This is a genomic window from Pseudomonas sp. H3_D04, from assembly GCF_054669175.1.
The window spans coordinates 5,037,501-5,498,873 of sequence record NZ_CP162801.1 but is presented as its reverse complement, the minus strand read 5'-3'; the positions used below and the strand labels follow the sequence as shown (position 1 = coordinate 5,498,873).

At 60.2% G+C, this 461,373-nt stretch carries 385 protein-coding genes, 3 tRNA genes, 9 pseudogenes and 1 riboswitch (2 of these 398 running past the window's edge); of the genes and pseudogenes, 199 read left to right on the top strand and 198 right to left on the bottom strand.

The window, feature by feature from the left end; translation table 11 throughout:
* From AB4N91_RS25295 to AB4N91_RS25275, 5 genes are all read right to left on the bottom strand, one after another.
* A protein-coding gene (locus AB4N91_RS25295) for a methyltransferase (protein WP_460111867.1) crosses the window boundary here: on the bottom strand, positions 1 to 547 show its 5' end (the start). It extends 683 nt beyond the left edge of the window; the window shows 547 of its 1,230 coding nt (coding positions 1-547); the start codon lies at positions 545 to 547; its stop codon lies off the left edge, out of view.
* Positions 528 to 1,217 carry an ABC transporter permease gene (locus AB4N91_RS25290; protein WP_221108040.1) on the bottom strand — a complete coding sequence of 230 codons (690 nt, stop codon included), beginning with the start codon at positions 1,215 to 1,217 and terminating at the stop codon, positions 528 to 530. The genes AB4N91_RS25295 and AB4N91_RS25290 overlap by 20 nt, the downstream gene beginning before the upstream one ends.
* Positions 1,214 to 1,909 carry an ABC transporter permease gene (locus AB4N91_RS25285; protein ID WP_010464638.1) on the bottom strand — a complete coding sequence of 232 codons (696 nt, stop codon included), beginning with the start codon at positions 1,907 to 1,909 and terminating at the stop codon, positions 1,214 to 1,216. Before AB4N91_RS25285 ends, AB4N91_RS25290 begins: the two co-directional genes overlap by 4 nt.
* Positions 1,910 to 1,987: 78 nt before the next feature.
* On the bottom strand, positions 1,988 to 2,734 hold the full coding sequence (locus AB4N91_RS25280) for an ABC transporter substrate-binding protein (RefSeq protein ID WP_010464636.1): 747 nt from the start codon (positions 2,732 to 2,734) through the stop codon (positions 1,988 to 1,990).
* A 13-nt stretch (positions 2,735 to 2,747) separates the two neighbouring features.
* Positions 2,748 to 3,521: an ABC transporter ATP-binding protein gene (locus tag AB4N91_RS25275; protein ID WP_007897462.1), complete on the bottom strand. Its 774-nt coding sequence runs from the start codon at positions 3,519 to 3,521 to the stop codon at positions 2,748 to 2,750.
* 553 nt (positions 3,522 to 4,074) lie between these two features.
* Here AB4N91_RS25275 and gabP point away from each other — a divergent pair.
* Positions 4,075 to 5,466: a GABA permease gene (gene gabP, locus AB4N91_RS25270; protein WP_077747581.1), complete on the top strand. Its 1,392-nt coding sequence runs from the start codon at positions 4,075 to 4,077 to the stop codon at positions 5,464 to 5,466.
* Between the two features lie 345 nt (positions 5,467 to 5,811).
* The gene (locus AB4N91_RS25265; protein ID WP_010464627.1) at positions 5,812 to 6,138 is read left to right on the top strand and encodes a hypothetical protein; all 327 of its coding nucleotides are present in this window, start codon (positions 5,812 to 5,814) and stop codon (positions 6,136 to 6,138) included.
* Positions 6,139 to 6,217: 79 nt separating this feature from the next.
* On the opposite strand, the gene vapC is transcribed toward AB4N91_RS25265, so the two are convergent.
* The 6 genes from vapC to AB4N91_RS25235 all read right to left on the bottom strand — a co-directional run bounded on the left by vapC (position 6,218) and on the right by AB4N91_RS25235 (position 10,050).
* A complete protein-coding gene (vapC, locus tag AB4N91_RS25260) occupies positions 6,218 to 6,625 on the bottom strand; it encodes a type II toxin-antitoxin system tRNA(fMet)-specific endonuclease VapC (protein ID WP_460111866.1) in 408 nt (135 codons plus the stop codon).
* A complete protein-coding gene (gene vapB / locus AB4N91_RS25255) occupies positions 6,625 to 6,855 on the bottom strand; it encodes a type II toxin-antitoxin system VapB family antitoxin (RefSeq protein WP_083375253.1) in 231 nt (76 codons plus the stop codon). The genes vapC and vapB overlap by 1 nt, the downstream gene beginning before the upstream one ends.
* Before the next feature lie 176 nt (positions 6,856 to 7,031).
* Complete coding sequence (locus tag AB4N91_RS25250) at positions 7,032 to 7,496, bottom strand: hypothetical protein (RefSeq protein ID WP_083375252.1); 465 nt, start codon at positions 7,494 to 7,496, stop codon at positions 7,032 to 7,034.
* A gap of 5 nt (positions 7,497 to 7,501) precedes the next feature.
* The gene (locus AB4N91_RS25245; protein ID WP_010464618.1) at positions 7,502 to 7,918 is read right to left on the bottom strand and encodes a hypothetical protein; all 417 of its coding nucleotides are present in this window, start codon (positions 7,916 to 7,918) and stop codon (positions 7,502 to 7,504) included.
* A gap of 37 nt (positions 7,919 to 7,955) precedes the next feature.
* A complete protein-coding gene (locus tag AB4N91_RS25240) occupies positions 7,956 to 8,930 on the bottom strand; it encodes an alpha/beta hydrolase family protein (RefSeq protein ID WP_460111865.1) in 975 nt (324 codons plus the stop codon).
* A 67-nt stretch (positions 8,931 to 8,997) separates the two neighbouring features.
* Positions 8,998 to 10,050 carry a PDDEXK nuclease domain-containing protein gene (locus tag AB4N91_RS25235; RefSeq protein WP_460112681.1) on the bottom strand — a complete coding sequence of 351 codons (1,053 nt, stop codon included), beginning with the start codon at positions 10,048 to 10,050 and terminating at the stop codon, positions 8,998 to 9,000.
* A 268-nt stretch (positions 10,051 to 10,318) separates the two neighbouring features.
* On the opposite strand from AB4N91_RS25235, the gene AB4N91_RS25230 reads away from it, so the two are divergent.
* Positions 10,319 to 10,768: a carboxypeptidase regulatory-like domain-containing protein gene (locus tag AB4N91_RS25230; protein WP_460111864.1), complete on the top strand. Its 450-nt coding sequence runs from the start codon at positions 10,319 to 10,321 to the stop codon at positions 10,766 to 10,768.
* 45 nt (positions 10,769 to 10,813) lie between these two features.
* On the opposite strand, the gene AB4N91_RS25225 is transcribed toward AB4N91_RS25230, so the two are convergent.
* From AB4N91_RS25225 to AB4N91_RS25200, 6 genes are all read right to left on the bottom strand, one after another.
* Positions 10,814 to 11,275, bottom strand: coding sequence for a DUF4234 domain-containing protein (locus AB4N91_RS25225; RefSeq protein WP_438661569.1), 462 nt, complete (start codon positions 11,273 to 11,275; stop codon positions 10,814 to 10,816).
* A gap of 332 nt (positions 11,276 to 11,607) precedes the next feature.
* A tRNA-Phe gene (locus tag AB4N91_RS25220) sits at positions 11,608 to 11,683 on the bottom strand.
* Positions 11,684 to 11,785: 102 nt separating this feature from the next.
* Positions 11,786 to 12,058 (bottom strand): oxidative damage protection protein, encoded by a 273-nt coding sequence (locus AB4N91_RS25215; protein ID WP_010464608.1) that lies wholly within the window; start codon positions 12,056 to 12,058, stop codon positions 11,786 to 11,788.
* Entirely contained in the window at positions 12,055 to 13,122 is a 1,068-nt protein-coding gene (gene mutY, locus AB4N91_RS25210) for an A/G-specific adenine glycosylase (RefSeq protein ID WP_424480549.1), read from the bottom strand. The genes AB4N91_RS25215 and mutY overlap by 4 nt, the downstream gene beginning before the upstream one ends.
* Positions 13,119 to 15,350, bottom strand: a complete 2,232-nt coding sequence (locus AB4N91_RS25205) for an AsmA family protein (protein WP_460111863.1) — start codon at positions 15,348 to 15,350, stop codon at positions 13,119 to 13,121. Before AB4N91_RS25205 ends, mutY begins: the two co-directional genes overlap by 4 nt.
* A gap of 78 nt (positions 15,351 to 15,428) precedes the next feature.
* Entirely contained in the window at positions 15,429 to 15,833 is a 405-nt protein-coding gene (locus tag AB4N91_RS25200; RefSeq protein WP_077747588.1) for an acetyl-CoA sensor PanZ family protein, read from the bottom strand.
* Positions 15,834 to 16,057: 224 nt separating this feature from the next.
* Between AB4N91_RS25200 and AB4N91_RS25195 the strand changes: the two genes are divergently transcribed.
* The 7 genes from AB4N91_RS25195 to AB4N91_RS25165 all read left to right on the top strand — a co-directional run bounded on the left by AB4N91_RS25195 (position 16,058) and on the right by AB4N91_RS25165 (position 21,931).
* Positions 16,058 to 17,722, top strand: coding sequence for an OFA family MFS transporter (locus AB4N91_RS25195; protein ID WP_010464600.1), 1,665 nt, complete (start codon positions 16,058 to 16,060; stop codon positions 17,720 to 17,722).
* A gap of 264 nt (positions 17,723 to 17,986) precedes the next feature.
* Complete coding sequence (gene hisB, locus AB4N91_RS25190; RefSeq protein WP_003218037.1) at positions 17,987 to 18,580, top strand: imidazoleglycerol-phosphate dehydratase HisB; 594 nt, start codon at positions 17,987 to 17,989, stop codon at positions 18,578 to 18,580.
* The gene (hisH, locus tag AB4N91_RS25185; RefSeq protein WP_427700474.1) at positions 18,580 to 19,218 is read left to right on the top strand and encodes an imidazole glycerol phosphate synthase subunit HisH; all 639 of its coding nucleotides are present in this window, start codon (positions 18,580 to 18,582) and stop codon (positions 19,216 to 19,218) included. Before hisB ends, hisH begins: the two co-directional genes overlap by 1 nt.
* A complete protein-coding gene (locus AB4N91_RS25180) occupies positions 19,219 to 19,476 on the top strand; it encodes a DUF2164 domain-containing protein (protein WP_010464590.1) in 258 nt (85 codons plus the stop codon). It begins immediately after the preceding gene.
* Positions 19,477 to 19,579: 103 nt separating this feature from the next.
* A complete protein-coding gene (hisA, locus tag AB4N91_RS25175) occupies positions 19,580 to 20,317 on the top strand; it encodes a 1-(5-phosphoribosyl)-5-[(5-phosphoribosylamino)methylideneamino]imidazole-4-carboxamide isomerase (protein WP_010464588.1) in 738 nt (245 codons plus the stop codon).
* 9 nt (positions 20,318 to 20,326) lie between these two features.
* Positions 20,327 to 21,097: an imidazole glycerol phosphate synthase subunit HisF gene (gene hisF / locus AB4N91_RS25170; protein ID WP_007972752.1), complete on the top strand. Its 771-nt coding sequence runs from the start codon at positions 20,327 to 20,329 to the stop codon at positions 21,095 to 21,097.
* 78 nt (positions 21,098 to 21,175) lie between these two features.
* Positions 21,176 to 21,931, top strand: a complete 756-nt coding sequence (locus tag AB4N91_RS25165) for a substrate-binding periplasmic protein (protein WP_460111862.1) — start codon at positions 21,176 to 21,178, stop codon at positions 21,929 to 21,931.
* A gap of 116 nt (positions 21,932 to 22,047) precedes the next feature.
* Here AB4N91_RS25165 and AB4N91_RS25160 read toward each other — a convergent pair whose 3' ends face one another.
* The 4 genes and pseudogenes from AB4N91_RS25160 to gpmI all read right to left on the bottom strand — a co-directional run bounded on the left by AB4N91_RS25160 (position 22,048) and on the right by gpmI (position 27,238).
* A complete protein-coding gene (locus AB4N91_RS25160; RefSeq protein ID WP_460111861.1) occupies positions 22,048 to 22,824 on the bottom strand; it encodes a divergent polysaccharide deacetylase family protein in 777 nt (258 codons plus the stop codon).
* 1 nt (position 22,825) lies between these two features.
* Positions 22,826 to 24,145 (bottom strand): S41 family peptidase, encoded by a 1,320-nt coding sequence (locus AB4N91_RS25155; protein ID WP_460111860.1) that lies wholly within the window; start codon positions 24,143 to 24,145, stop codon positions 22,826 to 22,828.
* 31 nt (positions 24,146 to 24,176) lie between these two features.
* Positions 24,177 to 25,467: pseudogene (locus tag AB4N91_RS25150) on the bottom strand (murein hydrolase activator EnvC family protein).
* Positions 25,468 to 25,708: 241 nt separating this feature from the next.
* Entirely contained in the window at positions 25,709 to 27,238 is a 1,530-nt protein-coding gene (gene gpmI, locus AB4N91_RS25145) for a 2,3-bisphosphoglycerate-independent phosphoglycerate mutase (protein WP_010464572.1), read from the bottom strand.
* A gap of 153 nt (positions 27,239 to 27,391) precedes the next feature.
* Here gpmI and AB4N91_RS25140 point away from each other — a divergent pair, with 153 nt between their 5' ends.
* The 3 genes from AB4N91_RS25140 to secB are packed head-to-tail and all read left to right on the top strand — an operon-like array spanning position 27,392 to position 28,588.
* Entirely contained in the window at positions 27,392 to 27,805 is a 414-nt protein-coding gene (locus AB4N91_RS25140) for a rhodanese-like domain-containing protein (RefSeq protein WP_010464571.1), read from the top strand.
* Position 27,806: 1 nt separating this feature from the next.
* Complete coding sequence (grxC, locus tag AB4N91_RS25135; protein WP_010464569.1) at positions 27,807 to 28,061, top strand: glutaredoxin 3; 255 nt, start codon at positions 27,807 to 27,809, stop codon at positions 28,059 to 28,061.
* Between the two features lie 41 nt (positions 28,062 to 28,102).
* Complete coding sequence (secB, locus tag AB4N91_RS25130) at positions 28,103 to 28,588, top strand: protein-export chaperone SecB (RefSeq protein ID WP_007949026.1); 486 nt, start codon at positions 28,103 to 28,105, stop codon at positions 28,586 to 28,588.
* A gap of 121 nt (positions 28,589 to 28,709) precedes the next feature.
* Here the strand turns inward: secB and AB4N91_RS25125 are convergent, their stop codons facing one another.
* Complete coding sequence (locus AB4N91_RS25125; RefSeq protein ID WP_007949025.1) at positions 28,710 to 29,165, bottom strand: tRNA (cytidine(34)-2'-O)-methyltransferase; 456 nt, start codon at positions 29,163 to 29,165, stop codon at positions 28,710 to 28,712.
* On the opposite strand from AB4N91_RS25125, the gene AB4N91_RS25120 reads away from it, so the two are divergent.
* Positions 29,164 to 29,604: a hypothetical protein gene (locus tag AB4N91_RS25120; RefSeq protein WP_010464565.1), complete on the top strand. Its 441-nt coding sequence runs from the start codon at positions 29,164 to 29,166 to the stop codon at positions 29,602 to 29,604. The two genes, AB4N91_RS25125 and AB4N91_RS25120, sit on opposite strands and share 2 nt — an antisense overlap.
* A gap of 540 nt (positions 29,605 to 30,144) precedes the next feature.
* On the opposite strand, the gene ntrC is transcribed toward AB4N91_RS25120, so the two are convergent.
* From ntrC to glnA, 5 genes are all read right to left on the bottom strand, one after another.
* Entirely contained in the window at positions 30,145 to 31,581 is a 1,437-nt protein-coding gene (ntrC, locus tag AB4N91_RS25115) for a nitrogen regulation protein NR(I) (protein WP_010464563.1), read from the bottom strand.
* The gene (gene glnL / locus AB4N91_RS25110) at positions 31,578 to 32,663 is read right to left on the bottom strand and encodes a nitrogen regulation protein NR(II) (protein WP_010464561.1); all 1,086 of its coding nucleotides are present in this window, start codon (positions 32,661 to 32,663) and stop codon (positions 31,578 to 31,580) included. The genes ntrC and glnL overlap by 4 nt, the downstream gene beginning before the upstream one ends.
* A 231-nt stretch (positions 32,664 to 32,894) precedes the next feature.
* A complete protein-coding gene (locus tag AB4N91_RS25105; protein ID WP_145309855.1) occupies positions 32,895 to 33,515 on the bottom strand; it encodes a DUF4124 domain-containing protein in 621 nt (206 codons plus the stop codon).
* Positions 33,512 to 34,021, bottom strand: coding sequence for a DUF4124 domain-containing protein (locus AB4N91_RS25100; RefSeq protein WP_042932447.1), 510 nt, complete (start codon positions 34,019 to 34,021; stop codon positions 33,512 to 33,514). The genes AB4N91_RS25105 and AB4N91_RS25100 overlap by 4 nt, the downstream gene beginning before the upstream one ends.
* Before the next feature lie 303 nt (positions 34,022 to 34,324).
* A complete protein-coding gene (glnA, locus tag AB4N91_RS25095) occupies positions 34,325 to 35,731 on the bottom strand; it encodes a glutamate--ammonia ligase (RefSeq protein WP_010464555.1) in 1,407 nt (468 codons plus the stop codon).
* A 330-nt stretch (positions 35,732 to 36,061) separates the two neighbouring features.
* Between glnA and thiI the strand changes: the two genes are divergently transcribed.
* Positions 36,062 to 37,516 carry a tRNA uracil 4-sulfurtransferase ThiI gene (gene thiI, locus AB4N91_RS25090; RefSeq protein ID WP_460111859.1) on the top strand — a complete coding sequence of 485 codons (1,455 nt, stop codon included), beginning with the start codon at positions 36,062 to 36,064 and terminating at the stop codon, positions 37,514 to 37,516.
* Positions 37,517 to 37,655: 139 nt separating this feature from the next.
* Positions 37,656 to 39,476, top strand: coding sequence for a translational GTPase TypA (gene typA, locus AB4N91_RS25085; RefSeq protein WP_010464551.1), 1,821 nt, complete (start codon positions 37,656 to 37,658; stop codon positions 39,474 to 39,476).
* A gap of 209 nt (positions 39,477 to 39,685) precedes the next feature.
* Here typA and AB4N91_RS25080 read toward each other — a convergent pair whose 3' ends face one another.
* Positions 39,686 to 40,129 carry a YkgJ family cysteine cluster protein gene (locus tag AB4N91_RS25080; RefSeq protein WP_083375245.1) on the bottom strand — a complete coding sequence of 148 codons (444 nt, stop codon included), beginning with the start codon at positions 40,127 to 40,129 and terminating at the stop codon, positions 39,686 to 39,688.
* Positions 40,130 to 40,385: 256 nt separating this feature from the next.
* Between AB4N91_RS25080 and AB4N91_RS25075 the strand changes: the two genes are divergently transcribed.
* From AB4N91_RS25075 to AB4N91_RS25055, 5 genes are all read left to right on the top strand, one after another.
* Positions 40,386 to 42,836, top strand: coding sequence for a glycogen/starch/alpha-glucan phosphorylase (locus tag AB4N91_RS25075; protein ID WP_077747594.1), 2,451 nt, complete (start codon positions 40,386 to 40,388; stop codon positions 42,834 to 42,836).
* 271 nt (positions 42,837 to 43,107) lie between these two features.
* Positions 43,108 to 46,707, top strand: coding sequence for a DUF2339 domain-containing protein (locus AB4N91_RS25070; protein WP_010464545.1), 3,600 nt, complete (start codon positions 43,108 to 43,110; stop codon positions 46,705 to 46,707).
* Positions 46,704 to 48,077: a DUF3999 domain-containing protein gene (locus AB4N91_RS25065; protein ID WP_460111858.1), complete on the top strand. Its 1,374-nt coding sequence runs from the start codon at positions 46,704 to 46,706 to the stop codon at positions 48,075 to 48,077. The genes AB4N91_RS25070 and AB4N91_RS25065 overlap by 4 nt, the downstream gene beginning before the upstream one ends.
* A 272-nt stretch (positions 48,078 to 48,349) precedes the next feature.
* On the top strand, positions 48,350 to 49,360 hold the full coding sequence (locus AB4N91_RS25060) for a class 1 fructose-bisphosphatase (RefSeq protein WP_010464542.1): 1,011 nt from the start codon (positions 48,350 to 48,352) through the stop codon (positions 49,358 to 49,360).
* A 3-nt stretch (positions 49,361 to 49,363) separates the two neighbouring features.
* Complete coding sequence (locus tag AB4N91_RS25055) at positions 49,364 to 49,966, top strand: DUF924 family protein (RefSeq protein ID WP_460111857.1); 603 nt, start codon at positions 49,364 to 49,366, stop codon at positions 49,964 to 49,966.
* Between the two features lie 116 nt (positions 49,967 to 50,082).
* On the opposite strand, the gene AB4N91_RS25050 is transcribed toward AB4N91_RS25055, so the two are convergent.
* Both AB4N91_RS25050 and AB4N91_RS25045 read right to left on the bottom strand, forming a co-directional pair.
* The gene (locus tag AB4N91_RS25050) at positions 50,083 to 50,847 is read right to left on the bottom strand and encodes a methyl-accepting chemotaxis protein (RefSeq protein ID WP_370655188.1); all 765 of its coding nucleotides are present in this window, start codon (positions 50,845 to 50,847) and stop codon (positions 50,083 to 50,085) included.
* Positions 50,848 to 50,988: 141 nt separating this feature from the next.
* Positions 50,989 to 51,840: pseudogene (locus AB4N91_RS25045) on the bottom strand (cache domain-containing protein); the annotation flags it as partial.
* 420 nt (positions 51,841 to 52,260) lie between these two features.
* Between AB4N91_RS25045 and AB4N91_RS25040 the strand changes: the two are divergent.
* Positions 52,261 to 52,515, top strand: coding sequence for a hypothetical protein (locus AB4N91_RS25040; protein ID WP_010464535.1), 255 nt, complete (start codon positions 52,261 to 52,263; stop codon positions 52,513 to 52,515).
* Positions 52,516 to 52,546: 31 nt separating this feature from the next.
* Positions 52,547 to 53,116: a lipocalin family protein gene (locus tag AB4N91_RS25035; RefSeq protein WP_010464533.1), complete on the top strand. Its 570-nt coding sequence runs from the start codon at positions 52,547 to 52,549 to the stop codon at positions 53,114 to 53,116.
* Positions 53,117 to 53,235: 119 nt separating this feature from the next.
* Here the strand turns inward: AB4N91_RS25035 and AB4N91_RS25030 are convergent, their stop codons facing one another.
* On the bottom strand, positions 53,236 to 54,600 hold the full coding sequence (locus AB4N91_RS25030) for a formimidoylglutamate deiminase (protein ID WP_077747599.1): 1,365 nt from the start codon (positions 54,598 to 54,600) through the stop codon (positions 53,236 to 53,238).
* A 146-nt stretch (positions 54,601 to 54,746) separates the two neighbouring features.
* Between AB4N91_RS25030 and hutC the strand changes: the two genes are divergently transcribed.
* The 18 genes and pseudogenes from hutC to AB4N91_RS24940 form a co-directional block, all read left to right on the top strand.
* Positions 54,747 to 55,457, top strand: coding sequence for a histidine utilization repressor (gene hutC, locus AB4N91_RS25025; RefSeq protein WP_154505298.1), 711 nt, complete (start codon positions 54,747 to 54,749; stop codon positions 55,455 to 55,457).
* Positions 55,454 to 56,023, top strand: a complete 570-nt coding sequence (locus AB4N91_RS25020) for a HutD/Ves family protein (RefSeq protein ID WP_460111856.1) — start codon at positions 55,454 to 55,456, stop codon at positions 56,021 to 56,023. Before hutC ends, AB4N91_RS25020 begins: the two co-directional genes overlap by 4 nt.
* A 396-nt stretch (positions 56,024 to 56,419) precedes the next feature.
* Positions 56,420 to 58,108 carry a urocanate hydratase gene (hutU, locus tag AB4N91_RS25015; protein WP_083375241.1) on the top strand — a complete coding sequence of 563 codons (1,689 nt, stop codon included), beginning with the start codon at positions 56,420 to 56,422 and terminating at the stop codon, positions 58,106 to 58,108.
* A gap of 111 nt (positions 58,109 to 58,219) precedes the next feature.
* Positions 58,220 to 59,692 (top strand): purine-cytosine permease family protein, encoded by a 1,473-nt coding sequence (locus AB4N91_RS25010; RefSeq protein WP_304817895.1) that lies wholly within the window; start codon positions 58,220 to 58,222, stop codon positions 59,690 to 59,692.
* A 69-nt stretch (positions 59,693 to 59,761) separates the two neighbouring features.
* Positions 59,762 to 60,730, top strand: a complete 969-nt coding sequence (locus AB4N91_RS25005; protein WP_010464521.1) for an ABC transporter substrate-binding protein — start codon at positions 59,762 to 59,764, stop codon at positions 60,728 to 60,730.
* Positions 60,731 to 60,800: 70 nt separating this feature from the next.
* The gene (locus AB4N91_RS25000; RefSeq protein ID WP_010464518.1) at positions 60,801 to 61,652 is read left to right on the top strand and encodes an ABC transporter permease; all 852 of its coding nucleotides are present in this window, start codon (positions 60,801 to 60,803) and stop codon (positions 61,650 to 61,652) included.
* Positions 61,649 to 62,479, top strand: a complete 831-nt coding sequence (locus AB4N91_RS24995; protein WP_145309870.1) for a quaternary amine ABC transporter ATP-binding protein — start codon at positions 61,649 to 61,651, stop codon at positions 62,477 to 62,479. Before AB4N91_RS25000 ends, AB4N91_RS24995 begins: the two co-directional genes overlap by 4 nt.
* Before the next feature lie 167 nt (positions 62,480 to 62,646).
* Positions 62,647 to 64,170, top strand: coding sequence for a histidine ammonia-lyase (hutH, locus tag AB4N91_RS24990; protein ID WP_460111855.1), 1,524 nt, complete (start codon positions 62,647 to 62,649; stop codon positions 64,168 to 64,170).
* Positions 64,171 to 64,290: 120 nt separating this feature from the next.
* The gene (gene hutH, locus AB4N91_RS24985; protein ID WP_010464511.1) at positions 64,291 to 65,823 is read left to right on the top strand and encodes a histidine ammonia-lyase; all 1,533 of its coding nucleotides are present in this window, start codon (positions 64,291 to 64,293) and stop codon (positions 65,821 to 65,823) included.
* 132 nt (positions 65,824 to 65,955) lie between these two features.
* Positions 65,956 to 67,161, top strand: a complete 1,206-nt coding sequence (hutI, locus tag AB4N91_RS24980; protein WP_172792056.1) for an imidazolonepropionase — start codon at positions 65,956 to 65,958, stop codon at positions 67,159 to 67,161.
* A 10-nt stretch (positions 67,162 to 67,171) separates the two neighbouring features.
* Complete coding sequence (gene hutG / locus AB4N91_RS24975) at positions 67,172 to 67,975, top strand: N-formylglutamate deformylase (protein WP_010464507.1); 804 nt, start codon at positions 67,172 to 67,174, stop codon at positions 67,973 to 67,975.
* A 311-nt stretch (positions 67,976 to 68,286) separates the two neighbouring features.
* Complete coding sequence (locus tag AB4N91_RS24970; RefSeq protein WP_010464505.1) at positions 68,287 to 69,243, top strand: choline ABC transporter substrate-binding protein; 957 nt, start codon at positions 68,287 to 68,289, stop codon at positions 69,241 to 69,243.
* Between the two features lie 208 nt (positions 69,244 to 69,451).
* Positions 69,452 to 70,369 (top strand): alpha/beta hydrolase, encoded by a 918-nt coding sequence (locus AB4N91_RS24965; RefSeq protein ID WP_042932444.1) that lies wholly within the window; start codon positions 69,452 to 69,454, stop codon positions 70,367 to 70,369.
* A gap of 105 nt (positions 70,370 to 70,474) precedes the next feature.
* Complete coding sequence (gene pip, locus AB4N91_RS24960) at positions 70,475 to 71,446, top strand: prolyl aminopeptidase (protein WP_010464501.1); 972 nt, start codon at positions 70,475 to 70,477, stop codon at positions 71,444 to 71,446.
* The gene (gene dtd, locus AB4N91_RS24955; RefSeq protein WP_010464499.1) at positions 71,443 to 71,880 is read left to right on the top strand and encodes a D-aminoacyl-tRNA deacylase; all 438 of its coding nucleotides are present in this window, start codon (positions 71,443 to 71,445) and stop codon (positions 71,878 to 71,880) included. The genes pip and dtd overlap by 4 nt, the downstream gene beginning before the upstream one ends.
* A gap of 276 nt (positions 71,881 to 72,156) precedes the next feature.
* Positions 72,157 to 73,986: a glucan biosynthesis protein G gene (locus AB4N91_RS24950; RefSeq protein WP_010464497.1), complete on the top strand. Its 1,830-nt coding sequence runs from the start codon at positions 72,157 to 72,159 to the stop codon at positions 73,984 to 73,986.
* Positions 73,979 to 76,549 (top strand): glucans biosynthesis glucosyltransferase MdoH, encoded by a 2,571-nt coding sequence (gene mdoH, locus AB4N91_RS24945; protein ID WP_010464496.1) that lies wholly within the window; start codon positions 73,979 to 73,981, stop codon positions 76,547 to 76,549. Before AB4N91_RS24950 ends, mdoH begins: the two co-directional genes overlap by 8 nt.
* Positions 76,550 to 76,662: 113 nt before the next feature.
* Positions 76,663 to 76,830, top strand: a pseudogene (locus AB4N91_RS24940) (peptide ABC transporter ATP-binding protein); the annotation flags it as partial.
* Positions 76,831 to 76,956: 126 nt separating this feature from the next.
* On the opposite strand, the gene AB4N91_RS24935 reads toward AB4N91_RS24940, so the two are convergent.
* The 11 genes and pseudogenes from AB4N91_RS24935 to ubiE all read right to left on the bottom strand — a co-directional run bounded on the left by AB4N91_RS24935 (position 76,957) and on the right by ubiE (position 85,182).
* Positions 76,957 to 77,661: a methyl-accepting chemotaxis protein gene (locus AB4N91_RS24935; protein ID WP_371918554.1), complete on the bottom strand. Its 705-nt coding sequence runs from the start codon at positions 77,659 to 77,661 to the stop codon at positions 76,957 to 76,959.
* A 201-nt stretch (positions 77,662 to 77,862) separates the two neighbouring features.
* Positions 77,863 to 78,744 (bottom strand): annotated as a pseudogene (locus AB4N91_RS24930) (methyl-accepting chemotaxis protein); the annotation flags it as partial.
* Positions 78,745 to 79,111: 367 nt separating this feature from the next.
* Positions 79,112 to 79,819 (bottom strand): 16S rRNA (uracil(1498)-N(3))-methyltransferase, encoded by a 708-nt coding sequence (locus AB4N91_RS24925; RefSeq protein WP_010464490.1) that lies wholly within the window; start codon positions 79,817 to 79,819, stop codon positions 79,112 to 79,114.
* Positions 79,816 to 80,622, bottom strand: coding sequence for a twin-arginine translocase subunit TatC (gene tatC, locus AB4N91_RS24920; protein ID WP_460111854.1), 807 nt, complete (start codon positions 80,620 to 80,622; stop codon positions 79,816 to 79,818). Before tatC ends, AB4N91_RS24925 begins: the two co-directional genes overlap by 4 nt.
* Complete coding sequence (tatB, locus tag AB4N91_RS24915; protein ID WP_010464485.1) at positions 80,619 to 81,065, bottom strand: Sec-independent protein translocase protein TatB; 447 nt, start codon at positions 81,063 to 81,065, stop codon at positions 80,619 to 80,621. Before tatB ends, tatC begins: the two co-directional genes overlap by 4 nt.
* Before the next feature lie 10 nt (positions 81,066 to 81,075).
* The gene (locus AB4N91_RS24910) at positions 81,076 to 81,354 is read right to left on the bottom strand and encodes a twin-arginine translocase TatA/TatE family subunit (RefSeq protein WP_010464483.1); all 279 of its coding nucleotides are present in this window, start codon (positions 81,352 to 81,354) and stop codon (positions 81,076 to 81,078) included.
* A 25-nt stretch (positions 81,355 to 81,379) separates the two neighbouring features.
* Positions 81,380 to 81,712 carry a phosphoribosyl-ATP diphosphatase gene (locus AB4N91_RS24905; protein ID WP_008047820.1) on the bottom strand — a complete coding sequence of 111 codons (333 nt, stop codon included), beginning with the start codon at positions 81,710 to 81,712 and terminating at the stop codon, positions 81,380 to 81,382.
* Positions 81,705 to 82,106 (bottom strand): phosphoribosyl-AMP cyclohydrolase, encoded by a 402-nt coding sequence (hisI, locus tag AB4N91_RS24900; protein WP_010464478.1) that lies wholly within the window; start codon positions 82,104 to 82,106, stop codon positions 81,705 to 81,707. Before hisI ends, AB4N91_RS24905 begins: the two co-directional genes overlap by 8 nt.
* 81 nt (positions 82,107 to 82,187) lie before the next feature.
* Complete coding sequence (gene ubiB / locus AB4N91_RS24895; RefSeq protein ID WP_010464476.1) at positions 82,188 to 83,792, bottom strand: ubiquinone biosynthesis regulatory protein kinase UbiB; 1,605 nt, start codon at positions 83,790 to 83,792, stop codon at positions 82,188 to 82,190.
* Positions 83,789 to 84,412 (bottom strand): ubiquinone biosynthesis accessory factor UbiJ, encoded by a 624-nt coding sequence (locus AB4N91_RS24890; protein WP_010464473.1) that lies wholly within the window; start codon positions 84,410 to 84,412, stop codon positions 83,789 to 83,791. Before AB4N91_RS24890 ends, ubiB begins: the two co-directional genes overlap by 4 nt.
* A complete protein-coding gene (gene ubiE, locus AB4N91_RS24885; protein ID WP_007948968.1) occupies positions 84,412 to 85,182 on the bottom strand; it encodes a bifunctional demethylmenaquinone methyltransferase/2-methoxy-6-polyprenyl-1,4-benzoquinol methylase UbiE in 771 nt (256 codons plus the stop codon). Before ubiE ends, AB4N91_RS24890 begins: the two co-directional genes overlap by 1 nt.
* A 155-nt stretch (positions 85,183 to 85,337) precedes the next feature.
* Here ubiE and AB4N91_RS24880 point away from each other — a divergent pair, with 155 nt between their 5' ends.
* The 3 genes from AB4N91_RS24880 (at position 85,338) to AB4N91_RS24870 (ending at position 87,171) form a co-directional block, all read left to right on the top strand.
* Positions 85,338 to 85,613, top strand: coding sequence for a polyhydroxyalkanoic acid system family protein (locus AB4N91_RS24880; protein ID WP_010464468.1), 276 nt, complete (start codon positions 85,338 to 85,340; stop codon positions 85,611 to 85,613).
* Positions 85,614 to 85,856: 243 nt separating this feature from the next.
* A complete protein-coding gene (locus tag AB4N91_RS24875) occupies positions 85,857 to 86,279 on the top strand; it encodes a phasin family protein (RefSeq protein ID WP_010464467.1) in 423 nt (140 codons plus the stop codon).
* 10 nt (positions 86,280 to 86,289) lie between these two features.
* The gene (locus AB4N91_RS24870) at positions 86,290 to 87,171 is read left to right on the top strand and encodes a phasin family protein (RefSeq protein ID WP_010464464.1); all 882 of its coding nucleotides are present in this window, start codon (positions 86,290 to 86,292) and stop codon (positions 87,169 to 87,171) included.
* 200 nt (positions 87,172 to 87,371) lie between these two features.
* Here the strand turns inward: AB4N91_RS24870 and AB4N91_RS24865 are convergent, their stop codons facing one another.
* The 10 genes from AB4N91_RS24865 to AB4N91_RS24820 all read right to left on the bottom strand — a co-directional run bounded on the left by AB4N91_RS24865 (position 87,372) and on the right by AB4N91_RS24820 (position 100,355).
* A complete protein-coding gene (locus AB4N91_RS24865; protein ID WP_010464462.1) occupies positions 87,372 to 87,992 on the bottom strand; it encodes a TetR/AcrR family transcriptional regulator in 621 nt (206 codons plus the stop codon).
* A gap of 59 nt (positions 87,993 to 88,051) precedes the next feature.
* Positions 88,052 to 89,734 carry a class II poly(R)-hydroxyalkanoic acid synthase gene (gene phaC, locus AB4N91_RS24860; protein ID WP_010464460.1) on the bottom strand — a complete coding sequence of 561 codons (1,683 nt, stop codon included), beginning with the start codon at positions 89,732 to 89,734 and terminating at the stop codon, positions 88,052 to 88,054.
* A 115-nt stretch (positions 89,735 to 89,849) separates the two neighbouring features.
* On the bottom strand, positions 89,850 to 90,704 hold the full coding sequence (phaZ, locus tag AB4N91_RS24855) for a poly(3-hydroxyalkanoate) depolymerase (RefSeq protein WP_010464458.1): 855 nt from the start codon (positions 90,702 to 90,704) through the stop codon (positions 89,850 to 89,852).
* Between the two features lie 151 nt (positions 90,705 to 90,855).
* Positions 90,856 to 92,535, bottom strand: coding sequence for a class II poly(R)-hydroxyalkanoic acid synthase (gene phaC / locus AB4N91_RS24850; protein WP_010464456.1), 1,680 nt, complete (start codon positions 92,533 to 92,535; stop codon positions 90,856 to 90,858).
* 256 nt (positions 92,536 to 92,791) lie between these two features.
* Entirely contained in the window at positions 92,792 to 93,169 is a 378-nt protein-coding gene (locus tag AB4N91_RS24845; protein ID WP_102593627.1) for a gamma-butyrobetaine hydroxylase family protein, read from the bottom strand.
* Positions 93,170 to 93,297: 128 nt separating this feature from the next.
* On the bottom strand, positions 93,298 to 94,635 hold the full coding sequence (gene hslU, locus AB4N91_RS24840) for an ATP-dependent protease ATPase subunit HslU (protein WP_010464452.1): 1,338 nt from the start codon (positions 94,633 to 94,635) through the stop codon (positions 93,298 to 93,300).
* 55 nt (positions 94,636 to 94,690) lie between these two features.
* Positions 94,691 to 95,221 carry an ATP-dependent protease subunit HslV gene (hslV, locus tag AB4N91_RS24835; RefSeq protein WP_007899242.1) on the bottom strand — a complete coding sequence of 177 codons (531 nt, stop codon included), beginning with the start codon at positions 95,219 to 95,221 and terminating at the stop codon, positions 94,691 to 94,693.
* 232 nt (positions 95,222 to 95,453) lie between these two features.
* Positions 95,454 to 96,161: an SPOR domain-containing protein gene (locus tag AB4N91_RS24830; protein ID WP_010464446.1), complete on the bottom strand. Its 708-nt coding sequence runs from the start codon at positions 96,159 to 96,161 to the stop codon at positions 95,454 to 95,456.
* A gap of 1 nt (position 96,162) precedes the next feature.
* Positions 96,163 to 97,899: an arginine--tRNA ligase gene (argS, locus tag AB4N91_RS24825; RefSeq protein WP_010464443.1), complete on the bottom strand. Its 1,737-nt coding sequence runs from the start codon at positions 97,897 to 97,899 to the stop codon at positions 96,163 to 96,165.
* A gap of 236 nt (positions 97,900 to 98,135) precedes the next feature.
* Entirely contained in the window at positions 98,136 to 100,355 is a 2,220-nt protein-coding gene (locus AB4N91_RS24820; protein ID WP_010464441.1) for a primosomal protein N', read from the bottom strand.
* A gap of 288 nt (positions 100,356 to 100,643) precedes the next feature.
* Here AB4N91_RS24820 and rpmE point away from each other — a divergent pair, with 288 nt between their 5' ends.
* The 3 genes from rpmE (at position 100,644) to AB4N91_RS24805 (ending at position 103,140) form a co-directional block, all read left to right on the top strand.
* The gene (gene rpmE / locus AB4N91_RS24815) at positions 100,644 to 100,874 is read left to right on the top strand and encodes a 50S ribosomal protein L31 (protein ID WP_059181778.1); all 231 of its coding nucleotides are present in this window, start codon (positions 100,644 to 100,646) and stop codon (positions 100,872 to 100,874) included.
* 14 nt (positions 100,875 to 100,888) lie between these two features.
* A complete protein-coding gene (locus AB4N91_RS24810; protein WP_460111853.1) occupies positions 100,889 to 101,692 on the top strand; it encodes a thermonuclease family protein in 804 nt (267 codons plus the stop codon).
* A gap of 179 nt (positions 101,693 to 101,871) precedes the next feature.
* On the top strand, positions 101,872 to 103,140 hold the full coding sequence (locus AB4N91_RS24805; RefSeq protein ID WP_010464435.1) for a malic enzyme-like NAD(P)-binding protein: 1,269 nt from the start codon (positions 101,872 to 101,874) through the stop codon (positions 103,138 to 103,140).
* Between the two features lie 252 nt (positions 103,141 to 103,392).
* Here AB4N91_RS24805 and AB4N91_RS24800 read toward each other — a convergent pair whose 3' ends face one another.
* Complete coding sequence (locus AB4N91_RS24800; protein ID WP_460112680.1) at positions 103,393 to 105,837, bottom strand: penicillin-binding protein 1A; 2,445 nt, start codon at positions 105,835 to 105,837, stop codon at positions 103,393 to 103,395.
* A 217-nt stretch (positions 105,838 to 106,054) separates the two neighbouring features.
* On the opposite strand from AB4N91_RS24800, the gene AB4N91_RS24795 reads away from it, so the two are divergent.
* The 11 genes from AB4N91_RS24795 to hemE all read left to right on the top strand — a co-directional run bounded on the left by AB4N91_RS24795 (position 106,055) and on the right by hemE (position 121,970).
* Positions 106,055 to 107,119, top strand: coding sequence for a pilus assembly protein PilM (locus tag AB4N91_RS24795; protein WP_010464432.1), 1,065 nt, complete (start codon positions 106,055 to 106,057; stop codon positions 107,117 to 107,119).
* Entirely contained in the window at positions 107,119 to 107,685 is a 567-nt protein-coding gene (locus AB4N91_RS24790) for a PilN domain-containing protein (RefSeq protein ID WP_010464430.1), read from the top strand. Before AB4N91_RS24795 ends, AB4N91_RS24790 begins: the two co-directional genes overlap by 1 nt.
* Positions 107,682 to 108,305, top strand: a complete 624-nt coding sequence (pilO, locus tag AB4N91_RS24785; RefSeq protein WP_010464427.1) for a type 4a pilus biogenesis protein PilO — start codon at positions 107,682 to 107,684, stop codon at positions 108,303 to 108,305. Before AB4N91_RS24790 ends, pilO begins: the two co-directional genes overlap by 4 nt.
* Positions 108,302 to 108,829, top strand: coding sequence for a pilus assembly protein PilP (locus AB4N91_RS24780; protein WP_010464425.1), 528 nt, complete (start codon positions 108,302 to 108,304; stop codon positions 108,827 to 108,829). Before pilO ends, AB4N91_RS24780 begins: the two co-directional genes overlap by 4 nt.
* A 13-nt stretch (positions 108,830 to 108,842) precedes the next feature.
* A complete protein-coding gene (gene pilQ / locus AB4N91_RS24775; protein WP_042932443.1) occupies positions 108,843 to 110,924 on the top strand; it encodes a type IV pilus secretin PilQ in 2,082 nt (693 codons plus the stop codon).
* 4 nt (positions 110,925 to 110,928) lie between these two features.
* Positions 110,929 to 111,447: a shikimate kinase AroK gene (gene aroK / locus AB4N91_RS24770; protein ID WP_010464421.1), complete on the top strand. Its 519-nt coding sequence runs from the start codon at positions 110,929 to 110,931 to the stop codon at positions 111,445 to 111,447.
* Between the two features lie 151 nt (positions 111,448 to 111,598).
* Positions 111,599 to 112,699 (top strand): 3-dehydroquinate synthase, encoded by a 1,101-nt coding sequence (gene aroB, locus AB4N91_RS24765; protein WP_102593630.1) that lies wholly within the window; start codon positions 111,599 to 111,601, stop codon positions 112,697 to 112,699.
* 10 nt (positions 112,700 to 112,709) lie between these two features.
* Positions 112,710 to 114,308, top strand: a complete 1,599-nt coding sequence (locus AB4N91_RS24760) for an SPOR domain-containing protein (RefSeq protein ID WP_172792064.1) — start codon at positions 112,710 to 112,712, stop codon at positions 114,306 to 114,308.
* A 351-nt stretch (positions 114,309 to 114,659) separates the two neighbouring features.
* The gene (gltB, locus tag AB4N91_RS24755; RefSeq protein ID WP_077747616.1) at positions 114,660 to 119,105 is read left to right on the top strand and encodes a glutamate synthase large subunit; all 4,446 of its coding nucleotides are present in this window, start codon (positions 114,660 to 114,662) and stop codon (positions 119,103 to 119,105) included.
* 126 nt (positions 119,106 to 119,231) lie between these two features.
* The gene (locus AB4N91_RS24750; protein ID WP_010464413.1) at positions 119,232 to 120,650 is read left to right on the top strand and encodes an FAD-dependent oxidoreductase; all 1,419 of its coding nucleotides are present in this window, start codon (positions 119,232 to 119,234) and stop codon (positions 120,648 to 120,650) included.
* A gap of 252 nt (positions 120,651 to 120,902) precedes the next feature.
* On the top strand, positions 120,903 to 121,970 hold the full coding sequence (gene hemE, locus AB4N91_RS24745) for a uroporphyrinogen decarboxylase (protein ID WP_010464411.1): 1,068 nt from the start codon (positions 120,903 to 120,905) through the stop codon (positions 121,968 to 121,970).
* Positions 121,971 to 122,143: 173 nt separating this feature from the next.
* On the opposite strand, the gene AB4N91_RS24740 is transcribed toward hemE, so the two are convergent.
* Positions 122,144 to 123,418, bottom strand: a complete 1,275-nt coding sequence (locus tag AB4N91_RS24740) for an MFS transporter (protein WP_083375225.1) — start codon at positions 123,416 to 123,418, stop codon at positions 122,144 to 122,146.
* 118 nt (positions 123,419 to 123,536) lie between these two features.
* On the opposite strand from AB4N91_RS24740, the gene AB4N91_RS24735 reads away from it, so the two are divergent.
* Together AB4N91_RS24735 and AB4N91_RS24730 are read left to right on the top strand one after the other, a co-directional pair.
* Positions 123,537 to 124,433, top strand: coding sequence for a LysR family transcriptional regulator (locus tag AB4N91_RS24735; protein WP_010464406.1), 897 nt, complete (start codon positions 123,537 to 123,539; stop codon positions 124,431 to 124,433).
* A gap of 86 nt (positions 124,434 to 124,519) precedes the next feature.
* A complete protein-coding gene (locus AB4N91_RS24730) occupies positions 124,520 to 124,903 on the top strand; it encodes a type II toxin-antitoxin system PemK/MazF family toxin (protein ID WP_010464404.1) in 384 nt (127 codons plus the stop codon).
* A 216-nt stretch (positions 124,904 to 125,119) separates the two neighbouring features.
* Here the strand turns inward: AB4N91_RS24730 and AB4N91_RS24725 are convergent, their stop codons facing one another.
* Genes AB4N91_RS24725 through AB4N91_RS24630 form a run of 20 tightly spaced genes read right to left on the bottom strand, consistent with a single transcriptional unit; the run spans position 125,120 to position 143,212 of the window.
* Complete coding sequence (locus tag AB4N91_RS24725) at positions 125,120 to 125,941, bottom strand: hypothetical protein (RefSeq protein WP_288114486.1); 822 nt, start codon at positions 125,939 to 125,941, stop codon at positions 125,120 to 125,122.
* Between the two features lie 27 nt (positions 125,942 to 125,968).
* Positions 125,969 to 127,195 (bottom strand): beta-ketoacyl-ACP synthase, encoded by a 1,227-nt coding sequence (locus AB4N91_RS24720; RefSeq protein WP_010464400.1) that lies wholly within the window; start codon positions 127,193 to 127,195, stop codon positions 125,969 to 125,971.
* Complete coding sequence (gene fabG, locus AB4N91_RS24715; protein WP_010464399.1) at positions 127,195 to 127,923, bottom strand: 3-oxoacyl-ACP reductase FabG; 729 nt, start codon at positions 127,921 to 127,923, stop codon at positions 127,195 to 127,197. Before fabG ends, AB4N91_RS24720 begins: the two co-directional genes overlap by 1 nt.
* On the bottom strand, positions 127,916 to 128,380 hold the full coding sequence (locus AB4N91_RS24710) for a hotdog family protein (protein WP_083375221.1): 465 nt from the start codon (positions 128,378 to 128,380) through the stop codon (positions 127,916 to 127,918). The genes fabG and AB4N91_RS24710 overlap by 8 nt, the downstream gene beginning before the upstream one ends.
* Positions 128,377 to 129,573, bottom strand: coding sequence for a beta-ketoacyl-[acyl-carrier-protein] synthase family protein (locus AB4N91_RS24705; RefSeq protein ID WP_460111852.1), 1,197 nt, complete (start codon positions 129,571 to 129,573; stop codon positions 128,377 to 128,379). The genes AB4N91_RS24710 and AB4N91_RS24705 overlap by 4 nt, the downstream gene beginning before the upstream one ends.
* Positions 129,570 to 130,052 (bottom strand): hypothetical protein, encoded by a 483-nt coding sequence (locus AB4N91_RS24700; protein ID WP_172792067.1) that lies wholly within the window; start codon positions 130,050 to 130,052, stop codon positions 129,570 to 129,572. The genes AB4N91_RS24705 and AB4N91_RS24700 overlap by 4 nt, the downstream gene beginning before the upstream one ends.
* On the bottom strand, positions 130,049 to 131,296 hold the full coding sequence (locus tag AB4N91_RS24695; protein WP_154911974.1) for an NAD(P)/FAD-dependent oxidoreductase: 1,248 nt from the start codon (positions 131,294 to 131,296) through the stop codon (positions 130,049 to 130,051). The genes AB4N91_RS24700 and AB4N91_RS24695 overlap by 4 nt, the downstream gene beginning before the upstream one ends.
* On the bottom strand, positions 131,283 to 132,443 hold the full coding sequence (locus AB4N91_RS24690; protein ID WP_154502721.1) for a cation:proton antiporter: 1,161 nt from the start codon (positions 132,441 to 132,443) through the stop codon (positions 131,283 to 131,285). The genes AB4N91_RS24695 and AB4N91_RS24690 overlap by 14 nt, the downstream gene beginning before the upstream one ends.
* Positions 132,440 to 134,779, bottom strand: coding sequence for an MMPL family transporter (locus tag AB4N91_RS24685; RefSeq protein ID WP_460111851.1), 2,340 nt, complete (start codon positions 134,777 to 134,779; stop codon positions 132,440 to 132,442). The genes AB4N91_RS24690 and AB4N91_RS24685 overlap by 4 nt, the downstream gene beginning before the upstream one ends.
* Positions 134,763 to 135,365 (bottom strand): outer membrane lipoprotein carrier protein LolA, encoded by a 603-nt coding sequence (locus AB4N91_RS24680; protein WP_460111850.1) that lies wholly within the window; start codon positions 135,363 to 135,365, stop codon positions 134,763 to 134,765. Before AB4N91_RS24680 ends, AB4N91_RS24685 begins: the two co-directional genes overlap by 17 nt.
* Positions 135,362 to 135,787 carry an acyl-CoA thioesterase gene (locus tag AB4N91_RS24675; RefSeq protein ID WP_010464383.1) on the bottom strand — a complete coding sequence of 142 codons (426 nt, stop codon included), beginning with the start codon at positions 135,785 to 135,787 and terminating at the stop codon, positions 135,362 to 135,364. The genes AB4N91_RS24680 and AB4N91_RS24675 overlap by 4 nt, the downstream gene beginning before the upstream one ends.
* A complete protein-coding gene (locus tag AB4N91_RS24670; RefSeq protein ID WP_077747625.1) occupies positions 135,780 to 137,324 on the bottom strand; it encodes an HAL/PAL/TAL family ammonia-lyase in 1,545 nt (514 codons plus the stop codon). The genes AB4N91_RS24675 and AB4N91_RS24670 overlap by 8 nt, the downstream gene beginning before the upstream one ends.
* Positions 137,305 to 138,252, bottom strand: coding sequence for an LpxL/LpxP family acyltransferase (locus AB4N91_RS24665; RefSeq protein ID WP_010464379.1), 948 nt, complete (start codon positions 138,250 to 138,252; stop codon positions 137,305 to 137,307). The genes AB4N91_RS24670 and AB4N91_RS24665 overlap by 20 nt, the downstream gene beginning before the upstream one ends.
* Positions 138,249 to 138,983 carry a glycosyltransferase family 2 protein gene (locus AB4N91_RS24660; RefSeq protein WP_077747627.1) on the bottom strand — a complete coding sequence of 245 codons (735 nt, stop codon included), beginning with the start codon at positions 138,981 to 138,983 and terminating at the stop codon, positions 138,249 to 138,251. Before AB4N91_RS24660 ends, AB4N91_RS24665 begins: the two co-directional genes overlap by 4 nt.
* Positions 138,976 to 140,658, bottom strand: a complete 1,683-nt coding sequence (locus AB4N91_RS24655; RefSeq protein ID WP_460111849.1) for an AMP-binding protein — start codon at positions 140,656 to 140,658, stop codon at positions 138,976 to 138,978. Before AB4N91_RS24655 ends, AB4N91_RS24660 begins: the two co-directional genes overlap by 8 nt.
* Complete coding sequence (locus AB4N91_RS24650) at positions 140,655 to 141,200, bottom strand: COG4648 family protein (RefSeq protein WP_077747629.1); 546 nt, start codon at positions 141,198 to 141,200, stop codon at positions 140,655 to 140,657. Before AB4N91_RS24650 ends, AB4N91_RS24655 begins: the two co-directional genes overlap by 4 nt.
* Positions 141,197 to 141,451, bottom strand: a complete 255-nt coding sequence (locus AB4N91_RS24645; protein WP_007992314.1) for an acyl carrier protein — start codon at positions 141,449 to 141,451, stop codon at positions 141,197 to 141,199. The genes AB4N91_RS24650 and AB4N91_RS24645 overlap by 4 nt, the downstream gene beginning before the upstream one ends.
* Positions 141,452 to 141,460: 9 nt before the next feature.
* Complete coding sequence (locus AB4N91_RS24640) at positions 141,461 to 141,721, bottom strand: phosphopantetheine-binding protein (RefSeq protein WP_008149626.1); 261 nt, start codon at positions 141,719 to 141,721, stop codon at positions 141,461 to 141,463.
* Positions 141,702 to 142,511: a lysophospholipid acyltransferase family protein gene (locus AB4N91_RS24635; RefSeq protein ID WP_010464361.1), complete on the bottom strand. Its 810-nt coding sequence runs from the start codon at positions 142,509 to 142,511 to the stop codon at positions 141,702 to 141,704. Before AB4N91_RS24635 ends, AB4N91_RS24640 begins: the two co-directional genes overlap by 20 nt.
* Positions 142,487 to 143,212 carry a beta-ketoacyl synthase chain length factor gene (locus tag AB4N91_RS24630; RefSeq protein WP_077747631.1) on the bottom strand — a complete coding sequence of 242 codons (726 nt, stop codon included), beginning with the start codon at positions 143,210 to 143,212 and terminating at the stop codon, positions 142,487 to 142,489. The genes AB4N91_RS24635 and AB4N91_RS24630 overlap by 25 nt, the downstream gene beginning before the upstream one ends.
* A 356-nt stretch (positions 143,213 to 143,568) precedes the next feature.
* Here AB4N91_RS24630 and AB4N91_RS24625 point away from each other — a divergent pair, with 356 nt between their 5' ends.
* The gene (locus tag AB4N91_RS24625; RefSeq protein ID WP_010464357.1) at positions 143,569 to 144,339 is read left to right on the top strand and encodes a ParA family protein; all 771 of its coding nucleotides are present in this window, start codon (positions 143,569 to 143,571) and stop codon (positions 144,337 to 144,339) included.
* A 126-nt stretch (positions 144,340 to 144,465) separates the two neighbouring features.
* On the opposite strand, the gene trxC is transcribed toward AB4N91_RS24625, so the two are convergent.
* The 6 genes and pseudogenes from trxC to AB4N91_RS24595 form a co-directional block, all read right to left on the bottom strand.
* A complete protein-coding gene (gene trxC, locus AB4N91_RS24620) occupies positions 144,466 to 144,900 on the bottom strand; it encodes a thioredoxin TrxC (protein ID WP_010464355.1) in 435 nt (144 codons plus the stop codon).
* Between the two features lie 270 nt (positions 144,901 to 145,170).
* Positions 145,171 to 146,634: a protein adenylyltransferase SelO gene (selO, locus tag AB4N91_RS24615; protein ID WP_460111848.1), complete on the bottom strand. Its 1,464-nt coding sequence runs from the start codon at positions 146,632 to 146,634 to the stop codon at positions 145,171 to 145,173.
* A gap of 48 nt (positions 146,635 to 146,682) precedes the next feature.
* Positions 146,683 to 150,033 carry a mechanosensitive channel MscK gene (mscK, locus tag AB4N91_RS24610; protein WP_010464350.1) on the bottom strand — a complete coding sequence of 1,117 codons (3,351 nt, stop codon included), beginning with the start codon at positions 150,031 to 150,033 and terminating at the stop codon, positions 146,683 to 146,685.
* A 34-nt stretch (positions 150,034 to 150,067) separates the two neighbouring features.
* On the bottom strand, positions 150,068 to 151,810 hold the full coding sequence (locus AB4N91_RS24605; protein ID WP_458369140.1) for a potassium/proton antiporter: 1,743 nt from the start codon (positions 151,808 to 151,810) through the stop codon (positions 150,068 to 150,070).
* A gap of 284 nt (positions 151,811 to 152,094) precedes the next feature.
* Positions 152,095 to 153,150, bottom strand: coding sequence for a methyl-accepting chemotaxis protein (locus AB4N91_RS24600; protein WP_425335202.1), 1,056 nt, complete (start codon positions 153,148 to 153,150; stop codon positions 152,095 to 152,097).
* A 111-nt stretch (positions 153,151 to 153,261) separates the two neighbouring features.
* Positions 153,262 to 153,654, bottom strand: a pseudogene (locus tag AB4N91_RS24595) (MCP four helix bundle domain-containing protein); the annotation flags it as partial.
* Positions 153,655 to 153,994: 340 nt separating this feature from the next.
* On the opposite strand from AB4N91_RS24595, the gene AB4N91_RS24590 reads away from it, so the two are divergent.
* The 4 genes and pseudogenes from AB4N91_RS24590 (at position 153,995) to AB4N91_RS24575 (ending at position 156,562) form a co-directional block, all read left to right on the top strand.
* Positions 153,995 to 154,225 carry a hypothetical protein gene (locus AB4N91_RS24590; protein WP_010464345.1) on the top strand — a complete coding sequence of 77 codons (231 nt, stop codon included), beginning with the start codon at positions 153,995 to 153,997 and terminating at the stop codon, positions 154,223 to 154,225.
* Positions 154,222 to 154,524, top strand: a complete 303-nt coding sequence (locus tag AB4N91_RS24585) for a cell division protein ZapA (RefSeq protein WP_010464343.1) — start codon at positions 154,222 to 154,224, stop codon at positions 154,522 to 154,524. The genes AB4N91_RS24590 and AB4N91_RS24585 overlap by 4 nt, the downstream gene beginning before the upstream one ends.
* A gap of 100 nt (positions 154,525 to 154,624) precedes the next feature.
* Positions 154,625 to 155,650: pseudogene (locus AB4N91_RS24580) on the top strand (cache domain-containing protein); the annotation flags it as partial.
* 66 nt (positions 155,651 to 155,716) lie between these two features.
* Positions 155,717 to 156,562, top strand: coding sequence for a methyl-accepting chemotaxis protein (locus AB4N91_RS24575; protein ID WP_371857847.1), 846 nt, complete (start codon positions 155,717 to 155,719; stop codon positions 156,560 to 156,562).
* A gap of 125 nt (positions 156,563 to 156,687) precedes the next feature.
* Here the strand turns inward: AB4N91_RS24575 and AB4N91_RS24570 are convergent, their stop codons facing one another.
* Together AB4N91_RS24570 and putA are read right to left on the bottom strand one after the other, a co-directional pair.
* On the bottom strand, positions 156,688 to 158,490 hold the full coding sequence (locus AB4N91_RS24570; protein ID WP_154502733.1) for an acyl-CoA dehydrogenase: 1,803 nt from the start codon (positions 158,488 to 158,490) through the stop codon (positions 156,688 to 156,690).
* Positions 158,491 to 158,749: 259 nt separating this feature from the next.
* The gene (gene putA / locus AB4N91_RS24565; RefSeq protein WP_460111847.1) at positions 158,750 to 162,700 is read right to left on the bottom strand and encodes a trifunctional transcriptional regulator/proline dehydrogenase/L-glutamate gamma-semialdehyde dehydrogenase; all 3,951 of its coding nucleotides are present in this window, start codon (positions 162,698 to 162,700) and stop codon (positions 158,750 to 158,752) included.
* A gap of 462 nt (positions 162,701 to 163,162) precedes the next feature.
* Between putA and putP the strand changes: the two genes are divergently transcribed.
* The 7 genes from putP (at position 163,163) to AB4N91_RS24530 (ending at position 174,270) form a co-directional block, all read left to right on the top strand.
* The gene (gene putP / locus AB4N91_RS24560) at positions 163,163 to 164,647 is read left to right on the top strand and encodes a sodium/proline symporter PutP (protein WP_010464334.1); all 1,485 of its coding nucleotides are present in this window, start codon (positions 163,163 to 163,165) and stop codon (positions 164,645 to 164,647) included.
* Positions 164,648 to 165,007: 360 nt separating this feature from the next.
* A complete protein-coding gene (locus tag AB4N91_RS24555) occupies positions 165,008 to 167,026 on the top strand; it encodes a type VI secretion system Vgr family protein (protein ID WP_460111846.1) in 2,019 nt (672 codons plus the stop codon).
* Positions 167,016 to 167,753, top strand: coding sequence for a DUF4123 domain-containing protein (locus AB4N91_RS24550; RefSeq protein ID WP_102593641.1), 738 nt, complete (start codon positions 167,016 to 167,018; stop codon positions 167,751 to 167,753). The genes AB4N91_RS24555 and AB4N91_RS24550 overlap by 11 nt, the downstream gene beginning before the upstream one ends.
* Positions 167,753 to 172,510 (top strand): RHS repeat-associated core domain-containing protein, encoded by a 4,758-nt coding sequence (locus tag AB4N91_RS24545; RefSeq protein WP_460111845.1) that lies wholly within the window; start codon positions 167,753 to 167,755, stop codon positions 172,508 to 172,510. Before AB4N91_RS24550 ends, AB4N91_RS24545 begins: the two co-directional genes overlap by 1 nt.
* 8 nt (positions 172,511 to 172,518) lie before the next feature.
* Positions 172,519 to 172,929 carry a hypothetical protein gene (locus AB4N91_RS24540; RefSeq protein ID WP_460111844.1) on the top strand — a complete coding sequence of 137 codons (411 nt, stop codon included), beginning with the start codon at positions 172,519 to 172,521 and terminating at the stop codon, positions 172,927 to 172,929.
* Positions 172,930 to 173,288: 359 nt separating this feature from the next.
* Positions 173,289 to 173,612: a hypothetical protein gene (locus tag AB4N91_RS24535; RefSeq protein WP_288114427.1), complete on the top strand. Its 324-nt coding sequence runs from the start codon at positions 173,289 to 173,291 to the stop codon at positions 173,610 to 173,612.
* A 160-nt stretch (positions 173,613 to 173,772) separates the two neighbouring features.
* Positions 173,773 to 174,270 (top strand): hypothetical protein, encoded by a 498-nt coding sequence (locus tag AB4N91_RS24530; RefSeq protein ID WP_460111843.1) that lies wholly within the window; start codon positions 173,773 to 173,775, stop codon positions 174,268 to 174,270.
* Here AB4N91_RS24530 and AB4N91_RS24525 read toward each other — a convergent pair.
* Positions 174,257 to 174,703, bottom strand: a complete 447-nt coding sequence (locus AB4N91_RS24525; protein ID WP_460111842.1) for a hypothetical protein — start codon at positions 174,701 to 174,703, stop codon at positions 174,257 to 174,259. The genes AB4N91_RS24530 and AB4N91_RS24525 overlap by 14 nt on opposite strands.
* Before the next feature lie 171 nt (positions 174,704 to 174,874).
* Here AB4N91_RS24525 and AB4N91_RS24520 point away from each other — a divergent pair, with 171 nt between their 5' ends.
* Positions 174,875 to 175,714, top strand: a complete 840-nt coding sequence (locus tag AB4N91_RS24520) for a 23S rRNA (adenine(2030)-N(6))-methyltransferase RlmJ (RefSeq protein WP_460111841.1) — start codon at positions 174,875 to 174,877, stop codon at positions 175,712 to 175,714.
* Positions 175,715 to 175,863: 149 nt separating this feature from the next.
* Here the strand turns inward: AB4N91_RS24520 and msrA are convergent, their stop codons facing one another.
* The 5 genes from msrA to aceE form a co-directional block, all read right to left on the bottom strand.
* Complete coding sequence (gene msrA, locus AB4N91_RS24515; RefSeq protein WP_077747678.1) at positions 175,864 to 176,511, bottom strand: peptide-methionine (S)-S-oxide reductase MsrA; 648 nt, start codon at positions 176,509 to 176,511, stop codon at positions 175,864 to 175,866.
* Between the two features lie 208 nt (positions 176,512 to 176,719).
* Positions 176,720 to 179,413, bottom strand: coding sequence for a sensor domain-containing phosphodiesterase (locus AB4N91_RS24510; RefSeq protein WP_083375203.1), 2,694 nt, complete (start codon positions 179,411 to 179,413; stop codon positions 176,720 to 176,722).
* Between the two features lie 193 nt (positions 179,414 to 179,606).
* Complete coding sequence (locus AB4N91_RS24505; RefSeq protein WP_460111840.1) at positions 179,607 to 181,001, bottom strand: alkaline phosphatase D family protein; 1,395 nt, start codon at positions 180,999 to 181,001, stop codon at positions 179,607 to 179,609.
* Positions 181,002 to 181,271: 270 nt separating this feature from the next.
* Positions 181,272 to 183,236: a dihydrolipoyllysine-residue acetyltransferase gene (gene aceF, locus AB4N91_RS24500; RefSeq protein WP_460111839.1), complete on the bottom strand. Its 1,965-nt coding sequence runs from the start codon at positions 183,234 to 183,236 to the stop codon at positions 181,272 to 181,274.
* A gap of 11 nt (positions 183,237 to 183,247) precedes the next feature.
* Positions 183,248 to 185,893 carry a pyruvate dehydrogenase (acetyl-transferring), homodimeric type gene (gene aceE, locus AB4N91_RS24495; RefSeq protein ID WP_010464306.1) on the bottom strand — a complete coding sequence of 882 codons (2,646 nt, stop codon included), beginning with the start codon at positions 185,891 to 185,893 and terminating at the stop codon, positions 183,248 to 183,250.
* A 262-nt stretch (positions 185,894 to 186,155) separates the two neighbouring features.
* On the opposite strand from aceE, the gene AB4N91_RS24490 reads away from it, so the two are divergent.
* The 17 genes from AB4N91_RS24490 (at position 186,156) to AB4N91_RS24410 (ending at position 205,550) form a co-directional block, all read left to right on the top strand.
* Entirely contained in the window at positions 186,156 to 186,281 is a 126-nt protein-coding gene (locus AB4N91_RS24490; protein WP_256580097.1) for a hypothetical protein, read from the top strand.
* Positions 186,278 to 189,217, top strand: coding sequence for a bifunctional [glutamate--ammonia ligase]-adenylyl-L-tyrosine phosphorylase/[glutamate--ammonia-ligase] adenylyltransferase (gene glnE, locus AB4N91_RS24485; protein ID WP_411960353.1), 2,940 nt, complete (start codon positions 186,278 to 186,280; stop codon positions 189,215 to 189,217). The genes AB4N91_RS24490 and glnE overlap by 4 nt, the downstream gene beginning before the upstream one ends.
* 307 nt (positions 189,218 to 189,524) lie before the next feature.
* Positions 189,525 to 190,559, top strand: coding sequence for a lipopolysaccharide heptosyltransferase II (waaF, locus tag AB4N91_RS24480; protein WP_010464302.1), 1,035 nt, complete (start codon positions 189,525 to 189,527; stop codon positions 190,557 to 190,559).
* A 1-nt stretch (position 190,560) separates the two neighbouring features.
* On the top strand, positions 190,561 to 191,622 hold the full coding sequence (gene waaC, locus AB4N91_RS24475) for a lipopolysaccharide heptosyltransferase I (RefSeq protein ID WP_077747648.1): 1,062 nt from the start codon (positions 190,561 to 190,563) through the stop codon (positions 191,620 to 191,622).
* Positions 191,622 to 192,743: a glycosyltransferase family 4 protein gene (locus tag AB4N91_RS24470; RefSeq protein WP_077747649.1), complete on the top strand. Its 1,122-nt coding sequence runs from the start codon at positions 191,622 to 191,624 to the stop codon at positions 192,741 to 192,743. Before waaC ends, AB4N91_RS24470 begins: the two co-directional genes overlap by 1 nt.
* Positions 192,743 to 193,549 carry a lipopolysaccharide core heptose(I) kinase RfaP gene (rfaP, locus tag AB4N91_RS24465; RefSeq protein WP_314640125.1) on the top strand — a complete coding sequence of 269 codons (807 nt, stop codon included), beginning with the start codon at positions 192,743 to 192,745 and terminating at the stop codon, positions 193,547 to 193,549. Before AB4N91_RS24470 ends, rfaP begins: the two co-directional genes overlap by 1 nt.
* Positions 193,549 to 194,283, top strand: coding sequence for a lipopolysaccharide kinase InaA family protein (locus tag AB4N91_RS24460; RefSeq protein ID WP_010464295.1), 735 nt, complete (start codon positions 193,549 to 193,551; stop codon positions 194,281 to 194,283). Before rfaP ends, AB4N91_RS24460 begins: the two co-directional genes overlap by 1 nt.
* Positions 194,280 to 195,032 carry a lipopolysaccharide kinase InaA family protein gene (locus AB4N91_RS24455; RefSeq protein ID WP_288114408.1) on the top strand — a complete coding sequence of 251 codons (753 nt, stop codon included), beginning with the start codon at positions 194,280 to 194,282 and terminating at the stop codon, positions 195,030 to 195,032. Before AB4N91_RS24460 ends, AB4N91_RS24455 begins: the two co-directional genes overlap by 4 nt.
* Positions 195,032 to 196,483, top strand: a complete 1,452-nt coding sequence (locus AB4N91_RS24450; RefSeq protein WP_154502778.1) for a lipopolysaccharide kinase InaA family protein — start codon at positions 195,032 to 195,034, stop codon at positions 196,481 to 196,483. Before AB4N91_RS24455 ends, AB4N91_RS24450 begins: the two co-directional genes overlap by 1 nt.
* A gap of 238 nt (positions 196,484 to 196,721) precedes the next feature.
* On the top strand, positions 196,722 to 197,057 hold the full coding sequence (locus AB4N91_RS24445) for a YceK/YidQ family lipoprotein (RefSeq protein WP_083375197.1): 336 nt from the start codon (positions 196,722 to 196,724) through the stop codon (positions 197,055 to 197,057).
* 313 nt (positions 197,058 to 197,370) lie between these two features.
* Complete coding sequence (locus AB4N91_RS24440) at positions 197,371 to 199,128, top strand: carbamoyltransferase family protein (protein WP_010464288.1); 1,758 nt, start codon at positions 197,371 to 197,373, stop codon at positions 199,126 to 199,128.
* Positions 199,112 to 200,242, top strand: coding sequence for a glycosyltransferase (locus AB4N91_RS24435; RefSeq protein ID WP_083375196.1), 1,131 nt, complete (start codon positions 199,112 to 199,114; stop codon positions 200,240 to 200,242). The genes AB4N91_RS24440 and AB4N91_RS24435 overlap by 17 nt, the downstream gene beginning before the upstream one ends.
* Positions 200,242 to 201,138 (top strand): antimicrobial resistance protein Mig-14, encoded by an 897-nt coding sequence (locus tag AB4N91_RS24430; protein WP_077747655.1) that lies wholly within the window; start codon positions 200,242 to 200,244, stop codon positions 201,136 to 201,138. Before AB4N91_RS24435 ends, AB4N91_RS24430 begins: the two co-directional genes overlap by 1 nt.
* A gap of 8 nt (positions 201,139 to 201,146) precedes the next feature.
* Positions 201,147 to 202,580 carry a PIG-L deacetylase family protein gene (locus AB4N91_RS24425; RefSeq protein ID WP_221108111.1) on the top strand — a complete coding sequence of 478 codons (1,434 nt, stop codon included), beginning with the start codon at positions 201,147 to 201,149 and terminating at the stop codon, positions 202,578 to 202,580.
* A 53-nt stretch (positions 202,581 to 202,633) separates the two neighbouring features.
* Positions 202,634 to 203,518 (top strand): DUF6625 family protein, encoded by an 885-nt coding sequence (locus AB4N91_RS24420; RefSeq protein WP_010464281.1) that lies wholly within the window; start codon positions 202,634 to 202,636, stop codon positions 203,516 to 203,518.
* Positions 203,515 to 204,669: a glycosyltransferase family 4 protein gene (locus AB4N91_RS24415; RefSeq protein ID WP_145310713.1), complete on the top strand. Its 1,155-nt coding sequence runs from the start codon at positions 203,515 to 203,517 to the stop codon at positions 204,667 to 204,669. Before AB4N91_RS24420 ends, AB4N91_RS24415 begins: the two co-directional genes overlap by 4 nt.
* On the top strand, positions 204,666 to 205,550 hold the full coding sequence (locus AB4N91_RS24410; RefSeq protein WP_010464275.1) for a glycosyltransferase: 885 nt from the start codon (positions 204,666 to 204,668) through the stop codon (positions 205,548 to 205,550). Before AB4N91_RS24415 ends, AB4N91_RS24410 begins: the two co-directional genes overlap by 4 nt.
* Before the next feature lie 101 nt (positions 205,551 to 205,651).
* On the opposite strand, the gene AB4N91_RS24405 is transcribed toward AB4N91_RS24410, so the two are convergent.
* Entirely contained in the window at positions 205,652 to 206,869 is a 1,218-nt protein-coding gene (locus tag AB4N91_RS24405) for an acyltransferase family protein (protein WP_102593655.1), read from the bottom strand.
* Positions 206,869 to 208,551 (bottom strand): O-antigen ligase family protein, encoded by a 1,683-nt coding sequence (locus AB4N91_RS24400; protein WP_460111838.1) that lies wholly within the window; start codon positions 208,549 to 208,551, stop codon positions 206,869 to 206,871. Before AB4N91_RS24400 ends, AB4N91_RS24405 begins: the two co-directional genes overlap by 1 nt.
* A gap of 51 nt (positions 208,552 to 208,602) precedes the next feature.
* Here AB4N91_RS24400 and AB4N91_RS24395 point away from each other — a divergent pair, with 51 nt between their 5' ends.
* The 5 genes from AB4N91_RS24395 to hldE all read left to right on the top strand — a co-directional run bounded on the left by AB4N91_RS24395 (position 208,603) and on the right by hldE (position 213,672).
* The gene (locus AB4N91_RS24395) at positions 208,603 to 208,851 is read left to right on the top strand and encodes a hypothetical protein (protein WP_224795494.1); all 249 of its coding nucleotides are present in this window, start codon (positions 208,603 to 208,605) and stop codon (positions 208,849 to 208,851) included.
* Between the two features lie 33 nt (positions 208,852 to 208,884).
* Complete coding sequence (msbA, locus tag AB4N91_RS24390; protein WP_077747660.1) at positions 208,885 to 210,687, top strand: lipid A export permease/ATP-binding protein MsbA; 1,803 nt, start codon at positions 208,885 to 208,887, stop codon at positions 210,685 to 210,687.
* Positions 210,688 to 210,845: 158 nt separating this feature from the next.
* Complete coding sequence (locus AB4N91_RS24385) at positions 210,846 to 211,550, top strand: sulfotransferase family 2 domain-containing protein (RefSeq protein WP_077747661.1); 705 nt, start codon at positions 210,846 to 210,848, stop codon at positions 211,548 to 211,550.
* A complete protein-coding gene (gene cysC / locus AB4N91_RS24380; RefSeq protein ID WP_169857561.1) occupies positions 211,543 to 212,148 on the top strand; it encodes an adenylyl-sulfate kinase in 606 nt (201 codons plus the stop codon). Before AB4N91_RS24385 ends, cysC begins: the two co-directional genes overlap by 8 nt.
* A 102-nt stretch (positions 212,149 to 212,250) precedes the next feature.
* Positions 212,251 to 213,672, top strand: a complete 1,422-nt coding sequence (gene hldE, locus AB4N91_RS24375; RefSeq protein ID WP_010464267.1) for a bifunctional D-glycero-beta-D-manno-heptose-7-phosphate kinase/D-glycero-beta-D-manno-heptose 1-phosphate adenylyltransferase HldE — start codon at positions 212,251 to 212,253, stop codon at positions 213,670 to 213,672.
* A gap of 160 nt (positions 213,673 to 213,832) precedes the next feature.
* Here hldE and AB4N91_RS24370 read toward each other — a convergent pair whose 3' ends face one another.
* The 4 genes from AB4N91_RS24370 to AB4N91_RS24355 form a co-directional block, all read right to left on the bottom strand.
* Positions 213,833 to 214,798 (bottom strand): hypothetical protein, encoded by a 966-nt coding sequence (locus AB4N91_RS24370; protein WP_010464265.1) that lies wholly within the window; start codon positions 214,796 to 214,798, stop codon positions 213,833 to 213,835.
* A 32-nt stretch (positions 214,799 to 214,830) separates the two neighbouring features.
* The gene (locus AB4N91_RS24365; RefSeq protein ID WP_077747663.1) at positions 214,831 to 215,643 is read right to left on the bottom strand and encodes an aldo/keto reductase; all 813 of its coding nucleotides are present in this window, start codon (positions 215,641 to 215,643) and stop codon (positions 214,831 to 214,833) included.
* Positions 215,640 to 216,815 (bottom strand): NAD(P)/FAD-dependent oxidoreductase, encoded by a 1,176-nt coding sequence (locus AB4N91_RS24360; protein WP_077747664.1) that lies wholly within the window; start codon positions 216,813 to 216,815, stop codon positions 215,640 to 215,642. Before AB4N91_RS24360 ends, AB4N91_RS24365 begins: the two co-directional genes overlap by 4 nt.
* Positions 216,816 to 217,056: 241 nt before the next feature.
* Complete coding sequence (locus tag AB4N91_RS24355) at positions 217,057 to 217,389, bottom strand: DMT family transporter (RefSeq protein ID WP_010464258.1); 333 nt, start codon at positions 217,387 to 217,389, stop codon at positions 217,057 to 217,059.
* A 103-nt stretch (positions 217,390 to 217,492) separates the two neighbouring features.
* On the opposite strand from AB4N91_RS24355, the gene AB4N91_RS24350 reads away from it, so the two are divergent.
* Entirely contained in the window at positions 217,493 to 218,413 is a 921-nt protein-coding gene (locus AB4N91_RS24350) for a LysR family transcriptional regulator (RefSeq protein ID WP_427701168.1), read from the top strand.
* Positions 218,406 to 219,686, top strand: a complete 1,281-nt coding sequence (gene waaA / locus AB4N91_RS24345) for a lipid IV(A) 3-deoxy-D-manno-octulosonic acid transferase (RefSeq protein WP_010464254.1) — start codon at positions 218,406 to 218,408, stop codon at positions 219,684 to 219,686. The genes AB4N91_RS24350 and waaA overlap by 8 nt, the downstream gene beginning before the upstream one ends.
* A gap of 147 nt (positions 219,687 to 219,833) precedes the next feature.
* Here waaA and AB4N91_RS24340 read toward each other — a convergent pair whose 3' ends face one another.
* Positions 219,834 to 221,273, bottom strand: a complete 1,440-nt coding sequence (locus AB4N91_RS24340; protein ID WP_083375188.1) for a TolC family outer membrane protein — start codon at positions 221,271 to 221,273, stop codon at positions 219,834 to 219,836.
* A gap of 190 nt (positions 221,274 to 221,463) precedes the next feature.
* Positions 221,464 to 221,569: riboswitch (TPP riboswitch) on the top strand.
* A gap of 168 nt (positions 221,570 to 221,737) precedes the next feature.
* On the opposite strand from AB4N91_RS24340, the gene thiC reads away from it, so the two are divergent.
* Together thiC and cytX are read left to right on the top strand one after the other, a co-directional pair.
* Positions 221,738 to 223,627, top strand: coding sequence for a phosphomethylpyrimidine synthase ThiC (thiC, locus tag AB4N91_RS24335; RefSeq protein ID WP_010464250.1), 1,890 nt, complete (start codon positions 221,738 to 221,740; stop codon positions 223,625 to 223,627).
* Between the two features lie 99 nt (positions 223,628 to 223,726).
* The gene (cytX, locus tag AB4N91_RS24330; protein ID WP_010464248.1) at positions 223,727 to 225,019 is read left to right on the top strand and encodes a putative hydroxymethylpyrimidine transporter CytX; all 1,293 of its coding nucleotides are present in this window, start codon (positions 223,727 to 223,729) and stop codon (positions 225,017 to 225,019) included.
* On the opposite strand, the gene AB4N91_RS24325 is transcribed toward cytX, so the two are convergent.
* Complete coding sequence (locus AB4N91_RS24325) at positions 224,988 to 225,734, bottom strand: RsiV family protein (protein WP_460111837.1); 747 nt, start codon at positions 225,732 to 225,734, stop codon at positions 224,988 to 224,990. The two genes, cytX and AB4N91_RS24325, sit on opposite strands and share 32 nt — an antisense overlap.
* Before the next feature lie 215 nt (positions 225,735 to 225,949).
* Between AB4N91_RS24325 and AB4N91_RS24320 the strand changes: the two genes are divergently transcribed.
* The 9 genes from AB4N91_RS24320 to AB4N91_RS24280 all read left to right on the top strand — a co-directional run bounded on the left by AB4N91_RS24320 (position 225,950) and on the right by AB4N91_RS24280 (position 235,849).
* The gene (locus tag AB4N91_RS24320; RefSeq protein WP_010464243.1) at positions 225,950 to 226,567 is read left to right on the top strand and encodes an NUDIX domain-containing protein; all 618 of its coding nucleotides are present in this window, start codon (positions 225,950 to 225,952) and stop codon (positions 226,565 to 226,567) included.
* On the top strand, positions 226,558 to 227,010 hold the full coding sequence (locus AB4N91_RS24315) for a DUF1249 domain-containing protein (RefSeq protein WP_008153350.1): 453 nt from the start codon (positions 226,558 to 226,560) through the stop codon (positions 227,008 to 227,010). The genes AB4N91_RS24320 and AB4N91_RS24315 overlap by 10 nt, the downstream gene beginning before the upstream one ends.
* Before the next feature lie 98 nt (positions 227,011 to 227,108).
* The gene (cpdA, locus tag AB4N91_RS24310) at positions 227,109 to 227,924 is read left to right on the top strand and encodes a 3',5'-cyclic-AMP phosphodiesterase (RefSeq protein WP_077747668.1); all 816 of its coding nucleotides are present in this window, start codon (positions 227,109 to 227,111) and stop codon (positions 227,922 to 227,924) included.
* Positions 227,925 to 228,606: 682 nt separating this feature from the next.
* Positions 228,607 to 229,215 (top strand): YqiA/YcfP family alpha/beta fold hydrolase, encoded by a 609-nt coding sequence (locus AB4N91_RS24305; protein ID WP_083375184.1) that lies wholly within the window; start codon positions 228,607 to 228,609, stop codon positions 229,213 to 229,215.
* A gap of 54 nt (positions 229,216 to 229,269) precedes the next feature.
* A complete protein-coding gene (gene parE / locus AB4N91_RS24300; RefSeq protein ID WP_460111836.1) occupies positions 229,270 to 231,174 on the top strand; it encodes a DNA topoisomerase IV subunit B in 1,905 nt (634 codons plus the stop codon).
* Positions 231,174 to 232,163, top strand: coding sequence for an esterase-like activity of phytase family protein (locus AB4N91_RS24295; protein ID WP_460111835.1), 990 nt, complete (start codon positions 231,174 to 231,176; stop codon positions 232,161 to 232,163). The genes parE and AB4N91_RS24295 overlap by 1 nt, the downstream gene beginning before the upstream one ends.
* Entirely contained in the window at positions 232,160 to 232,684 is a 525-nt protein-coding gene (locus AB4N91_RS24290) for a retropepsin-like aspartic protease family protein (RefSeq protein ID WP_200667558.1), read from the top strand. The genes AB4N91_RS24295 and AB4N91_RS24290 overlap by 4 nt, the downstream gene beginning before the upstream one ends.
* Before the next feature lie 7 nt (positions 232,685 to 232,691).
* A complete protein-coding gene (parC, locus tag AB4N91_RS24285) occupies positions 232,692 to 234,959 on the top strand; it encodes a DNA topoisomerase IV subunit A (RefSeq protein WP_010464231.1) in 2,268 nt (755 codons plus the stop codon).
* A gap of 176 nt (positions 234,960 to 235,135) precedes the next feature.
* Positions 235,136 to 235,849: a PqiC family protein gene (locus AB4N91_RS24280; RefSeq protein ID WP_010464228.1), complete on the top strand. Its 714-nt coding sequence runs from the start codon at positions 235,136 to 235,138 to the stop codon at positions 235,847 to 235,849.
* A gap of 255 nt (positions 235,850 to 236,104) precedes the next feature.
* Here the strand turns inward: AB4N91_RS24280 and AB4N91_RS24275 are convergent, their stop codons facing one another.
* Positions 236,105 to 237,637: an AhpA/YtjB family protein gene (locus tag AB4N91_RS24275; RefSeq protein WP_010464226.1), complete on the bottom strand. Its 1,533-nt coding sequence runs from the start codon at positions 237,635 to 237,637 to the stop codon at positions 236,105 to 236,107.
* A gap of 135 nt (positions 237,638 to 237,772) precedes the next feature.
* On the opposite strand from AB4N91_RS24275, the gene serB reads away from it, so the two are divergent.
* A complete protein-coding gene (gene serB, locus AB4N91_RS24270; RefSeq protein WP_010464223.1) occupies positions 237,773 to 238,987 on the top strand; it encodes a phosphoserine phosphatase SerB in 1,215 nt (404 codons plus the stop codon).
* A 147-nt stretch (positions 238,988 to 239,134) separates the two neighbouring features.
* Here the strand turns inward: serB and AB4N91_RS24265 are convergent, their stop codons facing one another.
* The gene (locus tag AB4N91_RS24265) at positions 239,135 to 240,913 is read right to left on the bottom strand and encodes a molecular chaperone (protein ID WP_460111834.1); all 1,779 of its coding nucleotides are present in this window, start codon (positions 240,911 to 240,913) and stop codon (positions 239,135 to 239,137) included.
* A gap of 198 nt (positions 240,914 to 241,111) precedes the next feature.
* On the opposite strand from AB4N91_RS24265, the gene AB4N91_RS24260 reads away from it, so the two are divergent.
* The gene (locus AB4N91_RS24260) at positions 241,112 to 241,513 is read left to right on the top strand and encodes a lectin OAA family protein (RefSeq protein ID WP_042932429.1); all 402 of its coding nucleotides are present in this window, start codon (positions 241,112 to 241,114) and stop codon (positions 241,511 to 241,513) included.
* 56 nt (positions 241,514 to 241,569) lie between these two features.
* On the opposite strand, the gene asd is transcribed toward AB4N91_RS24260, so the two are convergent.
* From asd to AB4N91_RS24245, 3 genes are read right to left on the bottom strand one after another with little or no spacing between them, the layout of a single operon-like run.
* A complete protein-coding gene (gene asd / locus AB4N91_RS24255; RefSeq protein ID WP_083375180.1) occupies positions 241,570 to 242,430 on the bottom strand; it encodes an archaetidylserine decarboxylase in 861 nt (286 codons plus the stop codon).
* Positions 242,431 to 242,448: 18 nt separating this feature from the next.
* Positions 242,449 to 243,264 (bottom strand): rhodanese-like domain-containing protein, encoded by an 816-nt coding sequence (locus AB4N91_RS24250; RefSeq protein ID WP_145310211.1) that lies wholly within the window; start codon positions 243,262 to 243,264, stop codon positions 242,449 to 242,451.
* A gap of 43 nt (positions 243,265 to 243,307) precedes the next feature.
* Positions 243,308 to 244,846, bottom strand: coding sequence for an HDOD domain-containing protein (locus AB4N91_RS24245; protein ID WP_460111833.1), 1,539 nt, complete (start codon positions 244,844 to 244,846; stop codon positions 243,308 to 243,310).
* 166 nt (positions 244,847 to 245,012) lie between these two features.
* Between AB4N91_RS24245 and motA the strand changes: the two genes are divergently transcribed.
* From motA to AB4N91_RS24225, 4 genes are all read left to right on the top strand, one after another.
* A complete protein-coding gene (gene motA, locus AB4N91_RS24240) occupies positions 245,013 to 245,864 on the top strand; it encodes a flagellar motor stator protein MotA (RefSeq protein ID WP_010464213.1) in 852 nt (283 codons plus the stop codon).
* Positions 245,865 to 245,867: 3 nt separating this feature from the next.
* On the top strand, positions 245,868 to 246,896 hold the full coding sequence (motB, locus tag AB4N91_RS24235; RefSeq protein WP_154912008.1) for a flagellar motor protein MotB: 1,029 nt from the start codon (positions 245,868 to 245,870) through the stop codon (positions 246,894 to 246,896).
* Between the two features lie 796 nt (positions 246,897 to 247,692).
* Entirely contained in the window at positions 247,693 to 247,962 is a 270-nt protein-coding gene (locus tag AB4N91_RS24230) for a hypothetical protein (protein ID WP_083375178.1), read from the top strand.
* A gap of 140 nt (positions 247,963 to 248,102) precedes the next feature.
* Positions 248,103 to 248,546 (top strand): hypothetical protein, encoded by a 444-nt coding sequence (locus AB4N91_RS24225; protein ID WP_460111832.1) that lies wholly within the window; start codon positions 248,103 to 248,105, stop codon positions 248,544 to 248,546.
* A 324-nt stretch (positions 248,547 to 248,870) separates the two neighbouring features.
* Here the strand turns inward: AB4N91_RS24225 and AB4N91_RS24220 are convergent, their stop codons facing one another.
* The 4 genes from AB4N91_RS24220 to rsgA all read right to left on the bottom strand — a co-directional run bounded on the left by AB4N91_RS24220 (position 248,871) and on the right by rsgA (position 251,969).
* The gene (locus AB4N91_RS24220) at positions 248,871 to 249,356 is read right to left on the bottom strand and encodes a toll/interleukin-1 receptor domain-containing protein (protein WP_010464209.1); all 486 of its coding nucleotides are present in this window, start codon (positions 249,354 to 249,356) and stop codon (positions 248,871 to 248,873) included.
* On the bottom strand, positions 249,356 to 250,315 hold the full coding sequence (locus AB4N91_RS24215) for a caspase family protein (RefSeq protein ID WP_010464207.1): 960 nt from the start codon (positions 250,313 to 250,315) through the stop codon (positions 249,356 to 249,358). Before AB4N91_RS24215 ends, AB4N91_RS24220 begins: the two co-directional genes overlap by 1 nt.
* A 3-nt stretch (positions 250,316 to 250,318) precedes the next feature.
* Positions 250,319 to 250,726 carry a TIR domain-containing protein gene (locus AB4N91_RS24210; protein WP_010464205.1) on the bottom strand — a complete coding sequence of 136 codons (408 nt, stop codon included), beginning with the start codon at positions 250,724 to 250,726 and terminating at the stop codon, positions 250,319 to 250,321.
* Positions 250,727 to 250,937: 211 nt separating this feature from the next.
* On the bottom strand, positions 250,938 to 251,969 hold the full coding sequence (rsgA, locus tag AB4N91_RS24205; protein ID WP_010464204.1) for a small ribosomal subunit biogenesis GTPase RsgA: 1,032 nt from the start codon (positions 251,967 to 251,969) through the stop codon (positions 250,938 to 250,940).
* A 107-nt stretch (positions 251,970 to 252,076) separates the two neighbouring features.
* On the opposite strand from rsgA, the gene orn reads away from it, so the two are divergent.
* A complete protein-coding gene (orn, locus tag AB4N91_RS24200; RefSeq protein ID WP_007995036.1) occupies positions 252,077 to 252,619 on the top strand; it encodes an oligoribonuclease in 543 nt (180 codons plus the stop codon).
* A gap of 222 nt (positions 252,620 to 252,841) precedes the next feature.
* Entirely contained in the window at positions 252,842 to 253,453 is a 612-nt protein-coding gene (locus AB4N91_RS24195; RefSeq protein WP_007945604.1) for a trimeric intracellular cation channel family protein, read from the top strand.
* On the opposite strand, the gene queG is transcribed toward AB4N91_RS24195, so the two are convergent.
* Positions 253,435 to 254,514, bottom strand: a complete 1,080-nt coding sequence (gene queG, locus AB4N91_RS24190) for a tRNA epoxyqueuosine(34) reductase QueG (protein ID WP_154912010.1) — start codon at positions 254,512 to 254,514, stop codon at positions 253,435 to 253,437. The two genes, AB4N91_RS24195 and queG, sit on opposite strands and share 19 nt — an antisense overlap.
* 63 nt (positions 254,515 to 254,577) lie before the next feature.
* Between queG and AB4N91_RS24185 the strand changes: the two genes are divergently transcribed.
* From AB4N91_RS24185 to AB4N91_RS24130, 12 genes are all read left to right on the top strand, one after another.
* A complete protein-coding gene (locus AB4N91_RS24185; RefSeq protein ID WP_154912011.1) occupies positions 254,578 to 256,077 on the top strand; it encodes an NAD(P)H-hydrate dehydratase in 1,500 nt (499 codons plus the stop codon).
* Positions 256,065 to 256,535, top strand: a complete 471-nt coding sequence (gene tsaE, locus AB4N91_RS24180; protein ID WP_077750238.1) for a tRNA (adenosine(37)-N6)-threonylcarbamoyltransferase complex ATPase subunit type 1 TsaE — start codon at positions 256,065 to 256,067, stop codon at positions 256,533 to 256,535. The genes AB4N91_RS24185 and tsaE overlap by 13 nt, the downstream gene beginning before the upstream one ends.
* 48 nt (positions 256,536 to 256,583) lie before the next feature.
* Complete coding sequence (locus AB4N91_RS24175; RefSeq protein WP_370654465.1) at positions 256,584 to 257,963, top strand: N-acetylmuramoyl-L-alanine amidase; 1,380 nt, start codon at positions 256,584 to 256,586, stop codon at positions 257,961 to 257,963.
* A gap of 8 nt (positions 257,964 to 257,971) precedes the next feature.
* Positions 257,972 to 259,870, top strand: coding sequence for a DNA mismatch repair endonuclease MutL (mutL, locus tag AB4N91_RS24170; RefSeq protein WP_191650607.1), 1,899 nt, complete (start codon positions 257,972 to 257,974; stop codon positions 259,868 to 259,870).
* Positions 259,870 to 260,841: a tRNA (adenosine(37)-N6)-dimethylallyltransferase MiaA gene (miaA, locus tag AB4N91_RS24165; protein WP_010464198.1), complete on the top strand. Its 972-nt coding sequence runs from the start codon at positions 259,870 to 259,872 to the stop codon at positions 260,839 to 260,841. The genes mutL and miaA overlap by 1 nt, the downstream gene beginning before the upstream one ends.
* 94 nt (positions 260,842 to 260,935) lie before the next feature.
* Positions 260,936 to 261,196, top strand: coding sequence for an RNA chaperone Hfq (hfq, locus tag AB4N91_RS24160; protein WP_007902656.1), 261 nt, complete (start codon positions 260,936 to 260,938; stop codon positions 261,194 to 261,196).
* 12 nt (positions 261,197 to 261,208) lie between these two features.
* Complete coding sequence (gene hflX / locus AB4N91_RS24155; protein ID WP_010464197.1) at positions 261,209 to 262,510, top strand: ribosome rescue GTPase HflX; 1,302 nt, start codon at positions 261,209 to 261,211, stop codon at positions 262,508 to 262,510.
* Positions 262,511 to 262,606: 96 nt separating this feature from the next.
* Complete coding sequence (gene hflK / locus AB4N91_RS24150) at positions 262,607 to 263,779, top strand: FtsH protease activity modulator HflK (protein ID WP_010464196.1); 1,173 nt, start codon at positions 262,607 to 262,609, stop codon at positions 263,777 to 263,779.
* Positions 263,779 to 264,648 (top strand): protease modulator HflC, encoded by an 870-nt coding sequence (gene hflC / locus AB4N91_RS24145; RefSeq protein WP_010464195.1) that lies wholly within the window; start codon positions 263,779 to 263,781, stop codon positions 264,646 to 264,648. Before hflK ends, hflC begins: the two co-directional genes overlap by 1 nt.
* A gap of 314 nt (positions 264,649 to 264,962) precedes the next feature.
* Complete coding sequence (locus AB4N91_RS24140) at positions 264,963 to 266,150, top strand: ATP phosphoribosyltransferase regulatory subunit (protein ID WP_010464194.1); 1,188 nt, start codon at positions 264,963 to 264,965, stop codon at positions 266,148 to 266,150.
* A 54-nt stretch (positions 266,151 to 266,204) separates the two neighbouring features.
* Entirely contained in the window at positions 266,205 to 267,497 is a 1,293-nt protein-coding gene (locus AB4N91_RS24135) for an adenylosuccinate synthase (protein ID WP_010464193.1), read from the top strand.
* Between the two features lie 150 nt (positions 267,498 to 267,647).
* Entirely contained in the window at positions 267,648 to 269,582 is a 1,935-nt protein-coding gene (locus tag AB4N91_RS24130; RefSeq protein ID WP_010464192.1) for a methyl-accepting chemotaxis protein, read from the top strand.
* Between the two features lie 123 nt (positions 269,583 to 269,705).
* Here the strand turns inward: AB4N91_RS24130 and AB4N91_RS24125 are convergent, their stop codons facing one another.
* The 4 genes from AB4N91_RS24125 to AB4N91_RS24110 form a co-directional block, all read right to left on the bottom strand.
* Positions 269,706 to 271,271, bottom strand: a complete 1,566-nt coding sequence (locus AB4N91_RS24125) for an ABC transporter permease (protein ID WP_077750242.1) — start codon at positions 271,269 to 271,271, stop codon at positions 269,706 to 269,708.
* Entirely contained in the window at positions 271,271 to 272,281 is a 1,011-nt protein-coding gene (locus AB4N91_RS24120) for an iron ABC transporter substrate-binding protein (RefSeq protein ID WP_077750243.1), read from the bottom strand. Before AB4N91_RS24120 ends, AB4N91_RS24125 begins: the two co-directional genes overlap by 1 nt.
* A 219-nt stretch (positions 272,282 to 272,500) precedes the next feature.
* A tRNA-Leu gene (locus AB4N91_RS24115) sits at positions 272,501 to 272,587 on the bottom strand.
* A gap of 166 nt (positions 272,588 to 272,753) precedes the next feature.
* Positions 272,754 to 272,840, bottom strand: a tRNA-Leu gene (locus AB4N91_RS24110).
* Positions 272,841 to 273,066: 226 nt separating this feature from the next.
* On the opposite strand from AB4N91_RS24110, the gene rnr reads away from it, so the two are divergent.
* The 11 genes from rnr (at position 273,067) to AB4N91_RS24055 (ending at position 290,009) form a co-directional block, all read left to right on the top strand.
* Positions 273,067 to 275,697, top strand: a complete 2,631-nt coding sequence (rnr, locus tag AB4N91_RS24105) for a ribonuclease R (protein WP_010464189.1) — start codon at positions 273,067 to 273,069, stop codon at positions 275,695 to 275,697.
* Entirely contained in the window at positions 275,694 to 276,461 is a 768-nt protein-coding gene (rlmB, locus tag AB4N91_RS24100) for a 23S rRNA (guanosine(2251)-2'-O)-methyltransferase RlmB (protein ID WP_010464188.1), read from the top strand. The genes rnr and rlmB overlap by 4 nt, the downstream gene beginning before the upstream one ends.
* Before the next feature lie 315 nt (positions 276,462 to 276,776).
* Positions 276,777 to 277,199 (top strand): 30S ribosomal protein S6, encoded by a 423-nt coding sequence (gene rpsF, locus AB4N91_RS24095; protein WP_003217491.1) that lies wholly within the window; start codon positions 276,777 to 276,779, stop codon positions 277,197 to 277,199.
* 28 nt (positions 277,200 to 277,227) lie between these two features.
* Positions 277,228 to 277,458 (top strand): 30S ribosomal protein S18, encoded by a 231-nt coding sequence (gene rpsR, locus AB4N91_RS24090; protein ID WP_002551829.1) that lies wholly within the window; start codon positions 277,228 to 277,230, stop codon positions 277,456 to 277,458.
* A gap of 36 nt (positions 277,459 to 277,494) precedes the next feature.
* Positions 277,495 to 278,388 (top strand): YybS family protein, encoded by an 894-nt coding sequence (locus AB4N91_RS24085; protein ID WP_010464187.1) that lies wholly within the window; start codon positions 277,495 to 277,497, stop codon positions 278,386 to 278,388.
* 19 nt (positions 278,389 to 278,407) lie between these two features.
* Entirely contained in the window at positions 278,408 to 278,854 is a 447-nt protein-coding gene (rplI, locus tag AB4N91_RS24080; protein WP_003197251.1) for a 50S ribosomal protein L9, read from the top strand.
* Between the two features lie 108 nt (positions 278,855 to 278,962).
* A complete protein-coding gene (gene dnaB, locus AB4N91_RS24075) occupies positions 278,963 to 280,357 on the top strand; it encodes a replicative DNA helicase (RefSeq protein WP_010464182.1) in 1,395 nt (464 codons plus the stop codon).
* A gap of 281 nt (positions 280,358 to 280,638) precedes the next feature.
* The gene (locus tag AB4N91_RS24070) at positions 280,639 to 282,942 is read left to right on the top strand and encodes a YgiQ family radical SAM protein (protein ID WP_077748929.1); all 2,304 of its coding nucleotides are present in this window, start codon (positions 280,639 to 280,641) and stop codon (positions 282,940 to 282,942) included.
* 326 nt (positions 282,943 to 283,268) lie between these two features.
* Positions 283,269 to 286,544, top strand: a complete 3,276-nt coding sequence (locus AB4N91_RS24065) for a transglutaminase family protein (RefSeq protein ID WP_145310244.1) — start codon at positions 283,269 to 283,271, stop codon at positions 286,542 to 286,544.
* Positions 286,545 to 286,632: 88 nt separating this feature from the next.
* A complete protein-coding gene (locus AB4N91_RS24060; RefSeq protein WP_010464173.1) occupies positions 286,633 to 289,119 on the top strand; it encodes a circularly permuted type 2 ATP-grasp protein in 2,487 nt (828 codons plus the stop codon).
* Positions 289,119 to 290,009: a transglutaminase family protein gene (locus tag AB4N91_RS24055; RefSeq protein WP_460111831.1), complete on the top strand. Its 891-nt coding sequence runs from the start codon at positions 289,119 to 289,121 to the stop codon at positions 290,007 to 290,009. Before AB4N91_RS24060 ends, AB4N91_RS24055 begins: the two co-directional genes overlap by 1 nt.
* A gap of 222 nt (positions 290,010 to 290,231) precedes the next feature.
* Here AB4N91_RS24055 and AB4N91_RS24050 read toward each other — a convergent pair whose 3' ends face one another.
* Both AB4N91_RS24050 and AB4N91_RS24045 read right to left on the bottom strand, forming a co-directional pair.
* Positions 290,232 to 290,420 (bottom strand): hypothetical protein, encoded by a 189-nt coding sequence (locus tag AB4N91_RS24050; protein WP_007947526.1) that lies wholly within the window; start codon positions 290,418 to 290,420, stop codon positions 290,232 to 290,234.
* Positions 290,421 to 290,488: 68 nt separating this feature from the next.
* Positions 290,489 to 291,076 (bottom strand): LOG family protein, encoded by a 588-nt coding sequence (locus AB4N91_RS24045; protein ID WP_010464168.1) that lies wholly within the window; start codon positions 291,074 to 291,076, stop codon positions 290,489 to 290,491.
* 344 nt (positions 291,077 to 291,420) lie between these two features.
* Here AB4N91_RS24045 and azu point away from each other — a divergent pair, with 344 nt between their 5' ends.
* Complete coding sequence (gene azu, locus AB4N91_RS24040) at positions 291,421 to 291,867, top strand: azurin (protein WP_010464166.1); 447 nt, start codon at positions 291,421 to 291,423, stop codon at positions 291,865 to 291,867.
* Between the two features lie 178 nt (positions 291,868 to 292,045).
* Here azu and nadE read toward each other — a convergent pair whose 3' ends face one another.
* The 3 genes from nadE to AB4N91_RS24025 form a co-directional block, all read right to left on the bottom strand.
* Complete coding sequence (gene nadE / locus AB4N91_RS24035; RefSeq protein WP_010464159.1) at positions 292,046 to 292,873, bottom strand: ammonia-dependent NAD(+) synthetase; 828 nt, start codon at positions 292,871 to 292,873, stop codon at positions 292,046 to 292,048.
* A 4-nt stretch (positions 292,874 to 292,877) separates the two neighbouring features.
* Positions 292,878 to 294,113, bottom strand: coding sequence for a nicotinate phosphoribosyltransferase (gene pncB, locus AB4N91_RS24030; RefSeq protein WP_010464157.1), 1,236 nt, complete (start codon positions 294,111 to 294,113; stop codon positions 292,878 to 292,880).
* A 236-nt stretch (positions 294,114 to 294,349) separates the two neighbouring features.
* The gene (locus AB4N91_RS24025) at positions 294,350 to 295,255 is read right to left on the bottom strand and encodes a LysR family transcriptional regulator (RefSeq protein WP_083375171.1); all 906 of its coding nucleotides are present in this window, start codon (positions 295,253 to 295,255) and stop codon (positions 294,350 to 294,352) included.
* 175 nt (positions 295,256 to 295,430) lie between these two features.
* On the opposite strand from AB4N91_RS24025, the gene amaB reads away from it, so the two are divergent.
* From amaB to AB4N91_RS23985, 8 genes are all read left to right on the top strand, one after another.
* On the top strand, positions 295,431 to 296,921 hold the full coding sequence (gene amaB, locus AB4N91_RS24020; RefSeq protein WP_010464154.1) for an L-piperidine-6-carboxylate dehydrogenase: 1,491 nt from the start codon (positions 295,431 to 295,433) through the stop codon (positions 296,919 to 296,921).
* Between the two features lie 156 nt (positions 296,922 to 297,077).
* The gene (gene amaA, locus AB4N91_RS24015) at positions 297,078 to 298,361 is read left to right on the top strand and encodes an L-pipecolate oxidase (protein ID WP_010464152.1); all 1,284 of its coding nucleotides are present in this window, start codon (positions 297,078 to 297,080) and stop codon (positions 298,359 to 298,361) included.
* Between the two features lie 363 nt (positions 298,362 to 298,724).
* On the top strand, positions 298,725 to 299,858 hold the full coding sequence (locus tag AB4N91_RS24010) for an ABC transporter substrate-binding protein (protein ID WP_010464151.1): 1,134 nt from the start codon (positions 298,725 to 298,727) through the stop codon (positions 299,856 to 299,858).
* A gap of 168 nt (positions 299,859 to 300,026) precedes the next feature.
* The gene (locus tag AB4N91_RS24005; protein ID WP_010464150.1) at positions 300,027 to 300,941 is read left to right on the top strand and encodes an ABC transporter permease subunit; all 915 of its coding nucleotides are present in this window, start codon (positions 300,027 to 300,029) and stop codon (positions 300,939 to 300,941) included.
* 3 nt (positions 300,942 to 300,944) lie between these two features.
* Positions 300,945 to 302,228, top strand: a complete 1,284-nt coding sequence (gene livM, locus AB4N91_RS24000) for a high-affinity branched-chain amino acid ABC transporter permease LivM (RefSeq protein WP_010464149.1) — start codon at positions 300,945 to 300,947, stop codon at positions 302,226 to 302,228.
* Complete coding sequence (locus AB4N91_RS23995) at positions 302,225 to 303,100, top strand: ABC transporter ATP-binding protein (RefSeq protein ID WP_010464147.1); 876 nt, start codon at positions 302,225 to 302,227, stop codon at positions 303,098 to 303,100. Before livM ends, AB4N91_RS23995 begins: the two co-directional genes overlap by 4 nt.
* The gene (locus AB4N91_RS23990; RefSeq protein WP_077748934.1) at positions 303,097 to 303,813 is read left to right on the top strand and encodes an ABC transporter ATP-binding protein; all 717 of its coding nucleotides are present in this window, start codon (positions 303,097 to 303,099) and stop codon (positions 303,811 to 303,813) included. Before AB4N91_RS23995 ends, AB4N91_RS23990 begins: the two co-directional genes overlap by 4 nt.
* An 841-nt stretch (positions 303,814 to 304,654) precedes the next feature.
* On the top strand, positions 304,655 to 305,422 hold the full coding sequence (locus tag AB4N91_RS23985; protein ID WP_010464142.1) for an SDR family oxidoreductase: 768 nt from the start codon (positions 304,655 to 304,657) through the stop codon (positions 305,420 to 305,422).
* A 133-nt stretch (positions 305,423 to 305,555) separates the two neighbouring features.
* Here AB4N91_RS23985 and AB4N91_RS23980 read toward each other — a convergent pair whose 3' ends face one another.
* Positions 305,556 to 306,683, bottom strand: a complete 1,128-nt coding sequence (locus AB4N91_RS23980) for an AGE family epimerase/isomerase (protein WP_460111830.1) — start codon at positions 306,681 to 306,683, stop codon at positions 305,556 to 305,558.
* 297 nt (positions 306,684 to 306,980) lie between these two features.
* Between AB4N91_RS23980 and AB4N91_RS23975 the strand changes: the two genes are divergently transcribed.
* Positions 306,981 to 307,928, top strand: coding sequence for an IS110 family RNA-guided transposase (locus AB4N91_RS23975; RefSeq protein ID WP_042932411.1), 948 nt, complete (start codon positions 306,981 to 306,983; stop codon positions 307,926 to 307,928).
* A 95-nt stretch (positions 307,929 to 308,023) separates the two neighbouring features.
* Here the strand turns inward: AB4N91_RS23975 and AB4N91_RS23970 are convergent, their stop codons facing one another.
* From AB4N91_RS23970 to AB4N91_RS23945, 6 genes are all read right to left on the bottom strand, one after another.
* Positions 308,024 to 308,596, bottom strand: coding sequence for a HupE/UreJ family protein (locus AB4N91_RS23970; protein WP_077748937.1), 573 nt, complete (start codon positions 308,594 to 308,596; stop codon positions 308,024 to 308,026).
* Between the two features lie 29 nt (positions 308,597 to 308,625).
* Complete coding sequence (ureG, locus tag AB4N91_RS23965) at positions 308,626 to 309,240, bottom strand: urease accessory protein UreG (RefSeq protein ID WP_010464137.1); 615 nt, start codon at positions 309,238 to 309,240, stop codon at positions 308,626 to 308,628.
* A 23-nt stretch (positions 309,241 to 309,263) separates the two neighbouring features.
* Positions 309,264 to 309,938: an urease accessory protein UreF gene (locus AB4N91_RS23960; protein WP_154913198.1), complete on the bottom strand. Its 675-nt coding sequence runs from the start codon at positions 309,936 to 309,938 to the stop codon at positions 309,264 to 309,266.
* Entirely contained in the window at positions 309,935 to 310,435 is a 501-nt protein-coding gene (gene ureE, locus AB4N91_RS23955; RefSeq protein ID WP_154913200.1) for an urease accessory protein UreE, read from the bottom strand. The genes AB4N91_RS23960 and ureE overlap by 4 nt, the downstream gene beginning before the upstream one ends.
* Before the next feature lie 268 nt (positions 310,436 to 310,703).
* Positions 310,704 to 311,336, bottom strand: a complete 633-nt coding sequence (locus AB4N91_RS23950; RefSeq protein WP_010464134.1) for a TetR family transcriptional regulator — start codon at positions 311,334 to 311,336, stop codon at positions 310,704 to 310,706.
* Between the two features lie 174 nt (positions 311,337 to 311,510).
* Positions 311,511 to 312,008: a hypothetical protein gene (locus AB4N91_RS23945; RefSeq protein WP_077748940.1), complete on the bottom strand. Its 498-nt coding sequence runs from the start codon at positions 312,006 to 312,008 to the stop codon at positions 311,511 to 311,513.
* Positions 312,009 to 312,394: 386 nt separating this feature from the next.
* Here AB4N91_RS23945 and AB4N91_RS23940 point away from each other — a divergent pair, with 386 nt between their 5' ends.
* Positions 312,395 to 314,470 carry an AsmA family protein gene (locus AB4N91_RS23940; RefSeq protein ID WP_154913202.1) on the top strand — a complete coding sequence of 692 codons (2,076 nt, stop codon included), beginning with the start codon at positions 312,395 to 312,397 and terminating at the stop codon, positions 314,468 to 314,470.
* 102 nt (positions 314,471 to 314,572) lie between these two features.
* Here the strand turns inward: AB4N91_RS23940 and AB4N91_RS23935 are convergent, their stop codons facing one another.
* Both AB4N91_RS23935 and AB4N91_RS23930 read right to left on the bottom strand, forming a co-directional pair.
* Positions 314,573 to 315,103 (bottom strand): ferritin-like domain-containing protein, encoded by a 531-nt coding sequence (locus tag AB4N91_RS23935; RefSeq protein ID WP_010464129.1) that lies wholly within the window; start codon positions 315,101 to 315,103, stop codon positions 314,573 to 314,575.
* 127 nt (positions 315,104 to 315,230) lie between these two features.
* Entirely contained in the window at positions 315,231 to 316,133 is a 903-nt protein-coding gene (locus AB4N91_RS23930) for a LysR substrate-binding domain-containing protein (RefSeq protein WP_077748943.1), read from the bottom strand.
* A 117-nt stretch (positions 316,134 to 316,250) separates the two neighbouring features.
* Between AB4N91_RS23930 and AB4N91_RS23925 the strand changes: the two genes are divergently transcribed.
* From AB4N91_RS23925 to AB4N91_RS23915, 3 genes are all read left to right on the top strand, one after another.
* Positions 316,251 to 316,889, top strand: coding sequence for an FMN-dependent NADH-azoreductase (locus AB4N91_RS23925; protein WP_154913204.1), 639 nt, complete (start codon positions 316,251 to 316,253; stop codon positions 316,887 to 316,889).
* A complete protein-coding gene (locus AB4N91_RS23920; protein WP_007947555.1) occupies positions 316,889 to 317,194 on the top strand; it encodes a DMT family transporter in 306 nt (101 codons plus the stop codon). Before AB4N91_RS23925 ends, AB4N91_RS23920 begins: the two co-directional genes overlap by 1 nt.
* A 108-nt stretch (positions 317,195 to 317,302) precedes the next feature.
* Positions 317,303 to 318,193 (top strand): esterase/lipase family protein, encoded by an 891-nt coding sequence (locus AB4N91_RS23915; RefSeq protein WP_077748945.1) that lies wholly within the window; start codon positions 317,303 to 317,305, stop codon positions 318,191 to 318,193.
* A gap of 28 nt (positions 318,194 to 318,221) precedes the next feature.
* On the opposite strand, the gene AB4N91_RS23910 is transcribed toward AB4N91_RS23915, so the two are convergent.
* Entirely contained in the window at positions 318,222 to 319,109 is an 888-nt protein-coding gene (locus AB4N91_RS23910; RefSeq protein ID WP_460111829.1) for a DMT family transporter, read from the bottom strand.
* A 97-nt stretch (positions 319,110 to 319,206) separates the two neighbouring features.
* On the opposite strand from AB4N91_RS23910, the gene AB4N91_RS23905 reads away from it, so the two are divergent.
* From AB4N91_RS23905 to AB4N91_RS23890, 4 genes are all read left to right on the top strand, one after another.
* The gene (locus AB4N91_RS23905) at positions 319,207 to 319,989 is read left to right on the top strand and encodes an AraC family transcriptional regulator (protein WP_191650647.1); all 783 of its coding nucleotides are present in this window, start codon (positions 319,207 to 319,209) and stop codon (positions 319,987 to 319,989) included.
* A 148-nt stretch (positions 319,990 to 320,137) separates the two neighbouring features.
* Positions 320,138 to 324,538 carry a dermonecrotic toxin domain-containing protein gene (locus AB4N91_RS23900; RefSeq protein ID WP_460111828.1) on the top strand — a complete coding sequence of 1,467 codons (4,401 nt, stop codon included), beginning with the start codon at positions 320,138 to 320,140 and terminating at the stop codon, positions 324,536 to 324,538.
* Between the two features lie 98 nt (positions 324,539 to 324,636).
* A complete protein-coding gene (locus AB4N91_RS23895; protein ID WP_010464113.1) occupies positions 324,637 to 324,942 on the top strand; it encodes a PsiF family protein in 306 nt (101 codons plus the stop codon).
* Between the two features lie 241 nt (positions 324,943 to 325,183).
* Positions 325,184 to 326,197 (top strand): AI-2E family transporter, encoded by a 1,014-nt coding sequence (locus AB4N91_RS23890; protein ID WP_010464112.1) that lies wholly within the window; start codon positions 325,184 to 325,186, stop codon positions 326,195 to 326,197.
* A 140-nt stretch (positions 326,198 to 326,337) separates the two neighbouring features.
* Here the strand turns inward: AB4N91_RS23890 and AB4N91_RS23885 are convergent, their stop codons facing one another.
* Positions 326,338 to 327,612 carry an Hsp70 family protein gene (locus AB4N91_RS23885; RefSeq protein WP_145310282.1) on the bottom strand — a complete coding sequence of 425 codons (1,275 nt, stop codon included), beginning with the start codon at positions 327,610 to 327,612 and terminating at the stop codon, positions 326,338 to 326,340.
* Positions 327,613 to 327,906: 294 nt separating this feature from the next.
* Between AB4N91_RS23885 and AB4N91_RS23880 the strand changes: the two genes are divergently transcribed.
* Positions 327,907 to 328,854: a DnaJ C-terminal domain-containing protein gene (locus AB4N91_RS23880; RefSeq protein ID WP_154913208.1), complete on the top strand. Its 948-nt coding sequence runs from the start codon at positions 327,907 to 327,909 to the stop codon at positions 328,852 to 328,854.
* Positions 328,855 to 328,877: 23 nt separating this feature from the next.
* The gene (locus tag AB4N91_RS23875; RefSeq protein WP_010464108.1) at positions 328,878 to 329,183 is read left to right on the top strand and encodes a chaperone modulator CbpM; all 306 of its coding nucleotides are present in this window, start codon (positions 328,878 to 328,880) and stop codon (positions 329,181 to 329,183) included.
* Positions 329,184 to 329,324: 141 nt separating this feature from the next.
* Here the strand turns inward: AB4N91_RS23875 and AB4N91_RS23870 are convergent, their stop codons facing one another.
* A complete protein-coding gene (locus AB4N91_RS23870; protein WP_154913210.1) occupies positions 329,325 to 330,452 on the bottom strand; it encodes a sensor histidine kinase in 1,128 nt (375 codons plus the stop codon).
* 237 nt (positions 330,453 to 330,689) lie between these two features.
* On the opposite strand from AB4N91_RS23870, the pseudogene AB4N91_RS23865 reads away from it, so the two are divergent.
* A pseudogene (locus tag AB4N91_RS23865) lies at positions 330,690 to 335,974 on the top strand (NEL-type E3 ubiquitin ligase domain-containing protein).
* Between the two features lie 65 nt (positions 335,975 to 336,039).
* Here AB4N91_RS23865 and ureC read toward each other — a convergent pair.
* Positions 336,040 to 337,740, bottom strand: coding sequence for an urease subunit alpha (gene ureC, locus AB4N91_RS23860; RefSeq protein ID WP_010464104.1), 1,701 nt, complete (start codon positions 337,738 to 337,740; stop codon positions 336,040 to 336,042).
* Positions 337,741 to 338,010: 270 nt separating this feature from the next.
* Between ureC and AB4N91_RS23855 the strand changes: the two genes are divergently transcribed.
* On the top strand, positions 338,011 to 338,958 hold the full coding sequence (locus AB4N91_RS23855) for an IS110 family RNA-guided transposase (protein WP_042932411.1): 948 nt from the start codon (positions 338,011 to 338,013) through the stop codon (positions 338,956 to 338,958).
* 96 nt (positions 338,959 to 339,054) lie between these two features.
* Here the strand turns inward: AB4N91_RS23855 and AB4N91_RS23850 are convergent, their stop codons facing one another.
* The 10 genes from AB4N91_RS23850 to urtA all read right to left on the bottom strand — a co-directional run bounded on the left by AB4N91_RS23850 (position 339,055) and on the right by urtA (position 347,455).
* On the bottom strand, positions 339,055 to 339,360 hold the full coding sequence (locus AB4N91_RS23850) for an urease subunit beta (protein ID WP_010464099.1): 306 nt from the start codon (positions 339,358 to 339,360) through the stop codon (positions 339,055 to 339,057).
* A complete protein-coding gene (locus tag AB4N91_RS23845) occupies positions 339,360 to 339,893 on the bottom strand; it encodes a GNAT family N-acetyltransferase (RefSeq protein ID WP_010464097.1) in 534 nt (177 codons plus the stop codon). Before AB4N91_RS23845 ends, AB4N91_RS23850 begins: the two co-directional genes overlap by 1 nt.
* A gap of 6 nt (positions 339,894 to 339,899) precedes the next feature.
* Positions 339,900 to 340,433, bottom strand: a complete 534-nt coding sequence (locus tag AB4N91_RS23840; RefSeq protein ID WP_010464096.1) for a GNAT family N-acetyltransferase — start codon at positions 340,431 to 340,433, stop codon at positions 339,900 to 339,902.
* Positions 340,434 to 340,442: 9 nt separating this feature from the next.
* Positions 340,443 to 340,745, bottom strand: a complete 303-nt coding sequence (gene ureA / locus AB4N91_RS23835; RefSeq protein ID WP_007907366.1) for an urease subunit gamma — start codon at positions 340,743 to 340,745, stop codon at positions 340,443 to 340,445.
* Positions 340,746 to 340,903: 158 nt separating this feature from the next.
* A complete protein-coding gene (locus AB4N91_RS23830; protein WP_010464093.1) occupies positions 340,904 to 341,743 on the bottom strand; it encodes an urease accessory protein UreD in 840 nt (279 codons plus the stop codon).
* 30 nt (positions 341,744 to 341,773) lie between these two features.
* Entirely contained in the window at positions 341,774 to 342,472 is a 699-nt protein-coding gene (urtE, locus tag AB4N91_RS23825; protein ID WP_154913214.1) for an urea ABC transporter ATP-binding subunit UrtE, read from the bottom strand.
* A gap of 106 nt (positions 342,473 to 342,578) precedes the next feature.
* Positions 342,579 to 343,448, bottom strand: a complete 870-nt coding sequence (gene urtD / locus AB4N91_RS23820; protein WP_010464089.1) for an urea ABC transporter ATP-binding protein UrtD — start codon at positions 343,446 to 343,448, stop codon at positions 342,579 to 342,581.
* Entirely contained in the window at positions 343,445 to 344,524 is a 1,080-nt protein-coding gene (gene urtC, locus AB4N91_RS23815; RefSeq protein WP_010464088.1) for an urea ABC transporter permease subunit UrtC, read from the bottom strand. The genes urtD and urtC overlap by 4 nt, the downstream gene beginning before the upstream one ends.
* Positions 344,524 to 346,026 carry an urea ABC transporter permease subunit UrtB gene (gene urtB / locus AB4N91_RS23810; RefSeq protein ID WP_010463933.1) on the bottom strand — a complete coding sequence of 501 codons (1,503 nt, stop codon included), beginning with the start codon at positions 346,024 to 346,026 and terminating at the stop codon, positions 344,524 to 344,526. Before urtB ends, urtC begins: the two co-directional genes overlap by 1 nt.
* Positions 346,027 to 346,189: 163 nt before the next feature.
* Entirely contained in the window at positions 346,190 to 347,455 is a 1,266-nt protein-coding gene (urtA, locus tag AB4N91_RS23805) for an urea ABC transporter substrate-binding protein (protein ID WP_010463931.1), read from the bottom strand.
* Positions 347,456 to 347,746: 291 nt separating this feature from the next.
* On the opposite strand from urtA, the gene AB4N91_RS23800 reads away from it, so the two are divergent.
* The gene (locus AB4N91_RS23800) at positions 347,747 to 352,294 is read left to right on the top strand and encodes a hypothetical protein (RefSeq protein WP_460111827.1); all 4,548 of its coding nucleotides are present in this window, start codon (positions 347,747 to 347,749) and stop codon (positions 352,292 to 352,294) included.
* Positions 352,295 to 352,354: 60 nt separating this feature from the next.
* On the opposite strand, the gene AB4N91_RS23795 is transcribed toward AB4N91_RS23800, so the two are convergent.
* From AB4N91_RS23795 to cbiE, 11 genes are all read right to left on the bottom strand, one after another.
* A complete protein-coding gene (locus AB4N91_RS23795; RefSeq protein WP_154502860.1) occupies positions 352,355 to 353,365 on the bottom strand; it encodes a FecCD family ABC transporter permease in 1,011 nt (336 codons plus the stop codon).
* Positions 353,362 to 354,309 (bottom strand): ABC transporter substrate-binding protein, encoded by a 948-nt coding sequence (locus AB4N91_RS23790; RefSeq protein WP_154913218.1) that lies wholly within the window; start codon positions 354,307 to 354,309, stop codon positions 353,362 to 353,364. The genes AB4N91_RS23795 and AB4N91_RS23790 overlap by 4 nt, the downstream gene beginning before the upstream one ends.
* The gene (locus AB4N91_RS23785) at positions 354,306 to 355,094 is read right to left on the bottom strand and encodes an ABC transporter ATP-binding protein (RefSeq protein ID WP_077748956.1); all 789 of its coding nucleotides are present in this window, start codon (positions 355,092 to 355,094) and stop codon (positions 354,306 to 354,308) included. The genes AB4N91_RS23790 and AB4N91_RS23785 overlap by 4 nt, the downstream gene beginning before the upstream one ends.
* A gap of 196 nt (positions 355,095 to 355,290) precedes the next feature.
* Positions 355,291 to 356,670: a PepSY-associated TM helix domain-containing protein gene (locus AB4N91_RS23780; protein WP_460111826.1), complete on the bottom strand. Its 1,380-nt coding sequence runs from the start codon at positions 356,668 to 356,670 to the stop codon at positions 355,291 to 355,293.
* A gap of 130 nt (positions 356,671 to 356,800) precedes the next feature.
* Positions 356,801 to 358,918, bottom strand: a complete 2,118-nt coding sequence (locus AB4N91_RS23775) for a TonB-dependent copper receptor (protein ID WP_083375153.1) — start codon at positions 358,916 to 358,918, stop codon at positions 356,801 to 356,803.
* Between the two features lie 84 nt (positions 358,919 to 359,002).
* Complete coding sequence (locus AB4N91_RS23770; protein ID WP_083375152.1) at positions 359,003 to 359,452, bottom strand: DUF2946 domain-containing protein; 450 nt, start codon at positions 359,450 to 359,452, stop codon at positions 359,003 to 359,005.
* A 21-nt stretch (positions 359,453 to 359,473) separates the two neighbouring features.
* Positions 359,474 to 359,953 carry a copper chaperone PCu(A)C gene (locus tag AB4N91_RS23765; RefSeq protein WP_010463921.1) on the bottom strand — a complete coding sequence of 160 codons (480 nt, stop codon included), beginning with the start codon at positions 359,951 to 359,953 and terminating at the stop codon, positions 359,474 to 359,476.
* Between the two features lie 48 nt (positions 359,954 to 360,001).
* Positions 360,002 to 360,400, bottom strand: coding sequence for a DUF2946 domain-containing protein (locus tag AB4N91_RS23760; RefSeq protein WP_083375151.1), 399 nt, complete (start codon positions 360,398 to 360,400; stop codon positions 360,002 to 360,004).
* Positions 360,401 to 360,596: 196 nt separating this feature from the next.
* Positions 360,597 to 361,331 carry a cobalt-precorrin-6A reductase gene (locus AB4N91_RS23755; protein ID WP_304872842.1) on the bottom strand — a complete coding sequence of 245 codons (735 nt, stop codon included), beginning with the start codon at positions 361,329 to 361,331 and terminating at the stop codon, positions 360,597 to 360,599.
* Positions 361,328 to 362,425, bottom strand: a complete 1,098-nt coding sequence (locus tag AB4N91_RS23750) for a cobalt-precorrin-5B (C(1))-methyltransferase (protein ID WP_458725776.1) — start codon at positions 362,423 to 362,425, stop codon at positions 361,328 to 361,330. Before AB4N91_RS23750 ends, AB4N91_RS23755 begins: the two co-directional genes overlap by 4 nt.
* A complete protein-coding gene (cbiE, locus tag AB4N91_RS23745; protein WP_154913226.1) occupies positions 362,418 to 363,629 on the bottom strand; it encodes a precorrin-6y C5,15-methyltransferase (decarboxylating) subunit CbiE in 1,212 nt (403 codons plus the stop codon). Before cbiE ends, AB4N91_RS23750 begins: the two co-directional genes overlap by 8 nt.
* Positions 363,630 to 363,870: 241 nt before the next feature.
* On the opposite strand from cbiE, the gene AB4N91_RS23740 reads away from it, so the two are divergent.
* The 6 genes from AB4N91_RS23740 (at position 363,871) to AB4N91_RS23715 (ending at position 376,616) form a co-directional block, all read left to right on the top strand.
* On the top strand, positions 363,871 to 364,542 hold the full coding sequence (locus tag AB4N91_RS23740) for a hypothetical protein (RefSeq protein WP_083375147.1): 672 nt from the start codon (positions 363,871 to 363,873) through the stop codon (positions 364,540 to 364,542).
* 163 nt (positions 364,543 to 364,705) lie between these two features.
* A complete protein-coding gene (cobG, locus tag AB4N91_RS23735; RefSeq protein WP_460111825.1) occupies positions 364,706 to 366,013 on the top strand; it encodes a precorrin-3B synthase in 1,308 nt (435 codons plus the stop codon).
* Entirely contained in the window at positions 366,006 to 366,632 is a 627-nt protein-coding gene (locus tag AB4N91_RS23730; RefSeq protein WP_010463912.1) for a precorrin-8X methylmutase, read from the top strand. Before cobG ends, AB4N91_RS23730 begins: the two co-directional genes overlap by 8 nt.
* Positions 366,632 to 367,363 carry a precorrin-2 C(20)-methyltransferase gene (locus AB4N91_RS23725; protein ID WP_010463910.1) on the top strand — a complete coding sequence of 244 codons (732 nt, stop codon included), beginning with the start codon at positions 366,632 to 366,634 and terminating at the stop codon, positions 367,361 to 367,363. The genes AB4N91_RS23730 and AB4N91_RS23725 overlap by 1 nt, the downstream gene beginning before the upstream one ends.
* The gene (cobJ, locus tag AB4N91_RS23720; RefSeq protein ID WP_460111824.1) at positions 367,363 to 369,066 is read left to right on the top strand and encodes a precorrin-3B C(17)-methyltransferase; all 1,704 of its coding nucleotides are present in this window, start codon (positions 367,363 to 367,365) and stop codon (positions 369,064 to 369,066) included. Before AB4N91_RS23725 ends, cobJ begins: the two co-directional genes overlap by 1 nt.
* 509 nt (positions 369,067 to 369,575) lie before the next feature.
* Positions 369,576 to 376,616, top strand: a complete 7,041-nt coding sequence (locus tag AB4N91_RS23715) for a TcdA/TcdB pore-forming domain-containing protein (protein ID WP_460111823.1) — start codon at positions 369,576 to 369,578, stop codon at positions 376,614 to 376,616.
* A 75-nt stretch (positions 376,617 to 376,691) separates the two neighbouring features.
* Here the strand turns inward: AB4N91_RS23715 and AB4N91_RS23710 are convergent, their stop codons facing one another.
* A complete protein-coding gene (locus AB4N91_RS23710) occupies positions 376,692 to 377,288 on the bottom strand; it encodes a MarC family protein (RefSeq protein WP_010463905.1) in 597 nt (198 codons plus the stop codon).
* 258 nt (positions 377,289 to 377,546) lie between these two features.
* On the opposite strand from AB4N91_RS23710, the gene AB4N91_RS23705 reads away from it, so the two are divergent.
* Both AB4N91_RS23705 and AB4N91_RS23700 read left to right on the top strand, forming a co-directional pair.
* Positions 377,547 to 378,338: a hypothetical protein gene (locus tag AB4N91_RS23705; protein WP_458369495.1), complete on the top strand. Its 792-nt coding sequence runs from the start codon at positions 377,547 to 377,549 to the stop codon at positions 378,336 to 378,338.
* 57 nt (positions 378,339 to 378,395) lie between these two features.
* Positions 378,396 to 379,118: a hypothetical protein gene (locus AB4N91_RS23700; protein ID WP_460111822.1), complete on the top strand. Its 723-nt coding sequence runs from the start codon at positions 378,396 to 378,398 to the stop codon at positions 379,116 to 379,118.
* Positions 379,119 to 379,139: 21 nt separating this feature from the next.
* Here AB4N91_RS23700 and AB4N91_RS23695 read toward each other — a convergent pair whose 3' ends face one another.
* From AB4N91_RS23695 to gcbA, 13 genes are all read right to left on the bottom strand, one after another.
* Positions 379,140 to 381,926, bottom strand: coding sequence for a hybrid sensor histidine kinase/response regulator (locus tag AB4N91_RS23695; protein WP_460111821.1), 2,787 nt, complete (start codon positions 381,924 to 381,926; stop codon positions 379,140 to 379,142).
* Between the two features lie 99 nt (positions 381,927 to 382,025).
* Positions 382,026 to 383,321 carry a phosphoribosylamine--glycine ligase gene (gene purD, locus AB4N91_RS23690; protein WP_083375139.1) on the bottom strand — a complete coding sequence of 432 codons (1,296 nt, stop codon included), beginning with the start codon at positions 383,319 to 383,321 and terminating at the stop codon, positions 382,026 to 382,028.
* Positions 383,322 to 383,506: 185 nt separating this feature from the next.
* Positions 383,507 to 385,114 (bottom strand): bifunctional phosphoribosylaminoimidazolecarboxamide formyltransferase/IMP cyclohydrolase, encoded by a 1,608-nt coding sequence (purH, locus tag AB4N91_RS23685; RefSeq protein ID WP_010463895.1) that lies wholly within the window; start codon positions 385,112 to 385,114, stop codon positions 383,507 to 383,509.
* A gap of 80 nt (positions 385,115 to 385,194) precedes the next feature.
* Positions 385,195 to 385,515 (bottom strand): DNA-binding transcriptional regulator Fis, encoded by a 321-nt coding sequence (gene fis / locus AB4N91_RS23680; RefSeq protein ID WP_007907419.1) that lies wholly within the window; start codon positions 385,513 to 385,515, stop codon positions 385,195 to 385,197.
* Entirely contained in the window at positions 385,512 to 386,522 is a 1,011-nt protein-coding gene (gene dusB / locus AB4N91_RS23675; protein WP_010463890.1) for a tRNA dihydrouridine synthase DusB, read from the bottom strand. The genes fis and dusB overlap by 4 nt, the downstream gene beginning before the upstream one ends.
* Before the next feature lie 185 nt (positions 386,523 to 386,707).
* Complete coding sequence (locus tag AB4N91_RS23670; protein ID WP_282410974.1) at positions 386,708 to 387,925, bottom strand: DUF3426 domain-containing protein; 1,218 nt, start codon at positions 387,923 to 387,925, stop codon at positions 386,708 to 386,710.
* Between the two features lie 30 nt (positions 387,926 to 387,955).
* A complete protein-coding gene (gene prmA / locus AB4N91_RS23665; protein ID WP_010463886.1) occupies positions 387,956 to 388,834 on the bottom strand; it encodes a 50S ribosomal protein L11 methyltransferase in 879 nt (292 codons plus the stop codon).
* A 279-nt stretch (positions 388,835 to 389,113) separates the two neighbouring features.
* The gene (gene accC / locus AB4N91_RS23660) at positions 389,114 to 390,472 is read right to left on the bottom strand and encodes an acetyl-CoA carboxylase biotin carboxylase subunit (RefSeq protein WP_010463885.1); all 1,359 of its coding nucleotides are present in this window, start codon (positions 390,470 to 390,472) and stop codon (positions 389,114 to 389,116) included.
* Positions 390,473 to 390,489: 17 nt separating this feature from the next.
* Positions 390,490 to 390,951, bottom strand: coding sequence for an acetyl-CoA carboxylase biotin carboxyl carrier protein (gene accB, locus AB4N91_RS23655; protein WP_010463882.1), 462 nt, complete (start codon positions 390,949 to 390,951; stop codon positions 390,490 to 390,492).
* A gap of 24 nt (positions 390,952 to 390,975) precedes the next feature.
* Positions 390,976 to 391,431, bottom strand: coding sequence for a type II 3-dehydroquinate dehydratase (aroQ, locus tag AB4N91_RS23650; protein WP_010463880.1), 456 nt, complete (start codon positions 391,429 to 391,431; stop codon positions 390,976 to 390,978).
* A gap of 131 nt (positions 391,432 to 391,562) precedes the next feature.
* Positions 391,563 to 393,314 carry a protein-disulfide reductase DsbD gene (locus AB4N91_RS23645; RefSeq protein ID WP_460111820.1) on the bottom strand — a complete coding sequence of 584 codons (1,752 nt, stop codon included), beginning with the start codon at positions 393,312 to 393,314 and terminating at the stop codon, positions 391,563 to 391,565.
* Positions 393,315 to 393,402: 88 nt separating this feature from the next.
* Positions 393,403 to 394,446, bottom strand: coding sequence for a methyl-accepting chemotaxis protein (locus tag AB4N91_RS23640; RefSeq protein ID WP_370655148.1), 1,044 nt, complete (start codon positions 394,444 to 394,446; stop codon positions 393,403 to 393,405).
* A gap of 955 nt (positions 394,447 to 395,401) precedes the next feature.
* Positions 395,402 to 397,072, bottom strand: a complete 1,671-nt coding sequence (gene gcbA / locus AB4N91_RS23635; protein WP_010463874.1) for a diguanylate cyclase GcbA — start codon at positions 397,070 to 397,072, stop codon at positions 395,402 to 395,404.
* Between the two features lie 288 nt (positions 397,073 to 397,360).
* On the opposite strand from gcbA, the gene AB4N91_RS23630 reads away from it, so the two are divergent.
* The 7 genes from AB4N91_RS23630 (at position 397,361) to AB4N91_RS23600 (ending at position 404,916) form a co-directional block, all read left to right on the top strand.
* Complete coding sequence (locus tag AB4N91_RS23630; RefSeq protein WP_102595311.1) at positions 397,361 to 398,428, top strand: DUF2333 family protein; 1,068 nt, start codon at positions 397,361 to 397,363, stop codon at positions 398,426 to 398,428.
* 3 nt (positions 398,429 to 398,431) lie between these two features.
* Complete coding sequence (locus AB4N91_RS23625; protein ID WP_010463869.1) at positions 398,432 to 398,989, top strand: NUDIX hydrolase; 558 nt, start codon at positions 398,432 to 398,434, stop codon at positions 398,987 to 398,989.
* 178 nt (positions 398,990 to 399,167) lie between these two features.
* Complete coding sequence (locus tag AB4N91_RS23620; protein ID WP_010463867.1) at positions 399,168 to 399,539, top strand: translation initiation factor Sui1; 372 nt, start codon at positions 399,168 to 399,170, stop codon at positions 399,537 to 399,539.
* Between the two features lie 223 nt (positions 399,540 to 399,762).
* Positions 399,763 to 401,676: an arginine decarboxylase gene (gene speA / locus AB4N91_RS23615; RefSeq protein ID WP_010463866.1), complete on the top strand. Its 1,914-nt coding sequence runs from the start codon at positions 399,763 to 399,765 to the stop codon at positions 401,674 to 401,676.
* Between the two features lie 232 nt (positions 401,677 to 401,908).
* Positions 401,909 to 403,228 carry a type VI secretion system Vgr family protein gene (locus AB4N91_RS23610; protein WP_145310632.1) on the top strand — a complete coding sequence of 440 codons (1,320 nt, stop codon included), beginning with the start codon at positions 401,909 to 401,911 and terminating at the stop codon, positions 403,226 to 403,228.
* Positions 403,225 to 404,022, top strand: a complete 798-nt coding sequence (locus AB4N91_RS23605; protein ID WP_102595309.1) for a DUF4123 domain-containing protein — start codon at positions 403,225 to 403,227, stop codon at positions 404,020 to 404,022. The genes AB4N91_RS23610 and AB4N91_RS23605 overlap by 4 nt, the downstream gene beginning before the upstream one ends.
* 18 nt (positions 404,023 to 404,040) lie before the next feature.
* The gene (locus AB4N91_RS23600; protein ID WP_077748978.1) at positions 404,041 to 404,916 is read left to right on the top strand and encodes an alpha/beta hydrolase; all 876 of its coding nucleotides are present in this window, start codon (positions 404,041 to 404,043) and stop codon (positions 404,914 to 404,916) included.
* On the opposite strand, the gene AB4N91_RS23595 is transcribed toward AB4N91_RS23600, so the two are convergent.
* Positions 404,910 to 406,259, bottom strand: coding sequence for an MATE family efflux transporter (locus AB4N91_RS23595; RefSeq protein WP_083375133.1), 1,350 nt, complete (start codon positions 406,257 to 406,259; stop codon positions 404,910 to 404,912). The two genes, AB4N91_RS23600 and AB4N91_RS23595, sit on opposite strands and share 7 nt — an antisense overlap.
* 63 nt (positions 406,260 to 406,322) lie before the next feature.
* Entirely contained in the window at positions 406,323 to 406,616 is a 294-nt protein-coding gene (locus AB4N91_RS23590) for a hypothetical protein (RefSeq protein WP_010463857.1), read from the bottom strand.
* 235 nt (positions 406,617 to 406,851) lie between these two features.
* Here AB4N91_RS23590 and AB4N91_RS23585 point away from each other — a divergent pair, with 235 nt between their 5' ends.
* The 5 genes from AB4N91_RS23585 (at position 406,852) to AB4N91_RS23565 (ending at position 411,128) form a co-directional block, all read left to right on the top strand.
* Entirely contained in the window at positions 406,852 to 407,154 is a 303-nt protein-coding gene (locus AB4N91_RS23585) for a MazG-like family protein (protein ID WP_010463855.1), read from the top strand.
* Positions 407,154 to 407,903, top strand: coding sequence for a methyltransferase domain-containing protein (locus tag AB4N91_RS23580; RefSeq protein ID WP_010463853.1), 750 nt, complete (start codon positions 407,154 to 407,156; stop codon positions 407,901 to 407,903). Before AB4N91_RS23585 ends, AB4N91_RS23580 begins: the two co-directional genes overlap by 1 nt.
* Positions 407,904 to 407,915: 12 nt before the next feature.
* Positions 407,916 to 408,533, top strand: coding sequence for a DUF4136 domain-containing protein (locus AB4N91_RS23575; protein WP_460111819.1), 618 nt, complete (start codon positions 407,916 to 407,918; stop codon positions 408,531 to 408,533).
* Positions 408,534 to 408,587: 54 nt separating this feature from the next.
* Complete coding sequence (locus AB4N91_RS23570) at positions 408,588 to 409,145, top strand: DUF4136 domain-containing protein (protein ID WP_010463848.1); 558 nt, start codon at positions 408,588 to 408,590, stop codon at positions 409,143 to 409,145.
* A gap of 141 nt (positions 409,146 to 409,286) precedes the next feature.
* Positions 409,287 to 411,128 (top strand): pilus assembly protein TadG-related protein, encoded by a 1,842-nt coding sequence (locus tag AB4N91_RS23565; RefSeq protein ID WP_460111818.1) that lies wholly within the window; start codon positions 409,287 to 409,289, stop codon positions 411,126 to 411,128.
* On the opposite strand, the gene AB4N91_RS23560 is transcribed toward AB4N91_RS23565, so the two are convergent.
* Both AB4N91_RS23560 and AB4N91_RS23555 read right to left on the bottom strand, forming a co-directional pair.
* On the bottom strand, positions 411,098 to 413,857 hold the full coding sequence (locus AB4N91_RS23560) for a PAS domain-containing sensor histidine kinase (protein WP_460111817.1): 2,760 nt from the start codon (positions 413,855 to 413,857) through the stop codon (positions 411,098 to 411,100). The two genes, AB4N91_RS23565 and AB4N91_RS23560, sit on opposite strands and share 31 nt — an antisense overlap.
* Positions 413,854 to 414,294 carry a TadE/TadG family type IV pilus assembly protein gene (locus AB4N91_RS23555; protein ID WP_010463843.1) on the bottom strand — a complete coding sequence of 147 codons (441 nt, stop codon included), beginning with the start codon at positions 414,292 to 414,294 and terminating at the stop codon, positions 413,854 to 413,856. The genes AB4N91_RS23560 and AB4N91_RS23555 overlap by 4 nt, the downstream gene beginning before the upstream one ends.
* A gap of 75 nt (positions 414,295 to 414,369) precedes the next feature.
* On the opposite strand from AB4N91_RS23555, the gene AB4N91_RS23550 reads away from it, so the two are divergent.
* The 3 genes and pseudogenes from AB4N91_RS23550 to AB4N91_RS23540 all read left to right on the top strand — a co-directional run bounded on the left by AB4N91_RS23550 (position 414,370) and on the right by AB4N91_RS23540 (position 416,993).
* On the top strand, positions 414,370 to 414,840 hold the full coding sequence (locus AB4N91_RS23550) for a prepilin peptidase (protein WP_077748982.1): 471 nt from the start codon (positions 414,370 to 414,372) through the stop codon (positions 414,838 to 414,840).
* Between the two features lie 124 nt (positions 414,841 to 414,964).
* Positions 414,965 to 415,747 carry a response regulator transcription factor gene (locus AB4N91_RS23545; RefSeq protein ID WP_460111816.1) on the top strand — a complete coding sequence of 261 codons (783 nt, stop codon included), beginning with the start codon at positions 414,965 to 414,967 and terminating at the stop codon, positions 415,745 to 415,747.
* A gap of 877 nt (positions 415,748 to 416,624) precedes the next feature.
* Positions 416,625 to 416,993, top strand: a pseudogene (locus tag AB4N91_RS23540) (DUF6124 family protein).
* 92 nt (positions 416,994 to 417,085) lie between these two features.
* Here AB4N91_RS23540 and AB4N91_RS23535 read toward each other — a convergent pair.
* From AB4N91_RS23535 to cpaB, 8 genes are read right to left on the bottom strand one after another with little or no spacing between them, the layout of a single operon-like run.
* On the bottom strand, positions 417,086 to 417,355 hold the full coding sequence (locus AB4N91_RS23535; RefSeq protein WP_154913254.1) for a DUF3613 domain-containing protein: 270 nt from the start codon (positions 417,353 to 417,355) through the stop codon (positions 417,086 to 417,088).
* 10 nt (positions 417,356 to 417,365) lie between these two features.
* A complete protein-coding gene (locus tag AB4N91_RS23530; RefSeq protein ID WP_083375129.1) occupies positions 417,366 to 418,079 on the bottom strand; it encodes a tetratricopeptide repeat protein in 714 nt (237 codons plus the stop codon).
* Between the two features lie 10 nt (positions 418,080 to 418,089).
* The gene (locus AB4N91_RS23525) at positions 418,090 to 418,980 is read right to left on the bottom strand and encodes a type II secretion system F family protein (RefSeq protein WP_102595838.1); all 891 of its coding nucleotides are present in this window, start codon (positions 418,978 to 418,980) and stop codon (positions 418,090 to 418,092) included.
* Positions 418,977 to 419,861 (bottom strand): type II secretion system F family protein, encoded by an 885-nt coding sequence (locus tag AB4N91_RS23520; RefSeq protein ID WP_010463833.1) that lies wholly within the window; start codon positions 419,859 to 419,861, stop codon positions 418,977 to 418,979. The genes AB4N91_RS23525 and AB4N91_RS23520 overlap by 4 nt, the downstream gene beginning before the upstream one ends.
* Positions 419,862 to 419,871: 10 nt before the next feature.
* Positions 419,872 to 421,152 carry a CpaF family protein gene (locus AB4N91_RS23515; RefSeq protein ID WP_460111815.1) on the bottom strand — a complete coding sequence of 427 codons (1,281 nt, stop codon included), beginning with the start codon at positions 421,150 to 421,152 and terminating at the stop codon, positions 419,872 to 419,874.
* Complete coding sequence (locus AB4N91_RS23510; RefSeq protein ID WP_010463831.1) at positions 421,149 to 422,339, bottom strand: AAA family ATPase; 1,191 nt, start codon at positions 422,337 to 422,339, stop codon at positions 421,149 to 421,151. Before AB4N91_RS23510 ends, AB4N91_RS23515 begins: the two co-directional genes overlap by 4 nt.
* Complete coding sequence (locus AB4N91_RS23505; protein WP_154913260.1) at positions 422,336 to 423,598, bottom strand: type II and III secretion system protein family protein; 1,263 nt, start codon at positions 423,596 to 423,598, stop codon at positions 422,336 to 422,338. The genes AB4N91_RS23510 and AB4N91_RS23505 overlap by 4 nt, the downstream gene beginning before the upstream one ends.
* Positions 423,599 to 423,619: 21 nt before the next feature.
* Positions 423,620 to 424,561 (bottom strand): Flp pilus assembly protein CpaB, encoded by a 942-nt coding sequence (cpaB, locus tag AB4N91_RS23500; RefSeq protein WP_460111814.1) that lies wholly within the window; start codon positions 424,559 to 424,561, stop codon positions 423,620 to 423,622.
* Between the two features lie 326 nt (positions 424,562 to 424,887).
* On the opposite strand from cpaB, the gene AB4N91_RS23495 reads away from it, so the two are divergent.
* A complete protein-coding gene (locus AB4N91_RS23495; protein ID WP_077750207.1) occupies positions 424,888 to 425,097 on the top strand; it encodes a Flp family type IVb pilin in 210 nt (69 codons plus the stop codon).
* 68 nt (positions 425,098 to 425,165) lie between these two features.
* On the top strand, positions 425,166 to 425,576 hold the full coding sequence (locus AB4N91_RS23490) for a response regulator (protein ID WP_010463827.1): 411 nt from the start codon (positions 425,166 to 425,168) through the stop codon (positions 425,574 to 425,576).
* Positions 425,577 to 425,683: 107 nt separating this feature from the next.
* On the opposite strand, the gene AB4N91_RS23485 is transcribed toward AB4N91_RS23490, so the two are convergent.
* Positions 425,684 to 426,538 carry a MaoC family dehydratase gene (locus tag AB4N91_RS23485; RefSeq protein ID WP_077750225.1) on the bottom strand — a complete coding sequence of 285 codons (855 nt, stop codon included), beginning with the start codon at positions 426,536 to 426,538 and terminating at the stop codon, positions 425,684 to 425,686.
* 2 nt (positions 426,539 to 426,540) lie between these two features.
* Positions 426,541 to 427,893 carry a 3-oxoacyl-ACP reductase gene (locus AB4N91_RS23480; RefSeq protein ID WP_460111813.1) on the bottom strand — a complete coding sequence of 451 codons (1,353 nt, stop codon included), beginning with the start codon at positions 427,891 to 427,893 and terminating at the stop codon, positions 426,541 to 426,543.
* 222 nt (positions 427,894 to 428,115) lie between these two features.
* On the opposite strand from AB4N91_RS23480, the gene AB4N91_RS23475 reads away from it, so the two are divergent.
* Positions 428,116 to 429,393, top strand: a complete 1,278-nt coding sequence (locus AB4N91_RS23475; protein ID WP_083375122.1) for an acetyl-CoA C-acetyltransferase — start codon at positions 428,116 to 428,118, stop codon at positions 429,391 to 429,393.
* Here AB4N91_RS23475 and AB4N91_RS23470 read toward each other — a convergent pair.
* Positions 429,380 to 430,408 carry a bile acid:sodium symporter family protein gene (locus AB4N91_RS23470; protein ID WP_288110161.1) on the bottom strand — a complete coding sequence of 343 codons (1,029 nt, stop codon included), beginning with the start codon at positions 430,406 to 430,408 and terminating at the stop codon, positions 429,380 to 429,382. The genes AB4N91_RS23475 and AB4N91_RS23470 overlap by 14 nt on opposite strands.
* Before the next feature lie 84 nt (positions 430,409 to 430,492).
* On the opposite strand from AB4N91_RS23470, the gene AB4N91_RS23465 reads away from it, so the two are divergent.
* Positions 430,493 to 431,284 (top strand): AraC family transcriptional regulator, encoded by a 792-nt coding sequence (locus AB4N91_RS23465; RefSeq protein WP_154913264.1) that lies wholly within the window; start codon positions 430,493 to 430,495, stop codon positions 431,282 to 431,284.
* 165 nt (positions 431,285 to 431,449) lie between these two features.
* Here AB4N91_RS23465 and AB4N91_RS23460 read toward each other — a convergent pair whose 3' ends face one another.
* Together AB4N91_RS23460 and AB4N91_RS23455 are read right to left on the bottom strand one after the other, a co-directional pair.
* Positions 431,450 to 432,154: a methyl-accepting chemotaxis protein gene (locus tag AB4N91_RS23460; protein WP_420802917.1), complete on the bottom strand. Its 705-nt coding sequence runs from the start codon at positions 432,152 to 432,154 to the stop codon at positions 431,450 to 431,452.
* A 201-nt stretch (positions 432,155 to 432,355) separates the two neighbouring features.
* A pseudogene (locus tag AB4N91_RS23455) lies at positions 432,356 to 433,240 on the bottom strand (cache domain-containing protein); the annotation flags it as partial.
* 603 nt (positions 433,241 to 433,843) lie between these two features.
* Between AB4N91_RS23455 and AB4N91_RS23450 the strand changes: the two are divergent.
* The gene (locus AB4N91_RS23450) at positions 433,844 to 434,737 is read left to right on the top strand and encodes a PA4780 family RIO1-like protein kinase (RefSeq protein ID WP_010463815.1); all 894 of its coding nucleotides are present in this window, start codon (positions 433,844 to 433,846) and stop codon (positions 434,735 to 434,737) included.
* Positions 434,738 to 434,874: 137 nt separating this feature from the next.
* Positions 434,875 to 436,092: an MFS transporter gene (locus AB4N91_RS23445; protein WP_460111812.1), complete on the top strand. Its 1,218-nt coding sequence runs from the start codon at positions 434,875 to 434,877 to the stop codon at positions 436,090 to 436,092.
* Here AB4N91_RS23445 and cueR read toward each other — a convergent pair.
* The 3 genes from cueR to AB4N91_RS23430 all read right to left on the bottom strand — a co-directional run bounded on the left by cueR (position 436,046) and on the right by AB4N91_RS23430 (position 439,441).
* Positions 436,046 to 436,459 carry a Cu(I)-responsive transcriptional regulator gene (cueR, locus tag AB4N91_RS23440; protein WP_424479935.1) on the bottom strand — a complete coding sequence of 138 codons (414 nt, stop codon included), beginning with the start codon at positions 436,457 to 436,459 and terminating at the stop codon, positions 436,046 to 436,048. The two genes, AB4N91_RS23445 and cueR, sit on opposite strands and share 47 nt — an antisense overlap.
* Entirely contained in the window at positions 436,456 to 438,849 is a 2,394-nt protein-coding gene (locus AB4N91_RS23435) for a heavy metal translocating P-type ATPase (RefSeq protein ID WP_200667619.1), read from the bottom strand. Before AB4N91_RS23435 ends, cueR begins: the two co-directional genes overlap by 4 nt.
* A gap of 208 nt (positions 438,850 to 439,057) precedes the next feature.
* Complete coding sequence (locus AB4N91_RS23430; RefSeq protein WP_074873510.1) at positions 439,058 to 439,441, bottom strand: hypothetical protein; 384 nt, start codon at positions 439,439 to 439,441, stop codon at positions 439,058 to 439,060.
* 147 nt (positions 439,442 to 439,588) lie between these two features.
* On the opposite strand from AB4N91_RS23430, the gene AB4N91_RS23425 reads away from it, so the two are divergent.
* Both AB4N91_RS23425 and AB4N91_RS23420 read left to right on the top strand, forming a co-directional pair.
* Positions 439,589 to 439,786 carry a cation transporter gene (locus AB4N91_RS23425; RefSeq protein WP_010463804.1) on the top strand — a complete coding sequence of 66 codons (198 nt, stop codon included), beginning with the start codon at positions 439,589 to 439,591 and terminating at the stop codon, positions 439,784 to 439,786.
* A gap of 219 nt (positions 439,787 to 440,005) precedes the next feature.
* On the top strand, positions 440,006 to 441,202 hold the full coding sequence (locus AB4N91_RS23420; protein WP_102595216.1) for a multidrug effflux MFS transporter: 1,197 nt from the start codon (positions 440,006 to 440,008) through the stop codon (positions 441,200 to 441,202).
* A gap of 8 nt (positions 441,203 to 441,210) precedes the next feature.
* Here AB4N91_RS23420 and AB4N91_RS23415 read toward each other — a convergent pair whose 3' ends face one another.
* From AB4N91_RS23415 to AB4N91_RS23405, 3 genes are all read right to left on the bottom strand, one after another.
* Complete coding sequence (locus tag AB4N91_RS23415; protein ID WP_010463800.1) at positions 441,211 to 441,384, bottom strand: hypothetical protein; 174 nt, start codon at positions 441,382 to 441,384, stop codon at positions 441,211 to 441,213.
* Positions 441,385 to 441,534: 150 nt separating this feature from the next.
* Positions 441,535 to 442,548, bottom strand: coding sequence for a zinc-binding alcohol dehydrogenase family protein (locus AB4N91_RS23410; protein WP_460111811.1), 1,014 nt, complete (start codon positions 442,546 to 442,548; stop codon positions 441,535 to 441,537).
* A 32-nt stretch (positions 442,549 to 442,580) separates the two neighbouring features.
* On the bottom strand, positions 442,581 to 442,874 hold the full coding sequence (locus AB4N91_RS23405; protein ID WP_010463795.1) for a putative quinol monooxygenase: 294 nt from the start codon (positions 442,872 to 442,874) through the stop codon (positions 442,581 to 442,583).
* A 117-nt stretch (positions 442,875 to 442,991) separates the two neighbouring features.
* Between AB4N91_RS23405 and AB4N91_RS23400 the strand changes: the two genes are divergently transcribed.
* On the top strand, positions 442,992 to 443,921 hold the full coding sequence (locus AB4N91_RS23400; RefSeq protein ID WP_010463794.1) for a LysR family transcriptional regulator: 930 nt from the start codon (positions 442,992 to 442,994) through the stop codon (positions 443,919 to 443,921).
* A 297-nt stretch (positions 443,922 to 444,218) separates the two neighbouring features.
* A complete protein-coding gene (locus AB4N91_RS23395; RefSeq protein ID WP_010463793.1) occupies positions 444,219 to 444,953 on the top strand; it encodes an ArsR/SmtB family transcription factor in 735 nt (244 codons plus the stop codon).
* Between the two features lie 97 nt (positions 444,954 to 445,050).
* Here the strand turns inward: AB4N91_RS23395 and AB4N91_RS23390 are convergent, their stop codons facing one another.
* The 3 genes from AB4N91_RS23390 to AB4N91_RS23380 all read right to left on the bottom strand — a co-directional run bounded on the left by AB4N91_RS23390 (position 445,051) and on the right by AB4N91_RS23380 (position 448,278).
* Positions 445,051 to 446,004 carry an adenosine deaminase gene (locus tag AB4N91_RS23390; protein ID WP_010463790.1) on the bottom strand — a complete coding sequence of 318 codons (954 nt, stop codon included), beginning with the start codon at positions 446,002 to 446,004 and terminating at the stop codon, positions 445,051 to 445,053.
* Positions 446,005 to 446,086: 82 nt separating this feature from the next.
* Positions 446,087 to 447,052: an isopenicillin N synthase family dioxygenase gene (locus AB4N91_RS23385; RefSeq protein ID WP_077750218.1), complete on the bottom strand. Its 966-nt coding sequence runs from the start codon at positions 447,050 to 447,052 to the stop codon at positions 446,087 to 446,089.
* Between the two features lie 143 nt (positions 447,053 to 447,195).
* Positions 447,196 to 448,278, bottom strand: a complete 1,083-nt coding sequence (locus AB4N91_RS23380; protein WP_010463786.1) for a BMP family ABC transporter substrate-binding protein — start codon at positions 448,276 to 448,278, stop codon at positions 447,196 to 447,198.
* A 297-nt stretch (positions 448,279 to 448,575) separates the two neighbouring features.
* Between AB4N91_RS23380 and AB4N91_RS23375 the strand changes: the two genes are divergently transcribed.
* Positions 448,576 to 449,664 (top strand): calcium:cation antiporter, encoded by a 1,089-nt coding sequence (locus tag AB4N91_RS23375; RefSeq protein WP_460111810.1) that lies wholly within the window; start codon positions 448,576 to 448,578, stop codon positions 449,662 to 449,664.
* A 124-nt stretch (positions 449,665 to 449,788) separates the two neighbouring features.
* On the opposite strand, the gene AB4N91_RS23370 is transcribed toward AB4N91_RS23375, so the two are convergent.
* The 3 genes from AB4N91_RS23370 to AB4N91_RS23360 all read right to left on the bottom strand — a co-directional run bounded on the left by AB4N91_RS23370 (position 449,789) and on the right by AB4N91_RS23360 (position 452,397).
* On the bottom strand, positions 449,789 to 451,147 hold the full coding sequence (locus tag AB4N91_RS23370) for an 8-oxoguanine deaminase (protein WP_460111809.1): 1,359 nt from the start codon (positions 451,145 to 451,147) through the stop codon (positions 449,789 to 449,791).
* A gap of 187 nt (positions 451,148 to 451,334) precedes the next feature.
* On the bottom strand, positions 451,335 to 452,021 hold the full coding sequence (locus AB4N91_RS23365) for an SDR family oxidoreductase (protein ID WP_010463780.1): 687 nt from the start codon (positions 452,019 to 452,021) through the stop codon (positions 451,335 to 451,337).
* A gap of 25 nt (positions 452,022 to 452,046) precedes the next feature.
* Positions 452,047 to 452,397, bottom strand: coding sequence for a MerR family transcriptional regulator (locus AB4N91_RS23360; RefSeq protein ID WP_010463778.1), 351 nt, complete (start codon positions 452,395 to 452,397; stop codon positions 452,047 to 452,049).
* Positions 452,398 to 452,480: 83 nt separating this feature from the next.
* On the opposite strand from AB4N91_RS23360, the gene AB4N91_RS23355 reads away from it, so the two are divergent.
* Positions 452,481 to 452,918, top strand: a complete 438-nt coding sequence (locus tag AB4N91_RS23355; RefSeq protein WP_460111808.1) for a hypothetical protein — start codon at positions 452,481 to 452,483, stop codon at positions 452,916 to 452,918.
* 74 nt (positions 452,919 to 452,992) lie between these two features.
* Here the strand turns inward: AB4N91_RS23355 and AB4N91_RS23350 are convergent, their stop codons facing one another.
* The 6 genes from AB4N91_RS23350 to AB4N91_RS23325 all read right to left on the bottom strand — a co-directional run bounded on the left by AB4N91_RS23350 (position 452,993) and on the right by AB4N91_RS23325 (position 459,502).
* Positions 452,993 to 453,919: an ABC transporter permease gene (locus tag AB4N91_RS23350; RefSeq protein WP_010463775.1), complete on the bottom strand. Its 927-nt coding sequence runs from the start codon at positions 453,917 to 453,919 to the stop codon at positions 452,993 to 452,995.
* Positions 453,919 to 455,025, bottom strand: coding sequence for an ABC transporter permease (locus AB4N91_RS23345; RefSeq protein WP_102595208.1), 1,107 nt, complete (start codon positions 455,023 to 455,025; stop codon positions 453,919 to 453,921). Before AB4N91_RS23345 ends, AB4N91_RS23350 begins: the two co-directional genes overlap by 1 nt.
* Before the next feature lie 11 nt (positions 455,026 to 455,036).
* Positions 455,037 to 456,602 carry an ABC transporter ATP-binding protein gene (locus AB4N91_RS23340; RefSeq protein WP_221108193.1) on the bottom strand — a complete coding sequence of 522 codons (1,566 nt, stop codon included), beginning with the start codon at positions 456,600 to 456,602 and terminating at the stop codon, positions 455,037 to 455,039.
* Positions 456,603 to 457,134: 532 nt separating this feature from the next.
* The gene (locus tag AB4N91_RS23335; RefSeq protein WP_460111807.1) at positions 457,135 to 457,716 is read right to left on the bottom strand and encodes an IMPACT family protein; all 582 of its coding nucleotides are present in this window, start codon (positions 457,714 to 457,716) and stop codon (positions 457,135 to 457,137) included.
* A gap of 7 nt (positions 457,717 to 457,723) precedes the next feature.
* Positions 457,724 to 458,374: a TetR/AcrR family transcriptional regulator gene (locus AB4N91_RS23330; protein WP_010463768.1), complete on the bottom strand. Its 651-nt coding sequence runs from the start codon at positions 458,372 to 458,374 to the stop codon at positions 457,724 to 457,726.
* Between the two features lie 207 nt (positions 458,375 to 458,581).
* Positions 458,582 to 459,502, bottom strand: a complete 921-nt coding sequence (locus AB4N91_RS23325; RefSeq protein ID WP_010463766.1) for a LysR family transcriptional regulator — start codon at positions 459,500 to 459,502, stop codon at positions 458,582 to 458,584.
* Positions 459,503 to 459,641: 139 nt separating this feature from the next.
* Between AB4N91_RS23325 and aptA the strand changes: the two genes are divergently transcribed.
* Together aptA and AB4N91_RS23315 are read left to right on the top strand one after the other, a co-directional pair.
* Positions 459,642 to 460,991: an omega-aminotransferase AptA gene (gene aptA / locus AB4N91_RS23320; protein ID WP_010463764.1), complete on the top strand. Its 1,350-nt coding sequence runs from the start codon at positions 459,642 to 459,644 to the stop codon at positions 460,989 to 460,991.
* Between the two features lie 65 nt (positions 460,992 to 461,056).
* Positions 461,057 to 461,373, top strand: the beginning of a protein-coding gene (locus tag AB4N91_RS23315; protein WP_010463762.1) for a CoA-acylating methylmalonate-semialdehyde dehydrogenase. It continues 1,177 nt past the right edge of the window; the window shows 317 of its 1,494 coding nt (coding positions 1-317); it begins with the start codon at positions 461,057 to 461,059; the stop codon falls past the right edge of the window.

The following is a 461,373-nucleotide window of genomic DNA, read 5'->3' as shown; positions in this document are numbered from 1 at the left end:
GCGCATGCAGGTGATGGCGTTGACTGAGCGCCTGGCCGCTGGAAACCAGCGCAGGGTCGTATTCCAGGCAGGTCAGTTGTTGGCCGTGTTGCAGCAACCGTCGACCCAAATGGCCCTTGCCTGAACACCAATCCAGCCAATGCCTGGGCGGCGAGGTAAACGACAAACGACTGGCGAACGCTTCAATCTGCTGCCACTTACGGCCCGGCACATCGACATTCAATCGATGCCCGGCCGCTTCCAATGCATGCGCCGGCAACTCGCCCACCGAATCCAGCTCAAGGGAAAGCGCCGCCAACGCAGCAAATGGCTGCGGCGCATCCAGCAAACCGGGTTGGTTATGGCTGCTTTCCGCATCCTCCAGCGACCGTCCCCGTAGCCAAAGTGCCAGTTCCGGGTAGGACGCTTCCCAAGGAAGTTGCAGATGAGTAAACGGACGAGGCTTCCACAACGCCTGATGCTTTATCAGAAAAGCATCCAGCGCCGTGAAACGGGCGAGCAGAGCCTCGCCCGTCAGCACAGGAGAATCAGCGCCCTTGGCAGGCATCGACGCGCAGCCAGCGCTCCAGCAGCTTGAAGCCACGCACCAGCACGTAAGCCATCAGCAGGTAGAACATGCCCGCGGCGAAGAAGATCTCCACCGGCAGGTAAGTCCGGGCAATGATGGTGCGGGCCATGCCGGTCAGTTCCAGCAGGGTCACGGTGCTGGCCAGCGCGCTGGCCTTGAGCATCAGGATCACTTCGTTGCTGTAGGCCGGCAGGCCGATGCGCGCGGCACGGGGCAGGATGATGTAGAACAGCGCTTTCGGTCGGGACATGCCCAGCGCCCGCGCGGCCTCGATCTCGCCCGGCGGGATCGCCTGAATTGCACCACGCAGGATTTCGGCGATGTAGGCCGCCGTGTGCAGGGTCATGGTCGCCGTGGCGCACCAGAATGGATCGCGCAGGTACGGCCACATCGGGCTGTTACGGACCGCATCGAACTGCGCCAGGCCGTAATAGACCAGGAACAGCTGAACCAGCAACGGCGTGCCCCGGAAAAAGAAGATGTAGGCATAGGGAAATGCCCGCACGTACCAGAGCCGCGATGAGCGCGCGATGCCCAGCGGAATGGCCAGCAGCAAACCCGCAATGACGGCGATGGCCACCAGTTCCAGGGTCAGTGTGGCGCCCTGGGCCAGCTTCGGCAGCCACTTGATGATGACTTCCCAGTTCATTGGGTGCTCCTCGCGAAGCCGCGAGCGGCGCGTTTTTCCATGAAGTACATGCCCGTCATGGCCAGAATGGTCAGGCCCAGGTACATGAACGCGGCCACCATATAGAAGGTGAACGGCTGTTTGGACACGGTCACGCCGATTTGCGCGTGACGCATGATTTCTTCCAGGCCGATCACCGACACCAGCGCCGTGTCCTTCATCAGGATCATGAACAGGTTGCCCAGGCCGGGCAGGGCGATGCGCCACATCTGCGGCATGATCAACCGGGTGAAGATGCGAAACTTCGACAGGCCCAACGCCACGCCGGCCTCACGGTGACCTTTGGGAATCGCCAGGATTGCCCCGCGAAACACTTCCGTGGCGTAGGCGCCGAAGCACAGCCCCAGCGCAATCACACCAGCGGCGAAGGCATTGAGTTCGAGGTCGGGATTGCCGAAAAACTCGCCCAGGGCACGCATCAGGTTGACCGTGCCGAAGTAGATCAGCAGCACCCACAGTAATTCCGGGATGCCGCGAACCAGTGTCGAATAAGTGCCGCCAAGCCATTGCAACGGCTTGTACGGGGAAGTCTTGGCCAAGGCGCCGAGCAGACCGAGCACCAGCCCCAGGCACAGGGCCGAGAGTGCCAGTTTCACAGTCATCAGCGCGCCAGCGGCGAGTGCCGGGCCGAATCCGTAGAGATCGATAGTCATGGATTTCTTTTCAATGTGCAGCAGGCAATGCCAAGGGCTGGCGCCGTCAAAGAACGGCGCCGGCCAGGCAAGTCAGAATCAATAGATGCTGAACGGGAAGTACTTGTCGTTGATCTTCTTGTAAGTGCCGTCTTCGACGATTTCTTTCAGGGCAAGGTTCAGCTTCGCGCGCAGGGTGTCGCCTTTACGTACAGCGATACCAATCTTGTCGCTTTCTTCCACCGGGTCGCCCTTGAATTCATACGAACGACCGGCGTCGCTTTTCAGCCATTCGTAGTTGACGTATTTGTCGGCCAGGATGCCGTCCAGGCGCCCGGAGGTCAGGTCCAGATAAGCGTTTTCCTGGGTGTCGTAGAGTTTGACTTCGACGTCTTTCATGTTGTCTTCCATCCAGGTGCCGGCGAGGGTCGCACGTTGTGCGCCGATCACTTTGCCTTTCAGGGAATCCTTGTCGGTTTTGAACTCTTTGTCTTTCGGCGCGATGAACTGCAGTTTGTTCGAGTAGTACGGCTCGGTGAAGTCGACCGCTTGCTTGCGCTCGTCGGTGATCGACATCGAGGAGATCAGGAAGTCGAACTTCTTGGCGTTCAGGGCCGGGATGATGCCGTCCCAGTCGGACGTGACCACGGTGCAATCGACTTTCATCTTGGCGCACAGGGCGTCGCCGATTTCCTTGTCGAAGCCGACGACATTGCCACTGGCATCTTTATTGTTGAACGGCGGGTAGGCCGCTTCGATGCCCATCTTCAGGGTTTCAGCCATGGCACCGGCGCTGAACGCCAGGGTGACGGCGGCAGCCAGGAAGACTTTTTTGAAGTTCTGCATGCGGGTAGCTCCGTTAGCGGTTGCTGGACATGAATTGTTTGCAGCGTGCCGAAAGCGGGTTTTCGAACACCTGCTGTGGCGATCCTTGCTCTTCTACCAAGCCCTGGTGGAGGAACACCACCTCGCTGGACACCTGACGGGCAAAGCCCATTTCGTGGGTGACCAGCAGCATGGTGCGGCCTTCTTCGGCCAGTGCGCGGATGACATTAAGTACTTCCTGGACCATTTCCGGGTCAAGGGCAGAGGTGGGTTCGTCGAACAGGATCACCTTGGGCTGCATGGCCAGCGTGCGGGCGATGGCCGCGCGTTGTTGCTGGCCGCCGGACAGTTGCGCCGGATAGGCGTGACGCTTGTCAGCGATGCCGACCTTGGCCAGCAGGGCTTCGGCGACTTCGATGGCTTCGGCCTTGCTCTGGCCGAGCACCCGGCGCGGGGCTTCGATGATGTTGTCGAGCACGCTCATGTGCGGCCACAGATTAAAGTTTTGAAACACAAAACCAATCTCGCTGCGCAGACGGTTGATCTGCTTGCCGTCGGCAGCCACCAGTTCGCCGTTCTTGGCGGCTTTGAGCTTGAGTTCTTCACCGGCCACCAGGATCTGGCCCTGGTGCGGGTTTTCCAGCAGGTTGATGCAACGCAGGAATGTGGACTTGCCGGAACCGGAAGAACCCAGGATCGAGATCACGTCGCCGTCGCGGGCGGTCAGCGAGATGCCTTTGAGCACCTCGAGCTGTCCGTAGCGTTTGTGCAAGTTGCGAATTTCAAGCGCGGGCGTGGCCTCAGCCATGTGCGTTCCTCATAGTGTTTCGCTCCTGCTGTTGGTTGGCCTTCCTGGCGAGGCGGCCAAGCTAGCATAGCGTTCGAATGGCAGCCAACAGCGCTACGGGCGGTAAACGGGTGGCATGTGGCAGGTTGTCGCATCGGTACAGCAGACTGTCGCGCTGCTATCAACCGAACAGCCGTTTGAACCAGCTGTCCCGCGGGTGTCGCGTAAAAAAGGGCGCGATGTTGCCAGCTTTGACGGGGTGTTGGAAGCGCTAACCGGCCAAACGTTCCTGATCTGCACTTTTATTGTGCGTCGACACATTTTCGGGTGTGTTTCTGGTGCGCTGTTTCGTTCTCAAAGTGGGTCGCAGGGTAACGCTCTGGCGAATTGCCATTAATCTCAAGGACTTGCGATGACTGTCCGGTCACGCCGCAGGCCCCGTGCTTCGGGAGTTTGAAACATTTTGGCGCAATTATTGCGTGCAGAATATGGAACGCCCTGTTGGTTTCTTTTTACGAGAAGGAACGCCGGACGGGATGGATGCAAATCGCTTTCCCTTACAAAGGTAGTTTCAATGAGCAGTACCCCAAGCTCCAATGGCCTCGAACAGGGGCTCAAACCGCGTCATGTGACCATGCTGTCGATCGCCGGGGTTATCGGCGCCGGCCTGTTCGTCGGCTCCGGCCACGCCATTGCTGCCGCAGGCCCGGCCGTGCTGTTGGCGTACGCCGCCGCCGGTGCTCTGGTGGTGCTGGTCATGCGCATGCTCGGCGAGATGGCTGTTGCTTCTCCGGACACGGGCTCCTTTTCGACCTACGCCGATCGCGCGATCGGTCACTGGGCCGGTTTCACCATCGGCTGGTTGTACTGGTGGTTCTGGGTATTGGTGATCCCGTTGGAGGCCAATGCCGCCGCGACCATCCTGCATGCCTGGTTTCCCAACGTGGCGATCTGGGCCTTCACTTTGGTCATCACTTTGCTGCTGACAGTGACCAACCTGTTCAGCGTGAAGAACTACGGTGAATTCGAATTCTGGTTCGCCCTGGTCAAAGTCATCGCGATCATCGGTTTCATCGCACTTGGCATCATGGCGATCTTCGGCTACCTGCCGAACAGCCAGGTCAGCGGCGTTTCGCATTTGTTCGACACCCAGGGCTTCCTGCCAAACGGCATGGGCGCGGTGTTGGGCGCTATTCTGACCACCATGTTTTCCTTCATGGGTACCGAGATCGTGACCATCGCGGCCGCGGAATCGAAGAACCCGGGCCAGCAAATCTCAAAGGCCACCAACTCGGTGATCTGGCGGATTGGTTTGTTCTACCTCGTGTCGATCTTCATCGTCGTGGCCCTGGTGCCATGGAATGATCCGGTACTGGCCGCTGTCGGTTCCTACCAGACCGTGCTTGAGCGTATGGGCATCCCGAATGCCAAGCTGATCGTCGACATCGTGGTGCTGGTCGCTGTGACCAGCTGCCTGAATTCGGCGCTCTATACCGCTTCACGCATGATGTTCTCTCTGGGCAAGCGCGGTGATGCGCCGGCCGTTTCCCAACGCACCAACAAGAGCGGCACGCCGTACTGGGCCGTCATGTTGTCGACTGGCGCAGCGTTCCTTGCCGTGTTCGCCAACTACGTAGCCCCGGCTGCGGTGTTCGAATTCCTGCTGGCCAGTTCCGGCGCCATCGCGCTGCTGGTGTACCTGGTGATCGCGATTTCGCAGCTGCGTATGCGCAAACAACGTATGGCTCGCGGCGAAAAAATCGCCTTCAGCATGTGGCTGTTCCCGGTCCTGACCTATGCGGTGATCATCTTCATCGTCGCGGCCCTGACCATCATGCTGTTCCAGGAAGCCCACCGCGTCGAGATCCTCGCGACAGGTCTGCTGAGCTTGTTGGTCGTGGCTGCGGGCTTGTTCGTAGCGCGCCGTCGTCGCAACGAGCAGTTGATCGCAGCGGTTGCGCGCTGAGTGTTCTGACACTGTAGAAACACAGAAACGACCGCCATCAGAAATGATCGCGGTCGTTTTTGTTTTCATTCAGACGAGTGATCGGGCGTTTACCTGATGGACACAGTGATGGCTAGATAGTAGCCTTCTCGCCGAATGTGTATCTCGCTGTTGCGGGGTGCGATGGAGTTTCAGGACACGGATTGTTCGACGCCCCCAGCCTTCCTGGCTAAAGCCCCGACCCTTTCTTGCCTGCTCCCTCATCTGACGCGAGTCACAGATGCATTTGCGTGTGCTTGCCGTTTAAAGCGCTGCATGGAGAGCCCGGCCATCCAGCCAACCCATTGGGGCATCAAGGAGACAGGCATGGCGTTTACATCGGTTGTGTTCAAAAACCCTAACACCGGTGCCATGAAAGAAGCGCCAATCGGCTTCTCGTGGACCGTGTTTTTCTTTGGCTTTTTCCCGGCTTTGTTCCGTGGTGATTTCAAGTGGGCGGCGATCATGTTCGTCGTGGCCTGCTTCACGTTCAGCCTCAGCAACCTGGTGTTCATGTTCATCTACAACAAGCTGTACGTTAAGGACCTGATCGATGCCGGCTACAAGGCTCAGTCCATCGCCAAAGGCGAACTGGGTTATGCCAGCGCCAAGCTGGGTTTTGATATTCCGCGTCTGGAAGGTGTTGCTGCCTGATTGTTGTTTGAAGGTTTAAAAAAAACGGCCGCTGTCAGTGATGACGAGCGGCCGTTTTTTTTCGTTAGCTTTATTCGATTCAATCGGGATGAACCCAATCCTCTACACGTAATCCTGGCACCCGTTCGAACTCACGCAGATTGTTGGTGACGACAATTAACCCTCGTGAGCGCGCATGTCCGGCAATCATTTGGTCATAGGGACCAATGGGCGTTCCGGCCGTCGCTAGCTCGGACCGTATCATTCCGGTATGCGCGGCTGCTTCATTGTCGAAAGGGAAAACTTCAAGGCGGGCTGTGAAGCCTTCAATTACCGCGAGGTTCTTTTCGGGGGTCGCTGATTTTTCGGCACCGTAGATCAACTCCATCAGCGTAATCGCGCTGATGCATAACTGTCCGTCATGCAAGTTGAAAGCTTCTCTGACTATTTGCGGTTTGTTCTTGATGGTGAAAATACAGATATTGGTATCGAGCATGAACTTGATCATCAGAACGACTCACGCTCCTGATCGGCGGGTTGTTGGCGATCAGTCATAAAATCTGTGCTGACGTTATCTCCATCGAACCAGCTATCCCATGTCTCGTCTGCAGGCGTAATGATGCGAGCCCGACCGATGGCAAATACGTTGACCCGTTTGACGTCACTTGGCATCGCCACAGCTTTCGGCAGACGGACAGCCTGGCTTCGATTGCTCATGAAAAGGGTAGTCTGTTCCATTGTGGCCTCCTGCGTTTTTACTGGTGTCTGAGTCCAGAGAATAGATCTCTATTGGGATATGTCAATGGGATATACCTATCCGATGACGAGAGGTCGATGAGCTTTGGAAATGGACATAAAAAAACGGCCGCTGTCAGTGATGACAAGCGGCCGTTTTTGCTTTCAAGGGCGAGTATTTATTCGCTCTTTTCTTCCTGCGCATCCAGCGACTGACGATAGCTGTCCAGCGCATCGCCAAAATCAGTGATGAACTGCGGATCGGTCAGCCACGCCTGTGCGGCATCGCGGTCCATGCCATCGGTCCACATGCGGTAGTCGATCAGCATGTCGGCGGCCAGGTGAGTGGCGGCCATGGCTTCGTTGTCGGCGTTTTCCATGTCCAGCAGTTCGGGGTGGTCGCTGATGATTTCGGCGAGGTCCGACAGCAGGGCCAGCAGCATGTCATTGCGGCTGATGGCTTCGGCGTCGCGCATTTTGCTGAACATCGCCAGGGTGTATTCCGGGATCGGCTCGCCGATTTCGCCCAGGTCATCGCCCAGGTCATCGTCCAGTGCGGCGGGTTTGCGGCCGTGGATGTTGATTTGTTTGGCTTTGATCTTGGCCCGTTTGGCGCGTTTTTGCTGCTTGTTCAGGGATGCCATTAAATTCAGTTCGCTTTCTGTTGGGTTTGGGCCGCAATGACGTCGGACGCCGCGACATAGTCAGCCTGGAAGGCTGGCGATTCGATCCACGCCAGGGCGCCGGCTTCATCGACTTCGGTGGACCATTGGCGATATTCGATCAGCGCTGCGAGGATGAAATCCATCGCGCCTTCTTCGCCTTCCTGCTCGTACACCAGTTCCAGCAGCGGGTCTTCGAGGAAGGCCATGCACATCGCTTGCTGGCTGATTTTTTCGGCGTCGATCATTTTTTTGAACAGTTCGGTCAGGTCCACCGATTCGAAGTCGATGCGATCGTCATTCGGGTCCAGTTCCACCGGCGCGGCGGCCCGTTGGGTGCGGTTCTGCTTGGCCTTGGCTTTGGCGCGTGTGGCGCGTTTTTGCTGCTTGTTGGCGGAGGCCATGGGGGTCGTTCCGTATTTCGTTGAGTGGGCAAGTCCATCAGCTGCGTGGCACGCGCCGCCCGGGTGTGTCGGGGGCCAGTTCGCCGGTCTGCAACCAGGACAATGCAATGGGCCATAGTGTGGCTTGGTATGCGCTGCGAAAAAAGGCGAAATGTCCGACTTCTTCTTCGCCGATGTCTTCGGGGGCGATTCGCAGGTGGGTATTTGTGCTGTGGGTGAAGTAGCCGAGCAGGCGCTCGATGGCGGCAATCGTACCGTATGGGTCGTCGCTGATGCTGATGGCCAGGGTTTTTGCGGTGACTGATGCAAAGGGAAGCCGGCCGGTTTTTGCGTGCATGAGGCGACCACTGGGCCGCGTTTCGTAGCGCGCAGTGGGGGTGCTCCAGTCGCGAACCACCGCAGCGGGCGTGTCCTCCAGCCAGCCGAGGCGTTTGCCGGGGAAGTAGCCGTAAAGCCGGGTCATCAACGGCATCACCACATGCCACTTGCCGAACATCCGACAGCGATGGGCGGGCGCATAGTCGCGCCAGTAAGCGAATTGCGCGCCGACTGTCACCAAGTGCCGAATCAAATGCCCGGACGCTCCCAGACCCGCTGCACAGCCTCCAAAGCTGTGACCGACGACATCAATGGGCTGGCCTGGGAATTCGCGCTGCGCGCGCTTGAGCATCGCCTCGAAATCCAGCGCGCCCCAATCGGACCATGACGCCTGCAACCCTTTCAACGACGTTGGGCGCGACTCGCCGATGCCGCGGTAGTCATAGGTGATGACATCGAAATCGTTGGCGAACAAGTAGTCGGCGAAGCGCGAATAATGCCGGCAACGAACCGAGGTGGCCGCGTTGATGATGACGACCGGGCGCGCGCGGTCCTGAGAGGCGTGCCGCCAAGTGAGGCCGCCGAGGATGAAGGCGTCTGCGGCGGGCTCCTTGAACGGTTCGCCAGCAGTATCGGTGGTCAGCGACAATTCGATCTGAGTCGGTGCCAGTGAAGGCATGTCCTGCAAATTCATCGGCTTTGGACCTTTGCGGGTAGTTGCCAACGATAGTCCTCGTGCAGCTAGTGGACAATCCATGTGTTTAGAGGCGGATTTGATCGAGCAGGCGCTCTTCTATTGCCGCCCGTTCCCGGTCCAGCTCAGCGCGAAGTTCGTCTTCGCTTGGCAGCACTAGTTTGTATTTGCTGGCGAACAGTTGTTCGTTCCCCTGTAATACTGAGTAACGCACCACTGACTCGTTTTTTTGAGCGCAAAGAATGATGCCGACGGTTGGACCATCTGCTTCCTTGCGCTTAAGATCGTCGTACATGCGTACATACATGTCCATCTGTCCGACATCCTGATGGGTTAATTCGCCGCGCTTCAGGTCGAAGATGACGAAGCAATTGAGCAAGTAGTTGTAGAACACCAGATCGATATAGAAGTCTCTGCCTTCGGTGCTTATTCGTTGTTGTCGAGCGATAAATGCAAAACCTTTTCCCAGTTCAAGCAGGAAGCCCTGAAGTTGCTTGATGAGTGCTTGTTCAAGTTCGGTCTCCAGTATCACCCCGGTATCGGGCAAACCAAGAAACTCCAGCATCACGGGATCTCTAACGAACTCCCTGGGATTGTCGTTCATCGCGTGGATATTCCTAATGGCTTCTGTCATGACGGCAGACTTGTCCCGACTCATAAGCAGGCGTTCGTAGTAGAGGGTGCTGATTTGGCGTTCCAGGGCGCGGCTTGACCAGTTTTGGTTGGCAGATTCGTCCATGTACCACTTGCGCGCCTTATCACTGTCGACTCGCAGCAGCCTGCGGTAGTGGGTCCAGCTCAATTCGAGACGCAGTGCGTCTCGAATTGGAAACGCCTGATAAAACAGGCGCATTTTTCGCAAGTTGGTTTCGTCAAAGCCTTTCCCGAACTCCGCTGTCAGTGCCTTCGCCAGCGTCGACAGAAGCTGTTTGCCATAACCCGCCCGCCGAGCCCCCTCCTGCTCGAACTCGACAATATGCCTACCAATCTGCCAGCAGGTTTGCACCTGAACGGTATCGACCGCTCGCAACACCTTCTGGCGTGCCTGACGTATCAGTTCCCCAAGGTTTCCCACCAGAGAGGCGAGTTGGGGATCTTTAGTGATTTCGGTTTTGACGATGCTCCTGAAGTCTTCCGCAGCTGGAGGAACAGGCGAAAGAGGATGGCAAAAGAGTGCAGGGCGGCGATGCAGGGCGCGGCCGGGATATCCGCAGGAAATGCCGGATTCGTTTTGCAGGAGCAATCCGACTGAAATGCGTGCTTGAGGAATACAACGTGTAGTCCATTTCGCAGTGAGCCCAAGTACCAATCAATCTAAAACTTGAGCATCCAGCGAGAAATCCAAAAGGAGTAACGATTGGGTTCCGTGGAACCCGGGAGCCACCATCATGAAGTCCATCCATTCCCTCATGTTTTCCATCGCCACCATCGGTGTGCTGATGTTTCCCGCCATGTCAGGGGCCGCGAGCCTGGAGCCCATCGACAACACAGGCGTGCAGATTCAGCGCCAGGAACAGAACGGGATTACCTATCTGTCCGGCGGTATTGGCGAGGATGAAGCGAAGGCCATTCAGCAAACGACCGGCTACAACCTGCACATGACCTTTTCCATTGGGCCGGAGGGTAAATATGTGCCGGACGTGGAATTGGTTATTCAGAGTGCTCAAGGGCAATCAGTGCTGACACTCAGTCAGGCAGGGCCTCTGGTTTACGTCCAGTTACCGGCCGGCAAGTACACCGTGGTCGCCACCCGTAATGGTGAGGAAAAGCGCGACACGACAGATGTCGGCAGCGCTGGCGTGCGTAATCTGGTGTTCAACTGGAAGGGTGATGAGTGACGGTGGCAGTCCTTCGAGACTGCCCCTCGCCAGTTGATCAGTTGATCAGGCTTGCGTCGTCTGGCCACGCAGGATCAGTTGTTTACGCTGCTCTTCAGGCAAGTCGTTGATGCAGTAGTTCACGTAAAAAATGTTCAGGAAGAAGGTATAGAACCCGTTCATGCGCAGGTCGATTTTGTGCTCGTTGAGGGCGTATTCCGACAGTGCGTTTTTTGCCTTGAAGGCCCATACGATGTACAGCGCGTTCAATGCGATCAGCAAAATGCCGGAAAGCGAGTCGAACAACACGTCACCCAGGTTCGACAACGCGCCGCTCCAGCCAAGGCAGACGGCGACCCAAATAATATAAGTGTCGTCGACCACTTTGATTTTCGTGGTTTCGTTGATCTTCTGGTTGCTCTTGTACAACCACAACAGCAAGTAGATCCCGGCGGTCGCAATCGACAGCAGGACCATGTTCAAGGTTTTGGTGTTGATCTTGTCTTTCAGTTCATTGATGTCAGACATAACTGTTCCATGTTCAGGACTTTCGAGAAGGGAGCGTGCCTGGAAGGCTGGCTTCGTGGAGTCGAACAGGGGAGGGCAGTGTTTTGCGGGGAGGGGTGAAATGCACGCACTCCTTGCGCTGTCTCTATCCTGTATCGGCTGATTCGGATGCGGGGCATCGGGATCAATGTCGGCTTTATTCCATGCACGGGGAAAATAATAGCATGGCGCCATCATCGAGGCGGCGTACTAAAGCGTGATTGTTTTCCGGCAGCTGTGCTGCGGTGGATTGTCGTTATCAAATCCCAGGCATAAAAAAACCCTGAATCTTGCGATTCAGGGTTTTCGGTATTTGGTGCCCAGAGACGGAATCGAACCGCCGACACGGGGATTTTCAATCCCCTGCTCTACCGACTGAGCTATCTGGGCAACGGGGCGCATTAAACGGGTTTTTCAGGGGGTCGTCAAGCAAGTTTTCAAAAAAATTTAACTATTACCGTCGCTTACGTTCCGACCCCCGATAAATCGGGATTATTCCGCCGGCGGAACGTAGCCGTCAGCCTTGGCGTATTCCTCGCCAGAGAAGTACTTGTCCATCTCGCCCTGAAGGTATTTGCGGTCTTCGGCGTTCATCATGTTCAGGCGTTTTTCGTTGATCAGCAGGGTCTGGTGTTTCTGCCAGTCGGCCCAGGCCTTGGCCGAGACGTGGTCAAAAATGTCCTGACCTTTGGCGCCCGGGAATGGAGCGCGCTCCAGGGCGGGCAATTCTTCTTTGTACTTGCGGCACATGATGGTGCGGGTCATGACAACTCTCCTGCGTTCAATACGGCGGCCGCGCGTTCGAGCAAGGTTTTGACCGGGGCGGCAAGGCCCAGGCGCGGCGGGGTGGCGAGGTTATACCAGAGCCAGTCGGCCTCGGCCACGTGATGGCCGGCCTCCTGGACCTGAACCAGCCAGGGTTCGATGGACAACTGGAAGTGGCTGAAGGTGTGGACCAGACTCGGCAGCGCTTGTTGCGTGCCCAGTTCCAGCGAGTGCTGCGAGGCCAGATGTTGCAGGTCGTCGAGGTCATCGAGTTCCGGCAGGCTCCACAAACCGCCCCACAAGCCCGTAGAAGGCCGGCGGTAAAGCAGAATCGCGCCTTCACCGTTGGCGAGCATCGGCATCAACGTGCGCTTCTGTGGCACGGTCTTGCGCGGCTTCGGGATCGGGTAGCGGGTTTCCAGGCCAAGCATGTGCGCTTCGCAGCCCTTTTCCAGCGGGCAGAGCAGGCAGCTCGGTTTGCTGCGGGTGCAGAGCGTGGCGCCCAGATCCATCATCGCCTGGGTGTAGGCGTTGACCCGATCATGCGGCGTGAAGCGCTCAGCGTTCGCCCACAGCTGTTTGGCGACCTTCGGCTCGCCCGGATATCCCTCTTGCGCGGTAAAGCGCGCCAGCACCCGTTTGACGTTGCCATCGAGGATCGGCGCCCGCAGGCCCATGCTCAGGCTGGCGATGGCGCCAGCCGTGGACAGCCCGATGCCCGGCAACTCGACAAGCTTTTCGACATCTCGCGGAAACTCGCCGCCGTACTCGGCCACGACGATCTTTGCGGTTTTCTGCAAATTGCGTGCGCGAGTGTAGTAACCCAGGCCGGTCCATAAGTGCAGCACTTCGTCTTCCGGCGCGGCAGCCAGGGCCTCGACCGTCGGCAGCGAAGCCATGAAACGGTCGAAATAATTCAGCACGGTGCTGACCTGGGTCTGTTGCAGCATGATCTCCGAGATCCACACCCGATACGGCGTGATGCCTTGTTGCCAGGGCAAATCGTGGCGGCCGTGGCGGTCGTACCAGTCCAGCACCGCCGTTGAAAACTGCTCGGCTCTCATCGCTTGAACAGCCCCTTCAGCGCGTTTTTCAGTTCGGGGCTGACCTTGTCGCCAAGCTTCTCGTCGATTTTTTCACTGATCCGCTCGCCCGCCAGTTTGCTCGCGACCTCGCCCATGCGTTCGTTATCGAGACGGCACGCCTTGGCGCCCAGTTCCAGCGGGCCACGGCAGCGCAGCGGCCACTCGATGCCGACGAACTTCTCGCCGACCTGGCAGGCCGGGTCCGGCATGTCGCTCTTATCGCCTTCGACGATCACGCCCACGCGATAATCCATGCCCAGTACTCGCAGGTCGACGTCGCCGTCACCTTTGACGGTCATGCCCGGGATGCGCACTTTCAGGTCTGGGTTGCTGGCCACGCCGTTACGGAAGGTCAGGTTACCGTTGAGCTCCTGGAACGGTGTGTCCTTGCCCCGTGGCTCGCCGCTGAGGCTTTTGCGGTTGAGTGTGGCGATGCCTTTGCACAGTTGTTGTTCAAGGTTGGCGTTGAGCAGCACGCCGTTGTTGATGACGAAACTGGCGTTGCCGTTGAGCGTCTCGATCAGCGCTTGCTGGCTGTTGCCGCTGCCGGTCAGCGCGCTGTTGAGCGTCACCAGGCCTCTGACCGGTGGGTTCTTCCCTTGGCTTTCAAGGATTTTTTCCACGGGCACTTTGGTGATGCGCGTCTGCATGTTCAGCGCCGGTACTTCCGGGCGCACGTCCAGGGTGCCCTTGGCTTCGAAGTTGCCGCCGTACAGGTCGCCGCGCAGTTCCTCCAGAGTCAGCAGGCCGCCTTGGCCAGCGGCCTTGAGCGTTGCGTTCTGAATCGGCAGTTTGTCGAGGGTCAACTGGCCGAAGGTCAGGTCGGCCTGCACGTCGAGTTTGCGCAAGCGTTCTACCGGCAACAGGCGTTCTGTACTCCACGCAGTTTTGGTCGGTGCGGCGGGCAACGGTGTGCTGCCGGCGCCCGCCATGGCGTCGGCTTCGGTGCTGGCGACTTCGGCCTGACGCACTTGCGTCGCGCTACTGGCTTCGGCGGACTTGGGTGGCAGATAGCGGTCAACGTTGAAGGTGTCGGCCTTGAGGGTTGCGCGCAGCGATTGCTTGGCGAAGTCCTCGACGGCGATGCGGCCACTGAAGCTGCTGTCGTCGACTTTCAGGTTGATGTTGTCGAGCGACAGGCTCGCAGGCGTGCCCGCCAGACGGCTGACCAGCTCGACCTTGCTCAGGCTGCCTTCGGCCATGGCCGGGAGTGTCTGGCCGATGCTGTCGACGAATTTCGCCAGGTCGAACTGAGCAATCGAAATGCCGCCGCTGATTTGCGGCGTCTTGTCGAGGTCGTTGACCTTCAACTCGCCCAGTGCGCGCATTTGGTTGGCAGAGATCTTGATACCGGTCCATTCGGCGACGTTCGCGGCTTTATCCAGCAGCAACTGACCTTGGGCGGCAAAGGTCATGGTCTTGCCTTGCAGCGGATCGCCGGCGACTTCGCCGGAGAGTTTCATGTCCTCGAATTTGTAGCGCTGCAAGGCGCGTTCGAAACGCAGCTCGCCATTGAGCTCGGTGCGTACCCGCAGGACCGGCTGATTGGTGCCGAGGAACGCCGTGAGTTTGACCGGAATGTTGGTCGAGTCGTGGACCGGGCCGGTGCTCAGCTGGATGCTTTCGGCGCTGAACTGCTTGCCTGTCTTCTCGTCGTTGTATTCAACGCGGGCGTTGTTGACGGTCAGGCTGTCGATGTCCAGGCGAATCGGTTGGGCCGGTTTCTCCGCCTGGGCGGTAGTGGTCGGCGCAGGCGCAGGTTCGCCAGCAGCAGCGGCTGGCGTGGCCGGGGTGACTGGCGCCGGGGCCTTGCCGATGTCTTCCCAGTTGCCGTGGCCGTCCTTGTCGCGGTTCAGGCGCAGGTTAAGGCCTTCGACGCGCACGTCACTCATCTGCACTTCGCGGCGCAGCAGCGGCAGCACGCGCACAGACAGACCCAGCATCTGCAAGTCGGCGAACGGTTCGGTGGGTTTGGCCAGGGTCGCGACACTGGCTTCGTGCAATTCCAGGCCAAGCCACGGGAACAGGCTCCAGCCGATATCGCCATTGAGCGTCAGCTCGATGTGGGCCTTGTCGCGGGCAATCTGGCGAATCTCGTCTTTATAGTCGTTGGGATCGAAGAGGTGGGTCAGGGCAAAGCCCAGCGCCACAATGATCAGCAACAGCCCGAGAAGCACCAGACCCAGGATTTTGCCGAACGCTTTCATGGGCGAGTCCTTGTAGTTAGTCGAATTCGAAATTTAGCCGGGGAGTATAGCGCTCCGAAGCGGACGACCGGTCAGCGATCACGTCGGCAGCACATCCAGCGGCACTTTCAGCTTGGCGGCCAGTGCCTGAGCTTCGAGATGCCCGGCAGGTGCCAGCAGACGCAAGGTCACGCCCGATTGCGAAGCCATTTTCCGCGCTTCGTCCACCATTCGTTCGGCAACGCCACGGCGACGGGTAATTTTTCGCACGCAGATTTGGGACAAGTGCCAAACGTCGTGGTTTCGTTGCAAGCGAGCCGCGCCGAGCAGCCGATCATTGAAGCGTCCGGCGATCAGCGAACCGTCTTCCAGGCAGCTTTCGATCAGCTGCAAACCCCCTGAAAACGGGGCGAACAGCCAGTCCGGAGCGTCGCGGTAAATTTTTTGCAGGTCTTGCTGATCCTGATAAGTGGCTTCGTGCAGCAGCTCGACAATGATCGGCATGGCGGTTCCTTCAGTGGTACGAGAACAGATGACTTACACAAAGGTGATATCACTTTGGTTTTTCTGTCACGTACAGATGGTAACCTCTGCCGGTTCGTCCGTCCTTCTGCGACGTGATGTCGCACCAAAATGGAGCTTCACCCTGAAAAAGACAGTCATGCGTGCGCATAAGGCTGGGGGTGAAGAGTGGCTGGCGAACCATACTAATAATTGGGGGATACACAATGACCACGAGTATCACGGCGGATGGCTTTACAGCCAATCAGCCCGGGTTCCTGTCCAAGGAACGCATCATCGCCAAGCCCGGTTTCAACCGTTGGCTGGTACCACCGGCCGCACTGGCCATCCACCTGTGCATCGGCATGGCTTACGGCTTCTCGGTGTTCTGGTTGCCACTGTCCAAAGCCCTGGGCGTGACCAAGCCGGTAGCCTGCGCGCCGGACATGAGCTTCATCTCGCAAGTCTTCTCGTCGCAATGTGACTGGCCGATCTCGATGCTCGGCTGGATCTACACCCTGTTCTTCATCTTCCTCGGCTGCTCGGCAGCGATCTGGGGCGGCTGGCTGGAACACGCCGGGCCTCGCAAGGCTGGCGTTGTATCGGCACTGTGCTGGTGTGGTGGTCTGCTGATTTCGGCGCTGGGGATTTATACCCACCAGATCTGGCTGATGTGGATCGGCTCCGGGGTCATTGGCGGTATCGGCCTGGGGTTGGGTTACATCTCGCCGGTGTCGACCCTGATCAAGTGGTTCCCGGACAAGCGCGGCATGGCGACCGGCATGGCGATCATGGGCTTCGGTGGTGGTGCGATGGTCGGTGCTCCGCTGGCCGCAGCCCTGATGGGCCACTTCGCTTCGGCAGACAGCGTCGGTGTGTGGCAGAGCTTCCTGGTGATGGCCGCGATCTACTTCGTGTTCATGATCGGCGGTGCACTGTCCTACCGCGTGCCGCCAACCGGCTGGAAACCTGAAGGCTGGACCGCTCCGGCGAAGAAAGCTTCGAACGCGATGATCACTCACCGTCACGTCCACGTGAATGTGGCGTGGAAAACCCCGCAATTCCGTCTGGTGTGGCTGGTGCTGTGCCTGAACGTGTCGGCGGGTATCGGCATCCTGGGCATGGCTTCGCCGCTGTTGCAGGAAGTGTTCGGCGGTAAATTGATCGGTGTTGACCTGCCGTTCGGTCAGTTGGACGCCGGGCAACTGGCTTCTATCGCGGCGATTGCGGCCGGTTTCACCGGTTTGCTGAGCCTGTTCAACATTGGTGGCCGGTTCTTCTGGGCGTCGTTCTCGGATTACCTGGGCCGTAAAAACACCTATTTCGTGTTCTTCGCCCTGGGCTTTGCCCTGTACGCGCTGATCCCGAACCTCGGTCACCTGGGTAACGTTGCGCTGTTCGTGGCGGCGTTCTGCATCATCCTGTCGATGTACGGCGGTGGTTTTGCGACCGTGCCGGCTTACCTGGCAGACCTGTTCGGTACGCAAATGGTCGGCGCGATCCACGGTCGTCTGCTGACGGCGTGGGCGGCGGCGGGCGTGTTGGGTCCGGTGTTGGTGAACTACATTCGTGAGTATCAGTTGAGCATCGGCGTTGAGCGCGCCGCGGCTTACGACATCACCTTGTACATCCTCGCGGGCTTGCTGGTGCTGGGTTTCCTGTGCAACCTGATGGTTCGCCCGGTGGCCGACAAGTACTTCATGACCGACGCCGAACTGGCCGCCGAACAGGCGCTGGGCCACGACAAGGGTGCTGATGCCAGCACTGTGCTGGAGTGGAAAGCGGCGCCGGGCACCAAGCCGTTGGCGATTGCTGCGTGGCTGGTGGTGGGGATTCCGTTGGCGTGGGGTGTCTGGGTGACCCTGCAGAAGACGGCGGTTCTGTTCCATTAAGTAAAACGCACTGCCCCTGTGGGAGCGAGCCTGTTCGTGAATGCGGTCTGACAGTCGACAGAGATGTTGAATGTGAAGGCCCTTTCGCGAGCAGGCTCACTCCCACATTTGTTTGAGGCGCCATCAAATCCGCTTGTATGGACATGTCTATCCCCGATACTCCCGGATTCACTCCGTCAGTGATATCACCTCCCGTGTTTCTGTTTCGCGCCCGCGCCCCTATAATGGTTGCCTTTTTCGCCCAATGATTTTGCGGAGCTGGTGATGGCCGAACGTAAGGCGTCAGTCGAGCGCGACACTCTGGAAACCCAGATCAAAGCCTCGATCAACCTGGATGGCACCGGAAAGGCCCGATTTGATATCGGTGTCCCTTTTCTTGAGCACATGCTGGACCAGATCGCCCGTCACGGGCTGATCGACCTGGATATTGTCAGCAAAGGCGACCTGCATATCGACGACCACCACACGGTGGAAGACGTTGGTATCACTTTGGGTCAGGCCTTCGCCAAAGCCATCGGCGACAAAAAAGGCATCCGTCGCTACGGCCACGCCTATGTCCCGCTCGATGAAGCGCTATCGCGTGTGGTGATCGACTTCTCCGGCCGTCCTGGCCTGCAGATGCATGTTCCCTACACCCGCGCCACCGTTGGCGGCTTCGACGTTGACCTGTTCCAGGAATTCTTCCAGGGCTTCGTCAACCATGCGCTGGTCAGCCTGCACATCGACAACCTGCGTGGCACCAATACCCACCACCAGATCGAAACCGTGTTCAAGGCATTCGGCCGCGCCCTGCGCATGGCCGTAGAGCTCGATGACCGCATGGCCGGTCAGATGCCGTCTACCAAAGGCGTTCTGTAATGCAGACGGTCGCGGTTATCGATTACGGCATGGGCAACCTGCACTCGGTGGCCAAGGCCCTCGAGCACGTCGGTGCCGGCAAGGTCCTGATCACCAGCGATGCCGATGTGATTCGCGAAGCCGATCGGGTGGTTTTCCCCGGCGTCGGCGCGATTCGCGATTGCATGGCGGAGATCCGTCGCCTGGGCTTCGACTCGCTGGTGCGTGAAGTCAGCCAGGACCGTCCGTTTCTCGGCATCTGTGTCGGCATGCAAGCCTTGCTCGACAGCAGTGAAGAGAACGACGGCGTCGATTGCATCGGTCTGTTTCCAGGCCAGGTGAAGTTCTTCGGCAAGGACCTGCACGAAGACGGCGAACACCTGAAAGTCCCGCACATGGGCTGGAACGAAGTGAAGCAGACGGTGAGTCACCCGCTGTGGCACAACATTCCGGACCTGGCGCGTTTCTACTTCGTGCACAGCTACTACATCGCCGCCGGCAATGCGCGGCAGGTGGTGGGTGGCGGTCACTACGGTGTCGATTTCGCCGCAGCGCTGGCCGATGGCTCGCGTTTCGCCGTGCAGTTCCACCCGGAGAAGAGCCATGCCCATGGCCTGCAATTGCTGCAGAACTTCGCCGCGTGGGATGGTCGCTGGTAAATGGCTGCCAAGAAGAAGCCGCCGATCCTGACCCTCACTCCCGAACAGGAGAACGAGGCCAATCACAAGATCAAACGCTTCATGGAAGATCGCTTCGAACTGGACCTGGGTTCGTTCGAAGCGGCTGAAATCCTTGAGCTGTTTACTCGCGAAATTGCGCCGCACTATTACAACAGGGCGATTTTCGATGTGCAGACGCACCTCAAAGAGAGGTTCGAAAGCATCGAAAGCGACTTGTGGGCGCTCGAGAAAGCATAGGAGCAGCTGCAAGCTTTAAGCTGCAAGCTGCAAGAAGTAGAAACGCGTGCGTGCTCGCAGCTTATAGCTTGCAGCTTGCAGCTCTTTGGACGAAGGAAAAAGCATGCTGATTATTCCCGCTATCGATCTTAAAGACGGTGCCTGTGTTCGTCTGCGCCAGGGCCGCATGGAAGATTCCACGGTGTTCTCCGATGACCCGGTGAGCATGGCTGCCAAGTGGGTGGAGGGCGGTTGCCGTCGTCTGCATCTGGTCGACCTGAACGGCGCCTTCGAAGGCCAGCCAGTCAACGGCGAAGTGGTCACAGCCATTGCCAAGCGCTACCCGAACCTTCCGATCCAGATCGGTGGCGGTATCCGTTCCCTGGAAACCATCGAGCACTACGTCAAAGCGGGCGTGAGCTACGTGATTATCGGCACCAAAGCCGTGAAAGATCCGGCCTTCGTCGCTGAAGCGTGCCGTGCGTTCCCGGGCAAAGTGATCGTCGGTCTGGACGCCAAAGACGGTTTCGTCGCCACTGACGGTTGGGCGGAAATCAGCACCATTCAGGTGATCGACCTGGCCAAGCAGTTCGAAGCCGATGGCGTGTCCGCGATCGTTTATACCGACATCGCCAAAGACGGCATGATGCAGGGTTGCAACGTACCGTTCACCGCTGCCCTGGCCGCTGCCACGCGCATTCCGGTCATCGCTTCCGGCGGTATCCACAATCTGGGTGACATCAAGTCGCTGCTGGACGCCAAGGCGCCAGGCATCATCGGCGCCATCACCGGCCGGGCGATCTACGAAGGCACCCTCGATGTCGCTGAAGCGCAAGCTTTCTGCGATTCGTACAAAGGCTGAGGACTGACCATGGCGCTGGCCAAACGCATCATCCCTTGCCTGGACGTGGACAACGGCCGGGTGGTCAAGGGCGTCAAGTTCGAGAACATTCGTGATGCCGGCGATCCGGTGGAAATCGCCCGTCGCTACGACGAGCAGGGCGCTGACGAGATTACCTTTCTCGACATCACCGCCAGCGTCGATGGCCGCGATACCACGCTGCACACCGTCGAGCGCATGGCCAGCCAGGTGTTCATCCCGCTGACGGTGGGCGGTGGTGTGCGCACGGTGCAGGACATTCGCAACTTGCTGAATGCCGGTGCGGACAAGGTTTCGATCAACACCGCAGCGGTTTTCAACCCGGAATTCGTCGGCGAAGCGGCCCAGCATTTCGGCTCGCAGTGCATCGTCGTCGCTATCGACGCCAAGAAAGTCTCCGGTCCGGGCGAAACCCCGCGCTGGGAGATTTTCACCCACGGCGGGCGCAAGCCAACCGGCCTCGACGCCGTTGAGTGGGCGAAGAAGATGGAAGGCCTGGGTGCCGGTGAAATCCTGCTGACCAGCATGGATCAGGACGGCATGAAAAACGGTTTCGACCTGGGCGTCACCCGCGCCATCAGCGATGCGCTGGGTATCCCGGTGATTGCCTCCGGCGGCGTCGGCAACCTGCAGCATTTGGCCGACGGCATCATCGAAGGTCACGCCAGCGCCGTATTGGCGGCGAGTATTTTCCACTTCGGCGAATACACGGTGCAGGAAGCCAAGGCCTACATGGCGCATCGCGGAATCGTCATGCGCTAAACAAATCCATGCAGGCCAGTGGACAGCATGGCGGGCTCAAGGCACTCTTGGGCACGCCATGGATTTCGGTAGCCCAACATGATCAAACGCCTGCTTCTTGTCCTCGCCAGCGCTTCTCTGTTGCTCATCAATGGAGCCCACGCTGAAGAAAGTCCCGACACCGACCTGGTGTTACTGACGGAAAATTTCCCGCCATACAACATGGCGAAGAACGGCAAGAACTTCGCTCAGGACGAGAACATCAATGGCATTGCCGTGGACATCGTCCGCGAGATGTTCAAACGTGCCGACGTCACCTACAGCCTGACACTGCGCTTCCCTTGGGAGCGAATCTACAAGCTCGCCCTCGAGAAACCCGGTTACGGCGTGTTCGTGATGGCGCGCTTGCCGGACCGCGAAAAGCTGTTCAAGTGGGTCGGCCCGATTGGCCCGGACGACTGGATCATGCTGCCCAAGGCTGACAGCAAGATCAGCCTGGAGACGCTGGATCAGGCGCGCAAATACAAGATCGGCGCATACAAGGGCGATGCGATTGCCGAGACGCTGGCCAAGCAAGGGTTGAAGCCCATTGTCGTGCTGCGCGATCAGGACAACGCAAAGAAGCTGGTGAGTGGTCAGATTGATTTGTGGGCCACGGGCGACCCGGCCGGGCGCTATCTGGCGCGTCAGGAGGGCGTTAACGGTCTCAAGACGGTGTTGCGGTTCAATAGCGCCGAACTCTATCTGGCGTTGAACAAAGACGTTCCAAATGACGTGGTGGCCAAGCTGCAAGCCGCGCTGGATCAGCTGCGCAAAGAAGGCGTGGTGGACGACATCATGGCGCGGTATCTCTGATCAAGTGTGGGAGCGAGCCTGCTCGCGATGAGGCAGTGTCAGTCAACATCACTGTTGGCTGATTCACCGCCATCGCGAGCAGGCTCGCTCCCACAGTGGTTTTGTGTTGTTGCGGATTAGCGGTACACGCCATCCTTTCCATGCGCAGCCGTCGCGCGATTGCTGCGCACGCTGATCATCTGCTTGATGTCGATCCACTCAATGCCCTGAGCCTTGAGCTTGGGCAGCTCCCTCTCCAGCACCGCCAGCGTCTGCGGATACGGATGCCCGATCATCACCGCCGAGCCTTGCTTGTGTGCCAAATTAATCGCCGTCTGCAACTGCGTGAAAATCGCCGCTTCGGTGCGCTCGTCATCCAGAAACACATCCCGCGAAACGCTTGCCAACCCAATCTTCTGTGCCTCGGCTGCCGCGACGGTCTGTGCGCTGGTGCGGCTGTCGACGAAGAGCTTGTGCCGGCGCTGCAAGTCCGCCATCAACCAGGCCATGGCAGGTTGCTGAGCGGTCATGCGACTACCCATATGGTTGTTGATGCCGGCGGTGTAAGGCACGACCTTGAACGCCGCGCTCAGGCGTTTCTCAAGTTCGTCGACGGGCAAATCGGGATGCCAGGCAAACGGGCCGGTGGCCGGGTCCATGGGCATGTGCAGGATGACGATCTTGCCGGCGCGATGGGCCTCGCGGGCGAATTCGGTGGCGTGGGGCGTGTCGGGCATGATCGCCGCTGTTACCGGGCCTGGCAGGGCCAGCACGCGACGATCCCGGGGCAGGTTCTGCCCCAGGTCATCGATGATCAACGTGAGATAGGCTTTCTGCGGCGCAGCGGTAGCGGGCGTTGCGTGGGCAACGCCCGCCAGACAGCACAGCAGACCGATCAGCAGCCGCAGGCGCACCTTAGCGACCGGAGGTGATGCTCAGCCCTTTGAGCAGGCTCAGCGCCTGGGCCAGTTGGTAATCGTCATCCTGCGGCATTGCCTTGGCCTTGCTGCTGGAACCGCTCGGTTTGTCGGCGCCGCCGTTGCCATTGCCCAAGTGACCCTGCAGATCGGCTTCCTTGAAGTATTCGCTGTCCTGCTCGTTGGTGATCTTGGCCCTGCGCACTTCGATGTCCGGGACGATGCCCTGGGCCTGGATCGAGCGGCCGTTCGGCGTGTAGTACAGCGCCGTGGTGATCTTCAGCGCGCGGTCGTTGTTCAGTGGCAGCACGGTTTGTACCGAGCCTTTGCCGAAACTGGTGGTGCCCATGACCACCGCGCGTTTCTGATCCTGCAGGGCGCCGGCGACAATTTCCGAGGCCGAGGCGCTGCCGCCATTGATCAGCGTAACCATTGGCACGGCTTCGCTTTCGTCTTTGCCGGTGGCCGAGAAGCGCAGTTCAGAGTTGGCGATGCGGCCCTTGGTGTAAACGATCAGGCCCTTGGTGATGAAGTGGTCGACCACTTCCACTGCCGATTGCAGCACGCCGCCTGGGTTGTTGCGCAGGTCGAGAATGATGCCGTTGAGCTTCTTGCCGTTGTCCTTGCGCAATTTGGCCAGGGCTTTGGACACTTCTTCACCGGTCTTGACCTGGAACTGAGTGATGCGGATGTAGCCGTAGCCCGACTCCAGCAGCTGCGCCTTGACGCTCTTCACCTGAATGATGGCGCGGGTCAGGGTCACGTCGAACGGCGTACCGCCGTCGCGCACCAGGGTCAGGGTGATTTTCTGGCCGATCTTGCCGCGCATCTTGTCTACGGCTTCGGTCATGCTCTGGCCGCGAGTCGGCTGGCCGTTGATCTTCACGATGAAGTCGCCAGCCTGAATGCCAGCCTTGGACGCCGGGGTGTCATCAATCGGGGAGACCACTTTGATGAAACCGTCTTCCGCGCCGACTTCGATGCCCAGGCCGCCGAATTCGCCGCTGGTGCTTTCCTGCAATTCAGCGAAGTCTTCCGGGCCCAGATAGGCGGAGTGCGGATCGAGGTTGCTGAGCATGCCTTTGATGGCGTTTTCCAGCAGGGTCTTGTCGTCCACCGGTTCGACATAGGCGGCCTTGATCCGATCCATGACCTCGGCAAAGGTGCGCAACTCTTCCAGAGGCAACGGCGCCTTGGTGGTCGCAGCAGTGCCCGCAGGCGCGACCGCCGGGGCCGGTTGAGCGGCAAACGCCAGAGGCGTGCCGATCACCAGGGCGATCGTCAGGGCCAGCGAGGTAAGGCGGGACAAATGCAGCATGTCTAACGAACTCCTGAAGTAGATGGCGTACTTATCCTTGCGCACGACACCATTGCGCCGGATCACTCGGGTGACCCTGCTGACGAATAGCGAAATACAGCGCTGGTGTGTCCTGCCCGCCACTGTTACCGACAGTGGAGATGGACTCACCGGCTTTTACTACGTCACCCGCAGACTTGAGCAGCGTCTGGTTGTGACCATAAAGACTCAGAAAACCGTTGCCATGGTCGAGAATCACCAGCAGCCCGGCGCCACGCAACCAGTCGGCGAATACCACGCGACCGCCATGCACGGCGTGCACCTGGCTGCCGGCGGAGGCGCTGATCATCACGCCGTCCCACTTGGTACGGGCGTCGTCGCCACGGGATTCACCGAAGCGTGCCAGCAGTCGACCATCAACCGGCCACGGAAGTCTTCCCCGGCTTGAAGCAAAAGGGCCGCCAAAGGTCTCGCCTGAACTGGAAACCAATGCGCCAGGGTTCGACTTGACCGGTTTGCGTGGGGCGTCAGTGGCATTCGCCTGCTCCTGAGCCTCACGTAAACGCTTTTTTTCGGCTTCCTGCTGGGCGATGAGCGCTTTTTGTCGCGCCTCTTCAGCCTCTCGTGCCTGGCGGGCCAGGGTTTCTTCGATGGTTTTAAGGACTTTAGACAGGTCTGCCTGATCCTGCTCGCGGGCGGCCAGCTTCTGGTCGCGCGCCTTCACGTCGTCGCTCAACTTGGCCAGGACTTGCTGGCGCTCCTTGCGAACCTTGTCGAGTTCGTCGCGCTGGCTGTCGAGGCTGCTCTTCTGCACCAGCAATTGTGCCTGTTGCAGGGCGATGTCTTTTTCGACGTTAGCCAGTTGGCGCAAGGTTTCGTTGAAATTCTTCAGCTGCTCCAGGCGGGCCTGGCTCAGGTAGTCGTAATAGGTGAGGGTTCGGGCGAATTTTTCCGGATTCTGCTGGTTCAGCAGGAGCTTCAAGTACTCCTGACGGCCGTTCTGATAGGCCGCACGGGCCTGAATGGCGATCAGTCGTTGCTGTTCAGTGCGCGCGCTCTGGAGTTTTTTTCTCAGCATCGAGTCGCTGCAGCTCGGATTCGCTTTTCTTCAGCTCTTTTTGCAGGGCTTCGACCTGCTTCTCGAGCTTGCCCATCTCGGTCTCGGTGCCTTTGAGGTCTTTCTGCACACCGGATTTTTCTTCCTGCAGCTTGCCCAGCAGTTTTTTCAGCTCGGCAATATCCTGACGCGTGGCGTCCAACTGTTGTTGGGTTTGCGCGCGCTCATCAGCGAAGGCCGGTTGGAGCAGGCAAGTCAGGGCAAGGGCTATCAGGACGCGAAGCATAGAGGCGGGCGACACCAGGGAAAGGGACGGCCTAGTATGCCCGCCAAGCGCCGCAAAAAAAACGCCCAATTGGGGTTGTGTGATAACCGGAGCAGCGTTGCCTCTGAAAACACTCCAAAACCACTGTGGGAGCGAGCCTGCTCGCGATGGCGCCCTGACATTCAACAATGATGTTGGCTGTCAGATTGCTATCGCGAGCAGGCTCGCTCCCACAGGGTTTGGCGTCGTCAGATGGATCTGGTTACACCAGAATCGACGTGCCGGTCATTTCAGATGGTTTTTCCATCCCCAGCAGCATCAGCATCGTCGGCGCGACATCCGCCAGCACGCCGCCATCACGCACCTTGAAGTTCCGCTTGCCGACATAGATGAACGGCACTGGCTCGGTGGTATGAGCGGTGTGTGCCTGGCCGGTGGAGGCATCGGACATTTGCTCGACGTTGCCGTGGTCGGCCGTAATCAGCGCTTCACCGCCAACCTTGTCCAGCGCTTCGACGATACGGCCGACGCACAGGTCCAGGCATTCAACGGCTTTCACCGCCGCATCAAACACGCCGCTGTGGCCAACCATGTCGCCGTTGGCGTAGTTGACCACTATCACGTCGTAACGCTGGTTTTCGATGGCCTCGACGATGCGGTCGGTGACTTCCGGGGCACTCATCTCGGGCTGCAAGTCGTAGGTGGCGACTTTCGGCGACGGAATCAGGATGCGTTCTTCGCCCGGGAACGGTTCTTCGCGACCGCCGGAGAAGAAGAAGGTCACGTGGGCGTATTTCTCGGTTTCGGCGATGCGCAGCTGGGTCTTGCCGTTTTTCGCCAGGTAATCGCCCAGCACGTTGTCCAGGCTGCCGGCGGCAAAGGCCGATGGCGCAGGGATGCTGGCGGCGTATTGGGTCAGCATCACGAAACCGGCCAGTTTCGGCTGGCGCGCACGTTCGAATTCCTTGAAATCGTCCTCGACGAACACGCGGGTCAGCTCACGGGCGCGGTCGGCGCGGAAGTTCATGAAGACCACGGCGTCGCCATCTTCGACTTTCACCGGCTCGCCGATGGAGGTGGCTTTGACGAATTCGTCGCTCTCGCCACGCTCATAGGCAGCTTGCAGCCCTTCCTGTGCGGTGGCGGCGTTGAATTCGCCGTTGCCGTCGACAATCAGGTTGTAGGCCTGGGATACGCGGTCCCAACGGTTGTCACGGTCCATGGCGAAATAACGGCCGATGATGCTGGCGATCCGGCCTTTGCCCAACGCCTGGAAAGTCGCGTCGAGCAGTTCGATGGACGACTGGGCGCTTTTCGGCGGGGTGTCGCGGCCATCGAGGAAGGCGTGCAGGTAGATTTTTTCGGCGCCGCGCTTGTAGGCCAGTTCGGCCATGGCGACCAGGTGATCCTGGTGGCTGTGAACGCCGCCATCGGACAGCAGGCCCATGAAGTGCACGGCTTTGCCGGCAGCAACGGCTTTATCGACTGCAGCGCAGATGGTCGGGTTCTCGAAAAACTCGCCGTCGCGGATCGATTTGGTCACGCGAGTAAAGTCTTGATACACCACGCGACCGGCACCCAGGTTCATGTGGCCGACTTCGGAGTTGCCCATCTGGCCGTCCGGCAGGCCGACGTCCATGCCGCTGCCCGAGATCAGGCCGTTCGGCACAGTGGCCCACAAGCGGTCCAGTACGGGCTTCTTCGCCGCAAACACGGCGTTTGATTCAGGGCTCTCACTGTGACCGAAGCCATCGAGAATAATCAGGACCAAAGGTTTAGGCGTGGTAGTCATGGATTCCACTCGTGGCTGAATTAAAAGAGGGCGATGGAAAAGGGAGTGGCAGTTTAAAGCGAAGTTCCTGCGCCGTCACCGCCGGACGGGGTTTGGCCCACCATAGTGGCTGTGTATACTGGCCGACATTTTAACGCCCTGGAACCTCCTTCGATGGTTGCTAACCTGATTCAATTCGCCACTAACCACTATCTGCTCGTCGGTATCTTCGTCGTACTGCTGGCGTTGCTGATCGCTTATCAGATGCAAGGCGGCGGCCGCAGCCTGAGCACCGGTGAACTGACCGGCTTGGTCAACAAGGACGCGGGCGTTGTAATCGACATCCGTCCGGTCAAGGATTTCGCCGCCGGTCACATTGTTGGCGCGTTGAATATTCCTCACGACAAGCTGACCGCTCGCATTGCCGAACTGGAAAAGCACAAGGCCAAGACCATCATCCTGGTCGATGCCATGGGCCAGACCGCCGGCACCCATGCCCGCGAACTGATGAAATCCGGCTACACCGCCGCCAAGCTGTCCGGCGGTATTTCCAGCTGGAAAGGCGATAACCTGCCGCTGGTGAAGTGATATGAGCAACGTCGTCGTCTATTCCAGCGATTACTGCCCTTACTGTTCGCGAGCCAAGTACCTGCTCGAGAACAAAGGCGTGGCCTTCGAAGAGATCAAGGTCGATGGCAAGCCGCAGGTGCGCGCCGCCATGGCCCAGAAGGCCGGACGTACGTCCGTGCCGCAGATCTGGATCGGCGAGCGCCACATTGGTGGCTGTGATGATTTGTTTGCCCTTGAGCGCGCCGGCAAGCTCGACGCCATGCTCAAGGCCTGAACGCCTTCCCTATAAGACCCCAAGATCAGAAAGGATCTGAGATGACTGACCAACAGAACACTGCAGCTAGCGAAGAAGAAACCGCACCGCAATTCTCCTTGCAGCGCATCTACGTACGTGACTTGTCGTTCGAAGCCCCGAAAAGCCCGGCGATCTTCCGCCAGCAGTGGGAGCCAAGCGTCGGTCTGGATCTGAACACTCGTCAAAAGGCCCTGGAAGGCGACTTCCACGAAGTCGTGCTGACCTTGTCCGTGACCGTGAAAAACGGTGACGAAGTGGCGTTCATCGCTGAAGTGCAACAGGCCGGGATCTTCCTGATCAAGAACCTGGACGACGCTTCGATGAGCCACACCCTCGGCGCGTTCTGCCCGAACATCCTGTTCCCGTATGCTCGCGAGACCCTGGACAGCCTGGTGACCCGCGGCTCGTTCCCGGCCCTGATGCTGGCTCCGGTGAACTTCGACGCGCTGTACGCACAAGAACTGCAACGCATGCAGGCAGCTGGCGAGACTCCGACCGTTCAGTAAGCGGTTCAGCAACACCCATGTGGGAGCGAGCCTGCTCGCGAAAGCGGTGTTTCAGTCGGTATTGATGTCGACTGACACGCCCTCTTCGCGAGCAGGCTCGCTCCCACATTTGTTATGGGGGTTACTTGAAGCCGAGCTGACGCCAGCCTTCGTAGACGGCGACCGCCACGGTGTTCGACAGGTTCAGGCTGCGGCAGCCTTCGCGCATCGGCAAGCGCAGGCGTTGTTCGCCGGGCAGGGCATCGAGCACTTCCGCCGGCAAGCCACGGCTTTCAGGGCCGAACAGGAACGCGTCGCCCTCGGCGAAGCTGGCATCGTGGAACGGGCGCGAGCCCTTGGTGGTGAACGCGAACAGCCGTGGATGACCAAGACTTTCCAGGCAACTGGCGAGGTCCGCGTGGCGTTGCAGGGTGGCATACTCGTGGTAGTCGAGGCCGGCCCGGCGCAGGCGTTTGTCGTCCATCTCGAAGCCCAGCGGTTCGATCAAATGCAGGTGGCAGCCACTGTTGGCGCACAGCCTGATAACGTTGCCGGTATTCGGCGGAATTTCTGGTTGAAAGAGGATGACGTGAAACATGCACGGCTCCGAAGGTAAAGATGAGCGGCATTCTACGCCGCCCATCGATCCACGTTCGAAACTATTACCGCGGGTGATGGGTTCGCTGGCGATTGTCGGACTGATGGTGGGGCTGATGATCGGTCGCCTGACCACGCCTGACCCCAGCGAATTGCAACAGATCGAGGTGACGGACGATGGGCTGGTGGTGTGGTTCAACAACGAACCCAAATCCCATGGCGAATTCGTGGACGGCAGCCTCGCGCTGCTGTTCGAGGCGCAAGGCAAGGCGCAGAAAGGTCAGCTCAAGCTCAACGATAAGGTCGTGAACTGGCGGACGCGCTTGAGTGATGGGGGGTTGTTGCTGACGGTAGTGGCGGCCCGGCCACTGCTGGGCGAGTGGACCGGTAGCGAGGTCGATGACCGCTGGCGGCTGGAGATCCATCTCCGGGAGCAATAAAAGAGGGAATCCCCGGCCTGCCTGTACCAAGGTTCCCAAAACGGCAGGGCTCGCGCATGGCGTCGAGCCCGGTGTAAAGAAGGAACCCCTGACCTGCCTGTATCAAGGGCCCCAAAACTGGGGGGCTCGTCGCGAGTGCGGTATGAGCCCGATGTAAAGAGGGGAATCCCCGGCCTGCCTGTACCAAGGTCCCCGAAACCGGGTAGTGAACTGAATCACTGAATGGACTATTGCAGGGGGCGTGCCAGGTTTTAACAAGTTGAAACAGAAAGCTGCGCTGGAATGCCGAAAGCCCCGTATTGCGGGGCTTTCGTGTTTTTTCGATAGGGGTTCAATTGCGAAAACCGACGGGGTTCTGGATTTGTTTTTGTGCGCGATTGCGGTTCACGGTGCATTCAGTCGGTGCACGTTGGCCCCAAAAGCTTCGCGGGCAAGCCTCGCTCCTACAGGGTTTGCGCCATTTCAAGATTAGCGCGTGACCTGTAGGTGCGAGGCTTGCCCGCGAATGGATGTAACTGTCAGCGAAGCGCTAGAGGCCGCTTAGCCTTCTTCCCCCTCATCATCATCCCCACCATCTACCTTCATCCCCAATTCCTTGATTTTGCGCGTCAGGGTATTACGTCCCCAACCCAGCAAGACCGCCGCATCGCGACGTCGCCCGGCGGTGTGTTTCAGGGCGGTCTCGATCATGATCCGCTCGAACGCCGGTACCGCGCTGTCGAGCAAACTCGATTGACCGCGGGCCAACGCCTGATCAGCCCATTGACGCAGCGCTTGCTCCCAATTGGTCACAGGCGCCGAATCCTGCGGCAGGCTCAGCAGTTCCGGCGGCAGGTCGCTGATGTGCACTTCGCGACCCGAAGCCATCACCGTGATCCAGCGGCAGGTGTTCTCCAGCTGACGCACGTTGCCGCCCCACGGCAGGTTCTTCAGGTATTCCTCGGTTTCGCTTTTCAGCAGCTTCGGTTCTACCGCCAGTTCTTGCGCAGCGCGGCTGAGGAAGTGCTTGGCCAGGGTCGGGATGTCTTCGCGACGGTCCGACAGCCGTGGAATGTGGATGCGGATCACGTTGAGGCGGTGAAACAAGTCCTCACGAAATTTCCCGGCGTGCACCAGGGTTTCCAGGTTCTGGTGCGTCGCCGCGATGATGCGCACATCGACCTTTACCGGCGTATGACCGCCGACGCGATAGAACTCGCCGTCGGCCAGTACGCGTAGCAAACGGGTCTGGGTGTCGGCCGGCATGTCGCCGATTTCATCGAGGAACAGCGTGCCGCCGTCCGCCTGCTCAAAGCGCCCGCGACGCAAGTTGGCTGCGCCGGTGAACGCGCCTTTCTCATGGCCGAACAACTCGGATTCCATCAGGTCTTTCGGGATCGCTGCCATGTTCAACGCGATGAACGGCGACGCAGCCCGTGGACTATGGCGGTGCAGGGCGTGGGCTACCAATTCTTTACCGGTACCGGATTCACCGTTGATCAGCACGGTGATGTTGGAGTGGCTCAAGCGCCCGATGGCGCGAAACACTTCCTGCATCGCCGGCGCTTCGCCGATGATTTCCGGGGTGCGGGTCAAGGCGACCGGGACTTCCAGGCCTTGCTGTTCCTGGGCGTGCTGGTTGGCGCGTTTGACCAACGACACCGCTTCGTCGACGTCGAACGGTTTTGGCAGGTACTCAAACGCGCCGCCCTGATAAGACGCGACAGCGCTGTCCAGATCGGAGTGCGCAGTCATGATGATCACTGGCAACCGTGGGTGTTGCTCGCGAATCCGCGCCAGCAGGTCCAGGCCACTGGCACCCGGCATGCGGATGTCGGAGATGATCACGTCCGGCTGCTGGCGCGCCAGGCGGCTCATCACGCCATCGGCGCTGTCGAAGCTTTGCGTGGTCATGCCTTCCTGCTGCAAGGCTTTTTCCAGGACCCAACGAATAGAACGGTCGTCATCGACGATCCACACGGTTTCACTACGGCTCATGTCGATGTGGCTCCTTGTTCCAGGGGCAGAAAGATCGAGAAAGTGGTGTGGCCTGGGTGGCTGTCACATTCGATCAGGCCCTGGTGCTGGCTGATGATGTTCTGGGTAATGGCCAGGCCCAGCCCGGTACCGTCCGGGCGGCCGCTGACCATGGGAAAGAAGATGGTTTCTTGCAGGTCCGCGGGAATGCCAGGACCGTTGTCGATGATTTCGATCTTGGTCACCAGGCGATGGCGCACGTGGCCAATGGTGAACTGGCGCATGGCGCGGGTGCGCAGGCTGATTCGGCCCAGGCGCAGCTCGTTCTGGCTGCTGATGGCCTGCATTGCGTTGCGCACGATGTTCAACACGGCCTGGATCATTTGTTCTCGGTCGATCAAGACGTCGGGAATGCTTGGGTCGTAGTCGCGCACCAAAGTGATGCAGCCCTGACTTTCGGCCTCGACCAGATGACAAACGCGTTCCAGAACTTCGTGGACGTTGCACATGGCCAATGACGGCAGCTTATTGGAGCCGAGCATGCGATCGACCAGATTGCGCAGGCGGTCGGCTTCTTCAATGATCACGTTGGTGTAGTCGCGCAGGCTCTCTTCCGGCAGTTCACGGGCGAGCAATTGCGCCGCGCCGCGAATCCCGCCCAGCGGATTCTTTATTTCGTGAGCGAGACCGCGCACCAGCATTTTGCTGGTTTCCTGTTTCGACAGTTGCGCCTCTTCCTTGGTGATCCGCAACAAACGGTCACGGGGGTGGACTTCCAGCAGCAGCATCGTGGCGCCGTTGGCCAGGATCGGTGTTACTGCGTAGTCGACGGTCAGCGTCTGGCCGGTGAGGGCGGTGAGCATCGCTTCGCGCTTGGTGAACGGGTGCGCCTGCTCGACCGCCTGGCGCAAGGAATTCAGCGCTTCGGTGGATTCGGTGAACAACTCGCTGATGAACTGCCCATGGCTACGCTGACCGCTGATGGCCAGGAGCATCTCCGCCGCCGGGTTCATGTACTCGAGGCGCAATTCGGCATCGAGCAAAATGGTAGCGGTGGTCAGATTGTCGAGAAGCAGACGATGGAGTGCGTCACTGATGGTCATTTAGGACCTCTTTTGGAGCAGGGCATGCGCGCGAATAACGCGCCGATATGAGGAAAATGCAAAAACCAAACCAAGGCTCCGAAAAGAAGCGTTTAAAGCCTGAAACGGGCGTTTGACGCTCGTTTGCGTGGCGTTCTGCCAGCTTTTGCGGGTACTTTCGAACCAAAATGGGTTGAGATGTGGGTACGGTGCACCATATTGCACCAATATAGTGCGCAAAGCTAAACGGCGTTAGAAGAAACGCAGGAAGGGATTTTTTTCTTCTTCGGGTTTGTCTTTGATCGGACATTCCGGCCGTTGGCCATAGTCGGTGAGAGCGCAAGGTTTGACTTTGCGCTTCTGTGCGAGGGAGATGCGCAGCATCTGGAAGGGTTGATTGGCCGTGCGTTCGACGGTGCGACCCTGTTCATCGAGGATTTCCACGGACAGGTTGTGGCGGCCGCGGTCGATGTTGCTCAGGGCAAACACCGGACTGACGCCGGGCTCGGCGGTGGGTTGGCCGTCGAGCAGCAATCGGTAGCGGTGCCCTCGTTGCAGGCCTGGTTCATTGGTGACACTGACGATCAGCTCACCGGCATTGCTACGGACCGTAGCGTCCGGTTCCGGGACCAGCACGCGGAGCATGTCGTAGTGGAACAAGGGTTTGTCTTCGGTTTTTTGCGCAGCGGTCACCGGCGCGGCCCCGCTGGGGTTGGCAGACATGCGATTGCTCGTCGCCAGCGGCACACGCTTGGCGTTGCCTGAGCCTGGCTGGTCGGTGTAGACCCGGTTGCCCTGGGCGTCGACGTAAGTGAACACCTCGGCCGTGACCGGCAGCGCGATCAGGCAGGCGATCAGCAGCCACATCCTCATCGCTTGTGCACCCGTTGCACGGTAAATGTCTGCGTCGGGCTTTGCTGGATGATGTGCTCGCCATCGATCACCTGCACCGCCAGGCTGTGTTCGCCACGATCGATATTCACCAGTTGCAGGATCGGCACGTTGCTCGATTGCCCATAGGGTTGGCCATCAAGCAACAACCTGAACAGATGCGGCGCTTGCAGGCGCGGTTTGATCAGGACGCTGACTGTGAACGTGCCGTTGTTGGCGCGCAGGGCTTCGTCGGTGGGTAAACCGGTCAACTCCAGCACCTCATAGGCGCTGCGCGGCGGCTCGCGGTTGCTGGCTTCGGCAGCGGGTGCGGGAGGTGCCTGAGGCGCAACGCTGTTGAGCGGTGGCAACTCGACCGGCTGCGCCTTGACGCCATCGGGTGGCTGATTGCTGTAGGCGGTGTTGCCGGAGGCGTCAGTGTACTTATAGATCTGCGCTGCGGCGGGCAGGGCGATCAGCAGCCACATCAGAAGAAAACCACGACCCATAAAATCGACCAGAAACAAAAGCGTTGGGGTGCAGCATAGGTCAGGGGTGGCGGTTGACCCAATTCAAAAACATCCGGGCATGATTTACAGGGATCTCCCAAACGCAACAAAACCCTGTGGGAGTGAGCCTGCTCGCGATAACGGTGGATCAGCCAGCATCAATATTGAATGAAAAAATGCCATCGCCGGGAAGCCGCTCTCACTCCCACAGGGTTTTTCAGCGCTTGTTGAATCGCGGGCATAAAAAAGACCTCCCGAAGGAGGCCTCTTTTTTGTCACGCCGCTTGCGCAGGCGCTACCGGATCAGCAGCTGTAGTACAGCTCATATTCCAGTGGGTGTACGAAGGTACGTACTTTGATTTCTTCTTCGCTTTTCAGAGCGATGTAAGCGTCGATGAAGTCATCGGAGAACACGCCGCCTTTGGTCAGGAACGCGCGACCTTTGTCCAGCTCTTCCAGGGCTTCTTTCAGGCTGCCGCAAACTTGTGGGATCTCTTTCGCCTCTTCAGGCGGCAGGTCGTACAGGTTTTTGTCAGCTGCGTCGCCAGGGTGGATCTTGTTCTGGATGCCGTCCAGGCCAGCCATCAACAGTGCAGCGAAGCCCAGGTACGGGTTGGCTGCTGGATCCGGGAAGCGGGCTTCGATACGGCGAGCGCGAGGGCTGGACACGTAAGGAATACGGATCGAGGCGGAACGGTTACGAGCCGAGTAGGCCAGCATTACCGGCGCTTCGAAACCTGGGACCAGACGCTTGTAGGAGTTGGTCGACGGGTTGGTGAAGCCGTTCAGGGCCTTACCGTGCTTGATGATGCCGCCGATGAAGTACAGGGCGGTGTCGGACAGGCCGGCATAGCCTTCGCCAGCGAAGGTGTTCTTGCCATCTTTGGCGATGGACAGGTGAACGTGCATACCCGAACCGTTATCGCCGTACAGCGGCTTAGGCATGAAGGTCGCGGTGCGGCCGTAGGCATCAGCCACGTTGTGTACGCAGTACTTCAGGGTCTGAACTTCGTCAGCCTTGGCCACCAGGGTGTTGAACTTCACACCGATTTCGTTCTGGCCGGCAGTGGCCACTTCGTGGTGGTGAACTTCGATAACCAGGCCCATCTCTTCCATGGCGTTGCACATGGAGGTACGGATTTCATGGTCGTGGTCGAACGGCGGAACCGGGAAGTAGCCGCCTTTGACGCCTGGACGGTGGCCTTTGTTGCCGCCTTCCACGTCCTGGTCGGACATCCACGAACCTTGTTCGGAGTAGATCTTGAACATCGAACCGGAGATGTCGGACTTGAACTTCACTTCGTCGAAGATGAAGAATTCTGGCTCTGGACCTACGAATACGGTGTCGCCGATACCGGTCGACTTCAGGTATTCCTCGGCACGCTTGGCGATCGCACGTGGGTCACGGTCGTAGCCTTGCATGGTCGAAGGCTCGATCACGTCGCAAACCAGGATCAGGGTCGGCTCTTCGGTGAACGGGTCGAGGACGGCAGTGGAGTCGTCCGGCATCAGGATCATGTCGGAAGCTTCGATGCCTTTCCAGCCAGCGATGGAGGAACCGTCGAACATTTTGCCTTCTTCGAAGAAAGCTTCATCCAGCGCGTCGCGAGCCGGCATGGTCACGTGGTGCTGAGTGCCTTTGGTGTCCGTGAAGCGCAGATCAATCCACTTGACGTCATGATCTTTGATGAGTTGAACCGACTTCGACATAGTGTCCTCCGGGTGGCTTCGGGCTTAGTAGTGGATGCCCTTAGAATGTGGGTGATGCCGGCGCGAATACTCTGCCAAGGCAACCTGCCTCACAAGGGAGCAAATTGCATGCCAGTGCCCCAGCATGGGTTTTTTGCCCCAATATCACGCTTATAAAGGCACAAAGCGTCTGTAAGCGGAAAATCTCGCCCTACAATGTAGCGTTAAAATCATCAAATGACCTGTTTTGGTGCGCGCAAAACCTTCTGCACATTAACTGGTTAAACCTTGAGCAATTTCCGCTATAATCCGCGCCCCCCTTTTTCGGCTGGGCCTGCGCGCGCTGTTTTCATGAAATTAATCGTAAAAGTCTTCCCCGAGATCACCATCAAGAGCCGCCCGGTACGGATGCGTTTCATCCGCCAGTTGGCCAAAAACATCCGTACCGTGCTCCGCGACCTGGACCCGGCTGTGGTGGTGAACGGTGTGTGGGACAATCTCGAGCTGGAAACCCGCGTCAGCGAGCCCAAGGCCCTGAAGGAGATGAACGAGCGCCTGAGCTGCATGCCGGGCATCGCGCATTTCCTGCAAGTCGATGAATACCCGCTGGGCGACTTCGACGACATCGTCGCCAAGTGCAAGCAGCACTTCGGTGATGCGCTGGCCGGGAAGATCTTTTCGGTGCGCTGCAAGCGTGCCGGCAAGCACGAATTCAGTTCGATGGACGTCGAGAAATACGTCGGCAGCCAACTGCGTCGTCAGTGCGGCGCCGCGGGAATCTCGCTGAAAGAGCCGGAAATCGAAGTCCGCATCGAAATTCGCGACAAACGGTTGTTCGTGATCCACAGCCAGCACAACAGCATCGGCGGTTATCCGCTGGGCGCCCTGGAACAGACGCTTGTGCTGATGTCAGGTGGGTTCGATTCCACGGTGGCTGCGTACCAGATCATGCGCCGCGGCCTGATGAGCCATTTCTGCTTCTTTAATCTGGGCGGGCGGGCCCATGAACTGGGCGTCATGGAAGTCGCGCACTTCATCTGGAAGAAGTACGGCAGCTCCCAACGCGTGTTATTTGTGAGTGTGCCATTCGAGGAAGTACTGGGAGAAATTCTCGGGAAAGTCGATAACAGTCATATGGGTGTAGTTTTGAAGCGTATGATGTTGCGCGCTGCTTCCCGTATTGCCGATCGGCTGGACATCGAAGCGCTGGTTACCGGCGAGGCGATTTCCCAGGTGTCGAGCCAGACACTGCCGAACCTGTCCGTGATCGACTGCGTGACCGACAAGCTGGTCTTGCGTCCGCTGATCGCCAGTCACAAGCAGGACATCATCGACCTGGCCAACGAAATCGGTACTGCCGACTTCGCCAAGCACATGCCGGAATATTGCGGGGTCATCTCGGTGAACCCCAAGACCCACGCCAAGCGTCCGCGCGTGGAGTACGAAGAACAACAGTTCGACATGGCAGTACTTGAGCGTGCGCTCGAGAACGCCAAACTGGTGCCGATCGATCGCGTGATCGACGAATTGGGCCAGGACTTGCAGATCGAAGAAGTCAGCGAAGCGTTGGCTGGTCAGATCGTCATCGACATCCGTCACCCGGATGCCGCTGAAGACGACCCGCTGGGCCTTGCTGGCATTGAGGTACAAACGATGCCGTTTTATGCATTGAACGCTCGTTTCAAGGAACTGGACCCTACTCGCCAGTACCTGCTGTATTGCGACAAAGGCGTGATGAGTCGCCTGCATGCCCACCATTTGCTCAGTGAGGGGCATGCCAATGTGCGCGTTTATCGACCGAGCTAAGTGCCCGGGGCTGTTTGCCTGTGGCCTGCGTCACCGGCCCCCCGACGCCGCCGTCAAGCTGTAACGGCTTTGCCGGACTCTACTGTTAATCGCTGCCAAGACTTGTCAGCACACCGAATCCTCTGATCGAGATACACAAGTGATCGAAAATCTACGCAACATCGCCATCATTGCTCACGTTGACCATGGTAAGACCACCCTGGTAGACAAACTCTTGCGTCAATCCGGCACCCTGGAGCGCAACGAGCTCAACGACGAGCGCGTGATGGACTCCAACGACCAGGAGAAAGAACGCGGTATTACCATTCTGGCGAAAAACACCGCCATCAACTGGAACGGCTACCACATCAACATCGTGGACACCCCGGGCCACGCCGACTTCGGCGGCGAAGTTGAACGCGTAATGTCGATGGTTGACTCCGTTCTGCTGCTGGTTGACGCTCAAGACGGCCCTATGCCGCAAACCCGTTTCGTGACCAAGAAGGCTTTCGAAGCCGGCCTGCGTCCAATCGTGGTGATCAACAAGGTTGACCGTCCAGGCGCACGTCCGGACTGGGTGCTGGACCAGATCTTCGACCTGTTCGACAACCTCGGTGCTACCGAAGAACAGCTGGACTTCAAAGTCGTCTACGCCTCGGCCCTGAACGGCATTGCCGGTCTGGAACACACCGACATGGCTGAAGACATGACCCCGCTGTACCAGTCGATCGTCGACAACGTACCTGCGCCGAAAGTCGACCGTGAAGGTCCGTTCCAGATGCAGATCTCCGCTCTGGACTACAACAGCTTCCTGGGTGTTATCGGCGTTGGCCGTATCGCTCGTGGCCGCATCAAGCCGAACACTCCGGTTGTTGCTATCGACGCCGACGGCAAGAAGCGTAACGGTCGTATCCTGAAGCTGATGGGTCACCACGGTCTGCACCGTATCGACGTTGAAGAAGCAGCTGCCGGCGACATCGTCTGCATCAGCGGCTTCGACCAGCTGTTCATCTCCGACACTCTGTGCGACCCACTGAACGTCGAAGCGATGAAGCCGCTGACCGTTGACGAACCAACCGTTTCCATGACCTTCCAGGTAAACGACTCGCCTTTCTGCGGTAAAGAAGGCAAGTTCGTGACGTCCCGTAACATCAAGGAACGTCTGGACAAAGAACTGCTCTACAACGTTGCCCTGCGCGTTGAAGAAGGCGACACCGCCGACAAGTTCAAAGTCTCCGGCCGTGGTGAGCTGCACCTCTCGGTACTGATCGAAACCATGCGTCGCGAAGGCTTCGAAATGGGTGTTGGTCGTCCGGAAGTGATCATCCGCATGGTTGACGGCGTGAAGCACGAACCGTACGAAAACGTGACCATCGACCTGCCAGAAGAATCGCAAGGTTCGATCATGGAACAGATCGGTATCCGTAAAGGCGACCTGACCAACATGGTTCCGGATGGCAAGGGCCGTGTGCGCCTTGAGTACAACATCCCGGCTCGTGGCCTGATCGGTTTCCGTAACGAGTTCCTGACCCTGACCTCCGGTGCAGGCATCCTGACCTCGATCTTCGACCGTTACGACGTGATGAAGTCCGGCGACATGTCCGGCCGTCAAAATGGCGTGCTGGTTTCGGTTGCTACCGGTAAGGCTCTGACTTACTCGCTGGAAACCTTGCAGGCTCGCGGCAAACTGTTCCTGGGTCACGGTGAAGACGTGTACGAAGGTCAAATCGTCGGCATCAACAGCCGCGACAACGACCTGGGCGTCAACCCAACCAAAGGCAAGAAGCTCGACAACATGCGTGCCTCGGGTAAAGACGAAACCATCGCTCTGGTTCCGCCTATCCGTTTCACCCTGGAACAAGCTCTGGAATTCGTTCAAGAAGACGAATTGTGCGAAGTCACTCCTAAGTCCATCCGTCTTCGCAAGAAGATCCTGGGCGAAAGCGAGCGTACCCGCGCTGCCAAGAAAGCCGGTAACTGAGTCTCGACTTAGTTAGCTGCTAAAAAAACGCCCCCGACCGCAAGGTCGGGGGCGTTTTTGTTTGTCTGGGGTTTGTGCGGTGTCAGTTCGGGTCCCTTCGCGGGCAAGCCTCGCTCCTACGGGTTTTGCACGCGTCACAAGAACGGCGCATGACTTGTAGGAGCGAGGCTCGCCCGCGAAGGCGATCTATCCGGCAGCGTGATTGCAGATCAGAACTTCTCAAGCGTCCTACGGCTGGCGCTGCTCTCGCGCGCCACTTCTTTAGGCTTGTATGCGCAATACCCCGGCCGTGGCCCGATTTTCGGGTGATTGCGGCAAGTGTCCGGGCGCTTTTCATAAATAGTGCACAGACGGCTCTTACGATCCAGGTACAGGCAATCGTTGTTGCTCATGCGCTGGAGGGTGAAGATCTCGGACTTCTGGTTGTAACGCTCGACGATCCCTTCCTTCTGCAAGCGCTTGGCAATGTTCTTTGGCGGCTCGCCGCGCTCGAACTCGTCGACGATGCCGATGCGGATCAGGTCCTTGATCTTGACCTCGACCGGCAGCGTGCAGCAGCTGGATACACACGAGCCGCACATCGGTGCAGAATATTTGGCCCAGGTATCGAGGCGATCGATCTCCGCGGCGGCGATCAGGTTGGACTTCATCATCGGTTGTTACCAGCGTGTGCATCAGGGCGCGCGATCATACCGGGACTGGTGGATTTTTGAACAACCTTTCGCCAGATTTTTTCTCCTTCGCTCAAATAACACCGTTAATCCGGCACGGCCCCTGCATTGATTCAGGCACATGACAATGTAATGCCGCCCTATCTCGCACTATCAGGAAAAACTGCCGAACCAGAGTCCCAACGGCCTGTCAGACCGTCTAGGCTCAACAACTCCACGCTCGCTCGAGGTCCTATCGATGACTCAAGAACCACTTGTTCGCGAAGCAGAGGTGGCCGCATTTCGCGATGCCGTCTTGACCAAACTCACCTACGCGGTGGGCAAAGACCCGGATCACGCCTTCGACCACGACTGGTTCGAAGCTATTGCGTTGGCAGCGCGCGATCACATGGTCGAGCACTGGATGGATCACACCCGGCAGATCTACCGCAAAGGTCAGAAACGGGTTTACTACCTCTCCCTGGAATTTCTCATCGGCCGGCTGCTCTACGACAGCCTGAGCAACCTTGGCCTGCTCGACGTCGCCCGCGAAGCGCTGACCGAACTCGGCGTCGACCTGGAACGTATCCGCCTGCTGGAGCCCGACGCGGCGCTGGGCAACGGCGGCCTCGGTCGTCTGGCAGCGTGCTTCATGGAAAGCATGTCGACCCTCGGCATCGCTGGCCACGGCTACGGTATTCGTTATGAACACGGCTTGTTCCGCCAGGCCATCGTCGACGGCTGGCAGCAGGAGCAAACCGAACACTGGCTGGACTTCGGCAACCCGTGGGAATTTGAACGGCCTGAAGTCGTGTACCCGATCGGCTTCGGCGGCAGTGTCGAAACCGTCACCGATGAAAACGGCAAGTCCAAGCAAGTCTGGTCCCCGGCGGAAACCGTGCGGGCCATTGCCTACGACACGCCGGTGGTCGGCTGGCGCGGGGCGAGCGTCAATACGCTGCGCCTGTGGCGTGCCCGCGCCATGGAAGATTTGCACCTGGAGCGCTTCAACGCCGGTGACCACTTGGGCGCTGTGGCCGAAGTCGCCCGGGCGGAAAGCATCTCCCGCGTGCTCTACCCGGCGGACAGCACCGAAGCCGGTCAGGAGCTGCGCCTGCGACAGGAATACTTCTTCGTCGCCGCGTCCTTGCAGGACTTGCTGCGCCGCCATCGCAACATGCACACCTCGGTCCTGACCCTGGGCGACCACGCGGCGATCCAGCTCAACGACACGCACCCCTCGATTGCCGTGGCCGAACTGATGCGTCAGCTCGTCGACGTCTACGACGTGGCGTGGGATGCCGCATGGCAGGTCACCGTCGACACGCTCTCGTACACCAACCACACGCTGTTGCCGGAAGCGCTGGAAACCTGGCCGGTCGGTTTGATGGAGCGGATGCTGCCGCGGCACATGCAGATCATTTACCAGATCAACGCCCAGCACATCGATTCGCTGCGCGCCAAAGGCATTCACGACTTCGACGTGCTGCGCGCGGTGTCGCTGATCGAGGAAGACAACGGCCGCCGAGTGCGCATGGGCAACCTGGCGTTCCTCGGATCCCACAGCGTCAACGGCGTGTCCGCGCTGCACACGCAGCTGATGCGCAAAACCGTGTTCTCCGAACTGCACAAACTCTATCCGGAGCGGATCAACAACAAGACCAACGGCATCACCTTCCGCCGCTGGCTCTACCAGGCCAACCCCGAGCTGACGTCGATGATGGTCGACGCCCTCGGCCCGGACCTGTTGGACAACGCTGAAGCACGCCTGAAGGAACTGGAGCCGTTTGCCGAGAAAGCTGCGTTCCGCAAAGCCTTCGCCGAGCAGCGGCTGCACAGCAAAAAAGCCCTGGCGTACCTGATTCATGAACGACTGGGGATCGCGGTCAACCCGGCGGCCATGTTCGACGTGCAGGTCAAGCGGATCCACGAATACAAACGCCAGTTACTCAACCTGATGCACACCGTGGCGTTGTACCAGGCGATTCGCGCCGAGCCGGAAATCGACTGGGTGCCGCGGGTGAAGATCTTCGCCGGCAAGGCGGCGGCCAGTTATCACCAGGCCAAGCTGATCATCAAGTTGACCAACGACATCGCCCGGGTGGTGAACAACGACCCGACGGTGCGCGGTCTGCTCAAAGTGGTGTTCCTGCCCAACTACAACGTCAGCCTGGCGGAAAGCATCATTCCGGCGGCGGATTTGTCGGAGCAGATTTCCACCGCGGGCTTTGAAGCCTCGGGCACCAGCAACATGAAGTTCGGCCTCAACGGTGCGCTGACCATCGGCACCCTCGATGGCGCCAACGTTGAAATGTGCGAGTTCATCGGCCCCGAGCACATGTTCATCTTCGGTCTCAGTGCCCAGCAGGTTGAGGCGCGCAAGCAGAACCATGAGTTCAATGCGACGCCGGATATTGCCGCATCACACCGTTTGAATGACGTGCTGCAAGCGATTCGCGGCGGGGTGTTCTCGCCGGATGATCCGGCCCGTTACACCGGGTTGATCGACTCGCTGATCGATTACGACCGCTTCCTGGTCTGCGCCGATTTCGATTCCTATTGGGACGCGCAGATGCGCGTGGAAGCCCATTGGCACGATTCGCAAGCCTGGTGGCGTTCGGCGGTGTTGAATACTTCCCGGATGGGCTGGTTCTCGTCCGACCGGACCATTCGCGAGTACGCCACGGATATCTGGAAGGCATTGGAGTAACTTTTAGCAATAATTGCGAGCAAGGCCCGTCGGTTGTTGGGCCTGATCGATATACTAAGCCCCAGTTTCACCGGGCAGCAGGCACTGGCAATCCATTGTGGGAGCGAGCCTGCTCGCGAAAGCGGTCTGACATTCAACGTCAATGCTGAATGTCATGGCCCCTTCGCGAGCAGGCTCGCTCCCACAGGTTTGTGTGGTTTCACACTAGACTCAGCCAGAGACTGCTTCACCCGGATTCGCCCCGCAGCGGGGCCGCTTAGGGATATCGACCATGCAATGGATGTTCATGCTGATTGGGCTGGTGCTGGGCTGGATACTCGATGAGTCATTCAGCGATGCGCTATTGGGTGCGCTGCTCGGGTTGGGAGTAGGGCAGGCCATTCGTATCGGCCGCCTGGATTCAGAAGCGACCGAGCAGCGTCGACTGCTGGAGCAGGCGCAGGTTGCGCTCAATGGCGTGCAGCAACGCCTGGCATTGTTGGAGGTGCCGGGCGTCACAACGCCTGAAACCAGCGAGCCGGTTGCCAGCGAAGCCGCTCCGTCGCCTGACTTCACCCTCGATGACATTCCTGTCGAAACCCCCGAGCTGATCTGGGATCTTCCGCCCGAACTCGAGCCGATGAGCGCAACGGCAGCGCAAACCAGCCGTCCGCTGCCCGACGATGTCTGGAAACCCGAGCCTGTTACCCGCGAACCGCAACAACCCGCCGTCCCGCGTGGCCCGAGCTTCATCGAGCGGGCCATCAGCGGCGCTCGCAACTGGCTGTTCGGCGGCAACACCGTGCTGCGGGTCGGCGTGGTGCTGTTGTTCCTCGGTCTGGCGTTCTTGCTGCGGTATGCCACCGAAGGCATGGTGGTGCCGATCGAACTGCGTTACGCCGGGGTTGCGGCCGCTGCGTTGGGCCTGCTTGGTCTGGGTTGGTGGCTCAGGACACGCAACAGCAATTACGCGCTGATGCTGCAAGGCACCGGCATCGCCGTGTTGTACCTGACGGTGTTTGCCGCGATGCGCCTGCACCCGCTGCTCGATCCAAGCGCCGCCCTGGGCCTGCTGGTCGCGGTCACGGTGTTCTCGGCGATTCTCGCCATCACCCAGGATGCGTTGGGCCTGGCCGCGGCCGCTGCACTCGGCGGCTTCGCGGCACCGATCCTGACTTCCACCGGCGCCGGCAACCACGTCGCGCTGTTCAGCTACTTCGCCTTGCTCAACGCCGGCATCCTCGCCATCGCCTGGTTCAAGGCCTGGCGACTGCTGAACCTGATCGGTTTCGTCGGCACCTTCGGCATCGGTTTCGCCTGGGGCCTGCGCTCCTACACACCGGAATTGCTGTGGAGCACCGAACCGTTCCTGGTGCTGTTCTTCCTGATGTACCTGGCCATCGGCCTGCTGTTTGCCCGTCGCAAGCTGCTGGAGATGAGCGACGCCCCCGAGGACGACAGCCGCGAGGCGCTGCTGCGCTGGTCGGCGCGCAAGGGCGATTACGTCGACGGCACGATGCTGTTCGGCCCGCCGCTGGTGGGCTTCGGATTGCAGTTCGCGCTGGTTCAGCATTTGGAGTTTGCCGCAGCGTTCAGTGCCTTGGCCTTGGGCATGATCTACATGGGCCTGGCGCGTTTCCTGATGGGCGGCCGCGCATTGCTGCTCGCGGAAACCTGCCTGGCGCTGGGCGTGATCTTCGCCAGCCTGGCGATTCCGCTGGGGCTCGACGCGCGCTGGACGGCTGCCGCTTGGGCGGTCGAGGGCGCGGGCATTTTCTGGCTCGGCCTGCGTCAGCAACGACCGCTGGCTCGTGCGTTTGCCTTGCTGCTGCAACTGGGCTCGGCCATCGCGTTTGTCAGCGAATTGCGCATCGGCGACGGCAGTTTGCTCGACGGCGCTCCGCTTGGCGCGTTGATGCTCGGCGTGGCGTTGTTGTTCAGCTTCTATCAATTGCGCAAAGCCCTGCCCGAACAGACATCGGAATGGGAGCGCAAAGGGCGGCCGGTGTTGGCTTGCCTGGGCCTGACCTTCCTCTATCTGTTGGCGCCATTGTTCTTCCTGACCCACGGCACCGCCATCAGTTGGGCGCTGGCGGGGTTGGCGACGTTGTTTGTCGGCTTGCGCCTGCAATCGCGCACGTTCCTGTTCACCGCGTTTGCTGTCCAGTTGCTCGGCGGTGCGCTGTTCCTGCTGCGCTTGCAAGGTTCCAGCGGTGAGTCTGGCGCCGTGTTCAGCGCGGGTTGGAGCGGTTTGCTCAGCGCCTCCCTGATTGGCTTCGCGCTGATCGCCGGCATGTTGCTCGCCGCGCGTGATGAGATGGTGCGCAGCGATGTCCGGCTACTGCGCGGCTTGTCGGTGGTGTTGCTGGCGGGTCTGGTGCTGATCAATCTGGCGGTGCTGTTCGTGCTGCCCTGGCAGACCGCGAGTGCGGTGTGGGCGGCCAGTGGCTTGTTCATCATTTGGCTGAGCCTGTACCTCAAGCAGCGCGTGAGTTTTGTCTTCGGCCTGCTGTTGCAGGTGATTGGCGGCGCGGCGTTCCTGTTCGCGGGGCCGGACCTGCTCGGGCCGCTGGCCAGCGAAGGGTTGAAACCTCTGGCCCACAGTGGTTTCTGGACGCCGCTGGTGTTGGGCCTGGCCGCGATGGTCGGAGCGTGGCGCTTGCAACTTGGCAACCATGCCTCGGCGTTTGATGTGCTGAGCTTGCAGCGTTTGTCCGAAGTGTTGCTTGTGTGGGGCGCAGGCTGGTGGGCGCTGGCGTGGATCAGCGAAGTGCTGCGTTTTGCACCGCTGAATCTGCAAGCAACCTTGTTGCTGGCGGTTGCCGCCTTGAGCGTGGCGCTTTGGGCGGTGTTGGCGCTGCGCTTGAATTGGTCGTCGCTGGGCCTGCTTTGCACCTTGCTGATGCCCGCTGCCGGTCTGGTACTGCTCGCCGCGTGGCACTCGCGTTATCACCCGGCAGCCAATTTCGGTTGGCTGGTGTGGGCGGCCGTGTTCGTCGTGCATTTCATCTCCCTGCGACGTCTGGCGCCGATGTTGCCGGCGCGTGCCCTGAGCACCGCTCATGTGATCGGCTGCTGGCTGTTGATCGGTGTGCTGGCCTTGGAGCTGCGTTACGGTTTGCTGCTGTTGTCCGAGCAGTACAACGCCTGGCGCTGGTTGGGTTGGGCGATTTTGCCGAGTCTGTATCTGGTGCTGATGGCGGCGCCACGCAATGGGCCTTGGCCTGTTTCGGCGTATCCACGCGAGTACCGTTTTTATGCGGCGGCACCGTTGGCGCTGCTGATGCTCGGCTGGTTCTGGCTGGCGAATACCGTCAGCGACGGCACGGCCGAGCCGCTGCCCTATGTGCCGCTGGTCAATCCGTTGGAGTTGGGTCTGCTGTTTGCGCTGTTCGGCGTCTACGTCTGGTCCCGCAGCGCCGTGACGCAACTGGCGATTCGCAAAGATTACATAGCGCACGCCACGCAACTGATCGCCGGGGTCTCGCTGTTCGCGTTCTTCACCGCACTGGTGATGCGCACCGCGCACCATTGGGGCGGTGTGCCGTTCGAGCTCGATGCGTTGCTTGAATCGATGCTGGTGCAGGCGGGGCTGTCTATTGTCTGGACCCTGATGGCGCTGAGCCTGATGATCGGCGGCCATCTGCGTCATCGCCGTGAAGTCTGGCTGATCGGCGCCGCGCTGATTGGCGTGGTGGTGGCCAAACTGTTCTTTGTCGAACTGAGTAACCGTGGCGGCCTTGCGCGGATTGTGTCGTTTATCGGCGTCGGCGTGTTGCTGCTGGTGGTGGGCTATTTCGCGCCGCTGCCGCCCAAGCGCGCCGAGGCTGCGCGCCAAGGCGGAGCCGACGCTGAAAGGCCGGCCCCTGAAACCGAAGGAGTGTCGTCTTGAGTCAGAAGTTGAACCTGGGCTGGTTGGGCGCTGTTGCGTTGGGTGTGGCGCTGTCCGCCAGCGCTCAGGAAAAACCGGCGGACTTTGCCACGCACGTGCCGTTGTCGGTGAGCGGCGAAGGGCCTTGGTATCGCCTCGAATTGCCCTTGAGCGTGCAACTGAATGCGCGGCAAACGGACCTCAGCGATGTTCGCGTGTTCAACGCTGCCGGTGAGGCCCAGGCCTACGCCTTGGCTCGCGAGGCGGCGTCAACCCGGGAAAATCGCACGCTGACCGATGTGAAATGGTTCCCGCTGTACACCTCGGCGGACGCCACGGAGCGCGCGCCGGGCATCCGCGTGCAATCGAGCGCGAACGGCACGTTGGTCGAAGTGCAACCGTCCAGTCAGCTGGAGGCGGGCGAAGAAGTGCTGCGCGGCTGGTTGCTCGACGCCAGCGCCATCAAGGCGCCGTTGCAGCAGTTGATCCTCGACTGGACCAGCGAGCGCGATGGCTTTCAGCGTTTCACCATCGAGGCCAGCGACGACTTGCAGCATTGGCAGTCGTGGGGCGAAGGCCAGGTGGCGCGGCTGACGTTTGCCGATGAACGGGTCGAGCAGCATGAAGTCGGCTTGCCGGGGCAATCGGCGCGTTATCTGCGCCTGCTGTGGAATTCACCGCAATTGGCACCGACGCTGACGTCTGCGCAGCTGCAAAGCGCGAGTCCCCGCAGTCTGCCGCTGCCGTTAGTCTGGTCGCAGCCGCTGGCGGGCAGCAGCGTGAAGGCGGGAGAGTACACCTGGCAGTTGCCGATGGGGCTGAATGTCGAGCGGGTCCAGGTCGAGCTGAGTCAGCCCAACAGCCTGGCGCCGGTGACGTTGTCCGGTCGTCGCGAAAGCAGCCTGCCGTGGCAGCCGCTGACCAGCGGTTTGCTCTATCGCCTGACCCAGAGTGGCCAGGACGTGGTGCAGAACGAATTGCAGCTGTCGGGGCAAACCGTGCAGCAGTTGAAGCTGGTCGTGGATGAGCGCGGCGGTGGCTTGGGTGCTGAAGCGCCGACGTTGAAGTTTGCTGTGCGCTCGACGCAATTGGTGTTCCTGGCACGTGGGGCGGGGCCTTATACGCTGGCGCTGGGGAGTGCGACGGTGAGGGCGGCGAACCTGCCGTTGTCGACGCTGATCCCGGATTACAGCGCGGCCAAGTGGGCGGCGCTGGGCAAGGCTTCGGTGGAGGGTGCGGCGGTGGTGAGCAACTCCTCCACGGTGACTGCGGCCACGACAGCGGACACGGACTGGAAGAAGTTCGGGTTGTGGGGGGTGTTGCTGCTGAGCGTGCTGTTTCTCGCAGCGATGGCCTTCAGTTTGCTGCGCAAGCCCCCCGTTAAACCCTGAACCTGTGGCGAGGGAGCTTGCTCCCGTTCGGCTGCGAAGCAGTCGTAACTTCTGCGGCTGCATGTTCTCGGACAAATGGCGGGGAATGCTTCAGGGGGCCGCTTCGCACCCCAACGGGAGCAAGCTCCCTCGCCGCCATAGAGTTCATTTACGGCTACGCTCAACCCCGCGCATGAACTCTATTGGGCGTATCACGTCTGATAGGAGGAAATGCGCCTCGACTCGCGTTAAACTGCGCGGGTTTTTAGCCCCCAATTCCACCGGAGCCTTCCATGTCCCGCGTTACCCTGAGTCGCTATTTGATTGAGCAGACCCGTAGCAACAACACCCCTGCCGATCTGCGTTTCCTGATCGAAGTGGTGGCGCGTGCTTGCAAGGAAATCAGCCACGCCGTGTCCAAGGGCGCCCTGGGCGGCGTTCTGGGCAGCATGGGCACTGAAAACGTCCAAGGCGAAGTGCAGAAGAAGCTTGATGTGATGTCCAACGACATCCTGCTCGAAGCCAACGAATGGGGCGGTCACCTGGCCGGCATGGCATCCGAAGAAATGGATAATGCCTACCAGATCCCGGGCAAATACCCGAAAGGCGCGTACCTGCTGGTATTCGACCCACTGGATGGTTCGTCGAACATCGACATCAACGCGCCGGTCGGTACGATCTTCTCGGTGCTGCGTTGCCCGAACGAATACCTGACCCAGAACGAGCCTTTGAACGAAAAGGCCTTCCTGCAGCCAGGCACTCAGCAGGTTGCCGCCGGTTATGCGATTTACGGTCCACAGACCATGCTGGTGCTGACCCTGGGCAATGGCGTGAAGGGCTTTACCCTGGACCGTGAAATGGGCAGCTTCGTGCTGACCCATGAAGACATCACGATCCCTGAGTCCACGCAGGAATTTGCGATCAACTCGTCCAACAAGCGTCACTGGGAAGCGCCGGTACAACGTTATGTCGACGAATTGCTGGCTGGCGATGAAGGCCCGCTGAAAAAGAACTACAACATGCGCTGGGTCGCGGCGATGGTTGCCGACGTACACCGTATCCTGACCCGTGGCGGTCTGTTCATGTACCCACGCGACAACCGCGAGCCGTCCAAGCCGGGCAAACTGCGTCTGATGTACGAAGCCAACCCGATGTCGTTCCTGGTTGAGCAGGCTGGCGGCGCTTCCACCGATGGCCATCAGCGCATCCTCGACATCAAGCCTGAGGGCTTGCACCAGCGTGTTGCGGTGTTCCTCGGTTCGAAAGAAGAAGTCGAACGCGTCACGGCTTACCACAAGGAATAAACCATGACCGCGCCCTGGCAGCCGTTGCTCGAGTGGTGGTTCGGAACCTTCGAATCCCCCCAAGACATAGCGGCTGACAAGGGCAAGTTATGGTTCGGCAAGCGCGACAGCCAGGACCTCGAAGCGCAGACGCGTTTCGGGGACTGGGTCGAGCAGGCACTGGCCGGCGGATTGACTGAATGGGCGCAACGCCCCGAAGGTTGGCTGGCCTTGGTGCTGCTGCTCGATCAGCTCCCGCGAATGATCTTTCGCGACACCCCCAAATCCTTTTCAGGCGATCTCAGGGCTCAGGCACTGGTGGCGCAAGGCATTGCTGCGGATTTCGATTGGCAGTTGCGGCCGATTCAGCGGGTGTTTATCTACCTGGTGTTTGAACATTGCGAGAATCTGGCGGTGCAGAACGAGGCGGTTTCGCGGTACATCGATCTGGTTAAACAACAACCGGAGGGTGATCAGGCTTTGTTTACCGATTACCTGAATTACGCCGAAAAGCACCAGAAGGTGATTGCGCGGTTTGGGCGGTTTCCGCACAGGAATGCGGTGTTGGGAAGGGAGTCTACGGCTGAAGAGTTGGCGTTTCTTTCGGGGCCTGGTTCTCGCTTTTAGTTTTCTGCTGTAGCTGATGCCGCCATCGCCAGCAGGCTGGCTCCCACATTGGGTTTGTGTCGTTCACAATCCCCTGTGGGAGCCAGCCTGCTGGCGATGGGGCCAGTGAAAGCCGCTTAAATCCGGAAGCTGCCCACCAACTGCTTTAACCGTGCCGCCTGCTGCTCAAGGTCTGCACATGCACGCAACGTCGACTGCAAGTTCTCCACCCCTTCCTGGTTCAACGTATTGATCTCGGTAATGTCGACATTGATCGACTCCACCACTGCGGTCTGCTCTTCAGTCGCGGTCGCCACGGACTGGTTCATCCCGTCGATCTCCCCAATACGCTGGGTCACGCTGCCTAGACGCTCACCGGCCTGGTTGGCGATGCCGACGCTGCTTTCGCTCTGGCGCTGGCTGTCGGTCATGGTGCTCACCGCTTCCCGGGCGCCGACTTGCAGTTCCTCGATCATCTTTTGCACTTGCTGCGCCGAATCCTGAGTGCGATGGGCGAGGTTGCGCACTTCGTCCGCAACCACGGCAAAACCACGTCCGGCTTCACCGGCGCGGGCAGCTTCGATGGCGGCGTTCAATGCCAGCAAATTGGTCTGCTGCGAGATGCTGGTGATCACTTCCAGAATCTGCCCGATGTTCACGGTGTTGCTATTGAGCGTTTCGATGTTGCCGCACGAATCGCTGATCTTCGCCGAGAGCTGCTGCATCGCCGCGATGGTTTTATCCACCACTTGCTGACCTTCTTCGGCCAACGCGCGGGCATCGCTCGAATGCTGGGAGGCGAGGGCCGCGTTCTGGGCGATTTCCTGGGCGGCAGCGCCCAGTTCGTTGATCGCTGCAGCCACGCTGCTGGTGCGCGAGGCTTGCTGATCGGAATTGAACATTGACGAGTTCGACGCGGCAACCACACGCAAGGCGACTTCGTTGACCTGGCCGGTGGCCGAGGACACTTCGCGGATCGAGGTGTGAATACGTTCCACGAAGCGGTTGAACGAGGTGCCCAAGGCACCGAATTCATCGTGGCCGTGGATGGTCAGGCGTTTGGTCAGGTCACCTTCGCCTTCGGCGATGTCATGCATGGCGCTGCCCATGGTCAGCAGCGGCTGCATCAGAAAGCTGATCAACATGCCCAGCAACGCGATGATGATGACTACGGCGATGACCATGGCAATGATCGCCGAGGTACGGAATTCGCTGAGCATCGAGAACGCGGTGTCCTGGTCCAGCACCAGCGCCACGTACCAGTCGGCCGAGGGCACACCGTTGACGTGGGTAAAGGAGATGAACTGGGTCTTGCCGTCGAGCTCGACTTCTTTCATGCCCGGGCTGACTTTTGGTGCGCCGTTCGGGTAGGCCTCGGCGAGGCTCTTGAGCACCAGTTTGCTGTCCGGGTGGATCAGGATCTTGCCGTCGGCGCTGACGATGAACGCGTGGCCGTGACCGCCGAAGTTCAGCGAGTTGATGATTGCGCTGACGCTCGATAGGTCGATGTCCGCACCGGCGACACCGATCATCTGGCTCTGATGCTGCACCGGCGTGGCCACGGTGATCACCAGTTTGCCGGACGAGGCGGCGATGTACGGTTCGGTGACGATGGTCTGTTGCGCGCTGTTGGCCGCCTTGTACCAGCCACGTGCGCGAGGATCGTAGTCTGCCGCACGATTGCCCGCCGGGATCGAGAACATCACGCCGTCAGTGCCACCGAAGTAGCTCAGCTGGAAGTTGCCGGTGTAGGCCGGCAAGTCGATGGCGCGTTTGAGGCTGGCGGGTGTGCTGCCGTCCACTGTGATCTGCTGGGACAACGATTGCAGCAACTGGATGCGGCTTTCCAGCCAGGTCTGGATGTTGCGGGTGGTCAGGCTGCCGAGTTCCTGCATCGAGGATTCGGTACTGCTGCGCAAGGTCTGGCGCTGACGGTAGTCGTTGAACAGGATGAAGCAGGCAAACGCAACAGCGACCACGAGGGCGGCTGCCAGCAGGATCTTGTGGCTGAATTTCATGTTTCTGGTCATTAAGTGCACTACCGCGGAGGGGCTGGTCAGCGAGGGGGCGTCAATTTGCCACAGTCGAGGGCTTTGCGCTGCTTCTATGTCGACTGGCCAGCGCCAAAGATTAGGCGTGTTTTTGCGAAAACCGATGAAATACTCAGCGGCGCAGGAAAGTTGCTGATTTTTCGAAAAAAGGCAGACGAGCGGCCCGATAAATAGCCGGGCGGTCGGGGAACCAGATGGGGGTTTTCTCTTCTAAGCTTCTGCTTGGCAGCCATGCCATTCCCCCCTCGCCCCAGGAGCTACACCATGTCGCTGCGTTCTATCGCCCTGCTCTCGTTCTGCGTGTTGTTGGCCGCATGCAGCAAGGTCAATCAGGAAAACTATTCGAAACTGTCGGCCGGCATGCCCAAGGCAGAGGTTGAAGCCTTGTTGGGTAAAGCCACTGATTGCTCGGGCGCGCTCGGCATGTCCAGTTGCACCTGGGGTGACAAGAACAGCTTTATCAGCGTGCAGTATGCCGGTGACAAAGTACTGATGTTTTCCGGCCAAGGCCTGAAGTAATCCGGGGCTACGCGCCCACGGGAGAAAAACAATGAAGCGGTTATTGATACTCCTTTTTGCCGGCCTGGTATTGGCCGGCTGCGCCACTTCTGGCACAGATCCGTTGGCGCCGAAAACCGTCAACAGCGTCAATCTCAAGAAATACCAGGGCACCTGGTACGAGTTGGCCCGCCTGCCAATGTATTTCCAACGCAACTGCGCACAATCCGAAGCCCATTACACGCTCAATCCTGACGGCAAGGTGCAGGTGCTGAACCGCTGCCTGACGGCGGATTGGCAATGGGAAGAGGCCAAGGGCACGGCTTATCCACAAGTGCCGGGCAAGACCGACAAGTTGTGGGTCGAGTTCGATACCTGGTTCTCGCGCTTGCTGCCAGGTGTGGCGAAGGGGGAATACTGGGTGCTTTACGTCAGCGACGATTACAAGACCGCCATCGTCGGTGACCCGAGCCGCAAGTACCTGTGGCTGCTGTCGCGCACGCCGACGGTCAACGGTGTAGTGCGTGAAGAACTGCTGAGCAAGGCGCGTCAGCAAGGCTACGACACTACGCGGCTGATCTGGCGCGCGTCGGATACGCAGATGGCCAAGACCTCGAACTGACGGCTAGTAAAGAACAAATGTGGGAGCTAGCCTGCTCGCGATAGCGGAGTATCAGTCAACACTTCTGTTGAATTTGATCGCCCTGTCGCGAGCAGGCTCGCTCCCACATTTCGTTTGTGTCAGCCCAGGAGGTCGCGCAGGACTTGGGTAAACGCGCGGTTACTTTCTTCTTCTGCCGCATGACGCCCGTCACGCACCACCCACTGGCCATTGACCAGCACATCGCGCACCTGGCGATCGCCGCCGGCAAACAACCAGCGATTGAGAATCCCGTCACCGCTGGCCGTTGCCAGGTACGGATCGTTGCCGTCCAGCACCAGCCAATCCGCACGTTTACCAACTTCCAGTGCACCGATCGGCTGCCCCAGCGCCTGAGCGCCGCCATCCAGCGCAGCGTCATATAGCGTGCGGCCAACCATCGGCTGATCCGCGCCATACAGCCGATTACGCCGCTGATCGCGCAGGCGCTGGCCGTATTCCAGCCAACGCAACTCTTCCACAACGCTCAATGACACATGGCTGTCGGACCCGATACCCATGCGTCCACCCTGCGCGAGGAAATCCACCGCCGGGAAAATCCCGTCGCCGAGGTTGGCTTCGGTGGTCAGGCACAGACCGGCGATAGCGCGACTCTTGGCCATCAACGTGACTTCTTCCGGATTGGCATGGGTCGCGTGGACCAGGCACCAGCGCTGGTCGACCTCGGTGTTTTCGTACAGCCATTGCAGAGGACGACGACCGCTCCAACTCAGGCAGTCATCGACTTCCTTCTGCTGTTCAGCGATATGAATGTGCACCGGGCACTGCTTGTCGCTGGCCGCCAGCACTTCGCTGATCTGTTGCGGCGTTACCGCGCGCAACGAGTGGAAACACAAGCCCAGCGACTGCGCCGGTTGCTGCGCCAGGATCGGCTGCAAACGCGACTGAAGCGTGAGGTAGTTCTCGGTGCTGTTGATGAAGCGGCGCTGACCGTCGTTCGGCGCCTGGCCGCCGAAACCGGAATGACTGTAAAGCACCGGAAGCAAGGTCAGACCGATACCGGCGGAACTGGCTGCCTGGCTGATGCGCAGCGCCAGTTCGGCCGGATCAGCGTAAGGCTGGCCGTTGGTGTCGTGATGCACATAATGAAATTCCGCGACCGAGGTGTAACCGGCCTTGAGCATTTCGATGTACAGCTGGCGGGCGATGACGCCGAGTTGATCCGGGCTGATTTTTCCGACGAGGCGATACATCAAGTCGCGCCAGGTCCAGAAACTGTCATTCGGATTGCCCGCCACTTCCGCCAGCCCGGCCATGGCCCGCTGGAAGGCGTGGGAATGCAGATTCGGCATCCCCGGCAGCAGCGGACCGCTCAGCCGTTCGGCGCCATCTGCGTTGGAATCGGCCTGGATATGGGTCAAAACGCCCTCGGCGCTGACCTCAAGACGTACATTGTTGGCCCATCCACTAGGCAGCAGCGCGCGTTCGGCAAAGAAGGCGGACATGGTTCAGAACCCCATCGTGTGTTATTTGTATATACATATACAGACGTTTGCCTGCTCGGTAAACTCCGGCAAGCTAGCGACTTCTAACAGACGACCAAGGATTAACCGTGCCGACTCCGCCCCCAGTGTCACCGTTGGCCGCGAACATGGGCGACAGTCCGGCGCCCTTGTACGCCCGCGTCAAACAGATGATCACCCAGCAAATCGACAGTGGAAACTGGCCGCCGCACTACCGCGTTCCGTCGGAAAGCGAGCTGGTCAGCCAACTCGGTTTCAGCCGCATGACCATCAACCGCGCCCTGCGCGAGATGACCGCCGACGGTCTGCTGGTGCGCATGCAAGGTGTCGGCACGTTCGTCGCCGAGCCGAAAAGCCAGTCCGCGCTGTTTGAAGTGCACAACATCGCCGACGAAATCGCCTCCCGTGGCCATCGCCATACCTGCAAGGTGATCACCCTCGAAGAAGAGGCCGCTGGTTCCGAGCGCGCTTTGGCGCTGGACATGCGCGAAGGCCAGCGGGTTTTCCATTCGCTGATCGTGCATTTCGAAAACGACATTCCGGTGCAAATCGAAGACCGTTTCGTCAACGCGCTGGTGGCGCCGGACTACCTCAAGCAGGACTTCACCCTGCAAACGCCTTACGCCTATCTGAACCAGGTCGCGCCGCTGACCGAAGGCGAGCACGTGGTCGAGGCGATTCTGGCCGAGGCCTCAGAGTGCAAATTGCTGCAGATTGAAAAGGGCGAGCCGTGCCTGCTGATTCGTCGCCGCACCTGGTCCGGCCGCCAGCCGGTAACCGCCGCCCGTTTGATCCACCCTGGTTCCCGTCATCGTCTGGAAGGTCGGTTTCATAAATGAATGTAACGAAGGTTCTACGCGCAAAAGATTACCCGCGAATGCCGTGGAAAAACGGCGGTGGCAGCACCGAAGAAATCACCCGCGATGCGGGGACCTGGCTTGACGGCTTCGGCTGGCGCCTGTCGATTGCCGATATCGCCGAATCCGGCGGATTCTCGACGTTCGCCGGCTATGAGCGGGTGATCACCGTGTTGCAAGGCGACGGTATGACCTTGCGGGTTGACGGCCAGGACACGCCTCCATTGTTACCGTTGGAGCCTTTTGCGTTCAGCGGCGAAAGCCACGTGACCTGCACCTTGCTGGGCGGGCCGATTCGCGACTTCAACCTGATTTATGCGCCCCAGCGTTACTACGCGCGGTTGCAGTGGCTGGCCGGTGAGCAGCAGTTTTTCAGCTCGGCTGGCACCGTGCTCATATTTAGTGTCACTGACGAGCTTGTCGTGAAGGTCGGCAACAGCGCCTCGCAACTCGGTCGCCATGATTGCCTGCAACTCGGTGGTAACACCGGCCTGCTGGAAGTTTCCAGCAACGGCTCGTGCTGTGTGATCGAGCTGACTGCACGCTGATCCAATACCACCACTGATCGTTCCCACGCAGAGCTTGGGGGCGATCAACTGATTCGAAACTGCGCACCACTTTGTTACCGAACGCCCCAGCGTGGCGCAAAACCACGCCCAAGTAACAGCAGTCACCCCCCTCGCAAAATCCCCCGAAAAATTTCTTCGTTGCCAGAACCCTTGATCCAGGCGCGTTCCAGCCCGTTTAAAACTTTTCTTGAAGGCCCCTCCAACAAGTTGGCCGCTTGATTGCATATGCTTGTATGTACAAGTAAAGACGTATGCGTATGAGTCGACCGAGACTCCTCGCAACGTCCACTGATTCGCTTGTGGCGCAACAGTGCGCACAGGCTGGCTTACCCACCGCCAGGGTTGGTTTGGATTGATCGCTGAGGAGTCTTTTTCGTGACTGACAATACCCAGAAACCTACTAAATACCGTGATGTTGAAATCCGTGCCGCCCGCGGTAACAAGCTGACCGCCAAGAGCTGGCTGACCGAAGCGCCGCTGCGCATGCTGATGAACAACCTCGACCCTGAAGTTGCCGAGAACCCTAAAGAACTGGTGGTTTACGGTGGTATCGGTCGTGCGGCGCGTAACTGGGAATGCTACGACAAGATCGTCGAAAGCCTGACCAACCTGAATGACGACGAGACCCTGCTGGTGCAATCCGGCAAGCCGGTCGGCGTGTTCAAGACACACACCAATGCTCCGCGCGTGCTGATCGCCAACTCCAACCTGGTGCCACACTGGGCGAGCTGGGAGCACTTCAACGAACTCGACGCCAAAGGCCTGGCCATGTACGGCCAGATGACCGCCGGCAGCTGGATCTACATCGGCAGCCAGGGCATCGTCCAGGGCACTTACGAAACCTTCGTCGAAGCCGGTCGCCAACATTACAACGATGACCTGAAAGGTCGTTGGGTCCTGACCGCAGGCCTCGGCGGCATGGGTGGCGCTCAGCCTCTGGCTGCAACCCTGGCCGGTGCTTGCTCGCTGAACATCGAATGCCAACAGGTGAGCATCGATTTCCGCCTGAACAGCCGCTATGTCGATGAACAAGCCACCGACCTCGACGACGCCCTGGCCCGCATCGAAAAATACACCAAGGAAGGCAAGGCGATTTCCATCGCGCTGCTGGGTAACGCGGCAGAAATCCTGCCGGAACTGGTCAAGCGCGGCGTGCGCCCGGACATGGTCACCGACCAGACCAGCGCCCACGACCCGCTCAACGGTTACCTGCCAGCCGGCTGGACCTGGGAAGAGTACCGCGCTCGCGCCAAGACCGAGCCTGCTGCCGTGGTCAAAGCCGCCAAGCAATCGATGGCCGTGCACGTAAAAGCGATGCTCGAATTCCAGAAGATGGGCATTCCGACCTTCGACTACGGCAACAACATCCGTCAGATGGCGCAAGAAGAAGGCGTCGAGAACGCATTCGACTTCCCGGGTTTTGTACCGGCTTACATCCGTCCGCTGTTCTGCCGCGGCATCGGTCCATTCCGTTGGGCTGCACTGTCGGGTAACGCTGAAGACATCTACAAGACCGACGCCAAGGTCAAAGAACTGATCCCGGACGACGCCCACCTGCACAACTGGCTGGACATGGCCCGCGAGCGCATCAGCTTCCAGGGGCTGCCGGCCCGTATCTGCTGGGTTGGCCTGGGACAGCGCGCGAAGCTGGGTCTGGCGTTCAACGAAATGGTGCGCAGCGGTGAGTTGTCCGCGCCGATCGTGATCGGTCGCGACCACCTGGACTCCGGTTCGGTCGCCAGCCCGAACCGTGAAACCGAATCGATGCAGGATGGCTCCGACGCCGTGTCCGACTGGCCACTGCTCAACGCCCTGCTCAACACTGCGAGCGGCGCGACCTGGGTTTCCCTGCACCACGGCGGCGGCGTCGGCATGGGCTTCTCCCAGCACTCGGGCATGGTGATTGTCTGCGACGGTACTGACGAAGCGGCCGAGCGTATCGCTCGCGTCCTGCACAACGACCCGGCCACCGGTGTCATGCGTCACGCCGATGCCGGTTACCAGATCGCGATCGACTGCGCCAAGGAACAAGGGTTGAACCTGCCAATGATTACCGGCAAATAAAACAGGCTTTGGCCTGATGCAAAACCTGTAGGAGCGAGCGATGCGGCGCCCCGCATTGCTCGCTCCTACAGGGATCACCAACACCGACAAACAATCCACAGAGGTTGAACAATGGCTGTTAATGACGATCGTGCAGGCAGTAAACCGTTGATCGAGACACGTTCGATCGACTACATCCCGGAAGCGGAAAGACACGGTCGTCTGTTAAGCCAGTTCACCCTGTGGATGGGTGCCAACCTGCAGATCACCGCGATTGTCACCGGGGCGCTCGCCGTGGTGCTGGGCGGTGATGTGTTCTGGTCGCTGATCGGTCTGCTGATCGGTCAACTGCTGGGCGGTGGCGTGATGGCGTTGCATGCAGCGCAAGGGCCAAAACTTGGCCTGCCGCAGATGATCTCCAGCCGCGTACAGTTCGGCGTTTATGGTGCGGCCATCCCAATCGTGCTGGTCTGCCTGATGTACCTGGGCTTCACCGCAACGGGAACCGTGCTTTCCGGCCAGGCGCTGGGCCAGTTGTTTGGCGTCAGCGACAGCGTCGGTATCCTCATCTTCGCCAGTGTCATCGTGCTGGTCACGGTACTCGGTTATCGGGTGATCCATTTCATCGGCCGTGTCGCCAGCGTCATCGGCGTGATTGCCTTTGTTTATCTGTTCAGTCGTCTGATGAGCCAGACTGATGTGGGTGCACTCCTGCAAATCCGCCACTTCAGCTGGAGCAGCTTCCTGCTTGCGGTGTCCCTCGCGGCATCCTGGCAGATAGCCTTCGGTCCTTACGTGGCTGACTACTCGCGCTACCTGCCGAGCAACACTTCCTCGGTGAAAACCTTTTTCGCCGCTGGCGCGGGTTCGGTGATTGGTGCACAGGTGGCGATGATCCTCGGCGTGTTTGCCGCCGCTTCGGCCAACGGACAATTCGCCGGCCACGAAGTGGCCTATATCGTGGGTCTGGGCGGCACCGGTGCCACCGCTGCGCTGCTGTATTTCAGTATCGCGTTCGGCAAGGTCACCATCTCCACGCTGAACTCCTACGGCAGCTTCATGTGCATTGCGACCATCATCAGCGGTTTCCGTGGTCACCTGCAGGTATCGCGCTTGCAACGTTTGGTGTTCGTGCTGTTCATCGTCGGTACCGCCACCCTGATCGCGTTGCTAGGTCAGCACTCGTTCCTCGGTGCGTTCAAGTCCTTCATCCTGTTCCTGCTGGCGTTCTTTACGCCATGGAGTGCGATCAACCTGGTGGACTACTACTGCATCACTCGCGAGCGTTATGACGTGCCGGCGCTGGCCGATCCGAAGGGTCGCTATGGCCGTTGGAACCCACTCGGCATCAGCATCTATGTCTTCGGTGTGCTGGTACAACTGCCGTTCATCGCCACCAAGTTCTATACCGGTCCGCTGGTGGAAGCCCTGGGTGGTGTGGATATTTCCTGGATCATCGGTCTGGTGCTTCCCGCAGCCCTGTACTACGTCTGTGCGAAAAAATGGCACGGCTCGGTACCCGATCACCTGATTCTGCCGGTTGAGCAGGACAGCGTTGTACAACAAAAAACAAGTGGGGCTGGTCGCGCTGCGGCGCAGGCCTGATTGGACGTGGACAGGGCTGGATGCCTCTTGACTGCCGTAAGCCAATTCATGATTAGGAGCGTCACTACAATGAAATCGAACAAGACCCTGCTGACCACATTGCTGTCCATGGGCCTGCTCGCCAGCGCCGGCGCCACTCAGGCTGCCGGTTGGTGCGAGTCGGGCAAACCGGTGAAGTTCGCCGGCCTGAACTGGGAAAGCGGCATGCTGCTGACCGACGTGATGCAAATCGTGTTGGAGAAGGGCTACGACTGTAAGACCGACAGCCTGCCGGGCAACTCCATCACCATGGAAAACGCCCTGAGCAGCAACGACATTCAAGTGTTCGCCGAAGAGTGGGTTGGCCGCAGCGAAGTCTGGAACAAGGCCGAGAAGGCCGGCAAGGTTGTCGGTGTCGGCGCTCCGGTCGTTGGCGCAATCGAAGGCTGGTACGTGCCGCGCTACGTGATCGAAGGCGACGCCAAGCGCAAGCTGGAGCCCAAGGCCCCGGACCTGAAAGCAATCGCCGACCTGGGTAAATACGCCGCCGTGTTCAAGGACCAGGAAGAGCCTTCCAAGGGCCGTTTCTACAACTGCCCGGCCGGCTGGACCTGTGAACTCGACAACAGCGAAATGCTGAAAAGCTATGGCCTGGAAAGCACCTACACCAACTTCCGTCCGGGCACCGGCCCGGCGCTGGATGCCGCGGTGCTGTCGAGCTACAAGCGTGGAGAGCCGATCCTGTTCTACTACTGGTCGCCCACCCCGCTGATGGGCCAGGTCGACCTGGTCAAGCTTGAAGAAAAACCAGGCGTGAACAAGGAAGTGACCATCAAGGTCGGCCTGTCCAAGACGTTCCACGAGCAAGCCCCGGAACTGGTGGCAGTGCTGGAAAAGGTCAACCTGCCGATCGACCTGCTCAACCAGAACCTCGGGCGCATGGCCAAAGAGCGGATCGAGTCGCCAAAACTGGCCAAGATCTTCTTGAAGGAACATCCTGAAGTCTGGCACGCATGGGTAAGCGAAGACGCAGCCAAGAAAATCGACGCGGCCTTGTAGGTTGGGCCTCTCCGACTGTCGGCAACGGCAGTCGGGTGCTTGATCGCAACCCCTTGATTGAGAGTCTCTTATGTTTCCCGAAAGCTTTACCTTTTCCATCGCCGACTGGGTCAACGGTTGGGTCGATTCGCTGGTCACCAACTACGGCGATGTGTTCCGGCATATCTCCGACACCCTGTTGTGGGCCATCGTCAATCTTGAAGGGTTGCTGCGTGCGGCGCCCTGGTGGCTGATGCTGGCCATCGTGGCGGGCGTTGCCTGGCACGCGACTCGTAAAGTGGTGACCACGGCAGTCATCGTCGGCCTGCTGTTCCTGGTGGGTGCGGTCGGCCTCTGGGACAAGCTAATGCAGACCCTGGCGCTGATGATGGTGGCCACCGTCATTTCGGTGCTGATCGGCATCCCGCTGGGCATTCTCTCGGCACGCAGCAATCGCCTGCGTTCGGTGCTGATGCCGTTGCTGGACATCATGCAGACCATGCCGAGTTTCGTGTACCTGATCCCGGTGCTGATGCTGTTCGGCCTGGGCAAGGTGCCGGCGATTTTCGCTACCGTGATCTACGCTGCGCCACCGCTGATCCGCCTGACCGACCTGGGCATCCGCCAGGTGGACGGTGAAGTGATGGAAGCGATCAACGCCTTCGGTGCCAACCGCTGGCAACAATTGTTTGGCGTGCAACTGCCGCTGGCCCTGCCGAGCATCATGGCCGGGATCAACCAGACCACCATGATGGCCCTGTCGATGGTGGTGATTGCCTCGATGATTGGCGCCCGTGGCTTGGGTGAAGACGTGTTGGTGGGGATTCAGACCCTCAACGTCGGACGTGGCCTGGAAGCCGGTCTGGCGATCGTGATTCTGGCAGTGGTCATCGACCGCATTACTCAGGCGTATGGTCGGCCACGGCATGAGGTGAGCAAATGAACGACGCAACCGTGAGCAAAATCGAAGTCAAAAACGTCTTCAAGATTTTCGGCAACCGCTCCAAGGACGCGCTGGGCATGATTGGCCAGGGCAAAACCAAGGATCAGGTGCTGGCCGAAACCGGCTGCGTGGTCGGCGTGAACGACTTGTCGTTGAGCATCGGCACCGGCGAAATCTTCGTGATCATGGGCCTTTCGGGTTCCGGCAAATCGACCCTGGTGCGCCACTTCAACCGCCTGATCGACCCCACCAGCGGCGCGATCCTGGTGGACGGCGTGGACATCCTGCAATACGACATGGAAGCCCTGCGCGAATTTCGCCGGCACAAGATCAGCATGGTGTTCCAGAGCTTCGGCCTGCTGCCGCACAAGACCGTGATCGACAATGTCGCCTACGGCCTGAAAGTGCGTGGCGAGAGCAAGCAAATGTGCGCCGAGCGTGCGCTGCACTGGATCAATACCGTGGGCCTGAAAGGCTACGAAAACAAATACCCGCACCAGCTCTCGGGCGGCATGCGTCAGCGTGTGGGCCTGGCCCGCGCCCTGGCGGCAGACACCGACATCATCCTGATGGACGAGGCCTTCAGTGCGCTCGATCCGTTGATCCGCGCGGAGATGCAGGACCAGTTGCTGGAACTGCAAAAGACCCTGCACAAGACGATCGTCTTTATCACCCACGACCTCGATGAGGCCGTGCGCATAGGTAACCGCATCGCGATCCTCAAGGACGGCCGCCTGATTCAGGTGGGCACGCCGAGAGAGATCCTGCATTCGCCGGCGGATGAGTATGTGGACCGGTTCGTCCAGCGTCGGGCGGCGGTGGTTTAAAGGTTTGCGGCGGTTGTGCTGACCCCTTCGCGGGCAAGCCTCGCTCCTACAGGTTTTGTGTCGTTCCTGCATTGGACGGCAAACCTGAATCCTGTAGGAGCGAGGCTTGCCCGCGAAGAGGCCGGTAGAGCTGCAACAATATTCAGGTTTTACGCAAGAGGTCAAAGATGTCCCAGGCTGAAAAAATCGTTATCGCCGACGCCCCGTTGCGTTGGCAGGATGTGGTTGCCGTCGCCCGTCATGGCGCTCAGCTTGAGCTGTCGGCCCAGGCCTGGGCGCGGATCGAGAATGCCCAGGCGATCGTCCAGCGCATCGTCGCCAGCGGCGAGCGAGCGTATGGCGTCAACACGGGCCTGGGTGCGTTGTGCAACGTCTCGCTCAAAGACGAACAACTGAGCCAGTTGTCGCGCAACACCTTGCTCAGCCACGCTTGTGGCGTCGGCGCTCCGCTGGCCGACGAGCAGACCCGTGCAATCATGTGCGCGGCGATCCGCAATTACAGCCATGGCAAATCCGGCATTCATCGCCGGGTGGTCGAAGCCCTCCTGGCGCTGCTCAATCGCGGCATCACCCCGCAAGTGCCGTCCCAGGGTTCGGTCGGTTACCTGACCCACATGGCGCACATCAGCATCGCGCTGTTGGGTGTCGGCAATGTCAGTTATCGCGGGCAGATCGTTTCCGCCCAGCAAGCCCTGGCCGAAGAAGGTCTGCAACCGGTTCAGCTGGGTGCCAAAGATGGCTTGTGCCTGGTCAACGGCACGCCGTGCATGTCCGGCCTCAGCTGTCTGGCGATTGCCGATGCGACGCGCCTGGTGCAATGGGCCGACGTGATCGGCGCCATGAGCTTCGAAGCCCAGCGTGGCCAGATCGCGGCGTTCGATGCCGAGATCATCGCGCTCAAACCGCATCCGGGCATGCAGCAGGTCGGCATCAATCTGCGAGCGTTGCTGGATGGCAGTGAAGTGATTGCATCGAGCAAAGGCATTCGCACGCAGGATGCGCTGAGCATCCGTTCAATCCCGCAAGTCCACGGTGCTGCACGGGATCAACTGACGCACGCGATCCGTCAGATCGAAACCGAACTCAACGGCTGTACCGACAACCCGTTGCTGCTGGGTACGCCAGACAACTTCCGTGTCATGTCCCAGGCCAACCCGCATGGCCAATCGGTCGCGCTGGCGGCGGACTTGCTGGCCATCGCCATGGCCGAAATCGGCTCCATCGCCGAGCGTCGCCTGGACCGCCTGATCAACCCGCACGTCAGTGGCCTGCCAGCGTTTTTGGTGGCCAACCCCGGGGTGAACTCCGGGATGATGATTGTCCAGTACGTCGCCGCGTCGCTGTGCGCGGAAAATCGCCAATTGGCGCAACCGGCCGTGCTCGACAACTACGTCACCTCGGGCTTGCAGGAAGACCACTTGAGCATGGGCACCAACGCGGCGCTGAAGCTGCATCGTGCCTTGGAAAACTGCACGCAGATCCTCGCCATCGAGTACCTGCTGGCGGCCCAGGCGTTTGAATTTCTCAAGGAACAGCGTTTTGGCGCTGGCACCGATGCCGCGTGGCGTCTGCTGCGTGAACGCGTCCCGGCCTATGACCAGGACCGCTGGCTGGCGCCGGACATCGCCGCCGCTGCCGGCTTGTTGAAAGATCCGATTTTGCTGCACAAGGCGTTACCGAACCTCAACTGATTCCTACATCAAACCAGCGTGCCAAGGCGCCAGCCCCCCACGAGGCGGGAAGCGACGGACAACGGACATTTCCGGAGCGTCTGGTTAGTTAACAAAAAGACTCTCAAAAGGAGAATAAAAGTGACTGCGCTAAATTTGATTCCCGGCCAACTGAGCCTTGCCCAACTGCGTGATATCTATCAGCAGCCGGTCAAAATCACCCTCGACAACAGTGCATCAAAGCAGATCGAAGCCAGCGTTGCCTGCGTGGAACAGATCCTCGCCGAGAACCGCACCGCCTACGGCATCAACACCGGTTTTGGCCTGCTGGCTTCGACCCGCATCGCCAGCGAAGACCTGGAAAACCTGCAGCGCTCGCTGGTGCTGTCCCATGCCGCCGGTGTCGGCGAGCCGATCAGCGACGCGCTGGTGCGGTTGGTCATGGTGCTCAAGGTCAACAGCCTGAGCCGTGGTTTCTCCGGCATTCGCCGCGTCGTGATTGACGCGTTGATCGCGCTGATCAACGCCGAGGTTTACCCGCACATTCCATTGAAAGGTTCAGTCGGTGCGTCCGGCGATTTGGCGCCTTTGGCGCACATGTCCCTGGTGTTGCTGGGTGAAGGCAAGGCCCGCTACAAAGGCGAGTGGATGGAAGCGACTGAAGCACTGAAAGTCGCCGGCCTGACGCCGTTGACCCTGGCGGCGAAAGAAGGCCTGGCGCTGCTCAACGGCACTCAGGTGTCGACCGCTTATGCGCTGCGCGGTCTGTTCGAAGGCGAAGATCTGTTCGCCGGTGCCGTGGCGATTGGTGCCCTGACGGTCGAAGCCGTGCTGGGTTCGCGTTCGCCGTTCGACGCCCGCATCCACGCCGCCCGTGGCCAGAAAGGCCAGATCGACGCCGCTGCCGCCTACCGTGATCTGCTGGGCGAGCGCAGTGAAGTATCCGACTCGCATCAGAACTGCGAAAAGGTCCAGGACCCGTACTCCCTGCGCTGCCAGCCGCAAGTCATGGGCGCCTGCCTGACTCAGTTCCGTCAGGCGGCCGAAGTGCTGGCCGTCGAAGCCAACGCCGTTTCCGATAACCCTCTGGTCTTCGCCGCTGAAGGCGATGTGATCTCCGGTGGTAACTTCCACGCCGAACCGGTGGCCATGGCCGCTGACAACATGGCCCTGGCCATCGCTGAAATCGGTTCCCTGAGCGAACGTCGCATCTCGCTGATGATGGACAAGCACATGTCGCAACTGCCGCCGTTCCTGGTAGCCAATGGCGGGGTGAACTCCGGTTTCATGATCGCCCAGGTGACTGCGGCGGCACTGGCTAGCGAGAACAAGGCGTTGTCCCATCCGCATTCGGTGGACAGCCTGCCGACTTCCGCGAACCAGGAAGACCACGTATCGATGGCACCGGCTGCCGGCAAGCGCTTGTGGGAAATGGCTGAAAACACGCGCGGTGTGTTGGCGGTGGAATGGTTGGCGGCGGTTCAGGGGCTGGATTTGCGTGAAGGTCTGAAGACTTCGGCGAAGCTGGAAAACGCCCGTGGGATTCTGCGTAAAGAAGTGCCGTTCTATGAGAAGGATCGCTTCTTTGCGCCGGACATCAATGCGGCGACTGAACTGTTGGCCACGCGTTGCCTGAATGAACTGGTGTCGGCCAGGCTTTTGCCGAGCCTTTAACCCCCACCCACCGATCGTTCCCACGCTCTGCGTGGGAATGCCGCCCGTGACGCTCCGCGTCACTGGACGCAGAGCGTCCCTAGAGGCATTCCCACGTGGAGCGTGGGAACGATCAAAGACGAGGAACTCGGGATGAAAACTCTCTGGCAACACTGCCACGTCGCAACCATGGCGCAAGGCGTCTACTCGATCATCGAGGATGCGGCCATCGTGACGTCCGGTGCGCACATTGAGTGGGTCGGCCCGCGCAGTGAACTGCCGTCGGGTGAGTACCCGGCGGTCAATGATTTGAAAGGGGCCTGGGTCACCCCGGGCCTGATCGACTGCCACACCCACACGGTGTTCGGCGGTAACCGCAGCGGTGAATTCGAACAGCGCCTGAAAGGTGTCAGCTACGCGGAAATTGCAGCAGCCGGTGGCGGCATCGCCAGCACCGTGCGCGCCACCCGTGCCGCGACCGAAGATGAGCTGTTCGCCAGCGCCGCCAAGCGTCTGAAAAGCCTGATGCGCGACGGCGTGACCACGGTCGAAATGAAATCCGGCTACGGCCTCGACCTGGCCAGTGAACGCAAGATCCTGCGAGTCATCCGTCGTCTCGGCGCCGAACTGCCGGTCAGCGTGCGCAGCACGTGCCTGGCCGCTCATGCGTTGCCACCGGAATATGCGGATCGCGCCGACGACTACATCGATCACATCTGCGCTGAAATGCTCCCGGCCCTGGCCGCCGAAGGGCTGGTGGATGCGGTGGACGCGTTCTGTGAATACCTGGCCTTTTCGCCGACACAGGTCGAGCGGGTGTTCATCACCGCACAAGAACTGGGTCTGCCGGTGAAGCTGCACGCCGAGCAATTGTCGTCGCTGCACGGTTCGAGCCTGGCGGCGCGTTACCACGCTCTGTCGGCCGATCACCTGGAATTCATGACCGAAGACGACGCCATCGCCATGGCCAGATCCGGCACCGTCGCGGTGCTGCTACCCGGTGCGTTTTACTTCCTGCGTGAAACCCAGTTGCCACCGATGGATGCCCTGCGCAAACACGGCGTGAAAATCGCCATCGCCAGCGACCTCAACCCCGGCACGTCACCGGCGCTGTCGTTGCGCTTGATGCTGAACATGGCCTGCACCTGTTTCCGCATGACCCCGGAAGAAGCCTTGGCGGGCGCGACCATTCATGCCGCCACCGCGCTGGGCATGGCTGACACTCACGGTTCGCTGGAAGCCGGCAAGGTCGCGGATTTCGTCGCCTGGCAAATCGATCGTCCCGCCGATCTGTCGTACTGGCTGGGCGGTGACCTGGAAAAACGCGTCGTGCGTCACGGCGTCGAAACGAGCGTTTAGGAGAGCAGTTGTGGATAAGGTTCTGAACTTCAAACAAGGTCGCGTGCCGCTGCTGATCAGCATGCCCCACGCCGGCCTGCGCCTGACTCCAGCGGTGGAAGCCGGGTTGATCCCCGATGCGCGCAGCCTGCCGGACACGGACTGGCACATTCCCCAACTTTATGAGTTCGCTGCCGAACTGGGCGCCAGTACATTGGCTGCCGAGTACTCGCGCTTCGTCATCGACTTGAACCGTCCGTCTGACGACAAGCCGCTGTATGTCGGCGCCACCACCGGTCTGTATCCGGCGACGCTGTTCGACGGCATTCCGTTGTTCCGTGAAGGGATGGAACCGTCGGCGGCGGAACGAGCAACATATCTGGAGCAGGTGTGGACGCCGTATCACACCACCCTGCAGAACGAACTGGCGCGACTCAAAGCCGAGTTCGGCTACGCGTTGCTGTTCGATGCGCATTCGATCCGCTCGATCATCCCGCACCTGTTCGACGGCAAGCTGCCGGACTTCAACCTCGGCACCTTCAACGGCGCCAGTTGCGATCCACAATTGGCCACTCAGCTGGAAGCGATCTGCGCCAGGCACACCGATTACAGCCACGTGCTGAACGGTCGCTTCAAGGGCGGCCACATCACCCGGCATTACGGCAACCCGGCCGAAAACATCCATGCGGTGCAACTGGAGCTAGGGCAGTGCACGTACATGGAAGAGTTTGAGCCGTTTCGCTATCGCCCGGACCTCGCGGCGCCGACGCAGGTTGTGCTCAAGGAATTGCTGCAAGGCCTGCTGGCCTGGGGCCAAAAGCACTACAACGCATAACCCTGTGGGAGCGCGCTTTTGTGGCGAGGGCGCTTGCTCCCGCTCGGCGGCGAAGCCGTCGTAAACCCGGCGAGTCGGGTGTATCTGATAACACTCGGTTGAATGGGTTGGGGACTGCTTCGCAACCCAGCGGGAGCAAGCTCCCTCGCCACAGAGTGGGGTTGGTCTCGATACCTGAGCGTAACGGTCGCCACCGTGCAAATCTCGGTCGCTACAGTTCGCTTTTACCCTCTCGACGCTGCGTAATGTGCTGGTCACGGTGCAAGAAGACACCGGCCCTCACAATAATCTGCCGCACGAGAACGCTCTCTATGACAAGCACCAAAGGTTTGTTCACCCGCTGTCTCTCAATCCTCTGCGGCACCGCTCTTCTGAGCACTAGCGTCCTGGCCAGTGACGACGCGTCCTGCAAGGCCGTGCGCATGGGCGTGGTCAACTGGACCGACGTGATCGCCACCAGCGGCATGGCTGACGTATTGCTCAACGGCCTCGGCTACGAAAGCAAGCAAACCAGCGCCGTGCAGCAAATCATCTTTGCCGGCATCCGCGACAAACGCCTCGATATCTTCCTCGGTTACTGGAAACCGGCGATGGACAAGAACATCGCGCCGTTCCTTGATGCCAAACAAGTGAAGGTCCTGGATAAGCCGAGCCTGGCCGACGCGCAGGCAACGCTCGCGGTGCCTCAGTACGTTGCGGACGCCGGGCTGAAAACCTTCGCCGACATCGCCAAGTTCAAAGACAAGCTCGGCGGCAAGATCTATGGCATCGAGCCCGGCAGTGGCGCCAACACCACGATCAAAACCATGATCGAGACCAATCACTTCGGCTTGAAAGACTTCAAGCTGATCGAGTCCGGTGAGGCCGGCATGCTCGCGGCCGTTCAGCGGGCGGTGAACCGTAAGGAGTTCGTGGTGTTCGTCGGTTGGACCCCGCACCCCATGAACATCAACATGAAAATCGCCTACCTGACCGGCAGCGAAGACGTTTATGGCCCCAACGAAGGCGCAGCGACGGTCTCGACTGTGACGTCCCCGGACTATGCCGAACGTTGCCCGAACGTGAACCGTTTGCTGGAGAACCTGACTTTCACCGCCGCCCAGGAAAGCCAGTTGATGGTGCCGATCATGGAGCGCAAGACGCCTCAGGACGTTGCCCGGCAATGGCTGCGTGATCATCCGGAGGATCTGCAGCGTTGGTTGGTGGGTGTCAGCAGTTTTGATGGCAAGGATGGCTTAGCCACCGTACAAGCCAGCCTGAAAAACTGATCACCTTTCCTTCGGCAAGTGCTGTCCTGTGGCGAGGGAGCTTGCTCCCGCTCGGCGGCGAAGCCGTCGTAAACCCGGCTGCTCGGGTGTATCTGATAAAACCCGATTGAATGGTTTGGGGGCTGCGGTGCAGCCCAGCGGGAGCAAGCTCCCTCGCCACAGAACCGGGTTCCCATTCCAAATCGCTGAACTAACTGGCACCAGACTTATGGCCTCTTATCCCTTATCTGAACAGATGACGGCGTTCGTCGAAAAAACTGTCAGCTTCAACAGCACCGACAGCAGCCTCGACGGTTTGCGCCAGGCCTACAGCGCGATGTGCCGGGCGTTCACTCCGCCACGTCCCGCCGGGCTCTACGTGGTCGATTTCGAGTTGGCCGGCGTGCCGGTGCGGTCTTATCAGCCGCCGGTTTCACCTCCGACCGGCGGTGGACCGTGCATCGTGTATCTGCATGGCGGTGGTTGGGTGGTAGGGGATCTGGAATCCCACGATTTCATCTGCGCCGAACTGGCGTCGACACTCGGCGCACTGGTGATCGCGGTCGATTACCGATTGGCGCCGGAACATCCTTTTCCGGCGGCGTTCAATGATTGCCTGGGAGTCTGGCGCGCGCTGCGAAGCGGACCTTTTCGGCTTGATCCCGGACGAACGCTGGTGGCGGGGGACAGTGCCGGTGGCAATCTGGCTGCTGCGTTGTGTCTGGCGCTGCGGGATGCGGGCGAGCCGGTCCCGGCGGCGCAGGTTTTGATCTATCCGGGACTGGGCGGCGATCGCTCGTTGCCGTCGCGTAGCGAATGCATCGACGCGCCATTGCTCGCCAGCAGCGATGTGGATTGTTATCACGCCTTGTACCTGCGCGGCACCCGACAGCCGGGCGCCTATGCCATGCCGTTGCTCGTCGAAGACTTTGGCGGGCTGCCGCCGGCATTGATTGCCGTGGCGCAATTCGATCCGCTGCGCGATGACGGCGTGCTCTATGCCGAGCATCTCCAGGCCGCGGGTGTGCCCACCACGCTTTACTATGGAAAAGGGCTGGTTCATGGCTGTTTGCGGGCCCGGGGCCAGGTCGCCGAGGTCGACTTGCTGTATGAAACGCTGCTCGGGTTTTTGGCTGACAGGTTATGACGCTGCAAGGGGCATGCTCATTGGCGTAATTCGGGTTTATGATGCCGGACGGCAGAATAATAGAAGTCCCCCCAGGGATGACCTCGACCCCTTACGGAGCGCGCAATGCAGACTTTGTACCCGCAGATCAAACCCCACGCCCGGCACGATCTGGCCGTCGATGAAACTCACACCCTGTATGTCGACGAAAGCGGTTCACCGGAAGGTTTGCCGGTGGTGTTCATCCACGGCGGCCCCGGTGCCGGGTGTGATGCCCAGAGTCGACGGTACTTCGATCCGAACATGTACCGCATCGTGACCTTCGACCAGCGCGGTTGCGGGCGTTCCACGCCCCACGCCAGTCTTGAAAACAACACCACCTGGGATCTGGTCGCCGACCTTGAGCGCATTCGCAAACACCTGGGCATCGAAAAATGGGTGCTGTTTGGCGGCTCTTGGGGCTCGACCCTGGCGCTGGCCTACGCGCAAACCCACCCGGAGCGTGTACACGGTCTGATCCTGCGCGGGATTTTTCTCTGCCGGCCGCAGGAAATCGAGTGGTTCTACCAGTGTGGCGCCAGCCGTCTGTTCCCCGATTACTGGCAGGACTATGTCGCGCCGATTCCATTGGATGAGCGCGGCGACTTGCTCAGCGCTTTCCACAAGCGCCTGACCGGCAACGATCAGATCGCCCAGATGCATGCGGCCAAGGCCTGGTCCACCTGGGAAGGCCGGACCGCGACCTTGCGTCCGAATCCGCTGGTGGTTGATCGCTTCTCCGAGCCGCAGCGCGCATTGTCCATCGCACGTATCGAATGTCACTACTTCACCAACAATGCCTTCCTCGAGCCGAACCAGCTGATTCGCGACATGGGCAAGATCGCCCATTTGCCTGGCGTGATCGTCCACGGTCGTTATGACGTGATCTGCCCACTGGACAACGCCTGGGAACTGCATCAGGCCTGGCCGAACAGTGAACTCCAGGTGATCCGCGACGCCGGCCACGCCGCGTCCGAGCCGGGCATCACCGATGCACTGGTGCGTGCCGCCGGGCAGATGGCTCGCCGCCTGCTCGACCTGCCGCCCGAAGAAGCATGAAAGGCCTGCTGCAACGCGTGCATGGCGCGCGAGTCGAGGTAGCGGGGGAAGTGGTGGGGGCGGTCGATCAGGGGTTGTTGGTGCTGGTGGCGGTAGAGCCCGAGGATACTCGTGCCAGCGCCGACAAACTTCTGCATAAACTGCTTAACTATCGAGTATTCAGTGACGCCGAGGGCAAGATGAATCTGTCTTTGGCGGATGTTGGCGGCGGGTTGCTGCTGGTCTCGCAGTTCACCCTGGCCGCAGACACCAAGAGCGGGTTGCGCCCGAGTTTTTCGACCGCTGCCCCTCCTGCCCTGGGCGAGGAGCTTTTCGACTATTTATTAAGCAAAGCGAAACAGGTGCATGGCACTGTGGCATCAGGTAGATTCGGCGCGGACATGCAGGTGCACCTGGTCAACGATGGCCCGGTCACCTTCCTGTTACAGACGTGAAAGCACTTGAAACATGTTTTTCAGGGCTTTTCGACTGAAAACAGGGGTTTTTCGCGATAAATACTTTGTTACCCCTGATGCGTTGTAACGCGGCCTACTAGATAATCGCGCGCTACGGGGATCAGCGTTCGTTGGTCCATTTTGACTTAGGTAGAGACTTGTCCGAGACCTGTTGGGGAATCATTTAGCCCCATAGGAGTCGGAACAATGCTCGCCAACCTGGCATATAGATAGCTGGCCGTTGGTTTTTTGATCTGTTTTCGGCGAGGGTTGCTCGTGATTGTTACTCCCTGTAATGCACCAAAATTGACTGCCAAACGGTTCCGAAGCGCTCTGGTAGCGGGCTCTGCACTGCTCTGCTTGCTCAGCGCCGGCCAGATTTGGGCATTCAATCTGGAGGATGTATCGGTCAAGGCGAAAGAGCTGGCCGGACAAAAATACGAAGCCCCGCGCAGTAACCTGCCGAACGAATTCCGCGAAATGAAATTCGCGGACTATCAAAAAATTCGTTTCCGCACTGAAAAAGCCGAGTGGGCCGATCAGAAAACCCCGTTCAAGCTTTCGTTCTATCACCAGGGCATGCACTTCGACACGCCGGTGAAAATCAACGAAATCACGGCCAACACCGTCGAAGAGATCAAATACGACCCAACTCGTTTCGATTTCGGCGATGTGAAGTTCGATCCTAAAGCTACCGAACAACTGGGTTATGCCGGTTTCCGTGTGCTTTACCCGATCAACAAGGCCGACAAGCAAGACGAAATCATGACCATGCTCGGCGCGAGCTACTTCCGCGTTGTCGGCAAGGGTCACACCTATGGCTTGTCCGCTCGCGGCATGGCCATCGATACCGCATTGCCGTCCGGCGAAGAATTCCCGCGCTTCACCGAATTCTGGATTCAACGGCCAAAACCGGGTGACAAACACCTGGTGATCTTCGCGCTGCTGGATTCGCCACGCGCCACCGGTGCTTATCGTCTGACCCTGCGTCCTGGCAGCGACACCATTGTCGACGTCAAGGCCCGCATGTTCCTGCGTGACAAGGTCACCAAGCTTGGCGTTGCGCCGCTGACCAGCATGTTCCTGTTCGGCGCCAACCAGCCGTCGAAAGTGCTGAACTACCGTCGTGAACTGCACGATTCCAGCGGTCTGTCGATTCATGCCGGCAACGGCGAATGGATCTGGCGTCCACTGAATAATCCAAAACACTTGGCCGTGAGCAACTACTCGATCGAAAACCCGCGTGGTTTCGGCTTGCTGCAACGTGGCCGCGACTTCAGCCACTATGAAGACCTCGACGACCGCTACGACAAGCGCCCAAGTGCCTGGATCGAACCAAAAGGCGATTGGGGCAAGGGTTCCGTCGATCTGGTAGAGATTCCGACTGCCGACGAAACCAACGACAATATCGTTGCGTTCTGGAGCCCGGAAAAACTGCCTGAGCCTGGTCAGCCGCTGGACGTCGCCTATCGCATGCACTGGACCATCGACGAAGCAGCCCTTCACGCACCGGACAGCGCCTGGGTCCAACAGACCCTGCGTTCCACGGGTGACGTGAAACAGTCCAACCTGATCCGTCAGCCGGATGGCAGCGTTGCCTATCTGGTGGACTTCGAAGGTCCGTCCCTGGCAGCGCTGCCGGAAACCGCGGACGTTCGCAGCCAGGTCAGCGTGGGCGACAATGCCGAGCTGGTCGAAAACAGCGTGCGCTACAACCCTGAAACCAAGGGCTGGCGCCTGACCCTGCGGATGAAAATCAAGGATCCGGGCAAGCCTACCGAGATGCGTGCGGCACTGGTTGAGAACATCGTGCCAGGCGACCTCGCCAAGAACTCGCTGCCAGTCTCCAACTCTTCGGTTGCCAAGGCCGATAAAGTGGCCGCCAAGCAACAAGAGAAGGCGGACAAGGAAGCCAAGGACGCCAAGCAAGCCGAAGCCAAGCAGGCCGACGCGAAGCCAGTTGCCGATACCAAGGAAAAGGACAAGGACAACAAAGACGCCAAGCAGCCTGTTGCTGCGGACGCGGCCCCAGCCACACCGGAATCGGCAGCGACGGAAGAAGTCCTGACCGAGACCTGGAGCTACCAGTTGCCTGCCGATGAGTAATTCTCAACTACAGCCAGAGACTCTTGCCGAGTATCTGGCGCATCTACCGATGACCGACCAGCAGCGCGCGGAACTCGCGGGCTGCCAGTCCTTCAGCGAATTGCACCAACGTCTGTCGTCTTCGACGTTCGACGCTCCGACCGAGGCTGCCCAAGCCTCGGTGGGCCGTCGCCTGACCCTGAGCACTGCTGAAGAACTGGAAGAAGCGGAAATGCTGGCGGTCGACGCCAGTGGTCGGGTTTGCCTCAAGGCCACCCCGCCGATCCGTCGGACCAAAGTCGTGCCGGAGCCGTGGCGCACCAACATTCTGGTGCGTGGCTGGCGGCGTCTGACCGGTCGCACCAATCCCCCGGCCCCGCCGAAAGACGAGAATGTGCTGCCGGCGGCTCGCTGGCGCACCGTCGGTTCGATCCGCCGTTACATTCTGCTGGTCCTGATGCTTGGCCAGACCATTGTCGCCGGCTGGTACATGAAAGGCATCATGCCGTACCAGGGCTGGTCGTTCGTCGACCTGAACGAGGTTCTGCACCAGCCGATCCTGAAAACCGTCACGCAAGTGCTGCCGTATGCGCTGCAAACCAGCATCCTGATTCTGTTCGGGATTCTGTTCTGCTGGGTCTCGGCCGGTTTCTGGACGGCGCTGATGGGCTTCCTCGAATTGCTCACTGGCCACGACAAATACCGGATCTCCGGTAAAAGTGCTGGCAACGAGCCAATTGCCAAGGACGCGCGCACTGCACTGGTGATGCCGATCTGCAACGAAGACGTGCCACGGGTGTTTGCCGGTTTGCGTGCGACCTTCGAGTCGGTTGCAGCCACGGGTGACCTGGATCGTTTCGACTTCTTCGTCCTCAGTGACAGTAATGACGCGGACATCTGCGTGGCCGAGCAGCAAGCCTGGCTGGACGTCTGCCGTGAAGCCAAGGGTTTCGGCAAGATTTTCTATCGCCGTCGTCGCCGTCGTGTGAAACGTAAAAGCGGCAACCTCGACGACTTCTGCCGTCGCTGGGGCGGCGACTACAAGTACATGGTCGTGCTCGACGCGGACTCCGTGATGAGCGGTGACTGCCTGACCAGCCTGGTGCGCTTGATGGAAGCCACGCCGGACGCCGGGATCATCCAGACCGCGCCGCGTGCGTCGGGCATGGACACCCTTTATGCGCGTATGCAGCAGTTTGCTACCCGCGTGTACGGTCCGTTGTTCACCGCCGGCCTGCACTTCTGGCAGTTGGGTGAATCCCACTACTGGGGCCACAACGCGATCATCCGCATGAAGCCGTTCATCGAGCACTGCGCCTTGGCGCCGTTGCCGGGTAAAGGTGCTTTTGCCGGTGCGATTCTGTCCCACGACTTCGTCGAAGCTGCGCTGATGCGCCGTGCCGGCTGGGGCGTGTGGATTGCCTACGATTTGCCGGGCAGCTACGAAGAACTGCCGCCGAACCTGCTGGACGAACTCAAGCGTGACCGTCGCTGGTGCCACGGTAACCTGATGAACTTCCGCCTGTTCCTGGTCAAGGGCATGCACCCGGTGCACCGTGCGGTGTTCCTGACCGGTGTGATGTCTTACCTGTCGGCGCCGTTATGGTTCTTCTTCCTGGTGTTGTCGACGGCGCTGCTGGCGGTCAACACCTTGATGGAACCGCAGTACTTCCTTGAGCCGCGTCAGCTCTATCCGCTGTGGCCACAATGGCACCCGGACAAAGCAATTGCGCTGTTCTCGACGACGATTGTGCTGTTGTTCCTGCCGAAGCTGTTGAGCATCATCCTGATCTGGGCCAAGGGCGCGAAAGAGTTCGGTGGCAAGTTCAAGGTGACCTTGTCGATGCTGCTGGAGATGCTGTTCTCCATGCTGCTGGCGCCGGTGCGGATGATTTTCCACACCCGTTTCGTCCTCGCCGCGTTCCTCGGCTGGGCCGCGACCTGGAATTCGCCACAACGTGACGACGACTCCACGCCATGGAGCGAAGCGGTCAAGCGCCACGGTCCGCAAACCTTGCTGGGCTTCTTCTGGGCCCTGCTGGTGGTCTGGCTGAACCCGAGCTTCCTGTGGTGGCTGGTGCCGATCGTCGGTTCGTTGATGCTGTCGATCCCGGTATCGGTGATTTCCAGTCGTGTCGGCCTGGGCCTCAAGTCCCGTGACGAAAGCCTGTTCCTGATCCCTGAGGAATACAATCCGCCGCAGGCGTTGCTGGCAACCGATCAGTACACCCACGAAAACCGTTGGCATGCACTGAACGACGGTTTCATCCGTGCGGTGGTCGATCCACAGCAGAACGCCTTGGCGTGCTCGCTGGCGACCTCGCGTCACGGTCAGGCCGAGCCGATCGAATGGTTGCGCATCGAGCGGGTGCGTCACGCATTAAAAGTCGGGCCTGACGGCCTGAACAACAATGAGCGTGTGCAATTGCTGAGCGACCCGGTGGCATTGGCTCGCTTGCATGAGCAGATCTGGAATGAAGGCCATCCCGAGTGGCTGGCGGCCTGGCGCAAATCGGTGAAAGCCGATCCCCATGCGCCGCTGCTACCGCTCAAACCACTGAGTGCGCAGCCTCAGTTGGCCTGACGAGAAACCCCGCGAAAGCGGGGTTTTTTTGCGCTGATGATCGTTCCCACACAGAGCGTGTGAACGATCAGCGTTAGAGCAACAATTCCTGCTTAAACCCTTGTGCAAACGGAGGCATGACCATGGTCTGCGTCACCCACGAGATGGGCTTTGCACGGGAAGTCGCGGATCGAGTGCTGTTCTTCGATCACGGCAAATTGCTGGAAGATGCCTTGCCGGCCGAGTTCTTCGATGCGCCGAAGGATCCGCGGGCGCAGGCCTTCTTGCGTCAGGTTTTGTAGCTTGAGCGCCTGTCGTGACGCCTTCGCGGGCAAGCCTCGCTCCTACAGTATTGTGTCGTGGCTCAATCGAGCGATACGCAAAGTCCTGTAGGCGCGAGGCTTGTCCGCGAAGGCATCACCTCGGTTTCAAACCTTGAACCTGCCCACCAGCATCTGCAGATGCGTCCCCAGGCGCGCCAGCTCGACGCTGGACGCCGCGGTCTCTTCACTGGCTGCCGAGGTCTGCTCGGACACATCGCGCACGTTCAGCACGCTCCGGTTGATCTCCTCGGCCACTGCGGTTTGCTGCTCGGCAGCGGCGGCAATCTGCTGGTTCATCGACTGAATCGCCGACACCGTGCGGGTGATGCTTTCCAGCGAGCTACCGGCGCGGCGGGTCAGTTCGACGCTGCTGTCGGTCAGGCTGCGGCTGTTGTCCATGATGGTCGCCACTTGCTGGGTGCCGGTTTGCAGGCCGACGATCAGCTCTTCGATTTCCTCGGTGGACTTCTGAGTGCGCTGGGCCAGGCTACGCACCTCGTCGGCGACCACCGCGAAACCACGTCCGGCCTCACCGGCACGGGCGGCTTCAATCGCGGCGTTGAGGGCCAAAAGGTTGGTTTGTTGGGCCACGGACTTGATCACGTCCAGCACGCTGCCGATCTTGTCGCTCTCGCGTTTCAGATCACCCATGGCCGCTGTGGAATTGCCGACCTCAAGGGCCAGGCGCTCGATCTGAGCGATGGCCTCTCCGACCACTTTGTCACCTTCGCGGGCCTGCTGATCGGCGGCGACGGCAGCTTCGGAGGCTTCTTCGGCGTTTCGCGCGACTTCCTGCACGGTGGCCGTCATTTCGTTCATTGCCGTGGCCACCTGATCGGTCTCGACCTTCTGGCTGTTGACCCCGGCGCTGGTCTGTTCGGTGACGGCGGACAGTTCTTCGGCGGCGCTGGCGATTTGCGTTACGCCATCGCTGATACCGCCGATCAGTTCGCGCAGGCCCAGAGTCATGTTCTGCATGGCACGCTGGAGCTGGCCCAATTCGTCGCGACGTTCAGAAACAAGGTTTTGCGTCAGGTCGCCAGCCGCCACGCGTTCGGCGACTTTGAGGGTCTGGTTCAGCGGAACCACGATCTGGCGAGTGATCGCCCATGCCGCCAGCAAGCCAAACGCCAGGGCCAGAACGGTGGCCATCAGCAGCAGGTTTTTGGCGTGTGCGGCGTCGCTGTCGCGGACGATGGTTTGTGACACGGTGAGTTTTTTACTGACGTCGAGCAAGATATCGCCTTGCGCGGCCATACGCTTGAGGGCGGCGGCGCTGGCCACTTGCGAGTCGCGGAACTGGCTGACGGCGGCGCGATAGGCCTTGAGCGAATCGCTGGCCTGCTGCAGGTTGGCAATGTGCTGTTCCGGCAGTTTGGAGGGCAGGCTTTCGAGGTTCTTCAGAGCGTTGTCGATGGCGTCCAGTGCAGGTTGCTCGGCCTCGGTCTTGCCGCTGTAGGTGTAGCCGCGCACCTGGAAGCGTGCCTGCTGAATCAGTTTGCTCAGGTCGATCACGCTGTTGAAGTCGGCGACGCTGTCGCCTTGCAGCATGGACTTTTCGACTTCAGCGACGCGGGCCACGGCGTTATCGGCGGTCGCGCCCAGTTTGCTGCGGGCGTCTTCGCGGTTGGCGCCGGCCTGGGTCATCGCGATGAAGGCTTGCTTGTACTGGCTGACGGCGGCCAGTTGCTGGTCGATCATCGCCGCATCAGCAGGCTGTTCGATCAATTTGCGTGCGGTTTGCAGGCCCGTGTCGAGTTGGCTCAACAGATCGTTGACGGCGCCCGGGCCTTGTTCGCCTCGGCGCATTTCGTAGTCCAGACGGGCCAGGCGCAGGTCTTTGGTCTGGTCGTTGAGGCTGGCAATGAACCCCAGCTTGTCGCCCCGGCTCATCACGCCCGTCAGGCCGGTCCAGGCAGTGAAGGTGATCAGCAGCGTCAGCAGCAGCACCAGACCGAAACCGATCCCCAGTTTGCGATTGACGCTTACGTTTCCCAGACTCTCGGTTAGCCAACGGTACATGCTGCTACTCCCTCGGACTACAAATTGGTTTTATGGGAGCTGTATCGGCCGGCGGCCGGGAATCTGTAGGTACAGCGCGGTATTCAGGTCGAGTAAATCCCTGTGGCGAGGGAGCTTGCTCCCGTCCGGCTGCGAAGCAGTCGCAAATCAGGTTGATACGGTTTTGCAGGAAAAAAGCGGAGGCCGCGGCGCGCCCAAACGGGAGCAAGCTCCCTCGCCACAGTGACCGTGCTTGATCTTAAAAGAGGCGGGCGAGCAGGGCGGTGACGGCGGTTTCGACGCGCAGGATGCGCTCGCCGAGTTGTACCGGTTGCAGGCCAGACTTGGCCAGCAGGTCGATTTCGTAAGGGATCCAGCCACCTTCGGGGCCGATGGCCAGGGTCACCGGTTCATTCAGGCCGCGAGGGCAGGGCGGGTAATTGCCCGGGTGACCCACCAGGCCGAGGGTGCCTTGAGAAATGGCCGGCAGCCGATCTTCGACGAACGGCTTGAAGCGCTTCTCGATGACGATTTCCGGCAGCACGCTGTCCCGGGCCTGTTCCAGGCCGAGGATCAATTGCTCGCGAATCGCTTCAGGTTCCAGAAACGGCGTCTGCCAGAAGCTCTTCTCGACGCGATAGCTGTTCACCAGGATGATTCGTGGCACACCCATGGCCGCCACGGTCTGAAACACCCTGCGCAGCATTTTCGGCCGTGGCAGGGCCAATATCAGTGTCAGGGGCAGCTTGGTCGGCGGCGGCTGGTCAAGGGTGACGCGCAATTCTGCTTCATCAGCGTCCAGGCGCAGCACTTCGGCTGCACCCATCAGGCCGCCGATACGCCCGACGCGCATGCTGTCACCCACTTCACAGCGGTGGACTTCCTGCATGTGCGTCAACCGGCGATCACGCAGGATCACCCGGTCGGCCGCAATGAAATCGGCCTCTTCGAGGAGCAGCAGGTTCACGGCTGGGTCGCTGGCGGCTGGTCGTTGTGATCGTCTGCCGGCTGGTTGTCCGGCTGATCGTCTGGATGATCGCTGCGCTTGCTGATCAGACCGCCGAACAGGATGCCGATCTCGAACAACAGCCACATCGGTACAGCCAACAGCGTCTGCGAGAAGATGTCCGGTGGTGTCAGGATCATGCCGACCACGAAGCAGCCGATGATCACGTAGGGGCGGATTTTCTTCAGGTATTTGACGTCGACCACGCCGATCCATACCAGCAGCACCACAGCCACCGGGATCTCGAACGCCACGCCGAAGGCAAAGAATAGCGTCATGACGAAGTCGAGGTAGCTGCTGATGTCAGTCATCATTTCCACGCCGGCCGGGGTGGCAGCGGCGAAGAATTTGAAGATCAGCGGGAACACCAGGTAATAGGCGAATGCCATGCCGGCATAGAACAGCATGATGCTGGACACCAGCAACGGCACGGCGATGCGCTTCTCATGCTTGTACAGCCCCGGCGCGATGAAGCCCCAGATCTGATGCAGGATCACCGGGATTGCCAGGAACAGCGAGACCATCATGGTCAGCTTCAATGGCGTCAGGAACGGCGACGACACGTCAGTGGCGATCATCGTTGCGCCCACGGGCAAATACTGGCGCAGCGGCGTCGAAACGAAGGTATAGATCTGCTGGGTGAAGGCGAACAACCCGGCGAAGATGATGAAGATCGCCGCTACGCAACGCAGCAGGCGGGTACGCAACTCGGTGAGGTGCGAAACCAGCGGCATGTGCTGGTCGTTTTCAGGAAGATCGCTCATGGGGCTCGCGGCGCCAGTGTTGGGTCATGAGGGGCCGGCGCAACAGGCGCAGCCGCAGGCGTGGCAGGTTCAACCGGTGGCGTTGCAACAACGGGTGCAGGTGCTTCTACGGCGACGACAGGTGCTGGCTCGGCGGCGGCATGAATCGTTTGCTCCGCGATCGGTTCAACAGGCTGAACGGGCGTGGCCTCCTGCTGGGTCGGCGTGAAAATCTTCCGCGCCTCCTGTTCCAGCGACAGGATGTGCTCGTTGTGCAGTTGCCGACGAATCTCGTCGGCACCGATTTCACGTTCAACTTCCTGTTTGATCGCGTTGAAGCTGCGCTTCAGACGACCGACCCACAGGCCGGCGGTGCGCGCAGCGCCCGGCAGGCGCTCGGGGCCCAGCACTAGCAGGGCGACGAGGCCGACGAGCAGCAGTTCAGAGAAGCTGATACCAAACATTAGTCAGTGCTCACACGTCTTTGCGGATCGGCTCTTCGACTTTTTGCGCCTGCACGTCGATGGTGTGCGGCTGGTTCACGGACTGCGTGGTCTGTGGCTGAACAGGTGGAACCGGTTGCGCCGGAGTCACGGTAGGATCGGCCGGTTTCTCGTCATCGTTCATGGCTTTCTTGAAACCCTTGATCGACTCGCCCACGTCAGTGCCGAGGTTTTTCAGTTTCTTGGTGCCGAACACCAGCACGACAACAACCAGGATGACGATCCAGTGTTTCCAGTCAAAAATGCCCATGTTGCTGCTCCTCTCTAATAGTTGTTCAGGCGGACGGACGCGAGGCTTTCTCGGCGTGTCCGGACAGACCGAAACGACGGTCCAGTTCATCGAGTACAGCCTGTGGATGCTGCCCCAGTTGGGCGAGCATGACCATGCTGTGGAACCACAGGTCGGCGGTCTCGTAGATCACATCGCTGCAGTCGCCGCTGATGGCGGCATCCTTGGCGGCAATGATGGTTTCGACCGACTCTTCGCCGACTTTTTCCAGAATCTTGTTCAAGCCCTTGTGGTACAGGCTGGCGACATACGAGCTGTCAGCGGCAGCGCCTTTGCGCTCTTCCAGCACCTCGGCCAGACGGGTCAGGGTGTCACTCATGGCTGTGTCCTGCGGAATAAATGGCGTGCGGGTCCTTGAGCACGGGATCGACGGTTTTCCAGTCGCCGTTCTCGAAGACGCGGTAGAAGCAGCTCTGCCGACCGGTATGGCAGGCAATGTCGCCGATCTGCTCGACCATCAGGATGATCACGTCAGCGTCACAGTCCAGGCGCATCTCATGCAGCGTTTGCACGTGGCCGGACTCCTCGCCCTTGCGCCACAGCTTGCCACGGGAACGTGACCAGTAAATGGCACGGTTCTCGGCAGCGCTCAGTTCCAGTGATTCGCGGTTCATCCAGGCCATCATCAGGACGCGCCCGGTCTTGTGATCCTGGGCAATCGCCGGCACCAGGCCGTCTGCGTCCCACTTGATCTCGTCCAGCCAGTTTTTCATCTTCGACTCCGACAGCGGGTTCCACACTTCATGAGCAGAACCCAAGCGTTCAAACAGTGTGCCAGCGTGCGGGGGCGCTGGCTATCGGCGAACGACCAGATACAAACCGACGGCCACCATGATTCCGGCCGGCCAATGACCCATATCGCTCAATGGCCCGCCGGCCAGCAGAATGGCGCCGCCCGCCAGGTGAGCGCAGCCGAGCAGGCGCAGGAACCAGTCGTCCTTGCGCTTGTGCCACGGTGGCGGGGGATCGTTGGCGTGGGGCTGGGACATGCGTTCGAGCAGGTCACGGGCCATGTTGGCCAGGTGCGGAATCTGTTCGAACTGGCTCTGCACGTTGCCGAGCAAGGCTTTGGGGCTGACGCGCTCACGCATCCAGCGTTCGAGGAACGGCTGGGCGGTGTTCCACAGATCGAGATCCGGGTACAGCTGACGGCCGAGGCCTTCGATGTTCAGCAAGGTTTTTTGCAGCAACACGAGTTGCGGCTGCACTTCCATGTTGAAGCGGCGAGCGGTCTGGAACAGGCGCATCAGCACTTGGCCGAATGAAATATCTTTTAACGGTTTTTCGAAGATCGGCTCGCACACGGTGCGGATCGCTGCCTCGAATTCGTTGAGCTTGGTTTCTGCCGGTACCCAGCCCGAATCGATGTGCAATTGCGCCACACGACGGTAGTCACGCTTGAAGAACGCGAACAGGTTACGCGCCAGGTAATCCTGATCTTCAGGGGTCAGGCTGCCGACGATGCCGCAGTCGATCGCAATGTATTGCGGGCTCCACGGGTTGACGGTGCTGACAAAGATGTTGCCCGGGTGCATGTCGGCGTGGAAGAAACTGTCGCGGAACACTTGGGTGAAGAAGATTTCCACACCCCGTTCGGCGAGCATCTTCATGTCGGTGCGCTGGTCGGCCAGGGTCGCGAGGTCGGTGACCTGAATCCCGTAGATGCGCTCCATTACCAGCACTTTCGGCCGGCACCAGTCCCAATAGACTTGTGGCACATACAGCAGCGGCGAGCCTTCGAAGTTGCGCTTCAACTGGCTGGCATTGGCCGCTTCGCGCAGTAGGTCGAGTTCGTCGTAGATGGTTTTTTCGTAGTCCTGGACCACGTCCACCGGGTGCAGCAAACGTGCATCGGCCGAGAGTTTTTCGGCGGCGCGGGCGAGGATGAACAGCCACGCCAGGTCCTGGGCAATGATCGGTTTCAGGCCCGGGCGTATCACCTTGACCACCACTTCTTCGCCGGTCTTCAGTTGCGCGGCATGCACCTGCGCCACCGAGGCTGAGGCCAGCGGTTCGACGTCGAAACGGCTGAACACTTCACTGATCTTTTTGCCGAGCTGCTCTTCGATCAGGTTGACCGACACTTGCGAGTCGAACGGCGGCACACGGTCCTGCAGCTTCATCAACTCATCGGCGATGTCTTCGGGCAACAGGTCGCGGCGCGTCGAAAGGATCTGCCCGAACTTGATGAAAATCGGCCCAAGGTCCTGCAACGCCAGGCGCAATCGCGCACCACGGCTCAGGTCCAGCGTCTTGCGCGGGAACCAGCGCCACGGCAAGGCGTAGCGCAGCGCCAGGAGAAACCAGGGCAGCGGCAGGGCGAACAGCAGGTCATCGAGGCGGTAGCGAATCACAACGCGCTGGATGCGCAACAAACGGCGGACGGCAAGCAGCTTCATGCGTTATCGCTTGGGTCGAGGGATCGGGAAAGGCGCTCGAAACGCGCCTCGAGACGTTCCAGATCGAGCTTGATCTGGTCCAGTTCACTGAAACGGGCTTCGGCTTCGCGCTGACCGACGAGGGTGCGCGATTCTTCGGCCAGGTATTCGCCAAGATTCTGATTCAGGCTGGCGAAACCTTGCTGATACCAGCGTGCGCGGCTGCGCAGGTGACCTCCGACCAGTTGCGTGGCGACCGGGCCGAGCCAGCGCGAGAGTTCGTACTCCCAGTCCAGCTCAAGGTCCTGAAGGATCGCCGCCAGCTCCAGCAGCACGCCGCTGTCACCGTCGAGCTCGACTTCAGGGCCATGCAGCACCGAGGTCTTTTCCTTGCTCATCGCCAGTTTCAACAGGCTGGAGGCCGGTGCACGCAACGTGCAGTCAGCGCCGGTTTCCCAGTGGGAAGCGAGCATCAGGCCTTCGTCGCTGGGCAGGATGAACAGTTGCAGCGCCGGGCTGCGGCAGTCGACGGCAATCACCCTGCCGCTCAAATGCGCCAGTCGCGGTAGCGCCGTGCTGTCGAGACGCAGCACCCGGTTCAGACCGAGTTCAACGCTGGCGAGCAGGCCGGCCAGCAACATCAGGGTTTGATGCCGCGGTGCAGGGCGACGATGCCTGCGGTCATGTTGTGGTAGGTCACGCGGTCGAAACCGGCCTCGACCATCATCGACTTCAGGGTTTCCTGATTCGGGTGCATGCGGATCGATTCGGCCAGGTAGCGATAGCTTTCCGAGTCGTTGGTGATCAGCTTGCCCATCAACGGCATGAAGGCGAACGAGTAGGCGTCGTAGGCTTTGGACATCAGCGCATTGGTCGGCTTGGAGAATTCCAGCACCAGCAAACGGCCGCCCGGTTTCAGTACTCGCAGCATCGAGCGCAGGGCGTCTTCTTTATGGGTCACGTTGCGCAGACCGAACGCGATGGTCACGCAGTCAAAATGGTTGTCCGGGAACGGCAGCTTTTCAGCGTCGGCCTGAACGAACTCGACATTGCCGGCCACACCCAGATCCAGCAGGCGGTCACGACCGACCTTGAGCATGGACTCGTTGATGTCGGCCAACACCACCTGGCCGGTCGGGCCAACGAGGTGCGAGAACTTCTTGGTCAGGTCGCCTGTGCCGCCGGCGATGTCCAGCACGCGGTTACCGGTGCGAACACCCGACAGCTCGATCGCAAAACGCTTCCACAGACGGTGCATGCCGCCCGACAGGAGGTCGTTCATCAAGTCGTACTTGGCGGCTACCGAGTGGAAAACCTCAGCGACTTTTTCCGCTTTCTGGCTTTCCGGTACGTTTTTGAAGCCGAAGTGAGTGGTGGGTTCGGCATCGCTGCCTTTGCGCTGATCAGTCATATCGCTGTCACCAAAAGAGAATGCGGGACATTCTAATCCCGGTGGCCTGCTTTGTCTTGGCAAGGCTGAAGGTAAGATAGGCAACCACCGGGACGTTTTGCCGCAGCAGCGGTCAAGATGCTTCAGGAAAGTATCCATAAAGCAGGAGTCATTCGATGGCCCGTATTAGTGTTGAGCGTGCCCACGGCCTGGGCAAGGAAGCAGCCCGCGAGAAGGCTGATCTGTTGGCGCAGAAGCTGTCCGATCAATATGGCCTGGAGCCGCAATGGTCCGGCGACACCCTGAACCTCAAACGTTCCGGTGTGAAAGGCGCGGTACATGTCAGCGAAGATTCGATCCGCGTCGATGTGGAGTTGGGCCTGATGATGTCGGCCATGAGCGGCATGATCAAATCGGAAATCGAAAAAGCCCTTGATAAGGCCTTGGTCTGATTCCGGATTGAAATCCCTTCATCTGTAGGAGTGAGCCTGCTCGCGATAGCGGTCTGTCAGTCAACATTGATTTCGACTGACAGACCGCTATCGCGAGCAGGCTCACTCCTGCATTTGTTTTGTGTGAAGCCAAAGTTTTATGTCAGTTGTTAGGGTGCCGTTTCTAATTTTTCTCCCTACTTTGTGCCTGAGCCCGACACTTTCGCGGGCAGTTCCTCAAACCTTCTGCGCGTGAGGTGCACCATGGCCAAAGTTATTTTGAAGAAAAAAATCGACGCTTCGACTACTGCTCTGGGCGACGTCAAATCCTATGCCCGCAAGATCTGGCTGGCAGGCCTGGGGGCCTACACCAAGGTCGGTCAAGAGGGCAGCGAGTACTTTCAAGAGTTGATCAAGGCTGGTCAAACTGTTGAAACCAAAGGTAAAAAAGTAGTTGCCGAGAAACTTGAAGCGGCTAACACAGAGATTGAAGAAGCCAAGAGTGAAGTGAGCACTTTTAAAGGCAAGGTCGAAGTTCAACTCGACAAGGTCGAGAAGGCTTTTGACTCGCGTGTCGCAAGTGCCTTGAATCGTATCGGCATTCCGTCTAAACATGACGTTGAGACACTCTCTGCTAAGCTCGATGAGCTGACGGCATTGCTCGAACGCGTCGCGCGTAAATCTTAAGGAGAACGGGATGGCTGGTAAAAAGAACACCGAAAAAGAAGGCAGCTCGTGGATCGGGAAAGTCGAAGACTACTCCCGCAAAATCTGGCTTGCTGGTTTAGGCGTGTACTCGAAGATCGACACTGACGGCAGCAAGCTCTTCGATACATTGGTTAAAGACGGCGAGAAAGCCGAGAAGCTCACCAAGAGCGCTGTCGGCAAGAAAGTCGATGCCGCCAAGGACTCCGCTTCGTCGGCCAAGTCGCGCATCAGCGGCGTGAAAGATCGTGCACTGGGCAAGTGGGATGAGCTGGAAGGGGCTTTTGACAAGCGCCTGAACAGCGCCATTTCGCGCCTGGGTGTACCGAGCCGCAATGAAGTGAAAGCGCTGCACAGCAAGGTCGATACCCTGACCAAGCAGATCGAGAAACTCACCGGCGCCAAGGTTGCACCTGTTGCGGCGAAAACCGCAGCGGCCAAACCTGCTGCTAAACCAGCCGCCAAAAGCGCTGCCAAGCCACTGGTAAAAGCGGCTGCCAAACCGGTCGCCAAAGCCGCGTCGAAAGTCGCATCCGCCGCCAAGTCCGCTACCAAAACTGCCGCCGCCAAACCTGCAGCAGCCAAGACAGCGGTCAAATCGGTTGCTGCCAAAGCCGCCGCCAAACCAGCAGCAAAACCGGCTGCCAAAACTGCAGCAGCCAAACCGGCAGCCAAGCCAGCGGCAAAACCTGCCGCAGCGAAGAAGCCAGCAGTGAAGAAACCGGCCACGCCTAAGGCTGCCGCGCCAAAACCAGCAGTGGCTGCCGCCAAACCGGCGACCCCGGTCAGCACGTCGAACTCCGCTGCTGCACCGACCCCAGCTGTAACCCCGACTGTCGCGCCAGCTCCATCGACGCCAACCAGTCAGTCCTGATTTTCAGGGCTCAAGAAAACGCCCGGCCTGCAAAGGTCGGGCGTTTTTGTTTGTGCACGATTTCATATACACCGCAGAACCCTTGTGGGAGTGAGCCTGCTCGCGATTGCGGTGTGTCATTCAACATTGATATTGGCTGACCCGGCGACATCGCGAGCAGGCTCACTCCCACAGTGAAATGTGTTTATCCAGTGAAAGGGTTACTCGTGTTCTTCGAGGTATTGCAGGGCCAGGTGCTCGGTCGCCACTTTGATCGGCGGCAGCAAATGCGGCGCCACCAGCATCATGATCTGATACACCACCAACCTGACTTCACCCTCGCGATCAAGAATCCGCTGATAGTCCAGTGAGAACAGCAGCGTCATGGTGATCTGCTCCACCAACTGCCCCAGCGCTTGAGTGTCACTGACCAACTGCCCTTGCGCCTTCAATCGCGCCAGCAACGAAGCCAGCGTGCGCTTCAGTGCATTGAGCAGATTGCGGATGCCCTTGGCCAGTTTCGGCAGGCGCCCGGCCAGGTTTGACAGGTCCTGGAACAGAAACCGGTAATGGGCCAGCCGCTCGACGATCAAGTGCAGGAACAACCAGTAATCCTCCGGTGCCAGCTCCACGTCGGCCGGAGGATCAAGCAGTGGCGCAAGCTCGGCCTGGAAACGCTCGAACAAGCCGAGAATCAACGGTTCCTTGCCGTGGAAGTGGTAGTAGAGATTGCCCGGGCTGATGCCCATTTCGTTGGCAACTTCCATGGTGGAAACGTTCGGTTCACCCTTCTGATTGAACAATTGCAGGGCACATTCGAGGATCCGGTCGCGGGTTTTCATCCAGTCTTCTTAATGGTCGGGTCATGCCACGGCAGGCGTGTGCCGTGGTTCGTTGTCAGTCAGCGCACACGCACGTAAGTGCCGGGTGCCGCCTCCATCGGTGGATAGTTCTGGTTGCCGAGGGCCATGTGGGTTTCTTTTTGCGCGCCCGAGCGTTCCTGAATCCAGCTCAGCCATTGGGTCCACCAACTGCCGTCGACTTGCTTGGCGTCGTAATACCACGCCCGTGGGTCGCTGCTCAGTTTCGCGCTCTCGACGAAGTTGGCCTTCGGGTTGCTCGGCGGGTTGAGGATGCTCTGCACATGACCGCTGTTGGACAGGACGAAACGTCGCTCGCCACCCAGCAGCAGCGTCGAGCGATACACCGCGTCCCACGGCGTGATGTGGTCGTTGATGCCGGCCACGCTGAAGCTGTCGACCGTGACTTTCTGCAAGTCGATCGGCGTGCCGCACACTTCAAGGCCGCCCGGATGACTCAGTGGGTTGTGCTTGAAGAAGTCCAGCAGGTCGCCATGCAAGGCTGCCGGCAACCGGGTGTTGTCGTTGTTCCAGTAGAGGATGTCGAACGCTGGAGGCTCCTTGCCCAACAGGTAGTTATTGACGAAGTAACTCCAGATCAAATCGTTGGGACGCATCCAGGCAAAGACCTTGGCCATGTCGCGCCCGTCCAGCACACCTTTCTGATAGGAGCGACGCTTCGCCGCTTCCAGGGTCTGTTCGTCAGCGAAAAGCGTCGCCGGAGAGTCCATCTGACTGTCGAGCAGGCTCACCAGATACGTCGCGCTGGATACCCGCCGCAGTTGTCGCTTGGCCTGCAAGTGGCCTTGCAGCGCGGCGATGGTCAGCCCACCGGCGCAAGCGCCCATCAAGTTCACTTCGCGAGCGCCGGTGATTGCCCGGCAAACGTTCATCGCTTCTTCAACCGCTTCGACGTAGGTCGACAGACCCCATTCGCGATGGCGCACATCCGGATTGCGCCAGCTGATCATGAAGGTCTGCAGGCCGTTTTTCAGGGCGAACTGGACGAAGCTGTTATGCGGGCTCAGGTCGAAAATGTAGTACTTGTTGATCTGCGGCGGCACCACCAGCAGCGGTTTGGAATACTGCTTTTCGCTCATCGGCTTGTACTGGATCAGCTCCAGCAGCTCGTTGCGAAACACCACGGAACCCGTGGTGGTGGCGACCGTTTTACCGACCTCGAACGCTTGCTTGGTGACTTGTCTGGGCAGGCCGTCGTTGTGCAGGAAATCGTCGACCAGATGGCTGATGCCACGCACCAGGCTGTTACCGCCGGAATTGAAGATTTCCTTGATCGCCAGCGGATTGAGCAGGGTGTTGGACGGCGCCACGGCGTCATTGAGCAAGGCGAACGCAAAGTGGGCCCGAGCGCGATCGTCCGGGGTCATGTTGCTTTCGTCGATCCAGCTTTTAACTTCTTTCTGCCAGCTCAGGTAGGCCTGCAAGCTGCGGCGATAAAACGGGTTGAGGCTCCACGCCGGGTCGGCAAAACGACTGTCCTGCGGGTTGGTCGGGTGCAGGGTTTCCCCCAGCATGACGCGACCCAGTTGGCCGCCCAGTTTCAAGGCATGTCGAACGCTGTGCACCGGGTTACGCAAGCCATGGGCGGCAACGCTGCGCAGGGTCGAAAACAGATCCCGGCCACGCAGGCCGGTGATCGCACTCTGCGCGTTGATGAACGCGGCGGGAGTGGGCAAAAAGTCCCTCGCTGGTTTGTCGCGCATGTGTCAACACTCCTTCGTCTTTCAGGCCAAATACAAACACATCGAACCAGAACACCATAGACGCTGTTATGGGTTGTTGCGCGGTGCGGCGTCCTGCCGACCGACAATGGGCTGGTTAACCGCCCAATGGCGCGGGATGCGGATGCATCACGGCGCGCTGACGTTCCTCCTCGAGGAATTTCATGATGATCGGTGCCACCGCTTCGGCGCGGGTAATCAGGAACAGATGCCCGTCATCGATGATGTGCAACTGCGCATTGGGGATCCGCCAGGCCAGCATGCGCATGTTGATCAGCGGGATCAGTGGATCGTCGTCGCCGGCCAGTACCAGCGTCGGCTGGTTGATCTTGTGCAGCCAGTGAATACTGGTCCAGCCAAGCCCGGCGAACAGCTGCCAGTAGTAACCGAGTTTGCCCGCCGAACGGACCTTCGCCGCATGGCTGGCGGCCAGGGTCGGATCGCGACGGAAAGAGCCGCCGTAGATCATCGGCGCAATGCGGATCACGTGAGACGGCTGGATGTAGCGCCGCGGGCTGGCCATCATCCACAGCACTTTCGGTTTGCCCGGCACCATCACCGCGCCGGCCGCCGTGGCCGCCAGCACGAGTTTCTTGCAGCGCTCGGGATAGTCGTAGGCGAACTGCTGAGCGAGTGCGCCTCCCCAGGAAACGCCGATGACGTTGACTTGCCCGTAGTCGAGATAGTCGAGCATCCGCGCCGTGAGTTTCGCCAGGCCCGGAAAACGGTACGGCCGATTCGGCGTCGACGAACCGCCGACACCGGGAACGTCGAAGGCGATGACTTCCAGGTCCGGGTCCAGCGCTGCCACGAACGGAAACACCAGCTCCAGGTTGGCGCCGATGCCGTTGAAAATCAGCAAGGGCGTCAAGTGAGGCTTGCCGGGGCGTACCGCCGTGCGGAGGGTCTGGCCATCCAGGTCGACGGTACGGAATATGAACGGTTGCGGCATGCTTCAGGCCCTGTGGGTTAATTCATCCCCGGTCCCCCTGCAAGAGCGAAGCTTGCTCGCGAAGGCGTCAAGTCAGTCGACATCCATGTTGAATGAAAGACCGCTTTCGCGAGCAAGCTTCGCTCCTGCAGAGGGGCGCGGGGTGTGTCAGTTACCGCTCATGCACATAAGTGCCGGGTGCTGCTTCGCCCGCTGGATAGGCCTTGTTCCCCAGGCTCGCCGGGGACTTCTTCAGCTTGCCCGAACGCTCGGCCTGCCAGGCCTGCCAGTGCAGCCACCAGGAGTCAGTGTGCTTGGTGGAGTTCTCTTGCCAGTCTTCGGCTTTGACCGGCATTTCGGTGCTGGTCATGTAGCGCGATTTCGGATTGCCCGGCGGGTTCAGAATGCTCTGGATATGTCCGCTGCTGGACAGCACGAACTCGACCTTGCCGCCAAACAACTGCGCCGACTTGTAGCAGGACTTCCACGGCGTGATGTGGTCGTTGGTGCCGGCCAGGGAAAAGATGTCGGCCGTGACCTGCTTCAGGTCGATCGGCGTGCCGCACACTTCCAGTGCATCAGGACGGATCAGCGGGTTGTTTTTGAACATTTCGATCAGGTCGCCGTGGAATGCGGCGGGTAACCGGGTGGTGTCGTTGTTCCAGAACAGGATGTCGAATACCGGCGGCTCGTTGCCCAGCAGGTAGTTGTTGACCCAGTAGTTCCAGATCAGATCGTTGGGGCGCATCCAGGCGAAGACTTTCGCCATGTCGCGGCCTTCCAGCACACCGGCCTGATAGGAATGGCGCTTGGCGGCTTCGAGGGTCTGCTCGTCGACGAACAAGGCCACGTCGCTGTCCAGGGTCGTATCCAGCACGCTGACCAGCAGGGTGAGGGCGTTGACCTTCTTCTCGCCGATCGCGGCGTAGTGGCCCAGCAGCGCGGTGCAGGTGATGCCACCGGAGCAGGCGCCCAGCATGTTCACGTCTTTGCTGCCGGTGATCGCAGTAACCACGTCGACCGCTTCCTTGAGCGCTTCGATGTAGGTCGACAGACCCCACTCGCGCTGCTCCTTGGTCGGGTTGCGCCAGCTGACGATGAACGTCTGCACGTTGTTGCGCAGGCAGAAGCGCGCCAGGCTCTTGTCCGGGCTCAGGTCGAATACGTAGAACTTGTTGATCTGCGGCGGCACCACCAGCAGCGGACGCTCGTGCACCTGCTCGGTGATCGGGCGGTACTGGATCAATTCCAGCACGTCATTGCGGAACACCACCGCGCCTTCGGTCACGCCCAGGCTCTTGCCGACTTCGAACGCGCCCATGTTGACCTGGCTCGGCATGCCGCCGTTGTGTACCAGATCCTTGGCCAGGTGCGAGAGGCCGTCGAGCAGGCTTTTGCCGCCGGTCTCGAAGAACCGTTTGACCGCCGCCGGGTTGGCCGCACTGTTGGTCGGGGCCATGGCTTCGGTCATGAGGTTGATCACGAAATGCCCGCGACTGACGTCTTTGGGCGGCAGGTTGCTGTCGTCAATCCAGTCGTGGAGTTCCTTGCGCCACGCCAGGTAAGTTTGCAGATAACGTTTATAGAGCGGGTTCTGGCTCCAGGCCGGATCGGCGAAGCGACGGTCATCGCTGGTAGGTTGAAGTTCTGATTTGCCGAACAACACGTTCTTCAATTCAAGGCCGAAATGGGCGACATGCTTGGCACTGTGAATCGGTTGTTTGATGGCCTGCCTGAGCACCATTCGAGCAGAAGCCAGTAGATCCTTTCCACGCAGCCCAACGACAGGATTCAGCCCCAAGGTGTTTTCCGAGGCTTGATACTTCAAGTCATCGTTATTCTTGTTACTCATCTACGACGCTCCATTGTCCTGAGACGAGTACCTGGGTCCAGCTGTGGTCACACAGCCAATGCCAGGTACTTATGCTCGGGTGACCGTTAATTCTGCATCGCTGCTTTTTACGGCAGAGAGCACTGCAGGGAACTTGCCAGCTCCATTGGTTACCCGAGTTTAATTTTTTTCGCAAGCGGGCCAATCATTGACCCAGGAGCGGAGCATTCAAACAGATGGAATTAGAAAATGCCCTCTAAAGAGCAAGAGGGCTGACCTAGAGCATCAGCTTGACGATGGATTCGTTCGGATCGCGGGTCTTTCCGGCGGCTTTGAGTTCGGCAAGATAATCGTTCCAGAGATCCTCTTGGCGCACGCCCAGCTGGTACAGATATTCCCAAGTGAACAGGCCGCTGTCGTGTCCGTCGTCGAAGGTCAATTTCAGTGCGTACTGACCGGCCGGTTCTACCTTGGTCAGGCCTACGCCGATCTTGCCAAATTGCAGGATAGGTTTGCCGTGGCCCTGGACCTCGGCGGAAGGAGAGTGCACGCGAAGGAACTCGGCGGGCAGGTGATATTCCTCGCCGGACGCGTATTTCAGCGACAGGGTTTTCGAGGCTTTGTGCAGTTTGATGTCGGTGGGGAGTTGGGTCATGGCCTGCGTTCCGTTATGGATGGAACCCTGTAGGAGCGAAGCTTGCTCGCGAAAGCGTCAGGTCAGACGACATTTACGTTGATTGAATGACCGCTTTCGCGAGCAAGCTTCGCTCCTACAAGTATGGTTTACAGGATATAACGGGACAGGTCTTCGTTCTGCGCCAATTCGCCGAGGTGACTGTTGACGTAATCGGCGTCGATCAGGATCGCCTTGTCGTCATGGGCGCTGGCCAGGTCGCCGGCGCTGAACGACACTTCTTCGAGCAAGCGTTCGAGCAAGGTGTGCAGGCGACGGGCACCGATGTTCTCGGTCTTCTCGTTGACCTGCCAGGCGATCTCGGCAATTCGCTTGATGCCGTCCGGCTGGAACTCGATGACCAGGCCTTCGGTTTTCAGCAGGGCGCAATACTGCTCGGTGAGCGACGCATGCGGCTCGCTGAGGATGCGCTCGAAATCTTCCGGCGTCAGCGCCTTCAGCTCGACACGAATCGGCAGGCGACCTTGCAGCTCCGGCACCAGGTCACTTGGCTTGCTCAGGTGGAACGCACCGGAAGCGATGAACAGGATGTGGTCGGTCTTGACCATGCCCAGCTTGGTGTTGACGGTGCAGCCTTCGATCAGTGGCAGCAAGTCACGCTGCACGCCTTCACGGGATACGTCAACGCCACCGGAGTTACCGCGCTTGGCGACCTTGTCGATTTCATCGATGAACACGATGCCGTGCTGCTCGACTGCTTCCAGCGCCTTGGCCTTCAACTCTTCATCGTTGACCAGGCGGCTGGCTTCCTCGTCACGCACCAGTTTCAGCGCTTCCTTGACCTTGATCTTGCGGTTTTTCTTTTTGCCCTTGCCCATGTTGGCGAACAGGCTCTGCAACTGGTTGGTCATTTCTTCCATGCCCGGTGGCGCGGAGATGTCGACGCCGGCCATTTCGGCGACTTCGATTTCGATCTCCTTGTCATCCAGCTGACCTTCGCGCAGGCGCTTGCGGAACAGCTGGCGGGTGTTGGAGTCGGCTGACGGGGCGTCGTCATTGTTAAAGCCCATGCGTGCCGGTGGCAGCAGGGCGTCGAGGATGCGTTCCTCGGCGGCGTCTTCGGCGCGGTGGCGAACCTTGGTCATTTCCTGTTCGCGCAGCAGCTTGATCGCCGCGTCGGCCAGGTCACGAATGATCGATTCGACATCGCGACCGACGTAGCCGACTTCGGTGAACTTGGTCGCTTCGACTTTGATGAACGGCGCGTTGGCGAGTTTGGCCAGGCGACGGGCGATCTCGGTTTTACCGACACCGGTCGGGCCGATCATCAGGATGTTCTTTGGCGTTACTTCAACGCGCAGCTCTTCGGGCAGCTGCATCCGGCGCCAGCGGTTACGCAGCGCGATGGCGACGGCGCGCTTGGCATCGTCCTGGCCGATGATGTGGCGATTGAGTTCGTGGACGATTTCACGGGGAGTCATGGACATAGTAATTGGCGGTCCTCAAGCAAAAGTGAGCCGTGGCACTAAGGCCGGAACAGGCTTACTCGGCGAGGTCCTGCTCCTCAATGGTGAAGGTGTGGTTGGTGAATACGCAAATGTCGCCGGCGATTCCGAGTGCGGTTTCGACGATTTCCCGGGCCGACAGATCGGTTTTCTTCAGCAGCGCGCTGGCGGCGGCCTGGGCGTAACCGCCACCGGAACCCATGGCGATCAGGCCTTCTTCGGGTTCGACCACGTCGCCGTTGCCGGTGATGATCAGGGAGGCGTCTTTGTTCGCGACGGCGAGCATGGCTTCGAGGCGGCTGAGGGAGCGGTCAGTGCGCCATTCTTTGGCGAGTTCGACAGCGGCGCGAACCAGGTGGCCCTGATGTTTCTCAAGCTGGCCTTCAAAACGCTCGAAGAGGGTGAAGGCGTCAGCGGTGGCCCCGGCAAAACCGGCGATGACCTGGCCGTGGTACAGGCGACGAACTTTCTTCGCGTTGCCTTTCATCACGGTATTACCGAGAGAAACCTGGCCGTCGCCGCCCATGACGACTTTGCCGTGGCGGCGAACTGAAACGATGGTGGTCAAGGGAGAGTCTCCACGCAGCGGGGCGAAAATGCCTTATGCCAACTCATATGGGGGTGGCGATGCGTTTTTCAACTGCGGGGCGGGAGAGGGGACGAGCGGTGTTGCGCGGGGATGGGTGTGTTGGCTGTTCTGGCGCCTTCGCGGGCACGCCTCGCTCCTACAGGGAATAACGCAATCCTTGTAGGAGCGAGACTTGCCCGCGAAGAACGATAACGCGGTGCCCCTGACGAAATCAGCGGTTCTGGCGTTGTTGTAACAACAGGTTGCTGAAGCCGGCGCCGGACAGTTGTTTCTGCGCCGTGGTCAGCTGTTCGCGATTGCTGAACGGCCCGACCAGCACTCGATACCAGGTTTCGTCTTTGACTGTGCCGGATTCAACCGCTACCGCCTGGCCCAGCAGGATGATCTGCGCCCGAACCTTGTCCGCGTCAGCTTCCTTGCGGAACGAACCGGCCTGGAGGAAGAACTTGGTCACCGGGGCTGCTTTGGACACCGGTGGCGCTGGCGGCGGCGTGATCCCGGCCAGTGCCGCCTGGGCTCGCGCAGTATCAATCTTCGCTGCTTGCTCCGGCGTGACCGGCGTGGTCGGAATTGCCGGCACTTGTGGCGTCGGCAGGGTTTTCTCCGGCACGGCATCCGGCGGCACGATCACTTCCGATTCCGGCAGCAGGGTGTAGAAGTCGTACTTTGGCTTCACCGGTTGCGTCGGGCTCGGCGGGGTCTTGTTGGCCTCGGCGATCTTGGTGGCTTTCTGCTGTTCGATCTTCTCGCGCTTGACGCTCTCGCTGCCCTTGCCCGGTTCCAGTTTCATCAGGAACACAATGAACGCGCCGACCGTCAGGCCGATGGCCATCCACAGCCAGCCCGGGATCGGTTGCTTTGCAGGAGCTTGGTAACGGCTGGCGCCACGCTTGGGTGCAGGTTTTTTCTTGGCAGCCAACTTACATACGCTCCAGAGTTTCCAGACCCAAGAGTTCCAGGCCTTGCTTGAGAGTGCGGCCGGTCAGCGCGGCGAGGCGCAGACGGCTCTGCATTTGCGCCGGGGTGTCGGCGCTGAGGATCGGGCAGTTCTCGTAGAAGCTGGAGAACAGGCCGGCGACATCGTACAGGTAGGTGCACAGAATGTGTGGCGTGCCTTTTTCGCACACGTTGTTCAGCACTTCGCCAAATTGCGCGAGCTTGGCTGCCAACTCGTGTTCGTGTGCTGCTTCGAGGACGATCTGGCCTTCGACTTCACTGAAGTCCTTGCCGAGTTTGCGGAATACACCGGCCACGCGGGTGTAGGCGTACAGCAGGTACGGAGCAGTGTTGCCTTCGAAGTTCAGCATCAGGTCGAAGTTGAAGCTGTAGTCGCTGGTACGGTGCTTGGACAGGTCAGCGTATTTCACTGCGCCAATGCCCACGACCCTGGCGATGTTGCGCAATTCGTTTTCGGCCAGCTCCGGGTTCTTGTCTTTCACCAGGGTGTAGGCGCGTTCCTGGGCTTCGGTCAGCAGATCGATCAGCTTCACGGTGCCGCCATCACGGGTCTTGAACGGACGGCCATCGGCGCCGTTCATGGTGCCGAAGCCCATGTGTTCCATTTCCATCGGGTGCGTCACGAAGCCGGCCTTGCGGGCGACTGCGAACACTTGCTGGAAGTGCAGCGCCTGGCGCTGATCGACGAAGTACAGCGCGCGGTCAGCCTTGAGTTTGCCGCTGCGATAACGCACGGCTGCCAGGTCAGTGGTGGCGTAGAGGTAGCCGCCATCGGCCTTGACGATGATCACCGGCAGCGGGTCGCCGTCGGCGTTCTTGAATTCGTCGAGGAACACGCACTGGGCGCCATTGCTTTCGACCAGCATGCCGGCGGCCTTGAGGTCGTTGACCACGTTGATCAGGTCGTCGTTATAGGCGCTTTCGCCCATCACGTCGGCCATGGTCAGTTTGACGTTCAGCAGTTCGTAGATTTTCTGGCAGTGCGACAGCGAGATGTCCTTGAACTTGGTCCACAGGGCCAGGCAGTCCGGGTCGCCGGCTTGCAGCTTGACCACCAGGCCGCGGGCGCGATCGGCGAACTCTTCGGATTCGTCGAAGCGTTGCTTGGCGGCGCGGTAGAAGTTTTCCAGGTCGGACAGTTCATCGCTGGTGATCGGGTTTTCTTGCAGATAAGCCATCAGCATGCCGAACTGGGTGCCCCAGTCGCCGACGTGGTTCTGACGGATGACGTCGTCGCCGAGGAACTCCAGAACGCGTGCCACGCCGTCGCCAATGATGGTCGAACGCAAGTGACCGACGTGCATCTCTTTGGCCAGGTTCGGGGCCGACAGGTCGACCACAGTGCGCTGCACCGGGCCAGCTTTGCGCACGCCGATGTGGTCGTCGGCGAGGGCGGCATCCAGGCGAGTGGCCAGGGCATCAGTGTTCTGGAAGAAATTCAGGAAGCCCGGGCCGGCGATTTCGGTCTTGGTGACGTTTTCATCAGCCGGCAGCGCAGCGATGATTTTCTCTGCCAGGTCACGCGGCTTCATGCCGGCCGGTTTGGCCAGCATCATCGCGATGTTGCTGGCGAAGTCGCCGTTCTTCTTGTCACGGGAGTTTTCCACCTGGATCGCCGGCGACAGGCCTTCAGGCAACACACCTTCGTTGACGAGTTGGGTGATGGCTTGTTGGATCAGCTGGCGAATGGTGTCTTTCATGGTGTTCTCTTTCGACCGCAAGCGCGGCGGCGCTTCGATGCGCTAGTGGAAAAACTGGGCATTATCCGTTGCGAAGACGGGCTTGCCAACTATAGCGGGCAGGTTATGGATATGTGGTGACAAATCGGGCCTCTTCGCGGGCCAGCCTCGCTCCTACAGTTTTTGTGTCGTTCACAGTATTGGCAAACGACTCTCCCCCTGTAGAGCGAGCCTTGCCCGCGAAGGCGATCGACCAATCAATACAAATCGACGGGATCCACATCCAGCGACCAACGCACCGCCCGCCCGCTCGGCATCTGCTCCAGCGCCAGCAACCAGCTACTCAGCAGCCGATGCAACGGCGCCCGGGCCGTGGCTTGCAACAACAACTGCGCACGATAACGCCCGGCCCGGCGCTCCATCGGAGCCGGCACCGGGCCGAGCAGCTCAATACCGGTCAGATTCTGCTCAGCCAGCAAGCGCTCGGCCTCGCTACACGCTTCATCGAGAAAACCTTCGGCCTGTCCCGGTTTATGCGCTTCGGCCCGCAGCAACGCCAAATGCGCAAACGGCGGCAATCCTGCCGAGCGGCGTTCGCTCAAGGCCTGTTCGGCAAAGGCGAAATAGCCTTGTTCGGTCAATTGCACCAGCAGAGGATGATCGGCCAGGTGCGTCTGGATAATCACCTTGCCCGGCTCTTCGGCGCGACCCGCACGGCCCGCTACCTGAACGATCAACTGTGCCATGCGCTCGCTGGCGCGGAAGTCGCCAGAGAACAATCCACCGTCGGCATCGAGAATCGACACCAGCGTAACCCGTGGAAAATGGTGACCTTTGGCGAGCATTTGCGTGCCCACCAGAATGCACGGTTGGCCTTTCTGGATGGTGGCGAACAACTGATTCATCGCGTCCTTGCGCGACGTACTGTCGCGGTCGACCCGCAGCACCGGGACGTCCGGGAACAGAATCGCCAGACGCTCTTCTGCGCGTTCGGTGCCGGCACCCACCGGCCGTAAATCGACTTTGCCGCACTTCGGGCAATGCCGCGGCACGCGTTCCACGTAGCCGCAATGGTGGCAGCGCAATTCGCCGGAGCGCTGGTGCACGGTCATCCGCGCATCGCAGCGCTGGCACTCGGACATCCAGCCGCAGTCATGACACAGCAGCGTCGGCGCAAAGCCGCGACGATTGAGAAACACCAGGACTTGCTGACCAGCCGCCAGCGTCTGGCCGATGGCTTGCTGCATCGGCCCGGAAATACCGCTGTCCAGCGGACGGCTTTTCACATCGAGACGCAGGAATCGCGGTTGCTTGGCGCCGCCAGCACGCTCGTTCAGGCGTAGGAGCCCATATCGACCGGTGTAGGCGTTGTGCAGGCTTTCCAGTGAAGGCGTGGCGGAGCCGAGGACAATCGGGATGTTTTCCTGCCGCGCGCGCACCAAAGCCAGATCGCGGGCGTGATAGCGCAGGCCTTCCTGCTGTTTATAGGAGCCGTCATGCTCTTCGTCGATGATGATCAGGCCGGGATTTTTCATCGGCGTGAACAGTGCCGAGCGGGTGCCGATAATGATGTCGGCGTCACCGTCCCGGGCCGCGAGCCAGGCCTCGAGGCGCTCCCGATCATTGACTGCCGAGTGAATCAGGGCGATGCGCGCATTGAAACGCTGCTCGAAGCGCGCGAGGGTTTGCGGGCCGAGGTTGATCTCCGGGATCAGGACCAGCGCCTGCTTGCCGGCTTCGAGGGTTTCGCGGATCAGCTGCAAATAGACTTCGGTCTTGCCGCTGCCGGTAACGCCGGCCAGCAGGAACGCATGATAACTGTCGAACCCGGCGCGAATCGCTTCATACGCGGCACGCTGCTCTGGGTTGAGTGGCAATTCCGGTTGCGCCAGCCAATGTTCGTGGCGGGCGCCGGGAGCGTGCTTGCGGATTTCCACCTGCACCAGATCCTTGGCCAGCAACAGATCCAGGCTGTCCTTGCTCAGCATCAGTTTGCTCAACAACTGATGGGCGACGCCGTGAGGATGTTGGGCCAACGTGGCCAGGGCTTCGCGCTGGCGCGGCGCTCGGGCGATACGCGGATCATCCAGGCTGGCACCGGGCGCGGCGGACCAGAAGCGTTCCTGGCGCGCCTCGGCCAATTCGCCCTGGCGCAGCAACACCGGAAGCGCCCAGCTCAAGGTGTCACCGAGGCTGTGCTGGTAGTACTGCGAGGTCCACAGACACAGCTTGAACAGTGCTGGCGGTAGCGGCGGGGTGGCGTCGAGCAGGGCCAGCGCCGGTTTGAGCTTTTCCACCGGGACTTCGCTGGTGTCGGTGACCTCCACCAGAATCCCGATCATCTCCCGCCGGCCAAACGGCACCCGCAGGCGCATGCCCGGTTGCAACTGGGCGCGCAGGATCCCGGCCGGGGCACGGTAATCGAACAGGCGGCGCAGCGGCGAAGGCAGGGCGAGGCGCAAAATGGCGTCGGGCACGCGGGGATCTCGATAAACGGGCAGTAAAAGAAGTCGGACGCATACTAATTGTGGGAGTGAGCTTGCTCGCGAATGCGTTGGGTCAGACACCTCATCGCTGGCTGGCAGGCCGTATTCGCGAGCAAGCCCGCTCCCACAAGGGGCACATATCAGGCGGGGAGCCTAGCAGACGGTCGGTAGAAGCGACAGCTTGCGCGATTGGCATTGTCTGGTAGAATCCGCGGCCTAATTACGTGCGGTATTCAACAATAGTGTTGAGTGGCGGCACGCTAGCCCGAGGAAGACACCATGAAAGCCGATATCCATCCAACATACGAAGTCACCGCAGTTACCTGCAGCTGTGGCAACAAGTTCGAAACTCGTTCGAACCTGGCCAAGCCTCTGGCGATCGACGTATGCAACGAGTGCCACCCGTTCTACACCGGTAAGCAGAAGACTCTGGATACTGGCGGTCGTGTACAGCGCTTCGCAGACCGTTTCGGCGCTTTCGGCAAGAAAGCTCCTGCTGCTGCAGAGTAAGGTTGAAAAGCCCCATGGGCTTTACCTTGCTAACGAAAAAGGCGTCCCTCGCGGGCGCCTTTTTTGTGTCCGCGATTTGGCTGTCCGGCGCCCAGGCCTTCTGCCCGGTGCCGAGCGGGCTTACACCCGTCGCGGTGCAGCGAGTGGTGGATGGCGACACCTTGCGCCTGAGCGATGGCCGCAGTGTGCGCATGATCGGCTTGAATACGCCTGAGCTGGGCAAGCAGGGCCGTTCCGACGAGCCGTTCGCCGTGGTCGCGCGCAAACGCCTGGAAGCGCTGGTGGCGGCCAGCGACGGGCGCGTGGGTTTGCTGCCCGGCAAAGAAAGCAAAGATCATTACGGTCGCACGCTGGCCCATGTTTATGGCGCCAATGGCGCCAACCTCGAAGCGCAGATGCTCGCCGAGGGCCTTGGTTTTCAAGTGGCGGTCGCGCCGAATGTCGATTTGGTCAGCTGTCAGCAAGCCGCCGAACTCAGCGCCCGTCAGGCCGGCCTTGGTCTGTGGCAGCAACCCCCTGTACTGAAAGCGGAGCAGATCAACGCCTCCGGTTTTGCCGTGCTCAGTGGTCGTGTGAGCAAGGTTCAGCGCAATCGCGGCGGAGTTTGGATTGAGTTGCAGGACGCGGTTGTATTGCGCGTTGCACCCAATTTGCTAGGGCAGTTCGATGTTGCATCGCTTGAGCGGTTGAAGGGCAAGCAGATTGAGGCGCGTGGCTGGGTCGTGGATCGATCGCGTCGGGGCGGCTTGAAACCCGGGCAGGCACGCTGGCTTCTGCCGCTGACCGATCCGGCGATGCTGCAAGCGGCGCCCCGATAAAAAATTGTAGACATTTTTTATGGCGATTGTGAACAGTCTATCCCTTGTGTTCCGCGGCTCTTGGCCCAAAGTCGTAGGGCAGGGCGCTTGACAGGGGTGACCGGTCAGTCTTGTGGGGACTTTGCGACACGCGTATCCTCGGCGGTCCGTCTGTCCAACAGTAAAAGCGGAATGCCCACATGTCTGATTTGAAAACTGCCGCTCTCGAATATCATGCCCATCCTCGTCCAGGGAAGCTGAGTGTCGAGCTCACCAAGGCCACCGCTACCGCCCGCGACCTGTCGCTGGCCTACAGCCCCGGCGTAGCCGAACCAGTACGCGAAATCGCCCGCGATCCTGAACTGGCCTACAAATACACCGGCAAAGGCAACCTGGTTGCAGTCATTTCCGATGGCACCGCGATTCTCGGCCTGGGTAACCTCGGCCCATTGGCTTCCAAGCCAGTCATGGAAGGTAAGGGCGTGTTGTTCAAGCGCTTCGCCGGCATCGACGTTTTCGACATCGAAGTCGACTCCGAAAGCCCGCAAGCCTTCATCGACACCGTCAAGCGTATCTCCATCACCTTCGGCGGCATCAACCTGGAAGACATCAAGGCACCTGAGTGCTTTGAGATCGAGCGCGCTCTGATCGAGCAGTGCGACATTCCAGTGTTCCACGACGACCAGCACGGCACCGCAATCGTTACCGCGGCCGGCATGATCAACGCCCTGGAAATCGCTGGCAAAACCCTCGCTGACGCCAAGATTGTCTGCCTGGGCGCCGGTGCGGCCGCCATCTCCTGCATGAAGTTGCTGGTGAGCATGGGCGCCAACATCGAAAACATCTTCATGGTTGACCGTACCGGTGTGATCCACTCCGGCCGTGACGACCTGAACCAGTACAAGGCTGTCTTCGCTCACGCGACCGACAAGCGCACCCTGGCTGACGCCCTGACCGGTGCTGACGTGTTCGTTGGCCTGTCCGGCCCGAACCTGCTGAGCGCTGAAGGCCTGAAGTCCATGGCGGCCAACCCGATCGTGTTCGCCTGCTCGAACCCGGATCCGGAAATCGCCCCGGAACTGGCGCACGCCACCCGTGACGACGTGATCATGGCGACCGGCCGTTCGGACTACCCGAACCAGGTCAACAACGTATTGGGCTTCCCGTTCATCTTCCGCGGTGCCCTGGACGTTCGCGCCAAGCGCATCAACGAAGAAATGAAAGTGGCAGCGGCCAACGCCCTGCGCGAACTGGCCAAGCTGCCGGTTCCTCAGGAAGTGTGCGACGCCTATGGCGGCATCAAGCTGGAATTCGGTCGTGAGTACATCATTCCAAAGCCAATGGATGCCCGCCTGATCACCGTGATCTCCGATGCCGTGGCCAAGGCCGCCATTGAGACCGGCGTAGCGACCCTGCCGTATCCGAAGAACTACCCGCTGAAAAGCGTGGATGACGTGTTCAACGGCTAAGCCGTTGTAGCGCTTCAACCGAAAGCCCCGGCTCAATTGAGTCGGGGCTTTTTTTTGTCTGTGGTTTTTGTGGTGTCTGTAAGGATCTCTTCGCGGGCAAGCCTCGCTCCTACAGGGGCAAGCGCTGGGAACTTTCCATGTCCGTAGGAGCGAGGCTTGCCCGCGAAGAGGCCCTCAAGGACAAAGCAAACCTGCAGGCCATAAAAAGCCCCGCTCTTCTTGAGAAGGCGGGGCTTTTGCGTTGCGCTACGATCAGAACAGATCGATTGGCGCTACTTCGTCCGCTGGCAGCGGGCTGCCCGGCGCATTGCCGTTACCCAGTTCATTCACCGACGGAGGCGTGTCCTCTGCCTTGAACAGCTCGAAGTACGCGCCTGGCGTGCCTGGGCTGGCCGCACGGCCGCTGACGGGGTCAACCCGCAAACTGAGAATGCCTTCCGGCTCTGGTTGAGTGTGAGGCGGCTTGTCCTTGAGCGCGGCAGCCATGTAGTTCATCCAGATCGGCAGCGCGACGGTGCCACCGAACTCGCGCTTGCCCAGGCTTTCAGGCTGATCGAACCCGGTCCAGACGGTGGTTACGTAATCGGCGTTGTAGCCGGAGAACCAGGCGTCCTTGGATTCGTTGGTGGTACCGGTCTTGCCCGCAATGTCACTGCGACCCAAGGCCAGTGCGCGGCGGCCGGTGCCGAGTTTGATCACGTCCTCAAGCATGCTGTTGAGGATGTAAGTGGTGCGACCGTCGACGATGCGTTCGGCCACGGCCGGCGTTTGCGGCTCAGTGCCGGGTGCGGCTGGAGCTTCCCCTGGAGTCGCATTGACCGTGAATGCCTGGGCGTCGGTCGGTGCGGCGATGCCGTTGGTCACTGCGGCGCCCTGAGGAACGCTCGGCGGGTTGGCGACGAACAGCGTGTCGCCATTGCGGCTTTCAATCTTGTCGATGATGTACGGGCTGATTTTGTAGCCACCGTTGGCGAAGGTGCTCCAGCCGGTGGCGATTTCCATTGGCGTAAGGGTTGCGGTGCCCAAGGCCAGGGACAGGTTGCGCGGCAGGTCCTGCTTGTTGAAGCCGAACTTGCTGATGTAGTCGATGGTGCGATCGATGCCCAGCGCCTGCACCAGACGGATCGACACCAAGTTGCGCGACTTGTACAGCCCTTCGCGCAGGCGGATCGGGCCGAGGAAGGTGTTGGTGTCGTTCTTCGGGCGCCAGACCTTGTCCAGGTATTCATCGACGAACACGATCGGCGCATCGTTCACCAGGCTGGCGGCGGTGTAGCCGTTATCCAGCGCGGCGCTGTACACGAAGGGCTTGAAGCTCGAACCCGGCTGACGCTTGGCCTGCATGGCGCGGTTGTAGTTGCTCTGCTCAAAGGCGAAACCACCGACCAGTGAGCGAATGGCGCCGTTCTGCGGATCAAGGGATACCAGCGCGCCTTGCGCTTGCGGGATCTGGCTGAACTTCAGCGAATTGTCCGGTTGGCGCTGCACGCGAATCAGGTCGCCGACCTGAGCCACGTCCGAGGGCTGCTTCGGATTGGCGCCCATGCTGTTGGTGTTCAGGAACGGACGCGCCCATTTCATGCTGTCCCAGCCGACGTGTTCTTCGCCGGTGCGGGTCAATACTTGCAGGCCAGTCTTGTCGACCTGAGTGACGATGGCGGGCTCAAGGCTGCTGATGGTCCGCTGTTTGGTCAGTTCGGTGGCCCAGGCCTCGCGAGTCTTGCCCGGCAGGCGCGACTCGGGACCGCGATAGCCGTGACGCTGATCGTAGGTCATCAAGCCTTCGTGCAGCGCGGTGTTGGCCATTTCCTGGAGATTGCTCGGCACCGTCGTGGTCACGCGAAAACCTTCGGTGTACGCATCGCTGCCATAGCGGCCGACCATTTCGGCACGGGCCATTTCAGCAATGTACGGCGCGTTCACTTCCGGCGTCGGCACGTGGTAGCTGGCGTTCAGCGGTTCGTTGATCGCAGTGGTGTAGTCGGCTTCGGTGATTTTGCCGAGCTTGTACATGCGCCCCAGGATCCAGTCGCGACGTTCCTTGCTGCGGGCCGGATTGGCCAGCGGGTTGAAGCGCGAAGGGGCTTTTGGCAGGCCGGCGATCATCGCCATCTGCGCCAGGCTGACATCACGAATCGATTTGCCGTAGTAAACCTGCGCGGCGGCTTCGATGCCATAGGCGCGGTTACCCAGGTAGATCTTGTTGACGTACAGCTCCAGGATTTCGTCCTTGGTCAGCTGCCGTTCGATCTGCAGGGCCAGGAGGATTTCGGTGGTTTTGCGCGAGAAGCTGCGTTCGCTGGTCAGGAAGAAGTTCTTCGCCACCTGCATGGTGATGGTGCTGCCGCCGGACTGGATGTGGCCGCTTTTTACCAACTGGGTTGCAGCGCGCATCAAGCTGCTGGGATCGACGCCGTAGTGGTTGGCGAAATTATCGTCTTCAGCACTTAGTAACGCATTGATGAAATTGGGGGGAATGTCGGCGAAACGGATTGGTGTGCGGCGCATCTCGCCAAATTCTGCGATCAACTTGTTGTCGCTGCTGTATACCCGCAATGGAATCTGCAACTGGATGCTTCGCAGAGCCTCCACAGATGGCAATCCCGGACTAAGGTAAAGAAACGCGCCGCTCAGACCAAGGAGCAGTCCGCAGAAAACGGCGACGATGGACCAACCGAAAAATTTCAGCAGACGAATCAAGGCTTTGGGATATCCAGGGCAAAGAATGAATTGGGCAACAGGGTTCAGATAACAGGGAACGACCCGCGCTTGCAGTAAAAACCGGAAAAAATCGCTGGGCATTATAAGCATTTTTCCGTCGAGGGCGTCATTTGCGCTGCTGTCAAGACGGGTGGTTTGAACGCAATGGGTATTACAGAGTCCGTAAGACACGGATAGTCATAGGGAATTGGTAGTGCTAGGACTCTTCAATAAAAAAGCCAATACGCTTCTGGGCATCGACATCAGCTCCACGTCGGTGAAGTTGCTTGAGCTAAGTCGCCAGGGTGAGCGTTATCGGGTCGAGGCCTATGCGGTCGAGCCCTTGCCTACCAACGCAGTGGTTGAAAAAAATATCGCCGAGCTCGAAGGCGTGGGCCAGGCACTCGCACGCGTGCTGCTCAAGGCCAAAACCAACCTCAGGAATGTCGCCGTGGCCGTCGCCGGTTCGGCAGTCATCACCAAAACCATCGAGATGGACGCAGGTCTTTCCGACGACGAGATGGAAAACCAGCTGAAGATCGAGGCCGATCAGTACATCCCCTATCCATTGGATGAAGTCGCCATCGACTTCGAAGTCCAGGGCGTGTCGGTGCGTAACCCCGAACGGGTCAATGTGCTGCTGGCGGCCTGTCGCAAGGAAAACGTGGAGGTGCGTGAAGCCGCCCTGGCGCTGGCCGGCCTGACGGCGCGAGTGGTGGATGTCGAGGCCTATGCGCTTGAGCGGTCGTTCTCCTTGCTGGCGGGGCAACTGGCGGTCTCTCAGGAGGGGCTGACCGTGGCGGTGGTCGACATCGGTGCGACCATGACCACCCTGAGCGTGCTGTACAACGGGCGGATCATCTACACCCGGGAACAATTGTTCGGCGGTCGTCAGCTCACGGAGGAAATCCAGCGTCGTTATGGCCTGACCGTCGAACAGGCGGGGCTGGCGAAGAAGCAGGGCGGGTTGCCGGATGACTACGTCAGCGAAGTCTTGCAACCGTTTCGCGATGCGCTGGTGCAGCAGGTTTTCCGGTCGTTGCAGTTCTTCTTCGCATCCGGTCAGTACAACGCGGTCGATCACATCCTGCTGGCTGGCGGTACCGCGTCGGTCCCGGGGCTTGATCGCCTGATCGAGCAGCGGTTGGGCACGCCAACCCAGGTGGCCAATCCGTTCTCCGACATGGCATTGAGCAGTAAGGTCAACGCCGGGGCCCTGGCGAGCGATGCGCCAGCACTGATGATCGCTTGCGGGCTCGCCCTCAGGAGTTTCGACTGATGGCACGGATCAATCTTTTACCCTGGCGCGAAGAGCTGCGTGAAGAGCGTCGCAAGCGCTTTTTGCTGGCACTGGTCGGCGTATTGGTGTGCTCGGTGGGCGCGATTTTTATCGCGGACCAGGTCATCAGCAGCGCCATTGACCGACAAGTGGCCCGTAACGAATACATCGGCAAACAGATTGCCGTGGTCGACGAGCGCATCAAGCAGATCAGCGACCTGAAGTCCCGTCGCCAGCAGCTCGTCGAGCGCATGCGCATCATTCAGGACCTGCAAGGTAACCGTCCGATCAGTGGGCGGATTTTCGACCAGTTGGCGCGTACCCTGCCTGACGGGGTGTATTTCACCGAAGTGAAAATGGCCGGAAAAACCCTGTCCATTACCGGTGCAGCGGAATCGAACAATCGTGTTTCGGACCTGATGCGCAATCTGGATGCGTCCGACTGGTTCGATGCGCCGAGTCTCACGGAAGTCAAAGCCACCACCGCCGGTCAGCTGGATCAGGCCAACGTCTTTCAGTTGACCGTCCGTCAGACTCAGCCCGCCGTTGTGGAGGCTGGCAAATGAGCCCCTCGGAATGGTTCGAAAGCCTGCGCAAGATCGACATCAACGATCTGGACACCAACAACATGGGGTCCTGGCCGCCAGCGATCAAGGCCCTGGCGGGCGTCTTGCTCATGGTTCTGGTGTTGACCCTCGGCTACACCTTTTACATCAGCGATCAGGAAGATCACCTCGGACTCAAGCGTGAAGAGGAGTCGACCCTCAAGGAGCAATTCGCGAACAAGGCGCACATGGCGGCAAACCTGGAGCTGTATACCCAGCAGATGAAAGAGATGGAGAACTCTTTTGGCGTGTTGCTGCGGCAATTGCCCAGCGATACCGAGGTGCCCGGGCTGCTGGAGGACATCACCCGCACCGGCCTCGGTAGCGGGCTGGAGTTCGAAGAGATCAAGCTGTTGCCGGAGGTTGCCCAGCAGTTCTACATCGAACTGCCGATCCAGATCACCGTGACGGGTGCCTATCACGACCTGGCGACGTTCGTCAGTGGCGTGGCCGGGTTGCCGCGGATCGTTACGCTTCATGATTTCGACCTTGCGCCGGCCGACCCCGAGGGCGGTCCGAAACTACGCATGAGCATCCTTGCCAAGACCTATCGCTACAACGACAAGGGGTTGCAGAAATGAACCCGATTCGTTGCGTGTCGATGGTTGTGTTGCTCGCCGGCCTGGCCGGTTGCGGCAACGGCAATGACGTCGGCGACCTCGACGCCTTCATGAATGAAGTCCGCCTGCGGCCGCCGGGCAAAATTGAACCAACGCCGACATTCCGGTCTTACCCAACGTTCACCTATAACGCTGCCAACCTGCGCAGCCCGTTTTCTCGGCAGGTCAGGGTCGATCTGGCGGGGCAGAAGCGCGGCTCGCGCAACGTCAAACCCGACCCCAACCGGGCCAGGCAATACCTCGAAGGTTTCAACATCGAGCAGTTTGAAATGGTCGGCACGATCTCCAATGCCACCGGCTCCTTTGCGCTGTTGCGCGGGGCAGGCGGGGTGCATCGGCTGAAAGTCGGCGATTACCTGGGGCGTAACGATGGACGGATCGTCGCCATCAGCGGCTCGCAAGTCGATGTGGTCGAAATCGTTCCCGACGGCGAAGGCGCCTGGCTGGAACGGCCACGAACCATCCCTTTGAAAGAGCACTCATAGTGGAACTCGAATAATGAACAGGATTTTCTCAACCCTCGGTATCTCGCTATGGATAGCGTTGCTGTCGCCGATGGTACAAGCGGCCAACCTCAAAGCGCTGGATGTTGCTGCGCTGCCGGGTGATCGTGTCGAGTTGAAGTTGTCTTTCGATGGCCCGCCCCCACAACCTCACGGTTATACGACCGAGTCGCCGGCACGAATCGCGCTGGATCTGCCCGGGGTGGTGAATCAGCTTTCGAGCAAGAGTCGTGAGCTGGGTGGCGGCAATGCCCGTAGCGCGACGGTGGTGGAAGCCAAGGACCGGACGCGGCTAATCATCAATCTGACCCAGTTGACCCCGTACAGCGCCCGTGTCGACGGCAACAACCTGATTGTGGTGGTTGGCCAAGGCGCCAATAACAAAACGCCTCGGCCGACTACCCGCGCGCCTCGCGCCGCGACTGCAATGCCCGCCCCGACGAAAGCCTATGCGCCCGTGGGCAAAGCCATTCGCGGTGTGGATTTCCAGCGCGGTACGCAGGGCGAAGGCAATGTAGTGATTGATCTGTCGGATCCGTCCATCGCCCCGGACATCCAGGAGCGCGACGGAAAGATCATCCTGGGATTCGCCAAAACCCAATTGCCAGAACCGTTGCGCGTGCGCCTGGACGTCAAGGATTTCGCCACCCCGGTGCAGTTCGTCAATGCCAGCGCCACGGGGGATCGGGCCACGATCAGTATCGAGCCCAGTGGAGCCTTCGATTATTCGACCTACCAGACCGACAACAAGCTGACGGTCAGCATTCGTCCAATGACCGTCGACGACCTGCAAAAGCGCAACGCCGAACGTTTTGCCTATACCGGTGAAAAACTCTCGCTGAATTTCCAGGACATCGATGTGCGTTCGGTGCTGCAACTGATCGCCGATTTCACCAACCTCAATCTGGTGGCCAGCGACACGGTGCAGGGCGGCATCACCTTGCGTTTGCAGAACGTGCCGTGGGACCAGGCGCTGGACCTGGTGCTGAAAACCAAAGGCCTGGACAAGCGCAAGATCGGTAACGTCCTGCTGGTGGCGCCGGCCGATGAAATCGCCGCGCGTGAACGTCAGGAACTGGAATCGCAGAAGCAGATTTCCGAGCTCGCGCCTTTGCGTCGCGAATTGCTTCAGGTCAACTACGCCAAGGCCGCCGACATCGCCAAGCTGTTCACGTCGGTGACCAGTGCCGAAGCGAAAATCGACGAGCGGGGTTCGATCACGGTTGATGAACGGACCAACAACATCATTGCCTACCAGACCCAGGACCGACTCGACGAACTTCGTCGCATCGTCGCGCAACTGGATATCCCGGTGCGTCAGGTGATGATCGAGGCGCGAATCGTCGAAGCCAACGTCGACTACGACAAAAGCCTCGGCGTGCGCTGGGGCGGTTCGGTGCAGAACAAGGGCAACTGGAACACATCCGGCGTCAGCAATGGCTCGTCGACCACTATCGGTACTCCGGGCAGCACCAGTACCAACTCGCCGTTTGTCGACCTGGGCGCTGCGGGCAACACCTCGGGGATCGGCATCGCCTTCATCACCGATAACGTGTTGCTGGACCTGGAGCTGACCGCAATGGAGAAGACCGGTAACGGCGAAATCGTCTCACAACCCAAGGTGGTCACGTCCGACAAGGAGACCGCGAAAATCCTCAAGGGCACCGAGATTCCCTATCAGGAAGCCAGTTCCAGCGGTGCCACGTCGGTGTCGTTCAAGGAAGCGTCGCTGTCCCTTGAGGTCACGCCGCAGATCACCCCGGACAACCGGATCATCATGGAGGTCAAGGTGACCAAGGATGAGCCGGACTACCTGAACAAGGTCCAGGATGTACCCCCGATCAAGAAAAACGAGGTCAATGCCAAGGTCCTGGTCAATGATGGCGAGACCATCGTGATTGGTGGGGTTTTCTCAAATACTCAGAGCAAGGTTGTAGATAAGGTGCCATTTCTCGGTGATGTGCCGTATCTTGGCCGCCTTTTCCGGCGTGATGTGGTTTCGGAGAAAAAATCCGAGCTGCTGGTATTTCTCACTCCGCGTATCATGAATAACCAGGCGATTGCTGTGAGTCATTGATTCTGTGCGAAATTTGATTCTTGTTGGACCGATGGGGGCTGGAAAAAGCACCATCGGCCGGTTGCTGGCCAAAGAGCTGCGCCTGCCGTTCAAAGATTCCGATAAGGAAATTGAATTGCGCACGGGCGCCAATATCCCGTGGATTTTCGATAAAGAAGGCGAACCGGGCTTTCGTGACCGCGAGCAGGCGATGATTGCCGAGCTGTGCGGCTGCGACGGCGTGGTGTTGGCGACCGGTGGTGGCGCGGTGATGCGCGAAGCCAATCGTCGGGCGTTGCACGCCGGCGGTCGGGTGGTCTATCTGCATGCCTCTGTCGAGCAGCAGGTCGGCCGCACGTCCCGCGATCGCAATCGCCCCTTGTTGCGCACCGCTGATCCGGCCAAGACCCTGCGGGATCTGCTGGCGATCCGCGACCCGCTGTATCGGGAAATCGCTGACCTGGTGGTTGAAACCGATGAGCGGCCGCCGCGAATGGTCGTGCTCGATATTCTCGAACGCTTGCAGCAACTACCTCCCCGTTAAAGCGAGGCGCGAAATGCGCTATCCTCGGCGTCCTGTCACGACTGCTCATGGTTGTGGCGGATGGCTACCGAACGGCGTCACACCAGCAGACGCCGTGGACATTCGTTAATTCAAGGCAGGACGCCTGATTCCATCTTCACTGTGGGGACACATGCAGACACTCAAGGTCGATCTAGGCGAGCGCAGCTACCCGATTCATATTGGCGAAGGTTTGTTGGATCAGCCGGAACTGCTGGCACCGCACATCCGCGGACGGCAAGTGGCGATCATCTCAAACGAGACCGTTGCGCCGCTCTATCTCGAACGTCTGACCCGCAGCCTCGCGCAGTTCTCGGTGATTTCCGTGGTGCTGCCCGACGGCGAAGCCTTCAAGACCTGGGAAACCCTGCAACTGATTTTCGACGGCCTGCTGACTGCACGCCACGACCGCCGTACCACGGTGATCGCCCTCGGTGGCGGTGTGATTGGTGACATGGCCGGTTTCGCGGCTGCCTGCTATCAGCGCGGTGTCGATTTCATCCAGGTCCCGACCACGTTGCTGTCGCAAGTCGACTCCTCGGTGGGCGGCAAAACCGGGATCAACCATCCGCTGGGCAAGAACATGGTCGGCGCGTTCTATCAGCCGAACGTCGTGCTGATCGATACCGCGACCCTCAACACCCTGCCGGCCCGCGAACTCTCTGCGGGGCTGGCGGAAGTCATCAAGTACGGGCTGATCTGCGACGAGCCATTCCTGACCTGGCTCGAAGAAAACGTCGATCGCCTGCGCGCCCTGGACCAGGTCGCCCTGACGTATGCCATCGAGCGTTCCTGCGCCGCCAAGGCTGAAGTGGTCGGTGCCGACGAGAAGGAAACCGGTGTTCGTGCCACGTTGAACCTGGGCCACACCTTCGGCCACGCTATCGAAACCCATATGGGCTATGGTGTCTGGCTTCATGGTGAAGCCGTCGCTGCTGGCACCGTAATGGCTTTGGAAATGTCCGCGCGATTGGGCTGGATCAGCGAGCAAGAACGCGATCGCGGTATTCGCCTGTTTCAGCGTGCCGGCCTGCCGGTCATCCCGCCTGAAGAGATGACTGAAGCCGATTTTCTAGAACACATGGCAATTGACAAGAAAGTGATCGACGGTCGTTTACGCCTGGTGCTGCTGCGCCACATGGGCGAAGCGGTGGTGACCGACGATTATCCGAAAGAAGTTTTACAGGCCACGCTGGGAGCGGATTACCGCGCCCTGGCTCAGCTTAAAGGTTAATAAGATCCCGATGACTAGTTTGCATGCCGACGAGGCTTTCCTCGGCCATTACCAGTTGAGTCATGACCCTTTTGCTCCACGGGTGCCTGGCTTCAAATTCTTCCCGGCCCAGCGCAAACCGGTGCTGGGGCAGCTGCATCATCTGGCGCGCTATAGCCAGTTGCTGCTGGTGGTCACCGGCCCGCAGGGCAGCGGCAAGACCCTGTTGCGCCAGGCCCTGGTGGCCAGCACCAACAAGCAATCGGTGCAAAGCGTGGTGGTTTCCGCCCGTGGCGCTGGCGATGCGGCCGGCGTGCTGCATCAGGTGGCCCAGGCGCTGAACGTTGCCCAGGCGGAGGTCAATGCGATTCTGTCGCAGGTCGTGCAGCTGGCGCTGACCGGGCAGGAAGTCTATTTGCTGGTCGATGACGCCGAGCAGCTCGACGAATCCGCGCTGGAGGCCTTGCTGGCCCTGGCCGCCGGTGCGCCGGAAGGTCGTCCGCATGTGTTCCTGTTCGGTGAGTCGTCGCTGATTGCGCAACTGGACGCGCTGAGCCTCGAGGAAGAACGCTTCCACGTCATCGAGTTGCAGCCTTACACCGAAGAAGAAACCCGCGAATACCTGGACCAGCGGCTCGAAGGCGCCGGCCGGGGTATCGAACTTTTTACCGCAGATCAGATCTCTGATATTCACGAAAGCTCCGACGGCTGGCCTGGCAACATCAACCAGGTTGCCCGCGATGCAATGATCGAAGCCATGATTGCCAGCCGCTCAGCGGTCAAGCGTCCAAGTATGGGGTTCAACATGCCGAAGAAACACGTATTGGCGATTTCCGCCGTCGTCGTGGTCGCGGTAGCCGCCGCCTGGTTGATGCCGGGCCGCAGCAAAGCACCGACCACCGGCGCGCCGGCCAACGAACAGGCGCAACTGCCGCTCGGCCAGGGCACGCCACAACCTGATAGCGGCGGGGCACCTTCCGTCGAATTCGCCGGTAATTCGCAGCCGATGCCATTGCCGCTGGTCGGCAACTCGCAACCGGTCATGCGCGGTCCGCTGGCCGAAGCCGCCGGTGGCATCACCGAAGGCGACGACGGTGTGCCGGTCGAAGGTTCCAGCGCTACACCGCCAACCGTGACCACCACTGCGCCGCCGGCGGGCATCCAGCCTGGCCCTGCGCCGACGCCTGCCGCCAAACCGGTGCCTGCGCCGACTCAGGTTGCGACCGCCAAGCCAGTCCCGACTGCGCCAGCCGTGAAGCCGGCCCCAGCGCCAGCCAAGCCAGCCGCCGTGGCCACCGCCAAGCCTGTCGAGAAGCCAGCCGCCGCTCCTGCGAAAGGCGCTGGTGGCACCTGGTACGCCGGGCAGCCTACCAGCAACTATGTGGTGCAGATCCTCGGCACCAGCTCCGAAGCGACCGCGCAAAACTTCGTGAAAGAGCAGGGCGGCGAGTACCGTTACTTCAAGAAAGTCCTCAACGGCAAGCCGCTTTACGTCATCACCTACGGTAACTTCGCCAACCGCGATGCAGCCCTGACCGCCATCAAGGCCTTGCCAGCGAAGGTTCAGGCTGGTAAACCTTGGCCTCGCACTGTCGCCAGCGTCCAACAGGAACTGGCAACAACTCGCTGAAGATTCGGCGGCCTTACCCAGGCCGCCTCTCCAAGCACCTCAAAATTTCTACAAGTGCATGCCGCCTCTACAGGCCGTGTGCCTTGTGGTGTCTGCGTCACAGTAGTCTTTGAGTCGTTGCGGTCAAAATTAAAAAAGTTTTGACTAGCACAGCAGATCGCTTTAAACCTTTCACAAATGCGACATAGATTTGCGACAGTTCGTCGTCAAATTTGTGAGCCTCTGTGTCGCTGTGTACAATGACCACCCTTTTGCCCCCGCTAAAGCCGGCGAACGTTCGGCGCGGAACGCAAGTGGTTGAATTGAAAAGAAATTTGCCTCGAAAAGAGGCAGCCTGGTGAGAAAGTGTCTATGAAAGCAGGTCTGTACCAACCAGATGAATTCAAGGATAACTGCGGTTTCGGCCTGATAGCCCATATGCAGGGCGAGCCCAGTCATACCCTTTTGCAAACGGCCATCGAGGCCCTGACCTGCATGACCCACCGCGGTGGGATCAACGCCGACGGCAAGACCGGTGACGGTTGCGGTCTGCTGATTCAAAAGCCGGACGTGTTCCTGCGAGCCATCGCCCAGGAAACCTTCGGCGTCGAACTGCCCAAGCAATATGCCGTGGGCATGGTCTTCTTCAACCAGGACCCGGTCAAAGCTGAAGCCGCTCGCGAGAACATGAACCGCGAGATTCTGGCCGCCGGCCTGCAGCTTATCGGCTGGCGCAAAGTGCCGATCGATACCAGCGTCCTCGGCCGTCTGGCCCTGGAGCGCCTGCCGCAGATCGAACAGGTGTACATCGGCGGTGAAGGCCTGAGCGACCAGGACATGGCGATCAAGCTGTTCACCTCGCGTCGTCGCTCGTCCGTGGCCAACGCTGCCGATGCCGATCACTACATCTGCAGCTTTTCGCACAAGACCATCATTTATAAAGGCCTGATGATGCCGGCGGATTTGACCGCCTTCTATCCAGACCTCAGCGATCAGCGCCTGCAAACCTCGATTTGCGTGTTCCACCAGCGCTTCTCGACCAACACCCTGCCGAAATGGCCGTTGGCGCAGCCGTTCCGCTTCCTCGCCCACAACGGCGAGATCAACACCATCACCGGCAACCGTAACTGGGCCGTGGCCCGTCGCACCAAGTTCACCAACGATCTGATGGACCTGGAAGAGCTCGGCCCGCTGGTCAACCGTGTCGGTTCCGACTCCTCCAGCATGGACAACATGCTCGAGCTGATGGTCACCGGTGGCATCGACCTGTTCCGTGGCGTGCGGATGATCATTCCGCCTGCGTGGCAGAACGTCGAAACCATGGACCCGGATCTGCGGGCGTTCTACGAATACAACTCGATGCACATGGAACCGTGGGATGGCCCGGCCGGCGTGGTAATGACCGATGGTCGTTACGCGGTGTGCCTGCTCGACCGTAACGGTCTGCGTCCGGCGCGTTGGGTCACCACCAAGAACGGTTTCATCACCCTGGCCTCGGAAATTGGCGTCTGGAACTACCAGCCTGAAGACGTGATCGCCAAGGGACGTGTGGGCCCGGGCCAGATCTTCGCCGTGGACACCGAAACCGGTCAGATCCTCGACACCGACGCCATCGACAACCGCTTGAAGTCCCGTCATCCGTACAAGCAATGGCTGCGCAAGAATGCCCTGCGCATCCAGGCGACCATGGAAGACAACGACCACGGTTCGGCTTTCTACGATGTCGACCAGCTCAAGCAATACATGAAGATGTACCAGGTCACGTTCGAAGAGCGCGACCAGGTATTGCGTCCGCTCGGCGAGCAGGGCTACGAAGCCGTCGGCTCGATGGGCGACGATACGCCAATGGCCGTGCTGTCCCAGCGAGTGCGCACGCCATACGACTATTTCCGCCAGCAGTTCGCGCAGGTCACCAACCCACCGATCGACCCGTTGCGTGAAGCCATCGTCATGTCGCTGGAGATCTGCCTCGGTGCCGAGCGCAACATCTTCCAGGAGTCGCCGGAACACGCCTCGCGCGTGATCCTAAGCTCGCCGGTCATTTCGCCGGCCAAGTGGCGTTCGCTGATGAACCTGGATCGTCCGGGCTTCGAGCGCGCGATAATCGACCTCAACTACGACGAAAGCGTCGGCCTCGAAGCGGCCATCCGCAACGTCGCCGATCAGGCTGAAGAAGCCGTGCGCTCCGGCCGCACCCAGGTCGTGCTGAGTGACCGCCACATTGCCCCGGGCAAGTTGCCGATCCACGCTTCGCTCGCCACCGGCGCGGTGCACCACCGCCTGACCGAGAAAGGCCTGCGTTGCGACTCCAACATCCTCGTGGAAACCGCCACCGCTCGTGACCCGCATCACTTTGCGGTGTTGATCGGTTTCGGCGCCTCGGCGGTCTATCCGTTCCTGGCCTACGAAGTGCTGGGCGACCTGATCCGTACCGGTGAAGTGCTGGGCGACCTTTATGAGGTGTTCAAGAACTACCGCAAAGGCATCACCAAAGGTCTGTTGAAGATCCTGTCGAAGATGGGTATCTCGACCATTACCTCGTACCGCGGTGCGCAGTTGTTCGAAGCCATCGGCCTGTCTGAAGAAGTCTGTGAGCTGAGCTTCCGTGGCGTACCGAGCCGCATCAAGGGTGCGCGTTTCGTCGACATCGAAGCCGAGCAGAAAGCCCTGGCGGCCGAAGCCTGGAGCCCGCGCAAGCCGATCCAGCAGGGCGGTCTGCTGAAGTTCGTCCACGGTGGCGAATATCACGCGTACAACCCGGACGTGGTCAATACCCTGCAAGCCGCTGTGCAGCAGGGCGACTACAGCAAGTTCAAGGAATACACGGCGCTGGTGGACAACCGTCCGGTGTCGATGATCCGCGACCTGTTCAAGGTGAAGACCCTGGACACGCCGCTGGACATCAGCGAGATCGAACCGCTGGAATCGGTGCTCAAGCGCTTCGACTCCGCCGGTATCTCGTTGGGCGCCCTGTCGCCGGAAGCCCACGAAGCCCTGGCCGAAGCCATGAACCGCCTCGGTGCGCGTTCCAACTCCGGCGAAGGCGGCGAAGACCCGGCGCGTTACGGCACCATCAAAAGCTCGAAAATCAAGCAAGTCGCGACTGGCCGTTTCGGTGTAACCCCGGAATACCTGGTCAACGCTGAAGTGCTGCAGATCAAAGTCGCTCAGGGCGCCAAGCCCGGTGAAGGGGGGCAGCTGCCAGGTGGCAAGGTCAACGGTCTGATCGCCAAGCTGCGTTACGCGGTGCCGGGCGTGACCCTGATTTCGCCGCCGCCGCACCACGACATCTATTCGATCGAAGACTTGTCGCAGTTGATTTTCGACCTGAAACAAGTCAACCCGAAGGCCCTGGTCTCGGTGAAGCTCGTTGCAGAAGCGGGCGTCGGCACCATCGCCGCCGGTGTGGCCAAGGCCTACGCGGACTTGATCACCATCTCCGGCTACGACGGCGGCACCGGTGCATCGCCGCTGACGTCGATCAAATACGCCGGTGCTCCGTGGGAGCTCGGCCTGGCCGAAACCCACCAGACCCTGCGTGGCAACGACCTGCGCGGCAAAGTCCGGGTGCAGACCGACGGCGGCCTGAAAACCGGCCTCGACGTGATCAAGGCCGCGATCCTCGGCGCTGAAAGCTTCGGCTTCGGCACCGCGCCAATGATCGCGTTGGGCTGCAAATACCTGCGCATCTGCCACCTGAACAACTGCGCCACCGGCGTCGCCACTCAGAACGAGAAGCTGCGCAAGGATCACTACATCGGGACCGTCGACATGGTGGTGAATTTCTTCACCTACGTCGCCGAAGAAACCCGCGAGTGGCTGGCCAAGCTGGGCGTGCGCTCCCTCGAAGAGCTGATCGGTCGTACCGATCTGCTGGATATCCTCGAAGGCCAGACCGCCAAGCAGCAACACCTGGACCTGACCCCGTTGCTCGGCAGCGATCACATCCCGGCAGACAAGCCCCAATTCTGCCAGGTCGACCGCAACCCGCCGTTCGACAAGGGCCTGCTGGCCGAGAAAATGGTCGACATGGCCACCTCGGCCATCAACGACATGAGCGGCGCTGATTTCGCCCTGGATATCTGCAACTGCGACCGTTCGATCGGCGCGCGGATCTCCGGTGAAATCGCCCGCAAACACGGCAACCAAGGCATGGCGAACGCGCCGATCACCTTCCGCTTCAAAGGGACGGCCGGTCAGAGCTTCGGCGTGTGGAACGCCGGCGGCCTGAACATGTACCTGGAAGGCGATGCCAACGACTACGTCGGCAAAGGCATGACTGGCGGCAAGCTGGTTATCGTTCCGCCGAAGGGCAGCGTCTACAAGACTCAGGACAGTGCCATCATCGGCAACACCTGCCTGTACGGCGCCACGGGCGGCAAGTTGTTTGCCGCCGGCACCGCGGGTGAGCGGTTTGCCGTGCGTAACTCCGGTGCTCACACCGTGGTCGAAGGCACTGGCGATCACTGCTGCGAGTACATGACCGGTGGTTTCGTCTGCGTCCTGGGCAAGACCGGCTATAACTTCGGCTCAGGCATGACCGGTGGTTTCGCCTACGTGCTCGACCAGGACAACAGCTTCGTTGACCGGGTCAACCACGAACTGGTGGAAATCCAGCGGATCAGCGGTGAGGCGATGGAAGCCTATCGCAGCCACCTGCAACGCGTGCTGAACGAATACGTCGAGGAAACCGACAGCGAGTGGGGTCGTAACCTCGCTGAAAACCTCGATGACTATTTGCGTCGTTTCTGGCTCGTCAAACCTAAGGCGGCGAGTCTGAAATCTCTGCTCTCAAGTACTCGTGCGAGTCCGCAATAAACGACGCAGCGGCAAGTCGCAAGCTTCAAGCGCCAAGCTTGAAGCTTGCGCGGTGTGGCGGATTAATTTGATTTTATTGCAGCTTGAAGCTTGTAGCTTGAAGCTGTCGTGTACGAGGTTTTGAAGATGGCCGAACGTCTCAGCAACGACTTCCAATTCATCGATGTCGGGCGCAAAGATCCGAAGAAGAAACTGTTGCGTCAACGCAAGAAAGAGTTCGTGGAGATCTACGAACCCTTCAAACCCCAGCATTCGGCCGATCAGGCCCACCGCTGCCTGGGTTGCGGTAACCCGTATTGCGAATGGAAGTGCCCGGTGCACAACTTCATTCCGAACTGGCTGAAACTGGTGGCCGAGGGCAACATCCTCCAGGCCGCCGAGCTGTCGCACCAGACCAACACCCTGCCGGAAGTCTGCGGTCGGGTGTGCCCGCAGGATCGTCTGTGCGAGGGTGCCTGCACCCTCAACGACGGCTTCGGCGCGGTGACCATTGGTTCGGTCGAGAAGTACATCACCGATACCGCGTTCGCCATGGGCTGGCGCCCGGACATGTCCAAGGTTATACCGACCGGCAAGCGTGTTGCGGTGATCGGTGCAGGCCCGGCAGGTTTGGGTTGTGCCGACGTGCTGGTACGCGGCGGTGTGACCCCGGTGGTGTTCGACAAGAACCCGGAAATCGGCGGTCTGCTGACCTTCGGTATCCCCGAGTTCAAGCTGGAAAAGACCGTGCTGAGCAATCGTCGCGAAGTCTTCACCGGCATGGGTATCGAGTTTCGCCTGAACACCGAAGTGGGCAAGGACGTGACGATCGAGCAACTGCTCGAAGAATACGATGCCGTGTTCATGGGCATGGGCACCTACACCTACATGAAGGGCGGCTTTGCCGGTGAGGATCTGCCGGGCGTGCATGACGCGCTCGACTTCCTGATCGCCAATGTCAACCGCAACCTGGGCTTTGAAAAGTCGCCGGAAGATTTCGTCGACATGAAAGGCAAGAAGGTTGTGGTGCTGGGCGGCGGCGACACGGCGATGGACTGCAACCGCACCTCGATTCGCCAGGGTGCCAAGTCGGTGACCTGCGCTTATCGTCGTGACGAAGCGAACATGCCGGGCTCGCGCAAAGAGGTGAAGAACGCCAAGGAAGAAGGGGTGAAATTCCTCTACAACCGCCAGCCGATCGCCATCGTCGGTGAAGACCGCGTCGAAGGCGTGAAGGTGGTCGAGACCCGTCTCGGCGAACCGGACGCCCGTGGCCGTCGCAGCCCCGAGCCGATCCCGGGCTCCGAAGAGATCATCCCGGCCGACGCCGTGGTCATCGCATTTGGTTTCCGTCCGAGCCCGGCGTCGTGGTTCGAGCAGTTCAGCATCCAGACCGACAGCCAGGGCCGCGTGGTGGCCCCGGAACAAGGTCAGTACAAGCACCAGACCAGCAACCCGAAAATCTTCGCCGGTGGCGATATGGTTCGCGGATCTGATCTCGTGGTAACGGCGATCTTCGAAGGCCGTAATGCGGCCGAAGGGATCCTGGATTACTTGGGCGTCTGATCACTTTCCAGAACTGGAATGCGATCAATTGTGGGAGCGAGCCTGCTCGCGAAAGCGGTGGATCAGTCAACAGAGATGTTGAATGTGAAGCCCTCTTCGCGAGCAGGCTCGCTCCCACATTGGTTTCAGCGTGTTGCTAAATAGCGTATTTCCCCGCGACATATTGACCCGATAGACAAAAGGCTGACCTGCAACCGTGCCTTTTGCGTCGAGCTCTGAGAAAATGCCCGCACTTTTTTTCCGGATGCCGACATGACTGCCCTGAAGAACGACCGTTTCCTTCGCGCCCTGCTCAAGCAACCCGTAGACGTCACGCCGGTATGGATGATGCGTCAGGCCGGTCGCTACCTGCCGGAATACCGCGCCAGCCGTGCCAAGGCCGGTGACTTCATGAGCCTGTGCATGAACCCGGAGTTCGCTTGCGAAGTCACGATGCAGCCACTCGACCGCTATCCGCAACTGGACGCGGCGATCCTGTTCTCCGACATCCTCACCATCCCGGACGCCATGGGCCAAGGCCTGTACTTCGAAACCGGCGAAGGTCCACGCTTCAAGAAAGTCGTCAGCACGATGGCCGATATCGAAGCCCTACCGATTCCTGATCCGCACAAAGACCTTGGCTACGTCATGGACGCGGTCAGCACCATCCGCCGCGAACTCAACGGCCGCGTGCCGCTGATCGGCTTCTCCGGCAGCCCGTGGACCCTGGCCACTTACATGGTCGAAGGCGGTTCGTCGAAAGACTTCCGCAAGACCAAGGCCATGCTCTACGACAACCCGCAAGCCATGCACCTGCTGCTGGACAAGCTCGCGCAGTCGGTCACCAGCTACCTCAATGGCCAGATCATGGCCGGCGCGCAAGCGGTGCAGATTTTCGACACCTGGGGCGGTAACCTCTCGGCGGCGGCGTACCAGGAGTTCTCCCTGGCCTACATGCGCAAAATCGTCAGCGGCCTGATCCGCGAACACGAAGGCCGCAAAGTACCGGTCATCCTGTTCACCAAGAACGGCGGCCTGTGGCTGGAAAGCATCGCCGACGCTGGCGCTGATGCGTTGGGCCTGGACTGGACCTGCGACATTGGCGAAGCCCGCCGACGCGTCGGCAACAAAGTCGCCCTGCAAGGCAACATGGACCCGACTGTGCTGTACGCCAAGCCAGAAGCCATCCGCACCGAAGTCGGTCGGATTCTCGCCAGCTACGGCAAAGGCAGTGGTCATGTGTTCAACCTCGGCCATGGCATCACACCGGAAGTCGATCCGGAACATGCGGGTGCGTTCATGCGCGCGGTACATGAGCTGTCGGCGCAATATCACGAGTGATCGTCGTCCAATAAAAAACGCCCGGCTTATGCCGGGCGTTTTTGTATAGAGATCTCAGGTCACACTCGGCCCCTGTGGGAGCGAGCCTGCTCGCGAAGAGGCCGGCACATCCAACAGTGATGTCTGTTGAAAGACCGCTTTCGCGAGCAGGCTCGCTCTCACAGGGATGTGCATCACGCCTTCAGATTTTCCAACGGCGGTAACTTCGCCAGCTTCAACGCCACCAGCAGCGCAATCACCAGCAACGCACCAATGAACAACCCGATCCCGTTCCACCCGCCCAAGTGCCAGAACACCCCGCCCGCTGTCCCTGCAATACTCGACCCGGCGTAATAGCTGAACAGGTACAGCGACGAGGCCTGCCCCTTGGCTTTCACCGCTCGCCGTCCTATCCAACTGCTGGCCACGGAATGCGCGCCAAAGAAGCCGAAGGTGAAGATCAACATGCCGATAATCACCAACGGCAGCGGCGTGAACATGGTCAGCGCAAGGCCTGCGAGCATCAGCACAATCGTCGCCCACAGCACTTTGCGCCGGCCCAGTTGGTCGGCCAAGGAACCGATTTTCGCCGAGCTGTAGATGCCCGACAGGTACACCACCGACAGTAGACCGACGAAGACCTGGTCCATGTGGTACGGCTCGGCCAGCAAGCGATAGCCGATGTAGTTGAATAGGGTGACAAACGCACCCATCAGCACGAAAGCTTCAAGGAACAGCAGCGGCAGGCCAGCGTCGCGAAAGTGCATGGTGAAGCCATCGAGCAGACTGCGCGGGTGCAGCGAGCGGGGGCGGAAGTTGCGTGATTCGGGGAGAATTTTCCAGAACACCGTCGCCGCGATCAGCGCCAGCCCGCCAATCACCAGCATTGCCGTGTGCCAGCTGACGAAGTCGATCAACACGCCGGTGATCAAGCGGCCGCTCATCCCGCCAATCGCATTGCCGGCGATGTACAAACCCATCGCCAGCCCAATGTGCTGCGGGTGGATCTCTTCGCTCAGGTACGTCATGGCGACCGCCGCCAGGCCGCTCAACGACAAGCCGATCAACGCACGCATCACCAGCACGCCTTGCCAGCTCGGCATCATCGCGCTGGCCATGGTGCACAGTGCGGCGGCGAACAAGGCCGCGACCATCACCGGTTTGCGTCCGACACGGTCGGAGATCGGGCCGGTGATCAACAAGCCAATGGCGAGCATGCCGGTGGCCACCGAGAGGATCAGGCTGCTCTGCGCCGCATTGATCGAATACTCGTGGGACAGCAGCGGCATCATCGGCTGTACGCAGTAGAGCAGGGCGAAGGTCGCAAAGCCGCCGGAGAACAGCGCCAGTACCGTGCGCATGAACATTGGCGTGCCTTTCTCGATGTAGATCTCTTTCAATTCGGCGACAACATCGCCCACCGAGGTGGGCGGAACTTCGTGGGCAAGGGGGGCGACAGCAGTTTTCACTTCGGACCTCGGAGGGCGCAGCCGGTCAGGCAATGAAAAAAGCATATAGCTGCCTAATGATTCAATCCAATATATTGTTCGACCTGTTTGATAGGTTTTACGACCTAATGGAGTTTTCATGGAATTGCGTCACCTGCGCTACTTCATCGCCGTCGCCGAAGAATTGCACTTCGGCCGCGCCGCTCAGGTGCTGGGCATCTCGCAACCGCCCCTGAGCCAGCAGATTCAGGCGCTGGAACAGGAAGTCGGAGCACGGCTGTTCGAGAGAACCAATCGTCGGGTCGAACTCAGCGAGGCCGGTCGGCTGTTTCTGGAAGAAGCGCGACTGGTGCTGGCGCAGGTCGACAAAGCGGCCGACGTGGCACGGCGTGCGCAGTTGGGTGAGTTGGGCGAACTGAAAATTGGTTTCACTTCGTCGGCGCCGTTCAACTCGACCATTCCCCAGGCGATTTTCTCGTTCCGCCAGCGTTTCCCGGCGGTGCATTTGAATCTGCGGGAGATGAGCAGCACCCAAGTGGCCGACGCGCTGGTCGATGAGTCGATCGAAGTCGGCATCATGCGACCGCTTGGGCTGCCGGATTCCCTCAGCGTCGTGGAGTTGATGCGTGAGCCGCTGGTCGCGGTGCTCAGCTCCAAACATCCGCTAGTGAACGACAGCGAAGAGGGTTTGTTCCTCTCGGCATTGGCCCTCGAACCGTTCGTTTTCTTCCCACGCAGCTATGGCAGCGGCCTGTATGCACAGTTGCTCAGCCTGGCCCGCGATGCCGGTTTCAGCCCGCACTTCGCGCAAGAGGCAGGCGAGGCAATGACGATTATCGGGTTGGTGGCGGCGGGGCTGGGCGTGTCGGTGCTGCCGGCGTCTTATCAGCGGATGCGCATTGACGGCGTGGTGTACCGGCCGTTGCTTGATCCGGAAGCGGTGTCGGCGGTGTGGCTGGTGCAGCGCAAGGACCAGAAGTCGCCGATGGCCAAGGCGTTTGTGGATTTGTTGACGAGGAAGGTTGAGGGGGCTTGAGCGCAGGGACACTTAAAGTAACGGATCCTGTTTAGTGATTTGCGCGATTGTTGAGCAAAATCGATTTCTTTCGATGAGTGCCATGGATGCCACTTCTATATCAACCGAAGGAAGGCAGTGTGCTGATTTGTGATTTCAGGGGGTATGAAGTCCCCGAAATGATCAAAGTCAGACCTGTTGTCGTGATACGAAAACACAAAACCAACAGCTTACTGGTGACAGTTGTGCCGCTCAGTACTACCGCTCCGGATCGCATACTTGATCACCACCTGGAACTTCAAAGTCATCTACAGGGTGCCAGTCCTGTTTGCTGGGCGAAATGCGATATGGTTGCGACAGTAAGCCTCTCCAGGCTGGACCGGATCAAAAGTCGAGACCGACATGGAAAGCGTGTTTATGTTATTTCACACCTTGAAACAGATGAGTTTTACGCAATCAAAGTCGCGGTACGTAGTGCGCTTGGCCTGTGATGGCATCGGAAGTGGCGCAGTCAGGCGAATGGCCAGTCGTTGCCCTTGATCCTGTTTCGGGCAATACTCCCCCCGTTCCCGTAAGGGGCTTGTGAGACTCTGAGGATCCTGGGCAACCAGCCATCGCAGAGCCAGACAGGTACAGGGCGATGACAAGCCGACCTGTTTGTGAAGGGGCGCCGAAAGGCGCCCTTTGTCGTTCTCGAGGTGCTCGCCTCAGTCAACCCGCACCAGATCCCCGTGCAACGCCACCCCGGACACCACGGCCTTGAGCGCTTCCAGCCCAGGTATTTCCTCGTCGTCACTGCACTGGTATTTACCGGTGTCCTGGCTCAGGTCGCGCTTGTTGATGCCGGCGATGTTGATCACGGCGTTAGCACCAGCCTTCTTGGCCTTGCTTTGCAAAGTTGCCAAGGTCGATTGCAACGCCCAGTAGCAGGCGTCTTCAGCGGATTTGTCTTCGTTGTCGTCGGCTCTTCGGCTGCTGCTCACCGCCTTCAGCTTGTGCACCTGAGTTGGCAGTGCTTCTCCTGCCAGGTAGAACTTGACGCTGCCGTCCAGCAGACCAACTTCGGTGGCGCGTTTCACGCCTTCCTGAAAGTCCTGGTAGGTGGGTTCATAGGCGCCTTGCGAGGCGAAGACTTGATCAGCGTCCGGGTCGGTGGCCAGTTGCTTGACCACGTCGTCGCGCAGGTAATTGATCCAGCGGTTGTAGGTGCCGTGGATCCTGCCGTCCTTGTAGTCTAGGCCGCGGCTGTCGCGGTAGTCCATTTCGAACGAGGTGGAGGTATAGGGAATGTCGATTTCGGCGTGGTGCCGGTCGCGCACGGTGATTGCCGCTTTGATCATGCCGGGGCGCGCCGACTGCACGATCCATTGGCGCTCGATCAGTGCGGTGACGATGGCGCGGCTCATCCGATCGTCGCTCAGGCCCTTGTCGCCGGGAAAGTGTTCCTTGGCGGTGTACACCGGGCTGGTGCAGCCGCTCAGCGCAACAGCCAGGGTGAATACTGCGCCGATGCGCTGAAACAGAGTCATTCCCTTCACTCCAGACGTTTTTTCAGATCAGTGCCAGCGACGGAAAATGAGCGAAGTGTTGACGCCACCAAACGCAAAATTGTTGTTCATCACGTACTCATTACTCATCTGGCGGAACTCGCCGCGCAGGTAGTCGAGCTTGCCGCAGTGCGGATCGACCTCGTCGAGGTTGAACGTGTGCACGTACAGGTCGCGGTTCATCATTTCGATGCTGAACCAGGATTCCAGCGCACCGCAGGCGCCCAAGGTGTGCCCGAGGAAGCTCTTCTGCGAACTGATCGGCATGTGCTCGCCGAACAACGCGCTGGTGGCCAGTGTTTCGGCAATGTCGCCCTGCTCTGTCGCTGTGCCGTGGCCGTTTACGTAGCCGATGTCTGACGGTTGCAGCCCGGCGTCTTCCAGCGCCAGTTCCATGGCCCGGCGCATGGTGACTTGCTCTGGGCGGGTGGTGTGCTGGCCGTCGGCGTTGCTGCCGAAACCGACGAGTTCGGCATGGATGTGCGCGCCGCGTGCCAACGCATGTTCAAGCTCTTCGAGCACCAGCATGCCGCCGCCCTCACCGATCACCAGGCCATCGCGGTCTTTGTCATACGGACGTGGGCTGGTTTGCGGGGCGTCGTTTTTCAGGCTGGTGGCGTAGAGCGCGTCGAAGACCATGGCTTCGGTGGGGCACAGTTCTTCGGCGCCGCCGGCGAGCATCAGCGGCAGGCGCCCGAATTTGATCGACTCGTAGGCGTAGCCGATGCCCTGGCTGCCGCTGGTGCAGGCGCTGGACGTCGGGATCAGCCGGCCGGTGAGGCCGAAGAAGATGCTGATGTTCGCCGCAGTGGTGTGCGGCATCATCCGCACGTAGGAGTTGGCATTAAGGCCCTCTGCCACCGAGTTGAGCAGCATATTGCCGAACGCCTTGATCTCGTCGGTGCTGCCGGTGGAGGAGCCGCAGGCGACGCCCATGCGCCCATCCTTGATGATCGGGTTACCCAACAGTCCGGCATCGGCCAGCGCCTGCTCCGACGCGCCGACCGCCAGGCGCGAGACCCGGCCCATGCTGCGCAGCTGCTTGCGGGTCCAGTGGCTCGGAACCTTGAAGTCGTCGATAGGCCCGGCCAGGCGCGTGTTGAGTTCGGTGAACCGATCCCACTCGTCCATCCGGCGTATGCCGCTGCGGTTGGCCGCGAAGTTGCCAGCGATGGTCTCCCAGTCGCTGCCCAGTGAAGTGATGCCGGCCATGCCGGTGACGACGACGCGCTTCATCAGCACAGGCCTCCGTTGACGGCCAGAACCTGCCGGGTGATGTACGACGCTTCCGCCGACATCAGGAAATTCACCGCGCCGGCCACCTCTTGCGGAGTGCCCATGCGTTGTGCGGGGATCATTTTCATCAGTTCTTCCACCGGCACGTTTTCGTCGAGCATGGCCGTGTCGATCAGGCCGGGTGCGACACAGTTGACGGTGATTTTGCGCTTGCCCAGTTCGATCGCCAACGCTTTCGCCGCGCCGATCAAACCGGCCTTGGAGGCGCTGTAGTTGACCTGGCCACGGTTACCGATCAACCCGGAAACCGAGGTGATGCAGACAATCCGCCCGGCCGCGCGACGCCGAATCATCGGCATCATCACCGGGTGCAGCACGTTGTAGAAACCGTCGAGGTTGGTGCGCATCACCACATCCCAATCATCCTCGCTCAGCGCCGGAAAAGCACCGTCACGCGTCAGGCCGGCGTTCAGCACTACGCCGTAATAGGCGCCATGAGCTTCCACGTCGGCTTCGAGGATGGCCTTGCAGCTGGCGCGATCTGAGACGTCGAACTGCAAAACTCGAGCATTGCGTCCCAGCGCCTGGATTTCGCCCTGGACGGCGATGGCGTCGGCCAGGCCGCTGCGGCAATGCAGCACGATGTCGTGCCCGGCCTGGGCCAGACGCAACGCAATGGCACGGCCGATGCCACGGCTGGAACCGGTGACCAATACGGATTCAGTCATGGCTGGCTCCTTGGGATTCATGAAGGTATTGAGCGGCCTGAGGCGGGCGGAACACGTTCAGGCGGGCGGTGGCGTGAATGCCGGGGGCGTTGATGTGGCATTCGAACACGCCCATGCCGTTGTCGTCTTCCAGCGAGCGCAGTCCATGGATGGTCAGTTCGGTGCCCGCGGGGAAGTGCTCCACGTTGCATTCGAATTTCCGGGTGCCGAGCAGAAAACCCAGCACCACCGCATCACCGCGCTGGCGCGCATGGCAACCGGCGTAGGCGGCAACACTCTGGGCCATCAGTTCGATACCGACCCACGCCGGCAGGCTGCCGTCGGGACGATTGAACAGGCCCCCGGGCTTGACGGTGAGGCGGGTGTGAATCTGCTCGTCATCGAACGCCAGGATCTGCTCGATGAGGATCATGTCGCCAGCGTGCGGCAGCAGCTCGGCGAGCGGCCAGTCAATCATGGGGCATCTCCGATAATCAGGCTGACGTTGTTGCCACCGAAGGCAAAGGAATTGCTCATCAGGTAGCGAGGTGCAATGGACGTCAGGCGATGGTCCGGGGTCACCCACTGCAAGGCCGGCAAGTCGGGGTCGGGCTGACCGTCCCACACGTGGGGCGGCAGGAGGTTTTCCCGATTGTTCGTGCTCAGGCTCAACCAGCAGAACGCCGCTTCCAGGGCGCCGGCCGCGCCGAGCGTATGTCCGGTCATCGGCTTGGTGGAGGAGCAGGGCACGCCGTGCGGAAACAGGGCCGAGACCGCCAGGCTTTCCATCGCGTCGTTGTGTTGGGTCGCGGTGCCGTGCAGGTTCAGGTAGCCGATTTGCTCGGGCTGCACCTGCGCGCGGTTCAGGGCTTTGCTCATCGCTTGCAGGGCGCCCCGGCCGGTCGGCTCCGGCGCCGAGATATGGTGCGCATCGGAACTGGCGCCGCTGCCGAGCAGGGCAATCGGTTGGCTCGCGCCGGCTTTTTTGCTCATCAGAAACAGCACGGCGGCTTCGCCGATATTGATGCCGTTGCGGTTGGCCGAAAACGGGTTGCAGCGCTGCTCGGACACCGCTTCCAGGGCCGAAAAGCCGTTGAGGGTCAGTTTGCACAAACTGTCGACGCCGCCGCACAGTACGGCATCGCACACACCCAGATCGAGCAGCCGCTGGGCACTCATCAGCGCCCGGGCGCTGGAGGTGCAAGCCGTCGAGATCACATAGGCCGGGCCGCTCAATTGCAACCAGTCGGCTAGGAAGTTGGCCGGCGCGCCGAGTTCCTGCTGCTGATAATCGTAGTCAGCAGGGAATTCATGTTCGCGAATGTAATGGGCCAGGCCACGGCTGGCTTCATCGATGCCGGAAGTGCTGGTGCCGAGGATCACGCCGATTCGATCGCGGCCGTAAGTCTGGATCACTTGATCAATGTCATCGCGAATTTGCAGCGCGGCTTCCAGCAGCAGTTGGTTGTTGCGGCTGCTTTGCTCGGCCAGTTCCGGCGGGATCGGCGCCAGCTCACCACGCACCGCCGCCACCGGCAACGACCGCTCCGGCACCCAGCCGGATTCGCTGCGCATGCCGGAGCAATCGCCAGCAAACAGGTTGCGGGCGACTTCCTGTTTGTCGCGACCCAGGGCGCAGATCACCCCGAGAGCATTCAGGTAAGCGGTCATGGCGTCTCCCCGCTCAAGGGCGTTACCAGGTACTTCGGACCTTTAGGCAGGATCAACTCAAATCTCAGTGGTGGCGAGTAACGCACGTCCCAGCGAGTGGGCAGGGAACGTTGGGAGCCGTGTTGCCAGGCTTCGGGGTAGTTGGCCTGCAATTCGTCTTGCGGGGTCAACGCGAACAGTAACGCTGCGAACAATTCCCGGGCTTCCGGATTCGGCGGCAGCAGGCCGTCAGCTTGCCACTGGCCATCGATCAGTTTCTGGCGTGCCTGCGGAATGCCCAACAAATCCATCATCGACCAGCGAATGCCCGGGCCTTCGCGCGCAATTACTAACACCCAGTCCTGACGCTGATCAGCCAGCAAGCGCTGAATGTGCAGTTGCTGCGGCAGCGGCAGGTTTTCGGTTTGCCCGGGCAGCGGCGCCTGGCTGGCGCAAGCGCTCAGCAGCAGGAGGCAACCCAGAAGCAGGTAACGGATCATGTGGCATCTCTAGCGCAAAGTTCCGACAGCACGCGCAGCCGACGTTTGGGTTCGCTGACGAACGGATTGCGCTCGTCCCAGGCATAACCGGCGAGGATTGCACTGATCATACGGCGGATATCCGCTGAGCTGCCTGGATGATAAATCACATCCTGGAAAGTCCCGGCGTACCAGCCTTCGACGTAGCAGCGGAACGTGTCGACGCCGCGCTTGAGCGGTGCGGCGAACTCGGTCTGCCAGTCGACGCTTTCACCTTGCAGCTGGCGATGCAACACGCCGGCGGCCATGCTGGCCGAGCGCATGGCGATGGTCACGCCGGAGGAGAACACCGGATCGAGGAATTCTGCCGCGTTGCCGAGCAACGCAAAGCCCGGACCGTGCAAGGTTTTGACGTTGGCCGAGTAGCCGCCGATGGTGCGGGCTGGCGTGTCCCAGACCGCGTTTTCCAGGACACAGGCCAGGCTTGGAGTTTCAGCGATGAAGCCGCGCAGGCACTCGTCCAGGTTGTCCATGCGGCCTTCGAAGTGCTCGGCGGCAGCGACCACGCCCACCGAGCAGCGACCGTTGCTGAACGGAATGGTCCAGAACCAGATGTCGCGATGGGTCGGATGGGTGGTGATAAGGATTTTTTCCCGTTCGAAGGTCGGGCTGTCGATATGGTCTTCGATGTGGGTGAACACCGCCTGGCGCACCGGGAAATTCGACGGTGCTTCAAGGTCCAGCAAGCGTGGCAACACGCGGCCGTAGCCGCTGGCATCCATTACAAAATCAGCTTCGACGCGGTACTGGCTGCCATCCTCACGAAGCACATCGAGCTGCGGCTTGGGCAGGTCGAAATCGGCACTGACGATGGCTTCGCCATAACGAACGTCGACGCCTTGCAGCGCGGCCTGATCGGCCAGCAGTTTGTCGAAATCGGCGCGCTGGACCTGGAAGGTGGTCGGCTTGCCGTTGCTGAACGTGTCGCCGAAATCAAAGGCGCTGTAGTGCTCGCCCCAGGCGAACGCGGCGCCGTTTTTCATCTGGAACCCGGCGGCGTTCACGGCGTCGAGCATGCCGGCTTCTTCGACGAAATCCAGGCAGTGCGACAACAGGCTTTCACCGATGGAAAACCGTGGAAAATGCTGGCGTTCAATCATCAGCACGTCGTGGCCTTTGCGCTTGAGCAGCGCGGCGGCAATGGCGCCCGAAGGACCCGCGCCAATGACAACAACCTGGCGACGTTCCATTTCAACTGTTGGCACGGGGGCTCCTTGCCGGGGCGGCGATATTCAAAGGGGATTGGTGCATGCCGGCAAGTGCCGGCAGCAGTGTGGCGATCAGGCCCATCACCATCAGCGCGAAGTACAACGCCGGGCTGATGAGCTGTTGTTGCAGCAGCAGGTTGAGAAAGACGATCTCGCTCAAACCGCGAATATTGAGCAGCAGGCTTTCGCGCCAGCGACTGGCGCCTTCAAATGAAGCGCCGGCCCAGCCGAGACCGAGCCAGTTACCCAGCAGTTTGCTGGCAATCGGCAACAGCAGCAGCGCCGCCAACTGCACCCAGCCGAGACTGGCCATGGCGGCGTGGACATTGATCTGCACGATACCGAAGGTGAGGATCAGCGGGATGGCGATCCAGGTTTGCAAACGGTTCATCCAGATCGCCGGCAACGGCAACACCAGCGGCATTTTCAGCGCGGCCATGCACAGCAGATAACCGATGCCGAAAATCAGAGCATTGAGCTTGAAGTGTTCGGCGACCACCAGCAGCGCAAAAAAGCAGCCGCTGTGCAGTAGCGGTTGGCGCAAACCCAGCAAATGCAGAAGCACCGGAAGGCAGGCGCCGACCAGCGGCAGCAGCAGACTGCTCAGGTGCAGACTGCCTTGGGCGAAGCCGAACAGGGTCCAGCATGCCAGGTCGATGAGGATCGCGGTTTGCACCAGCCGCCGGGTTGCGGCGGGCGGGTAATTGATGTGTCGCAGGTAGAGGTACAACACCGGGATCGCGGTGATGGCGAACACCAGGCCCACTGCCAATGAACTGATCCACGGCTGTGCGGGTAACAACCAGACCGCAGTCGCCAGACCGCAGACAAATGGAATGCAAAAACTCGGCAGGGCGATTTTCAGGCTCTGGCGATCGAGTCGCAGGTCGATCACATCGCTGAGGATGTTTCCCAGCAACAAGGCAAAACCGAGGCTGTAGAGGTTTTTCAGCCATACCGGCGAGATCAGCTCGGCGCCGCTGAGTTGCCAGCCCGGCTCGATCCAGAAGTACATCAGCAGCGGTAGACCGAAGGTCGCCAGCAGCAACTGACTGACGATCGGGATCAGGCCGAAGTGACGACCCACACGGGTGGCCACGGCGAACATCGTCAGGGCCATCAGCCAAAACAGGGCGATCATCATGCGGCTGGCTCCACGACGGCGGCGGCATGCACTTGGCGTCCGGCCCAGGGCGCAAGGATGAAACTGAACGCCAGCCCGAGGCTCACGGACAGGCCGAAGTTGCTCACCGCCGGTGTGCTGGACACGGCCAGCAAACCGAATGACAGCCATGTGGTCACCGCTGCCAGCAAGGTGCCCAGCAGGCTCACGGCGGCGCCGCCGACCTGTTCGCGCATGAGGATTGCGTAATCGACGCTGATCGCCGTCACCAGTAACAGGCCGAACAGGCTGAACAGGGTCAGGGGTTGGCCCATCCAGCCGAGGCTGGCCAGGCTGCACAGCGCGGCCAGCAAGGGCAGTGAGACGATGCGCAACGCACCACCGAAGCCAAACGGCAGGATCAGCACCAGCACGATCAACACGCAGGAGGCGAGTTTCAGCTGCGCCGCGCTGATCTGTGTCGCGGCGAAAACGCTGTTCAGTTCACCGAGACGGTCGACCAGTTCGACCCCCGGCAAGTCCAGCGCCTGAATGCGCAACAGCGAAGGATTATTCAGGCCTTGCAGGCTGACCATCGCCGCCACGCCTTCATCGGTCGGCCCCAGCCATAGGGTGCGATAAGGTTCCGCCAGCGGACCGACCAGCGAGGCGTCGATGTCTTCGGCGGGCAGCGCCAGCAACGTTGCAAGCTCCGCTTGCAGCGCTTCTGCCGGCACGCCGAGGTCGAGCAAGGGTTGCCAGAACTGCGGCAACTTGCTCAACGCTTCGCGCACTTTGTGCTGCTCGCTCGGCTGGCTGACCAGTTGATTTAGAGACAGGTAACCCTGGAGTTTTTCCAGGTTGACCAACTGATCCAGGCGCTCGCTCAGTGCAGTCTGGCGTTCGAGCAGTTCCTGTTGATTGGCCGCGCGCACCAGGAAGAACTGGCTGGTCGGCTGATAGCCGGTGATGCGCGCAATGGCCTGGGCTTCGTCGGTCAATTGCTGCGGTGCGCCGATCCACTGGCGGATATCGTTTTTGCTTTCCAGTTGCAACAGGCCGCCGACGCAGAAGGCAATCAGCAGTGCGAATAACACGGGCGTACTGACGTGTTTGAGCAGCGCTTCGCGCAGGTTCAGCAAACACTCGCAGATACGCAGCGGCCAATGCGCCGGACGCAGGTTCACGCCCTTGAGCAACGCTGGCAGCAGGCACACGGCCGACAAGTAGGCGCCGAGCAGGCCGGCGGCGGAGAACACGGCAATCTGGGTCAGGGCCGGGAAAGGCGTCCAGGCCAGGGCCAGGTAGCCGATGCAACTGGTGATCAGGCTCAGCGTCAGGCCCGGCAGGGTCAGGCGTAACGCCGGCCAGCTGTTCCAGGGTTTCAGGCTCCAGCTTTTCGACAGGTAATGCAGCGGGTAATCGACGGCCACGCCGATCAGGCTCGAGCCCAGCACCAGCGTCATCACATGCATGTGTCCGAACAGCGCCACACACGCCACCGCACCAAACAGCATGCCCACCAGCACTGGAACGAAAGCGAGCAAGACACGCCAGCGCCGGAAGGCCAGCAACAGCAGCAACAAAATGCCCACGGTGGCACCGCCGCCGACCCATGTCATTTCGCGGGTGGCTTGTTGCTGACCGTTGGCCGCGTACAGCAGACCGCTGGCAGCGAGCAGTTGCACGTCGGCCTGGGCGGCTTCTTTTCGGCTGCGTTCAAGCAGGTCAGCCACTTGCAGCGGCAGGCTCATGTCGAAGGCATTGCCGGTGGTTTTTGCCCGCAGCAACACCCAGCTCTTGCCGTCGGCATCGGCGACCAGCGCTCCGCTGCCGATGTCCAGTTGCACGGCTCCGTGTTGTGGTTGGCTGTTCTGGATGCGCCCGGTCAGGCCCAGCCAGTCATCCTGGCTCGGCACCAGGCTGAAACCGGTGAACGGGTCGAACAGCGCCTGCACCCGCTGCTGGATAAAGGCGTCGGGGTGTTCGATCAACTGCTGCCGATCCATCGCCGAAAGCATCGACAGCCGGCCTTGCAGCAATTGCGTGCGCAGCGCCGGCAAGTCGGCTTGCAGGTTCCACTGAACCTTCTCGAACAAACCGCTGGCCTGCCACTGCTCGCCGAGTTTCTGCGCCATGGCAATGGCTCGCGGGCGATCTTTATGGCCTGCCAGCACCAGCATTTCCCGGTTCAACGGTTCTTGTATGCGTTGTTCGGCGCGCAGTTCCAGCGCGTCCGGCGCCGTGCCCGGCACCAGTTCCATCAGGTTGGCCGACAGCGGTGCACCGTCGCGCCATTGCCAACCGGCGAGCGCAAGCACCGCCAACAGCAGGATCAGAAACAGCCACGGAAGTCTGCGTTCACTCGGCAAAGTCATGTTGCTCCGCGTCGCTCAACGGTTGGGTGCTGGTGCTGTCCTGCATGCGCAAAAGGGTGCTGTCGCCCTGGGTTTCCAGCAGCTCGATGCTGTGCACCAATTCGCTGCCGGTGATGTTGATCTGATTGAACACCTGCTTGAGCAGCATTGAGCGCGGGATCAGCGTCAGTTTCCAGTTCTGTGCGTCGCCGCTCAAAGACAATTCGAAGTCCCGTTGCAGACCGGTGCTGTCACCTTGCAACACGGCGAGGAACAAGCGGTTCTGCTCGGCGCCGGCGCTCTTGCCCGGGAGCATTTGCCAGCCGCTGGCTTCGCGGCGGGCGATGCCTTTGTTGGTGATGCGGTAATCCTGTTGCAGCGGGGTTTTCAACAACCAGAGCAATCCGTGGTTTTTAGCGAGGATAAAAGTGCCCTTGCTGGTCAGCGGCTGGGGCAATGCGCGCAGGTGTTTTTCCTGGATGAAATGGCCGTGGATCACATCAGGCTTGGCCAGTTGATCGCTCAACTGCTGCAAATCGAAGGCATGAGCCATCGATGACAGCCCGAGCAACGCCAACGCACCGAGGTATTTGAAAAACGGGGTCATGCGAGCATCCTTTCTACGGCATCTGTGAAGATCTTCGGTGAGGCCAGCTGCATCTCGCGGCTGCTCATGTCGACAGCGACCTGTACGGAACTGGCGCGGGTCAAACGCTCACCGGTTTTCACATCGCTGATCAGGTAATTGATCTTCAGACGGTTCTCCCACTCCACCAGATTGGCCCGCACGTTCAGCTTTTGACCGAACACGGCGCCGCGCACATAGCGCAATTGCAGGTCGATCACCGGCCAGGCATAACCCGACTCGACCATGGCGGTGTAGTTGTGACCGATCTTGTCCAGCAGCGCACAACGGGCGACTTCCAGGTATTTGACGTAATGGCCGTGCCAGACCACGTTCATGGTGTCGACGTCAAAGAACGGCACGAGGATTTCCGTATCGGTGTGAAGCACTCCCTTGCTACGCATGCAGCCTCCAGTGTTGCTCGGCGATACGTTTCAGGCACAGGCGCAATTCGCCTTCCAGCGCGCGATCTTCGATGACCGGCGGGAAGTCTTTGGCCAGCTCTTCGTGCATGGCCGCCAGGGCTGGCGGTAACGGGCGCGCGTCCTCGGCTTTGCTGCGCAGCCAAACACCCTGGTTGGCGGCGAGCAAGGTGGCGGCGGCGACCTGTTCGGTCAGCTCCAGCACACGGATCGCATCGCGGGCGGCAATGGTGCCCATGCTCACCTTGTCCTGGTTGTGGCACTCGGTGGAGCGCGAGAAGACGCTGGCCGGCATGGTGTTTTTCAGCGCTTCGGCGGTCCAGGCGCTGGTGCCGATCTGCACCGCCTTGAAGCCGTGATTGAGCATCGCGCGGTCAGCCGTGGCGCCGGAAAGGTTGCTTGGCAAGCCATGGTTGTAACGCTCGTCCACCAGCAGGGCGAGTTGCCGGTCCAGCAGATCGGCCACGTTGGCCACCAGGTTTTTCAGGCTGTCCATGGCGAACGCAATATGCCCGCCGTAGAAGTGCCCGCCGTGCAGCACGCGTTCGGCTTCGGCGTCGATGATCGGGTTGTCGTTGGCGCTGTTGAGTTCGATCTCGATGAACGAACGCAGCCAGTTCAGGCTGTCGGCCAGGACGCCGAGGACATGCGGCGCGCAGCGCAGTGAATAGCGGTCTTGCAGGCGGTGCAGCGGTGCGGTCGGCGCATCGATTGCCAGATCCTTGCGCAACCACGCGGCGACTTGCATCTGCCCCGGATGCGGTTTGGCGGCGAACAGGCGCTCGTCGAAGTGCTCGGGATTGCCTTGCAGCGCGACCACGTTCAGCGCGGTGATACGGGTCGCCAGTTGCAGCAGGTAATCGGCGCGGGCGTAGGCCAGGCAGGCGAGGCCGGTCATCACGGCGGTGCCGTTCATCAGCGCCAACGCTTCTTTCGGGCGCAGCACCAGCGGTGTCCAGCCCAGTTCGCGATGGACGTCGGCGGCTTGTCGGCGCTCGCCCCGGAACATTACTTCGCGCTCGCCGGACAAGGTTGCGGCGACGTACGACAGCGGCGTCAGATCACCGCTGGCGCCCACCGACCCTTCTTCCGGGATCAGCGGCAGGATGTCGTGTTCGAGGAAGGCCTGGAGACGCTCCAGCAGTTCCACGCGCACCCCGGACACGCCGTGGCACAACGACTGCAAACGCGCCGCCAATACAGCCCGAGTGGCCTGGGCGTCGAGCAGTTTGCCCAGTCCGCAGCCGTGGAAGGTGTACAGATGACGGGGCAATGCCTCGACGTGATGCAGCGGCACCGCGACCACGCACGAGTCGCCGTAACCGGTGGTCACGCCATAGATCACGCCTTCCTTGTCCAGCAGGGAATCGAGAAATCGCGCGCCCTTGGCGATGCGCTCACGGTACGCAGGGTCGCTTTGCAACTGCGTCGGCACCTGACGGTTGGCCGCGGCCAGCACGTCTTCGATGCGCAAAGGGAGTTCGCCGAAGGTTACCGGCTCAAGCGTTGGCGTCGTCATCGGTCTTCCAGAAAGGGTAAAAGTTGAACCATTGTTGGGGCGCTTCAAGGCAATAGTGACCCAGGCGTTCGGCGTAGCGGGAAGCCCACTGATGAATGACCTGTTCGCGGTCGCTGCGTTTCCACACCACGGCCTCGGCAAACGGTTCGAGGGTCACGCGATATTGGCCCGTCGGTTTCTTCAGGCACATCAGCAAATTGATCGGGCATTTCAGCAAGCCGGCCAGCAGCCACGGCCCCTGGGGCAATGCAGCCTGATGACCGAGGAAGTCCACGGTCACGCTGCGCCCGCCATGCAGCGGCACGCGGTCGCCGGCAATCGCCAGCCACTCGCCACGCTCCAGTCGTTCATGCAGTTGCAGCATGATCACCGGGTCCAGTTCACTGACCTGAATCAGCCGCAGATTGGTCGCGCCGGCCTCGCCCAGCAATCGGTTGAACTGCTCGGCGTGCTTGGTGTGCACCAGCACATTCATGGTGACCTTCTCGCCGATCTCCGCGAGTGCGCGGCAGACTTCGAGATTGCCCAGGTGCGCGCCCACCAGCATCTGCCCGCGAGTGCCACGCAGCTGACTGCGCAGCAGCGCCGGGTCGACGATTTCGATGTGATCGATGCTCAACTTGCCGTTCCATACGTCGAGTTTGTCGAGCATCGAATCGGCGAAGGCCATGAACTGGCTGAACACTCGCCAGTGGGTCGGTCGCAATTGCGGGCGTGCGCTCCAGTCCGCGAGGCGTTGCTGGTATTGCCAGGCACTGCGGCGGGCACTGCGACCGAACAGGAAAAAGTACAGGACGATGCCGTACAGCAACGGACTCAGCAGCCGTCGGCCCAGCACTTTGGCGCAGAGCGCGGTGAATTTCATCAGCCAGAAGCTGCCGCGCTCCTGGCGGTCGGCCCAGTGCTGTTTGTCTGCGTTACTGCTCATGCTCGCCACCGTCGCCAGAGGATCACCGGGGCCCGCAGCAACATGCCGAAGAACAGCCGGGTGTGCATGCTCGAAATCAGCACATTGTCGTGGAACATACGGAAATGCGAGACACCGTCCAGCGGGTAATGGACCTTGGTCGGCAGCCACTGCATCGGCTGATTGCGCCAGGCCAGGCGCACGAGGATGTCCGAGTCGAAATCCATGCGCTTGCCGATCTTCGCCGAGTCGATCACTGCCAGGGTCGGCGGCAACGGGTAGACGCGGAAACCGCACATGGAATCGCGGATCTGCAAGGAAAGCGTGTTGATCCAGACCATGACGTGGGTCAGGTAGCGGGCGTACAGACGGCCCTTCGGCACGCTGGCGTCGTATTGCGGATAGCCGCAGATCACCGCGTCGGGATGAGCGCGCGATTGTGCGATGAAGGTCGTGACATCCTGCAGGTCGTGCTGGCCGTCGGCGTCCACCTGCAAGGCATGGCTGAAACCCAGGCGCGAGGCTTCGCGCAGGCCGGTCATGACCGCGCCGCCCTTGCCTTGATTGGCGGCGAGGCGGATCAGGTTGACCATTTCACGCTGGGCCAGTTGGTCGAGCACCCTGGCGCAGGATGGATCGCTGGCATCGTCCACCAGAATGCACGGCAGGCCACTGGAGATCAGCGCGTCGACCACCGTGGTGATCGCGGTTTCGTGGTTGTAGACCGGGATGATTGCGCAAGGGTTATACATCACCTGCAACCTCCAGCAGAATCCGCCCACTGGAGCAGGTTGCGGTTTCATTGCGGTAGGCGAAATACAATTTGCCGCGTTCCGGATCGAAGCGCAGGTGCAGTTGGACTTCATCACCGGGGCGCACCAGTTGCTGGAACTTCAGCACTTCCATGCCAGCGAATTTAGCCGGCAGGTCCATCAATTGCTGGCCGAGGCTCAGCGCCCAATCCACCTGCACCACACCGGGCAATACCGGCGTTTGCGGGAAGTGTCCGCTGAAGTAGGCAAGGTCCGGCGGAACGGCCAGTTGCAGGCTCCATTCGCCATCGACTTCGACCTGTTCCAACACTTCCGGCGCTTTCGGGCGGGGGGCCAACAGCAAGGCTTCGACTTCGGCTTGAGGCAGTTTGCCTTGAGCGTTCAGGGGCAATTGCCGCAGTAACCGCCAGCGTCTTGGCAGGGCCAGGGCTTCGCAGTGCTGGCTCAAGTGCTGACGCAATTCTTGCGTGACGGTGCGTCGGCCCTGATTGCGCAAGGCATGCAGGCCGGCGTCGGTCAGCACCAGCAGCGCGCCTAGCGAGGCGCGGTTTTCCCGGACCACGCCGAGGCGTGCTTCTGCGACCCAGTCATGCTCCATCAACGCCTTTTCCAGCATCGGCAGCGAGATACGTTTTTCTTCCAGTTTGACGATCCGGTCCAGTCGTCCGAGCAGTTCGAATCGGCCGTCGGCAGCGATTCTGGCGGCATCAGCGGTGTGTTCAATATGGCCGACGGGCAAGTAGGGAGAGGCGATCAGCAGCGCGCCCTCGCTGTCCTGACTCAGTTCGACTTCAGCAAACGGCTGCCAGAGATCGTGACCTTGACGCCAGGCGATGCCACCGGTTTCCGAGCTGCCAAGGATTTCCGTCGGCCATTGCTGCAAGCGTTCGTAGAGGCTTTGCGCAGCCTCGGCCGGTAGCGCTCCACCCGAGGAAAACACCCTGCGAACCGCGCTCAAGGCCGGCCAGTCGAGGTTGTCGCCCATGCGCTTGAGCAGCGCCGGGCTGGCGACCCAGGCAAACGCCGTGTGTTCGCGACTGGCTCGCTGCAAGTCTTCCGGGAAGGCCAGTTGCCTGCGCACAAACGAGCGCCCGGCACACAGCGGCCACAGCACCCGAAACAGCAGGCCGTAGATGTGTTGGGCGGCGACGCTCCCGATGATGCACGCCTGGCCCAGATCGGCACCCCAGAGCTGCTCCAGCGCCTGCACTTCATTGGCTATCTGGCGCTGGGTCTTGTCGATGCGCTTGGGTTCGCCGCTGGAACCGGACGTGCACAGGCTCAGGCGACAGGCGTCCAGATCCAGTGCGGCGTGGGGCAGGGGCGGTTGCCGATAGTCGGTGAGGTGCGCGTCATCGGCCAGGTCGGTCAGCCACAGATCGACTTCGCTCGACCAGCGTTGGCGAGTCTGCGGTTGCAGGTCGGCAGGCAGCAGCACACTAACCCCGGCACGCCAGGCGCCGAGCAGGGCAATCGCCAGGTCAGCAGCATCTTCAAGGTGCACGGCGATGCGCTGCACGCCTTGGGATTGCAGGCCGGCTGCCAGGCTTAGCGCCTGTTCGCACAGCTGTGCGTGATTCAACGCCGGTTCTGCCGTAACGGCACGCTCCGGCTGTGCCTTGAGCAACAGCTGCTCAAGTGATATCCAATTCATGGGTGGCCTCGTACCCGTTGTCGTATGAGCCATTCAATGGCAAACAGCAGGCCCATCAATCCATAGGAAATCAGGCCGGTGTACAACATCCACCAACTCAGCGGCGCCCACAGGGTCAAGGCGGCGGCAAGCAAACCGTTACAGAGGAAAAACACACACCAGACGACGGTCACCTGGCGGGTGTAAACAATCGCCTTGGGCGGCAAGTGCGGCTCACGCAGGCGCGCCAGGCGCTCAACCATCGGCGGCCCGATTTTCAGGCTCAGGCCAAACAGCCCCAGCATGAAAGCGCTGATCAGCACCGGGTACCAACGCAGCAACAACGGGCTGTCGAACAGCGCCAGCAACAGGCAAAAGCCGATCGCAGTGAGCGCCATCCACAGGCTGCCGGGGCGACGGGCACCCAGCAGCGCCCGCGCCAGCCACAGGCTGCCCAGCAGCAGACCGAACTGCCACGGAGCAAAGTGTTCCATGCCGAAATACACCGCAAAGGGGTACAACAGGCCCGCCAGCAGCAGGCCAAGGCCGATCAGTCGACTCATGCGGCCGGTTGAACCAGACGGTAGACCGCCTCGACCACGTCACTGACGGTGCGCACCGATTTGAATTCTTCGGCGGCGATTTTCTTGCCGGTCTGACGCTTGATGTGATCAATCAGGTCGACGGCGTCGATGCTGTCGATTTCCAGATCCTGATACAGGTTGGATTCGAGGCTCACGCGCTCAGGGTCCAGCTCGAAGAGTTCTACCAAGGCATCGCGCAGGGTGTTGAAAATGTCATCACGAGTTTGCATGGTCCGGTCTCAAGCTGCCTGTTTTGCGGTGACGAACGCCGCAAGGCTCGCCACGTTGCTGAAGTGATTGCGGGTGTCCTTGGCGTCGGCGTCGATTTTGATGCCGTACTTTTTCTGGATGGCCAGGCCGAGTTCCAGGGCGTCTACCGAATCCAGGCCCAGGCCTTCGCCGAACAGCGTCTGGTCATCGCCGATGTCTTGTGCGCTGATGTCTTCAAGGCCCAGGGCGTCGATGATCAGTTCTTTGATTTCACGGTGTAGATCGCTCATCTTCGGCGAGCTCCTTAATAAAGTAAGAGTGCAAATAATCGTTGAGCTTGCGCGAAGCCTGAGGTGCAGGGCCACATGAAGCAAAGGCTTGTGGGTCTATATCGGCCCCGACACGGAAACTGAAGTGCACGCGACGTTTCGGGATGCGATACCAGGGTTCGGCCTTGGTCAATGTGGTCGGACTGACCTTAATAATCACCGGGGTCAGGATTCTCGCACCGCGCAGGGCGATTGCCGCGCCCCCCCGATGAAAGGCTGGCGGTTCGCCCGGCTGGGTGCGCGTGCCTTCGGGAAAGATGATCAGCGTCTGACCGCTTTTCAGTGCGTCAGCCGCGGCGTCGAGCATGTCCATGCTGCCGTCGTTGCTGATGTAGTCGGTACGGCGTAGCGGGCCGCGGGTGAACGGATTCTCCCAGAGGCTGTTTTTGACCACGCAGTTGGCGTGACGCACCAGGCCGATCAGAAATACCACGTCGATCAGCGACGGGTGATTGGCCATGATCATCTGTCCCGGGCGACCGAGTTTTTCCGCGCCCTGGATGTCGTAAGTCAGTACCCCGGTACGGGCCATGAACCGGACGAAAAACCAAAAGCAGCGACTGACGGTTTGCCGTGCCCGTAACCGATGGGTCTGCGCATCGCCGGGCAGGCAGCCCAGCAACGGGAACACCACCAGCCGCAGGCACAGCCCGCCCAACCCGAACAGGGTGAAGCTTGCGGCAGTGGCCAGCAGACGCCAGTAATAGGCGTCGCGGTTTTTTTCGCTTACAGGTTGCGTTGCCAGGTCCATACACGATTTTTCCAGGCATGTTGGCAGGTAGTCTGCTGGCCGAGCAGGGTACGCAAGAGATTCAGGGCATGGGGCCAGTGGGCGTTGGACAACGTATCTGAAGTGCTGTTCAGGGACAGCTGCCAGTCGGTACCCGGTGTCAGCAACAGGCCAACTGCATAGGGGAATGGCACGTCGTCGATCCAGGCCGAGTAGGCTTCGGGCGGTATTTCTTCAGTGACGATCAGCAGCACGGCAGGCGCGCCTTCGGAAAGTAGCGCCGCGGCCTCTAGCATGCCGTTTTCAAGGCCGTCACCCGCGGCGGCAAGGGCGGTCATCTCGCTGGTTTCACCGCGCATGATCGACCACAGGCCAATGACCGCGTTGTGCACCGACAAGCTGAATTGAGTTGGCGACAAGGGTTGCCCGGCTGCCAGATCACTCAGGATCTCGAAGGTACGGGGTGTTTCGCCATGACGGGAAATAAAGACCAGCGGTAGGTCTTGGCGACCATCGGCCAGGGGCCAGCCGACGCTGAACGCCATCCGCGCCAGGCGACTGAGCCGTCGCCGCTGCATGGCGGGCAGAAAAGACACGTCGGGGGCGGCATCGCTGCTCTGAAGCACGACCGGTTGTCGGCTCCAGGCCTGCCAATCGTCCACGCTTTCGAGCCCAGGGGCCCACGCGCGCCATTGGGCGATGTTGAAATTGATCACAGCCATTCATCCCGCCCCTGCGGGCTTTCTTGACACGGCGAATCGCAAAAAAAGCGAACGGCCATACGTGGCGCTTAGCGCCGAGTGGCGCGCATTATCCCGTTGCGACGGGCGTGTAGCAAATGATGGTTACATTTTGCTCAGTGAAACGTACTGGTTGGTCCGTGAAAAAGCTGTCGTTTGGCCATTATCCACATCGGGGTGAGCATGTCTGTCAGCTCTGTCGGTAATCAGTGGCGGGGTTGGCGGCTTTTTTTATAAGAGATTGTCGCTGACTGTGTAGTCCCCATGCCGGCGAGGTAGCTAAGCAGTGTCGTGGACTACTACACTCGGTCATTCTTTGATACACGGAGGTTTTTGACATGCGGCGCGTGGTGTTCAATCAGAAAGGTGGCGTGGGCAAATCCAGCATTGCCTGCAATCTGGCGGCGGTCAGTGCCAGCGAGGGTTATCGCACCCTGTTGGTGGATCTCGATGCCCAAGCCAACTCCACTCAGTACCTGACGGGCCTTACCGGGGATGACATCCCGATGGGCATCGCCGACTTCTTCAAGCAGACCCTGTCCTCTGGACCGTTCTCGAAGAAAAACAAGGTCGACATCTACGAAACGCCGTTCGAAAACCTCCATGTCATTACCGCGACCGCCGAGTTGGCTGACCTGCAGCCCAAACTTGAGGCCAAACACAAGATCAACAAGCTGCGCAAATTGCTTGAGGAACTGGGGGAAGATTACGACCGCATCTACCTTGATACCCCGCCTGCGCTGAACTTCTATGCGGTATCGGCATTGATCGCCGCTGACCGGGTGCTGATCCCCTTCGATTGCGACAGCTTCTCGCGCCAGGCGCTGTACGGTCTGCTGGCGGAAATCGAAGAGTTGAAGGACGACCACAACGAAGGCCTGGAGGTTGAAGGCATCGTGGTCAATCAGTTCCAGGCCCGTGCCAGCCTGCCGCAGCAAATTCTCGACGAGCTGATCGCCGAAGGATTGCCGGTGCTGCCGGTGTACCTGACCAGCTCGGTGCGCATGCGCGAATCCCACCAAGCCAATACGCCGCTGATCCACCTCGACCCACGGCACAAGTTGACGCAGCAATTCGTCGAGCTGCACAACCTGCTCGAAAACGCCTGACAGTCCCCTGTAGGAGCGAGGCTTGCCCGCGAAGAGGGCATAACATTCAACACTACAGTTGACTGCCAGATCGTCTTCGCGGGCAAGCCTCGCTCCTACAGTTGCGGGGTGATGACGAGATCTCGTTCAGATCCCCTGGCTACGCAACCAGCTCATCAACTGCGGTAACGGAAACGCCCCGCTCTGACGCGCCACTTCCCGGCCGTTCTTGAACAGAATCAGACTCGGAATCGAGCGAATCCCCAACTGCGCCGACAATTGCTGATTCGCCTCGCTGTCCAGCTTGGCCAGCCGACACTTACCCGCCAATTGCCCCGCCGCCTGCTCGAACACCGGCGCAAACGACTTGCACGGCCCACACCACTGCGCCCACACGTCCACCAGCAGCGGCAGATCACCCTTGATCTGACTGGCGTAATCGCCTTGCTTCAATTCGAACGGCTTGCTCAGCAGGACCTGGGCCTTGCAGCGGCCGCACTTTGGATGGTCGTTGAGGCGTTCGGCGGGGATGCGGTTGAGGCCGTTGCAGTGGGGGCAGGGGATGAGGAGTGGGTCGGTCATGGTCGGAGCTCTGAATGTTTGGGCTGTCTAAAACTGATTTGGAGTCGCACGCTACGTTTATCAAGACAACACAACCGGGCAGGCACGGTGATGCTCACATATTCGGGAGAAACAAACGGTGTCGCGGTTTGTAATCAGGTACGTAGTTTTGATATTGAGCAGCGTGCGCGCGACGGCTCAGCCAGGTTCATTGCGCGACTTGATGACGTTACGATGGCAGACATCGTTGCTCGCGTCGTCAGTGCCATGGATCCCCTGGACTGACCAGCATCACGACGAACAACTGATCTCCAAATGTTTCCCCCACTCCGGCGGCCGCTCGGCGTAGCTTTCCATCCCCGCTTGCTCGTCGAATGGATTACTCAACACCTCATGCAGTCGCCGAACCTCTGAATAGTCGCCGTTCTCTGCCGCGTCGATGGCTTTCTGCGCCAGATAGTTACGCAGGATGTACAACGGATTGACCGCGTGCATCCGCTTGCGCCGCTGCTCCTGATCTATCTCGCCTTCGCGGGCAACCCGGGCGACATAAAGCTCGGCCCAGGCATCGAAGCCTTTGATGTCGACGAAGTCATCGCGCAAGCGGGCGACGGCCAGTTTCGGTGATTCATCCCCCAGGCGACGGAAGAACAAGGTGTAATCGACGCCGCTGTTCTGCATCAGTTGCAGCAGGTGTTCCAGCAGTTTCTGGTCATCATCTTCAGCGGTGGTGAGGCCGAGGCGGCGGCGCATCAGGTCCAGGTAGTGGGCCTGGTACAGCGGCAGGTACAGGCCAAGGGTTTCGCGCAGGGCGTCGACGCTGATGAACGGCGTCAGTGCCTGGGCGAGGGCGCTGAGGTTCCACTGGCCGATCGGCACCTGGTTGCTGAAGGAATACCGGCCCTGATCATCCGAGTGATTGCAGATGAAATGGGCGTCGAAGTCGTCGAGAAAGGCGAACGGTCCGAAGTCGAAGGTGATGCCAAGGATCGACATGTTGTCGGTGTTCATCACGCCGTGGCAGAAGCCATACGCCTGCCATTTGGCGATCAGTTCGGCATTGCGTTCGACGATTTCGCGGAACATCGCCAGATACGGTTCCGGTTGTTCCAGGCACTCGGGGAAATGCATGGCCAATACGTGCTCGCCGAGTTCTTTCTGCTTCTCGGGGCGTTTGGTGTAGTAGAAATATTCGAAATGCCCGAAGCGCACATGGCTCGGCGCCAGGCGCAGGACCATGGCCGCGCGTTCCTGCTTCTCGCGCCACACCGGGGTGTCGGAGCCGATCACGCACAGGGCGCGGGTAGTCGGGATGCTCAGTGCATTCAGTGCTTCGGAGGCGAGAAACTCGCGGATCGACGAGCGCAGTACCGCGCGTCCATCGCCCATGCGCGAAAAGGGTGTCTGACCGGCGCCCTTGAGGTGCAGGTCCCAGTGTTCGCCGGCCTCATTGTAGACCTCGCCCAGCAACAAACCGCGACCGTCGCCCAGCTGCGGGTTGTAAGAACCGAACTGATGCCCGGAATAAACCATCGCCCTCGGGACCGCATCGGCCCAGAGCTTGTGGCCGCTGAACAGTTCGGCGAACTCCCGGGTGTCGGCCACGGCCGGGTCGAGGTCGAGCAACGCCATGGCTGCTGGGCTGGCCACCACCAGGCGCGGGTTGTCGATGGGCTCGGGCAGCACATGGGCGGAAAACGTATCGCCCAGGCGGGCGAAGCGATTATCGAAGGTCAGTTCGTCGAGAGGTTTCAACGGCCATCTCCAGCAGAATGTCCGAGCATTCTGCTAGGGATAGGGCCGTTAGTCGAGTTTGGTGGGCGGCGGCTCTTGCGGCGCCTTGCTATCCACCAGCGGCGCGATGGTTTTGGACTCGGGATCGATCGGCACCATTTTGTATTCCTGGCCTTGAAGGTTCTTGAGGTAAACCTCCATCTGCCGGAACGAGATGTTGATGTGCTGCTTCTTGAACTCGCGATTGATGAAGCGGTTGACCTCGTCCAGCACCGGGTTGCGGTCACCGAGGTCACGCACGTGCATGCGCAACTCGTGGTCGAGGGTGCTTTCGCCGAAATTCAGGAAGTACACGTGGGGTTCCGGGTCTTTCAGGACGCGTGGGTTATCGCGCGCGGCTTTGAGCAGCAGCTCTTTCACCAGGTCCAGGTCCGAACCGTAATCGACGCCGAGCTTGAGGGTCACCCGGGTAATGGTGTCGGTCAGGGACCAGTTGATCAGTTGCCCGGTGATGAACGTCTTGTTCGGGACAATGATGTCCTTGCGGTCGAAGTCGGTGATGGTTGTGGCGCGGATACGGATCTTGCTGACCGTGCCCGACAGGTTGCCGATGGTGATGGTGTCGCCGATCCGCACCGGGCGTTCGAACAGAATCATGATGCCGGAGATGAAGTTGGCGAAGATCTCCTGCATGCCAAAGCCGAGGCCGACCGACAACGCCGCCACCAGCCATTGCAACTTGTCCCAGCTCACGCCGAGGGTGGACAGGGTCGAGACGAAACCGATGCCGGCGATCGCATAGGACAGCAACGTGGTCGTGGCATAGGCGCTGCCCTGCGCCAGGTTCAACTTCGACAGCACCAGCACTTCCAGCAGCCCCGGCAAGTTGCGCGCCAGAGCGAATGTGATGCCGATGATGATCAGCGCGCCGAGCATGTCGCCGATGCTGATCGGCACCATGCTCATATTGGCGCCGGTGCCGCTGGTGTATTCGTAGAGGGTGACGTTGTCCAGGTACGAAAACACCGAAATCAGATCGGACCAGACCCAATACAGCGCCGCGATGAAACCGCCCAGCAGTGCCAGGCGAATCAGGCGCAGGGACTGTTCGTTGACCTTCTCGATGTCCAGCGTCGGCTCTTCGATCACCGCTTCGCCGTCGCCGGCCTCTTTCGCCGCCTGGCGTTTGGCCAGGGCGCGTTGGTAGGCCAGGCGTCGTGCCGCCACGCTGAGGCCACGAACGAACGTGGCTTCGATCACCAGCCAGAACATCAGCAGGTAAAGGGTGTTGATCAACCGGTCGCTGAGCTTCAGCGCGGTGTAGTAGTAGCCGAAGCACACCGCCACGAACAATGCCACGGGCAGGATGGTAAACAGGACGCCGACTGCTTTGCGGAACAGCGAAGCGTTCTGGTGCGTCGGGCTGCTGACCAGCAGGCGGCTGAGCAGCCAGGCCATCAAGGCGTAGCAGGTCAGCACCACGGGCATGCCGAGCACGTCATCCGCCAGCGTCGAGGGTTGCAGTTCGGCCACCGCCACCACGGCGACCAATGCCATCACCACCAACCCGAGTCGGCGGACCCAGCCCTGAAGGAATTCGACCTGGGGTTTTTCCCAGCGGAAATGCAGTTCAGCCACGCCGCCCGGCGCGAGAATCCGGTAAGCGGTGTAGAACACCAGCCAGGCCTGGGCCATTTGCAGCAGCGCCGCGCCCATGTTGGCGTTCTGCCCGCGGGCGTCGATCTGCAGGGCCAGGCCGCACAAGGCCAGGCCCAGCGAGACCGGCATCGCCAGCAGAATATTGATCAAGATGGCCTGCGGCGTGTGCCATTGGCTGTCACGCTTGAAGTGGCCGATGTCCTGGTGAACTTTGCTCAATCGGGCGTACAGGCTTTTACGCCGCCACAGCAGGGCGCCGATCAGCAACACCAGGGGCAGGAACAACAACGGCCGCTGGATCAGTCCATCGCTCAATTCGCTCAGGCTGGAAGCCCACGGCAGCGTGGTGACCTGCCGTTGCAAACGCTCCGGTACGCCGTGCATCCATTCCAGATCCAGCGGCTTGTTGCTGGGGATCCAGAACATCTGCTCATCGAGCGTCGCCCGCAGGCTTTGCGTGGTACTGAGCAGTTGCTTCTGGTTGAGTTGCAGGGTGATGGATTGGTTGAGCACTGCGCTCAGTTCGCGGTTGAGGCGCTCCAGCAGGTCTGCGCGGGTTGTGGCCAGCTCCAGCAGGCTCTTGCGCAGCTGCGGGGTGACTTGCTCCGGCGGTTGGGTCGCCAACAGATTGTCGACGTAGGTTGCCGGGTTGTTGAGCAGCTCCCGTTGCTGGCTGACTTCGAATTGAAACAGGCGAATGTCGGCGATCTGGTCAGCGAGGTCGCGGTCGAGCTTGAGGCGCGGCAGGGCCGCCTTCTGTTTGTAGAGAATCTTGGAGAGCAGCAGGCTGCCCTTGAGTACGCTGATCTGCTCGTCCAGGGCCGAATCGCTTTGGGTCACGCTGTCCAGTTGCTGCTTGGTTTGCAGGTTTTGCTGGGTGATTGCGTTGAGGCGGTCGGTGTTTTTGAGCAGGTAGTCAGAGAGTTTCAGGTTCGCCGCGCTTTCGGTGGCCAGCAAGCTGCTGCTGCCGGATTTCTGCGCTTCGATGGATTGTTGGGTCACCGCCTCTTGGGAGTGGGCCAGGCGCTTCTGATTGATCAGGGTCTGCAACTCCTGGATTTCCTGATCCAGGCGATCGGTTTTTTCCGTGAGCAAATCATGCTGGCTGTTGCCCAGGTCCTGCAACTGGCTGTTACCGGCCAGTTCCTCGCGGCGCAGCGGGATCAAGGCATTCAGTGCCGCAAGCTCGGCGTTGAGCTGGTCACGCTGTTCGCCGCTCAAGGCTTTGCCGTTGTCTTTGCCGGCCTTGAGAATGTTGTTGATCTGCTGGATGCGCGTCTGGCTGGTGGAAATTTCAGCCTGGGCGCGCTCGGGTCGTGTCTGGGCGGTAATCACCAGACTGTTGGCGTCGGCCAGTGCTTTCTGCAGATCGCTTTGCTGGGTCGAGCGCTCGGTGAGCACTTGCTCGAGCTGCTGGACCGACTGGTTGGCGTAGCGCTGCGCAACTGGCTGTGCCTTGCTGGCTTTCAGCCGCGCCAATTCCCGCTGGTTCTCGATGTTCTGCTTGGGAGCGGTGGCCAGTTGCTGCTTCAGATCGATCAATTTCTGATCGTAATCGCGCTTGTTATTGAGCTGAGTCAGCGTGTTTTGCAGGATACCCTGCAACGCTTTTTGATCCGCTTCCGGCAGTTTGCGATCGGCGATCTTGTCCAGACTCGCCTGCACGGCTTCGCTGGTCGGCGGTCCAGCCGCTTGCAACGTACCGACAGAAAGACTCAAGCCCAACAGGGCCATGATGAAAAAAGTGCGCAGGGTTGGCATAGAGACCGATCGAAAACGAGACGAAGGTTGGAGTTTAGAGGAACAAGCCCGGGCCGGGGCGACTTCCTTCGGGGAATCTGACGCCCACTTTGCCGATCTTGTTCCCTTCCATGACCGCAACGGTCCAGATGGTGTTGTTCCACTCCACCTGGTCACCGACGACGGGAGCACCACCGACTTTCTGGGCAATGAATCGGCCCAGGGACATGTCCGGGTCGATGCCTTCGACTTTCAACCCGTACAGCGCCGCAACCGCGGCCAGCTGGGCGTCTCCTTCGAGCACGAAGTCGCCGAAGAAGCGCAAATCGAGGCCGCGCTGCGGTGCCTGACTGAAGAGCTTTCCGAGGGCTGGAAGGTTGTGCTCATGGCCGATAACGCACAGCAAATCATCGACTTCGAGCACCGTACTACCCGACGGATGGAGCAGTTGCTGACCACGAAACAGAGCGGCGATACGCGTGCCGTCGGGCATTTTCAGCTCGCGAAGGGGCGAACCAATGCACCATTTCTCGGCGCCGAGGCGATAAACGAACAACTCCCACTCGCTGGTAACGTGCACTTCCAACGCTGCGCGAGAGATCGGTGCCGGCTCCGGCGGAACGGTCACTTTCAAAAGTTTCGCCACCCACGGCAGGCTCGTGCCCTGCACCAGCAGCGACACCAGCACGATAAAGAAGGCAAGGTTGAAGTAGAGCTGGGCATTCGGCAGGCCGGCCATCAGCGGGAACACCGCCAGAATGATCGGGACCGCGCCGCGTAGGCCGACCCAGGAAATAAACGCCTTCTCGCGGCCATGGAAAGCCTTGAACGGCAGCAGGCCGACCAGCACCGACAGCGGCCGTGCAAACAGAATCATCCACAGCGCCAGACCCAGCGCGGGCAGGGCGATCGGCAACAGGTCATGCGGCGTCACCAGCAGCCCCAGCACCAGGAACATGCCGATCTGTGCCAACCAGGCCATGCCGTCGAGCATGTGGAGAATGCCGTGGCGGCTGCGCACCGGACGATTGCCGATCACCAGGCCGCAGAGGTAAACCGCCAGGAAGCCACTGCCGTGCAGGGCGTTGGTCAGGGCGAAGACGGCCAGGCCGCCGGCAATCACCAGAATCGGGTAGAGGCCGTTGGCGAGGTTGATCCGGTTGACCAATTGCAGCATGACCCAGCCACCGCCGAGGCCAATCACGGCCCCGATGCCGAATTCACGCACGAAATGCCCGAGCAGGCTCCAATGCAGGCCCGTCTGGCCGCTGGCGAGCATGTCGATCAGGGTGACGGTGAGAAACACCGCCATCGGGTCGTTACTGCCGGATTCGATTTCGAGGCTGGCAGTCACCCGTTCGTTCAGGCCTTTACCGCCCAGCAGCGAGAACACTGCCGCGGCGTCGGTCGAGCCGACGATGGCACCGATCAGCAAACCCTGGATCATGTTCAGGTTGAACAGCCAGGCGGCGGCCATGCCGGTCAGCGCGGTGGTGATCAACACCCCGACCGTGGCCAGCGACAACGCCGGCCACAACGCCACGCGAAAGCTGGATACGCGGGTGCGCAAGCCACCATCGAGCAGGATCACCGCGAGGGCGAGGTTGCCGACCAGATAAGCCGTGGGGTAGTTATCAAAGATAATGCCGCCGCCGTCGACGCCGGCGGCCATGCCCACGGCGAGGATGATCACCAGAATCGGGATGCCGAGACGCGAGGAAAGTGAACTCACCAGAATGCTCGCACCTACCAGCAACGCGCCGATCAAGAACAGGCTGTTGATGGTCGTCGCATTCAAAGGCAGTACTCCAGAAAGCTGAAAGGCGGGCACAAACTGACCATGCAGTCTGCGTGCCAGCGATTCTAACCTGTTGAAATGTGATGCTGTCAAAAAGCTTTTGCAGCAGCGACAACGTCACCCGGATTGAGCTTGATCCCTGTGGCGAGGGAGCTTGCTCCCGTTGGGTCGCGCAGCGACCCCGAAGAGGCGGCGCGGTGAATCAGATTCAACGCGCAAGCTGATTGGCCTGCTTCGCAGCCGAACGGGAGCAAGCTCCCTCGCCACAGAGAAGGTGTCGGCGCTTACAGGCTGAACCGCCCAACCATGTTGTTCAGGTCCAGCGCCAATCGCGACAACTCATTGCTCGCCGCACTCGTCTGATTCGCCCCGGTCGCCGATTGCACCGACAAATCACGGATGTTCACCAGGTTGCGATCCACTTCACGGGCGACCTGCGCCTGTTCTTCGGCCGCGCTGGCGATTACCAGGTTGCGCTCGTTGATCTCGACAATGGCACTGTTGATCGTATCCAGCGATAGACCTGCACCGCGGGCGATGTTCAAGGTCGATTCAGCACGTTCGGTGCTGTTGCGCATCGAGTTCACCGCATGTTCGGTGCCGCTCTGAATGCTGCCGATCATGCGTTCGATCTCGCTGGTCGACTGCTGAGTGCGATGCGCCAGTGCACGCACCTCATCCGCCACCACTGCGAAGCCACGTCCAGCTTCACCGGCACGCGCGGCTTCAATCGCTGCGTTCAACGCCAGCAGGTTGGTCTGGTCAGCCAGGCCACGGATCACGTCCAGCACCTTGCCGATGTCACGGGACTCGTTGGCCAGATCACCAATCAAGGTCGCGGTGCTCTGCACATCGGCGCTCATGCGTTCGATGGCGCTGACGGTTTCCTGCACCAGGTCACGGCCGTCACCGGCCGAGGTGGTGGCGTTCTTCGAGGCTTCGGACGTGCTCACGGCGTTACGCGCGACTTCTTCCACGGCGCTGGTCATTTCATTGACAGCGGTGGCGGCCTGTTCGATTTCGTTGTTCTGCTGGGTCAGGCCACGGGCGCTTTCGTCGGTGACGCTGTTCAGCTCTTCAGCGGCGGACGCCAGTTGCGTGGCCGAGCCGGAAATCCGCTGCAGGGTGTCACGCAGCTTCTCCTGCATCTTCGACATGGCCAGCAGCAAGCGGCCGGCTTCGTCATCGCCATCGACATGAATCGGGCGAGTCAGGTTGCCTTCGGCGATTTCTTCGGCCGCGCTCAAGGCGTTGGCAATCGGTTTGGTGATGCTGTTGGTCAGGAGCCAGGCGAACAGCAGGGTAAGGCCGCTGGCAATAACCAATAAGGTGATGACCAGGTTGAGCGACGTTGAATACTGTTCGCCGGCCCGGGTGTCGGTGACTTCGATCTGTTGCGTATTGATTTCGAGCAACTTGGCCAGTGCCGCGTTGACGGCCTCGGAGTTGGAGAGCAATTCGCTATTGAGCATTGTGCGCAGTTCATCGACCTGATTGTTGCGCGAGAGGGTCTTCATGCGGTCTTCAAGTTGGCGGTATTGCGCCAGCAACTGCACGTACTGATCGTAGGCGGCACGCTCTTGCGGGCCCTCGATCAGCGGTTCGTAGACTTTCTGCGCGTCACGAATCTGCTGATTACGCAGATCGAACAGCTCGAAGGTTTTCTGCTGCACGTCTGGTTCGCGGTTCACCAGCAAGCGGTAGGACAGCACCCGCAGGCGCAGGGTCAGTTGAGTGAATTCGTCCAGGCTTTTGATGCTCGGCACGCTCATGGAGGCAATGTCTTCGCCGGCGCCGCGAATCTTGCTCATCTGGTTCAAGGCAAACACACCCAGAACCAGCATCAAACCGCCAATCAGGGCGAAACCGAGGAACGCCCGCGGTGCGATATTCATATTACGAAGGGACATGGTGTTTACCAAAGTGAGCGCACCCGTGCGGCGCTGAAGCTGACGTATGGGTGACTTATCGGTCATACGACTAAAGTCTTGAGGGCCTGCGCGTTTTTGTCGCACAACCGCTCCGGCGACGAAGTGCAGGAACCAGATCCGCCAATCACAGTCTTTAAAGCTCGCGAGGAAGGTCGCCCGCCAGGAAAATCAAGGCCTTGCGTCCCAATAACCCTGGCATCGGTGGTGACTTTTCTTTATCGTACGCGCCCTTTGAAATGCTTGGAAAATCAAAATGTTGGAAGCATCCCTTAGTCAATTGGAACAGCTGGTCAGCGACCTTGTGCAACAGAACCAGACCCTGCTCGCCACCAACCAGACCCTGAGCACAGAACTGGCCCAGGCCAAGGATGAAAACGAAAGTCTGCAACTGAACCTGATGGAACAGGAAGAGAAACAAGGGGCCACCGCAGCCCGCATCCAGGCCCTGGTTGAGCGCGTCAGCGCCGGCCCGGTCAGCGCATGAATCACGGCGCCGCAGGGGTAAAAGTCGTCTCGATCCTGGGGGAGGACTATTCGATCAAGGCGCCGGCCGGGGAAGAGCAAACCCTGCTGGACGCCGCGATGATGTTGAAAGCTGCCTTGGCCGACACCAAAAGGAAGTACCCGACACTGATCGGTGACCGACTGCTGGTATTGGCTGCGATGAATCTGTGTTCCCAGCAGATCGAAATGCAAAAGCAGCACAAGCAGGAACTCGACCGTTACCAAGAGCAAGTCAGCGCCACGGTTGAAGTGATCTCCAAGACGATCAATCAAGCCTGATCGGCTTTGCGCACAACCAAAGAATAAATTGTCGGTTTAGTTGTATACAATCGGCACGGCTGTTGCAGTGTTTCAGCCTCTTATTCTTTGGGGGTGCTCCATGCAGTTCTGGCGACGCAGTATTCAATGGCAGTTGATCCTCAGCATGGGCACCGCCCTGCTGGTCAGCATCCTGATCGTGGTTGGCATTTATACCCTCGTGGTCAACCGCCTTGCCCAGAGCTATCTGGTCGAACAGGCACTGCCGTCCAGCATCGAAGCGATGCGCAACGACATCGAACGAATCCTCGTCCAACCCCTCACCGCCGCCAAGGACATCGCCAGCAACAGCATGGTGCGCGACTGGTTGGCCGGAGGTGAAAACAGTGCCCAGACCGCCGCGTTCGTCCAGTATCTGGAAGGCATCCGTGCCGAACACAAAGCCTTTACCGCGCTGATCGTCGGCACGGCTTCAAACCATTACTTCACTGAAAAAGGCCTGGACCGGACCCTCAGCCGTACCAACCCCAAGGACGCCTGGTTCTACGCGTTCCTCGACAGTAACCAGCCACGCACCCTCAATATCGACAATGACACCGCGACCGGAGAATTGGCGTTGTTCATCGACCTCAAGGTCGAGCAGGCCGGTAAAGTCGTGGGCGTTGCCGGGCTTGGGTTGAGCATGAAAGAGCTGTCGGAGCTGATTCACAACTTCAACTTCGGTGAGCGCGGCAAGGTCTATCTCGTGCGTTCCGATGGTTTGATCCAGGTTCACCCTGAGGCGCAGTTCAGCGGCAAGCGCACGCTGGCCGAGCAAATCGGCGCGCCCGCCGCACAATCGGTCATGGGTCAAAAAGTTGCCACCAACAGCAGCTTTGTCCGCGATGGCGAAGATTATCTGGCGTTGAGCCTGCCGTTGCGGGATCTGGGCTGGACCCTGGTGGCCGAAGTGCCACAGTCGCAGATCTACGCCGAAGCGCGTCGCGCCATGTGGATGAGCAGCGGCATTGGTCTGGCGGTGGCGCTGGTGTGTCTGTTGCTGGTGGTATTACTGGCCCGTGGCCTGGTGCGGCCGATCCGTCAGGTAACAGCCGCGCTGGTAGCCATTGGTAGCGGTGGTGGAGATTTGACCCACCGGTTAGATTCCAGCCGCGCCGATGAACTGGGTGACCTGGCGCGAGGCTTTAATCGATTCCTCGACAGTCAGCGCGAGATGATCGGTGAAGTGCTGACCACCAGCGAGCGTTTGCGCACGGCGGTCAGCCAAGTGGCGAAGGTCGTGGACAACACCGCCGAACGCTCCGGTCGTCAGCAGGAAATGACCGACATGGTCGCCACCGCTGTTCATGAGATGGGCCTGACCGTGCAGGAAATCGCCCAGAACGCGGGTAACGCCGCGGTCGCTTCACAGAACGCTCGCGATGAAGCGATGCAGGCGCGGGAAGTGGTCGGTGGGTCGATCCGGCATATAGAAAGCATGTCCGACGAAATCGGCATCGCCGCCAGTGCCGTCGGCGAATTGGCCGATCAGGTCGCATCCATCGATCAGGTGCTGGCAGTGATTCGCGGAATCTCCGAGCAAACCAATTTACTGGCACTGAACGCGGCCATCGAAGCCGCGCGGGCCGGAGACATGGGCCGTGGATTTGCGGTCGTGGCGGATGAAGTGCGCACGTTGGCGCGGCGCACGCAGTCGTCGACCGATGAGATCCAGCAGATGATCGGCAGCCTCAAGCAAGGCGCGGAGAATGCCGTTTCATCCATGCACTCCGGGCAGGCAGCAACAGGCACCGGCGTGGAATCGAGCCAGCGCACTGGCGCGTCGTTGACGGCGATTACCGGTCAGGTCGAGCGCATCAGCGACATGAACCATCAAGTGGCGACGGCCACGGAAGAGCAGTCGGCAGTGACGGAGGAGATCAACCGCAATGTGCAGGGGATTTCCGATTTGGCCCGGGCGACGGCGGGGGAAGTCAGGGCTTGTCGCGAAGACTGTCAGACATTGCAGCGGTTGGCGGATGATCTGGCGCGGCAGATGGGTGGGTTCAAGTTGAGCTGATAAATATGTTGTTTGTGCTGACGTCATCGCGAGCAGGCTCGCTCCCACATTGGATCTGTGAACACTTGACCCTGTGGGAGCGAGCCTGCTCGCGATTGGATTTCAGCAGCAGCAAAAAATTCTGATCAGAACCACTCATCCTGCATCGTCAGGCAAACATCATCCCGAGCCTCAAGAATCGCCAGCTCATGGTGGCAACCCGGCACTTCCCAGGTCAGGAAATACCGCGCCGCCTGCAGCTTGCCTTTATAGAAGCTCACATCCGCCGCATTCCCCTTCGCCAACCCTTCCTCGGCGCGAATCGCCTGTTCCAGCCAGCGCCAGCCGATCACCGTGTGCCCGAACACTTTCAGGTACAGCGCCGAGTTCGCCAGGCTGCTGTTGACCTTGCCTTGGCCCAGATCCATCAGCAAGCCGATGGTCACCGTTTGCAGGCGCGCGACCAGCTTCTCCAGCGGTTCACGCAACGCAGTCAATGACTCATGTGCCTGCGAGCGTTCGGCAGTGTTGGCAATCAAGCGGATCAGCTGCTTGAGCCCCGCCCCTCCGTTCTGCGCCAGTTTGCGTCCCAGCAAATCCAGCGACTGAATGCCGTGGGTGCCTTCGTGGATCGGGTTCAAACGGTTGTCGCGGTAATACTGCTCCACCGGGTATTCGCGGGTGTAGCCGTGGCCGCCGAGAATCTGGATCGCCAGTTCGTTGGCCTTCAGGCAAAACTCCGAGGGCCAGGATTTGACGATGGGTGTCAGCAAATCCAGCAGTTCGTGCGCCTGTTTGCGCTGGTCTTCGGTCTCCAGCGTCGTGGTGTCATCGAACAGTCGCGCCGCATACAACCCAAGGTCGAACGAGCCTTCGACATAGGCTTTCTGCGTCAGCAGCATGCGCTTGACGTCGGCGTGCTGAATGATCGCCACTGGCGCGGTATTCGGATCCTTGCTGTCCGGCACGCGACCTTGCGGACGTTCGCGGGCGTATTCCAGGGAATACAGATACCCGGCGTAACCGAGCATCACCGCGCCCATGCCGACACCGATTCGCGCCTCGTTCATCATCTGGAACATGTAGCTCAAACCATGGTGCGGCTTACCCACCAGGTAGCCGACGCACTCACCGTTATCGCCGAAGTTCAGCGCGGTGGAGGTGGTGCCGCGCCAGCCCATCTTGTGAAACAGGCCTGCCAGCAAGACGTCGTTGCGCTTGCCGAGGCTGCCGTCATCGTTGACCAGGAACTTGGGCACGATAAACAACGAAATCCCTTTCACCCCGGCCGGTGCATCCGGCAGTTTCGCCAGGACCATGTGCACGATGTTCTCCGAGAGCGGGTGATCGCCACCGGAGATGAAAATCTTGTTGCCCTTGAGTCGATAGGTGCCGTCAGATGCAGGCTCGGCGCGTGTACGAATATCCGACAGCGAAGAACCGGCGTGCGGTTCGGTCAGGGCCATGGTGCCGAAGAAGCGACCGTCAATCATCGGTTGCAGGAAACGCTGCTTCTGCTCATCGGTGCCGAAGCTTTCAATCAGGTTCGCCGCGCCCATGGTCAGGAACGGGTACGAGGTCGACGCGGCATTGGCCGATTGGAAATGCGCGAAGCAGGCCTGGGACAGCAGCGTAGGCAGTTGCATGCCGCCGGCGTCGAAGCTGCGCGCCGCGTTGAGGAAACCGGCTTCGAGAAACGCATCCACCGCCGGTTTTACTTCCGGAATCAGAATCGCCTGCCCGTTCTCGTAGCGCGGCTCGTTCTCGTCGTTCTTGCGGTTGTGCGGCGCGAAGAACTTCTCGGCGATGCTTCGGGCCGTGCCGATGGCGGCATCGAAGGTTTCGCGGTTGTGCTCGGCGAAACGCTCACGCTGGGTCAGGCCCTCGGCATCGAGGACTTCGTACAGCTCGAAAGCCAGATTGCGGGAACTGAGCAGCGTCTCGGACATGGCGGCCTACCTTTTTTTGGAATGGACCGAGTCTAGGCGTGAGAATAAAAGCTGAACAGGATGATTGATGAGCGTGATGGTGGAGCCGCGCAGCAACTTAGCAGACACCCCACAAAACAACTGTAGGAGTGAGCCTGCTCGCGATAGCGGTGTGTCATCCAATAATAGGTCGGATGACAGAGCGCTATCGCGAGCAGGCTCACTCCTACAGGATTTTGCATACCGGGCAGCCATTGCGGTTGCCCGGTTTTGTTGCGGTTTAGCCGATGGTCATCAAGCTGGCGTTACCACCCGCCGCAGCGGTGTTGACGCTCAACGCCCGCTCAATCACCAGGCGCTCCAGCGCAATGCTGGTCTCGCCCTGCGACAGACCATGAACCCCGACAATCGCCCCGGCACGCTTGGCCACTTGCTGGCACACCGCACGCAGCTGGTCGGAATGGCCATGATGCAGAACCGCATCAAACACCACTTCGTCCTTGCTCCAGTCGGAAACAAGCTTGATTCGCGCCTGAACTTCCTTCGGCAGACGTGCGAACACCGCCTTGGTCAATTCAGCTTCCGGCCACACCGCCGAACCGCCGACAGCCAATACCGCCGCCAGCTGCGTCAGCAGATCGCCTTCAACTTCCGCCAGGCACAGCACGTGTTCGCGCGGCAGGATGGCGTAGCTGTTGCGCTCGCCAGTCGGGCCAGCGAGGACACGGGTGATGCCGCTTTGCGACTGCGCCGCGAACTGCACACACAGCGTGCTCAGGTCTGCAAACGTGTTGCTGTCGGCCCACGCCTTCAGGGCGGTCAGTGGTTTGCTCATGGCATCACGCAAACGGACATCCGGTGCTGCGATGGCGTCGCCGCGAGCGAAGGATTGTTCGATGGCATCGGTAGGACGCGTCGACAGCAAACGGTACAGGTACAGCGGACCACCGGCCTTCGGGCCGGTGCCCGACAAGCCTTCGCCGCCGAACGGTTGCACGCCAACTACGGCACCCACGATGTTGCGGTTTACGTAGACGTTACCGGCGTTGACGTTGTCGATCACCTTGGCGATGGTCTCGTCGATCCGGGTGTGCACACCCAGCGTCAGGCCATAGCCGGAAGCGTTGATCTGACCAATCAGTTGATCGATGTCTTTGCGCTTGTAGCGAACCACGTGCAGCACCGGACCGAAGATCTCACGTTGCAGCTCATCGAAGCTTTCCAGTTCGATCAGCGTTGGCATCACGAAGGTGCCGCGTTTTACTTCCTCGCTGTTGGCGATGGCCACCTGATACACGTTGCGACCTTTGTCGCGCATGGCCTGGATGTGCTTCTCGATGCCGGCCTTGGCTTCGGCGTCGATCACCGGGCCAATGTCCACGGACAGGCGCTCAGGGTTGCCCAGACGGCATTCAGCCATGGCGCCCTTGAGCATTTCGATCACACGGTCAGCGGAATCTTCCTGCAGGCACAGCACGCGCAGGGCCGAGCAACGTTGACCGGCGCTGTCGAAAGCCGACGACACCACATCGATCACCACCTGTTCGGTCAGTGCCGAAGAGTCGACGATCATCGCGTTCTGGCCACCGGTTTCGGCGATCAGCGGAATCGGACGACCCTGTGCATCCAGGCGACCGGCGACATTGCGTTGCAGCAAACGAGCGACTTCGGTGGAGCCGGTGAACATCACGCCTTTGACCCGATCGTCGCCGACCAGACGGGCGCCGACGGTTTCGCCACGGCCCGGCAGCAGTTGCAGCACACCTTCCGGAATCCCGGCTTCGAGCAGCAAGCGCACGGCTTGAGCCGCTACCAGCGGGGTTTGTTCCGCAGGCTTGGCCAATACCGGGTTGCCTGCGGCCAGTGCAGCAGCTACCTGGCCACTGAAGATTGCCAGCGGGAAGTTCCACGGGCTGATGCAGACCACCGGACCCAATGGGCGGTGGGCGTCGTTGGTGAAATTGTTACGCGCCTGCACCGCGTAATAACGCAGGAAGTCCACGGCTTCACGCACTTCGGCGATGGCGTTGGCGAAGGTCTTGCCTGCTTCGCGAGCCAGCAGGCCCATCAGCGGCTGGATCTCGCCTTCCATCAAATCGGCGGCACGTTCCAGAATCGCAGCGCGTTCGGCGGGCGGAGTGGCCTGCCAGATCGGTGCAGCGTTCAGGGCGCACTGGATCGCGTTGTCGACGTCTTCGACGGTTGCTTCCTGTACGTGGCCGACGACGTCACGCAGATCCGACGGGTTCAGCACCGGAGCCGGGGTTTCAGTGCTGGACGCGCAACCGAGCATCGGCGCGGCTTTCCAGTGATTGTGAGCGGTGGCCAGCAAAGCACAGGACAGCGAAGCCAGACGATGTTCGTTGGCCATGTCGATGCCGCTGGAGTTGGCGCGCTCGGCACCATAAAGATCACGCGGCAGCGGGATACGCGGGTGCGGCAGGCCGAAGCCGCCTTCCAGCGTCGCCATCTGCTCGATGCTGGCCACTGGATCGGCCACCAGCTCCTGAATCGAAATGGATTGGTCGGCGATGCGGTTGACGAACGAAGTGTTCGCGCCGTTTTCCAGCAGACGACGCACCAGATACGCCAACAGCGTTTCGTGAGTACCGACCGGGGCGTACACGCGGCACGGACGATTCAACTTGCCTTCGGAAACTTTGCCTACAACCTGTTCGTACAGCGGTTCACCCATGCCGTGCAGGCACTGGAACTCGTACTGACCCGGGTAATAGTTCTGACCGGCAATGTGGTAAATGGCCGACAGGGTGTGGGCGTTGTGCGTGGCGAACTGCGGGTAGATGACTTCCGGCACCGACAGCAGCTTGCGTGCGCAAGCGATGTAGGAAACGTCGGTGTACACCTTGCGGGTGTAGACCGGATAGCCTTCCAGGCCCTCGACCTGGGCGCGCTTGATTTCGCTGTCCCAGTACGCGCCTTTTACCAGGCGGATCATCAGGCGATGACGGCTGCGACGAGCCAGGTCGATCACGTAGTCGATCACATACGGGCAACGCTTCTGATAAGCCTGGATCACGAAACCGATGCCGTTCCAGCCGGTCAGTTGTGGCTCGAAGCACAGGCGCTCCAGCAGATCCAGCGACAGTTCGAGGCGGTCGGCTTCTTCGGCGTCGATGTTCAGGCCGATGTCGTATTGCTTGGCCAGCAGGGTCAGCGACAGCAGGCGCGGGTACAGCTCGTCCATCACGCGCTCGTACTGCGCACGGCTGTAACGCGGGTGCAGTGCCGAGAGCTTGATGGAAATGCCGGGACCTTCATAAATCCCACGACCGTGGGAGGCTTTGCCGATCGAGTGGATGGCTTGTTCGTACGAGGCCAGGTATTTCTGGGCATCGTGCTCGGTGAGAGCGGCTTCACCCAGCATGTCGTAGGAATAGCGGAAACCCTTGGCTTCGAACTTGCTCGCATTGGCCAGGGCTTCGGCGATGGTTTCGCCGGTCACGAACTGCTCGCCCATCAGGCGCATGGCCATGTCGACGCCCTTGCGGATCATCGGCTCGCCGCTCTTGCCGATGATGCGGCTCAAGGAGGAAGTCAGGCCCGCTTCATTGTGGGTGGCGACCAGTTTGCCGGTCAGCAACAAGCCCCAGGTCGCGGCGTTGACGAACAGCGACGGGCTGTTGCCCAAGTGCGGGTGCCAGTTGCCGGTGCTGATCTTGTCGCGGATCAGCGCGTCACGGGTGCCTTTGTCCGGGATGCGCAGCAGCGCTTCGGCGAGGCACATCAGCGCGACGCCTTCCTGGGACGACAGGGAAAATTCCTGCAACAGACCCTGAACAATTCCGGCACGGCCGCCGGCGCTCTTCTGATTGCGCAGTTTTTCGGCGATCGAGGAGGCGAGCTTGTTAGTGGCTTCGGCCATCGCCGCCGGCAGACGCGCCTGCTCGATCAGCATCGGCACCACTTCAGGTTCCGGGCGACGGTAAGCGGCAGTGATCGAGGCGCGCAACACCGATTGCGGCAGGATGCTTTCGGCAAATTCGAGGAAGCACTGATGGGCGTGATCCAGAGGCGCATCGACGGCTTCGTCGGAATCCTTGGTCAAACCGCTCAGCTCGGTCAGGGTTGCACCACCCTCGAGTTTTTCCAGGTAATTGAAAATTGCCTGCTTGATCAGCCAGTGCGGCGTGCGATCAATCGAGGTCGCGGCCGCCTTGAGGCGCTCGCGGGTCGGGTCGTCAAGTTTGACCCCAAGGGTGGTGGTAGCCATATTTTTATCCTCATGTTTGCCACGACCGCGTGGCATCAGCTGGCCGCAAGATTAGCTGGGCAACCTTTGAGGTGCAACCGGGTGCAACCCTTTTTTTGTCGGAATAATAAGCAGCTCGTCAGGAAATAAATTCCGGAACGAACGTACCGCGCTGACTTGGTGCTTTTCATTCTAGTAAACCGTCAGGACTGCCCTAAAAGGGAGCAAAAACAGGGGTTTTTCAGGTAAATCCGACTAGGTGCAACTTATTCTCGAAAAATGGGTTGCACCTTATTTGCTTTGTTGAATAGCATTCGCGGCCAAGGTGCAACCGGTCATAAAAGACTGGTGTACCGGCTGATGGCTTTCCTGGGGAAACATCAGTCATAAATGCGCGGGACCTGAAATCGTCTGTCAAACGTCGTCGTTTGCGCGCGGTTCACCAGCCGCCGCTACATAAAAACAAAGCCAGGGCGAAACTTAATGAGCGTTAGCAATCCAACACTGATCACGTTCGTGATCTATATCGCAGCAATGGTGCTGATCGGCTTCATGGCCTATCGCTCCACCAACAACCTTTCTGACTACATTCTGGGCGGTCGCAGCCTGGGCAGCGTCGTGACGGCATTGTCTGCCGGTGCTTCCGACATGAGCGGCTGGTTGTTGATGGGCCTGCCGGGCGCCATCTACATGTCCGGTCTGTCCGAAAGCTGGATCGCCATCGGCCTGATCATCGGTGCTTACCTGAACTGGCTGTTCGTCGCCGGCCGTCTGCGCGTGCAGACTGAGCACAACGGCGATGCACTGACCCTGCCGGATTACTTCTCCAGCCGTTTCGAAGACAAAAGCGGCCTGCTGCGGATCATCTCCGCCGTCGTGATCCTGGTGTTCTTCACCATCTACTGCGCTTCCGGCATTGTGGCTGGCGCCCGTCTGTTCGAAAGCACCTTCGGCATGTCCTACGAGACCGCGCTGTGGGCCGGTGCTGCTGCGACGATTGCCTACACCTTCGTCGGCGGTTTCCTGGCCGTGAGCTGGACGGACACCGTACAAGCCACGCTGATGATCTTCGCCCTGTTGTTGACCCCGATCATCGTGCTGCTGGCCACCGGCGGCGTCGACACCACGTTCCTGGCCATCGAAGCGCAGGATCCAAGCAACTTCGACATGCTGAAAAACACCACCTTCATCGGTATCATCTCGCTGATGGGCTGGGGCCTGGGCTACTTCGGCCAGCCGCACATCCTCGCGCGTTTCATGGCGGCGGATTCGGTCAAGTCGATCGCCAAGGCACGTCGCATTTCCATGGCCTGGATGATCCTGTGCCTGGGCGGCACCGTCGCTGTAGGTTTCTTCGGTATCGCTTACTTCTCGGCACACCCCGAGCTGGCCGGCCCTGTGACCGAAAACCCAGAGCGCGTGTTCATCGAACTGGCGAAAATCCTGTTCAACCCATGGGTTGCCGGTGTCCTGCTGTCGGCCATTCTGGCTGCGGTCATGAGCACCTTGAGCTGCCAACTGTTGGTGTGCTCGAGCGCCCTGACCGAAGACTTCTACAAAACCTTCCTGCGTAAAACCGCTTCCCAGGTTGAATTGGTCTGGGTCGGCCGCGCCATGGTGCTGCTGGTTGCCCTGATCGCCATCGCGTTGGCCGCTAACCCGGAAAACCGCGTATTGGGTCTGGTCAGCTACGCCTGGGCCGGTTTCGGTGCTGCGTTCGGTCCGGTGGTCCTGATCTCCGTGATCTGGAAAGACATGACCCGCAACGGCGCACTGGCCGGCATCCTGGTCGGCGCGATCACCGTGATCGTCTGGAAGCACTTCGAACTGCTGGGCCTGTACGAAATCATCCCGGGCTTCATCTTCGCCAGCCTGGCCATCTACATCGTCAGCAAGCTGGGCGCGCCAACTCAGGGCATGCTTCAGCGTTTCGCCGCTGCCGAGGCTGATTTCCGCCTGAACAAGTGATAGGGATGAGCTAAGGCTCTGAGCTTTCGCCGAACATGAAAACGGCCCGCTTCCTTTTGGAGGCGGGCCGTTTTTTTGTCTGCGGGAAAAGATTGGGTGTTTTTTATGGCCCTTTCGCGGGCAAGCCTCGCTCCTACAGGGTTGGCGATTCGCCACAAAACTGTAGGAGCGAGGCTTGCCCGCGAAGAGGTCATCAGATGCAACACACTACTTTGCAGAGAATGTCTGTAGCCAAACATCCCAATTCTTGAAGGACAAATCCCTAAAAAAGTAGGGCAAATCTGATTTTCCTGTCCCTTCCTCAACACCCCTTGTCGCTCATGCAGAATCGCCCGCCCTCATTCTGCAGAGACACATCGGATGTTCGCTCCTGCCAATCAACCGCGTTTCACGTTGACGATCGACGGCGTCCAGATTGAGCTCAAGGTGCTTGAGTTCACAGGCACGGAAGCCATCAGCCAACCCTACCGCTTCGATCTGGAGCTGGTCAGCGACCGGCCAGACATCGAGCTCGAAAACCTGCTGCATCGTCAGGCGTTTCTGAGTTTCGATGCACAAGGTTCTGGCGTACACGGTCAGATCTTTCGCGTCGGTCAAAGCGATTCCGGGAAACGTCTGACGGGCTATCAAATCAGTCTCGTACCGCGACTGGCCTACCTCGGTCAGCGCATCAACCAGCGGATTTTCCAGCACCAAAGCGTGCCAGCGATCATCGCGCAGGTCCTCAAGGACCATGGCATCCAGCGCGATGCCTTCGAGTTCCGTATCGGCAGCGACTACTCACCGCGCGAATACTGCGTGCAATACGCCGAAAGCGACCTCGCGTTTATCCAGCGCCTGTGTGCCGAAATCGGCATTCATTACCACTTCCAGCACAGCCCCGACGGACATCTGCTGGTGTTTGGCGATGATCAGACGGTATTCCCGCGCCTGCCTGAGCCGACGCTGTACTTGCCGGGCAGTGGCATGACGGCAGACGCGCCGGCCATCAAGCGTTTCAACGTGCGTCTGGAGACCCGCACCACGGCGGTCACCCGTCGCGATTACGACTTCCAGAAACCGCGTCTCTCCCTGGAAAACCGGGTCGACAGCGAACAGCGTCCGGTGCTGGAGGATTACCACTTTCCCGGCCAATTCACTGACCGCGAGCAAGGCAAACAGCTGACACAGCGAGCGCTGGAACGGCACAACGCAGACTTCCGTCAGGCCGAAGGTCGTGGCGACGATTCTGCCTTGGTCAGCGGACATTTCCTGCACCTCGCCGAGCACCCGCGTCAGGCGTGGAACGACCTGTGGCTGATCACTGAAATCGAACACCGTGGCCGACAGCCGCAAGTGCTGGAGGAGTCGGCCACCAGTGATGACCCGGATGATTTCCAGGGTTATCGCAATACCTTTCTGGCGACGCCGTGGGATGTTTCGTTTCGTCCACCACTGGGGCCGGAAAAACCACGGATGCTCGGCTACCAACCTGCCGTGGTCACCGGTCCTGTCGACAGCGAAATCCATTGCGATGAGTTCGGCCGGGTAAAGGTCCAGCTCGCTTGGGACCGCGACGGTCAGCTCAATGAGCATTCCAGTTGCTGGTTGCGGGTCGCCACGGGCTGGGCCCACGACCATTACGGCAGCGTGCTGATCCCACGAGTGGGCATGGAAGTGCTGGTGGGTTTCATCGACGCCGATGCCGACAAACCGCTGGTGATGGGGTGCCTGCCCAACGCCGCAACACCGGTGCCGCTGGATTTGCCCGCCGAGAAGACCCGCAGCATTTTCCGCAGCCAAAGTAGTCCGGGCGGCGGCGGTTACAACGAATTGCGCATCGAGGATCGCAAAGGCGCCGAGGAAATCTACCTGCGCGCCCAGCGAAACTGGACCCAGCACGTGTTGAATGATCAGCAGGTGCAGGTCGATAACCAGCGCAGCATCGTCGTCACGGGGACCGCTCGCCATGAGCTGAAGGCTGACGAGCAACGCATCACCCACGGCCAGCGCCAGGCCGAAGTGAAGCTCGACGATCACTTGCTGGTGATGGGCGACCGGCACATCCGCGTGTCCAGTCAGGCGCTCAACGCCAGTCAGCAATTTCACGTCAGCGCCGGTCAGCAAGTGGTGATCGACGGCGGTGCCAGCGCGACGATTCAGGCGGGCGGGCAGTGGATCAACATCGGTCCTGGCGGGATTTTCAGCAGCGTTCCGATTCAGGTCGGGGGCGCGTTGATGCCGTCTATGGCCGCTACTCCCGTGTCGCCAAATACGCCGTTGAAACTCGTCGCCGCCCCGGCCGCCCTGCTGAGCGCCGCACAGATCATGAGCCTGCAAAGCGACGCGCCGTTCTGCGAAGAATGCGAGCGCTGCAAGGACGGTGTCTGTGCCGCCTGATCGCATGTCACCCCACGCCTGGCTGGAACGCCAACCGCTCAAACCCGGACAGCAGTTGTTCGCGATTTTCGGCAACGCCAGTGCGTCGCAGCCGATGAAAGCCTGGCAGCTCTCGACCCCGGCCCAAGCACCGAGCCCGATCTGGGCCGACACCACCTATGCCGAGTGGGAACCGGTGATGCCCTATGTAGGAATCGTTCCCGCAAGCAGTGAGTTTCTGCAGTGGGTCGCCACGACAGAGTCCCGTGATTGGGGTTGGCTGGCGGTTTCTTCTGCGTCTCAGGAAGCGCTGGTCGAACATCTGCGCAGCCTTACACAAGTGCTTTTACCCAACGGCAGGGCGGTGTTTTTTCGGTTCTGGGATGGGCGCTATTTGCTGCCGATTCTTCAGTCTGCCGACGTTAACCCAACGCAGTTAATGCCTGTGCTTGACCGCTGTTTGATCAATGGGCAGCCGCTCGATATCGGCGGTAGCGCATTGAAAGTCTCCAGGGTTTTTCCATGGTGGGAAGTGTCCGAATCGCTGCTCGACGACCTCGCCGCCGAGTCCGCGACAACCCGGATCAACAACTTGATGAAGTGGTTGAGCGAAGACCGTCCTGATCTTTTTGAGGCGTTTTCGGCGCGTGTATTGCGGCACAAGGTCGCGACCTTTCTGAAGACGCCGGACCTGCCTCAAGCACCGAAACAAGCCTTGGCGGATTACCTGATGGCGGAGCGGAACTGATGGACCAGATTGTGCGGATCGAGCAGGAGCTCGACGGTTTTAAAGACACGTTGGTTGTGTATCGAGAGCAGCTCGGCAGTTTCTTGAGTCGGAATGCGGACAAGATCAGCCGGTCGATGGACATGCCTTCGCTGATGGGTATGGAGCGGCTGATAAAGCTTGGCGATTCGACGACAGCGGTGAGCAGTCGCGACGATGATTTTCTCTCGGGTTTGGCACAGTGTCCTGCGAACGGAATTCTGGAGATCGAGAGCAAGTTTGAATCGGTTTATGACATCCCGCTGGGGAATATTCAGGTCGATGTGATCGCCATGGACGGGGGGGAGAGCACCGCGGTCCCGCTCGACGAAAATGGCAAGGGACAGTTCGAAGGCACGCCTGGCAAGTTCTATCGCGTTCATGTCCAGAGTGACGTTTCATCGGATCAAATCGAAGACCTGTTCTCCTCTTACGATGGCCTGACCCAAGAGCTGGACAGTTGGCTGCGCAACGAGTGGGAAGGGTTCAAGCCGCAATGGTCGCAGTCGACATTTGCGGCCGCCGGTAATGGAATACTCGCGGGAAGTTGGGCGGCGATTACCGGTGTCTGGGACAGCATCAGCCTGCTCTCGGACATTCTCCAGGATCCCCGAAAGTTCGTTGGCCGCTTGGGCGATGGGGCCGACAAGCTTGCCGAACTGGCAGAGAAACTCCCGGCAACAATGGAAAAGGTCCAGCTGCTGTTCAGCGATGAAGCGGCCCTTTGTCTGTTGCTGCGCACGGCAAGCCTCTGGCTGGAGATGCTGCCCCCCAGTGAAATCGCCGGCAAAACTGCCGAAGCGCTTTCAGCCGTGGTGGTGCAACTGCTCATCGATATTCTTATCGGGCTTGTTCTGACTTTTGCGGGCGCAGGCGCAGGCGTTGCCTATTTGGGGATGCGCCTTGCCAACTACGGCGCCCGAATCGTCGACGCTGTTGTGGGCTTCGTCAAAGCCATCTTCAACATCATTAACAGCTTCATTACCTACGTTGACCGCTACAAAAAAGTGGCCGCACGCGGTGTAGCGGCAGGCCTGAAAAAAGGCCGCATGCAACTGCGCTGGGACGCCAAACGCAACACCACACTCAAACAAGACGAACACCACGACAACGTCCCGGATCAGGCGAAAAACCCCAACGGCGACAGTGCCGATTCCGTCGATAAAACCGCCACCAACAAATGCCCGGTGTCGATGGTTACCGGCGAAGAACTGCTGACCCTCATCGATGGTTTGCTGGACGGCATTCTGCCGTTCGACTTTGTCCGGCTCTATCGCACCAGTGCTGCCGAAATCGACTGCGGTCTCGGATTTGGCTGGAGCCACTCGCTCTCCCATCGACTGGAGATCGACGGCGACACCGTCATCTGGATCGACCACGAGAACCGTCGCACCACGTTCCCGCTGCCGTCCGCTGAACGCCCGGCGATTCATAACAGCCTGTCGCGCGCCGCGATTTACGTTGGCAATGAACCCGAAGAATTGATCCTCGCCGTCGCCGGCGACGAGTCACGTTTCTACCATTTTCGTAATGGTTTACTTACAGCGATCAGCGACGGATACGACAACCGCCTGCGCATAACCCGCGATCGTCAGGGCCGCATTCGGCGCCTCGACAACGGTGCGGGCCGCGCCTTGTTGTTGCGTTATGAATGCAGTCACTTGGTCGCCGTCGATTATCAGGTTTTCGCCCCGGCCCAAACCCTGGACGAAGCCTGGCAGACCGAGCAAACACTGGTCGGTTACCGCTACGACGAACGCGGTCGACTCATTGAGGCCACCAATGCCGCCGGCGAAAGCGAGCGATACGACTACGACGATCAGCACGTCATTCTCCAGCGGCAATTGGCCGGTGGGGCGAGTTTTTTCTGGGAGTGGGAAAGGTCCGGCAAGGCCGCCCGATGCATCCGCCACTGGGCGTCGTTTGCGCAGATGGACGCGCGCTATACCTGGGATGACCAGGGCAGCGTCACCGTTCACAACATCGACGGCAGCGAAGAGGTTTACGTCCACGACGACCGGGCGCGGCTGGTGCGCAAGGTCGAACTGGATGGCGGTGAACACCTCAAGGCCTACGACGACCAGGGTCGGCTGATTGCCGAGCAGGACCCGCTCGGCGCGGTCACCGAATACCGCTACGACGAAGTCGGACGCTTGGTGGCGCTGATTCCGCCAGAAGATGAGCCAACGGCCTACGAGTATCGCAACGGTTTCCTGCACGCACGCTATCGCGGCAAAGCGGTGTGGAAGTATCAGCGCAATGCGCAGGGGGATGTCACCGAAGCGACCGATCCCGATGGCCATGTCACCCACTATCACTACGACGAAAAAGGTCAGCTGCTGTCGATCCGCTACCCGGACAACAGTCGGCATGTGTTCGTCCGGAATGGCTTGGGGCAACTGGTCGAAGAGACGCTGCCGGACGGTGGCGTACGGCGGTTTTCCTACGATGCGCTGGGGCGGCAGATTACCCGTCAAGACGAACATGGCGCGGTCACCCAGTCGCAATGGGACGCCATTGGCCGATTGATCCAGACGATTCTTCCTACCGGTGCCAGTCGCGCCTACAGCTACAACGCCTACGGAAAAATCACTGCCGAACGCGATGAACTCGGCCGCATCACGCGCTACGAATACCTCGACGACCTGCACCTGGTCAGCCGCCGGCTCAATGCCGACGGCACCCAGCTGAAGTATCGCTACGACAACGCGCAGCTGTTGCTCACGGAAATCGAAAACGAATCCGGCGAAAAATATCAGTTGGCCTACACCCCCGGCGGATTGATCCGACAGGAAACCGGCTTCGACGGCCGACGCACGGCGTATGCCTACGACCTCAACGGCCATCTGCTGGAGAAAACCGAGTTTGGCGACGATGGTTCGCAGCTCGTCACCGCCTATGAACGAGACTCGGCAGGGCGGTTGCTGGTCAAAACGCTGCCCGACGGCGTCAAGGTCGAATACCGCTACGACAGCCTCGGCCGACTGATTGGCGTCGATGACGGGTACGACCATCCGCTGGAGTTCGAGTACGACCAACAGGATCGTCTGATCACCGAGCATCAGGGTTGGGGCACGCTGCGTTATGGCTACGACGCCTGCGGCCAACTCAACCGCCTGCGTCTGCCGGACGGCAGCAAACTCGATTACCACCATGCCAAGGGCGGCGCGCTCACCGCCATCGACCTCAACGGCGCGCGGCTGACCAGCCACCAATTTGCGTTTGGTCGCGAGCAGCAACGTCAGCAAGGCCAACTGCTCAGCGAATATGCCTACGACGATCAAGGCCGCTTGAAGGCCCACGCTGTCAGCCAACAGCAACAACCGCTCTATCGCCGCGACTATGCCTACAGCGCCAATGGCAATCTCGACAGCATCGCCGACACCCATCACGGCCAACGCAACTACCAATACGACCCGCTCAACCGCCTGACCCGCGTGCGCCACAGCCGCGACGACCCGGCGGAAAGCTTCGCCCACGACCCTGCCGGCAACCTGTTGATGCAGGACCGGCCCGGTTTGGTGGCCGTTAAAGGCAATCGCCTGCTGATGCAGGGCGACCGCCATTACGACTACGACGCCTTCGGCAACCTGGTTCGTGAACGTCGCGGCACCGCGCAAAAACTCGTCACCGAATACCGCTACGACTGCCAGCACCGATTGGTCGGCGTCACCACCCCGGACGGTCGCACCGCCAGTTACCGCTACGACGCCTTCGGCCGCCGCATCGCCAAAACCGTCGACGGCAAAACCACCGAGTTCTTCTGGCAAGGCGACAACCTCATCGCCGAAAGCAGCCGCGAACACTACCGCAGCTACGTCTACGAACCCGGCAGCTTCCGCCCGCTGGCCATGCTCGACGGCAAGGGCCCGCGAAAGGCCTGCCCGTTCTACTACCAACTCGACCACCTCGGTACACCGCAGGAACTGACCGATTTTGGAGGCGAGATTGTCTGGTCGGCGAAATACAACGCCTACGGCAAAGTCACTCGCCAGACGTTCGGCGGGGGCGAGCAACTTGAACAGCCGTTGCGGTTTCAGGGGCAGTACTTTGATGCGGAGAGCGGTCTGCACTACAACCGGCATCGGTACTATGATCCGGAGGTTGGACGGTATCTGACGCCGGACCCGATCAAGTTGGCGGGTGGGCTGAATCAGTACCAGTACACGCCGAACCCGACGGGGTGGGTTGATCCGTTGGGGTTGAGCGGGAACTGTCCGCAGTCGGGTAAGGCTGGGTGTGAGGCGCCGGGTGATACGACTGGCGTCAAGGTTGATGAAGGTGAACCGGCGCTGCCGAAGCCTAAGCTGAGTGCTGAGGAGCTCGCCAAGAAAGAAATTAATAGATTAAACGATAGCCAGGGCATGCATATGGTTGGGAAGCATGGTCCGGAGGTCCCAGAACCAGCACTGAAACAGCGAGCAATTGATGGTACGAATCCAATAACTGGCAAAAGACCATGGCATAAACGAGGCAACCCAAGCTCCAGATTTAACAGTTACGAGCTAATGCTTGAGGCTTACATTCTTGCGACAACGAGGACGGAGAGAGGTCTTCCGCGATTTACAGGGAAAGACGGTGACGACAACAACATTGTCAGAATGAGACTTCCGGGTGCTGGAGGAGGGTACATGCCAAATTCTAAGTCAAAAGAAAACCCGAAGTTTATTGGTTTGGATGGCTTTGAAATGAAATTCGGCGACACTGATGTGCCGTTTACATTGTTTCCAATTAAGTAGAGAAAAATATGCTTATTGATCCTGGAACTGAGCAGCCATACATTCCAACGCCTTCATATTTTTTAGGGTGTTTCGATATCTATGACCGTGAAGAGACGCTTGGGGAGGAGTTGGAGAGGTTCGATCCGAATGACCCTGCTGACAGGGAAGAGCTAATACTCAAGTACTGCCTGACTAGAAGACGGTCATACCGGCACCGTTTTCTACTTTATGAATGTCTGGAGGAGGCCCTTCAGGACAAAAATTATGATTTTAAATCACTGTTGAAATATGACCCCGAAGCATATTCGTCATTTCCTTGTGGCTGGGATGAGATGGAGAATACCAGAGCTTTTTTCGAAGATATTTTTCGATTGGCAGCTGTAGAGTGGAAAGAAGATCTTCAAAAAGCGGGTCTTGAAGACCAATCCACTTGGTAGAAGAAGGGTATCTCTGAAGCGGAAGCGAAATTTCTGGGCAAGGTCGTCGGAAGTTTCCTTCAAGCTGCGGCGGTTTCCATGAACTGGTGCGAAATGTTTTCCATGGATAGTCTCTGGTGGTCACTGAAAATTCAGTGATGGGGTGTAGGAACCCTTCAAGACCAGAGAGAACGCTTTGGCGTCGACACCTGAATTGCGGCCGTCAACATGCGTCCGTAACATCAGTTGCGGCGGCTGTGCGCGGGCACGCTTCGGTGTGGTCGAGTTCTCTGGTCTCGATATTCCTACCCCGCGTATAGCTGCCACCCAAGCCTGTAGGAGGGCCGATGGTAGCTTCCCTTCTTGCCAGAGGTTTAAAAATGACAAATCTTCACCCCGATCCACCCTACGAAAAACCATCTCCTCCACCCAAAAGCCGTTTCATGGCACTGACCAGCAACTGCGACGACATGCCCACCTTGTTCGTCGATACCCTCGCACCACTCGACGTTTTATACGACGCGGCCAGCTATCGAATCCGCGCCGTCACCCAAGTAATGGAAAACCTGTCGATGCGTGGTTCGATCGAATGTCAGTCTTTCATCCTTAGTGACTTTGCATTGCTCTGCGCCATTCCGTTGCGGGATGGGTGTGATGTGCTGGATGTGCTGGGGCGGCGGTTGAAAGCGCGGCCTTCGGAGTAGCGCCGGACGCTTTCCCTGATGAAAGATCGTTCCCACGCTCTGCGTGGGAATGCAGCCCGTGACGCTCTGCGTCACATCGGTGTCAGGTCCGAAATCGGCAGTGTGGCTGGAACGCAGAACGGCGCGTTAAAAGTCGTTTCCTGAGAACAAGAGGGCAGGTATGTCGGGTCAACAGCTAACACGGGAATTAATCGAAGAGTGGGCCTATAGCGATATCGTCATCGATGCCTATGAAAGTGGCGATGATGGCGATGCGGCACGCTTTGAAATCGCAGTCTTTGAGTTTTTCGGGGTCAAAGGTCTGCTGGATTTTGCCGCTGATCCTGCCTGTCTGGCACGGCTATATTTTGTAGGTTTGCTAGCAAAGACGTTTCTTTGGATGTTCAGAAATAACGCGGGTCTACCTTTTCATTTTTCTCGTTTTCTTGGAATTATGTCGAGAGAAGACTATCGGCGTATGAACGAGGAGCGGGAGGAGAAGATTTATGAAATCTGTCTTGTCCTGGACAGTATGCGATCCATCAAGGATCCCGCGATTCAGTCGCTTTATAAGCAGATACTTGATTTCAGGCATGACCAAGTCAGCAGTAGCTCTGAGTTTTATTATCAGTGTTTGAGAAATCTGGATCTCAGTCTGTTCAGCACTAATTTGACCTGAATGATGGGTTTTCAGAAGCTTGTTCGGTAATGAATTGATCCTGGGTCTTGATAAAGGCGTCAAACGCCAGCGAGTTATAAACGCTCAAGCATCCATGCATTACCAGCTTTTTGTCCGTGTATTTGCTGACAGATGAGGTGTTGTCATAAGCGTTAAATACGTAGATCCGGGTATTCATGTAAGGGTCATGTGTGACCTTCAAGGTGTCTTCATCCTGAACCACGGTATGCATGCCGTTACCCATGAACGAGTAAGCACCCGCCGATCGCGCGATGTCTGTTTCTAACTCGGACTTCTCTTTAAAGTGCTTGAGAATGCAATGGCTAAGTCCGTAATTTTTTAAGGATTGGCGTGCCTCTGCTATGTGCGTCTCGTCAGCAAAAACGTGGCTTGCCGACAGTAAACAAACAAACGCCGAACATAGAATTCGCATCGGTTTTTTGACTCCCTGTCATTGATTGGGGTGAGTGTGTCGCTCGGTGGGCCAGGAGTATGTGCCGGTCGCGCACGCCCTCGCCAGCGGGTTTTCGTCTGGCCGCCCGGCTGCCACCCCTGACGTTCGCCGCCGTACAAGGTAAACTTCCCGGCCTTCGCAGGAGCAATCATGAATTATCGTCACGCCTTCCATGCCGGCAATCACGCCGATGTGTTCAAACACCTGACTCTGACCCGCATCATCGCCCTGATGTCGCGCAAGGAGCAGCCGTTTGCCTATCTCGACACTCACGCCGGCATTGGTCTGTATGACCTGCAGGGTGATCAGGCGAGCCGTACCGGTGAGTACCTGGAAGGTATTGCGCGTCTGTGGGATCAGCCGGATCTGCCAGCGCTGACCGCCGACTACATGAAAGTGCTGCACGACATGAACCCGGATAGCCAATTGCGCTATTACCCGGGGTCGCCGGAGCTGGCGCGGCGTCTGACGCGGTCGCAGGATCGGGTGATGCTCAACGAGAAGCACCCCGAAGATGGTTTGCTGCTCAAGGACAACATGGCCGGTGATCGTCGGGTGAAGGTACATCTGGGCGAAGGCTGGCATGTGCCGCGGGCGATGTTGCCGGTGCAGGAGAAGCGGGCGGTGATGTTGATTGATCCGCCGTTCGAGCAGCTCGATGAGATGCAGCGTTGCGCGGCGTCGCTGAAAGAGGCGATTGGCCGGATGCGGCAGACGGTGGCAGCGATCTGGTACCCGGTGAAGGATCAGCGCATGTTGCGACGTTTTTATCAGGATCTGGCGGGCACGGGCGCACCAAAGTTGTTGCGTGTGGAGTTGCTGGTGCATCCGCTGGATACGCCGAACAGTTTGAATGGCTCTGGATTGGCGATTGCGAATCCGCCGTGGGGCCTGGAAGAGGAATTGCGTGAGTTGCTGCCGTGGTTGTCCAAGACGCTTGGGCAGACCCAGGGCGGGTGGCAGATGGATTGGTTGATTGCTGAGAGTTGATGGCTGATCAGATGGATTGATGGCGTCTGATCGGACGCCTTCGCGGGCAAGCCTTGCTCCTACAGGGATCGATATCTGAGCACAATTTTGTGATCGACATAATCCCGTAGGAGCGAGGCTTGCCCGCGAAGCTTTTCAGGGCCCGAGAGTTAGATCGGGCAGGTAACGCCCGTACCACCAATCCCGCAATACCCTTCAGGGTTCTTCGCCAGGTACTGCTGGTGATACGCCTCGGCGAAGTAGAACGTCGGCGCTTCATCGATTTCAGTGGTGATTTCGCCTTTCCCGGCCTTGGTCAACTCAGCCTGGAACACGTCCTTGCTGTGTTTGGCGGCGGCCAGTTGCGTCGGGTTGGTCGCATAGATCACCGAGCGGTACTGAGTGCCGATGTCGTTGCCCTGACGCATGCCTTGCGTCGGGTTGTGCAATTCCCAGAACATTTTCAGCAGTTCTTCGTAGCTGACTTTGGCCGGTTCGTAGACCACCAGCACCACTTCGCTGTGGCCGGTCAGGCCCGAACAAACTTCTTCATAGGTCGGGTTCGGGGTAAAACCGCCGGCATAACCCACCGCCGTGCTGACCACGCCTTCACGTTGCCAGAACTTGCGTTCCGCGCCCCAGAAGCAGCCCAGGCCGAAGATTGCGAAATCCACGTCCATCGCGAACGGACCCAGCAGTGGGGCGTCGTGGACGAAGTGTTTTTCCGGCACGGTCATCGGGGTTTCACGGCCGGGCAGAGCTTGTTCTTTGGTAGGGAGCACGTTTTTGTTCACCAGGATTTCCGAGCGCAAGACCATCATCAGTCCCCTCAGTCAGGTTGAATTTAAATTGTCAGACACGCAGTTTGCCCAATGCCGGCCGGTTACGCACTACCCCTATGCGAGCGTGCCTGCTTGCGATAGCGGCGGGACATTAAACATTGATGGCGACTGACACACCGCTATCGCGAGCAGGCACGCTCCCACCGGGGATTACGGTGTTCCACAGGGATTTTGCGGTGTGCTGTCAGACGAGCGGCCCGCGTGGGTAGCGCTTGAGCTTTTCGATCAGCTCGGCGCCGGGGATGGGGCGGTCGAACAGGTAGCCCTGGCCGACATCGCAGCGGTGGCGACGCAAGAACGCAAGCTGCTCGGCCGTCTCGATCCCTTCCGCCACGACCTTGAGTTTCAGGTTGTGGGCCATGGCGATCACCGCGGAGGTGATTTCCATGTCGTCCTGGTTGTCCGGGATTTCGTGGATGAAGCTTCGGTCGATCTTGATGATGTCGATCGGGAATTTTTTCAGGTAACTGAGCGACGAGTAACCGGTGCCGAAATCGTCCATGGCCAGGGTCAGGCCCAGGCGCTTGAGTTGATCGAGCTGCAAGTGGGTGTCTTCGGTGGCTTCCAGCAGCAGGCCTTCGGTCAGTTCCAGCTCCAGCAGGTTCCCCGGCAGCGCTTCTTCCTTGAGGATGTTGGCGATGGACGCCACCAGGTCCGGGTCGGAGAACTGCTTGGGCGACAAGTTGATCGCCACTTGAAGGTTGCCCAGGCCAGCGGCGGTCAGGTCTTTGCTCATGCGGCAGGCCTGGCGGGCGATCCATTTGCCGATCGGGATGATCAGGCCGGTTTCTTCGGCAACGCTGATGAACTGGTCCGGGCGGATCATGCCCTTTTCCGGATGGTTCCAGCGCAGCAGCGCTTCCATGCCCAGCAGGCGACCGCTGCGCAGGCACAGTTTGGGCTGATAGAACACGTCCAGCTCATTCTGGGTCAGGGCGCGGCGCAGGTTGTTTTCCACGAACAGCTTGTAGCTGGCCTCGGCGTTCAGTGCTTCGGTGAACACCTGGACCTGATGTTTGCCATTGGCCTTGGCCTTGTGCAGCGCCAGGCCGGCGTTGCGCATTAATGTCTGTGGATCGCGACCGTGCAACGGCGCGCAGGCCAGGCCCACGGAGCCGGTGACGCTGATCAACTGGTTGTCGACGAACATCGGCTTGTCGAGGGTCGCCAGCAATTGGTTGGCGACGTGCTGGCCCATTGCGAGGTCTGTGTTGTCCAGCAGCACGGCGAATTCGTTACTGGCGAATCGCGCCAGGCTGCCGCTCGGGCTCAGGCTGTTGCGCAGGCGCCGGGCCAGGCTGATCAGCAGTTTGTCGCCGGTCTGGTGGCCGAGGCTGTCGTTGATGCGCTTGAAGTTGTCGATGTCCACCAGGAGCAGGCTGATCGGCGTATCGCTGTCCCGGGCGAAGCGTTCGTCGAGGTTGCGGATGAACGCCGGGCGGTTGCCGAGGTTGGTCAGATTGTCGGTGTAGGCCAGGCGCTCGATGCGCTGCTGGGCGAGCTTGGTCTGGGTGATGTCTTCGTAGATGCCGATGTAGTGCGTCAGCTCTCGGTTGTCGCCATAGACCTTGGAAATCGACAACTGGCCCCAGTAGGGTTCGAGGTTTTTACGGCGGCTTTTGAACTCGCCCTGCCAGCTGTTGCTCTTGGCCAGCGCCGAGGGCGCGTCGAACAGCAGTTCGCTGAGGTTCTCCAACGCAGGCAGTTCCGATAGCCGCTGGCCGTGGACTTCCTCGGTGGTGTACTGGGTGATCGCCGTGAAGCTCGGGTTGACGTATTCCACCACGCCATCGCAATTGACCAGCAAAAAGGCGTTGGCGCTTTGCTCCACCGCACGCTGGAACAGGTGCAGGGCGCTGGTGGCGGTGCGGCGGTTGTGGTTGTTGATGACTTGGGCGAACTGATCCGCCAGCTCGCCGGCAAAGGCGATTTCATCCGACTGCCAGGCACGGGTCGCGCCAGTCTGTTCCAGGCACAGCACGCCGACCACTTGGCCGTCGACGCGGATACTGGCGTCGAGCATGGCGTTCACATCGCGCGGGCGCAGGTGTTCGGCCATTTCCCGGGTACGCGGATCGCGAATGGCGTTGTGCGCATCGATGGCGCGGCTGCCGTGCAAGGCGTCGAGGTAATCCGGGAAGCCGCTGACGTCGATCGGTTCCGGCAGCTGATATTCCCCGGAGGTGCGGTGATAGGCCGAGATCGGCACCAGCAGCGAGCCTTCGAGGTTCCACAGGCTGGCGCAGTCGATTTCATAGATGTCGCAAGCGCTGCGGGTAATCAGTTCGGCGGCTTCTTGCAGGGAATTGTTGGTGCTGTAGCGCTGGCGGGTCAGCAGCAGGATCAAGTCTTGCTGGGCGCGGACCCGATCCAGATGCTGCAGTTGTTCCAACTGGGCGCGTTGATTGAGTTCCAGGGCGATTTGCAGGCGCGAGTTCTGGGTTTCCAGGTCCAGCGACGGCAGCAGCGGTTCACCCTCGAACAAGCCGTCCACGACCATCAGGTAACCGCGCAGAAGGTGTCGATTGTGTTGTCGGTAGGCTTCGCCCAGTTCGAGCAGGCTCAAGGAGCCCTTGGCGGTGTGCAGGTTGTAGCGGATCAGGTAATGCGGGCTCTCTCTGAGTTGCTGCTGAATCGCGTCGTGCAGTTGATAGCGCGCTTCAGGCTCCATCAGGCTGGCATAAGGCGAGTCGACCAAGGCACAAAGCTCCACGGCCGGCAGACCAAATTGTCGTTCGCAATTGGGATCGAGAAACAGGAGTGCCCAGCTAGCTTCATTCAGCCGTTCGAAACGCAGCATGCCGAGCCGCGAGGGCACAGGCAATTGCGTCACTACCTCGGCCACCATACGGCTGGCGGCATCAGGTTGGCTTTTCATTGAGGGAAACTCGCTTCGAATGTGCTGATCGCGCCGGGCTCTCGCCCTCTTTACTGTTGCCTGCGGCAAGGTTGCATCATTGCGACACTGACTGACAAGAGACATGAAGGCCAAGTGCTATAAGAATATGTCGGCAGGGGCGAGGATTTCTCCAGCCAGGGCCGAAAACTAATGCATTTGGCCTTCATTTTCCTTAGTGCAGCGGGATGTTGATCGATTGCAGGCGCCGGCCGTTCCGGTCGTGGTAACTGACCTGAATCTGCTCCCGATCCACCACCAGATGAGCAAAGTTGTCTTCGCTGACCACCTTGCTGGTCAATTCATGTCGATAATCTCCCGCTGCGGTACGTGCCAGCGCCTGGTTCAGAATGAAGGTGGACTCGGAGGCATAGGGCAGCAATTTGCTGTTGCACAGCGGGGACGAGACGATGGTGTGCACGTCGAAGTCCGGATCCTCGCTGTGGGTCAGGCGACTGGTCAGTGAGCCGTGGACATCGCCGGAAACGAAGATGACGTTCTTGATGCGATGCGTGCGAATCGTCTCCAGCAACCGCAGGCGTTGTTCCGGGAAGGCTTTCCAGGCGTCATCGCCGTTGAGTTTGCGGTCGGGGTAGAACATCACGCTGGTGACCACGAACTTGACCCGGGCCGGGCTGTGGATCAGCCATTTGCACAGCGCCTGTTCCTGCTCATCGTCGAGGATGCGTCGATCATTGGGCGACAAGTTACGACGGGTTCGGCTGTCGGTGACAAACCATTCAATATCGCCTTCGGCGAACTGATACCAATACTGTTCCAACTTTCGGCTTACTTGACCGTTGGGTAATAAGTCATGCGCCGGACTGTGGCTGGCTTGGTATATCTCATAGGCTGCCATGGCGTTCTTATATAAATAGGCATCGGCCTTGCTTTCGTTGGTGGGCCAGTTGTCTTCTATTTCATGATCGTCGAGGATCATATAAGTCGAGGTGTTGGACATTAATCGGGCGATGTTCGGTTGGGAAAACGCCGCGCGATATTTGCTGAGTATTTCCTTGTATTCCCGGTCGGGAGCAATAACGTTCAGATCATCGACGTAAATTTGATCACCCGTCATTAACATCGCGCTGATGGGCGGCTCGGCCTGCTGCGCAAGTTCGGTGATCGAGGCAAAAATACGGTCGCCCAGATGAGGCGCCGAAGGGATGCCTGCGGTCATGCGCAGGTAGCGGCATGAGCCGACGATGTACGCCCTCGGTGTGTTGGCCTTGCTGGACAGGGTGCGAAAGCGATAAATCTCCCGTGGCCATTGCAGCGGCAGTTCCTGAACGGTCTCCACGGTGTGCACCGGGCTCATGGGGCTGAACCATCCGGCCTGGTATTCATAGTCGGTATCGGTGGCGAGGTTATTGAGTGCAATCACATCGGACATATCGCGCAAGATCGACAGTTTGGCAAAGACACCTTGCGACCAACGCTCTTCCCCCGCGCGCCGATAACGAATGCCGGCAAATACCAGCGAGTTGTCTTGACGTTCTCCGCGCAAAAAAATACGTACGTGGTTAGTTGTGGTGTGGCCAGTAATAGGGCCGACAGTTGGTTTAAACATGTTCGAATCCGTTCGAAATAACGTTAACTAAGCAAATGAGATTTTCAGTATTTAAAAGAAAATGCTGTCGAACTAAGCCTAGTTATTAAACGGCAAAAAATATCGAGCGAAAGCCGCCATGAGTTGTGGGCGATGTAAGCCACGACTGTAGGAAATTACTTTGTTCAAGGCAAAAAAAGCCCCGCCAAATTGGCGGGGTTGAGGTACGAGCGTGGCGCTCGGAAAACGTGGAACGCGACAGGCCCTCCGATGAAGGAGGGCCGGCCGGTGTTACAGCAGGATGGTACGGATGTCCGCCAGCAGGCTGCTCAGACGCTGGGTGAAGCGTGCAGCAGCAGCGCCGTTGATCACGCGGTGATCGTAGGACAGCGACAGTGGCAGCATCAGTTTCGGCTGGAAGGCTTTGCCGTCCCAGACTGGCTGGATGGTTGCCTTGGAAACACCGAGGATCGCCACTTCCGGCGCGTTGACGATCGGCGTGAAGCCGGTGCCGCCAATGTGGCCGAGGCTGGAAATGGTGAAGCAGGCGCCTTGCATGTCGTCAGCGGTGAGCTTTTTGTCGCGGGCTTTGGCGGCCAGCGCAGCGGCTTCGGCTGCCAGTTGCAACAGGCTCTTCTGGTCGACGTTCTTGATGACCGGTACCAGCAGGCCTTCAGGGGTGTCGACGGCGAAGCCGATGTTCACGTACTTCTTGCGGATGATCGCCTTGCCGCTTGGCGCCAGCGAGCTGTTGAAGTCCGGCAGTTCCTTGAGCAGGTGCGCGCACGACTTGAGCAGCAGCGGCAGGATGGTCAGCTTGACGCCGGCCTTCTCTGCGACGGCTTTCTGAGCGATGCGGAACGCTTCCAGGTCGGTGATATCAGCCGAATCGAACTGAGTCACGTGCGGGATGTTGAGCCAGCTGCGGTGCAGGCTCGACGCGCCGATTTGCATCAGGCGAGTCATCGGCACTTCTTCGGTTTCACCGAAGCGGCTGAAGTCCACGACCGGAATCGGCGGGATGCCCGCGCCGCCGGTTACGCCGGCAGCAGCGGCCGGTGCTTCCTTGGCCTTCTGCATCATCGCTTTGACGTAAACCTGCACGTCTTCTTTGAGGATGCGACCGTGCGGGCCACTGGCGCCGACGGCGCTCAGCTCGACGCCGAATTCACGGGCCAGTTGGCGTACAGCCGGGCCAGCGTGAACCTTGGCGCCCGGCTTGGCCGGTGCAGCCGCGGGTGCGGCAGGTGCCGGAGCAGCAGGTGCTGCGGCGGCCGGAGCAGGAGCGCTCGGTGCAGCAGCGGCTGGAGCCGGAGCAGCGGCCGGCGCAGCGCCTTTGACTTTCAGCTTCAGAATCAGGTCGCCAGTACCGACTTCGTCATCCAGCTTGATGGAAACGCTTTCCACCACGCCAGCGGCAGGCGATGGAATTTCCATGCTCGCCTTGTCGGATTCCAGTGTGATCAGCGACTGGTCGGCGGTGACGGTGTCGCCGGCCTTGACCAGTACTTCGATGATCTTGGCCTTGCCCGACGAACCGATGTCCGGGACATGAATGTCCTGGACGCTATCGGCAACCGGTGCGGCCGGGGCTGCAGCGGCTGGCGCCGGAGCAGCGGCAGCAGGCGCAGCAGCCTGGGCTGGCGCGGCAGCAGCAGGGGCCGCAGCACCCGCCACTTCCAGATCCAGAATCAGGTCACCCGTACCGACTTCGTCGTTGAGCTTGACGCTGATGGCCTTGACCACGCCAGCGGCAGGCGATGGGATTTCCATGCTGGCCTTGTCGGATTCCAGGGTGATCAGCGACTGATCAGCCTCGACGGTGTCGCCGACCTTGACCTGGATCTCGATGATCTGGGCCTTGCCCGCCGAACCGATATCCGGCACGTGCACTTGCTGAACCGAAGCGGCAGCAGGCGCGGCTGCTGGCGCTGGAGCAGCGGCGGCGGCAGGCGCAGCAGCCGGTTTCTCTTCAGCTTTCGCAGCCGGCGCAGCGGCAGCCGCAGGGGCCGCATCAGCGGCACCTTCGACTTCCAGCTCCAGCAGTTCGTCGCCTTCTTTCAGGCGATCGCCCAGCTTCACTTTCAAACTTTTGACGATGCCGGCCTTGGGAGCAGGGACTTCCATGCTCGCCTTGTCCGATTCCAGCGTCAGGATGCTCTGTTCGGCTTCGATACGGTCGCCGACCTTCACAAACAGTTCAATTACTTCACCTTCACCGCTGCCGATGTCAGGTACGCGAATGAGTTCGCTCACAGAGTGTCTCCTCAGCAGTCCAGTGGGTTGCGTTTTTCCGGGTTGATCCCGAACTTGGCGATGGCCTCGGCCACCACTTTAGGTTCGATGTCACCACGGTCAGCCAAGGCTTCCAGGGCTGCCAACACCACGAAATGACGGTCGACTTCGAAGAAGTGACGCAGCTTCTTGCGGCTGTCACTGCGGCCGAAACCGTCGGTGCCCAGGACTTTGAATTCCTTGGACGGGACCCACTGACGAATTTGCTCAGCGAACAGCTTCATGTAGTCGGTAGACGCGATGACCGGACCTTTACGGCCGTTCAGGCACTCTTCGACATAGCTCAGTTTAGGCTTCTGGCCCGGATGCAGACGGTTGGTGCGCTCGACGGCCAGGCCATCGCGACGCAGTTCGTTGAAGCTGGTAACGCTCCAGACGTCGGCGGCAACGTTGAACTCTTCACGCAGAATTTTCGCCGCTTCACGGACTTCACGCAGGATGGTGCCGGAGCCCATCAGCTGAACGTGGTGCGCCGCTTCGCGGGTGTCTTCTTCGAGCAGGTACATGCCCTTGATGATGCCTTCCTCGACACCGGCCGGCATGGCTGGCTGCTGATAGGACTCGTTCATCACGGTGATGTAGTAGAAAACGTCCTGCTGCTCTTCGGTCATCTTCTTCATGCCGTCCTGGATGATCACCGCCAGCTCGTAGCCGTAGGTTGGATCAAAGGTGCGGCAGTTCGGGATGGTGGCAGCCAGGATGTGGCTGTGACCGTCTTCGTGTTGCAGGCCTTCGCCGTTCAGCGTGGTCCGGCCGGCGGTGCCGCCGATCAGGAAGCCACGGGTACGGCTGTCGCCTGCAGCCCAAGCCAGGTCGCCGATGCGCTGGAAGCCGAACATCGAATAGAAGATGTAGAACGGCAGCATTGGCTGGTTGTGGCTGGAGTACGAAGTACCGGCTGCAATGAAGGAGCTCATGGCGCCCGCTTCGTTGATGCCTTCTTCGAGGATCTGGCCCTTCTTGTCTTCCTTGTAGAACATCACCTGGTCTTTATCGACTGGCTCGTAGAGCTGGCCGACGGACGAGTAGATGCCCAACTGACGGAACATGCCTTCCATACCGAAGGTACGGGCTTCGTCCGGGATGATCGGGACGATGCGCGGGCCGATTTCCTTGTCCTTGACCAGCTGCGCGAGGATCCGCACGAAGGCCATGGTGGTGGAGATTTCACGGTCGCCCGAACCATCAAGAATCGCCTTGAGGGTATCGAGCGACGGGGTCGGCACGCTGAAGCTTTGCGCGCGGCGCTGTGGCACAAAACCGCCCAGTGCAGTGCGGCGCTCGCTCAGGTAGCGGGCTTCGGCGCTGTTTGGCTCTGGCTTGAAGAACGGCAGGTTTTCCAGCTCTTCGTCGCGAACCGGAATGTCGAAACGATCGCGGAACAGCTTCAGGCTTTCAACATCAACCTTCTTGGTGTTGTGCGCGGTGTTTTTCGCTTCGCCGGCACCGGTGCCATAACCCTTGATGGTCTTGGCCAGGATGACGGTCGGTTGTTCTTTGTGGTTGACCGCTTCGTGGTACGCCGCGTAGACCTTGTACGGGTCGTGGCCGCCACGGTTGAGTTTCCAGATCTCGTCGTCGGACAGATCAGCAACCATCGCCTTGAGTTCTGGCGAGTTGAAGAAGTGTTCACGCACGAACGCGCCGTCTTTGGCTTTGTAGTTCTGGTACTCGCCGTCGATGACTTCGTCCATGCGACGTTGCAGGATACCGTCGACGTCTTTGGCCAGCAGTGGGTCCCAGAAACGGCCCCAGATGACCTTGGTCACGTTCCACTGAGCACCACGGAACACGCCTTCGAGTTCCTGGATGATTTTGCCGTTGCCGCGAACCGGGCCGTCGAGGCGCTGCAGGTTGCAGTTGATGACGAAGATCAGGTTGTCGAGCTTCTCGCGGCCAGCCAGCGAGATCGCGCCCAGGGATTCTGGCTCGTCGCACTCGCCGTCGCCCAGGAAGCACCAGACTTTCTGCTTGCCTTCAGGGATGAAACCACGGGCTTCCAGGTACTTCATGAAACGTGCCTGGTAGATCGCCTGGATCGGGCCCAGACCCATGGATACGGTCGGGAACTGCCAGAAATCAGGCATCAGCCAAGGGTGCGGGTAGGAAGACAGGCCTTGACCATCGACTTCCTGGCGGAAGTTGTTCATCTGGTCTTCGGTGATGCGGCCTTCCATGAACGCACGGGCGTAAACGCCTGGCGAGGTGTGGCCCTGGAAGTAGATCAGGTCGCCGCCGTGTTCATCGGTCGGGGCCTGGAAGAAATAGTTGAAGCCGATGTCATACAGGGTGGCGCTGGAGGCGAAGCTGGAGATGTGACCGCCCAGGTCCGAATCTTTCAGGTTCGTGCGCATCACCATGGCCATCGCGTTCCAGCGTACCAGCGAGCGAATGCGGCGTTCCATGAACAGGTCGCCAGGCATGCGTGCTTCGTGGGTAACGGGAATGGTGTTGCGGTATGGCGTGGTGATGGCGTAAGGCAACTGCGAACCGCTGCGGGTTGCGAGTTCGCCCATACGGGTCATCAGATAGTGAGCGCGGTCTTCGCCTTCTTTGTCGAGAACCGATTCCAGGGCGTCCAGCCATTCCTGGGTTTCGACGGGATCGAGGTCTTGCATGGCTTGCTCCAGGGCGGAAAGGCTTCCAGAATCGGTTGCCTGAGTTTGCGACTGGCCTTGTGGGCAGACGATATAAATTCTTGGATTGCCGAGTGGTAGGTTCCGGCGACGTGTAGTTTTACTACAAATCATCGGGCATTTCAGCTATCTGGATGTATATACGAGTAGTAAAACTACAGATGAGCGGCTTGTGGCCTCCGGCTGCGTTGTGAGAATAATCGTTAAGGTTGGTCTTTTGCCAACCGAAAAAGGTGAAAGCTTGATGCTGCCTGCCAAAAATAAAGAAATTTCAGCTATTTCTAACCTTTGTTCGACAGTCGATCACGTAGTGCGTTTTGAAAAATCACTACATGCCGCCCTCTACACGCCGATCAAGGATAGACCATGAGCCTCCCTCCGCTTGCCGAACTGCCCGGCATTCTCCTGCCGTTTGTCACCCGCGCCGAGCAGTCGTTCCGTACCGCCGTTGCCGAGTTGGAAGATGACCATGGCCTGTCTGCCTGGACAGCTGAGCGCTGGGCGCAATTCGCCCGCGTCACCGCCGCCAGCGATTTCGTGACCGAACAGAGTGTGCGTGACCCCTTGATGTTGCTGGCGCTGGTGCAGTCCGGCGAACTGGACCGCAGCTTTGCACCCGGCGAGTTGTGCGGGCAGATAGCGGCAGCGGTGAATGCGGCCGAAACCGATGACGAGCTCGGTCGCGCCTTGCGCCGTCAGCGCACCCGTCAGCAAGTGCGGATCATCTGGCGCGACCTGACTCGTCAGGCTGATCTGGTCCAGACCTGCCGCGACCTCTCGGACATGGCCGATGCGAGCATCGATCAGGCCTATCAGTGGTTGTACTCGCGGCATTGCCAGCAGTTCGGCGTGCCCACCGGCCGGCGTAGCGGCGAGCCGCAGCAGATGGTCATCCTAGGCATGGGCAAGCTCGGTGCAGTGGAGCTCAACCTGTCATCGGACATCGACCTGATCTTCGCCTACCCCGAGGGCGGCGAAACCGTCGGCGTGAAACGCTCGCTGGATAACCAGGAATTCTTCATTCGTCTCGGCCAGCGCCTGATCAAGGCGCTGGACCCGATGACCGTCGACGGTTTTGTGTTCCGGGTCGACATGCGTCTGCGGCCTTACGGCTCGGCCGGTGCCCTGGTGTTGAGCTTCAACGCGCTGGAGCAGTATTACCAGGACCAGGGCCGCGACTGGGAACGCTACGCGATGATCAAGTCGCGGGTGGTGGCTGGCGATCAAGTGGCCGGCGCGCAACTGCAAGAGATGCTGCGCCCGTTCGTTTACCGGCGTTACCTCGACTTCTCGGCGATCGAAGCGCTGCGCACCATGAAGCAGCTGATCCAGCAGGAAGTGCGGCGCAAAGGCATGGCCGACAACATCAAGCTCGGCTCGGGCGGCATCCGCGAAGTGGAGTTTATCGCCCAGGCGTTCCAGCTGATCCACGGCGGTCGCGACCTGAGCCTGCAGCAACGCCCTCTATTAAAAGTACTGAGCACCCTGGAAGGTCAGGGTTACCTGCCGCCGGCGGTGATCAGCGAGCTGCGCGAAGGCTATGAATTCCTGCGGTACACCGAGCACGCGATCCAGGCGATTGCCGACCGCCAGACCCAGATGCTGCCGGACGGTGCGCAGGATCAGGCGCGCATTGCCTTTATGCTGGGCTTCGCTGACTGGGAGGCTTTCCATGCGCAGCTTATGTATTGGCGAGGCCGCGTGGCCTGGCACTTTGGACAAGTGATCGCCGATCCCGATGAAGAGGAAGGCACCGAAAGCGAAGTGGTGGTCGGCGGCGAATGGCTGCCGCTGTGGGAAGAGGCCCAGGATGAAGAAGCCGCCTGCCGTCAGTTGGAAGAGGGCGGTTTTGCCGATGCCACCAAGGCACTGAAAGCGTTGGCCGGTTTGCGCAGCAGCCCGCAGTTGCGCGCGATGCAGCGTTTGGGGCGCGAACGCCTCGATGCATTTATTCCGCGTTTGCTGGCTCAGGCGGTCGAGCATGCCAATCCGGATCTGGTACTTGAGCGCGTGCTGCCGTTGGTTGAAGCGGTGGCCCGTCGCTCGGCGTATCTGGTGCTGCTGACCGAGAACCCCGGCGCCCTGCGCCGCTTGCTGACCTTGTGCGCGGCAAGCCCATGGATCGCCGAGCAGATCACCCGCTTCCCGCTGCTGCTCGACGAATTGCTCAATGAAGGTCGATTGTTCAAGCCCCCCCTGGCGCCGGAACTGGCCGCCGAGTTGCGCGAGCGCCTGACGCGGATTCCCGAAGACGACCTCGAACAGCAAATGGAAGCCCTGCGCCATTTCAAACTGGCGCACCGCTTGCGGGTCGCCGCTTCGGAAATCGCCGGCAGCCTGCCGTTGATGAAAGTCAGCGATTACCTGACCTGGCTGGCTGAAGCGATCCTCGCACAAGTACTCGCCCTGGCCTGGCGCCAGACCGTGGCCAAATATGGCACGCCACTGCGCACCGACGGCACGTTGTGCGATCCGGGCTTCATCATTGTCGGTTATGGGAAAGTCGGCGGACTGGAATTGGGGCATGGTTCGGACCTGGACCTGGTGTTCATCCATGACGGTGATCCGCAGGCGGAAACCGACGGAGCGAAACCTATCGACGGCGCGCAGTTTTTCACCCGGTTGGGGCAGCGGATCATTCATTTGATTACGACCCAGACCAACTCCGGCCAGCTGTATGAAGTCGATATGCGCCTGCGGCCGTCCGGCGCCTCGGGGTTGCTGGTGAGCTCGGTCGGGGCGTTTGCCCGCTACCAGGAAAACGAAGCCTGGACCTGGGAACATCAGGCACTGGTGCGGGCCCGGGTGCTGGTGGGCAGCCAGGATGTCGGCCAGGCATTCGAGAGGGTGCGCGCGGCGATATTGGGCAAGCACCGGGACCTGGCGACCTTGCGTCAGGAGGTGAGCGAGATGCGCGCCAAGATGCGCGATAACCTCGGTAGCAAGAGCACCGCAGCCGGCACGGCGGCAAATGCCTTCGAGGCCACGGCGCCATTCGATCTCAAGCAGGACGCCGGAGGTATCGTCGATATTGAATTTATGGTGCAATACGCGGCCCTGGCGTGGTCCGAAACACACCCGCCATTGCTGCGCTGGACGGATAACATCCGCATTCTGGAAGAGCTGGAACACGAAGGGCTGATGCCTGCCGAAGACGCCAGCCTGCTACGCGAGGCCTACAAGGCCTACCGTTCCGCCGCACACCGGCAGGCCTTGCAGAAGGACCCCGGGGTGATACCGGGTGACCAGTTTGTCGATGAGCGTCGGCAGGTATTGCGGATCTGGCGTGAACTAGGGTTAAGCTGAAACGCGCGAGTTGAAGCAACAAGATTCAAATGTGGGAGCGAGCCTGCTCGCGAAGGCGGGGTGTCAGTCGCCATCGATGCTGGATGTGACGGCCCCTTCGCGAGCAGGCTCGCTCCCACAGTAGATCTGCTATGTATCGCAGAACGATGCACACCAAATCCCAATGTGGGAGCGAGCCTGCTCGCGATAGCGGAGTGACAGTCGACAGCAATGTTGAAGGTGATGACCCATCGCAAGCCGACAGGCTCCCGCAGTGATTCTCGAGGCGGGGAGGCGTATGCCTCCCCGGTTCGTTTATGGAAACCACATGAAAATTCTGATCGTTGGGCCCAGTTGGGTCGGTGACATGGTGATGGCGCAGACACTGTTTCAGTGTCTCAAGCAACGCCACCCGCAATGCGAAATCGACGTCCTGGCCCCCGAATGGAGCCGGCCGATCCTGGAGCGCATGCCCGAAGTCCGTCAGGCCTTGAGCTTTCCGCTCGGCCATGGCGCCTTGGAGCTGGCGACGCGTCGGCGCATCGGCAAATCCCTGGCCGGCCAGTACGATCAGGCGATCCTGCTGCCGAACTCCTTGAAGTCGGCGCTGGTGCCGTTCTTCGCCGGCATCCCGAAACGCACCGGCTGGCGCGGCGAGTTCCGCTACGGCCTGCTTAATGACGTGCGCACGCTGGATAAAGAACGTTATCCGCTGATGATCGAGCGCTTCATGGCGCTGGCATTTGAGCGCGGTGCCGAACTGCCGACACCGTATCCACGGCCAAGCCTGCAGATCGACCCGGTCACCCGCGAGGCGGCGCTGGCCAAGTTCGGCCTGACCCTCGACCGCCCGGTGTTGGCCCTGTGCCCAGGTGCAGAGTTCGGCGAATCCAAGCGCTGGCCGTCCGAGCATTACGCCAAGGTCGCCGAAGCGAAGATCCGCGAAGGCTGGCAAGTCTGGCTGTTCGGTTCGAAAAACGATCACGCGGTCGGCGAGGACATCCGCGCGCGGCTGATTCCCGGCCTGCGCGAAGAGTCGGTCAACCTCAGCGGCGGCACCTCCCTGGCCGAAGCCATCGACCTGATGTCCTGCGCCGATTCGGTGGTGTCCAACGACTCCGGCCTGATGCACGTCGCCGCTGCGCTCAACCGCCCGCTGGTGGCCGTCTACGGTTCGACATCGCCGGGCTTCACGCCACCCTTGGCCGAGCACGTCGAGATTGTGCGCCTGGGCCTCGAATGCAGCCCGTGCTTCGATCGCACCTGCCGCTTCGGTCATTACAACTGCCTGCGCCAGCTCATGCCGCAAGCGGTGAACGAAGCCTTGCAGCGGTTGCAGGGCACTGTGGTCGAGGTCAAATAGCTTGCGCGTTCTGTTGATCAAGACATCTTCGCTGGGCGACGTGATTCACGCGTTGCCCGCGTTGACCGACGCGGCGCGGGCGATCCCCGGCATCACGTTCGACTGGGTGGTGGAAGAAGGCTTCGCCGAGATCCCGACCTGGCACCCGGCCGTGGGCAAGGTGATCCCGGTGGCGATCCGTCGCTGGCGCAAGAACCTCTGGCAAACCCTCAAGAGTGGCGAGTGGAAGCGCTTCAAACAAAGCGTTCGCGCCACCCGATACGATCTGGTGATTGATGCCCAGGGCCTGCTCAAAAGCGCCTGGTTGACGCGCTATGTCAAAGCGCCGGTCGCCGGGCTCGACAAGGACTCGGCGCGCGAGCCCATCGCCGCACGTTTCTATTCCCGTCGTCTGGCCGTGGGCCGTGGACAACACGCGGTAGAGCGGGTGCGTCAATTGTTCGCTCTGGCCTTGGGCTACGACCTGCCCAAAGGCCTGGGCGATTACGGCTTGAACGTCGAGCGCCTGGTGGAACTGCCGCGCAAGAACCCTTATGTGCTGTTTCTGCACGGCACCACGTGGGACACCAAGCACTGGCCGGAAGCCTATTGGCGCGAACTGGCCGAGCGCGTTGGCTATCTCGGTGTTGCCGTGAAGCTGCCGTGGGGCAATCCGGTCGAGAAGGCCCGGGCCGAACGCATCGCCGCCGGGTTCCGGCATGTCGAAGTGCTGCCCAAACTGAACCTGGCCGGTGTCGGCAAAGTATTGGCTGGCGCTCAAGCCTGCGTGGCCGTGGACACCGGCCTCGGTCATCTGGCCGCCGCGCTCGACGTACCGACCCTGTCGCTGTTCGGTCCGACCAACCCGGGCCTGACCGGCGCCTACGGCAAGGCGCAGATTCACATCGCCAGCGATTTCCCCTGCGCGCCGTGCCTGCAAAAGAAATGTACGTATCAACCGACGGCCGAAGATGCCCGTCAGTTCGACCTGAAACGCGAGTGGCCCCTGTGCTTCACGCGTCTGAATCCCGAGCGTGTCGCGACCCGACTGAGCACGTTGTTACTGGCTGAGGAGCTGCGCTGATGCAATTGGCATTCGTCTTGTACAAGTACTTTCCGTTCGGGGGGTTGCAGCGCGATTTCATGCGCATCGCCCTGGAGTGCCAACAGCGCGGCCATCAGATTCGCGTCTACACGCTGATCTGGGAAGGCGATGTCCCGCCGGGTTTCGAAGTGCTGGTGGCGCCGGTCAAGGCGTTCTTCAATCATCGCCGTAATGAAAAGCTCAGCGAGTGGATGGAAGCGGACCTGGCCAAGCGTCCTGTGGACCGTCTGATCGGCTTCAACAAGATGCCGGGCCTGGACGTTTACTACGCCGCCGATGGTTGCTTTGAAGACAAGGCGCAGAACCTGCGCAACTCGCTGTACCGTCGTTGGGGCCGCTACCGGCACTTCGCCGAGTACGAGCGCGCGGTGTTCGCCAAGGACGCCAAGACGGAAGTGCTGATGATTTCCGAAGTCCAGCAGCCGCTGTTCATCAAACATTACGACACACCGCTGGAACGCTTCCATTTGCTGCCGCCGGGGATCTCCCAGGACCGGCGCGCACCCGCCAATGCCGCCGAAATCCGAGCCGATTTCCGTCGCGAATTCAACCTCAAGGACGATGAGCTGCTGCTGGTGCAGATCGGCTCCGGGTTCAAGACCAAGGGGGTGGATCGCAGCCTCAAGGCGCTGGCCGCGTTGCCCGCTGATCTGAAGAAACGCACCCGGCTGTTTGTAATTGGCCAGGATGACCCCAAATTATTCCAGATGCAGAGCGCCACTTTGGGGCTCGGCGACAACGTGACGTTCCTCAAGGGGCGCAGCGATATCCCACGTTTCCTGCTGGGTGCCGACCTGCTGATTCATCCGGCGTATAACGAAAACACCGGGACTGTGTTGCTCGAAGCCCTGGTGGCCGGGTTGCCGGTATTGGTGAGCGCGGTCTGTGGTTACGCCCATTACATCGCCGAGGCCGACGCCGGCCTGGTGTTGGACGAACCGTTCGATCAGGCGCAGCTGACCCAGTACCTGACCGGCATGTTGAACGACGCTCAAGCACGGGCGGCCTGGAGCCGCAACGGTCTGGCCTTCGCTGAGACGGCCGACCTCTACAGCATGCCGCAGCACGCGGCCGATGTGATTCTGGCGGAGCACGCTTAATGAAGTTGATGCTGGCTGAACCGTTCAAGAGCCTTTGGGCCGGACGCGATGCGTTCACCGAAGTGGAAGGCTTGCAGGGCGAGGTTTACCGTGAACTGGAAGCGCGCCGGACCTTGCGCACTGAAGTAAACGGCAATGGCTTTTTCGTGAAGATCCACCGTGGCATCGGCTGGGGCGAGATCTTCAAGAACCTGCTGACGGCCAAGCTGCCGGTACTCGGCGCGGGTCAGGAGTGGAAGGCCATTCAGCGCCTCAAAGAAGTCGGCGTACCGACTATGACCGCCGTCGCTTATGGCGAAAAGGGTAGCAACCCGGCGGATCAACACTCGTTTATCGTCACCGAAGAGCTGGCGCCCACCGTTAGCCTCGAAGACTTCAGCATCGACTGGATCAAGAACCCGCCCGAGCCCAGACTCAAGCGCGCGCTGATCGCCGAAGTCGCGCGCATGACCGGCATGATGCACCGCGCCGGGGTCAACCACCGCGACTGCTACATCTGCCACTTCCTGCTGCACACCGATAAACCGGTGACGGCTGATGACTTCAAGCTCTCGGTGATCGACCTGCACCGCGCCCAGACCCGGCCGGCCATTACCCAGCGCTGGCGCAACAAGGATCTGGCGGCGTTGTACTTTTCGGCCCTGGACATCGGCCTGACCCAACGCGACAAACTGCGATTCCTCAAAGGCTACTTCCAGCAGCCATTGCGCCAGATTCTGGCTGAAGAAGCGCCGCTGCTCGCCTGGCTTGAAGGCAAAGCCAACAAACTTTACGACCGTAAACAGCGATACGGGGATGCGCTCTGATGCCCGGTTGGAAGCTGGAACCTGCTTACAGCGATCTGACGGAAGATTTTGGCAGCCTGGAAGCAGTGTTTGCGCTTCAGGGTGAACGCCTGACCCGCGACCCGTTGTCCGAGGTCATCCGCGTCAATCGCAACGGCGTCAATTATTACGTCAAGCGCTACGTGGGTGCCGGCAAAGGCCTGCGCCGCTACCTGGGCAAACCCCGGGTCAAGGCCGAATGGCAGAACCTCAAGCGCTTCGCCAAGTGGGGCATTCCGACCGCTGAAGTGGTTGCCTGGGGGCTGGAGCGGCGAGGCGCGGCGTATGCTCGTGGCGCGATGATCACCCGCGAACTGCCCAACACCGAAGACTTGTCGGCCCTCGCCGACCGCCACGATCCCAAGCTGGCGGACCGCGCCTGGGTCGATTCCGTCAGCCGTCAGTTGGCCGGTTACACCCGGACCATGCACGACAACCGTTTCACCCATAACGATTTGAAGTGGCGTAATCTGCTGATCGACGATGAGGCCAAGCTGTTCCTGATCGATTGCCCCAACGGCGATTTCTGGCGCGGCTTCTGGCTCAAATACCGGATCACCAAAGACCTGGCCTGCCTCGACAAGGTGGCGAAATATCACCTGTCGGCCACCCAGCGCCTGCGCTTTTACCTGCAATACCGCCAGCGTGACCGGCTGAATGCCGACGACAAAAAACGCATCCGGCACGTGGTGAGATTTTTCGAGGGGCGCGAATGACTGATTTCCTGGCCGCTGAAGACCGTGCGCTGCTTGAGCGCCATGGCCTCGGCACGTTCGATGCACTCTGGGACAAGCAACTTGAGGCGGTGGATGAGCCCAACACCGTCAGTGGCGGCTGGAGTAGCGTGTTTCGGCTGGATCTGGAAGGTCATGGCTACTACCTCAAGCGCCAGAGCAACTACCTGACGCGCACCTTCCATGCGCCGTTCGGCGAACCGAGTTTTGCCCGCGAGTTTCGCAACATCAGTCGTTATCAGAAGCTGGGTATTCCGGCGCTGAAAGCGGCGTTTTTTGGTGAGCGCAAAGTCGATGGGGAAGTGCGGGCGGTTCTGCTGACCCGTGCGTTGGACGGTTGGGATGACCTGGATTCGCTGTTACAGCGCTGGTCGGACCTGAGCGAAGCGCAACACACGGCCATCATGAAAGCCTGTGGCGAGCTGGCGCGGCGCCTGCACGGCGTGCGCCAGCTTCACGGCTGCTTCTACCCCAAGCACATTTTCCTCCAGGCCACGGGTGACGGTTATCAGGCGCAGTTGATCGACCTGGAAAAAACCCGGCCGTTGCTGTTCGGCCAGCGTGACCGGGTCAAGGACCTGGAACCGTTGCTGCGCCGCGCGCCGGAGTGGACCGAAGCGCAGTTGCGCGAATTGCTGGCGGTTTATGTGGATCAGCCACGGGACAGTTCGCTGGTGGACAGTTGGGTTTCGCGCCTCACCGCGCGACGTAGTCACAAGGAGGCGCGCTGATGCGTTTGTCCGAATTGAAAGGCGCGGGCCGCAGCCCGAGCCTGCCGATGAGTATTTCACTGGCCGATGCTGCCGGTCCCGCCGAGTTGCAGTTGCTGAGCTTGTTGCGCGTATTGCCGGGGCAGCGTTATGTCGGCGCCGGCGTGTGGCGCGGCCGGCCGGTGCTGGCCAAGTTGTTGGTCGGCGGCAAGGCGGCGCGGCATTTTCAGCGTGAACTGGACGGCGTGCGTTTGCTCGCCGATCAAGGGCTGACCACTCCGCAGTTGCTGGTGGACGGCCTGAAAGAGGGCGAGGGCGGCTGGCTACTGTTCGATTTCCTCGAAGGCGCCGAGAGCCTGGGGGAGACCTGGAAAAAAGTCGAACACTTGCCGGTGCTGGCTGATATGCAAGGGGCCGTGTTGGCCGAGGCGTTAGGCGCTATCGGCCAAATGCATCGCAAGGGGCTCTGGCAGGAAGACCTTCATCTGGACAATCTCCTGCGTCAGCGAGGTCGGCTGTACCTGATCGATGGCGGCGGAGTCTGTGCTGAAACCCCGGGCCAGCCGCTGTCACGGCAGAAAGTCCTGGAAAACCTCGGCGTATTTTTCGCCCAGTTGCCCAAGTCTTTGGAACCGTTCACCGAAGAATTGCTGGTGTATTACCTGCTGAGTAACGGCGAACACGCCTTGCCGATGGAAGCGTTGCAGAAGCAGATCGACAAGGTTCGCAGCTGGCGCTTGAAGGACTACCTGATCAAGGTGGGGCGCGAGTGTTCGTTGTTCAGCGTCCAGCGCGGGCCTTTTGGCTTGCGGGCTATTCGTCGTGAAGAAGAGGCGGCGATGCTGCCGGTGCTGGAACAGGCCGATGCCTTGCTCGATCAGGGCCATCTGTACAAGACTGGCGGTGCAGCGAGTGTAGGAAAAGTCGAGGTTGGTGGTCGGACGCTGGTGATCAAGCGCTACAACATCAAAGGCTTTGCCCACTGGCTCAAACGCTTCTGGCGTCCGAGCCGTGCCTGGCACTCGTGGCGCGAAGGCAATCGCCTCGCGTTCCTCGGCATCGCCACGCCCAAACCGCTGGCGTTGCTGGAGAAGCGTTTTCTCTGGCTGCGCAGCCGGGCGTACTTGATCACTGAGTATCTGCCGGGGCCGGACATCATCGAGCGCTTTGCGCCGTACGTTGAAAAGGGTGATGCGCCCGAAGCTGAATTGGTGGCGCTGGATCATTTGTTTGCCGAGCTGATCCGCGAGCGCATCAGTCATGGGGATTTCAAGGGGCATAACCTGTTCTGGCAGCAGGATCGCTGGGCGCTGATCGATCTGGATTCGATGTGTCAGCATGGCTCTGTAGGGAGCTTTGCCCCGGCGTATGCGCGGGACCGGGCGCGGTTCATGCGTAACTGGCCCGAGAGCAGTGCGCTGTATCAGGTCATTGACCAGCGTCTGCCCAAAGACATCTCTGGCGCGGCCTGAATCAGGTCTTCGACCCTATCGTCGGAACGCCGCCCGGAGCCGGCTCGCTCCCACAGGGGCTCTGTGTTCACCGCAGATCAAATGTAGGAGCGAGCCTGCTCGCGATGGGGCCAGAACAGACACCCGAGATTAAGAGGACAAGTTCTTGTGAACCGTCCTACATGATCCCCAGACCCCGTGAACTGTGCGCTGAAGAGCCGCGATGCTAGTTTCGCCTGACGTTCACGGAGGGCAAACCTTGACCATAAAAACGGCTGTTGCAATCGGTACATTCTCACTGGCTTTATCGGGATGCGGGACCGCGCTGACGGTGCTGCAAGATGACGAAGACGCCGCTCGCGGCCTGCGAAAACAAAAAACCTACTGCCAGTCCATCCCCCGCATCTACAGCGGCCTGGCCTACGACTTCTGCATCCTGAATGCCCCGCCAGATCCCACCGGCTTCCTCGTCCCCTTTGTATTGCTGGACCTGACCCTGTCGGGGGTCATGGACACCGTTTCCTTGCCCTATACGATTTACCGCCAGGCTATCGACGGCAATCTGAGTATTTACTGGCGAGCAGGCCGCGGGTAGCGCTTTTGTAATCCGGCGGGTGATGTGTCTAGTTCTGAAACAGGTTTTCCCTGTTTCAGAAAGCGAAAAGCCCCGATGAACTCACCGAGGCTATAGCGCCGACCGGGATCTCCCAGTCCATTTGAGCAGGAGCCTATGTCGACGTCTTTCTGCTGTCAACGCGTGAGCTTGCTGCTTGCCACTTCCCGCTAGAGGCTTGCCGTCGCTTTTAAGCTATAATCCCGCCCTTTAGCTGTCTCTCGCCCCTTGCGAGGGGCACATCAATTTTTGAGGCGCTTGTCGCCTGCATGCAGACTAAAGAGGCTAGACCCCTGTGGCATTGACGATTCTTGGCCTGTCCGGCGCCCTTAGCCATGATCCTTCAGCAGCCTTGTACATCGACGGCAAGCTGGTCGCGGCGGCTGAGGAAGAGCGCTTCGTACGCGATAAACATGCAAAGAACCGCATGCCTTACGAATCGGCGAAGTTCTGCCTGGAGCAGGCAGGCATCAAGCCGTCCGACGTTGACGTGGTCGCGATTCCGTTCGCCCCGATCAGCATTTTCGGCAAGGCTCGCTGGCAGTACGCCAAGCGTTACTGGTACGCCCCGGACCGCGCACTCGACGCGATCCTGATGGGCAACCGTCGCTACAAGCGCTATCGCAACAAGATCGTCTGGTGCCTGGAGCAACTGGGCTTCGATCCGAAGAAAATCAAGATCGAGCCGGTTGAACACCACCTGGCCCACGCTTCCAGCGCTTATCACTGCTCGGGTTTCAAAGAGAAAACCGCGATCCTCGGCATCGACGGCAAGGGCGAGTACGCCACGACCTTCTTCGGTTATGGCGAAAACGGCAAGATCCACAAGATCAAGGAATTCTTTGATCCGGACTCCCTCGGCGGCCTGTACGGCGCGATCACCGAGTTCCTCGGTTTCGACATGCTGGACGGTGAGTTCAAGGTCATGGGCATGGCGCCGTACGGCGATGCCAGCAAATACGATTTCTCGCGTCTGGCCTCGTTCGAGAACGGCGAACTGGTGATCAACACCGACTACGCCAACGTGATCGGCCTGCGCCGTTATAAAGAGAAGGGCAAGGGTTACTACTTCTCGCCGAAGCTGATCGAGTGGCTGGGGCCGAAGCGCGAAGGCGACATCGCCGACGAGCCGTACATCCACTACGCCGCCAGCATTCAGGCGCTGTTCGAAAAAATTGCGCTGCAGATGATCGACTACTACCTGGGCGACGTGCTCAAGGAAACCGGCAAACTGGCCTACGCCGGTGGCTGTGCGTTGAACGTCAAGCTCAACCAGAAAATCATCGCCCGTGACGACGTCAAGGAGCTGTTCGTACAGCCTGCTTCCGGCGATGCCGGCACCGCAGTCGGCGCAGCAGCCTACGTGTCCAATGCCCGTGGCGTGCCGGTCGAGAAGATGGAACACGTCTACCTCGGCCCGTCGTACAGCAACGAAGACGTGGTCGCCGCGTGCGCCCGTCATCCGAGCAAGCCGGTCTGGCGCAAACTCGAAAACATGCCGGAAAACATCGCCAAAATCATGGTCGACGGTAACCCGGTAGCCTGGTTCCAGGGCCGCATGGAGTTCGGTCCGCGGGCCTTGGGCGGTCGTTCGATCATCGGTTGCCCGAGCGCTGTCGGCGTGGCTGACCGCATCAACCACCAGATCAAGTTCCGCGAGCGCTGGAGGCCTTTCTGCCCGTCGATGCTCGACACCGTGGCCCCGCAGATGATCAAGATCGATCACCCGGCGCCGTTCATGACCTTCACTTTCGAAGTGGCTGAAGAATGGAAGACCCGCGTGCCGGAAGTCGTCCACGAAGACGGCACGTCCCGGGCCCAGGTGCTCAAGCGCGAATACAACCCGCGTTATTACGACATGATGAAGGCGCTGGAAGTGCTGACCGGCAACGGCGTGTCGCTGAACACCTCGCTCAACCGTCGTGGCGAGCCGATGATCTGCTCGCCGACCGACGCGCTGAACATGTTCTTCGGTTCCGATCTACAGTATCTGATCATGGAAGACATCCTGGTGGTCAAAGAGGGCGCCAACGCTTATGACACGCTCGGCTGAACGCCATGTGTTGCAGTTCTGCCACGGCTATGACGGGCCGTTCCTGGACTGCGCCCGGCAGTACGCCAGCCTGTTCGCGGGGACCGGTTATCGGGTGACCACGGTCTTTTTGACCGGGGCCGCCGATAGCGAAGTCGCCGCGAACTGCGCTTCCGATGAAGTGCTGTTCATGGAATACAGCTCCAAGGCCATTCGTGGCCTGAAGCTGGGCGCCATCAGCGATCTGCGCAAGATCGCCGCCTCGCGCAATTTCAGTTTCTGCATTGCTCACCGCTTCAAGCCGATCTACATCGCCTTGCTCGGCACCTCGCTGCCGGTGATTGGTGTGCATCACGCGTTTGGCGATTACAAACGCGGCACCCGCAAACTGTTCGCGCATATTTTCCGCAAGCGCCTGAGCCTGCTCGGGGTCTCCGATGCGGTGCGTGACGACATGCGCCGTTGCCTGCCGAAATGGCCGGCCGGGCGGATTCAGACGCTGTATAACCGTGTCGATGTGCCGGCGTTGCAAACCAGCCAGGTGTCGGTGCGCGAGGCCCGGGAAACCCTCGGCCTGTCGGCGGATGCCTGGATTGTCGGCAACGTCGGACGGCTGCACCCAGACAAAGACCAGACCACGCTGCTGCACGGATTTGCCGAGGCATTGCCGGGCTTGCCGGGCAACAGTCAACTGGTGATCCTCGGCAGTGGTCGCCTGGAGGAGGACCTCAAGGCTCTGGCCCGGGAACTGGGTATCGGCGACCGCGTGTTGTTCCTCGGTCAGGTGCCGGATGCCCGTCGTTATTTCCGTGCCTTCGATGTGTTTGCCCTGAGTTCTGATCACGAACCGTTCGGCATGGTGCTGCTGGAAGCCATGGCCGCCGGTGTACCGTTGCTCGCCACCGCGTGCGGTGGGGCCAAGGAAGTCGTCGAAGGCGTCGGCATTCTGTTCCCGTTGGGCGATGCCGAACGCCTGGCCCAAGGGCTGCAACACCTGGCCGCGATGGACGACCAGCAACGTCACCAGTGTGCCGAGCTGATGCTCGATCGCCTGCGTGAGCGTTTCTCCGACCGCGCGGTACGCGATGCTTTCTGGCATTTGCCGCACGTCACTGAACTGGCACCGAGGGGCTGATGCTCAACCGATTTCAAGGCTGGCGCGAACGGGGCTGGGCGGTGGTCGACGCCTCGACTTATGCACAGGCCTGGCAACGTTTTGGCGGCAGCGTCGCGACCCATCCTCTGGTAGTTGAACGTCTGGCAAAGTTGGCCGGGATCCCGGTGCGTTACCTGGCCTGGGAAAAAAACGGTGAAGTTAAAGCCGCTATCCCGACCTGGGGCCGTGACCTGGCGCTGTCCAAAGACGTACTCAAGCGCCGTGGTAAAAAAGGCCTGTTCGACCTCGGCAATGCCGAGTTGATCCTGCCGGCCGCCGCCGATGCGCAGGCGCCGCTGCGCCATCGCGGACGTTATTTGTCGGCGCTCAACGAAGGCCGTTTCACCGGCATCAAGCTGCAGACTGAGCAACTGGCGATGGCCCGCACGCCCGAAGAGTTGTCGAAGAAGTTTCGCTACAACCAGCGCCGTGAATTGCGTCTGCTGGAAGAGGCGGGCGGGGTGGTGCGGCCGGTCGCCGAGTTTTCCAGCGCTGAGCTGGGCGCGATCTATTGCGACCTGTTCCAGCGTCGCTGGGGCTTCCCGGCCACCGGCGCCGAGCGCATGGGCGAGGTGATCGAGCTGCTGCGGGACTTGCTGATCGGCTCGGTGATTTTCCTCAACGATGCGCCGATTGCGATTCAACTGGTGTACCGCGTCGAGGCGCCGGAGTGGATCAGCGTCGAGTACATCAATGGCGGTGTCGATCCCGAAACGCGAGAGTTCAGCCCCGGCAGCGTGCTGAGTTTTCTCAATACCCAAAGTGCCTGGGAACACGCCCGCGCCCTGGGTAAACCCTTGCGGTTCTCCTTCGGCCGCGCCGACCGGGAATACAAGGACCGCTGGTGCAATCCCGTGCCGGTCTTCACCGTGTGAGTGAACCCATGAGCCGCAAACAGCAACTGCTCAAGCGCCATCGGCGCAACAAACGCATCGGCCTGTTGATCGCGCTGGTGCTGTTGATTGCCATCGGCGTGCTGGTGGCGTGGTGGTTGCCGCTGGTACTCGCGGTGCTGGGCTGGATTGCCCACGAGGCATGGTTCGCCGACCATTTGTTCTATTCGCCCAAAGACGATTACCAATACAGCTTCCCGCCCTACACCCCGCAGCCCAAGGTGCATCTGGACGGTGAGCGGTTACGCCTGGACGAAGGCGTGATGCTGGTCGACGACGCAACGCTGGTGTTGGCGCTGCGGGTAAAAAGCACGTGGCTGGGGCGCTTTATCGACCCGGTGGTCGAGTTGTTGGGTGGCGACAATCCGGACCGGCAAACCTTTGAGCGCGGTGTGAATGGCCTGCGTTACCTGAACCTCAGTGGTCAGGCGCAAGTATTGTCGCGGGGCGAGTTGCGCCTGCACGGACGCTTCTGCCGCTTGCTCGGTGAGCCTGTGCTGTGGGCGCTGGAACAACCGGATTACCGCCGCCAGCGCGTAATGGTGATCGCCCCTCATGCCGATGACGCCGAACTGGCCGCCTATGGTTTATACAGCCAGGCCGATGAAGCCTGGATCGTGACCCTCACCGCCGGTGAAATCGAAGCCGAGCATTATCAGCAGATCGGCCTGAACAAGGTCGAGGCGGCGCGGCTCAAGGGCCGTTTGCGCGCCTGGGACAGCATCGCTGTGCCGCGTTGGGCTGGCGTGCCTGAAGCGCATTGCGTGCAACTGGGTTATTTCTGCCTGCAACTGGCGGCGATGCAGGCCGCACCGGCGAAGCCGATGGGTTCCCGCGAAGCCGAATTGAGCGACACCCGCGTCTATCGCCAGTTGAATCCATTTGCCCTGCCGGGCGACGTCGACGGTGCTCCGACCTGGAACAACCTGCTGGCCGATCTGCGTGAACTGATACTGCGCGCGCGCCCTGAAGTGATCGTGCTGCCGCACCCGACGCTCGACCCGCATCCCGATCATCTCTGTGCCCAGCAAGCGGTCCTCGAAGCCTTGCGAGGCCTGGAATGGCAACCGACCACCTTGCTCGGCTACGCCAATCATCTGCACGATAACGATCGCTGGCCGATGGGCGATGCGGGGCATGGCATCGCGCTGCCGCCGGCCTTCGACTCGACCACACCGATGCAGCCTTGCTGCCTGCCGCTGTCGCTGGACCTTCAGCGTGATAAAGCTATGGCACTGGGCATGATGCATGACCTGCAACCGCCCATGCCGTTCAAGCGACGTTTGCGTCGGTTGATACAGCGTCTGCTGGCCCGTAGAGTGCCGCCCCTTTATGGCGAAAACGAATTTTTTCGCAAGGCGGTCAGACGTCATGAATTGTTATGGCTTTTGAATCATGATGAAACATCTCGACAGCAGAAATGAAGCACTTCGCTGTCTAGCATGGCCGCGTCTTAAACCACTGCAGTGATTCTTCTGTGATCAACCCACGCCCGCGCATTGTTTTTCTGATTCCGTATTTCGGCCAATGGCCGTTCTGGATGCCGTTTTTCCTGGAAAGTTGTCGTCGCAATGCCGATATCGACTGGTTGCTGTTCAGCGATTGCGGCACGCCCGATAACCTGCCACCCAACGTCACCGTCGAGTTCATGACGTTCAGCGAATACTGCGGGTTGGTGTCAAAACGGCTGGGCATCGATTTTGCACCGGATACAGCTTACAAGCTTTGCGACATCAAGCCGGCGCTGGGGCATATTCATGCCGACCGCTTGCAAGGCTATGATTTCTGGGGGTTCGGCGATATTGATCTGGTGTATGGTGACCTGCGAAGTTACTTCACCCCTGATCGTCTGGCCGGTTATGACCTGTTCTCGACTCACGAGCGGCGGGTAGCAGGGCATCTCTGCCTGATGCGCAACAACGCCCGCAAACGTGAGTTGTTCATGCAGATGAAGGACTGGCGAAAGCGCTTCACCGATCAGGAGCATCATGCGCTGGACGAGGGCGCATTCAGTCGAATCTTTCTCTGGCGCAAGAATTTCCCCGAGCCTTTGTTCACTTTGGTGGGCAAGTTCAATCCGTGGCGTCGGCGCAGCGAATTCACCGAGGCGTTCAGCACGCCGGGTGGCTGTATCAAGTGGCACGACGGCACGGATGATTTTCCGCAACGCTGGTATTGGCGTAATGGCTGTTTGAGTAATGATCGCGATGGCGATCGCCGGTTTCCGTACTTCCATTTTGTTTGCTGGAAACGCAACGAGTGGTCACGGTTACCTCCACCCGATCCAGCCGAGGTCAGGCGTATTGCCGCCGAACCGGCCTGGGTCATCGATGCGACAGGTTTTCACCGGGGAGAGTTATGAGTCAACGGTCAAAGGTTCTGCAATTGCAGCCTGACTACAACGTCAAAGCCCATGATTTTGCCGACCTCGCGGAGCAGATCGTCAAGGCGCTGCCGAGTGATCGCTATGAGGTCACGGCGGCATTCCTGCGTGGCAAACCCGGGCCGGGCGAGGCTGTGAGCCGGGCCGACCGTTCGGTGTACTTCGAGTTTTCCGACAAGTCCCTCAAGGGCATGCGCCTGCGGGCGATGTGGCAGCTGTACAAGTTTTGCCGCGCAGAAAAATTCGACGTGGTGATTTGTAACCGCTTCAAGCCGGTAAACATGATGCTGACGCTCAACCGCTGGTTGAAGGTCCCGCTGTGCATCGGCATTTCCCACGGATTTGGCGAGTACGACCGGTTTTACCGGCGTCGCCAGACCCAGCGCCTGATCGATCGTCACTGGCGTTTCGTCGGTGTGTCGCCGGCGGTCAAGCAGTACCTGTTGGACTGTGACTGCGGTTTCACCGACCAGAATACCTACGCCATTACCAACGCCATCGACATCGAGCAGGCCGAAGGCTTGCAGCACAGCCGCGAGCGTGCCCGTGAACTGCTGGGCATCGATCCGTCGGTGCGCTTGATCGGGGCGCTGGGTCGTCTGGTGCCGGTCAAGGGTCACACCTATCTGTTGCAGGCGTTTGCTGCCCTCAAAGACAAATACCCCAATACCCAGTTGGCGATCATCGGTGCCGGCCGCGAAGAGTCGCGCCTGAAATCCGAAATCGAAAGCCTGGGCCTGACCGGTCGCGCGCACCTGCTGGGCTTCAAGGAAATCGCCTTGCAGTACATTCGCGCGTTCGACATCTGGACCATGCCGTCCCTGGCTGAAGGCTTGGGACTGGCGCTGCTCGAAGGCATGAGCGGGCATCTGCCGGTGATCGCCTCCAACGTGCCGGCCATGCTGCCGTTGATCGAAGGTGCCGGCGGGTTGGCGATTACGCCAAAAGACGTGCCGAGCCTGATCACGGCACTGGATAGCTACCTCGGGCTGTCGGATGACGAGCTCAAGGTCAAGGGCGAGCAGTCCTTCCGTTATCTCCAGGAACAACATGACATCGAGGTGTTCCGCCAGGAATACCTGAACCTGATCGACTCCGGCCTGGAACAGGCCCGCAAGGAACAACCATGAGCGACGCGCAACCTCTCGTAACCGTCATCATCGCGTCGTACAACCACGCTCGCTACATAGAGGAAAGCATTCTCAGCGTCCTCAACCAGACCTATAAGAACATCGAGCTGCTGGTGGTCGACGACGGCTCCAAGGATGACAGCGTCGAGCGGATCAAGGTGTTGCAGGCGCAGTACGGTTTCGATTTCCAGGTTCAGCAGAACCAGGGGCTGACCAACACGCTCAATGGCGCCATTGCCCGTTCAAAGGGCAGCCTGATCGTGCCATTCGGTTCCGACGACATCATGCTGCCGGAGCGCATCGCGACTCAGGTGGCGTACATGGATGGCAAGCCCGAGGTCGGTATCTGCGCCGGCAACATCGAGCTGATCGACGCCGACGGCAATCTGTATCCCGAGAAGCGTCAGCGCCGTGATGTGCCGTTCCGTCGTCTGGATTTCGATGACATGTTCCTGGAGCGCAAACCCTATCCGCCCGCGCCAACCCTGATGATCCGCCGGGAAGCGCTGGACAAGGTGGGTGGGTTCGATCCGAACATCCGACTGGAAGACTTGCTGATCGAGCTGAAGGTGACCCGTGCCGGTTACTTTATCGATGGCCTGAATGTGCTGATGGCGCGCTATCGCAAGCACGCCACCAACTCCTATAAGAACCACCGCTTCATGGTCGACAACATCCTGCGCTCCTACGCGCTGTTCAGCGATCATCCGCTGTACGACGAGGTGCGTTACAAGTTCCTCAGTTCTATGTTCCTCAAGACCGCCAACCGTGACCGCAAGCTCGCCCGCGAGCTGCTGGCGCAGATCCCGTTCAGGGCCTGGAACAAGAAGACCTGGCGCGGTCTGGGGCGGCTGTATTTCTCGCCGCTGGAAAAAGACTAAGGTCGTATCGCGATCTGTGCAGCAGCTGGCGAAACCTGCGTCCGGTTGTGCCAGCTGCTACAGAGGATGCGTTATCAGCTTTGGAAAGGGGGCTGATCGCTTCAGCGAGCGACCTTCTCCGTTAGGCTCTTTTCGGCCTTTTTGCCTTGGCGCAGCCACTGCAAGAGTTTGCGGCCGGCCGACATGCCTGGCTTTTCTATGTACAAGAACGTCAGGCTACTGATGACAATCAGCAGGCACGTGCATACGGCCAGCAGCGACAGATAGGTCCAGGTGTCACGAGCGTCCAGATCCATCACCAGCGGCAGGCGTTGCACCATCACCCAAAGCACGAACCCGTGCAGCAAATAGGTGCTGTAGCTGATTTCCCCGAGCCAGCGGATGCTGCGCGGCTTGAGAGCGCCGAACAGGGTGTTTCCAGAGGCCACGATGACAAAAAACAGGGAAAGCAGCAGCAGTGGCAGCAGGTTGAACGCGCGGTTGAATGCCGTAAAGGCAATCGCCAGCGCCAGCAACGCGATAATCCCCGCCTGTCGCGTCTGACCCCAGGCCATCAAGTGTGGGCGGCGTATCCAGTACGCCGCACCAATGCCGCCCAGGAAACTCGCCAGAAAGTGCTTCTTCAGTGAGTGCTCCCACCCGACCAATTGGTACAGAGCGTAAATGCCGATCAGGCACAGCACCACTTGCAGCCAGCTGCCGCGATAAATGAAGACCATGCCGGCCAATGGCAGCGCCAGATAGAAAAACACCTCGTAGCCCAGGGTCCAGGTGACGTTGGAGATCAGCATGCCGGTTTGGTGGTACTGGTTGACGTCCGGCCGGTCGAACGTCAGCCAGGCCAGTATCTGCCCGGCCAGTCGGATGCCGGGGTCCTTGAGTTCCCAGTTCTGCAAATAGAACACCGTGACAAATACAATCAGCATCAACGGCAGGTACAACGGGTAGAGGCGAAACACCCGAGAGACTGCGAAGGCCAGCCAGTCGTGTTGACGTCCCTGAGTGAGCAATCGGTTCCAGAACAGAAAACCGGTGATCATGAAAAACAGCGCGACGCTTCCCTGGCCCAGCTGCGAGTAGAAGTTGCTTGGCGGAAATTCGATAACGCCGGTGCGCAGGAAGATCCAGGTGATGACCGAATGGTGCACGAACACACCAAACGCCAGATAGCCGCGTAGTCCGTCAATGCTGGCATAGCGGCTTTCGCCGGAATGCTCCAGGTGACGGGTGATTTTCGGAACGGCGCGCAACAACAGGGCGGCGGTCACGATGGCCAGCAGGTAGGCTGCCAGCGCAATGAACGGATTGGTTTCAGTCATCATTGAGTCCGAGCCGGGGAACTCCCGGCCAGCACTTGCCTGTGCAGGTTATCGACAGCGGATTTCGACGCCATCATGGCGTATCCCTGGAGCAGTGCTTCGAAATGGTCTTCGAACAACCAGCGCTTATCCACCGTGTAGCGCTGCATATGGCGCAGATTACGCTGACGCAGGGACAGGCTCAGCGACGAAGGATAGATGCGCATGTCGGCGACATCGATCAGGCCGAACTCGCCATCTTCCAACACCAGTACGTTACCCAGATGCAGCGAGCGGAAATAGACGCCCTGTTCATGCAGTTGCGCCATGAACTTGCCGAACCGCTCCACCAGCGCCTGACGTACCGCCGGTGCGGTAATGCCTTGCAGCACCTGACGCAACGTATTGCCCGGCAGTGGCGAGTAGTGCACGGCGCTGCTGCCATCGTCGAGCCGATACAGGTCAAGGATTTGGGGGGTGGGAATGCCGAGGTTGCGCAATTGCTCACTGTTGACCGCAAAGCGTTCGGAATAGGGGTTGAAGTTACCCGAGGTGTACCAGCGGCGTCGCCGGAACAGCTTGAGGAAGCTGCCATCGACCAGACGCAGCACTTTGGGGCCCAGACCATCTTCTTCAATCACCTGCGCATTGGCAGTCATCGTATGCATGACGGTCGATTTCAGTGACTTGACCGGCATCGCCAATAAACGTTTGGCGCGCTGGTTAATGCTCAGCGCAGCGATAAGCGCCAACGGAATCCACAGCAGGAACCAGTGTTCCTTCGGTCGGGAAATGATCCCGCCACCTTCGGTCAAACCCGCGCCGATGCCGAATACCAGCCAGGTGGACGCAATGATGAACAGCGGTTGCACGCGATGGCGCCAGCTGCTCAGCAAACCCCAGGCTTGAAAGAACAACCACGGCAGAAGGCCGAGAATGCCGACGTAATAGAGCACGCCCAATACAAAGCTGTGAGGCTCCTGAAAATTCGTACCAACCCCAGGGTCGATGGCCAGGTCCGCGTTATAGCCATGCCCGATCCACGGGTGATCAGCAATTTTGTTCAGGGCCAACTGCCAGATTTCAAAGCGATAGGAGTCGCCGCGTTCGATGATCATCTGCGAGAACAGTACGGTCACCGTTGCCCCACTGATGAGCAGCGCGCCGAGCAAGACCACGGACCTGCGACCCCAACAAATGAAACTCAGCCACAGTGACGCCAACGTCAGTGCAACCAGAGGCGTTCTTGACCCCGTTTCAAGCACCGCAGCGAACATGATGGCCATCGCCGGGATGCTCAGCCAGAGCACTTTCTGGCGCTTGCAGGTCATGCTCAAACTCAGCCAGTACGCGCAAAAAAAGCCGAAGATGTGAGAACTGAGCAAAGGATTGTCGAACGCGCCGCCACCTATCAGCCGCAGCCCGGGCTCGTAGATTCGAGCAAAGAGGCATAAGTAGTAAGCCGTGCCGATCAGGGCGACCATCGAGGCGCTGAACAACAGCGGCTGAACGATTTCACTGCGATAACGCACCAGCAAGTAACAGCCTGCAAACAACAACAATGTATGCAGTGGCGGCTTGAACTGACCGATGCTTTTGTTTTCAGGACCCCAGCACAAACTCACCAGCGCCCAGGCTGCGAACACCAGCACTGCGACGAAGATCGGTTCGCGCAGCAATTCCTTGAATTCACGGGGCCGCAAGCAAAGGGCAATCAGCGCTGGAATGCTGAACAGGCCATAAAAAAGCTTGTGATGCAGACTTCGTCCCGGCAGGAAAAACAGCGCGCACAAAAGCAAAAAGTAGCCGACCGGAAGAATCCAGAGGCAAATGAAATCGAAGACTCGATTGGATACGCTATTGAAACCGCTGAGTTGCATGCTGAGAGATTCAATCCTGAAGTTGATCGGCCATTTTGGAGCGATGGCTATTTGATGCTTAATCTGACGCGTAACAATAACAGCCTTTATGCGATTGCCAGAACCCTGAGGAAGCTGTGCTAAAGTCAGCGTCCTTTTTATCGACATTCGCGTGATATGACCGACTCCAGTCTCTCCGCAAGCCCTTCGAGCTTGAAAATCTACTTCCGCCTGCTCGGCTATGTCCGGCCGTATATCAGCCTGTTTCTGATCAGCATCGTCGGTTTTCTGATTTTCGCTTCGACGCAGCCAATGCTCGGCTACATCCTAAAGTACTTCGTCGACGGCCTGTCCAACCCCGAGGCAGTGCTGTTTCCAACCGTGCCTTACCTGCGAGACCTGCAACTGCTGCAGGCGGTGCCGTTGCTGATCATCCTGATCGCCGCATGGCAGGGGCTGGGATCTTATCTGGGCAACTACTTTCTGGCCAAGGTTTCCCTCGGGCTGGTCCATGATTTACGTGTGCAGTTGTTTAATAACCTGCTGGTTTTGCCCAATCGGTATTTCGACAAGCATAACTCGGGTCATCTGATTTCACGTATCACCTTCAACGTGACGATGGTCACCGGGGCGGCAACAGATGCGATCAAGGTCGTAATCCGAGAAGGCATGACGGTCATCTTCCTGTTCGCCTCGCTGCTGTTCATGAACTGGAAGCTGACGCTGGTGATGGTTGCGATCCTGCCGTTGATCGCGGTGATGGTGCGCACAGCAAGCAAGAAATTCCGCAAGCAAAGCAAGAAAATCCAGTTGGCCATGGGCGACGTGACGCACGTGGCTTCGGAAACCATCCAGGGCTATCGCGTGGTGCGCAGCTTCGGCGGCGAAGTCTACGAAGAAAAGCGCTTTTACGAGGCCAGCCAGGGCAATACTGACAAACAACTGCGCATGACCCGTACCGGCGCCATCTATACGCCGTTGCTGCAACTGGTGATCTACAGCGCCATGGCGGTGCTGATGTTCCTGGTGCTGTACCTGCGCGGCGATGCGTCGGCCGGTGACATGGTCGCCTACATCACCCTGGCCGGCCTGCTTCCCAAGCCGATCCGTCAATTGTCCGAAGTCAGCTCGACCATCCAGAAAGGTGTGGCTGGTGCCGAGAGCATCTTCGAGCAGCTGGACGTCGCGCCGGAAATCGATACCGGCACGGTCGAGCGTGATGCCGTCAGCGGTCGTCTGGACGTGCGCCACTTGAGCTTCACTTATCCGGACACCGATCGCCAGGTACTCGACGACATCAGTTTCTCGGTCGAGCCGGGGCAAATGGTGGCACTGGTCGGGCGTTCGGGCAGCGGCAAGTCGACCCTGGCCAACCTGATTCCGCGTTTCTATCACCACGACAAAGGCGAGATCCTGATCGATGGCGTTGAAGTGGAGCAGTACAAATTGCTGAACCTGCGCAAACACATCGCCCAGGTGACCCAGCACGTGACCCTGTTCAGCGACACCGTGGCCAATAACATTGCCTATGGCGATCTGGCGGGGGCGCCCCGTGAAGACATCGAAAAAGCGGCAAGAGACGCCTATGCGATGGACTTCATCGCACAATTGCCCGAGGGCCTGGACACCCAGGTCGGCGAGAACGGCGTGTTGTTGTCCGGTGGACAGCGCCAGCGCCTGGCGATTGCCCGTGCCTTGTTGAAGAACGCACCATTGCTGATTCTCGACGAAGCCACTTCGGCCCTCGACACCGAGTCCGAGCGGCATATTCAGGCGGCACTGGACCAGGTCATGAAAGGCCGGACCACTCTGGTGATCGCTCACCGGTTGTCGACCATCGAGAAGGCGGACCTGATTCTGGTCATGGACCAGGGCCGGATCGTCGAGCGCGGCACCCATGCCGAGCTCCTGGCGCAAAATGGCTATTACGCCCGCCTGAACGCCATGGGCCTCGACGCCCCGGCGGAAGACATCGCCTGACCTTTGTTCACCGGGCGCGCAATGTGCCCGGTGATTTGTATCAAGACCTTTACCTTCCTTGACCAAACCTGAATAAAACTACGCTCCGCGCTTGTTAATGTTCCTGAACGAACCTTGACTTCAATCGAGAGGGCCATCCCTTTCGCGCGGGTGCTTTCATGTTGCAACGTTATCTCTGGAAACTCCTGCCCAAGCCGCAACGGGCTTTCCTGCTGGGGCGCCTGTCGGTGGTCGACCGTCAGGTGGTGAACAAGTCAATGTCGGCCAACCTGCATTTTCCCAAGGCCTTCGAACAGCGCTCCTGTCTGTTCATTCATGTCCCCAAGTGCGCCGGAAGCAGCGTCTGCGCGGCGCTGTTCGATAACTGGAGCCCGGGTCACTTGCCGCTGTACTGGTACGAACAACAGTTTCCCGAGCAGTTCGCCGCCTGTTTCAAATTCGCTTTCGTTCGCGACCCGTTGGAGAGGGCCTATTCCGCCTACGCGTTTTTGCGAGGCAACGCGTTGGGACCGCGCGATCACGCGGCGCAGAAACTGGTCAGCCATTACCGCGACTTCGACGACTTTGTCGGTCGCTGGCTGCACCCTGAAACGATCCGCCAGCAACTGCATTTCGCCGCGCAGACGGATTTTCTCACCGACTCCCTGGGGCATCTTGCGTTGGACTTCATGGGTTACCAGGAGCATCTGGAGCGGGACTTCCAGCTGGTCTGCGAGCAATTGGGACATTCGGCGTTGCTGCCGCACGTCAACAGTTCCCGGCAGCGGCAGTCGATGCCGGCCCGTGACTTCTGCTCGGTTCGGACCCGTCGGCTGGTACGGCGGGCGTATCAGCGTGATTACGAGCTGCTTGGTTATGAATGAGGTGCTATCCATGCCCGCTTGCGCCATCAGACCTTACAATTTGTCGCTGTCGAATGAAGCCCGGGCCTCGATCAAGTCCCAGCGACCGCGCTGCCTCTGGCTGACGGGGTTGTCGGGGGCGGGCAAGTCGACCCTGGCCAACGCCCTTGAGCTGCGGCTCAATCAGTTCGAGCTGCACACGTTTCTACTCGATGGCGATAACTTGCGCGCTGGTTTGTGCCGTGATCTGGGGATGGGAGCGGATTGTCGCCGGGAAAACATCCGGCGCATGGCCGAGGTGGCGCGGCTGATGGTCGATGCCGGCCTGATTGTGATCGTTGCGGCGATCTCGCCCTTTCGCGCCGAGCGTGAGGCCGCACGTCGTTTATTCGCCAAAGGCGATTTCATCGAGGTGTATGTCAGCACGCCGTTCGCGGTGTGCGCGCAACGCGACCCGAAAGGTTTGTATCAGGCTGCACGGGAAGGGCGCATCAAGGACTTCACCGGCATCGACAGCCCGTACGAGGCGCCGCTGTCGGCCGAGTGCGAGATCGATACCGAGGCACTGAGCCTGGCAGACGCTTGCCTTCGACTGACGGCATTTTTGCTCAATAAATGAACAGTTTTACCCTGAAGGCCATCCCGTTGCAGCCGTCGCGCAAGCCTGCGCCAACCCTGTGGTAATATCGCGCCCCTGTTCATTTTGTATGTGGGTTGCTCCATGAAGTTGTCCATGCCGCGATTCGATCAAGCCCCTGTCTTGGTGGTCGGCGATGTCATGCTCGACCGTTACTGGCATGGTGGTACCTCACGGATTTCCCCTGAGGCGCCGGTGCCGGTAGTCAAGGTCGAGCAAATCGAGGACCGCCCGGGCGGTGCCGCCAACGTTGCGTTGAACATTGCCGCCCTCGGCGCACCGGCCTCGCTGGTCGGCGTGACCGGCGACGATGAAGCTGCCGACAGCCTGGCCAATAGCCTCAAGGGCGCTGGCGTGCGGGCATTGTTCCAGCGCATTGCGCACCAGCCGACCATCGTCAAGCTGCGGGTCATGAGCCGTCACCAGCAATTGCTGCGTATCGACTTCGAAGAACCCTTCGCCACCGACGCCCTGGCGCTGGGCGAGCAGGTCGACGAACTGCTCGAAGGCATCAAGGTGCTGGTGCTGTCCGACTACGGCAAAGGCGCACTGAAAAACCATCAGGTGCTGATCCAGGCCGCCCGTGCCCGTGGCATTCCGGTGTTGGCCGATCCCAAGGGCAAGGACTTCTCGATCTACCGTGGCGCGAGCTTGATCACGCCGAACCTCAGCGAATTCGAAACCATCGTTGGCGGTTGCGCCGATGAGCATGAGCTGGTCAGCAAGGGCGCGCAGTTGATGCACGACCTGGACCTCGGCGCGTTGCTGGTGACCCGTGGCGAGCACGGCATGACCTTGTTGCGCCCGGACCATCCGGCGCTGCACCTGCCGGCTCGTGCGCGTGAAGTGTTCGACGTGACCGGTGCCGGCGACACGGTGATTTCCACGCTGGCGGCCGCGATTGCTGCAGGCGAAGAGCTGCCACATGCGGTGGCCCTGGCCAATCTGGCGGCGGGCATCGTCGTCGGCAAGCTCGGTACGGCGGCGATCAGTGCCCCGGAACTGCGTCGTGCCATCCAGCGCGAAGAAGGTTCCGAGCGCGGTGTGCTGGGCCTTGAGCAGTTGCTGCTGGCGGTCGACGATGCGCGAGCACATAAAGAGAAGATTGTTTTCACCAACGGCTGCTTCGACATCCTGCACGCCGGCCACGTGACCTACCTCGAGCAGGCACGCGCCCAAGGCGATCGTCTGATCGTTGCGGTCAACGACGATGCCTCGGTCAGCCGCCTGAAAGGGCCGGGTCGTCCGATCAATAGCGTCGACCGTCGCATGGCCGTACTGGCCGGTCTGGGCGCCGTGGATTGGGTGATCAGCTTCCCTGAAGGCACCCCTGAAAACCTGCTGCGCGAGGTCAAGCCGGACGTGTTGGTCAAGGGCGGGGATTACGGGATCGACCAGGTGGTCGGCGCGGACATCGTGACCGCTTACGGCGGAACCGTGAAAGTGCTGGGGCTGGTGGCAAACAGTTCGACTACCGCAATAGTCGAAAAAATCCGCAATAACTGAAGACGACGCGGTCACTGTGGTGAGGGAGCTTGCTCCCGCTGGGCTGCGAAGCGGCCCCAAAACCATACACCGCGTGATTTCAGGGAATACTCGTTAGCCGGTGCGGCTACTGCGTAGCCGAGCGGGAGCAAGCTCCCTCGCCACACAAGCACTCTTGTTCCTATCGCACTGCCTTACGCGGCACAATCTTCTTCAGCAATTGCTTCGCCTTCCCGCGTAACCGGGCCAGACCCGAATCCTTCCCCGGCGGGCTCAATCCCTGCTGCCGTACCCAATCCTTCCAGCGAATCCGCTCATCGCGCACCAGCCAGCCTTCCTGCTGGGCAAAACTCTCTGCCAGGTACAGCCCGCGCGTACTCGCCGGGTACAGCTGATCCTTTTTCAAGGTATACAGCTCGGCCATCGGCTGGCCGTCCTGCAGCGGCATCAAATACAAATCGGGGCGCTTGCGATCGAGCCGGGCCACCAGCTGATCGCCCTCCAGTCGCTCATCGACATGAAACAGGCTCAGGGACTTGGCTTCCTTGGGTACGTCCAGGCGCAAGTCATAAATCAATTGCAGCGAAGCCGTCGGCAAATGCACGTAAGCCCGCGGACGTTCGATCAACTGCATCTTGGCGCAACGCACAGGCCGTGCGGAGCCGGACAACGGCGTCAGGCGAAAGGGTAATGCCTCGCGATAATGCAGCGCCGAGGAGTAGGGCGCCGGCAGCCAGGTGTCATTGAAGCGTCCGCCAAGCCAGCCTTCCGGGGTTTCCAGCAGGCACTCTTCGGCGATCTCCTGGATCGCCGTATGCAGTGGCAGGTTCAGCTCGTGGGCTGGCACGTAACCGGAGATTAACTTGAGCACCACATCGCCGCGGTCTTGCCGGCGTTGACGCACCAAGACCCAGTAATCGCGATTCTGCCAATGCAGGGTCAGGCGCACCGAGACCCCAAGGTTGGCCAGTTCCAGCGAGAAGCGCTCAGTGTCGGGCACCGTCACAGGGCGGCGACGTTGCAGGGTCTGGGAGAAATTGAGCGGCATCCCGACGCTCTGATAGCTCAAGCCTTCGGGAGTCGCTTCGACGTACAACGGCAGGGTCTTGAAGTTGCTCGGGTTCTTTCTTATGAGCGTGCGCGGCATGTCGGCTCCTGCTTAAGGCCGCGTGGGCGGCATCAGTTTCTACGTAGGACCTGGGCAACGGTCGCGACGTTGTGGGCGAGGTGCAGCGGATTGATGGTCCCGACAATAGCACTGGCAACACCCGGATGTTCAAACAACAACTCGAAGCTGGCGCGCACCGGGTCCACGCCCGGACTCAGGCAGACGTGACCGCTGGCGAGGGCTTTTTTGACCAGAATGGCTTTGCCGTGAGCAGCAGCATAGTCAATGACCGGCTTCTCGCTCTGTTCGTTCAGATTGTAGGTGACCATGGCGCAATCACCCTGTTCCAGAGCCTTCAAACCCCCTTCGACGGTTTTGCCGGAAAAACCGAAGCCGCGAATCTTGCCTTCGGCCTTGAGCGCGGCGAGGGTCGCGTAGACCTCGCTGTCATTGAGAATTGCCAGGTCGTTGCCGTCGGAGTGCACCAGCACCAGATCGATAACATCTGTTTCCAGGCGTTGCAGGCTGCGCTCCACTGAACGTCGAGTATGGGCGGCGCTGAAGTCGTGACTCGACTGGCCGTCGGCAAATTCTTCGCCGACCTTGCTGACGATCACCCAGTCCTCACGCTGACCACGCAACAGCGGGCCGAGGCGCTCTTCACTGCGGCCATAAGCCGGGGCGGTGTCGATCAGGTTAATGCCCATATCGCGCGCGAGTTTGAGCAGCATGCGCGCTTCGTCATCGCCGGGAATCTGGAAACCGTTGGGGTATTTCACGCCTTGGTCGCGGCCCAGTTTTACCGTGCCCAGGCCCAGGGGCGAAACCATCAGGCCAGTGCTGCCCAGGGGGCGATGCAGGTCGTGCAGGGTCTTTACGCTCATGGCAGCAGTTGCTCCCAGGCTGGAACGCAAATCGGTGGTTTTGGCAAGTCGGGCAGCGGCGCTGTATGGCTTGGCTGGATGCCGTCACGCTGTAAAGACGCGATGACCCGGTCGGCGAAGTCCGGCGCCAGTGCCAGTTTGGTCGGCCAACCGACCAGCAGCCGGCCTTCTTCGGCAAGGAAGGCATTGTCCGGGCGCGTCAGTCCCGATTGCAGCGGTTCGGCGCGATCCACACGCAAGGTGGCCCATTGCGCGGTGCTCAGGTCGATCCATGGCAGCAACTGGCCGAGTTCTTTCTGCGCTGTGGCGATTTGCTCGGCGGGTTCACGGGCAACCCCTTCGGCTTCAGCGATATCGCCGCCCATGTACCAGACCCATTGGCCATCGGCGGCAGGATGGGTGGTCACGGTCAGGCGCGGTTTGGTGCCGCCGCCCAGGCAGTGGGCATACAGCGGTTTGAGGCTCGGGCCTTTGGCGATGATCATGTGCAACGGCCGGCGCTGCATGGCGGGCTGGCTCAGCCCCAGGGCGTCGAGCAGCGTCGCGGTGCCGGCACCGGCGCTGAGCACGATGCGCTGGGCGCGGATCTCACGTCCGTCGACCTTCAGGCCCACCAGAACCCCGGCCTCCAGCAACGGTTCGATCTTCTGACCGGCGAGCAGGCCATCACCAGCCAGGTCGGCCAGGCGCTGAATCAGGCTTGGCACGTCGATGACCAGTTCCGCCAATCGGTAAACCTTGCCCTTGAAGCGCTTGTCTTGCAGGGCCGGCGGCAGTTGGTCGCCCTTGACCTGATCGACACGGCCACGCACGGCTTTGCTGGCGAAGAAACTGGTGAGGTTGCCAGCGAGGGTGCCAGGGGACCAGAGGTAATGGGCTTCGGACAGCAGGCGCACGCCGGTCAGATCCAGCTCGCCGTCGCCGGCAAGGGCTTCACGCCAGCGGCGTGGCATGTCGGCGATGGCTTCCGAGGCACCGGTCAGGGCGCCATGCAGCGCGTACTTGGCGCCGCCGTGGATGATGCCCTGGGACTTCACACTCTGCCCGCCGCCGAGGCTGGCGCTTTCCACCAGCACGGTCGAAAAACCCTGGCGGCGCAGGCGCGCATTCAGCCAGAGGCCGGCGACACCAGCGCCGACAATCAGAACGTCGGTGGAAATAACGGATGGCATGCAGCGACCTCAGTGTTCAAGACGAGGGCGCAGTATACAGACTCGAAGATTGGAGGTTTTATTGCTGATCAACAGAGGCTATACGCAGGACCTGTGGCGAGGGAGCTTGCTCCCGTTGTGTCGCGAAGCGGCCCCCAAATCTAACGATGCGGTTATTCAGATAAACCGCATCAGGCTATTTACGACTGCTTCGCAGCCGAGCGGGAGCAAGCTCCCTCGCCACAGGGGATTGGGGTGACAGTCAGTGGCCAGCGGTTTTGGAGAAGAGCTGGATGACGACGACGCCCAATACGATCAACGCCATCCCCAGCATCGCCGGTACATCCAGTTTCTGCCCGTAGATAAACAGCGCCGCGATGCTGACCATCACGATGCCCAAACCGGCCCACACCGCATAAGCGACGCCCACCGGAACGCTGCGCACCACCAGGGTCAGCATCCAGAAGGCAATGCCGTAACCGACAATCACCAGAATCAGCGGCAGCGGGGTGCTGAAGCCTTTGACGGCTTTCATTGAAACGGTCGCGATCACTTCGGCGCAGATGGCAATGGCCAGGTAGTAGTAAGCGGTCATAGGTGCATCCTCGTGTGAAGTGTTGCTGTCTGAGTTCGGCATTCTAGAGATTCTCCAGATGCGGTAAAGTCATTACCTATCTGTTCTGAAGATGGGTTGACTCATGAGCATGCAATGGAATCTGGAGCAGCTGCGCCTGTTTGTCAGCGTAGCGGAGCAGCGTTCGTTTTCTGCCGTAGCACGGGTTCAGCGCAAGGCGCAGTCGGCGGTCAGCAGTTCGATTGCGCTGCTGGAGGAAGACCTCGGCGTCAGCCTGTTCGACCGCAGCAGCGGCCGTCAGCCGAAACTCACCGAGGCCGGCAATGCCTTGCTGGAGGAGGCGCGGGAAGTCTTGCGTCAGTGCGAGCGCCTGAACGGCCGGGCGCTGGCGATGATGCGCGGACAGGAAGCGCGTTTGCGCGTAGCTCAGGATGAGGCGATGCCCTATCAGCCGATCATCGAAAGCTTTGCAGCCCTGGCCGACAAATTTCCCAGCCTTGAAGTGCAGCTGACCAGTGCCGCTCAAGGTGATGTGGCGCGCAAACTGGTCGAGCGTCGGGCCGATCTGGGACTGTTGTTTTATCACGACCAGATCCCCGAAGCGCTTGAGCGTCGGGTGCTCGGCAGCGTCGAAATGCTCACCGTATGCGGCGTCGGTCATCCATTGGCGAAACAGGCGCAGGTTGATTGTCAGCAACTGGCGCAGCACCGCCAGCTGCTGATGTCCACCCAGTCCAGTGTCTATCCCGGCAGTGAGCCGGCCAGCCCGCAGGTTTGGCGGGCCGACAGCTTCTATGTGATGGCCGAATGGCTGGTGCGCGGCCTCGGCTGGGCCTGGCTGCCACGGCACGTGGTGCAGTACCCGGCGTATCAGGACCTGATGGTCGAACTGGACAGCGAATGGACCCCGCCGGCGCTGGTTGTTGAGCTGGTCTGGCGCCGCGATGAACCCCTCGGCCCGGCGGCTCGTTGGCTGGCAGAACGTTTTGCCGTGCATTTGCGGGCGATCGGCGAAAAAAACGATAAACTCCGCCGCCATGAATAGAACTCTCTACACCGCGCTGTTTTACTTGGGGCTGCCATTGGTAGCGATTCGGCTGTGGCTGCGTTCGCGCAAGGCGCCGGCGTATGCCAAACGCATTGGCGAACGCTTCTCCCTCGGCCTGCCGACGATGAAGCCGGGCGGCATCTGGGTGCACGCGGTGTCCGTTGGCGAGAGCATTGCCGCAGCGCCGATGATTCGCGCCCTGCTGCAACGTTATCCACAGCTGCCGATTACCGTGACCTGCATGACCCCGACCGGTTCGGAGCGCATCCATGCCCTGTTTGCCAACGAGCCGCGCATCCAGCACTGCTATTTGCCTTACGACTTGCCGTGCGCGGCAGCACGGTTTCTCGATCGGGTCCAGCCGAAACTGGCGGTAATCATGGAGACCGAACTCTGGCCGAACCACATCCATCAGTGCGCCAAGCGCGGGATTGCGGTGGCGTTGGCCAATGCGCGATTGTCCGAACGTTCGGCCAAGGGTTATGGCCGCTTCCGGAAACTCACCCAGCCGATGCTCGCCGAGATGAGCCTGTTCGCGGTGCAGACCGAAGCCGAAGCTCAGCGCTTCCTTAACCTGGGTGCGCGTGCGGACACTGTCGAAGTGACCGGCTCGATCAAGTTTGACCTGACCATCGATCCGCAATTGCTTCTGCGCGCCACCGAATTGCGCGCGCAATGGCAGGCGCAGGAACGCCCGGTGTGGATCGCCGCGAGTACTCACGAAGGTGAAGACGAAGTGGTGCTGGCGGCCCATCGTCAGTTGCTGGCCAATCATCCCGATGCGTTGCTGATTCTGGTGCCGCGTCATCCAGAGCGTTTCAACTCAGTGTTCGCCTTGTGCCAGCAGCAGGGATTCGCCACGGTGCGTCGTTCCTCCGGCGAGCCGGTCACGGCTAATACGTCGGTGTTGCTGGGCGACACCATGGGTGAGTTGCTGTTTCTTTATGCCTTGGCGGACAGCGCGTTTGTCGGCGGCAGCCTGGTGCCGAACGGCGGGCATAACCTGCTGGAACCGGCGGCGCTGGCCAAACCGGTGCTGTGCGGCCCGCACCTGTTCAACTTCCTCGAAATCGCCGCACAATTGCGCAGCGCCGGGGCGTTGCAGGAAGTGGAGGATGCCGAAGGCCTGGCGCTGGCGGTACAGCGGCTGTTCGAATTGCCGCGCGATGCGCAGCGAATGGCGGAGGCTGGGTTGAAAGTGATGCGCACCAATCAAGGCGCGTTGCAGCGGCTACTGGATGGGTTGGGGCGGTTGATCGACTTGACTTGATACCTGTGGCGAGGGAGCTTGCTCCCGTTCGGCTGCGAAGCAGTCGTCAGTCCGGCTTTCTCGGTGTGTCAGGAAACTGCGAGTTGCAGGAGTTGGGGCCGCTTCGCAGCCCAGCGGGAGCAAGCTCCCTGGCCACAGAACCGGTTTTTACTGCGTTGGATTTGCCTTCAACTGCGCCGCCGCAGCCTTCGCCAGATCCGGTGGCAGGAAGTCCTTGTCCGGGTTGTAGTCGGCCTTGAGATAACGCGCCAGGTCCTGCAAATCCCCCGGGTTCAACGTGCCGGCAGCCTGCTTCAAACGCAGGTTGTCGAGGATGTAGTCGTAGCGGGTGTTGTTGTAGTTGCGCACCGAGGTGTACAGCTGACGCTGGGCATCCAGCACGTCAACGATATTTCGCGTGCCGACCTGATAACCGATTTCAGTCGCTTCCACCGCACTCTGGTTGGAGATGATCGACTGTTTGCGTGCCTGCACCTGCTCAACGTCGGTGTTCACCGCCCGGTGCAGGTTGCGGGTGCTTTCCACGATTTGCCGGCGCAGGGATTCACGTTGCTGCTCGGACTGGTCCAGTTGCGCATACGATTGGCGCACCTGGGAGTTGATCAGGCCGCCACTGTAGATCGGGATGTTCACTTGCAGGCCCACCGTCGTTTGTTCGACGTTGCCGCCATACGGCTGGCCAAAGGCGTTCGGGTTGCCGAAGCCCAAGGCGTCGTTATCACCTTTTTCGTACTTCGCCACGGCATCGAGGGTCGGTGCATGACCCGCCTTGCGCTGCTTGAGTGTTTCTTCGGCTGCACTGACGGCGTAATTGCTGGCCAGCAAATTAAGGTTCTGCTTCGCCGCGGTATCGACCCAGGCCTTGGCATCATTCGGTGATGGCGGCAGGATCGGCAGTGTGTGGACAATGCCCTGGATCGAGTTGTATTGGCGGTTGGTCAGGGTGATCAACGCTTCGAACGCATCATCCACCTGGCGCTGGGCGAGGATCCGGTTGGCCCGTGCCGTGTCGTAGCTGGCTTGCGACTGCAGCACGTCGGTCTTGTCCGACAGGCCGACATCGAAGCGCTCGTTGGACTGGTCGAGCTGGCGTTTGAACGCGGCTTCCTCGGCCTTGGTCGAGGCCAGGTTGTCCTGGGTGCGCAGCACGTTGAAGTAGCTTTCGGCTGTCTGCAGGATCAGGTTCTGTTCAGTTGCCGAGAGTTGCAACGCGGCCTGTTCGTTGACGTCCTTGGCGGCCTGGAACTGGAACCAGCGATCGGCACGGAACAGCGGTTGTGCCAACGTCGCTTGATAGGAATGAGCGTTACGGTTGGCGGTGGCCGAAGGCTGATCGATCGCGGTGCGCACGTTGGCGAGCTCGGCGCCGCCCGAGAGATTGGGCAGCAGCCCGGCGCGGGCCTGGGGCACCACTTCTTTCTGGGCACCGTATTGGGCGCGGGCGGCAGCCAGGTCGGCGTTGTTGTCCACCGCTTCCTGGTAGACGCTGACCAGATCGGTTTTGGTCGATAAGGGCGCTTCTGCTGCCCAGGCCATTCCATTGGACGCACAAGACACGGCAAGGGCCAGTGATAGGTTGCGCAGCATGAGGCCATCCCTAAAATTACGCTGATAATTTGAGCGCCAAGGCTACGGCGCGGCCCATACAGCGTCAAGGCGCAGCATGGCTTGGCGAGTGTAATTGTCGCCAAGCACGGCAACAATCCGGTAATTGCGCCATTCATCATGGTGTTTACCGCGGTGTTGGCGTTCTTTGCCAGTTGTGTCTAGACTGGCCGGGTTCTTGTCGGGGTGCCTTGCTATGAGGCTGAGATCGAATAATTTCGGATCCCGTTGAACCTGATCAGGTTAGCGCCTGCGTAGGGAACAAGATTTCTCGTCACCCGGCGAGTCCTCTTGTGCTTCGTCCGGGATGTTGTTCGACAATCGAACACCCCTCGAGCACTGAGCACAGCACCAACGGCTTCGTTATGGCTGATTGGTCGCGTCCATTCGTTACAGGTTCGCTCCGACAAAATTCCACTGCCTGGATGCTGTCTGGAGAGCCCGTGATGACGATAAAACTAAAAAACACTACGAACCTGAGTGACTCGGCCCAAGTCGATCAACAATCGGTTCAGCCGTTTACCCGCTCGCAAAAAATCTATGTCCAGGGTTCCCGCCCGGACATCCTCGTGCCGATGCGCGAAATCAGCCTCGACGTGACCCCGACCGACTTCGGCGGCGAGATCAACGCGCCTGTCGTTGTGTACGACACCTCGGGCCCGTACACCGACCCCAACGTCATCATCGACGTGCGCAAGGGCCTGGCTGATGTGCGCTCGCCTTGGATTGAATCCCGTGGCGACACCGAGCGCCTGCCCGGCCTGAGCTCGAACTTCGGCCAGGAACGCCTCGCCGACGCCGAACTCACCAAGCTGCGTTTCGCCCACGTCAACAACCCGCGCCGCGCCAAGGCCGGGGCCAACGTCAGCCAGATGCACTACGCCCGCAAAGGCATCATTACCGCCGAGATGGAATACGTCGCCATCCGCGAAAACATGAAGCTCGAAGTGGCTCGCGCCGCCGGGCTGCTGGACCAGCAACACGCCGGTCACAGCTTCGGTGCCAGCGTGCCGAAAATCATTACGCCTGAATTTGTCCGTGACGAGATCGCCCGCGGTCGCGCGATCATCCCGGCCAACATCAACCACACCGAACTGGAACCGATGATCATCGGCCGTAACTTCCTGGTGAAGATCAACGGCAACATCGGCAACAGCGCCTTGGGTTCGTCCATCGAAGAAGAAGTGGCGAAACTGACCTGGGGCATTCGCTGGGGTTCGGACACGGTCATGGACCTGTCCACCGGCAAGCACATTCACGAAACCCGCGAGTGGATCATCCGTAACTCGCCGGTGCCTATCGGTACCGTGCCGATCTATCAAGCGTTGGAAAAAGTCGGCGGCGCCGCCGAAGACCTGACCTGGGAGCTGTTCCGCGACACGCTGATCGAACAGGCCGAGCAGGGCGTCGACTACTTCACCATCCACGCCGGCGTGTTGCTGCGCTACGTGCCGCTGACCGCCAAGCGCGTCACCGGGATCGTTTCCCGTGGCGGCTCGATCATGGCCAAGTGGTGCCTGGCCCACCACAAAGAGAACTTCCTCTACACCCATTTCGAAGACATCTGCGAAATCATGAAGGCCTATGACGTCAGCTTCTCGCTGGGTGATGGCCTGCGTCCGGGCTCGATTGCCGACGCCAACGACGCCGCGCAATTCGGTGAGCTGGAAACCCTCGGCGAGCTGACCAAGATCGCCTGGAAGCACGATGTGCAATGCATGATCGAAGGCCCTGGCCACGTGCCGATGCAGTTGATCAAGGAAAACATGGACAAGCAGCTCGAGTGCTGCGACGAGGCGCCGTTCTACACCCTCGGTCCGCTGACCACGGACATCGCACCGGGCTACGACCACATCACCTCGGGTATCGGTGCGGCGATGATCGGCTGGTTCGGTTGCGCCATGCTTTGCTACGTCACGCCGAAGGAACACTTGGGCCTGCCGAACAAGGATGACGTGAAGACCGGGATTATCACCTACAAGATCGCCGCGCATGCCGCCGATCTGGCCAAAGGGCATCCGGGCGCGCAGATCCGCGACAACGCCTTGAGCAAGGCGCGATTCGAATTCCGTTGGGAAGACCAGTTCAACCTGGGCCTTGATCCCGACACCGCTCGTTCGTATCACGATGAGACCTTGCCGAAGGATTCGGCCAAGGTCGCGCATTTCTGCTCCATGTGCGGGCCGAAATTCTGTTCGATGAAGATCACCCAGGAAGTCCGCGAATACGCGGCTAACCAACGGATCGAAACCGTCGACGCCGAAGTCGCCCAGGGATTGGCGGACCAGGCTGAGCGGTTCAAGCAGGAAGGCAGTCAGCTGTACAAGAAAATCTAGCCACGAGCGACAAGCGACAAGCTGCAAGAAGAAGCGGTTTGCTTCTAACTTGTAGCTTGCAGCTTGAAACTTGTCTCTGCTCTTATTGAGATAACACCCTTGAGCATTCAACCCAGCACTTATTCCCCCGACATCGCGGTGCCCATGGACAAACGTGTCTTTGGCGGTCGCGATCTGTTTTCCCTGTGGTTCTCCCTCGGCATCGGCCTGATGGTGCTGCAGACCGGCGCCTTGCTCGCGCCAGGTCTGGGCCTGTCCGGCTCGTTGCTGGCGATCTTCCTCGGCACCCTGGTCGGCGTTCTGCTGCTGGCCGCTGTCGGCGTGATCGGCAGCGACACCGGCCTGTCGTCGATGGCCGCGCTCAAACTCAGCCTCGGCAAACGTGGCGCGAGCCTGCCGGCCGTGCTGAACCTGCTGCAACTGATCGGTTGGGGTTCGTTCGAAATCATCGTGATGCGCGACGCCGCCAGCTTGCTGGGTGCGCGGGCGTTCAGTGAAGGCAGCCTGCTGTCGAATCCACTGCTCTGGACCGTATTTTTTGGTGGTTTGGCGACCTTGCTGGCCGTCAGCGGTCCGTTGACGTTCGTGCGACAAATCCTGCGCAAGTGGGGTATCTGGCTGCTGCTGGCCGCGTGCATCTGGCTGACCTGGAACCTGTTCGCCAAGGCCGATCTGACCGCGTTGTGGGCACAGGCCGGTGACGGTTCGATGCCCTTCGCCGTGGGCTTCGACATTGCCATTGCGATGCCGCTGTCGTGGCTGCCGCTGATTGCCGACTACTCACGCTTCGGCAAGCGTGCGAAAAACGTGTTCGGCGGTACAGCGATTGGCTTCTTTATCGGCAACTTCTGGCTGATGAGTCTCGGCGTGGCCTACACCCTGGCGTTCGCGCCGAGCGGTGAAGTGAATGCCTTGTTGTTGGCACTGGCGGGTGCAGGCCTGGGCATTCCGCTGCTGCTGATTCTGCTCGACGAGTCGGAAAACGCCTTCGCCGACATTCACTCGGCGGCTGTCTCCAGCGGAATTCTGTTGCGCTTGAAAGTCGAGCATCTTGCGTTGGCCATCGGCGTGATTTGCACACTGATTGCGTGCCTGGCGCCACTGGCGCAGTACCAGAACTTCCTGCTGTTGATCGGTTCGGTGTTTGCGCCGCTGTTCGGCGTGGTGCTGGTGGATCACTTCATTCTGCGCAAACGCAGTGCTCAGGTGGCGTCAGCCGCGTTGCGCTGGCCGGCGCTGCTCGCCTGGTTGGGCGGGGTGAGCACCTATCATTTGTTGGCCAATCTGTATCCGGACATCGGCGCAACCCTGCCGTCGTTGATTCTGGCAGGGTTGCTCCAGCTAGTGCTGGGCCGGGCCTTCAGTTACGGCCGGGAAACAGCTCGGGCTTGAGAATGCCGTTCAGGCGCGGGTAGGGGATCTTCAGTTCGACGTGGCCCAGCGCGTAAGGCGCGATGGTGCTCACTTCGTACTTGAGGATCACCCCGCCGTAGGTCAGCGCTACATTCTGGGTTTTCTGGAACGGCCACTGCTTCACGAACTCCGGTTCCTGATCGAGCTTGGTGCTGATCAGCCAGCTGTTGTGCGCCACTTGCGCGGCTTTCCAGAACGCCTCTTCCTGACCCGGCACCAACATGTCGGACAAGGTCAGCACTTTATGCTGCTGGCGCGAATAGTTGATGAAGCCGCGGCCTGGTGTGCCATGTGCGCCGCCGGTGTCCAGGTAGCTGGAAAACTCGACGATCACCAAGCCGTCATGCTGCTCACGTACCTTGGCTTGCAGGTAGCTGCTGTTACGCGGGCCAGCGGTGCGCAAAAACTCATCGCGATAGGCCGCCAGCGTCGGTGCCGCAGGGGCTTCGGGCGAGGTGTGGGTCATTTGCAGCAGGCGCTTTTCGACAATACCGTCAAGCTGAGGCTCGGCCGGGAAGCGCAGCGTATCGATGTTCACCAGCGGGCAGTCAGGCGTCGTGCAACCCGGTTTCAGTGTTTCGGTGGCGTCGCGGGTAGTTTCCAGCGGAGCTCGGTAGTTGGGTTGGAACAAACTCTGGCAGGCACCCAGGGTCAGGGCAATTGCGGCCACGGAGGCGATTTTAAAAAGCGACATGGGCGTCCTTCGTAAAACAGGGAAAGGCAAAAAGTTATCCGCTTCGACTCTCAACGAAGCAGTCAGTTCGCCACTAAGCTAATTAGAGTTGGTTTCGCCCTCACCGTCTATCTCGCTGACGGGAAAGGGGCTGCATCAAACGGCGCGGGCGCGTTAGGATGGCGCGAAGTCGAGGTTGGAGCCTCTTCATGGATTTGCAGTAAACGAGGATTGTCATGACTGATTTTGCCAACGCCATTCCGACCGCCGTTGATATCGTTCGGCGCGAAAAGTGCTACGAGGGCTTCTACAAGCTCGATCGTGTGCACTTGCGCCATGAGTTGTTTGCCGGTGGCATGAGTCGCGAGATCAATCGTGAAGTGTTTGTTCGCCATGATGCGGTGTGCGTGTTGCCATACGATCCGCAGCGCGATGAAGTGGTGCTGATCGAGCAGTTTCGCGTGGGCGCCATGGGCAAGACCGACAACCCGTGGCTGATCGAGCTGGTCGCCGGTCTGATCGACAAGGATGAAGTGCCGGAAGAAGTTGCTCACCGCGAGGCGCAGGAGGAAGCTGGGCTTGTGTTCGGGGCGCTCTGGCCGATGACCAAATACTTTCCATCGCCGGGCGGCAGCAACGAATTTGTGCACTTGTACCTGGGGCGTTGCGACAGCACCGGAGTCGGCGGCCTGCATGGGCTGGAGGAAGAAGCAGAAGATATCCGCGTTACGGTCTGGGCGTTCGAAGATGCCTTGCAGGCCGTCCGCGACGGACGTATTGCCAACGCGCCAAGCATCATTGCCTTGCAATGGTTGGCCTTGAACCGCGCTGAAGTGAGGGGGCTATGGTCGTAAACAAGCTGCGCGATCGTTACAGGGTGGACCTCGTGGGGCTGCAAGCCTCCTGCGAGGCCAACTACGCGCGCCTCATGCGACTGCTGCCGGACATGCGCAACGAACCCGAGGCACGGCGAATTGCCGTGACCCACGGCGACCAGATGCTCGGCGTACTGGCTCTCGAAGTGCTGCAGGTCTGTCCGTACACCACGACCCTGCAAGTGCGCCAGGAACATAGCCTGCCGTGGCTGCCGGTGCCGCAACTGGAAGTGCAGGTCTACCACGATGCGTGCATGGCCGAAGTGGTCAGCGCCGAACATGCACGACGCTTTCGCGGCATCTATCCTTACCCGAATGCCTCAATGCATCAGCCGGATGAAAAGGCCCAGTTGAATATGTTCCTGGGTGAATGGCTGAGCCATTGTCTGGCGTGTGGGCATGAGTACGCCGTTGTGCGCTGAGTGTGAACTGCGTCAGATTCACAGGTTTCCTCTTTTGATCGTCCCCCAGCATAATTGCGGCACTCATCCAATCCCGTGATTCAGCCTGGGAGAACGCCTTGCCGAGCGTATCCACATTGACCACCGCCGATTCGGCGTTGCTGGTGCAACTGTCCGACAGCCATCTGTTTGCCGAAGCGGACGGGAAGTTGCTGGGCATGAATACCCGGGACAGCCTGCAAAAGGTCATTGAGCTGGTGCGCCTGCAGCAGCCGCAGATTGACCTGATCGTTGCCAGCGGTGATCTGTCTCAGGACGGGACGCTGGAGTCTTATCAGCTGTTTCGCGACCTGACCCGGCAGCTCGATGCACCGGCGCGCTGGATTCCTGGCAATCATGATGAACCGCGGATCATGGCCGAGGCGGCGGTGCAAAGTGCGTTGCTGGAGCAAGTGGTGGATCTCGGTAACTGGCGGGTGACTTTGCTGGATTCGGCGGTGCCGGGGTCGGTGCCGGGCTATTTGCAGGATGAGCAGTTGCAGTTGCTGGCGCGTTCGTTGAGTGAGGCGCCGGAGCGGCATCATCTGGTCTGCTTTCACCATCATCCGGTGTTGATCGGCTGTTTGTGGATGGAGCCTATCGGCTTGCGTAATCCTGAGGCCTTGTTTGCGGTGCTGGATCGCTTTCCGCAGGTGCGTGCTGTTTTGTGGGGGCATGTGCATCAGGAGGTTGATCAGGAGCGCAAAGGGGTGCGGTTGATTGCTTCGCCTTCGACTTGCATTCAGTTTGAGCCTGGGAGTGATGATTTCAAGGTTGGAGAGCAGGCACCGGGGTATCGCTGGTTGCGGTTGTTGCCGGATGGGCAGATTGAAACGGGTGTTGAGCGGGTCACCGGGTTTGATTTTCAGGTTGATTTCGGGTCGAACGGGTACTGACTTTTCATCTTGGACTTGGCGGCCTGATAGCCGACCAGGTTCTTGTTTGCCGGGTACATATCCGTTTCTGCGGTAACGGCGGCTGGCGGTTTCGCCCTTACGGCGAGTCCCTTTTGTCAAACGCCCGGAGTGCCGGCCCAGCCAAAAGGAACCAAAAAGTCTCGCCCCAAGCGTCCGGCCCCTCGCTAAGGCTCGGCGTTCCTTCACTCCGGTATCCATCCGGGGACACTGCCCTCCGGTCTGCTTCGCGACGACCTACATGCAGCGTGTTCGACTGCGTCGAACGGCGCTGCGCGCCACTCCCCGGATGAACACCTCCACTCAGCCTCCCGAAAGGGGCGGGTAGATCAAGATCAAAAGCAGGCGAGCTAACGCTCGGCCTAATGAGTGGTGAAGAGCGAAGCGTTTACACCGAACCCCCTGTAGGAGCGAGGCTTGCCCGCGAAGGCGGCCTGACAGCCAACCAATCTCCTGCAGGTACACCCATTCCACTGTAGGAGCGAGGCTCGCCCGCGAAGACGGCCTGACAGCCGACCAATCTCTTGCAGGTACCGACATTCCCCAGTAGGAGCAAGGCTGCCCGCAATGGCGTCTACCCAGCCCCCCATGCCCGCCATGCATATCCCGATCCCCTCGACTCCCTGTAAACTCCGCGTTCTTTACCGACGCACAGGGAGCTCAAATGTCCGGTTCGATCCTTTATATCCACGGCTTCAACAGCGCGCCTTCGTCAAAAAAGGCCACGCAGTTGGTGCAAGTGATGGACCGCCTGGGTTTGAGCGATCAGTTGCGCGTTCCTGCCTTGCATCACCACCCGCGCGAAGCCATCGGTCAGCTGAACAAGGCGATTGAAGAGCTTGGGCGGCCACTGCTGGTAGGCAGCTCACTCGGCGGCTACTATGCGACTCACTTGGCCGAGCGCCATGGCCTCAAGGCCCTGTTGATCAACCCTGCCGTCAGTCCGCACCGGATGTTTGACGGGTATCTGGGGACGCAGAAAAACCTGTATACCGATGAGGCCTGGGAATTGACCCACGACCACGTGACGGCCCTGGCCGAGCTGGAAGTGCCGGCGCCCCAGGATCCGCAGCGGTATCAGGTGTGGTTGCAGACCGGCGACGAAACGCTGGACTATCGCCTCGCCCAGCAGTATTACCGCGCCTGTGCCTTGCGCATCCAGGCCGGCGGCGACCATAGTTTCCAGGGTTTTGCCGCGCAACTGCCGGCAATGCTGAGTTTTGCCGGTATCGGCGCAGATTTGTATCAGGCGATCGATTTCACAGCACTGTGAGTCGTCGTCTCTTTTTCACAGAACACTTTTTTGACAGGCGGACGACGAGACCCCATGGCCACTCCCAGCGCTAGCTCTTATAACGCAGACGCCATCGAAGTCCTCTCGGGCCTCGACCCGGTGCGCAAACGCCCCGGCATGTACACCGACACCAGTCGGCCGAACCACCTCGCCCAGGAAGTCATCGACAACAGCGTCGACGAAGCCTTGGCCGGGCACGCAACGTCGGTGCAGGTCATCCTGCACGCCGATCACTCCCTGGAAGTCAGCGATGACGGCCGTGGCATGCCGGTGGACATTCACCCGGAAGAAGGTGTGTCGGGCGTCGAGCTGATCCTCACCAAGCTTCATGCGGGTGGCAAGTTTTCCAACAAGAACTACCAGTTCTCCGGCGGTCTGCACGGGGTGGGTATTTCGGTGGTCAACGCTTTGTCGACCGAAGTCCGGGTGCGCGTGAAGCGCGACGGCAACGAATACCAGATGACTTTCGCCGACGGTTACAAGAAAACCGAGCTGGAAGTGATCGGCACCGTCGGCAAGCGCAACACTGGCACCAGCGTGTTCTTCGCCCCGGACCCGAAGTACTTCGATTCACCGAAATTCTCCATCAGCCGCCTCAAGCACGTGCTCAAGGCCAAGGCCGTTCTGTGCCCGGGGCTACTGGTCAGTTTTGAAGACAAGGCCACCGGCGAGAAAGTCGAATGGCATTACGAAGACGGCCTGCGCTCCTACCTGGTTGACGCCGTCAGCGAATTCGAACGCCTGCCGGACGAGCCGTTCTGCGGCAGCCTGGCCGGTAACAAGGAAGCGGTCGATTGGGCGCTGCTGTGGTTACCGGACGGTGGCGACAGCGTGCAGGAAAGCTACGTCAACCTGATCCCGACGGCGCAGGGCGGCACTCACGTCAACGGTCTGCGTCAGGGCTTGCTCGATGCGATGCGCGAGTTCTGCGAATTCCGCAGCCTGTTGCCGCGCGGTGTGAAGCTGGCGCCGGAAGACGTCTGGGAACGCATTGCGTTCGTGCTGTCGATGAAAATGCAGGAACCGCAGTTCTCCGGCCAGACCAAGGAACGTCTGTCGTCCCGTGAAGCGGCGGCGTTCGTTTCCGGTGTGGTCAAGGATGCGTTCAGCCTGTGGCTCAACGCTCATCCGGAAACCGGCATGCTGCTGGCGGAACTGGCGATCAACAACGCCGGCCGTCGTCTCAAGGCCAGCAAGAAGGTCGAGCGCAAGCGCATCACCGCCGGGCCGGCATTGCCGGGCAAACTCGCCGACTGCGCCGGGCAAGACCCGATGCGTTCCGAGCTGTTCCTGGTGGAAGGTGATTCCGCCGGCGGTTCGGCCAAACAAGCGCGGGACAAGGAATTCCAGGCGATCCTGCCGTTGCGCGGCAAGATTCTGAACACCTGGGAAGTCGACGGCAGCGAAGTGCTGGCCAGTCAGGAAGTGCACAACATCGCCGTGGCCATCGGTGTCGATCCGGGCGCGGCGGACATGAGCCAGCTGCGTTACGGCAAGATCTGCATTCTCGCCGACGCCGACTCCGACGGCCTGCACATCGCCACCTTGCTTTGCGCCTTGTTCGTCCAGCATTTCCGCCCGCTGGTGGATGCCGGTCACGTTTACGTCGCGATGCCGCCGCTGTACCGCATCGACCTGGGCAAAGAGATTTACTACGCCCTCGACGAAGCCGAGCGCGATGGCATTCTCGATCGCCTGGTGGCCGAGAAGAAACGCGGCAAGCCGCAGGTCACCCGATTCAAAGGCCTGGGTGAAATGAACCCGCCGCAACTGCGCGAAACCACCATGGACCCGAACACGCGGCGTCTGGTGCAGTTGACGCTGGACGATTTCGAAGCGACCTCGGAAATGATGGATATGCTGCTGGCGAAGAAACGCGCCGGTGACCGCAAATCCTGGCTGGAATCCAAAGGCAACCTCGCCGAGGTTCTTGGCTGATGCGGGCTGGCTTTGCCCTGGCGTGTGCGTTACTTCTGACCTCCGTTTCGGCGCTTTCCGAACCGGCACCGCAGTTGCGCCTGTTGTCCGAGCATCCCGTCGACGGCATGCGCGGCGGCAATCTGTCGGGGCTGGCCCAGTGCGGCAAAGACTTGTGGACGGTCTCCGATCGCGACGATGACCAGATCTACCGTCTCGATACCCGCGACACGGTCTGGCAGGCCGAAACCGTGGGCATCGGCGTGCCGGCGGTGCCGGACAGCGGTTTGCCCTGGGGGTTGCGTTCGCGGGCCTGGGTCGCGGCGTTTGTACGGGGCGGGGACCTGGATTTTGAAGGCATCACTTGCGACAGCGCCGGTAATCGCTACATCGTCAGCGAGTCCCATGCCGCGATCCTGCAAGTGCCGCCCGTTGGGCCGTCGTCCTGGCTGAAGATCTCGCCGATGCTGGTTCGCGAAGCTCGGGCCAGTGGCATGCTGTTGCAGTTCAATGCGCTGTTCGAGGGGCTGGCGATCAATCCGGCGGGCGATCAATTGTGGCTCGCCGCCGAGCGTCAAAGCCGTGGCTTGTTGCTGATCAAGCGCAAACAGACGGTGTGGGATTGCGACGGTGGTTGCGTGCTGCTGAGCGAGGCGGGGAAAGAAATGCAGCCGGCACAGTTTCCACGGGCCAAAGCCGTGACTCGGGACTTTGCCGATGTATCGCTGTTCAACGGCAAGCTGTTTACCCTTGAACGCAACGCTTACCAGATCTGCCGCCGCGACCCGGTGACGGCCAAGGTCGAGCGCTGCTGGTCATTTGCCGATGAAGCCTTGCAGGAACACCGCCGCTATCAAAATCCGTTTGGTCTGACTGAAGCGTTGATTGTCGACGCCGAGGGTGCCTGGGTCGGCACCGACAACAACAACGATGCCCGCGCCGATGGCGAGGTTCGCCCGGTCGTTTGGCGCTTCGCCGCGCCTGAAGGTGGCTGGAGTGCCAAGCCGTGAGCCAGCAAACGCCGGGAAAGCGTGCCGGTCGGGTGTTCATGCTGCTGGCCTGGTGCGCGGCGCTGTTCCTGGCGACGCGGTTTTTCGGCCAGTGGGAGGATCGGCAGCAAAATCCCAATGTGGTCGTCAGCTCGGAGCAGGGCGAAGGTTTTATTGAAGTGAAACTGGCCAGCAACACCCAGGGGCACTTCGTCGCCAGCGGCCAGATCAATGGCCAGCCGGTGGATTTCATGCTGGATACCGGGGCAACCGATGTGGCAATCCCGGCGCAAATGGCCGAACGGCTGAAACTGGAACAAGGCTTCGGGGTGACCCTGAGCACCGCCAACGGTCGTACCGAGGGTTATCGAACCCGCGTCGACCGGCTGCAACTGGGCGACATTGTGCTGCGTGATGTGCGCGCCATCGTCGTGCCAGGCCTGGATGGCAAGCAAGTGCTGCTCGGTATGAGCGCGCTGAACAAACTTGAATTTACCCAGCGCGGTGGCACCATGCTGCTGCGCCAGACAACGAACCGATGAGGCCCGCATGAGCGACTCCCTTGATCTCAGCCTGGACGGTGTAGAACGCCGGTCACTGGCTGACTTCACCGAAAATGCCTACCTCAACTACTCCATGTACGTGATCATGGACCGTGCCTTGCCACATATCGGCGACGGCCTGAAACCGGTACAGCGGCGCATCATCTATGCGATGAGCGAGTTGGGGCTGGACGCCGATTCCAAGCACAAGAAATCGGCGCGTACCGTCGGTGACGTGCTCGGTAAATTCCACCCGCACGGCGATTCGGCCTGCTACGAAGCCATGGTCCTGATGGCCCAGCCGTTCAGCTATCGCTACACGCTGGTCGACGGCCAGGGTAACTGGGGTGCGCCGGATGATCCCAAGTCCTTCGCCGCCATGCGTTACACCGAGGCGCGGCTGTCGCGTTATTCCGAAGTGCTGCTCAGCGAACTGGGCCAGGGCACGGCGGACTGGGGGCCGAACTTCGACGGTACACTCGACGAGCCGCTGGTGTTGCCGGCACGTTTGCCGAATATCCTGCTCAACGGTACCACCGGCATCGCAGTGGGCATGGCCACCGACGTACCGCCGCACAACCTGCGCGAAGTCGCGACAGCCTGCGTGCGCTTGCTCGATGAACCCAAAGCCACGGTCGAGCAGCTCTGCGAGCACATTCAGGGCCCGGATTACCCGACCGAAGCGGAAATCATCACGCCTCGTGCCGATCTGCTGAAAATGTACGAAACCGGCAAGGGGTCGGTGCGCATGCGCGCCGTGTACCACATCGAAGACGGCGACATCATCGTCACCGCGCTGCCGCATCAAGTCTCGGGCGCCAAGGTGCTGGAGCAGATCGCGGCGATGATGCAGGCCAAACCGTCCAAAGCCCCGCAGATCGCTGACCTGCGCGACGAATCCGACCACGAGAACCCGTGCCGGATCGTGATCATTCCGGGCGCGCGGAAGAACTTTGACCACGATGCGCTGATGCAACACCTGTTCGCCAGCACCGAGCTGGAGTCGAGCTACCGGGTCAACATCAACATCATTGGCCTGGACGGCAAACCGCAGCTGAAAAACCTGCGGGCGCTGCTGGTCGAGTGGCTGGAATTCCGCGTGCAGACCGTGCGTCGCCGCCTGCAATTCCGCCTCGACAAGGTCGAGCGTCGCCTGCACCTGTTGGACGGTTTGTTGATTGCCTACCTCAACCTGGATGAAGTGATTCACATCATCCGCACCGAGGAACACCCGAAAGCCGCGCTGATCGCACGGTTCGCCTTGAGCGAAATCCAGGCCGACTACATTCTCGACACCCGTTTGCGTCAGTTGGCGCGACTGGAAGAGATGAAACTGCGCGCCGAGCAGGATGAACTGCTCAAGGAACAGGCCAAGCTGCAGGCTCTGCTGAGCAGCGAAGCCAAGCTGAAAAAGCTGGTACGTACCGAGCTGATCAAGGACGCCGAAACCTATGGCGACGACCGTCGTTCGCCCATCGTCGAGCGCACCGAAGCCAAGGCCCTGACCGAGCACGATCTGCTGCCGAACGAGAAAGTGACTGTCGTGCTGTCGGAAAAAGGCTGGGTGCGTTCTGCCAAAGGCCACGAGATCGACGCCACCGGGCTTTCCTACAAGGCCGGGGATGGTTTCAAGGCGTTGGCACCGGGTCGCTCCAACCAGTTTGCAGTGTTTATCGACTCCACCGGTCGCAGTTATTCGGTGGCGGCCCACACACTGCCATCGGCCCGTGGCCAGGGCGAGCCGTTGACCGGCCGCCTGACGCCGCCGCCAGGGGCGAGTTTCGAATGCGTGCTGATGCCGGAAGACGATTCGCTGTACGTGATCGCCTCCGATGCCGGATACGGCTTCGTGGTCAAGGGTGAAGACCTGCAAGCCAAGAACAAGGCGGGCAAGGCGTTGTTGAGCTTGCCGAACAATTCGAAGGTCATTCTTCCGCGCCCGGTGACCGATCGCGAGAACAATTGGCTGGCCTCGGTGACCACCGAAGGTCGCCTGCTGATCTTCAAGATCAGTGATCTGCCACAATTAGGTAAGGGTAAAGGCAACAAAATCATCGGGATCAACGGTGAACGTGTGGCCAGTCGCGAAGAATATGTCACGGACATCGCCGTACTGCCGGAGGGCGCCACGTTGGTGCTTCAGGCCGGAAAACGTACGTTGTCGCTGAAAGCGGACGACCTCGAACACTACAAAGGTGAGCGTGGTCGTCGTGGTAACAAACTGCCACGTGGCTTCCAGCGGGTCGATGCGCTGCTCGTCGAAAACCTCAATTAAGCGGCCTAGAGCGCTCGATCTACGATTTAACGCGTAGATCGACGCTTTGCCGCTGGAGTCGGAACGCATATTCACGGATGATATGGCCTTTCAAGCGCCGGCGTGGCCGAGCGTTCTTCATATTTATTGAGTATTTTCACTGTGGTTAGCCTTGTGGCAACCACCTGGATGGGACGATGACTGCTCTGCGCCTTCCTTTTATTTTGATGCTCGCTGGCGTTCTTGGCCTGGCGGGTTGCAGCGTTCACCAGCCGGTGTCGCTGTATCAGCTGGACAGCGGAAGTCCGGTTCAGCCTGCGCAAAGCGCCGGCATGGCGGTATTGCTCGGCCCGGTAACGCTTGCGGATTACCTGCAACGCGAAACCTTGTTGCAGCGACAGCCGGATGGCAGCCTTCAGGCGTCGACCGACGGTCGTTGGGCTGGAAGCCTGTCGTCGGACGTTGATCAGCTGTTGCTGCGTCAGGTGGCGGGCCATCTGGACAGTCAGCGGGTTGTGCTGGCGCCTGCGACCCTCGGCTTCACGCCGGATGTCCAGGTGCTGCTGACGATTACTCGTCTGGACTCGGGCGAATCGCAACCGGCGATCCTGGATGCGCAATGGCGCCTGATCGACCGTCGTGGCCAGGTTCGCGATAACCGCATCATTCACCTGCAGGAGCAGCACGCAGGCGGCACGGCGGCTCAGGTTCAGGCTCAGGGGGTGTTGCTGCAGCGTCTTGCCGAGCAATTGTCCGTGGCGCTCAAGCCACTGGCTAATCAACCGCCGATCGCTGAAGCACCCAAAAAGCCTGCTCCGAAGCCTGTGGCTCCCGCGGCAGAGCAAGAGAAACAGCCGAAGATCCCGATGGCCTCGCCGATCCGGACCGATATGGAAGTGTTCAGGTTCTAAGCCTGGATTGATCCAAGAACAAAGCCCGCAGTGATGTGGGCTTTGTTGTTTCTGCAGGGTGCAGATATCTGTCGCTTGTCCTGGCCTCTTCGCGAGTAGGCTCGCTCCCACAGGCCCTGCGTCGTTCGCGCGATAGGTGTACGACACAAAACCTGTGGGAGCGAGCCTGCTCGCGAAGAGGCCGGGACACAGGCAACAAAAAAGCCCGCAGACGATCACTCGTCTGCGGGCTTCTTCACTTCTGGGGTTTAAGGCTTACGCCCGACGCTCATGCATCCGCGCCAGTTGTCGCTCCAGCATCGACGGATAAGGCTCCATCAACCGCTCCACACAGCACGCACCCTCAGGGCTGGCAATCGGGCGGATCCGCGCACGCTGGCGTATCAGCGCGTCGTCACCGATCTTGCGCTCCACCAGCAGCAGGTTGCGGCTGTGTTGCGACAAGGCCAGGGCATCCTGAGCGGCTTCGGTCAGCAGCAGGTCGATCTGGCTCAGACCGAATAGCTCATCACCCAGCGTCAGGCCCAGCTGCAATTGCAGGGTGATGCCGCTGTCTGCAACTTCAATCTGCAACTGATGACCCAAGGCTCGCAGCAATTCACCGCAGCAGATTGCGTTGGTCAGGTAATCGTCGCCGCTGTCTTCGGTGTGGAACAGCATCAGCGTGCTGCCATCGTTCAGGGTGTGCAGTTCGCTCTGATAGAGCGAAGCTGCCTGATCGAGGCAGTCGCGATAGCGTTTCAGCAGTTCTTCCAGGCGGGTGCGAGGCAGACGACGCAGTTGATCTTGAGCGCCCAGTTGCACGGCCAGTACGGCGCTGTGCTGCGGCACGTTCGAAATCACCGGTTTGGCGAGCGGTTTAGGCGCAACGTCGGCCGATTCATCACGCAAGTCAGCAAACGCATCGTCGTCATCGTCGTCTTCAACGGTGCTGACACTGCGCCGTGGCGCTGGCTTGAGGCCAGCCACAGGTTTGCTTTCATCGAAACTCGGATCCCGCAGGTTGCGCACTTCGAAGGACGGCTCGTTATCGTCGGCGTCTTCATAGTCGCTGTCGTCGTATTCCGGCTCCGGCACGGGTTCCGGTTCGGCCGGCTCCGGCGCGAAGTTGGCGTGCAGCTGACGGGCCAGGTCGCCGATCTCGTCCTGGCGCTCGGTGGCCGGGGTGTATTCGTCGATATTGCGCAGCCACACGCGCAGTTGCAGCAGCGGCGTGGAGATGTGCCGGCCCAGGCGCAGGCTCAAGGCCAGGGACAGGGCCAGCAGAATCGCACTCAAAATGCCCATGCTTTGCAGGCTGATGGTCATGGGCTGCTGGAACTGATCCATGTCCAGGCTGATGCGCAGTTGCCCGGCGGTGACGTCCTGGAACGTGATTTTGCTCTGGTACATGCCCTCGGCTTCGCCCAGCAGGCTGTGCTTGGGGCGCTGACCGGCTTCGGCGAGGATGCGGTTATCCACGCTGTAAATGGCGGCGTGGGCCACCAGCTTGTTTTTGGTCAGGTTGTTGAGCAGCACGTTGAGGCTGAGGATGTCGTTGGACACCAACAGCTCCGTGGCGGACGTGGCAGTCTGCGTGGTCAGGCTTTCACCCAGCGCATCGGCCTGCTCGTGCATGGCCTGCTTGAACTGCAAACCCATCACGCAGGCGTAGATCACCAGGGCCAGAGCGACCAGGATCACGTTATGGCTGGCGATGCGCAATGCAATCGGTACACGGCGGTGGCGCAGTGCACGGAAGATCAGCAGAAAGAAGTTATCGGTTTTTACTGGCGTGGGCCGGTTCACTTGAGCTCGGCTCTTTTGTCCGTGAAGTTGACGCGCAGTATAGCGACAGGCCCTAGACCGGCAAAGCGCTCACGGTGCCCGATGGTCACTGAAAGTGGGTAGAATGCGGTTTTTTTCCACTTGCGGGGGTGCGCCTTGCGCGAAATCGTCCTGATAAACATCACGGGAGTCGACCGACCGGGTCTGACTGCGGCCATTACCGGCGTTCTGGCCCAGGGTGGTGTGAACATTCTCGACATTGGTCAGGCGGTGATCCACGACACCCTGTCGTTCGGCATCCTGGTTGAAATTCCTGATACCGAGCAAGGCAAGTCGGTGCTCAAGGACATCCTGTTCAAGGGGTACGAGCTCGATCAGCAGGTGCGATTCACCCCGGTGTCCGAAGGGGATTACCAGCAGTGGGTCGGCAATCAGGGCAAAAAGCGCCACATCGTGACGCTGTTGACCCGCAAAGTAACCGCCGGACAGTTGCAGGCCGTGAGCTCGATCACCGCCAAATATGGCCTGAACATCGACCACATCGATCGCTTGTCCGGGCGCATGCCGCTGGACACCCCGGCCGACAAGGGCAAGGGCTGCATCGAGTTTTCCGTGCGCGGCGAAGCGGCTGACCCGCAGGCGCTGCGGGCTGAATTCCTCAGCGTCGCCCAGGAACTGAACGTTGACATCGCCTTTCAGGAAGATTCGCTGTTTCGCCGTAACCGCCGCCTGGCGGTATTTGACATGGACTCGACGCTGATCGAAGCCGAAGTTATCGACGAACTGGCCAAGGCAGCGGGCGTGGGCGATCAGGTGTCGGAAATCACCGAGCGAGCGATGGCCGGTGAACTGGATTTTCGCGCGAGCTTCAAGGAACGCCTGGCCTTGCTCAAGGGGCTGGACGTCAGCGTGCTGGATTCGATCGGTGCTTCGTTGCGCCTGACTGAAGGCGCCGAAACGCTGTTTGCCGAGCTAAAGCGCCTGGGCTACAAGACTGCGATTCTGTCGGGCGGTTTTACCTACTTCGCCAAGCAATTGCAGGCCAAGTTGGGCATCGACTATGTGTTTGCCAACGAGCTGGAAGTGGTCGACGGCAAGGTCACCGGTGTGGCGGTCGAGCCGATTGTCGATGCGCAGCGCAAGGCGGATCTGCTGAAGGAGCTGGCGCACAAGGAAGGTTTGCGCCTGGAGCAGACCATTGCGGTCGGCGACGGTGCCAACGATTTGCCGATGCTGGCAATTGCCGGCCTGGGCGTGGCGTTCCGCGCCAAGCCGCTGGTGAAGCAGTCGGCAAAGCAGGCGATTTCCACCCTTGGATTGGATGGCGTGCTGTATCTGCTGGGCTTTCGGGACCGTGACGGGCAGCTCTGAGTCTCCCCAGAGCTGAAAGGCGCTTGTGGCGAGGGAGCTTGTCGGATCGCCGCACCGTCCCGCTGGGCTGCGAAGTGGCCCCAAAAAAGGACTGCTACGCAGTCCATACGGGGGCAAGATCCCTCGCCACAGGTATTGGATTCATCCTCAGAGCGACTTCCACAACGAATCGAAATCCTCCTCGACGCCGCTCTCCGCGGCGTTGTCGTTTCTGCTCGCCTCCAGCGAACGGTAGGCAAACTGATTGAAGCTGTTGGTGCTCGCTACTCGCCGATCCAGCCCGGCGCGGCGTTCCTGGCCGTTGGTGTTGATCAGCACTTTGCTGCCTTCCTGAAAGGGCAGGCGCGGAGCGAGCAACGTGGCGGGCAGGTCGATGGCGCTGATTTCCGGCAGCAACAGGCCGCGCAGATATTGACTGTGGTCGTCCCGCGTTCGCACCAGTTGCAACCCGCAAGGCTCGGCGTAAGGCGCGACCTGCTCGATCCCCATTTGCGTCCCGCCGCCGCGCACCTGACGAATCCAGCGCACCACCGCAATACTCCAGCCCTGATTGGCAGAGTCCTGGATGCCGATCATTTCGCCAGCCTGCAACTCGGCGGGCACTGCGTCGGGCCACGCCAGGCAATAACCGCCGGGGCTGTGGTTGATGACCGGCAGGGCGTAAGTCGGAAAGTGCCGATTGTTATCGGCCGCCTCCTGGCCGTCGTCGCTCTGGAGGTGCGGGTATTCAATTTCTTCGTAGGGCAGCAAGGTATCGGCGCTGCCGTGGGGGGCGGCGTCGAACGCGTGGTGCCATTGGTCCTTTCCCTGGTTCGTCGGGGACGTTGCCGAGAACTGCGCGAGTCGAGTACCGGGGTTTTTCAGAATATCGCTGAACGAACGTTGCCCGCCCAGGTAGAAGTGCAATGCGCTCATGCCCACACACAAGGTCAAGGTGCCTTGGCCAACCGTGCGCTGAAAACTGCGCTCGGCCGCCTGGCCCCAGGCAGCGTGCAGGTGTTGCAGGGTATCCAGGCTGAGCCCGGTCGGTACCGGCAGCGGCGGTGTGCCGTCATTGCCTTGCAGATGCGCTTCGATGGCGGCGACCAGCGGCTGCGGATCAATCCCCAGCAAACCGGCCTGCTGCTCGGCCCTGAATTTCGAACGATAGCGCGGCCCGGTGTCGAGGTCCGCCGCGACGGCAAACAATCCGTCTGCGGGTTGGCCGGGTTGCAACTTTATCCATTGGCTCCAGGGCTCCAAGACCTCGGCGAGCCGGGCGATCTGGTTCTGGCGCAGTTGATTGCAGCGGGAGGCGCCCAGCAGCAGGGCGGTTACATAAGTCTGTTCGACGCTCAGGGTTTTGGTCTGGCTGGCCAACTCATCGCGCAGGCTCAGGTGCTGGAGTTTGAGTGCGCAGGCGATCCGATACAGCTGATGCAGCTCCAGCCACAGGCCTTCCGGTACCGGGCAATACAGTTGAGTCGAGCGAATCAGCGGCCCGTTCAGGCAATGGATCGCCCGCTGCAACGCTTGGGTCAGCAGCGATGCTCGGTCCTTGCTGAAGCGCGGGGTGATGCGCACGACGATCTGTTTGTAACCAATCGCCAAATGATTTTGCAGGGCCTGGCAGAGGTTGGCGATCTTGCGCGAACGCTCGTCGAGCACTATCGCCTGGTGCAGGAAATGCCGTTCCAGATGTTTGCAGACGTAATACACCTCGGGTCGCAACAGTTCGAGCAGTTGCAGGCGATTGTCGCTGGGGGTGAGCAGCTGGTTGAGTTCGCTCAAGCCTTGATAGAGCAGGCGAGCGGTTTCACCGATGTTTGCTTTGGGCAGGTTGGCGATCCAGCGCTTGAGGTCGCGTGGCGTCGGTTCACAGAATGTCAGGCGCAATTGAGCCGGGATCGGGGCGCGTAGCAGCTGGTGAGGGCTGGTTTCATTCATGCCGTAGAAAAACTCCAACCGGGAAATGGGCAGTGAATGATCTGACTGTAGCAGTTACGGATGTCGACCGTTTGTCTGTCAGTCGAGTGCTGCCCGGGCGTACTACTAATCTGACACACGTGCGACTGGATACGCACGGTCGTGCGGCCTGCTGCCTACACAGGGCAGGTCTCTTGTAACTTCAAGGAGATGAGGTTCATGTCTAGATACGTAGTGGCAAATCAATGGGGCGGTAGTTCGGCACCCTGGCATCCGGGCGGAGACTGGACGTTGGGTGCGAGGGACAACCAGAACGTGGTCGCGATCGAGATCAAATCGGGCGATGGCGGGAAGAGCTTCACCGGCACCATGACTTACGCGGGTGAAGGTCCCATTGGCTTCAAGGCTCAGCGCACGGGCCAGAACCAGTACAACGTGGAAAATCAGTGGGGCGGCAACGACGCTCCATGGCATCCGGGTGGCAAGTGGGTCATCGGCGGCCGTGATAATCAGAACGTTGTGGCGTTGAGCGTCACCTCCAGTGATGGAGGGAAAAACCTCAGTGGCACCAATACCTACGCCAACGAAGGGCCGATCGGCTTTCGTGGGCAGATAGAGTAACGGCGCTACCGAAATGTCCGCCCCTTCGAAGACGTTCGACGGGGCGGATTAGCCAATCAGGCTGTTGGCAGGCCCAGTGCCTGGCCCATTTGTACTGGCGACAGGGCGCCGAGCCCTTCAGCCCACTTCACCTGATCCGGTCCGAACAGCACCACAGCGGTCGAACCCAGCTTGAAGCGACCCAGTTCCGCACCTTTTTCCAGATGGATTGGCGCGCGGGCGGCTTCGTCGTAACGGAAGGTTTTCAGCTCGCGTTTCGGCGGCGTCACCAGCCCGGCCCACACGGTTTCAATCGACGCCACGATCATCGCGCCCACCAGCACCACGGCCATCGGCCCGCGCTCGGTGTCGAAAATGCACGCCACACGTTCGTTGCGGGCAAACAGTTCCGGCACGTTTTCGGCGGTGGTCTGGTTGACCGAGAAAATCCGGCCCGGGATGTAGACCATCTCGCGCAGGGTACCGGCCAGCGGCATGTGCACGCGGTGGTAGTCTTTCGGTGACAGGTAAATCGTCGCAAAGTCGCCGCCCATGAACGGCGCAGCATTGGCGGCATCACCGCCCAGCAATTCCAGCACGCTGAAGCTGTGGCCCTTGGCCTGGAACACGCGGCCATGTTCGATCGGGCCGAGTTGGCTGACCGCACCGTCGGCCGGGCTGAGAATGGCGCCCGGGGTTTCATCGAGCGGGCGAGCGCCGTCTTTCAAGGCGCGGGTGAAGAACGCGTTGAAGTGCTCGTAAGCCGTCAGGTCTTCGACCAGCGCCTGGGACATGTCCACCTGATAGCGCTTGGCGAACCAGGCGGTAAAGGCATTCTTGAACCAACGCACGCGGCATTCGGCAATGCAGCCGGCCAGTCGCGAGAGCAAGTGGTGAGGCAGCAGGTATTGGCTGAGGATAAACAAACGCTTATTCATGGACTGTCCTTAAAAACCTTAAATCTCTACGGGCGTATCGGGGTGGTTGCCCCATTCGCCCCAGGAGCCGGCGTAGCCTTTGACCCGCGGATAACCGAGGGATTTGGCCACCAGATAAGTGAAGCCAGAGCGATGGTGAGTCTGGCAGTGGGTAATGACTTCTTTGTCTTTGGTGATACCGAGTTGTTCCAGGATCTGCGGCATGTCCGTGCGGATGCGCAGGTTGCGCGCTTGATCCATGCCGGCCGTCCATTCGAAATTCACCGCGCCGGGAATGTGCCCGGCCTTGGCTGCCAGGACTTTCTCGCCGGAGTATTCCAGTGGGCCACGCGCGTCCCAGATCGCCAGGTCGGCGGCACCGAGACGGCTTTGCAGGTATTCGCGGGTGGCGGTCGGCTCGTCGTGCAGGGTCAACGCAATCGGGCCGCCAGCGAGGGCCGGGATCTGGATCGACATGGGCATGCCTTCTGCCAGCCAGGCTGTCAGGCCGCCGTCGAGATAGTGGTAGTTGCGATGGCCGATGACATCGAGCAGCCAGATAAAGCGCCCGGCCCAGCCGCCGCCTTCGTCGTCATAGACCACGTAGGTGGCATTGGCGTTATGTCCCAACTCACCGAACAACGTTTCGAGTGCCGCTTGCGGCGGCATCAGCCCAGGCGCAGGCGCCTGGCCGAGTTGTGTGCGTTTGGGATCGACAAAGCGTGCACCGGGAATATGCCCTTCGGTATAGCGGGCACTGCTGGTCAGGTCCACCAGAATCAGTTCGCGGGACTCAAGGCGAGGGAGCAAGTCGCTCGGCTCGATGACCAGCGCCAAGCCAGAGAAGTCAGACATGTGAGGTCTCCAGAGCACAAAAGGGAGGATTGTAGCGCAGCATTCATTGACCGCGCTGGCTAAAGCTATGGAGTGCCTTTTCAATGCACTGCGCGGTTTTGCCGAAGGCTTGCACGGTGATTTCCGAGAATGGCCCGCCGCCCTGATCCGCCACAACGACCATGATCACCCGACCATTGTTGACCAGCGAGCGCAGCAGCAGGTGTTCGCCGCGAAACTGCGCACGCAGGCTGGCGGGTAGCAGCGCCGAGAACTGGGCGTTGTTGGCCGGGGTCAATCGCACCTGGGCCTGTTGCGAGAGCAACCGTTGCAGCACAGTGCTCTGACTCACGACCAGGTTTAGCCCCGCCGCTTCCTTCGCCAGCCCGGCCGTTTGATGCGCACGCAAATTGGCGTGGGTGCGGTCAGCCATCAAAATCATCACTCGACGCATACCGCATGCGACCAGTGCGTCCCGGACCGACGTGGTCAAGTGCATTGCATTGGTGAAGCGGCTCGGCTCGACCAGCAGTTCAGCACATTGTTTACGCCATGCCGTCAGGTTTTCGGTGGTCGGCGCTGGTGCCGGCAGCAACCCGGCGTGAATGCGGTTCACGCCCGAGGGCCAGATCAACGCTACGGCAGGGTGCCAGATGTCCGGCATGGCGTGCTGGTGCGCGCTGTTCACGGCTTGTTGATGCAGTTGCTGCTGCACGTCGCTCATCGGCATTTGCAGGTAAAGGCTGGTCAGGTATTGCCAGCGCTCGCTGTGCGGGCTGTCCCAGGCCTGTTGCGCCGACAGTGCCAGCCCATTGGCCAGCAACACGGTATTGGCCGGTTGGTTGAGCCAGCGACGCAAGGTCGGATCGTCATCGAGGCGATTTTGCTGGCGCAAGGGATGCTCGCTGTCCCGGGCAATACGCAGGACTTTGACCAGTTCGCGCTGCTCGTTGAGCAGCAGGCGATAACCTTGCTGCACCCAGATTGGCAGGCGCCAGATGTCCACCAGCGCCTGGCAGATGTCCAGCAGGCGAACGCCGAACAGGTCCTTTTCGACTTTGCGCGCTGACTCGCCTTTATGAATGACCCGCAGTTCCCATTCTTCGAGCAACTGCGGATGAGTCAGCGCCATCGGCCAGAGCGGCGAGAGAAATAGCAGGCTGCCCCAGTGAATGTCCTGCCAGAGCCGCGCCAGGCGAGCGGCAAAAAAACCGTTGGCCTGTTGGGTCGCGTGCTGGCTGATCATCTGCAGCTGACGCAACGCCACCGGGATCTGTGATTGCGGTTCGGCAGGCAACCGGGCGAGCAATTCCTCGGTGCGTTTCAACCCGAGACGATTGATCGCCACCTCAAGGTTTTCCGCCGGGTCGGTCATGCTGCCGTGGGTATGACGATTGGCTTCACGAATCACGCTCAAGGCCAGGGCCGGGCTGTCCTGCAACAATTCGGCGATGTCGCGAATCGAGCTGCGGTTGTCGGCGAGGGCCTTGCAGACACGGTCGTGACTGTCTTGCGGAACCGGCAGACGCACGCCATCGAGAAGCTTGACCCAGCCTTCAAGAGTGGTTGGTTTTGGGATAGGGGTGTTCGTTTCGTTAGCCATGGTTGGACGTGATCATCGTCTGCATTACCTATGCCCAGAGAGGGCTAAATTAGCTTTTCGCTTGAACTGGCTATAGTCTGGCGCAGTTTTGCCGATAAGTAGAAGAAGAGATTTTTTAACTTCCGAATATGACCTTGAACCCGACTCAGTAAGTGCTCTCCTACCTATGGCTAAAATAATCGGCATCATCGTCGTATTCGCGAGCGTGCTCGGCGGATACGTGCTTTCCCACGGCAAGATTGCCGCCCTGATTCAACCTTTCGAGGTGATGATTATCGGTGGTGCGGCCCTCGGTGCATTCCTGCAGGCCAACCCAGGTCACATGTTCAAACTCGTTCTCAAGAAAGCGCTGGGAATGTTCAGTTCGCGCTTCAACCACACGTTCTATCTGGAAGTGCTGGGTCTGATCTACGAGATCCTCAACAAGAGCCGCCGCGAAGGCATGATGGCGATCGAAGGCGACATCGAAGACGCCGCCGCGAGCCCGATCTTCGCCAAGTACCCTGCGGTTCTGAAAGATGACCGCATGACCGCTTACATCTGCGATTACCTGCGCATCATGTCCTCCGGCAACATGGCGCCCCATGAGCTCGAAGGTCTGTTCGACATGGAACTGACCAGCCTCAAGGAAGACCTCGATCACCCGTCCCACGCCGTGAACGGCATCGCCGACGCCATGCCTGGCTTCGGTATTGTCGCGGCCGTATTGGGTATCGTGGTGACCATGGCCTCCCTGGGTGAAAGCGATCAGAAAATGATCGGCTTACACGTGGGTGCGGCACTGGTAGGTACTTTCTTCGGTATTCTCGCCGCCTACGGCTTCTTCGGCCCGCTGGCCCATGCCCTGGCCCACGAAGCCAAGGAAGAGCTGAACGTCTACGAAGCCATCAAGGCTTCGCTGGTTGCTTCGGCTTCCGGCATGCCGCCATCGCTGGCAGTGGAATTCGGCCGCAAGGTTTTGTACCCGGCGCACCGTCCTAGCTTCGCTGAGCTGGAACAAGCGGTTCGCGGTCGCTAAGTCATGGAAAACAACCAGCCGATAATCATCAAACGCGTAAAAAAATACGCGGCCGGACATCACGGGGGCTCCTGGAAAATCGCCTTCGCTGACTTCGCGACGGCGATGATGGCGTTCTTCCTGGTGCTGTGGTTGCTGTCCACCGCCACGCCGGAACAGAAGATTGCCATCGCCGGTTACTTCAAGGACCCGGTCGGTTTTTCCGAAAGCGGCACGCCATACATCATCGATCTGGGCGGCTCCCCGACCCTGGCGCCGGAGAACACCCTCAACCCTGAGGTGAAGTCTCAGCCGCAGCCGGACCGAGTCACCGTCGACACCGACCAGGTCGAAGGCATGGCCGAACAGGTGGAGAAGGAACGCCTGGAACTGTTGCTGCAAGAATTGCAGAACAAGGTTGATGAAAACCCGCAGCTGCAAAAATTCAAGGACCAGATCCTGTTCGAAATCACACAGGACGGCTTGCGCATCCAGATCATGGACGCGGAAAACCGGCCTATGTTCGACTCAGGCTCAGCGCGTCTGAAACCGTATTTCGAAGACATCCTGCTGGCCATGGCCGACACCATCAAAGCGGTGCCGAACAAGATCAGCATCAGCGGCCATACCGATGCCAAGCCGTACTCGGGCACCGGTGATTTTGGTAACTGGGAACTCTCAGCCAACCGTGCCAACGCCGCCCGCCGTGCCCTGGTCGCCGGCAGCTATCCGGATCAGCAAGTGGCGCGGGTGGTCGGTTATGCCTCGTCGGCGCTGTTCGATCGCGAGAACCCGTTCAACCCGGTCAATCGCCGGATCGACATCGTGGTGCTGACCAAAAAGGCCCAACGCGCCATCGAAGGTTCGCAAGGCGCTGAACCGGCACCTGCGCCAACGCAGGGGCAGGGAGGTCCGGGCGAAGTGCCGGCCACGCCGATCGATCCGAACGCATTGCCGGCGGATAAACTACCGCTGCCGGCCCATGAGCTTCGTGAGCGATTGAATATCTTCGAAGACCCGGCACCGAAACCGGCGGAACCGCCGAAGCAGTGATCCACAACAATCAAGCCGACAGAGATGTCGGCTTTTTTGTGCGTCTTTCACGGGGTTGGACGTCACTGCATTTTTAGCGTGGACATGGCCCCTGTGGGAGCGAGCCCGCTCGCGAAGGCTTTGAGTCAGGCGACGGGGGGAGGGCGGTGTACATATCCATTTCTGCGGTAACGGCCGCCAATGGTTTCGCTCTTACAGCGAGTCACTTTGGAAGAGCCCCAAAGTAACCAAAAGGCTCTTGCCCCTTTCGTTCGGTGCCTCGCTAAGGCTCGGCATGCCCTCGCTCCGGTCCTGCTCCGTGGGCCGCCGCCATCGGCCATCCATGGCCGGGGGCGGCTAACCCGGCATCCATGCCGGGTTGCCCACTACGCAGAACCTCCACTCGGCCTCTCGAGGGGGCGTGCACCGCAACAGCGCCGCGAGGCGGCCTGATAGCCGACCTGATTGTCAGGGGGTGTTTCCCTGTCGGAACCGGTTTGCTGGTGAGATTAGAAGTTGTAGGAACGGTCTGAAATTTTGTGGCGGGGTTCTCAGACTTGCGGGCGTCTGCCTATAGTTTCGCTGTCGCCGACAAATCGGTGATCGACTTTAGCCGGTCGTATCAGATGATGCACAAGCGCCCGTATAATCGCGGCGTTTTTGCTGCCTGGCATCTATGTCTATGGTGGCTGTGCGTGGGACACCTCAGGGTGTGCCGGGTTCATCTGTCCGGTCGGCTAACCCGCGCACAGCTACCACCCCAATTCGTTTAGCCGCGAAAGGGTGGGAGTTTCACCTATCAGATGAGATTCAAGTCATGTCCAAATATCACCCGCTCCAAGGCAATTTCAGCGTCGGTCCGACGCTGTTCATCGACACCGAAGCCAAAGTTTCCGACCTTTTGGAAACCGCTACTCACCGAATCAAAGCCGCCCGTAACCTGCTCAACAGTGTCACGTGCCTGTGCGTCAAAGACGCCGAAGGTCACGACCTAGAGCATTTCGCCAATGCTGCGCATATGTTGTTGCAGGATGGGTGTGACGCCTTGGATGCGTTGGGCTGGAGGCTGGAAAAAGCAGCCCCCTGAAACCAGAAAGCCGCGAGATGATCGCGGCTTTTTTTGTGGAGCATGCCTTTTGAGTATGACTTTTATTATTCGTAGCGCAGAGTAATCCTCTGGCTTAGCGACGATGGCAGAATGCACGATTTTATGATTGGAGATACGGAATGAATTCTACGCAAGTGGTTGACGCTGTTACGGCTCAAGTCCAATCGGCCAAAGATCGTGGACATCAAGAAGTCACTATCGAGAGCTTAGAAACCTACCTTGAAGCCCTAAAGCAGCACATTGAAAGCCAAGCGCCGTTGATGCAGGCAAACATCGATTTTCAAAGGCAAGCCAATGAATACGCTCATCAGTCAGAACAAGAGATGTTTCGCTCTGTGATTGTCAGTGGGCAGATTGCTTTAAAAACAAGTCTTTTGATCGGCGGTGGTGGAGCAGCGGCACTGCTCGCTTTCGCCAGTTCTGCTTGGAAAAGCTTAAAGCCAGAAGGGCTGGAGCTTCTTGGATTGACGGTGTTTCTTCTTGGGGGTGGGGTGCTGCTCGTAGGGATTGCAGCTGGCACGACTTATCTTTCCCAGAGTTTTTACCACGACGGACTAGGCTAGCCGGATAAGTGCTTGGAAGATAAAATCGCTGATCGACTTAGAGTGGCGGCTTGCGCCTTTGTTGTTTTGTCTTATTTGTTGTACGGGTGGTCGTGCTGGAACATATTTCGGATGATGAAAAGTTTTTCGATTGAGGCATTCATTCCTGTGAGTTGAGTTCTCCATTTTTGGAACACAATCGTTAAACGAGGATGACTCCGATCTGAAGTGTCAATTCGTCTACTCGATTGAGCCAAATCTTTGCTGGGGTGATTTGGTAGGACGAGGCGAAGTTCCACTGAAGCAAAAAAAAGCCGCGGGATAATAGCGGCTTTTTTGTGCCTGTCAGTAACCGCGACGAATGCGGTTTTTGAGCTGGTCGTGGAACAGGTCGGCATTACTCTTGTAGGTACCTCGAGCGGATTCACTGAAGGACTCTATTCCTGTCGAGCGCTCCAGCATGGCCTCTTTGCGGTACGCATCGATAAAAAAGTCGAGATCGGTATCACCACTCAGCTTCGGCCATTTATCGAGGTATAGCGGCAGCGCGCTGGCCCCGATCTTGTAAGAGCAGATCCTGCGATCACTGATGGTCGCCTCACCGATTTCGAACGGCACCCACCAGGACATGGCGGTCTCCTGCGAGACCACCGCCAGCAAGTGCGTGCATTCGGTAATGTTGCGGGTGATGACGGCGGTAATGTCGTCGGTCTGCTGGGATTCTGTGTCCAGCACATCGAGATAGGTCTTGATATTCGCCAGTTTCAGGCGCGCATTGATGGCCATCGCCTGGACGCGGTCGGTGTGGCGGTAACTAATAAATACAGGCATCAGAAATGTCCCTTGATCGCGAGTTCGCGGTAATAGGCGCCGAGGGCCGTGAGGCGGCAGCCGGTGGAATGGATGGCGGCGTAGTACATGTGCTCGGCGTCCACCGGTTCGATCAGGCTGTGGCGATTGCACTTTTGCAGCTGGGCGAAGACTTCGCCGTGGTCCGGGTCAAACGATGTTTCGGTGGGTTCGTAGCTGGGGTCGAGCGCAAAGACATGGCTGGGCTCCGGGAACCAATCCTTGAGTTTGCGCAGGGTCTCTTCGGCGATCAGTGGCGTGACCTCGCGCAAGGGGACAAATTGCGAGACGTTGGTCTTGAACACCGGCCGTTGTTCCCACGCCCCCAGCGCATTGTCGACGAACGAATACACGCTGCCGGGAGTGACCTTGCCCAGTACGTTGGCGGCCCCGCCGTGCAGTGCTTGCAGCAGCAGATCGGTAAACACGCCGTGACCGCGTCCTTCGAGCGCAACCTGGTCTTTTTTGCAGGCGGTGAGGATGGTCATGCCTTCGCCGATGACGCTACTGCCGCCGCGTAACCCGCGCATCGCGGCGGCTGCGCCGGCCTGGCAGCAGTCGAGGATGATGATTTTGTTCTTGATGTGAGGGGCGTTGTCCGCCCAACTCAATATGTCGCTGATACGAATGCCATCGCCACCCGGTGCAAAGTCCTGAGGAATCAGCAGTCCTTCGTCGATGCTGGTATCGAACTGGCCGTGGCCGGCGAAATACAGCAGCGCCACATCACAATCGCCGGAAAACAGACTTTGGATGTGCTGCTTCATGGCCGTCAGCGAAAGGTCATCTTCGGCTGAGGTCAGCACCTTGCTGCTGAAATTCGGTCGCCCGTTGGCGTGACGCTCCAGCACTGAGGCCATGGCCATCGCGTCGTTGTTGCATCCGCTCAATGGGGAGACGTGGGCGTAATGGTTGATCCCGATGAACAATCCCTTGCGCATGGCTCATCCCGCCGCGTGAGTGCGAATGGCACTGATGATGCTGTTGGTGTTCCAGGCACACTCAGCATGTGCGGCCTGGCGTACTACGGCAGAAATCCGCTCTGCACCAAAGGGTTTGACCGCAATGATCACCTTGCCCATGCGCCGGGCGATCTCGATTTCCTTGTTGATCCACTTGCTGTAGGTGGAATACATACCCGCCATGATCAGCACCGCCGAGCAAGGCCTGATCTTGTTCTCGATGGCTTCTTCCAGTTGTTTATCGGTCTGGGCGCCGATGATCGGGTTGTCCGTCGGCACTGAAAAATTTTTGAACGTGAAGCCGGGTTTGGCGTTGAGCAGGCGCACGAGGTTGTCGTGGGCGTGGGGATAACTCCACGAGTGGCTGATGAACAAATGATAGGTTTGCATGGATGTCCCTCGGTATCGCCGGAATGCGAAGAGGGCTTGAATGTATGCACTTGGATGGCCGCAACAAGGGCTGCGCGGTTAAAGAGACGGGTCCTTCAAGCAGGCGCGCAAATGCCCTACAGAGCTGTCTGACGTTTAAAAGGCGGGGGATTTTCAGGGCGCAACGAACAATCCGCCGCCCCGTGTGCATCGGAGCGGCTGGACTGTCTGTTTAGTAGCTGGTTTCGGGCAGGCTGGCGATGATCGAGCGATAGCTGTTCATCCGCTGCTGCTGCACGCGGCCTTCTTCGAGAGCTTTGAGCAGGGCGCAACCCGGCTCGCGGTCGTGCTTGCAGTCGCGGAAGCGGCAGGTGCCGATCAAGTCGTTGAACTCGATGAAACCGGCTTCGACGTCGGCACGGCTGACGTGGCCCAGACCGAATTCGCGGATACCCGGGGAGTCGATCAACTCACCGCCACCGGGAAAGTGGAACAACCGCGCGGTCGTGGTGGTGTGGGTGCCCTGGCCGGACAGCTCGGACAGCGGGCCGACACGGGCTTCGACTTCCGGCAGCAGGCTGTTGACCAGCGAGGACTTGCCGACGCCGGACTGGCCGACGAATACGCTGATGCGTCCGTCCAGCTGTTTTTGCAGCTGTTCCATGCCGTTGCCGTGGTGCGCCGAGACCTCCAGCACCGGGTAACCCAGCGTGCGGTAAACCGCCAGCAAGGCATTCAGCGCCGGGGCGTTCTGCTCGTCGATCAGGTCGAACTTGTTGAGCAGCAGCAGCGGACGAATCCCGGCGTGCTCAGCAGCGACCAGGTAACGGTCGATCAGGTTCGCGTGCGGCTCGGGCAGCGGGGCGAAGACGATGACGATCATATCGACGTTGGCCGCAACGGGCTTGAGCTGGCCACGGCTGTCCGGACGGCAAAGTTCGGTTTTACGCGGCAGCTGCGCCACGATTACCCCGATGCCTTGGTTGCCGGCACGCCAGACCACCTGATCACCGGTCACCAGCGCCGGCAGGTTGGCGCGCAAATGGCAGCGGAACACTTCGCCGGCCAGTTCGCCCTCAAGGGCTTCGACTTCGACCTGCACACCGAAGTGCGCGATCACCAGGCCCGTCTGTTCCGGACCCAGGTCGCCGCCCTCAAGTGCCTCGACAGCCGAGGACTCGCGTTTGGCGGCGCGGGCAGCGCGTTCACCTTGGATCTTTTCGATGCGCCAGTTTTGACGACGATTGAGTTGGCGTTTGGCCATGGGTGTTCCGTATCAAGAATGCAGCGATTAGGTAAAACGGCCGCGAGTTTAGCACGCCCGGGCGCCGCCCTAGGCTAAACTGCGCAGCATTGCCTAGGAGCCGACACATGCAAAACCCGCAGAATCTGATCTGGATCGACCTGGAAATGACCGGTCTGAACCCTGATACCGACGTCATCATCGAAATGGCGACCATTGTCACCGACAGTGACCTGAACACCTTGGCCGAAGGGCCGGTGATCGCCATTCACCACAGCGACGAGATCCTCGCCGGCATGGACGAGTGGAACACCCGTCAACACGGCGGCTCGGGCCTGACCCAACGGGTGCGCGACAGCCGCATCAGCATGGCCGAAGCCGAGGCCGAGACCATTGCCTTTCTGGAGAAATGGGTGCCAAAGGGCAAGTCGCCGATCTGTGGCAACAGCATCTGCCAGGACCGTCGCTTCCTTTATACCCACATGAAATCCCTGGAAAGCTACTTCCACTACCGCAACCTCGACGTGTCGACCCTGAAAGAGCTGGCCGCACGCTGGGCACCGGACGTGCGCGACAGCTTCAAGAAAGGCAGCACCCACCTGGCCCTGGACGACATCCGCGAATCCATCGCCGAGTTGCAGCACTACCGCAAGCATTTCATCAAGTTCTGAAGGGTGTCGGGCCTTTGTGGCGAGGGAGCTTGCTCCCGCTCGGCTGCGAAGCAGTCGTAAAACCTGCAAATGCGGTGTGACTGGAAGAATGCCGGGGAGCGCTTCGCGCTCCAGCGGGAGCAAGCTCCCTCGCCACAGGTTGCGTGTAATGCGTTCTCTTGCCCTCTTTTGGTGCCGGGACTAAATGGCTAGACTGCGCGCCTTTCTGCAAGGACCGCCACCATGTTGCTGATGCTCTACCTGATCGCCATCACCGCCGAAGCCATGACCGGTGCCCTGTCCGCTGGTCGTCGCGGCATGGACTGGTTTGGTGTGGTGCTGATCGCCTGCATTACGGCGTTGGGCGGCGGTTCGGTGCGCGACGTGCTGCTCGGTCACTACCCGCTGACGTGGGTTAAACACCCGGAATACCTGGTGCTGACATCGATTGCAGCCATGTTCACGGTTTTCGCTGCGCGCTGGATGCGTCACTTGCGCTCACTGTTTCTGGTGCTCGACGCCGTGGGGCTGGTGGCATTCACCCTGATCGGCTGCATGACCGCCCTGGAAATGGGTCACGGCATGCTGGTGGCCTCGGTCAGCGGCGTGATCACCGGGGTGTTCGGCGGCATCCTGCGCGACATCTTCTGCAACGACATCCCGCTGATCTTCCGCCGCGAACTCTACGCCAGCGTCTCGTTCGCTGCGGCGTGGTGCTACATGCTGTGCATCTACCTGCAATTACCCGGCGAACAGGCGATTTTGATCACGTTGTTTGGCGGTTTCCTGTTGCGGTTGCTGGCGATTCGTTTCCACTGGGAAATGCCGAAATTCGTTTATAACGACGAAGCCTGACGCTCGGCGTGTTGTTTCAGCGCCCACTCGACGTGTTCCCGCACCAGCTCCGACGGATAGTCGCGCCGCGCTTTCAACGCTTCCAGCACCGGAATGCTCGAGGGTGCGTTCCCTAGCCCCACGGCGAGGTTACGCAACCAACGCTCGTAACCGGCACGGCGCAATGGTGAGCCTTCGGTGCTGCTGAGGAACCTGTCCTCATCCCACATGAACAGTTCAGCCAGTTCGGCGTTGTCCAGGTTATGCCGTGGCTTGAAGTCGCTTTCGCCGGACGGGCGGGCGAAGCGGTTCCACGGGCAGACGATCTGGCAGTCATCGCAACCGAACACCCGGTTGCCGATCAACGGGCGCAAATCTTCGGGGATCGCGCTTTTCAGTTCGATGGTCAGGTAAGAAATGCAGCGCCGGGCGTCCAGCACATAGGGGCCGACGAAGGCGTTGGTCGGGCAAATGTCCAGGCACGCAGTGCAGCGTCCGCAATGTTCGGTGCTGTGCGGTGAATCGACTGGCAGCGGCAGATCGACAAAGAGTTCGCTGAGGAAGAAGTAACTGCCGGCCTTGCGATTCAACACCAGGGTGTTTTTGCCGATCCAACCCAAGCCGGCCTTTTCTGCAATGGCCTTTTCCAGCACCGGCGCGCTGTCGACGAAGGCGCGGTAGCCGAACGGCCCGATGACCGCCTGAATTTTTTCTGCCAGTTGTTGCACACGTTTACGGATCAATTTGTGGTAATCGCGGCCCAAGGCATAACGCGATACGTAGGCTTTTTCCGGTTGGGCCAGCAATTGCGCCATTTGGGTATCGCCGGGCAGGTAGTCCATGCGCAGGGAAACTACGCGCAACGTACCGGGGACAAGCTCTTCGGGATGCGAGCGTTTGCTGCCGTGGGCGCCCATGTAATCCATTTCGCCGTGGTAGCCGGCCGCCAGCCAGCGCTCCAGGTGCTGCTCATGCTCGGCCAGGTCGAGGCCGCTGATGCCGACTTGCTGAAAGCCAAGCTCGCGGCCCCAGTCCTTGATGGATTGGGCGAGGGCGGGCAGGTCTGTAGTAATAGCGGGCATGAGGCGAGAGAAACCGGAGCTGAGGTGCGTATAATTCTGCCAGACATCGGAGCCCGAAGACGCATGCCGCACACTAAAGATGATTTACCCGACGCGCTGTACAGCGCCGCGCACGTGCGAGCCCTTGATGCGAATCTGATCGCGGCCGGCACGCCGGGCTTCGAATTGATGCAGCGTGCAGCGCGAGCGACCTGGCGTGGACTCGTCCGTCAGTGGCCGTCGGCGAATGAATTGACCGTCGTGGCCGGTCGCGGCAATAACGCCGGTGACGGTTATCTGGTGGCGGTGCTGGCGCGACGTGCCGGTTGGCATGTCCGGGTCTTGGCGGCTGGCGATCCCCAGCGTTTGCAGGGGGACGCGGCGCTGGCCCATGCCGAGGCGGTGTCCGAGGGCATTGCGGTTCAAGCCTTCACTGCGCAGTCGGAATTGCGTGGAGTTGTGCTCGACGCCTTGCTCGGTACCGGTTTGACCGGCGAAGTGCGAGAGCCCTTCGCCAGCGCGATCACCGCAATCAACGCCAGTGGACTGCCGGTGGCGGCGGTGGATATCCCTTCGGGTTTGTGCGCCGATACGGGGCGCATATTGGGCACGGCTGTCCGAGCTGATCTGACCGTGACCTACATTGCCTTGAAGGTGGGATTGTTCACGGGTGACGCGGCGGATGTGGTCGGCGAGCTGGTGTTCAACGATCTGCAAGCCAGCGCCGAGTCGTTTAACGGGGTCGACATTGATGCACGGCGCCTGACAGCCGGTAATTTGCCGCGTCTGGCAGGCCGCGCGCCAACCGCCCATAAAGGCAAATTCGGTCACGTCTTGCTGATCGGCGGTGATCGTGGCTTCGGCGGTGCCATTCTACTGAGCGCGCAGAGCGCATTGCGCAGTGGTGCGGGCATGGTGTCCGTGGCCACACGCAGTGAACATGTGCCAGCAGCGTTGGCGAGAATTCCTGAAGCGATGGTGTTGGGCACTTCCTCGGCCAATCAACTGATGGAACTGCTGCAAAAGGTTTCCGTGTTGGTGGTCGGCCCGGGCCTGGGTCAGGCTGCCTGGGGGCGCAGTCTTTTGTCGGCGGCGGCCAACGCGCCGTTGCCGCAAGTCTGGGATGCCGATGCGTTGAATTTGCTGGCTTCAAACCATGTGAGCTTGCCCAAGGACTGCGTGATCACGCCGCATCCAGGTGAAGCGGCGCGGTTGCTGGGGATCAGCACCGCCGAAGTCCAGGCTGATCGCCCGGCGGCAGCTCATGCATTGAGCAAAAAATATACAGCTGTTGTGATTCTTAAAGGCGCCGGCAGTCTGATCGCCAGCCCCGATGGGCGCCTGGCGTTGTCTCATCAAGGGCATCCGGCCATGGCCACCGCGGGTTTGGGTGATGTGCTGGCCGGTCTGGTCGGCGCGTTGCTGGCCCAGGGCATGGACGCGTTCAACGCTGCTTGTCTGGCGGTCTGGCTGCACGCCAATGCCGGCGAGCAACAAGGTAAATCGGGCCGCGGGCTGGCGGCCAGTGATCTGATCCCAGCCATTCGTCAGTTGTTGGAGGAGCAAGCACCGTGTCTGAAGTAACCCTGTACCTGGCCGATGAAGAGGCGATGACCGCATTTGGCGCACGCATCGCACAAACCACCCAAGGGCACGGTCTGATTTTTCTGGAAGGCGATCTGGGGGCGGGGAAAACCACGCTGTCACGGGGCATTATCCGTGGCCTGGGGCATGTGGGGGCGGTAAAAAGTCCGACGTTCACCCTGGTCGAGCCTTACGAAATCGGCGACATCCGGGCCTTCCATTTCGACCTCTATCGACTGGTTGATCCGGAAGAACTGGAGTACCTCGGTATCCGCGACTACTTCGAAGACGACGCGCTGTGCCTGATCGAATGGCCCCAGAAGGGTGCAGGCTTTTTGCCAAAGCCCGACCTGACCATTACCATTAGCCCGCAAGACAGCGGGCGTTCGCTGAAAATTTTGTCCCAGGGCTCGCGCGGCGAGTCGTGGTGTGCCGCTTTGGCATTGGAATCCAATTAAATGATGGGGTCAGGTATGCGCTTTCGCGCGATGGTAGCTGCCGTAGGGATGTTGTTTTTGGCGGTGACCGTCGACGCTGTGGCCGAGACTAAGGTCAACAGCGTTCGCCTGTGGCGGGCGCCGGATAACACACGGTTGGTGTTCGACCTGACCGGGCCGGTGCAACACAGCGTTTTCACCCTGACCTCCCCGGATCGGCTGGTGATCGACATCAATGGCGCCTCCCTTGGCTCGCCGCTGAACGTCAACACCTCGAACACCCCGATTACCGCCATGCGCTCGGCCCAACGCACGCCGACCGATTTGCGGGTGGTCATCGACCTGAAAAAAGCTGTTACGCCAAAAAGCTTCACCCTGGCGCCAAATGCCCAGTACGGCAATCGATTGGTGGTCGACCTGTTCGATAACGCCGCCGATGCCGCGCCAATACCGGCGCCGACCAATGTCGCGACGGTGGCGCCGGTGCCGGTCACGCCGGTAGAGCCTCCGGTGAAGCTGCCGCCTGCGCCTGCCGGCAAACGTGACATCATCGTGGTGATCGACGCCGGCCACGGCGGCGAAGACCCGGGTGCCTCGGGGTCTCGCGGTCAGCGTGAAAAAGACGTGGTGCTGGCCATCGCCCGCGAACTGCAACGCCAGGTCAACGGCATGAAAGGCTTCCGCGCCGAACTGACCCGTACCGGCGACTACTTCATTCCATTGCGCGGCCGTACCGAAATCGCCCGCAAGAAAGGCGCCGACCTGTTCGTCTCGATCCACGCCGATGCCGCCCCTTCGGCTGCGGCGTTCGGTGCGTCGGTGTTTGCCCTGTCTGATCGCGGCGCCACCTCGGAGACGGCCCGTTGGCTGGCCGATAGCGAAAACCGTTCCGACTTGATCGGCGGTGCCGGCAACGTCAGCCTCGACGACAAGGACCGCATGCTCGCGGGCGTGCTCCTCGATCTGTCGATGACGGCTTCCCTGACGTCCAGCCTGAACGTAGGTCAAAAAGTCTTGAGCAACATCGGTCGCGTCACGCCGCTGCACAAACAGCGCGTGGAGCAGGCCGGGTTCATGGTATTGAAGTCGCCGGACATCCCGTCGATCCTGGTCGAAACCGGGTTCATCTCCAACGCCAACGAAGCGTCCAAACTGGCTGCCGCGAACCACCAGCAGGCGCTGGCGCGTTCGATCAGCAGTGGCGTGCGCCAGTTCTTCCAGCAGAACCCGCCGCCGGGCACCTACATCGCCTGGCTGCGTGATTCCGGCAAGATCGCTCAAGGCCCACGTGACCACCGGGTAAACCCGGGTGAGACGCTGGCGATGATTGCCGTGCGTTACCAAGTGTCTCCGGCCACATTACGCAGCGCCAATAACCTGAAAAGCGACGAGCTGAAAATCGGTCAGACCCTGACCATTCCCGGCACAGAACTGGCGTCCAAAGAATGAATCAGGTGTTGACCCATGCGGCTCGCATCGAGCTGCTCAGCCCGCGACTGGCGAACCAGATTGCCGCCGGTGAGGTGGTTGAACGCCCGGCCTCGGTGATCAAGGAGTTGCTGGAGAACAGCCTCGACTCCGGCGCCAAACGCATCGACGTCGATGTGGAGCAGGGCGGCGTCAAGCTGTTGCGGGTGCGCGATGACGGCAGCGGCATTTCGGCCGATGACCTGCCGCTGGCCCTGGCGCGACATGCCACCAGCAAGATTCGCAACCTGGAAGACCTCGAGCAGGTCATGAGTCTCGGGTTTCGCGGTGAAGCCCTCGCCTCGATCAGCTCCGTGGCGCGTCTGACCCTGACGTCCCGGACCAAGGATGCCGACCAGGCCTGGCAGGTCGAGACCGAAGGCCGGGACATGGCGCCCCGGGTTCAACCCGCTGCCCACCCGGTGGGCACCTCGGTTGAAGTGCGCGATCTGTTCTTCAACACCCCGGCGCGGCGCAAATTCCTCAAGACTGAAAAAACCGAATTCGATCACCTGCAAGAAGTGATCAAGCGTCTGGCGCTGGCGCGTTTCGACGTGGCGTTTCATTTGCGTCACAACGGCAAAACCATCCTCAGCCTGCACGAAGCCCATGACGACGCGGCCCGTGCGCGGCGAGTGGCAGCGATTTGCGGTTCAGGTTTCCTGGAACAGGCGCTGCCGATCGAAATCGAACGCAATGGCCTGCATTTGTGGGGTTGGGTCGGGTTGCCGACGTTCAACCGCAGCCAGGCGGACTTGCAATATTTTTTTGTGAACGGCCGTGCCGTGCGCGACAAACTGGTGGCCCACGCGGTGCGCCAGGCGTATCGCGACGTGCTGTTCAATGGTCGGCACCCGACGTTCGTACTGTTTTTCGAGGTCGATCCGGCCGGTGTCGACGTCAACGTGCACCCGACCAAACACGAAGTGCGCTTCCGTGACGGGCGTATGGTCCACGACTTTCTCTACGGCACCTTGCACCGCGCCTTGGGCGATGTGCGACCGGATGATCATCTGGCTGCGCCGGTGGCGACGGCGATCGTTCGGCCGACCGGCATAGACGCCGGTGAATTCGGTCCCCAGGGCGAAATGCGCCTGGCGGCCAATGCCCTGCTGGAGCAACCTCAGGCGCAGCCGTCGTTCAATACGCCGGCAGGCTCAGGCGCTGGCGCCGGTTATCAATATCAATACACGCCGCGTCCTCAGTCCGGCGTGCCAGCGGCTGAAGCCCAGGCGGCGTACCGGGAGTTTTTTGCACCTTTGCCAGAGGCAAATGCCGTCGCGCTCCCGGCCGGTCAGGATGATATTCCTCCATTGGGCTATGCATTGGCGCAGCTCAAGGGTATCTACATTCTCTCGGAAAACGCCCAAGGCCTAGTGCTGGTGGACATGCACGCCGCCCACGAACGGATCATGTACGAGCGCCTGAAAATCGCGATGGCCAGCGAAGGCCTGAGCGGCCAGCCGCTGTTGGTGCCGGAATCGTTGGCGGTTAGCGAGCGCGAAGGCGATTGCGCCGAAGAAAACGTCGCGTGGTTCCAGCGTCTCGGCTTTGAACTGCAGCGCCTCGGCCCGGAAACACTGGCGATCCGGCAGATTCCAGCCTTGCTCAAGCAAGCTGAAGCGAATCGATTGGTGAGTGATGTGTTGGCCGATCTGATGGAATACGGCACCAGCGACCGTATCCAGGCGCACCTCAACGAACTGCTTGGCACCATGGCCTGCCACGGCGCGATTCGGGCAAACCGGCGTCTGGCGCTGCCGGAAATGAACGGTCTGCTGCGGGACATGGAAAACACCGAGCGCAGCGGTCAATGCAACCATGGCCGACCGACCTGGACCCAATTGGGCCTGGACGATCTGGACAAACTGTTCTTGCGCGGTCGTTGATGAGCCAGCTGCCACCTGCGATTTTCCTGATGGGCCCGACCGCAGCGGGCAAGACTGATCTGGCCATCGAACTGACCAAAGTGCTGCCTTGCGAGCTGATCAGTGTCGATTCGGCGCTGGTCTACCGCGGCATGGACATCGGCACCGCCAAGCCTTCGAAAGAGATTCTGGCCGAGTTTCCGCACCGTTTGATCGATATTCTTGATCCGGCCGAGAGCTATTCGGCGGCGGATTTTCGCCGTGATGCGCTGGAGGCGATGGCCGAGATCACTTCGCGAGGCAAAATTCCGCTGCTTGTAGGCGGCACGATGCTCTACTACAAGGCTTTGGTCGAAGGACTGGCAGAAATGCCGGCGGCGGATCCCGAGGTTCGTGCGCAGATCGAAGAAGAGGCTGCACGCCTTGGCTGGCAAGCCCTGCACGAACAATTGGCGCTCGTAGATCCGGTTTCGGCGGCGCGAATTCATCCGAACGATCCGCAGCGACTCAGTCGAGCGCTGGAAGTTTATCGCGTCAGCGGTCAGAGCATGACCGAGCTGCGGCTGAGACAAAGTGCGCAAAGTACTGAAGCAGCCGCTTCGGGACTGCAACAATTGCCCTATACTGTCGCGAACTTGGCCATTGCTCCGGCAAATCGCCAGGTATTGCACGAGCGAATTAAACAAAGATTCACAGTTATGTTGGAACAGGGATTCATTGACGAGGTCGTAGCCCTGCGTAAGCGAAGTGACCTGCATTCCGGGTTGCCGTCTATACGTGCGGTAGGCTACCGACAAGTCTGGGACTACCTGGATGGCAAGCTGACCCAAGCCGAGATGCAGGAGCGTGGAATCATTGCCACGCGCCAATTGGCAAAGCGTCAGTTCACCTGGCTGCGCAGCTGGGCTGATTTACACTGGTTGGACAGCCTGGATTGCGACAATCTGCCGCGCGCCTTGAAATACCTGGGGACCATCTCCATATTGAGCTGAGTCCTTGCAATTGCCGTCTATCCTTGGGGGTGTGACGGCCACAAGCCATCTGTTTACCTATTTTTTATATTGAATCCTTAAAGGAGTGCGGCACATGTCAAAAGGGCATTCGCTACAAGACCCTTACTTGAATACTTTACGTAAAGAGAAAGTTGGGGTGTCCATCTACCTGGTGAACGGGATCAAACTGCAAGGCACGATCGAGTCTTTCGACCAGTTCGTTATCCTGCTGAAAAACACCGTCAGCCAGATGGTTTACAAACACGCTATCTCTACAGTGGTGCCGGTTCGTCCAATTCGTCTGCCTAGCGCAACCGAATCCGAAGCAGGTGACGCTGAGCCAGGTAACGCCTGATAGGAGTCTCCTTTGTTCTTTGAGCGCCACGGTGGTGGTGAGCGAGTGATCCTCGTTCACTTGGATGGACAGGACCCTGAGGCGCGCGAAGATCCGCAGGAGTTTCAGGAGTTGGCTAATTCGGCTGGCGCCGAGACCGTTGCGTTTTTTAACGTGCCGCGTCATCGGCCAACCGCCAAATTCCTGATTGGCAGCGGCAAGGTCGAGGAACTTCGCGACCTGGTCCATGCCGAGAAGGCAGATCTGGTGATCTTCAATCACATCCTCACGCCCAGTCAGGAACGTAACCTCGAACGTGTTTTCGAGTGTCGCGTGATCGACCGCACGGGTCTGATTCTCGATATTTTCGCCCAGCGCGCCCGTACCCATGAAGGCAAGCTCCAGGTAGAACTGGCCCAGCTTGACCACATGAGCACCCGGCTGGTTCGTGGCTGGACTCACCTTGAGCGTCAAGGTGGCGGTATCGGCATGCGTGGCCCGGGTGAGACCCAGCTGGAAACCGACCGCCGTTTGCTGCGGGTACGCCTGCGACAGATCAAGGGCCGACTGGAAAAAGTGCGCAGTCAGCGCGAGCAGTCGCGACGCGGCCGTTCGCGTGCGGATATTCCTACCGTGTCCCTTGTGGGCTATACCAACGCCGGCAAATCCACGCTCTTCAATAACGTGACGAAATCCGACGTGTACGCGGCTGACCAGTTGTTTGCCACGCTGGACCCGACCTTGCGCCGTCTGGAGCTCGACGACCTGGGGCCGATTGTCCTGGCCGATACGGTGGGTTTCATACGCCACTTGCCTCACAAACTGGTTGAGGCATTTCGGTCTACGCTCGAAGAGTCGAGCAACTCAGACCTGCTGTTGCACGTGATCGATGCGGCCGAACCGGATCGCATGTTGCAGATCGAGCAGGTGATGGTGGTGCTGGGCGAGATCGGTGCCCAGGACTTGCCGATCCTCGAGGTCTATAACAAACTCGATTTGCTTGAAGGCGTTGAGCCACAAATCCAGCGCGACGAAAACGGCAAGCCCCAACGGGTCTGGCTGTCGGCGCGTGATGGCAGTGGTCTGGAATTGCTTGAGCAAGCCATTGCCGAGTTGCTGGGCGGTGATTTGTTTGTTGGCACCTTGCGCTTGCCGCAACGTTTTGCTCGACTGCGTGCGCAGTTTTTCGAACTCGGTGCGGTGCAGAAAGAAGAACACGACGAAGAAGGCATCAGCCTGCTGGCCGTTCGCTTGCCACGGGTTGAGTTGAATCGACTGGTGAGTCGCGAAGGTCTGCAACCGATGGAATTCATCGAACAACACACTTTGCAATAAAAGCCTGAAAAAGCGGTTGTGCCGCGGTGACAGGCATTCTGTAGCATTGGTCGGCGCGCCGTGGGTGCGTCTTTGCTTTATCAGATGGAGAGCGCTATGGCTTGGAATGAGCCGGGTGGCAACTCGAATAATCAGGATCCTTGGGGTGGCAAGCGCCGCAATAACGGCGACCGCAAGGGACCACCGGATCTCGACGAGGCCTTCCGAAAGCTGCAGGAAAGCCTGAACGGGTTGTTCGGTGGTGGTAAGAAACGCGGTGATGACGGCGGTGGTTCGGGCAAGAGTGGCGGCTTTGGCGGCCTGCTCGGCATCGGCCTGGTCGTGTTGGCGGCCGTATGGCTGTACAGCGCGGTCTACGTAGTCGACGAGCAGGAGCAAGCCGTGGTGCTGCGCTTCGGCAAGTACTACGAAACCGTCGGCCCGGGCCTGAACATCTACTTCCCGCCGATCGATCGCAAGTACCTGGAAAACGTCACGCGTGAGCGTGCCTATACCAAGCAGGGTCAAATGCTCACTGAAGACGAGAACATCGTCGAAGTGCCGCTGACCGTGCAGTACAAGATCAGCAACCTGCAGGACTTCGTGCTGAACGTCGATGCGCCGGAAATCAGCCTGCAGCACGCGACCGAAAGTGCCTTGCGCCATGTGGTGGGTTCCACCGCGATGGACCAGGTGCTGACCGAAGGTCGTGAGTTGATGGCCAGCGAAATCAAGGAGCGTCTGCAACGCTTCATGGATACCTATCGCACCGGTATCACCATCACTCAGGTGAACGTACAGAGCGCAGCGGCACCGCGCGAAGTACAGGAAGCCTTCGATGACGTGATCCGTGCCCGTGAAGACGAGCAGCGTTCGCGCAACCAGGCTGAAACCTACGCCAACGGCGTCGTGCCGGAAGCCCGTGGTCAGGCCCAGCGTATCCTCGAAGATGCCAACGGCTACCGTGACGAAACTGTCTCGCGCGCCAAGGGTGAGGCTGATCGCTTCACCAAACTGGTGAGCGAGTACCGCAAGGCCCCTGAAGTCACCCGCGAGCGTCTGTACCTGGACACCATGCAGGAAGTCTTCACCAATACCAGCAAGGTCCTCGTGACCGGCAACAAGAATGGCCAGAGCAATCTGCTGTACTTGCCGCTGGACAAGATGGTCGAAAGTGGTCGCAACACCAGCACTCCGGTGACCGGTGCGGCAGCCACCAGCAATGAAGCGAATGCGCGTGCGGCAGCTGATCTGCAGCAACAGCAAGCACGTACCAGGGAGAGTCGCTGATGAGCAATAAATCGCTGATCGCCCTTATTGTCGGCGTCGTCGTGGCCATCGCTGCCTGGAACTGCTTCTACATCGTGGCTCAGACCGAGCGTGCGGTGCTGCTGCAGTTCGGTCGGGTGGTCCAGGCCGATGTTCAGCCGGGCCTGCATGTGAAAGTGCCTTACGTTAACCAGGTGCGCAAATTCGACGCACGCCTGATGACGCTGGATGCACCGACGCAACGCTTCCTGACGCTGGAAAAGAAAGCCGTGATGGTCGATGCCTACGCCAAGTGGCGCGTGAAAGATGCCGAGCGCTTCTACACCGCGACTTCCGGCCTCAAGCAGATTGCCGATGAGCGTCTTTCCCGTCGTCTGGAGTCGGGCCTGCGTGACCAGTTCGGTAAGCGTACGCTGCACGAAGTGGTGTCCGGTGAGCGTGATGCGCTGATGTCCGACATCACTGCCTCACTGAACAAGATGGCGGAAAAAGAGCTGGGTATCGAAGTTGTCGATGTCCGGGTCAAGGCCATCGATCTGCCGAAAGAAGTAAACCGCAGTGTGTTCGAGCGTATGAGCTCCGAGCGTGAGCGTGAAGCTCGCGAGCACCGCGCCAAGGGTAACGAGCTTGCAGAAGGCATTCGTGCCGACGCCGATCGTCAACGCCGTGTGCTGCTGGCTGAAGCCTATCGTGAATCTGAAGAGGTTCGCGGTGATGGTGATGCCCAGGCCGCTGCGATCTACTCCAAGGCCTACGGCCAGGATCAGGAGTTCTACGGTTTCTACCGTAGCCTGCGCGCCTACCGTGAAAGCTTCGCGAACAAATCCGACGTCATGGTCCTGGACCCAAGCAGCGACTTCTTCCGTTACCTGGAAAAAGCCAAGCCTTGATACGACGTTGACCTGAATCATCCCCCGCCTGGCGGCTAAAGCCTCGGGCGGGGTGATCCTTTGGGAAAACGTGTGTATGATGCGGCAGCCGGGAAATTCCCGGCTTTTTTGCGTCTGCACGTTTGATTGCTGTTTTTAGCGGGCGCCCGAGTTGAATGACTCGACAGGTTTTTCGAGGAAAGTGGTTGGCGAAGCCGGTTTCAGGCTTTTCGCCACGTTGTTTATGCGCGTGGTTTGCACATGCGCCGACCATTTTCTGCTTCACTCAAGGCTCGCCCAACGGCTGGCCGCCCGGATCATAGGGGAATGGCGTAATGGCAACGGTAGACCGCTGGCTGCTGCCAGATGGCATCGAAGAAGTACTGCCACCAGAGGCGGCGCGCATTGAAGTCGCGCGTCGTCAGGTGTTGGATCTGTTCCAGAGCTGGGGTTACGAGTTTGTCGTGACTCCCCATATCGAGTACCTGGAATCCCTGCTGACCGGCGCGGGCTCGGACCTCGATCTGCGGACCTTCAAGGTCATCGACCCGCAATCGGGCCGGCAGATGGGGTTCCGTGCCGACATCACGCCGCAAGTGGCGCGCATCGATGCGCACACCCTGCGCCGTGAAGGCCCGAGCCGCCTGTGCTATGCCGGCAGCGTGCTGCATGCCCAGCCGCGCGCCCTGTCGTCCTCACGCAGCCCGATCCAGCTGGGCGCCGAGTTGTATGGCGATGCCAGCCCGAGCAGCGACGTGGAAGTCATCAGCCTGATGCTGGCCATGCTGCAACTGGCCGATGTGCCGGATGTGCACATGGACCTCGGTCATGTCGGCATCTACCGCGGCCTGGCCCGTGCGGCCGGTCTGTCTGGCGAAGTTGAGCAGCAGTTGTTCGATGCGTTGCAACGCAAGGCCATCGACGAGGTCATTACCTTGACCGAAGGCTTGCCTGCCGATCTGTCGGGCATGTTGCGCGCGTTGGTCGATCTGTGTGGCGGCCGTGAAGTATTGAGCGCTGCTCGCGAGCGTCTGGCGCATGCGCCAGCGCCGGTTCTGGCGGCGCTGGACGATTTGCTGGCGATTGCCGAGCGTCTGTCCACGCGTTTCCCGGAGTTACCGCTTTATTTCGACCTGGGCGAGTTGCGCGGCTATCACTACCACACCGGTGTGGTGTTCGCGGTGTTCGTACCGGGTGTTGGCCAGTCCATTGCCCAGGGCGGTCGTTACGACGACATCGGCGCCGACTTCGGTCGCGCTCGTCCGGCAACCGGCTTCTCCACCGATTTGAAAACCCTGGTGACCCTGGGGCGTGCTGAGATCAAGCTACCGTCTGGCGGTATCTGGATGCCTGACAGTACGGATGCGGCACTCTGGCAGCAGGTTTGTCAGTTGCGCAGTGAGGGTCAGCGTGTCGTTCAGGCGTTGCCTGGACAACCTTTGGCCGCCGCCCGTGAAGCGGACTGCGACCGGCAATTGATTCAGCAGAACGGGCTTTGGCAAGTATCGCCACTGGCTTCTTGAGTTTTCCTGTCGGCTGCGGCCGGCACCAAGTTTGCGCGAATGAGGACAAGTGTTATGGGTAAGAATGTCGTAGTCCTGGGCACCCAATGGGGTGATGAGGGCAAAGGCAAGATCGTTGATCTGCTGACCGAACATGCTGCCGCCGTAGTGCGCTACCAGGGTGGCCACAACGCGGGTCACACCCTGGTGATCGACGGCGAAAAAACCGTCTTGCACCTGATTCCGTCGGGCGTGTTGCGCGAAGGCGTGCAGTGCCTGATCGGCAACGGCGTGGTGGTTGCACCCGACGCTCTGCTGCGGGAAATCATCAAGCTGGAAGAGAAAGGCGTACCGGTGCGTGAGCGCCTGCGTATCAGCCCGTCCTGCCCGCTGATCCTGTCCTACCACGTCGCGCTGGACCAGGCCCGTGAAAAGGCCCGTGGCGAGCTGAAGATCGGTACCACCGGTCGCGGCATCGGCCCGGCTTATGAAGACAAGGTTGCACGTCGCGGTCTGCGCATCGGTGACCTGTTCCACCGTGAGCGTTTCGCCGCCAAGCTGGGTGAGTTGCTGGATTACCACAACTTCGTCCTGGTCAATTACTACAAAGAGCCTGCGATCGACTTCCAGAAAACACTCGACGAGTGCATGGAATACGCCGAGCTGCTGAAGCCGATGATGCTCGACGTCACCGCCGAGCTGCACGAGTTGCGTCGCGCTGGCAAAGACATCATGTTCGAAGGCGCCCAAGGCTCCCTGCTGGACATCGACCACGGTACCTACCCGTACGTCACCAGCTCCAACACCACCGCGGGCGGCATCGCTACCGGTTCGGGTTTTGGTCCGATGTACCTGGATTACATCCTGGGCATCACCAAGGCGTACACCACTCGCGTGGGTTCGGGTCCGTTTCCGACTGAGCTGTTCGACGACGTGGGTGCATTCCTGGCCAAGCGTGGCCACGAGTTCGGCGCTACCACCGGCCGTGCCCGTCGTTGCGGCTGGTTCGATGCCGTCATCCTGCGTCGCGCTATCGACGTCAACAGCATCTCGGGCCTGTGCCTGACCAAGCTGGACGTTCTGGACGGTCTGGAAACCATCAACATCTGTGTTGGCTACAAGAACCAGGATGGTGCAGTGATCGACGCGCCGACTGACGCCGACAGCTACATAGGCCTGGAGCCGGTGTACGAAGAGATGCCAGGCTGGACCGAATCCACCGTCGGTGCCAAGACGCTGGAAGAGCTGCCGCAAGCTGCTCGCAACTACATCAAGCGCGTCGAAGAGTTGGTCGGTGCGCCGATTGACATTATTTCGACGGGCCCGGACCGCAACGAAACCATCGTTTTGCGTCACCCGTTCGCTTAATAAGTTGTTGATGTAGAAAGCAAAGGGCCCTTGATTGGGCCCTTTGTCGTTTATACCTGCCGGACGGCATGACCTTTGCTGTGATGTTGAATAAAAGCATCGCTTCCAGTGCGCCATCAATTTAATGGCGCCAAAGCAGAGGGATTCCAAGTGTCGGCCGTTCTCTCATTGTTACAAAGCCGTTTGTTGCGGCCTGTGTTCGTTACCCTTGGTATCGCCCTTTTGGTGCAGGTGCTGGTGGCTGTTGCTCTGACTCGGAGCACGGTGACTGCGCTTGAGGCTGATCTTGGTGTGCGTCTGGGTGTCGACAGCCAAAAACTGTCTGGAGAGCTTGAGCAGGCGGGGCGTGAAGTCACGTCGAGCCTGGACAACCTCTCTACCAGCACCCGTCAGCGACTCACTGCCGGCTTGTCTACGCGATTGAAAGACGAGCAGGTGCAATTGCGTGCGACGTTGGAAAAGGATCTCAAGGATTCGGCCAACGACATGGCGCAACTGCTGGCCTCGGTCGCTCCGCGCGCCATGTGGGACAGCGACGTTCCAACCCTGTCCGAATTTGCCCGTCGAGCCCAGCGCAATCCCAACGTGTTGTTCGTGGTGTATGACGACGCGACGGGTCAACACCTGACGCGCTACCTCAACCGCGAAAATCCGATCAACAAGGCGCTGCTGGAGAAAGGCCAGGGCGAGCGTGCGCTGGACAAAGTGCTGGACGCGGCGAAGAACGATCCGTCGGTCTACTACCTCGAAGCATCGATCAACCCCAATGGTGTGGAAATCGGCAAGGTCTTGATGGGTGTCTCGACCGCCTCGGTGGAAACTGATCTGGCGGCCCTGGATAAACGTTTTGCGGCGCTGATCGCTAGCGGAGATCAACTGGTTGGCGACAGCCTCAAAGGCGCGGCCGCCGACAGCGCCACGGCGATGCGTGCGCGTCTGACGTCTGCGCAGGCTACGGCCTCTGAAATGAAAGCCAACACCACCAGCACCGTGCAGGAAGCGGCGTCGACATTGCGCTGGCGCATCGGGATGTTCCTGGCGCTGGTCGGTTGCGGTGTGCTGCTGTTGCTCGCGGTGGTGCTGGGCCGTCGTGTGGTCAATCGCTTGAAAATGCTCATCGCCGCCATGGATGACCTGGCGGCGGGTGAGGGCGACCTGACCAAGCGCGTGCAGATCAATAGCAAAGATGAAATCGGCGATATGGCCGCGGCGGTCAACCGCTTTGTGGATAAGTTGCAGCCGATCGTGCGCGAAGCGGGCGATGTGGCCCAGCGTACCGGTGTGGAAATCGGCGCCATGACCCTGCGCAATGCCGGAGCTGATGCGGCGGCGGGCATGCAGCGTGATGAAGTGGCTGAGAGCCTGCGCGCGTTGTCGCAGATGGCCGATGAAGCCCAATCGGAAAGCAACGCCATGCAGGCTGCGTTGCAGCAAGTGGTGGATATTCGTTCGGCCACCGATGAGAACACTCGAACTTCGGCGAAGGTCGGTAGCCTGATCGAGGCGTTGGCCGGGCAGGTCGATACCGGCGCGAAAGTCATCGAGCGTCTGGCGCAGCAGAGCGAGCAGATTGAAGTGGTGCTGACGGTGATTCACGGGATCGCCGAGCAAACCAACCTTCTGGCACTGAACGCCGCCATCGAAGCGGCGCGTGCCGGCGAAACCGGTCGCGGCTTTGCGGTGGTGGCGGACGAAGTCCGGGCGTTGGCGAGCAAGACCCAAAGCTCCACCGGCGACATCCAGGCGCACATCGTGGCCTTGCAGCAAGGTGCGCGTGAAGCGGTGGCAGCGATCGGCCAGGCCGGGCGTCAGGCCAATGAAGGTTTGCTGGTATTGCGTGACAGCGCACGGTTGCAGCAATCGGTGCAGGCATCGGTCGAGCAGGTGCATGCGGCGATTGGTCTGGCGACCCAGGCAGCGGCGCATCAGGCGCAAGGTGCACAAGCGGTGCGGGGTCGGGTTGAGACGATTCATGCACAGGCTGAGAAAGCGGCTCAGGCGGTGGTGGAAACCACGGCCAGCGGCAAGGTGCTGGATGGGTTGGCGGCGCAGCTGAAGGCGAGCCTGGGGCAGTTCAGGGCGTAAGATTTGTATTGGTTGAGCTGACGTCATCGCGAGCAGGCGCGCTCCCACGGGATTGTGGGTGGGCACAGAATTTGTGACCACCTCAGATCAAATGTGGGGGTGAGCCTGCTCGCGATGGCGATCTTATCGGCTCAAATACATCCGTGTTGTCAGTAAATAAACCGGCAGCCCCGACACCAGAATCAACAACGCCGCATAAGGCGCCGCTGCCGCGAACTCCACGTTCGCGGTATGCGCCCAAACCTCCGTCGCCAGCGTATTGAGCCCGGTCGGACTCAACAGCAGCGTCGCCGTCAGCTCCTTCATCGCATCCAGAAACACCAGCGCAAACGCTGCGCCCAGTGCTGGAAAGATGATCGGCAGCGTCACCCGGCAAAACGCACTGAAAGACGATGCCCCCAGCGTGCGTGCCGCCTCTTCCAGTTGCGGCGCGGCCTTGTTCAGCGCCGTGCGAATCGGTGCCTGCGCCAATGGCAAAAACAGTAGCGCATAAGCGATCAGCAGCAGTGCCGAAGTCTGGTACAGCACCGGTACGTAATGCAGGGCGAAATACACCAGCGTCAGCGCAATCACCAAGCCTGGCAGCGCGTGCAGCAGATAGGGCAAGCGCTCGGCCCAGATCGCCAGCCGGCCTTTGTGCCGCACCACCAGCAATCCCACCGGCACCGCCAGCACCAGGCACAGTGCAGCGCCACCCAGCGACAGCGCCAGGGACGACAGTAGCGCTTCGCTGATTGCTGCCACCGGGAATGCTGCCGACGAACCTACCGCCAGCCAGTACGCCAGCATCCCCAGCGGAATGCCGCTGCCGATGATTGCCAATGCCAGGCAGTAAACCTGTCCGGCAACCGTCCACGGCCCCAGTCGAACCTGTTCCGCCTGCCGCGCTGCGCCCTGGCCGGTGCGCACGTGCCGGCCTTTGCCGCGTACTCGCAACTCAAGCCACAACAGCACCAGGCACAGCGCCAGAAGCACCGCCGACAGCATCGCCGCGTTGGCGTTGCTGAATTCCAGTTCGAACTGCTGATAAATCGCGGTGGTAAAGGTTTGCAGGCCGATGATCGACAGGGCGCCGAACTCCACCAGCATGTGCAGGGCAATCAACAGCGAACCTGCAAGCAGGGACGGCCAAAGCAGGGGGAGGGTAATCCTGAAAAACACGCCCCACCGATTCTGTCCCAGCGTGCGGGCTGACTCTTCCAGGGACGGATCGAGGTTGCGCAGGGTTGCTGCAACGGGCAGAAAGATCAGTGGGTACTTGGACAGGGTCATCACCAGGATCGCCCCGCCCAGGCCTTCGAAATGCGCGCTCAGGGATACCCAGGTAAAACTGCTGACGAACGCCGGCACGGCGAACGGCAAGCACAGGATAACGCCCCACACTCGCCGTCCCGGCAGATTGCTGCGTTCCAGCAGCCAGGCAAGGGACAAACCGATCACGCCGCAGGCGACGGTCACGCCGATCATCAGCGCCAACGTATTGCGCAGCAGCCCGAACACATAAGGCCGCCACAGCAAATGCAGCGCCTCGGCCCAGCCGGCCTGCCAGGTCTTGAGCCCGACATACACCAGCGGCAAAAGGCTGAGCACCACCAGCAGCAAAACCGGCAGCAGCAGCCAGATCGACGGCCGCTTGCGCCGTGGCACGTAACCCCCGCGCGAGGCGGGGGCGGATAACGATGCGCTCATCAGTTCAAGCCAACGTCACGTTCCAGGTCCAGGGCTTCTTCGGCGTTGCCGAGGTCGGCCGGGGTGACTTTCGGTGCCTCCAGTTCGCTGAACGGCTTGAGACCGCGATCCGATTCCATGCCTTTGTGCAGCGGGTATTCGGCGGTGGTCTGGGTGATCACGCGCTGACCTTCTTCGCTGGCCATGTAGGCGAGAAATTGCTGGGCTTCTTTTGGATGCTTGCTGGATTTCAGCACGGCGGCGCTGGAAACAGTGATCAAGCCGCCGACGTCGCCGCCGGTGAAGTAATGCAGTTTCGAGTCGAGCTGGCCTTTTTCCCGTTGCAAGGCGAACCAGTAGTAGTTGTTCACCAGCACGGTGGCGACTTCGCCGTTTTCCACCGCTTTCAGCGCAACCATGTTGTTGCTGTAAGTCTTGCCGAACGCGCGCAGGCCGGTCAGCCATTCTTCGGCCGCGTCCATGCCATGCACTTTGATGATTGCCACGGCCTGTTCCTGGAACGCGCCGCTGGTAGGCACGAAACCGACCTTGCCTTGCCATTTCGGATCGGAGAATTCCATCACCGACTTGGGCAGGTCTTTTTCATCGATCAGTTTCGGGTTGAAAGCGACCACGCGGACCCGGGCGGTGATGCCGATCCAGGTGCCATTACCGGCGACGTAGTCTTTCGGCAGAACGGCGAGGGTGGCTGCGTCGGTCTTGGCCAGCAGGCCCTGTTCGCCGAGTTTGTTCAGCGGAGGCGATTCTTCTGTGTAGATCACATCGGCGGGAGAGCGGTCGCCTTCTTCGACGACCTGGCTGGCGAGCTGATTGCTGCTGCCTTTGCGCACGTTGACGTGAATGCCGGTCTTGGCTTCGAAGGCTTTGGCGATGGCGTCGCCGACTTCCTTGTGTTGGCCGTTGTAGAGGGTCAGGGAAACTGTATCAGCAGCCTGGGAGAGGGGAGTGGCGAGTGCCAGGCCGAGCAGGGTGAAGGTCAGGCCGCGGCGCAGGGTATTTCGAAACATCATTCGCAGGGTTCCTCACTGTCGCATTGCAAAAACTTGAAACAATGATAAACGATATTGTTTCTCAAGTGCGCCTTGCGGGGCGCAGAGGGTTTTGCTAGAGGGGGTGCGATCTCTTTGGCGAGGGAGGAGTAATGGCTTGAAGTTTTTGAATGCCAGAAACGCAAAAACCCGCTTTCGCGGGTTTCTGTGAAATCCAAGATCGAAACCTTGAATTTGAATTGGTGCCCAGAAGAAGACTCGAACTTCCACGACCTTGCGGTCACCAGCACCTGAAGCTGGCGTGTCTACCAATTTCACCATCTGGGCATAATCTTCAGCGTCGCCGCTGTTGATGTGGCGCACTATACGGAGAGCGTTTTGATCTGTAAACCCCTGATTTAGATTTAATAAATCAGATGTTTAGAATGCAAAAAACCCGCTTTCGCGGGTTTTTGTGTGAGCCTTGAAATTGATCTAATCTCAAGCTCGTAATTGGTGCCCAGAAGAAGACTCGAACTTCCACGACCTTGCGGTCACCAGCACCTGAAGCTGGCGTGTCTACCAATTTCACCATCTGGGCAGTATCGGCAACGCTAGTGCGTCGTCGATGGCGCGCACTATACGGAGCGTCTTTTTAACTGTAAACCCCTGGCATCAAAAAAACCTGGAAAATTTTACCAGCGGCATTTAAATCAGCTTTGCGCTGTCGATATAAGGCTTTAGATGGGCTGTCGCAGCCTGAAATTTCCCGTTTCATTACGCCTATGCCAAACTAACCCGCATATAGACAAGGTGAAAACTCTCTAATGGCCGATTGGCAGTCCCTCGATCCCGAGGCCGCTCGTGAAGCGGAAAAATATGAAAACCCTATTCCTAGCCGCGAACTGATCCTTCAGCACCTTGCTGATCGGGGTTCGCCTGCTAACCGCGAGCAGTTGGTGGAAGAGTTTGGTCTGACCACGGAAGACCAGATCGAAGCCCTGCGTCGCCGCCTGCGCGCCATGGAGCGCGACGCTCAACTGATCTATACCCGTCGCGGCACCTATGCGCCTGTGGATAAGCTCGACCTGATCCTGGGCCGCATCAGCGGTCACCGTGACGGCTTCGGCTTCCTGGTCCCGGACGACGGCAGCGATGACCTGTTCATGAGCCCGGCGCAAATGCGCCTGGTGTTCGATGGTGACCGAGCCCTGGCCCGTGTGTCTGGCCTCGACCGTCGCGGTCGTCGCGAAGGCATGATCGTCGAAGTGGTGTCCCGTGCCCACGAGACCATCGTCGGTCGCTACTTCGAAGAAGGCGGTATCGGCTTCGTGGTGGCGGACAATCCGAAGATCCAGCAAGAAGTGCTGGTCACTCCGGGTCGTAACGCCAACGCGCAGATCGGTCAATTCGTCGAAGTGAAGATCACGCACTGGCCGACCCCGCGCTTCCAGCCGCAAGGCGACGTGGTCGAGGTCGTGGGCAACTACATGGCGCCGGGCATGGAAATCGACGTTGCCCTGCGCACCTACGATATTCCTCACGTCTGGCCTGAGGCGGTGCTCAAAGAAGCCGCCAAGCTCAAGCCTGAAGTTGAAGAGAAAGACAAAGAGAAGCGCATCGACCTGCGTCATCTGCCGTTCGTGACCATCGACGGTGAAGATGCGCGCGACTTCGATGACGCGGTTTACTGCGAAGCCAAGCCTGGCAAGCTGCGCCTGTTCTCCGGCGGCTGGAAGTTGTACGTGGCGATTGCCGACGTTTCCAGCTACGTGAAGATCGGTTCGGCACTGGATAACGAATCCCAGGTTCGCGGCAACTCGGTGTACTTCCCCGAGCGCGTCGTGCCGATGCTGCCGGAGCAGCTGTCCAACGGCCTGTGCTCGCTGAACCCGCACGTCGATCGCCTGGCCATGGTTTGCGAGATGACCATCTCCAAAACCGGCGAGATGACCGACTACTGCTTCTATGAAGCGGTGATTCACTCCCACGCCCGCCTGACCTACAACAAGGTCAGCGCGATGCTGGAAACGCCGAAACTCACAGAAGCGCGTCAGCTGCGTGGCGAGTACACCGACGTCCTGCCACACCTCAAGCAGCTTTACGCACTGTACAAAGTGCTGCTGGCTGCTCGTCACGTGCGTGGCGCGATCGATTTCGAAACGCAGGAAACCCGGATCATTTTCGGTACCGAGCGCAAGATTGCCGAAATCCGTCCGACCGTGCGTAACGATGCGCACAAGCTGATCGAGGAATGCATGCTGGCGGCCAACGTGGCCACCGCCGAATTCCTGAAAAAGCACGAAATCCCTGCGCTGTATCGCGTCCACGACGGTCCGCCACCGGAGCGTCTGGAAAAACTGCGCGCCTTCCTCGGCGAGCTAGGCCTGTCCTTGCACAAAGGCAAGGACGGCCCGTCGCCGAAGGATTACCAGGCCTTGCTGGCCAGCATCAAGGACCGTCCGGATTTCCACTTGATCCAGACCGTCATGCTGCGCTCGTTGAGCCAGGCGGTGTACAGCGCCGATAACCAGGGCCACTTCGGCCTGAATTACGAAGCCTATACCCACTTCACCTCGCCGATCCGCCGCTACCCGGACTTGCTCACGCACCGGGCGATCCGCAGCGTCATCCATTCCAAGCAGAACACCCCACACGTTCGCCGTGCCGGCGCGATGACTATTCCGAAAGCGCGCATCTATCCATACGACGAAGCGGCGCTGGAGCAGCTCGGCGAGCAATGCTCGATGAGCGAACGCCGTGCCGACGAAGCCACCCGCGACGTGGTGAACTGGCTCAAGTGCGAGTTCATGAAAGACCGTGTGGGCGAATCGTTCCCGGGTGTGATCACCGCAGTAACCGGTTTTGGTCTGTTCGTCGAGCTGACCGACATCTACGTCGAAGGCCTGGTGCACGTCACCGCGCTGCCGGGCGATTACTACCACTTCGACCCTGTGCACCACCGCCTCGCCGGTGAGCGTACCGGTCGCAGCTTCCGCCTTGGCGACACCGTTGAAGTGCGCGTGATGCGCGTTGACCTCGACGAGCGCAAGATCGACTTCGAGATGGCGGAAAAAACCATCAGCGCGCCGATCGGCCGCAAAAAGCGCGGAACTGAAAAGACCGAGCCAGCCGCCAAGACATCGGCCAAAACCGCAGCAGAACCGGCACCGGCAAAAACCGGTCGTCGTCCTGCCAAGGAAAAGGCTGTCGAAGCCTATCGCCCAAGCGATGCTGCGGCGAAAAATGCCGAGCTGCGTAAAAGCCGTGAATTGAAACAGGCGTTACTGTCTGAAGCAAAAAGCGGCGGTAAAGCGGCGTCTGGGGGAAAGACCGGACGGTCGGCGCCTGACAAGGCCCCCGGCAGCAAGCCAAGCAAACACCGTAAAGGCCCGCCAAAAGCGGGTTCGGCCCCAGCCAAAAGCGGCGGTGCGCGTAAACCTAAGGCCAAGTCATGAGTAATCTGGAAAAGATCTACGGCGTGCACGCTGTAGAAGCATTGCTGCGTCACCACCCGAAACGCGTCAAGCAAATCTGGCTGGCTGAAGGCCGCAGTGATCCGCGGGTTCAGACACTGATCGCCCTGGCTGCGGAAAATCGCGTGGCCGTCGGCCAGGCCGAGCGCCGTGAGCTGGATGCCTGGGTTGAGGGCGTGCACCAGGGCGTCGTGGCGGATGTGAGCCCGAGCCAGGTCTGGGGCGAAGCGATGCTCGACGAGTTGCTCGATCGCACCGAAGGCGCGCCGCTGCTGCTGGTGCTCGACGGCGTGACCGATCCGCACAATCTGGGCGCTTGCCTGCGTTCGGCCGATGCGGCCGGTGCGCTGGCGGTGATCGTGCCGAAGGACAAGTCAGCCACCCTGACCCCGACGGTACGGAAGGTGGCTTGTGGTGCGGCGGAAGTGATTCCGTTGGTCGCCGTGACCAACCTGGCGCGAACCCTGGAAAAACTCAAGCAGCGTGGCTTGTGGGTTGTCGGTACGGCGGGCGAGGCTGAGCAGAGTCTGTATCAGCAAGACATGACTGGCCCGACCATCCTGATCATGGGCGCGGAAGGCAGTGGCATGCGTCGCCTGACTCGCGATCTTTGCGACTACTTGGTGCATCTGCCGATGACGGGCAGCGTCAGCAGTCTCAACGTGTCTGTGGCGACTGGCGTTTGCCTGTTCGAGGCCCAGCGCCAGCGCAGCGTCAAAGCTGCGGCGGGCGGCAAGAAGTCTTAAGCCGGTTGTAATCCCTGTGGGAGCGCACCTGCTCGCGAAAGCGGAGTAACATTCAGCATCAATGTTGAATGTCATGCCCCCTTCGCGAGCAGGCTCGCTCCCACAGTGGTTTGTGTCAGGGCGAAAAGTTGCGGTGCGAACGAACTGTTCAAATAATCACCAATTGCCTTGCACCTCTTCTATCCCTTCTCTACAATTGCGCCCCTTGCTGTGACGGCAGGCACTCACGTGTCTATCGCAAGCAAGTCCATAAGTGTCATTCACTCCTTGTCTGACCGTTTTTGAACGGCAGGCTACAACCCGTAAGGAGCATTCATGCGTCATTACGAAATCATCTTTTTGGTCCACCCGGATCAAAGCGAGCAAGTCGGCGGCATGGTTGAGCGTTACACCAAGCTGATCGAAGAAGACGGCGGCAAAATCCACCGTCTGGAAGATTGGGGCCGTCGTCAACTGGCCTACGCAATCAACAATGTTCACAAGGCTCACTACGTGATGCTGAACGTTGAGTGCACTGGCAAGGCCCTGGCCGAGCTGGAAGACAACTTCCGCTACAACGATGCAGTGATCCGTAACCTGGTCATCCGTCGCGAAGAAGCCGTTACCGGCCAATCCGAGATGCTCAAGGCTGAAGAAAACCGCAGTGAGCGCCGTGAGCGTCGCGACCGTCCTGAGCACGAAGGCGCTGAAAGCGCTGATAGTGATGACAGCGACAACAGCGATAACGCTGACGAGTAATCCACGGACCTTTTAAGGAGCCTATCAAATGGCACGTTTCTTCCGTCGTCGTAAATTCTGCCGCTTCACCGCTGAAGACGTGAAAGAGATCGATTACAAAGATCTCAACACTCTGAAAGCCTACGTATCCGAGACCGGCAAAATCGTTCCAAGCCGCATCACCGGTACCAAAGCTCGTTATCAGCGTCAGCTGGCCACCGCTATCAAGCGCGCCCGCTTCCTGGCCCTGCTGGCCTACACCGACAGCCACGGCCGCTGAGACCGGGCAGTCGACACGTAGCAAAGGATTGAATGCATGCGCGCCTTAGCTGAGTTCATCATGCGCGGCCGTATGCAGGCCACTCTGGTAGTGGCTGGATGCGCAATACTGCCGTTGTTGTATTGGTTGGGTGCTGCCGCCGGATGCCTTGTGCTCCTGCGGCGCGGATTGAAGGACGCCATTGGCGTACTTGCTCTGGGGCTGCTGCCGGCGTTGATCTGGTGGCTTTACTCCGATGACCCACGGGCACTTCTGGTGCTGCTGGGGTCTTCGAGCCTTGCGTTGGTTTTGCGCGCAAGCGAGTCCTGGAACCGCGTGCTGCTGGTCAGCATAGCGATGGGAGTGGTGTTTGCAGTGGTGCTGGGGACAGTTTTTGCTCCCCAAATCGAGATGCTGGCGCAGGCTTTGATAAAAGTCATGCCGTCGCTACTCGGTGATGTCTACCAGAAGTTGTCGGTAGACGAGCAAGCGCATTTTGCGTCCCTGATTGCACCAGTCCTGACCGGCCTGATTGCGGCCTTGTTGCAAATCGTCAGTGTGCTGAGCCTGATTGTCGGGCGCTACTGGCAGGCGTTGTTGTACAACCCGGGTGGTTTTGGTCGCGAGTTTCGCGCCATCCGATTCCCGCTTTTACCAGCGATGTTGCTGCTGGCGTTCATGCTTCTGGGACCGAACATCGGTCCACAGATGGCCATGTTGACGCCGTTGTGCAGCGTACCGCTGGTGTTCGCCGGGCTGGCCCTGATTCACGGGCTGGTGGCGCAAAAGCGACTGGCCAGGTTCTGGCTGGTGGGGTTGTACGTCACGCTGTTGCTGTTCATGCAGCTGATCTATCCGTTGCTGGTGGTCTTGGCCATCGTCGACAGCCTGATTGATTTTCGCGGTCGTTCGACGCCGAAAGACGTCGATAGCGCGAACGGTGAAGGTTAAAAGTTAAGAGGATTTTCACATGCAACTGATCCTTCTGGAAAAAGTCACCAACCTGGGCAACCTGGGTGACAAAGTAAACGTTAAGGCTGGTTACGGTCGTAACTACCTGCTGCCTTACGGCAAAGCTACCGCTGCGACCGCTGCCAACCTGGCTGCGTTCGAAGAGCGTCGCGCTGAGCTGGAAAAAGCCGCAGCAGACCGTAAAACTTCGGCTGAAAGCCGTGCCGCCCAACTGGCTGAGCTGGAAGTGACTATCACTGCCACCGCTGGTGACGAAGGCAAGCTGTTCGGTTCGATCGGTACTCACGACATCGCTGATGCACTGACCGCCTCTGGCGTTGAAGTGGCAAAAAGCGAAGTTCGTCTGCCGAACGGCACCATCCGCAACGTAGGCGAATTCGACGTAGCCGTGCACCTGCACGCCGAAGTTGAAGCCACCGTACGCGTTGTCGTGGTAGCAGCTTAAGCAGCACTTGTCGGCTGGCACCCTCGGGTGCTTGCCGGTAACATCGGGCACGATCCTGTTTACAGGTCGTGCCCTTTGTCTTTCTGAAACCCCCAATTTCTAGTGGCCATGAACGATATCTCCGCTCCCGAGCAATACGATCTGCAAACCGCTGCCCTGAAGGTGCCGCCGCATTCCATCGAGGCCGAACAGGCCGTGCTCGGTGGTTTGATGCTGGACAACAACGCCTGGGAACGCGTGTTGGATCAAGTGTCGGACGGCGATTTCTATCGGCATGACCACCGTTTGATCTTCCGCGCGATCGCCAAGCTCGCCGACCAGAACTCCCCCATCGACGTCGTGACCCTTGCCGAGCAATTGGACAAGGAAGGTCAGACCTCGCAGGTCGGTGGTCTCGGTTACCTGGGTGAGCTGGCGAAAAACACGCCGTCCGTCGCCAACATCAAGGCTTATGCCCAGATTGTTCGTGCGCGGGCAACCTTGCGCCAACTGATCGGCATTGCCTCCGAAATTGCCGACAGTGCCTTCAACCCGGAAGGCCGTACCGCTGAAGAGATTCTCGACGAAGCCGAGCGCCAGATCTTCCAGATCGCTGAGGCCCGGCCAAAAACCGGCGGCCCGGTGAGTGTGAATGACCTGTTGACCAAGGCTATCGACCGCATCGACACCTTGTTCAACACCGACAACGCCATTACTGGTCTGTCCACCGGTTACACCGACCTCGACGGAATGACCAGTGGCTTGCAACCGTCTGACCTGATCATCGTCGCCGGCCGTCCATCCATGGGTAAAACCACCTTTGCGATGAACCTGGTGGAAAACGCCGTATTGCGCAGCGACAAGTGCGTACTGGTCTACTCGCTCGAGATGCCAGGCGAATCGCTGATCATGCGTATGCTGTCGTCCCTCGGCCGTATCGACCAGACCAAGGTCCGTGCCGGTCGCCTGGACGACGACGATTGGCCGCGCCTGACCTCGGCGGTCAACCTGCTCAATGATCGCAAACTGTTCATCGACGATACGGCCGGCATCAGCCCGTCGGAAATGCGTGCGCGTACCCGACGCCTGGTGCGTGAGCACGGCGACATCGCCCTGATCATGATCGACTACCTGCAATTGATGCAAATCCCGGGTTCGGGCGGTGACAACCGGACCAACGAGATTTCCGAGATCTCCCGTTCCTTGAAGGCCCTCGCCAAGGAATTCAACTGCCCGGTGGTGGCGTTGTCCCAGCTCAACCGCTCCCTGGAGCAGCGACCGAACAAACGCCCGATCAACTCCGACCTCCGGGAATCCGGAGCGATCGAGCAGGATGCTGACGTGATCATGTTCGTTTACCGGGACGAGGTGTACCACCCGGAAACTGAGCACAAAGGCATCGCCGAGATCATCATCGGCAAGCAGCGGAACGGCCCGATCGGCACGTCGCGGCTGGCGTTCATCGGCAAGTACACCCGCTTCGAAAACCTCGCACCGGGCAGCTACAACTTCGACGACGAGTAACGCCCAGGCAGGACGCTTGCCTGTGGGGAGCTTGCTCCCGCTCGGCTGCGCAGCAGTCGCAAAGCTGAGGAATGCGGTCCGTCTGGAAAAATTCGGTCGAAGGTTTTGGGGCCGCTTCGCTGCCCAGCGGGAGCAAGCTCCCTCGCCACAAGGGTTGCGCCTGGCCTCTGGATCTTTGCGCGAAACGGGCGCCGCAATTTCCGACCATAGCCGTCGGAATTGGTTGTTTTTTGTGCTATATTCCGCGCCCGCGATTTTTCATCTCAACACCGGTCATCGTCATGCAAACAGCCAAGCCGTTATTTGACTATCCCAAGTACTGGGCCGAATGTTTCGGCCCGGCGCCATTCCTGCCGATGAGCAGGGAGGAGATGGATCAGCTTGGCTGGGATTCCTGCGACATCATCATCGTCACCGGTGATGCGTACGTTGACCATCCGTCGTTCGGCATGGCAATCATCGGCCGGCTGCTGGAGTCGCAAGGCTTCCGCGTCGGGATCATTGCCCAGCCAAACTGGCAGTCCAAAGACGACTTCATGAAGCTCGGCGAGCCGAACCTGTTCTTCGGTGTCGCGGCCGGCAACATGGATTCGATGATCAACCGCTACACCGCCGACAAGAAAATCCGTTCCGATGACGCCTACACCCCGGGTGGCCTGGCGGGCAAACGTCCGGACCGCGCGAGCCTGGTTTACAGCCAGCGCTGCAAGGAAGCCTACAAGAATGTACCGATCGTGCTCGGCGGCATCGAAGCTTCCCTGCGTCGCATCGCCCACTACGATTACTGGCAGGACCGGGTGCGCAACTCGATCCTGATCGACGCCTGCGCCGACATCCTGCTCTACGGCAACGCCGAGCGTGCGATCGTCGAAGTCGCCCAGCGTCTGTCCTTCGGTCACAAGATCGAAGACATCACTGACGTGCGCGGCACCGCGTTCATCCGTCGTGACACGCCGAAGGACTGGTACGAAGTCGATTCCACGCGCATCGACCGTCCGGGCAAGGTCGACAAGATCATCAACCCGTACGTGAACACCCAGGACACCCAGGCCTGCGCGATCGAGCAGGAAAAAGGCCCGGTTGAAGACCCGAGCGAAGCCAAGGTCGTGCAGATCCTGGCCAGCCCGAAAATGACCCGCGACAAAACCGTGATTCGTCTGCCCTCGGTCGAGAAAGTCCGTGGCGATGCGGTTCTGTACGCTCACGCCAACCGCGTGCTTCACCTGGAAACCAACCCGGGCAACGCCCGCGCCCTGGTGCAGAAGCATGGCGAAGTCGACGTCTGGTTCAACCCGCCGCCGATTCCGATGACCACTGAAGAAATGGACTACGTGTTCGGCATGCCTTACGCACGGGTTCCGCACCCGGCGTATGGCAAGGAAAAAATTCCTGCCTACGACATGATCCGCTTTTCGGTGAACATCATGCGTGGCTGCTTCGGTGGCTGCACCTTCTGCTCGATCACCGAGCACGAAGGCCGGATCATCCAGAACCGTTCCGAAGAGTCGATCATTCGCGAAATCGAAGAGATCCGCGACAAGGTTCCAGGCTTCACTGGCGTGATTTCCGACCTCGGTGGCCCGACTGCGAACATGTACCGCATCGCCTGCAAGAGCCCGGAAATCGAATCCGCGTGCCGCAAGCCGTCGTGCGTGTTCCCGGGCATCTGCCCCAACCTGAACACCGATCACTCATCGCTGATTCAACTGTACCGCAGCGCCCGTGCCTTGCCGGGTGTGAAGAAGATCCTGATCGCGTCCGGCCTGCGCTACGACCTCGCGGTCGAGTCGCCGGAATACGTCAAAGAGCTGGTGACCCACCACGTCGGCGGTTACCTGAAGATCGCCCCGGAACACACCGAGGAAGGTCCGCTCAACCAGATGATGAAACCGGGCATCGGCAGCTATGACAAGTTCAAGCGCATGTTCGAGAAGTACTCCAAGGAAGCCGGGAAAGAGCAGTACCTGATTCCGTACTTCATCGCCGCCCACCCGGGCACCACCGACGAAGACATGATGAACCTGGCCTTGTGGCTCAAGGGCAACGGCTTCCGCGCCGACCAGGTGCAGGCGTTCTACCCGTCGCCGATGGCCACTGCCACCGCGATGTACCATTCGGGCAAGAACCCGCTGCGCAAGGTCACTTACAAGAGCGACGCCGTGACCATCGTCAAGAGTGAAGAGCAGCGTCGCCTGCACAAGGCGTTCTTGCGTTATCACGACCCGAAAGGCTGGCCGATGCTGCGTGAAGCGTTGACCCGCATGGGCCGCGCCGACCTGATCGGGCCGGGCAAGAACCAGTTGATCCCGCTACATCAGCCGGCGACCGACAGCTACCAGAGCGCCCGTCGCAAGAACTCGACGCCGGCCGGCAGTCACAAGGTTGCAGGGGAAAAGACCACCAAGATCCTGACCCAGCACACCGGCCTGCCACCACGTGCCAGCGATGGCGGCAATCCGTGGGACAAGCGTGAACAGGCCAAGGCGGCGGCATTCGCCCGCAACCAACAGGCGGCCAAAGATCGCAAGGACGCGGCCAAAGGCAAGGGACCGAAGCCTGCGCGCAAGCCGGTAGTGCCGCGCTAAACGCTGACCGCTGATAACAGAACGCCAACCTTCGGGTTGGCGTTTTTTATTGTCTGCTGATCGTTCCCACGCGCTGCGTGGTAATGCCCCAAGGGGCGCTCCGCGTCCAGTGACGCGGGGCGTCACGGACTGCATTCCCACACAGAGCGTGGGAACGATCGTAGGTATCTCGCCACATTTGCGTGCAATCCTCTCAAACCAATTTCCCGCATCGCCCGATTTTGGTGCTGTACTGCCTCAAGCAATCGAAGAAAGCGCCAGCGCTGCTGGATGGCATAAGTCTTGCGCGCTTTCCCAATACGCTTAAGGCTCGCAGGAGGCACGCCGTGTCGATTCATGTCGCATTGCACCACGTCACGCATTACCGCTACGACCGCGCCGTCGAGCTCGGTCCGCAGATCGTTCGCCTGCGCCCGGCCGCCCACAGTCGCACGCGGATTCTGTCCTATGCGCTGAAAGTCTCCCCCGAGCAGCATTTCATCAACTGGCAGCAGGACCCCCAGGGCAATTACCTGGCGCGGTTGGTGTTCCCGGAGAAAACCGCTGAGCTGCGCATCGAGGTCGATCTGCTGGCGGAGATGGCGGTGTTCAATCCGTTCGACTTCTTCCTTGAGCCCTACGCGGAAAAGATCCCGTTCACCTACGCCTCGGATGAGCGCAAGGAACTGGCGCCGTACCTGGAAACCTTGCCCCTGACGCCGAAGTTCAAGGCCTATCTGGACGGCATCGACCGCACGCCGCTGCCGAGCGTCGACTTCCTCGTGGCGCTCAATCAGCGCCTGAGCGAAGACATCGGCTACCTGATCCGCATGGAGCCAGGGGTGCAAACCCCTGAGCACACCCTTGAACATGCGTCCGGTTCCTGCCGTGACTCGGCGTGGTTGTTGGTGCAGTTGCTGCGTAACCTCGGGCTGGCGGCGCGCTTCGTCTCTGGTTATCTGATCCAGCTGACCGCCGACGTCAAAAGCCTCGACGGTCCCTCGGGCACGGAAGTGGACTTCACCGACTTGCACGCCTGGTGCGAGGTCTATTTGCCCGGCGCCGGCTGGATCGGCCTGGACGCGACGTCAGGGCTGTTTGCCGGTGAAGGACACATTCCGTTGGCGTGCAGCCCCGATCCGGGCTCTGCGGCACCGATCAGTGGCTTGGTGGAACCGTGCGAGTGCGAGTTCACCCACGAAATGTCCGTGGAGCGGATCTGGGAAGCGCCGCGAGTAACAAAGCCCTATACCGAAGATCAGTGGTTGGCGATCCAGGCGCTGGGGCGGCAGATCGATGCCGACCTGCTGGAGGGCGACGTGCGCCTGACCATGGGCGGCGAGCCGACGTTTGTTTCCATTGACGATCCGGACGGCGCCGAGTGGAACACCGCTGCACTTGGCCCGGACAAGCGTCGGCTGTCCGCCGAGCTGTTCCAGCGCATGCGCAAACACTACGCGCCCAAAGGCCTGGTGCATTTCGGTCAGGGCAAGTGGTATCCCGGCGAACAACTGCCACGCTGGTCGCTGAACTGCTACTGGCGGCGCGATGGCGTGCCGATCTGGCACAACAGCGCGCTGATTGCCGATGAGCAGGAAGACTACGGTGCCGATGGCGAACTGGCCGGGCGTTTTCTGTCGAGTGTCGCCGAACGCCTGAAAATTCCGACACGCTTTGTTTTCCCCGCCTACGAAGACAATTTCTATTACCTCTGGCGCGAAGGCACGTTGCCGCTGAACGTCAGCGCCGAAGACTCGCGTCTTGAAGAACCGCTGGAGCGGGCCCGCCTGCGTAAAGTCTTCAGCCAGGGCCTGGACAAGGTGATCGGTCAGGTCCTGCCGCTGGCGCGCACCGCCAAGGGTGATCAATGGCAGAGCGGTCGCTGGTACCTGCGTGACGAGCACTGCCGACTGGTGCCCGGAGATTCACCGCTGGGCTATCGGCTTCCTTTGGGCTCGCAGCCATGGGTAAAAGCGGCGGAGTATCCGTTCATCCATCCTAACGATCCGAATCAGGCATTCCCCTCGCTACCAGACACTCAGCAGTTGAACAGTCCGGGAGCACCGGCCGAAGCGGTCGAGCGGGAACTGAAAGTCGATGAATCCGCCGACTGGCTGACCCGCACCGCATTCTGCGCCGAGGCACGGGAAGGTCGGTTGTACCTGTTCATGCCGCCGCTGGAACGGGTCGAAGATTATCTGGAACTGGTCACCGCGATCGAGGCCACGGCGCAGGAACTGCATTGCCCGGTGCTGCTGGAAGGCTACGAGCCGCCGAGCGATCCGCGCTTGAGCAACTTCCGTATCACCCCTGACCCGGGCGTGATCGAGGTCAATGTGCAGCCGTCCGCCACGTGGGACGAGCTGGTCGAGCGCACCGAGTTCCTCTACGAAGAAGCGCGCCAGACCCGACTGACCACCGAGAAATTCATGATCGACGGCCGGCACACCGGCACCGGCGGCGGCAACCATTTCGTCCTGGGTGGCGCGACGCCGGCTGACTCACCGTTTCTGCGCCGTCCCGACCTGCTGCGCAGCCTGATCAGTTACTGGCATAACCACCCTTCCTTGTCCTACCTGTTTTCCGGCTTGTTCATCGGCCCGACGTCCCAGGCGCCGCGTGTCGATGAAGCGCGCAACGATGCCTTGTACGAACTGGAAATCGCCTTCGCCCAGATGCCGGAGCCGGGCGAGGAGTGTGCGCCGTGGCTGGTCGACCGGTTGCTGCGCAACTTGCTGATCGACGTGACCGGCAATACGCACCGCGCCGAGTTCTGCATCGACAAGCTCTATTCGCCGGATGGCGCGACGGGTCGGCTTGGATTGCTTGAGTTGCGCGCCTTTGAAATGCCACCGCATGCGCGCATGAGCCTGGCGCAACAGTTGCTGCTGCGGGCGCTGGTGGCGCGGTTCTGGCGCGAGCCGTATGCGCCGCCGAAACTGGCGCGCTGGGGCACTGAGCTGCACGACCGGTTCCTGTTGCCGCACTTTATCGAGCAGGATTTCGCCGATGTGATCGTCGATCTCAATGCCGCCGGTTATCCCGTGCGCGCAGAGTGGTTTGCCGCGCATCTGGAATTTCGTTTTCCCAAGGTCGGCGATTACGCCGTCAGCGGCATCGAGCTGGAAGTGCGTCAGGCGCTGGAGCCTTGGCATGTGCTGGGTGAGGAGGGTGCGGTCGGCGGCACGGTGCGCTACGTGGATTCGTCGCTGGAACGCTTGCAGGTGAAGCTCACCGGTCTGGCACCGCAGCGTTATTTGCTGACGTGCAATGGCGTTCCCGTGCCGTTGCAGCCAACCGGCCGCGTCGGCGAGTTCGTTGCCGGCGTGCGTTTCCGCGCCTGGCAACCGGCCAACTGCCTGCAACCGACCATCCCGGTCCACGCGCCGTTGGTGTTCGACCTGCTCGACACCTGGATGCAGCGTTCGCTGGGGGGCTGTCAATACCACGTCGCCCATCCGGGCGGGCGTAATTACGACAGCTTGCCGGTGAATGCCAATGAGGCCGAGAGCCGACGGATGGCGCGTTTTTTCCGCATCGGACACAGCCCGGGGAAACTTCCGATACCGATTCTGGAAATTAATGACGAGCTGCCGATGACGCTCGATTTACGACGTTTCTAAACCGTACACGACGCTCGGATTTTTCGTCTATCCGGGCGTCATGAGCCTGCGTTAGTCTGACCGTTCTTTGCTGTCTGCCGAGCTTTCCATGCCTGACCTGCTTGACCGCTACCCGCTGACGGCGGGCACTTATCACGAACTGCTCGACGACAGCGGCGCCGTGCGCCCGCACTGGCGCCGGTTGTTCGACCAATTGCAACGCAGCACGCCAGCGCAATTGGTGCAGCGTCAGGCTTTGTTGACCCGGCAGATCCAGGAAAACGGCGTGACCTACAACGTCTACGCCGACCCCAAGGGCGCGGATCGGCCGTGGGAGCTTGACCTGCTGCCGCATGTGATTGCGGCAGATGAGTGGCAGCAGTTATCGGCCGGGATTGCCCAGCGAGCTCGGCTGTTGAACGCCGTGCTGGCAGACCTTTATGGCCCGCAGCGATTGATTGCCGAAGGGCTGTTGCCGGCGGAACTGGTATTTGGCCACAACAATTTCCTCTGGCCCTGTCAGGGTATTACGCCGCCGGACGGGGCTTTTCTGCATTTGTACGCCGTGGATCTGGCGCGAACGCCGGACGGTCGTTGGTGGGTGACGGCGGACCGGACTCAAGCGCCTTCCGGTGCCGGTTATGCGCTGGAAAACCGCACCATCGTGTCCCGAGCCTTTCCCGAGTTGTATCGCGACCTGAAGGTGCAGCACCTGGCCGGGTTCTTCCGCACACTCCAGGAAACCCTCGTCCGCCAGGCGCCAAACGATGAAGACGCGCCACTGATCGTGCTGCTGACGCCGGGGCGTTTCAACGAAAGCTATTTCGAACATCTCTATCTGGCGCGCCAGCTCGGTTATCCACTGGTGGAAGGCGGCGACCTCACGGTGCGCGATGCCACGGTCTACCTGAAGACCCTCAGTGGCCTGCGTCGGGTTCACGCGATCATGCGTCGGCTCGACGATGACTTCTGCGATCCGCTGGAACTGCGTACCGACTCGGCACTCGGTGTGCCGGGCTTGCTCGAAGCCGTGCGGCAGGGGCGCGTGCTGGTGGCCAATGCCCTCGGCAGCGGAGTACTCGAGTCGCCGGGGTTGCTCGGCTTTTTGCCGAAGATCAATCAATTCCTGTTCGGCGAAGAACTGATCCTTCCGTCCATTGCGACGTGGTGGTGTGGCGAAGCGCCGGTGCTGGCCCAGGCGCTGGAGAAACTGCCGGAATTGCTGATCAAACCCGCCTTCCCGTCGCAAAGCTTCGCCCCTGTATTTGGCCGCGATTTGAGTGAAAAACAGCGTCAGGCCTTGGCTGAGCGCATGCAGGCGCGGCCTTATGCGTATGTTGCGCAAGAGTTGGCGCAATTGTCCCAGGCACCGATCTGGCAGGCCGAGGACGGTCAGCTGCAACCGCGAGCCATTGGGATGCGTATGTATGCGGTGGCCAGTCAAGACGGTTATCGGGTGTTGCCGGGCGGATTGACCCGGGTGGCCGCCGAAGCGGATGCGGAAGTGGTGTCGATGCAGCGCGGCGGTGCGAGTAAGGACACCTGGGTACTGGGGGATCGTCCGCCGAGCGGCGAGCAATGGAAAACCCAGCGCACGATCGGTGTGCATGACCTGGTTCGGCGCGATCCGTACCTGCCGTCGCGGGTGGTCGAGAACCTGTTCTGGTTTGGCCGCTATTGCGAACGCTGTGATGACAGCGCGCGATTGCTGCGGATCATGCTGGCGCGCTACGTCGATGGCGATGACCCGCAGGCCCTGGAAGCGGCGGTCGACCTCGGCGAGCGCCTCAATCTGTTGCCAGACGAAGGAGAGTTGCCCGAGCGGTTGTTGGCGGCGTTACTCGGCGATGATTGGCCCTTCAGCCTGCGCTCCAATTTGCAGCGCTTGCAGTGGGCCGCCTCGCAAGTGCGCGGCAAGCTCTCGCGGGAAAACTGGCAGGCGCTGGTGGAATTGCAGCGCGAAGCCATGGAGCTGGAAACCGAAGAGCCGGATTTCGGTGAGTTACTGGATTTCCTCAACCGGCTGGTGATGTCCCTGGCGGCACTGTCCGGTTTTGCCCTGGACGACATGACCCGGGATGAAGGCTGGCGTTTTCTGATGATCGGTCGGCGGATCGAGCGTCTGCAATTTCTCAGCGCCAGCCTGGCGGCGTTTCTGCGCGGTGCCGGTGCCTTCGATCAGGCTGGGCTGGAATGGCTGCTGGAACTGGGCAACAGCAGCATCACATACCGCTCGCGGTACCTGGCGGTGGCACAGTTGATTCCGGTGCTCGATCTTTTGCTACTCGACGAGCAAAACCCTCATGCGGTGCTGTTCCAGTTAAAACTGGTGACCCGCACCCTGAAACGCTTGAACGATGATTTTGGCGTGCCTCGCGAAGCCGGTCTGCCGCAACTGGTGGAGCGCCTGGCGCGGTTCGATCTGGGTTGCCTGGAGAATTCGTTGTTCGGCGAAGCCAGCGTTCGCGCCGCCATCAACGGTCTGGCCGATCTGCTGCAAGAGATCGCCGATGCCAGCGGGCAAGTGTCGGATCGTCTGGCCTTGCGCCATTTCGCCCATGTCGATGATGTCAGCCAGCGCACGGTGTCCGTCTGATGAGCGCCCGTTACCAGATTCTCCACGACACCCATTATCACTACGACAGCCCGGTGTCCCTGGCCCAGCAACTCGCGCACCTGTGGCCACGGGCCTGTGCCTGGCAACGCTGCATCGAACAACACTTGCAGATCAGTCCCGACCCGACCTCACGCCGGGATGAATTGGATGTGTTTGGCAATCCGCTCACCCGGTTGGCGTTTGAGCGGCCGCATGATGAATTGCTGGTCAACGCCCGGCTTACGGTCGAGGTGCTGGCCCGGCCAACGCTGGATTTCAATCAATCCCCCGCGTGGGAAGAAACCCGCAATGCGCTGACCTACAGCAGTCAGCCGCTTTCTACAGATTTACTGGAAGCGTGCCGTTACCGGTTTGAATCGCCCTATGTGCATCTGAAGCGCAACTTTGTCGAATTCTCGGAAAGCTGTTTTCCACCGGGACAGCCTTTGTTGCTGGGCGTCCAGGCGTTGATGGAGAAGATTTTCAGCGAATTCACCTTCGACGCCGAGGCGACTCAAGTGGCAACGCCGCTGGTGGAGGTGCTGGAGCGTCGGCGCGGGGTCTGTCAGGACTTCGCGCACCTGATGCTCGCTTGCGTGCGTTCCCGTGGACTGGCGGCGCGTTACATCAGCGGCTACCTGCTGACCCAACCACCGCCCGGCCAGCCACGACTGATCGGCGCCGATGCCTCGCATGCCTGGGTTTCGGTGTTTTGCCCGGTGCTGGGCTGGGTGGATTTTGATCCGACCAACAATGTGCAACCGGCGCTGGAGCACATCACCCTGGCCTGGGGACGGGATTTTTCCGATGTGTCGCCGTTGCGTGGGGTGATTCTGGGGGGCGGCAATCACGACCCCGAGGTCCGCGTCACCGTGATGCCCCTGGACTAACAAAATCCCCTGTAGGAGCGAGCCTGCTCGCGATTGCGGTGTGTCAGTCGATATGAATGTTGAATGACACACCGCAATCGCGAGCAGGCTCGCTCCTACAAGGGGTGGTGTAAGTCAGTTCGGGATGGGGTGTTTCAGATTGGCCTGTGAGGGTCAGCAAGGAACTGCTGACCCTGGACACAGATCCGGTGGGCCTGATCAGATCATCGGGCCCTGAGGGTCTCAGGCGTCGGGCGCCTGATCTTTCGGTGCTTCAGTTTCGTCTGTAGCCACTTCGCCTTCGGCATCCGGGTTCAGTGCTGCTGCTTCTTCTTCAGCTGTAGCTTTCTTGCGCTGAAGCTTTTCCTCTTTCTTCTGCTCCTTGGCCAAGTCTCTCTGACGTTTGGCGAAGGAATAATTAGGTTTAGCCATGGGCGATCCTCTGGGGTCGAAGGTGAGGTTGAGCGGCGCATATTCTGCCCTGTATCGGGACCGAGCCGTTAGCTGGGTTTTTGCTCTGTCCATTTGGGCACCACTGTCGGCTGCCAAGCGTCCAGCGCATCGATCAGGGTTTGCGGCGATTCGCTCACTTGCAGCATGTCACGGTGCGCTTCGCGAACGAAGCCTTCGCCGACGATATGATCAAGAAAACCGGTCAATTTGCTATAGAAACCGTTCACTTCCAGCAACCCGAGCGGTTTGCCATGGTAGCCGAGCTGGCCCCAGGTCCAGACTTCGAACAATTCTTCCAGGGTGCCCAGGCCTCCGGGCAGCGCGATGAAGGCATCGCTGAGCTCGGCCATTCGCGCCTTTCGCGCATGCATGCCGTCGACCACTTCCAGACGAGTCAGGCCGCTGTGGCCGATTTCCTTGTCTTTGAGGCTTTGCGGAATGATTCCGATCACTTCGCCGCCGGCCGCCAGTGCCGCATCGGCGACGATGCCCATCAGCCCGACGGCACCGCCGCCATAAACCAGGGTCAGCTTGCGCTCGGCCAGTGCTCGCCCGAGGGCGACAGCCGCTTCACGATAAGCCGGACTGGTGCCGGTGCTGGCACCGCAAAATACACAAACGGACGCTAAAGACATGCCTTACTCCACGGTCAGGATGGCCATAGAGTAAAGGCAGGCGGGCGGCGCTCCAAGGTCTAAACTTCGCGTTCAGGTGTTTCGTAGGTGCCGCTGGCGCCACAGGCATAAGCGGCGAGCAAACTGCGCAACAGGCTGTTAAATGACATGACAGGCGCTCCAGATCAGGGATGACGGCCTGATGATAGGGCCGGGCCAGACGTCTGGCTGGTAGATTGTTTCGATAGGTGTCATAGCCCGAAAGTTGTATACAATTTTTGATTCAGGTCATAGGAACTTGCGCAGTTTTCAGGCAGTCTTCTGTCCATTCGCACTTTTGTTAACCCCTGCCTTGGAGATTCACCATGTTTGCCAAACTTGTTGCGGTATCCCTGCTGACACTGGCCAGCAGCCAACTGATGGCTGCTGAATGCAAGGTCACTGTCGACTCCACCGATCAAATGTCCTTCAACACCAAGGCCATTGAAATCGACAAAAGCTGCAAGACCTTCACCGTCGAACTGACTCACTCCGGCAGCCTGCCGAAAAACGTCATGGGCCATAACTGGGTGCTGAGCAAAGAGGCTGACATGCAGCCGATCGCCACCGCTGGCTTGGCCGCAGGCATCGACAAGAACTACCTGCCGGAAGGTGATGCACGCGTCATCGCCCACACCAAAATCATAGGTGCCAAGGAAACCGACTCGGTGACCTTCGACGTGTCGAAGCTCGATGCTAACGAGAAGTACGGTTTCTTCTGCTCGTTCCCGGGCCACATCTCGATGATGAAAGGTACGGTTACCCTGAAGTAATCGATTCGAGTACATAAAAAAAGCGTCCCGATTGGGACGCTTTTTTTTGTGCCTGACGAAAGGCCGGGTCATCAATCATCGTCGGAACGCCGCCCGGAGCCGGCTCGCCCCACAGGTACAGTGTTGTCCTTGTGGGAGCGAGCCTGCTCGCGATGGCGTCAGTACAGGCGCCGCAGCTTCAAGGCGCGAACGGCATCACGCGCTTGTGATGGGTCTTTTTATACGTATCGCAAATAATCCTGAACGCTTCCTCACGCACCGGCTGGCCGTGCAGGAACGCGTCGATTTCGGCATAGGTCACGCCGTGGGACGCTTCGTCGGGTTTGCCCGGCGACAGGTCTTCAAGGTCGGCGGTCGGGATTTTTTCCACCAGCGATTCCGGCGCGCCGAAACTGCGGGCGATGTCTCGAACCTGGTTTTTCACCAGGCCACTCAACGGGGCGAGGTCGCAGGCGCCATCACCGAACTTGGTGAAGAAACCCATCACCGCTTCCGCCGCGTGGTCGGTACCGATGACCAGCCCGTGCGCCGCGCCGGCGATGGTGTACTGGGCGACCATGCGCATCCGCGCCTTGGTGTTGCCGAGCACGAAATCCACCGAGACGGCGTGCTTGCCTTCGAAGGCCGCCACTTCATTGGCCAGGGCTTTCACCGCCGGGCCGATGTTCACGGTGTGACGTTCGTCCGGGGCGATGAAATCCACCGAGGCCTGGGCATCGTGTTCATCGAACTGGGTTTCATAAGGCAGGCGCACGGCGATGAACTTGTAGCTTTTGTCGCTGGTTTGCTCGCGCAACTCACGCATGGCGCGTTGGGCCAGCAGGCCGGCGGTCAGCGAGTCGACGCCGCCGCTGATGCCGAGCACCAGGGTCTTGAGCCCGGAATTGACCAGGCAATCCTGGATGAAGCTGACCCGCCGGGCGACTTCGGCCTCGAGGGCTGCGTGGTCGGCGAATGGCGGCTGAACCTTGAGCTGCTCAGCAATCTCACGCTGTACGGCTTGCATGAATTCACTCCTTGCTAGTGGTGCCAGATGTGCTGGAAAGGGCGGCAGGTACTTTGAAAACGTGTCGCAAATAGGCGACGAAATTCGGGTCTTTGCAGTGAGTCTTGCCAGGCTCATCGGAAATCTTTGCCACGGGCTGGCCGTTGCAGGCCGCCATTTTAAGCACGATGCTCATCGGTTCGACACCCGGAATATCGCACGTCAGGTTGGTGCCGATCCCGAAGCTGACATTAATCCGACCGCGCAACGCCCGAAATATTTCCAGGGATTTTGGCAGCGTCAGGCTGTCGGAGAACGTCAGGGTCTTGCTCATCGGGTCGATGCCCAGCTTTTGATAGTGGGCGATCGCCTTTTCTGCCCAGATCACCGGATCGCCGGAGTCATGGCGCAGGCCGTCGAAGAGCTTGGCAAAGAACAGGTCGAAGTCGTTGAGAAAGGCATCCATGGTGATGCAGTCGGTCAGGGCGATCCCCAGCAGCCCCCGATACTCGCGCACCCAGCAATCGAGGGCGGCAATCTGGCTGTCGATCAGTCGGGGACCGAGTTGCTGGTGCGCCATGATCCATTCGTGGGCCATGGTGCCCAAAGGTTTCATGTCCAGTTCCCGTGACAGATGCACGTTGCTGGTGCCGACGAAACGCCCGGGGAAATCGTGCTTGAGCACGTTCACCACTTCTTCCTGCACGCGGAACGAGAAACGACGGCGTGTGCCGAAATCGGCTACCTGCAGTTCGGACAATTCGTCGCTGCTGGCGTTGGCGGTCAACCAGTCGAACTTGCGGTAGAGCTGCTCGCGAGCCTGTTCCAGAACAATTTCGCGGTAGCGATAGCGGTTGCGCACTTCGCTGACGATGGAAAGCAGCGGTACTTCAAACAGAATCACATGCAACCACGGCCCGCGCAGGCGAATGAACAGCTCGCCGTTTTCGATACCCGTGTGGACGTAACGCAGGTTGAAGCGGAACAGCCCGAGAAAGCGCAGGAAATCCGGCTTCATGAAGCTGATGCGTTCCATGAAGCTCAACTGGTCGGCGCTCAGGCTCAACTCGGCCAGGCGTTCGATCTGGAAGCGGATTTCTGCCAGATACGGGCGCAGATCCTCACTGTTACGGCAACGGAACTCCCATTCGACTTCCACGTTCGGGTAGTTGTGCAGCACCGCCTGCATCATCGTCAGTTTGTAGAAATCGGTGTCGAGCAGGTTCTGCACAATGCGATCGCCAAACACGCTCTCGCTCATAACGGGGTTCTCCAGGCGGGCCGCGGCCTGTGGTCGCGACGTTTCAGCTGTTTCTATGAATGGGGCTAGTGGCGCATATCAGAGGCAGTTATTGCCAGCGATTTTTTAGACAGTGCATATCCTTGTGGCGAGGGAGCTTGCTCCTGCTGGGGTGCGAAGCGCCCCCAATACAGGACTGCTGCGCAGCCCAACGGGAGCAAGCTCCCTCGCCACAAGAATTAGCCGGGGCTTCAAATCTACGGCGCATCCGGGCTGTCGATCTGCTCCAGCATCCACTTCACAAAATCGCGCACCTTGGGCACTTCCGCCGAGTGCTCGGGATACGCCAGGTAATAGGCATCCGTGCTTGGCATCGCGTGTTTCCAGGGGATAACCAGTTTGCCGTCCGCCAACTCTTCTTCCACCAAAAACCTTGGCAATAGCGCCACGCCGCAGCCGACCTGGGCGGCGCGGATGCACATATAAAACGTTTCGAAGCGCGGGCCGTGGTAGCTGTGTTCGGTGTGGTAGCCCTGACTGTCGAACCAGTCGTGCCAGGCCTGGGGCCGCGAGGCGTTTTGCAGCAGGACGAGGTCAGCGAGCTGCGTAGGGTCGGTGAACGGCGTGTCCGGCAGGCTGCCCGGCGCGCAGACCGGCACCAGCTCCTCGCCAAACAGCTTCAGGCATTCGGTGCCGGGCCGCGAGCCTTGGCCGAAGTAGAACGCCAGGTCGCTGCGACCTTGCAGCAAATCGTCGGCTTCCTGTTCGCTGCACAGGTCCAGATGGATTGATGGATGGCGCAGGCGCCAGCCTTTCAGGCGTGGCACCAGCCAGCGCGCACCGAAGGTCGGCGGCGTCGAAACCCGCAAGACTTCGGTTTCGCCGCCGTAGGAACGTAGGTAATGGGTCGACATCTCGACCTGGGTGAGGATTTTTCGTACTTCCACCAGGTACAAATCACCGGCCGGGGTCATTTGCAGACGTCGGCGCACCCGGCGGAACAGCAAGTGCTGCAACAACTCTTCGAGTTGCGCGACCTGTTTGCTGACGGCGCTCTGGGTCAGGTTCAGCTCTTCGGCGGCCCGGGTGAAGCTCAAATGCCGGGTCACGGCCTCGAAACACTGCAGTGCGGTGATCGACGGCAAATAGCGTTTATTCAGCATGGACGGTCCTTTTTCTTGTTTCTTTTACTGCCAGCAATTCAAAGCATGAATAAACGGAATGATATCTCTCTTAAAGGTCGTTTGTTGGGTAACCTCCGGGGAGCTAAAACTACAGGTCTGATCAGCCGTGAATGTCCGGCTGTACGTTTTCTGTTTTTTGCTCGAGGAGTGACCCATGGTTGCCGCATTGCTTGATCGTCTTGGTGTGAACCCGGCCCTGTACCAGAACGGCAAAGTGCCGGTGCATTCGCCGATCGATGGCAGCCGGATCGCTGCCGTGAACTGGGAAGGCGCCGCTGAAGTCGAGCAGCACATCAGTCGTGCAGATCATGCGTTCGAATTGTGGCGCAAGGTCCCGGCCCCGCGCCGTGGCGAACTGGTGCGTCAACTGGGCGACATCCTGCGCGAATACAAGGCCGACCTCGGCGAGCTGGTGTCCTGGGAAGCGGGCAAGATCACACAGGAAGGCCTGGGTGAAGTTCAGGAAATGATCGACATCTGCGATTTCGCCGTCGGCCTGTCCCGTCAGCTGTACGGCTTGACCATCGCGTCCGAGCGTCCTGGCCACCACATGCGCGAAACCTGGCACCCGCTGGGCGTCGTCGGCGTCATCAGCGCCTTCAACTTCCCGGTTGCGGTCTGGGCCTGGAACACCACGCTGGCGCTGGTCTGCGGCAACCCGGTGATCTGGAAACCGTCCGAGAAAACCCCACTGACCGCACTGGCCTGCCAGGCGCTGTTTGACCGCGTACTGAAGAACTTCAGCGACGCACCTCCACACCTCAGCCAAGTGATCATCGGCGGCCGCGATGCCGGCGAAGCGCTGGTCGATGACCCGCGTGTCGCGCTGATCAGCGCCACTGGCAGCACCCGCATGGGCCGTGAAGTGGCGCCGAAAATCGCCGCCCGTTTCGCCCGCAGCATTCTGGAGCTGGGCGGCAACAACGCCATGATCCTCGCCCCAAGCGCCGACCTGGACATGGCCGTCCGCGCCATCCTGTTCAGCGCCGTCGGCACCGCCGGTCAGCGTTGCACCACGTTGCGTCGCCTGATTGCCCATGAGTCGGTGAAGGAAGAAATCGTCACTCGCCTCAAGGCTGCCTATTCCAAGGTCCGCATCGGCAATCCGCTCGAGGGCAACCTGATCGGTCCGCTGATCGATAAAAACAGTTTCGAAAACATGCAGGACGCGCTGGAACAAGCCCTGAGCGAAGGCGGCCGGGTGTTTGGCGGCGAACGCCAGCTGGAAGACAAATACCCGAACGCTTATTACGTCTCGCCGGCCATCGTTGAAATGCCGGAGCAGAGCGATGTGGTCTGCAATGAAACCTTCGCACCGATCTTGTACGTGGTCGGTTACAAGGACTTCGACGAAGCGCTGCGTCTGAACAACTCGGTGCCACAAGGCCTGTCCTCGTGCATCTTCACCACCGACGTGCGTGAAGCCGAACAGTTCATGTCGGCGGTGGGCAGCGACTGCGGCATCGCCAACGTCAACATCGGCCCGAGCGGTGCGGAAATTGGCGGCGCGTTCGGTGGCGAGAAAGAAACCGGTGGTGGGCGTGAGTCGGGCTCCGATGCATGGCGCGGCTACATGCGCCGCCAGACCAACACCGTGAACTACTCGCTGGAGTTGCCGTTGGCGCAGGGTATTACGTTCGACTGATCCTCGAGTCGAACAGTGATCCCCTGTAGGAGTGAGCCTGCTCGCGATTGCGGTCTATCAGTCAACATAGATGTTGAATGTTAAATCGCTATCGCGAGCAGGCTCACTCCTACATTTTGAACTGTGTGTTGGTTAGGTTTCTGTTGGAGTCTGGCAATGCCGTTACGCGAAGAGTGTCTGTGGGAAAAACTGACGCCGCAAAGGCCCGACAATGCCGCGCTCAAGGGCGAAGTTACCGTCGATGTCTGCGTCATTGGCGCCGGTTTCACCGGCCTGTCGGCGGCGGTGCATCTACTTGAAAAAGGTAAAAAGGTCTGCGTGCTCGAAGCCCATCGCGCCGGTCACGGCGGTTCGGGGCGCAACGTCGGTCTGGTCAACGCCGGGATGTGGATTCCACCGGACGAGATCGAAGCCGGGTTCGGCGAAGCGGTGGGCAGTCAGCTCAATCGCATGCTGGGTGCAGCGCCATCGCTGGTGTTCAGCCTGGTCGACAAATACAACATCGATTGCCAGTTACGCCGCGAAGGCACGCTGCACATGGCGCACAACGCCCGTGGCGAAGCCGATCTGCGCAGTCGCGAAGAACAATGGAAACGTCGCGGAGCACCGGTCGAACTGCTGACCGGGCAATCCTGCGAACAAGCGACGGGTACAAAAAAGATTGCTGCCGCGCTGCTCGACAAGCGTGCCGGCACGATCAATCCGATGGCTTACACCACGGGGCTGGCCAAAGCGGCCATCAGCCTCGGGGGCCAACTGTTCGATCATTCTCCGGTGACCCGACTCGAACGTCAGGGCCAACGCTGGTCGGTGCAAACCGCTCAGGGATCAGTGCTCGCCGAGCAAGTGGTCATCGCCTCCAACGCTTATACCGAAGGTGACTGGACGGAGTTGCGGCGCAATTTCTTCCCCGGTTATTACTATCAAGTGGCGTCGGTCCCGCTGACTGAAGACGCCGCGCAGCAAATTCTGCCCGGCGGGCAGGGTTCCTGGGACACGCGCCAGGTACTGAGCAGTATTCGTCGCGACAAAGACGGCCGTCTGTTGCTGGGCAGCCTCGGTAACGGCAATCAGAAACCGGCCTGGTTCCTCAAGGCCTGGGCCGATCGGGTGCAGCAGCACTATTTCCCCTACCTCAAACCCGTGGAATGGGAATGCACCTGGACCGGTTGCATCGCGTTTACCCCGGACCATTTGATGCGTTTGTTCGAGCCGGCGCCCGGTTTAGTGGCAGTCACCGGTTACAACGGCCGGGGCGTGACAACGGGGACGGTGGTCGGCAAAGCCTTTGCCGATTATCTGTGTAACGGAAATCCTGAGGCGCTACCCATTCCCTTTGCCCCCATGCAGCCATTGGCCGGGGTGGGTTTGCGCAGTTGTTTGTACGAGGCCGGTTTCTCGCTGTATCACGCAGGCCAGTGCTTGCGGATCGTTATTTGATTGTTGAAATTTGTTGCTGGGAGCGGCGCTTTTTCGCGCAGCGACTAGCCTGTAAAAGGTGCGGGTTGTAGCAGTTCCGCACCAGCAGTGTGCACTTCGGTGACGCACGTTGTTACAGGCTGGTTGCACGTCGTTTGGCGCCGCGGTTGCAATGATGGCGCACGCGGGTTGCGCCTTTAAAAATAAATGGTTTCACCTTCTGCGGTTTAGACGGTTGCACGCCCAATGAAAATGGGATCGAAACAGTCGAAATAACAATAAAGCAGCGACTTTTTTCAGAATAAAAAACCGATGGCACGGCCCTTGCTCTGAGCATTCAGAGAAGTCGCAGTGCCAACTAAAAAAACCTTGGAGCACCACCTCATGTCCCAGACGTTTTACAAGAAAGGCTTTCTGGCCCTCGCAGTGGCAACTGCGTTGGGTGTTTCTGCGTTTGCACAGGCTGATGTGAAAATCGGTGTGGCGGGTCCGATGACAGGCGCCAACGCGGCATTTGGCGAGCAGTACATGAAGGGTGCACAGGCTGCAGCCGACGCGGTCAACGCGGCGGGCGGCGTTAACGGGGAAAAAATCGTACTGGTGAAGGGCGATGACGCCTGCGAACCGAAACAGGCTGTGACGGTCGCCAAGGACCTGACCAACCAGAAAGTCGCCGGCGTAGTCGGTCACTTCTGCTCCTCGTCGACCATCCCTGCCTCCGAGATCTACGACGAAGCGGGCATCATTGCAATCACTCCGGGTTCCACCAACCCAGCGGTTACCGAACGCGGCCTGAGTGCCATGTTCCGTATGTGCGGGCGTGACGATCAGCAAGGCATCGTGGCCGGTGACTACATCGTCGACGTGCTCAAGGGCAAGAAAGTCGTTGTCCTGCACGACAAGGACACCTACGGCCAAGGCCTGGCGGACGCTACCAAGGCCCAACTGGAAAAACGCGGCGTGAAGCCTGTGCTGTATGAAGGCCTGACCCGTGGCGAGAAAGACTTCAGCACCATCGTCACCAAGATCCGCGGCGCTGGCGCCGATGTCGTCTACTTCGGCGGTCTGCACCCGGAAGCCGGTCCTCTGGTCCGTCAACTGCGTGAGCAAGGCCTCAAAGACGTCAAGTTCATGTCCGATGACGGCATCGTGACCGACGAACTGGTCACCACTGCTGGCGGTCCGCAATTCGTTGACGGCGTACTGATGACCTTCGGCGCCGACCCACGCCTGCTGCCAGACAGCAAAACCGTGGTGGACGAGTTCCGCAAGAAAGGCACCGAGCCTGAAGGCTACACCCTGTACGCCTACGCTTCGGTCCAGACCCTGGCCGCAGCTTTCAACGGCGCCAAGTCCAACAGTGGCGAGAAAGCCGCCGAGTGGCTGAAGAAAAACCCGGTCAAAACCGTGATGGGCGAGAAGACCTGGGACGCCAAGGGCGACCTGAAAGTCTCCGACTACGTCGTTTACGAGTGGGACAAGGACGGCAAATACCACCAGCTGGAAAAACAGAAGTGATATGACCTGATCTGCCCGGTGCCTGTTGCACCGGGCAGTCTATGAACATGTCCGTGCAGTACCTGTCTTTTCTCGTAGAGCTGCACACAACCGTGTTGCCCCGGCGGCTGAACCCCGGTCCGTTGCACCCGGCTTCTGTGCAGTCTCTCAAATGCGTGAGATTGCGTTATGGATGGTATTTTCCTGCAGCAACTGGTCAACGGCCTGACCCTCGGGTCGGTCTATGGCCTGATCGCCATCGGCTACACAATGGTCTATGGCATCATTGGCATGATCAACTTCGCCCACGGCGAGGTTTACATGATTTCCGCTTACCTCGCGGCAATCAGTCTGGCTCTGCTGGCGTACTTCGGTATTGAATCCTTCCCGCTGTTGATGCTCGGCACCTTGATCTTCACCATCGTGGTCACGGCGGTGTATGGCTGGGTCATCGAGCGCGTCGCCTACAAGCCCCTGCGCAACTCCACCCGACTGGCACCGCTGATCAGCGCCATCGGGATTTCGCTGATCCTGCAAAACTATGCCCAGATCGCCCAAGGTGCCAAGCAACAGGGCGTTCCGACCTTGTTGACGGGGGCCTGGCGCGTCGAAATCGGCACCGGCTTCGTGCAGTTGACCTACACCAAGGTGTTTATCCTGATTGCCGCATTCGCCGGCATGGCCCTGCTGACCTACATCATCAAGTACACCAAGCTCGGCCGCATGTGCCGCGCCACCCAGCAAGACCGCAAGATGGCCTCGATCCTGGGGATCAACACCGACCGCGTGATTTCCTACGTGTTCATCATCGGTGCAGCGATGGCGGCCCTGGCCGGCGTGCTGATCACCATGAACTACGGCACGTTCGACTTCTATGCCGGCTTCATCATCGGCATCAAGGCGTTCACGGCCGCGGTACTTGGCGGCATCGGCTCGCTGCCTGGTGCGATGCTTGGCGGGATCATTCTCGGGATCTCCGAGTCGCTGTTCTCAGGTTTGGTCAACTCGGACTACAAAGACGTTTTCAGCTTCTCGCTGCTCGTTCTCGTTCTGGTCTTTCGGCCCCAAGGCCTGCTCGGCCGTCCTCTTGTGTCGAAGGTGTAAGCGATGTCTTCAACCACTAAAAAAACCATTGATCTCAAAAGAAGCCTGGTTGACGCGATTCTTGCCGGCCTTGTCGCCCTGATTGTGTTCGGCCCGATTGTCGGCGTGGTCCTCGACGGCTACGGCTTCAATCTGGAAACGACCCGGGTGGCCTGGATTGTCGCCATCGTCATGGCTGGCCGGTTTGCCCTGAGCCTGTTCCTGCAAACGCCCAAGGGACTGAAAATCCTTGAAGGATTTGAAAGCACTGGTTCCGGGGTTCATGTACTGCCGCCTGATTACAAATCCCGCCTGCGCTGGATCATCCCGCTGGTGATCCTCGTTGCCGTGGTGTTCCCGTTCTTCTCCAACTCCTACCTGCTGGGCGTGGTCATTCTCGGGCTGATCTACGTATTGCTCGGCCTGGGCCTGAACATCGTGGTCGGCCTGGCCGGCCTGCTCGATCTGGGTTATGTGGCGTTCTACGCCATCGGTGCCTACGGCCTGGCGCTGGGTTATCAATACCTCGGCCTGGGTTTCTGGACGGTGCTGCCGCTGGCGGCCATCACCGCGGGCCTTGCCGGTTGCATCCTCGGGTTCCCGGTGCTGCGATTGCACGGTGACTACCTGGCGATCGTGACCCTGGGATTCGGTGAAATCATTCGCCTGATCCTCAACAACTGGTTGTCCCTGACCGGCGGCCCGAATGGCATGGCGGCTCCGTTGCCAACCTTCTTCGGCCTCGAGTTCGGCAAGCGCGCGAAGGAAGGGGGCGTCCCGTTCCATGAATTCTTCGGCATCGCCTATAACCCGGACGTGAAGTATTACTTCATCTATGCAGTGTTGTTCCTGGTGGTGCTGGCCGTGCTGTACATCAAGCATCGTCTGGTCAAGATGCCGGTCGGCCGCGCTTGGGAAGCCTTGCGTGAAGACGAAATCGCCTGCCGCTCCATGGGCCTGAACCACGTACTGGTCAAGCTATCGGCGTTCACCATCGGTGCCTCGACGGCCGGCCTGGCCGGGGTGTTCTTCGCCACGTATCAAGGCTTCGTCAACCCGACCTCGTTCACCTTTTTCGAATCGGCGCTGATCCTCGCCATCGTGGTCCTCGGCGGTATGGGCTCGACCATCGGCGTGGTGATTGCAGCCTTCGTGCTGACCGTTGCCCCGGAACTGCTGCGCGGCTTTGCGGAATATCGCGTGCTGCTGTTCGGCGTGTTGATGGTGTTGATGATGATCTGGCGACCGCGCGGCCTGATTCGGATCAGCCGTACCGGTGTGACGCCGCGTAAAGGAGTAGCGCCATGAGCGAAGTCGTACTCTCGGTCGAGAAGCTGATGATGCACTTCGGCGGCATCAAGGCGTTGAGCGATGTCAGCCTCAAGGTGCATCGCAACTCGATCTTTGCCCTGATCGGCCCCAACGGCGCCGGCAAGACCACCGTGTTCAACTGCCTGACCGGTTTCTACAAGGCCTCCGGTGGCAGGATCGAACTCAATACCCGCGGCGAACGCACCGATGTCATCCAGCTGTTGGGCGAATCGTTCAAAGCCACGGATTTCGTTTCGCCGAAAAGCTTCATCACCCGGATGCGCTACAAAATGTTCGGCGGCACCCACCTGGTGAACCGTGCCGGGCTGGCGCGCACCTTCCAGAACATTCGCCTGTTCAAGGAAATGTCGGTACTTGAAAACCTGCTGGTAGCCCAGCACATGTGGGTCAACCGCAACATGTTGGCCGGCATCCTCAATACCAAGGGCTACCGCAAGGCCGAAAGCGACGCGCTGGACCACGCCTTCTACTGGCTGGAAGTCGTGGACCTTGTGGACTGCGCCAACCGTCTGGCCGGTGAACTGTCCTACGGCCAACAGCGCCGCCTGGAAATCGCCCGGGCCATGTGCACCCGGCCGCAGATCATCTGCCTCGACGAACCGGCGGCCGGCCTCAACCCTCAGGAAACCGAAGCGCTGAGCGCGATGATCCGTCTGCTGCGCGACGAGCACGATCTGACCGTGGTGCTGATCGAACACGACATGGGCATGGTAATGAGCATTTCCGACCACATCGTGGTGCTGGACCACGGCGTCGTCATCGCCGAGGGCGGACCTGAAGCGATTCGCAACGACCCGAAAGTGATTGCGGCCTATCTGGGCGCTGATGAAGAGGAAGTGGTGCTATGAGTCAACCCATCCTCGAACTCAAGGATCTGGATGTGTTTTACGGGCCGATCCAGGCTCTGAAAAAAGTCTCGCTGCATATCGAAGAAGGTGAAACCGTCAGCCTGATCGGCTCCAACGGCGCCGGTAAATCGACCTTGCTGATGTCGATCTTCGGCCAGCCGCGAGCGGCTAGCGGGCAGATCATTTATCAGGGCGTGGACATCACCCACAAGTCGTCGCACTACATCGCGTCCAACGGCATCGCTCAGTCGCCTGAAGGCCGACGGGTGTTCCCCGACATGACCGTCGAGGAAAACCTGCTGATGGGCACCATCCCTATCGGTGACAAGTACGCTTCCGAGGACATGCAGCGCATGTTCGAGTTGTTTCCACGGCTCAAGGAGCGCCGTAACCAGCGGGCCATGACCATGTCCGGCGGTGAGCAACAGATGCTCGCCATCGCTCGTGCGTTGATGAGTCGGCCCAAGCTGCTGTTGCTTGATGAACCGAGCCTTGGACTGGCGCCGATCGTGGTGAAACAGATCTTCGCGACCCTGCGGGAACTGGCGAGTACCGGCATGACCATCTTCCTGGTCGAGCAGAACGCCAACCACGCGTTGAAGCTGTCGGACCGGGCATACGTGATGGTCAACGGCGAGATCCGAATCACGGGCACCGGCAAGGAGCTGCTGGTCAACGAGGAAGTGCGTAACGCCTATCTCGGCGGGCACTGACACGCTGCCGAAATATCCACAGCCCCGACGAGCAATCGCCGGGGCTTTTTTACACCTCGAATACACCACGAATCCCCCTGTGGGAGCGAGCCTGCTCGCGAAAGCGGAGTGCCAATCGACAGGTGTTCAATGGCCCACCGCTTTCGCAAACAGGCCCGCTCCTGCAAGGGCCAAGTGTGCTTTCCGGAAATTGTGGAAAACAATATTCACAAGCTCTCAAAGCGCGACATAAAGCCGCTGCAAATAGTTGTTTTGTCACGCTTTTGACTTGTCCCCGTTTACTGTGGAGCTGGCTGTGAATAACGTGGGAGTAGCTGTCTGAGAGCCTTTGAATCCGTGGCTTGCAGCGATGTGGTTGTTTTTTGATCAGGCGTTTTTGCTTGACCCGGAACAGGCTTTGTCAACCTTTTTGTTGGATGGCAAAGTGGCTGGAAATGCAATGGGCCAGCCTGTGGATAAGTCTGTGGTTAAACTCTGGAAAGACTCGGCTGAGGGCCGTAGTTACTGGCTTGGCGCCATCGTCGGTTTGCCCATCACATCGTGCAAAATGCCATGGGCTACACAGCTGGTACCCGAGGGTCAAGCAAAAAACTTTGTAATCTACCCGCAAAGCCTTGTGGATAGCGGCTTGCAGCTTTTCCACTTGCCCCCGGAAACTGTGGACCGGCCTGTGGATAAGGTGCGTGTACATGGCTGCAAGCCACGGTGCCTGTGGCTTTGGAAGGACTGGTTGTTTTTTGTACAGTTTTTGCGGCGGTTGCCGCTGTGGGCAAGGCCGGGCATGCTGCCAGCTGATTTTCTATTCCAATGGCTGTCGATCAGCCGAAGCAAGGAGAACACGATGTCCAACACCCTGTTTATTACCGGCGCGACCTCTGGTTTTGGTGAAGCCTGTGCCCGTCGTTTTGCCGAGGCCGGCTGGAAACTGGTGCTGACAGGCCGTCGTGAAGAACGCCTCAATGCCCTGTGCGCCGAGTTGTCGAAGCAGACCGAGGTGCATGGCCTGGTGCTCGACGTGCGTGATCGCAAGGCCATGGAGGAGGCGATCGCCAACTTGCCGCCGTCCTTTGCCAAGCTGCGCGGGCTGATCAACAACGCCGGTCTGGCGCTGGGCGTTGACCCGGCACCGAAGTGCGATCTCGACGATTGGGACACCATGGTCGACACCAACATCAAAGGCCTGATGTACGCCACTCGCCTGCTGTTGCCACGCCTGATCGCCCACGGCCGCGGTGCCGGTATCGTCAACCTCGGCTCCGTCGCCGGCAACTATCCGTACCCGGGCAGCCATGTTTATGGTGGGACCAAAGCATTCGTTGGCCAGTTCTCGCTGAACCTGCGTTGCGACCTGCAAGGCACTGGCGTGCGTGTCAGCAATATCGAGCCGGGCTTATGCGAGAGCGAGTTCTCGCTGGTGCGTTTCGCCGGTGACCAGGAGCGCTACAACGCGACCTACGCCGGTGCCGAGCCGATCCAGCCGCAGGACATCGCCGATACCATTTTCTGGGTGCTTAATGCCCCGGCGCACATCAACATCAACAGCCTGGAGTTGATGCCGGTGAGCCAGACGTGGGCCGGGTTTGCGATTGAGCGTAATGCCAAGGGTTAAGACCGCATAACGGCTTTCGCGGGCACGCCGCGCTCCCACAAGACTTGTGTTGAATCGTGATTTCGCGAACGACAAAAAACCTGTGGGAGCGGCGGTGCGGCGATCCGAATTGCCCGCGATAGCTATCTGTCAGTCAGCCGAGATAATCGACCAGCCCTCGATAGCAAGTGGCCAAGTGATAAGGCGTGGTCGATGGCATGTCCTTGCGGCTGACTTCGCCCTGCTCGTCGCGACATTCATACCACCCTCCCGCATGCAAAAAGCGTTGCTGCAATGCCTGCAATTGGCGTTGCACCGAGCCTTCGCTATTTGGACGCAAGGTCAGCGCGCGCAGGTATTCAGCCTGGGCCCAGATGCGTTGAGTGGCATCCTTGGCAGAGCCATTCAGATCGAGCATCGCCGTCACCGCACCCGTTTGTGGATCAACGCCCAGTTGTTCGGTGAGTACAAACGCGCGCTCCAGCGAAGCATGCAGTTTTGAGCCGTGCAGCAGTGGCGAAGACTCCAGCAGGAAATACCACTCGAACTGATGCCCCGGTTCAAACCAGTTATCCACAGCGCCCAGCGGTTTTTCCATCAGCACGCTATGGTGCGGGTCAATAAAACGCTTCTGCATGGCTGTGCATAACTCGACCAGCGCGCGCTGTACGGCGATGTCTTCTCGCACCGACAGGGTCGCGAGGAAAGCTTCGGCCAGATGCATCAAGGGATTTTGCAGGGGGCCGGAGTCGAGCGAGGACCAGTCGCGGTCGAGGCTGGCTTCGTACAGGCCGTCGCCTGTGGCGAAGCGCTGCGCCAACACTTCCAGTGTCGCGTTGAGGACCGATTCCACCAGCGGCTCGCGCACCTTGCCCCAGTAATGGGCGCAGGCGAACAGGATAAAGGCGTGGGTGTAGAGGTCTTTGCGCTGATCCAGTGGCGCACCTTGCGGGTCGATGCTGTAGAACCAGCCGCCGTGCTCGGCGTCGTGAAAATGCTGTTGCAAGGAACGGAACAGCGCCGCAGCGCGTTCCTCGGCGGCCGGCACCTGGCCGATCAGGCTGGAAAACAGATACAGCTGCCGCACGCAGGCCATCGCTCGATAGCGTTGGGGCGACAGCGGTTGATGCCCGGCGTCCAGCGCTTCATAAGGCAACGCCATGTCGGCATTCCAGCCGGGGCCTTGCCAGAGCGGCACGATCACGTCCTGGAAATGCTGTTGCACCGAGGCGAACAGAGCGGTCAATTCAGGCTGGGAGGCAGAGCGGGAAACAGGCGGCATTGGCTGGCGTCGTCACGGCAGGGTTGATTGCGCGACATGTTAGCAGGCCTGAGAGATGCGGTGTCTGTCAGGCCGTCTTCGCGAGCAGGCTCGCTTGTATGGTAGGACTTGAAGGGAGGAGGAGGGACAAGGCTCGATTCTGACTGTTGACGCAGTACAGACTGTGGGAGATTTCGCCCCTCCTCCTTTCACCCAAGCGCCGATAAAGAATGCATCTGGCTAGACCGACGATAGGAACAAGCCTGCGCCTCTGGGTGAGCCCTTCAAGTGCTCAAACCTTATCTCGGAGGAAATCCTATGGCAATGCCGGTCTCTCTATCAAAACCGATCGTGGGCGTGGATGTCGCCAAGAATGAACTGGTGATTTATCAGGCTGATAACGATTTGCTTAAAGAGATTCCCAACACTAAAACATCCATCAAGCAGTGGCTGAATACGTTGCCGGGGACGGTGGCTATTGCCATTGAGGCGACCAACATCTATCACCTGGACTTTGCTGATCTGGCCTATGAGGCCGGATGTGCGATTTACATGGTGGGAGGCTATGAACTCAAACATTATCGCGAAGGCGTGAAAATCCGCGCCAAAACCGACGCGCTGGACGCCAAGTTGCTGGCCCGTTACCTGAAGAACGAAGCCGAGGAGTTGCGCCCTTGGACCCCTCCATCACCGCTGTACCGCCAGCTCCTGAGCCTCTTCCGCCGCCGGGCTGCCTTGGTCCAGGCTAGGGTTGGCCTGGTGCAGAGTTGGTCGAATGAGCCGCTGCTGAAAGCGGCTTTTGCAGAACAAGTGAAGTCCATGCAGCAGCTTGAAACGCTGATCGAAAAGACGATCAACGATCAGCTCAAAGAAGCCGGTTTACTCGGTCAACTGAAACGTTGCCTGAAAGTTGAAGGCATTGGATTTTTGACTGGGGCTCGCTTGATAACTGCATTTCAGCGCGGGGATTTTAGAAACGCGGATGCGTTTATCGCCTTCCTGGGCATGGATTTACGGGTGTCTAAATCAGGACAGAAGGACGGTCGCCGCAGTTTGACCAAGCGCGGTGACCCCGAGGCCCGCCGGCTTCTGCACAATGCAGCGATGTCGGCTAGCCGTACGAAAGCCTGGAAAGGGTTTTACGAAGCCCAAAGAGCCCGGGGCTTCAGCACCACTGAGGCGCTGGTGATGCTGGCTCGCAAGCTTGCGCGGGTGGCATTCGCCTTGCTGAAAGGGCAAAGCGAATATCAGTCAAAGGTCAGTTGAGGGTTTCCCCTCAACCATAGAATCTCCCACAGGTGTACGCATTCCAATGTGGGAGCGAGCCTGCTCGCGAAGGGGCCATCACAGGCAATAAAAGATCAACCTGCGAGCAACCACGCACCAGTCGCCGCCGAAGCCGCACCGGCCAATCGAACCAACGGCGCCGCCGCTTGCGGCAACACGCGCACCACGGCATAACCCGCAGCATGCAACGCCGCCGTCGCCGCCACAAACCCTGCGGCATATGCCCAAGGGCTCGACATGTCCGGCAACTCCAGCCCATGGGCCACACCATGGAACAGCGCAAACAAAGCCGTCGCACCGACCGCCACGCTCAGCGGCGGACGCACGGCCAGGGCTACGGCCAGGCCCAGCGCCAGCACCGATGCCGCAATGCCGCCTTCCAGCGCCGGCAGGTTCAATCCTTCAAAACCCAGCAGTCCGCCAATCAGCATGGTGCCCACGAAGGTGCACGGCAGCGCCCAGCGCGCGGCGCCTTTCTGCTGCGCCGCCCACAAACCCACCGCCACCATCGCCAGCAAGTGATCAAGGCCGCCAATCGGGTGGCTGATGCCGGCGATCAAACCGTTGTCGCCATGACCCGGGTGCGCGAAGGCGATGGCCGGGGTCAGCAGCAGGGCCAGGGTGCCCAGGATGCGTTTCAGTGTCATGGATAAGCTTCCTTGTTGATAAGTCGTGATCAGGCTGCGGTCAGCAGGCCTTGGCGTTCGATGAAGGCGATGATTGCTTCCAGGCCCAAGCCGGTTTTCTGATTGCTGAAGACAAACGGCTTGCCGTTGCGCATGCGCGTGGTGTCGCTGTCCATCAGTTCCAGCGACGCGCCCACCAGCGGCGCGAGGTCGACCTTGTTGATCACCAGCAAGTCGGACTTGCAGATCCCCGGCCCGCCCTTGCGCGGCAGCTTGTCGCCCGCCGAGACGTCGATCACGTAAATGGTCAGGTCGGACAGTTCCGGGCTGAAGGTCGCCGACAGGTTATCGCCGCCGGACTCCACCAGAATCAGATCCAGCCCCGGAAAGCGGCGGTTCAGTTGATCCACCGCTTCGAGGTTGATCGAGGCGTCTTCGCGGATCGCCGTGTGCGGGCAGCCGCCGGTTTCCACGCCGATGATGCGCTCAGGGGCCAGGGCTTCGTTGCGCACCAGGAAATCGGCGTCTTCGCGGGTGTAGATGTCGTTGGTGACGACGGCCAGGTTGTAGCGGTCGCGCAGGGCCAGGCAGAGCGCCAGCGTCAGGGCGGTTTTACCGGAACCGACCGGTCCGCCGATGCCGACGCGCAGGGGTTGTGTGTTCATGTGATTCTCCAAGTAAAAAGGCCCTAGGAACGGAACAGACGGCTGTACTGGCGCTCATGGGCCATGCACGCCAGGGACAGGCCGAACGCGGCGCTGCCGTAGTGTTCGGGGTTGATTCGGGTGGCTTCCTGCTGGGCTTGTTGCAGCAGTGGCAGCAGTTCGCTGGTCAGGCGTTGCGCGGCTTGCTGGCCCAGGGGCAGGGTTTTCATCAGCACCGCCAATTGATTTTCCAGCCAGCTCCAGAGCCACGCCGCCAGCGCATCTTGCGGGCTGATCTGCCAGGCGCGAGCGGCAAGCGCCCAGCCGAGGGCCAAATGCGGCTCAGGGCGCTGCTGGAGAAAGGCGCGGGCCGGCGCATCGAGTTCCGGCAAGCCGTTGAGCAGTTGTTGCAATGAATAGCCCATCTGTCGGCTTTCCTGATGCAGCTCGCGGGTTTCCCGGCTGGCACGATGTTCTTCGCAGCGTTGCAGCAACTGGCCCCAGTTCTCATCAACGGCAGCGGTGCAATGGGCGAGCAGCAGCGGCGCTTCGAAGCGTGCCAGGTTCAGCAACAACTGATCGCTGATCCAGCGTCGCGCGCTGTCTGCATCGTTCACCCGGCCGTTATCCACCGCCATCTCCAGGCCTTGCGAATAGCTGTAGCCGCCAATCGGCAGTTGTGGACTGGCCAGGCGCAACAGCGCCCAGGCCGGGTTCATAACCGGACGCCGAACTGGTGCAATTTCGGCGGGTAGTTGAAGTCCTCGTCGCCGTGGCGGGAATGGTGATGGCCGCCCCCATAGGCGCCGTGTTCCGGCTGGAACGGTGCCTCGATGTTGTCGACGTTGGCCTCCAGCTGTTCGAGCATGGCCTTGAGTACGTAATCATCGAGCAGGCGCAACCAGCCATCACCGACTTGCAGGGCGACGTGGCGATTGCCCAGGTGATAGGCCGCGCGAGTCAGTTCGAACGCGTTGGCGCACGTAACATGCAGCAATTGTTCGGGGCGGGCGCAGATGCGGACGATGCGCCCATCTTCGGCTTGCAGGCACTCACCGTCATACAGTGGCGGCTGACCGCGCTCCAAAAACAAACCGACGTCCTCGCCTTCGGCACTGAAACAGCGCAAACGGCTTTTGCTCCGGGCCTCGAAAGTCAGGTGCAACTCGGCGGCCCAGACGGGTTGAGGGTCGATTCTGCGATGAATCACCAGCATCGGAAGGCTTCCAGCAATGGACGATGTTCAGGCTAGAGCAAGGGGCTTGCCAATCGGGCGATACGTAGGAAATACCTGTCGGAGCGTAGTGGGTGGCTCAGGCTGTTGCGGGATTTTGAACTGGAATGGTGCGGGGATTTTTCGGTGGCACCAAATTGATGCCTTGACTGGTTTTGTGGACGTGAGCCTGCTCGCGATAGCGTCGGCACAATCAACATTTGATGTGGCTGACATTCCGCTATCGCGAGCAGGCTCGCTCCTACAGGGTTTATTCAGTGCTGCCGAGGCCTTGCCAATGCTTGAGGCCGATGAAGATGAAGCGCAGTTGTTGAGTGATTTTTGCCTGTGGCGTCAGGTGCTCAGGCAGCGCCTCGGCCGGTGGATCGATAATGTCCGGCAAGGTCGCGAACACACTTTTGACGATCAGGTCCGCCATGACGCTGAGGCCGGCGATGTCCAGATGCTGCAATTTCGGCATCAAGGACAGGTCGGCCGCGAGGTCCGAGCTGATGTCTTCCCGCAGGCGACCAATGGCCTGGCGCACGGGCAGCGATCCGCCGTACTGCTCCCGGGCCAGAAACAGGAACTGTGAGCGATTGGCCGAGACCACGTCGAGAAAGATCCGAACCGAAGCGTCAATGATGCCGCCCATGACGAACTCGTTATGGCGCACCAGGCGAATGGTCTCGCGAAAGGTCTGGCCGACTTCGCTCACCAGTACCAGGCCCAGTTCGTCCATATCGGCGAAATGCCGGTAGAAACCGGTGGGCACGATGCCGGCGGTTTTCGCCACTTCGCGCAGGCTCAGGCTGCCGAATCCTCGACCACATTCCATCAGGTGACGGGCAGCGTCCATCAGGGCGTTGCGGGTTTGTTGTTTCTGTTCGGCGCGGGGCAGCATCGCAAGGGTGTTTTTCTGGACAGGGACAGCGGCGCACTCTAGCAAATCGGCTTCGCTGGCGTCGAACGACTATCGGGGGATCAAGCGGGGATGTACAACTTCCAATGAGGCAAAACCCTATAAAGTCAAAAGCCCAATCCAGGGATTGGGCTTTTTTTCAGGGCCGCCATGGGCTCAGCTCACAGCGCTGTTGCGTTCGATGACACGGTCACCACCACCTTCGGCGAGTGTTTGGCCTGGAGTGCGGTCGGAACCATCGGCAGCGAGTGTTTGACCTGGGGTGCGGTCGGAGCCATCGGCAGCCAGTGTTTGGCCTGGGGTGCGGTCGGAACCATCGGCAGCCAGTGTTTGGCCTGGAGTGCGATCGGAACCATCGGCAGCCAGTGTTTGGCCTGGAGTGCGGTCGGAACCATCAGCGGCGAGAACCTGGCCTTGTGGCGTTTTGTCATAACCGTCTTCAGTGATCAGGCCTTTTTCTTTCAAGCGATCATTGCCACCTTCGGCAAGGGTCTGGCCTTGTGGAGTGCGGTCGGAACCATCGGCAGCGACGGTTTGGCTGAACACCGAGCGGCTGTCTTTGACTTGTGGAGTGGCCTGGTCAGCAGCAGGCAGAGCGAAAGCGGTGCTGGCCAGCATTGAGAGGGTAAGGCTAAGCAGTAATTGGCGTTTCATGATGGGTTGCTCCTTGGGAGGGCGATAAAGTGGGTACGAGGGCAATGCTACTCTCGATAAGTCGATATAAAAGTTCATAAACGCAATGGTAATAATCAACGGAATTGATTGTTCTGCCGAAGCGCTCTAGAACGGGTGTCTCCGGCGATCGCTTTTGCACTGGAGTGGGTATTTTCGACCCACTGATGCCGCACAAAAGTGCGGGGGCGGTAACGCTGGATTCGGGGGCAGTCTCTCCCCGGTCGATTATTTGAGGATTAATCGATGTTTCGGTTAAACCTGCGGGCCGTTTTTCAGTCGTAGATTCCATGGCAGGCCGGTTCTGGCCTGTCGTCTCACACGTGCGTCGCAGTCAGGGCGCTCAGTCGTATCAGGAGCCCTGTGCAATGACGCGCACTCGTAAAATTGTTACCTGGACCTTCGCCAGCCTGATTATCTTGCTGGCGGTATTGGTTCTGATCATCGCGTTCTTCGATTGGAACCGGATCAAACCGCCCCTTAATGCCAAAGTTTCTGAAGAGCTGCATCGTCCGTTCGCCATTAATGGCAACCTCGCGGTGGTCTGGCAGCGCGAGCCCGACGAGGGCGGTTGGCGGGCCTGGGTGCCGTGGCCGCACGTGGTGGCCGAAGACCTGAGCCTGGGCAACCCGGACTGGTCGAAAAAACCACAGATGGTCACCCTCAAACGCGTCGAGCTGCGTATTTCACCCTTGGCATTGCTGGCGCAACGGGTGGTGATCCCGCGTATTGACCTGACCGAGCCGAATGCCGACCTTCAGCGCCTGGCCGATGGCCGTGCCAACTGGACGTTCCAGTTCGACCCCAAAGACCCGAACGCCGAGCCTTCGAGCTGGGTGGTGGACATCGGTGCCATCGGCTTCGACAAGGGCCACGTCACCCTCGACGACCAGAACCTCAAGACTCAGCTCGATGTGCTGATTGATCCGTTGGGCAAACCTATTCCGTTCAGCGATATCGTCGGCGACAAAGCCGCAAAAACCGCGCAGGAGAAAGGCGCGGCTCCCCAGGATTACGCGTTCGCGCTGAAGGTCAAAGGCCAATACCACAATCAGAAACTCGCGGGCGAAGGCAAGATCGGCGGGTTGCTGGCATTGCAGGATGCGGCCAGGCCGTTCCCGCTCCAGGCGCAAGTGAAGATCGCCGATACCAGTGTCGAACTGGCCGGAACGCTGACCGATCCGCTGAACCTCGGCGCCCTGGACCTGCGCCTGAAACTGGCCGGTAACAGCCTGGGCAATCTCTATCCGCTGACCGGTGTGACGCTGCCGGATACGCCGCCCTACGAGACCGACGGGCATTTGATCGCCAAACTGCATGAGCCGGGTGGTGCGGTGTTCCGCTATGAAGCATTCAACGGCAAGATCGGCGAGAGCGACATCCACGGCAGCCTGGCCTATGTCGCCAGCCAGCCGCGGCCGAAACTCAGTGGTTCGCTTGTTTCCAACCAACTGCTGTTCGCCGACCTGGCCCCGTTGATCGGTGCTGACTCCAACGCCAAGCAAAAGGCCCGTGGCGGCGAAAGCAAGCAGCCGACGGATAAGGTGTTGCCGGTCGAGGAGTTCAAGACCGAGCGCTGGCGTGACATGGACGCCGACGTCGAATTCACCGGCAAGCGCATCATCCACAGCGAAAAATTGCCGTTCAATGACCTCTATACGCACCTGGTGCTGACCGACGGTGTTCTCAGTCTGGAGCCTCTGCGTTTCGGCGTGGCGGGCGGCAACCTGGATGCGCAGATTCGCCTCAATGGCCGCACCGAGCCGTTGGAAGGCCGGGCCAAACTGACCGCGCGCAAGTTCAAGCTCAAGCAGCTGTTCCCGACCTTTGAACCGATGAAAACCAGTTTCGGCGAACTCAACGGTGATGCCGACATCACCGGCCGTGGCAACTCGGTGGCCAAGCTGCTGGGCAGCGCCAATGGCAACCTGAAAATGCTGATCAACGATGGCGCCATCAGCCGCGAGTTGATGGAGCTGGCCGGGCTCAACGTCGGCAACTATGTGGTGGGCAAGATCTTTGGCGACAAGGAAGTGAAGATCAATTGCGCGGCGGCCGACTTCGATATCAAGACCGGTTTGGCCACCACCCGACTGTTCGTCTTCGATACCGAGAACGCGATCATCTATATCGACGGCACGGCGAACATGGCGACGGAGCAGCTGGACCTGACGATCACCCCGGAATCCAAAGGCTGGCGGTTGATTTCGTTGCGCTCGCCGCTATACGTGCGGGGCAAGTTCATCAAGCCGGATGCGGGCGTGAAGGCGGTGCCGCTGATTTTGCGTGGCGCCGGGATGGTTGCATTGGGCGTGATTGCAGCGCCAGCGGCGGGGCTGTTGGCGTTGGTGGCACCGAGTGGGGGTGAGCCGAATCAGTGTGCGCCATTGTTGGAACAGATGAAGGCAGGCAAGGCGCCGGTGACCGTTAAACCAACGAAATAATGGGGTGTCAGTGTGGCTGCCTTCGCGGGCAAGCCTCGCTCCTTCAGGAGAATACTAAACCTGTAGGAGCGAGGCTCGCCCGCGAAGGCAATCTGAAAGGCGCTAAAGATCTTTCAGAATGTCAGCCATGTCATCCGCATGCTCTTCTTCCTGAGCCAGGATGTCTTCAAAGATGCGCCGGGTGGTCGGGTCTTTTTCGCCGATGTACTGAATGATCTCGCGGTAGCTGTCGATGGCAATCCGCTCGGCGACCAGGTCTTCGTAGACCATCTCTTTAAGGGAATTGCCCGCCACATATTGCGCGTGGGAGTTTTTCGACAGCAGGTCAGGGTTGAACTCCGGCTCGCCGCCCAGTTGCACGATGCGCTCGGCCAGTCGGTCGGCGTGCTCGGCTTCCTGGGTTGCGTGCTCGAGGAATTCGTCGGCCGCGACGTTGGCTTTCAAGCCGCTGGCCATGAAGTAGTGGCGCTTGTAGCGCAACACGCAGACCAGTTCCGTGGCCAGCGACTCGTTCAGCAGGCGCAATACTTCTTCACGGTCAGCGCTGTAGCTTTCGGTCACCGCGCCGTTCTCGACGTTCTTGCGGGCCCGTTCGCGAAGGGTGGTTACGTCAGACAAATGCATGTCACTCATCTCGTTCTCCTGGAGGCTAATCCGGTTTGCGTCACCTTCTGGGGAAGTGATCGCTACTTAAGGTGTGAGTGATGAGCGCGGCGAAAAGTTTTATGCCATTTGTCCATCGTAAAAGCGCCCGAAATGGTCACGCCAACCCATGCCCGGACAACAGCGCCTCCTCGCGCAGCCACGCAAAAAACGCCCGTACCGGCGGATGCCGTTCGCGTCCCGGCACACAGAGTGCGCTATAGCCGGCGCCATCCACCTGGACCTCGCCCCGGTAGGCGACCAGTAAACCGTTGGCCACGCTTTCCGACACCAGGATATTGCTCGCCAGCACCAGCCCCTGCCCGGCGATCGCGGCTTGCAGGGCGTAATGCTCTTCGTCGTATTCACGGACCGCCGGCTGCCCTGTCAGCCAACTTTCGCCGGACTGCGCGCACCAGGCCGCCCAGCCGTGGGCATAGAGTTTGGAGTTGTGCCAGCGCACGCTGATCAGCGTGGGTACCCGCTCAGCCGCCAGGGCCACCTGCCCGGGCGAGCCATAGACGCCGAACGATTCGTCGAACAGGCACAGCCCATAAAGGTTCGGGTAATCACCCAGGCTGTAGCGCACCACCAAATCGACGCTGGCGTCCTGATGCAGATCGATGACTTCGCAGTGGGTGTCCAGGCGCAGGTTGATGTTCGGATGGCGGGCGTAAAACCGACCCAGACGCGGCACCAGCCACAACGCCGCGAAGGCCGCCGTGGTGGAGATCGTCAGGCTCGCGCCGCTGCGTTGCGGGCGCAGGGTGTCGACGCTTTGCGCCACTTCCAGCAGCGCGCCGTGCAGGCTGCGGAACAACCGTTCGCCGCCGTCGGTGAGGCGCACCTGCCGTGGCAGCCGCTCGAACAGCGGCACGCCGAGCCAGTTCTCCAGCGAACGAATCTGGTGCGACACCGCTGTGGGCGTCACCGAAAGTTCTTCGGCGGCGGCCTTGAAACTCAGCAGGCGCGAGGCGGATTCGAAGGCGCGCAGGGCGGTGAGCGGCAACGAGGCAAACATTCAAATACTCCATGGATGAAATGGATTCATCCAGACTGATTTCTACTCAGTTGAAGAAGGGCGGCTGTGAGCTTCAATCTGCAAGCCACAGGCAGTTTAGCCCTTAAGGAGATTCAGATGAGCAAGATTCTTGCGATCCATGCCAGCCCCCGTGGCGAGCGTTCCCATTCCCGGCGTCTGGCGGAAGTGTTTCTTGGCGCTTGGCAAGCGCGACATCCTCAGTCGCAGCTGACTCGCCGGGAAATCGGTCGGGCATTGATACCGCCGGTTAACGAGGCTTTTGTGGCCGCGGCCTTTTACCCCGAGCCCCAAGCGCGTCCCTTGTCGATGCAGGCCGACCTGGCGTTCAGCGATGAGCTGGTCGGCGAGTTGCTCGGTCACGATTTGCTGGTGATTTCCACGCCGATGCACAACTTCAGCGTACCCAGCGGCCTCAAGGCCTGGATCGATCAGATTGTGCGGCTCGGGCTGACGTTCAATCACACCCTGGACAATGGCGTGGCGCAGTACGAGCCGTTGGTGCACGGCAAAAAAGCCCTGATCGTCACCAGTCGCGGCGGCTTCGGTTTCGGGCCGGGCGGCGAGCTGGAGGCGATGAACCATGCCGATCTGTTGCTGCGCACCGCGCTGGGGTTCATCGGCATCACCGACATCACCGTGGTGGCTGCCGAAGGCGAAGAGTCGGCTGAGCGCACGTTCGAGATTTCGCTGGCCGAAGCCGAGCAGCGCTTGCTGACGCTGGCCCGGGAGTTCTGATGGCCTGGCTGTTTCTGCTGATCGCCGCCGGGTTCGAAGTTACCTTCGCCATGGGCATGAAGTACGCCGAAGGCTTTACCCGGCTCTGGCCATCGCTGATCACGGTGGTGGCCGCCGTCGGCGGGATTTACTTCCTGACCCTGGCCATGCGCGAGTTGCCGGTAAGCATCGCCTACCCGATCTGGACCGCCATCGGTTCGCTGGGCACGGTGTTTCTCGGCTTTGCGCTGCTGGGTGAAAGCCTGACGGCGATCAAACTGGTGTCGGTGGGGCTGATCGTGGCAGGCGTGGTGGGGCTGAAGTAGGGTGGATGTCATAGACTGGTCGTCGAGTTGTCATCTTGGGTGACGATGCTTGGCTGACGTCTTGCATCGCGCCTTGCTTCATCTCATCGATCACAAGGATGTCCGTCCATGTCGCAAGGTTCTGCCACGCGTTATCCGTTGGTGCTGGTCCCGGGAATGCTCGGGTTTATCCGTCTGGTGCTGTATCCGTACTGGTACGGGATCATTTCGGCGTTGCGCCGGGGTGGGGCGACGGTGTTTGCGGTGCAGGTCTCGCCGCTCAATTCCAGCGAGGTGCGCGGCGAGCAGTTGCTGGCGCGGATCGAGGAGATTCTGCGGGAAACCGGGGCCGAGAAGGTCAACCTGATCGGCCACAGCCAAGGCTCGCTCACAGCCCGTTACGCGGCCGCCAAACGTCCGGATCGCGTGGCGTCCGTCACGTCGGTCGCAGGGCCGAATCATGGCTCGGAGCTGGCGGATTATCTGGAAAAGCATTACCCGGCCGACACGTTCAAAGGACGGGTTCTCAGCGTGTTGTTGCGCTGGATCGGCGCGTTGATGAGCCTGCTGGAAACCGGCTATCGCGGGCCGAAGTTGCCTGTGGATATCCCGGCTTCGCACCATTCGCTGACCACTCAAGGCGTGGCGCTGTTCAATCAGCGTTATCCGCAGGGCCTGCCTGAAACCTGGGGCGGGCACGGGCCGGAAGAGGTCAACGGCGTGCGCTATTACTCCTGGTCCGGGACGTTGCAACCGGGCAAGACGGACCGCGGCGGTAACCGGTTCGACGGCACGAACCGCAGTTGCCGGCTGTTTGCCAGAACCTTTGTGCGCGAAACCGGGCATTGCGACGGGATGGTCGGGCGTTACAGCTCGCACTTGGGGACGGTGATTGGCGATGAGTATCCGATGGATCACTTCGACATCGTCAATCAGTCGCTGGGGCTGGTGGGGAAAGGGGCGGATCCGGTGCGGTTGTTTGTCGAGCATGCGGCCCGATTGAAAGCGGCTGGCGTGTAAACGTCAGTTGGACCGCGAAGGCGTCGGGTCAGGCAACGCTGACCTTACGGCCCAACACGGTAGTCCAGCGCTCCGAAAGCACCACCCCACCCAGCGTCAACACCCCACCCACCAGGTGATACATCGCCAACTGTTCATTCAGTACCACCGCCGCAATCAACGCCGTAATCAACGGCAGCAAATTGAAAAACAGCGTGGTCCGGCTCGGTCCCAGGCGCACCACGGCCTGCATCCACGCCAATGGCGCCAGCATCGAAGCCAGCAAGCAGGCATAAAGCACCAGCGGAATATTCTGCAAGGTCGGTCCGACCTTCGGTGAAGCGATAAACAGCGGAAACAGCACCACCACCGCCACCAGCACCTGCAAATACAACAGCACCAGTGGCGGCAAGCGCAGCTGCCATTTTTTCAGCAGCGTGCTGTAGATCGCGTAGGCCAGCGTGGCGATCAGCATCATCGCGTCGCCCAGGTTCACGCCGTGCTCAAGCAGTGCGCCGAGGCTGCCGGACGACACCACCACCAACACGCCGGCGAACGACAACACCGCGCCGGCCAATGCGCCCGCAGTCAGGCGCTGACCGAGGCTGACAATTGCCATGGCCAGCGACATCAAGGGCATCAGCGACAAGATGATCCCCATGTTGGTAGCTGTAGTCAGCGTTGCGGCGAAGTACGCCAGGCTCTGATAGACGGCCATGCCGAGCACGCCAAGGATGAAAATCTTGCCCAGGTTCGGGCGAATCTGCGGCCAATGCGCGATCACCGGTTTGAGCATGAACGGCGTGAACAGAATCCCGGCCAGCAGCCAGCGATAGAAGCCGATTTCCGCGGGGAAGATCGCGCCGACCGCCAGTTTGTTGATCACGGTGTTGCCGGCCCAAATGAAAATGGCCAGCAGGGGATAAGCGTATTGCATCAGAAAAACCATCAACGTTAGTGAGGAGCGATTATCCGCCTGTCTGGATGCAAGCCTATACTTCAATCCAGACAACCTGCCCTTGATGACGGACAGCATGACCAGTAAACACATCGACCTGCTCGACTTCGCAGAATTGCCGTCCCCGGTCTATTTCCGTTATGCCGACTTCGACACCCATGAATATGCCTCGACCCACCGTCACCCGTGGGGCACCCTCGAGTATTCGGCCAACGGTGTGTTGCACATGGAAATTGGCAGCAGCCGCTTCATGTCGCCGCCGCAATACGCGGTGTGGGTGCCGCCACAGGCCGAGCACAGTTTCTACAGCAATCAACCGATCAACTATCGCGCGGTCTGCCTGGCGCCGGTGTTGTGCACCGCGTTGCCACAACAAGCGTGCACGCTGGCAATCAGCGACATTCTCAAGGCGATCCTCAAGGACTTCGCCGCCCGCGACGTGAAAATTCCCGACCACGATGCGGACAAACGTCTGGCGCAGGTGTTGGTGGACCAGTTGCAACTGGCACCCATCCAGGAGTGTTATTTGCCTTACGCCAGCAGCTCGGGATTGCTCGTAATACTTGAAGCCCTGCAAGCCGAGCCCGGGGACAATCGGCCATTGGCGCACTGGGCCGCGCAGATCCATGTCAGCGAACGCACCTTGGCGCGGCAGTTTGTCCGTGAGCTGGGCATGAGTTTCGGCGAGTGGCGGCAACGCTTGCGTTTCCTCGCGGCGATCGAAGCGCTGGACAGTCAACGCAGCATTCAAAACATTGCCTTCGACATGGGTTACAGCACCGGTTCGGCATTTATTGCGATGTTTCAACGTCAGGCCGGGTGTACGCCTGAGCAATATCGTCGGCAACGAATTATCTGAGATAAAGAAGTCAGTGGATGTTAGAAGTTTTAAGTGGTGAAGTTTCTTACAGGCTAATCGGAATTGAACTTCATTTGATTGAGTGATTAACGTTGTACGCTAGTTGCATAAGCCGTTTCTGTTCAGCAAACTTATGCAGAGTATCAATGTGACCACTTCAATCCGGATCGATGAAATATCAGCAACCGCAATACAACAAAAAAGCATACATCACGAACTTATAAAAAATGCTATCCCGGAATGGATGCGCCAAACTTCACCCCACAGAATCAGCGCGTTAAAAACCGTGATAGCCCCACTTCCGGAATGGATTAGCACCGCTTCACCGATGCAGCTCGCAGCCCTGCAGCGCGCCTCGGAGGAAAGCTGGCGGGCACAAAACGATGTCGACCAGATGCTGAGCGAGGCGCAAGATGTCTACGCCTTTGCTGAACCGCTGCTTCGTCAGGCGCTGAAAGATCAATACGGTGTAGACGTCGATGTAAAGGAAACTTTCTTGCAGTTGTTTTCTCCGCCCCATTTATCCCCTTGGGCCAACAATTTCAATAACGGCGTGGAATCGCGCATTGTTTCTCTGCTGGATGCGGCATTACATAATTTTTCAGATAAAGAAGTATTAACCTCTGATTCGCAGTTTATTACCCGGCCGGACAAATCGAATCGATTCGATATAACCGGTGTTCGTAACAATATGAGTGTCGACCAATTCAAGACGCTTTGCCGCACTCTGGATATCGGCGCTCACTATAAAGCCCATCTTGAAGGCTATGTGCGCCCTGTCGACGGGCTGGTGCGTAGTGTGGTGCAGCAAACAGTCATAAAAAGCCAAAAGGCTGCGTTAAAAGCAGCCCTGTATCTGGCCAGCCTTAAAAATGACATCTCGGCCAGTGGCTACCTGGCCGTACAAAGCCTGCTCAAGGATATTAAAGCGTGGAAGATGGATGGCCTTCCCGTTCATTACTATCAGCTGAAAATTCTCGATGTCCAGTTGAGAGGCATCGTGCTGATCGCCCCTGATCTGCATATCCACGACAGCGCCGCCCGGCGAGTCATTGTCTATGTGCCACATGACCCGGAGCATCCACTGAAAGAGTACGCCTCGAAGGCCGAGTTCGCCCGTGAGCTCACTCGCCAATTGCGGGATGCCCCAAGGAATTCCACAAACAGTTATCAGCAGTTCTTCAGCCGTTTTGTCGACCATCAACAACGGGGGCGCTTCTTCTCGGCACTCAATGCCGCGCTGGTGGAAATAACCCAACACGACAAAATTCCGGGCGTCGATCAGCCGGTATGGCGCGAAACGCCCATCGAGAATCCGCGCCTGCACTTTGAGCACGTTCGGTTCGAGAACGACATCCATACCTTTTTTACGGGCGACCCTTGGCTTTATCTCTACCAGCAACAGCAAAACAAAATCCTGAACGACGCCCGGGAGATGGTCATCTCGACGCAAGATGCCGATCGTATGGAGCGCTGGGCGTGGTTCGACAACCTGGAAAAAATGCTTTCCGACGTCTTCAATGCCGCGTTAATGGTGGTGGGGCCTTTCATACCCTTTGTGGGCGAGGTAATGATGGGTTACATGGTTTATCAGTTGGTCAGCGAGGTCGTCGAAGGCATTGTGGATCTGGCTGAAGGTCTCTATCTGGAAGGGGCCGAGCACATCATTGGGTTTGTCGAAAGCCTGGTCCAGTTGGTGGCCTTCGCCGGCGGCATGAAAATCGGCAGTGAGGTGGTACTGCCCAAGTTGTCATCGTTCATCGAGTCGACAACACCGGTCACGCTCGCCAACGGCGCCAAACGCCTGTGGAGCCGCGACCTTGAGCCCTATCAAAAACAAAACCTGACCCTGACTGCGGATTCAAAGCCTGATGAAACCTGGCTGCACCGGCATGAGGGCAAGCCGATTCTCAAGCTGGACACCCGGCACTTCGAACTGACGAAAGATCCACAGAACGGCAAACACAGGGTTAAACATCCGACCCGCTCCGACGCCTATCAACCCGTGGTGGAGAGCAACGGCGAAGGTGCCTTCGTAATTGAAGGCGAGCAACCCCATAGGTGGGATGACTCGACCTTGATGGCGCGACTCGGCCCGGACATGGGTGAGCTGGCCGACGCCTACGGCGACATCCGCACGGTCAGCCAGACCGATGCCAGCGCGATCCGCCAAATGTATGCCGACAATGAGCGGCCATCGCCGTTGCTCAGCGATACCGTGACCCGGTTTCGTATCGACCGTGACATTCAGACCTTCATCGAGCAGATGGGCAGCGAGCGTGCGCAAGATTACTCAAGCGCCGATCCCGAGATGCAATTTCAGCTGCTCGATGGTCTGTGGCCCGGCAATGCGATTGAGCTGGTAGACGCCAGGGGCGAAGTGCTTCGGGTCATCGGTCGCGCGGGCGGGCCGGGTGTCCAGATAAACAGCAATCGTCTGGCTGACGTCGATCTGCTCAAGACGCTGTTATCGCACCTGGATGAAGCACAACTGAACACCTTGTTGGACGTCGAGTTTCATATCACGCCCAGCACGCTGGAGCTGAACGCCAAAAATCTGCGGGCCGAGTTGGCGAAACGGGCCAGGAGCAAGCGCACGTCGCTGTTCAACGCACGTTATCGTCGTGTCGAAGCTGCCACGAGTGACAGCGCCAAAACGATCCAGGCCCAAGTGCCGGGCCTGCCTGGCACTGTCGCCCGGGAGTTGCTGTCCATCGCCACGCCCTCCGAAGTCCAGGCGATTGAGCGCGGGCAGTTGCCCGCAAGGCTGGAAAACCTCGCGCGTTGGGCGCTGCGAGACGTGCGCATGAGTCGTGCTTATGAAGGTTTTTACCTCGACTCGGTCGACAGTCCCGACATGGACCGGCTGGCGCTGCACTCCCTTGAGCATCTTCGCGGCTGGAATCCCGATGTGCACATTGAGGTCCGACGGTTCGAGTACGACGGAACCCTGCTCGACAGTATCGGCCAGGACGACGCAGGGATTCGCCGTACGCTCGTCGAGCTTCATGACTCGACATTCGTCGCTTATGACGAAGACGCAAATGCCCTGCATTCGGGCATGGATCTGTTTTCCGCTATTTTGCAGGCGTTGCCGGACGCCGAGCGTAACGCGCTGAACATCTATATCGGCCAGGGGGCCAAACTGAAGCTGGCCCTGCGCGACAACGCATTGCAGCCCTATCAGTTGCTGAAGGTGCTGGACGGTCTGCCGGTTCTTGATCCGCTCACTTACGATCCTCAATTGATGCGCCTGCGTGGTGGCTCGCCGGGCGCGGGCGGCGAACGTGCAGTCCTGGAAGACATCGGCGGCCAATACAGCGACCTGGTCACGGTAGCGTTCCATCCTTCTGTTTCGGCATTCAAGCGATTCGATTATCTGCGCGGCCTGAAACTGATTCACGACAGCCTTCCACAGGATTATCTTTTCGACCTTTTCGAGGCGCTGAACGCAGCCAATGCGACCGGAGAGGCCGGGCCAGGCCTGCGGATCGTCCAAAGTATCGAGGCGTTGCCTGATCTGCAGAAGCTGATGCTGCCAGAGCAGTTCAACGCGTTGACCGGGCGCCTGTTTACCAAAGAGGGCCTGGTGCCGCTCACTGAACTGGAACGAAACCTGGGGTTGAATGCGCGCAATCTGGAACAGACCGGGCGGGTCAATGCTTACCAGGCGCTGTTACATTCAGTCCGGGAGAACGGTGTAACGCCAAGTCCGGAGCTGGCTGATTTAAGCAGCTATGGGGAGTGGTTTTCCCAGGCCGTGGTCGAGACCGAAGGGCCGGTTCAGGTATCGCCTCAAACCATGGCCAACTTGAAAATGGCGCAGGACGCGATCTATCGAGCCAAGGAGCTCCTGCCGTTATCGGGGAATCAGTTGCCAAGCATGTGGGAAAACGGCGGTTCGGCGATTGCCAAAATCAAAGGCCTGCGAGGGATGGACCTTGAGGAGGGCGGGTTCTCCGCAAAACTGACCACCGCTGAGGCCGCTCGCAAAGCCATTGATATCAAGGGCGGGAATTGTTCGGAGAACTCGAAGGTCACGTTTTCGATTCTCGCCAGCCAGCCCCGGACGTCCAGCATTCACATTGTCAGGGCCACCCGTTTTGATCATCAATATGTAGTGATAGGAGATGATCTGAGCAATCTTGATGCTCTGGTCGTCGCTGACTCGTGGCCGGAATTTCCCGCAGCGCACTTGGCCAGCAATGCACACTTCAATTTCGAAATGCCGCCGGTGACCACACTGACCCCCGGGCCGGCCGTGGCCGAGTACGCCTTTATCAATGAAGCCGCGCCAGGGCCGGCGGTATTGCCTGCGGTTTCCGAGGCGAACACGTTCCGGCAGATAAAAATCAACAAGCTCTATGAGGAGGGTGCGGCATATGCCCAATGGACGTCGTTGCGTGAGCTTGGACAGACTTATGCGGTCGAGGGGGGCACGCCGGTCTTGTTCGAGCGGATGCCCGCGTCGGTCATTGATAACCGGGTTGATGCTTATCAGCGATACCGGGAAGCCTTTAAAGATCTTCTGGAATCGGAGGTTGATTGAGGGCCATCGGTTGCGTCGGTGGATGAATGTGTAACAGGGGTTGTCTACACTCCAGATTGAGGCCGCACCCCTCGGTGCGGCAACAAGGAGAAAACTCCATGATGATGTTGCGTGTCCCTTTGTTGATGATCGGTTTGCTGCTTAGTGCCCAGGGCTTCGCCGCCACTGAGCAGCAGAACAAGATGACCACCTGCAACGCTGACGCTACCGCGAAAGGCCTCAAGGGCGACGAGCGCAAAGCCTTCATGAGCACCTGCCTCAAGGCGGCACCGGCCGCCAATGACGCCAAGACCTTGACCCCTCAGCAAGAGAAAATGAAAACCTGCAACGCCGATGCGGCGACCAAAGCGCTTAAGGGTGATGAGCGCAAAGCATTCATGAGTGATTGCCTGAAGAAAAAATAAATAACTGAGTCATAACGGGCGGCAGATTGTGGTGGCTGTGAGGGCCCCTTTGCGAGCAAGCCCGCTCCCACAATGGAACTGTGTTCGCAGGACTGGGAGCGAGCCTGCTCGCGAAGGGGCCAGCATGGCCGCTATAAAAAATCGCCCACGCCCCACTAAGGTCGCCCTACACAATCCCTAGTGCTGGCCTGCGAACGCTGGCAGACTGCCAATCCTTTTACGTCGTTCGTTTTGAGGCTGTATGCCAACGTTTTCTCAACGCCACGTTTTGCTGCTGATCAGTTGGGTCATCATCTTTGGTGGTTTGCTGCTGGTGATCCCGCTGCGACTGCTGCCTAGCCTGCTGGCCGGGTTGCTGGTGTTCGAACTGGTCAACATGCTCACCCCGCAGTTGCAGCGGCTGATCGAAGGTCGACGCGCGCGCTGGCTGGCGGTGGCGTTGCTGGGGACGTTAGTGGTCAGCGTGTTGACCCTGATTTTTGCCGGCGCCATCAGCTTTTTGCTGCACGAGGCGGAAAACCCGGGCGCATCGCTCGACAAATTCATGCACGTGGTTGACCGCGCGCGCGGGCAGCTGCCGCCGTTCATCGACGCCTATCTGCCCGCCAGTGCCGCGGAATTTCGCGTGGCCATCGGCGAGTGGATGAGCAAGCACCTGAGCGACTTGCAACTGGTCGGCAAGGACGCGGCGCACATGTTTGTGACGCTGCTGATCGGCATGGTGCTCGGGGCGATCATCGCCTTGCAGCGCATACCGGACGTGACCAAGCGCAAGCCGCTGGCTGCCGCGTTGTTCGACCGCCTGCACCTGCTGGTCCAGGCGTTTCGCAATATCGTCTTCGCCCAGATCAAGATTTCCCTGCTCAACACCTTCTTTACCGGGATCTTCCTGGCGGTGATCCTGCCGATGTTCGGCGTCCAGCTGCCGCTGACCAAAACCCTGATCGTGCTGACCTTCCTGCTCGGTCTGTTACCGGTGATCGGCAACCTGATGTCGAACACGCTGATCACCATCGTCGGCTTGTCGCTGTCGATCTGGGTCGCCATGGCGGCGCTGGGTTATCTGATTTTTATCCACAAGCTCGAATACTTCCTCAACGCGCGCATTGTCGGCGGGCAGATCAGTGCCAAGTCGTGGGAGTTGCTGCTGGCAATGCTGGTGTTCGAGGCCGCGTTCGGCCTGCCAGGGGTGGTGGCGGGGCCGATTTATTACGCGTACCTGAAGAGTGAGTTGAAGCAGGTGGGGATGGTGTAACCACCCCATAATCGTTCTCACGCTCTGCGTGGGAATGCCGCCATGGACGCTCTGCGTCCGTTGATGAGGCTGTGACGCGGAGCGTCACGGGATGCATTCCCACGCAGAGCGTGGTAACGATCACTACCTCGGGTTGCGAATCAGTCCATCGTGCCGTAACGCTTCATCGCCTCGATCGCCAACCCGCTGCCGATGCTGCCGAAGATGTTCCCTTCCACATGCCGCGCATTCGGCAACATCGCCGACACGCTGTTGCGCAGCGCCGGAATGCCGCTCGAACCGCCCGTGAAGAACACCGTGTCGACCTGATCGACCCGCACGTTGGCGTCGTTCAGCAGTTGGGTCACGCTGTTGCGCACGCGCTCCAGCAGGTTGTCGATGGCCGACTCGAACAGCGCGCGACTCAGCTCAACGCTCAAGCCCGGCTCGATGCGGTCCAGCGGCACATGGCGGCTGTCGGCGTGGGTCAGCTGGATCTTGGTTTCTTCCACTTCCATGGCCAGCCAGTGTCCGGCGCGCTGGTCGATCAACTTGAACAGGCGATCGATACCGCCGGTGTCTTCGATGTCGTAGCGCATGCTGCCCAGGGCCAGGGTCGACTTCTGCGAGTACACCGAGTTGATGGTGTGCCAGGTCGCCAGGTTCATGTGGTGGCTGGTGGGCATGTAGGCGCCACTCTTCATGCGGCTGCCGTAGCCGAACAACGGCATCAGGCCCTGCAGGCTCAACTGCTTGTCGAAGTCGGTCCCGCCGATGTGCACGCCGCCGGTGGCGAGGATGTCGTCGTGACGGTTGTCGTGGGTGCGGCGCTCCGGGGACAGGCGCACCAGCGAGAAGTCGGAGGTACCACCGCCGATGTCGACGATCAGTACCAGCTCTTCCTTTTCGATGGTGGACTCGTAGTCGAATGCCGCCGCAATCGGTTCGTACTGGAACGACACATCCTTGAAGCCGATGGCGCGCGCCACGTCCACCAGGGTGTTCTCGGCTTCCTGGTCGGCCATTTCGTCGTCATCGACGAAGAACACCGGGCGGCCCAGCACCACTTCCTCGAATTCCCGACCGGCGGCCGTCTCGGCGCGCTTCTTCAACTGGCCGATAAACAGCCCGAGCAGGTCCTTGAACGGCATCGCCGTGCCGAGGACGCTGGTGTCGTGCTTGATCAGCTTGGAGCCCAGCAGGCTCTTGAGCGAGCGCATCAGCCGGCCTTCGTAGCCTTCCAGGTACTCGTGCAGCGCCAGCCGACCGTACACCGGGCGGCGTTCTTCCATGTTGAAGAACACCACCGACGGCAGGGTGATCTTGTCGTCCTCCAGCGCGATCAGCGTTTCCATGCCGGGGCGCAGCCAGCCGACGGTGGAGTTGGACGTGCCGAAGTCGATACCACAGGCACGGGCTGGAGATGCGTTTTTCATGACTTTCAGGTTCCGGTTAAAAAACGGCCGCGCAGTGTATGTCAGTGCGGCGCAGATTCGAAGGCCGACTATCCGCTAAATACACCAATGGCGCCTTGATAAGATGGCCGGATGCCCCAAACTTGTCTGCATTGAGCCTGGCAGCCATCGGACGGTCGCAAGAACCGCCCACTGCTGCCGATAAACTTCTGACGCGCTACCCGGTCACAAACTTGAGATCGGTCAACCCGGCGCCTGGAAATACGCGCAGACTACGGTGACGGCGCGATATCGATAACGGATGGTGATCCTTAGATGGACTTCAAAGACTATTACAAGATTCTCGGTGTGGAACCGACCGCGGACGATAAGACGATCAAGGCGGCTTATCGGAAACTGGCGCGCAAATACCACCCCGATGTCAGCAAGGAAAAGGACGCCGAGGCCAAGTTCAAGGACGCCTCGGAAGCTTATGAAGCGCTGAAAAGTGCCGACAAGCGCGCCGAATATGACGACTTGCGCAAATACGGCCAGCACGGCCAACCGTTCCAGGGGCCGCCGGGTTGGCAGGGCCGTGGCGGCGGTGGGTTCGGCGGTGGTCAGGACACGGGCGATTTTTCGGACTTCTTCAGTTCGATCTTCGGCAACCGTGGTCCGGGTTTTGGTGGTGGACAGTCGGGCCGCAGTGCCGGGCGCCGAGGGCAAGACGTGGAAATGGAACTACCGATTTTTCTGGAAGAAAGCCTGTCGAACGAGTCGAAGAAGGTCTCCTTCCAGGTGCCGCATTACAACGCGGCCGGCCAGCACGTCAGCAACACCAGCAAAAGCCTGAACGTGAAAATCCCGGCCGGTGTGACCGACGGCGAGCGCATCCGCCTCAAGGGCCAAGGGGCGCCGGGCATCGGTGGCGGGGCCAACGGCGATCTGTTCCTGATCATTCGCTTTGCGCCGCACCCAAAATTCGACGTCGAAGGCGAGAACCTGATCATTACCTTGCCGCTGGCGCCCTGGGAGTTGGCGCTGGGTACCGAAGTCGCCGTGCCTACACTGACCGGCAAGATCAACCTCAAGGTCCCGGCCGGCAGCCAGAACGGCCAGCGCATGCGCGCCAAGGGGCACGGTCTGCTGAACAAGGCGGGCGAGCGAGGCTACCTGTTCGTGCAATTGAAAGCCGTGATGCCCAAGACTTCGAGCGACGAGGTCAAGGCGCTGTGGGAAGAACTGGCGAAAAAAGCCGCTTTCGACCCGAGAGAAAATTTCTGATCCAAGAGACGGAGTAGCCCATCATGAGCAAGCCCCTGATCGTTCAACTGGACATGGCAGAATTCTGTGAGGCGACCGAGCTGTCGGACGTCTACGTGATCGAAATCGTCGAGCACGGCATCCTCGAACCTCAGGGCAAGCAGCCCAAGGATTGGGTTTTCAACGATTACGAGCTGGCTCTGGCCAAGCGCGCCGCCAAGCTGCGGCGCGATCTGGAGCTGGAGTGGGAAGGCGTCGCCCTGGCGCTGGACCTGCTTGAAGAGGTCCAGCAGCTGCGGGCGGAGAATCGCATGCTCAAGCAGCGGTTGGGGCGGTTGGTCGTCGAGTAGTGTTCTGCTGGTTTTGTGTCGTTTGACACGGCCCCTTCGCGAGCAGGCTCGCTCGCACATTGGATCGGGTTCTTCCAGAAGCAATACGGTCAACTGTGGGAGCGAGCCTGCTCGCGACGAACGATGACGCGGTCCGTGGTATTAAACCTTGCGCGGCAACACCACGGTAAACAGCGTGCCTTCCGCTTCGCTGGAACTGACCTCGATCGTCCCGCCGTGTGCATCGACCACTTCCTTGACGATAAATAACCCCAAACCAAGGCTGGTGGAGGGTTGGCCGAGCTGCTCGTCAGCGCTGCGCACCAGCGGATCGAAAATCGTGCCGATCGCTTCCTCGGGGATCGGAGCGCCATAGTTATGCACCGTGAGGCGAACCGTGTCCGGCTCGCCCGTCAGGGTCACCGTCACGTCACGCTTGTTCAACCCATGCTGCAAGGCGTTGCCGATCAGGTTCTGCAACAGTTGACTCACTCGTCCGGCATCCCAGGCGCCTCGGGTGTCACCCTTTACGTGGACCGTCGGATCGCACTCGGGGTTACCGGCGCAGGCTTCGGCAATCGCCGCATGGGCGGCATCGGCCAGGTCCATGGGGGCCCGTTCGATCGGCAGGCTTTTACCCAGGCGACTGCGCACCAGCTCCAGCAAATCGCCGACCATCGCCGCCATGTGCCGCGCGCCGTGCTTGATATTGACCGCGCAGGTCAGCGCATCGCCTTCAAGCTTGGCTTTGCGCAGCAGTAATTCGGTGGACATGCTCACCGCTTGCAAGGGTGCCCGCAGGTCATGCCCCAGGATCGCCAGAAAGATATCCCGCGAACGATTGACCTGCTCGGCGTAGGCCGCGGTGGATTCGGCGAGTGCTTCGTCAATGGCTTCGTTGAAACGGATCATGTCCTGGAAATAGGCCATGTCCGGAGACGCCAGGCTGTCGACCCACAAACGGATGACGCAGGCACGCAAATGACGGAATTCCGATGTCATCTGTACCAGATCAAACCCCACGGTATGCCGCAGTTCGCCATGACTGGCACCGGCCTCGTCCAGGCTCGGGGTTTTTTCCGGGCCTTCGCCCTTGGCCTTGGCCATCTGTTCGCTGGAGGTTTGCGCGGTGGTCATGTCTCGCGCGGCGGCCAGCAAAATGACCTTGGCGTGATCGCGCAGGGCGACCTTGTCCATGTGCTCGGCCGCCGGGGTAATGGTGCTGGCGAACTGCTCCCATTCATCGACGATACGGTCTACGTGTTGCCTGATGAAATCGGGTAGGCGCATGTCCGGTTTCCTGATGGGAATTCTGGCGCATCTTAGCCCCTTTGCTGTCCGCTAAAAACTACCATTACGCGGGGGAGCACTTTTGTACGGGGTTCGGGTGGTAATTGCCTGTTTTTTAGATTCTTAAATCGAATGCGACGTTGATGTATTCGTGATTTTGGCGTTGTTTTTTGAGCTTTTGTTTTCGTCGCCAGCCAATAATCTGGTGGTTCAATTCGTCGCATAAGGATTTGCGAAATGAGTGAACGTTCGGACAGCCCGGGTCGGCCAGCCATTGCCGGGCAGGCAAGAGAAGTGAATAACAATGTGTATCGTGATTATCTGCTGGGCAAACTGCCCGCGCCGGTCAAAGACGCGCCCGCCTCACGCCTGGTTGCCTTTGCCCATTCGAAACCGGAGTTTCCTGAGTGGTATTTGAATTCAAGCGCCATTGATCGCCAGTACCTCAAGGAGTTGATCGACGAGCGCTGGCGCCTTCAGGGGCCATTGGACGCGGCGCTGAAGAATGTACAGCAGGACATTCTTGCCTTCGCCGAGCCCTTGCTGGTCCAGGCTTTGAAAGAGCATTTGAACCTGGAACTGGACGTCAACGCGACGCTGATTCGGCTGTACGTCCCCGCCAATCTGGCTATTGGCATCGATACCCATGCCAGTCGGCTCAGGCAATCATCATTGCTGGAGGCGGCCCTGCACAATTTCGAGGCCCCTGAAACACAGGAGGGCGCGTTTCGCGATGGCTCGGGCATCTTCATCAGGGACGACGAAAACGAACTTCAGCGGCATACGCTGACGGTCGAAAGATTTGCCGCCCTGTGCCGCACGCTCGATATCGGTGCGCACTATCAGCGTCACATCAAGGCATTGCTGATGCCCGAAGAGGTGACGGCCAGAGCGACCGTCGTGCAGCAATGCACGGCCAGTGAAAAAGCCGCGTTTCACGAATCGGCACTGATCGCGTATCTGAAAAAAGACATCACGTCCTATGGCTACGGGAAACTCCGGCAGATTCGTGACAACGAACAAGGCATTTTGATGGGCCGTCGGCCCCTGCAATGCCACCGGCTGGCGATTATGGGGTTCAGGCTGTCCGGCATTGTGTTGTTCAGTGCAGTGGCGGACCCTTCGAAAATCAAACGGGTTTACGACGCGCTGATTCCACAGCATCAACGAACGATGCTGGAATGGTCGCGACGTCTGACACTGCTCCCGGGGCAGGAGTTTGATCAGTTCAAGTTGCTCCAGGCGTTTTTCGCCAATGGCCCCAGCGGTCTCGTTGAGGCCATGTTGCAACGGGACGATGCTTATCAACAAAGTCGTCTGGAGGGGACGCTGATTGCGTATGTCCCCGATGATCCCGACCACCCCTTCAAGGAATACGAGTCCTTCACTGACTTCATGAAGGCGCTGACGAGCCAGTTGCGCTCGCCGGGTTATCAACAGTTTTTCAGCCGTTTTGTCGCGCAAAAAGACCAGGGCAAGTTTTTTGCCCGGGTTCGCGAGCGCCTCTCGACCTTCACCTGGAAACAGCGCGAGCCGCTGGACATGGGGCCGTGGTGGCGGGAGAGCGCCGTTGAAAATGCCAACGCAGAGCCTGTCACCCATATCATTTCGGGCGATCTCTGGGCGCAAACAAGACTTTGGCGCAGGGAAAAAGCGATTGCCGATGCGCGGCACATCGCCGTGCCGACCGGCGATGAAGACGCCACCACCCGTTGGAACCGGCTGATCAGTTATCTGAACATCGGCTGGAACGTGTTCAATTTCGGCGCCATGCTGGTGCCCGGCCTGGGCGAAGCGATGCTGGCCGTCATGGTCGGGCAGATGGTCCTGGAAACCCTGGAAGGCTTCGAAGACTGGAGCAAGGGTGACAAGGAAGACGCGGCGTCCCATCTCACCGGCGTCATGATCAATTTCGCGCAGTTGGCCATTATGGGCGCTGGGCATGTCTTGCCGGCCGGTGCGGCGGCGTCGGTCAAACCATCGGCGTTTATCAACCGGTTGAAAAGGTTGATCTGGCCGACGGCCAGACGCGCCTCTGGAAGCAGGACCTTTCGCCCTACGCCCATGACATGGTGTTGCCCGCCGAGGCGAAGCCAAGCGAGCAGGGCCTGTATCGGCACAGCGAAAAGGACTTCCTCAAGCATGGAAACCAACACTTCGAAGTGATCAACGATTCACGCACCGGCCAGCCACGCTTGCAACATCCGGCCCGGCCACAGGCTTATCAGCCGACACTGGAGCACAACGGTGGCGGCGCGTGGAAAACCGAACTCGACCGTCCCATCGAGTGGGACAAAACCACCCTCATGCGGCGCCTGGGCCCGGCGGTCGAGGGCTTTTCTGATAACACCCTGGAGCATATTCGTCTCGTCAGCGGCATGGAGGAGGACGAATTGCGTCGCTTGCATGTGGTCAGCGAACCGCCGCCCGCGTTGCTGACCGACACGATCGAACGCTTCCAGGCCTGGGCCGAAGTGCAAAAACTACCCGGGCAGATAAGGCTCAACGAGGTTCCGCAAGCATTCGTCGAGCAGGTGCCCCGCTTGCTGGTTGAATGGCCCGGATGGCCTGAGCAAAAAGGCATCGAGCTGTTTGACGGCCCTGGGCATAGCGGGCGCTCGATCAAATTCGGCAACGTCGATGCTCTGCCCGCCGACACGCTGAAGATAAGTCGTGCCGAGGTTCGTTCAGGGAAACTGCCGGAGCGTGCCGTGAAGTTTGCGAACGAGGCCGATATCCACGCGATGCTCGGGCAGGGCATTTCAACGGACGAGCAAGTCCGCATCGATGCCTTGAAAAACCTGCTGGCCGGGCGAGCAGACAGTCGCCGCGCAGCTCTGTTTGACGCGCTGAGTCGCCGTTTGCAGCAAACCGACAACCCGCAGGTGCAGGTGCTTCAGGATGCGTTCAATGGGCTCCCCGCTGCGGTAGCCCGGGAACTGCTCGCCGACATCGAGCCGCAAGACCGGCTCGACATCACCGAGCCGTCGCGCATCCCCTTGCAACTCAGGGAGCGGGTAAGAGTGGCCTTGCGGGCCATACGAACCGCGCGCGCTTATGAAGGGCTCTTTCTCGACGCGGCGTTCGGTGTGGACACCGAGCGGCTGGCGTTGCACTCGATGCAGGCGCTACCCGGCTGGCCCGAAAACGTGCGGATCGAAATCCGTGAGTTTTCATTCGATGGCCCGTTGCGCGACAGCGTCGGCCCGACGGACGCCACCCACCGCAGAATCCTGGTCAGCGAGGACGGCCAATACCAGACGCGCGATACCGATGATCTGCAATTGCACGGGGCCGATGATTTATACGCGTCGGTGTTGCATGCGTTGCCGGATGCCGAACGAAACGCGCTGGGGTATCACGTCAACCAAGGTGCCACGCTCAAGTCCGCCATTCAAAAAACGCCATTGCCACGGGAAAGGTTCAGCGCGCTTCTGGGCGATAACCCTGTACGCAAACCGGCGTATGACCCCGTCACGATGCGCCTGCGTGGCGGCATGCGCGGGGTGGCTCATGGGCTAAGTCGAATCAACGAACCCATGACGCCGCAAGAGCGGGTGCGTGTTGTCCGCCCCGGATGGACGGAGGCCGAAGCCTTGGCCTATCTGCAGATGAGTGGCAGCGAACTCAGTCTGGAACAGAGGGCCAGCGCACTCGAAGCGGAATTCGATCGGCTCAACGCCGATTTTCAACGCTGGTTGAAATCGCCGACCGAAGCGTACAGCTTCACGCCTGCCGGCGTCGCCGAATGGCAAGCCAGAAACGCTTTATACAAAGAGATCAGGGAATGCTGGCAGCACACCGGGTTGCGCCACGTGGATTCATTCGGTCATCTGCAGGGCGTTGTGCTCGACCTGGAAAACATCCCGCTGGGGCGTCATCTGCGTACCATGCCTGCCCTGGAAGGTAATTTCGATCACGTCACGCGCCTCAATCTGACCCTGTCCGAATTGACCGACGAACACAGTTCCTTTCTCGATCATTTTCCCCGCTTGCGTTCGCTCAACGTCAACGGCAATGCGTTCTCCGCTGTTCCCGGTGCCATCCGCCGCATGCGCGCGCTGACGGAACTCAACATGCGAGGCAACCGTATTGTCCTGGATGCACAAGGCGTCGCGGACCTGCGCAACCTGACACGACTGGAGGTTCTGGACCTGTTTGGCAATCCGTTGGGGCAAGTCCCGGATATTGGCGGCATGAGAAGGTTGCATACGCTGATCCTGGCGGACACCGGCGTGCACACCTGGCCGCAGGGGCTGTTCGCACAACCGCGGTTCCGGCATTTTTTCCTGGATTTGCAGCGCAACGAAATCACCCACATTCCGGCAGTGCCCCCTGGCTCCGCTCAGGCGGAATTGCTGGCGCGCACCTTGCTGAGCCGAGAGCCGCAGTGGTTGGCCGAGGCCAATCTGCAAACGCTCAGGGACTACATCGAGTCCATCGGCATGGACCCCGATCGACCTTATCCTCCCCGTGGTGTGCGTGACAGTCTCGACTGGGAGGAGGGCATGACACGGCCGGAATGGGTGGCGAAGCAAGCGGTCTGGAACAGTGTCGAGGATGAGCGCGGATCGGTCGGTTTTTTCAACGAAATCCGCAAACTCACCGAGTCGGGGCACTTCAAGCACGACCTCGGGTTTCGGGTCGATATGACCGCCAAGGTCTGGCGCATGCTCGAGGCGATGTCGAAAAATACCGAGCTTCGGCAAAAACTCTTCACCATGAGTACGGTGCCCACAACGTGCGTCGATGCGGGCGCGCAGCTGTTCAATGCCATGGGCCTGGAGGTGCTGATTCATGAAGCCTATGAGTTGGCCAATCCTTCGCTGGTGGAGGGTGAGCTGGTCACGCTGGCGCGAGGCAAGTCACGTCTGGATGAACTGAGCAGGATTGCCCGCAAAACCATTTCCGAACGCGAGGCGATGGGCGAGGAGTTCAGGCGTGTCAATGCCATGGGGGAGGTGATGGGCACGATCGATGAGGTGGAAGTTCACCTGGCGTTCATGACCGATCTTGCCGAACGGCTGGACTTGCCCTGGCAGTCTCGAAACATGCAGTTCCGAGGGATCGCGGGTGTCACCTCGGCGATGACCGACAATGCTTACCTGCGTGTGCTCGACCTTGAGGAAGGTGAGCTGCTCGGTGATTTGCTTGTCGAACAGCCGTTCTGGTCATCCTATGTCGAGGGTGTCAACCGACGGGCTTTCAAAGTGTTCAGGCGCCGGATCGATGCCACGACAGACTTCTATATGGCCTTGGACCAGCGTGCGAACGACACAACGCTGACCCTTGAGCAAAAGGCTCGGCTGAAGGAAGCGCTCAGGGTGCTCGGCGCGGAACTGAACAAGCCGGAAAGCGACTTTGCACCGGGACGCATCATGACCGATGCGCAATACGCTGCTGAGTTGAAGACGATCGATGAAGAGCAAAAGGCGTTGCTCAAAACCTTCACCCAACAGGCGATCGACCGGGCAAAACTGCAAAGGGTAGAACTGCCCTTTGTCGTGCAGCCGGACAGCTGATTGCACCTGTTTTTCCCGGGGGGCTGGTACGCCAGGCCCCCGGGATTGTCAGGCAGACAGAACGATCAAAACAGGAAATATCGCTGGGCCATCGGCAGCACATCAGCGGGCTCGCACCACAGCAGGACACCGTCGGCCTTGACTTGATAGGTCTGCGGGTCGACATCGATGGTCGGCAGGTAGTCGTTGTGGATCAAGTCGGTTTTCTGCACCTCGCGGCACCCTTTGACCACTGCGATTTTCTTCTTCAAACCCAAGGCCTCGGGAAGACCTGCTTCTTGGGCTGCCTGGCTGATGAAGGTCAGGCTGGTGGCGTGCAACGAGCCGCCGTAGCTGGCAAACATCGGGCGGTAATGCACCGGTTGCGGCGTCGGAATGGAAGCATTGGCATCGCCCATCAGGCTGGCCGCAATGGCCCCGCCCTTGAGGATCAAGGTCGGCTTGACGCCAAAAAACGCCGGACGCCAGAGCACCAGATCCGCCCATTTACCCACTTCCACCGAGCCCACCTCATGGCTGATGCCATGGGTGATCGCCGGGTTGATCGTGTACTTGGCGATGTAGCGTTTGGCGCGGAAGTTGTCGTTGCCTTCGCCATCCCCGGGAAGCGGGCCGCGCTGCTTTTTCATCTTGTCGGCGGTCTGCCAGGTGCGCGTGATGACTTCACCGACGCGGCCCATGGCCTGGCTGTCGGAGCTGATCATCGAGAACGCGCCGAGGTCATGCAGGATGTCTTCGGCGGCGATGGTTTCGCGGCGGATGCGGCTTTCGGCGAAGGCCACGTCTTCGGCAATGCTCGGGTCCAGGTGGTGGCAGACCATCAGCATGTCGAGGTGTTCGTCAATGGTGTTGCGGGTGAACGGCCGGGTCGGGTTGGTCGAGCTCGGCAGCACGTTGGCAAAGCCGCAGGCCTTGATGATGTCCGGGGCATGACCGCCCCCCGCGCCTTCGGTGTGATAGGTGTGGATGGTGCGACCCTTGAAGGCGGCGAGGGTGGTTTCGACAAAGCCCGACTCGTTGAGGGTGTCGGTGTGGATCGCCACCTGCACATCGTACTGGTCGGCGACGTTCAGGCAGTTGTCGATGCTCGCCGGGGTGGTGCCCCAGTCTTCGTGCAGCTTGAGGCCGATGGCGCCGGCCTTGACCTGCTCGATCAACGGCTCCGGCAGGCTTGCGTTGCCCTTGCCGGTAAAGCCAATGTTCATCGGGAATGCATCGGCAGCCTGGAGCATACGCGCCAGGTGCCACGGCCCGGACGTGCAGGTGGTGGCGTTGGTGCCGGTGGCCGGACCGGTGCCGCCGCCGATCATGGTGGTGACGCCGCTCATCAATGCTTCTTCGATCTGTTGCGGGCAGATGAAATGGATGTGTGTGTCGATGCCGCCAGCGGTGAGGATCATGCCTTCACCGGCAATGACTTCGGTGCTGGCGCCGACCGCGATGGTCACGTCCGGCTGGATGTCCGGGTTGCCGGCCTTGCCGATGGCGGCGATGCGGCCGTCTTTGAGGCCGACGTCGGCTTTGACGATGCCCCAGTGGTCGATGATCAGCGCGTTGGTGATCAAGGTGTCGACCACTTCGGCGGCCAGTAATTGACTCTGCCCCTGGCCATCACGGATGACTTTGCCGCCGCCGAATTTCACTTCTTCGCCGTAGGTGGTGAAGTCTTTTTCCACTTCGATCCACAGCTCGGTATCGGCCAGACGGACCTTGTCACCGACGGTGGGGCCGAACATGTCGGCGTAGGCCTGACGGGAAATCTTCATTCGTTCGCCTTGAGATTCAATTGAATTTGAAATCGTTCGCTGCGCTCACTCTCGCGAGCAGGCTCGCTTGTATGGTAGGACTTGAAGGGAGGAGGAGGGACAAGGCTCGATTCTGACTGTTGACGCAGTACAGACTGTGGGAGATTTCGCCCCTCCTCCTTTCACCCAAGCGCCGATAAAGAATGCATCTGGCTAGACCGACGATAGGAACAAGCCTGCGCCTCTGGGTGAGCCCTTCAAGTGCTCAAACCTTATCTCGGAGGAAATCCTATGGCAATGCCGGTCTCTCTATCAAAACCGATCGTGGGCGTGGATGTCGCCAAGAATGAACTGGTGATTTATCAGGCTGATAACGATTTGCTTAAAGAGATTCCCAACACTAAAACATCCATCAAGCAGTGGCTGAATACGTTGCCGGGGACGGTGGCTATTGCCATTGAGGCGACCAACATCTATCACCTGGACTTTGCTGATCTGGCCTATGAGGCCGGATGTGCGATTTACATGGTGGGAGGCTATGAACTCAAACATTATCGCGAAGGCGTGAAAATCCGCGCCAAAACCGACGCGCTGGACGCCAAGTTGCTGGCCCGTTACCTGAAGAACGAAGCCGAGGAGTTGCGCCCTTGGACCCCTCCATCACCGCTGTACCGCCAGCTCCTGAGCCTCTTCCGCCGCCGGGCTGCCTTGGTCCAGGCTAGGGTTGGCCTGGTGCAGAGTTGGTCGAATGAGCCGCTGCTGAAAGCGGCTTTTGCAGAACAAGTGAAGTCCATGCAGCAGCTTGAAACGCTGATCGAAAAGACGATCAACGATCAGCTCAAAGAAGCCGGTTTACTCGGTCAACTGAAACGTTGCCTGAAAGTTGAAGGCATTGGATTTTTGACTGGGGCTCGCTTGATAACTGCATTTCAGCGCGGGGATTTTAGAAACGCGGATGCGTTTATCGCCTTCCTGGGCATGGATTTACGGGTGTCTAAATCAGGACAGAAGGACGGTCGCCGCAGTTTGACCAAGCGCGGTGACCCCGAGGCCCGCCGGCTTCTGCACAATGCAGCGATGTCGGCTAGCCGTACGAAAGCCTGGAAAGGGTTTTACGAAGCCCAAAGAGCCCGGGGCTTCAGCACCACTGAGGCGCTGGTGATGCTGGCTCGCAAGCTTGCGCGGGTGGCATTCGCCTTGCTGAAAGGGCAAAGCGAATATCAGTCAAAGGTCAGTTGAGGGTTTCCCCTCAACCATAGAATCTCCCACAGGGGAATGCGATCAACTGTGGGAGCGAGCCTGCTCGCGATGGGGTCGGTGCAGACACCGCATTCCTTAGAGGTCACCCATGATCCTGCCGGCAAACCCGAACACCCGGCGATGCCCGGCCAGGTCCACCAGCTCGACCTCGCGACTCTGCCCCGGCTCGAAGCGCACGGCGGTGCCGGCGGGGATGTTCAGGCGCATGCCGCGACTGGCGGCGCGGTCGAAGCTCAAGGCGTCGTTGGTTTCGAAGAAGTGGTAGTGCGAGCCGACCTGGATCGGCCGGTCGCCACTGTTGGCCACTTTCAGGCTGACAGTGCGACGGCCAACGTTGAGTTCGATGTCGCCGGGCTGGATCTGGTATTCACCGGGAATCATCAGTGGGCTCCCTGAAGAATCTTGTAGTAGAGGGCGGTCGGTTTGTACTGGCCGCTCGGGTCGCAGGCGTAATCAGGGATTTGACCTGCCTTGGTGTAACCCAGGGCCTTGTAGAAGTCTTCGGCGGGGGAGCCGGCTTCGGTGTCGAGGTAAAGCATGCCGCGTTTGTGCTGGAGCGCGGCCTGTTCCAGCGCGCTCATCAATTGTTGGCCCAGGCCACGACGGCGCGCATGTTCGCGCACCAGCAGTTTCTGCACTTCGGCACGGTTCAGACCGTTGGCTTTCTGGCACAGGGTCAGTTGCACACTGGCCTGCACTTGCTCGTCCTTGACCACCACCCACAGCAGTACGTTGCCCTTGTTCAGGTTGTCCTGAACCTCATCGAAATAGGCGCGGGCCTGAGTGGCGTCCAGATTGGCCATGAACCCGACACTGGCGCCATAGCCGACGGCGTCGAGCAGCAAATCAATCAAACCCTGACGATAGTGCGCAAAGCTTTCAACATTGACGCGGCGCAGTTGGGCAGCGTTCATCGGCAATTACTCCTTGTTGGCGGGCGGCGGCTCCGCGCCAGGATTGAGGGTCAGTTGCATGAAGGTCAGGTCCAGCCAGCGGCCGAACTTGGTGCCCACCTGCGGCATTTGCCCGGTGGTCACGAAACCGGCCCGTTCATGCAAACGGATGGAAGCGGCGTTGCCGCTTTCGATGGCAGCGACCATGACATGTTTGTCGCAGTCTTTGGCGCGCTCGATCAGCACCGTCATCAATTGCGGGCCGAGACCGTTGCCACGCTGGTCGCTACGCACGTAGACCGAGTGCTCGACGGTGTGGCGGAAACCGTCGAACGGCCTCCAGTCACCAAATGAAGCGTAGCCCAGCACACTGTTATCGCCGTCGACGATCACCAGGATCGGATAACCCTGGGCTTGCCGGGCGCTGAACCATGCCTGACGGTTGCCCAGGTCCACGGCCTGTTCGTTCCAGATCGCCGTGGTGTTGAGCACGGCGTCGTTGTAGATGTCGCGGATAGCCGGCAGATCGGCGTGCAGCGCGTCGCGGATGTGATAGGTCATGACGCGTCCTCAGGCGATGGGTTGGTGAACGGTGACCAGTTTGGTGCCGTCGGGGAACGTCGCTTCGACCTGGATCTCCGGGATCATTTCCGGGATGCCTTCCATCACTTGTTCGCGGCTGAGCAGGGTGGTGCCGAAGTGCATCAGTTCGGCCACGGTCTGGCCGTCACGCGCGCCTTCGAGCAGCGCAGCGGAGATGTAGGCCATGGCTTCCGGGTAATTGAGTTTCACGCCGCGCGCCAAACGCCGCTCGGCCACGAGGCCTGCGGTGAAGATCAGCAGCTTGTCTTTTTCGCGTGGGGTCAGGTCCATCGTTTGGAATCCATCAGGGCAGTTAAAAAGGTCATTGGAACTGTGAATACAAACCTTGTGGGAGCGAGCCTGCTCGCGAAGGCGGCGGGTCAATCAGCATCTATGTTGAATGACACCGCGCCTTCGCGAGCAGGCTCGCTCCCACATTGGAAAGTGTTTCAGGTGCTCCATATTCTGGGTGGGACCGCTTCCCTGCCGAGCAACGCAGGTCTCAGCAACCGCCACAAATCAATCATCCAGCCCCGCGCCAACAGCGCCTCACTGGCCAGACACCGAGCCACCAGAAGCCCCGGCAATTGCGTCAGATCCCCGCGCACTTCATTGGGCAGCGAGCGACAGGTTTCCAGCAGTTCGCTATCGATCTCACCCGTGACCAGCAACGTCGCAAACACCGGCTGCCCATCCAGGCCAATCGGCGAGTCGAGCAGCCCGTCATCCCCGACAATGCGCTGGCGTTCGTGCCAGAGCAACTGGCCGTCGCGGCGGATGTCCAGTTGCGCCTGAAAATGCCCGAGGTCGAAGCGCTCGCCACTGGCCGGGCGACCCAGCGCCACGACGTCCCAGTAAAACAGCCGGGCGTCGCCCTCCAGATCAATCGAGGTGCCGAGTTCGGCCTGGGCGTCGCTGAAGATAATCGTCTCTTGCGGCAGCCATTCCAGTGTCGCACCGCACGCCACTTTCAACGTCAGCTGCTGATAGGCGGGCCCCGCCGCGCGATACCATTTGGCAGCGCCCGGGCTGGTGATTTGCGCCCAGGCATCCGGGCCGACGCTGGCCGAGATGTCCAGTCGATCACCGCCTGCGATGCCGCCCGGCGGATGAACGATGATGTGCTGGCACACTTGCGGCCCTTCGGCATACAGGTGCTTCTGCACCCGCAGCGGGCCTTTATGCCGGCGCTGGACCGGGCGCGTGCTGTCGCCGAACCGGGCGTAGCCCAATTCCAGCTCGGCATGCCAGCTCGGTGTAAACAGGGCAGTGGGGAGAGGTAAGTTCATGTCTTCTAGTTATCGTCAGGACGCTTCAGATTAGATCGTAACCAGACCGCGTACACCCTCGGCTTCCATATTTTCGCCGCGACCTTGCTGCACGATCTCGCCGCGGGACATCACCAGGTACTGGTCGGCCAGTTCGGCGGCGAAATCGTAGAACTGCTCGACCAGCAGAATCGCCATGTCGCCCCGGGCCGCGAGCTTCTTGATCACCACGCCGATCTCCTTGATCACCGACGGCTGGATGCCTTCGGTGGGCTCATCGAGAATCAACAGCCGTGGACGGCTCGCCAGTGCGCGGCCAATCGCCAATTGCTGCTGTTGGCCGCCGGACAAGTCACCGCCACGCCGTTGCTTCATTTGCAGCAATACCGGGAACAGCTCGTAGATGAAGGTCGGCACTTCCTTGGCCTCAGAACCAGGAAATCGCGAAAGACCCATCAGCAGGTTTTCTTCCACGGTCAGGCGGCCGAAAATTTCGCGACCCTGAGGCACATAGGCGATCCCGGCATGCACCCGCTGGTGCGGCTTGAACGTGGTGATCGGTTTGCCTTCCCAGTTCACCGCGCCTTCCTTGGCCGGCAGCAAACCCATCAGGCATTTGAGCAGGGTGGTCTTGCCCACGCCGTTGCGCCCCAGCAGGCACGTCACTTCACCGACCTTCACGTCAAACGTCAGGCCCCGCAGAATGTGGCTACCACCGTAATACTGGTGCAGTTTGTCGACTTGCAGCATCTTCAAATTCCCCTCAAATCCCCTGTAGGAGCGAGGCGTGCCCGCGAAGGGGGCCTCGAGGCCGCCAAAAGCTTCGCGGGCAAGCCTCGCTCCTACGGGAGCAAAATCATCTTCCGAGATAAACCTCGATTACACGCTCGTTTTCCTGCACCTGTTCCAGCGACCCTTCGGCCAGCACGCTGCCCTGGTGCAACACGGTGACGTGGTCGGCAATCGAGCCGACAAAACCCATGTCGTGCTCCACCACCATCAGCGAATGCTTGCCGGCCAGGCTTTTGAACAGTTCGGCGGTGAACTCGGTCTCGGCATCGGTCATGCCCGCCACCGGCTCGTCGAGCAGCAGCAGTTGCGGGTCTTGCATGAGCAGCATGCCGATCTCCAGAAACTGCTTCTGGCCGTGGGACAACAGACCCGCCGGGCGATTGACCGAGGCCGTCAGGCGAATGGTTTCCAGCACCTCGCTGATGCGATCTTTCTGTTCGCCACTGAGGCGAGCCCGCAGGCTGGCCCACACCGACTTGTCGGTTTTCTGCGCCAGCTCCAGGTTCTCGAACACGCTCAAGGCTTCGAACACCGTCGGCTTCTGGAACTTGCGGCCGATGCCGGCCTGGGCAATCTGCACTTCGCTCATCGACGTCAGGTCCAGGGTTTCACCGAACCAGGCTTTGCCGTGACTGGGGCGAGTCTTGCCGGTGATAACGTCCATCAGCGTGGTCTTGCCCGCGCCGTTAGGGCCGATGATGCAGCGCAATTCTCCGACGCCGATGTACAGGTTCAGAGCGTTGAGCGCCTTGAAACCATCGAAGCTGACGCTGATGTCTTCCAGGGTCAGGATCGTGCCGTGGCGTGTGTCCAGGCCAGGGCCGACACGTTGCCCCAGGCCGATGGCATCGCGGCTGCTGCCGGCGTCCTTGTTGGGCTCCACAGGAAAAAATGCCGGTTCGAGCATGAATTCAGCCGTCGCAGTGACTCTCATTGCTCACCTCTCTTTTTCAGCAGACCGATCACGCCTTTGGGCAGGTACAAGGTCACGACGATGAACAGTGCGCCGAGGAAGAACAGCCAGTATTCGGGGAATGCCACGGTGAACCAGCTCTTCATGCCGTTGACCACACCGGCGCCGAGCAGCGGACCGATCAGCGTGCCGCGACCACCGAGGGCCACCCATACGGCTGCTTCAATGGAGTTGGTCGGCGACATTTCACTCGGGTTGATGATTCCGACTTGCGGCACGTACAGTGCGCCAGCCAGACCACACAGCACCGCACTCAAGACCCAGACAAACAGCTTGAAACCCCGCGGGTCGTAGCCGCAAAACATCAGGCGGTTTTCCGCATCGCGCAACGCGGTCAGCACCCGGCCGAACTTGCTCTGCGCCAGGCGCCAGCCAATAAACAGGCTCGCCACCAGCAACACCACCGTGGCGAAAAACAGCACCGCGCGCGTGCCCGGCTCGGTAATGCCAAAGCCGAGAATGGTGCGAAAGTTGGTGAAGCCGTTGTTGCCACCAAACCCGGTTTCGTTGCGGAAAAACAGCAGCATCCCGGCGAAGGTCAGGGCCTGGGTCATGATCGAGAAATACACGCCCTTGATCCGCGAACGGAAGGCGAAAAACCCGAACACCAGCGCCAGCAACCCCGGCGCCAACACCACCAGGCACATCGACCAGAGAAAGCTGCTGGTGCCGGTCCAGTACCACGGCAGTTCGGTCCACGACAGGAAGGTCATGAACGCCGGCAAGCCATCGCCTGAGGCCTGGCGCATCAAGTACATGCCCATCGCATAGCCGCCGAGGGCGAAGAACAGGCCGTGGCCGAGGGACAACAGCCCCGCGTAGCCCCAGACCAAATCGAGGGCGAGGGCGACGATGGCGTAGCAAAGGATTTTTCCCACCAGCGTCAGGGTGTAGGCCGAGACGTGGAACACACTGTCCGGCGACAACAGTGAGAGCAGCGGCAACGCCAGCAGCAGAACCAGAATCACCGCGCCAACAGCGATGGTGACTTTGGGGCCGGCCTTTTGGCTGGCCGTGAGCATCAGGGGCTGGTTCATCAGTCGATCACCCGTCCTTTCAGTGCGAAGAGGCCTTGCGGACGCTTCTGGATGAACAGAATGATCAGCGCGAGGATCAGGATCTTGCCGAGCACGGCGCCGATCTGCGGTTCGAGAATCTTGTTGGCGATGCCCAGGCCGAAGGCGGCCAGGACACTACCGGCCAACTGACCGACACCGCCGAGCACCACCACCAGGAACGAGTCGATGATGTAGCTCTGTCCAAGGTCCGGGCCGACGTTGCCGATCTGGCTGAGCGCGACGCCGCCGAGTCCGGCAATGCCCGAGCCGAGGCCGAACGCGAGCATGTCCACGCGCCCGGTCGGCACGCCGCAGCAGGCGGCCATGTTGCGGTTCTGGGTGACGGCGCGCACGTTCAAACCCAGGCGTGTCTTGTTCAGGAGCAGCCAGGTCAGCACGACCACGAACAAGGCGAAGGCGATGATCACGATGCGGTTGTACGGCAGCACGAGGTTGGGCAGCACTTGTATCCCGCCCGAGAGCCAGGCCGGGTTGGCCACTTCGACGTTCTGCGCGCCGAACACCAAACGCACCAGCTGAATCAGCATGAGGCTGATGCCCCAGGTCGCGAGCAGGGTTTCCAGCGGGCGGCCGTAGAGGTGACGAATCACCGTACGCTCTAGCGCCATGCCGATTGCGGCAGTGACGAAAAACGCCACCGGCAACGCGATCAGCGGGTAGAACTCGATGGCTTGCGGGGCAAAGCGCTGGAACATCAGCTGCACCACGTAGGTCGAGTACGCGCCGAGCATCAGCATTTCGCCGTGGGCCATGTTGATCACGCCGAGCAGACCGAAGGTGATCGCCAGCCCGAGGGCGGCGAGCAGCAGGATCGAGCCCAGGGACATGCCGCTGAACGCTTGCCCGAGGATTTCGCCGATCAGCAGTTTGCGTTTGACCTGGGCCAGGCTGGTCTCGGCAGCGGTGCGCACGTTGGCGTCTGTTTCAATGCCCGGCTCCAGCAGGCTTTCGAGGCGGGTGCGGGCCAGCGGATCGCCAGTTTCGCCGAGCAGGCGCACCGCCGCGAGGCGCACGGCCGGGTCGGTGTCGACCAGTTGCAGGTTGGCCAGCGCCAGGCTCAGGGCCGCGTGGACGGTTTCATCTTTTTCGCCGGCCAGTTGTTGGTCGAGGAATTTCAGCTGGGCCGGTTTGGCACTTTTCTGCAATTGCTGCGCGGCGGCCAGACGGATTTTGGCGTCGGCGGCGAGCAATTGGTGGCTGGCCAGCGCGGTGTCGATCAGACCCCGCAGACGATTGTTCAGGCGCAGGGTTTTGGCTTGACCGTCGACGGTCAACTCGCCTTGTTGCAGGGCGTTGATCAGTTCGATACGGGCAGGATCGGGCTGCGCAGCCCAGGACTCCAGAAGCTTGGCTTGCTGCACGGGATTGGCGGCGACGAAGTCTTCGGCGTCGCCGGAATGCGCGGCCATCGGCAGTAAGAGCGCGAGTGCAAAGATCAAGCGGTAAAGGGCGGTGGGCATATGTAAGGCCTTGCGCGGGCTAAATGTAGGAGTGAGCCTGCTCGCGATAGCGGTCTATCAATCAACAGGTCTGTTGTCTGTCCCACCGCTATCGCGAGCAGGCTCACTCCTACAGGGATTTGTGTCGGTCCTGAATGAAGTGCTCAGGCCGACATCCAGTGACTCAGTTGCTCTTCACCGCATAATCCGGCTTCTTGTCGTTACCCGAAATGAACGGGCTCCAAGGCTGGGCACGGATCGGCCCTTCGGTCTGCCACACGACGTTGAACTGACCGTCGGCCTGTATTTCGCCGATCATCACGGGCTTGTGCAGGTGGTGGTTGGTCTTGTCCATGGTCAGCGTGTAACCCGACGGCGCGGCAAAGGTCTGGCCGGCGAGCGCTTCGCGGACTTTGTCGACGTCGGTGGATTTGGCTTTCTCAGCCGCTTGCGCCCACATGTGGATGCCCACGTAAGTGGCTTCCATCGGGTCGTTGGTCACCGCTTTGTCGGCGCCCGGCAGGTTGTGTTTCTTCGCGTAGGCTTTCCAGTCGGCCACGAATTTTTTGTTCGCCGGGTTCTCGACCGACTCGAAGTAGTTCCAGGCCGCGAGGTTGCCCACCAGCGGTTTGGTGTCGATGCCGCGCAGTTCTTCTTCGCCGACCGAGAACGCTACAACCGGAACGTCAGTCGCTTTCAGGCCCTGGTTGGCCAGTTCTTTATAGAACGGCACGTTGGAGTCGCCGTTGACGGTGGAAATGACCGCTGTCTTGCCGCCGGCCGAGAATTTCTTGATGTTGGCCACGATGGTCTGGTAATCGCTGTGGCCGAACGGGGTGTAGACCTCTTCGATGTCCTTGTCCGCTACGCCTTTGGAGTGCAGGAACGAGCGCAGAATCTTGTTGGTGGTGCGCGGGTAAACGTAGTCAGTGCCCAACAGGAAGTAACGCTTGGCGCTGCCGCCTTCTTCGCTCATCAGGTACTCCACCGCCGGGATCGCCTGTTGGTTCGGCGCGGCACCGGTGTAGAACACGTTCGGCGACATCTCTTCGCCTTCGTACTGCACCGGGTAGAAGAGTAGGCCGTTGAGTTCTTCGAACACCGGCAACACCGATTTACGCGACACCGACGTCCAGCAACCGAACACCACGGCGACCTTGTCCTGGGTCAGCAACTGACGCCCCTTTTCCGCGAACAGCGGCCAGTTCGACGCGGGGTCCACGACCACCGGTTCCAGCATCTTGCCGTTCACGCCGCCCTTGGCGTTGATCTCGTCGATGGTCATCAACGCCATGTCTTTGAGCGAGGTTTCGGAGATCGCCATGGTCCCGGACAACGAGTGCAGAATACCGACCTTGATGGTCTCGGCGGCCTGGACGGTCCAGGTCATGCCCATCGCGGCAATGCTTGCCGTGAGTGTGAAAGCCTTGATCAAGCTACGACGCTTCATTGTGCGATCTCCATGAACATTAGAATTTTTTCTGGGTTGGCAGATGCGGACTACTGAAGGGTCTTTAGCAAGGGCTGTGCCTGTTCGGAAAAGGCAGGGAAATATTGAAATAGAGCCCTCGGTGAACGTGATGACGCACCAGACTGGGGCTTGATGAAGGCGCGGGTGCACCGCCGTGCGCAGCATTGGTGCCGGGTGCGGCAAAGCAAAAAAACGGTAGCGATATATATGTACCACCTGCCGCGCTCCGGGATCTTGATCATCGTGGCTTCTCAGTTGAGTGAGCAGCGCATGAACGGCATCTCTATCAGTACACCTTCAGCACCCCGACGCGGGGCAACCTTTCCTGCCCTGGGGCCGACCTTCATCAGCGCGGATGACGCGGCCTACTGGGCTCACCGGCAGATCGGCGCGCGCCATGACAAGACTTACGGCGGTGTGATCTTGCAGCGTGGCGACGGAAAATTTCAGCCCACATTGCCGGTGGCGGGAAGGATGAGGCATTTCGATTTCGACTTCCTGTCATCTTCTGAAAACCCCCAAGAGCTGTTTGCCCCACCCGGCTACAGGGGCGCGGCGTATTACTTGTCCCACGCGGCCAGTCACGCTGACGTCCAGCGTATTCATCCGCGCTGGACGACTGAGGAGATCACGTTGAGCCTCGGATTTTTTTCCAGAGCACATCTCCTGAGTCACATGCAGGACCCGGGCGCCTATGGCCAGCGTCATTATTTGTCGGGGCCGGATGGCTCGTTGATCAAGTACGAGTCCACTCAGCCGGCAGAAGAGGAAGAACTCATTGAGCTGGGCGTCAAGGCTTTCGGGCCGTTCTCCGACGTTGAGCAACTGATTCAGAAAGTCGCCCAGACCGGCACCCTGAGCGTACTGGTAGCCAATGCACCGTGGGGAGGCGTGCGAGGAAACGTGCCGACGAACTGGACGCTCGGTACGGCTGCGGTGAGAAGTTCGACGTCGGTACAGCCGTTTTTTTGTGCGGTGTTCGACCAGGTGGACAAGGCCATCGAAGCGGCCGCCGCCACGGTAACCGCATCCACCGGCAGCGTTTATCTGGGGTTTGTCGTGACCTCTGCCGGCAGCGCGCAGTGCATGGCGACCTATCCGGTGCTTTCCAGCGAGCCGGCAGCCGAACTGTTCAAGTCCTTCCCGATGAATGCCGATCGCACGCTGGAGCGCCTGCTCGATTTCGACCTGAACGGCGTCTACTTCATGCCGCAGGGTGATGCGTCTCAGAGCGCCGGCGAGCCCTGGCTTTATGAGCGCTTTTTTTCACCGCAGGAGTTGGCTACGGGCATCAGGTTTTCGCTGGAAGATGTCCACCGGCAGGAGTACCCGGACTACCTCAAGGTGTACGCCCGGACCCGGGACGGCGCCGTGTTGCAATACCGACCTTCGGCGCACCTGCGTGAAGTACCGTTGGAGGACAGCGCGGATCTCAACGTGCGACTGAAGACCGGTACGCTCAAGCCTGCGGAGTACATCGGACAGGTGGCAGCGGCTGGCGAGCTGACGGTGCTGAAGGACAGCGCGCTTTGGGATGTTGTCGGGATCGTGGGGCCTGACTGGCAACCCTATGCCCGGTCGAGGCGCTTGAGTCCCGCTTTCCTCAGGGCGGACGATGCCGCCCGTTTTGCTCATGAATATATTGGCAGCCGGCGTGAACAGGGCTTCGTCGGGATGGTTTTGCAGGATCGAAACCAACGTTTCGTCGCCACCGAGCCGGTGTTTGCCGCAAAACGGTTTGCACTGGACAGGCTCTGCCCCCTCGACGCTACCGGGGCACCGATCGTGTTGGTCGAGGGTCACTCTTTTCATGGGCTGTACGCCTCGCGTTGGCAAGCGGATGCCGGAGCCATTGTGCGTACTGACTTGCAAGAGCAACTGATCCACGCACAAATGTTCACCACCGAAGACATTCGCTCGGTGCTCGACAAGCGTGCGCATGTTGTTGATTTCTACCTGTCCGGTTCAGCCGACGCCCTGTTGGTTTACAGCCCCGATGTATCGAAAGTGGCGGCTCGCAACCGCCTGCAACAGCGGGCGGCCGTACTCGCCGATGGCAAAACGCTGATAGACCAGGAGCTGGCAGCCGGCACACTTGAGCCCAGTGCAGTGGTCGACGAACTGGCCGGCACCGGCAGATTACGCGTGGTGGTCGGCAGCGACGTGTGGGGGCCGCGGGGAACGGTGCTGGGTGATCAGTCAAATAACGAGGCCGCCCGCACAGACATTGCCGCTCCCGTGCTGGGGGCGATTTTTACCAGTGCCGAAGACGCCGTGTTGAACGCCCGCCATCGTGCCCGGCATGACTACCGCGCAGCCGCGGCGGGTTGGGGATTCATCCTCAAGCACAAGGCGCGCGAGGAGTACGTGGCGACCGAAACGGTTACGCCCAGGGGCCTGGGGGCGCTGAACCAGGCAAGCGACTTTGGCGCTCCGGTATTGATCGACGAGTTCAGGACCCTTGGGCTTTATTACGCGGCAAGCTGGATGCCTAAAGGGTTATCGACCACGGAGGCCTGGTTTGCCCGGCATTTTGCGTCCATCAGCGATTTGGCTGCAGCGATCTACGACGACAAGGGTACGCAACGTCTGACGCATTTTCAGGACCTGAACATTTTTATCGCAACACTGGATGGGGCATTGTTGCGTTACCAGTACTCGGCCTCCTCAACACAACTCGACAATCAGGGTGTGCAGCAACTGACGTCAGCATTGGGCAAGGACACACGACCCTATGTCAACGTCATTCAAATGCTCGCCAAGGCCGGAGAACTGAAGGTGCTGCGCACCAGTGAGCTGTGGGACGAGCCGGGGAGTGTCGGACCTGACTGGACACCTTTCGTGCAGATCCAGCGGCGAGCCCTCAGTCCGGTCTTTGTGTCGCAGGACGATGCCGCGGGCTATGCGCTGGCGCAGTTGGGCTCACGGCGTGAGCGGGTCTACGGCGGCCTGGTGCTGCGTCGCGCCGATGGTTTGTTTGTCGCAACGTTGCCGGTGGCCGTGGAGGTCGAGAACTTCCCTGCCAACTGGATTCGTCTGGATGAATTGATTGAACAGGGTTTGTTTCTGACCGGGAGTACGGTCGTCGCCCGGTACCATTCCAGAATCCCGGTCGAACCGATTTTCGCGCTGTCGAACCGCGAGCGGGACGTGTACCAGGCGATGTTTTCCACGGATTTTCTGGCGGACATTCTGACCGGCTCCGGGGGTTCCCCGTCTCTGTCGCCCGGCAAGGAATACCTGCTGGGGCTCGACGGCAGCCTGATCAGCTACACCCTCAGTGCAAGCGCCAGCGAAAAGCAACTCGCCCGGGCATTGGCGCCACCCAGCCAATTGCAGCGCCGGCATACCCCGATAGAACTGCAGATGCGCAACGGCACGCTAACACCGAGCGAGTATGTCAATCAGGTTGCAAGGGCCGGCCGGTTGCAAGTGATTCGGGGGAGCCGACTGTGGGGCGAGGCCAGGCAACTGTCGCACTGGAGTGCTTATCCGGGGATTATCTCGTCGGACGTGCATCGATTTGCCATTACCGAGCCGGCGCTCAGCCCGGTCTTCACGCAGGTAGACGATGCCATGCGCCATGTCCATCGCACGGTAGGCGCCCGTGCCAGCCTGATGTTCGGCTTTGTGCTCAAGGGACTGAACGGTGAACGGTACGTGACGACGCTGCCGATCGACGGGCGGCAAGGGCATCTCACGGTCGAGCGGGTATTTCCCCAAGGGTTGCTACCGTTGGGGTATCGAGTCGAGGGCATTTATTTGTGTCCGTCGACAAGCCCGGGACGATTGCCCCATGACGTGACACAGAGCTTCATCTCGCCTCGAGACCTGTCCTACGGGCTGGGCGCTGTCGGTGTGCGCACGGCTGAAGGATCCACGTACCTCAACGTCTACATCTCCTGCGCCGACGGTGCCTTGTTGCGCTATGCCCCCAGGGCCAAGGCACCTGAGTGGACCCTGTTTCATGCCACGGTGGCCTACGAGAAAATCCTGCAATCAGGCCGGGAATCGCTGATTGACTACCTGCGCAAAGTCATCGCCAACGGTGAGTTGCAGGTCGTGGTGCGCAGCGCTTTCTGGTCGCCGCTCAGGGTTGATGCCCGGGGTGTCAAAACCGGCATCGAGCTGATCAAGTGGGAGCAGGACAACCGGTTTGCGCTCGGCCCCGTCTTCGCCCATGCCGATGATGCGGCTCGCTTGGCGCAGCGATTGATTGGCGAGTACGTCGGCCAACCGTATCTGGGTGGCGTGCTGATCCATCAGGCGTCTTCTTCGTTCGTGACCGTCGAGCCGCATGAGGACGGCGTCAACAGTGGGGCTGCCAGTACGCTGTTTTACTCAGGGCCGGGTGGGCCCATTGCACCGGTCACGGTGCCGGGTGCGCAGCCTTTGCCGTTGCCGGTTTTTCCGCAGGACTACAAATGGGCGGCTGTTCATCAGTTCTACAAACGCTTCAACCTGTTCGTGAAGGCCCCCACCGCGTCTGATCGATTACTGATGGATAACCTGGCCTTGGCCGACCTGTGGTTCTGCAGAGACGTTGTGAAAAAGAGCGGTGTCTCCGGGGGCTGTTGCTATTTCACCGGTCGTGGCGGGGCCCTGTTCAAATTCACCCCCAGCTTCTCGCCACAGGAAACGGCCTTGTTCAACGAGGAGGCGAAGGACGGGGTCGCTGCGTACCTCGCCGCGCTCGCCAGTGTCGGATTGCTTGAGGTACTGGACACCGATGGTTACTGGCAACGTCGCGGGCGATTGAATGCGACCTGGCAGCCCCCTGTGCAACCGGCGACGAAGTCAGATCGTGACGAACTGTGAAGTGCAGCGTTCATTGATCTGAGCGCCGGATGAGCCGTGCCCCCCTCCGGTTGGCATGGCTCAGCGACGCTGCATGAGGCCGATGAAAAACAACCCGCCAATCGCCGCCGTGGCCACGCCAATCGGCAAGTCCTCGGGGGCGATCAGGGTGCGCGCGGCGACGTCGACCCACACCAGAAACACGCTGCCCAGCAATACACACGCCGGTAACAATCGCCGGTGCTCGGCCCCGACCAGTCGACGGGCAATGTGCGGCACCATCAGCCCGACAAACCCGATCGACCCGCTGATCGACACCAATACGCCGGTCATCAGCGACGCAATCAGAAACACCCGCAAGCGCACGGTACGCGCGTTCAAACCGAGGGTGACGGCGGTCTGTTCGCCGGCCATCAGCGCATTCAACGGTCGGGCCATGCCTAGCAGCAAGACCAATCCCAGCAACACGCTGGCGGCCGGCACCGCAAGCAACTCCCAGCGCGCCAACCCGAGCCCGCCGAGCATCCAGAACATCACCGCCGAACTCGCCCGGTGGTCGCCGAGGAACAGCAGCAAATTGGCAATCGCCATCATCACGAAAGACACCGCCACGCCGCACAGCAGTAGCCGGTCACTGTCCAGACGACCGTTGCGATTGGCGATCATCAGCACGGTCAACATGCTCAGCAGCGCGCCGATAAACGCCGCGATCGGCAAGGTCAGCAGGCCGACGATTTCACCGACGTGCAGCACCACAATCACCGCGCCAAGGGTCGCACCGGAAGTGACCCCGAGCAGGTGCGGGTCGGCCAATGGATTGCGCGTCACCGCTTGCAGCACCGCGCCGATCAGCGCCAGGCCAGCACCGACCAGCGCACCGAGCAGCATGCGCGGCACGCGGATCAGCCAGACAATGTGCTCCTGCCCTGCAGTCCAGCTCACTTCACCAGCACCGAACACCTTGTGCAGCAAGATCCGCCCCACCACGTCCACCGGAACCCGCGCCGGACCGAAGCCCAGCGACACTACGCACGAGACCAGCAACAGCGCGCTGAGCATCACCAGCAGCAAGACATAGCGACGATCCATCATTCGCCGTGGAAACCTTTGGCCAGGGTTTCAACCGCCAGCACGTTGTCGATGCCCGGCGTGGCCTGCACATACGGAATCACGATGAAACGCTGGTTCTTGATCGCGTCCACCGATTGCAGCGCCTTGTTGCTGAGCAGGAAGTGTTCTTTCTGTTCGGCGGTGACTTCGCCGTAGTCGACGATCACGATCACCTGAGGGTTGCGCTCGACCACGTCTTCCCAGTTGACGCGGGTCCAGCTCGCCTCGACGTCGTCCAGAATGTTGCGCCCGCCCGCGGCGTCGATCAGTGCCTGCGGCATGCCGAGGCGGCCGGACGTCATGGCGCGGTCTTCACCGCTGTCGTAAAGGAAGACCCGCGGTTTATCGGCGGGCAGCCCCTTGCGCACCTCGGCGACTTGCGCCTGCATTTGGGCGATCAAGGCATTGGCGCGGTCCTGCACGTCGAAGATCTTGCCGAGGTTGCGCAGGTCGTTGTAGGTGTCTTCCAGGCTGGCCGGTGGACGCTTCATGACAAAGGCGCAGGACTCGGTCAGCTCGTAGACATTGATGCCCAGCGGTTGCAACGTTTGAGGCGTGAGGTCGCCACCCACGCGCATGCCGTAATCCCAGCCGGCGAAGAAGAAGTCGACGTTGGCATTGAGCAGGGTTTCCACCGACGGGTATTTGGCTGCCAGCTCGGGCAAGCCGTCGAGGATGGTCTGCATCTCGGGCGTGACTGACTTCCAGCCGGACACGCCGCTGTAGCCGGCCATGCGCGGTTTGAGGCCAAGGGCGAGCATCATCTGGGTCATGTTGATGTCGTGGCTGACCGCGTGTTTCGGCGCCTGCGTGAAGGTCACTTCGCGGTTGCAGCTCTGGATCGTCAACGGGTAGTTCGTGGCCTCGGCCAACGCGTGGGCACTGCCCAGCAACAGCGTGAAGCAAAGCAGGGAACGCAAAGTCATGGTTGGGTTATCCAGGTAATTCGTGGGTAGCCGTGCAAGGGGTGTTCATCGATCAGCGCTTCGACGCCGAACACGTCGCGCAGCAGCGGGGCGCTCAGGACTTCTTTCGGCGTGCCGCTGGCGACGATGCGACCGTGATGGATCACGTACAAACGATCGCAGAAAGCGGCCGCCAGATTGAGGTCGTGGATGCTGGCCAAGGTGCCGATTTTCAGGCGTTTGACCAGTTGCAACAGTTCCAGTTGATAGCGTGGGTCGAGGTGGTTGGTCGGCTCGTCGAGGATCAGCAATTGCGGTTGCTGAGCCAGGGCGCGGGCGAGGATCACACGTTGTTTTTCACCGCCGGAGAGGGTGGCGAAGGCGTGGTCTTCGAAGCCTCTGAGGCCGACGGACGCCAATGCTTGAGTTGCCAGATTCCGGTCTTCAATCGTGTCGCCACCGAACAGGCCTTTGTGCGGCGTGCGGCCCATGGCGACCACCTCGTCGACGGTCAGGCCGAAGGCATCGGGGAACTCCTGCAACACCACGGCGATGCGTTGGGCGCACCAGCGCGAGGATTGCTTCCAGACGTTGTGGTGGTCGAGCCGGACCTCGCCACTCTCGGGCTTGCTGAAGCGATAAGCGCAGCGCAGCAGGCTGGTCTTGCCGCTGCCGTTGGGGCCGATCAACCCGACGAACTCACCGGCGGCCACCTGCAGGGACGCCTCACGCAGCTGGAACTGGTGATGGCAGTGGCCGTGGCCCAGGGGTGTCCAAGCGAGGTTTGAGAGGTTAAGCGAGGTCATTCAGTTGCTCTGAGAGAGTGGGTGATGCTGATGACGCCATTACGGGCAAGCGCGCTCCCACAGGGATCGCGCAAATCCTGGGGAGCGAGCCTGCTGATCAAAACACTGTATTTGAGTTATACAGTAACACTAAAGATGATGCCGAGCTAAGCGCGGCAAGTCTACAGATTCGTCTAAATCGCGCATCTCGCCTGCTTCATGAAGAAGGTGAGGCCGATTCAGTTTGCCGGGTGAATCGCGAAAACAGCACGCGATCCAGCACCCACACCATCACCAGCGAAGCCCCCACCAACGGAAACGCCACGGCCAGAGCGAACATGATGACCATCGCGGTTTTCCATCTCGGCAGGTCGTGGCGCAGCGGTGGAACACCGAACTTGCCTTGTGGACGCCGTTTCCACCAGATCACCACGCCGCTGACCGCGCTGAGCAAAATCATCAGGCAGATCAGCAGCACGACGATCTGGTTGAACACGCCAAACATCTTGCCTTCGTGCAACATCACGCCGATCTCTGTGGCGCGGGCGACGGTCCCGTATTGCTCGTAGCGCACGTCGGCGAGGACATCGCCGGTGTACTGGTCGACATGCAAAGTGGCGTCATTGCGCGGGTCGTCCGCGAACACGGCGATGGTGAACACGCCGGTGTCGGTGGTCGGGAAGGTGATGCTGTAACCCGGCTCGACCTTGCGTTGCACGGCGATGTTCTGCACGTCTTGCAGGCTGATGGTCGGTGCGGCGGGGCCGGCTTTGGCGCCATCGTGGGCCATGTGTTCGGCGTGGTCGCCGGACATCGGCATCGGCGTGTTTTCCATCGCCCATGGCACGGTCTGGCGAGTGGCAGTGTTGAGGCTGCGGGCCTCGACATCGGATTTGGGCACGTTGTCCCACATTGCCGCCGGAAACACGTTCCACACCTGCGCATATTTCTGGCCCCAGAACCCGGTCCAGGTCATGCCGCTGAGCAGCATCACCAGCAGCAACGATGCGCCCCAGAACCCGGTCACAGCATGCAAATCACGCCACAGCACACGACCGCGACTGGTCAGGCGCGGCCACAAAATACCGGCCGCCTGGCCACGCGGCCACCACAGGAACACGCCGGAAACCACCAGCACCACGCCCCAGCCGGCCGCCAGTTCGACCAATCGATCACCGACGGTGCCGATCATCAATTCACCATGAATCGCTCGCGCCACCGCTTGCAGATTCTTCTTGGCGTCTTGCTCGCCAAGGATGTCGCCCTGATAGGGATCGACGAATACGTTGAGTTCGCTACCGCCATTGATCACGACAAACTGAGCGCTGCGCTCGGCGTTGACCGGCGGCAGGTACTGTTTGATCGTGGCGTGTGGGTACACCTGTTTCACCCGTTTGAGCAGGTCGTCGGCCGGGATGCTGTGATGCCCGGCCGGTACGTTCATCAGGCTGCCGTACATCATCGGATCGAGTTGCGGCTTGAACAGGTAGATGACGCCGGTCAAGGCCAGCATCACCATGAATGGCGCGACGAACAGACCGGCATAGAAATGCCAGCGCCAGGCCAGGTTGTAGAAATTTACTTTGGGCTGTTTCATCACGTGTGCTCCGCTTTGGCATGGTTCTTTTAGTTGTTTGTTTTGCGGTTGCTGCGCAACCGATCGCGAGCAGGCTCGCTCCCACAGGTTCTCCACTGTCCATGTGGGAGCGGGCTTGCCCGCGAAGCGCTTAAAAGCTCATGTCCACCTTGGTCCAGAGCGTTCGCCCCGGTTCTTTGATGGCCTGCGGGTCATTGGCCGGATAGCCAAAACCGGCGTTGCCGGCCAGGTTCAAATGCTCGGCGTAAGCCTTGCCGAACAGGTTGTCGACGCCACTGCTGACCTTCCAGTTTTTGTTGATACGGTAGGCGCCATTGAGCGAGAACACGCCAAAACCGGAGGTCTTGTCGAAGTCCTTGCCGACCACGTTGCCCTTGTTCTGGTCGATGCGGTTTTGCGCCGCGACCACTCGCCACAGGGCACCGGCACTCCAGTTGTCTTCGCTGTAGGTCAGGCCGAAACGCGCGTCCAGCGGCGGCATTTGCGGCAATGCGTTGCCATCGCTGCTGTTCTTGCCCCAGGCGTAGGCCAGGGTCGCGTCGGCTTTCCAGTTGCTGGTCAGCTGGTAGGCCGCGCCGAGTTCGCCGCCCATGATTCGCGCGTCGATGTTCTGCGCCTGGGAGGTGGTGCCCATCATGGTCGGGGTGTAGTTGAACAAGATGTAATCGCGCACCTGGCCGACATAACCCGAGGCCCAGGCTTCGAGGTCTTCGGTCTTGTATTGCAGGCCGAAATCGAGCTGGGTGGTTTTTTCAGGCTTGATCGAATCGAAGGCATTCACCGATCCGGCGGGGCCGGACTTGGGCGAAAACAGTTCCCAGTAATCGGGGAAACGCTGGGTGTGACCGAGGCCGGCGTAGAGGGTGGTCGGGCTGTCGGCGAGGTCATGCTCGTAGCGCAGGAAGCCGCTTGGCAATGTGTCGGCGCGGGTTTCGTCGGCGGTCGGGTTGGGGCGAGTCATCATCCCGGAACCGGTGGTCTGCCGGTAATCCTTGGCCGATGCACGGTCCAGGCGTGCACCAGTAATCAACCGGTCACGGTCGGCGGCGTACCAGGTCAGTTCGCTGAACACGCCATAGTTATGGAAGTCGGCGTCCTTGGTATACGGCAGGTCCTTGTAGGTATCGACGCCCATGCTGCCGCGTTGGCGATGCTCGTTGGTCTGCGCATCGATGCCGCTGATCAACTGCACATCGGCCCAGCGCCAAGTCGCCTTGATCCGCGCGCCGAGGGTGCGGCGGTCGACGTTGGAAGCCATTGGGCCGGCCATCATCCCGGTGCCCGATGGCGTGCGCAGCGTGTAGTTGTCCATCACGTGGTCGGCGTAGTTGTAGTAGATCTGCGCTTCGACCTTGTCCAGCACCTCGCCGATGTTCGATTTTTCGAACCGCAGGCCCAGGCTTTCACGCTTGAACTGCGAGCCGTCCATGCCGCGCCCGGCGTAACGCGCTTCACCATCGCCCTTGCCGGCGGTCAGCTCCAGCAGCGTGTCGGCGTCCGGCGTCCAGCCGAGCGCCACGTCACCGTTCCATTTGTCGTAGCGCGACGGCACGGTGTCGTTGTTGCCGTCCTTGTAGTCGTCGGCGTGCGCGGTGTTGCCGATCACGCGCACGTAGCCCAGCGGCCCGCCGGCAGCGGCGTCCACCACTTTGTCAAAACGGCCGTTGGAGCCGGCCAATACGCTGGCGTTCACGCGGGTACCGAGTTCGCCGAAGCTTTCCGGTTCACGCTCGAACAAGATCGTGCCCGCCGATGCGCCTGGTCCCCACAGTACGGTTTGCGGACCTTTGATGACGGTGAGTTTGTCGTAGGTTTCCGGCGAGATGTAGGAGGTGGGCGCGTCCATCCGGCCGGGGCAGGCGCCGAGCAATTGGCCGCCGTTGGTGAGGATGTTCAGTCGCGAACCGAACATGCCGCGCAGCACCGGATCACCGTTGGTGCCGCCGTTGCGTACCAGGGCGAAGCCGGGGATGGTTTTCAGGTAGTCGCCACCGTCGCTGGCCGGAACGGGTTGGCGCGGGTCCTTGGGGTTGGTGACGATGGTCAGCGGCGAACTCGGGGCAATGGCGGTGATCACCGTCGGGCTCAGTTCTTCACCGTGGCCCGCGTGTTCGTTGGCCAGCACCGTGGATGTCAGCAATGCGCTGCAAAGGACGGCGGTGGCGTGCCTGAAACGAATACTCGATTCGTTCGGGGCAAAAGAAGCTTGGGCAGGGCTCAAGCGTGTGTCAGCAGCAAACCTGGACATGACAATTTCCATCGAGCAGTCGTAAACGACACGGCGGACAGCCTGTGGCTGTCTGCAAAACCGTGTGAAATCAGAGGTGCGTGTTTACGCGACGATGGGTGGGGCGCGGGTTCGGGCGCCGGGGAAGACGGTGTACTGGGCATGGCCCAGGCGAGGGGAGGGAGTGGTGAAGGTGGTGGCTGTTGGTGTGTCGAACGCGACGAAGGTCTGGCCGCCGGTCAGCGCCGGGCAATTGAACAGCAGGCTGCAATAGCCGCATTTTTCCCAGAGCGCGTGGTGCGAGGTTTTGGGCGGGCAGTGCTCGGCGGCGGGTTGCGCGCCGTGGTTGGCGTGCTCCATGGCCGACATGTCCATGCTCATGTCCATCGACATGCTCATCGACATCGACGAGGCGCGTTGATCCATCGGCATCGACTGAGAAATCAGCGGGCCGATAAAGATCATCAGCATGGCGAACAGGCTGATCCAGCTGCCGTGCGTCAGGCTTGACGACTGACGACGGTGTGCGGATGACCTGGCGCTAAGCGGGCGCATGGGTGTGTTCAGCTCAGTGATTTACTGGGCGTGGGTGTGCATCTGCATGACTTCTGGTGGCTTCTTCTGCACCGCGACTTCGACCGTCACGTCACCGGATTTTTCGAAGTGCAGGGTCAGCGGGAAACGCTTGCCGTCGCTCAGCAGGCTGCGGTCTTTCAGATTCACCAGCATCACGTGATAGGCCATTGGCGCAAACGTGACGTTGCCACCGGCAGGAATCTCGACGCTCGGCACTTGCTGCATTTTCATCAGGTCGTTTTGCATGATGTGCTCATGCAACTGCGCTTCACCGGCAATCGGCGAGTCGACGCTGAGCAGGCGGTCGGCGGCTTTTCCGGTGTTCTGAATAACAAAATAGGCCGCTACGGTTGGCGCGTTGGGCGGCAATTCCTGGGACCACGGATGAGCGATCTGCAGTTCGCCGACCTTGTATTCGTGGGCATTGGCAAAGCAGGCAGGCAGCAGCAACGCAGCCAGAACGATGAGTTTGTTCAACATGGCAGTTCTCCAGAGCGATTCAAGACGCAGTTCAATTGCGAGAAGGAATCACACCAGAGGGGACGCGCGGGGGTTGAGGCTCGGCCATTGCTGGCGCGGGGTGGGGGTGTCGAGAGCGGTGGCAGGCACGCTTCGATTGGCTTCGAAACGAGCGAAATACAGTTGTGGCGCATGCCCCGGCAACGCCACCAACGGCGCGGAACCGGAACAGCACCAGCAATGCTGCATGTTGGAATGGTCGTCGTTCTGCGGGGCTTTTTGATCAAGGTCGCCCAGGGAAATCGCCACCATCTTCGTGCCGCTGGACGTACAGAAACTGCCCCACAACAATTGCTCGGCGGGTGATTTCGCCGACTGCGCCATGGCTCCGGTCATCGGCATGGCGAGCATGTTGAACAGCACTGCGAAGCAGGCGATCCAGGCAATTGCTAGCCGTTGTCGGGACATGGGACAAAATCCGTTGGGTGGGCGATCAGTCGCGGCTATTTAGCCTGATCAGGGCCGATAAGTAAAAAAGCGGCGTGCGGTGTGGTGTCGCAGTGCACTTTCAAAAGAGTGTAGTGGCTCTGATTCGAAATGCCGGATGAATTGCGTTCGGCATACAACCCTATGGCGAGGGAGCAAGCTCCCTCGCCACAATTACTTAGGCGTCCGGCAGATTGCATTCCGCCAGTGCAGCAAACAACTCACTCACCGATCCAAACTCCCGATCCACACCCGGCAACACCGGCCGCTGCAACACAATCACCGGCACCCCACGCTCCCGCGCCACTTCCAGTTTCGGTTCGGTCGCGGTGCTGCCGCTGTTCTTGCTGATCAGCACATCAATCTGCCGACGTTCAAACAGCTCCCGTTCATCCTCGATCAGAAACGGCCCGCGCGCGCCGATGACTTCGCAGCGTTCGTTGCCCGGGTAAGCGTCCAGGGCGCGCAAGGTCCAGAATTGCTCCGGCGGGATTTCGTGCAGGTGCTGCAACGGTTCGCGGCCGAGGGTGAACAGCGGTCGGCGGAAGGGTTTCAGGGCTTCGATCAGTTCGACCCAATCTTTGACTTCGCGCCAGTCGTCCCCGGCCTGTGGCTGCCAGGCAGGACGGCGTAACGCCCAGCATGCAATGCCGCTCAGCTGCGCGGCGGTCGTGGCGTTGTGGCTGATTTGTGCCGCGTAGGGGTGGGTCGCGTCCAGCAGCAGATCGATCCCTTCATCGCGAATGAACTGCGCCAGGCCTTCGGCACCGCCGTAGCCGCCAACGCGCACCTGGCAGGTCAGGTCCGTCGGCACGCGACCGACACCGGCCAGGCTATAGATGTGTTCCGGCCCCAGCGTGCGGGCGATGGCCAAGGCTTCGGTCACGCCGCCCAGCAGCAAAATACGCTTCATTGAAAAGCACCTGCATGGCCGACAATTCCGCCCTGGCGATCGATGGCAAAGACTTCAACCTGAACCTGCGCCGGCACCACGCTGCGGGCGAAGTCCAGCGCGTGCTGACACACCGCATCTCCAAGGGCGATGCCCGCCGCGCTGGCCATCGCCAAGGCTTGCTGGCTGGTATTGGCGTCGCGAATGCCTTGCTGCAGCGCCTTGTCGGCGCCCATTGTGGCGGCCCATTCGGCCAGTTGCGGCAGGTCGATGCTGGAATGCCGGCTGTGCAAATCCATATGCCCGGCCGCCAGTTTGCTGATCTTGCCGAAGCCGCCGCACAGGCTGAGTTTATCCACCGGCACTTTGCGCAAGTGTTTGAGCACCGCGCCGACGAAGTCGCCCATTTCGATCAGGGCGATTTCCGGCAGGTCGTAGACGCGGCGCATGGTGTCCTCGCTGGCGTTGCCGGTACAGGCGGCGATGTGCAGGTAACCGTTGGTTTTGGCCACATCGATACCTTGGTGGATCGAGGCGATGTAAGCCGCACAGGAAAATGGCCGGACGATGCCGCTGGTGCCGAGGATCGACAACCCGCCCAGAATGCCCAGTCGTGGGTTCATGGTTTTCAAGGCTAGCGCCTCGCCGTCCTCGACGCTGACCGTGACCTCGAAACCGCCGCTATAGCCGAGTTCTTCGGCCAACAACGTCAGGTGCTCGGTGATCATTTTGCGCGGCACCGGGTTGATCGCGGGCTCGCCGACGCCCAGCACCAGCCCCGGCCGGGTGACTGTGCCGACGCCACGCCCGGCGCTGAAACGGATACCCGGCTCGCCGCGCAGTCGCACCTGGGAATACAGCAACGCGCCATGGGTCACGTCGGGGTCATCCCCGGCATCCTTGATCGTCCCGGCTTCGGCGCCGTCGTCGATCAGGCGGCAGAATTCCAGGCGCATCCGCACCTGCTTGCCCTTGGGCAGCACGATCTCCACGGCGTCAGCGCTCATCCCGCCCAATAACAAACGGGCCGCTGCCAGACTGGTCGCGGTGGCGCAACTGCCCGTGGTCAGGCCGCTGCGCAGCGGGGCGGGTTGTTCGGCGGTTTCGTCACGCATCGAGGGGCTTCGTCACGTCCAGCAAGGTAATCGGCAGCGCCTGACGCCAGGTGTCGAACTCCCCCAGCGGCTGGGCCTGGGCAACGTGAATGCGGGTCAGCTCGCCGCCGTGGCGTTCGCGCCAGGTCATCAGGGTGACTTCGCTTTGCAACGTGACGGCGTTGGCGATCAATCGGCCGCCGGGTTTGAGTTGCGCCCAGCAGGTGTCGAGCACACCTTCACGGGTGACCCCGCCACCGATAAAAATCGCATCCGGGAGTTCGAGCCCGGCCAGGGCCTGCGGCGCACTGCCGCGAATCAATTGCAGACCGGGCACGCCAAGGGCATCGCGATTGTGTTCGATCAACAGCTGCCGACCTTCATCGGCTTCGATGGCCAGCGTGCGGCAACTGGGGTGGGCGCGCATCCATTCGATGCCGATCGAGCCGCTGCCGGCGCCGACATCCCACAGCAGTTCGCCGGGTACCGGGGCCAGGCGCGCAAGGGTGATCGCGCGGACGTCGCGTTTGGTCAGTTGACCGTCGTGCTGGAAGGCCGAGTCTGGTAGGCCGGCCAGTCGTGAGAGCCGCGGGGTGTCCGGCGCGGCGATGCATTCGATGGCGATCAGGTTCAGATCGGCGACCGCTGGATCGTTCCAGTCATTGGCCACCCCATCGATGCGCCGTTCGTTTGCGCCGCCCAAATGTTCCAGCACGCTGAGACGGCTCGGACCGAAACCGCGTTCACGCAACAATGCCGCAACGGCGGCCGGGCTTTGGCCATCGTTGCTCAGCACCAGCAAACGCACGCCGCTGAACAACTGCGCGTTCAGTGCGGCGAGGGGCCGGGCTACCAACGAAAGCGTCACCACCTCCTGCAAGGGCCAGCCCATTCGCGCCGCCGCGAGTGAACAGGAGGAGGGCGCGGGCTGGATCAGCATTTCAGCGTCAGGCACTTGCCGGGCCAGGCTGGCGCCGACGCCGAAGAACATCGGATCACCGCTGGCCAGCACGCAGACCGGTTCGCCACGCAGCGCCAGAACGGGGTCAAGGGAAAACGGACTGGGCCACAACTGCCGCTCGCCACGAATGCACGCTGGCAACAAATTCAGTTGCCGCTGGCCGCCGAAGATTCGCGAGGCGCCCAACAGGGCGCGCCGGGCATTCTTGCCCAGGCCCTTGAAGCCGTCTTCACCGATTCCCACAACCGTTAGCCAGGGTGCCATGCCGTTCCTTAATCCAGGGTTCATGTTCAAGGGCGGCATGATAACGCGGCTTCTGTTATCTGGCGCTGCTCCATTGCCGGAGCAGACGGCGTTTTTTTGAAAACTTATGTGGTCGAAAACTTGTTTGGTGTTGGGTTGGTTTTGTTATTTTTGTTTTTGGGTCAAGTTTAAAGTTTGCTGTAAGGCATGCTTGATTTGTTTTCGAGTAACTACTTTTTAAGTTGGATGGATAGTCGCCTTTATGGCGTTAATGGATATGGATATGACTGTGATAACGGATGATGTGAAACATAATGCAGCCCTGGTGGGGGATATCTTGCTGACCGGTGTTCAAGGACAGTCGCGCGAGGATTATCGTTTCGCATTGAATTGTACTTATCTGGCACAGCGGCAAGCGGACAATACTTACAACAGCGCAATCCGGCCCGGACGCTGGATCGATTATTACGCCGATGTACTGTGGTCGCATGGCTGGAATCGTGATCATCCGCCGATTGAGCATGTTCAAACACAGTTTTATGGAAGTGTGCGGCAGGTCTGGTCGAAGCTGGCTTCTCCTATTCTCAGCCGTGACCAGGTGGAAGGGGTGAATCTGGGACTTGCTGCACTGGAAAAAGACGTTGAACTGTTAAAGAAGGTCAAGGGGGTGAGTGGAAAGGCCTTCGACTTTAAGATAATGCCGATTAGCTACAACGCAAATGGGGATATGGAGTTAGTGGTCAGTAATATCAGGTTCATCAAGTCAAGCATGAATACCGAATACCTTTTTTGGGATATATCGCAAGTCATGAATCAGCTGGATGTCCTGGCTCGAAAGGTAGTGATCTCACGGCGGGTGATGGACGCTCGTCGATCCAGCGTGGAAGAGGCGCTGGCAGGCATTAAATTCAACTTCGAGGACTATGAGCTGTAAACCGCCCAAGGGACGGGGGAGTTCGTTACGCTTTCGGATGGCCTGAAACACGAATTCCGACCGGCAGGCATTTTCATGCGCTCGGGCAAAGCAGGCATAATGGCGACCTTTCGCCCACCACGGCGCTGCCAGCCAGCCGGTCCATCCCTTGAACGAACGCCCGATGTCCACCGCTTTACGCCCCTCGGCCTGTCCGGGGTTGTTGCGTATCGTCCAGGCACTGGACGGCGGCATCTGCCGGATCAAGTTGAATGGCGGTTCGATCAGCGCGGCTCAGGCCGAAGCGGTGGCGAATGCAGCCGAGCATTTCGCCGGCGGGGTGATCGAGGCAACCAACCGCGCCAACCTGCAGATTCGCGGGATCGGCGGTGAGCACGCTGCCTTGATCGACAGCCTGATGGCGGCCGGACTCGGCCCGACCAGCGCGGCGGTCGATGACGTGCGCAATCTGATGCTCAGCCCCGGCGCAGGCATTGATCGGCAGATGCTGATCGATACGCGCCCGCTGGCTGAACAGATCCTCGCCACGCTGCAAAGCGATGAACGCTTTCACGACCTCAGCGCCAAGTTTGCGGTGCAACTGGATGGCGGCGAAGGGCTGGCAATGCTCGAACACTCGCATGATCTTTGGTTGTCCGCTGCTGAGCGCGACGGTGAGCGAGTGTTTGTGTTCGGCCTGGCGGGTTGCCTTGTCGACCTGCCCGCAGGCGCGGTGTCGCTGGAGCAGGGGCATGCGCTGGTAGTTGCGGTGCTGGAGTTGTTCCTGGAACTGGCGCGCCCCGAGCAGACCCGCATGCGGCACCTGCTCGCCGAATGTTCGCTCGAGGGGTTTCTCGCGCGTCTCGCCGAGCGAGTGCCGTTGATGCCCATCGAGGCGTGGCGGCGCGAGGCAAATCCAGATGCGTTGCATATCGGCGCTCATCCACAGCGTGATGCCGGTCGTTTCTACATCGGCGCAGTGCCGCCGCTGGGTCGCCTCAACCCGGCGATGCTCCGAGGCGCTGCACAACTGGCCCGCGAACAGGGCGACGGCACGCTGCGTTTCACGCCCTGGCAAAGCCTCTTGGTGCCCGGCGTCCATGGCAGCAAGGCGCCTCACGTTATCCACAACCTTGAACACCTCGGCCTGCGCTGCTCGGCCGACGATGCCCTGGCGCATCTCATCGCCTGCACCGGCTCGACCGGCTGCGGCAAAGGCCTGGCTGACACCAAGGGCGATGCCCGGCAACTGGCGACGCTGTTGCAACGTCACGGCCAGACGCTGAACGTGCACCTGTCCGGCTGCCCGCGTTCCTGCGCGGCGGCGCACATCGCGCCGGTCACGTTGCTGGCGGTTTCTTCCGGTCATTACGACCTCTATTTTCGCGATACAGCGCAGCCGGGTTTCGGCGCGCTGCACGCACGCAATCTTACTATTGAAGCGGTCGCGGCCTTGCTCGACGCCCGCTCACGGAGCCCCTTAGATGCTTGATTACATCCGCGACGGTCAGGAGATCTATCGCAACTCCTTCGCGATCATTCGTGCCGAGGCCAACCTCGAGCGAATCCCGGCCGATCTGGAAAAACTCGCGGTGCGGGTGATCCACGCCTGCGGCATGGTCGACGCCATCGACGGCCTGCAATTTTCGCAAGGCGCGGGCAAGGCCGGGCGTGAGGCGCTCGCCGCCGGTGCGCCGATCCTGTGCGACGCACGGATGGTCAGCGAAGGCGTGACCCGCACGCGGTTGCCGGCCAACAACGAAGTGATTTGCACCCTGCGCGATGAAAGCGTTCCGGAACTGGCCCGAGAGTTGGGCAACACCCGTTCCGCTGCCGCCCTGGAGCTGTGGCGTCCGCATTTGGAAGGCAGCGTGGTGGTGATCGGCAACGCCCCGACCGCGCTGTTCTATCTGTTGGAAATGCTCGATGCCGGCGCCCCCAAGCCGGCGCTGATCCTCGGCTTTCCGGTCGGCTTCGTCGGCGCTGCCGAATCCAAGGCGGCGCTGGCGGCCGACAGTCGCGGCGTGCCGTTTGTCATCATGCAAGGCCGGCTGGGCGGCAGCGCCATGGCCGCCGCCGCCGTCAATGCCCTCGCCACGGAGATTGAATGATGCAGCAGCCTGGACGCTTGATCGGCCTGGGCGTCGGCCCCGGTGACCCGGAGCTGATTACTGTCAAAGCCCTGCGCTTGCTGCGCGAGTCGCCCGTGGTGGCGTACTTCGTCGCCAAGGGTAAAAAGGGCAACGCCTTCGGCATCATCGAAGCGCATTTGCAGGACGCACAAACGCTGCTGCCGCTGGTGTATCCGGTGACCACTGAAGCGTTGCCGGCGCCGCTGTCTTATGAGCAAGTGATCAGCGATTTCTACGATGCGGCGGGCGAAGAACTCGCCGCGCATCTGGATGCCGGTCGAGACGTGGCGGTGATCTGCGAAGGTGATCCGTTCTTCTACGGCTCCTACATGTACTTGCACGATCGTCTGGCCGAACGATACGAAGCCGAAGTGGTGCCGGGTGTGTGCTCCATGCTCGGCGGCGCTTCGGTGCTGGGCGCGCCGTTGGTGTATCGCAATCAGAGCCTGTCTGTGCTCTCGGGCGTATTGCCGCACGAGGACCTCAAGCGTCGCCTGGCCGATGCCGATGCGGCGGTGATCATGAAGCTGGGACGCAACTTTCCCAAGGTCCGTCAGGTGCTCGAAGAACTGGGGCTGGCGGAGCGGGCGCTGTACGTCGAGCGCGCGACCATGGCCAATCAGAAGATCGTGCCGCTGGATCAGGTCGAGCCGATGTCCTCGCCGTACTTCTCGTTGATCATCGTTCCCGGCGAACGGTGGCAAGGTTGATGGCCCGTCCAGTTCCGGCGATTGTCATTCTTGGCAATGGCAGCCTCGCGACCGCACGCAAGATCCAGCAGGTCTACCCCGGCGCCTTGATTCATGGCCTGGCCGGACGGGTTGAAGGCGCGGACCGTGTCTATCACGAGTTTGGCGCGACCGTGCGTGAGTTCTATCAGCAGGACACGCCGATCATTGCCTTGTGTGCGGCCGGGATCGTGATCCGCACCCTGGCGCCGTTACTGCTGGAGAAGGGCGCCGAGCCACCCGTGCTGGCCGTGGCCGAAGACGGCAGTGCCGTGGTGCCGCTGCTGGGTGGCCTCGGTGGCGTGAACGTCATGGCGCGGGAGATTGCTGCCGGTCTTGAGGTGGCGGCGGCGATCACCACCAGCGGTGAACTGCGCTTCGGCACCTGCCTGCTCAATCCACCCAGCGGCTACGCCCTCGGCGATCTGGAACTGGGCAAACGTTTTGTCTCGGATCTGCTCGCCGGCCAAAGTGTGCGCATCGAAGGCACCGCGCCGTGGCTGGAGCAAGCGCAGCTGCCGGAAGATCCGCAGGCGCCGTTGTCGATTCATGTCGGCAGTGCCGAGCGCACGCCGGCGGCCAATGAATTGTTGATCTACCCGCGCAGTGTGCTGGTGGCGGTGAACGCCGAGGTGGCGGATCTGCCGAACGCGATTCGCGGGGCGCTGCATCAGGCAAACATCGCCGTGCAATCGCTGGCGTGCCTGCTGGCCAGCGATCTGCACATGGCCAACCCTGCGTTACGCGACGCGGCGCTTGAGCTGGGTGTGCCGCTGCGGTTTGCCTCGGTCAGCGGCGGCGTCAGCGAGCTGGCCCGCGACACCGCGCCGAACGCTACCGTCGTGGCGGCGGATACGGGCATCGCGATCGCGGTGGCCAGTCAGCCACTGGAGGTTGCACAGATCGGGCGTGCGCGCGGTCGTCTGGCCGTGATCGGCCTGGGCCCTGGCGCCGCCGAACTGATGGTGCCGGCGGTGAAGGATGAACTGGCGCGCGCCAATGACGTGCTGGGTTATGAAACCTACGTGCGCATGGCCGGGCCATTTCGCGAGGATCAAGTGCTGCATTGCACCGACAACCGCGAAGAAATGCAGCGCGCTCGCCACGCCTTTGAACTGGCGGCCCAAGGGCGGTCGGTTGTGGTGGTTTCGTCGGGAGATCCGGGCGTATTCGCCATGGCGGCCGCCGTGCTCGAAGCGCTGCACGAGTCAAGTGAGCCGGGTTGGCACAACGTCGATCTGGAGATTCTTCCAGGCGTCTCCGCATCCCTGGCAACGGCCGCCCAGGCCGGCGCGCCATTGGGGCACGACTTCTGCGTGATGTCCCTGTCGGACAACCTCAAGCCTTGGGCAATCATCGAGAAGCGGCTGGACCTGGCGTCTCAGGCCGACCTGGCGCTGGCGTTCTACAACCCGATCTCGCGGTCGCGTCCTTGGCAACTGGGTCGGGCACTGGAGATTGTCGCGCAGCACCGCACCGCTGAAACGCCGGTGGTGTTGGGGCGGGACATTGGTCGTCCAGGCCAGACATTGCGTGTCACCACGCTGGGTGATCTGACCCCCGATCAGGTCGACATGCGCACCATGGTGCTGGTCGGCTCTTCCACCACCTGCGTGTTCCCGCGTACCGAGGGTGGCCAGTGGGTGTATACGCCTCGTTGGTACGGCGACAAGCCAGCCGGGTAAGTCTTGGCGGCCAGCGGTGCTGGCCGCAGTTCCGCCCCCCTTCCAGTGCGTAAGATTTTTCACCGCGCATCGACCGAAAGATTCCTTGATGCCCGCCGTACTTTAACTGGGCTCACCCGGAAAGTGCGTGCGAGTGCCTCAGACAATTCAATATCCGCGTTTCATGTTCTGATACAACCGACGCAGGCCGTTTGATTCGCGGCTGTGCGCAGTGTGTTAGTAACCGTTTCCGACAAAGATAAAAGTTACACTTGTTTGTCCGGCTTAAGTGTAATTAATTAATTGCGCTGTTCTTGGATTGAGGTTGTTATTTTTATCGCATAGTATTTTTTGGGTGGGCAGCTTGGGCAGTTTTTTGCCTGCTGTTTCAGTGGTTAGCGTATTAGCAATGCCAGTGCTTTCGGCGCTGGTTTTAAATATCAGTTCAGGTTCGCAAACATCGACGGATGGAGTGTGCGCGACGCTGTGGGCTACGTGTATTTCAAGTTTGTTATAAGGGCATGGATGTGATGAATCAATATCAGGGATCAAACACGGCGGGTAAGTCGTTTCTTCAGTATTTCAGACTCGATGATATTCAAGCACTCTCGAACGAGTTTCGCGCCGCGCCGGAATATGAAGCGCTGGTTGGCTATTACTCAGCGTGCGCAAAAGATCAGCCATGGGCTGACCAGATGGCGCCATTGTTATTGCTCAAAGAGACGCTCGACTCACTGATTGGCCAGCGCGCCGGACCGATTTCCGCCGCGTTGGCCGACCTCTCTGCGCGGCTTGAAAACTATACAAACCGGTTGGTCCAGACCGTGCGAATGTTGAATCCGGTTGCGCCCGAAGTGCCGAAAATAATGCACTTCGTTTGGGTCGGCGGGAGCGCGGTTGGCGCTATTCAGCGAGACTACATCAATATATGGAAGGCGGTCATGGTCAAGGAAGGCCATACGTTCAACCTCTGGTACGACAGTGATGCAGTACTGGCCTTCGAGATGAATCGAGTGATCCTGGAAAGTGCCAGGGCGCATGCCATGGAGTCAGGGGGAGCCACTATCGCCACGCCTGTGGAGCTGGCCCGGATGATCGAACATCGAGCCCGGGTGCTGAAAATGCAAATGTCGGCTCACCTCAGGCAGGAGCGCTGGGCCGGAAAGGCGGATGAAGCGCGTATTGATCTGATGGTTCGCGCCTATGGCAAGGACGAAGCCACCCTCATTGCGTTCAGACAAAAATGCCTGGACAGCCACTTGGCCATGGTTGATCAACATCTGCGGTTACGCGACGTGCGTGAGGTCTTCAAAGAACACTCGTTATGGGATGTCTATGAGCGCGAAGTGGCAGGGCGAGGCAACTTTGCTGCGGCCAGCGATGTGGTTCGCCTGCAGGTCGAAGCACTGGAGGGCGGTCGCTACAGTGATGTGGATTACTTGCCGCAACTGAAAAACGTATTGGGCGGAGTCGATATTACGGCGTTCGATGAAAGTGCGCGAATTGGCGTATTACAACTCCTGCTCAATAACAACGAATCGCTGATGCCAGGGCGCGACCCCAGTCGATACCCTGACCGCACAATGAGTATTCCTGAACAGCACAGGACAGCATTAAACGAGTTTGCACTGCAGCGTCCGGGGCCCTCCGACATATTTTCTGCGCCGGGGAATAGTCAAACGCCCACGGACGGTATTCGCATGGCCATCCAGATCAACAGTGAAATGAACTCTCATATCGTTGCGCATGCCGGCGCTGGCTCGACCCAGGCGATTATCGAGTTGATCAGGTTCAACTACGACTTCCTGTCAGAGTTTGAGTCTCGATTGAACGCGACGGCTGTGGACTGGAGCGACAGTGCAGCCGTACAAGATATTCTCGTGGCGATGGTGAATGAAAAGATTGCCGAGGTGCCTGGACTGTCGAAAACGCGCCGAGGGTATTTAGGCAAGCTGGTTAGCGCCATTGGCGCTTACTACAGTGACGGTATTCGTTATGAATCCCGTGGGACCATTGATTTGACCGGGCCTGGGGCCGCGATTACAGGGCTTGAGGAGTATGTGGAAAAGCATCTCCTGTTTGATGGGAAAAACGAAATACGAGACCGATTGAAATTGTCGGATGGCTACAACGTGGCCACCGAAGAAGAGAAGGTTTCTGGCTGGACGATCAACGCTACACCGCAAGAATGGCTGCAAAAAGAACAAGCAAACTGGGCCGACGGCAAATTACAAACACGCTATCAGGGGACTTTTTCCGAGCTGTTGAAAGGGAGCACCATCAGCTTCGAAAAAGGCTGGCCGATCATGGAAGGGCGCCCGGTTTTGTTGACCGCCATCCTGCAGCGCTGGATGGATGAGTTAGGGGAGCCCTTCATCCGTGCGATGAACGAAAAGCTCAGCGGTGAGTTGAATTTCGCTAAACCTTTTTCCCTGGACTTTGATGACCGGCAAAGGATTCTGAACCAGCCTGTAGCCGAGCTACCGGTTTCCCATGGTTTCTATCCGATTGGCAATCTGAATGAAATGATCGTTCGCATCGGTCATGGGACTCTGCCGCTCGATCAGTTGAGTCCGGTACATCGGGTGGTGCTCGGTGGCCTTTTCGGCGCATCGACGCTGGACGAAACCGGTTTCGCCGACGCCTGGCAGCAACTCGGCGCGCTCGCGGAAAGTACGGCCGACCGGGGTATATCCGAGCGTTACATGTCTATCGAGCAGGTGTTGCTTTCGCTCAAAAGTCCCGAGTTCGAAACGGCGTTTGCCGCCGTCAAAACGCCAGTTGACCCCTCCACGGAGAGCGCTCAGGTACTCAAGATTCTTTCATTCGAGAATTCGTTGACGCTTCGTCAATGGGGCGAGAGCGTGGCTCGCATCAGGCACCAGACGGACTACGAGCTACGCCGATACATTCTCCAGCGCAGTGCCTCGGTGCGTAAAACGCTCCTGGAGGCGGGCGCGTCAATGGCCAAGTTAATGCCTCAGGGGTTGCTGGTCAGGGGCGATGGCGACCCCGGAAGACGCTGTTATCCACTGGCGCTGCTGATGGCGGCGGCGACTCATCAGGGCCGCGATGCGGTACAGGCACTCAGCGGCAGACTGGCCAATGCGCATTTCTCGCCCGGTGAAAGTGATACCCATGTATTTCTTCAGGCGCTCGACGAATTGCGCGCCATACCCCAGGCTGATTTTGGCGACAAGCTCGGCCCGTTGAGTTTCGATGGCATCTTTGAGGTGTTGGCGGCTAAACCTGCACCTTGCACGTTGATGCTCAATACCGAAAACCATTCAATGATGGTGGCCAGGACCGGGACGGCCGAACACAGTAGCTGGTCTTTCTACGACCCCAATTTCGGTGTCTTTGGTTTCGATCGGATAGACCACCTCAAGCTTGGGATGAAGGCCCTGTTCAACACGTCCGACCTGGCCAGGCAGTATGCGATCGAGTCGACGGATCGCTCGCCCTTCAATGTGATCGAGCTGGACGGCGCTCGCCTCGCCAGCAAGCACTTACCCTCGGAACTGCCAGTGTCGAAGCTGTTGGGCAATGAATCCTTGAGCTCAGGAAAAAGCATCGCACCCTGGTCCCATCACGCCCAATTACGCTCACGCGCGCTGTCTGAAAATGCGCGATTGGGACGGGGTCTTTCCGAACGGGATGCCAGCGTCTGGGCGAGCAAAATCGATCAGGTGACAAACCGGGTGAGATCGGCGAACGGACTCGGGAGCGAGTACGTCCCCGTGTTCGCAACCCTGCAGGCTCAACCGGATGACGGTTACGCACTGTCGTTCATGGACATCAAAACGCAACAGATCCGCGTGGTGAAAACCAACGAACCGTTTCTCGGGCGAATCAAGTCGTTCCTGGACACGAGTATCGAGTACCTGGCCGGCAGCAACGATGGACATAAACCTGTTGATCCAACGGATGTTTCCGAGGGGAGCCGGCTGAGTTTTGCGTTTGGTTTCCAGGCGTTGATCACCGAACTTCGAAACCGCGATCAACTGGCGCAGCCTGGAACAGAATCGAACCTGGCCGTCGCCGTTCGCCTTCATGGCTACCTGGGCCATGCACAGTTAGTCCACGGTATCGGCCTCGACACGCTGCAAATGGCGAACCTGGTTCGACAGCTGGTGAACGCCGAGCGAGCGATAGCGGTCAGGACCGCTTCGGCGGGCGGGCGACTCCTGGCGCGAATCGCTGGCCCGGGGTTGGGGCAGGTATTGGGCGTGGTCAATATCGGTTTTGATATTTACGAGTTCTACAACGCCGAAAACCACGAGCAGCAAGCGCGTTTCGGCACTCAACTGCTGTTCGATGTCAGTGCGCTTGTGCTCGACGGCGTTGCGCTGGTAGTCGGCGGGACGGCGGGTGCGGTCGCAGGTTTTCTGTCGGTACCATTGCTTGGCATCGGAATCGGCGTCACGGCGATTGCCGGCAATCTCGGGCAAATCATGGACAAGGCAGAGAAAGTTGCCGAATTGTTTACCCGGTTCAAAACGGCGTACAGCCCGCAGGCTTTCTCGGTCAAGCAAGGGGTCGTATCGATCATGCCCGAGTCGGTGGTGGACACGCTTGATCTTCGCGAAGGGGTCATCGTGTTCGGCAGCCAGGGGCTCTTTCGCTCGCTGGGTGGCTCGGGGCTCCCACGGCCCGATGGGAACAAACAGAACGCTATTGTCGTTCGAGAAAGCATGGGGCTGCCAAAACAGGTCGCGATTCCTGGCCCGCGTGTTCATGGTCGATTTAACGCTGTGCCGGCAGAATCGGCCTTGCTGCTTCCGGGTACTCCAAAATGTTATTACGGCTACGAATATCAACTGGGTTCCGATCCGCAGGTCTTTGAGTGGAGCAACCTGCTCCTGAACGTTGTCGGCGGCTCGAGCTTCCTGCCTCGTAAGATGTATCCGCAATATGACGTGTTGCGTGAACTTGAAGCCAGGGAGGAAGGTTTTTTCTTCACCCACGCCAGACCTTTCCCGCACATCCTGTACAAACTCAATCCTGTCTATGAGTCCACGAGCATTACCGTGCGCGTTGGAAATGAAACCCGGGCGCTGTACGTTCCTGAATTACCGCGAGAGATGCGGGGCAGGGTTTCTTACCGCATCGACACGCTGAGGGGGGCTTACTCCCTCGCACTTAAACCTGGACTCGTGTCGGTCCATCTCAGCGCACTTCCCGGTGACGGAAGCGTGAGCTGGGTGTTGAGCGCCGACTGGATCACGCCACAACACATCAGTGTCGGCGCGGCGGGGTTGAACATCGACGGTATCGAGCTGAGCATCGAGGCCGACATCGACGTATATGTTCGAACAAAGAACCTCGAAACCTACCGTGTTGACCGCGAACATCGGCAACTGTACCTGGCGTCACTTCAAGCGGCCGACGGACATTACTCGCAGGCGGAGCTTGACCGTTTGAAGGTGCTTCACCGGCAGCAGCGCATGGGTAATGCCTTAATTCCTGCGGGCAAGTTTCTGCTGCCTTTTGGCAATCCAGAAAAGCCGCAATACACCGCCGGTTGGTACGAAGTGGCAAAGGAACGGTTCGTTTATGGCCGTCAATTCCTGGGTCCGGTCAGCGAGAAACTTCAACTGGCGGCAGTGCAAGACGATCACGCTTACTTCTATCACCCGGATCAACCCCTGATATGGCGCGTCAATGCCGTCACAGGTTTGACTACTTGGCGCTACAGCGTTTTCAATCGTGGAAGTGAAGAGGCGCAGATCATTGGCTGCCTTGATCGGGGCGCTGGCGTTGTTCAAGTCACTCAGCGGGTACGCCTGAGCAAGACCCAGCGTTACGTGGTGATTTATCTGATTCACGGCGAGGAAATCTCGTTGGTTTCGGTATCGAGCGAACCACCTGACTATTTCGATACCTTGAAGGACGTCATTGCCCTGTTACAGCAAGTTGATATTGCGGTTGTTACTGAAGGCGCCGACGCCGAACGGCAAACGTCCTGGAGGCCTGCGTCCTTTGTGACGGTAACGTCCGGAGACCTCGACAAGCCGTCGCTGCCGAGATGGATCAACGGGCAGAGCCACCAGCTCCTGACGCCGCACTTGCCCGTCAGCGAAACCGCCTCGGCGCTGCCCCAGATAAGCTTGCTGCCACCGAATGATCCTGATGCTGCAGCGTTCCTGTTTCACGACGCACACAGTCAAAACCTCTATCACCAACCCTTTACCGGCGATGAGGCACAACGGGTGCCATTGCCAGGCAGCGTCAAGCTCAGGATCAGCGACGGCGGGTACCTGGTCGTCAATGAGTCCGGGCTGATGTTTGACGTTCGTCAGGACGCGAGCTTTTTCCTTAGCGGCGTGACGGGGGATTGGCTGGATGCCCATCCATTGTGGATGAGCGATCTGGAGGCCCTTGGCAAGGAGCATGCGGTTTCGCTGATTTCGCTTTCCGGATTATCGGACGTCACCGGCCAGGTGCCTGTCTACGCGCGCTACCTGAACAACAAGCTGTTGGTAACCGACCTGATGGCTGAAAAAGGTTGCCGTCTGTTGTCCGTCACTCGTGATGGCAAGCACGCCTGGTTACTTGGCCTGAGCAGCGGCCACCTTTATCGTCAGGCGTTTATCGAGCCTGAGCAGCTGAGCCGCGCGTTCGGCAGTGGCAGGCGGCTGATCAATGCCGACGCGCTGCCACGACCAGAAAAGGTCTGGGGAGCCTGGGCATTTTCTGAAGTGCTGCCTTACGGCACCGGTTTGCGGGGCCGCACTCGGGACGGGGTCAATTTCGAACTGATTGAAGGTGAGCCGGCCCGAATCATCAGTGTCGAGAACGCCTGGTCTTATCGTTACAGGGAGTCGCCTGAAGCGCTGACAAAACGCCTGAACGATTTAGTGTCCGGTCAGGCTCATGCGCCTTTTTTGCCGATTGGCCACTCGACCAACCGCTACGCGTATTACGTACCCGAACTCAATCGTGTCTTTGAGGTTAACGGCAGAGCGGATGGGCAGTGGGCAAACTTCCTCGGGACGAAACAAGGGAGTGTTCCGCTGTTGTTTGATCCGGTGGACGGCGTGATCTTCAACCGCAATACAAAAGAGGTTGTGTGGGTGGCGGCGAACAAGGCCAGTCGAGAGGGGGATGTCATGACGCTGGAGATCGCGGGAGAGGTAAAAGACCTGCTGGCTCTGGTGCCCGACGGTGTCAGTTCATTGATTCTGGGAGGCGCTGAAACGGGGTCGATTTACCACGTGTCGGAGACCGCCTGGCAGCACCTCGATTGCATCGTGGTCGATTGCACTGACTGGCCGGACATTGACGCCATACCCTCGCGGCTGATTCTGGCGACCGGAGCGCAGGATGACTGGCGTGTCGATCGGGCAGACAACCATCTGCTGCTCACCGACCCCGACAACGGCAGCAGCCTGGTTTTTCGTTCGGCACAATCTGAAGAGTGGGCATTGGCCCAGTCGCTGAACCTGAGTGCACAAGTTCTTGGCAATACGCTTGAGGTCAGCGTCCATGAACTGTGGCAAACGGTGTTCGATCTTGGGGAAAGCAGCCTTGAGTTAAAAGTGCTCGTCGAGAAGTTGAGCTCGGTCTAAAAAACCGAGGGTGGAGATCCGGGTTCCGAACGTTTCGCAACGTTGTCAATTCACAACGTTGCGCTCCCTGGCTGGTCAGGGCACCAGGTAACCTTTTACGCCCGTGAAGATAATCTGTGCCGCCAGCGCGCACACAAACAATCCCATCAGCCGGCTGACAATCTGCAAGCCCTGGTCACCGAGAATCCGTTCGATGCGGCTGGACAAATAAAGGACCACGCCAACCGTAAAGCTGGCCAGGGCAATGCTGAGAATGGCCGTGAGTTTGTCGTCCCAATGTGGCTGGCTCACGCCCATAACTAACAAGGCACCGATGGTGCCGGGGCCGACCGTCAATGGAATCGTCAGCGGGACGATCGTCACGTCCTGCTGCACATTGTCGGTCTGCACCGCCGACTTGCCTTGGGCCATGCCCAGTGCCGAGATAAACAGCACGCTGCCGGCGCCGATGCGGAACGCGTCCACGGTGATGCCGAAGACACTGAAAATCACCCGTCCGAACAAGTACAGCAAGACGCTGGACACCAGCGTGGCGGTGGCCACTTTCCAGGCCAGTCGACGTTGTTCCTTGCGTGAATAACCGCGGGTCAGGCTGATGAAGCAGGACAACACGAAGAACGGGCTGTAGAGCACCAGCATCTTCAGGTAAACGCTGAATAACACGTGGAGCATGGTTTCGGCTCGCATCAGGAGTGAGGATGACGAGGAGTCTATCAGTCAGTTAATTGCTTGTGGGTGTGAGTTGTGACAGGCGCGTCAGTTAATTTTGCGGTTGGGCGCTTTTGTTAGTTGCTTAGGTGTTGTTGTAACTTATGTTTATTGAATGGATATGGTGTTACAGGTTTTAGTTTGTCGTTGTTCGTTTGTTTGGTTATTGTTTTATCGCAAGTTCATGAGGAACTTGCCTGGTATTTTTATAAGGAATTCATTGTGTATAATCAAGCTATTCGTGAAAGTTATGTTGCTGCCTGTATTGAAGCGATTGAAGCGTGTGATATCGACGAGCAGATCGTTATCCGCCCTCGTGGTCTTATGGTTGTGGGCGACGAGATCGAAGCACCGTCGAAAGGCTCCGTTGTGGGTGAAGGCACGTTGGGCTTTTCTGGCAAGCTCAGTGCTGAAAACAAGTCGGACGCTCAAAACGCCTTTCTCTTTGCATCCCGTGCAGCGAACAAACTATACCCTGAAGAACATCAGGGCAAAGAGTGGTACTTGAGGTTCCGGGAAGTCATGACCCTCGCAGGCTGGACGCCTGTCAGCAAGTACTACAGCGATCTGCACGTCAGCGGCACCAGCGTCCGCATGGACAAACTGGTGCTGGAGATTCTCGGTGCGGTGGTTGCCGGCGTTGCATTGCCTGGTCCGACGACTGCGTTGATGCTCAAGGTGGCGGGTGATGCGATCGCGGCCCTGCAAAAGCGTGACACGGCTGCCCTGACTGTTTATGAGCGAAATCTGCTGGAAAATGGCGTCGGGGGAATCTCGGCAGGTGCGTGTGTCGAAGTCGAGGGTGAGGCAATCATGGCTGTGGGTGCAGTGCGTTTTCTTCGCAAGAACAGCTCCACCCAAGTAATGTTTACGGATGTGGATATCCGAAATGTGAACTTGTATCGCGGCGAAACGGTATTTGCCAAAAATACATTGGTCGCTGATGCAGTCCGTGAGTCCATCAAGAGCAAACTTGTCCCACATAAAGACCAGATCGTAGACATTGATATCTAACTGATCTAAATCGGCAGCCGGTTGTCGGCTGCCTTTTTTATTGTCGAGGGAGTTGATATGAGTTGCGAATATTCTGTGTTGATCGTTGGCGCTTGTGTCGTGATTATTCCGGCTGCGGATGGGGCGGCGCACTATAAGGATCTGGTCGATTCCGTGTTGCTGGCGCAATTGATTGCCAATAAGAAGATTGAAAAAGCCCCGGATGTCGACTGGTACAACGCTTATGTGGAATTTCTGGATGACTACTGGCTGCGACGTACAAGAGCGCGACAGGAATGGCTGATTACCCAGGACAGTGTCGAGTCTGTCAGCGACTGGGTCATTGCAGCGATTTCACAAGGTGCTGTGGATAAAGGAGGCGCTACGGCGGCAACAGTGCAGCGGCTGGCAAGGTTGTCCGGCAACGAGCCCGCAATGGGTTTGCTGCGCGATCACATGCAGAAAATATCCACGGACGAGTCGGGTGATGTTCTTGCGCCCGCAAAGGCTGTGCGTTTGCTGGTGGTTATAGCGCAGACGCCGACATGGCTCACAAGTGTGTACATCGAGCTTAAGACCCGCCAGATCATCAGTGCCAATCCGCTGGCCCAGCGACATCTGGCCGAGGATGTACAAGGCAGCGTTTGCATGCGCTACGCCAGTGCTGACTTGTCCGGAATCCTCTACGGCCCCGTGCGCGACGCCATTGCCTTGAAGATCAGGGACAGGTATCAGGACAACGTCGCGATGTTGACGTTGACCGATGATGCTTCGACCATGGAAATCTGCGCAGCAGATTGAGTCATGCCGGAGTTAATTGCCCTACACGCCTGCCTGGAGCGTGGAGGTCGTGCGATTCTGCTGATCACGCTGGGCAACCCAATGCTCGATCAGATCGCGCAGTTGCGACAGCTCGACCGGTTTGGCCATGTGCCCGTCCATGCCGGCCTGGCGCGCGCGCTCTTTGTGCTCGGCGAGGATGTGCGCGGTCAACGCCACAACCGGGGTGCGAATCCGCTGGTTGCCGACTTCCCAGGCACGTAACTGCTGGGTGGCAGAGAAGCCATCGAGGATCGGCATTTCACAGTCCATCAGGACCAGGTCATAGCGCTGGGCTTTCATTGCCTGCAAGGCTTCTTCGCCATTGCTGGCGGTGTCAGGTTGCAGGTTGAGCTTGCCGAGCATGCCGCGAATCACCTTGGTCGAGATGTTGTTGTCTTCAGCCACCAGAATGCGGAAATCACTCGGAACCTTGACCGGAAGCGTCGGACCGAAGGGCTGGTACGGCGAGACGGTCGGGCCCTTGTTGCGCTGGTTCAGTTCATCCGCCAGGGTGGTCTTGAGGGTGTAGCCGGCCACCGGTTTGGCGAGGATGCGTTTGATCCCTGAGTTGCGCGCGATGATCTTGCTCGGCGCGTTGCTGATGCCAGTGAGCATGATCAGCAGAATGTCGTGGTTCAGGCTCGGGTCTTCCTTGATCTTGGCCGCCAGTTGCATGCCGGTCATGCCGGGCATGTTCTGGTCGAGCAGGACCACGTCGAAATAATCGCGCAGGTGAGCCTTGGTGCGCAGCAATGCCAGTGCCTCTTTACCGGACGGCACGGCACTGACGTTCAGGCCCCAGGCGCTGCATTGCTGCACCAGCACTTTGCGGCACGTGTCGTTATCGTCCACCACCAGCACACGCGCACCTTGCAGCGGTCCGTCGAGGTCGGAGGTCGGGTGCTCGAGACGATCAGGGTCCAGCGGCAGGGTCAGCCACAACGTGCTGCCTTGGTTGGCGCCAATCTTGATGCCGAATTCGCCCTGCATAAGGCGGATCAACTGACGGGCAATCACTAGCCCCAGGTTGCCGCCCAGGCTGGTTGCCGAGAGGAAATGTTTGCTGTGCAGCTCGGCGTGCATCAGTGCGTCGCGTTCTTCGGCCTCCATCGGCACGCCGCTGTCTTGCACGGCGATGCGCAGGCGCGGTTGGGCGCTGCGTTCGTCAAGGGCGACGACGATCAGGATCTCGCCCTCGTCGGTTTTCTTCAGGGCGTTTTCCAGCAGGCTCAGCAAGGTCTGGCGCAGACGCGTCGGGTCGCCGCTGATGACGCGTGGCACTTGCGGCTGGATGAAACTGATCAGCTCGACGTTCTGCTGTTCGGCCTTGGCGCGGAAGATGCTCAGGCAGTCTTCGATCAAGGCATTGAGATCGAATTGAACGTCGTCCAGTTCTATCTGCCCGGACTCGAGCTTGGAGATGTCGAGTATCTCGTTGATCAGGGTCAGCAGTTCGTTGCCGGCGCTGTGGATCGTCTGCACATAGTCACGCTGCTTGACCGACAACGGTGTGCCCAGCAGCAGTTCAGTCATGCCCAGTACGCCGTTCATCGGGGTACGGATTTCGTGGCTGATCTTCGCCAGGAACTCGGCCTTGGCGTTGATCTCGGCATTGCTGGCCGCCAGATCGCGACTGACGCTGAAACGATCTTCGGTGATGCTGCGCTGACGTTCGCTCAACGCAATGCTCATCAGCACGCCGCTGATGCAGATAAACCCCAGCAGCGTCATGATCAAGCCCTGCGGCGCGACCAGCGTCAGCCCCAGCAGGGCCGGCAACATGATCAGCGTGCCAATGTTGAACACGACCATCGCCGCGACGAACAGGCGCGCCGGGCGATAACCTTTTTGCCAGTGATAGGCACTGACGAACAACATGCTCAGACCTGCCAGGGCAACCAGGGCGTAGGTCATGATGTTCAGCGGCAGCGTATTGACGAACAACAGCAGCAAGCCGCACATCACGATGAACAGAATGTCACCCAGCAGCAGTTTGTTCAGCGGGTGCGGGCCGAGTGGCGCAAAGAAACGATAGGCGAACATCAGGCCGCACGGCGCCGTCAGCAGCAGGGCGAGGTAGGCGCCGGGTGTCTGCACCGCGTGCCAGTTTGGCAGCCAGGGCCCCGCCAGATTCAGCAACAGCAGCAGGCTGAGCATCAACAGTGCTTCGCATGCGGCCAGCCAGAGACTGCTGCGCGAGCGCGTATAGGCGTAGCGGACGAGGCTGTGCAGGATCAGCATCCCGAGGCAACCGAACAGAAGGCCGTAAATCAGCATCTGGTTCTGATTGGCCGCGGTCATGATCGCCGATTGCAGGGTGATGTACGGCCGTAACTGGTGTTCGGACACCAGCCGCAGGTAGACGTCGAGGGGTTTGTCGCTTTGTGGCAGCGGCAACATGAATTCGCTGCTGGGCAGGGGACGGTCAGCCTGGGGCTGCCCGGTGCCGGTGTTCAATTGATCGATCAGCGTGTCGCCGTCGAGCACGTACAGATTGAGGCGCGACAGGTCGGGGGCGAACACTCGCAGCAATTGCTCGTGCTTGCCGGGTGCGAGCCGGAAGCGCAGCCACAATGCACCTTCGGGCTCGGCCGCGGTGAGGCGGTCAAGTTCGATGGGGCTGAATTGATTGGTGTAGCGCGCGGAACGGATGTCGCTCAGCTGCAGGTCGCCCTGTTCGTCAAGCAATACCGCCCAGCCACTGCCTTGCGCGGCTTGGGCCGGGAGCATGCAGAGCAAGGTCAGCAGCGTGACAGTGAAACCTATGGCAATCCTGAGCCAGCGCACGGCGAAATCCCTTCGTAGGTTGATGCCAGATTATAACTATGCGCGGCGCCGGAACAGTCCGGCAAGGGCCTGAAGCACAAGCCCTGCCGAACGGATCGCTTATTCCTGATTTTCGCCACGTTCGCGGGCAATGGCACGGTAACCAATGTCCTTGCGATAGAAACAGCCTTCCCAATCAATCTTTGCCGCCAGTTTGTAAGCCTGTTGCTGGGCAGCATCAACGCTGGCGCCCATGGCGGTAGCGCAAAGCACACGACCACCGGCAGTCACCACTTGACCGTCCTTGAGCGCAGTGCCGGCGTGGAAGACTTTGCCTTCCAGTGCGGCGGCTGCATCCAGGCCGTTGATGGCGACGCCTTTAGCGTAGTCGCCAGGATAGCCGCCAGCCGCCAGCACGATGCCGACGCTCGGACGTGGATCCCATTGCGCTTCGACCTTGTCCAAGGCTTGCGCCAGGGCCGCTTCGACCAGCAACACCAGGCTCGACTGCAAACGCAGCATCACCGGTTGGGTCTCAGGATCACCGAAACGGCAGTTGAACTCGATAACTTTTGGGTTACCAGCCTTGTCGATCATCAGGCCGGCATACAGGAAACCGGTGTAGACGTTGCCTTCATCGGCCATGCCGCGCACGGTCGGCCAGATCACCAGGTCCATGACGCGCTTGTGGACTTCAGCGGTCACGACCGGGGCAGGGGAGTAGGCACCCATGCCGCCGGTGTTCGGGCCGGTGTCGCCGTCGCCGACGCGTTTGTGGTCCTGGCTGGTGGCCATCGGCAGCACGTTCTTGCCGTCGACCATGACGATGAAGCTGGCTTCTTCGCCGTCCAGGAACTCTTCGATCACAACGCGCGAGCCGGCGTCACCGAATGCGTTGCCCGCGAGCATGTCGCGCACAGCGTCTTCCGCTTCGGCCAGGGTCATGGCAACGATCACGCCTTTACCGGCGGCCAGGCCATCGGCCTTGATCACAATCGGCGCACCTTTTTCACGCAGATAGGCCAGGGCCGGCTCGATCTCGGTGAAGTTCTGGTAATCGGCGGTCGGGATCTTGTGGCGAGCCAGGAAGTCCTTGGTAAAGGCTTTCGAACCTTCCAGCTGGGCCGCACCGGCCGTTGGGCCGAAGCAATCCAGGCCACGGGAGCGGAACAGGTCGACGACGCCAGCGACCAGCGGCACTTCCGGGCCAACGATGGTGAGGGAAACGTTTTTCTCCGCGAAATCTGCAAGCTGCTCGAGGGCCAGCACGTCGATAGCGACGTTCTCGCACTTGGCTTCAATGGCGGTGCCGGCGTTGCCCGGGGCAACGAATACTTTCTGCACACGCGGATCCTGAGCCACTTTCCAGGCCAGGGCGTGTTCACGGCCACCGCTGCCAATGATCAAAACATTCATTTCAAAAACCTCGGATGACGCTAATTCTGTGGGGGCAGCCTGAGCTGCCTGGCTAACGGTACGCGGCATCCGCCACCACCGAACCTGTAGGAGCGAGGCTTGCCCGCGAAGGGATCGCCTCGGTCTTGTTGATACACCGTGGCGAGCCCTTCGCGGGCAAGCCTCGCTCCTACAAGAGCGAAAAATCAGTGACGGAAGTGGCGCATGCCGGTGAAGACCATGGCGATGCCAGCTTCATCAGCAGCGGCAATCACTTCCGCATCACGCATCGAGCCACCCGGCTGGATCACCGCGGTGATACCGACCTTGGCCGCGTTGTCCAGGCCGTCGCGGAACGGGAAGAACGCATCGGAGGCCATCACCGAGCCTGCCACCTGCAAACCGGCATGTTCAGCCTTGATCGCGGCGATACGGGCGGAGTTCACGCGGCTCATCTGGCCAGCGCCGACGCCGATGGTCTGACGGTTCTTGGCGTAGACAATGGCGTTGGATTTAACGTATTTGGCGACTTTCCAGGCGAAGATCAGGTCGTTGATTTCCTGCTCGGTCGGGGCACGCTTGGTCACGACTTTCAGGTCGTCGGCGCTGATCATGCCGATGTCGCGGCTCTGTACCAGCAAACCGCCGTTGACGCGTTTGTAGTCCCAGGCAGCGGCGCGATCAGCCGACCACTCGCCGCAGGCCAGCAGGCGCACATTGGCTTTGGCCGCCACGATGGCGCGGGCTTCTTCGCTGACGCTAGGGGCGATGATCACTTCGACGAACTGACGCTCGACGATGGCCTTGGCGGTTTCAGCATCCAGCTCGCGGTTGAAGGCGATGATGCCGCCGAACGCCGACTCGGTGTCGGTGGCGTAAGCCAGTTCGTAAGCCTGACGGATACCGCCTTCTGCGTCCGGGCTGACCGCAACGCCGCACGGATTGGCGTGCTTGACGATCACGCAAGCCGGCTTGACGAAGCTCTTCACGCATTCCAGCGCGGCGTCGGTGTCGGCCACGTTGTTGTACGACAGCTCTTTGCCCTGCAGTTGGGTCGCGGTGGCGATACCGACTTCGGCAGGCTTGGCTTCCACGTAGAACGCCGCGCTCTGGTGCGGGTTCTCGCCGTAGCGCATTTCCTGAGCCTTGACGAACTGGCTGTTGAAGGTGCGCGGGAACTCGCTGCGACCGGAGGTCGAGAGGGTGTCAGCGGCCTGGTTCACGGTGCCCATGTAGTTGGCGATCATGCCGTCGTAGGCCGCGGTGTGTTCGAAGGCCTTGAGCATCAGGTCGAAACGCTGAGCGTAGGTCAGGCCGCCAGCCTTGAGGCTTTCAAGGACGCTGGCGTAGTCGCTGGCATTGACCACGATGGCCACGTCTTTATGGTTTTTTGCCGCCGAGCGGACCATGGTCGGACCGCCGATGTCGATGTTCTCGATGGCGGTCGGCAGGTCGCAGCCTGGCTTGTTGATGGTGGCCTCGAACGGGTACAGGTTGACCGCGACCAGGTCGATCGGCTTGATGCCGTGCTCGTTCATGATGGCGTCGTCGATACCGCGACGACCGAGGATCCCGCCGTGGATTTTCGGGTGCAGGGTTTTCACCCGACCGTCCATCATTTCTGCGAAACCGGTGTAGTCCGCGACTTCCACTGCGGCAACACCGTTGTCGCGCAGCAGCTTGAACGTTCCGCCGGTGGAGAGGATCTCGACGCCCAGGGCTTCAAGCTCTTTGGCGAATTCGAGGATCCCGGTCTTGTCGGAAACGCTGATCAAGGCGCGGCGGATCGGCAGGCGGGTAGTCTGGTCGGTCATTTCAATTTCCATCAAAAGCAAAGGAGTCAGCAAAAAGGCGACCGTTTTTACGCGGGCGCCTTTCTGGTTTGATTGAATGCTTACAGCAAGTCGTACTGCTTGAGTTTCTTGCGCAGCGTGCCTCGGTTCAACCCGAGCAGCTCGCTGGCCTTGGTCTGGTTGCCCTTGACGTAGTTCATCACGCACTCGAGCAGGGGCGCCTCGACTTCGGAGAGCACCAGGTTGTACACATCCGTGACGGCAGCGCCCTCAAGGTGGGCGAAATAATTGTGCAGCGCCTTCTCGACACTCCCGCGAAGGGTCTGACCTTCTTCGCTCGGCGTATTGAGGTGCTGTTTCAAATTCACGTTGTCGCTCACGGGTGTTGTTCCACTCACTAAAGTCTCGGTCATCATCGTCATGCGGCCACCCCTTCTCCGTCCCCTGTCAGGCTCTTGTAACGTTCGGCGAAGAAGCCCTGAACGTTGGCGCATTGTGCTTCCGTATCTTCCAAACGATTGAAGTGGGCGCGAAACTCCCTGGCGCCCGGCAAGGTTGCGAGATACCAGCCCACATGCTTTCGAGCGATACGGACGCCCATCACGTCTCCATAGAAGACGTGCAGTGCAGCCAGATGCTCTAGCAGAATGCGTTCCACCTCGATCAATTCCAGCGCCGGGAGTTTTTCGCCGGTACGCAGGAAATGATCGATCTCACGAAAAATCCACGGCCGCCCCTGGGCGGCCCGGCCTACCAGCAGGCCATCGGCACCGGTCGCATCGAGCACGTACCGGGCCTTCTCGGGTGAATCGATGTCGCCGTTGGCAAAGACCGGCATCGACACCGCCTGCTTGATCGCGGCAATGGTGTCGTACTCGGCTTCACCGGTGTACAGGTCGGCACGGGTGCGGCCATGAACCGCCAACGCCGTAATGCCCGCTTGCTCGGCGATCTTCGCCACCGTCAGACCGTTCTTGTTGTCCCGGTCCCAGCCGGTGCGGATCTTCAAGGTGACCGGCACATCAACCGCAGCCACGACGGCTTGCAGGATCTCGGTCACCAATGCTTCATCCTTCAACAGCGCGGAACCGGCGGCCTTGTTGCAGACCTTCTTCGCCGGACAGCCCATGTTGATGTCAATAATCTGTGCGCCCAGTTCGACGTTGGCCCGGGCCGCATCCGCCAGCATCTGTGCATCACCCCCGGCGATCTGGACCGAGCGGGGCTCGGGATCACCTTCGTGGATCATGCGCATCCGCGATTTGCGGGTGTTCCACAAGCTCATGTCGCTGGTGACCATTTCCGAGACTACAAGCCCTGCGCCCAGTCGCTTGCACAGCTGACGAAAGGGCTGGTCGGTGACGCCCGCCATGGGGGCGAGGATCAAGCCGTTGTGCAATGTATATGGACCGATGCGTACCGCCGACATAGGACTTCCCTGTTGTGGGGCCGGATCATGAGAGTTCGAAAAAGGGTTGGCATGATACCCGCTCTCGATGACTGGATAAAGGCTGAATTGAACAAAATCTGAACAGTAATTCTGTTATCGCCAGCGGTTTGGTATGAGCGGTCAAAGTCAGAAATATGCCGTCAATGCCGTAACACTGAAGCGTTTCACTCGGGCGAATGAAAGCTCAGGCTGTAATTCACCGCTTTGGAGCCTGGATCGAGGATATCCAGTGCGATGTGGATCGGCGTTTGCGGCGGCATCTCTGCCAGGCCTTCGAGGTCGCCGTTGAGGTACTCGCCGGGTTTGAAGCGCCGGCTGGCGATCAGGTGGCCGTTAAGGTCGGCGAAGCGCAGTTCCAGCAGCGGGAAGGGCTGGGAGAAGGGCGCACGGTTGTAAATGATCGCATCGACCACCAGTGCACCGTTGAACTCAGGGTGACTGCGGACCACCAGGTTGCTGCTTTTGATTTTCGCGATATCAACTTTCGATGGCACCGTGCAGCCGACTTGCGGGCACAGTTGCTGGAACCATGGACGGTATTGATCCTGGCGCGCCAGTTCGTCGAAGTGGTAAGCGATGTATTGGCCGGCGAGAGCACCGGCACCGATCAGGACCAGCAGCAGCCAGAAAAGCCGTCGGCCCCAGGGGGAGCGACGTTTTTGCCAATCCAGTTGCAGCGGGTCGTCGGTCAGGTCCTGCAGGGCGTCGGCACGTTCGGTCGACTCGCTGCGTTCGTGTCGCTTGCGCAGAGGGGCGATCGGGGGCAGGTCGTCGTCAGGTGCATCGGTTGCCGACAGGCGATCATGGTGCAGGGGCGTGTCGAGCGGATCATTCAGGCGCAGTTGCGGCACCTGGGGTTCGTCGTCCAGATCAACCGGTTCCAGCGAGAACGACGGTTCGGTGCGCGAGTGCTTGCCCGGTACTGGCTGCGTTTCCCGTGGTTCGGCTTCGACCGCCTGGGCACGATCGGCCGCCGATTCGCTGAAGAGGCTGTCGGACCAGGGTTCATCGTCGTGCTCGACAGAGTCGCGGCGAGCACTGAGACCGTTTTCGCGGTGCTGGCCGAATTCCGTGGTGGGCTGGATTTCCCGCTGTTCGAGCCGGGCGAGTTCTTCGTCCAGGTCCAGGCTGTCCAGATCCATTTCGGCGGCGGACCATTGCTTTTGGCTGATGGCGCGCTGTACCGGCGGTTCGACAATGGCCGGGGCTACCGGTTGGACAGTTTCCTTGGCGCCCCGTTGCTCAAGCAGCTGCTTGGCGGCGTTGAACACCTGCAAGCACGAGCCGCAACGAACCACTCCACGGGCCACGCTCAATTGAGCATGGCTGACGCGGAAGCTGGTTTGGCAATGCGGGCACTGGGTGACGAAGCTGTCGGTCATGCGGCGATCCGGTTTATGCAGGCGTTCATTCTAGCGCCGACGGCCAGTGATGCGCACCCAGCCATCGCGATTGGCGATCGGGTCCAGATCGAAGTCTTGAGCGTAGGCTTTGGCGACTTCTTCGCCTTGCTCGGCGAGGATGCCCGACAACGCCAGACGACCGCCAGGCTTGACCAGGCTGGACAATTGCGGCGCCAGGGACACCAGCGGTCCGGCCAGAATGTTGGCCACCAGCACATCGGCTTGAACCTGTGGCAGATCTTCCGGCAGGTACAGCGGGAAGAGCGCGTCGGCAATATTGTTTCGCCCGGCGTTGTCGCGGGAAGCTTCCAGCGCCTGCACGTCGATGTCGGTGCCGACGGCTTCCTTGGCGCCCAGCAGCAGGGCGGCAATCGCCAAAATCCCCGAGCCGCAACCGAAGTCGAGGACGTGGCAGTCCTTGAGGTCCTGACCATCGAGCCATTCCAGGCACAGTGCAGTGGTCGGGTGGGTGCCGGTGCCGAACGCCAGGCCCGGGTCGAGCAGAATGTTCACAGCGTCGGGTTCAGGGGCAGCGTGCCAGCTTGGGACGATCCACAGGCGTTGACCGAAGCGCATTGGCTGGAAGTCGTCCATCCAGCTGCGTTCCCAGTCCTGGTCTTCGATGACTTCGCTGTGATGCTCGGGCAGCGGGCTGCCGGTCAGCAACTCAAGATGAGCCAGCACACTGGCCGCTTCAGTGCCGCCTTCGAACAGGGCAAGCAGATGAGTGTGCGACCATAGCGGCGTGGTGTTGAGTTCAGGTTCGAAGATCGGCTGATCTTCGGCGTCCATGAACGTCACCGACACGGCGCCCACTTCAAGGAAAGCGTCTTCGTAGGTTTCGGCTTGTTCTGGGCTGATGGCGAGACGGACTTGCAGCCAAGGCATGGCGGGCACCTTTGAAAAATATTGATTGCAGCCTAGCGGGCTGCGAGAAGCGCGCAAGTTTACGCGAGCGCGCGGCAGAAGACGACAAGGCCGACACTGGTATGCAGTTTGTAGGAGCGAGGCTTGCCCGCGATGACGCGGTGACGCGGTGACGCGGTGACGCGGTGAGTCTGCAATATCTCGGCGTATGGTTTGCGGGCAAACCTCGCTCCTGCAGGAGTTGTAACCTCCAGAAACAACAAAGCCGCCCGAAGGCGGCTTTGTTGGACGGGCTAAAGCTTAATGCTTGTCGCCAGCCAGCTTGTGTTCCAGGTAGTGGATGTTGATACCACCTTTGCAGAAGCCTTCATCGCGGACCAGGTCGCGGTGCAGCGGGATGTTGGTCTTGATCCCGTCGACAACGATTTCGTCCAGCGCATTGCGCATGCGCGCCAATGCTTCGTCACGGGTTGCGCCGTAGGTGATCAGCTTGCCGATCAACGAATCGTAGTTCGGCGGAACGGCATAACCGCTGTACAGGTGCGAATCGACGCGAACGCCGTTGCCGCCTGGAGCGTGGAAATGCTTGACCGTGCCTGGGCTCGGCATGAAGGTTTTCGGGTCTTCGGCGTTGATCCGGCATTCCAGGGCATGGCCGCGGATAACCACGTCTTCCTGGGTGTACGACAGCTTGTTGCCAGCGGCGATGCTGAGCATCTCCTTGACGATGTCGATGCCAGTGACCATTTCCGAAACCGGGTGCTCAACCTGAACGCGGGTGTTCATTTCGATGAAATAGAACGCGCCGTTCTCGTACAGGAACTCGAAAGTACCCGCGCCACGGTAGTTGATGTCGATGCAAGCCTTGACGCAGCGTGCGAGGACTTCAGCCCGTGCCTTCTCATCGATGCCCGGTGCCGGCGCTTCTTCGAGAACCTTCTGGTGACGACGTTGCAGCGAGCAATCGCGGTCGCCCAGATGGATGGCGTGACCCTGGCCGTCGGAAAGCACCTGGACTTCCACGTGACGTGGGTTAGTCAGGAATTTTTCCAGATAGACCATCGGGTTACCGAACGCCGCGCCTGCTTCGGTGCGGGTCAGTTTGGCGAAGGAGATCAGGTCTTCTTCTTTATGCACAACGCGCATGCCGCGACCACCACCGCCGCCAGCGGCTTTGATGATCACCGGGTAACCGACTTCGCGACCGATGCGCAAAGCGGTTTCTTCGTCTTCAGGCAACGGGCCGTCGGACCCCGGAACGGTTGGAACGCCAGCAGCGATCATGGCGTGCTTGGCCGATACCTTGTCGCCCATCAGGCGAATGGTGTCGGCTTTCGGGCCAATGAACGCGAAGCCGGAGTTCTCGACCTGTTCAGCGAAATCAGCGTTTTCCGCAAGGAAACCGTAGCCTGGGTGAATGGCGGTGGCGCCGGTCACTTCGGCCGCGGCGATGATGGCCGGAATGTGCAGGTAAGAGTGGGCGGCCGAGGCTGGACCGATGCAGACGGATTCGTCTGCCAGGCCCAGGTGCATCAGCTCTTTGTCGGCCTTGGAGTAAACGGCGACAGTCTTGATGCCCATCTCTTTGCAGGCACGCAGGATCCGCAGGGCAATCTCACCGCGGTTGGCGATCAGAACTTTTTCCAACTTCGCAGTCATCAAAGTTTCTCCGCGTTTCAAACGATGGTGAACAGCGGTTGGTCGTACTCAACCGGCTGGCCGTCTTCGACGAGGATGGATTCGATCACACCGCTGGTTTCAGCTTCGATGTGGTTCATCATCTTCATGGCTTCGACGATGCACAGAGTGTCGCCTTTCTTCACGGTCTGGCCGACTTCAACGAAGGACGGCGAGCTTGGCGAAGATTTGCGATAGAAGGTGCCGACCATCGGCGAACGGGCAACGGTGCCGTTCAGCACTGGCGCGACGGGAGCCGCAGGCGCTGCAGCGGCAACCGGAGCAGCAGCCACTGGCGCAGGCGCCTGTGCATGCATCGGAGCCGGTGCGTAGAACTGCTGAGCCGGGGTCTTGCTATGACGGCTGATGCGTACGGACTCTTCGCCTTCCTTGATCTCGAGCTCGTCGATGCCGGACTCTTCCAGCAGTTCGATCAGTTTCTTAACTTTACGGATATCCATGAATCATCAACTCCCAAGGGTCGGTCAGGGGCGTATAGCTTGTTGTTCAAGCTGTTCCAGGGCGGCCTCCAGGGCCAGTCGATAACCGCTGGCGCCAAGGCCGCAGATCACTCCCACCGCTACGTCGGAGAAGTAAGAGTGATGGCGGAAAGGTTCGCGTTTGTGCACGTTAGACAAATGCACTTCGATGAATGGGATGCTCACCGCCAGCAGCGCGTCACGTAATGCGACACTTGTGTGCGTAAAAGCTGCTGGGTTGATCAGAATGAAGTCCACACCTTCGCCTTTTGCGGCGTGGATGCGGTCAATCAATTCGTACTCGGCGTTGCTTTGCAGGTACAGCAGATGATGGCCGGCTTCACGGGCACGGCGTTCCAGGTCCTGGTTGATCTGCGCCAGTGTCGTAGCGCCATAGGTGCCCGGTTCGCGGGTGCCGAGCAAGTTCAGGTTGGGTCCGTGCAGAACCAATAGCGTCGCCATCTGCTGTTCCTTGTTATCTGTGTGCAGTTGTCAGAACCCGGCGACTATGCCGCAAAGCCTTTGTGACTGTCCAGTTCTATGCAAAAGCCAGCACGATGGCCGATGTTTGCGCGAAATATGTGACCGGCCTGTTAAATCCGGTCATTTGCTTTCGCAACACGTTCGGCGAAGTCTGTCGCGCTGATCTCGCCGATCACTCGCACATCGGCGCGTTCGACACCGTCCTTGCCGAAAAACATCAGGGCCGGAGGGCCGAACAGTTTGTAGCGATCGAGCAGGGCACGTTGTTCGGCGTTGCTGGCAGTGATATCGAAACGCACGAGGCGATAGCCTTTCAGGCGTTCGATGACGGTGGCGTCGTTGAGCACTTCGCGTTCGATGACTTTGCAGCTGATGCACCAGTCGGCGTACCAGTCGAGCAGCAGCGGGGTGTTGGCGGATTTGGCCTCGGCGAGGACGCGATCCAGGTCTGCCGGAGTGCTGATGGTTTGCCAGGCGCTGGTGTTTTGCGGCTGTTCGGTGCCGGCAATGATGCGCGGTTGGCCAATCGGGTTGAACGGGTCGGTCTGCCCGCTGAACGCCCCAAACCAACAGGCCAGTGCGTAAAACAGCAGAAACATCCCGAGCAGTTGGCCGAGGCGTTTTCGTGGCGGTTTGTAGACGAATTCCAGCGCGCCCATGAACAAACCGACGCCACCGGCCAGCAAACCGATCAGCAGCAAGGTGATTTGCCCCGGCAATACGCGACTGACCAGCCCGATTGCCAATCCCAGCAACAACACGCCAATGGCATTTTTTACATAGACCAGCCACGGCCCGCTTTTCGGCAGCCAGGCTGCGCCGCCGGTGGCCACGAGTAACAACGGCGCCCCCATGCCGAGGCCGAGCATGAACAGTTTCAAGCCTCCCCCCAGTGCATCGCCGCTGGCGCTGATATAAAGCAATGCACCGGCCAGCGGCGCCGAGACGCAAGGCGACACCAGCAGGCTGGACACCACGCCCAGGACCGCGGCGCCCCATAACGAACCGCCTTCGGTACGCCCGGCGATCCGGTCCAGGCGACTGCTGATGGCATGTGGCAGCTTGAGTTCGAACACGCCAAACATCGCGAGGGCAAACACCGCAAAAAACATCGCGAACGGCACCAGCACCCACGCCGATTGCAGACGCGCCTGAAGGTTGAGCTGGGCGCCGAACATTCCCATCAACGCACCCAGCAGGGCGAAGCAGGCGGCCATGGGCAATACATACGCGAGCGACAGATTAAAACCGCGCAACCCACCGATCTGGCCGCGCAACACCACGCCGGAGAGGATCGGCAGCATCGGCAGTACGCACGGGGTGAAGGTCAGGCCCAGACCCGCAAGGAAGAACAAGGCGAGCTCGCGCCAGCTCCAGCTCTGGGCCGTGGCGAGCGTCGTTGCGCCAATGCCATCTATGTTCAGTCGTTCGGTTTCGGGCGGATAACACAGGCCTTTGTCGGCGCAGCCCTGATAGGTCACGGCCAGCGTGAAGGCGCGGGGATCGGTGCGCGGCACTTCGACGTCGAGCACGCCGTGATAGACCTCGACGTCGCCAAAGTACTCATCGTGCTTTTGTTCGCCCTTGGGCAATTGCGCCGTGCCAAGGCCAACTTCGGCCGGTTCGGCGCGAAACTGAAAGCGGTGCCGATAGAGGTAGTAACCCTCGGTGGCGACAAAACGCAGCTTGATCGATTGCGGCGTGCTGTCGACCAGGCTCAGTTGAAATGCCTCGCGCACCGGCAGGAAGTCGGCACTGTTGTTGATCGAGCCCAAGGTGGAACTGGGTCGACTCTCCAGCAACCCGGCGGCGTTTGCCGGCAGGGCGAGCACTAAAAGCAGCAGGCAGAGCAAACGGCGCATGACAATCTCGCGTATCGGAATTGGGGGCATGATAGCGGACAGTCGCGCGGATTGCCCCGCCCCTGTAGGAGCGAGGCATGGCGGTCTATCAGACGCGGAAAGCTTGAACGGCGGTATGCAAGCGTGCGCCCAACACCAGCAGGTTCTCCCCTTGCACGCGCCCCTCGCCAATGCGCAACAAATTATCCCCACCCAGCTTGTGGATACGTTCGCTGTGATCACGGATCTCACTGACCGCACCACTCTGCTGCGCAGTGACATCGGCAATGCGCACGGCGGTGTCGGAAATGGTCTGGATCGCCCCGACGATTTTATCCAATGCACCGTCGGCAGCCTGAGCCTGATTGGCCGTGGCTTCGGCGTGTTCGACCTGGGCGCGCATGCCTTCCACCGATTGCCGCGCGGCGGTTTGCAGGCCGGCGATCAAGGTCTGGATCTCTGCGGTGGCCCCGGCCGTGCGTTGCGCCAACGAGCGAACCTCTTCCGCCACCACCGCAAACCCACGACCCATTTCCCCGGCGCGGGCGGCTTCGATGGCGGCGTTCAGGGCCAGCAGGTTGGTCTGGTCGGCAATCGAGCGGATGACCGTCAGCACGCCGCCGATGGTCGCCGATTCTTCTGCCAGGTGTTCGATCATCTGCGCATTGCCTTGCACTTCACCCACCAGCGCATGCAGGCCGGTGAGGCTCAGACCGATAACTTTCTGGCCATGCTCGACCGCGATTCCGGCATGACGACTGGCGTCGGCGGCCTGGCTGGCATCGCCAGCAACTTGTTGGATCGTTGCTTCCAGTTCGCCGAGAGAATCGCGGATCAGCGCGGTGTCGCCGGCCTGATGTTCGGCACCGCTGTGCAGGTCGTTGCTCAACTCGGCCAAAGTGCGGCTACTGCCGGCGACCTGCTCGGCATTGAGACGAATAGTCCCGACCAGGTCCGCCAGGTACGCGCGCAAGCGGTTGAGCGAGGCTTCAATGTCGTGCAGTTCGCGATTGGTCTTGCCCAATTGAATTTCCTGGCTGAAGTCGCCTTCGGCCCAGGTCGACAGGGCCGGAGCGAGGTTGGTCAGTGTCCGGGCCAGCTTGCGTTGCAAGGTGTCGATCAACAAGGCGATCAGCAGAATCAGGCCGATCATCACGCCTTGCATCAAGCGTACTTCGCCCTGGATCTGCCCGTGCTGGGCGCGGACCACCGGCTCCAGTCCGGCAATGGCCTGCTGTACGTCGGCGATCTTCAGGTGCGTCGCGGTGCTGAGGTCGGTGCGTTTCTGGATTTGCTCGCGAGTGCGCGCCAGTTCAGCGGGGTAACGCGTCAGCAAGCTGTTGAGTTCCCGTTTGAGGGCGACACCGGCATCTTCGGCGACGGTTTTTTCGGTGTTCTCCAGCCCCATCATCGCGGCGAAATCATCGGTGCCGGATTCGCTGCTGGCGGCCACCCCGAGCAGCGGCAAGGCGCCTATCAGCTCGGACTGCGCACGAATGCTGGCGACTTCGCGTTCGACATCGGCGGCCAGTTCACTGCGACCGCTGCTGACCAGTTTGTCCCGCGCCAGCGACAGTTTGCCCAGGTGCTGGGACGCGGCGAGCAAGGGCGCGAGGTACGCTGCGTTCCCGCTGGCGTATTGGCTGAGCTGATCGAGGCTGGCGCCGAGTTCACGTTCAGCTTGCAGCAGCAAGGCTTGAGGGTCCCCGGCAAGTTTGCCGGCAGCCAGCAGGTCGGTCTTGCTGAATTCACTCAGGTTCGACAGGCTCGGACGCAAGGTGTCGGCCAGGGCTGGCGGTAATTCACCGAGTTCCTTTTGCAGGCTGTCGATGGCCTGGCTGGCGCTGCTCAGGCGCAGGGCATCGCCGCTGGCGAGATAATCCTCGACGTTGCGCGCCACTTCATTTTGAAATTGCTGGGACAAACCGAGGTAACGCTCCATCAGCAGATAGGGGCGTTCGAGGGCTTTTTGCGACCACCAGAGCGTCGCGCCAAGGGCCACGCATACGGCGACTAAAAGGAGGGTGTTGAGATTGGTCAGCAGCTTCAGGCGCATCGCGGGTCTACCAACGGCAGAATGGTAAGCGCCTGAAGTTATTGCGTTTCTGTTACAGGGTTATGACCGAATGGGTCCATTCCGATGAAAAAGTGGCACTTTGCTTTGACGTCCGCGCAGCCTGCACGCGGTTACGTCCACCGTCCTTGGCGCGGTACAGCGCTTCGTCCGCCTGGCTGGCCATCATCAGGCTGTCGGAGTGGTCGCACAGCTCCACCACCCCGGCGCTGAACGTGCACCACAAATCCTGGGGCTGGGCCGGGTAGTGGATTTCGGCAAACCGCTGACGGATTTCATCGAGCACTCTGTGGGCCGCTTCGAGATCGGTGTCCGGCATGACGATGGCGAATTCCTCGCCACCGTAGCGGCCGATGAAATCTGTTTTGCGCAACCGCTGCTTGAGAAACAGCGCCAGGCTCTTGATGACCCGGTCGCCCATGGGGTGGCCGTGGCTGTCGTTGACCCGTTTGAAGTGGTCGATGTCGAGCATCGCAAAACTCAACGGCTTGCTCTCGCGGCGGGCGCGGAAGCTGCAGTCCTCGAGCAATTGCAGGATGTGGGTGTGGTTGTACAAACCGGTCAGGCTGTCGCGCACCATCCGTGCTTTCAGATTGCGTGCCCGCGCCGCGCGGTTGCGCACAGTGGTGATCAGGTGCCGCGGCTTGATCGGTTTGGTCAGGAAGTCGTCGCCGCCTTCGCTCATGGCGTCGAGTTGCTTGTCCAGATCGTCTTCGGCGGACAGGTAAATGATCGGTACGCTCACGTAGCGGTCGTTGTGCCGGATCACCTTGGCCAGTTCCGTGCCGGTGCAGGTCGGCATGTACATGTCGAGGATGATCAGGTCCGGCTGAAAGTCCGCCAGTTCGGCCATGGCCTGAATCGGGTCGATCAGGGTGCGCGTGACGATTCCGGCGCTGTTCAGCAGGCGCTCGGTGTGCAAGGCCTGAGCGCGGGAGTCGTCAATGATCAGCACTTTATAAGGTTCGTACTGGGCGACGCAGGTCAGGACTTCGATCTTCTCCAGCAGGCTTGAGGCTTCGAGGGTGCCGGTGAGAAATTCCTGGCCACCGGCGCGCACGGCGGCGAGGCGGGTCGGGGTGTCTGTTTCGAGCAAGCTGAAGAACAACAGCGGTAAAGGCTCATCCAGTCCGACCTGAGCTTCGGCGGCCAGTTTCAGGCCGATGCCGGCGCCACTGAAGTCCACGTCCATGACGATGGCGGCGGGCAGGCGCTCGATCATAGAGGAGCGAAACGCCGCAACGCTGTCCAGGGATTGGGCGCTGAGCCCGAAAAACTCCAGCTGCTTGGCCAGGCGCTCGGCGCGGTCGTGATCCTGCAACATCACGTAGATCGGCTTGCGCAGCGGTGGCAGAAAGGTTTGTTCGAGCTGATCGCCGTGGCGCAGGCCGGTGCGCGACAGACGCTGCATCAAGCGATTGAGGTCGGTGATCAGGCCACTGCTCAGGCGTCCGCGATTGGCGTCGACAGCCTCCAGCGACTGGCCGATGTGACGCGCCAGTTGCGTGTGTTCCGGTTGTTCGAAACGTTCGGCAAAGCGCAGCAGGCGCAGGTTGGCCTCGCTCAGTTCCGACAAATCGGTGTTGGACCACTCGCTGCGTTGCAGGCGCTGCCATATCTCAAGAATCTGACGTGCCTGATGAATTACCCGCTGGGCAAAGTGGTGCTTGAGGCGCTCACGGCTGGGGTCTTCTGGCTCGGTCATATCCTGACTACTAGTTAGGGTGCATGCTGAGATCGACTGGTGGCTCTATGCTAGCACCTCTTTTCAATCCCATGAGCATCGTGTGTCAATAATCTGCAAAGCGGCCTTATTCAGTTTCTGACTGGATGGTCGCATAGGCTCGCGGCTGAGCTTCATTTATAGTGGCCCCTGATCGCGGTCATTGTAAGTCCCGCCATTTCCCGCAGGATTTAATGCGCGGCAAACGAGGCACGATGGCGTAGGGTTGTGGTCGAACCGATGAACTCAAGTGATTGAAAGGATATCGCCATGCTGGACTGGAAGAATCGCGCGGGCAGCGCGCCTGAACGTGCCGCTGAACCGAAATCGGCCACCCGCAGTTACGTCGGCGGCCTGTTGTTCAGCCGGGCGCTGGCGACGCTGATTGGCCTTTACCTGCTGGTGACGATCGGGCTGGGCTGGTATTGGAGCCAGGAACCGGCACTGTTCCCGGTTCAACAGAATGCGCAAGTGGCGGCCGAGAAAGAAGGCAAGCAAATGGTGGTCGGGTACACCACGGTGGAAACCCTCAAGACCGTCGCTGGTACATTGCTGAGCAAGCCAGGTGGCTATATTTCCAACGACCGTTTCCCGCCGGGTCTGTGGATGGACAATACGCCGAGCTGGGAATATGGCGTGCTGGTCCAGGTTCGCGACCTGAGTCGTGCAATGCGTAAGGACTTCGCCCGTTCCCAGTCGCAGTCCACCGAAGACGCTGACCTGGCCAAGGCCGAGCCGCGTTTCAACTTCGACAACAAGAGCTGGGTGCTGCCCTCCAGTGAGTCCGAATACCAGGAAGGCATCAATTCCCTGAGCCGTTACCAGACACGCCTATCCGATCCGAGTCAGAAAAGTGCGCTGTTCTATGCCCGCGCCGACAACCTGAACAACTGGCTGGGCGATGTCGGCACCCGTCTGGGTTCGCTGTCGCAACGGCTGTCGGCCAGCGTGGGCCGAGTCAAGCTCAACACCGCGCTGAAAACCGAAGTCCTGGCGCCGGGTCAGGTGCCACAGGTCGATGAAGAAATCGTCGAAACCCCGTGGATGCAGATCGATAACGTGTTCTATGAAGCCCGCGGCCAGGCTTGGGCGCTGTCCCACTTGCTGCGCGCCATCGAAGTCGATTTCGCCGATGTGCTGGCCAAGAAGAACGCCACGGTCAGCGTGCGTCAGATCATTCGTGAGCTGGAAGCCTCGCAAGAGCCGGTCTGGAGCCCGATGATCCTCAACGGCAGCGGCTTCGGTGTGCTGGCCAACCATTCGCTGGTCATGGCCAACTACATCTCCCGTGCCAACGCGGCAGTGATCGATCTGCGTCAATTGCTCAATCAGGGCTGAGTCATGGTCGATAACGCCAAAGAGGCTGCCCATCGCGCGGCCTCGGATGCCGAACACATCGCCTGGGTCGACGAACAGGACAACCTGCTCGGCGCCCTGGTCCGTTCTGACCTGCGCGAGCGGGGGCTGATCGGGCGTGGCACCTACATCATGCTGTTCAACTCGGTCGGTGAACTGTGCGTTCACCGTCGAACCCTGAGCAAAGCCATTTACCCCGGTTACTGGGATGTGGCGGCGGGCGGCATGGTGCTCGCCACCGAGACGTACGTCGAATCGGCTGCCCGTGAGCTGGAAGAAGAGTTGGGCGTGAGCGGTGTGGAGTTGACCGCCCATGATCACTTCTTCTTCGAGGACACCGGCAATCGTCTCTGGTGTTCGGCGTTTTCGGCGGTGTGGGACGGCCCGTTGATCCTGCAGCCGGAAGAGGTGCTGGAAGCGCGTTTCATCCCCATCGAGCAGGTCATGCTGGAAATCCAGCAAAAGCCTTATTGCCCGGACTCCCTGGCCGCGTTGAAGCGTTATCTGTGCGCCCTTGGGAAGGGCGTCGCAAAAGAGCAGTAAATTGGCGCCGATTGGCTCTTAGCAAGTCGGCTTTTTGCCGTTACACTGCGCGACCTTTTCAAACTGAGCCAGCGTTGTCTGGCCCAGTAGCGCTGCCCCTGCCTGAGTGGGGCTTCGCGGTCGATGGCAGCTTCCCAAGTTGCCGCGACCAGTCTTTGTCCTCCCAAGAGGATTGCCGGTGGCCAAAAAAGCCGCATCCTTCGCCGCCCTTGGTGGCCTGGTATTTTCCACCGACGCAGGTCGTCATTGCCCGGATTGCAGTAAACCGGTGGACGCCTGCATCTGCAAACAGACCGTTATCCCGGCTGGCGACGGCATCGCGCGCGTGCGTCGCGAAAGCAAGGGGCGTGGCGGCAAGACGGTGACCACCATCACCGGCGTGCCGTTGGCGGAAGAAGCGCTCAAGGACCTGGCCACCACGTTGAAGAAACGCTGTGGCACCGGGGGTGCGTTGAAAGACGGAATCATCGAAATCCAGGGCGATCATGTCGAGCTACTCTTGGCTGAACTGATCAAGCTGGGTTTCAAAGCGAAGAAGTCCGGCGGCTAGCAGCCTCTGTGAAAACCACCCTCGGCTTGATCCAGTCCTGATTCAACTCTGGCCTGGCGTCGTCTACATGGTTTTCACAGAGCCTGTTCTGACCGGTTTCTAAACTCAGCGCTGAATGTGAGGTCTATGGCCCTTGCATACAGGCTAATCGTCATTTTCATTCTTTAGACTGCGCCGGCCTGAACCCAGGCGACGCTCTATGACTTCTTTATAGGGGACTTCAATGTCCGTACGACGCACACGCAAAGACGATGGCAGCCAATGGACAGTTGCGGACAGCCGCAGTGTTTACGGGATTCGCCATTGGGGGGCCGGGTATTTCGCGATCAATGACGCCGGTCGCGTCGAAGTTCGTCCGAACGGTCCGACCAGTTCGCCTATCGACCTCTTCGAGCAAGTCGACCAGCTGCGCAAAAGCGGCCTGTCCTTGCCGCTGCTGGTGCGTTTCCCTGACATTCTGCAAGACCGCGTGCGTCAGCTGACCGGCGCGTTCGATGCCAACATCGAGCGCCTGGAATACCAGAGCAAGTACACCGCGCTGTACCCGATCAAGGTGAACCAGCAGGAAGCGGTGATCGAAAACATCATCGCCACCCAGGATGTGTCCATCGGCCTGGAAGCCGGCTCCAAGCCTGAGCTGCTGGCCGTATTGGCCCTGGCGCCAAAGGGCGGCACCATCGTTTGCAACGGTTACAAGGACCGCGAGTTCATCCGACTGGCGCTGATGGGCCAGAAGCTGGGCCACAACGTGTTCATCGTGATCGAGAAAGAATCCGAAGTCGGCCTGGTGATCGAAGAAGCCGCCTCGCTGAAGGTCAAGCCTCAAGTCGGCCTGCGCGTGCGTCTGTCGTCCCTGGCCTCAAGCAAGTGGGCGGACACCGGCGGTGAGAAGTCCAAGTTCGGTCTGTCGGCGGCGCAGCTGTTGTCGGTGGTCGAGCGTTTCCGCGCGGCTGGCCTGGATCAAGGCATTCGCCTGTTGCACTTCCACATGGGCTCGCAGATCGCCAACCTGGCGGACTACCAGCACGGCTTCAAGGAAGCGATTCGTTACTACGGCGAACTGCGTAACCTCGGCTTGCCGGTTGACCACATCGACGTCGGTGGCGGTCTGGGCGTCGACTACGACGGTACGCACTCGCGCAACGCCAGTTCGATCAACTACGACATGGACGATTACGCCGGTGTCGTGGTCGGGATGCTCAAGGAGTTCTGCGATGCGCAGAGCCTGCCGCACCCGAACATCTTCTCCGAAAGCGGCCGCTCGCTGACCGCTCACCACGCCATGCTGGTGGTGCAAGTGACCGACGTCGAGAAGCACAACGACGACGTGCCGAAGATCGACAACAAGGAAGAGCTGCCGGAGACCGTGCAGTGGCTGGTTGACCTGTTGGGCCCGACCGACATCGAGATGGTCACCGAAACCTACTGGCGCGCCACGCACTACATGAGCGATGTGGCCACCCAGTACGCCGATGGCAAGCTGACCCTGGCCGAGAAAGCCCTGGCCGAGCAATGCTACTTCGCCGTGTGCCGTCGCCTGCACAACTCGTTGAAGGCGCGTCAGCGTTCGCACCGTCAGGTGCTCGATGAACTCAACGACAAGCTGGCCGACAAGTACATCTGCAACTTCTCGGTCTTCCAGAGCCTGCCGGACACTTGGGCCATCGGCCAGGTCCTGCCGATTCTGCCGCTGCACCGTCTCGACGAAGAGCCGCTGCGCCGCGCCGTGCTGCAGGATCTGACCTGTGACTCCGACGGCAAGATCAAGCAATACGTCGACGAGCAGAGCATCGAAACCAGTCTGCCAGTCCACGGTTTGAACGAAGGCGAGGACTACCTGCTGGGTATTTTCCTGGTCGGCGCCTACCAGGAAATTCTCGGCGACATGCACAACCTGTTCGGTGACACCGACTCGGTGAACATCTACCAGAACGCCGACGGTAGCGTGTATCACGCGGGTATCGAAACCCACGACACCATCGAAGACATGCTGCGTTACGTGCACTTGTCGCCGGAAGAACTGATGACCCACTACCGCGACAAGTGCGCAAGTGCGCGCATCACTGCCGCCGAGCGCACCCAGTTCCTCGACGCTCTGCGCCTGGGCCTGACCCGTTCGTCTTACCTGTCTTCTTGAGGTAAGGCACTGGTCTCATCAGGTTGTCGGAAAATGTTCCGCGCGCTGCGGAAATTTCAGATGACCTGGTGGGACGCCTCCCTGAATTCAAGCGAAATGGCTCACATCCTCGCTATCCAAGCGACGTGGTCCTTTTTTCGCGTAGGTCATTTCCTAAGTTGTACTTCGGCTCTCTACTCGGCCAACTCTCTCGGAGAGAATCCCCGGCCGCCCCTCCTGTAGAGAATCGCCGATGTTCGATCCAGTCAACGAGCCGTCATTTCGTCTGGATGTAGAGGGTCTGCCCGACCCCGTTGAGGTCTTGGCCTTTACCGGCAGTGAAGCGATCAGCGAACCCTTTGTGTTTGACGTGGATCTGCTGATCGAAGACCCGACACTGGACCTGGCAAGCCTGCTGTACCGTCCAGCCTTTTTGCATTTCGGGCCGCCGGGGACCGGTTTTCACGGGCAGTTGCATGAGCTCGTCCAGACGGGTCATGGTGCTGCGCCCAGGCTTTGCCGTGTGCGCCTGAAGCCGAAACTGGCTTGCCTGGCCCAGCGTTTCAGCCAGCGCATCTTCAGCAACCGTTCAGTGCCCGAAATCCTCGCCCAGGTGCTCAAGGAGCATGGCATTACCGGTAAGAATCGGCGCTTTGATTTGAGCGGCGATTACCCGCCGCGTGATTTCTGTACGCAGTACCGGGAATCGGATCTGCAGTTTCTCCAGCGCCTGTGTGCCCAGGAGCGGCTCCATTACCACTTCGAGCATCACCCGCGCGGGCACTGTCTGGTAGTTGGTGATAAGCAGGGGCCCTTTCAGCAGGGCGCCGAGATGGTTTTTGCACCCGACCCCGAACAGCCTGGGGTGCGCCGCTTCAAGGTTCACGGCAACACGCAGGCGGGCGAAGGTCAGACGAATTTGACCACGTTGCGCAGCGGCCAGCGGGTTCTGCTGTCCGGCCATCCGTGTACGGACTGGAACCGTCGCTGGCTGCTGATCCAGGTCGAGCATCAGGGTGGGCAGACACCGGGGTTTGCCTACGGCAACAAGATCCGCGTTGCCGGGGCGGTACCGCTTGCGGCGCCTCATTCGGTCATGAACCCCAGGATGCACAGTCTGCAGCGGGCGTGGGTGGTCGATGTCGATGAGCCGCAACCCGATTCAACCAGGCCCGTTGCCGTGCAATTTGACTGGGTCTATCAGGGCGAAGGCGCTGCGCCCAGCCACTGTTGGCTGCCATTGGCGCCGGAGTTGGGCGGCGCGCATGCCAAGCCGTTGAGAGAAGGCGCGCAGGTACTGGTGAGCTTTATCGAAGGCGATCCGGATCAACCGTTAATCACCGGGTATCTTCCCGGCCCCTCTTTCACCCACGCGTCAGGCTTGTCTGAACCTCCACCCACCACGACAACAGATGCCGACACTGCCAGCGTCGGATTGCTGCGTTTGTTGCAATCCAGCGAACCGATCGTGCTGCTGTGTCTGTTGCCTGGCGGGGGTAGTTTCAGCCATTGCGCGCAAGCTTTTTGCACCTGCCGGGCCGCGACAAGGCTTGGCCAGAGCGGTGCGGCATGATCGTCGCTCAGGCGCCGGACTCAACCGCACAATGGCTGTTGCTCGACGTACCGGGGCAGCCCCGCGCCGGCGCGAGGCTGATCCAGCAGTTTGCGCAGGCCCGACGGTTCTGGCTGTTCGATAGCACCGAGTTGCAGCCGTTACGCGAGCACGGTCCGGTGTTGGTTGACCTCAAGGGATGCCCGGCGTTGGCCGAGCTGTGCCTGCGCGAACCGCACCTCTGGAGCGGTTTGTTATTGGTCAGTGAGGCTTCGCCGTCGCAGTTGCTCGAGCATTTGCGTCGCATGCTGACCGTCACTTTTGGCCTGCATCACCGTGCTTTGTTGAGTTACTACAACCCCCACACCGCCAGTTACTTTTTTGATGCCTGCGATGCCCTGGAATTGAGTCGCTGGCTGGGGCCGATCAGTCAGTTGCGCTGGTTCGGCGGAACCTGGGCCGACCGGGCAATCGGCAGTCAGGGTTGGCAGCAGTTGTTCAATCCCGGGCTTGCTGTCAGCCCGTTGGCCATCGAAGAAAACCTCACGCCCCGGCAGCGTGACACCTTGCAAACCTGCCTGCTGGAACAGCACGTCTGGCATTGGAGCCGGTCCACCGGGACCGGCTACAACAGTCTGTGGGCCCTCGTGCAGGAAGGGCTGGCGCTGGGTTTCAGCGAACGCCCGGTGCTCGATGGCTGGTTATGGCTACGCTTGCAGTATCCCGACGCTTCACCCGTGCATTCGCTACCGGGTATCACTCAGCAGGAACGTCTCGATAGCTTGCGCAATCTATGGCAGAACGATCAACCCTGAACACGAGGTTCGACATTGATGGCGAGCACAACGCGCTGGCTGTTCGGCCTGACCATGGGCATTTGTTTGCTGACCGTGATAACGGCGTGTTCACCGCTGAAAATGCTCAATGCGCTGACCCCCGACAGCACGTTCGACAAGACCGAAGGGATTGCCTATGGCGATGATCCGCGGCAGAAACTCGATGTGTATGTGCCTCGTCACCCTCTGGAGAATGCCCCGGTGGTGGTGTTTTTCTACGGCGGCAGCTGGAACAGCGGTTCACGCAGTGATTACTCTTTTGTCGGCGAGGCGCTGGCGTCGCGCGGAGTGGTTGCGGTGCTGGCGGACTATCGACTGTATCCACAGGTACGCTATCCCTTGTTCCTGGAGGATGGCGCTAAAGCCGTGGCCTGGACTCACGATCACATCCACAGGTTTTCCGGTGACCCGCAACGGTTGTACCTGATGGGCCACAGCTCCGGGGCCTATAACGTCGCGATGCTGGCGTTGGACCCCGGTTTGCTGGGGGCCGTGGGGATGTCGCCGCACGATCTGCGCGGCTGGATCGGTCTGGCCGGGCCTTATGATTTTCTGCCCATCCAGAATCCGGACGTGCGGCCCGTGTTTTTCTGGCCGGATTCTCCGCCGCAGTCGCAACCGATCAATCACGTCAGTCGAGGCGCGCCGCCGGCGTTGTTGATGGCTTCGCGCGACGACGATCTGGTCAACCCGACGCGTAACACTGGCGGCCTGGCGCGCAAGCTGCGCCAGGCCGGAGTGCCGGTTCAGGACTTCTATTTTGCCCGCACCGGCCATGCCACGCTGGTGGCGACACTGTCTCGGCCCATGCGGGGTTTGGCGCCGGTGCTGGATGAGGTCAGCGCCTTCATCAGAGCCACGCCGACTCAGTAAACCTTGCCCGCGAACCAGCCGTCGTTCTTGCGCAAGTACCAGGCGAAAGCACCGAGGGTCAGGCTGCGCAGCAACATGAACAACAGGAACGTTATCCAAAGCCCATGGTTGCCAAAACCTTGCAGTGCCCAGGCGAACGGCAGCAGCAGAACGACCGTCAGCAGCATGCCGTTGCGCATTTCCCGGGCCCGCGTGGCGCCGATGAACAGTCCGTCGAGCAGGTAACTCCACACGGCAATCAGCGGCAGCGCGGCGAGGTAGGGCAGGTAGATAAACGCGGTGTCGCGCACACTCTGGATGTCGGTCTGCATCTCAATGAACAAATGCCCGGCGAAGGCGAACAGCACGGCAAATCCCAGGCTCGCCAGCAACGACCAGCCGCAGGCGACCACCAATGAGCGACGCAGCGCCTCTCGATCGCGCGCGCCGATGGCATGCCCGCACAGGGCTTCCACGGCATGGGCCAGACCGTCCAGCGCGTGGGCCGTCAGCAGCAAGCCGTTGAGCAGCAGGGCGTTGGCGGCGACGGTGGCATCACCGAGCCGTGCGCCCTGCACGGTGATCAGGAAAAACACCGATTGCAACGCCAGGCTGCGGATGAAAATGTCGCGGTTGACGGCCAGCAGTGGCCGCCAGCTCTGCCACAGCGCCAGCGCGGCCCAGGCGATGTGGCCGGGATAAGCGCGCAGGGCTTTGCGGGTCATGAACAGGCCGATCAGGGCCCCGGTCCATTCGGCGATCACCGACGCCCGGGCTGCACCGACCACGCCCCAATCCAGTCCGAGCACGAACCACAGGTTCAGCGCGATGTTCACCAGGTTGGTGCTCAGTAGAATCGCCAGCGGGGCCCGGGCGTTCTGGGTGCCCAGGAACCAGCCGACCAGCGCATAACTGGCCAGCGCCGCCGGCAGGCCGAATAGCCTTGTATGGAAAAATTCGCGGGTGAGTTGGTCAAGCTCGGCGGAGGGTTGCATGAAGTGCAGCGCGACGCCGCTCAACGGAACGCCCAATGCGCCCAAGACAATCGCCAGTCCCATCGCCAGCAACAAGCCCTGCAACAAAATCTGCCGCAACGCCGCGCCATCCCCGCGCCCGGCGGCCTGGGCGGCAAAACCGGTAGTGCCCATGCGCAGAAAGCCCATACCCCAGGCCAGAAAGGTATACAGGCTGGCCCCGACCGCGACGGCGCCCAACTGATGGGCGTGGGGCAGGTGGCCGATGACGGTACTGTCGACCAGTGCCACCAGCGGAACGGAAATGTTCGAAAGAATCATCGGCGCAGCCAGCGCCCAGACCCGACGATGGGTAGGGCGGTCGCGCCAGTCGGCAATCAGGTTGGACATGCAGGCTCCTTGGGGAGCAGGCATTGTAGCGGGAGGTGTCGTACTAATGTGGGAGCGGCGGTGTCAGTGGATGATCCAGCTCAGCAGCCAAAGGCCCAACACCAACCAGATAATCCCCATGATGATCGACGCATTCATAAACGCCCGGATCGCCGACCACAACAGCATCAGCCCCAGGATCAGCGCAATGATGCTGATGATCGATGTGTCCATGCCCAGTGCCCGGGACAAGCCTTCGACAAAATTGCTGCCGGCATGGCTCAGCAGGTTGAACAAGCCGCTGAGGCCATCAACGATAAACCGGATGACCGAACCGAGTGCCTGGCCGAGCCATTCGAAGAAACTTTCTACCTGCATGTCGTGAACGTCCTGATGTAAGTGGTGGCGTGCTTGCCGGACTTGGGCCATGGATTACGGTGCCGAGTTCCCCACAAGCATAGAGCGTTGCATCGACCCTGTGGGAGCGAGCTTGCTCGCGATGGCGTTTTGTCAGTCAACATCCGGGCTGGATTAAGTCCGCGCTCTCACATTCAACTGCCCACTTGCCATCCCCGGTCATCCCCCCGAAGCTATACGCCTTCAGGAGAGCCCGATGAACCTTGTTGAACTGACCGAACGCCTGCACGCCATCCGTGACCGCAACGACTGGCGGCAATTTCACAGCCCGAAAAACCTGGCCATGGCCGCGAGCGTGGAAATGTCCGAGCTGGTGGAGATTTTCCAGTGGCTGACCGAAGACCAGTCGCGCCAGTTGCCGGCGGACAAACTGGCCCACGCCGGGCAGGAAGTGGGTGACATCGTCCTCTATCTATTGCTGCTGTGCAGCGAGTTGGGTCTGGACATGAATGAAGTGGTACGCAACAAACTCGCTGACAGCGAAAAGAGGTTCAGCTGATGAGCGATCGTCATTTCGATCAACTGGCGACCCGGTTTGCCGAAAAAATCTACGGCGGGGCGAAAGGTGCGATCCGCCTGGCGGTGCTTCAGGCCGACCTGGCCGAAACCCTGCCGGACCGGCCGCTGCGCGTGTTGGATATCGGCGCGGGCCTGGGCCACATGTCGTTGTGGCTGGCCCAGCGTGGCCATGACGTCACGCTTGCCGAACCCGCCGAACCGATGCTCGAAGGCGCCCGTCAGCGTTTCGCCGACGCCGGGCAGAGCGCCACGTTCATTCAGGCACCGTGGCAGGAATTGCTCGGCCAGCTCACCGAGCCTTATGACCTGGTGCTGTGCCATGCCGTGCTGGAATGGCTTGCCGAACCCCATGCCATCCTGCCGGTGCTGCATCAACTGACCAAACAGGACGGCTGGCTCTCCCTGGCCTTCTACAACCGCGACGCGCTGATCTACCGCAACCTGCTCAAAGGCCATTTCCGCAAGATGCGCAAGAACGACATGGCCGGCGAGAAGCAGAGCCTGACCCCGCAGCAACCTCTCGATCCGCGCGAACTGGCGGCGCAACTTGAGGGCCTGTGGCAGGTCGAAAGCCAGAGTGGGGTGCGGGTTTTCCACGACTACATGCCAGTGGAATTCCAGGCCCGCGCCGAACTCGTGGACTTGCTCGAAATGGAGCTGGCCCACCGCCGTCACCCGAGCTTTGCCGGGCTTGGGCGCTATTTGCACTGGATCTGTCGGCCGGTCTGATCGGAGCGCAACATGAAAAGTCGTTCAGGGTTACTGGTGATCTGTCTCGGGTTGGCGGCCTGCCAGGGCAGCAATCCCTATGTGGCGACCTCCAAGCCCTTGCCGCCGGCACCGCCTCAGGCGGCCAACACCTTCGACCGCAGCGCCTACCCGGCACCGCCGCGTGACTATGGGCGTTACCGCAGCTGGGCCTGGCTCAACGGGCAGCTGCCACCGGGCAGCGCCTGGGCAGACTCGGGCCAGGTCGCCGAAGCGGTCAGCAACGCCCTCGATCAGCGCGGCCTGCGTCCGCTGCACGACAACACCCGCCCGGCCGACCTGTTTGTCAGCGCCGATCTGCACCTGGAAACCCGGTTGCGCCAGGTTCGGGACGACTACGGTTATTACGGCGGTGGTTATGGCGGCTACAACCGCTACGGCACCGGTTATGGCATGTACAACACGGTGCCGATCGTGCGCACGTATCAAGAACAGGTCGTGGTGGTGCGAGTGGATCTGTTCGATGCGGGCACAGGCCAGCCAGTGTGGAGTGCCAGCGCCGAAACCGGCAGTCGGGGCAGTCAGAGTGAGCGTGGCGATGCGATACGTGAGGCTGTGGAAAAGGCCATGTCGGCGTATCCTCCCAGTTAACTTCTCACGTTGAGAGGGCGTTCACAGGTTCATGTCTTCAACCGGAGAACCATCATGATCCGTCGTTTCGCTTTACTGGCTGTGGCCGCGCTGCTCAGTGCCTGCGCCGCCAACCAGGTCAATAATGACTTCGATGCCAGCCGCGACTTCGCCGCCTATCGCACCTGGAGCTGGAAAGAACCTGCACTGCAATATCGCCCCGACGACCCACGGATCAAGAGCGACCTGACCGAACAGCGCATTCGTCAATCGGTGGCCGATCAACTGGATCAGCGTGGCCTGCGCCCGGCCGCCGCTGGCAGCAAGGGTAATTTGGACGTCCAGACTTACCTGATCGTCGAAGAACGCCAGCAACAGGTGACCACCAACTATGGCGGCGGTTGGGGTAATCCATGGAATGGCTACTGGGGTGCGCCGATGTACAACGAAACCCGCAGCGTCAGTTACAAAGTGGCGACCATCCAGATCGATTTGCTCGATGGCAAGGACGGCAAACTAGTGTGGCGTGGCAGCGATGAGCAACTGCTCAGCCGCACGACGAACCCCGCTGATCGCAGCAATGCGATACGCGAAACCGTCGCACGAATCCTCGCCAACTATCCACCGCACTGACCATCCACCCAGCCTGAAACACAAGCCCGCTCCCACAAACGGTTGTGGGGTGGCTTGTTGCCAGCAGCCTTGCCCAGCGTTGTCTACACTGTTTTTCCATGGAGGTAACCCCCCGGCGGTTCACCGGCAAAGGAGTGCATGATGTCTCCACGCTTGCAATTTTGCGGCCCGTCCCGGCAACGGGGGGCGATAGGCTTGATGGCGGCGCTGACATTCGCATTGGCGCTGGTGTTCCTGCTGGTGGTGATCGACAGCGGCCGGCTCTACCTGGAAAAGCGCAACCTGCAGCGCGTCGCTGACATGGCCGCGCTCGAAGCCGCCACCCGTGGCGGTGACTGCGGCGTCGGTACAACCGCGCTCATCTACGCCACTGCCAGCGCCCAACGCAATAATTTCACCGTGCCCGGCGCGGATCGCACACTGGCCGTTGCCTGTGGTGCGCTGACCGTCGGCGCCAACAACCTTCGGGTTTTCGGCGTTGACCCGAGCAAAAGCGAAGCCGTCCGCGTGATCGTCAGCCATGGGGTGCCGCAAAGTCTCGTCGGTGGAATCGGCGCAATGTTCGGGGGCGCACCCGCCAACTCGACCATCACCCTCAGCGCCACTGCGGTGGCTGGGCTGCCGGGGCCGCCGGTCGCCCAACTGACCATTCGCAGCACCCTGGTCGACGTCAATTTGTTGAACGGCTTCCTTTCCGCGCTCGCGGGAGCGTCCATCAACCTGCCTGTCGCGAGTTGGAACGGGCTGTTGGGCGCCGACATCAACTTGCTTAAATACATGGACCAGTTGGCCATTGACCTGCAGGTCACGGCAGGCGATTACACGGGGCTGCTCGGTGCTGATGCCACCGTGGGCCAGTTACTTCAGGCCGCTGCCACGGTGGCGCGACTCAATGGGGCGACGGCGGACGTGCAGGCCGGTTTCGACAGCTTGGCGATCGCGGTCGTCAGCCCGCTCAAAGTGCATTTGGGGGACCTGTTGAAACTGCAGACAGGCACCACGTCTGCCGGCCTGAACGCCAACGTGAACGCGCTTCAACTGGTGCAGGCCTTTATCGAACTCGGCAACAGCAAGAGCGCCGTGGCAGGCACCATTCCGGTGAATCTGCTGGGGCTTGGCGTCGGGGCCAGCGCAAAGATCAAAGTCATCGAACCCCCGCAGTGGTCGGCGGTGGGCAATCCCGCACTGGCAAAAATGGCGCCCTTGGGCGCCAATCGAATCTATGTGCGCACCGCTCAAGTCCGGGTGCTGGTGACATTGGATTTGTCATTGGTCACCGGTCTGCTTGGCGCGGTGACGGGGACTTTGTCCGTGGTCACCGGGTTGCTCGGGCTCGACTTGTACGTGTTGCCCAGCCCCAACCTGGACGTCAGCCTGCAAGCCGGTGGCGGCAACAGTTACGTCACCGATTACACCTGCCCCAGCGAAATCAATAAAAGCCTGACCGTGAACACCACGACCACCGTGGCTGAATTGCGCGTTGGAAGGGTCAATGCGGACTGGGCTTCATCGTCCGCGCCCCTGACGGTCACGCCGGTCACCCTGCTCGATATCCGCAAAGCGGGCGTACCCTTTTCCGGCGGTGGCGCTGAGCTGCAAATTTACAGTCCCGTGCTGCCGGCCAATGCCACCTCGACGTTCATCAACCCGCCGAAAGTCGGTTTGGCCCCTTCGGATCCGCCATACACCTTGACCGCTACCAACGCGGTTTCCGGATTGTCGCAAACCGTCAATGACGTGAACCTGATCGTCCACGCGCCGTCATTCACGCCCAACTTCCTGTTGGCCGCGACCTTCGAATTATTGAAAACACTGCTCGATGGCGTGATCTTGTTGCTGAAGACGACACTTGAATCAATCCTCGGTCCGCTGCTGGATAACCTGCTCGACACGCTTGTGAAAACCCTGGGAATCGAGGTCGGGAAAATCCAGGTCGGTGCCAACCTCAGTTGTTACTCCGGGCGGCCGGCACTGGTGATCTGATCCACGGGGACCACCGGCAACTCGATGCAAAACAGCGCACCCTGCACCGAGTTACGCACACTCAGCCGCCCCTCCATGTTCTCGATGATGCCGTAACTCACCGACAACCCCAGCCCGGTGCCGATGCCCACCGGTTTAGTGGTGAAAAACGGCTCGAAAATCTTCTCCATCAACCGCGGATCTATCCCGCCACCGTTGTCCTCGACCCATATCCGCACGCATCGCTCATCCCGTTCGGCGTATAGCGCAATCCACGGATTGAACTCACGGTCGGCTTCGCGTTTGCTCAGCAGCGCATCCCGGGCGTTGACCATCAGGTTGATCAGCACTTGCTCCAACTGGTCGATAAAGCCGCGGACCTGCACGGCAAAACCAATCTCGCCGATGCGCAATTCAACCCCTTTGCCACGCATGCCTTCGGCCAGCAGCGACAGCGTGCCTTCGATCGCGTCGGCCGGGTTGAACGGTTGCTGCTCGATGTCCGAGCGACGGCCAAACACGCGCATATGATCAACCACCCGTGCGGCGCGCTGGACCTGTGAATCGATGCGGTTGAGCTTGTCTTTCAAGTAATCGATCTGCACGTCGCCATTGTTCAAGCGCTTGAGCACATTGACGATGGCCATGCGCATCACGTTCAGCGGCTGATTGATTTCGTGAGCGAGTCCCGTGGCCATTTCGCCGAGGGTGGCCATTTTCGCGCTCTGGGTGAGTTGCTGCTGCGAGCGGCGGACTTCGGTGTTGTCGCGGCCGACTGCCTGCACTTCCAGCAAGCGACCCTCGGCGTCGAACACGCCGCGGTCCGACCAGACCCACCAGGCGTGTTCCCGCCCCGGCAGTTGCAGATAGATTTCGGCGGTACTGACCGGGGCTTGCGGCGTCAGTTGGCTGAGTCGCAGCACGAATGCCTGGCGCTGATCGTCCGACATCCAGTGGCCCAGGTTCACGCCGGGCAGTTGATCGGGCTGACATTCCAGATACGTCGCCAGCGGCCGGTTGCCGAAGGTCAGGGTCAGGTCCGGGCGATAGCGGCAGATCATCGCCGGGGAGTCCTCCACCAGGATTCGATAGCGCTCTTCGCTCTGTTTCACCTGCTCGGTGGCGAGGGTCGCTTCGGTGACGTCCAGCCACAAGCCGACAGTTTCCACCGGCAGGCCGAGGTCGTCGCGCAACACCTTGGCTTCGTCAAGCAGCCAGTGGTACTCGCCGTGGCTGTCGCGCAACCGGTAACGGGCGCGCACCGTGCCTTCACGCAGCAGCCGTCGGGTGCGCTCGAAATAGTGCTCGCGGTCTTCTGGATGCACCCTTTCTATCAAGGCTCCTGCGGTGCAATCGGCGAGTGTCAGGCCGAGCAACGGCAGCAGGCTGGCGCTGAAAAACGTCGGCAAGAGCGCGCCTTCAACATAGCGCTGCACGTAAATAACGGCCGGCGAGCTGGCGATCAGGTTGTCCAGTCTGGCATGGGCGGTGGCGGCGTTCTGTTCCTGGTTTTTGATGTCGCTGATGTCGAGCATGAAGCCCACCAGCCGGCGGTTTTTACCCATGCCAATGGCCTGGCCTTGCAGCCGATACCAGACGGGCGCTTGCTCACAGTGCCAGCGCACGCAGAGCAGCAACGGGGTGCCGGCGTCCTCCAGGGCGTGCAGTCGGCTGCGCAGTTCTTCGCGGTCGGCAGGGTGCACGTGATCGAGCCATTCGCCGAGCGTCAGGCGGGGGCTCGCCAGGTTCAGCGAGCTGGCCAGCGAAGGGGCCAGTTGCATTTCAGCGCTGTCGCTGAACACTTCCCACCAACCGGTGCCGAGTAGCGCTTGCAGCGACGCCAAGCGCTCCAGCTGCAAATGATGCCGATGCTCGCGCAAGCGTTCCAGAAGGGGGCTGGCGAGGGCGGCGGTGAGCTGCAACCAGTCGTCATCGTTCAATTCGGGCGCCCGCTGCTGCGCGGTGTAAAAACCGCAGAGTAACCAGGTGGCCACGCCGTGAGCATCGTAATAGGGCACCGCAAGTCCTTCGGCATGCCCGAAGGTTTCTTGCAAACGCGGGTGCTCGCCACGTGTCAGGTGTTGCGGGAAAGAACCGTTCAGGCTGTCGAGCCCGGAACCCAGGCGCTGTCCGTTCTGCCACAGCATCGGTGCATCGAAGGCCGCGTAATACTGATGGATTTGCCAGCCCTGGTCCTGCTCATCAAGCAGCGCCACCGCAATGCACGGAATGTGAAAGCGCTGAGCCAATACCTGAAGCTGCTCCTGCAACACATCGGGCAGACGGGTGAGGCTGCACAGGCGCAACTGTTCGCTGATCCTGGCCGCGAGAAGCTGGTTCTGTTCGCGGCGGCACGATTGTCGACGTTCAACCAACACATCGCTGATGTCCAGCAACTGCAACAGCCAGTTGTCCGCCAGCGGAAGTACCCAGCCGCGCAGGTGCAGTGGGGGCCCGCTGACGCTGTGAAAGTCCAGGTCGAGGATTTGGCCTTGCCAGTCGGCGGGGATACCTTCGATGACCAGGCTGCTGTGGGGCATCAGGTAATCGAGCAGCGGTGGTGCCTGTGTGGCGAGCCGTTGCGGGGCGAGCGTATGGCGCAATGGGCCGGTCAGGTGCAGCACCCGGCCTTCGCCATCCAGGTGCACCTGCAAGCCGACACTCGGCACGCTCAGGGTGTCCGGCGCAACCTGAGGTGGTGGCGATTGGCGATTGAGCAGACGCCCGAAGAGTTTTTCCCCGGAATTCAAAATTGCAGGCTCGAACTGGCCGAGAGGGTCGTCGGCAGGTTAGGCACCGCGCCGATGCCCGGCAGCACCAGAAACGGCAGCACCTGGTTGAGTTTGGTGGTGGGGTAATCGATGTTGACCTTGAGCATGCCGCCGACGAAGGTGATGGTCGAATCGGTGGCGACATTGAAGTTCAGTGCGGCGGGAATCCACGCCAGTTGCCGGGTCAGTTCGGCTGAGGCTGTGGCTTGGACGTTGGCGGCGTAACCGGGCGTGCCCGGGTCCACCGCCACGCTGCGCCGCACCGCTTCGGCGGTCGACTGGTTGAACGACTGCATCAGCAACAGCGGCAGGCTGTAACTGACAATGGCGTAAAACACAGCGAAAAAAATCACGAACACCAAAGCGAACTCAATCGCTACGGCGCCTTTTTGCTGGCGGGGGAGGCTCGAATTCATGACTGCGTCTACCCTGACTGTCACTGCGTAATATCAGCATAGAATCATTCAGCCAAAAGGGACTTTTTTTACGCAATGCAAACTTTTGTCCTACTGATCTGGCTGACGCTTTGCGCAGCGCAGGATGCCCGCGAAAAGCACATTGCCAACTCGTTGACCCTTGGCGCGGGGGTATTGGCGTTGGCGTTTCTGCTATGGACCGACACCACTTGGCTGGGGGCAGAAGGGGCGCAGGGCGGCTGGGCTGCTTTTCTGGCACTGGCCTTCACGTTGCCCGGTTACGCGCTGAGGCGATTGGGCGCCGGGGATGTGAAATTAATGACAGCCTTGGGTTTGGCGACGGACGGAATGCATCTGCTGGGCAGCTTTGTCGGGGCCGCGCTGGCCAGCGTGTGCTGGCTGCTGCTCGCGCCAAAAGTATGGCCTCATATGAGTCAACGGGTTAGGGAGCGTCTTCGATATTTAGGCCCTGGGCTGTCAAAAAAGCAGCCATTTGCGCCGTTCGTGCTGATGGGTTTTTCATTGGCCCTGCTTTGGATTCGCTAGTCATGTTGTTCCATCCCCCCTATGTACATAGTCGGAAAGTGCGTCTACTTTTCAGATTGATAGTCGTACGGCCAGTGGCTTTCGTACAGGAACGGTCAGCTGTAGACCGAGCATGGAGTGGCGCGTGAACAAATTCACCTCGGCAGTAAAAGTCCTCGTGGTTGATGATCAGGCGTTGATTGTTGAAGAACTTTGCGAGTTTCTGGAGGCGAGCGGCTATCGCTGCGTTCCCTGTGAATCGGGCAAGCAAGCCATTTCCCGTTACGGCGAGGACCTGCAAATCGGCCTGGTGCTGTGTGATTTGCATATGCCTGACATGGACGGGATTGAGCTGGTGAAGGAGTTGCAGCGGATGTCCGGCAAGCACCGGGCCTTCGAGGCTCTCATGCTGACTGGGCGTGCGGACAAGCAGGATGTGATCAAGGCCTTGCGGGCAGGGATTGCCGATTATTACCAGAAGCCGATTGATCTCGATGAGTTGCTCGAAGGGGTTCAGCGACAAGAGGTGGCGTTGCAAGATCGGCAGAAGAATCTGCAGTTGGGGCATTTGAATCAGAAGCTGCAGTACCTGACTGAGTCGATCGATGATTTGTATCAGGATCTGGATAAGGTGCGGCGTGGTCCGCAGGGGGCGGATTCTTCCGGGGCTGATGTCAGTGATGTGGATCGGGTGGAGATCCCGGCGATTTTCAATCAGTTGTCGCCCCGGCAGCTGGATGTGGCGCGGTTGGTGGGGAAGGGGCAGACCAATTATCAGATTGCCTGTGAGTTGGGGATTACCGAGAACACGGTGAAGTTGTATGTGTCGCAGGTGTTGCGGTTGACGCATATGCATAATCGGACGCAATTGGCATTGGCGTTGTCGCCCGGTAACTCCGGGATGCGCCAGCGGGTTACGGCTCACTGAGTGTGGTGGGTCGCTTTTGGCGGCCTTTGGGCCGACCATGTTCTTGGTGGTTGTGTGCATATCCATTTGTGCGGTAACGGCGGCTGGCGGTTTCGCCCTTACGGCGAGTCCCTTTTGTCAAACGCCCGGAGTGCCGGCCCAGCCAAAAGGAACCAAAAAGTCTCGCCCCAAGCGTCCGGCCCCTCGCTAAGGCTCGGCGTACCTTCGCTCCGGTATCCATCCGGGGACACTGCCCTCCGGTCTGCTTCGCGACGACCTACATGCAGCGTGTTCGACTGCGTCGAACGGCGCTGCGCGCCACTCCCCGGATGAACACCTCCACTCAGCCTCCCGAAAGGGGCGGGTGGATCAAGATCAAGAGCTGCAGGCGAGCTAACGCTCGGCCTGATGAGTGGTGAGAATCAAAAGCTGTACGCTGAATTCTTGTAGGAGCGAGGCTTGCCCGCGAAGGCGGCCTGACAGCCGACCATTTTTTTGCAGATGTACACCAAACCCTGTGGGAGCTGGCCTGCCAGCGATAGCGGCCTGACAGCCGCCCAACATTTGCTGATGTACCTAGTTCAATTGTAGGAGTGAGCCTGCTCGCGATGGCGGCCTGACAGCCGACCATTTTTTTTGCGGATGTACACCAAACCCTGTGGGAGCTGGCCTGCCAGCGATGGCGGAGTGTCAGACGACGTGAATGCCAGATGCCGGACCGCAATCGCGAGCAGGCTCGCTCCCACAGGGGGAATGTGTGTGGATTTGAGGGCTGTGCTTAATAGTGTTTAGCGTTACTTCCTGAAAGCTACAGTTTCTTGCTCCTTTGCCTACGACTACGCCAGAATCCGCCGGCTTGTGCGCTTTGTGACGGCTCCATTAATCAGGGAGTTTCACCATGTTCAAAGCCACACCCAATCCCCCGGAAGCCAACGACGTTTCCCCCTACGATCCGCTCAATCCCAAAAAGCTCAACGAAGCCGCCGACCGCGCGCTGGATCACTAGCTCAATCCGTCTGCCCTCAAGGCCCCCGTCATCCGCAAGGTCAGCACTATGTTCATCGTCGCCCCCGATATCGATAACGAATGCCTGTTGGCCCACGCTTGCGAGTCCTTGGCGTCGGCGAGTGTGCTGGCCAGTGAGTTTGCGGGGCATCTGGAGGGGCCGCAGCGGCATACGGCGTTGGCGATCCAGCAGGTCATCATGCTGGCTGAGTTGGCGGTGAATCGAGCGCTGGATAATGTGGATGTGCCGCAAGCGGTGTAGTACCGGTTAGACCGCGTCATCGTTCTTCGCGGGCGCGTCGGATCGCTGCACCGCTCGCGAAGGCGATGAATTCGATGCAAGAAAGCCTGACGCTACCCCCCCGCCCCACCGTTCACTGTCCCCCCTTCCTCCTGATCGAAAAACATCGGAATCTCATGCTGATAGCTCTTCAGCCAGCGCTGCATGCTCAGCTCTCGTTCGGTCGCGGTTGAGGTCTGTGGGGTGTGTGAGGCGGCCTGGTGGCTGATCTGCAATTTCAACCAGCCTTCGGTTTCCTGTTGTTGTGGTGAGGCGGGGCCGTCGAGGGCGTTGGCGGTGAGTGGCAGGGCCAGCAGGGTGAGGTAAAGGAGGGTCGGTTTCATCTGTCTGCTCCTATTGAAGGCCCGGCGTCGCGACGGCGGCGACCTGATTTGCGGGTGTCGGAATCACCTTGGTCGGGGCCTTGAGTTTTTGTGCGCGTTCCTGGGCTTCGGTGACCTGGGCGGGGCTCAGGCCGACGCGGCTGACGAGTTCGGCGGCGCGGCTCCAGTCGTCCTGGTAGATCAGCAGCGTCACCATGTTCAACGCCGCCAGTCGATCGCTTTGCTTGAGCTCCATGGCCGTCAGGAATTCGAAGCGTGCATCGTCGACGCGCCGTTGGTTGAGGTAGACCACGCCGAGATCGTTGCGGATTTTTTCATCGGTTGGCGCCAGTCGGGCGGCGCGTTGCAGGTGGGCCTGGGCCTGGCCGTTGTCGCCCCTGGCTGCCGCGAGCTGGCCGAGGCCGTGTTCGGCAGCGGCGGCGAGGCAGGTGCCGAGCAGGCTGCGGTAAAGTGGCTCGGCTTCGCTGCGACCCAGCAGCCGGTTTACCTTGGCCCGGCGCAAGCGCACGTCGGCGACGTTGTCGGGCAGGCTTTGCAGGTTGGCGAGGCTCGCGTGCAGTTTGCCGTCGTTGGCCATGTCATCGGCCAGGTTCAATTTCAGCTGTTCATCGGAGCCCAACTTGCTGCAACTGGCGCTTTGGGTCAGGGCGTTCCATGGCGCCTGGCCGTCGGTGGCGCAACCGCTCAACAGGAGCAAACTCAAACCGGCAATCATTGCTTTCATCGCGATCCCTCTATGAGCCAATGGCCCGGGCCAGGGCGGTGAAGCCCGGGCCGGCCAGGACGATCAATAACGCCGGGAAGAGAAACAGCATCATCACGACGGACATTTTGGCGGACATCTTGGAGATGTATTCCTGCAAGCGCGTGAGGCGCCGGTCATCGAACAGTTGCTTGAGCGCCAGTAGCGATTTCATCGCACCACCACCCTGGTGGATCAGCTGTTGAAGGATCACGCAGGTGTCCGTGAATTCGTCTACCGCCAACAAGCGGCTGGCCTTGCTCAGCTCTTCGCCCAACTCCAGGCCGGAATCGACACGGGCCAGAACCAGGCGCAGTTCGTGGGTCAATGCGGGCATCAGTTGCTTGCCTTCCTGGCTCAGCACGCGCAGCGATTGCTCGACGGCCATGCCCGATTCAAACAGGATGCGCAGCAGCGGAATGAAGGTCGATATCTCCAGGGCCAACTGTTTTTGCCGGCGTTGAGACGCGGCGGCGAGCAGGCGTTTAGGCAGCAGGTAACCGATGGCCGTGGCGAAGAGCGGGGCGATCCAGTGGTTTTGCACGCTGGGGTAGAACACGCTTTGAATCAGCAATGCCAAGGCCAGCGCCAGCACCGGCACTCCCACCTGGAACGCCGCGAACTGTGAGCGGCGGCGGGCGCTGCGCCAACCCAAGCGGTTGAGCAGGGTTTGGGTTTCGTTGTCCAGATTGACCGAACGCTGACCGATGCGGCTGTTGCCCAGCGCTTGTAGCCAATGACCCATGCGGTCGTGGTCAACGGCTTTGCCGTCCAGCCGTTGAGCCACCTGACGCGCACGCCGGCGCTGGTCCAGCAGGCTGCCGAGCAGCAACAGCGCAGCCGCCATAAACAGCAGGGCACTGATCAGCAGCGGTATTTTCATACGCTGCGCAACATGCGCCAAAGCGCCAGGCTGCCCACCGCCTGCAAGCCAAACGCACTCGCGAGCATCATTTGCCCTGAGCTGTCGTGCCACATTGCAAGCAGGTAAGCGGGGTTGGCGGCCAGGAAATAGGTGGCCAGGCCCAGCGGCAAACTGCCTAGCACCCAGGCCGTCACGCGGGTTTCACCGGTCATGGCGCTGAGCTGGCGGGCGGCCTGTTCGCGTTCACGGATCATCTTGATCAGGTTCTCCAACAATTCGCTGGCATTGCCGCCGTAGCGGTGATTGACCTTCAGGCCGAGGGCAAACAGGCGCAGTTCATCCTTCTCATACAGCTCGGCGAAGTCCGACGCGGCATCCGGCAGGCTGACGCCCAACTGCACGTTGCGTTGTACCCGGCCCATGGCCTCTTTGAGCGGATTGTCGGCGGCATGGATAGCGCCCAGCACCGCGTCGGCCAGAGTGCGACCGGACTTCAGGCTGCGCACGGTGTGATCGAGCAACGTCGGCAGTTGTTCGATCATGCGCTTGAGCCGGCGCTGATAGCGCCAGCTTATGAACAACCGGAACGCGAGTGGCGGTACCAGCAAACACACCACGAGCCCGATCCAGCCACCGGCGGCGAAGCCGATCAACGTACCGAACGCCCACAGCAGCATCCAGCGTCCCAGCTGTTCGTTCGGGCGCCCAAGGCCCGCGCGCAGGAACGCCCGTTCCAGGCCTGCCCAAGAGGTTTTTTCCACCACCAACTGCGGTTGCCCCTGGGCCAGGCGATTGAGCACGCGCTCGGTGCCAGTCTGGCGCAAGCCTTTGAGCAGCAGGCGAATCGACACGCCGAGCATGATCAGGCAAACGAGGATGAGCAACGCCGGTTTGAGCATGCCGTGGGCCTCAGTACGGTGATGGCGGGAGCGCCGACTCGCGGCGCAGTTTATCGCCGGCCGGGTTGACGGCCTCGCGCAGAAACCCGAATCCGCTGCGCCGGTCGAGCCGGAACAGCGTATTGGTGACGTAGACATCGTCACGGACGCCCACCACCTCCACCACTTCGCTGACGCAGCGTCGACCATCGGGCATGCGCGTCAACTGGATGATCACGTCCAGTGCCGCGCAGATCATTTGCCGCAAGGTCTTTTCGGCAATGACGCGACCGGTCAGGCCGACCAGGGTTTCCAGGCGCAGCAGCGCATCCTGGGCGTTGTTGGCGTGCACGGTGCTCATCGAACCGTCGTGGCCGGTGTTCATGGCGGTGAGCACGTCGAGCACTTCGACACCGCGAATTTCGCCGAGGATGATCCGGTCCGGGCGCATCCGCAGGGCGTTGCGGATCAAGTCGCTGGACTTCACTTCACCGTGGCCCTCGGCATTGGGAGGACGGGTTTCCAGGCGCACGACATGCGGGTGGCCGAGTTGCAATTCGGCGACATCTTCGATGGTGACCAGCCGCTCGTGTGGGTTGATCAACTGGCTGAGAATATTCAACAGCGTGGTTTTACCGGTGCCGGTGCCGCCGCTGATCAAGACGTTGCAGCGCTTGCCCACGGCTTCCTGGAGGAAATCGAAGATCGGCTGATCGATGGTTTGCATCGTCACCAGGTCGTTGCTCTTGAGCATGTCCTTGCGAAATTTACGAATTGACAGGCAGGGGCCGTCGAGGGCGATCGGTGGAATGATCGCGTTGACCCGGCTGCCATCCGGCAGGCGAGCATCGACCATCGGCGAAGACTCATCGAGCCGCCGACCCAGTGGTGCGAGAATCCGTTGCATGACGCGTTCGACGTGGTGCGCATCAATGAAGCGCAAGTCACTTTGATGCAGCACACCGTCGCGCTCGATGAATACCCGGTGCGGGCCGTTGACCAGGATCTCGGTCACCGCCGGATCGCGCAGCAGCACTTCAAGCGGACCGAAACCGGTGAGTTCGTCGACCAGTTCTTCGGCCAGTCGCTCCATTTCATAACGGGAAATTGCCAGGTGCAGTCGCGCGATGTACTCAGCCACTTTGTCGGTGACGAATTGCGACAGTACCTGGCGCGAACCCTCCAGCAGGTTTTTTCCGGACTCTTCGATGGCGTCGATGATGAAACGGTGCAACACCAGTTTCAGGCCTTCATGGTCGGCGTTGGCGCTCGAAGCGCGATGCGGCGCACCGAACAGTTTTTCACTGCTCATTGCGCACCTCGAAGCCGGTTGAACCAACCGGTCCTGGGTTTGGCCAAGGCTTCGGAGCGCTTGGCCAGACATTCACCGAGGGCCCGCAGGCCTTGGCTCAGGCCTTCGCGAGGGGCCAGTTCGAACAGGCTGACGCCCTGATTCTTGGCGTTGAGCCGCACTTCCGGGCTGTAGGCGAGGGTGGCGATGATCTCCATGCCGAAACTTTTACCCAGGGTTTCCGAGTCCGGCGCGACGTGGCGCAAGTAGCGGTCGATGAGCAATCTGGCGTGGTCAAGCTTCATGCCTTTCTCCCGCCACAGATTCAGCAGCGCGAGGTTGCGGCGACAGTCGAGCACGTTCTGATCGGTGTACCAGAGCAGCTTGTCGCAATGGCTGATAAATGTGCGCAGTGCCTCGCTGTCCGGCTGACCGGTGAGGTTCACCACAATGTGCTGGAAGTGTTGGCGCAGGGCGCTGAGCAGCATGTACAGCTCGGCGGCGCTGGTGTGTTCCAGCGGTTCGTCGTGACTGGCGTACGCCAGAATCCGCAGTCCGTCACCGTCGCTGGTGAACGCACTGTCGATCAGCGTTGCGTCCAGCCGCCGCAAATGGCGCAGGGCATCGCCGAAGTGAAACGAGCTCTCCAGGCCGAGCAGGGCCAGGCTGTCGCCGCGTGGCAGGCCGAGGTCGAGCAGCAAGGTTTGCTGTCCGCTCTTTTGCACCACCTGCGCCATATGGTTGGCGAGCAGCGCGCCGTCTGCACTGCTTTGCACGCCATATAGCACGGTCAGGCCACCCAGGTGGGTATTTGGAGCCACCGGTGGCAGGCGTTTACTGAGACGCCGCACCAGCCCCGCGACTTCGCTGGAGCGCGAGCCATACGCGACGAAATCCCGGGCGCCGGCCCGCATCGCGTTGAGCACGAGCTGGTTGTCCATGCCGTCGCCCAGCGCGACGATGGCCAGCATCGGTTTGGCTTCAAGTGCACCCTCGATCAAGGTGCTCTGCGCCACCACGTGTTCGCGATCCAGCCCCACGAACACCAGGCTGGCGAAGGTCACGTCGACCAGCGTCAGCAGTTCGTCGAGGCTGCCGCCACCGGCACTGACGACCTGGCCCAACGGGGCGAGGGCGCCTTGCAGCCATTCAAGGTCGGTGGGGTTGCGGGTGATTGCCAGGAAGGTCTGGCTCAGGTTCTGGCTCATTGCGATAACCCGCTGCGTTTATCGAAGTTGCCGTTTTCGAGGAAGTACATGCGATAGAAACCGGGGTCGTAGTTGCGCAGTTGTTCACCGGGCAGCGACGGTAATTTCGCGTTGGCCGCCAACGGCTGCACCAAGTGCGGCGTGACGATCATCAGCAGTTCGCGCTCCTCGCGCTTGATCGATGAACTGCGGAAAAACGCACCGAGTATCGGGATGTCGCCAAGACCGGGAAATTTGTCGACCTGCGAGGCGTTTTGCGTGCTGATCAAACCGCTGATGACGAAACTTTCGCCATCGGCCAGGGAGATGCTGGTGTCAGTGCGGCGGATGGTGAGCGCCGGGACTGTGGTGCCGCCGATGGTGACGCCGTTGTTGTAATCCAGCTCACTGACTTCCGGCGCCACTTTCAGGGCGATGCGTTGGTTGCTGACGACGGTCGGCGTGAGTGTCAGGCGAATGCCGAATTCCTTGTATTCGATCGAGTAGCTGTTGCTGTTGGCGCTGGGCACCGGAATCGGGATTTCACCGCCGGCCAGAAAGCTCGCGCTCTGCCCGCTGATCGCCACCAGGCTCGGCCGCGCCAGGGTGTAGGCGAAGCCGCTGCCTTCCATGGCGTTGATGATGGCGAGGAAATTACCGCCGCCGGCGACGATGTTGTACATGTCGTTGGCCAGCGGAATGCTCGGCACGGCAATGCGTGGATCGATGTTGCGCAGCGGCAGCACACGCGGTGTGACTGCCGTATTGGGCACGGTGCCGGGTGAGCCGAACAGGAAGTTCGAGTTTTTACCGTAGATCGAGGTGCTGGCCTCTTTCAGTTTGGTCCGGCTGACCTCGACGAAGCGAATATCGGTCTGCACTTGCGACGCCAGCATCGGGTCTTCGGAGGGTATCGACGCCGCGCCGGTCATCGCTGCTGTGGCCCGGCCCTGAACGAACACCATGCTTTGGCGCGGTGTGCTGGCGCAGGCGGTCCAGACCATCAGGCTGGTGGCGCCCGGCGCCATGCCGGTGAGCAGAAACGCCTGATTGCCGTTGACGCGCACGTCGGCGATTTTCGGATCGCCCACGGCCAGTCGCGTGATCGCTACCGGCGATTGCAGTTCCTGCTGCAACCCTTCACCGACTTCCAGCACCGCCGGCAGGGGCCCTAATGCAGAGCAATTGCCCGCGGCGGCGAATGTCATGTCGAGCGGTTGAACGCCCAGCAAGGAGACACAGAGCAGGCCTTGGAACATGGACATGGAACGTCTGCGCATTTAAAGGCGTCCTTGCTCGACTCAGGGGGTTTGTTGGGAGATTTGGTTGCCGCGAATGACTTCCACGCCTGATTTGCGCGGTGCCGTGCTGCCGAGGGTGAGTGCTTTGGGGGGGCCGACGAGGGCCAGTTGGCTGAACTGCACCAGGTCGCGATCAGCCCGGGCAAGGTGGGCGTTTGAATCGTTTTCGCCGGCCCAATAATGCGCCAGGCGTTTCTCTTCGGCACTGCGCACGGCCAGGCGCAGCACCCCGGCCTGGGTCGCCAGCATCAGCCGGCTCAGCAGCGACTCGGGCACGGCGAGCACCACCGAACGGGCGTTGGTGCGCTGTGGGTCCTGCTTGAGTTGTTCTTCGTTGCTGCGCACCGGTTTGGCCGGGCGCCCATCGTTGGTCAGTCCCAGCTGTTCGCCGACGCCGAGCACCCGCAACGCGGGGATGACGACCTGAGCTGACTGCTGAACGTTGTTGGCGTCTGCACGCAGAAACAGCATCACGTCGACATAATCGCCAGGGCTCAGTTGCCCGCCGGCATTGATCACTTCATCCACCGCGACGGCGAGCGCACGTTCATCGGGCCGGATCATTCGCGACAATGCACTGCCGGCTTCGAAGCTTTCAGCGTTGAGCCAGGTGCCTGCGGTCAGTGCGCGCCACGGCGTGCGACCAATGGCCTGATCGAGTCTGGTCAGACTGCCGGCCGGGGCGGTGCGCAGTTTTTCCAGGGTCACGTCGGCGGCGGTGATTTGAACGAAGGGCGCCACATCGCGCAGCAGCACGACAACGGGTTGACGGGTGGGATCGTCTACCGGCGCAGGTGCCGGAACAGGTGCGGTGGCGATAGCGTTCGGCGGGGTGACGGGGTCGGGGGCCGGTTGTCGACTCAGTGTCAGCCCCCAATAACCGGCAATGATGGCACCCACCAGAAAAAAACCGGCCAGACCCATGGTGACTCGGCTGTTCATCACGGCTCTCCCTTTCCTGCTGCTTGATGACTCGTAAGGTCCAACGAGATAACTTCGCAATCAGGCAGCTTTGACCTTCTAACTATTTCGCTATTTGACGTTAGCGCAGGTAGATCAAAATGCCATTACTCCTTGGAAAATATCTAACGAAAGTAAGAGGCTATCGTGCCAAACCTGGTTTTTTGGCGTCGATTGGCCGGTTAATACTTAAGTATTAATTCGTTCTTACAGTTGTTGGTAAGCGGAATGCCGACAATGCTGATGCTGGCACAGGGGAATCATGTTGCGGCCATGCAACACCCGGCACCCTCCAAGGAGAAAACGTCATGTCCCTCACTCAGTTTGTTCAGCGGCTGAAGTCTGAAGTCGTCTTCTACATCAACCTGGCGAAAGACACCGAAGGGGCTTCGGGTATTGAGTACGCCATTATCGCGGGGATGGCGGCGGTCGCACTGGCAGCTTTCATGGAGCCGATCTCGGGTTCGATTACCATAATCTTTGACAGTATCAAGGAGGTACTGCCGGCGGCTTCTTGATCGATGCCGTTTGCCAACGGGCCTGAGTGGTTTTAACGTCAGCGCTTAGTCCATCGCAGGAAAACCCTATGAACGCTCTCGCATTCCCACGCCAACAACTCCTTCTGGTCGATGACGAGGAGGATGCGTTGCTGGAACTGGCGGAGCTGCTTGAGGGCGAGGGCTTCAATTGCTTTACCGCAACCTCGGTCAAACTCGCCCTGAATCATTTGACCCGCCATCCCGATATTGCCCTGGTGATCACCGATCTGCGCATGCCGGAGGAAAGCGGCATGTCGCTGATCAAACGCCTGCGCGAGCACACCTCCCGCCAGCATTTACCCGTGATCGTGACATCCGGCCATGCAGACATGGAAGATGTCAGCGACATGCTGCGCTTGCAGGTGCTCGACCTGTTCCGCAAGCCGATCTATCACGTGCGGTTGCTGGAGACGCTCAATAACCTGTTTCCGCAGCCAAGCGCGCACTTCAATCACTGAACCAGCCCTTTTCTCAAGCAGGCTCACTGCCTCGGACGACTCGCAAACGCGGTCCCCTGCAGGCGCGAACCTGCTCGCGACGGCGATTTCACAGATGATCAACCGGTTCAGGCAATCGGCCGCCAATGTCCCACCATATGTTCAAGATCCCCCGCCCCCAGCAGCTGAAAGTCCCCACTGGACCCCGCCGCGCTGGCCAGCAACGTCACCTCACTCGGCAACCGCACCGGTTTCCTGAACTGCACCGCCATCTCGACATTCGCCGTGGGCAGATGCTCACTCAACGCTGCCAATGTCCGGGCCTTGTTCCACAACCCATGGGCAATGGCCGTCGGAAAACCAAACAGCTTGGCGCTCGCGGCACTCAGGTGAATCGGGTTGTAGTCCCCGGATACTTTTGCGTACTGCCGGCCGATGTCCGCCGGCGCATTCCAGCGAGCCACTTGCGTCATCTCCAGGGTTGATGCCAACACGTCCTCGACCGGTTCGCCTTCGAGCTTGACCCCGCGGCACAGCATCTGGCTTTCAGCTTCCCACAACGGCCCCAACTGATCGTCAAGCGACGTCACCAGATCGAACGTCGCACCCTTGGCATGGGGTTGCAGGTTCTGCACCTGCACGCTGACCCGAACACGGTTGACCCCACCCATGGGGCGCAATACACGAATGCGATTGCTCAGGTGAATCAGCCCAAGCAGCGGGAACGGAAAGTCCTTGGCCGTGAGCAATTGCATCTGCAAGGCAAACGCCAGGATGTGTGGATAGGTCGGCGGCAGCAAACCGTTATCGGCAAAACCACAGACCTTGCGATACGCCGCCAGGCGTTTCGGATCGACCTCGAGCCAGCAGCGCAATCCCGTGTCGGGCAACGTGGTGCCGGTGATTTTGCGCCGTGTTGCCGCCTTCACGTACAGCCCCGTCAGGCTCGGTTCGCGGTTGAGGGTGTGCCAATCGGTGATCATGTTCATGCCCCCAGGACGCTTTGGCCGCAGACTCGCAACGCTTGCCCGGTGAACGCGCCGGTCCCCGGCTGAGCAAGCCACGCGACGGCTTCGGCAACGTCTTGTGGCAGGCCGCCCTGGCCCAAAGAACTCATACGTCGCCCGGCCTCACGGATGCCGAACGGCAGGTGCGCGGTCATCTGGGTTTCGATGAACCCCGGCGCCACCGCATTGATGCTGATGCCGCGTTGACTCAGCAGCGGCGCCCAGGCCTGGGCCAGACCGATCAGCCCTGCCTTGCTCGCCGCGTAATTGGTCTGCCCGCGATTGCCGGCGATGCCGCTGATGGACGCCAACAGAATCACCCGCCCGTTGTCATGCAAGGCGCCGCTGTCGAGCAGGGCCTTGGTCAGCACTTGCGGCGCGTTGAGGTTGACCGCGATCACCGCGTCCCAGAATTCGGGGGTCATGTTGGCCAGGGTTTTGTCGCGGGTGATGCCGGCATTGTGGACCACGATGTCGACGCCGTCGGGCAGCAATTCGATCAACTGCGCGGCGGCGTCTTCGGCGCAGATGTCCAAGGTGATGCTGCGCCCGCCGAGGCGCGCAGCGAGTGCATCGAGGTCGGTTTTGGCCACAGGTACGTCAAGCAGGATGACCTCGGCACCGTCACGGGCCAGGGTTTCGGCGATGGAAGCGCCAATGCCGCGCGCGGCACCCGTGACCAGCGCCTTGCGCCCGGCCAGTGGGCGAGTCCAGTCCGACACCTGCGTATCGCAAGCCTTCAAACGAACCACCTGGCCTGACACAAACGCACTTTTGGGCGAGAGGAAAAACCGTAGCGGCCCTTCGAGTTGATCCTCGGCGCCGTCACCGACATAGATCAGCTGCAAGGTGCCGCCGCTGCGCAATTCCTTGGCCAGCGAGCGACTGAAACCTTCCAGCGCACGCTGTGCGCTGGCGGCGAACGGGTCGGTCAACGTCTCTGGCGCACGCCCCAGAATCACCAGGTGCGCGCTGTGATCGAGGTTCTTGATCAGCGGCTGGAAGAACTCGCGCAGCTGTTTGAGCTGATCGGTCTGCACCAGGTCACTGGCGTCGAACACCACGGCTTTGAGCTTGGGGCCGTGGCCGGGAATCCACGCGGTGGCCAGCGATGGGTCAGTGCCGTAGCTGTAGATCGCATCGGTCAGGCGATTGGCAAAAGCGCTGACTTTCTCTGTCAGCGGGCCGCCGCCAATCAACAGCGCCCCTTCGACAGGCCGCAGTCGGCCTGCTTGCCACCGCTCCAGGCGTACCGGAGACGGCAGTCCCATGGCCCCGACCAGACGATGGCCGATGGAGGAATTGGCGAAGTCGATATAACGGTCAGACATGGAACGCACTCCGGCAGCTGGGGTTCAAAGTGTGGACCACGAATGGCAATCAGTCGTTCGATCCACGATATAAGGCCTACGCTTGAACAGTGTAGGAGCGAAGCTTGCTCGCGAAGACGATGTTTCATTCAGAGGAGATATTGAATGTGCCGGCGCCTTCGCGAGCAAGCTTCGCTCCTGCAGGGCTGGTGTTTACATCTGATTTTTTGACAGGAGCTTTTCATGACCCAGCTGCGCCGCGTCGCGATTATTGGCGGTAACCGAATCCCCTTCGCCCGCTCCAACGGGCCTTACGCCACCGCCAGTAACCAGGCGATGCTCACCGCAGCGCTCGAAGGCCTGATCGAACGCTACAACCTGCATGGCCTGCGGATCGGCGAAGTGGTCGCGGGGGCGGTCCTCAAGTTGTCCCGAGACATGAACCTGACGCGCGAGTGTGTGCTCGGTTCACGGTTGTCCCCCGGCACCCCGGCCTATGACATTCAGCAGGCGTGCGGCACAGGCCTTGAAGCGGCGTTGCTGGTGGCGAACAAGATTGCTTTGGGACAGATCGAGTGCGGCATTGCCGGTGGCGTCGATACCACCTCGGATGCGCCGATCGGCGTCAGTGAAGGTTTGCGCAGGGTGCTGCTGCAAGCCAATCGCGCCAAGACCACCGGCGACAAACTGAAAACCTTTCTGCAGCTGCGTCCCCGGGACTTGATACCGGAGTTCCCGCGCAACGGCGAACCGCGCACCGGTTTGTCCATGGGCCAGCACTGCGAGTTGATGGCCCAGACCTGGAACATCCCCCGCGAAGAACAGGATCAGCTGGCGCTGGAGAGCCATCGGAACCTGGCCGCGTCCTACGCCGAAGGCTGGCACAACGACCTGATGACACCGTTCCTCGGCCTGACCCGCGACAACAACCTGCGCCCGGACCTGACCCTGGAAAAACTCGCCTCGCTGAAACCGGCCTTCGAGAAAAGCGCCAAGGGCACGATGACGGCGGGCAACTCCACGCCGCTCACCGATGGCGCGTCGCTGGTACTGTTGGGCAGTGAAGAATGGGCGAAGGAACGTGGCTTGCCGATCCTCGCCTATTTGCGTGACGGCGAGGCCGCGGCAGTGGATTTCGTCAACGGCGCCGAAGGGCTGTTGATGGCGCCGGTGTACGCGGTGCCCCGTTTGCTGGCGCGCAATGGCCTGACCTTGCAGGACTTCGATTACTACGAAATCCACGAAGCCTTCGCCGCGCAGGTGCTCTGCACGTTGAAGGCCTGGGAAGATCCGGAGTATTGCAAAACCCGTCTCGGCCTCGATGCGCCGCTGGGCTCCATCGACCGCAGCCGCCTCAACGTCAAAGGCAGTTCACTGGCGGCCGGGCATCCGTTTGCCGCGACCGGCGGGCGCATCGTCGCCAACCTGGCGAAGTTGCTCGACGCGGCGGGCAAGGGCCGAGGCTTGATCTCGATCTGCGCCGCTGGCGGCCAAGGGGTGACGGCGATTATCGAGCGCTGATCAGTTCGGCGTTCTGCTGCGCGATGCGTTCACGGTTGCGGTTGGCGTAGCTCTCGGCCATCACCGAGCAGACGATCAACTGCAACGGGTGATAAATCATGATCGGCAGCAGAATCAAGCCCAGGCCAGGATTGGCGCCGAAGATCAGCGCCGCCATCGGCGCACCGGCCGCGAGGGATTTTTTGCTGGCGCAGAACACCGCGGCGATCTCATCCGCCGGGCTGAATTTCAGTGCGCGAGCGGTGCGGGTAGTCATCCACAGGATGACCGCCAGCAGGATCACGCTGCCGATCAGTGCGCTGAGAATTACGCCGTTGCCCTGTTGTTGCCACATCCCCGAGACCATCGAGTTGCAGAACGCCGAGTACACCAGCAACAGAATCACCAGCTTGTCGACGATGTTGGTGTAGCGCTTGTGGCGGGCGAAGAACTTGCCGAACATCGGCCGCAACAGTTGGCCGAGCACCAGCGGCAACAGCAACATGGCGCAGAGGTCGAGCAGCGTCGAGCCCAGATCGATGCCGCCAGCACCGCTGCCGACCACCAGGCTCACCAGCAACGGCGTCAGGAAAATCCCCAGCACGCTGGACAGGCTCGCATTGAGAATTGCCGCCGGCACGTTGCCGCCCGCGCTGCCAGTCAGGGCCACAGACGACGAGATGGTCGACGGCAGGGCGCAAAGGTAGAAGAAGCCAAGCATCAACAGCGAAGGCACGTGCGAACCCAGCAGCTTGTCGCTCAGCAACCAGATCAACGGGAACACCATGAAGGTGAAACCCTGGACCATCACGTGCAGCTTCCAGTTCTTCAGGCCATGGCTGATCTGCTCGCTGGAGAGATTGACCCCGTGCAGGAAGAACACGAGGAACACGCCGATGTTGATCACATATTCCGCGTGCATCCCGCCACCCGTGGCGCCGAAGACCGGGAAGAAATACGCCAGCAGCGTGGCGATCAGCATGCCGCACAAGAACCAGTCGGTGACCACGCGTTTGAGGTGTTTGAAGGCATGCATAACGGCCACCGAATACATTTGTAAGAATTGATGACTTAGCCTAACGTCGGCCCTATCTGCCGTCTTGCGACATAAGGCCAATCAATGCCGGCTAACGGACAACTTTCCCTCGAACGGGCCATTCCGACGCTGAAGGCGCTACCGCGTCCGCTGTTCGCTCGGGCGGAAAGCCTGAATGCCGGGTCGTGGACGCCACCTCATCGCCACGATTGGGTGCAGTTTTCCTACGCCATCAGCGGCGTTCTCGGCGTGCACACGGCTGAGGGCAGTTTCTTTGCGCCGCCGCAGTGGGGGATCTGGATTCCGGCGGACCTCGAACACCAGGTGGTGACCTCGATGCGTGCCGAAATGCGCAGCCTTTACGTGCGCCGCCAGGACTGTGAATGGGCCGACGGGCGTTGTCGGGTGCTGGAAGTCACGCCGCTGGCCCGTGAGCTGATCAAGCGTTTTTGCTTGCTGCCGGTGGAGTATCCGCAGGGCGACAGCCAGGAAACGCGGCTGGTGAATGTGCTGCTGGATCAGTTGGCGAATCTGCCGGAGGTGGGGTTTTCCCTGCCGTTGCCGCGTCATGAACGGCTGCTCGGGTTGTGCAATGAGCTGATCGAACGTCCGGAGCTCAGTGTGACGTTGCAGGAATGGGCGCAACGCCTGGGCACCTCGGAAAAGACGCTGATGCGCTTGTTCCAGCGCGAGACCGGGCTGAGCTTTCGCGGGTGGCGACAGCGAATGCGGTTGCTGTCGTCGCTGAGTTTGCTGGAGGAGGGCGACAGCGTGACCCATGCCGCGCTGTCTTGTGGGTATGACTCGACGTCGGCGTTTATTGCGGCGTTCAAGGGGTTGTTCGGCTTCACACCCGGTGAATTGTTCAAACAGTAATTGTGGCGAGGGAGCTTGCTCCCGCTGGAGCGCGAAGCGGTCCCAATTCAGTAAACACGCTGTATCAGGTATTCCGTGTTTACCGGTTTGCGACCGCTTCGCGGCCGAGCGGGAGCAAGCTCCCTCGCCACAGGTATCGGTTTTCGACCCGTTAGATCAGCGACCTCAGGTCCTGAAGCGACGAACCAACCCGTCCAGTTCATTCGACAACCCGGCCAGGCTCTGCGAGTCCAGGCGCGCCGAGTTCGCCAGTTCTGCCACCAACTGCGCGTCGCCATGGATCTGGCTGATGTGCCGGTTGATGTCTTCGGCCACCTGATGCTGTTCTTCCGCCGCCGTGGCGATCTGCGTGTTCATGTCGCGAATCACATCCACCGACTCACGAATCAGCCCGAAACTGCTGCGCGCTTCACCGATGCGGGTCACCGATTGTTGCGACACTTCCAGGCTCGCATGCATCTGTTGAGTCACTTGGCTGGTGCGCTTGGCCAGGTTGCCCAGCAAGCCATCGATTTCCGCCGTGGAATCCGCCGTGCGTTTGGCCAGTGCCCGGACTTCATCCGCCACCACTGCAAACCCGCGACCTTGCTCACCGGCCCGTGCAGCCTCAATGGCGGCGTTCAGGGCCAGCAGGTTGGTCTGTTCGGCAATCGAGCGAATGGTCCCCAGGATCGACTGGATGTCGTTGCTGTCGCGTTCGAGCTGTTGCATCGACTGCGCCGACTGTTCGATTTCCTGGCTCAGGCGATCAACGCTGGTCACGGCCGCATCAATCTGTTGCTGACCTTGACGCGCCTGGCGCTGGCCACTGTCGGCGGATTCTGCCGCCTGGCTGCACGAGCGTGCGACTTCGTTGGCGGTGGCGACCATTTCATGGAACGCCGTGGACACCATGTCCACCGCCTCACGCTGGCGCCCGGCGGCCTCAGCCATGTCGCTGGAAACCTGAGTCGAGCTCTTCGAGGTGGCGAGAATCTTGGTCGCGGCACCGCCGATGCTTTGGATCAGGTTACGAATCGCCGTCAGGAACTGATTGAACCAGTTGGCCAGTTGCGCGGTTTCGTCGCTGCCACGGATTTCCAGGTTTTTGGTCAGGTCGCCTTCACCTTGGGCGATGCCTTCCAGGCCGCTGGCCACGCTGCGGATCGGTCGCACGATGACACTGGCGAAACTGGCGCCAATGATGGCGAAGAACACTGCCAGAACGGCGGCGATGATTGCGATCAGCCAAGTCAGTTGAGTCGCGGAGCTCATCACATCGTTTTGCTTGATCAGGCCGATAAAGGTCCAGCCCAGTTGCTCCGACGGCCAGACGTTGGCCATGTAGCGTTCGCCGTTCAACTCGACTTCCACCAGGCCTTTGCCGGCCTTGGCCAGTTGCGCATAACCTTCGCCGAGGCTGCTCAGGGCTTTGAAGTTGTGTTCCGGTTGTTTCGGATCGACCAGCACGGTGCCGGTGTTTTCCAGCAGCATCAGGTAGCCGGTTTCACCCAGTTTGATCTGCTTGACGATCTCGGTGAGCTGCTTGAGCGTCACGTCGATACTGACCACGCCGCCGTTGGTGCCCAATTGGTTGTCGATGGTGCGCACGGTGCTGACGTAGGTCGCATCGTCCTGGGCCCAGTAATAGGCCTCGGTGCGAAATGGTTTGCCCGGCTTGGCCTGGGCCGCCTTGTACCAGGGGCGCTGGCGCGGGTCGTAATTGTTCAGCTTCGCGTCGTCCGGCCAGGACACGTAACCGCCCGCCGCAGTGCCGAGGATGGCATAGGCGTAGGACGGATGGCTGTTGCCCAGGTCCTGCAGGAGGCTGAAGACCTTTTTGTCCATCTCGCCTTGGGGAATGCTCTCGGCGTTGGCGCTCATGTAGGTCTTGAGGCTGTCGTCGGAGTTCTTGATCAGCGGTTGTCTGGCCAGGTAGTCGACGTTCTGGCTGATGCCGTCGAAGAACAATTGCATGGCGTTGCTGACCTGACGAATTTCACGACCACTGCCGTCGACGAAATTCGCCTTGGCGTCACTGCGCAGATTCAGCACCACGAGGGTGGCGACCAGCACCACGGGCAGGCAGGCGATGATTGCAAACGCCCAGGTCAACTTCTGTTTGATGTTCATCCGCGCTCCAGATTTTTCTTGTAGGCCCACGCAGTGCAGATGACTCGCGGATTATTGGCAGCCGTAAACGTATTTGATCAACCCGGATCCCTGAGCGCGCCATCGTTTTTGTGGTCGGAACGATTGTCGGACAAATCACTCTGTCACTGAGGACTTCGGCTGAATTAATGGGAAATTGAGGCTTGGTGAGAAATATCCTACGAAGGGTGTGAATTAAGGTGTCAGCTTCTGTCGCAAATGCCCTCGCACCCCTTCGCCACACAGTGGTGCAGGCTCAGCTATGATCTCGGGCGGCCGATGACGACCGAAAGGAGTTGGCCGATTAATTCGGCACATTGTGTGCATCACGACGTTCATAGGTCGGCAACCCCTCCCCCGAACGAGTGGATTGCCGTATAACGAATGACTTTCGCGTGTTTGGTAATAAAGGACCCACAATAAAAGCTGATGAAGACTCCAAAACGCATTGAACCCCTGATCGAGGACGGTCTGGTCGACGAGGTGCTGCGCCCACTCATGAGTGGTAAAGAAGCAGCTGTTTATGTGGTGCGCTGCGGTAACGAGCTACGTTGCGCGAAGGTCTACAAGGAGGCGAATAAACGCAGTTTCCGTCAGGCGGCCGAATATCAGGAAGGCCGCAAGGTGCGCAACAGCCGCCAGGCTCGAGCGATGGCCAAAGGCTCGAAATTCGGCAAGAAAGAAACCGAAGACGCCTGGCAGAACGCCGAAGTGGCGGCGCTGTTCCGTCTGGCCGGTGCCGGTGTTCGGGTGCCCAAGCCGTATGACTTCCTCGAAGGCGTACTGCTCATGGAGCTGGTGGCCGACGAGTACGGCGATGCCGCGCCGCGTCTGAACGACGTGGTGCTGGAGCCGGACCAGGCGCGCGAATATCACGCGTTCCTGATTTCGCAGATCGTGCTGATGCTGTGTACCGGTCTGGTGCACGGTGACCTGTCCGAGTTCAACGTGCTGTTGACTCCGACGGGCCCGGTGATCATCGACTTGCCGCAAGCGGTAGACGCGGCGGGCAACAACCACGCGTTCAGCATGCTGGAGCGGGACGTGGGCAACATGGCGTCTTACTTCGGCCGGTTTGCGCCAGAGTTGAAAAAGACCAAATACGCCAAGGAAATGTGGGCGCTGTACGAAGCCGGCACCTTGCACCCGGCCAGCGTGTTGACGGGCGAGTTCGACGAACCGGAAGAATTGGCCGACGTCGGCGGTGTCATACGCGAAATCGAGGCGGCACGCCTGGATGAAGAGCGTAAACAGGCGGTGCGCGCGGCAGATGACGCGCCACCGGGCAAAACCGAAGAACCGCCTCCACCGTGGATGCAGTGATCGGTTGACGAAAACCCGGCTTCGGCCGGGTTTTTTGTAAATGCTGATCCCTAAACACTGGAGATCATTTGTGGGAGTGAGCCTGCTCGCGCCTACAGTGGATTGTTCCCTGCGACTCCCACACTCAAGGACTGAATGTGAACCCCTCCACCCGCAATGCCCAACTGATCATCGCGGCCCGTCTGGTCTCGGACTTCGGCGCCTTTCTCAACATGGTCGCCCTGGCCACTTACGTCTACCTGCTCAGCAACAGCGCCATGAGCGTTGGCATTTTCCTCGCCAGCCGGGTGGGCGGAGGGGTTTTCGCCAGCTTGATCGGCACCTCGTTCTATCGCCGCTGGGCCGGGCGTATTCCGTTGATTGCCTTTGATTTGCTGCGCGCAGGGTTGTTGGGCCTGTTGCTGGTGCTGCCGGTCGCCCAGCAAGCGCTGCTTTTACCGTTGATCGCGTTCGGCCTGGGGTTCGGCAACTCAATGTTCGCCATCGGCCTCAACAGCCAGTTGCCGCACCTGATCGAAGGCGAGCACTTGCTCAAGACCAACGCCTGGATCACCTCGGCCTCGTCGGCGGCCATGGTCGGTGGGAGCCTGGTGGCAGGACTGTTGGTGGCGGCCTTCGGCTTTGAAACGGTCTTCGCATTGAACGTGGTCACTTATCTGCTGGCCGCGTTGTTCATCTTGCCGTTGCGGTTTTCCCGACCAGCACCCGATCCCGAACAAGCCCAGCCTCGTAGTGAGTGGCACGCCTTGCGCCAAGGCTTGCGCAGTACGCCCGTGGTGGCCGCGATGCTCGCCGTCACCATGGCCGACACCTTGGGCAGCGCGGCGCACAACGTCGGCTTTCCGATCATTTCCCGGCTACTGACGCCCGAGTCGGCCAGCACCACGCTGGGCCTGATGCTGGCCGTCTGGGCGTGCGGAAAGCTGATCGGCGCGCGAATCGCCAGTCGCCTGAAAGGGTCGGACAATGCACACCTGGAGCGGCGATTTTTCTTCGGGGTATTGCTGATGTCCTGCGGTTTTATCCTGATGTTCCAGCAGCAGACCCTCTACGGTTTGCTGTTGTTCTCGTTACCGGCCGGATTGGGTGACGGCTTCTCCGAGGTCGGCCTGATGTCGCGTCTGCAACGTGAACCGGACAGCCTGCGCCTGCCGATCTTCAGCTTGCTGACACTGCTGCAAATGACCGGTTTCGGGGTCGGCATGTTGATCGCCGCGCCGTTCTATTCGTGGTGGACGCCGGGGGCCGTGGTGCTGCTGTTCCACGGCGTTCCCCTGACCACGTTGCTGGTGGTGAAGGTGCTCGCGATCAGGGGCGAACGGGTGGCGCGCAGCAGCCCGACTCCAGGTTCTTGAGGATCGGACAATCGGGGCGATGGTCGCCCTGACAGTGTTCGACCAGGTCCTGCAGGGTGTCACGCAACTGACCCAACTCGCGGATCTTCTGGTTCAGCTCGTCGATGTGCTGGCGGGCCAGGGCTTTCACGTCGGCGCTGGCCCGTTGGCGGTCCTGCCAGAGGGTCAGCAACTTTCCCACTTCTTCCAGCGAAAACCCCAAGTCCCGGGAGCGTTTGATGAACGCCAGCGTGTGCAGGTCATCGTCGCCATAAATGCGGTAGCCGCTGTCGGTGCGGTGGGCGGCCTTCAGCAAGCCGATGGACTCGTAATAACGAATCATCTTCGCGCTCAGGCCGCTGTGCCGCGCTGCTTGGCCGATGTTCATCGATTGTCCTCCAGGTCCTTGGGTTTCCAGGTTTTCAACAGTAACGCATTGCTCACCACGCTGACGCTGGACAGCGCCATCGCCGCGCCGGCCAGCACCGGATTGAGGAAGCCGAACGCAGCCAGCGGAATGCCGATCAGGTTATAGACGAACGCCCAGAACAGGTTTTGCCGGATCTTTGCGTAGGTCTTGCGGCTGATTTCCAGCGCGGCGGGCACCAGTCGTGGATCGCCGCGCATCAGGGTGATGCCGGCCGCATGCATGGCAACGTCGGTGCCACCGCCCATGGCGATGCCGATGTCGGCGGCCGCCAGGGCCGGGGCGTCGTTGATGCCGTCGCCGACCATCGCCACCACGCCGGTCTTTTTCAGTTCGGCGACGGTGGCGGCTTTGTCTGCCGGCAAGACTTCGGCGTGGACATTGGTAATGCCCAGCGCTTCGGCAACCACTTTGGCACTGCCGCGGTTGTCGCCGGTCAGCAAGTGGCTGCTGATGTGGCGTGCGCTGAGCTGTTGCACAGCGTGCAGCGCGCCGGGTTTGAGGGTGTCCCCAAACGCGATCAGGCCCAGTACCTTTGGCTCGGGGCTTTGTTCGATCAACCAGGAGAGGGTGCGGCCTTCGGTTTCCCACGCGGTTGCGGAGTCGGCCAGATCCCCTGCGCTCAAACCGCTTTCTTCCAGCAGCCTGCGATTACCCAAGGCCAAACGACGGCTGTCGAGCGTGCCGGCGATGCCGCGACCAGTCAGCGATTGACTGTCGCTGACGTCGGCCACGGTCAAAACCCGTTCGGCGCAGGCGTCCAGAACCGCCTTGGCCAGCGGGTGTTCACTGCCGCGTTGCAGGGCGCCGGCCATTTGCAGCAGGGCGGCTTCGTCACCGTTAATGGCACTCAGATGAGCGATTCGCGGCGAACCCGAGGTCAGCGTGCCGGTCTTGTCGAACACTACGGCGCTGACTTCATGAGCGCGTTCGAGCGCTTCGGCGTCCTTGATCAGAATCCCATAGCGGGCCGCGACGCCGGTGCCGGCCATGATCGCGGTCGGCGTGGCCAGCCCGAGTGCGCAAGGGCAAGCGATGACCAGCACGGCGACGGCGTTGATCAACGCGGTTTCAATCGGCGCGCCGTACAACCACCAGCCAATCAGCGTCGCCAACGCGATCAACAGAACGGTAGGCACAAATACCTGACTGACTTTATCCACCAGCTTCTGAATCGGCGCTTTGGCGGCCTGGGCGTCTTCGACCAGACGGATGATCCGCGCCAGCACGGTTTCCGCCCCCAACGCTTGAGTGCGAACCAGCAACCGGCCTTCGCCATTGATGGCACCGCCCGTGACCTTGTCACCGGGTTGCTTGGGCACCGGCAGGCTTTCGCCGCTGATCAGCGCTTCGTCGGCGTGGCTCTGGCCTTCGACCACTTCACCGTCCACCGGGAAGCGTTCGCCGGGTTTGACCATGACCAGGTCGTTGAGGCGCAAGGCGCTGATGGCAACGTCCTGCTCGCGGCCGTCGATCACCTGAATGGCGCGTTCCGGGCGCAAGGCTTCGAGGGCGCGGATGGCGCTGGCGGTCTGGCGCTTGGCACGGCTTTCCAGGTATTTGCCCAGCAACACCAAGGCAATCACCACCGCCGAGGCTTCGAAATATAGATGAGGCATGCGCCCGGCCGCCGTGGCCCATTCATAAAGACTCAAGCCATAGCCGGCGCTGGTACCGAGGGCGACCAGCAAATCCATGTTGCCAGCCCCGGCGCGCACGGCTTTCCAGGCGGCCACATAAAAACGTGCGCCGAAAATGAACTGCACCGGCGTGGCCAGCGCGAATTGCACCCAGGCCGGGAGCATCCAGTGCACGCCAAACGGTTGTAGGAGCATTGGCAACACCAGCGGCAGGGCGAGGGCGATCGCCATGATCAACGCCCAGCGCTCACGGTGCAGGCGCTGCTGTTGCTGATCGGTTTGCGGGTGTTCGACTTCCCAGACGCTGGCGCTGTAACCGGCTTTGGTGACCGCGGCGATCAAGGTTTGCGGATCGATGTGTCCGAGCAGTTCCAGATGCGCCCGTTCGTTCGCCAGGTTGACGCTGACGCTTTTCACCCCGGGCACTTTGGCCAGCGCCCGTTCGACGCGGCCGACGCAGGAAGCGCAGGTCATGCCGTCGATGCTCAACTCCAGACTTTGCTGCGGCACGCTGTAGCCGGCCTGCTGCACCGCGTCGATCAAGGCCGGCAGGCTGTCGCCGGGCGCCTGGACCCGCGCCTGCTCGGTGGCGAGGTTGACGCTGACGGCAGAAGCGCCGATGACTTTACTCAAGGCACGCTCGACACGCCCCGCGCAACTGGCGCAGGTCATGCCGGCAATCGGCAGATCGAACGTAGTGGATTCGGACATCGGTCGCGCTCCCTGTAGAAGATGTCTACAGGATCAACCTTGCCATGCTGGCAAGGTCAAGCGCCATGTCTCAGATCAAAAGACCTGATCGTTCCCACGCTCTGTGTGGAAATGCAGCCGGGACGCTCCGCGTCCCATTTAAAAGCCCAACGCAGAGCGTCCGTTGAAGTGTTCCCCCCGCAGAGCATGGGAACGATCGGTGTGGCGATTAGTAGTCGAGAGCGGTGGGCTTCAGGTACATCCCTTCCTGCGTCATCGCAATCCGGAACTTCAACACGTCCCCGGCCTTGAGCGTGATGTTCTGCGAACCCGGTGCGAGCATGCCCGGGTTGCAACCCGGCGCCTGGCCCGGCAGCAGTTTGAGGCGCAGGGACACATTGCCAGGCGGCAGATTGAACGAGGTGCTTTGTTCCTGGAACAGCCGCGCCGACAGTTGGTCCTGGATGTAGACGCCGATCTCGCAGGAGGTCGCGACTTCGAGGCGCTCGCGGGAAATGATCAGTACGCCATAGTCCTCCCCGGCGGCTTGAACCGAAGGTGTCGCGGCAAATAGGCTGAGGAAGCCAAACAGGCTGAGAGCTGACCAGCGCATGGCTGAATCTCCTGAAGTCGAGTCATTGATGCACGCAGCTTGGCCGAGCGCGACACCGATTGCCAGCCCGGCAGATTTCGGCAGAACTTGACCTTGCCATGGTGGCAAGCCCGAGACTGCTCGCAACCTCATAAAAGGAGCCACACCATGCAAGTGTTCAACGTTCAAGGCATGTCCTGCGGTCACTGCGTCAAAGCCATTACCCAGGCGCTGCAAGCCAAGGATCCTGCGGCCAGCGTGCGGGTCGATCTGGCAGCCGGGGAAGTCGGTGTGGAAAGCGCGCTGACGACCGAGCAAGTGATCGCTGCGATCACGGAAGAAGGCTACGACGCCAAACTCGCTTAAGCCCAGGCACAATCCCCTGTAGGAGCGAGCCTGCTCGCGATAGCGGTGTGTCATTCAGCGTTGATGTTGACTGGCACTGCGCTATCGCGAGCAGGCTCGCTCCTGCAGGTTTTATATTTATCCAATGATATTTAATAGTTAGCGAGCTATCGGAATGTTCAAGGCGTCCATGCGCGGCTAGACTGTCGGGCTGCCGACCCATGCCCAACTGGATGCCTGATGAACTTCCGTACCATTTTGATTCTTGGCGCCCTGAGCGCTTTCGGTCCGCTGGCAATCGATTTCTATCTGCCGGCGTTCCCGGCGATGGCACTCGCGTTCGGTACCGATGAGAAACACGTCCAGCTGACCCTGGCCGCGTACTTCCTGGGCCTGTCCCTGGGTCAACTGGCATACGGACCGGTGGCGGATCGCTTCGGGCGAAGGATTCCGTTGCTGACAGGCGTCGGGTTGTTCACCGCGGCGTCCCTGGCCTGCGCGTTTGCGCCAAATCTGGAATGGTTGATCGGCGCGCGATTCATCCAGGCCCTCGGTGGTTGCGCCGGGATGGTGATCGCCCGTGCGGTGGTCAGTGACAAATGCGATGCGGTGGGCTCGGCGAAAGTCTTTTCGCAACTGATGCTGGTGATGGGCCTGGCACCGATTCTCGCGCCCATGCTCGGTGGACTGCTGGTCAACACCACCGGCTGGCAGTCGATCTTCCTGGTGCTGACCGGATTCAGTGCACTGGCAGGGTTGGCCGTGGCAATCGGGTTGCCGGAAAGCCTGCCGGCACACGTTCCGCGTCAACCGCTGTCGGGGGCGTTGCGTCAGTACGGTCGGCTGTTGTCGGATCCGGTCTACCTCGGCCACGCCTTGACTGGCGGTATCGCCATTGCCGGGATGTTTGCCTACATCGCCGGTTCGCCGTTCGTCTTCATCAAACTCTACGGGGTCCCGGCCGAGCATTTCGGCTGGCTGTTCGGGACCAACGCGGCGGGTTTCATTCTGGTGGCGCAGGTCAACGCACGACTGCTGGCCAAGCGTGGCCCGGCATTTCTGCTGGTGCGTACCGTGTGGATTTACCTGGGGGCAGGCCTGACGCTGCTCGCCGTCAGTGCGCTGCACACCGAACAGTTATGGCCGCTGCTGATTCCGCTGTTTATCTGCATCGCCAGCCTCGGTTGCATCCTCCCCAATGCCTCGGCCTGCGCCATGAACGGGCAGGGCGCTCGCGCCGGCAGTGCGTCGGCGATGCTCGGGTGCCTGCAATTTAGCGTCGCCGCCGGAGCGGCCGCATTGGTCGGTGTTTTACACGATGGCAGCGCCGTGCCGATGGCCATGGTCATCAGCCTGTGCGGGATTCTGGTGGTGAGCGCGGCGGTGCTCACCCGGCGTTTGCAAAATGCCCGGGCATTAGCGCAAACCCAGGTCTGAGGGCGGACTCAGCCAGCGGCGCGCTGTTGTTGGCGGTCGGGAATTTGATGGGGCGCAAGCAATCGCGCTTCAAGGGTCTTGGTGAAGGCTAGCGCTTCAGCTTCGCTGCGGAACGTAACAGCGTGTTGGTCCAGACGAACCTGCCACTGGGATTTAGCCACTTCTTTAATCAGGATCTTCATTGCTGAACTCTCCTCTCTTAAAAGATGTTGCGTAAAAGATTGCATCGCAGAGGTTTCGATTGTAGACCCGAATACGATCGTAATTGTGACATGGGTCAATTCTCGGACTGACGGTGTCGTCCATCCGGACGACACTTGTCTCAATCTGTTTCAGAACCCTTCGAGCACAATCTTGCCCTTGGCCTTGCCGCTTTCCAGCAGCTCATGGGCGCGTCGCAGGTTGGCCGCGTTGATGGTCCCGAAGTGCTCGCCGACCGTGGTTTTCAGCGTCCCGGTGTCGATCAGCCCGGCCACGCGGTTGAGTAAGTGGTGCTGCTCGATCATGTCCGCCGTTTCGAACAGCGAGCGGGTGTACATGAATTCCCAGTGCAGCGACAGGCTCTTGCGCTTGAGTTTGGTCACGTCCAGCGCTTTCGGATCATCAATCAGCGCCAGTTTGCCTTGTGGCGCCAATGCCTCGACCAGTTGATCCAGGTGATGATCGGTCTGGGTCAGGCTGGCGACGTGGGTCACATGGTCTACACCTGCGCGTTTGAGTTCTTCACTCAACGGCTGGCTGTGATCAATCACCAGATCGGCGCCCAGTTCGCGTACCCAGCTCTGGGTTTGCGCACGGGAAGCGGTGCCGATGACCTTCAGCCCGGTGAGTTGGCTGGCCAGTTGCGTGAGGATCGACCCTACGCCGCCCGCCGCGCCGACGATCAGCAGGCTCTGGCCTTCATCGGTTTTACCTTCGCGCACTTGCAGGCGTTCGAAGAGCAATTCCCAGGCGGTGATGGCGGTCAGCGGCAGTGCGGCGGCTTCGGCGAAACCGAGGGTTTTCGGCATATGGCCGACGATACGTTCATCCACCACGTGCAATTCGCTATTGCCCCCCGCACGGGCGATAGAGCCCGCGTAAAACACCTTGTCGCCAGCCTTGAACAGCGTGACTTCGCTGCCGACAGCCTTGACCACACCGGCCACGTCCCAACCCAGCACTTTCGCCGCACCGCCTTCAGGCTGGACGTTCTGGCGGACCTTGGTGTCGACCGGGTTCACCGAGATGGCTTTGACTTCCACCAACAGGTCGCGCGGACTGGCAACCGGTTCTGGCAGTTCGATGTCTTGCAGGGCATTGGCGTCGCTGATCGGCAACGAGGTGTAGTAGGCGATGGCTTTCATGTGGGGCTCCTGAACATTAATAGATGAAGGGATCAAGCCACGGTGCGCAGGCGCTTGAGGTCGAAGTGCTCGAGAAAGTCGCCGGCCTTGGCGCGGAAGTTCTGTACATGGGCGCTGGCGTCATGGGCTTGCAGGGCTTCGTCGCTGCTCCAGTGTTCAATCATGTAGAACGCCAGTGGATTGGCCAGGTCCTGATGCAAATCGTATTGGCCGCAACCGGCCTCGGCGCGGGTCGGTTCCACCAGCGCACGCAGGTGTTGTTCGAGGGCGTCTTGCTGGCCGGGTTTGGCAATGAGGGTGGCAATGGCGGTGAAAGGCTGGGACATGGTCGCTCCGCAAACGGGTTGATTTCGATGGGACAGATGATTGGCTATTTCTCTGCAAGATAAAACCCGCTAAAAGAGCAGTCTCTTTCAATATTTTTTTGATAATCGGGGCTGAGAATGCTGCGTTTCGATGACTTGCAGTTATTTGTCCGAGCTGCGGACCTGGGGAGTCTGTCGGCGGCGGCTCGGGTGATGGACATGTCGGCGGCGGTGGCCAGTGCGGCGTTGAAGCGCATCGAACAGCAACTCGGCGCGCGCTTGCTGGCGCGCTCCACCCGCAGTTTGCGTCTGACCGCCGAAGGTGAGGGCTTTCTGGAATATGCCCGGGCCGCCCTGAGCAATCTCGACGAGGGTCGTCGCTTACTGGCCAGCGGTCAGGATCAGGTCAGCGGGATTCTGCAGTTGTCGGCACCGTCGGACTTTGGCCGCAACCTGTTGCTGCCGTGGCTCGACGAGTTCCAGCGCGAGCACCCTAAACTGACCGTGCGCCTGTTGCTGGGGGACCGCATCGCCGATCTGTTCCGCCAACCCGTGGACATTGCCCTGCGTTACGGCGAGCCGGAAGACTCAAGCCTGGTGGCACTGCCCATCGCGGCGCAGAACCGCCGAGTGCTCTGCGCCGCGCCGAGTTATCTGGCCAGGCACGGCGAGCCGCGGCATCTGGAACAACTGGCGCAGCACAATTGTTTGTTGTTCATGCTCGGTAGCCGGGTCCATGACCACTGGAGTTTCCACGACGGCAAACGCGAAGTCGGGCTGACCGTCAGCGGCGATCGCTTCAGTGACGACGCCGATGTCGTGCGGCTGTGGGCAGTGGCGGGGGCCGGGATTGCTTACAAGTCCTGGCTCGATGTCGCCGCCGATGTGCTCGCCGGCCGGTTGAAAGTGCTGATGCCGGAGTTGCTCTGTGAGCGCGCACCGCTGAATTTGCTGTGCGCCCATCGCGCACAATTGAGTAAGCCGGTGAACCTTCTACGGGAAATGCTTGCCAGCCGATGCGCTCTTTTAGGCAGTCAATTTCCGACAATATCGGGCATCGATCATTAGTCGCAGGCAAATAGCGAAATTTCTGTCAGGAACTATCACCACCCGCGCTTTCCCAAGGGCAGGAACCGGCGGTTAACCCGCTTATACTAGCGCCCGCCTCATGTACGCACCGTCGATCTCGCAATGGCGATGGCCTAACGGTCAAGCATCCGACCTTCGGCGCACCTGCGAAGCGATGGCATGGGGGAGAAGGGGCTTTGCCCGGCTTATGGCGGTTTCCGCGTCTTGGCCGACGACACATTACTGGTCAAGATGTCTCTGAGCAGCAGACGAAACGATTCAACAGGGAGTGAATACATGGAACATGCACCTTGCATCAGCCAGATCGCCACGTTGCTGGCTGACCCCAAGCGCAGCGCAATGATGTGGGCCTTGATGGATGGCTCGGCGCGGCAGACCGAAGAGCTGGCGCTATTGGCCGGCCTGTCACCGTCTTCGGCCAGTGCACACCTGGGGCGTTTGTCCGCCGGAGGTCTGTTGAAAGTCGAAATCCGTGGGCGCAAACGCTTTTTCCGCCTGGCCGCGCCTGAAGTGGGCGCGGCAATCGAAGCACTGGCCAGCGCGACGCTGGCCAGCACGCCGCAGCCCGTCCCGGACGTCTTCAAACGCACCAGCCCCATTGCCAAACCTCAGGCGGCGCCATCGTCGTTGTTGCGGGCCCGACTGTGCGACGACCATTTGGGAGGCACCCTGGCCGCCGATCTTTACCAGCGGTTGCTGGATGCCGGCTGGATCGAGCAGTTCGAACAGCGCGTCATGATCACCCACAAGGGTTCCACACAACTGGCCTCGCGCGGGGTGTTCATCCAGGCCCTGGCTCATCGCAACAGTCGAGTGGCCTGTGCGTGTCCCGACTGGAGCGAAAGACGCCCGCACATGGGCGGGTCGCTGGGCGCTGCATTGTTGCAGCTGTTCATGCAGTCCGGCTGGCTGAGCCTGCCCAATGATTCGCGCGCCTTGCAGATCACGGCCGCGGGGCAGCGGGAGATCCATCGATTCGCCAAGGAAACCGAGCTGGAGATGGCGCTTTAGAGCTGTTTGATTGACTGAATCGCTAGCTGGCTGAACACAGAGCCTGTGGGAGTGAGCCTGCAACATAGACTCTCCCACAGGGGGGCTGCGCTAAGGCTTATGGTTTTACCAACCGCGCATCCAGGCTGTTTTGCGCCAAACGCTTGGCCTGATCCTGGGTCATGCCCAGGTCGGTGTACAGCGCATGGAAGTTCTCGGTCACATACCCGCCAAAGTACGCCGGGTCATCCGAGTTCACGGTCACTTTCACGCCACGCTCAAGCATGTCGAGGATGTTGTGCTGGGACATGTGATCGAACACCCGGAGCTTGGTGTTGGACAGCGGGCACACGGTCAGCGGGATCTGCTCGTCGATGATCCGCTGCATCAAACGCTCGTCCTCGATGGCGCGCACGCCATGGTCGATGCGCTGGATTTTCAGCAGGTCGATGGCTTCCCAGATGTACTCAGGCGGGCCTTCTTCACCGGCGTGGGCGACGGTCAGGAAGCCTTCGTGGCGGGCACGATCAAACACACGCTGGAACTTGCTCGGCGGGTGGCCCATCTCCGAGCTGTCCAGGCCCACGGCCACAAACGCTTCACGAAACGGCAGCGCCTGGTCGAGGGTTTTCTGCGCTTCGTCTTCACTCAGGTGGCGCAGGAAGCTCAGGATCAAACCGCTGGTGATGCCCAGTTGCTGCTCGCCATCCTTGAGCGCCGCCGCGATGCCGTTGAGCACCACTTCAAACGGGATGCCACGGTCGGTGTGGGTTTGCGGGTCGAAGAACGGTTCGGTGTGAATCACGTTCTGCGCCTTGCAACGCAACAGGTAGGCCCAGGTCAGGTCGTAGAAATCCTGCGAGGTGCGCAACACGTCGGCGCCCTGATAATACAGGTCGAGAAACTCTTGCAGGTTGTTGAAGGCATACGCCTTGCGCAGGGTTTCTACATCGCTCCAGGGCAGGGCGATCTTGTTGCGTTCGGCCAGGGCGAACAGCAACTCGGGCTCCAGCGAACCCTCGAGGTGCAGGTGCAGTTCTGCCTTGGGCAGGGCGTTCAGCCAGTCGTACATAGTCTTTTCTCATCAGGTGCAGATGGCGAGCATTCTACAGATGCCCGTAGAAACAATTAGCAAAACCTGACCAGCCGGTTCATCACACCACGGCCTGTTCCCGTCGATAGGCGTAGGTCTCGGCGAAGCGCGAGAGAAGGAATTCAGCGCAGGTAGTGGCCGGGTACTTCGCCGGGTGCGATTCGTCCTGGCAACCGGGCAGGCATTCAATGGGCGTATCGGGGTGTGGTTCGGCGAAGAATGGCATCGAGTAACGATCGACGCCCAGCGGGCTGATCACCCGGTGCGGCGTCGACAGGTAACGGTCATTGCTCCAGCGGGCCATCATGTCGCCGAGGTTGACCACGAACGTGCCTTCGATCGGCGGCGCATCGATCCATTCGCCTTTGACGTTGCGCACTTGCAGGCCACCGGCGGCGTCCTGGTACAGCAGGGTAATGCAGCCGTAATCGGTGTGGGCGCCGGCGCCTTGCTGCTCCTCGGAGCTGGCGGTATGGCGCGGCGGATAATGGATCATCCGCAGCACGCTGACCGGTTCATTGAAGCGCGTGTCGAAGAAGTCGCGCTCGATGTTCAGCGCCAGGGTCATGGCACGCAGCAGGGTTTGGGCGAGGGCCTGCATGTCGATGTAATGCTGTTCCATCAGCACTTCCCAGCCGGGCATCGAGGGATGGCGGTTGGGACCGCGCAGCGGTTTTTCCGCCAGTACTTGCGGGTGGTCGGCCGGCAGGTGCAGGCCCATGTCGAAGGTTTCTTTCAGGTCGCTGGGTTTGCTCGGGTCGAGTTGCTCGGTGGCGATGGCACCGTAGCCGCGATGGTGGCGAGTCTGGGTGATGTCGATCTTGAGCTTTTCGGCGGTGGGCAAGGCGAAGAAGCGTTGGGCATGGTCGAGCACAGCGTGGATGCGTGACGCGGAGATCGGATGCCCCTTGATGTAGAAAAAGCCCCAGTCGCGGCAGGCGCGGTCGATCTTTTCGGCAACGGACTTCCAAGCGTGTTGGTCTTCGCTATAGAGCGGGGCGATGTCGATGATCGGAAGTTGGTTCATGCGCAATTCTCAAGGACGCTGAAAATTCATTGTAGGAGTGAGCCTGCTCGCGATCGCGGCGTGTCAGTCGACATTGATAGCGTCTGACACTCCGCCATCGCGAGCAGGCTCACTGCTACAAGGTTTTGTGTTGGGTTGGGGAGCTACTTCGGAATATCGGCCTTCATCCCTTCAACGTAGTAGTTCATCGACGCCAGTTCCGCATTGCTTGCCGTCGCGCCCGTCGGGATTTTTTCGGTGCCGGCCTGATCCTTGATCGGCCCGGTGAACGGGTGGAAGGCGCCGCTCTTGATGTCCGCAATGATCTGCTCGGCCTCGGTTTTCACCGCCGCTGGCACCAGGTCGCTGATCGGCAGTTCAACTGTGCCTTCTTTCAAACCGCCCCAGTAATCCTGCGATTTCCAGGTGTGGTCGAGCACGCTTTGGGTCGCTTGAATGTAATGCGGCCCCCAGTCGTTGACGATCGACGTCAGCACCGCTTTCGGCCCGAAGTGCGCCATGTCCGAAGCGTAGCCCACGGCATACACGCCGCGGCGTTCGGCTGCCTGAATCGGTGCCGGGCTGTCGGTGTGCTGGAACACCACGTCGACGCCCTGGTCGATCAGTGCGTTGGCGGCGTCGGCTTCCTTGCCCGGATCGAACCACGAGTTGACCCATACCACCTTGATCTCGGTGCCTGGGTTGTATTTGTTCAGGGCCAGTTGAATAGCGTTGATATCGCGGATCACCTCAGGGATAGGGAAGGACGCGACGTAGCCGATCTTCTTGGTCTTGGTCATCTTCGCCGCGAGGAAACCGCCGACGTAGCGACCTTCATACGTGCGCGCCAGGTAGGTGCCCAGGTTCTTGTCCTGCTTGTAGCCGGTGGCGTGTTCGAAGGTCACCTTGGGAAACTGCTTGGCGACTTTCAGGGTCGGGTTCATGTAGCCGAACGACGTGGTGAAGATCAGGTCGTAGTTGTCCTTGGCCATGTTGCGGATCACTCGCTCGGCGTCGGCACCTTCGGCGACGTTCTCCACATAGTTGGTGGTGATCTGATTGCCGAACTTCTCGGCCAGCGCCTTGCGCCCCTGTTCATGCTGATACGTCCAGCCGTGGTCACCAATCGGGCCGATATAGACGAAGCCGACTTTCAGCGGGTCGGCGGCGCTGGCGGTCAGGCTCGCGCTCAGACCAATAGCCGCGGCAACGGCGCAAAGCAGCTTCTTCAACGGACGTTTGTGCATGAATTCGAACTCCATGTTGTTGTGAGGTGGGCAGAGGCAATGCAAATTGCTGACCAACAGGACAACAAAAACGCCGAAACCGTGTAATGGCCTTCGCGGGCCAGCCTCGCTCCTACAAGAGCGACGCCAACCTGTAGGAGCGAGGCTTGCCCGCGAAGAGCCCCCAAGGCCAATAAAAGTGCACGTGTCAAACCTGCTGCCATCCACTGGTGCGCTAAGGTGTAACGAAACGTTAGCGCCGCCCCGCAGTCAGTAGCTCATCACCCTGATCGCTTCACTCGGCACAAAAGGCCCGCAATGCTCACACTCCTCAAGCAAGAAAAGTTTCTGTTGCTGGCCGTGATTGCCGCGCTCGTCGCTTATCCACTGGAACACTGGATGCTGCACAGCGGCCAGCCCATCGCGCTGACCGCTGGCCTGGTGCTGATTGCCTTCATCGTCGCCGCCTCCATGCGTGTCGCCCATCACGCCGAACTGCTCGCGGAAAAAGTCGGCGACCCTTACGGCACCATGATCCTGACCCTGGCCGCGGTGCTGGTGGAAGTGGTGATCCTGGCGATCATGATGAGTAACGAAGCCTCGCCAACCCTGGTGCGCGACACGATTTACTCGGCGGTGATGCTCGACATCAACGGCATCCTCGGCCTGGCCGCGTTGATGGGTGGGATCAAGCACGGTGAGCAGTCGTACAACGACGACTCGGCCCGCAGTTACAGCGTGATGATCCTCACCGCAATGGGCGTTTCCATGGTGGTGCCGGAGTTCATTCCCGAAGCTAACTGGAAGCTGTATTCGGCGTTCACGATTGGCGCGATGGTCGTGCTCTACACCCTGTTCCTGCGTATGCAGGTCGGGCCGCACAGTTACTTCTTCAGCTACAGCTACCCGGAAAAACGCCGCAGGAAAGTCCCGGAGGAGGAACCTGAACCGGTCAATCTGGCGCTGAGTATCGGCACGTTGGTGTTCGGCGTTGTGGTGATCGGCGCCTTGGCCGAAGTGATGTCCAAGACCCTCGACCTGGGCCTGGAAGGCACGGGTGCTCCGCCGGTGATTACGGCGATTCTGGTGGCGGCCATTTCCGCGGCGCCGGAGATTCTGACGGCATTGCGCGCGGCCTTGGCCAACCGCATGCAATCGGTGGTCAACATCGCCATGGGCGCGTCATTGTCGACGGTGATCCTGACGGTGCCGGTGATGGAAGCGATGGCGCTCTACACTGGCCAGCCGTTTCAGATGGCGATGACCCCGGTGCAGACGGTGATGATCTTCCTCACCCTGATCGTCAGCGCAATCAACCTCAACGACGGCGAAACCAATGCCATCGAAGGCATGACCCATTTTGTGTTGTTTGCGACGTTCATCATGTTGTCGCTGCTGGGCCTCTAAACACACCACAAATCCCCTGTAGGAGTGAGCCTGCTCGCGATAGCGGTGTGTCAGTCGACATTGAGGGTGTCTGACACACCGCTATCGCGAGCAGGCTCACTCCTACAGTTTGATTTGTGTTGTATCAGACGCCGGCGATTAGCTGCCGGGCCGCCTGGCTGTGATCGGCGATCAGGCCTTTGAGATCCAGCCCTTCAACCTGCCCGTCAATCACCCGCCATTTGCCACCAATCATCACCCGATCCGCGCGATCAGCACCGCACAGCAGCAACGCCGACACCGGATCATGACTACCGGAGAAGCGCAGCTCATCGAGCTTGAACAACGCCAGATCCGCCTGCTTGCCCACCGCCAGTTCGCCGATATCGGAACGCCCCAACAAACTCGCCGAACCCTTGGTAGCCCAACCCAGAACCAGTTCCGGGGTGATCTTCTGCGCGCCATAACGTAGCCGCTGAATGTATAGCGCCTGACGGGTTTCGAGCATCATGTTCGACGCATCGTTGGACGCCGATCCATCCACGCCCAGGCCGAGCAACGCACCGGCAGCGGTCAGGTCCAGGGTCGGGCAAATGCCGGAGGCCAGGCGCATGTTCGAACTCGGGCAATGGCAGATCCCGGTGCCGGCGGCGCCGAGGCGGGCGATTTCGTCCGGGTTGAAGTGGATGCCGTGCGCGAGCCAGGTGCGTGGCCCGAGCCAGCCGACGCTGTCCAGATAATCCACGGTGCGCAGGCCGAAGCGTTGCAGGCAGAAGTCTTCTTCGTCGAGGGTTTCGGCCAAGTGCGTGTGCAGACGCACGTCGAGTTTGTTTGCCAGTTCGGCGCTGGCGGACATGATTTCCGGTGTCACCGAAAACGGTGAACACGGCGCCAGGGCGATCTGGATTTGCGCACCATCACCACGCTCGTGGTACTCGGCGATCAAGCGCTGGCTGTCCGCGAGGATCACTTCGCCTTCCTGCACGGTCTGCTGCGGTGGCAGGCCGCCGTCCTTTTCACCCAGGCTCATGGACCCGCGCGTCAGCATGGCGCGCATGCCCAGTTCGCGAACGCTTTCGACTTGCACGTCGATCGCGTTTTCCAGGCCTTCCGGGAACAGGTAGTGGTGATCGGCGGCGGTGGTGCAGCCGGACAGCAGCAACTCAGCCAGCGCGACTTTCGTGGCGAGGGCGAGTTTCTCAGGGGTGAGGCGGGCCCAGACCGGGTAGAGGGTTTTCAGCCACGGGAACAACGGCTGATTGACCACCGGCGCCCAGGCGCGGGTCAGGGTTTGATAGAAGTGGTGATGGGTGTTGATCAGTCCCGGCAGGATCACATTCTCGCGGGCATCGAAGACGTGTCCGCAGGGCGCGGACGGTTGCTGGCCAGCGGCGAGCACTTCGACGATCACGCCGTCTTGCACCACCAGGCCGCCACGGGCATCGAGGTCATTGGCAGTGAAAATGGCGAGGGGATTTTTTAGCCAGGTACGGGTCGCAGGCATGTTGGCCGGCTCCTCTGAAAGTGGGGTTCAGGTTAGCCAGCTCAGTGATTACCCTGTCTGCTGATCCAGGGTCGCCGCGGGGACGAGGTGCGGAGTTTCAAACAAAACCGCCTGGCCGGCAAGTCCTGCCCGACCAGACGACGCAAACCTTATGTGGAATGAAATCCTGTAGGCGCGAGGGTGGTGTTTACCAGGGAATGGTTTCGCCTCTGTAGTTCACGAAGTGATGTCCACCCTTGCCGGTGTACGCATTCACCTGATCGACCAACCCGCGCGTACTGGTTTCTACGTCGATATCGGCGCCTTCACCGCCCATGTCGGTCTTCACCCAACCCGGATGCAACGACAGCACGGTGAGTTTCTGCTCGCCCAGTTGCGTAACGAAGCTGTTGGTCATGGAATTCAGCGCCGCTTTACTGGCCTTGTACAACGCCAGCTCCGGCGCGTCCGGCATGGTCACGCTGCCCAGCACCGAGCTCATGAACGCCAGCACGCCGGTCTCCGGGCGAATCTGCCCGGCAAAACGTTGTGCCAGGTTGATCGGCGCCACGGCGTTGGTGAAGAACAATTGACCGACCTCGGCCAACGTCGCGCCGCCCGGCGTCTGAACGTCCGGCCCCTTGACCCCGGCATTCACGAATAGCAAATCGAACACTTCACCCTTGAGCTGTTGGCTCAGGGCGATGACCGCCTGCTGATCGTCCATGTCGAGCTTCTCGATCCGCACCTTGCCCAACGCCTGCAGCGCCTCGGCGTTCTGCGGGTTGCGCACGGTGGCGGTGACTTGCCAGCCGTCGGCCAGCAGGGTTTTCACCAGGCCGAGGCCCAGGCCCCGGGAGGCACCGATGATGAGTGCGGTTTTTGCCTTGGACATGAGTGGCTTCCTTGATAAGTGAGGATCATGGGCTCAGTGGACAACGCTGACCGAGCCGTTGTTGCAACTCGTGGCGCAATGCACCGAGTTCGTCCATACGGGTTTCAATCAGCTTGAGTTTGTCTTGCAGCAACTGTGTGACGGCGCTGTCAGGATCCGGCGATTGCCAGATCGAGGCGACGCTGTTGCCGATCTCGCCGAGGGTAAAGCCCAACCGCTGAGCCGTCTTGATGTACAACACCAGTTGCACCATGTCTGGCGGGTAGTCGCGATAGCCGTTGGCACTGCGTTGTGCGGCGATCAGTCCGCGCTGCTCGTAGAAGCGCAGCGTGTCGCGGCTGACGGCGCTGGCCTGGGCTAATTCACCGATGCGCATCATGACGTCTCAAGAGGGGCTTGACCTTGGAGCATACTCCAGGCTTTAGCCTTGTTGCTCCCTGAATTTATGGAGCAAGGCCGATGTGGACTTCAACGCAATATCGCCGGGTGGTGCGGGGCAGCGCCTGGTATGACTTGATCGTGACGGCAGCGTTTATCACGCCGTGGAGTTTTGCCGCGTTGCACGGGGTGTTGTTGAGTGTGAGTCAGGCGTTCGATTTGCCGGGCGAGTTGCCGCCGTTCGAGCCGATGCACATGTTGATGGCGAATCTGCTGGGGTCGATTGTGTGTGTCTGGGCGATGCTGCGGATTCGTGATCCGCAGCAGGTGTTTGGGCGGTATGACGCGGTGGGGCGGTTTCTGTTTTCGGCTTGGCAGCTTTATGCCTTGGTCCATGGCGCCAGTTCGCTGTTGGTGATTTTTCTGGTCTTTGAATTGGCGTGGGGCGTGGCTCAAGTGTTGCCGGTTCGGCAGCCTTCGCGGGCAAGCCTCGCGCCTACAGGTTTGCGCAATCCGTGAAATCGGCACTGGACCTGTAGGAGCGAGCGGCGCGGCGATCCGACTTGCCCGCGAAGAGGCCGGCCGGGTCAACCTTAATGCCCCGCCTGCCACGGCTGCCCCAACGACACCGGCGCATACAACCGTGTGCGCACCGCGTCCCGCGACAACAGCACCAACACCACAATGGTCGCGACATACGGCAACATCGCCAACAGGCTCGACGGAATCGCCAGCCCCAACCCCTGCGCCACCAGGTGCAGGATGCTCGCGAGCCCGAACAGGTACGCCCCCAGCAGCAATCGCCACACTCGCCAACTGGCAAACACCACCAGCGCCAAGGCAATCCAGCCACGGCCGGCACTCATGTTTTCCGCCCACATCGGCGTATAGGCCAGGGACAAATAAGCCCCCGCCAAACCGGCCATCGCGCCGCCAAACAGCACCGCCAATGCACGCACACCCAACACCGGCAAGCCCATGGCACTGGCCGCCTCCGGGCTTTCCCCGACCGCTTGTAAGATCAGCCCGACGCGACTTTTCAGAATCACCCACGCCACCAGCGCAAACAGCGCGAACGACAGGTACACCAGCAGATCCTGGGCGAACAGCATTCGCCCGATCAAAGGGATTTCACTCAGGTAAGGAATCGCCACCGGCTCAAAACCGGCCAGTGGTTTACCGACCCACGCCGCGCCGACAAACGTCGACAGGCCCACGCCGAAAATCGTCAGCGCCAATCCGGTGGCCACCTGATTGGCATTGAACACCAGCGCCACCAGCGCAAACAGCGACGACAACAGCATCCCGGCGAGCATCGCCAGCAACACGCCAAGCCACAGGTTGCCGCTGTTCAGGGCGACGATAAAACCGATCACTGCGCCAAACAGCATCATGCCTTCCTGACCCAGATTCAGGACGCCGCTTTTCTCACAGATCAATTCGCCCAGGGCCACCAACAGCAACGGCGTGCCGCAACGGACCATGGCGTAGAAAATATTGCTCAGCAGGTCGATATCCATCACAGCGCTCCGGCGTGTGCAGCGGTGGCTTGTGTGCGGCGAGTCCAGCGCAGGTTCAAACGCGGTCGGTAAAGAATCAGCACGTCACTGGCCAACAGGAAAAACAGCATCATTCCCTGGAACAACTGGGTGATGGCTTGCGGCAGGTTCATGCTCATCTGCGCGCTCTCGCCGCCGATGTACAGCAACGCCATCAGCAGGCTGGAAAACAGAATGCCGATGGGGTTGAGCCGCCCTAGAAACGCCACCGTGATAGCGGCATAGCCATAACCCGGCGAGACCTGCGGCACCAGTTGGCCGATCGGCCCGGTGACTTCGCTCACTCCGGCCAGCCCTGCCAATCCGCCGCTGATCAACAGCGCCAGCCAGATCAGCCGCTTCTCGCGAAACCCGACGAAACCCGCTGCACGCTTGTCCAGCCCGAGCACTTTTATCTGGAAACCGACAAAGCTTTTTTGCAGCAAAACCCAGACCGCCACCAACGCGAGCAGGGCGAAATACACCCCGGCGTGAACCCGACCGTCTTCCATCAACAGCGGCAAACGGCTGGCATCGCCGAACATCGCCGACTCCGGAAAGTTGAACCCGGCCGGGTCCTTCAACGGCCCATGCACGCAGAACAGCAGCAGGTTCAGCGCGATGTAATTGAGCATGATGCTGGTGAGGATTTCGTTGGCATTGAAACGCGTGCGCAACCACGCCGTCAGCCCGCCCCACGCGGCACCGGCCAACGTGCCGACCAGCAGGATCAGCACCAGCGCCCAGCGACTGTGCATATCGATGATATTCACCGCCAGCGCACTGCCGGCCAGGGCGCCGAGCAGCAATTGGCCTTCGGCGCCGATGTTCCAGATCCGCGCCTGATACGCCACGGCCAGCCCCAGCGCGCAGAGCAAAATAGGCAACGCTTTGACCAACAGTTCGGAGACACCATACAAGTCGCTGACCGGCGCAATCAGCAGGGTGTGCAGCGTGAGCAGCGGGTCATGACCCAACGCAATAAACAACAACGAGCCGCAGCCCAATGTCAGGGCCGCGGCCAGCAACGGCGAGCACCACAGCATCAGGCGCGATTGCTGGCCACGGGGTTCGAGAGAAAGCAGCATGTGAAACTCCGTTAAACCGTTGCGGATGCGAGTGTTTGAGGGGCGTCGAACTGGCCGGCCATCCAGCCGCCGACATCGATCAGGCGCGTGTCGACCGTGGCCCTGAGCGGCGACAGGCGTCCGCTGCACAAGGCACCGAGCCGGTCGCTGATCTGGAACAATTCGTCGAGGTCTTCGCTGATCACCAGGATCGCCGCACCGGCATCGCGCAAGGCAATCAACGCTCGGTGAATGGTGGCGGCGGCGCCGACGTCCACGCCCCAGGTCGGGTGCGCGGCCACCAGCAATTTCGGTTGCTGAAGGATCTCGCGGCCGAGGATGAATTTCTGCAAATTGCCGCCGGACAGACTGCGGGCCGGCGCTTGGGTATCGGGTGTTTTCACACCAAAGCGGCGGATGATTTCTGCCGCCAAGGCTTCGACCTTGGCGCGCTGAATCAGGCCGTTGCTGACCAGCCCTTGTTGAAACGCGGTGAGCAGGGCGTTGTTGGCGAGGCTCAGTTCGGGCACCGCGCCGTGGCCCAAACGCTCGGCGGGAACGAACGCGAGGCCGAGGTGGCGTCGCGCATCGGGCCGCAAATCGGCGACCGGCTGCCCGCCGAAACGGATCGTCCCGTTATCGTTTCGGCTCAACCGTTCTTCACCGCTGAGCAGGGCCAGCAATTCATCCTGACCATTGCCTGCAACACCGGCGATACCGACGATCTCGCCGCTGCGCACTTCGAGGCCAATGTCCGTCAGGGAGCAGCCGAACGGGTCCGGGTTGTGCCACGACAATCCGCTCACATTCAAAAACGAGTCACCGCCGATCACCTTCGGATAATCGGTAATCAGCTCGGCGGCTTCCCCCACCATCAACCTCGCCAATTGCTGATCCGAACACTCGGCCGGCACGCAATGCCCGGCCACCCGACCGCCGCGCAGCACCGTAGCGCTGTGACATAACGCGCGCACTTCACCGAGCTTGTGGCTGATGAACAGAATGCTGCAACCCTCGGCCGCGAGCCGGCGCAGGGTGATGAAGAGGTCGTCAGCCTCCTGCGGCGTAAGCACGGAAGTCGGCTCATCGAGAATCAGCAGGCGGATGTCCTGCATCAAGCAACGAACGATTTCCACCCGTTGCCGCTCGCCGATCGACAGGCTATGGACAAGGCGCTCCGGTTCCAGCGCCATGCCGTAGCGTCGGGAGACTTCACGAATTTTTGGCTCAAGCTGCTTCGGCGTGCCGGACGCCGCACCCATTGCCAGGGCAATGTTCTGCGCCACGCTGAGGGTTTCGAACAGCGAGAAGTGCTGGAACACCATGCCGATCCCCAGTGCGCGAGCCTGCGCCGGATTGCGCATGTTCACGCGCCCGCCCTGCCAGATCATTTCCCCGGAATCGGCGTGTGTGACGCCATAGATGATCTTCATCAACGTACTTTTGCCCGCACCGTTTTCGCCGAGCAGGGCGTGGATTTCACCGGGAGCAATGCTCAGGTCGATGGCGTCGTTGGCCAGGCAGCCGGGGTAACGTTTGCTGATTTTGCGCAGTTGCAGTCGAGGCGTTTGATCGGGGATCGGCACGGGGTTGGGCATGACAGGCTCGGGTCGATAGGAGTTATGCCTGTGGATAAAGCAATTTCCTGGCCATTGAGTCAGGAAAACCGAAAATCCTTGCTGGCAAAGGCATTGAGGGCGCGGCCTCGCCATCTTTTGATCGTCGATCAAGCACTACTTAGGGGCAAAGTGCTTGATCAGGCTCTGATTTTGCCCGTCGGGTATTGATCAAAAAACGAGCAACACACCGCAACCTATGCCGGATATAGGGCAGAGCCAGTCATGAACGGGTTATCCACAGGTTGTTCCACAGTATTTGTGCGCAAGCCGAAAGCACGGGCATAAGCACTGTGCGGCTATCTTCTAAAGGTGATAACCGACGCTAACTGTTTGTTTTTTCGTGAAATTAGTGGTTTGTATGGAAAGTTGGACGAAAAATGAGCAAAGCCCGCAAAGCCGCATGACAGAAGGGTTACAGCAGGATGTGCTCAGGTTATCCACAGCCGGGTGCACAGCAGATGTGGGCATCTGAACAGGCTCGATAAAAGGGCGGTGAACGGTGTTGGTGCGATCAGTGCTGCAACACAATGCGCCCGCGACTCAGGTCGGCGAGCTGAGTTTGCAGGGTTGTGATGTGCTCTTTGCCGATCGCCAATTGCAAGTCCACGCCGTTGGCGGTGAAGGTTTCTTCCACCACCAAACCACCCGATTCAGCGACGCGCAGTTTCACCAGCGCCAACTCACCAAACGCACAGGTACAGCTCACCAGCACCCGACTGATCAGCTCGACTTTCGCCGCGCCTTGCAGGCACTTGTTGGCGCCACCGCCATAGGCCCGGGCGAGGCCGCCGGTGCCCAATTGAATGCCGCCGTACCAACGAATCACCAGCACTGCGACCTGATCGCAGTCCTGCGCTTCGATGGCCGCCAGAATCGGTCGTCCTGCGGTGCCGCCCGGTTCGCCATCGTCATTGCTGCGGTATTGGTCGCCGAGCTTCCAGGCCCAGCAGTTGTGCGAGGCATTCAAGTCGCTGTACTGATCGATGAACGCCTGGGCGTCGGCAGGGCTTGCGATCGACGTGGCGAACGTGATGAAACGGCTTTTGCGAATCTCTTCGCGGTATTCGCAAAAACCGCTGAGGGTAAAAGGCATAAGTGTCTTAGATAGCTGGCGTGAGGCCGCAGCCCTTGAGGATGATGCGGATCAGGTTGTTGCCGGCGTCTTCCATGTCTTGCTTGGTCAGCTTGGTGCGGCCGCTGACACGGCAGATCTGGGTGGCGAAGTCGGCGTAATGCTGGGTACTGCCCCACAGCAGGAAGATCAGGTTTACCGGGTCGACCGGGTCCATCTTGCCGGCGTCGATCCACGCTTGGAACACCGCCGCGCGGCCCTGGAACCAGGCGCGATAGTCCTGATTGAAATACTCGGTCAGGCATTCGCCGCCACTGATCACTTCCATGGCGAAGATCCGCGAGGCTTGCGGCTGGCGACGGGAGAATTCCATTTTGGCGCGGATATAACGCGTCAGCGCTTCGGCCGGATCATCCTCGGCAGTCAAGGTATTAAAGGTGCTGTCCCATAACTCAAGGATGTTGCTCAACACCGCCACGTACAAACCGAGTTTGTTGGTGAAGTAATAATGCAGGTTCGCCTTGGGCAACCCGGCATTCAAGGCGATGGTGTTCATGCTGGTGCCTTTGAAACCGTGACGGGCAAATTCGTCTTCGGCGGCTTTGATGATGGTCTCTTCGTTCTTCTGACGAATGCGGCTGGCGGGTTTGCCGCCGTGAGCGGGGACTTCAAAGGTCATAGGCACTTCCGGACAAGTGGATGGGTGTAGCCACTGCGTTGATAGCGCACCCACAAGCTCCAGACAAGTCCTGACGCAATAAAACCTGAACACCACAATTCCTGTAGGCGCAGTGCCTGCTCGCAAAAGCGGCGTGTCAGTCGACATTAATACAGCTGACACACCGTCTTCGCGAGCAAGCTTCGCTCCTGCCGGCTTTCGCCACTTTCAACGTGTCGCGGCCAGGCTTTCGAGGAAGCTTTCCAGCACTAAATGTGGGCGCCGGCCCTTGCGCGTGACCGATGCGAGGCTCAGGTCATAAAAACGCACGTTGGGTTTCAGCGCCCGCAATCGACCTTGCTGCACCCAGAGGCTGGCGTAATGATCCGGCAGGTAGCCGATGAAGCGCCCGGTCAGGATCAGGAAGGCCATGCCCTCACGGTCCGAGGCACTGGCGGTGCAATTGAGCGCCTGGTAATGGGCCTGGATTTCCGCGGGCAATCGGAAGGTCGGCGCGATGGCGTCCTGGCTATTGAGGCGCTCGTCATCCAGTTGTTTATCGTCGACATAAAACAACGGATGACCGACTGCGCAATACAGCAGCGAGCGTTCGCTATAAAGCGGCTGATATTCCAGCCCCGACAGTGCGCTGGCCTGCGGCACCACGCCGACATGCAATCGACCGTCGAGCACCCCTTGTTCAACTTCATTTGGCGCGATCATGCGGATCTGAATCTGCACGTCCGGCCCGCGTTCCTTCAGTTGTGCCAGCGCATGGGTGATGCGCATGTGGGGCAGGGTGACCAGGTTGTCGGTCAGGCCGATGGTCAATTCGCCGCGCAAGTGTTGGTGCAGGCCGTTGACCTCAGTGCGAAAACTTTCCAGCGCACTTAATAGCTGCAAGGCCGATTGATAGACCTCGCGACCTTCCTCGGTCAGGGAAAATCCGGCGCGACCGCGTTGGCATAAACGCAGGCCGAGGCGCTGTTCCAGATCGCTCATCTGCTGGCTGATGGCCGAGCGGCCGATCCCCAATACCGACTCTGCCGCAGAAAAGCCTCCGCACTCCACCACACTGCGAAAGATCCGAAGCAGGCGGATATCAAAGTCACTGACTTGCGCCAGCGGATCGGGGCGACGGCTGCTCATGCTTGAATTACTCAAAGTTTAGTGGATGGCTGACTGAACGTTAGAAGAGTTGGATTTCACCGACTTTATCCTCGTGGCAATTTAGCTGCAAGAACGCTTTTGATCTCTATGCCGCTTATTGCCCTGCGAGGTTTTGCCCATGAACTTGCCCGAAAACGCCCGATCTCCTTTGGCCAGCCAGCTCAAGCTCGATGCCCACTGGATGCCCTACACCGCCAACCGTAATTTCCAGCGCGATCCACGACTGATCGTTGCTGCTGAGGGCAGTTGGTTGACGGACGACAAGGGGCGCAAGGTCTACGATTCGCTGTCGGGTCTGTGGACCTGCGGCGCCGGGCACACTCGCAAGGAAATCCAGGAAGCGGTTGCCAAGCAGTTGGGCACCCTCGATTACTCGCCAGGCTTCCAGTACGGCCATCCGTTGTCGTTTCAACTGGCCGAGAAAATCACCGATCTCACGCCGGGCAATCTGAATCACGTGTTCTTCACTGACTCGGGCTCCGAGTGCGCTGACACGGCGGTGAAGATGGTGCGTGCTTACTGGCGTCTGAAAGGCCAGGCCACCAAGACCAAAATGATCGGTCGTGCCCGTGGCTATCACGGTGTGAACATCGCCGGCACCAGCCTCGGTGGCGTGAACGGCAACCGCAAAATGTTCGGTCAGGCGATGATGGACGTCGATCACCTGCCGCACACCTTGCTGGCGAGCAATGCCTATTCCCGTGGTATGCCGACGGAGGGCGGTATCGCCTTGGCCGATGAACTGCTCAAGCTGATCGAGCTGCATGACGCTTCGAACATCGCCGCCGTATTCGTCGAGCCAATGGCTGGTTCCGCTGGCGTGCTGGTTCCGCCGCAGGGTTATCTGAAGCGTCTGCGCGAGATCTGCGATCAACACAACATCCTGCTGGTGTTCGACGAAGTGATCACCGGTTTCGGCCGCACCGGTTCGATGTTCGGCGCCGACAGCTTCGGTGTGACCCCGGACCTGATGTGCATCGCCAAGCAAGTCACCAACGGCGCGATTCCGATGGGTGCGGTGATTGCCAGCTCCGAGATCTACCAGACCTTCATGAACCAGGCGACGCCAGAGTACGCGGTGGAATTCCCGCACGGTTACACCTACTCCGCGCACCCGGTGGCTTGCGCCGCTGGCCTGGCTGCACTCGACCTGCTGCAAAAGGAAAACCTGGTGCAGAACGTGGCTGAAGTCGCGCCACATTTCGAAAATGCGCTGCACGGCCTGAAGGGCTCGAAAAACATTATCGATATTCGTAACTACGGTCTGGCGGGCGCGATCCAAATCGCACCGCGTGATGGCGACGCCATTGTGCGTCCGTTCGAAGCGGGCATGGCTCTGTGGAAAGCCGGGTTCTACGTGCGCTTCGGCGGCGACACCCTGCAGTTCGGCCCAACCTTCAACAGCAAGCCGCAAGACCTTGATCGTCTGTTCGACGCGGTCGGCGAAGTGCTGAACAAAATCGACTGATTTTCCCTTCTATATAGAGGCGCCCCTTGAAGGGCGTCTCGTGGACAAATTTTCAGGAGCCCCGCATGAGCCTTATCCCGCATTTGATCAATGGCGAACTGGTGACCGAAGACGGTCGCACGGCCGACGTGTTCAACCCGTCCACCGGCCAAGCCATCCACAAGCTGCCGTTGGCCAGCCGCGAAACGATTCAGAAAGCCATCGACTCGGCCAAGGCTGCGTTCCCGGCCTGGCGTAACACGCCGCCGGCCAAACGTGCTCAGGTGATGTTCCGCTTCAAGCAACTGCTGGAACAGAACGAAGCGCGTATCGCCCAGTTGATCAGTGAAGAGCATGGCAAGACCCTGGAAGATGCTGCCGGTGAACTGAAGCGCGGAATCGA

What these genes read in the sequence shown, in the direction of transcription:
- AB4N91_RS25290 (WP_221108040.1), bottom strand. Translation starts at nt 1,217, where the DNA reads ATGAACTGGGAAGTCATCATCAAGTGGCTGCCGAAGCTGGCCCAGGGC.
- AB4N91_RS25285 (WP_010464638.1), bottom strand. Translation starts at nt 1,909, where the DNA reads ATGACTATCGATCTCTACGGATTCGGCCCGGCACTCGCCGCTGGCGCG.
- AB4N91_RS25280 (WP_010464636.1), bottom strand. Translation starts at nt 2,734, where the DNA reads ATGCAGAACTTCAAAAAAGTCTTCCTGGCTGCCGCCGTCACCCTGGCG.
- AB4N91_RS25275 (WP_007897462.1), bottom strand. Translation starts at nt 3,521, where the DNA reads ATGGCTGAGGCCACGCCCGCGCTTGAAATTCGCAACTTGCACAAACGC.
- gabP (WP_077747581.1), top strand. Translation starts at nt 4,075, where the DNA reads ATGAGCAGTACCCCAAGCTCCAATGGCCTCGAACAGGGGCTCAAACCG.
- AB4N91_RS25265 (WP_010464627.1), top strand. Translation starts at nt 5,812, where the DNA reads ATGGCGTTTACATCGGTTGTGTTCAAAAACCCTAACACCGGTGCCATG.
- vapC (WP_460111866.1), bottom strand. Translation starts at nt 6,625, where the DNA reads ATGATCAAGTTCATGCTCGATACCAATATCTGTATTTTCACCATCAAG.
- vapB (WP_083375253.1), bottom strand. Translation starts at nt 6,855, where the DNA reads ATGGAACAGACTACCCTTTTCATGAGCAATCGAAGCCAGGCTGTCCGT.
- AB4N91_RS25250 (WP_083375252.1), bottom strand. Translation starts at nt 7,496, where the DNA reads ATGGCATCCCTGAACAAGCAGCAAAAACGCGCCAAACGGGCCAAGATC.
- AB4N91_RS25245 (WP_010464618.1), bottom strand. Translation starts at nt 7,918, where the DNA reads ATGGCCTCCGCCAACAAGCAGCAAAAACGCGCCACACGCGCCAAAGCC.
- AB4N91_RS25240 (WP_460111865.1), bottom strand. Translation starts at nt 8,930, where the DNA reads ATGAATTTGCAGGACATGCCTTCACTGGCACCGACTCAGATCGAATTG.
- AB4N91_RS25230 (WP_460111864.1), top strand. Translation starts at nt 10,319, where the DNA reads ATGAAGTCCATCCATTCCCTCATGTTTTCCATCGCCACCATCGGTGTG.
- AB4N91_RS25225 (WP_438661569.1), bottom strand. Translation starts at nt 11,275, where the DNA reads ATGTCTGACATCAATGAACTGAAAGACAAGATCAACACCAAAACCTTG.
- AB4N91_RS25215 (WP_010464608.1), bottom strand. Translation starts at nt 12,058, where the DNA reads ATGACCCGCACCATCATGTGCCGCAAGTACAAAGAAGAATTGCCCGCC.
- mutY (WP_424480549.1), bottom strand. Translation starts at nt 13,122, where the DNA reads ATGAGAGCCGAGCAGTTTTCAACGGCGGTGCTGGACTGGTACGACCGC.
- AB4N91_RS25205 (WP_460111863.1), bottom strand. Translation starts at nt 15,350, where the DNA reads ATGAAAGCGTTCGGCAAAATCCTGGGTCTGGTGCTTCTCGGGCTGTTG.
- AB4N91_RS25200 (WP_077747588.1), bottom strand. Translation starts at nt 15,833, where the DNA reads ATGCCGATCATTGTCGAGCTGCTGCACGAAGCCACTTATCAGGATCAG.
- AB4N91_RS25195 (WP_010464600.1), top strand. Translation starts at nt 16,058, where the DNA reads ATGACCACGAGTATCACGGCGGATGGCTTTACAGCCAATCAGCCCGGG.
- hisB (WP_003218037.1), top strand. Translation starts at nt 17,987, where the DNA reads ATGGCCGAACGTAAGGCGTCAGTCGAGCGCGACACTCTGGAAACCCAG.
- hisH (WP_427700474.1), top strand. Translation starts at nt 18,580, where the DNA reads ATGCAGACGGTCGCGGTTATCGATTACGGCATGGGCAACCTGCACTCG.
- AB4N91_RS25180 (WP_010464590.1), top strand. Translation starts at nt 19,219, where the DNA reads ATGGCTGCCAAGAAGAAGCCGCCGATCCTGACCCTCACTCCCGAACAG.
- hisA (WP_010464588.1), top strand. Translation starts at nt 19,580, where the DNA reads ATGCTGATTATTCCCGCTATCGATCTTAAAGACGGTGCCTGTGTTCGT.
- hisF (WP_007972752.1), top strand. Translation starts at nt 20,327, where the DNA reads ATGGCGCTGGCCAAACGCATCATCCCTTGCCTGGACGTGGACAACGGC.
- AB4N91_RS25165 (WP_460111862.1), top strand. Translation starts at nt 21,176, where the DNA reads ATGATCAAACGCCTGCTTCTTGTCCTCGCCAGCGCTTCTCTGTTGCTC.
- AB4N91_RS25155 (WP_460111860.1), bottom strand. Translation starts at nt 24,145, where the DNA reads ATGCTGCATTTGTCCCGCCTTACCTCGCTGGCCCTGACGATCGCCCTG.
- gpmI (WP_010464572.1), bottom strand. Translation starts at nt 27,238, where the DNA reads ATGACTACCACGCCTAAACCTTTGGTCCTGATTATTCTCGATGGCTTC.
- AB4N91_RS25140 (WP_010464571.1), top strand. Translation starts at nt 27,392, where the DNA reads ATGGTTGCTAACCTGATTCAATTCGCCACTAACCACTATCTGCTCGTC.
- grxC (WP_010464569.1), top strand. Translation starts at nt 27,807, where the DNA reads ATGAGCAACGTCGTCGTCTATTCCAGCGATTACTGCCCTTACTGTTCG.
- secB (WP_007949026.1), top strand. Translation starts at nt 28,103, where the DNA reads ATGACTGACCAACAGAACACTGCAGCTAGCGAAGAAGAAACCGCACCG.
- AB4N91_RS25120 (WP_010464565.1), top strand. Translation starts at nt 29,164, where the DNA reads ATGCACGGCTCCGAAGGTAAAGATGAGCGGCATTCTACGCCGCCCATC.
- AB4N91_RS25125 (WP_007949025.1), bottom strand. Translation starts at nt 29,165, where the DNA reads ATGTTTCACGTCATCCTCTTTCAACCAGAAATTCCGCCGAATACCGGC.
- ntrC (WP_010464563.1), bottom strand. Translation starts at nt 31,581, where the DNA reads ATGAGCCGTAGTGAAACCGTGTGGATCGTCGATGACGACCGTTCTATT.
- glnL (WP_010464561.1), bottom strand. Translation starts at nt 32,663, where the DNA reads ATGACCATCAGTGACGCACTCCATCGTCTGCTTCTCGACAATCTGACC.
- AB4N91_RS25105 (WP_145309855.1), bottom strand. Translation starts at nt 33,515, where the DNA reads ATGAGGATGTGGCTGCTGATCGCCTGCCTGATCGCGCTGCCGGTCACG.
- AB4N91_RS25100 (WP_042932447.1), bottom strand. Translation starts at nt 34,021, where the DNA reads ATGGGTCGTGGTTTTCTTCTGATGTGGCTGCTGATCGCCCTGCCCGCC.
- glnA (WP_010464555.1), bottom strand. Translation starts at nt 35,731, where the DNA reads ATGTCGAAGTCGGTTCAACTCATCAAAGATCATGACGTCAAGTGGATT.
- thiI (WP_460111859.1), top strand. Translation starts at nt 36,062, where the DNA reads ATGAAATTAATCGTAAAAGTCTTCCCCGAGATCACCATCAAGAGCCGC.
- AB4N91_RS25080 (WP_083375245.1), bottom strand. Translation starts at nt 40,129, where the DNA reads ATGATGAAGTCCAACCTGATCGCCGCCGCGGAGATCGATCGCCTCGAT.
- AB4N91_RS25075 (WP_077747594.1), top strand. Translation starts at nt 40,386, where the DNA reads ATGACTCAAGAACCACTTGTTCGCGAAGCAGAGGTGGCCGCATTTCGC.
- AB4N91_RS25070 (WP_010464545.1), top strand. Translation starts at nt 43,108, where the DNA reads ATGCAATGGATGTTCATGCTGATTGGGCTGGTGCTGGGCTGGATACTC.
- AB4N91_RS25060 (WP_010464542.1), top strand. Translation starts at nt 48,350, where the DNA reads ATGTCCCGCGTTACCCTGAGTCGCTATTTGATTGAGCAGACCCGTAGC.
- AB4N91_RS25055 (WP_460111857.1), top strand. Translation starts at nt 49,364, where the DNA reads ATGACCGCGCCCTGGCAGCCGTTGCTCGAGTGGTGGTTCGGAACCTTC.
- AB4N91_RS25050 (WP_370655188.1), bottom strand. Translation starts at nt 50,847, where the DNA reads ATGTTCAATTCCGATCAGCAAGCCTCGCGCACCAGCAGCGTGGCTGCA.
- AB4N91_RS25040 (WP_010464535.1), top strand. Translation starts at nt 52,261, where the DNA reads ATGTCGCTGCGTTCTATCGCCCTGCTCTCGTTCTGCGTGTTGTTGGCC.
- AB4N91_RS25035 (WP_010464533.1), top strand. Translation starts at nt 52,547, where the DNA reads ATGAAGCGGTTATTGATACTCCTTTTTGCCGGCCTGGTATTGGCCGGC.
- AB4N91_RS25030 (WP_077747599.1), bottom strand. Translation starts at nt 54,600, where the DNA reads ATGTCCGCCTTCTTTGCCGAACGCGCGCTGCTGCCTAGTGGATGGGCC.
- hutC (WP_154505298.1), top strand. Translation starts at nt 54,747, where the DNA reads ATGGGCGACAGTCCGGCGCCCTTGTACGCCCGCGTCAAACAGATGATC.
- AB4N91_RS25020 (WP_460111856.1), top strand. Translation starts at nt 55,454, where the DNA reads ATGAATGTAACGAAGGTTCTACGCGCAAAAGATTACCCGCGAATGCCG.
- AB4N91_RS25010 (WP_304817895.1), top strand. Translation starts at nt 58,220, where the DNA reads ATGGCTGTTAATGACGATCGTGCAGGCAGTAAACCGTTGATCGAGACA.
- AB4N91_RS25005 (WP_010464521.1), top strand. Translation starts at nt 59,762, where the DNA reads ATGAAATCGAACAAGACCCTGCTGACCACATTGCTGTCCATGGGCCTG.
- AB4N91_RS25000 (WP_010464518.1), top strand. Translation starts at nt 60,801, where the DNA reads ATGTTTCCCGAAAGCTTTACCTTTTCCATCGCCGACTGGGTCAACGGT.
- AB4N91_RS24995 (WP_145309870.1), top strand. Translation starts at nt 61,649, where the DNA reads ATGAACGACGCAACCGTGAGCAAAATCGAAGTCAAAAACGTCTTCAAG.
- hutH (WP_460111855.1), top strand. Translation starts at nt 62,647, where the DNA reads ATGTCCCAGGCTGAAAAAATCGTTATCGCCGACGCCCCGTTGCGTTGG.
- hutI (WP_172792056.1), top strand. Translation starts at nt 65,956, where the DNA reads ATGAAAACTCTCTGGCAACACTGCCACGTCGCAACCATGGCGCAAGGC.
- AB4N91_RS24970 (WP_010464505.1), top strand. Translation starts at nt 68,287, where the DNA reads ATGACAAGCACCAAAGGTTTGTTCACCCGCTGTCTCTCAATCCTCTGC.
- AB4N91_RS24965 (WP_042932444.1), top strand. Translation starts at nt 69,452, where the DNA reads ATGGCCTCTTATCCCTTATCTGAACAGATGACGGCGTTCGTCGAAAAA.
- pip (WP_010464501.1), top strand. Translation starts at nt 70,475, where the DNA reads ATGCAGACTTTGTACCCGCAGATCAAACCCCACGCCCGGCACGATCTG.
- dtd (WP_010464499.1), top strand. Translation starts at nt 71,443, where the DNA reads ATGAAAGGCCTGCTGCAACGCGTGCATGGCGCGCGAGTCGAGGTAGCG.
- mdoH (WP_010464496.1), top strand. Translation starts at nt 73,979, where the DNA reads ATGAGTAATTCTCAACTACAGCCAGAGACTCTTGCCGAGTATCTGGCG.
- AB4N91_RS24935 (WP_371918554.1), bottom strand. Translation starts at nt 77,661, where the DNA reads ATGACGGCCACCGTGCAGGAAGTCGCGCGAAACGCCGAAGAAGCCTCC.
- tatC (WP_460111854.1), bottom strand. Translation starts at nt 80,622, where the DNA reads ATGAGCGATCTTCCTGAAAACGACCAGCACATGCCGCTGGTTTCGCAC.
- tatB (WP_010464485.1), bottom strand. Translation starts at nt 81,065, where the DNA reads ATGTTTGGTATCAGCTTCTCTGAACTGCTGCTCGTCGGCCTCGTCGCC.
- AB4N91_RS24910 (WP_010464483.1), bottom strand. Translation starts at nt 81,354, where the DNA reads ATGGGCATTTTTGACTGGAAACACTGGATCGTCATCCTGGTTGTTGTC.
- AB4N91_RS24905 (WP_008047820.1), bottom strand. Translation starts at nt 81,712, where the DNA reads ATGAGTGACACCCTGACCCGTCTGGCCGAGGTGCTGGAAGAGCGCAAA.
- hisI (WP_010464478.1), bottom strand. Translation starts at nt 82,106, where the DNA reads ATGAAAAACTGGCTGGACGAGATCAAGTGGGACGCAGACGGCCTGGTG.
- ubiB (WP_010464476.1), bottom strand. Translation starts at nt 83,792, where the DNA reads ATGAAGCTGCTTGCCGTCCGCCGTTTGTTGCGCATCCAGCGCGTTGTG.
- AB4N91_RS24890 (WP_010464473.1), bottom strand. Translation starts at nt 84,412, where the DNA reads ATGTTGCTGGCCGGCCTGCTCGCCAGCGTTGAACTCGGTCTGAACCGG.
- ubiE (WP_007948968.1), bottom strand. Translation starts at nt 85,182, where the DNA reads ATGACTGATCAGCGCAAAGGCAGCGATGCCGAACCCACCACTCACTTC.
- AB4N91_RS24880 (WP_010464468.1), top strand. Translation starts at nt 85,338, where the DNA reads ATGGCCCGTATTAGTGTTGAGCGTGCCCACGGCCTGGGCAAGGAAGCA.
- AB4N91_RS24875 (WP_010464467.1), top strand. Translation starts at nt 85,857, where the DNA reads ATGGCCAAAGTTATTTTGAAGAAAAAAATCGACGCTTCGACTACTGCT.
- AB4N91_RS24870 (WP_010464464.1), top strand. Translation starts at nt 86,290, where the DNA reads ATGGCTGGTAAAAAGAACACCGAAAAAGAAGGCAGCTCGTGGATCGGG.
- AB4N91_RS24865 (WP_010464462.1), bottom strand. Translation starts at nt 87,992, where the DNA reads ATGAAAACCCGCGACCGGATCCTCGAATGTGCCCTGCAATTGTTCAAT.
- phaC (WP_010464460.1), bottom strand. Translation starts at nt 89,734, where the DNA reads ATGCGCGACAAACCAGCGAGGGACTTTTTGCCCACTCCCGCCGCGTTC.
- phaZ (WP_010464458.1), bottom strand. Translation starts at nt 90,704, where the DNA reads ATGCCGCAACCGTTCATATTCCGTACCGTCGACCTGGATGGCCAGACC.
- phaC (WP_010464456.1), bottom strand. Translation starts at nt 92,535, where the DNA reads ATGAGTAACAAGAATAACGATGACTTGAAGTATCAAGCCTCGGAAAAC.
- AB4N91_RS24845 (WP_102593627.1), bottom strand. Translation starts at nt 93,169, where the DNA reads ATGACCCAACTCCCCACCGACATCAAACTGCACAAAGCCTCGAAAACC.
- hslU (WP_010464452.1), bottom strand. Translation starts at nt 94,635, where the DNA reads ATGTCCATGACTCCCCGTGAAATCGTCCACGAACTCAATCGCCACATC.
- argS (WP_010464443.1), bottom strand. Translation starts at nt 97,899, where the DNA reads ATGAAAGACACCATTCGCCAGCTGATCCAACAAGCCATCACCCAACTC.
- rpmE (WP_059181778.1), top strand. Translation starts at nt 100,644, where the DNA reads ATGAAAGCCGATATCCATCCAACATACGAAGTCACCGCAGTTACCTGC.
- AB4N91_RS24810 (WP_460111853.1), top strand. Translation starts at nt 100,889, where the DNA reads ATGGGCTTTACCTTGCTAACGAAAAAGGCGTCCCTCGCGGGCGCCTTT.
- AB4N91_RS24805 (WP_010464435.1), top strand. Translation starts at nt 101,872, where the DNA reads ATGTCTGATTTGAAAACTGCCGCTCTCGAATATCATGCCCATCCTCGT.
- AB4N91_RS24790 (WP_010464430.1), top strand. Translation starts at nt 107,119, where the DNA reads ATGGCACGGATCAATCTTTTACCCTGGCGCGAAGAGCTGCGTGAAGAG.
- pilO (WP_010464427.1), top strand. Translation starts at nt 107,682, where the DNA reads ATGAGCCCCTCGGAATGGTTCGAAAGCCTGCGCAAGATCGACATCAAC.
- AB4N91_RS24780 (WP_010464425.1), top strand. Translation starts at nt 108,302, where the DNA reads ATGAACCCGATTCGTTGCGTGTCGATGGTTGTGTTGCTCGCCGGCCTG.
- pilQ (WP_042932443.1), top strand. Translation starts at nt 108,843, where the DNA reads ATGAACAGGATTTTCTCAACCCTCGGTATCTCGCTATGGATAGCGTTG.
- aroB (WP_102593630.1), top strand. Translation starts at nt 111,599, where the DNA reads ATGCAGACACTCAAGGTCGATCTAGGCGAGCGCAGCTACCCGATTCAT.
- AB4N91_RS24760 (WP_172792064.1), top strand. Translation starts at nt 112,710, where the DNA reads ATGACTAGTTTGCATGCCGACGAGGCTTTCCTCGGCCATTACCAGTTG.
- gltB (WP_077747616.1), top strand. Translation starts at nt 114,660, where the DNA reads ATGAAAGCAGGTCTGTACCAACCAGATGAATTCAAGGATAACTGCGGT.
- AB4N91_RS24750 (WP_010464413.1), top strand. Translation starts at nt 119,232, where the DNA reads ATGGCCGAACGTCTCAGCAACGACTTCCAATTCATCGATGTCGGGCGC.
- hemE (WP_010464411.1), top strand. Translation starts at nt 120,903, where the DNA reads ATGACTGCCCTGAAGAACGACCGTTTCCTTCGCGCCCTGCTCAAGCAA.
- AB4N91_RS24735 (WP_010464406.1), top strand. Translation starts at nt 123,537, where the DNA reads ATGGAATTGCGTCACCTGCGCTACTTCATCGCCGTCGCCGAAGAATTG.
- AB4N91_RS24730 (WP_010464404.1), top strand. Translation starts at nt 124,520, where the DNA reads ATGCCACTTCTATATCAACCGAAGGAAGGCAGTGTGCTGATTTGTGAT.
- AB4N91_RS24725 (WP_288114486.1), bottom strand. Translation starts at nt 125,941, where the DNA reads ATGACTCTGTTTCAGCGCATCGGCGCAGTATTCACCCTGGCTGTTGCG.
- AB4N91_RS24720 (WP_010464400.1), bottom strand. Translation starts at nt 127,195, where the DNA reads ATGAAGCGCGTCGTCGTCACCGGCATGGCCGGCATCACTTCACTGGGC.
- fabG (WP_010464399.1), bottom strand. Translation starts at nt 127,923, where the DNA reads ATGACTGAATCCGTATTGGTCACCGGTTCCAGCCGTGGCATCGGCCGT.
- AB4N91_RS24710 (WP_083375221.1), bottom strand. Translation starts at nt 128,380, where the DNA reads ATGATTGACTGGCCGCTCGCCGAGCTGCTGCCGCACGCTGGCGACATG.
- AB4N91_RS24705 (WP_460111852.1), bottom strand. Translation starts at nt 129,573, where the DNA reads ATGACCGCTTACCTGAATGCTCTCGGGGTGATCTGCGCCCTGGGTCGC.
- AB4N91_RS24700 (WP_172792067.1), bottom strand. Translation starts at nt 130,052, where the DNA reads ATGATCCGTTACCTGCTTCTGGGTTGCCTCCTGCTGCTGAGCGCTTGC.
- AB4N91_RS24690 (WP_154502721.1), bottom strand. Translation starts at nt 132,443, where the DNA reads ATGATGATCGCCCTGTTTTGGCTGATGGCCCTGACGATGTTCGCCGTG.
- AB4N91_RS24685 (WP_460111851.1), bottom strand. Translation starts at nt 134,779, where the DNA reads ATGACTTTGCCGAGTGAACGCAGACTTCCGTGGCTGTTTCTGATCCTG.
- AB4N91_RS24680 (WP_460111850.1), bottom strand. Translation starts at nt 135,365, where the DNA reads ATGACCCCGTTTTTCAAATACCTCGGTGCGTTGGCGTTGCTCGGGCTG.
- AB4N91_RS24675 (WP_010464383.1), bottom strand. Translation starts at nt 135,787, where the DNA reads ATGCGTAGCAAGGGAGTGCTTCACACCGATACGGAAATCCTCGTGCCG.
- AB4N91_RS24670 (WP_077747625.1), bottom strand. Translation starts at nt 137,324, where the DNA reads ATGACGACGCCAACGCTTGAGCCGGTAACCTTCGGCGAACTCCCTTTG.
- AB4N91_RS24665 (WP_010464379.1), bottom strand. Translation starts at nt 138,252, where the DNA reads ATGAGCAGTAACGCAGACAAACAGCACTGGGCCGACCGCCAGGAGCGC.
- AB4N91_RS24660 (WP_077747627.1), bottom strand. Translation starts at nt 138,983, where the DNA reads ATGTATAACCCTTGCGCAATCATCCCGGTCTACAACCACGAAACCGCG.
- AB4N91_RS24655 (WP_460111849.1), bottom strand. Translation starts at nt 140,658, where the DNA reads ATGAATTGGATATCACTTGAGCAGCTGTTGCTCAAGGCACAGCCGGAG.
- AB4N91_RS24650 (WP_077747629.1), bottom strand. Translation starts at nt 141,200, where the DNA reads ATGAGTCGACTGATCGGCCTTGGCCTGCTGCTGGCGGGCCTGTTGTAC.
- AB4N91_RS24645 (WP_007992314.1), bottom strand. Translation starts at nt 141,451, where the DNA reads ATGCAAACTCGTGATGACATTTTCAACACCCTGCGCGATGCCTTGGTA.
- AB4N91_RS24640 (WP_008149626.1), bottom strand. Translation starts at nt 141,721, where the DNA reads ATGAGCGATCTACACCGTGAAATCAAAGAACTGATCATCGACGCCCTG.
- AB4N91_RS24635 (WP_010464361.1), bottom strand. Translation starts at nt 142,511, where the DNA reads ATGGACCTGGCAACGCAACCTGTAAGCGAAAAAAACCGCGACGCCTAT.
- AB4N91_RS24630 (WP_077747631.1), bottom strand. Translation starts at nt 143,212, where the DNA reads ATGGCTGTGATCAATTTCAACATCGCCCAATGGCGCGCGTGGGCCCCT.
- AB4N91_RS24625 (WP_010464357.1), top strand. Translation starts at nt 143,569, where the DNA reads ATGCGGCGCGTGGTGTTCAATCAGAAAGGTGGCGTGGGCAAATCCAGC.
- trxC (WP_010464355.1), bottom strand. Translation starts at nt 144,900, where the DNA reads ATGACCGACCCACTCCTCATCCCCTGCCCCCACTGCAACGGCCTCAAC.
- mscK (WP_010464350.1), bottom strand. Translation starts at nt 150,033, where the DNA reads ATGCCAACCCTGCGCACTTTTTTCATCATGGCCCTGTTGGGCTTGAGT.
- AB4N91_RS24590 (WP_010464345.1), top strand. Translation starts at nt 153,995, where the DNA reads ATGTTGGAAGCATCCCTTAGTCAATTGGAACAGCTGGTCAGCGACCTT.
- AB4N91_RS24585 (WP_010464343.1), top strand. Translation starts at nt 154,222, where the DNA reads ATGAATCACGGCGCCGCAGGGGTAAAAGTCGTCTCGATCCTGGGGGAG.
- AB4N91_RS24575 (WP_371857847.1), top strand. Translation starts at nt 155,717, where the DNA reads ATGATCGGTGAAGTGCTGACCACCAGCGAGCGTTTGCGCACGGCGGTC.
- AB4N91_RS24570 (WP_154502733.1), bottom strand. Translation starts at nt 158,490, where the DNA reads ATGTCCGAGACGCTGCTCAGTTCCCGCAATCTGGCTTTCGAGCTGTAC.
- putA (WP_460111847.1), bottom strand. Translation starts at nt 162,700, where the DNA reads ATGGCTACCACCACCCTTGGGGTCAAACTTGACGACCCGACCCGCGAG.
- putP (WP_010464334.1), top strand. Translation starts at nt 163,163, where the DNA reads ATGAGCGTTAGCAATCCAACACTGATCACGTTCGTGATCTATATCGCA.
- AB4N91_RS24555 (WP_460111846.1), top strand. Translation starts at nt 165,008, where the DNA reads ATGTTCGCTCCTGCCAATCAACCGCGTTTCACGTTGACGATCGACGGC.
- AB4N91_RS24545 (WP_460111845.1), top strand. Translation starts at nt 167,753, where the DNA reads ATGGACCAGATTGTGCGGATCGAGCAGGAGCTCGACGGTTTTAAAGAC.
- AB4N91_RS24540 (WP_460111844.1), top strand. Translation starts at nt 172,519, where the DNA reads ATGCTTATTGATCCTGGAACTGAGCAGCCATACATTCCAACGCCTTCA.
- AB4N91_RS24535 (WP_288114427.1), top strand. Translation starts at nt 173,289, where the DNA reads ATGACAAATCTTCACCCCGATCCACCCTACGAAAAACCATCTCCTCCA.
- AB4N91_RS24530 (WP_460111843.1), top strand. Translation starts at nt 173,773, where the DNA reads ATGTCGGGTCAACAGCTAACACGGGAATTAATCGAAGAGTGGGCCTAT.
- AB4N91_RS24525 (WP_460111842.1), bottom strand. Translation starts at nt 174,703, where the DNA reads ATGCGAATTCTATGTTCGGCGTTTGTTTGTTTACTGTCGGCAAGCCAC.
- AB4N91_RS24520 (WP_460111841.1), top strand. Translation starts at nt 174,875, where the DNA reads ATGAATTATCGTCACGCCTTCCATGCCGGCAATCACGCCGATGTGTTC.
- msrA (WP_077747678.1), bottom strand. Translation starts at nt 176,511, where the DNA reads ATGGTCTTGCGCTCGGAAATCCTGGTGAACAAAAACGTGCTCCCTACC.
- AB4N91_RS24510 (WP_083375203.1), bottom strand. Translation starts at nt 179,413, where the DNA reads ATGAAAAGCCAACCTGATGCCGCCAGCCGTATGGTGGCCGAGGTAGTG.
- AB4N91_RS24505 (WP_460111840.1), bottom strand. Translation starts at nt 181,001, where the DNA reads ATGTTTAAACCAACTGTCGGCCCTATTACTGGCCACACCACAACTAAC.
- aceE (WP_010464306.1), bottom strand. Translation starts at nt 185,893, where the DNA reads ATGCAAGACCTCGATCCCGTCGAAACCCAGGAATGGCTGGACGCCCTG.
- AB4N91_RS24490 (WP_256580097.1), top strand. Translation starts at nt 186,156, where the DNA reads ATGCTGCCTGCCAAAAATAAAGAAATTTCAGCTATTTCTAACCTTTGT.
- glnE (WP_411960353.1), top strand. Translation starts at nt 186,278, where the DNA reads ATGAGCCTCCCTCCGCTTGCCGAACTGCCCGGCATTCTCCTGCCGTTT.
- waaF (WP_010464302.1), top strand. Translation starts at nt 189,525, where the DNA reads ATGAAAATTCTGATCGTTGGGCCCAGTTGGGTCGGTGACATGGTGATG.
- AB4N91_RS24470 (WP_077747649.1), top strand. Translation starts at nt 191,622, where the DNA reads ATGCAATTGGCATTCGTCTTGTACAAGTACTTTCCGTTCGGGGGGTTG.
- rfaP (WP_314640125.1), top strand. Translation starts at nt 192,743, where the DNA reads ATGAAGTTGATGCTGGCTGAACCGTTCAAGAGCCTTTGGGCCGGACGC.
- AB4N91_RS24460 (WP_010464295.1), top strand. Translation starts at nt 193,549, where the DNA reads ATGCCCGGTTGGAAGCTGGAACCTGCTTACAGCGATCTGACGGAAGAT.
- AB4N91_RS24455 (WP_288114408.1), top strand. Translation starts at nt 194,280, where the DNA reads ATGACTGATTTCCTGGCCGCTGAAGACCGTGCGCTGCTTGAGCGCCAT.
- AB4N91_RS24450 (WP_154502778.1), top strand. Translation starts at nt 195,032, where the DNA reads ATGCGTTTGTCCGAATTGAAAGGCGCGGGCCGCAGCCCGAGCCTGCCG.
- AB4N91_RS24435 (WP_083375196.1), top strand. Translation starts at nt 199,112, where the DNA reads ATGACACGCTCGGCTGAACGCCATGTGTTGCAGTTCTGCCACGGCTAT.
- AB4N91_RS24430 (WP_077747655.1), top strand. Translation starts at nt 200,242, where the DNA reads ATGCTCAACCGATTTCAAGGCTGGCGCGAACGGGGCTGGGCGGTGGTC.
- AB4N91_RS24425 (WP_221108111.1), top strand. Translation starts at nt 201,147, where the DNA reads ATGAGCCGCAAACAGCAACTGCTCAAGCGCCATCGGCGCAACAAACGC.
- AB4N91_RS24415 (WP_145310713.1), top strand. Translation starts at nt 203,515, where the DNA reads ATGAGTCAACGGTCAAAGGTTCTGCAATTGCAGCCTGACTACAACGTC.
- AB4N91_RS24410 (WP_010464275.1), top strand. Translation starts at nt 204,666, where the DNA reads ATGAGCGACGCGCAACCTCTCGTAACCGTCATCATCGCGTCGTACAAC.
- AB4N91_RS24405 (WP_102593655.1), bottom strand. Translation starts at nt 206,869, where the DNA reads ATGACTGAAACCAATCCGTTCATTGCGCTGGCAGCCTACCTGCTGGCC.
- AB4N91_RS24395 (WP_224795494.1), top strand. Translation starts at nt 208,603, where the DNA reads ATGCAGACTTCGTCCCGGCAGGAAAAACAGCGCGCACAAAAGCAAAAA.
- msbA (WP_077747660.1), top strand. Translation starts at nt 208,885, where the DNA reads ATGACCGACTCCAGTCTCTCCGCAAGCCCTTCGAGCTTGAAAATCTAC.
- AB4N91_RS24385 (WP_077747661.1), top strand. Translation starts at nt 210,846, where the DNA reads ATGTTGCAACGTTATCTCTGGAAACTCCTGCCCAAGCCGCAACGGGCT.
- cysC (WP_169857561.1), top strand. Translation starts at nt 211,543, where the DNA reads ATGAATGAGGTGCTATCCATGCCCGCTTGCGCCATCAGACCTTACAAT.
- hldE (WP_010464267.1), top strand. Translation starts at nt 212,251, where the DNA reads ATGAAGTTGTCCATGCCGCGATTCGATCAAGCCCCTGTCTTGGTGGTC.
- AB4N91_RS24370 (WP_010464265.1), bottom strand. Translation starts at nt 214,798, where the DNA reads ATGCCGCGCACGCTCATAAGAAAGAACCCGAGCAACTTCAAGACCCTG.
- AB4N91_RS24365 (WP_077747663.1), bottom strand. Translation starts at nt 215,643, where the DNA reads ATGAGCGTAAAGACCCTGCACGACCTGCATCGCCCCCTGGGCAGCACT.
- AB4N91_RS24360 (WP_077747664.1), bottom strand. Translation starts at nt 216,815, where the DNA reads ATGCCATCCGTTATTTCCACCGACGTTCTGATTGTCGGCGCTGGTGTC.
- AB4N91_RS24355 (WP_010464258.1), bottom strand. Translation starts at nt 217,389, where the DNA reads ATGACCGCTTACTACTACCTGGCCATTGCCATCTGCGCCGAAGTGATC.
- AB4N91_RS24350 (WP_427701168.1), top strand. Translation starts at nt 217,493, where the DNA reads ATGAGCATGCAATGGAATCTGGAGCAGCTGCGCCTGTTTGTCAGCGTA.
- waaA (WP_010464254.1), top strand. Translation starts at nt 218,406, where the DNA reads ATGAATAGAACTCTCTACACCGCGCTGTTTTACTTGGGGCTGCCATTG.
- AB4N91_RS24340 (WP_083375188.1), bottom strand. Translation starts at nt 221,273, where the DNA reads ATGCTGCGCAACCTATCACTGGCCCTTGCCGTGTCTTGTGCGTCCAAT.
- thiC (WP_010464250.1), top strand. Translation starts at nt 221,738, where the DNA reads ATGACGATAAAACTAAAAAACACTACGAACCTGAGTGACTCGGCCCAA.
- AB4N91_RS24325 (WP_460111837.1), bottom strand. Translation starts at nt 225,734, where the DNA reads ATGTCGCTTTTTAAAATCGCCTCCGTGGCCGCAATTGCCCTGACCCTG.
- AB4N91_RS24320 (WP_010464243.1), top strand. Translation starts at nt 225,950, where the DNA reads ATGACTGATTTTGCCAACGCCATTCCGACCGCCGTTGATATCGTTCGG.
- AB4N91_RS24315 (WP_008153350.1), top strand. Translation starts at nt 226,558, where the DNA reads ATGGTCGTAAACAAGCTGCGCGATCGTTACAGGGTGGACCTCGTGGGG.
- AB4N91_RS24305 (WP_083375184.1), top strand. Translation starts at nt 228,607, where the DNA reads ATGTCCGGTTCGATCCTTTATATCCACGGCTTCAACAGCGCGCCTTCG.
- parE (WP_460111836.1), top strand. Translation starts at nt 229,270, where the DNA reads ATGGCCACTCCCAGCGCTAGCTCTTATAACGCAGACGCCATCGAAGTC.
- AB4N91_RS24295 (WP_460111835.1), top strand. Translation starts at nt 231,174, where the DNA reads ATGCGGGCTGGCTTTGCCCTGGCGTGTGCGTTACTTCTGACCTCCGTT.
- parC (WP_010464231.1), top strand. Translation starts at nt 232,692, where the DNA reads ATGAGCGACTCCCTTGATCTCAGCCTGGACGGTGTAGAACGCCGGTCA.
- AB4N91_RS24280 (WP_010464228.1), top strand. Translation starts at nt 235,136, where the DNA reads ATGACTGCTCTGCGCCTTCCTTTTATTTTGATGCTCGCTGGCGTTCTT.
- AB4N91_RS24265 (WP_460111834.1), bottom strand. Translation starts at nt 240,913, where the DNA reads ATGAATGAAACCAGCCCTCACCAGCTGCTACGCGCCCCGATCCCGGCT.
- AB4N91_RS24260 (WP_042932429.1), top strand. Translation starts at nt 241,112, where the DNA reads ATGTCTAGATACGTAGTGGCAAATCAATGGGGCGGTAGTTCGGCACCC.
- asd (WP_083375180.1), bottom strand. Translation starts at nt 242,430, where the DNA reads ATGAATAAGCGTTTGTTTATCCTCAGCCAATACCTGCTGCCTCACCAC.
- AB4N91_RS24250 (WP_145310211.1), bottom strand. Translation starts at nt 243,264, where the DNA reads ATGTCTGACTTCTCTGGCTTGGCGCTGGTCATCGAGCCGAGCGACTTG.
- AB4N91_RS24245 (WP_460111833.1), bottom strand. Translation starts at nt 244,846, where the DNA reads ATGGCTAACGAAACGAACACCCCTATCCCAAAACCAACCACTCTTGAA.
- motA (WP_010464213.1), top strand. Translation starts at nt 245,013, where the DNA reads ATGGCTAAAATAATCGGCATCATCGTCGTATTCGCGAGCGTGCTCGGC.
- motB (WP_154912008.1), top strand. Translation starts at nt 245,868, where the DNA reads ATGGAAAACAACCAGCCGATAATCATCAAACGCGTAAAAAAATACGCG.
- AB4N91_RS24230 (WP_083375178.1), top strand. Translation starts at nt 247,693, where the DNA reads ATGTCCAAATATCACCCGCTCCAAGGCAATTTCAGCGTCGGTCCGACG.
- AB4N91_RS24225 (WP_460111832.1), top strand. Translation starts at nt 248,103, where the DNA reads ATGAATTCTACGCAAGTGGTTGACGCTGTTACGGCTCAAGTCCAATCG.
- AB4N91_RS24220 (WP_010464209.1), bottom strand. Translation starts at nt 249,356, where the DNA reads ATGCCTGTATTTATTAGTTACCGCCACACCGACCGCGTCCAGGCGATG.
- AB4N91_RS24215 (WP_010464207.1), bottom strand. Translation starts at nt 250,315, where the DNA reads ATGCGCAAGGGATTGTTCATCGGGATCAACCATTACGCCCACGTCTCC.
- AB4N91_RS24210 (WP_010464205.1), bottom strand. Translation starts at nt 250,726, where the DNA reads ATGCAAACCTATCATTTGTTCATCAGCCACTCGTGGAGTTATCCCCAC.
- rsgA (WP_010464204.1), bottom strand. Translation starts at nt 251,969, where the DNA reads ATGGCCAAACGCCAACTCAATCGTCGTCAAAACTGGCGCATCGAAAAG.
- orn (WP_007995036.1), top strand. Translation starts at nt 252,077, where the DNA reads ATGCAAAACCCGCAGAATCTGATCTGGATCGACCTGGAAATGACCGGT.
- AB4N91_RS24195 (WP_007945604.1), top strand. Translation starts at nt 252,842, where the DNA reads ATGTTGCTGATGCTCTACCTGATCGCCATCACCGCCGAAGCCATGACC.
- queG (WP_154912010.1), bottom strand. Translation starts at nt 254,514, where the DNA reads ATGCCCGCTATTACTACAGACCTGCCCGCCCTCGCCCAATCCATCAAG.
- AB4N91_RS24185 (WP_154912011.1), top strand. Translation starts at nt 254,578, where the DNA reads ATGCCGCACACTAAAGATGATTTACCCGACGCGCTGTACAGCGCCGCG.
- AB4N91_RS24175 (WP_370654465.1), top strand. Translation starts at nt 256,584, where the DNA reads ATGTTGTTTTTGGCGGTGACCGTCGACGCTGTGGCCGAGACTAAGGTC.
- miaA (WP_010464198.1), top strand. Translation starts at nt 259,870, where the DNA reads ATGAGCCAGCTGCCACCTGCGATTTTCCTGATGGGCCCGACCGCAGCG.
- hfq (WP_007902656.1), top strand. Translation starts at nt 260,936, where the DNA reads ATGTCAAAAGGGCATTCGCTACAAGACCCTTACTTGAATACTTTACGT.
- hflK (WP_010464196.1), top strand. Translation starts at nt 262,607, where the DNA reads ATGGCTTGGAATGAGCCGGGTGGCAACTCGAATAATCAGGATCCTTGG.
- hflC (WP_010464195.1), top strand. Translation starts at nt 263,779, where the DNA reads ATGAGCAATAAATCGCTGATCGCCCTTATTGTCGGCGTCGTCGTGGCC.
- AB4N91_RS24140 (WP_010464194.1), top strand. Translation starts at nt 264,963, where the DNA reads ATGGCAACGGTAGACCGCTGGCTGCTGCCAGATGGCATCGAAGAAGTA.
- AB4N91_RS24135 (WP_010464193.1), top strand. Translation starts at nt 266,205, where the DNA reads ATGGGTAAGAATGTCGTAGTCCTGGGCACCCAATGGGGTGATGAGGGC.
- AB4N91_RS24125 (WP_077750242.1), bottom strand. Translation starts at nt 271,271, where the DNA reads ATGAGCGCATCGTTATCCGCCCCCGCCTCGCGCGGGGGTTACGTGCCA.
- AB4N91_RS24120 (WP_077750243.1), bottom strand. Translation starts at nt 272,281, where the DNA reads ATGATGTTTCGAAATACCCTGCGCCGCGGCCTGACCTTCACCCTGCTC.
- rnr (WP_010464189.1), top strand. Translation starts at nt 273,067, where the DNA reads ATGGCCGATTGGCAGTCCCTCGATCCCGAGGCCGCTCGTGAAGCGGAA.
- rlmB (WP_010464188.1), top strand. Translation starts at nt 275,694, where the DNA reads ATGAGTAATCTGGAAAAGATCTACGGCGTGCACGCTGTAGAAGCATTG.
- rpsF (WP_003217491.1), top strand. Translation starts at nt 276,777, where the DNA reads ATGCGTCATTACGAAATCATCTTTTTGGTCCACCCGGATCAAAGCGAG.
- rpsR (WP_002551829.1), top strand. Translation starts at nt 277,228, where the DNA reads ATGGCACGTTTCTTCCGTCGTCGTAAATTCTGCCGCTTCACCGCTGAA.
- AB4N91_RS24085 (WP_010464187.1), top strand. Translation starts at nt 277,495, where the DNA reads ATGCGCGCCTTAGCTGAGTTCATCATGCGCGGCCGTATGCAGGCCACT.
- rplI (WP_003197251.1), top strand. Translation starts at nt 278,408, where the DNA reads ATGCAACTGATCCTTCTGGAAAAAGTCACCAACCTGGGCAACCTGGGT.
- dnaB (WP_010464182.1), top strand. Translation starts at nt 278,963, where the DNA reads ATGAACGATATCTCCGCTCCCGAGCAATACGATCTGCAAACCGCTGCC.
- AB4N91_RS24070 (WP_077748929.1), top strand. Translation starts at nt 280,639, where the DNA reads ATGCAAACAGCCAAGCCGTTATTTGACTATCCCAAGTACTGGGCCGAA.
- AB4N91_RS24060 (WP_010464173.1), top strand. Translation starts at nt 286,633, where the DNA reads ATGCCTGACCTGCTTGACCGCTACCCGCTGACGGCGGGCACTTATCAC.
- AB4N91_RS24055 (WP_460111831.1), top strand. Translation starts at nt 289,119, where the DNA reads ATGAGCGCCCGTTACCAGATTCTCCACGACACCCATTATCACTACGAC.
- AB4N91_RS24050 (WP_007947526.1), bottom strand. Translation starts at nt 290,420, where the DNA reads ATGGCTAAACCTAATTATTCCTTCGCCAAACGTCAGAGAGACTTGGCC.
- AB4N91_RS24045 (WP_010464168.1), bottom strand. Translation starts at nt 291,076, where the DNA reads ATGTCTTTAGCGTCCGTTTGTGTATTTTGCGGTGCCAGCACCGGCACC.
- azu (WP_010464166.1), top strand. Translation starts at nt 291,421, where the DNA reads ATGTTTGCCAAACTTGTTGCGGTATCCCTGCTGACACTGGCCAGCAGC.
- nadE (WP_010464159.1), bottom strand. Translation starts at nt 292,873, where the DNA reads ATGCAAGCCGTACAGCGTGAGATTGCTGAGCAGCTCAAGGTTCAGCCG.
- pncB (WP_010464157.1), bottom strand. Translation starts at nt 294,113, where the DNA reads ATGAGCGAGAGCGTGTTTGGCGATCGCATTGTGCAGAACCTGCTCGAC.
- AB4N91_RS24025 (WP_083375171.1), bottom strand. Translation starts at nt 295,255, where the DNA reads ATGCTGAATAAACGCTATTTGCCGTCGATCACCGCACTGCAGTGTTTC.
- amaB (WP_010464154.1), top strand. Translation starts at nt 295,431, where the DNA reads ATGGTTGCCGCATTGCTTGATCGTCTTGGTGTGAACCCGGCCCTGTAC.
- amaA (WP_010464152.1), top strand. Translation starts at nt 297,078, where the DNA reads ATGCCGTTACGCGAAGAGTGTCTGTGGGAAAAACTGACGCCGCAAAGG.
- AB4N91_RS24010 (WP_010464151.1), top strand. Translation starts at nt 298,725, where the DNA reads ATGTCCCAGACGTTTTACAAGAAAGGCTTTCTGGCCCTCGCAGTGGCA.
- AB4N91_RS24005 (WP_010464150.1), top strand. Translation starts at nt 300,027, where the DNA reads ATGGATGGTATTTTCCTGCAGCAACTGGTCAACGGCCTGACCCTCGGG.
- livM (WP_010464149.1), top strand. Translation starts at nt 300,945, where the DNA reads ATGTCTTCAACCACTAAAAAAACCATTGATCTCAAAAGAAGCCTGGTT.
- AB4N91_RS23995 (WP_010464147.1), top strand. Translation starts at nt 302,225, where the DNA reads ATGAGCGAAGTCGTACTCTCGGTCGAGAAGCTGATGATGCACTTCGGC.
- AB4N91_RS23990 (WP_077748934.1), top strand. Translation starts at nt 303,097, where the DNA reads ATGAGTCAACCCATCCTCGAACTCAAGGATCTGGATGTGTTTTACGGG.
- AB4N91_RS23985 (WP_010464142.1), top strand. Translation starts at nt 304,655, where the DNA reads ATGTCCAACACCCTGTTTATTACCGGCGCGACCTCTGGTTTTGGTGAA.
- AB4N91_RS23980 (WP_460111830.1), bottom strand. Translation starts at nt 306,683, where the DNA reads ATGCCGCCTGTTTCCCGCTCTGCCTCCCAGCCTGAATTGACCGCTCTG.
- AB4N91_RS23975 (WP_042932411.1), top strand. Translation starts at nt 306,981, where the DNA reads ATGGCAATGCCGGTCTCTCTATCAAAACCGATCGTGGGCGTGGATGTC.
- AB4N91_RS23970 (WP_077748937.1), bottom strand. Translation starts at nt 308,596, where the DNA reads ATGACACTGAAACGCATCCTGGGCACCCTGGCCCTGCTGCTGACCCCG.
- ureG (WP_010464137.1), bottom strand. Translation starts at nt 309,240, where the DNA reads ATGAACACACAACCCCTGCGCGTCGGCATCGGCGGACCGGTCGGTTCC.
- AB4N91_RS23960 (WP_154913198.1), bottom strand. Translation starts at nt 309,938, where the DNA reads ATGAACCCGGCCTGGGCGCTGTTGCGCCTGGCCAGTCCACAACTGCCG.
- ureE (WP_154913200.1), bottom strand. Translation starts at nt 310,435, where the DNA reads ATGCTGGTGATTCATCGCAGAATCGACCCTCAACCCGTCTGGGCCGCC.
- AB4N91_RS23950 (WP_010464134.1), bottom strand. Translation starts at nt 311,336, where the DNA reads ATGCTGCCCCGCGCCGAACAGAAACAACAAACCCGCAACGCCCTGATG.
- AB4N91_RS23945 (WP_077748940.1), bottom strand. Translation starts at nt 312,008, where the DNA reads ATGAAACGCCAATTACTGCTTAGCCTTACCCTCTCAATGCTGGCCAGC.
- AB4N91_RS23940 (WP_154913202.1), top strand. Translation starts at nt 312,395, where the DNA reads ATGACGCGCACTCGTAAAATTGTTACCTGGACCTTCGCCAGCCTGATT.
- AB4N91_RS23935 (WP_010464129.1), bottom strand. Translation starts at nt 315,103, where the DNA reads ATGAGTGACATGCATTTGTCTGACGTAACCACCCTTCGCGAACGGGCC.
- AB4N91_RS23930 (WP_077748943.1), bottom strand. Translation starts at nt 316,133, where the DNA reads ATGTTTGCCTCGTTGCCGCTCACCGCCCTGCGCGCCTTCGAATCCGCC.
- AB4N91_RS23925 (WP_154913204.1), top strand. Translation starts at nt 316,251, where the DNA reads ATGAGCAAGATTCTTGCGATCCATGCCAGCCCCCGTGGCGAGCGTTCC.
- AB4N91_RS23920 (WP_007947555.1), top strand. Translation starts at nt 316,889, where the DNA reads ATGGCCTGGCTGTTTCTGCTGATCGCCGCCGGGTTCGAAGTTACCTTC.
- AB4N91_RS23915 (WP_077748945.1), top strand. Translation starts at nt 317,303, where the DNA reads ATGTCGCAAGGTTCTGCCACGCGTTATCCGTTGGTGCTGGTCCCGGGA.
- AB4N91_RS23910 (WP_460111829.1), bottom strand. Translation starts at nt 319,109, where the DNA reads ATGCAATACGCTTATCCCCTGCTGGCCATTTTCATTTGGGCCGGCAAC.
- AB4N91_RS23905 (WP_191650647.1), top strand. Translation starts at nt 319,207, where the DNA reads ATGACCAGTAAACACATCGACCTGCTCGACTTCGCAGAATTGCCGTCC.
- AB4N91_RS23895 (WP_010464113.1), top strand. Translation starts at nt 324,637, where the DNA reads ATGATGATGTTGCGTGTCCCTTTGTTGATGATCGGTTTGCTGCTTAGT.
- AB4N91_RS23890 (WP_010464112.1), top strand. Translation starts at nt 325,184, where the DNA reads ATGCCAACGTTTTCTCAACGCCACGTTTTGCTGCTGATCAGTTGGGTC.
- AB4N91_RS23885 (WP_145310282.1), bottom strand. Translation starts at nt 327,612, where the DNA reads ATGAAAAACGCATCTCCAGCCCGTGCCTGTGGTATCGACTTCGGCACG.
- AB4N91_RS23880 (WP_154913208.1), top strand. Translation starts at nt 327,907, where the DNA reads ATGGACTTCAAAGACTATTACAAGATTCTCGGTGTGGAACCGACCGCG.
- AB4N91_RS23875 (WP_010464108.1), top strand. Translation starts at nt 328,878, where the DNA reads ATGAGCAAGCCCCTGATCGTTCAACTGGACATGGCAGAATTCTGTGAG.
- AB4N91_RS23870 (WP_154913210.1), bottom strand. Translation starts at nt 330,452, where the DNA reads ATGCGCCTACCCGATTTCATCAGGCAACACGTAGACCGTATCGTCGAT.
- ureC (WP_010464104.1), bottom strand. Translation starts at nt 337,740, where the DNA reads ATGAAGATTTCCCGTCAGGCCTACGCCGACATGTTCGGCCCCACCGTC.
- AB4N91_RS23855 (WP_042932411.1), top strand. Translation starts at nt 338,011, where the DNA reads ATGGCAATGCCGGTCTCTCTATCAAAACCGATCGTGGGCGTGGATGTC.
- AB4N91_RS23850 (WP_010464099.1), bottom strand. Translation starts at nt 339,360, where the DNA reads ATGATTCCCGGTGAATACCAGATCCAGCCCGGCGACATCGAACTCAAC.
- AB4N91_RS23845 (WP_010464097.1), bottom strand. Translation starts at nt 339,893, where the DNA reads ATGAACGCTGCCCAACTGCGCCGCGTCAATGTTGAAAGCTTTGCGCAC.
- AB4N91_RS23840 (WP_010464096.1), bottom strand. Translation starts at nt 340,433, where the DNA reads ATGACCTATCACATCCGCGACGCGCTGCACGCCGATCTGCCGGCTATC.
- ureA (WP_007907366.1), bottom strand. Translation starts at nt 340,745, where the DNA reads ATGGACCTGACCCCACGCGAAAAAGACAAGCTGCTGATCTTCACCGCA.
- AB4N91_RS23830 (WP_010464093.1), bottom strand. Translation starts at nt 341,743, where the DNA reads ATGAACTTACCTCTCCCCACTGCCCTGTTTACACCGAGCTGGCATGCC.
- urtE (WP_154913214.1), bottom strand. Translation starts at nt 342,472, where the DNA reads ATGCTGCAAGTCGACAAACTGCACCAGTATTACGGTGGTAGCCACATT.
- urtD (WP_010464089.1), bottom strand. Translation starts at nt 343,448, where the DNA reads ATGAGAGTCACTGCGACGGCTGAATTCATGCTCGAACCGGCATTTTTT.
- urtC (WP_010464088.1), bottom strand. Translation starts at nt 344,524, where the DNA reads ATGAACCAGCCCCTGATGCTCACGGCCAGCCAAAAGGCCGGCCCCAAA.
- urtB (WP_010463933.1), bottom strand. Translation starts at nt 346,026, where the DNA reads ATGCCCACCGCCCTTTACCGCTTGATCTTTGCACTCGCGCTCTTACTG.
- urtA (WP_010463931.1), bottom strand. Translation starts at nt 347,455, where the DNA reads ATGAAGCGTCGTAGCTTGATCAAGGCTTTCACACTCACGGCAAGCATT.
- AB4N91_RS23800 (WP_460111827.1), top strand. Translation starts at nt 347,747, where the DNA reads ATGAACGGCATCTCTATCAGTACACCTTCAGCACCCCGACGCGGGGCA.
- AB4N91_RS23795 (WP_154502860.1), bottom strand. Translation starts at nt 353,365, where the DNA reads ATGATGGATCGTCGCTATGTCTTGCTGCTGGTGATGCTCAGCGCGCTG.
- AB4N91_RS23790 (WP_154913218.1), bottom strand. Translation starts at nt 354,309, where the DNA reads ATGACTTTGCGTTCCCTGCTTTGCTTCACGCTGTTGCTGGGCAGTGCC.
- AB4N91_RS23785 (WP_077748956.1), bottom strand. Translation starts at nt 355,094, where the DNA reads ATGACCTCGCTTAACCTCTCAAACCTCGCTTGGACACCCCTGGGCCAC.
- AB4N91_RS23780 (WP_460111826.1), bottom strand. Translation starts at nt 356,670, where the DNA reads ATGAAACAGCCCAAAGTAAATTTCTACAACCTGGCCTGGCGCTGGCAT.
- AB4N91_RS23775 (WP_083375153.1), bottom strand. Translation starts at nt 358,918, where the DNA reads ATGTCCAGGTTTGCTGCTGACACACGCTTGAGCCCTGCCCAAGCTTCT.
- AB4N91_RS23770 (WP_083375152.1), bottom strand. Translation starts at nt 359,452, where the DNA reads ATGCGCCCGCTTAGCGCCAGGTCATCCGCACACCGTCGTCAGTCGTCA.
- AB4N91_RS23765 (WP_010463921.1), bottom strand. Translation starts at nt 359,953, where the DNA reads ATGTTGAACAAACTCATCGTTCTGGCTGCGTTGCTGCTGCCTGCCTGC.
- AB4N91_RS23760 (WP_083375151.1), bottom strand. Translation starts at nt 360,400, where the DNA reads ATGTCCCGACAACGGCTAGCAATTGCCTGGATCGCCTGCTTCGCAGTG.
- AB4N91_RS23755 (WP_304872842.1), bottom strand. Translation starts at nt 361,331, where the DNA reads ATGAAGCGTATTTTGCTGCTGGGCGGCGTGACCGAAGCCTTGGCCATC.
- AB4N91_RS23750 (WP_458725776.1), bottom strand. Translation starts at nt 362,425, where the DNA reads ATGCGTGACGAAACCGCCGAACAACCCGCCCCGCTGCGCAGCGGCCTG.
- cbiE (WP_154913226.1), bottom strand. Translation starts at nt 363,629, where the DNA reads ATGGCACCCTGGCTAACGGTTGTGGGAATCGGTGAAGACGGCTTCAAG.
- AB4N91_RS23740 (WP_083375147.1), top strand. Translation starts at nt 363,871, where the DNA reads ATGGCGTTAATGGATATGGATATGACTGTGATAACGGATGATGTGAAA.
- cobG (WP_460111825.1), top strand. Translation starts at nt 364,706, where the DNA reads ATGTCCACCGCTTTACGCCCCTCGGCCTGTCCGGGGTTGTTGCGTATC.
- AB4N91_RS23730 (WP_010463912.1), top strand. Translation starts at nt 366,006, where the DNA reads ATGCTTGATTACATCCGCGACGGTCAGGAGATCTATCGCAACTCCTTC.
- AB4N91_RS23725 (WP_010463910.1), top strand. Translation starts at nt 366,632, where the DNA reads ATGCAGCAGCCTGGACGCTTGATCGGCCTGGGCGTCGGCCCCGGTGAC.
- cobJ (WP_460111824.1), top strand. Translation starts at nt 367,363, where the DNA reads ATGGCCCGTCCAGTTCCGGCGATTGTCATTCTTGGCAATGGCAGCCTC.
- AB4N91_RS23715 (WP_460111823.1), top strand. Translation starts at nt 369,576, where the DNA reads ATGAATCAATATCAGGGATCAAACACGGCGGGTAAGTCGTTTCTTCAG.
- AB4N91_RS23710 (WP_010463905.1), bottom strand. Translation starts at nt 377,288, where the DNA reads ATGCTCCACGTGTTATTCAGCGTTTACCTGAAGATGCTGGTGCTCTAC.
- AB4N91_RS23700 (WP_460111822.1), top strand. Translation starts at nt 378,396, where the DNA reads ATGAGTTGCGAATATTCTGTGTTGATCGTTGGCGCTTGTGTCGTGATT.
- purD (WP_083375139.1), bottom strand. Translation starts at nt 383,321, where the DNA reads ATGAATGTTTTGATCATTGGCAGCGGTGGCCGTGAACACGCCCTGGCC.
- purH (WP_010463895.1), bottom strand. Translation starts at nt 385,114, where the DNA reads ATGACCGACCAGACTACCCGCCTGCCGATCCGCCGCGCCTTGATCAGC.
- fis (WP_007907419.1), bottom strand. Translation starts at nt 385,515, where the DNA reads ATGACGATGATGACCGAGACTTTAGTGAGTGGAACAACACCCGTGAGC.
- dusB (WP_010463890.1), bottom strand. Translation starts at nt 386,522, where the DNA reads ATGTCGGCGGTACGCATCGGTCCATATACATTGCACAACGGCTTGATC.
- AB4N91_RS23670 (WP_282410974.1), bottom strand. Translation starts at nt 387,925, where the DNA reads ATGACCGACAGCTTCGTCACCCAGTGCCCGCATTGCCAAACCAGCTTC.
- prmA (WP_010463886.1), bottom strand. Translation starts at nt 388,834, where the DNA reads ATGCCTTGGCTGCAAGTCCGTCTCGCCATCAGCCCAGAACAAGCCGAA.
- accC (WP_010463885.1), bottom strand. Translation starts at nt 390,472, where the DNA reads ATGACTGCGAAGTTGGAAAAAGTTCTGATCGCCAACCGCGGTGAGATT.
- accB (WP_010463882.1), bottom strand. Translation starts at nt 390,951, where the DNA reads ATGGATATCCGTAAAGTTAAGAAACTGATCGAACTGCTGGAAGAGTCC.
- aroQ (WP_010463880.1), bottom strand. Translation starts at nt 391,431, where the DNA reads ATGGCGACGCTATTGGTTCTGCACGGACCCAACCTGAACTTGCTCGGC.
- AB4N91_RS23645 (WP_460111820.1), bottom strand. Translation starts at nt 393,314, where the DNA reads ATGCGCCGTTTGCTCTGCCTGCTGCTTTTAGTGCTCGCCCTGCCGGCA.
- AB4N91_RS23640 (WP_370655148.1), bottom strand. Translation starts at nt 394,446, where the DNA reads ATGATCGGCCTGATTCTGCTGATCGCCTTGTTGATCGACACCTTGCAA.
- gcbA (WP_010463874.1), bottom strand. Translation starts at nt 397,072, where the DNA reads ATGACCGAGCCAGAAGACCCCAGCCGTGAGCGCCTCAAGCACCACTTT.
- AB4N91_RS23630 (WP_102595311.1), top strand. Translation starts at nt 397,361, where the DNA reads ATGCTGGACTGGAAGAATCGCGCGGGCAGCGCGCCTGAACGTGCCGCT.
- AB4N91_RS23625 (WP_010463869.1), top strand. Translation starts at nt 398,432, where the DNA reads ATGGTCGATAACGCCAAAGAGGCTGCCCATCGCGCGGCCTCGGATGCC.
- speA (WP_010463866.1), top strand. Translation starts at nt 399,763, where the DNA reads ATGTCCGTACGACGCACACGCAAAGACGATGGCAGCCAATGGACAGTT.
- AB4N91_RS23610 (WP_145310632.1), top strand. Translation starts at nt 401,909, where the DNA reads ATGTTCGATCCAGTCAACGAGCCGTCATTTCGTCTGGATGTAGAGGGT.
- AB4N91_RS23605 (WP_102595309.1), top strand. Translation starts at nt 403,225, where the DNA reads ATGATCGTCGCTCAGGCGCCGGACTCAACCGCACAATGGCTGTTGCTC.
- AB4N91_RS23600 (WP_077748978.1), top strand. Translation starts at nt 404,041, where the DNA reads ATGGCGAGCACAACGCGCTGGCTGTTCGGCCTGACCATGGGCATTTGT.
- AB4N91_RS23595 (WP_083375133.1), bottom strand. Translation starts at nt 406,259, where the DNA reads ATGTCCAACCTGATTGCCGACTGGCGCGACCGCCCTACCCATCGTCGG.
- AB4N91_RS23590 (WP_010463857.1), bottom strand. Translation starts at nt 406,616, where the DNA reads ATGCAGGTAGAAAGTTTCTTCGAATGGCTCGGCCAGGCACTCGGTTCG.
- AB4N91_RS23585 (WP_010463855.1), top strand. Translation starts at nt 406,852, where the DNA reads ATGAACCTTGTTGAACTGACCGAACGCCTGCACGCCATCCGTGACCGC.
- AB4N91_RS23580 (WP_010463853.1), top strand. Translation starts at nt 407,154, where the DNA reads ATGAGCGATCGTCATTTCGATCAACTGGCGACCCGGTTTGCCGAAAAA.
- AB4N91_RS23575 (WP_460111819.1), top strand. Translation starts at nt 407,916, where the DNA reads ATGAAAAGTCGTTCAGGGTTACTGGTGATCTGTCTCGGGTTGGCGGCC.
- AB4N91_RS23570 (WP_010463848.1), top strand. Translation starts at nt 408,588, where the DNA reads ATGATCCGTCGTTTCGCTTTACTGGCTGTGGCCGCGCTGCTCAGTGCC.
- AB4N91_RS23565 (WP_460111818.1), top strand. Translation starts at nt 409,287, where the DNA reads ATGTCTCCACGCTTGCAATTTTGCGGCCCGTCCCGGCAACGGGGGGCG.
- AB4N91_RS23555 (WP_010463843.1), bottom strand. Translation starts at nt 414,294, where the DNA reads ATGAATTCGAGCCTCCCCCGCCAGCAAAAAGGCGCCGTAGCGATTGAG.
- AB4N91_RS23550 (WP_077748982.1), top strand. Translation starts at nt 414,370, where the DNA reads ATGCAAACTTTTGTCCTACTGATCTGGCTGACGCTTTGCGCAGCGCAG.
- AB4N91_RS23535 (WP_154913254.1), bottom strand. Translation starts at nt 417,355, where the DNA reads ATGAAACCGACCCTCCTTTACCTCACCCTGCTGGCCCTGCCACTCACC.
- AB4N91_RS23530 (WP_083375129.1), bottom strand. Translation starts at nt 418,079, where the DNA reads ATGAAAGCAATGATTGCCGGTTTGAGTTTGCTCCTGTTGAGCGGTTGC.
- AB4N91_RS23525 (WP_102595838.1), bottom strand. Translation starts at nt 418,980, where the DNA reads ATGAAAATACCGCTGCTGATCAGTGCCCTGCTGTTTATGGCGGCTGCG.
- AB4N91_RS23520 (WP_010463833.1), bottom strand. Translation starts at nt 419,861, where the DNA reads ATGCTCAAACCGGCGTTGCTCATCCTCGTTTGCCTGATCATGCTCGGC.
- AB4N91_RS23515 (WP_460111815.1), bottom strand. Translation starts at nt 421,152, where the DNA reads ATGAGCAGTGAAAAACTGTTCGGTGCGCCGCATCGCGCTTCGAGCGCC.
- AB4N91_RS23510 (WP_010463831.1), bottom strand. Translation starts at nt 422,339, where the DNA reads ATGAGCCAGAACCTGAGCCAGACCTTCCTGGCAATCACCCGCAACCCC.
- AB4N91_RS23505 (WP_154913260.1), bottom strand. Translation starts at nt 423,598, where the DNA reads ATGCGCAGACGTTCCATGTCCATGTTCCAAGGCCTGCTCTGTGTCTCC.
- cpaB (WP_460111814.1), bottom strand. Translation starts at nt 424,561, where the DNA reads ATGAACAGCCGAGTCACCATGGGTCTGGCCGGTTTTTTTCTGGTGGGT.
- AB4N91_RS23495 (WP_077750207.1), top strand. Translation starts at nt 424,888, where the DNA reads ATGTCCCTCACTCAGTTTGTTCAGCGGCTGAAGTCTGAAGTCGTCTTC.
- AB4N91_RS23490 (WP_010463827.1), top strand. Translation starts at nt 425,166, where the DNA reads ATGAACGCTCTCGCATTCCCACGCCAACAACTCCTTCTGGTCGATGAC.
- AB4N91_RS23485 (WP_077750225.1), bottom strand. Translation starts at nt 426,538, where the DNA reads ATGATCACCGATTGGCACACCCTCAACCGCGAACCGAGCCTGACGGGG.
- AB4N91_RS23480 (WP_460111813.1), bottom strand. Translation starts at nt 427,893, where the DNA reads ATGTCTGACCGTTATATCGACTTCGCCAATTCCTCCATCGGCCATCGT.
- AB4N91_RS23475 (WP_083375122.1), top strand. Translation starts at nt 428,116, where the DNA reads ATGACCCAGCTGCGCCGCGTCGCGATTATTGGCGGTAACCGAATCCCC.
- AB4N91_RS23470 (WP_288110161.1), bottom strand. Translation starts at nt 430,408, where the DNA reads ATGCATGCCTTCAAACACCTCAAACGCGTGGTCACCGACTGGTTCTTG.
- AB4N91_RS23465 (WP_154913264.1), top strand. Translation starts at nt 430,493, where the DNA reads ATGCCGGCTAACGGACAACTTTCCCTCGAACGGGCCATTCCGACGCTG.
- AB4N91_RS23460 (WP_420802917.1), bottom strand. Translation starts at nt 432,154, where the DNA reads ATGGTCGCCACCGCCAACGAAGTCGCACGCTCGTGCAGCCAGGCGGCA.
- AB4N91_RS23450 (WP_010463815.1), top strand. Translation starts at nt 433,844, where the DNA reads ATGAAGACTCCAAAACGCATTGAACCCCTGATCGAGGACGGTCTGGTC.
- cueR (WP_424479935.1), bottom strand. Translation starts at nt 436,459, where the DNA reads ATGAACATCGGCCAAGCAGCGCGGCACAGCGGCCTGAGCGCGAAGATG.
- AB4N91_RS23435 (WP_200667619.1), bottom strand. Translation starts at nt 438,849, where the DNA reads ATGTCCGAATCCACTACGTTCGATCTGCCGATTGCCGGCATGACCTGC.
- AB4N91_RS23430 (WP_074873510.1), bottom strand. Translation starts at nt 439,441, where the DNA reads ATGCGCTGGTCAGCTCTCAGCCTGTTTGGCTTCCTCAGCCTATTTGCC.
- AB4N91_RS23425 (WP_010463804.1), top strand. Translation starts at nt 439,589, where the DNA reads ATGCAAGTGTTCAACGTTCAAGGCATGTCCTGCGGTCACTGCGTCAAA.
- AB4N91_RS23420 (WP_102595216.1), top strand. Translation starts at nt 440,006, where the DNA reads ATGAACTTCCGTACCATTTTGATTCTTGGCGCCCTGAGCGCTTTCGGT.
- AB4N91_RS23415 (WP_010463800.1), bottom strand. Translation starts at nt 441,384, where the DNA reads ATGAAGATCCTGATTAAAGAAGTGGCTAAATCCCAGTGGCAGGTTCGT.
- AB4N91_RS23410 (WP_460111811.1), bottom strand. Translation starts at nt 442,548, where the DNA reads ATGAAAGCCATCGCCTACTACACCTCGTTGCCGATCAGCGACGCCAAT.
- AB4N91_RS23405 (WP_010463795.1), bottom strand. Translation starts at nt 442,874, where the DNA reads ATGTCCCAGCCTTTCACCGCCATTGCCACCCTCATTGCCAAACCCGGC.
- AB4N91_RS23400 (WP_010463794.1), top strand. Translation starts at nt 442,992, where the DNA reads ATGCTGCGTTTCGATGACTTGCAGTTATTTGTCCGAGCTGCGGACCTG.
- AB4N91_RS23395 (WP_010463793.1), top strand. Translation starts at nt 444,219, where the DNA reads ATGGAACATGCACCTTGCATCAGCCAGATCGCCACGTTGCTGGCTGAC.
- AB4N91_RS23390 (WP_010463790.1), bottom strand. Translation starts at nt 446,004, where the DNA reads ATGTACGACTGGCTGAACGCCCTGCCCAAGGCAGAACTGCACCTGCAC.
- AB4N91_RS23385 (WP_077750218.1), bottom strand. Translation starts at nt 447,052, where the DNA reads ATGAACCAACTTCCGATCATCGACATCGCCCCGCTCTATAGCGAAGAC.
- AB4N91_RS23380 (WP_010463786.1), bottom strand. Translation starts at nt 448,278, where the DNA reads ATGCACAAACGTCCGTTGAAGAAGCTGCTTTGCGCCGTTGCCGCGGCT.
- AB4N91_RS23375 (WP_460111810.1), top strand. Translation starts at nt 448,576, where the DNA reads ATGCTCACACTCCTCAAGCAAGAAAAGTTTCTGTTGCTGGCCGTGATT.
- AB4N91_RS23370 (WP_460111809.1), bottom strand. Translation starts at nt 451,147, where the DNA reads ATGCCTGCGACCCGTACCTGGCTAAAAAATCCCCTCGCCATTTTCACT.
- AB4N91_RS23365 (WP_010463780.1), bottom strand. Translation starts at nt 452,021, where the DNA reads ATGTCCAAGGCAAAAACCGCACTCATCATCGGTGCCTCCCGGGGCCTG.
- AB4N91_RS23360 (WP_010463778.1), bottom strand. Translation starts at nt 452,397, where the DNA reads ATGCGCATCGGTGAATTAGCCCAGGCCAGCGCCGTCAGCCGCGACACG.
- AB4N91_RS23355 (WP_460111808.1), top strand. Translation starts at nt 452,481, where the DNA reads ATGTGGACTTCAACGCAATATCGCCGGGTGGTGCGGGGCAGCGCCTGG.
- AB4N91_RS23350 (WP_010463775.1), bottom strand. Translation starts at nt 453,919, where the DNA reads ATGGATATCGACCTGCTGAGCAATATTTTCTACGCCATGGTCCGTTGC.
- AB4N91_RS23345 (WP_102595208.1), bottom strand. Translation starts at nt 455,025, where the DNA reads ATGCTGCTTTCTCTCGAACCCCGTGGCCAGCAATCGCGCCTGATGCTG.
- AB4N91_RS23340 (WP_221108193.1), bottom strand. Translation starts at nt 456,602, where the DNA reads ATGCCCAACCCCGTGCCGATCCCCGATCAAACGCCTCGACTGCAACTG.
- AB4N91_RS23335 (WP_460111807.1), bottom strand. Translation starts at nt 457,716, where the DNA reads ATGCCTTTTACCCTCAGCGGTTTTTGCGAATACCGCGAAGAGATTCGC.
- AB4N91_RS23330 (WP_010463768.1), bottom strand. Translation starts at nt 458,374, where the DNA reads ATGACCTTTGAAGTCCCCGCTCACGGCGGCAAACCCGCCAGCCGCATT.
- AB4N91_RS23325 (WP_010463766.1), bottom strand. Translation starts at nt 459,502, where the DNA reads ATGAGCAGCCGTCGCCCCGATCCGCTGGCGCAAGTCAGTGACTTTGAT.
- aptA (WP_010463764.1), top strand. Translation starts at nt 459,642, where the DNA reads ATGAACTTGCCCGAAAACGCCCGATCTCCTTTGGCCAGCCAGCTCAAG.